Source organism: Candidatus Microbacterium colombiense (genome assembly GCA_029203165.1).
Lineage (GTDB): Bacteria > Actinomycetota > Actinomycetes > Actinomycetales > Microbacteriaceae > Microbacterium > Microbacterium colombiense.
In genome coordinates this window covers 2,341,701-2,803,073 of sequence record CP119308.1, presented here as the reverse complement: position 1 = coordinate 2,803,073, position 461,373 = coordinate 2,341,701, and the positions used below count along the sequence as shown (strand labels likewise).

The following is a 461,373-nucleotide window of genomic DNA, read 5'->3' as shown; positions in this document are numbered from 1 at the left end:
TTCACGGGCGGCTTCGAGGCAAACCAGGACGCCAAGACGGTCGCGAAGAACATCATCGACCAGGGTGTCGACGTGCTCTTCCCGGTCGGCGGTCCGATCTACCAGTCCGGCCTCCAGGCCATCAAGGACTCCGGTAAGGACATCGCGCTCATCGGTGCAGACGCCGACCTGTTCAACACCGACCCGACGACGGCCGACTTCGTGCTGACCTCGGTGCTCAAGGCGATGGACCTCTCCACCTACGAGGCCGTCATGGCCAGCGCTGACGGCACCTTCAGCGGAGACGCCTACATCGGAACGCTCGAGAACGAGGGCGTCGGCATCGCGCCGCTGCACAACTTCGAGAGCAAGGTCGACGCCGACCTCGTGACCAAGCTCGACGGGATCAAGAAGGACATCATCGACGGCAAGATCACCGTCACGTCCTACCTCAGCGAGTAACACGGAAGAGCAGTGGGGAGGCCGGCCCAGGTCGGCCTCCCCACTGTCGTCTGCCCAGGCGATCCTGGGCAGCGGAGAACGTCATGAATAGGATCGACACATGAAGCTTGAGCTGCGCGGAATAACGAAGAGGTTTGGCGCGCTGACGGCCAACGACCACATCGATCTCATCGTCCAACCCGGTGAGATCCACTGCCTCCTGGGCGAGAACGGCGCCGGCAAGTCGACGCTGATGAACGTCCTCTACGGGCTCTACCAGGCCGACGAGGGAGAGATCCTCATCGATGACGTCGTCCAGGACTTCGACGGTCCGGGTGACGCGATGACCGCCGGCATCGGCATGGTCCACCAGCACTTCATGCTCGTCCCCGTCTTCACCGTCGCCGAGAACGTGATGCTGGGCCACGAGAAGACGACTTTCGGAGGACGCCTCGACCTCGCAGCCGCGCGGCGACAGGTCAAGGAGATCTCCGACCGCTTCGGGTTCGACGTCGATCCCGATGCCGTCATCGAAGACCTCCCCGTCGGCGTGCAGCAGCGGGTCGAGATCATCAAGGCGCTGTCGCGCGACGCGAGCATCCTCGTCTTCGACGAGCCGACCGCCGTGCTCACCCCGCAGGAGACCGACGAGCTGATGGCGACGATGCGTCAGTTGAAGGAGCAGGGGACGGCGATCGTCTTCATCACCCACAAACTCCGCGAGGTGCGCGAGGTCGCCGACCGCATCACCGTCATCCGCCTGGGCAAGGTCGTCGGCGAAGCATCGCCCACGGCCTCGAACGCCGAACTCGCCTCGCTCATGGTGGGTCGCGCCGTCGAGCTGACGGTGCACAAGGACGCCCCGGTGCTCCACGACAACGCGCTCGTCGTCGAGAACCTCACGGTCACGGATGCCGTCGGCACCGTGCTCGTCGATGAGGCGACCTTCGAGGTGCGCGGTGGCGAGGTGCTCGCGATCGCGGGCGTGCAGGGCAACGGGCAGACCGAGCTCACCGAGGCGCTCATCGGCCTCCAGGACAGGGTCCGAGGCAGCATCCGCCTGAACGGTCAGGAGATCGTCGGTCGCAGCGTGCGCCAGATCCTCGACGCGGGGGTCGGCTTCGTCCCCGAGGACCGCGGGGTCGACGGCCTCGTGAAGGAGTTCTCGATCGCGGAGAACCTCATGCTCGACCGCTCGAACGGTGAGCCCTTCGCCAAGGCGGGCGCGCTGCAGTTGCGCGTGCGCGATGCTTTCGCCCGCGAGAAGATCACCGAGTTCGACATCCGCACCCAGGGCCCCGCGCAGGCAGCCGGCCGGCTCTCCGGTGGTAATCAGCAGAAGGTCGTGCTCGCCCGCGAGCTGAGTCGTGACCTCTCGCTCTTCGTGGCCGCGCAGCCGACGCGTGGCGTCGACGTGGGCTCGATCGAGTTCATCCACAAGCGGATCATCGAGACCAGGGACTCCGGCGTGCCGGTGATCCTCATCTCCACCGAGCTCGACGAGGTGACGGCATTGGCCGATCGAATCCTCGTGATGTATCGCGGCAGGATCGTCGGCATCGTGCCCGGGAACACGTCTCGTGACACCCTCGGCCTGATGATGGCCGGCGTCGTGAATGAAGGAGTCCAGGCATGACCGCCGCCCCGACGCAGGACACTGCGCAGACGACCACCCCGGAGGCGCCGCGTCCTGGCCGCTGGCGTGAGGCCATCCGGCACATCGTGGCTGGAAACGCGATCGTCTCGGTCCTCGCCGTGATCGCCGCGATCGTCGTCGGCTCGCTGATGATCGCCGTGACGGATCCCGCCGTGCAGGCCGCCTCGTCGTACTTCTTCGCGAAGCCGGGCGACATGCTCGCCGCGATCGGCCAAGCCGTGGGCGGCGCGTACGCCGCGCTGTTCCGCGGCTCGATCTACAACTTCAACGCCGACTCGTTCGCGGTCGGGATCCGTCCGCTGACCGAGACGCTCAAGTTCGCGACGCCGCTCATCGCCGCCGGCCTGGGTGTCGGACTCGCGTTCCGTGCCGGGCTGTTCAACATCGGCGGTCAGGGACAGATGCTCATGGCCGCTGCGGCGGCCGGCTATGTGGCCACCGCGTGGGACATGCCGTTCCCCCTGCACATGATCGCCGCGCTCGTCGCCGGTGTGATCGCCGGAGCCGCCTGGGCGGGTATCGCCGGCCTGCTCAAGGCCCGCACCGGCGCGCATGAGGTGATCGTGACGATCATGCTCAACCACATCGCCGTCTATCTGCTCGCGTGGATGCTGGCGACGCAGGGCATCCTCCAGGCGCCGGGATCGAGCAACCCGAAGACGGCGCCGATGGCCGATTCGGCCGTCCTCCCGCTCATTCTCGGACCGTCGTACAAGCTGCACCTCGGGTTCCTGCTCGCGCTCGTCGCGGTCGCGATCACGTGGTGGATCCTCGAGCGCTCGAGCCTCGGCTTCCGCTTCCGTGCTGTGGGGGAGAACCCTGCGGCTGCGAAGACCGCCGGTATCTCCGTCGGGCGGATGTACTTCACCGTCATGGTCATCGCCGGAGCGCTCGTCGGACTCGCCGGCGTCAGCCAGGTGCTCGGCACCGAGCCCAAGGGCTTCAGCGGCGGCATCGATGCCGGTATCGGTTTCGACGCGATCACCGTCGCGCTCCTCGGACGCTCGCGGCCCCTCGGCATCCTGGGAGCAGGCCTCCTGTTCGGTGCCTTCAAGACCGGTGGCTTCACGATGCAGGCCTCGCAGGGCGTGCCGATCGAGATCGTCCTTGTCGTGCAGTCCCTCATCGTGCTGTTCATCGCCGCGCCGCCGTTGGTGCGGGCGATGTTCGGTCTTCCGCAGCCCGGCCGTGCGACACGTCGACAGCGTCGCGCCGCGAAGAAGGAGGTGGCGGCATGAGCGTCCAGACCCTCGATGACCAGCCCCGTACCCTGAGCGTCGTCTCCTGGAAGACGCCCATCATCTTCAGCGTCGCCACCGTGCTCGTCGGACTGCTGCCGCTGCTCGTGCCCCGCGCAGGTGACGCGACGTTCCGGCTCACCGCCGGAAGCGAGATCCTGGCGCTGCCCGACGTGGTGGTGCCCGGCACCCCCGCCGCCTGGGTGGCTGTCGTCATCGGCGCGGCGATCACGGTCGCCGCGTACATGCTCGCCGCGAGGCGGCGCCCCGTTCCACTCTGGCTGACAGCGGTCTTCGTGATCGCCCTCATCTTCGGATTCCTCGCCTGGGCGGCCGCCGGCAGCTCCGGAACGCTCCCGATGATCGGTCTGCTCAGCGGAGCGCTCGCGTTGGCGACGCCGCTCATCTTCGGTGCGCTGGGTGGCGTGATCGGTGAGCGCGCGGGTGTGGTGAACATCGCGATCGAGGCGCAGCTGCTCGCCGGTGCGTTCACGGCCGCGATCGTCGCCTCCAGCGTCGGAACCCCCTGGGCCGGTCTGATCGCGGCGATGGTCGCCGGCGTGCTCGTCGCGCTCGTGCTGGGCGTGTTCGCGATCACGTACCACGTGGATCAGGTCATCGTCGGTGTCGTGTTGAACGTGCTCGTCATCGGTGTGACGACCTTCCTCTTCCGTCAGGTGCTCGCTCCCAACCAGGAGACGCTCAACACCGTCACTCCGTTCGAGGTCATCCCGATCCCGCTGCTCAGCGAGATCCCGATCCTCGGACCGATCCTCTTCCAGCAGACGATCGTCGTCTACCTGATGTACGCCGTCGTGTTCATCGTCTGGTTCGGGATGTACCGCACCCGGTGGGGGCTGCGCATGCGCGCGGTCGGCGAGCACCCGCAGGCGGCCGACACCGTGGGCATCAACGTGGCGCGCACGCGCTACATGAACGTGCTGATCGCCGGTGCGATCGCCGGTATGGGCGGGGCGTTCTACACGCTCGTCTCGGTGCCGCGATTCAACCCCGAGATGACGGCCGGCGCCGGATTCATCGCCCTCGCCGCGGTGATCTTCGGCAAGTGGGACCCGATCAAGGCGACGCTCGCGGCGCTGCTGTTCGGGTTCGCAACCAACCTGCAGGGTGTCCTGAGCGTCATCGGCTCCCCGGTGCCGAGCCAGTTCATGCTGATGCTGCCGTACATCGTGACGATCTTCGCGGTGGCAGGGCTCGTGGGCAAGTCGCGGGCTCCCGCGGCCGACGGCCAGCCGTACATCAAGTCCTAGTCACCAGAAGCGAGGAACGACATGACCGATATCGACTGGGACGAGCTCCGTCAGGTCGCGACCGATGCGATGACCAAGGCGTACGCTCCGTACTCCCGGTATCGCGTCGGCGCTGCGGCGCTGGTCGGAGACGGACGCATCGTGGCGGGCTGCAACGTCGAGAACGCCTCGTACGGGGTGACCCTGTGCGCGGAGTGCGCGCTGGTCGGCGATCTGCACATGTCCGGCGGTGGCCAGCTGGTGGCGTTCGTCTGCGTCAACAACGACGGACAGACGATCATGCCCTGTGGGCGGTGCCGTCAGCTGCTGTACGAACACGCGATGCCCGGGATGCTGCTGGAGACCGTCTCCGGCATCCGCACGATCGATGAGGTGCTGCCCGACGCGTTCGGGCCGCGCGACCTGGAGGACGCACGATGACCGTTGAGCCCTATGACGCGGTGGATGTCATCCGCTCCAAGCGTGATGGCGGTGTCGTGGCAGAGCCCGCGCTGCGGTGGATGATCGACGCGTACACCCGCGGCTACGTCTCGGACGCGCAGATGGCCTCGTTCGCGATGGCGATCTTCCAGCGCGGCATGGAGCGCGATGAGATCCGCGTGCTCACCGACGCGATGATCGCGTCGGGGGAGCGGATGAGCTTCGCCTCCCTCGGCAAGAAGACGGTCGACAAGCACTCCACGGGTGGTGTCGGTGACAAGATCACCCTGCCGCTCGCCCCGCTGGTCGCGGTGTTCGGCGTGGCGGTGCCGCAGCTGAGCGGCCGCGGTCTCGGGCACACCGGCGGCACGCTCGACAAGCTCGAGTCGATCCCCGGCTGGCGTGCAGCGCTGAGCAACGAGGAGATGTTCGCGCAGATGCAGGGCGAGGTGGGCGCAGTCATCTGCGCCGCGGGCTCCGGGCTCGCCCCCGCCGACAAGAAGCTGTACGCCCTGCGCGACGTCACCGGAACCGTCGAGGCCATCCCGCTGATCGCGTCGAGCATCATGTCGAAGAAGATCGCCGAAGGCACGGATGCTCTGGTGCTCGACGTCAAGTTCGGCTCCGGCGCGTTCATGCAGGACATCGATCGTGCGCGCGAGCTCGCCCGCACGATGGTGGCCCTCGGCACGGACTCCGGCGTGGCGACGACCGCGCTCCTCACCGACATGAACGTGCCGCTCGGGCGCGCGATCGGCAACGCCAACGAAGTGCGCGAGTCGGTCGAGGTGCTCGCCGGCGGCGGCCCCTCCGATGTGCGTGAGCTCACGATCGCGCTCGCCCGCGAGATGCTCGCCCTCGCAGGACAGCCGGACGCCGACGTGGAGGCCGCGCTCGACGACGGTCGCGCCATGGACGGGTGGAAGGCCATGATCCGTGCGCAGGACGGCGATCCGGACGCGCCCCTGCCGACGGCGCGCGAGTCGCATGTGGTCACCGCACCGAAGGACGGCGTGCTCGCCCGCCTGGACGCTCTCCCGTTCGGCGTCTCCGCCTGGCGTCTCGGGGCCGGTCGTGCCCGTGCCGAGGATCCCGTGATCTTCGAGGCCGGCATCGATCTGCACGCGAAGCCGGGTGATCGAGTGATCGCGGGGCAGCCGCTGTTCACGCTGTCCGCGGCCGACGAGGCGCGCTTCCCGCGTGCGCTCGAGGCTCTCGAGGGCGCGTGGGAGATCGGCTCCGAGGCTCCCGCCGCCGGTCCGATCGTGCGCGAGCGCATCACGGCCTAGGCTGGGCCTGGCCCACCTGCACGACTTCTGAGAGGACCCCCATGTCGATCGACGCGAACGGCGATGTCACGATCCAGGGCGCATCCCTGCGGAGCCTGCCGAAGGTGTCGCTTCACGACCATCTCGACGGAGCGGTGCGTCCGGCGACCATCGTCGAGCTCGCGGATGCCGTGGGGCTGGAACTGCCCGAGACCGATGCCGCGCGCCTGGCGCGCTGGGTCGCCAAGAAGAGCGATTCCGGCTCGCTGGTCGAGTATCTGAAGACGTTCGACGTCACGATCGGCGTCATGCAGACCGCCGAGGGGCTCACCCGGGTCGCGCGCGAGTTCGTGCAGGATCTCGCCGCCGACGGCGTGATCTACGGTGAGATGCGCTGGGCTCCTGAGCAGCACCTGACGCGCGGGCTCACCCTGGAGCAGACGGTCGAAGCCGTGCAGCAGGGCATCGAGGAGGGCGAGGACGCCGCCGACCGCGCCGGCCACAGCATCCGCGTCGGACAGCTCATCACGGCGATGCGGCACACCGCCCGCTCTCGCGAGATCGCGGAGCTCGCGGTCGCCTTCCGCGGGCGCGGCGCCGTCGGGTTCGACATCGCGGGTCCGGAGGACGGCTTCCCGGCATCCGGCCACCGCGCCGCCTTCGACTACCTGGCCGAGAACTTCTTCCCCGTCACCGTGCACGCGGGCGAGGCTGCCGGACTCGCGTCGATCCGCTCGGCTCTCGTCGACGGACGTGCGTTGCGCCTCGGGCACGGCGTCCGCATCGCCGAGGACCTGCAGGTCATCACCGAGGAGGGTGACGAGGTGCAGGTGCAGTTCGGCGACCTTGCCCGGTGGGTGCGCGATCGGGAGATCCCGCTCGAGCTCTCGCCGTCATCGAACCTGCAGACCGGTGCGATCACCGCGTGGGGCAAGACACTCGCGGACCACCCCTTCGATCTGCTCTATCAGCTCGGGTTCTCCGTGACCGTGAACGTCGACAACCGCACGATGAGCGGCACGTCGCTGACCCGTGAGCTCGCTCTTCTCGTCGAGGCTTTCGAGTACGACCTCGACGATCTCGAGGCGTTCCAGTTCAACGCGGCGTCTGCGGCCTTCCTGCCTGTCGAGGAGCGGGAAGAGCTCGTGGAGATGATCGCCGAGGGCTTCGCCGGCTGAACGACGGTGACTCGGGGGAGGCGGCGTCGCGGGGGCGGCGCCACGGTCGTCGGCGCACTCATCGGCGTCGGAGTGCTCGTGGTGGGTGGACTCGCCGCGGCAGCGGCCGTGTGGATGAACCGGACGCCCGAAGAGCCGACCCCGAGGGCCGCGGGGCCGATGGTGGAGCGTCCGTTGACCCCGGCGCAACAGCTCGTGGCCGACGCCGATGATCCACTCGCGTGCGCGGTGACGTTTCTCGGCGACGGGGTCGTCGAAGACCCGATGCTGCAGTGGCAGAACGACCTGTACCGGGGGCTTCCCATCCCGGCGCAGGAGGGACGCGTGTTCGCGGGCTGGTATTCCTCGGCGGATGCCGGTGCCCACCTCGACGCCGCGTCGAGGGTCAACGGCGCCGATCCGGTGATCTGCGAAGATCAGGAGGTCGAGCTCTTCGGCGCGTGGACCACCCCCGAGGCGAACGCGGCGCAGGGCACCGAGGTGCCGATCCTGATGTACCACCAGTTCACCTCCGACCCCGAGGGCGAACACGGGTGGCTGCGGGGCAACTATGCGTACGTCGGAGACTTCGATGCCCACATGCAGCACATCTCATCGACCGGCTTCTACCTGCCGACGTGGGATGAGCTGAGCGCGTTCATCGACGGAAGGCTCTTCCTCCCCGCGCGTTCGGTGATCGTCACCGACGACGATGCCGATCAGACGTGGTTCGATCTGGCGGCTCCCGTGGTGGAGAAGTACCACGTGTTGTCGACGTCGTTCATGATCACGGCCTATCGCCAGGATCCGCCCCCGTCGATCTATGTGCTGCGCCGCTCGCACACGCACGACATGCACCAGGCCGGCGACAACGGCAAGGGTCGCATGGTCAACTGGACGGCCGAACAGATCGCGGCCGATCTGAACGCCTCGGCAGACGTGCTCGGGGTGCGAGAGGTGATCGCGTACCCTTTCGGGCATTACGACGACACAGCCAAGCAGGGCGTCGCGATGGCCGGATTCGAGATGGCACGCACGATCGAGCCCGGGTACGTGCGGATCGGTACCGACAAGCTCGCCCTCCCCGTCGTGCGCATCGATTACGGGATGGGACTCGACGCGCTGATCTCGCGCATCGGCTGAGCGCCACGAGCGGCCAGGATGGTGTCATGACCGCCGCCTCCGTGTTCATCGCCGGCCCCGCCTCCTGGAACGACATCATCGTCGTCGATCGCCTCCCCGAGGCAGTACCGCACATGCAGTTCGCCCAGACCTCGTGGAGCACGGTGGGAGGGACGAGCGCGGGCAAAGCGCTGAGTCTCGCTGCACTCGGGCGTCCGGCGCTGCTCGCCGCCGCGACGGGCGATGACGACCCCGGTCGGCGGATCCGCGACGCTCTCGCCGCCGCCGGCGTCGACGTCCGCTGGTCGACCGGCGATGTGACCGAGCGCCACGTCAATCTGATGACCACCCGCGGAGAGCGCGTGTCGATCTACCTCTCCGCGCCGGTCGCGCAGGGAGCATCGGATGATTCCGCGCTGACGGCAGCCATGAGCGCGGCGGAGGTGATCGTGCTCGACCTGGCGGCTGAGCCTCTGCGTCTGCTGCCGCTCGCCCGACGGACCGGTCGCCCGATCTGGGTCGACGTGCATGACTACGACGGGGTCGCGGCGTTCCATCGTCCTTTCCTCGAGGCGGCCGATGCGGTGTTCTGCAATGCGGACCGGCTCGACGATCCGCTCGGCTTCCTGCACGAGCGCGTCGACGCGGGTGCGTCGTTGGCGGTGTGCACGCTCGGCGCTGACGGCGCCGTCGCCGTGGACTCGCGCGGTGTCGAGCATCGAGTCTCGGCGATCCCCGTCGAGCTCATCGACACGAACGGTGCCGGTGACGCCTTCTTCGCCGGCGTGCTCGATGCGCACCTTGCGGGGGAGCCGGTATCCGAGGCGCTCGCCGCCGGAGCGCGCGCGGCCGCGGTGGTGCTTCGCAGTAGGCATCTGCATCCGCTGCTGGATCCGATCCTCGGCTAGCCCGCCGGTTCAGCCCCTCAGCGGCTCGGCAGGGACTCACTCACGAAGGCATCCACGAGGTCGGTGACCGTCCGGTGCATCTCGTCCTCGGAGATCGTGGGGGTGCCGTCGCCCGCCTGCGGGCCGTAGTCGCCGAACGACGCGTGGGATGCGCCGGGAATCTCGACCAGCTCGGCGTCTGCGGGCAGCAGGTGCCGCGCATCGGCGATCTTCTCCGGAGTGGACAGGCCGTCCTCCGATCCGGCGAGACTCAGTACCGCGAGGTCGGTCTCGGAGATGTCGGTCGCGCAGTACGAGCCGAACAGGAGGAGCGCGTCGGCATCGGCCGCGAGCTGACATGCCCGGACTCCGCCCAGAGAGTGCCCACCGACGGCCCAGGTGTCGATGTCGGGGGCTGCGGAGGTGAACGAATCGAGCCCCCGGAGGTCGAAGAACGCCAGATTCAGCCAGGGGCGCGTGATCACGACGGTCATCCCGTCTTCGGCGAGTCCCTGCAGGATCGCCGCATAGCCCCACGGATCGACCTTGGCGCCCGGGATGAACACCACACCGATCTCGGATCCGCCCTCCGCCGGGGCGAGGACGATTCCTTGCGGGGAGTCTTCCACGGTGATGGCGGGGTTGTCGCGCACGTCCGCGAGAGGACCGGGCTCGGCGGGCATCACACCCACCTGGCTCCAGATCAGGATGCCGCCGATCGCGAGCACGAGCACGGCGCCGACACTTCCGAGAATCCAGCGGAGCGCCCGCCGGCCACGCTTCTTCTGCATGCCTCCAGGCTACGTGGTCGGGCGCGACGCGACCGCCGGATGTGTGTCCAGATACGCCTCGAAGGCTTCGCGGCTGGTGCGCGCAGGGACGAACCCGAACTGCTCCTTGAGGCGGGTGTTCGCGAGCACCGGGCGGTAGCGCAGGAAAGGGACCTTTTCCGGCCCGTGCACCGTGAGGTGCAGCCACTGTCCGATCCGCAGCACGACCGCGAGCACGCCGGCGGGGAGGGTGAGAGTGCTCTTGCCCAGGCGGTCGGCGATCTCGGTGACCGTCAGGCGTCCGTCTCCGGCGACGTTGAACGCCCCGGTGGGGCCGTCCGTCGCCGCACGCGCCATCGCACCGGCCACGTCGTCGACCCAGATGAACACGAAGGGGGAGTCGGAGCCGGCGATCCGCAGGATGCGACGGCCATCCCACAGTGCGGTGATCTGGTTCTGCACGGTCGGGCCCAGGATCGTCCCGATCCGGAACACCACCTGTTCCAGCGCCGGATGCGATGTGCGGTACTCGGCGAGCATCTCCTCGACCAGCCGTTTGTGGCGCGAGTAGGGGAAGGCGTCGTTGCCGCGCAGCGGCTGGTCCTCATCGATCCACTCGGGGCTGTCCGCGTGGTAGCCATACGCGGCACCGGAGCTCGAGACCACGATCCGGCGCACGCCGGTCTCGACGCAGGCCGCGAGCACGTGCGCGGTTCCCGTCACATCGACGAGGTACTCGAGCTCGACGTCGCGCCCGGGAGCGACGATCGCGGCGAGGTGGACGACCGAGTCGATCCGGTGCTCGCGCAGCAGCGGGGCGAGTGCGGCGGCGTCGGTGACATCGAGGAGCACATCGTGCACCCCGTCCCGCGGGGCGCCGGTTCGCACATCGGCGGAGACGATGTGCTCGACATCGTCGCGCGCGAGCAGTGCCGAGGCCACGTGCCGGCCCAGGAATCCGCCGCCACCGGTGATCAGGACGCGTGTCACGTCGTGGCCTCCACGCTCGTGCGGCCGGTGGCGTCACCCGACGCCGATCCCCTGCGCCTCCGGGTGTGGCGTGCCCAGAGTCCGGCGAGCACGAGTCCGGCGATGATGTCCCAGATCCCCCACCAGCCTGCGACGATCGCCATGCCGCCGAGCCCGTCGAAGAACAGGAAGACCAGGCCGAGCCCGAGGCCGGCGTTTCGGATGCCGACCTCGAAGGTCATGGCCTTGCGTTCCCTGGTGCCGAGTCCGCCGACCACGGCGGTGCCGTATCCGAGGGCGAGCGCCACGGCATCGTGCACCGCGACGACGACGATGATCACGCCCAGCACCTGGACGAACACGGCCCAGTTGCCCACGAGCGCCGCGACGATGAACCCGAGCAGGGCGATCAGGCTGAACCATTTCACGAACGGCTGGAGGCGTCGCGTCAGCGCGGGCAGCCGGGCGCGCAGCAGCAGGCCGAGCGCGAAGGGGAGGCCGACGATCAGGAGGATCTCGAGCAGCATCCTCCACGGGTCGAGTGCGACTTCGCGCAGCAGCTCGCGCGCGGTCGGGTGCAGCGAGCCCCAGAACGTGATGCTGAGCGGCATCGCCACGATGTAGAGGAGGTTTCCGACGGCGGTGAGCGAGACCGAGAGCGCCACGTTGCCGCCCGAGCGGTGGGTGAGGACCTGGGAGATGTTGCCGGGGGGACAGCAGGCCACGAGGATCATCCCGAGCGCCATCGATGCGGTGACCGGAAGCATCAGGGTGAGCAGGAAGGTGACGGCGGGCAGGAGCAGCAGCTGCGCGAGCAGCGCGATCACGAAGGGCTTCGGATGCCGCGCCACGACCTTGAAGTCCGACGGCGAGGTGTCCAGCGCGATGCCGAACATGATGAGTCCGAGCACCACGTTCAGGATCGTGAGCGTGCCCGGAGTGAAGCTCAGCACGACGTCATCGACGTTCATGCGCGCGCCTCCAGATCCTGCTTCTCGCGTCTCACCGCGCCGCGGTAGGCGTCCTTGTTCACGTAGTACGCCATGCGGTCCAGACCCAGGTAGCGATATCCGCCGGTGAGGTCCGGCCAGGGGGAATCCGTCACCCTGCTCCGGAAGCGGGAGGCGGCGGCCGGTTCCCGCTCGACCGCGTGCAGGTAGGCGGCGAGGAGGTCGGCCTGCTCGAATCGGCCCTGCCACCCGATGCCCGATGCCTCGATCATGCCCATCACGAACAGCCCGTTGAAGGAGGCCGGGAACATGTTGAGGAACAGGCGAGGGGATGCTCCCCGCCACTGCAGGTGCGCGCGATCCACGAAGGGGTAGTCGAGCCGGTATCCGGTGGCGAGCAGCACCAGGTCGTAGTCGTCGGAGCTGCCGTCGCGGAAATGCACCGTCGAGCCGTCGAAACGCTCGACGTCGGCGCGGATCTGCAGATCCCCCTGGCCGAGATGGTTCAGGATCAGGGTGTTCACGATCGGATGGGATTCGTAGATCCGATAGTCGGGCTTCGGGAATCCGAATCGCACAGGATCGCCGGTGAAGGCGCGCAGGACGCGACTGTCCAGCGCCTGCTTGAGACGAGCGGGCAACGGCTTGCCCTGGTTGAGAGTGTCACTGGGCTTGCCGAAGAGGTAGCGGGGCACGAAGTAGTAGCCCCGGCGCACGCTCATGTCGACGGATACGGCATGGTGCACGGCATCCACCGCGATGTCGCAGCCGGAGTTGCCCGCGCCGATGAGGAGCACGCGCTTGCCCGCCAGCTGCGACGGCGAGGTGTAGGCGCTGGTGTGCAGGAGCTCGCCGGTGAACGTGCCCGGGAACGAGGGGACGTTCGGCTCCGCGAGGGTGCCGTTGGCCAGCACGACCCCCGCGTACCAGCGGCTGTGCTCGCCGTCCGGTCCGACCGACGTGAGCTCCCAGCCGCCGTCCTGCGGCTCGAGGCGGATGACGCGGGTGTCGAAGCGGAAGAGTGCTCGCAGCCCGAAGTGCTCGGCATAGTCGCGGAAGTACGTGTGCAGCACGCGGTGCCCGGGATAGTCCACCGTGGACCGCATCGGGAACTCGGCGAACTCGGTGGTCGTGCGCGACGAGATCAGGTGGGCCGACTCGTACATGGTGCTGCGCGGATTCGAGATGTCCCAGAGGCCGCCGACGTCGTGTGAGGCCTCGTAGCCGTCGATCGTGATCCCGCGCTTCTGCAGGGCTCTGGCCGCAGCGAGGCCCGATGGGCCGGCGCCGATGACGGCGTATGTGTTCATGGTGCTCCCGCACGTCACTGTGCTCGAATGTCCGGCGCTCGAAGACTGCGTGCTCGATTGCCCTGCGCTCGACGACCGAGCGCCCCCGTCCACCGATGGTATCGGGTGTACGAGGGCGCTCCGAGGGTCACTGCGGGTCAACCGACGCCGATGGACTCCTGACGGCGGTGCACGGCGTCGAGGATCGCCGGGAACAGCGGATGCTCGGGGTCCAGGCCCGTCGCCCCGGTCGTGAGCGAGACCGCATCCTCGGTGCGCAGCCGGTGCTGGAGCTCGACCGACTGCTCGTCGGCTGCGTCGTCGAACTCGAGCGCGGCGGAGATCGCTGCCACCAGCGCCGCGGATGCCAGCCCCTGTTCGGCGGCCATCGCCGCAGGACCGACGAAGCGCTCGTGTCGCGAGATCTTGCGCAGCGGTTGCCGCCCGACCCGCTGCACCGTGTCGACCAACGCGGGGTTGCGGAAGCGTTCGAGGATCGTGGCGCGGTACTCGGCGAGCTCGACGGCATCCAGGCCGTGCGTGGCGACGAGCACGGCCGAGGTCTCCTCGAGCGCGGCGGTGACGTTGCGGGCGACGGACTCGTCGGCGAGCGCATCCGAGATCCGCTCGATCCCGAGCTGCGCGCCGAAGTAGGCCGCCGCGGCATGGCCGGTGTTCACGGTGAACAGCTTGCGCTCGATGTACGGGGCGAGGTCGTCGACGAAGTGGGCTCCCGGGATGTTCGGCAGGGTGTCGCCGAACGGACCCGATTCGATCGCCCACTCGAAGTACGGCTCGACGGTCACATCGACACCGGCGCCCGGCGCCTGGGCGGGCACGATGCGGTCGACCGCGGTGTTGGCGAAGACGGCCCGGCTCAGAAGAGCGGTAGACGCGTCGCCGGCGGCCGTCTCGACCTCCGTGCGCAGCAGATCCGTCGCGCCGATCGCGTTCTCGCAGGCCATCACCTGCAGCGGGACGGCGTCGGGGGAGCGCTGCGCGAGTCCCGCCACGATGGCCGGAGCGACGAACTTCAGCACCGTCGGCCCCACGGCGGTGGTGACGATGTCGGCGGTCGCGATCTCGCGGGTGAGAGCGTCGGGGTCGGTGCGCGAGTTGACGGCGCGGAACCCCGTCACGACGTGGTCCACTCCTCCGGGGCCCGCCTCGTGCACGGTGTAGGCGTCGACGTCGTTGATGGCGTCCACGAGGGCATCCGCGACGTCGGAGAAGACGACCTCGTATCCGCCCTCGTGCAGCAGCAGGCCGACGAAACCGCGTCCGATGTTCCCGGCGCCGAAGTGGACGGCCTTCATCAGTCGTTCACCGCCGAGAGCAGCGCGAACAGCTCATCCGGCGTCTGCGCGGCGTTGAGCGCGGCGACGTCGTCATCGTCGGAGAAGAGGATCGCGATCTGCGAGAGGATCTCGAGGTGCTCGTCGCCGCGGCCGGCGATTCCGATCACGAACGTCGCGGGCTCGCCCGCCCAGTCGACGCCGCCGTCATAGCGCACGACGGACAGCGCGGAGGCGAGGATCGCGTCCTTCGTGTCGTTCGTTCCGTGCGGGATGGCGAGGCCGTTGCCCATGTAGGTCGAGACAGTCGCCTCACGCTGACGCATCGCGTCGACGTAGGCCGGGGTGACGGCCCCGGCGGAGATGAGGATGTCGGTGGCTTCCTGCAGGGCCTGATCCTGGGTGGCGCTGCCGGAGTGGATGCGCACCTGACCGAGGGTGAGAACGCTCATGATGTTTCCTTTCTGGGGATGTGGAGGCGGGGCGGATGCCGTGGCACCCGCCCCGCCTGGTCGGTCACGCGTCGGAGTCGCGCTGCTCGCGCACCATCTCGACGACCTCTTCGTACTGAGGCGCGTTCATGAAGTTGTCGACGGACACGTGGATCGAGTTCGGCGACTTCGACCGGGCGCGATCCGTCAGCTGCTGCTGTGTGATCACGAGGTCGGCGGTGCCGTCGAGGTTGGCGATCGCCTGGTTGGTGACCGTGACCCCCTCGACGCCCGCCTTCTTGAACTTGTTGCGGAGCACGCTCGCGCCCATCGCGGACGATCCCATTCCGGCATCGCAGGCGAACACGACGTTCGAGATGGTGCGGTCGGCGACGACCGTGCCCGCCGCTTCTGCGGCCGCGGCTGTTCCCGAGGAGGCGCGCAGGGCGTCCATCGCCGCGGAGGACTTGCCCTTGTTGGCCTCGGTCTGAGCGATCGCCGCTCCGAAGGTGTCGCTCTGCGCCTCGAGGTCGCGCTTGCGGGAGGCCCGCAGGATCACGGCCGTGATGAGGAACGTCACTGCAGCGGCGAGCACCACCGAGAGGTACACGACCAGCAGGTTGCCGATTCCTCCTGCTGCCGGGGTGACCGCCGCCGCCGTGACGGCGATGATGCTTCCCGGTGCGGCCGGGAACGACAGTCCGCCGCCCAGCAGCATGTTCGTCGTGACACCGGTCGCGCCACCGGCGATCAGCGCCAGGATGGTGGCCGGCTTGCTCAGCGCGTACGGGAAGTAGATCTCGTGGATACCACCGAAGAACTGGATGATCGCCGCGCCGGGGGCCGAGGCCCGAGCCTCGCCGACACCGAAGAAGGTGAAGGCCAGGAGCAATCCGATACCGGGGCCGGGGTTGGCCTCGATGAGGAACAGGATCGACTTGCCCGTCTCCTCGACCTGCTGCAGCGCGAGCGGGGTGAAGACACCGTGGTTGATCGCGTTGTTGAGGAACAGCACCTTCGCGGGCTCGACGATGATCGACAGCAGCGGCAGGAGGCTGTAGCTGACCAGCCAGTCGACGATCGCTCCGAGGAACGCGCTGATCGCGAGCATGACGGGACCGAAGGCGAAGAATCCGGCGATGGCGAGCAGCATGCCCAGGATTCCGGCGGAGAAGTTGTTGACCAGCATCTCGAAGCCGGCCTTGATCTTGCCCTCCCAGATCTTGTCCATCTGCTTCGTGATCCACGCGGCCAGCGGGCCCATGATCATCGCGCCGAGGAACATCGGGATGTTCGTGCCCACGATGACACCCATCGTGGCGATCGTCGCGACGACCCCGCCGCGCTCGCCGTAGACCATGCGGCCGGCGGTGTTCGCGATCAGGAGCGGAAGCAGGTAGGTGACCATCGGGCCGACCAGTCCCACGTACTGCGGGAAGGTCGTGCCGTCCTCAGCCGTGGCCAGGGCCGTCATGGCGCCCTGCCAGCCGACGAGGTCGGCATTGCCGAATCCGCCGAGCAGGTCGGCGACCGGATGCCAGTTGCCCAGCCATCCGACCGAGATGAACAGCATGGTGATGAAGCCCCACGCGATGAACGCCGCGATGTTGGGCATGATCATGCCGGAGAGGAACGTGCCGAACCGCTGCACGCCTGTTCGGAGGCCGCCCGCTTTCTGGGCGGCTGGTGACGTCGTCGTCATGATGTCGTCTCTTTCTGATGGGAGGGGAGGGCCGTGGCGGCTTCGACCACGGCATTGCGTGCGCCGGCGGCGTCGTCCGCCGCCAGCGCGATCTCGGCGAGACGGCGTGCCTCGTCGAGGGTGCGCTCGGAGAGCGCGTGTCGGACATCGGCCAGGGCGGCCGGTGCCATGGAGAGACTCGTGGCACCGAGGCCGACCAGGACGACCGCGAGCATCGGGTCGGCCGCAGCCTCGCCGCAGATCCCGATCGGCTTGCCGAGCCGGGCGCCGGCGTCGCCGACCTCGCGCACCAGGCGCAGGACAGCGGGATGCCACGGATCCTGGAAGCTCGCGACCGAGCCGAGCAGGCGGTCGGCGGCCATCGTGTACTGGGTGAGATCGTTCGTACCGATCGAGGCGAAGTCCGCGTGGGCGAGTACGCGATCCGCGAGCAGTGCGCTCGCCGGAACCTCGACCATGACTCCCGCGGTCTTCAGGTCGTACTCGCGTGCCAGGGCCGTGAAGTACGCGGTCTCCTCGACCGTCGTCACCATCGGCGCCATGACCCACAGGTCGGCCTCGGTCTCGGCATCCGCCTCGGCGAGCGCCGTGAGCTGTTCGCGCAGGATGTCTTCGCTGGCACGCAGCGCCCGCAGACCGCGCAGGCCCAGTGCGGGGTTCTCCTCGTGCGCATCGTTGAGGAAGGCGAGGGGCTTGTCGGCGCCGGCGTCGAGCATGCGAACGACGACCTTCTTGCCCGGGAACGCGGCCAGGAGCGCCCGATACGACTCGCGCTGCTGCGCGATGGTCGGTGCCTGGGTGGCGGAGAGGAACAGGAACTCCGTACGGAAGAGCCCGACGCCCTCGGCCCCACGCTCGACGGCATCGGATGCGTCTGCGGGCTTCCCCAGATTCGCCAGCAGCGCGATCGGCGTGCCGTCGGCGAGGGCGCCGGGGGTCAGTGGAGCGGCATCTGCGGAACGCCGCTCGGCGGCCCGCTCAGATGCGCGGTGCTTCTCGTCGTCGGTCGGATCCGACGTCACGAGTCCGGCGGCGGCATCGACGATCACCGTCTGGCCGGTGGTGAGAGCGGCGGCGTCCACCGCGCCGACGATCGCGACGATGCCCTTCTCGCGGGCGAGGATCGCCGTGTGTGAGGTGGGGCCGCCGTCGGAGGTGATCAGCGCGAGCACCTGGTCGAGATCGAGGAGTGCCGTGTCGGCCGGTGCGAGGTCGCGAGCGACGAGGACGAACGGGTGACCCGGGTTCGGGATGCCGGGGGCGTCGACGCCGCGCAACCGCGCCAGCACCCGCTGCGCGATGTCGTCGAGGTCGGCGGCGCGCTCGCCCAGGTAGCCGCCGACCGCCTCGAGCGTGGCCCGGAAGCCGGCGAAGGCGTCGTGCACGGCCCACTCGGCCGTCGAACCGGTGTCGAGTCGTCCGTCGACCTCGTCCTGCAGCGTCGGGTCCTCGGCGATCATCGCCTGCGCTTCGAGCACGTCCTGCGCCGACCCGCCCGCTGCCGCGCCGCGGTCGTTGAGCTCCTGCGCGACGACGGCGACCGCCTCGCGCACCCGGGCGCGTTCTTCGGTGACGCTCAGCGCACTCGGCGTCTGGTCGGGCGCCGGCATCGCCTCGGTCATGCGGACGACGGTGCCCTGTGCCACGCCCAGACCGATGCCGACTCCGCGGAGAGTGCTCATCCGGCGGAATCCTGATCGTGATCGGTCGTGAGGAGTTCGGTGAGCGTGTCCAGCACGGTCTCGGCCTCTGCGCCGTCGCCGTCGGCGGTGAGGGTGACGTAGTCGCCGTGCTCGATCGCGAGGGCGATGACGCCCAGGATGCTCGCGGCGTTGACGGGCTTGCCCGAATCCTTGGCGATCGTGACCGGGATCCCGGACTCCTTGGCCGCCTGCGCGAACAGTTTCGCAGGGCGCGCGTGCAATCCGTGTGAGGAGCCGATCCGGACGGTGCGGGAGGCGGTCATGATGTTCCTTTCGAGGTGGTGCTGTCGTCGGCGAGAAGTGCGCGGGCGAGAGCGAGCGTCCGCTCTCCGTCGCGATCGGCGAACACATCGTCCGGCAGCACGGCGACGGGGCCGTCGACGCTGCTGCGGATCACTGCGAGGCGATCGGCGAGGTGTGGGCCGATGAGGATCAGATCGTGCGCGCCGCCCGTCACGGAACTCTCCATGCCGGCGGCGGTGTCCCAGTCGAGCCCGGCGAGCGCCGCGGCCCGACGAAGCCGCTGAGCGACGAACGTACTGGACGCGCCAGCACCGCACACCACGAGGATCTTCATCGATTCCACCTTCCTGAGAACAGTCTGTGAAAGCGTGAGCGGCGACACCAACACGTTCCTTTCCTCCCCCGCGGAACGTCGGTTTCCGCGCGCCCCCCGCATGCACCTGACATCATGGAGAGACGTCACGACAGTGCAGTCACACGGGAAGAGTGGGAGGGATCATGTCGCGCCAGCGCCAGGACCTGCTGCTCGCCACCCTCCTGCGGCAGGAGGCCTGGGCCACGGCCGGCAGCCTCGCCGATGTACTCGGTGTCACACCCCGCAGCGTGCGCTCGTACGTGGCGGCGCTCAACGCCCGGACCCCCGGCGCCGATGCGGTCGAATCCGGATCAGCCGGCTATCGGGCGGGCCCCGGTGCCCGCGACGCGCTGCGCACGCGGCAGAGCGGAGAGTCCGCGCCGCGCGATCGATTGCACACCCTCGTGCGCGCGCTGCTGGACACACCCACCGGGCTGGACGTCTTCGAGACCGCCGACCGACTGCACGTCAGCGAGGCGACGCTGGAGGCAGATCTGGCCCGAGTGCGTGCTCTGATCGACGGCACCGACCTGGTGGTCGAGCGAGACCGTGAGATGGTGCGACTGCGGGGGAACGAGACCGCCCAGCGGCGCCTGTTGAGCAGGCTCGCGCACGATGAGATGGATGCGGCCTCCTTCCATCCCGAGACCTTCCGCCGTGCCCTTGCCGGCAACGCCGTCGCCGCTGACGGGGTCGCCCCCTTCAAGTCAGCGCTGGTGCGCGAGCTCGGCGAACTCGGCTACTACGTGAACGAGCTCGCGATCTCGGATGTGCTCCTGCACATCGCGATCGCGGCCGAGCGTGTCGCCGCCGGCCACGCGCTCGAGTCGGGACCCGCAGGTGCGCGCGCCGAGATCCCCCGGGTCGGCTCCGTGATCGCGCGCCTGGCCGGCGAGCATTTCTCCGTCGCGCTCGGAGAGGGAGACAGCGACCATCTGGCTTCCCTGGTGCTGACACGCATCGTCGCGCCGGGAGAGGATGCCGCGGGCGACGTCGCGCGCAGCGGTGTGGATCCCGCCGTCCAGGCCGCCGTGCGCGCCGAGGTGCAGCGAGCGGCCGACGACTACCAGGTCGACCTGGTCGATGAGACCTTCCTGCTGCGGCTGGCGCTGCACGTGCAGAACCTGTTGCGCCGTGCGGAGGAGAGCGCGCTGACCCGCAATCCGCTCACGCGGTCGCTCAAGACCTCGTATCCGATGATCTTCGAGGTGGCCGTCTCCATCGCCAGCGGTCTGCATGACCGCCTGGGCGCGCCGATCCACGACGACGAGATCGCCTACATCGCGATGCACGTCGGAGGGCGCCTGGAACGCAGCCGCAAGGCGGAGTCGATCCTCACGGCGACGATCGTGTGCCCCGGCTACTACGAACTGCACGAGCTGCTCCGATCGAGCGTCGATCGCTCACTCGGCTCCGCGATCGAGGTGACCAGTGTGGTCACCAACGTCGATCCCGACTGGTCGGCGTTCGACACCGACCTGGTGCTCAGCACGATCGAGCCCGCTGTCTCGGGTGACCGCTTCGTGCGCATCCAGCCGTTCCTGACCGACTCCGATGTCGACCGCATCCAACTCGCCGCCGGTCGTGTGCGCCGCGCGCGCCGGCTCACACGCCTGCGCGGCGAGCTCGCCCGGTACTTCCACGCGGATGCCTTCGTCTCCCCGCTTCCGGACGAGGGGGAGGAGGCGATCATCCGTCGTCTGGGCGGTCTGCTCGTCGACGCCGGACTGATCGGGCAGGACTACGTCGAGAACACGATCGTCCGGGAGCAGATGTCATCGACCGCCTTCACCGACGCCCTCGCCGTCCCTCATGCGCTCCAGATGACGGCCACACGGACCGCGATCGCCATCGGTGTGGCCGATGGATCGGCGGCCTGGGGCGACGGGCGCGTGCAGGTGGTCGCGCTCGCCGCGTTCAGCGAGAGCGACCGAGCGGCGTTCCAGACCGTGTTCGAGCAACTGGTCGAGGTGTTCAGCGAGCGGGACAGCGTGCAACGCATCGTTCGTCGCGCGTCGAGCTTCGAGGCGTTCCTCGATGAGCTCGTCGCCGTCATCGACGGGTGACGTGCGGGCGTCCCGTCAGTGGCGGGGGTCCAGGACCTCGCTGAGGGTGTCGAGCACGGCCGCTCCGCCGGCAGAGTCCCTGGTCTCGAGCACGACGGCATCACCGGGGGCCAACGCCAGGTCCATCACGGCGAGCACACTGCTCAGATCGACCACCGCGCCGTCCGCCGTACGCAGGGTGACCGCGTCGGGGTGCGCCTGCACGACCCGCACGAGTTCTGCGACGGGCCGCGCGTGCACACCGTTGTGCGCGCTGATGATCACATGTCGGCGAAGCATGTTCCGATGCTATCTGCCGCCCGGCGGCCACGACCAGCCGCCGGGACGGGCAGGCTAGGAGCGCTCGTCCAGCAGAGCACGCACTCCCGTGTCGAGCGCATCGACGGCCCGGCGCGCATCCTCGGCCGATTCGCCCTTCGCGTCGATGTACACCTTGAGCTTCGGTTCCGTCCCGCTCGGCCGCACGATCACCCGTGACCCGTCGGCGAGTCGGTAGCGGAGCACGTCTCCGGACGGCTGTCCCGGCTCCGCGCGCAGCAGGTCCTCGACCGCGCTGATCGTCGTCCCGCCGATGTGCGTCGGAGGAAGCGACCGCAGTGCCAGCATCACGGAGCCGATGATCGAGAGGTCGTCGACGCGCACCGACACCTGGCTGCTCGCGAAGTGGCCGTAGGTGTCTCCCAGTTCGGTGAGCAGCGTCGACAGTGTCGCGCCGCGCTCCTGCGCCTCCGCGGCGAGCCCGAGGATCGCGACGGCGGCCGAGATGCCGTCCTTGTCACGCACCGTCTCCGGGTTCACCAGGTACCCGAGCGCCTCTTCGAAGCCGAACACGATGCCGGGGGCACGCGAGATCCACTTGAATCCGGTGAGGGTCTCGTGGAAGTCGATGCCGTGATGCGCGGCGACGGCGGCGAGCCCGGGCGAGGAGACGAGCGAGCAGGCGAGCGATGCGCCCGGTGTCCCCGCGGCGGCGCGCGCCGCGCGTGCACCCAGGAGCAGGCCCACCTCGTTGCCCGTCAGCCGACGCCAGCCGCCTGCGGCATCCGCATCGGGGATCGCGACCGCGAGACGGTCGGCGTCCGGGTCGTTCGCCAGGATGAAGTCCGCTTTCGCGCGGCGGGCTCTCGCGAAGGCGAGATCCATCGCTCCGGGCTCCTCCGGGTTGGGGAACGACACCGTGCGGAACGTGGCATCGGGCTTCAACTGCTGATCCACGACCGCGGGTTGCGGGTAGCCGGCAGAGGTCAGGATGCGCGAGAGCGTCTCCCATCCGACACCGTGCATCGCCGTGTAGACCCAGCGCAGGGTGTGGGTGCCCTGGGGGGCCGGAGCGACGGCGGCCGTCGCCGACACGTATGCGTCGACGACCTCGTCATCCGCGACCTCGTAGTCGGTCGAGCGGGGGAGCGTCGAGACCGGCGCGTGGTCGGCGACGTTCTGGATGTGTGCGGCGATCGCCGCATCCGCGGGCGCGACGATCTGCGAACCCTGGTCCGCGCCGCCCAGATACACCTTGTAGCCGTTGTCGTTCGGCGGGTTGTGGCTCGCGGTCACCATCACACCGGCGTCCGCACCGAGATGGCGCACGGCGAAGGCGAGCACCGGAGTCGGCAGTAGACGAGGGAGCAGGATCGCCCGGAGCCCTGCCCCGGCGAAGATCTCGGCCGAGTCGGTGGCGAACACGCGCGAGTTCCGGCGGCCGTCGTAGCCGATCACGACGGTCGGTGTCGTGCCGTGCGCGCGCTCGCGCAGGTAGGCGGCGAAGCCGGCGGCCGCCTGAGCGACCAGCACCCGGTTCATGCGGTTGCTGCCTGCGCCCAGCTCTCCGCGCAGACCCGCTGTCCCGAAGGCGAGACGTGCACCGAAACGGTCGTCGAGCTCGGCGACCGCCGCCTCATCGCCGCCCGAGGCGCGCGTGATGAGCCCTGCGAGCTCGTCTCTGGTCTCGTGGTCGGGGTCCTGCCGCAGCCACGCTCGCGCCTGCGCGAGCCGCTCCTCGCTCACAGCGCCTCGACCACGCGGGCCAGCAGCGCCGAGATCACCGGTTCGGCTTCGCGCCCGGCCTCGATCACCTCCGCATGGCTGAGCGGGGTCTTCTGGATGCCGGCGGCGAGGTTCGTGATGAGTGAGAACCCGAGGATCTCCATCCCGGCCTCGCGCGCGGCGATCGCCTCGAGTGCGGTCGACATGCCGACGATGTCACCACCGATGATCTTCGCCATCTGCACCTCGGCGGGAGTCTCGTAATGCGGGCCGCGGAACTGCGTGTAGACGCCCTCGTCGAGCGAGGGATCGACACCGCGTGCCACGTCGCGCAGACGCGAGGAGTACAGGTCGGTCAGGTCGATGAACGTCGCGCCCTCGAGCGGGGAGTCGGCGGTGAGGTTGATGTGGTCGCTGATCAGCACCGGCTGACCGGGCGTCCAGGTCTCGCGTACGCCTCCGGCGCCGTTGGTGAGCACCATGACCTTCGCCCCGGTGGCGGCGGCGGTGCGCACGCTGTGCACCACGCGGCGCACGCCGTGATCCTCGTAGTAGTGGGTGCGGGCGCCGATCACCAGGACGTTCTTGCCCCCGGGCGTGCGGATGCTGCGCAGAGTGCCGACGTGGCCCTCCAGCGCCGGCTTCGAGAATCCGGTGACCTCGGTCGCGGGGATCGTCGCGACGGTCTCTCCGATGATGTCGGCGGCCTTGCCCCATCCGCTTCCGAGGGTGAGGGCGATGTCGTGCTTCTCGACGCCGGACAGGCGCGCGATGTCGGCTGCGGCAGCGGCTGCGACCTCGAACGGGTTCGCTGCGGGGTCGTCGAGGGGGTGGCTGTAAGTCTCGGGCATGGATCCACTCTAGGAAGGTGCAGGCTCCGGTGCCAGGATTGCGCGAGAATGGTGATCATGTCTTCCACCACTTTCGAGCGCACTCAGCGCGTCGCCGTCCTCGGCGGCGGACCCGGCGGTTACGAGGCGGCCCTGGCTGCCGCTCAGCTCGGAGCCGAGGTGACCCTGGTCGAGCGCGTCGGGGTCGGCGGTTCCGCCGTGCTCACCGATGTGGTGCCGTCGAAGAGTCTGATCGCCACCGCGGATGCGGCCGTCGCCATCTCCGAGGCGAGCGACCTCGGTGTCAACTTCTACGCCAAGGGGGAGAACGGCAAGCCGCTCAAGCCCGAGATCGCGATCAACCTGGCCGCGGTGAACAAGCGCCTGGTCGCTCTCGCCGGTCAGCAGTCCGAAGACATGCGTGCGACGCTCCTCGAAGCCGGTGTGCGGATCCTCTCCGGACACGGCCGGCTGGAGGGGCCGACGGCGATCGTGGTGTCCACCGGCCAGGGAGGCACCGACTTCGACCGCATCGAGGCCGACACCATCATCGTGGCCGTCGGTGCCTCTCCGCGTGAGCTCGATTCGGCGAAGCCCGACGGCAAGCGCATCCTCACCTGGACGCAGCTGTACGACATGAAGGCGCTGCCCGAGCACCTCATCGTCGTCGGCTCCGGTGTCACGGGTGCCGAGTTCGCTTCGGCCTACATGAACCTCGGCGCGAAGGTGACGCTGATCTCCAGCCGCGAGCAGGTGCTCCCCGGCGAGGACAAGGACGCGGCGAGCGTCCTGGAGAAGGTCTTCAAGCGCGGCGGGATGCAGGTGCTCTCGAAGTCGCGCGCCGACAAGGTCGAGGCCGGCAAGGACGGCGTGGTCGTGACGCTCTCGGACGGCCGGACGGTCGAGGGGAGCCACTGCCTCATGGCGGTCGGCTCGATCCCCAACACGGCGGGAATCGGTCTCGAGGAGGCCGGCGTCGAGCTCGACGAGTCGGGACACGTCCGCGTGAACAAGGTGGCGCGCACCTCCGTCCCCAACGATCTACGCGGTCGGCGACTGCACGAACTTCTTCCCGCTGGCATCCGTCGCCTCCATGCAGGGGCGCACAGCGGTGTTCCACGCGCTGGGTGACATCGTGATCCCGCTCGAGCTGCGCAAGATCACCTCGAACATCTTCACCGCGCCCGAGATCGCGACCGTCGGATACTCCGAGAAGGACGTGGAGGACGGCATCGCGGACGGGCTCGTCTACAAGCTTCCGCTCGCGGCCAACCCCCGCGCGAAGATGATGGGCATCAAGGACGGCTTCGTCAAGATCATCGCGCGCAAGGGTTCCGGCACCGTCATCGGCGGCGTGATCGTCGCGCCCAAGGCATCCGAGCTCATCTACCCGATCGCCGTCGCGGTCGAGCGCCGGCTCACCGTCGACCAGGTGTCGCGCGTGTTCGCGGCGTACCCGTCGCTGTCGAGCAGCATCACCGACGCCAGCCGGGCGATGCACCTCGGCTACATCTCCTGACGCGCTCAGAGCAACACGAAAGGCGCCCCACCTCGGTGGGGCGCCTTTCGTCGTGGAGGGAGCGGATCAGCTGATCGTGAGCAGCTGATGGCCGGCCGAGACCGTGGTGCCCGCCGCCGCGTTGATGTTCCCGACGACGCCGTCCTTGTGCGCCTGCAACGGCTGCTCCATCTTCATGGCTTCGAGCACGACGACGAGGTCGCCCTTGACGACCTGCTGCCCGTCTTCCACGGCGATCTTGACGACCGTGGCCTGCATGGGCGACTTGACGGCGTCTCCCGATGCGCCGGCGTTCGCCGTGGTCGTGTGGCTGCGTCGCGACGGGGGAACCACAGCCGGTCGACCTGCCGTGCCTGCCGCGACGGCGACGCGATCCGGGAGATTGACCTCGAGGCGCTTGCCCGCGACCTCGACGACGACCGTGTGGCGTCCTCCCGCAGCGGCGGGCGACTCCAGCTCGCCGTCCCACGCGGGGATGTCATTGTCGAACTCGGTCTCGATCCAGCGGGTGAAGATGCCGAACCGGCCGTCTTCCGCCGTGAAGGCGGGGTCGCGCACGACCTTGCGGTGGAAGGGGAGCACGGTGGGCAGCCCGGCGACCTCGAACTCGTCGAGGGCGCGGCGCGACCGTTCCAGGGCCTCTTCGCGGCTCTTGCCGGTCACGATGATCTTGGCCAGCAACGAGTCGAACGCGCCCGACACGGCATCGCCGGCGGTGACGCCCGAGTCGAGGCGGATGCCGGGCCCGCCGAAGGTCTTGAAGACGTTCACCGGTCCGGGCTGGGGGAGGAATCCGCGACCGGGGTCCTCGCCGTTGATGCGGAACTCGATGGAATGCCCCTGGGGCTCCGGGTCGGTGTAGTCGATCGTGCCGCCGGCGGCGATGCGGAACTGCTCGCGCACGAGGTCGATGCCGGTGACCTCTTCGGAGACCGGGTGCTCGACCTGGAGGCGCGTGTTCACCTCGAGGAACGACACGGTGCCGTCGGCGCCGATCAGGAACTCGCAGGTGCCGGCACCGACGTAGCCGACCTCCTTCAGGATGGCCTTGGACGCGCTGTAGAGGAGCTCGTTCTGCTCCGAGGTGAGGAACGGGGCCGGGGCCTCTTCCACCAGCTTCTGGTGGCGGCGCTGCAGCGAGCAGTCGCGCGTCGAGATCACGACGACGTTGCCCTCGGCATCCGCCAGGCACTGGGTCTCGACGTGGCGCGGCTTGTCGAGGTACTTCTCGACGAAGCACTCGCCGCGGCCGAAGGCGGTGACGGCCTCGCGCGTGGCGGATTCGAAGAGCTCGGCGACCTCATCCAACTCACGGGCCACCTTGAGTCCGCGACCGCCGCCGCCGTAGGCGGCCTTGATGGCGATCGGCAGTCCGAACTCCTTGGCGAAAGCGATGACCTCGTCGGCGGTCTCGACCGGACCGGGGGTCCCCGGGGCAAGGGGCGCCCCCACCTTCTCGGCGACGTGACGGGCGGTCACCTTGTCGCCCAGCGCTTCGATGGCATCCGGCGACGGGCCGATCCAGATCATTCCTGCACCGATGACGGCACGGGCGAACTCGGCGTTCTCGGCGAGGAAGCCGTATCCCGGGTGAACGGCGTCGGCTCCGGCGCGACGGGCGACGGAGAGGATCTTCTCGATCTGGAGGTAGGTCTCGGCGCTGGTGGCTCCGCTGAGGGCGTAGGCCTCGTCGGCGAGGCGCGTGTGCAGTGCATCACGGTCCTGGTCGGCGTAGACGGCGACCGAGGCGATCCCGGAGTCACGAGCGGCACGGATGATGCGTACGGCGATCTCGCCGCGGTTGGCGATGAGCACCTTGGCGATAGCAGGCATGGTTGCCAGCCTAGCGAGAAGGCAAGGGATCGCCTTGACGACTCTCCACAAGAAAGACGTCGAAACGTCGCGCAGAGTCTACGACTTCACGCCTCGTGCGTCGTGGTCCACAGATCGGTCCACGTGACGCCCAGTTCGGCGGCGAGGCGGCGGATCGTCGAGAGCGACATCCCCACGACGGTGGAGGGATCGCCCTCCACCCGCGTGATGAACGCGCCGCCCAGGCTGTCGACCGTGAAGGCACCCGCGACGTGCAACGGCTCGCCGGATGCGACGTAGGCCGCGACCTCCGCATCACTGATGTCGTCGGCGAAGGTCACCGACGCCTGCGCGGTCGCGGTCGCCTCTCGGGGTGCGAGACCGGGCGCGAGACGGAAGACCGAGTGCCCCGAGTGCAGCACGCCGGTCGCGCCGCGCATCTCTTTCCATCGCCTGGTCGCCTCGTCGGGGGTGTGCGGCTTCCCGTAGACCCGGCCGCCCAGGGCGAACATCGAGTCGCCGCCGATCACGATCCCGTCGAACGTGGGGTCCTCCGCGACGAGACGGCGTGCGACGTCCGCGGCCTTCGCGCGGGCGAGCAGCAGCACGACCTCGGCGGGCGGCAGGGCTGCACCCTGATCCGCCTCGGCGGCAGCGGCGACGGCGTCCTCGTCGACGTCCGGCGACAGCGTGAGCGGTTCGATCCCCGCCTGACGCAGCAGCATCAAGCGGGCAGGAGAGGTCGAGGCGAGGCAGACGCGCATGTGCACCACCGTATCCTCGAAGGATGACTTCTTCCCCCGCCGACGTCCTCGACCTCGACATCACCGGCATCGCTCACGGCGGCACCTTCGTCGCCCGCCACGAGGGGCGCGTCGTGTTCGTGTCCGACGCCATCCCCGGAGAGCGGGTGCGTGCCCGTCTGATCGACCCGCAGAACGACGCCGCGGACTCCCGGAGCTTCTGGCGTGCGGAGGCGATCGAGGTGCTCGACGCCTCACCGCACCGACGAGCGCACATCTGGTCGGAGGCCGACATCACGCGCGACCCGGCGGAGCGGCCGGGCGGGGCCGACCTCGGACACATCGACCTCACCCACCAGCGCGCGTTGAAGCGTCAGGTGCTCGCCGAAGCCTTCGACCGATTCGCGGGCGAGGGTCTGGAGGCCCCGGAGATCGAGGCGGTCGAATCCGGCGATGGGCTGGGGTGGCGCACCCGGGTCACGCTGCACGTCGACGATGCGGGCAACGCGGGTCCCTACGCGGCACGCAGTCACCACGTCGTCCCCGTGACGTCGTATCCGATCGCCCGTCCTGCCATCGCCGAAGCCGCACGGACCCTGCGAGGTGGGGCGCCCGGCCGTATCGATCTCGTGGAGCCCTCCGACGGGGAGGTGCGCATCATCCGGCATGAGGACGGCGCCCGTCCGGTGCAGCGCGGTGGTCGGCGGCCCGAGCCCGAGGTCGTCTTCGAGCAGGTGGGGGACCGCCGGTTCCAGGTCGACGTCGGCGGCTTCTGGCAGGTCCACCCGCGTGCCGCCTCGGTGCTGGACGGAGCCGTCTACGGACTGCTCGACGGCCACGTCGCGCCCGAGTCCACCCACTACGACCTGTACGGCGGTGTCGGACTCTTCGCCGCGACGCTCGCCGATCTCGGCGGCACCGACATCGTGACGGTCGAGTCGAGCAAACGCGCCACCCAGCACGCACTCGCGAACCTGGCGCCGCTGAATGCGACCGCCGTGACGGCGAGGGTCGACCGCTTCCTCCAGGGCGCGTCCGGTCGCACCGGAGCCGGGGCGGTCGTGCTCGATCCGCCACGCGCGGGTGCAGGGCGAGCGGTCGTCGAAGGAGTGCACGCGCTCTCGCCGGAGGCCATCGCCTACGTCGCGTGCGATCCCGTCGCACTCGCCCGCGACCTCGGTACGTTCCGGGGCCTGGGATGGAACGTCTCGACGCTGCGCGCGTTCGACCTGTTCCCGCACTCGCACCACTTCGAGGTCGTCGCTCTGCTCACCCGGTGACGCCGCTCGACGGGCTCCTCCGCGTGACGCCGTCGACTCACTAGGCTGGGTGGATGAGCACGGTCGCCCTCATCGATGATCACGAGTCCGTTCGCCTCGGCCTGGAGGCCGCGTGCGCGCGGGACTCGCAGACCGTCGTCTTCTCCGGTAGCACGGTTGTCTCGTATCTCGAGTGGCGCGCCGCATCCGGTGGGGCGCCGGCAGACGTCGTGGTCCTCGACATCACGCTGGGCGACGGCACCACCGTCACCGAGAACGTCACCTCGCTCCTGGCCGACGGAGCGAGCGTGGTCATCCACAGCGTCGCCGACCGCCCGGCCGCGGTGCGAGAGGCGCTGTCCGCGGGCGCCGCCGGTGTCGTGAGCAAGTCGTCAGCACTCGACGACGTGCTCGATGCCATCCGCACGGTTGCCCACGGTGAGGCCCTGAACAACGTCGAGTGGGCGAGCGCCGTCGACGGAGACCGCGACTTCAGCGACGCCCAACTGTCGACACGGGAGCGAGAGGTGCTGCGTCTGTATGCGACGGGCCTCCCGCTCAAGGCTGTGGCCGAACGACTCGGAGTCGCCTACTCCACGGCGAAGGAGAACATCACGCGCATCCGCGTGAAGTACGTCGAGGTCGGGCGTCCCGCGCCCACCAAGGTGGATCTGCTCCGCCGCGCGATGGAAGACGGGATCGTCGAGTCGGACGGGGAGCCGAGTGGCCACTGACGCTCTCGACATCCGCGAAGCCTGGAGCAAGATCCCCTCTCCCGGCACCGCGGAGACCGAATTCGAGCGCTTCACCGGCAAACGCATGGAGCGCATCCTCGCGACAGTGGTCGCGATCGGGTCGGCGACTCTGGGGGCGCAGGCCTTCCTCTCCGCGCTCGGGTCGTTCTCGCGGGGAGACGTCCCGCATCTGATCGTCGTGATCGTCGTCTTCCTCCCGCTCGCCGGCATGCTGGTGGCGTGTGTGCTGGGGCGCGGAGTGCGCATCGCCGCCGGGGTGTTCGCCGTGTCGTACGTGCTCGCGCTCGCCGCGTGGCCGATCGTCGTCGCGCCGGGCGTCGCCGGCGATCAACCGTGGATCTTCTTCCTCGTGAACGTCTGCGTCGTCGCCGCGATGCTCGCGTTCCCCATCCGTCTGCAGATCACCTGGGCCGCCGGACTCCCGTTCATCTACGGCTACGTGCGCCTGGTGCAGGGCAGCTTCTCGCGGGACTTCTGGATCACGACCGCTTTCGACGTCTCGTTCACGCTGATCCTCGGCGTCGTCATCGTCGCGCTCGGGTGGATGTTCCGTTCGGTCGCCGCCGGGGTCGACGATGCGCGTGGGCGCGCCGTCGCCTCCTACGCCTCCGCCGCAGCCGCGGCCGCCGCGGAGGAGGAGCGGATCGCCATGTCGGCGCTCATGCATGACAGCGTCCTGGCCGCTCTGATCGCGGCGGAGCGTGCCGAGAGCGAGCGCGCACGCGAGCTCGCTGTCGCGATGGGACGCGAGGCCCTCACCCGTCTCGCCAACACCGAGGCCGCGGTCGCGCAGGAGGGCAGCGACGAACCGGTCGGGATCTCGCAGATCGTGATCGAGCTGCGCCGGGCGCTCTCCGAGTTCGGAGCCGACGCCATCGTCGAGGAGCGCGGGGGAGTCGGGCTGATCCCCGGTCGTGTCGCCCGGGCTCTGGTGCTCGCGGCGCGGCAGGCGATCCGCAACTCGGTCGGACACGCGCAGGGCCGAGGCATGCACATCGTCGCGGTCGGGAGCGGCGATGAGGGAATCTCGGTGACGATCTCCGACACCGGGAGCGGCTTCGACATCGATGCGATCGGTGAGGACCGCCTCGGCATCCGCGCATCGATCTTCGCGCGCATGGCAGGCGTCGCCGGTACGGCCGACATCGTCTCCGGTGCACAGGGAACAACCGTCACACTCGGATGGGAGCGTTCATGAACCGGACCGTCCGCAGCGTCGCCACGTCGCTCGCCGTCGGCTTCGCGCTCTATTTCGTGGCGCGTTCCATCTGGTGGACCGTGCAACCGACGGCGCCTGTGCTGATGATCCTGGCGATCGCGATCTACCTGGTCGTGGTCAACGTCGCGATCCTCTGGGACTCCGCGACGTCGGTGCGGATGCCGTTGTGGACGGCGGTGCTGTCGCTCGTCGCCTGCCTCGTCATCCCGCCGCTGGTGACGATCTCACTGGACGAGTCGGCGCGCACGGCGCCGTTCGCCACCTGGTACATCGGTGCGCTCGGGCTGTTCGGCATCGTCTGCGTGGTCCGTCGCCGTTTCCTCATCGGGTGGTTGACGGTGCTGGTGCTCGTGGCGACCTCGGCCGGCTACCTCGGGTTCGGTGTGGCCCTGAGCCTCGGGCTCGTGGGATCGATCATGTGGGTCGTCGTGGCGCAACTGCTCGTCCTCTTCTGGGACAAGGCGATCCGCGACACTGCGCGCTTGGCCGAGATCCAGCAGGCGGTCTCCGCCTGGCACGCCACCCAGCTCGTGCGGCAGCGCGAACGCCGTGTGCGCACGCAGTTCGCGCTCGCCGTGGCCGGCCCGGTGCTCAGCCGGGTCGTCGCCTCGCGCGGCGACCTGACCACCGAGGAGCGGTTGGCGGCGAGGCTCGCCGAAGGGCGGCTGCGTGATGAGCTGCGCGGCGCGGATCTGCTCAACGACGCGGTACGCGACGCGATCGAGGATGCCCGTCGTCGAGGTGTGATCGTGACGGTGTTCGACGAGGGCGGTCTCGACGGTATCGATGAGGAGCGCCGCGCGATGATCAGGGATGAGCTCGCCGTCGTGCTGACGGAGGCACAGGCGGGGCGACTGATCATCCGGTCGTCGAACGACCCGCGCGTCGCCGTCACGGTCGTCGGACGCGCCAGTTCCGGATCATCGCGTGACGATGACGCCGTCGACCTGTGGCATGAGATCCCGCGCGACGCGGCTGTGAGCTGACACCGGAACCGCGCTCTCCTCCTCGGCTCCGGCCGGGGGAGGAGGTCGGAGTCGAGGATGCAGAGTGGGCGAGGGGCGGCGAAGCCGCCCACCCCTCGCCATTGCGGTGCAGTTACCCGAAAACTGACCGCTGGTGGCCGTTCTCCGTCTATCTACCCTGGGATAGAGAGAACAGCCGAACGCGAAGCGTCTCCATTAGTCTGCTCGGTCGAACAAAGGTTGTCTGTAGGTATTTTGGGGGACACGTTTCGGGCCGGATGAGGGATTATAGGACGATGGGAATGCGCCGCGGGACCAACCTGCCTCGGATGGGTGATTTCAATCAATCCGTGATCCTCGAAGCCATCCGCCAGTCCGGAACGGGGCTGAGCCGGACCGAGCTCGTCGAGGCCACCGGGCTGTCAGCCCAGACCGTCACGAACATCACCCGGCGGCTCCTCGGAGACGGTCTCATCGCCGAGGCCGGACGCACCATCAACGGCCCGGGCAAGCCGCGCGTCACCCTGCGGTTGATCGCCGAGAGTCGCTACTCGGTGGGCGTGCACCTCGACCCGGCCGTGATGACCTTCGTCCTGCTCGATCTCACGGGCGCGATCGTCCGACGCATCACCGTACGGACGCCGGCGAAGGATCCCCGCCACATCGTCGACGCGATGGGGACCACCGTCGGTGCGCTCATCGACGCCGCGGGTGTGGACCGCGCGCTGATCGCCGGTGTGGGCGTGGCGGCTCCCGGTCCTCTGGACGCGGAGAAGGGCACGGTGATCGACCCGCCGAAACTGCTCGGCTGGCACCGTGTGCCGCTCCGTGATGTGCTGGCCGAGGCGACCGGTCTTCCCGTGACGCTCGAGAAGGACACCACGGCCGCCGCTGTCGGGGAGCTCTGGACGCGGCACGGCCCGCCCGACGATTCGTTCGTGCTGATCTATCTGGGAACGGGGATCGGAGCTGCGGTCGCCCGTGACGGAGACGTCATCCGCGGCAGCACGCGCAACCTCGGAGAAGTCGGGCACATCATCGTCGACCCTGACGGCCCCGCGTGCCTGTGTGGTCTCCGCGGTTGCGTCGAGGTCGTCTGCACGCCGCAGGCCATCGTGGAGCAGGCGGAGCGGGCCGGGGTCTTCGCCGATGACCGCGAGGCGACGGATGCCGAGGCGGTGGATGCGCGGTTCTCAGAGCTGTGCACGCGCGCCGCGGCCGGGGAACCGGCTGCCGAGCGTGTGCTGCGGCAGGCGGCTGCGAACATGTCGGTGCTCGTCGCGGTGCTCACGAACATGCTCGATGTCGACCGGGTGGTACTGGGCGGGCCCTTCTGGTCGCGGGTCGCGCCCGTGTACCTGCAGGAGATCCCGCTGCGGCTCGAGCGACTCAGTGCCACGCGCGCGGTACGCACGCTTCCCGTCGACGGCACGGTCGTGGGTGACGATGTCGGCGCCGTGGGTGCCGCGTGCGTGGTCCTGGACTCGGTGCTCACGCCCCGCACGGCGGACCTGCTGCTCGAGCACTGAGGTCGACTGCCGCGGGAGCGCGGAGTGCCCTGGCCGGCGAATCCGGGTCAGGGCCTTGACACCGATAACTCCAATCGATGTATTATTTCCCGACCCCCTTCGTCGACCGGAAGCGTGTGATGCACGACAACTCCGAACTCGTCCACGCGCGCATCCGCCGCTTCGCGCAGGAGCGTCTGCATCCTGCGCTTCACGTGCAGGTGGTCGGGCTGGACCTCGCCGCGTGGCGGGTGGAGGGCGAGCCCGTCCCGTTCGATCAGGCCGTGCGGCAGTCGTTCGCGCCGTTCGCCACCGGAACCTCGTGGGGCCGCGCCTGGAGCACGATGTGGCTGCGCGTGTCGGGCGTCGTGCCCACCGTCGCCCCCGGGCAGCAGGCGGAGCTGCTCTTCGACCTCGGCTTCAGCGACGCGGAACCGGGCTTCCAGGCGGAGGGGACGGTCTATCGGTCCGACGGCACGATCGTGAAGGCCGTCGAGCCCCGCAACGCGCATGTGCCCCTCGAGGGCGCCGCGGGCGAGTCGTTCGTGCTCTACCTGGAGGCCGCCGCGAACCCCGACGTCGCCGAAGGGTTCCGGGACTTCCACCCCACGCCTCTCGGCGAATGGGAATCGGCGGGTGATGACCCGCTGTATGTCTTCCGCCGGGCCGACATCGTGGTCCGCGACCTCGTGGTGTGGGAGCTGACACAGGACGTGGCGGTGCTGCTCGGACTGGTGACCGAGCTCCCCGTGAACAGTCCCCGCCGAGCCGAGATCCTGCGCGCGCTCGAGCGCATGGTCGACACGGCCGACCCGGACGACATCGCGGGAACGGCGACCGATGCCCGCTCGGAACTCGCGGCTGTGCTCGCGCGCCCCGCGACCGGTTCCGCGCACGCCGTGCACGCCGTCGGACACGCGCACATCGACTCGGCGTGGTTGTGGCCCGTGCGTGAGACGCAGCGCAAGGTGGCACGGACGTTCTCGAACGTGCTCTCGCTCCAGCAGGAAGACCCCGACTTCGCGTTCGCCGCGTCTTCGGCGCAGCAGTACGCCTGGATGAAGAAGTACCAGCCGGAGCTCTTCGAACGGATACGCGCTGCCGTGGCGGCCGGGCGCTTCCACCCCGCGGGTGGCATGTGGGTGGAATCCGACACAAACATGCCGGGGGGAGAGGCGCTCGCGCGCCAGTTCGTCCTCGGCAAGCGCTTCTTCCTCGAGGAGTTCGGCGTCGAACCCCTTGATGTCTGGCTGCCAGACTCCTTCGGCTATTCCGCCGCACTCCCGCAGATCGCCCGGGCGGCCGGGTCGCGCTGGATGCTCACGCAGAAGATGTCATGGAACGAGACCAACGTCATGCCGCACCACACCTTCCAGTGGGAGGGGATCGACGGCACCCGCATCTTCACGCACTTCCCGCCGGTGGACACGTACAACGCGCAGTTGACCTCCGAGGAGCTCGCGCGGGCCGAGCGACAGTACGCCGAGAAGGGCGCTGCGAACACCTCGCTCGTGCCGTTCGGCTACGGCGACGGCGGCGGCGGCCCCAATCGCGAGATGCTGGCGGCAGCCGCCCGGCTGCGATCGCTGGAGGGGTCGCCGACCGTGACCCTGTCGACTCCGCGTCGGTTCTTCGAGGCCGCAGAGGAGGAGTACGCGACTCCGCCGGTGTGGACGGGGGAGATGTACCTCGAATTCCATCGGGGAACGTATACGTCGCAGGCGCGCACGAAGCGAGGCAACCGTCGCAGCGAGCACGCGCTTCGGGAGGCGGAGCTGTGGGCGACCGCCTCAGCGCTGCGTGGCGCGAGCTATCCGTACGACGAGCTGCAGGCGGCATGGGAGACCGTGCTGCTGCAGCAGTTCCACGACATCCTCCCCGGCAGCTCCATCGGCTGGGTGCATCGCGAGGCGGAGCGTCGCTACGACGAGGTCCTCGCCTCGGCGGAGCGCATCATCGCGAGGTCGCTGGCGTTCGTGGCCGGTTCGGGGGAATCCGAACTGGTCGTCAACTCCGGGCCATACGCACGGGAGGGAACGGCGGCGATGGGGATCGCCGCCGCGCGGAGGACTGGGGTCTCTGCGACGGTCACGCGGACGACGGACGGCTTCGTGCTGGAGAACGAGCACCTCACGGTCTCGATCGACGGCGCGGGTCTGGTGACGTCACTCGTCGTCCGCGCGACCGGGAGGCAGGCGATCGCAGCAGGGGAGAGGGGGAACCTCCTCCAGCTGCATCGCGATACGCCGACGCGCTGGGATGCCTGGGACATCGACGAGCACTACCGGCGTCACGTCATCGACGTGACCGATGTGGTGTCGATCGACGTCGTCCCGCACGCGTCGGCGGCGATCGTCTGCGTGGTCCGCGAGCTGGGGGGTTCGCGGATCACGCAGGCTCTGACGCTGGCGCCCGGCGCGCACGCGCTCGATATCGAGACCACGGTCGACTGGCATGAACGCCAGAAGCTGCTGAAGCTCGCCTTCCCGGTGGATGTCCATGCGGATCGGGCGACCTCGGAGATCCAGTTCGGACACGTGCACCGACCGACCCATGCCAACACGTCGTGGGACATGGCGCGGTTCGAGACGGTCGCGCACCGATGGGTGCACGTCGGCGAGCCGGGGTTCGGGGTCGCCATCGCGAACGACTCGACCTACGGGCACGACATCACGCGCACGACGCGCGCGGGAGGCGGCACGGCGACGAGCATCCGGCTGTCTCTGCTGCGCGCGCCGCTGTTCCCGGATCCGGAGGCGGACCAGGGAACGCACACCTTCCGCGTGAGCGTTCGTCCGGGAGCCTCCATCGCCGACGCCGTGCAGGAGGGCTATCGCCTGAATCTGCCCCTGCGCCGGATCACGGGTGCCGGTGCGATCGAGCCTGTGATCGCCTCATCGTCCGACGCCGTCGTGGTGGAGGCCGTGAAGCTCGCGGAGGATCGCAGCGGGGATGTCGTCGTGCGTCTGTACGAGGCGCACGGTGGACGGGCGACGGCCACTCTCTCGACCGCTTTCGAGTACGCCGCCGTGGTCGAGACCGATCTGCTCGAACGGGAGATCGAGGCGACGGCCCTGGATGCGGCGGGCTCGGACGAGGCGCACCTCGTGCTTCGCCCGTTCCAACTCGTGACTCTTCGATTCCGCGCCCCGCGTCTCTGAGCGGTCGATACCGGGGCCCGGTCGGGAACGAGTGTGGCGTGGGCTCAGCCGGAGAACCGCCCCCAGGGGATGTCCCGGCGCAGTGGTTGCCGCAGTGAGCGCTGCGTGCGGGTCCAGGCGGACACGCGGACAGGCTCTGCGACGGCGTCTTCGGCCTCGTGCGCGTACGCGTCGGTGATGACCGCGATGAGCGCCGCGACCTCCTCCTCGGAGGCCGTGCCGCGCGTGATCTCGAGCGCCGGACGACGCCCGTCGGAGCTCTCGTCCACAGAGTCGTCACTCACAGCGGGATGTTCCCGTGCTTCTTCGGGGGCAGCGATGCGCGCTTTCCCCGCAGCGCCCGCAGCGACTTCGCGATCGAGACACGCGTGTTGGCGGGCTCGATGATCCCGTCGAGCTCACCGCGCTCGGCGGCGAGGAACGGCGACGCGACGTCGTAGGTGTACTCGTTGGCGAGACGTGTGCGGACGGCGGCCACATCTTCTCCGGCCTCCTCCGCCCGCTTGATCTCGCCCCGGTAGAGGATGTTGACCGCGCCCTGACCGCCCATGACCGCGATCTCCGCCGTCGGCCACGCCAGGTTGACGTCGGCGCCGAGCTGCTTCGAGCCCATGACGATGTACGCGCCGCCGTAGGCCTTGCGCAGGATGACGGTGACCAGCGGCACGGTGGCCTCGGCGTAGGCGTAGAGGAGCTTCGCTCCGCGCCGGATGACGCCTTCCCACTCCTGATCGGTGCCCGGCAGATACCCGGGCACATCGACGAGCGTGACGATCGGGATCGAGAACGCATCGCAGAAGCGCACGAATCGGCTGGCCTTCTCGCCCGCCTCGATGTTCAGCGTGCCCGCCATCTGAGAGGGCTGGTTCGCGATGATGCCGACCGAGCGGCCCTCGACACGGCCGAAGCCGATGACGATGTTGGGGGCGAACAGCGGCTGGACCTCGAGGAAGTCGCCGTCGTCGACGACGTGCTCGATCACCGTGTGGATGTCGTACGGCTGGTTCGCCGAGTCGGGGATGATCGTGTTCAGCGCGCGATCGGCATCCGTCGTCTCGAACTCGAAGGCGCTCTCGTACGACGGGAGCTCGGCCATGTTGTTGTCCGGAAGGAACCCGAGGAGGGTGCGGGCGTAGTCGATCGCGTCGTCCTCGTCCTCGGCGAGGTAGTGGGACACACCGGACCGGGTGTTGTGGGTGTAGGCGCCACCCAGCTCCTCCATGCCGACGTCCTCGCCGGTGACCGTCTTGATGACGTCGGGGCCCGTGACGAACATCTGGCTGGTCTTGTCGACCATGATGACGAAGTCGGTGAGCGCGGGGGAGTACACCGCGCCACCCGCCGCCGGCCCCATGATGATGGAGATCTGCGGGATCACGCCGGAGGCGCGGGTGTTCAGGCGGAAGATCTCGCCGTACTTGCCGAGGGCGACCACGCCTTCCTGGATGCGGGCTCCGCCGGAGTCGAGGATGCCGATGCACGGCATCCCGCCCGCGAGGGCGAACTCCATGATCTTGATGATCTTCTCGCCGGCGACCTCGCCGAGCGATCCGCCGAACGTCGAGAAGTCCTGCGAGTAGACCGCGACCGTGCGTCCGTGGATCGTGCCCACACCCGTCACGACGGAGTCGCCGTAGGGGCGCGAACGGTCCATGCCGAACGCGGTGGTGCGATGGCGCACGTACTCGTCGAACTCGACGAAGCTGCCGGGGTCGACGAGCAACTCGATGCGCTCCCGGGCGGTCATCTTGCCCTTGGCGTGCTGCTTGTCCTTCGCCTTCGCCTCGGCGTCGACGACGGCCTCGGTGTAGCGAGCGCGCAGGTCCGCGATCTTGCCGGCAGTGGTAAAAAGGTCGGGCTTGTCCGTCACGGATTCCACCCTAGCGCCGCTACGGCGCCGTCTGTTGGATGCTCGGCACAACGGCCCGGTCGATCCTTTGGCGACGTGCACGGGTCGGGGGCGGAGTGCGCGGCCTACGTCCGTCGGCCTCTGCCCGGGTGGTGTCAGCGAGCGGTCGGATCCGAACCGGCGTCCTGGCCCAACCCCGGCCGGAGTTCGTGGTCTCCATCGTGACCCGTGTCGTCGGCTGCGAGCTCGGCGCGCCCGCGGCGCGTCGTGAGTTCTCCGACCTTGTGCCCGGCCCAGCCGATGCCGCGCGCCGCGGTACCGGCGGCTCCGGCGACCGCGTTCCCGGCGAAGCGCGCACCGCGCAGCATCCGCAGTTCGACCTTCTCCGCACCGGGGATCGGTTCGAGCTCGAGCGGGAGGTCGATGGGGGCCGACCCGAACGCGCGATGGGATGTCGTGAGCACCCGCCGCCCGAGAATGTGGTTGCCCGCTCCGCCGATCGCTGCGCCGACGCCGAAGGGCAGGGCCTTGCCGAGGAAGGACGCGCCCCCTCGGGCGGCGAACTGCTTGACGAACATGCTCTTGAGCTGGTCGACGAGGGGACCGACCGCCGCGCGCGGAAGCGACTTCGTGACGAGCTCCCCCCAGTAGTTCGAGCGCGTTCCGCCGCGCCCCGCGACCTGACCCGCCAACTGGCCGACCAGGTCGACGCCCTCCTTGCCGAGCATCAGGGTCATCACCAGCGCGCGCGCACGCTCCGGGTTCCCGATCGCGATGCCGTGGACCTCGGCCACGGACTGTGCGAAGAGTGCGGTCGACTCCACGAACCCCAGCGTCTCGACGCCCGAGAGCGCAAGGGTCACGCCGGTCCCGATGCCGGGAACGACGGCGGTCGCGCCGACGGCCGCGCCACCCGTGGTCACGGCGGCGAGGTAGCGGCGTTCGAGGATGCGCACGATCTCGGCGGGCGACGCCTGCGGGTTGCGGAGGCGGATGCTGCGGATGTGCGCGAGCACCAGCGGGCGCTGGATCGACAGCACCCGATCGAGTCCGCGGACCATCGCCGGGTGTTCAGGGGAACCTGTGGGCGGAACGCCCTTGTCCCACGGAGAGTCGTCCGGGAGGGAATGGATCTTGTGCACCTTGGGCCCCATGTCTCGATCCTAGGAACAGATGCCGCGAAAACGCCGGGAGCCGCACCCTCGAAAGGGTGCGGCTCCCGGAGAAGACTCGATCAGACGAAGAGGTTCGCGCGCTCCAGGTCTTCGGCGAAGTCGACCTCGACGGCGTACAGGTCGGAGACGTCCATCGGCTCGAGGAGCAGGCCGTCCTCGGCGATCGCGAGTTCGAGGCCGCGCTCGAAGTAGTCCTGATCCTCGACACGCTGCAACTGACGCATGAACGCCTTCTTGTGCGAGGAAGAGATGTAGTTGATGCCCACGGCCTCGCCGAGGCCGCCCTTGACCGTCTTGGAGAGCTCGTTGATGAAGCCCTCGGCGGTGACCGTGTACTTCACCTCTTCATCGCTCACCTTGGACGTGTTGACCGTCACGAACGACTGGTCACGCTCGATGAACGCGGCGGCGCGGCCGAGGATCATCGGGTCGAACACCACGTCGCCGTTCATCCACAGCACGCCGCCTCGGCCCGTTGCAGCGAGGGCACGGAGGAGGCTCTTCGAGGTGTTGGTCTCGTCGTAGCGCTCGTTGTGGACGTAGTTCACTGTGGGGAACGCGTCGATGATCGTCTCGGCGCGGTAGCCGACGACGGTGGTGATACGCGCGTCGGAACCGAAGGCCACGCGGATGTTGTCGTGCTGCTGGCGCATGATCGATCGCCCGTCGCTCAGCTCGGTGAGCGGCTTCGGCAGGGCGCGGCCGAGGCGCGAGCCCATGCCGGCGGCGAGAATGACGGTCTGAAGAGTCACAAGTGCTCCTAAAAGAAAGTGTGTTAAGGGCTGGTTCACCAGCCGGACACTTCTTCGTGCCGGTTTCATGCTAGCGATTCAGGCTGGGAAGCCCTGGGGTGGATGGCCCCTGTTGCCGTTTCGTGACCGAGTACACACCGAACACACAGACTCGACAGCCGGCGGGAATCCCCGCGCCGTCGGGCCCTGCGCTCTCACTTTATTGCGCGGAACCACAGGCTCGCCACAGCTCATTGATACCGTATAAGAGTGACTTCTTCCCCTGACGACCGCACCGAACAGGTGGACGACCCCCAGAACCCGCCGTCGAAGGCGACAGGAGCCCGCTCTTCCTCGTCTGCCGCGGGCTCCCCTGCGAAGAAGACGCCGGCGAAGAGACCCACCACGGCGAGGGCGGCGGCAGGCAATACGGCCGCCGCGAGGAAGCCCGTGGCGAAGAAGCCCGCCGCGCGACCCGCCGCGAAGAAGCCCGCCGCGCGACCGGCTGCGAAGAAGCCGGCTGCCCCACGCGCGAGCGCTCAGGCGGCGGCCGAGAAGGCCGCTCCCCGCGCGGATGTCGTGATCGAGCCACTGAAGACGGACGCCGCGGCGCCTGCCGCATCGACGGAGAACCCGCCCGTAGCGCGGACGACAGCATCCAGGACGACCGCGGCGAAGACGACCGCGGCGAAGACTGCTGCGGCGAGGACGACTGCGGCGAAGACGACTGCGGCGAGGACGACTGCGGCGAGGGCTGCTGCGGCGAAGACGACCGCGTCCAAGACGGCGGCAGCGAAGACGGCTGCGGCGAAGGCCGCGACCACCAAGTCGAACGCGCGCACCGCTGCCGCGCGAACCGCATCAGCCAAGACGGCCGCCGCGAAGACCGCCGCGGCGAAGACGGCCGCGGCGAAGACAGCTGCCGCGAAGGCCGCGACACCGTCGGGTGACGAGGTTGCGGAGCCCGTCGCGACGCTCACCGATCCGCTCGTTCCCACGACGGACGTTCCCACGACGGACGTTCCCACGACGAACGTTCCCGCGACGGACGCTCCCGCGACGGACGCTCCCGCGACGGACGCACCCGCAACGGACGCACCCGCAAACGAGGCGCCCGAGGAGCCGGTGCTCGAGGAGCCGTCGGTGCCGGTGGCTGCCACGGTGTCCGAAGAGGCTCCCGCCGCCGAGCGCGTCGTCGCTGAGGTCGGCCGCACCGACGGAACAGATGCGATCACGATTCGCGGACTCGTCAAGCACTTCGGTGACAACCGTGCCGTCGACGGCATCGACCTCACGGTGCCGGCCGGATCGTTCTACGGCATCGTCGGTCCCAACGGCGCGGGAAAGACGACGACCCTGTCGATCGTCGCCGGCCTGCTGCGTGCCGACGAGGGCAGCGTGGCGATCTGCGGGATCGACCAGGCGACGCAGCCGCTCGCCGCGAAGCGCGTCATGGGTGTGCTCCCTGATCGACTGCGCACCTTCGACCGGCTCACCGGGCGGCAATTGCTGTACTACTACGGTCTTCTGCGCGGACTTGCGTCCAGCGTCATCGAGAAGCGCACCGCCGACCTGGCTCGGGCCTTCGACCTCGGCGATGCGCTCAGTCGTGTCGTGTCCGACTACTCGGCCGGCATGACGAAGAAGCTCATGCTGGCGGGGGCGATGATCCACTCACCGCGTGTCCTCGTGCTCGATGAGCCGTTCGAATCCGTCGACCCGGTGTCGTCGGCCGTCATCCTCGACATCCTCCGGGCCTATGTCGCACATGGGGGAACCGTCATCCTCTCCAGCCACGGCATGGACCTCGTCGAGCGCGTGTGCTCGCGTGTCGCCATCATCGTCGGTGGTGAGGTGCTCGCTGAGGGCACGATCGACGAGGTGCGGGCCGGTCAGACGCTCGAGGCTCGCTTCGTCGAGCTCTCCGGCGGTATCGGAGAAGTGGAGGGGCTCGAATGGTTGCACATGTTCTCCGACTGAGATTCGCCCTTCTGATCGGTTCGCTACGCGGCGAACGCCGCGGGCGCACCCTGCTCAAGCTCGTCGTCGTGATCGCCATGACGATCGCCGTCTGCATCGCCGTGAACAGCCTCGCCGGGGCGCCCGTCGGAGTCGCCCGCACCGTCACGGTGCTGGGAGGCGTCGCGATCATGCTCGGCTTCCTCGTCGGTCCGATCCTCGTCGGTGCTGTCGATCAGCTCGACCCGCGACGATTCGCCGTCTTCGGTGTCGATGAGCGTCGGATGCCCTGGGTGCTCACCGTCGCCTCACTCGTGAGCGTGCCGAGCCTGGCGTTGCTCGCCGTGTACACCAGCGTGTGCATCGTGGCGATCTCGCTCGGTGCGCCGTGGCCGCTCGCGGTGCTGATGACACTCATCGGCGTGATCAGCACGGCTCTCACCGCGCGCATCGGCCTGGCGATCAACGCTCTGTTCCTGCCGGAGCGACGATCACGCGAACTCACCGCGCTGTTCGCCCTCGCCCTGATCATCATCGCCTTCCCCGTCGCGGTCTACGTCGCTTCCCTGCGCTGGGACGGCCACGTGCCGGCGTCGCTCGAATCACTCACCTCGGTGTTCGGCGTGACCCCGCTCGCGGCAGCGCCCGCCTTCCTCTTCGCCACGGCAGCAGACGATGTCGCTCTGTCGTGGATCACCGGTCTCGTGGCGCTGGCCACGGGGGCGGCGCTCTGGGCGCTCTGGGCATGGCTGGTGCGACGGCTGCTCACGACCACGGAGCGGCCGACGGCCGCGCGAGAGCGCTCCGGCCTCGGATGGTTCGGCCTGCTGCCGTCCAACGCATTCGGGGCGATCGCTTCCCGGAGCCTCGTCTACTGGCTTCGCGACCGCCGCTACATCATGAACATCATCGTCGTCCCGGTCGCGGGAGTGTTGACGGTGTTCCCGTTGCTCGTGGCGGGAGTTCCCCTCGAGATCGCCGCCCTCGTGCCGGTCCCGGTCATGGCGCTGTTCTTCGGCTGGCTGCCGCACAACGACGTGGCGTACGACTCCACGGCGCTGTGGACGCACGTCGCCAGCGGCGTGCGCGGCATCCCGGATCGACTCGGTCGACTCGTGCCGGTCATGCTCGTCGCGCTCCCGGTGCTCGCGATCGCGATCCCGCTCTCCCTGGTCTTCATCGGAGGGCCGCATCTGCTGCTGCCGATGATCGGGCTCGGCGCGAGTCTGCTCTTCTCCGCGCTCGGAATCTCGAGCGTCGTGTCGGTCGTGGCCCCCTATGCGGTGTCGCGGCCGGGGGACAGCCCGTTCCAGCAGCCCCAGCGTCCGACCTCGCGGGGTGCCTACGGACCCGCGGCGGCGTTCCTCGGGGCGATCATGTTCAGCGCACCCACGATCTGGCTGTTCGCCTCGACGATCGTCGAGGACCGCGGGCTCGCCCCGGAGACGTTCTGGGTCGGCATCGCGAGCGGGATCGTCGTGCTCGTGGCCGGGGTCGCCATCGGCGGGCGGATCTTCGAGCGCAGCGGTGAACGTCTGATGGAGTTCGTCGAGACCGCGTGATCGGCCGCCCATGGCCGTCTCGACGCGGCTAGACTCTCGGGATGAGTACTCCGCTGGACAGCCCCGATCAGGGCGGCGTGGCAACGCTTGATCGCGAACTGGAAGAGCTTCTCCGTGAGGAGAATCTCGAGCCGGGCGACCATGAGCGATTCTCGCACTACGTGAAGAAGGACAAGATCCTCGAGTCCGCGATCACCGGCAAGCCGGTGCGCGCACTGTGTGGCAAGAAGTGGACTCCGGGGCGCGACCCCGAGAAGTTCCCGATCTGCCCCACGTGCAAGGAGATCTACGAGTCGATGGTGCGCTGAGGGCTCACCCTCATCGCACCATCCTGATGCGTGGGGCGGCGAGGTCGCCTCGTGCGGCGTCAGGCCACGTCGACGAACACGGTCGGGATGGCCGGATCGGACTTGCTCAGGGCGAGCGCCCGCACGGGAAGCTCCTCCCGGACGCGCAGATGATGCGCGCGCGCCGCGGAAGTTCCCTCCGGCCCCTCGTGAGCGGCGTCGATCTGCCCGGCCTCGGCGAACGTGACCTGGAGAGGCCGACCGTGCTCGGACTCAGACGTGGGGTCGAGCTGCTCGAAACCGTCGGCCACCATGACCGTCTCCGCCGTGGCCACGCCGTCCACCAGGGTGCGGAAGGCGGCTTTGCGTCCGCCATGGGATGCCTTGTCGGCTGACGCCTTGGCGACTCCGACCCAGGAGCCGTCGGCGTCCTGGCGGGCGACGAGCTTGTAGACCATGCTCGCGGTCGGGTATCCGGAACCGGTGACGACCGAGGTGCCGACGCCGTAGGAGTCGACGGGCGATGCCGCGAGGGCGGCGATCGCATACTCGTCGAGATCGCTGGTCACGGTGATGCGGGTATCGACGGCGCCGAGTTCGTCGAGCTGTGCGCGGACTTCGGCGGCCATGATCGGCAGGTCGCCGGAATCGATGCGCACGCCGCCCAGTGCGGTCCCGGCGACGCGGATCGCCGTCTCGACCCCGGTGCGGACGTCGTACGTGTCGACGAGGAGGGTCGTGTCGGTGCCGAGGCTGTCGATCTGTGACCGGAAGGCCGACTCCTCGGAGTCGTGCAGCAGCGTCCAGGAATGCGCGGCCGTGCCCATCGTCGGGATGCCCCAGCGTCGGCCGGCCTCGAGGTTGCTGGTCGCGCCGAAACCGGCGATGTATGCCGCACGCGCAGCCGCGACCGCCGATTGCTCGGCCGCCCGGCGTGAGCCCATCTCGGCGAGGGGTCGCTCTCCGGCAGCGATGCTCATGCGGGACGCGGCGGTGGCGACCGCGGAGTCGTGGTTCAGCACGCTCAGCGCCAGCGTCTCCAGCACGACCGCGTCGGCGAACGACCCTTCGACGGTGAGGATGGGAGAGCCGGGGAAGTACAGCTCGCCCTCGCGATATCCACGGATGGAGCCGGTGAATCGGTAGTCCTCCAGGTACTTCGCCGCCGGAGCATCCACGATCCGGTTGTCGCGCAGGAATCGCAACTCATCATCACCGAAGCGGAAATCGCGGACGAGGCTCAGCAGACGACCTGTGCCGGCGACGACACCGAAGCGCCGTCCACCGGAGAGTCGTCTCGAGAACAGCTCGAAGACGCTCGGGCGCGCAGCCGTACCGTCTCGGAGCGAAGCGGCGAGCATCGTCAGCTCGTAACGGTCGGTGAGCAGCGCCGTCGACGTGGTCATGCGCTCAGCTTAGTGAGCGCGGTGATGCACGCGGCGGGTCCCGCGCAGGTAGGCTGGGGAGTCATGAACGACGCGCCGATCGGGATCTTCGACTCCGGTGTCGGTGGGCTCACGGTGGCTCGGGCCATCCGCGCCCAGCTGCCACGAGAATCGTTCGTCTACATCGGCGACACCGCACACTCGCCGTATGGGCCCAAGCCCATCGCCGACGTGCGTCGGTACTCGCTCGAGGTTCTCGACACGCTCGTCGATCAGGGCGTCAAGATGCTCGTCATCGCCTGCAACACGGCATCCGCGGCCATGTTGCGCGACGCCAGGGAGCGCTACGACATCCCGGTCGTCGAGGTGATCGGTCCGGCCGTCCGCCGTGCCGTCTCCACCACGCGCAACGGCCGTGTCGGCGTCATCGGCACCGTCGGCACGATCGGTTCGCGCGCCTACCAGGACATGCTCGAGGTGAACGAGCGACTGCAGGTGTTCACGGCGGCGTGCCCTCGCTTCGTCGAATTCGTGGAGGCCGGGATCACCGGCACGCCCGAGGTGCTCGCCGTGGCGGAGGAGTACCTCGCCCCGTTGCGCGAGGCCGGAGTGGACACCCTCGTTCTGGGGTGCACGCACTATCCGTTCCTGCGCGGCGCGATCAGCTATGTCATGGGAGAGGGCGTCACGCTCGTCTCCAGTGACGACGAGACCGCGGGCGACGTGTACCGGCAGCTCGTCCGCGGCGATCTCCTCGCTCCGGCCGATGCCGCCGCGAGCTACGTGTACGAGGCGACGGGCGCGTCGGCCGACGACTTCACCGCCCTCGCCAACCGTCTGATGGGCCGCGAGGTCCGTGACGTCCAGCTGGTGCAGACCGGCGTCATCACTCTTCCCGATTCCCTCTCCGAGTCGCACTGACGCGGCTCACCCCCTCACCCGAAGGAAGTCCATGTCTGAAATCGTCCGTGCCGACGGCCGCTCCACCGACCAGCTCCGCGAGATCACCATCGAACGCGGCTGGAGCGCACACGCCGAGGGATCGGCGCTGATCAGCTTCGGCGGCACGAAGGTGCTCTGCACGGCGTCGTTCACGAACGGCGTGCCGCGCTGGTTGACGGGCAAGGGCAAGGGGTGGGTGACGGCCGAGTACTCGATGCTGCCGCGCGCCACGAACAGCCGCAACGATCGTGAGAGCGTCAAGGGACGCATCGGCGGACGTACGCACGAGATCTCCCGCCTGATCGGCCGCGCGCTGCGTGCCGTCGTCGACACCAAGGCGCTCGGCGAGAACACGATCGTGATCGACTGCGACGTGCTGCAAGCCGACGGAGGCACCCGCACGGCGGCGATCACCGGCGCGTACGTCGCCCTGGCCGATGCCATCGAGTGGGGCCGCACGAAGAAGTTCATCGGGAAGAACGCCACTCCGCTCCTCGACTCGGTCGCGGCCGTGTCGGTCGGCATCATCGACGGCGAGCCCATGCTCGACCTGGCATATGTCGAAGACGTGCGCGCGGAGACCGACATGAACATCGTCGTCACCGGACGCGGCCTCTTCGTCGAGGTGCAGGGCACGGCCGAGGGCGCGCCGTTCGACAAGCGCGAACTGGACGCCTTGCTCGAGCTGGGCGTCGCGGGTTGCGCGACCCTGAAGGACACCCAGACGGCGGCGCTGGCGGGCGCGTGATGAAGGTCGTCCTCGCCACGCACAACGCGCACAAGGTCGCCGAGTTCCAGCAGATCGTCGCGAAGACCCGACCGGATCTGGAGATCGTCGCCTACGACGGTCCCGAACCGGTCGAAGACGGCGTGACGTTCACCGACAACGCGCTGCTCAAGGCGAGGGCGGCGGCGGCACACACCGGGCTGACGGCGCTCGCCGACGACTCCGGCATCTGCGTCGATGTGCTCGGTGGTTCGCCCGGGGTGTTCTCGGCATACTGGGCCGGGCAGCGCAAGGACGCGGTGGCGAACCTCGAGCTCCTCCTGGATCAGCTGCACGACATCGCCGATCCCCACCGTGCCGCGCACTTCAACTCCACGATCGCGCTGGTCACGGCGGACGGCGACGAGCACGTGGTGGTCGGCAGATGGCCGGGCAGGCTCGCCCGTGCGGCATCCGGTGGTGGGGGATTCGGGTACGACCCGATCTTCATCCCCGACGGCCAGCCCGCAGGCGCCGAGCGCACCGTCGGTGACTTCCGTGCGGATGAGAAGCAGGAGCAGTCGCATCGCGCTCGGGCGTTCGCGGAACTCGTGCCTCTGCTCGCGAACCTCTGAGCGCATGATGAGACTGGTTCTCGTTACCCTTCCCGACTAGGCGAAACGGCTCCTGTACTGGGATAACCCGGTCTAGCCTGGGGGCATGCACGATCACGCACCTTCTGTCGGCGGCATCCGTTCGGCAGGCCATCGACGCCTGCTGACGATCTCGCTGTGCCTGACCGCCACCATCATGGTCGTGCAGGTCGTGGGGGCCCTTCTCACCGGGTCGCTCGCGCTCCTGGCCGACGCCGCCCACATGTTCACCGATGCCTCCGCGCTCGTGATCGCGCTGATCGCCGCAGCGGTCGCCGCCCGGCCCGCCGATGACCGACGCACGTTCGGGTACCAGCGGGCCGAGGTGTTCGGCGCGCTGATCAATGCCGTCATCCTGATCCTGCTCGCGAGCTGGGTCGGGTTCGAGGCCGTCGGCCGGCTGGTGAACCCGAGCGAGGTCGAGGTGGCCGGGCCGCTCATGCTCGCGGTCGCGGTGGTGGGGCTCCTCGCCAACGCCGTCTCCATGTGGCTGCTCAGCCGTGCGCAGCGCACCAGCATCAACGTGCGTGGCGCGTACCTGGAGGTCATGGGTGACCTCATCGGTTCGGCGGCCGTGATCGTCGCGGCGATCGTGATCGTGGCGACGGGATGGATGCCTGCCGATGCGATCGCGTCGCTCTTCATCGCGGTGATGATCATCCCGCGTGCGATCTCGCTTCTGCGTGAGGTGTTCTCCGTGCTGTCCGAGTCTGCGCCGAAGGGCACCGCGGTCAGCGATATCCGTCAGCACCTGCTCGACTACGACGGTGTCACGGGTGTGCACGACGTGCATGTGTGGCAGCTGACACGCGGGGCCCCGGTGTTCACCGCTCATGTGAGCGTGGATCCCGCGCTGATCGAAGACGGACGCTCCACCCAGCTGCTCTCGGACATGCAATCCTGCCTGGCGGAGCACTTCGACGTGGAGCACTCCACCTTCCAGATCGAGCCCTCTGAGCAGTCCGACTGCGAGCCGCACCACGCCTGAGCACGGTCAGTTCTCGCGCACGACCTCACTCGGCGACTTGTCGGGGCGGAGTCCCCTCCACCGAGCATGGCGGAGCACTCCGTCCGGGGTCCAGTTGGCGAACTGGACTTCGCCGACGAGCTCGGGCCGCACCCAGAGCGCGTCGGAGGAATCGGCGGCGGGCACGCCGTCGAGCGGGGGAGTCGCGATGCGCAGCGGTTCGAGGTGCGAGAGCAGGTCGCGCAGCGTCCGCTCCGTGAATCCCGTCCCCACGCGCCCGACGTAACGCAGCGGCCCGCCGGCGTTGTCCGGCACCGCCAGCAGCAGGGAACCGAGCGTGCTCTCACGGTCTCCCTTGCCCGGGCGGATGCCGACGATCACCGCCTCCTGCATCAGGGTGTGCTTGAGCTTCAGCCAGGCGGGGGAGCGCAGGCCAGGGCGATAGCGCGAGTCCGGGTCTTTGACGACGACGCCCTCCAGGCCGAACTCGCGGCTGCTGGTCAGTGCGGCTTCGACGTCGCCGAACACGGGAGGGATGCGGATCGGCGCGTCGAGTCCCTCGGCCAGCTCGGTGAGGAGCGTGCGGCGCTGGTGCAGCGGCATGTCGGTGAGGTCGTGTCCGTCGAGTCGCAGCAGGTCGAACAGCAGGTACAAGATCGGTGTGCGCACCACCTCCCTCTCGATCTCCCTCGGCCGGGTCAGGTGCATCCGGTTCTGGAGGAGCGAGAAGCTCGGCCGCCCGTGGGTGTCGAACGCCACGATCTCCCCGTCGACGACGGCGTCGCTCGCAGGCAGGAAGGGAGCGCCGTCGGCGGTGAGCTCGGGATAGCGGGCGGTGATGTCTATGCCACTGCGGGCATGGAGTGACATGCGGCCATCCGACCACGTGCCGACCGCGCGGATGCCGTCCCACTTGACCTCGACCCACGACGGCCTGCTGAGACTGCGGGCGCGGGCAGGGGTACCGTGCTCGGCGAGCATGGGCGCAACCGTCGCCGTGCGTGCGTCGGATGCCGGCGTCGACGAGGCGCGTGGGTACCGATGAGGATGGCGGGGCTCGGGTGCCGGCGCTGCCGCGGCGGATGCCGACACGGGTGTCTTCGACGCGGATCCGAGCTCCGAGAGGGGCGCGGTCCCTGCCGTGGCGCGCGCGAGCACGGCATCCATGTCGAGCTGCGCGAGGTGAGGGTCGTCGAGCTCTTCCCACGTGCGGGGCGCAGCGACCCAGGGGTGAGCTCGGCCGCGCAACGAATAGGGCGAGATGGTGGTCTTCTTGCCGTTGTTCTGACTCCAGTCGAGGAACACCCGTCCGCCGCGCACGGCCTTCGACATGGTCGCGGTGGCGAGGTCGGGATGCTCGTTCTCGATCATGCGCGCGAGTTCCTTCACGACCGCGGATATCTCGTCACTGGTCTGCTCACCGGGCAGAGCAGCGTAGAGGTGGATGCCCTTCGACCCGCTGGTCACCGGAAGGGGATCGAGGCCCATACTCTCGAGGATGCCGCGCGCGATGCGTGCCACTGCCGCACACTGGGCGAGGTCGACGCCAGGGCCGGGGTCGAGGTCGAGCACGAGCCGGTCGGGCCGGCCGGGCAGTCCGTCGGCTGTGAAACGCCACTGCGGCACGTGCAACTCGATCGCGGCCACCTGGGCGAGCCACACCAGCGTCGGCACGTCCTGCACCAGCGGATACTCCTTGGGCCCGTCGGAGTGCTGGATCGCCTGGCGGGGAATCCACTCGGGAGCTCCGCGTTCGAGTTGCTTGGTGAAGAACGCGTCGGCGGGGGCATCGGTCGTCCCGACCCCCTCCACCCAGCGTTTGCGGGTGACGGGACGGCCGGCGAGCAGCGGAAGCAGGAACGGCGCGATCGAGGAGTAGTAGGCGATGATCTCGCCCTTGGTCGTCCCGGTCTCGGGATAGACCACCTTGTCGAGATTCGTGACCCGCAGTCGACGGCCGTCGACCTGCACGATCTGCCCGTCTGTGACCATGACGCCAGGGTACTGGGGAGGTGCGCCCTCCGGGCTAGCCGTCGCGGGTGCCGCTGGTGTCTACTGGTGTGATGAGGACGATCTGGAAGGGCGCGTTGACGTTCGGGCTCGTGAATGTGCCGGTGAAGGTGTACTCCGCCACCGAGGACCATGATGTGGCGTTGCACCAGGTGCACGAGAAGGACGGCGGACGCATCCGCTACCAGCGCACGTGCGAGGTGTGCGGGGAGACCGTCGCCTTCGCCGACATCGACCGCGCGTACGTCGACGAGGGACAGACCGTCGTGCTCACCAAAGACGACCTCGCGGCGTTGCCTGCGGAGAAGAGCCGCGAGATCGACGTCGTCGAGTTCGTACCGTCGGACCAGGTGGATCTGCTCACGCTCGACAAGCCGTACTACCTCGAGCCCGATTCGAAGTCACCCAAGGCGTACGTGCTGCTCCGCAAGACCCTCGAGCAGACCGACCGCACGGCGATCGTGCGCTTCACGCTGCGTCAGAAGACGCGTCTGGCCGCTCTCCGCGTGCGCGGCAAGGTGCTCGTGCTGCAGACGCTCCTGTGGGCGGACGAGGTGCGCGAGGCCGACTTCCCGGTGCTGGATGAAGACGTGCGGATCTCGAAGAAGGAACTCGAGTTGTCGGCATCCCTGGTCGAGAGCTACTCCGCTGACTTCGATCCCGAGGAGTTCGTCGACGAATATCAGAAGGAACTGCGTACGCTGATCGACGCGAAGATCGACGCGGGCGAGACGTTCGACGTCGCCGAGACCTTCGGCGAGACCGAGGCCGCAGCCCAGGGTGGCGAGGTCATCGACCTGATGGAGGCGCTGCGCGCCAGCGTGGCGAAATCGAAGGAGCAGCGGGCCAAGAACGCCGGCTGACCGCGGCCCCGACGGATCAGGGCCGGCCGGCTCAGTGCTTGCCGTCTCCGTCGAGGTCGGGGGCGCGGTCGAACACCTCGGCGTCGAGCACGAGGTGCTCGGCCTCGGCGGGGTCGGTCACGACGTCTTCGCCGGCCGCGGCGGCCTTCTTCGCCTTGTGGCGCTCCGAGAGATAGTGCCACAGGGTGACCAGCGCGGTGCCGCCGACGGCGGCGAGCAGGATCAGATCGATGTAGCTCTCGACGAACTTGGCGATCGGGGGGATGAATCCGATCGCATAACCGAACATCGTCAGGCCGAAGCCCCAGAGGATGGCGCCGATGAGGTTGTAGAGCGTGTACTTGCGCCACGGCATGTGTCCGACTCCGGCGGCCACGGGGGCGAAGGTGCGGACGATCGGTACGAACCGCGCGAGGATCACGGTGATACCGCCGAAGCGCTCGAAGAAAGCGTTCGTGCGCTCGACGTTCTTCTTGCTGAAGAGTCCCGATTCCTTGCGCTCGAACACTGCCGGCCCGCCCTTGTGGCCGATCACGTATCCGACCTCGCCGCCGATGAACGCCGACAGCCCGATCAGCAGGGCGACGATCCAGACGTTGATGCCGAAGACGCCATGCTCGGAACCGGCGATCGGGTGCGACAGCAGACCCGAGATCACCAGGAGCGTGTCGCCCGGCAGGAGGAACCCGACGAGAAGCCCGGTCTCGGCGAAGACGATGAAGCACACCACGAGCAGAGCCCAGGGACCGGCGCCGCCGATGATCGTGGCGGGGTCGAGCCAGGGGATGAGAGCGGCGTGATGCATGGGTTTCCCGTCGTAGAGATGTGTGCGGCGGTCAAACGAACGATCGCGAACGGTGCGACCGATCAGTGCGGAAGGTGGGACTTGAACCCACACGCCCTAGGGCACAGGAACCTAAATCCTGCGTGTCTGCCAATTTCACCACTCCCGCGCGGTGAAATCAGTCTACTGACCACGCGAAAGCACATTCTGGGGATCAGCCCGCAGTCGCGGACGGCGTCTGCTCGCCGGGAGATTCTCGACGCCGGAGCGCCGTCGGGCTCGGCGGCGCGAACAGCCACGCCGCTCGTGTGTTCCGGATCCGGTCGTAGACGATGACGGAGACCGCGATGCAGGCCGCGGAGATCAGGGGGACGACGAGCGGTGCGAACGGATCGGCCGGGCTCGGCGGCGGGCCCAGGCGCTGCACCACGAGCACGAGGATCACGATCAGCATCGGGTGGATCAGGTAGATCGGCAGCGTCCGCGCCGAGAGATATCTCGACGCCCGTCGAATGGCGTCGAAGCGGGCCGCCCAGATCGAGAGGCCGATCAGCGCCGTCACGCCTGCCACCGAGAGCACGAAGCTCAGCGGGGCGCCGAGATCCAGGCTCTCAGCGACCAGGGTGAGACCGGCGAATGCTGCACCACCCCCGCCGAGAAGCAGCAGGGGGTTGACTCGTGAGGTGCGTGAGAGGAGACGGAAGCCGTAGCAGCCGAGCAGATACCAGAACGAGTAGCGCGCGATGCGGGTCGTGCCGTAGACGAGTGCCCAGTGCATCTGGTTGAACACGTGCGCTTCGAGCCAGGGCGCGGCGACAGCCAAGACGAGCGCCACGGCGAGTGCCGCCGCAGCCCACCTCTGCAGCAGCTTCGCCAGGATGAAGAACAACGGCAGCATGAGCAGGAACCAGTACGCGGAATTCGCGAACGGCAAGCTCACGAGCCGGGTCAACGTGTATCCGAAAGGCTTCTCCGGGCGATAGGCGAACCCGGCGACTGCGGCGAACGCCAGCGACCACAGGACGTACGGCCAGAGCAGGGCGACGATGCGCGGCTTCACGACGACTCGCCACGGACGCGCGATGGCGGTGTGGGCGAGGAAGCCGGCCGCGAGGAAGAACAGCGGCATGCGAACCGGAAGGGCAGTCTCGTTGAACTCGGCCCAGAAAGCCGACGACGTTGCCGAGGGGGCTGCGAACACATAGCCCATGCTCGCTCGCACGTGGTAGACGACGACGAGGATGACGGCCAACGCCTTCGCGACGTCGATCCAGTGCACGCGGGAGAGATCCACCGTGTCAGCCGCGCGCGTTCGCCCGCCCATCGTGTTCAGAGCATCCCCTATCGGCGTCGGTGCCCATGAAGGCCGTTCTCATCGTAGAACCTGGTGACAGCTCGAGTGATGATCTCGAGGCCATATTTCCTTCACGGCGGCTCCGGCGCCATGTTCGCGTTCGGACCTCCTGTCCGGCTGCTGGAAAAGACCAGGGAGGCAGCCGTGGATCGCACACGTCTGCTGAACACCAAGGCATCTTTCGTCGTGGTCGCCGCGGGCGTCATCGGAAGCGCGAGTTCGGTTGGAGTGCATGGCGCCGATTCAGGTTTGATCTCGCTCTTTCCCGTCGCCCTCGCGTTCTAGACCGTGCTCGCGGCGACGATCACCCTCTGGCCGCGCCGCTTGCAGGTTGGCGGTGGCCGCGAGATGGTCTCCGAGTGGCGTGTCAGCGAACTCACGGACGAGAGCCTCGAAGACCACATCCTCGAAGTCAAAGCCTCGGAGATCGAGAGCAGGGGCGCACAGTACATGACGGGCGCTAGATGGACGCGGGCCGCATTCGTAATGTTGTTGCTGAGCCTTATCTCCGTCGTCGCAGTTGCGACCCTGGACGCGCCTCCCGGCGCGAGCCCTGCTCCTGCCGTCAGCCCAAGCCCAACCCCCTAGTGCGGACCCAATGGCATCTAAGCCTTCATCAAAGCCGAAGCCCCAGGACCCCAAGCCCGGATCTTCGCGCCCGAATGTCAACAACGTGATGTTGCATCTGTCGCATTCCGACGAAGCCGAAAAGAAGAGCAAGAGACGCCTCCCGTCGAAATGGGCAAGCAAAAGCCGACGCCACCGCGAAACTCAACGTGGAGAAGGTGCTCAACCGGATCGATGAGGAGAAGCACGCGAAGCCGGGGGATCCACCGCCGCTTCATGGCGGACGCGATCGATTCGGCTACCTAGACTCAGCGCCGAGTTCACTGCGCGGGGACTTGCAGAACCCGACGCAGCTGAGGTCCACCGGGCTCAAGGCGATACGAGATGACCACGTTGGCAGGTCCCGAGAGGGTGTAACGCGACACGAGTGCGAACTCCTTCGCCTGGCCGGGCGACAGCGACGCCGGGTCTAGCACGACCACCTGAAGCCGCCGCTTATCGAGATCGGTCAAGCCCTCGATGTCGACCATGTAGGCGATGTCTGGTCCCTGGTTGATTAGAAGCCAGGTCTCACCACCCTTGTGATTTATCTGAAAGTCAACTCTTCCACTTTCGCGGTCGGCGAGGATGCTTTGAGGACGGTTGGGATCGTCGAGTGCCGCGACCATGGTGGCGCGCTGCTGCGCGTCCGTGGACCGCCTATTCGAGGCGAGAGTGAGGTACCCGAAGAGTGCGGCAACCACGACTGCCGCGACAGCCGAGCCCGAGCCGACCCACTGCGCCCAAAGGGAAGCTGCCTCGTACTCAGTCATGCGCTTACGCTAGCGGTTCTGCCACACTCAAGAGCGTGGACGACCTGGAGCGGCAGCGAAACCTGAGAGTGGAGCGAGACGCGCTCGCTTTCGACACCCCGAACTGTCCGGCCTGCCTGCTCAGTTTGCAACCCGCGCAGGACGGCGACGCGGTTGTTTGGCAATGCACGGAATGCGGAGAGTCGAAGCAATGACCGAAGAGAACGCCATCGACCCCTCAGTCGAAGATGATGAGAGCGACGAGTTTCAGGAAGTTCCGGTTGCCGCGCTGGCCGCATACTTGGATGAGCGCGGCATCGCAAACCGAGTTGAGAAACCGAATGGAGAGACGGGAGGCTCGGTCTCCTTCTCACTCCCCGCAGGCCGAGAAGTGCGTGAAGTTACTGTGCTCTACTTCGTCGCCAAGGCGGTGCGAGAAGCGGACGTGGCGAAGTGGCGTTTCTCGGATAAGTACAATGCGATCTTCAATACGGAGACCGGTGAGACAGAGGTGTTGGTGACCGCGCCCCGCGTCCAGGGGAAGGTGGTACCGATTTGGGACTTGCCGGGTGCCGTGAAAGGCCCGGAGTTCAGCACGCATAAAGACGAACCCATCGACTCTCGGCGGTACTCGAAGGTCGTGAGTTCTTGGTTGCGGATTTTCGACATCGAGGTCGACTGGTCTTTGAGCGTTGAGAACCAAGATTGCAGCCTAGAGCTAGCCCCAGAGTCGGATCTTCTGTTCGGGCTCGGACACTTCCTGCAAGACTCGCCACTGTCTATTAGAGTCCGGCATCGCGAGGGGGCGACTGGCCCCTCTGCGGACGCGCTGATCGACGGACCGGTCCGCGACTTCCTAACAGAGCTCGACTTCACACACGGCGTGAGTATTGAAGTCGTCGAACTCGGGGGACGGATTGCATCGGTCCCGGTTGATCTCGAAGGCCCTCCAGTGGCATTCCCGCGTAACCGCTACGACGACGAGCCGAAGACGCTCTACTGGTACGGGAACGGTGCGAACGAGTTGCCCCTCGTGCAGTTCCTGGCGTACTACCAGGTGCTTGAGTTCTACTTCCCGCAATTCAACCGCGAAGCAGTCATCCATCGACTTCGGACGAAGCTCAAAGATCCGAGCTTTGACATCAGTGACAGCGCACACCTAGACCGCCTAATCAGTGCCACCGCGGAGGCTCACTACGGCATCCGGAACGAATTGGATCAGCTGCGGGCGACTCTAAGGACATGCGTCGATGATGACGATCTGCGGGCCTACATCGAAGCGGAAGATCAAAAGGACCACTTCACTCGCAGTAAGCAGTCGATGAAGGGCGTTCAGCGGGTGAATCTAAAGCAAGACCTTCATGAGCAGCTCGCGACCCGTATCTACCAGATCCGAAATCGCATCGTGCATACGAAAGATCTCGACGAAGGATCCGGACTTGAGCTACTTCTCCCGACTAGCGATGAGACTCGGACGATGGGGCCCGAGATCATGCTGGTTAGGTGGCTAGCGCAGCGCGCGATGATCCACGGGTCGAAGCCATACGCCACTTAGAATTCTTTCTCACCTGGTAAAACAGCCACGAGGCACGTTCCTAGGGTGGTGTAGGCGCCCCCAAGGGCTAGAGCATCTGGGCGTCGTCATGTCTGACTCGATCACGACTCTTCGTCCTTCTCCACAGATTGTGTGGTCCCCCTTGCTGGTAAAAAATGGCCCCGCCGGGCAGCCGGTACAGCCCAGGGGCGACTCACCGGTCGCTGGCTTGGTCTGGGCGGTGAGCACTCCCGCCTAGCGCACGCCTTATCCCATGAAGGAGGAAGATCCGACTTACCTCGGATCGATGCAATGCGTCCCTTCCCAGCGGTTGCGGGTTCGGGTATGGGGTGCGTTTTGTCGTTTCTACCCCTTTCGAGGGAGTGCACGGCGCAACTTCACCGACCACATATAAGGAAGCGCAACCGCTTCCCTCCGAAGAGTTGGCGCGCCTGCTGTCCCGGATGTCCGCACCGCTTGCTGACGTACCCGAGGAGGTGAGGTCGGCATGGGCGCTATCCATCCTCCACACCGCCTGCGTCGTTGCCTACCGGGCAAGCCTGACGCTGCGACGGGATTCCGGCTTACCGTGTGCGGGGCGGCGGGCCTGTCCGGACTCATCCTCGCGGTGGCCCTCGTCCAGGCGGTGATCCGCTGATGGTTCGCCTCCCACCTGAGATAGCACGGTTTGTCGGTGACGACTCGGCCCCGGATGTTCTCGCTTCCGCAGCCCGATCGGCAAGGAGGGGTGACCTATTTCCGCTTCGGGCCAGTAACAAGACGCCCACAATCGCAAACCCTCACCCAAAAACTTCGAAGGAGCGCGGCGAGTGCACCGGCCAGCTCGGTCACGGAGTGCACGACGCCAGCCGGAACCCCGACAAGGTCCGGCGGATTTTTGGCGGACGCCCAGACGCGAACATAGGCGGTACGACGACTGACTGCCTCGTGGTCGATCTCGACCTGAACCACCGGGGCGCTGTGGTTGACGAGCTTCCGCCCACCAGTGTTCACAAGATTGGACGTGGCAACCGCTCTCCTCGGAGCGGGCGGCGCCCTACGCCAGCGCATCCGCTATGCATAGACTTTGCAGTGTCGCTGGGGCAGGTGGTCCTGTCGAGTACGAGAGCGGGCTCCTGTGGCTGTACGAAGATCATCGCGCCGCGATCGACAAGTGGGTTCGGGAGGATGCATTCCGGCACTTCTTGATCGCTCCGGATGACGTAGACGAAGCGCCGTGAGCGTCGATCCGGCCTGACAGACTTTCGCGTGCGCTAGGCCGTACCGCGCTTCTCGACCCTAGGAATGAGATGACTAGATAGTCTCATCTCATGCCTGGGGATCGTCGAGAGCAAGTGTTCGTCAGTTCTACATACCTTGACCTCCGAGACGAACGTCAGTCTGTGATTCAGGCGCTCCTCATAGCAGGTTGCATTCCGGCTGGGATGGAGCTATTCCCGGCGGGCAACGACGAGAAGTGGCGACTGATCCAGCGGGTGATCAACGAATGCGACTACTACGTCCTCGTGATCGGCGGCAAGTACGGTTCGCTCGACCCCACGACGGAACTCAGTTACACCGAGATGGAGTTCGACTACGCGGAATCGATTGGCAAGCCGATCATGGCCTTCCTTCATGGCGAGCCGGGGAAGCTCACGGGCGATCAGATCGAGCTTGACAAGGAACGTCGCGAGAAGCTCGACGCGTTCCGTGAGAAGGTCGAGGCCGCTCGGGTGGTGAAGTACTGGAACACTCCCGCCGAGCTTCCCGGGCACGTTGCGCTGGCTTTGATGGAAACGCGGGAACACTATCCTGCAGAGGGATGGGTGAGAGCCAGCCAGGCGATGACACCAGAGCAGAAGACGGAGATTGCCGAGCTTCGCGCTCGCGTGGCGGAACTCACACAAGAATCGCAGACCTCGACCTCTGCACGTCTGGAGGGCAGTCAGGACCTTGCCCAGGGCGAGGACATTTATAGGGTGGCCACGCTGTTCACTGGCTACCGCAAGAATCAGGTGGATGAGGATGGCGATCCCGACTGGCGCGAGAGCCCGATTCGCTGGGCACCCAAGCTATCCGCAACCTGGAACCACCTGCTGCAGGTGGTAGGCCCGGCGCTCCTGCACGAAGCAAGCGAACCTGAACTAGTCAAGGTTCTCAATGCCTGGGTAAATACGCGGGCGAAGGAAGCCGAGGAGGCCTTCGCAGGTCGACTGGGGAAACGCGTCTCGCTCCTTGAAGTGCAGAAGGAGGTCGTAGAAGACTTGCTTGTGCAGTTTTTTGCCGTCGGCGTCATAACTCGTGGAACGAAGCGCCGCCCGATCAGCGATCACGGAAAGTACTGGGTTCTGACAAGCCATGGCGAAGACCAGATGATGAAACTCCGTGCGATCCGCAGGACGCCTCCGAAGACCTGAACAATACAGCGATCTAGCAGCCCGACGTCTTGTTGGTGCTGCTGTGCGCCTGCGCCGCAACGCATTGACTCTCGTCGATGCAATCTGGTCGTGCGCAAAGCGCATTGTCGCTCGCGCGCCTCGCGGAGGCGTCTGTCATTCTCCGGCCAGCACTCGGAACTCAATCTCAGCTCCCAGCGAGGAGAACTCGCTGGACTGTTCGACATGCTGGCGTAAAGCGGCGCCAATCCAGAGTGTCTGGCAGTCGAAAGTCGCCTAGTGGAGCTTGCCTGAAGCTGATTGGGTCACCGTGGCACCCGCGGCTGACTGCCGCTTCGGGCTGTTGCTTTGCAGTCAGATACACGGTTCGCACTGAACTGACGATTCAGAAAGCGATCGGGATGGACGACCGGTCGATGGAAACGTTGGTGTAGCCGCGACGAGCGAGCAAAGACGCAGCCACGCGTAAGCCACGCTCGTCACTTGCCGGGCCGTAGCGAACCGCGACAATCGGGAGAGGAGCGGAGTTGCTTGCGAACCAGCGGTGCGAATCGCTCGCCTTAGCAATGGGAACGTACGGGATCAACCGCCCTTCGCGGACTCGATACTCTTCGATGTCTCCGACGTACGCCTTGCTGCACAGCAGTCGGACTTCTCGCTCATCAACGAATGCAGGGTGCTTCATCAGCGCGGCAGCGTGTAACAGATAGCTTCGTGTGGACACAACGTGAGATGGCCACTCCTCCGTTCGCTTCTCCCAGCCCTCCGGTCCGGGCGTGCTTTGGACTGTGTCTTGTAGCACAGCTGTTGCGAGCGCGTACTGAGAAGCTAGGTCGTATCTCACGGCATTCCACTCGGGCATCACGAAGAGCTGTGAGGGTGGTCGGCTCGGATCAAACACCAGTTGGAAACCCGCCTCGTTCGGCGCAGTCTCAGGCGGCGCTTCGAGTGGGTTTAGGGAACCAGGGAGGCGAGGCGCGAGGGAGGATTCAGCGTCGACGCCGATTGCGAAGCCGTCAGCGCCCCCATAACTTCGCCATTGGCTTAGAAGGTCGCCGTCGAGGCTTGCTGAGACCGAAAAGAGACCTTCCGCCGCGAAGTCATCGAAAGCAAACGCAAGCGCGTATTCGACGTAGAGCCTGCAAGCTTCGGGAAGGCCTTCTGTGTTCGCTGCAGCCCACACCTCCTTGATCAGACGTTCCCCGTAACTGACTTCGGAAGCATCGTTCAGTGCGAGAGAAGCTGTTGCCCACAACTGGCCCGAGTTGAGAATTCCGAGCAACCCAGCTGCGTCGGTGTAATGCCACACGGTGCCCTTCGCCCTGTCGGGATCGAAGTGCATTTGCAGGAACTCATGATGCTTGGGATGAGCCTTGCCTGGGCGAAGGAGGACTTCGGCGTCGAGAACTGGGAGGTCCATTTGTCGATGCTATCGACTCCTGACCAATCCGCACGAAGAGACTCCCAGTGGGAGCCAGGGGGCCTCTAGAGGCGTGCGGATCAGTCGGTGATGGGTGCGGAGTACGTGCTCTGGTTCGACAGCTCGTACGCAGAGCCGCTGGCGTTCACGTCGACGTATGCGAGCGTCGCTGCCGAGTCCGCCGTGATGGGGTGCGCAGCCTGGTACGCCTCGGCCACGTCGAACCGCGCTGATTTGCGAGCACGGGTGCCGATTACGGGGGCCATCGACTCGTCTCCGGTGACGTCGTGCTCCACATCGAGGAGCTTGGTGCCCTTAGTCATGTATGCCTACTAGATGTAGGGGATTAGTACTCAAAACATAACAAAATGTCGTCATATGAGTATCTTCCTAATCAAGACGTGATTGCTTGCTTGAAGCGATTAGACGATAGGAGATACGCAATGCTGATTCGATACCGACGTGGACTCGCCCCGCTCATGCTTTTCATCGCTCTGCCTCTTGTCCTTGCGCCGGTCTGTGCTGCTGCCGGAGCCGAGCTCCCTGGCGATGCGCGTCGCGGGTCGCTGCAGACCGCGTCGAGCGGGCCGACCATCACCTCCAACGGGGTAATGCTGACCGGTTGCGAGGGCATCGTTGACGATGCGATGAGGACGGCATCGGCGGAACAGATCTCAGCTGGCAAGCGGCAGCTGTGCACCGGCACCGAGACGATCTCCGAACGGCGGTTCACCCTGGGCGAGGGAGAAGCGACCGCGGTGGCCAGAGAGCTCGGAATGAGTTCGACGGAGGCCGAGTCTTTCGTGTCGAAGGCTGCCGCCGGATCAGTCCATGGCGCGACGTGGAAGCACTCCTACTCCGCTCTACTCGTCGTCGAGATTCATACAGGAACGACCTATTGGGACGGGACCAAAGCCTGGGTCAGCACGTACAGGGGTCTCACTGGAAAGCACTCCTGTCACGTGCCGGGAGGATGGCAGTACGGTGGCACCGTTTCGGGCGTCAAATGCAATCGCCCCGGACCATCGACGAAGGCTGACGCAGTCGAGCGCTTCGATCTGAACGCCCTCATCAAGGGATTCCCCGTGACGCTGAACATCGGTCTTCACTATGCGATCACGAACAAAGGTGTGACTTCGTCGTGGCAGGTGGGCGGGTAGGCGTCAGCGATGAACACGAACCGAGCGAGCGGGAGAGCCGCTCGACGCAATGCCGCTACAACAACGAATTCTGACATTCGGACGTCGTTCGACTGGTTGTATGCGCTCTGGGTCGTGCTCGAGGTTGCGGCGGGATGGCTCTTCTTCGGTGCTCCACTCCTGGTGGCGTTGGCCTCTCGTGGCACCAGGCTGCGTCACTCGCGAAGCAAGCAGATCTCGCTCTGGGTGATCGCCGCGATCGTGTCGCTCTTCGCGCTCGCCCCGTTCCTGGTGATCTGGTTCGGTCTGTCGACCACCCACATCGAGGAGCACCGATTTATCGTGGGCTAGTTCCCGCCGCCCTCGGGCTTCGGTCGCGGCACGAAGCGGGGGATCCATCGCAGGAACCCGAGGGCGCCGACGAGGCCGACCACGCCCATGGCGGCAGCGGCGATGGGCAGCGATGACACGGCGATGATCCCCGAGACGAGAAGAGGCGCCGCGGCGCCACCGGCATCCGTCAGCGTGCGCCACGACCCCAGGAAGGCGGCGGGCTCACGCTTCGGCGCAACGTCCGCACCGAGGGTGAGCAGGATGCCGCTGGAGAGACCGTTGCCCACGCCGAGCATCGCCGCGAACATCCCATACCAGAGCACCGCCGCATCACCATCGTGGGTCACCGACAGGGCGAGGAATCCGACACCCATCAGGACCATGGCCGGCATCGCCGCCCAGAGCCTTCCGAAGCGGTCCATCACCTGCCCGCTGGCGTAGAACAGGGCGAAATCGATCGCACCCGAGACGCCCACCACGAGGGCGATCGTCGATGCGTCGAGCCCGAGCGACAGACCCCACAGCGGCAGCACGACCTGGCGAGCCGAGCGCACGGCCGACAACGACGCCGCCGCCAGCCCGAGTCTGCCAAGTACGGAGCGCTGGCGCCACATCGTGCGGAAGATGCCGGCACGCTCGATGGTCGGGATCGCCCCGCTCACCGCCTCGCCCGAGTCCTCGGCATAGTGCGCGGACGAGGCGCGCGTGATGGCCGGGATCGTCTTCTCCGGGTCGGGGCCGAACAACACCAACAGCACCATGAACACCAGGCACCCGAGGAAGAACCAGATCGCGGCCTCTTCGGTGCCGAAGAGCTGCAGGAGACCTGCGGCGACGAACGGTCCGATGAAGATGCCGAGACGGAAGCTGCCGCCCAGCAACGAGAGCGCGCGGGCACGGAACGCCGGGGGCACGCGAGTGGTCATGAACGCGTGACGGGCCAGGCCGAAGGCCGCGGCGCAGAAGCCCAGCAGGAAGACGGATGCCGTGAGCACCCCGATCGACGGCGCGAAGATCATGCCGGCACCGGCGACCATGGAGATCACGCCCGCGATCACCATCGTGAAGCGCTCGCCGATGCGGGCCACGGCCCACCCCGCCGGCAGATTGCCGCACAGCTGACCCACCACGAGAGCGGAGGCGACCAGCGCGGCGAACGCCACATCGGCACCCATGCGTGCCGCGATCACCGGGATCAGCGGGATCACCGCCCCTTCGCCGAGCGAGAAGAGCACGGTGGGGAGGTACACCATCGGCCCGAACTGTCTCAGGATCGTCGATGCACCGCTCACAGTCCGAGGCTACCCCCGCAACCCACTCGCGCCCGTGACCACAAGGGAAGCGTGCGCTCGGAGCGACGACGCACGCGCGGATTGCATATTGGTTGCGCGGCCCGGATGCAGGATGATGAGCGCGGGGAGCGTGACAGGAGGTAGCTGATGCCGAATCGGCCTTCGCGCCAGCGCGTGTCCGACCCCCGCACCGACCGTCAGGTCGGATGGTTGATCTCGTTGGGGTCGATCCTCGGCGCGATCGGCCAGGCGGCTCCGCTCTTCTTCGCGCAGCAGAACGTCTTCGCGACATGGTGGCAGGCCGCATCGTGGGTGTGTATCGCACTGTTCGTGTCTCTCGCGATCATGGGACGCGTACTGCCGATGCATGCGCTGCGCGTCTTGTGGGCCGCGATCCCGGCAGCCGTGATCACGCTGCAGCTGACGTCTTTCCTCGCGTATTCAGGCCCGCCGGAAGGCGTGGTTCCCTGGGTGTGGATGATCGAGCCGGGATCGGTGACGCTGCTCGTCCTCGTCGTCCGTCCCGTCGCCGCGATCGCTCTCGCGGTCTTCTCCGGACTGTCGGTCGCAATCTCGGCGTGGCTGTTCACCGGCGCAGTCCCCGAGGTGGTCGCCGTGGCTACACCCATTCACATCAGCAACATCGGGTTCGTGGTGCTCTTCATCGGTATCCGCGGACGCGTGGCTCAACTGCGACGGCTGGAGGAGGAGTCCCGTCTCGCGGCAGAACGACAGGCGCTCGAAGAGGCCGAGGCCGAGCGCAACGCAGAACTCCAACGACTCGTGCACGACGAAGTGCTCTCGGTGCTCGCCGCCGCTGCCCTGTTCCGTGGGGAGGCGCCGCGAGAGCTGCAGGACGAGGCGGCTCACGCTCTGCTGGTGCTCCGAGACTCCGTCGACCCTGACGAGTCGGCGACGGAGATGAGCAGCGCGGAGGCCGCCGAGGAGATCCGACTGCGCGCCGCGCGTTTCTCCGCGGTCGAGCTCCTCATCGACGATCGAGGGGGAGTGCTTCCCGCGTGGGTGGTGCGGGCGTTCTCGGCCGCCTCCGCCGAAGCACTGCGAAACGCGCGGCGCCACGCCGAGGCAGAACGGATCATGCTCGACGCCGTGGTCGGGCGGGGACGGATCCGCGTCAGCATCCGAGACGATGGCATCGGCTTCCTGACGGCTGAGGTGCCGTCGGAGCGGCTCGGCGTGCGGGACAGCATCCTCCAGCGCGTCGAGGAGGTCGGAGGGCTCGCCCTCATCGACTCCGCGCCGAGCGCGGGGACGGAGGTGATGCTGTCATGGCCACGGTGATCCCGAGCGGCACCGGTGCGGCAGGTCTCGCGACTCGCGGCGCCCGCTGGGTGATGATCGCGGTGTGGTGCTGTGGAATCGCGCAGGGGGTCGTCCAGGGGCTCTTCTCTCCGCCGGCTCCGGCCTATCTCGCCGCGCTCGCCGTGCTCCTCGTGGGATCGATCATCATCACGCATCGCAGCGACGCACCACTGCAGGGATGGCGGGCGTGGGCAGTTCCGGCGGCGACCCTGGTGGCCACCGCCCTGATGCTGTCGGTCATCGACCACGCCGGTGAGATCTGGGTGGTCTTCTTCGCTTCCTACCTCGTCGCGTTGGAGATCGGACGGGGCAACCCCGCGATCGGCGGAGCAGGACTCGGTGCGCAGATCGCGCTCGTCGTCGGCTGGGGTGTCGCGACGGACCAGCCGAGTGATGGCATCGGCGCGATGATAAGCATCCCGGTCATGGTCGGTATCCTCGGGGTGATCTGGCGACTGACGCTGCGTGCCATGGTCGCGCGTGAACGCGCGCACCGCTCCAAGGCGGCAGAGAGCGTGCGGAGAGGGGCTGCGGCCCGAGCGGCCGCGGAGCAGTACCGCCAGGAGCTCGCGGAGATCACGCGAGAGGTGGAGGGACTGCTGGAGCGGGTGCGCGACGAGAGCCGAATCGACGATGACCTGATCACCGAGCTGACGGCCCGAGAGGGCGTGATCAGGGATCGAATCCGCTCGCCGCGGCTTCATCATCCCGACGTCGCCGATGCGGCGGCGGTGGCGCGGATGCGGGGAGTCCGTGTCGCGATCCTGGCGAGCCAGGCTCCGGGGGCTCCGCAGATCAGCGATCGCAGCGCACGAGAGGTGGCGACGATCCTCGGCGGTGTCGCGGCGGGATCCGTGGTGATCTCGTCGGGCGCGCGCGCCGTGGGCAGGCTCAGCGTCGTCGTAGACACGGGGGAGGACCACCACCGCATCGAGCTCGAGATGCAGTGAGGGCGTCACGAGTACCGGCGGCGCGACGTCCCTCGGCAGGATAGGCTCGGATATCATGCTCGAACTCGATCTCTCCGCCGACATCCAGGCGCTCAGGCACACCTTCGGCGACATCAGTGAGGTCGTCGACGTCTCCCGGCTCCGCGACGAGATCGCGCGCCTCAGCGAAGAGGCGGGCGCCCCCGATCTGTGGGACGACACCGAGAACGCTCAGAAGGTGACCAGCGCGCTGAGCCACCGCCAGTCGGAGCTCGCCCGCATCACCGGCATCGCCCAGCGCCTCGACGACCTCGAAGTGCTGGTCGATCTCGCGAACGAGATGGGCGATGAGGACTCCGCGCAGGAGGCCCGTGCCGAACTCGCGGCGCTCACCGACCTGATCAACCAGCTCGAGGTGCAGACCCTTCTCGACGGCGAGTACGACGAGCGCTCCGCGATCATCACGATCCGCTCCGGTGCGGGCGGCGACGACGCGACCGACTTCGCCGAGATGCTCATGCGCATGTATCTGCGTTGGGCCGAGCGGCACAAGTACCCCGTCAAGGTGATGGACACCTCCTACGCCGAGGGCGCCGGTATCAAGTCGGCCACCTTCGAGATCGACGCCCCGTACGCGTTCGGCACCATCTCGGTCGAGGCCGGCACACACCGCCTCGCACGCATCAGCCCGTTCGGCTCGGCCGACAAGCGTCAGACGTCGTTCGCCGCGGTCGAGGTGATCCCGCTCATGGAGGAGGCCACCGAGGTCGACATCCCCGAGGGTGACATCCGCGTCGACGTGTTCCGCTCGTCCGGCCCCGGTGGACAGTCGGTCAACACCACCGACTCCGCTGTGCGCCTCACGCACCTTCCCACCGGCATCGTCGTGTCGATGCAGAACGAGAAGTCGCAGATCCAGAACCGTGCGGCCGCGATGCGCGTGCTCCAGACGCGCCTCCTCCTGCTTCAGAAGGAGCAGGAAGCAGCCAAGAAGAAGGAGCTCGCGGGCAACATCACCGCGAGCTGGGGCGACCAGATGCGCTCGTACTTCCTCTACGGTCAGCAGCTCGTGAAGGATCTCCGCACCGGACAGGAGTCCGGCAACCCGGCCGCGGTGTTCGACGGCGACCTCGACGACTTCATCTCGGCGGGCATCCGCTGGCGCAAGCGTCCCACCGACGACTGATTCTCGGATCATGACGAAGGCCCCGGAAGCGAGATGCTTCCGGGGCCTTCGTCATGAGGCCGCTGTCACTGCATGAAGCAGGCCGACACCGTCTCAGTGTCGGAGAGGACCTCGGCGAAGCCGTAGGCCGCGTCGACATCGGTGAGGGTGCCGTCGCTCTCCGCGATCGTTCGCAGCGTGTCGTCGTCGAGATCCGACGTCACGAGGAGGTCGGAGAGGCAGCTGATCTGCGCTTCGGTGTAGCCGTCTGCGCCGGTCGCCCCGAAGATCGCGGTGACGCCCTCGGCCACCTCTGCCGTCGTGGGGCGAGGCCCGCCGGCCGCACCATCGTCGGGTGCGTCGGACTCCTCGGTGCCGGTCGACGGTGAGGCGGAGCTGGAGGGACGGTCGATCTCGGTGCTGACGCCCTGGACGGCCGCGAAGAAGTAGAAGACAGAGATCACGATGCCGATGATCGTTCCGACCACCGCCAGCACGAGACCGGTGATGCCCGGCCACTTCTTGCCTTTGAGGAAGAGCGAGATCAGGGAGACCACGAACCCGGCGGCGAGCAGCACGAAGCCGAAGACGCCGACCAGCGGGATGAAGACCAGGATGGTTCCGAGCGCCGACAGGCCGAGTCCGACGATCCCGAGGATGGAGAGCTTCTTCGGCGCCTCAGGTGCCACGGCTGCATACGGTGCGGCTGCCGGGAACCCGGACGGGCTCTGGGCATATGCGCCGGGAGCGGCGGGCGCCGCGCCGGGGTAGCCACCGTACGGCTGCTCCGGAGCTGCAGCCGGGTACGCGGGCGCGGGGTAGCCGTCGCCGAGGGGAGTGGTCGGGGCGGAGGCGCCGGGCGTCGACCAGTCCTGAACCGGAGACTCGACGGGAGCGTCAACCGGAGTCTCGGTGGCCGACGGTTCCTCCGGGATGCGGATCACGGTGTCGTCGAGCGAAGGCTCCTCTGCCACGGCGGGAGCCGTGGTCTCGGGAGCGGTCGTCTCGGGAGCAGAGGTCTCAGGCGCAGCGGTCTCAGGCGCGGTGGTCTCGGGAGCGAAGTGCTCGGTCCACTGCTGGCCGTCCCACCAGCGCTGACGCCCTGATCCGTCGTCGTACCAACCAGCAGGTGTCGTCATGGTGTCCCCCATAGAAGTTCGCGGCCGACGAGGATGGCGCCGGACCTCTTCATGTATAGCAGGGGGGAGTGACGCGCACGGGGCTGTCGGATGGGGAGAGGTACCCATCGTGCGCAGACCGCCTCTGCTTCGCGGGGTGTCGCTCGCGGCCACCCGAGAGCGCGCGCTTAGGCTCGTAGCGCCATGATTCGGTTCGAGAACGTCACGAAACGCTACCGCGGGACGTCGAAGCCCGCCCTGTCCGCCGTCGACTTCGAGGTGCAGCGCGGGGAATTCGTCTTCCTCGTCGGGGCTTCGGGCTCCGGCAAGTCGTCCTGCCTGAGGCTCATCCTGCGAGAGGACGTGCCCACGTCCGGGCGCGTGGCGGTGCTCGGACGCGACCTGCGCTCTCTCGCCAACCGCAAGGTGCCCTACTTCCGGCGGCACATCGGCTCGGTGTTCCAGGACTTCCGTCTGCTCCCGTCCAAGACGGTCTATCAGAACGTCGCCTTCACGCTGCAGGTCACGGGCTCGTCCCGCGGGTTCATCCAGCAGGCCGTTCCGGAGGCGCTCGCACTGGTGGGCCTCGACGGCAAGCAGAAGCGGATGCCGCACGAGCTCTCCGGTGGAGAGCAGCAGCGTGTGGCGATCGCCCGCGCCCTCGTGAACCGTCCGCAGGTGCTGCTCGCCGACGAGCCGACCGGAAATCTCGACCCCGCCACTTCGGTGGACATCATGCAGCTGCTGGCGCGGATCAACGCCGGTGGCACCACTGTGCTGATGGCCACGCACGAGGCGGCGTTCGTCGATCAGATGCAGCGACGTGTGATCGAGCTCCGCGATGGGGAGATGGTGCGAGATGAGGTGCACGGCGGATACGGTGACACCTCGAACATCCCGCGCCTGGTGCCCGAGGAGATCCGCGGTGCCGCTGCGGTGGCCGCGCTCACCGCCGTGCAGGAGGTGCAGCGTCAGACCGCCGACCTCTCGGTGGTCCGTGCTGCCCTGGCAGAGGAGTTGGGTGCGCAGCGTAAGGCCGCGGCGTCCACCCCCTCCGTGACGCAGCCGCCGGTCGCGACGACGACAGCATCCGTTCCGACAGCATCTGTCCCGACAGCTCCCGTTCCGACCGAGACCGCGCCGGACGATATTCTGCCGGCGGTACCGGCGACCGTCGGCCCGCGCACGCATCCGATCGTGCTTCCTCAGGTCGATGTCGCCGAGCTCGGAGTGGCCGACCGTCTGGGGCTCTCCAGCGAAGATGACGAGGAAGTGGGACCGACCTCATGAGAATCGGTCTGATCCTCGGCGAGGCCCTCGGCGGCCTGCGTCGCAACATCTCCATGGTGATCTCCGTCGTGCTCGTCACGTTCGTCTCGCTCACCTTCGTCGGCGCTGCGATCCTGATGCAGGGGCAGATCGGTGTGATGCGCGGGTATTGGGCTGAACGCGCCCAGGTGGCCGTGTACATGTGCTCCGACGTCTCGGAGTCGGACACCTGCGTCGACGGCGCCGCGAGCGAGGAGCAGGTCGACGCGGTGCGCGCGCAGCTCGAGGGCGATGCCCTGGCGCCGCTCATCAGCTCGATGACCTTCGACTCGAAGGAAGACACCTACGCGAAGCTCGTCGAGCAGTTGGGCGCCGATCAGGCCAGTGTGCTGACGCCGGATCAGGCGTTCGAGGTGTTCTTCGTCACGATGAAGGATCCCGGTCAATCCCAGGTGCTCGCCGAGGCGTTCAGCGGTCAGGCCGGCGTGGAGCAGGTCAAGGATCAGCTTCAGTACCTCGAACCGTTGTTCTCGGCGCTCACCGTCGCGACCTACATCGCCGTCGGCATCGCGGTGCTCATGCTGATCGCGGCCACCCTCCTGATCGCGACCACGATCCGATTGTCGGCCTATGCGCGGCGCAAGGAGATCGGCATCATGCGGCTGGTCGGAGCGTCGAACAGGTTCATCCAGACCCCGTTCGTGCTGGAGGGCGTCTTCGCGGCGTTCCTGGGGTCTGCCCTCGCGAGCGCCGCTGTGGTCGCCGGGGTGCACTTCGGCGTCAACGGCTATCTGCGTGGACGCGTGCCGTTCATCACCACGTGGGTGACGATGCAGGATGCGACGCTGGTGGTTCCGGTGCTCATCGGCATCGGCGTGCTGCTCGCCGCGCTCTCTGCCGGCTTCGCGATCCGTCGCTGGCTTCGCACCTGATCTCCGTCGGTATAGACTGAAAGGCTGCTCGGCCGGGTCTGGTCGAGCTCATCGACACACAGGAGAGCATCATGCCCAGGGAACGCGGGGAGAAGGTCATCGCGACCAATCGTCGCGCACGTCACGACTACAACATCGAGAAGTCGTACGAGGCGGGGATGGTGCTCACCGGCACTGAGGTCAAGTCGCTGCGTCAGGGGCGTGCCAACCTCAGTGACGGGTACGCGTTCGTCAAGGGCAATGAGGTATTCCTCGACTCGGTGCACATCCCGGAGTATTCGCAGGGGCACTGGACGAACCACTCGGCCAAGCGCATCCGCAAGCTGCTGCTGCACCGGGAAGAGATCGCGAAGATCGCCCATGCGGTGTCGGCGGGCGGGTACACGCTCATCCCGCTGAAGCTGTACTTCTCCGACGGTCGTGCCAAGGTCGAGATCGCTCTGGCGAAGGGCAAGCGCGAGTACGACAAGCGTCAGACTCTGCGCGAGCGCCAGGACACCCGCGAGGCCGATCGGGCCATGCGACTGCGCAATCGCGTGGGCGAATAGTCCCGATCGTCAGAGCTGCGGGTCGAAGCCGAACACGCGTCCGAGGAAGCGGAGTTCTCGTTCGAGCGCATCGGTGATCGTCTCCGCACGACGGAACCCGTGCCCCTCGCCCGGATACAGGACGTACTCATGATCGATGCCGCGCGCGGCCAGCGCATCGCGGATGGCCTCGGACTGCGAGGGTGGCACGACTCTGTCGTCTTCGCCCTGGAGCAGCAGCACGGGCACATCGATGCGGTCGACCGCTGACAGGGGTGAACGCGCGATGTACAGCGCCTCCGCAGCAGGAAGCGGCCCGACCAGACTCTCGACGTAGTGCGCCTCGAAGTCGTGCGTGTCTTCGACCAGCATCCGCAGGTCGGCGACACCGTAGCGGCTGATGCCCGCTGCGAACGTGTCGCCGTGCACCAGCGCGGACAGCACGGTCCACCCACCGGCTGATCCGCCGCGGATGGCGATCCGCGCGGGGTCGGCCAGACCGACACGGGCCAGGCCGCGGGCTGCGGCGATCACGTCGTCGACATCGACCACGCCCCACTGGCCGTGGAGCCGCTCGCGGTACGCGCGTCCGTAGCCCGTGGAGCCGCCGTAGTTCACATCGAGCACGCCGATGCCGCGGCTCGTGTAGAACGCGATCGCAGCCGATGCCGCTCCCGTCACGTGCGCGGTGGGGCCTCCGTGCACGAGCACGATGTACGGAGGGCGCTCATCGACGGCCGCAGTGACGGTCGGGTTCGCGGGCGGGTACACGAAGGCATGCACGGGGCCGTGTTCGCCGTCGACCTGGATCTGTCGCGCGGGCGGCATCCACTGGGCATCCACGGCCTCGCCGCCCCGGAGCGCCGTGACCTCACCGGAATCGACATCCACGCACCACAGGCCCGCGCTGACGGTCGCGCCGTTTCCCGAGAGGAGAACCCGGCTGCCGTGGCTGTCGTCCACGCTCACGTGTCCGTCGCAGGGCACGTCGAGTCGCCGTACGCCGGCGACGGGATCGATCAGAACGATCTCGTCGCGCCCGTTGGTCCGGGCGGCCACGATTCGGCCGTCATCGAGCGGCTGGAACCAGCGATTGCCGAGTACCCAGAGCCCGTAGCCGATGTCGGCGTCGTCCGGCCCGATCGTCTCGGCGTCGGCCGACGGTGTCACGCCGTGCAGCCGGAGGCGATGCAGTGTCCAGCGCCCGGAGGGATCGTCGGAGAACAGGATCTCGTCGTCGCCGATCCACTCGGGTTGCAGCGCCGCGCGGGTGCGAACCGTCGTGGACGCTCCGCTCTGCACGTCCATGATGCGCAGCACCGCACGATCCCACGGCATGTCGGTGTCGCTCCACTCGACCCACGCGATCCTCGTACCGTCGGGGGAGAGGGTGGGGTGGGCGAAGAACGCGGAGCTTTCCGCGAAGACCTGGATGGCCCCCGGATCGTCAGCGGCCGAGCCGTCGGTGGGGATGCCGATGACCGCTCGCCGGTGCGGCGCCGGGGTGAGATCCTCCCGCACCGCGAGCAGCCTGCCGTTCTGCCAGCGAAGCCCCCCGTGCGCGGCACCGGCCGGCGTCAGCGGCGACGGCGTGCCGTGAGGCTCGAGCCGCTGCACGCGTTGGTCCGTGGCGTCGACGAAGTACAGCACGCCGCCGGCGTCGACGGTCCACGCGCCGCCACCGTATTCGTGCACCCTCGAGCGCGCACTCCAGGGCGCCGGAAGGATCTCGGCGCCCGTCGACGAGCGGACCGTGACACGCCCCGCTTCGGCCGGCACCGATTCGCCCCACCAGATCTCGTCGCCGACGAACCGTGCGCCGTCGATCCGCGGAGAGGCGGCGGCGACTCCGGCAGTCGAGAAGGGAGAGGGCCAGGAGCCGTGGCGCGACGTCATACCTCGAGCCTATGCGCGCTCCGGCGCGCGGTGTCACACGGGGACGGTGATGTCAGCGCACGGGGATGAGGCGGGGGAGCACCCGCACGAGGGCGACCATCACGAACAGCTCGACGAGCGTCTGGGTGACGACGACCAGGGGTGCCAGCTCCAGCGGGGCGGGAAGAGCGAGCGCGAGAGGGAGCACGACCAGCGAGTTCCTGGTGACCCCGCTGAAGGTGAGGGCGCGGGCCTCCGCTGCAGCGAGACCGGCGAACCGCCCTGCAAGAAGACCGAGGACGACCAGGATCACGGCAAAGGCCAGATAGATCGGCACGAGCACGATCAGCGTTCCCAGTCGTTCGGCGACGCCGCGCATCTGAGAGGCGACGACGATCGCCAGCGTCGCCATCATCAGCGGGACCATGGTCGCGCCCATCCCACGCTGCACCACTGCGGCAGAGGGGGCCACTCGCACGAGCAGCTGCACGAGCACCGCCGCGGCCAGCGGCAGCACGATCAGCACGAGGAACGCCCGCACGAACGGCAGCGGATCGATCAGGGACAACGTGCCACCGTCGACGAAGAGGGCGAGATACACGGGCAGGAGCACGATCTGCGCGAGCATGAGCAGCGGGGCCGCGGCGAGAAGCTTGGCCGACGCGCCCCCGGCCAGCCCGGCGAACACGATGACGTAGTCGATGCAGGGGGTGAGCAGCACCAGCAGCACGCCGATCAGCAGGGCGTCATCGGCGGCGATGAAACGGGTCAGTCCGAAGACCACGGCGGGGACGACGAGGAAGTTGAGGATGCCGACCGCGATCAGGAAGCGGACGTCGCGAAATGCGTCGCCGAGGGCGTGGAACGGTACCCCCAGGAAGGTCACGAACAGCAGCAGGCCCAGCACCGGCTCGATCGCCGGCTCCAGGTGCGAGCTGCCGGGAAGGGCCCATCCGACGACGGCGGCGACCCCGAGCGCTCCCAGATACAGCGCGATCTGGTGTCGTTCGAGCCAGGGGGCGGGAGTGGTCTCAGCCATCACCCTCACTGTACGAGGGTGGTCGGTCGATGCGGCGCGCGGTTACGCGCTCAGACGGCGCGGAGCACCGCGACCACCTTGCCCAGCACGGTCGCCTCATCACCGAGGATCGGCTCGAACGCGGAATTACGGGGAAGTAGCCACGTGTGGCCGTCGCGACGCCGGAAGGTCTTGACGGTCGCCTCGTCATCGAGCATCGCCGCGACGATCTCGCCGTTCTCCGCACTGTTCTGGGAGCGGATGACGACCCAGTCGCCGTCGCAGATGGCCGCATCGATCATCGACTCGCCGGACACCTTGAGCATGAACAGATCGCCCTTGCCCACCAGCTGACGCGGGAGCGGGAAGATCTCCTCGACCTGCTGCTCGGCCGTGATCGGAACGCCGGCGGCGATACGGCCGACGAGCGGAACGAGCGCCGCGTCGCCCACGGGCGTCACGACATCGGCGGGGTTCTCGGTGCTCGTGCCCGGGAGGTCGATCAGCACCTCCATCGCGCGGGTCTTGCCGGGATCGCGGCGGAGGTAGCCGCTCAGCTCCAGCTGGCCGAGCTGATGAGTGACGCTCGAGAGGGATTTGAGACCGACGGCGTCGCCGATCTCGCGCATGCTCGGCGGATAGCCCTGCTGGGCGATCGACGCCTGGATGACCTCGAGGATCGCCATCTGCTTCGGGCTGAGGCTCTTCCTGCGGCGGGTACGCGGTGCCTCGGACTCGGGGGCTGAGTTCTCGCTCATGATGCTCCTTCAGTACGCGTGTCCGACGCCGCTCATCGAATGTCGGAGGCCCGTGGTGGGGTGTGGTTATCGAAACCGTATCCGAGAATCATGCGGATCTGGAAGATCTGTTCGAGCGTGTCGGTAGATTCGTGGACGTGGTTTCGAAGAAAGCTTGACAGATGTTCGAAATCGAAGATATCTTCGGAACGTAGCTTCGTATTCTTCTCTCCCGGCCGAGAGGTGAATGCGAACGCTACGCCAACTTCCACAGGGCCTCACGGTCCGTGGCTGATCCCCGAGAGATCGGGGCGACGCAGAGGAGCACCACATGAGCACCATCGCCTTCAGCAGCACAGCAGTCATCCCGGCGCGTCCGGCGACGCGGCTCAAGCTGACCGCACGTGGTCGCCGAGTCCTGCTCGCACTCGCCGCACTCCCTCTCGCGGGAGGGATCGCGTTCGCGGCTCTCAGCGGCGGGAGCGCCCTCGCCTCGGGCGAAGACGCCGCACCGGTGAGCTTCGCGACGGTCACCGTGCTGCCGGGCGACACGCTGTGGTCCATCGCGACCGAGCTCGCTCCGACGGCCGACCCTCGCGAGGTCATCGGCGAGATCAGCCGATTGAACCTGCTGCAGACCGGCGAGCTGCAGGTCGGTCAGGAGCTGTCGCTCCCCACGCAGTACACGAACTGACCGGCAATCCGGCGTCACTGAACTGCGAAGCGCCTCAGGGCGTTCTAGCATGGGAAGGGTGACCGCTTCACTCGATGACCTGCCGCTTCGTGACGATCTCCGGGGGCTGAAGCCGTACGGCGCCCCGCAGGCGCCGCTGCCCATCGCTCTCAATGTCAACGAGAACACGCATCCGATTCCGGATGAGGTGGCGAGCGACATCCTCGACGAGATCGCGGTCGCGATCCGCGACGTCAATCGCTATCCGGATCGTGAGTTCACCGCATTGCGGGAGGGGTTCGCCGACTACCTCGGTCATGGGCTCGTCGCCGAGCAGATCTGGGCGGGCAACGGATCGAACGAGGTTCTCCAGCACATCCTTCAGGCGTTCGGCGGCCCCGGCCGCACGGCCGTCGGCTTCGCGCCGACCTACTCGATGTACCCGCTCATCGCGCAGGGGACCGGCGCGCGGTGGGTGGCAGGTGCCCGTCAGCCTGACTACAGCATCACCCCCGATGAGGCGGTGGCGCAGGTGCGTGCGGCCGATCCGGACGTCGTGCTCCTGTGCTCGCCGAACAATCCGACGGGAACCCCGCTCGGAATCGATGTGATCGAGGCCGTGTACGACGCCGCGCGCGGCATCGTGGTCGTCGACGAGGCCTACCAGGAGTTCGCCCCGCGGGACGCCCCGTCGGCACTGTCGCTGTTGGAGGGGCGCCCTCGACTCGCCGTATCGCGCACGATGAGCAAGGCGTTCGCCTTCGCCGGGGCGCGAGTGGGGTACTTGGCCGCGGACCCCGGATTCATCGACGCCCTGCGGCTCGTGCGCCTCCCGTACCACCTGAGTGCGCTCACCCAGGCTGCTGCTGTCGCCGCTCTGCGCAACGCCGATGTGATGTTGGGTATGGTCGACGACATCGTCGAGCAACGCGATCGCATCACCGCGACCCTCGAGGCGCTCGGCTACACGCCCCACGATTCCTGGTCGAACTTCGTGCTCTTCGGCGGGGTGGCGGATCCGAAGGCGACGTGGCAGAAGCTCTACGACCGTGGCGTTCTGATCCGCGACGTCGGTATCCCCGGCCACCTGCGCGTGACGGCCGGCACCGAGGCGGAGACCACGGCGTTCCTCGATGCGCTCGCCTCGATAGAATCGGCATCATGAGCAGCCCCGTCCTGACCCCGCGTACCGCGAGCCGCGTGCGCAGCACGTCGGAGTCCACCGTCGAACTCGAGCTGAACCTCGACGGCACCGGTGCGAGCCGCATCGACACGTCGGTGCCGTTCTTCGACCACATGCTCACCGCATTCGCCAAGCACTCGCTGACCGATCTCACCGTGCGCGCCTCGGGCGACACCCACATCGACGCGCATCACACCGTGGAAGACGTCTCGATCGTGCTCGGCCAGGCGATCCTCGAGGCCCTCGGCGACAAGTCCGGCATCTCGCGCTACGGCGACGCCCTCGTTCCCCTGGACGAAGCGCTCGCTCAGGCCGTCGTCGACATCTCCGGTCGTCCGTACCTCGTGCACGAGGGCGAGCCGGCCGGGTTCGAACACCACCTGATCGGCGGGCACTTCACGGGTTCGCTCGTGCGCCACTCGTTCGAGGCGATCACCTTCAACGCCGCTCTCACCGTGCACGTGCGCGTGCTGGGCGGACGCGATCCTCACCACATCGCCGAGGCGGAGTACAAGGCCTTCGCCCGCGCGTTCCGCCAGGCCAAGTCACTCGACCCGCTGGTCGACGGCATCCCGTCCACCAAGGGCGCGCTGTGACCCGCACCCCGAAGGTGGCGGTGTTCGACTACGAGTCGGGCAACGTGCACTCCGCGGTCAAGGCGCTCGCGGCAGCCGGAGCGGATGCCGTTCTGACCCGCGATCGCACCGAGGCTCTCGAGGCCGACGGGCTCGTGGTGCCCGGAGTGGGTGCGTTCGCTGCCGTGCGTGAGGCACTGCACGCGCACCGTGGCGACGAGATCATCGATCGTCGTCTCGCCGGTGGGCGGCCGGTGCTGGGCATCTGCGTGGGCATGCAGGTGCTGTTCGCACATGGTGTCGAGCGCGGGGTCGACTCCGAAGGGCTGGGGGAATGGCCCGGAGCCGTGACCGAACTCAACGCTCCGGTGCTCCCGCACATGGGATGGAACACGGTTTCCCCAGGCGATGACAGCGTGCTGTTCCGGGGTATCGAGCAGGAGCGCTTCTACTTCGTGCACTCCTACGCCGCGCAGTCGTGGGAATTGGACGTGATCCCTCCGTTCCCGCAGCCGGTGCTGACGTGGACGACGTACGGCGAGCCGTTCCTCGCCGCGGTCGAGAACGGCCCTCTGTCGGCGACGCAGTTCCACCCGGAGAAGTCGGGAGAGGCGGGGATCCAGCTGCTGCGCAACTGGATCGGCAGTCTCTGACCCGCTGATGCGGCGCCGTGGCGCTCAGAAACCGCGTGCGACGGCGGCTGCCGCAGACAGCCACGCGCGTTGCGTGCGCTTGCCGAGCGAGCCGTAGCGGAGCGGGCCATCGACCATCTCATGGTCGAACGGGATGCTGACGACCTCGCGGGAGAGGGCGCGGTAGCCGCTGGTGACGTGCTCCACGTCGGCGGGCGTCGCCCGCGGATCGGCCTGGGAGACCACGGCGACGGATGTGCGTGCGAGTCGTGCGGAGCGTTCGTCGCGCTCTTCGAGTGCCTCGATGAGCAGCGCGCCCGCCTCTGCGTGATCTGCGCGGGTGGTCGTCGCGATCACGAGCTGGTCGGCGTGGTCGATCATCCGCAGCCACATCGGGTCGGACTCGTCGTTTCCGGAATCGATGATGATCAGTCGGTAGAACTTCGCCGCGACCGAATGGATCGCATCGACGTCGGTCGGTCGAAGTCGGTTCTCGTGAGCGAGCCGGATCGGCTTCGAGCGCAACACGTCGTACTTCTCTCGCGGCTGATGGTGCATGAAGTGAGCGAGATCGGCCGATTGCGCGCCGGTCCCGAGCAGCCTTCCGGTCTCCGGCAGGAGCTCGAGCAGGGTGCGATCGTGTGCGCCCGTGTCGGTGCGCCAGCCGAGCGTGCCGCGGGTCTGGTTGTTGTCCCATGCGAGCACCCCGGCCCCGCCGTACCGTGCGAACACCGCGGAGAGCAGCGCTGTCGTCGGAGTCTTCCCCGCACCGCCCTTGCCGTTCACGACCGCGACCGTGCGGGGACCGGGCCAGTGCTGGCTCACCGCGAGTTCGTCATCGCGCGACGATTGCTCCTCCAGCGACGGAGGGATGCGCATACCGAGGCGGTTCAGCGCGCCGCGGGCACCCTCGCGTGCCGGCTCTTCGGGGCGCTCGGTCTGCAGGAAGGAATCCCGCTCGCGAACGCGCCGCGCCGGACGCGAGACTGTTTCAGCGGGTGCGGGTGCGGGTGCGGGTGCGGGTGCGGGCGGGCGCGCCTCGGGCCGAGCAGGAGCGAGCCGAGCGTTGGTCGGCTGAGCGGGAATGGACGGCAGCGGTGCTGTCGGGGCCGGCTGCACAGGCAACGCCACGCTCGGAGCCGGCGATGCGGGGACGGACGCTCTCGGAGCCGACGATGACGGTGCAGGCGATGACGGTGCAGGCGATGACGGGGCCGGCGGTACGGGGGACGAGACCTCGGGCGCCGGTGGTGTCGGACGCGGGGGAGCGGCGACGACCTGCGCGCGCTCTTCGCGAGCCTCGGCCCGGGTGCGGCGGTACGGCGCAACGTCAGACGCAGCGGGGAGCGCGGCGGGCCGTGGAGGCACCGTGGGCGTGCGGGGCGGGAGGAGTGGGACCGAGTCGACGATCGGAAGCTCTTCGCCGCTTCGGCGCGCGTCGGCACCGGGCGTTGCGTCATCGTGCGGTCCGGACATCATGCCTCAGCCTATCCCGTGCGTTTCGCCTGCGTTTCTCGCGCATTTGGAAGGGCGCCGGGGTCGCGATACCCTCGGTTCTCGTGCGTCCGTGACGGGTGTGCTCGGACCTCTGATCTGAATCCTCACCTTAGGAACCCATGAACGACTTCGCGCAGTCTCCTTCTCTCACGCTCCTTCCCGCTGTCGACGTCGCCGGCGGCAAGGCGGTGCGACTCACCCAGGGTGAGGCCGGCACCGAGACCAACTACGGCGACCCGATCGACGCGGCGGGCGAGTGGGTGTCGCAGGGCGCGCAGTGGATCCACCTCGTCGACCTCGACGCCGCATTCGGTCGCGGGAGCAACGCGCCCATCCTGCGCAAGGTCATCAAGCAGTTCCGTGGGGTCAACATCGAGCTCTCGGGCGGCATCCGCGATGACGCGACGCTCGAGGCGGCGCTCGAGAGCGGTGCGACCCGCATCAACCTCGGAACCGCCGCCCTCGAGAACCCCGAGTGGGCCGCCGACGTGATCGGACGCTACGGCGAGGCGATCGCGGTCGGACTGGACGTGCGCGGCACGACCTTGGCGGCGCGCGGCTGGACCAAGGAGGGTGGAGACCTCTGGGAGGTGCTCGACCGCCTCGAGGACGCCGGATGCAGCCGCTACGTGGTGACCGATGTCACCAAGGACGGCACGCTGCGCGGACCGAACATCGAACTCCTGCGCGAGGTCGCCTCGCGCACCCCCAAGCCGGTCGTCGCCTCGGGCGGCATCTCGAGCCTCGACGACATCGCGGCGCTGCGCGAGCTGGTGCCACTGGGCGTCGAGGGCGCCATCGTCGGCAAGGCTCTGTACGCCGGAGCGTTCACGCTGGCTGAGGCGCTGGATGTCGCAGGGGACTGACGACGCCTGCGGTCACGGTGATCACGGTCACGGTGCCGTGAACCACGGCGACTCCGCAGGGGTGCCCTGGGAGGGGCGCAGCTTCGAGTCGAACCCTCACGCGGCTGATGACGGCTCCGCAGACCCCGCCCTGCTTGGTGCGCTGCTGCGCTTCCGCGCGGGCGAGGGCAGTCAGGTCGAGGTCGTCGATGCCTTCCGCTCCGCCCGCGTTCTGATCCCTCTGATCGCGGAGAAGGGCGAGGAGGGTGTCGCGCCCAGCGGTCTCGCGGTCGACAAGACGCAGGAACTGTCGATCGTGACGGTCGCGGCCCCGGACGGTCGCCGGGTGCAACCGGTCTTCTCCTCGGTCGAGGCGATGCAGAAGTGGGACCCCACGGCGCGACCGATCCCGGTCGAGGCGTTGCGCGCTGCCTTGGCGGCATCCGCGGAGGACACCGATCTCATCGTGCTCGATCCGACGTCCGACACCGAGTTCGTGTTCCGGCGTCCGGCCGTCTGGGCGGTGGCGCAGGGGCATGCCTGGGAGCCGAGTTTCCTGTCGCCGGAGGTGTTCAGCGCGCTCCAGGAGAGCGTCGCGCATGAGCTCGCCGTCATCGACGTGGCTGTCGCCGCCGGAGATCCGGATGCTCGGCTCCGGGGTCCGGAGCTCATCGTGGTCCTGGAGCTCGTCGACGGGCTGGAGCGCGAGGTGCTGGATGCCGTGTTGTCCCGCCTGGCTCAGCGCTGGGCATCCGACGACCGCATCGCCGTCCTGGCGGACTCCCTGACCGTCAAGCTCCGCCGCAGCGTCTGATTTCCCCTCCATCGCTCTCACCGCTGTCAACCGGCGCGACCGCGAAGCGACGTCCCGGCCTGCGGAGCCCCCGAGAGCTAGTTGACCGGACCCGTCCACTTCTCGCCCGGGCCCTTGCCGATCGGGTCGGGGATCACGGAGGCTTCACGGAAGGCGAGCTGGAGCGACCGGAGTCCGTCGCGCAACGACCGGGCGTGCATGTCGCTGATCTCGGGGGCGCCTGCGGTGATGAGCCCCGCGAGAGCGTTGATCAGCTTGCGGGCCTCGTCGAGGTCGAGCTGCGCTGCGGCGTCGGGATCATCGGCGAGACCGAGCTTCACCGCACCGGCGCTCATCAGGTGGACGGCGGCCGTGGTGATCACCTCGACGGCGGGCACATCGGCGATGTCGCGGGTGGCTGATGCCGCCGCTTCCTCCTGCCGTGCCCAGCGCTCTTCCCGCTCGTGGTCTGCCTCGTGGCCCTGAGTCGTCACTTCGCCTTGCTTTCTGTTAGACTTTGGCGGGCTTCGGGGCGTCATGCTCCGGAACGAAAGAGGATTCACTTCCCACCCGCGCTTGCCGTTCAAGGCTACCGGGTCTTGCACTCCGCCGGCTTCGCTCGAAAGACGTCGCCGGTAGCCTGGGTGCTGAGCCGGCGTCTGAATGCCGGCGGGTGGGGGGCGATTCCGATTTCGCCCGTGATGCAGAGAGCATCGCGGTGGCCGAAACACATCGTCTAAGGAGTTCCGCATCAGCGATCCCCGCACCAATGAGCGCATCCGCGTCCCCGAGGTCCGCCTCGTGGGCCCTGCGGGTGAGCAGATCGGCGTCGTCCGCATCGAGGCGGCGCTGCGCCTTGCGCAGGAAGCCGACCTCGACCTCGTCGAGGTTGCCCCCAACTCGAAGCCGCCCGTGGTCAAGATCATGGACTACGGCAAGTTCAAGTACGAGGCCGCCCAGAAGGAGAAGGAAGCGCGTCGCAACCAGGCGAACACCATCCTCAAAGAGGTGCGGTTCCGTCTGAAGATCGAGGCGCACGACTACACGACGAAGCTCAAGCGCGCCGAGGGCTTCCTCAAGGCCGGCGACAAGGTCAAGGCGATGATCCTGTTCCGCGGTCGCGAGCAGTCGCGTCCCGAGCAGGGCGTGCGTCTGCTCCGCAAGTTCGCGGAGGACGTCGCAGAGCTCGGCACCGTCGAGTCGAACCCGACCATCGACGGTCGCAACATGGTCATGGTCGTCGCACCGCTGAAGAGCAAGTCCGAGGCGAAGCAGGAGCAGAACGCCGTGCGCGATGCCCAGCGCGCTGACAAGAAGCAGGCTGCTCGCGACGCCAAGTCGGATGCTCCGGCTGAGGCTCCCGCGGAGTAACACCCGCCCACATACTCCCGCACCGCGGGTTGACAACGTCGCCTGAGAAGGCGCATGACGAAGGAAGAGAAGATGCCGAAGCAGAAGACCCACTCGGGTGCTAAGAAGCGCTTCAAGATCACCGGCAGCGGAAAGCTGAAGAAGCAGCAGGCCGGGATGCGCCACAACCTCGAGCACAAGTCGAGCCGTCGCACCCGTCGTCTGAACCAGGACCAGGTGCTGTCGAAGGCTGACACCAAGGTCGCCAAGAAGCTTCTCGGCCGCTGACGCGCCCGACGCACGAATAGGAACACAGGAAAATGGCAAGAGTCAAGCGGGCAGTAAACGCCCACAAGAAGCGTCGGGTCATCCTCGAGCGCGCAAAGGGTTACCGCGGTCAGCGTTCGCGCCTGTACCGTAAGGCCAAAGAGCAGGTCATCCACTCCCTGGTCTACTCGTACCGGGACCGTCGCAAGCGCAAGGGTGACTTCCGTCGCCTCTGGATCCAGCGCATCAACGCCGCTGCACGCCAGAACGGCATGACGTACAACCGCCTCATCCAGGGCCTCGGCCTCGCGGGTGTCACGGTAGACCGTCGCATGCTCGCCGACCTCGCGGTCAACGACGCTGCCACGTTCACGACGCTGGTCGAGACGGCGAAGAAGGCTCTGCCCTCCGACGTCAACGCACCGAAGTCGGCTGCGTAAGCATCTCTTCTCCACAGGGCGCTCTCCTTCGGGAGGGCGCCCTGTGTCGTTTCCGGGACGTGACGCCTTCTAGACTGTCAACGTGCTGGAGAACCCCCGGTCCCCCCGAGTCCGTGCTGTCGCGAAGCTGACCAAGCGCAGCGCGCGAACCGAGACCGGCCTGTTCCTTCTCGAAGGACCGCAGGCCGTGCGCGAGGCGCTGATGTACCGCCCCGAGGCGATCGTCGAGTTGTTCGCGACCCCGGCCGGTTGGGACCGGCATCCCGATATCCGTGCGAATGCCGCCACGGCCGATGTGCACGTCGAGTTCGTGACCGAGTACGTGCTCAACGCGATGGCCGACACCGTCACCCCGCAGGGTCTCGTGGCGGTCGTGCGGCAGACGCCGACATCCGTTCGCGACATCTTCGCGGCCGGTCCTCGTCTGGTCGCGATCTGCGAGGAGATCCGCGACCCGGGAAACCTCGGCACCATCATCCGCGCGGCGGATGCCGCCGGTGCGGACGCGGTGGTGCTGACCGGTCGTACCGTCGATCCGTACAACCCCAAGGTCGTGCGGGCCACGACAGGGTCGATGTTCCATCTGCCCGTCTCCGTGGCAGGAGATCTCTCCGATGTCATCGACCGTGCGCATGAGGCCGGGCTCCGCATCCTCGCCGCCGATGTGAAGGGTGACGACCTGCTCGCGGCCCGCGCCGAGGGAGTGCTCGCGGAACCCACAGCGTGGCTCTTCGGCAACGAGGCGCGCGGGCTCGAGGATGAGGCTCTCGACCTGGCGGATCGGGTGCTCAAGCTCCCCATCTTCGGGCGCGCGGAGTCGTTGAACCTGGCGACCGCCGCCAGCGTCTGCCTGTACGAGAGCGCCTTCGCGCAGCGCGCTGCCGCGGGCTGATCCGCGGACGGGGGACAGGGTCGATGAGGATTCTGATCGTGGAGGACGACGAACGCGTCGCCGCGGCTCTCGACGCGTTCCTGGCGCGTTCCGGATACGCGACCGTGCGTGCCGCCGACGGCGCCTCCGCGCTCGATCTCATCGACGCGGACACCGAGGTCGTGCTGCTCGATCTGGGCCTCCCCGACGTCGACGGAATCGATCTGTGCCGCCGCATCCGGGCACGCTCCGACGTGCCGATCGTGGTCGTCACGGCGCGCAGCCAGGTCACGGAGCGCATCAAGGGCCTGCGCGCCGGGGCGGATGACTTCGTCGTGAAGCCCTACGACGTGCACGAGCTGCTCGCCCGGATCGAGGCGGTCACGCGGCGATCGCGAGCCGTGCGACCCGACTCCGATGCCAGGGTCAGCGTGCTGGGAGGGGCGGTTCAGGTCGATCTGGTCGGGCGCCAGCTGCTCGTCGACGATGTGCCGGTGGAGCTCACACGCAAGGAGTTCGACATCGTGGCGGTGCTCGCGCGCTATCCCGGCGTCGCGGTGCCGAAGGAGCGTCTCATCCGTGAGGTCTGGAACACCGACTGGAGGGGCTTCGGCCACTCGCTCGAGGTGCACATCGGTGCGATTCGACGCAAGACCGGTGAGCGGGCGCTCGTCGAGACGGTCCGCGGAGTCGGATACCGGTTGGCGGGCGCCTGAGCGATGCGCAACCGACTGGTCATCGTCTTCCTCGTGCCCCTGATCGCGATCCTGCTCTCCCTGGGCGGCGCGACGGGGCTGAGCGCGGCGCGCAGCATCCAGCAGGAGCTGTACACCGAGCAGTTCGCCGACCTCGGGTATTTCGTGACCAGCGCCCGGCAGGCTCTGCGTTCGGGAAGCGAGACGGTCGTGGAGGGGGAGGCGCGGCGGTTCCAGGCGGTCTACGGGATCGAGGTGGTGGTCTTCGACCTGTCCGGTGCGATCTGGGCGACGAGCGACCCGGCGGTCGAGGTGCTCGACGAAGACCAGTCCGAGCGGGTACGACTCGCCCTGTCTGGGCGCCGTGCCGAGGCACCGGAACCCGCCCTGCCGTGGATCATCCCGGATGCCGCGGTCGTGGAGCCGGTGCTCGACGACGGTGACGTGATCGGCGCCGTGATGATCACCGCCGATGTGGAGGCGCCGCGCGCCGCGATCCTTCAGCAGGCACTGGTGCTGACGGCGATCGCGGTCGTGTCGATCGCGCTCGGAGTGCTCCTGGTGTTCCAGCTCGCACGCTGGGTGCTCTCGCCGGTGCGGCGCCTCGACGAGGCGATGATCGCGATCGAGCGCGGTGAGATGGATGCGCGTGTGTCGGAGGACACCGGCCCGCCGGAGCTCCGACGCATGACCCGCGTGTTCAACGACATGGCGGAGGAGATCGAGCGCGTCCTCACCCGGCAGCAGGAGTTCGCGATGAACGCGTCGCACGAGCTGCGCAATCCCCTCAATGCCCTCCTCCTGCGCGTGGAACATCTCTCCACAGGGCTCGGCCCCGAATGGGAGGACGACGTGGAGGAGACGAGGGAAGAGGGACGACGCATGGCGCGCATCCTCGAGACGCTGCTCGGCCTCGCGCGCCGGGGGCAGGCCGATTCGATGTTCTCCGCCGTCGATCTGGCGCTCATGGTCTCCCACCGCGCAGACGCCTGGCGCGACGTGGCGGGGCAGCGGGGAATCGTGTTCCGGGTCGCTGCGGACGGTGCGGTCATGAGCGTCACCGATCGCACGATCGTCGAGAGCGCCCTGGATGCGGTGATCGACAACGCGGTGAAGTTCTCTCCCGACGGGGCGGTGGTCGACATCGGAGCCCGCCGCGCGGGCGGCGCCGGTGAGATCACGGTGCGCGATCACGGTCCCGGGCTGCCTGCCGACGAGGTCGACTCCGCGACGGATCGCTTCTGGCGCAGCGCCGACAGCGGTGACACCCCCGGATCGGGGCTCGGACTCGCCATCGCGACCGACCTGCTCGCCTCCATCGGGGGCGAGCTGACGGTGTCGTCCCCGGAAGGCGGCGGTCTGATGATCTCTCTCCGCGTCGCGGACGGGGCAGCAGGATGAGGCGCGCTGTGCGGATCCTCGCCGCGACCGTGTGCGTCGCCGTGATCGCGATGCTGGGCGCGTGCTCGCAACGCGCGAGCGAATGGAGCGGCCAGACCTACGAGATCGCCAGCGGTGGCACGACGGGGGTCTACTTCGACTACGGCACGCACCTCGCCGATGAGCTGTCACAGAACCTGGGGATCGATGCGGTCTCCGAGGAGACGAACGGTTCCGTCGAGAATCTGCTGCGCATCGGCTCTGGCGATGCCGTTCTCGGATTCGCGCAGGGGGATGCCGCGGCGGATGCCGTCGCCGGCGCCGGGGCATTCGACGAGCCCATCGCCGTGCGCGCGCTCGCGCGGCTGTACGACGAGTATCTGCACGTCGTCGTGCGGGCGGACTCGGATGTGGAGGGGATCACAGACCTCGCCGGCAAACGCGTCTCGCTCGGGGCGGAGAACTCCGGGGTGAACGTCATCGCGAGCCGTGTGCTGGATGCCGCCGGTGTCGACTCCTCCACGGTGCAGAATCCTCAATTGGATCTGCAGGAGTCCATCAGCGCGATGGAGCGCGCCGAGATCGACGGCTTCTTCTGGGTCGGTGGTCTGCCCACCCCCGGCATCCAGGAGCTCGCGACCGATCTTCCCGTGCGGCTTCTGCCCGTCGAGCAGGAGTGGGTGAACGCGGTCAACAGCCGGTACTCCGACGCCTATCGTCCGGCGGATTTCCCCGCGGGCACCTACGGGCTCACCGAGTCATCGCCGACGATGGCGGTGCCGAACTATCTGATCACGGCGGCGTCCACCCCCGATGACGTGGTGCGCGACATCCTGGTGGTGCTGTTCGACTCCCGATCCCGGATGGCGGCCGAGGTGCCGGCTGCGGCGCTGTTGAACCGGCGCCAGGCGATCTTCACCGCGCCGGTCGAGCTGCACCCCGGTGCGGTCGCGTTCTACCGCGACACCCGACGATGACGTACGGGTGCTGAGGCGCTGAGTCGCTGCACACCCGCTCCGCGACCGCTCCTCAAGAAACCCTCAAGAAGTCTCAACGCGACGCCGGGCTCTGCCAGTGTGAGGTCGATCACGCTCGATTCGACGGAGAATCCCGATGCCCATGAGTTCGTGCCGCACATCACGGCGACGGTGTTCTCCCTCCCTCGAAACCCTCGTGATCAGGCCCGGTCGGGCGCTCGCTGATCTGCGCCATTCGGGGGAACGGCGCAGCAGCCGTGGGGGTTCCGCGGCCCGTGAGGGACGGGTCGCGGAACGCCTGTGCAGCCGCGAAGACTCACTTCGCCATCGGCATTACGAACGTGTAAATCTCGGCTCGATTGTCTGGAACGATCAAGACCACGTGGCTAGTTTGGAGAAATGATGACCTCAGGTACAGCCCTCGTCGTGGTAAAGAACGTGCAGAAGCACTACGGCGACTTCCAGGCACTGACCGACATCGATCTGACGGTGAACTCCGGCGAGGTCGTCGTCGTGATCGGCCCGTCCGGGTCGGGCAAGTCGACCCTGTGCCGCACGATCAACCGTCTCGAGACGATCACGAGCGGGTCGATCCGCATCGACGGCAAGGAACTCCCCGCCGAAGGCAAGGGGCTCGCGAACCTGCGCGCCGATGTCGGCATGGTGTTCCAGTCGTTCAACCTGTTCGCGCACCTCACGATCCTCGAGAACGTGACGCTCGGTCCGATCAAGGTCCGCGGCCTCAAGAAGGCGGATGCCGAGAAGGAGGCGATGGCCCTCCTCGAACGCGTCGGCATCGCCAAGCAGGCGTCCAAGCTCCCGGCCCAGCTGTCGGGCGGCCAGCAGCAGCGTGTGGCGATCGCCCGCGCGCTCGCCATGCATCCCAAGGTCATGCTCTTCGACGAGCCCACCAGCGCGCTGGACCCCGAGATGATCAACGAGGTCCTCGACGTCATGGTCGACCTCGCGCACGAGGGCATGACGATGATCGTCGTCACCCACGAGATGGGATTCGCCCGCAAGGCCGCCGACCGCGTCGTCTTCATGGCGGACGGGCGGATCGTGGAGGAGGCGACTCCCGAGGAGTTCTTCACGAATCCGTCGAGCGACCGCGCCAAGGACTTCCTCTCGAAGCTCCTCACGCACTGATCCCCACCACAGACCCTGCACACACAGCACACGAAGGAGACGCACATGCGACGCACACGGACACTGGCAGGCATCGGAATCGCGGCGGCAGCACTGCTGGCGCTGACGGCCTGCAACAGCGGCAGCCCGTCCGACCCCGGAGCGGGTACCGGGGGTGACGAAGGCGGCGGAGACAGCACCTGGTTCGAGGTGGCCTCGGACGTCCAGCTCGAGGGCAGCCCGACATTCGACGCCATCCAGAAGCGCGACAAGGTCGTCATCGGTGTCAAGGAGGACCAGCCCGGTCTCGGATTCCTCGACGTGACGACGGGGGAGCGCACCGGCTTCGACGTCGACATCGCCCGCTGGATCGCCGCCTCGCTCGGCTACGACGAAGACAAGATCGAGTTCAAGGCGATCGCCTCCGCGAACCGCGAGCAGGCCATCGTCAACGGCGACATCGACTACTACGTCGGCACGTACTCGATCACCGACAAGCGCAAGGAGCAGATCGCCTTCGCGGGTCCGTACTTCATCACGGGCCAGGGCCTGCTGGTGGCGGCGGACAACGAGGACATCAAGAGCGAAGCCGATCTGACGGCAGACACGACCGTCTGTTCGGCGACCGGCTCCACGCCGATCCAGAACATCCGCGACAACTACCCCGACGTCCCGACCAAGGAGTTCGACCTGTACTCCGCCTGTGTCGAGGCTCTGCTCTCGGGTGAGGTCCAGGCGGTCACCACCGACCAGGCGATCCTGATCGGCTACGCGGCCCAGGATCCCGACAACCTGAAGGTCGTCGGCGAGCCGTTCACCGAGGAGCGCTACGGCGTGGGTCTCGCAAAGGATGACGCGGCGCTGCAGGAGTTCATCAACACGATGTTCACCGACGGCGGCGACATCTGGCAGGCGATCTTCGACAAGAACCTCGGTACATCCGGCATCGAAGTCAGCCAGCCGACCGTCGACTGACCGTTCGAGGGGGTGGCCGTCCGCGGTCACCCCCTCCTCAAACAGACCTGAAGGGGAGGACGGCGTGGACGTCATCTTCGGAAACCTCGATCTGTGGGGTGAGGCGCTTCGCAACACCCTGCTGATCTTCTTCGGCGGCGCGGTGCTGGCGCTCATCCTCGGATTCGTCGTCGGCGCGATGCGCGTCGCGCCCGTGCCGATCGCACGGGTCGTCGGAACCCTCTATGTGAACCTCATCCGGAACACTCCGCTGACGCTCGTCTTCTTCTTCTTCATCTTCGGCTACCCGCAGCTCGGGCTGCCGAAGCTGAGCACCACGGTGCTCGGCATCCTCGCCATCGGCATCTACACCGCCACGTACGTCGCGGAAGTGATCCGGGCCGGGATCAACACGGTCCCGGTCGGTCAGGCAGAAGCCGCCCGGGCGATCGGTCTCCCATTCGGCCAGGTGATGACGCTGGTCATCCTGCCGCAGGCGTTCCGTTCGGTCGTGCCGCCCATGATGAGCGTCTTCATCGCGCTCCTCAAGAACACCACGGTCGCTGCCGGCTTCTCGGTGCTCGAGCTCGGAGCGATCCGCTCCTTCCTCAGCGAGCGCGGCGAGAACGCTCTCGTCGTCCTGCTCTGGGTCGCCGTCATCTTCGTCGTCCTGGTGCTGCTGCTCAGCTGGCTGCAGCGCTATCTCGAGAACAAGTGGAGGATCGCGCGATGACTTCCGTCCTGTACGACGTCCCCGGTCCCAAGGCGATCCTGCGCAACCGACTGCTCGGTGTCGTCACCGTGCTCGTCGTTCTCGCCCTGCTGGGCTTCATCGGCTACCGCTTCTACGAGAGCGGCCAGTTCGACGCATCCCGCTGGTACGTCTTCACGTTCAGCGCGGTGTGGACGCAGATCTTCGGAGCACTCGGTCGCACCTTGGCCGCCTTCGCCCTGGCGGGCCTTCTGAGCCTCATGCTCGGGTTCGTGCTCGCCATCGGACGTCTCTCGGATCACGCCTGGGTGCGTGTGCCCGTGACGGTCATCACCGAGTTCTTCCGGGCGGTGCCCGTGCTCGTGCTCATGATGCTGCTCTACTACGGCCTCCCGGTCCTCGGGGTGAAGATGGAGCCCTACTGGGCCGTCGTCCTCGCCCTCATGGTCTACAACGGCTCCGTCCTCGCCGAGGTGCTCCGCGCGGGCATCGAGTCGCTGCCGCGTGGGCAGAAGGAGGCCGGCTTCGCGATCGGTCTGCGAAAGAGCGGCGTGATGCGGCTGATCCTGCTCCCGCAGGCCATCCGCGCGATGCTCCCCGTGATCGTTGCCCAGCTGGTGGTGACGCTGAAGGACACCGCGCTCGGGTTCATCATCACCTACCCCGAACTGCTGTACTTCGCCAAGCAGCTCACGTCGCAGCAGGGTCGTCCGGTGCTGCAGTCGGCATTCGTGATCGGCGGCATCTACATCGTGATGTGCCTGATCCTCTCGGGGGTCGCACGCTGGCTGGAGATCCGCACACGACGCTCGCCCAAGCTCAAGGGGTACACCCCGGATGCCGGTGATCGGGACCCGCGCCTGCACGGCGACGGCACCGTGACCGAGGTGATCGCGATGCAGCGCGGATCGGGCAAGTTCGACATGGGGAACGGGCCCGGCGGAGTCTGACCGCTCACCGCGCGCCGGTAGACTCCTATCTCGTGTCTGAGTCTCCCGAGATCACCCCAGAAGCCGTCGAAGCGGCCGTCGCCGCAGCGCTCGCTGCGATCGGCGCCGCAGCCGATACGTCCGAGCTGAAAGCCGCCCGCGCGGCGCACGTCGCAGAGGGATCACCGCTCGCGGTGCTCAATGCGTCGATGCGTCGGGTCGCACCCGAGAACAAGGCGGCGTTCGGCAAGATCGTCGGTCAGGGCCGCGGTCAGGTCACCCAGGCGCTGGCGGCGAAGGAGGCCGAGCTCGCCGAGGCCGAGGTCGCCGCGAGGCTCGAGGCCGAGCGCATCGACATCACGGCCGTGCCCTCGCGCACCCGCGTCGGCGCGCGGCATCCGCTCACGCTCCTGCAGGATCAGGTCTGCGACATCTTCGTGGGCATGGGCTGGGAGATCGCGGAAGGTCCCGAGCTCGAGCACGAGTGGTTCAACTTCGACGCGCTCAACTTCGATGTCGACCACCCCGCCCGCCAGGAGCAGGACACCTTCTACGTCGACCCGACCTCGCGCCACCTGGTGATGCGCACGCACACGAGCCCGGTGCAGGTGCGCTCGATGCTCGATCGCGAGGTGCCGATCTACGTGCTGTGCCCCGGCCGCGTGTACCGCACCGACGAGTTCGACGCGACACACCTTCCGGTCTTCACCCAGTTCGAGGGACTCGTCATCGACAAGGGCATCACGATGGCGCACCTCAAGGGCACGCTCGATCATTTCGCGAAGCTGCTCTTCGGTGCCGAGGCGAAGACGCGCTTCCGCACCAACTACTTCCCGTTCACCGAGCCCTCCGCCGAGCTCGACCTGTGGCACCCGACCTTCAAGGGTGGGGCGCGCTGGATCGAGTGGGGCGGATGCGGCATGGTCAACCCGAACGTGCTGCGTGCGGCCGGGATCGACCCCGAGGAGTACAGCGGCTTCGCGTTCGGCATGGGCATCGAGCGGGGACTCATGTTCCGCAGCGATGTGCAGGACATGCGCGACATGGCCGAGGGCGATGTCCGATTCAGCGAGCAGTACGGGATGGTGGTGTGATGCGCGTCCCGCTTTCGTGGTTGCGTGAGTACGTCGATCTGGCAGCGGATGCCACGCCGGAGGACGTCCTCGAGGCGCTGGTGACGGTCGGCTTCGAAGAGGAGGACGTGCACCGCTTCGAGATCACCGGTCCCGTCGTCATCGGACAGGTCGTGTCTCTCGAGCCGGAACCGCAGTCCAACGGCAAGACCATCAACTGGTGCCAGGTCGACGTGGGTGAGGAGAACGGCGGTGTCCGCGGGATCGTCTGCGGCGCGCACAACTTCGCCGTCGGTGACAAGGTCGTCGTCACGTTGCCGGGCGCGGTGCTTCCGGGGCCATTCCCGATCGCGGCGCGCAAGACCTACGGGCACGTGTCCGACGGCATGATCGCCTCGGCGCGCGAACTCGGTCTGGGTGACGAGCACAACGGCATCGTGGTGCTGTCCGATCTCGGCATCGACGCCCCGGTCGGTACCGATGCGATCGCGCTGCTCGGTCTCGACGACGTCGCCGTCGAGATCAACGTCACGCCCGACCGCGGCTACGCCTTCTCCCTCCGCGGCGTGGCTCGCGAGTACTCGCACGCGACGGGTGCGGTCTTCCGTGACCCGGCCGAACGCGACTTCGCCGAACTGCACCCCGGCAGCGGACACACGACCGTGGTCGACGACGTCGCGCCGGTGCGCGGCCGCGTCGGCGCGAGCGAGTTCGTCACCCGCGTCGTGCGTGGTGTCGACCCCTCCCGCCCGACCCCGCCGTGGATGATCGCCCGGCTGTCGCTCGCCGGTATGCGGTCGCTCGGCGTGCTGATCGACATCACGAACTACGTCATGCTCGAGCTCGGTCAGCCCCTGCACGGCTACGACCTCGACAAGCTGGACGGGGGGATCACGGTGCGCCGTGCGACTCCCGGAGAGAAGATGACGACGCTCGACGGCCAGGAGCGTGCGCTCCATGTCGAGGATCTCCTCATCACGGACGGCTCCGGCCCGATCGGTCTCGCCGGCGTCATGGGCGGCGGCACGACCGAGATGAGCGACACCACCCGCAACGTGCTCATCGAGGCGGCCACCTTCGACCCGACGACCATCGCCCGCTCGGCCCGTCGGCACAAGCTGCCCAGCGAGGCGTCCAAGCGCTTCGAGCGCGGTGTCGACCCGCTCATCCCGTTCGTCGCGGCCCGCCGCGTCGCCGACCTGATGGTCGAACTCGCCGGCGGCACGCTGACCGACGAGGGCGGGGCGCTGTTCGCCGAGGTGTTCGTCGCCGAGATCGAGCTGCCGGCCGGCTTCGTCCCTGGGCTCATCGGAGTGGACTACACCGACGACGAGATCACCGGCGCGCTGACGACGATCGGCGCCGAGGTGACCGCGGCCGAGAGCGGCTGGGCGGTCATCCCGCCCACCTGGCGCCCCGACCTCACGGACAAATGGACGCTCGCCGAGGAGGTCGCGCGCATCCACGGGCTCGACCGCATCCCGTCCGTGCTGCCCACCCCGCCGTCCGGTCGCGGACTCACCGCGCTCCAGCAGGGCCGTCGCCGGGTCGCCGACGCACTCGCCGCCGCCGGATTCGTGGAGACCCCCGCGTTCCCGTTCACGACCGAGGCGCAGAACGACCTGCACGGCTCCGCCTCGGGTGAGCACCTGCCGAGCATCCGCCTGGCGAACCCGCTCGACGGCCAGGCGCCGTTCCTGCGCCGCTCGCTCCTGCCCGGCCTGCTGCAGACCGCGCACCGCAACATCGCGCGCGGCCTCACCGACCTCGCCATCTTCGAGACCGGCGTGGTGTTCCTGCCCGAAGCCGGTGTGACGTACGGCACGGACGAGGTTCCGCCACTCGGGGTACGCCCGTCGGACGAGACACTCGAGGCGCTCGACGCGTCGATCCCGCCGCAGCATCGTCACGTGGCGCTGCTGCTCACCGGCAATATCGTGGCGCGCCAGCCCGGTCGCCCGGCGGAGGCCGCAGGGTTGTCGGAGGCGCTCGACGCCGCACGGGTCATCGCGGCCGCGGCGGGCGTCGAGATCGATGTCGTCCAGACCCAGCGGGCGGCGCTGCACCCCGGTCGCACCGGGTCGCTGCTGGTCGACGCCACCGAGGTCGGCTACGTGGGCGAACTGCATCCCGTCGTCGCCGAGGACGCTGATCTGCCGGGTCGGGCGACCGTGCTCGAACTCGACCTCGATCTGATCCTGTCGCTGGCGGGGCGGCGTATCGTCGCCGAGTCGCTGTCGACGTTCACCGCCGCCACGCAGGACGTGTCACTCACGCTTCCCGCGGACGTGCCTGCCGGCGACGTGCGCGCCGCGCTGGCCGAGGGCGCCGGCGCGCTGCTCGAATCGGTGCGTCTGGTCGACGACTACCGTGGCGAGGGCGTTCCCGAGGGAGCGAAGAGCCTCACCTTCGCACTGCGGTTCCGCGCCGATGATCGCACCCTCACCGCGGCGGAGGCCACCGAGGCCAAGCTCGCCGGCGTCGCCGTCGCCGCGGAGCGTTTCGGCGCCGCGCTGCGCGACTGACCTCGGACCCACTCGATCGGCACGGTTCTGCCGGGGTAGCGTGACGGAATGAGCATCCTTCCACACAGCACCCCGGCAGCCGTGCCGGACGGTGTGCGCCCTCTGGGTGACGCGCCGTTCCTCGCGCCGGGCGCGCAGATCGACTGGCACTACCGCAAGCCGGGGTGGCAGCCGGGGGAGGCATCGACCATCACCCCGATGCGCGTCGTGCGCGACGACGAGCGCGGACTGGTGGCGTGGCTCGCCCCGGGAACGCTCCAGGAGGGACAGGGCACCCCGCACGGAGAACGCGTGCGCACGGTTCCGCTCGACCGCCGTTGGCTCGAACCGCGCACACGCGTCGTCGAGGAGTGGTGGGGCAACGGCATCCTGCGCATCGCCCCCGCCGGATCCGCGTGGTCGGTCTGGCTGTTCTGGAGCGAGATCACGGGCAGCGACTGGACCTTCGCCGGGTGGTACGTGAATCTCGAGAACTCGCACCTGCGCACCGATGTCGACACCTACACCTCGGATCACATCCTCGACGTGGAGATCGATGCGGCCGGCGGCATCCACTTGAAGGACGAGGACGAGGTGATCGCCGCGATCGCCCAGGGGCGTCTCAGTGCTGAGCAGGCCGCGCAGATCGAACGGCACGCGGACGCCGCGATCGCGTCGTTCCATGCGGGTGAGTGGCCTTTCGATCCGGAGTGGGTCGACTGGCGGCCGGATCCGTCCTGGACGACGCCGCTCCTCGCAGGGCTCGGGGAACTCTCCGATCGGTGATCCGAGGCCGCGTCGTCTGCTCAGAGCGGAAGCGCTTCCGTCGCTCGTTGAACCCTGATGACATGGATGCATGACAGACGTTCTGATCCTCGGCGGTACCGGCTGGCTCTCGGGGCGCATCGCCCGACGGTGGGTCGACGAGGGCGCGTCGGTGACCTGTCTCGCCCGCGGTCTGCGCGACGTTCCCGCCGGAGCGTCTCTGATCGAAGGCGACCGGGATCGCCCCGGTGCCTATGACGCGGTCGCACGCGAGTGGGATCACGTGATCGACATCTCGTCCCGGGCGGATCACGTCGCTCAGGCCATCACTGCGATCGGCGCGCGAACACAGCGGTGGACGTACATCTCGTCGATGTCGGTCTACGCGGATGACACGACCGCAGGTGCTGACGAGTCGGCTGCCCTGCACGCCCCCGCGGTGCCGGGCGACGCGTACGACTATGCGGCCGAGAAGGTCGCCGCCGAGCAGTCGGTCGCCACCCTCGGGGCGCGAGCGCGGATCGTGCGCCCCGGGCTGATCGTCGGAGAGGGCGACCCCAGCGATCGCTTCGGCTACTGGGCGGCGGCCTTCGCGCGAGCGGGATCGGACGCCGTGCTGCTCCCTCCGTTGGAAGACCGCTGGGTGCAGGTGATCGATGTCGACGACCTCGCCGACTTCGTCGTGACGACCCGGTGCGACAGCACCCCTGTGAACGCCATCGGCGATCAGCATCCCCTCGCCGACGTCCTCGCGCGTGTGCGTGCAGCGGCCGGACACACCGGCGCCACCGTCGAGGGTGCCGAGGACTGGCTCGTCGGGCAGGGCGTGGGGTACTGGGCAGGGGAGCGTTCCCTGCCCCTGTGGCTGCCTGCAGAGATGACCGGATTCATGACGCGGTCGAACGCGGCGTTCCACCGGGCGGGCGGCAGGCTGCGGTCGATCGACGACACCATCGCCGCCGTGGTGGCCGATGAAGTCGCACGCGGAACGGGCCGGACGCGCAGCGCGGGGCTGACCCGCCCCCAGGAGCAGACCCTCCTCGACACCCTCGCCTGAGCGCCGCCGACGCTTCGCTAGACTGCGAGCAGTGACACGGGGTGCCGCGACCGCGGCTGAGAACAGACCCGTCGAACCTGATCTAGTTCGTACTAGCGAAGGGATGTCGCGATGAGCGATCGTCTGCGTCCACCGTCCGATTCCACCGTCGTGGCCGAGGCGGTGACACTGCTGGAGAGCCTGCGCGACGCTCCACCGCTGACGCACTGCATCACGAACGCCGTCGTCACCGGATTCACCGCGAACGTGCTCCTCGCCCTGGGTGCTGCTCCCGCGATGGTCGACATCGTGGGGGAGAGCGGCCTGTTCGCGGGCGTCGCCTCCGGCGTGCTGATCAACCTCGGCACACCGACTCCCGAGCAACGGGACGCGAGCCTGGAGGCCGTCGCGGGTGCCACGGTGGCCGGAACGCCGTGGGTGCTCGACCCGGTCGCGATCGGAGCGCTCCCCGTGCGCACGGCGCTCGCACATGAGCTCGCGGCGCGTCGTCCGACGGCGATCCGTGGCAACGCGTCGGAGATCCTCGCACTCGCCGGGCTGAGCGGCGGCGGTCGCGGCGTCGACGCGACAGACTCCACGGACGCGGCGGCGGATGCGGCGGTCGCGCTGGCCCATCGATACGGCAGCGTCGTCGCGGTGTCCGGCCCGGTCGATCTCCTCACCGACGGAGAGCGCGTGGTGCGCATCGCCAACGGCGATCCGCTTCTCACGCTCGTGACCGGCGGGGGATGCGCGTTGGGGGCCGTCATGGCCGCGTTCCTCGGGGCGGCCCGAGCCAGTGGTGCTTCGGCGCTGGATGCCGTCTCCGCCGCCACGCTCGTGTACACGATCGCCGCCGAACGGGCTGCGGCTCTGTCCTCCGGACCGGGAAGTTTCGCCGTCGCCCTGCTGGACGCTCTCGCAGCTCTCGGGCCGAATGACCTGGCCGCCGCGGCTCGTGTCCAGGAGAGCACACGATGACTCCCCACCTCTCGCTCTACCTCGTGACCGATGCGGCGCTGTGCGGCGACCGTGGCGTGGTCGAGACCGTGCGTCAGGCGGTCGACGGGGGCGTGCGCATCGTGCAGTTGCGCGACAAGTCCGCGACCGATGAGCAGACCGTCGAGCAGCTGCTCGCGCTGTCCACCGTGATCGCAGGCCGCGCGCTCCTCGTCGTCAACGATCGTCTGGATGCCGCGCTGGAGGCGCGGTTGCGCGGGGCCCGCGTCGATGGGGTGCACCTCGGTCAGGGCGATGCCTCGGTGCTGCGTGCGCGGCGTGAGCTGGGTCCCGACGCGCTGATCGGGCTCACGGCGAACAGTCCTTCGCACCTCGATGCGGTGCTGGCACTGCCGACCGGTACCGTCGACTATCTCGGAGTCGGGGTGATCCGTCCCACGCTCACGAAGCCCGACCACCCGCCGGCACTCGGCGTCGAGGGCTTCCGCGCCTTCGCGCAGGCGAGCCCGTTGCCCTGCGTGGCGATCGGCGGGGTGGGGATCGACGACACCGAGCAGCTTTTCGCCGCCGGTGCTGCCGGGATCGCGGTCGTGTCGGCACTGTGCGCCGCCGACGACCCGCGCGCGGCGGCAGAGGCGTTCCGCCGTCGCCGGCAGGCGACCTCCGTCCCGCGGGTGCTGACCATCGCAGGGAGCGACCCCTCTGGCGGGGCGGGAATCCAGGCCGACCTCAAGTCGATCTCCGCGAACGGCGGGTACGGCATGGCCGCCATCACCGCGCTCACGGTGCAGAACACGCGTGGGGTCCGTGCCGTGCACGTGCCCCCGGCGGACTTCCTGCGCTCTCAACTCGACGCCCTGTCGGATGACATCGTGATCGACGCGGTCAAGATCGGGATGCTCGCCGATGTCGCGGTCGTCGACACCGTGACCGCCTGGCTCGACGCCGTCCGCCCACCGGTCGTGGTGGTCGATCCGGTGATGGTCGCCACCAGTGGCGACAGGTTGCTGGACCCTGCCGCGGAGTCCGCTCTGCGCGCGCTGCTGACCCGCGCCGACCTGGTGACGCCGAACCTCGCCGAGCTCGCCGTGCTGACCGGGCGGGAGCCGGCGGACTGGGAGAGTGCGCTCGCCGCGGCCGACGAGCTGTCGGCGCAGATCGGGGCGGCGGTGCTGGTGAAGGGCGGCCATCTCACGGGCGATGCGGCACCAGACGCCCTCATCGATGTCGCTGCCGGCATCCGCCAGGAGTTCCCGGGCGCCCGGATCGACACCGAGAACACTCACGGCACGGGATGCTCGCTCTCGTCCGCGATCGCCACGCTGAGGGGGCGAGGCGACGATCCCATCGCCGCGGTGGCCGGCGCACGCGCCTGGTTGCGGGAGTCGATCGGTGCGGGTGATGTGCTGCGCGTCGGGAACGGACACGGACCGATCCATCACTTCGCAGGGCTCTGGAGCCGCGGCGGACTGTCCACCAGGCCGTCGGCGGTGAGCATCGCCGACGAGTGGTGGGCGGCGATCGCGGGGGTGCGCGCCGAGATCGATGAGCTGCCGTTCATCCGCGGGCTGGCGGATGGCACGCTGCCGCGAGAGCCGTTCGTCTCCTACCTCGCCCAGGACGCCCTCTACCTCCGCGAGTACGCCCGCGTACTGGCCGATGCCGCCCGCCTCGCGCCGACCTCGGCCGAACAGGCGTTCTGGGCGCACTCGGCCCACGGCTCGATCGTCGGCGAGCTGGAGCTGCACGCATCCTGGCTCACCCCGGTGCAGGGCGTCTCGGCCGCCACATTCGCGGCCGACGCCACGCCCGCGACGGTCGCGTACCTCGATCATCTGCGGGGGACCGCGTTCGACGGTCGGTACCCCGAGCTCATCGCGGCGCTCCTGCCGTGCTTCTGGCTCTACACCGATCTGGGGGAACGCCTGCACGCCGGGGAGCTCGGTGCCTCCGCGCAGGACCCGGACCATCCCTACGCCTCGTGGCTCGCGACCTACGCCGATCCGGCGTTCGCGGAGGCGACCGCACAGGCGGTGGCGTTCGTGACCCGCGCGGCTGCCTCGGCGGATGATGACACTCGGGCGAGGATGCGCCGCGCTTTCGAGCTCTCGAGCGCCCGCGAGCGCGACTTCTTCGCCGAGCCGTGGAGCGTCGTCGTCGCCACATGACGCCGGTGATTTGCGGATGCCGTCGAAGGCGCGCTATCGTCGCCGCATGCCTTCGGCCGCATCCGCTTCTCTGACGCTCGTTCCGAGCGTCGTTTCGGTGCGCCGACGCCGGGGCGACCGCCGACTCTAGGCGACCCCGCGCTCCTGCCTGCCGGCGGTCGAGTGCCGGTGTCGCCGCCTCGGCCATCCGACCCCGACCGTTAAGGTAGAAGCATGACGTATTCCGTCGCCGTCTCCGGCGCATCCGGCTACGCAGGCGGCGAGATTCTGCGCCTCCTCGCCAGTCATCCCGACATCGAGATCCGCACCGTCACGGCGCATTCGAACGCTGGACAACCGCTGATCCAGCACCAGCCCCACCTGCGCTCTCTGGCAGGGCTCACCCTCCAGGACACGACGCCCGAGATCCTCGCCGGGCACGACATCGTGTTCCTCGCGTTGCCGCACGGGCAGTCGGGTCAATACACCGACGCGCTGGGCGACACCCCCCTCGTGATCGATGCCGGAGCGGATCACCGCCTCACGTCGCAGGAGTCGTGGGATGCGTTCTACGGCGGTGCCTTCCATGCACCCTGGACCTACGGTGTGCCCGAGCTGCCCGTCGCGGGAACGAAGCAGCGCGATGCGCTCCGCGGCGCGACGAGGATCGCCGCACCCGGATGCAACGCCTCCACGGTGAGCCTCAGCCTCGCCCCGGGCGTCGCCGCCGGTGTGATCGATGCCGACGACATCGTCACCGTTCTCGCCGTCGGTCCCTCGGGTGCAGGCAAGAGCCTCAAATCGAATCTGCTCGCGAGTGAGATCCTCGGCACGGCCAACCCCTACGCGGTCGGCGGCACGCACCGGCACATCCCGGAGATCCGGCAGGCGCTCGCCGCCGCCGGTGGGGTCGATTCCGACAGCATCCGCATCTCCTTCACCCCGGTGCTCGTGCCGATGTCGCGGGGCATCCTGGCCACCTCGACGGCCCGCATCGCCGACGGGGTCAGCGACGCCGAGATCCGTGCCGCCTGGGAGAGCGCCTACGAGGGTGAGACCTTCGTGCACGTGCTTCCGGAGGGCAGCTTCCCGCGCACGGCCGACGTGCTCGGCGCCAACACCGCACTGATCGGGCTCGCCATCGATCGGTCCGCGGGTCGTGTCACGGTCGTCACCGCCGTCGACAACCTCGTCAAGGGAACGGCCGGCGCCGCAATCCAATCCATGAACATCGCGCTCGGGCTCCCCGAAGACCGGGCCCTCTCAATCAACGGAGTCGCACCATGATCACCGAGACAGCACTCATCGTCGCCGTGGTGCGCGATGCGGAGTCGGCACTGTGAGCGTCACCGCCGCCGCAGGGTTCGAGGCGGCCGGCGTCGCCGTCGGCCTGAAGTCCACGGGCAAGCCCGATGTGGCCGTGGTCGTCAACCGCGGGCCGCGTAAGATCGGAGCCGCCGTCTTCACCAGCAACCGCGCGAAGGCGAACCCGATCATCTGGTCGCAGCAGGTCATCGCCGACCGCGTCGTCGAGGCGGTCGTGCTCAACTCCGGAGGGGCGAACTGCTTCACCGGGAGCTTCGGCTTCCAGACCACGCATCAGACCGCCGAGAAGGCTGCCGAGCTGCTGGGCATCGGCGCCGGCGACGTGTTGGTGTGCTCGACCGGACTCATCGGTACCGGTGATGAGATCTTCCGCTCCAAGGTACTCGCGGGCACGGAGCAGGCGATCACCCAGCTCTCGGCCGACGGGGGAGAGCCCGCGGCCCAGGCCATCATGACGACCGACACCGTATCGAAGACCGCGGTGATCAGCCGCGACGGCTGGACGATCGGCGGGATGGCGAAAGGGGCGGGGATGCTCGCTCCCGGGCTCGCGACCATGCTGGTCGTGATCACGACCGATGCCGACCTCGACGCCCTCGACGCCGATACCGCCCTGCGGGCCGCGACCGGACGCACGTTCGATCGGCTCGACTCCGACGGGTGCATGTCGACGAACGACCAGGTGACGCTACTCGCCAACGGTGCGAGTGGCGTGAAGCCCGACCTCGCCGACTTCACCGCGGCGCTCGTCGAGCTCTCGCAGCAGCTCGCCGTGCAGCTGCAGGGCGATGCGGAGGGCGCGAGCCACGACATCACGATCGAGGTGCGCGGCGCCGCCTCCGAGCAGGATGCGGTCGAGGTCGGTCGCTCGGTCGCCCGCAACAACCTGTTCAAGGCCGCCATCTTCGGCAACGACCCGAACTGGGGTCGCGTCCTCGCGGCGATCGGCACGACAGGGGCACGCTTCGACCCGTACGACGTCGACGTGTGGATGAACGGCGTGCGCGTCTGTACGGCCGGCGGCCCCGACCGCCCTCGCGAGGAGGTCGACCTGACCCCTCGCGCCACCCACCTCGTGATCGACCTGCGTGTCGGCGATGAGACCGCGACGATCCTCACCAACGACCTCACCCACGACTATGTGCACGAGAACAGCGCCTACGCCTCATGACCGACCTCCAGGACACCCCCGCCGAGGTCGCCGCGCAGAAGGCCACCACGCTGATCGAGTCGCTGCCGTGGCTGAAGAAGTTCCGCGACCAGATCGTCGTCGTCAAGTACGGCGGAAACGCCATGGTCTCAGAGGAGTTGCAGGAAGCCTTCGCCCAGGACATCGCCTACCTCCGATACGTCGGCGTGCAGCCGGTCGTGGTGCACGGCGGCGGACCGCAGATCTCCGACATGCTGCAGCGCCTCGACATCCCGAGCGAGTTCAAGGGCGGCTACCGCGTCACCAACACCGAGGCGATCAGCGTCGTGCGCATGGTGCTCACCGGCCAGGTGAACCCGCAGCTGGTGACCAAGATCAACTCGCACGGCCCGATCGCGACCGGACTCAGCGGTGAGGATGCCGGCCTGTTCGGCGGGCGCCGGCGCGGCGTGATCATCGACGGGGAGGAAGTCGACCTCGGACGAGTGGGCGATGTCGTCGAGGTCGACCCGACCCCGGTGCTCGACCACCTGGCCGCTGGCCGCATCCCGGTCGTCTCGAGCATCGCTCCCGACCTCGACCACCCGGGGCACTCTCTCAACGTGAATGCGGATGCTGCCGCATCCGCCCTCGCCGTGGCGCTGAACGCCCGCAAGCTCGTGATCCTCACGGACGTCGCCGGGCTCTACGCCGACTGGCCGAACCGCGACTCGCTCGTGTCGCACCTCACCTCCACGGCGCTCGTCGAGATGCTGCCGACGCTCGAGTCGGGCATGATCCCGAAGATGCGCGCGTGCCTCGAGGCTGTCGAGGGCGGCGTCGACGCCGCGGCGATCATCGACGGACGGGTGCCGCACTCGGTGCTCGTGGAACTCTTCACCAACAAAGGAATCGGAACGGAAGTGGTGGCAGGATGACCATCTGGCAGGACGACGCAGACCGCGATCTGGTGCTCAACGCGGGGCCCCGCCTCGCCATGCTCACCCGCGGTGAGGGCTCCTACCTCTGGGATTCGGACGGACGACGCCACCTCGACTTCCTCGCCGGCATCGCGGTGACCTCCCTCGGCCATGCGCACCCCGTGTTCGTCGAGGCCGTGTCACGCCAGGCCGCCACGCTCGCACACGTCTCGAACTACTTCGCGACGCCGTCGCAGCTGGCGCTCGCCGCGCGGCTCAAGCGCCTCGCGGGCGCCGGGATCGACGGACGCGTGTTCTTCTCGAACTCCGGCGCCGAGGCGAACGAGGCGGCCTTCAAGCTGGCTCGTCTGCACGGCGGCACCGAGCGCCCGCGCATCATCGCGCTCGAGAACGGCTTCCACGGACGCACGATGGGATCCCTCGCCCTCACGGCGAAGGAGGCCATGCGCGCCCCGTTCGAGCCGATGCCCGGCGGGGTCGAGCACATCCCGGCGACCATCGACGCGCTCGAGGCCGCGATGGACGACCGTGTCGCCGCCGTGATCGTCGAACCCATCCAGGGCGAGGCCGGCGTCGTCGAGCTTCCCGAGGGCTACCTCGCCGCTGCGCGCTCGCTCACCCTGAAGCACGGCGCTCTGCTGATCGTCGACGAGATCCAGACGGGCGCCGGACGCACCGGCGCCTGGTTCGGGTTCAGTCACGAGGGCATCACGCCGGACGCGATCACCCTCGCGAAGGGCATCGGTGGTGGCTTCCCGATCGGCGCGCTGGTCACCTACGGCTCCGCGAGTGCGCTCTTCACGCCCGGCTCGCACGGCTCGACGTTCGGCGGGAATCCCCTCGCGACGGCTGTCGCCGATGCGGTGCTCGGCGAGATCGAGAGCGCCGGACTGGTCGAGAACGCCGCGAACAGAGGCGCCGAGCTGCGCGACCTCATCCTCGACATCGGCTCGCCGCTCATCACCGCGGTCCGCGGGCGCGGTCTGCTGATCGGCGTCGCCCTGTCGGAGCCGGTCGCCGGCGCCGTGGTCGCCGCCGCCCAGGAACGGGGCCTCATCATCAACGCCGCGAACCCCGACACCGTCCGCATCGCTCCGGCTCTGACGATCGGCGACGCCGAACTCGTCGAGTTCCGTGAGCTCTTCACCGCGTCGCTCGCCGACGTGCAGGCATCCCTCCCCGGAAAGGTTTCCGCATGACCCGCCACCTGTTGCGTGACGACGACCTCAGCCCCGCCGAGCAGGCGGAGATCCTCGACCTCGCTCTCGAGCTCAAGAAGGACCGGTGGGCGGACAAGAGCCTCGCGGGTCCGCAGACCGTCGCGGTGATCTTCGACAAGTCCTCGACCCGCACCCGCGTCTCGTTCGCGGTCGGGATCGCCGACCTGGGCGGATCGCCGCTGATCATCTCGACGGCGAGCAGTCAGCTCGGAGGCAAGGAGACGCCGTCCGACACCGCGCGCGTGCTCGAGCGCCAGGTCGCGGCGATCGTCTGGCGCACCTACGCGCAGTCCGGACTCGAGGAGATGGCAGCCGGCACCCGCGTCCCGGTCATCAACGCCCTTTCGGATGACTTCCACCCCTGCCAGCTTCTGGCCGACCTGCTCACGATCCGTGAGCACAAGGGCGAGCTGAAGGGTCTCACTCTCACCTTCTTCGGCGACGGGCAGAGCAACATGGCCCACTCCTACGCGCTCGCCTGCGTGACCGCGGGGATGCACGTGCGGATCGTCTCGCCCGAGGACTACGCGCCGCGCGCCGACGTCATCGAGGCGGCCGATCGTCGCGCCGCGGAGACCGGCGGATCGATCACCCTGTACACCGACCCGGTCGAGGGGGCGGCCGGTGCCGATGTCGTCGTCACCGACACCTGGGTGTCGATGGGCAAGGAGGAGGAGAAGATCGCACGGATCCGCGATCTGGGCTCCTACAAGGTGACCCCCGAGACGATGGAGCTGGCCGATTCCGAGGCGATCTTCATCCACTGTCTGCCCGCCGACCGCGGATACGAGGTCGACTCCTCGGTCATCGACGGGCCGCAGAGCGTGGTCTGGGACGAGGCGGAGAACCGTCTGCACGCGCAGAAGGCCCTGCTGGTCTGGCTCCTCGGAAAGCAGGATGCCCGATGAGCGGCGACGCGCACGAGGGGACCAACGAGGGAGCGCTCTGGGGCGCCCGTTTCGCGACAGGACCCTCTCCGGAGCTCGTCGAGCTGAGCAGATCCACGCACTTCGATTGGATCCTCGCCCCCTACGACATCGCCGGATCCCACGCCCATGCCACCGCGCTGGCCGCCGCCGGGTATCTGGAGCCGGACGAGGCCGCGAAGATGCACGAGGGGCTGGATGCCGTGGCGCGCAAGGTCGCCGACGGTACTCTGCTGCCCCAGCCGACGGATGAAGACGTGCACGGGGCGCTCGAACAGGCACTGATCGTCGAGCTCGGACCGGAGCTGGGCGGACGTCTGCGCGCCGGCCGCAGCCGCAACGACCAGATCGCCACGCTCGTGCGGATGTATCTCATCGACCACGCGCGCGTGATCGCCCGCGACATCCTCCGCGTGATCGACGCCCTCGTCGCGCAGGCGGAGGCACACCCCGACGCGATCCTCCCCGGTCGCACCCATCTTCAGCACGCGCAGCCGGTGCTGCTTGCGCATCACCTGCAGGCCCACGGCTGGCCGCTGGTGCGGGAGCTGGAGAGGCTCGTGGACTGGCGGCGCCGTGCAGGCGTCTCGCCCTACGGCGGCGGAGCGCTCGCGGGCTCGACGCTGGGGCTCGACCCGGCACTCGTCGCCGCAGAGCTCGGCCTCGACCGGCCGGCCGAGAACTCACTCGACGGAACCGCCGCCCGCGACGTCGTGGCGGAGTTCGCGTTCATCACCGCCATGACCGGCATCGATCTGTCGCGTCTGTCGGAGGAGATCATCCTCTGGAACACGCGTGAGTTCGGATTCGTCACGCTCGACGACGGCTACTCGACCGGTTCGAGCATCATGCCCCAGAAGAAGAACCCCGACATCGCGGAGTTGGCGCGCGGCAAGTCGGGCCGTCTGATCGGCAACCTGTCGGGTCTGCTCGCGACGCTCAAGGGCCTCCCGCTCGCGTACAACCGCGATCTGCAGGAGGACAAAGAGCCGGTCTTCGACTCGGTGCAGACGCTCGAGGTCGTGCTTCCCGCGTTCGCCGGGATGATCGCCACGCTGCGCTTCGACACCGCACGCATGGCGGAGCTGGCGCCGCAGGGCTTCTCCCTCGCGACGGATGTGGCCGAGTGGCTCGTGAAGCGCCGCGTGCCGTTCCGTGATGCGCATGAGATCTCCGGTGCACTCGTGCGCGCGTGCGAGGAGCAGGGGATCGGGCTGGAAGACGCCTCCGACGAGCTGCTGCTGTCGGTGTCCGACCACCTGGTGCCCGAGGTCCGCGAGGTGCTGACGATCGAAGGATCCGTCGCATCGCGCACCGGGGCCGGCGGGACGGCACCTGTGCGCGTCGCGGAGCAGCGTGCCGAGCTGGTGGCGCGGGCTCAGGCCGCCGCGCACGCCCTCGGTCTGTAGATCACCCCGTCGGCGGTACCACGCCGGACGATTCGCGGAGCGGATGACGTTTCGACGAGGAATCTCGACAGTCCCTCGGCGAATCGTCATCCCTTCGGCGAATCGTCGGGGAGGCGGCGGAGTGCTCCGAGAATGGCGGCCTGGACGGTCGGCCAGTCATGCACGACCTGGGCGTAGTCGAACCGCAACGTCTCGTAGCCGAGGTGCGAGGCTGCGGCATCCCGCAGGAGATCGCGGTGGCGTCGCGACGGCGAGCCGTGGTTCTCCTCCCCGTCGGCCTCGAGGATGATCCACTGGTCGATCACGAAATCCACCCGACCGACTCCGCTGATGCGCACCTGGCATTCGAGTTCGAGCCCCAGAAGATGCAGCCGCAGTCGCAGGAGTGATTCGAGGCCGCTGTCCGCATCCGGTCGGGCGATGTCGACCAGCCATCGTGCCGTCCGCGGCAGCGCAGAGCGGATACGCGATCGCATCCGTCGATCGGTCCGTCCCGTGCGCCATGCCGACTCGTATGCCGCGAAGAAGGCTTCGTCCCCCGCGCATCGGCGCAGGTGGAGCAGCGCGGTCTCTACACTCGCCGATCCGAGCGGCGGGTTCCCGTCGTAGTAGTGCGAGATGCAGGTGCATCGCGCGTGGCCGAGAGCGTGCTGCATGGGCCCGAGCCAGACGTGCGGAGCGGTCACCTGAGGGAGCACCCAGATCCCGCTGGCGCGCAACACACTCGCGCAGGACAGCGCCCCGCCATGGGCTGTGGCGGTGCGCACGTCGGGGGTGAGCGGCGCGGCGGCGAACACACCGTCGCGAATCCTCTCGATGTTCCCGAGGCGCACCTGCCCGGCGAGGTGTTGGCGAGTGAACCCGAGCCTCTGCAGGTCACGTCCTCGAGCGATCCCGCCGAGCGTTCGGATGGTGTCTTGTGCGGAGAGCATGTTCCACCATGCCCTGCGTCGTCCGCCGCACCAGGGGCGAATCCCGGGAGGTGGGGATGACTCCCACGATCCTGCATCTGTGCAGCGCGAGTATCCGAATCCTCCCGACGGACGATGTGAGGAGGGATGACGTTTCGAGGAGGGGATGACGTTTCGCCGAGGAATCTCGACAATTCCTCGGCGATCCGTCATCCCTTCGGCGAATCGTCCGGGGAGAGAGGGGAGAGGGAGGCGTCTCAGTGCAGGTCGGTGTCGGCGGCGGAACGCTCCCAGCGGGTGAAGCGCACCGTGAGTCCGGCTCTCGTGGGTGCGGCGAGGAGTGGGCCTGCGGCGGCTTCGGCGCTTCCGTCGAAGGGGGCGACGCGCACCAGGCGCCAGGGTCCGTCGTCGGCCTTCGCCCGGATGATCAGCGCATCCTTCCAGCGACTGACGCGTACGGTGATCTCACTCTCGAGCCAGTCGTCGACGTATCCGACGGACCAGTCCGAGCGGATGTCGGTGACGACGGCTCCGAGCCCGAGATGACCGTCTGCGAACTCGACGCCCGTCTTGACCCAGTGCTCGTCATCGGAGCGGACGAAGACGCCGGCCTGGTCGAACTGTCCGTCCCATGGTGCGCGGAATGAGACCTCGATCGCCTCGCCGACCGCCAGCGGAGCCAGCAGCGCATGCTCGGTGTCGTGCACGAATCCATAGGCGGTGTGCCGCCAGGCGTCGCTTCCCTCCACGGCGGTGACGTCGAGTGCATCGTCGATCTCGGTGGACTGCAGCGGCGGGTGGGTCCAAGTCCCCTGGGACCAGGCAATGATGTGCGATTCAGGCATGATCCGAGCTTATAGCCAGATAAGGCATTAATCCAGAACTATTCGTGTTATGGTTATGTCATGGCCATCGCCGTGATCGCGGACATCGTCGGTTCTCGCAAGCTCGACGACCGCACAGCCGCACAGCGCGTGCTCGATGAGACCATCGCCCGCGTGGAGTCCGACATGCCGCTGGCCGTGCAGCAGCTGACACCCACAGTGGGGGATGAGCAGCAGGGGGTCTATCGCGACCTCGGTGACGCGATGACGGGATTGCTCATGATCCAGCTGGCGCTTCCGGACGGCATCGCGTTCCGGTTCGGCATCGGCATCGGCGAGATCAGAGCGGTCGACTCGACGCACGGCGCTCTGACGGACGGACCCGGATGGTGGGCCGCGAGAGCGGCGATCGACACCGTGCACGCCCGAGAAGGACGCGCCGTGCCCCGCACCCGTACCTGGATTGTCGGAGCCCCGGGGCAGGATGAGGTCATGAGCAGTGCGATCGGGGCATCCAACGCCTACCTCCTCGTGCGCGACGAACTCGTCGGCGCGATGAGCGAGCGTGAGCGGCGGCTCACCTACGGGCGCCTGATCGGCACGTCGCAGCAGGAGCTCGCCGAACGGGAGGGAATCACCCAGCCGAGCGTGTCGAAGTCGTTACGCAGTGCCGGTGCAGCGGCTCTCATCGAGGGGCTGGCCGCTCTTCGGGGAGAGGCCGCATGATCGTCGCCGGGTTCATCCTGCTCGCCGTGGGCGCCGCCGATCTGGTGCGCCAGTTCGCCCCGCGCCGATGGATCGGCTATCTCGCCGCGGCAATCCTCCTTCTCCTGCTCGGCAGCGTCAGCGATGCCCTGCTGCCGATGCTGGCGGCGCTGATCACCGGGGCGATCTGGATTTGGTGCATGCCCGACGACCGTCCGTCACCGGCGGGCTTCTGGCCGGCGGTGCTCCTGGCTCTGATCGTCGTCGGAGCCGTGATCTGGGTGGGCGACCGCAGTGACGCCGGTCTGATCGGACAGGTCTGGCATCTGCGGTCACCGGCGGGCGAGGTGTCGTTCGATCTCGCGATGCTCGTGCTCGGGCTCTCGGCGTTCCTGCTCGAGTCGGCCAATCTCGTCGTGCGCGCGGCGCTGGACGGCGAGCACACCTGGCGACCTGCTGATCCCGGCACCGAAACCTCAGAGGCCCTTGACACCACCGGAACCCCAGAGACCGACGACGACGACGACCAGGTCGCCCCGACACCGGTCGATGCGACACCTGTCGACGCGCCCCCGGTCCCGGTCGACGCGACCCCGGCGCCGGCATCGCGCGCCGGTTTCAAGGGCGGCCGTCTGATCGGCCCACTCGAGCGCATGCTGGTGCTCATCCTCACCCTCGCGGCGGCGTACCCGATCCTGGCGGCGATGCTGGCCGCGAAGGGTATCGTCCGCTTCCCGGAGATCTCCCGCGACGGCGAGACCGGCGCGCGTGCGGAGTACTTCCTCGTCGGCAGCCTCGTCAGCTGGGTGATCGCGCTCGGCGCTGCCTTCCTCGTGTGGTGGTCGGCGAACAGCTGAGCCGCCGCGCGCTGATAGCCTGGAGAGCGTGTCTGAAACCGCTCTGACGACCGCTGCACCGGCGATCGATCCCACGTTCGAGAACGTGTGGGACGAACTGCTGTGGCGCGGGCTCGTCCACGTGTCCACCGACCAGGAGGCGCTGCGCGCCCTGCTCGCGGGAGACCCCATCACGTATTACTGCGGGTTCGATCCGACAGCCCCGAGCCTGCACCTGGGCAACCTCGTGCAGTTGCTGACGCTGCGCCGCATCCAACTTGCCGGGCACAAACCGCTCGGACTCGTCGGCGGCTCGACCGGGTTGATCGGCGACCCGCGTCCCACTGCGGAGCGCACCCTGAACACGCGCGAGACGGTCGCCGAGTGGGTCGACCGGCTGCGTGCCCAGGTCGAGCGCTACCTGAGCTTCGAGGGCGACAACGCCGCGCGCATCGTGAACAACCTCGACTGGACGGCGCCGATGTCGGCGATCGACTTCCTGCGCGAGGTCGGCAAGTACTTCCGCGTCGGCACCATGCTCAAGAAGGATGCCGTTGCTGCGCGCCTGAACTCCGACGAGGGCATCAGCTACACCGAGTTCAGCTACCAGATCCTGCAGGGCATGGACTTCCTCGAGCTGTACCGCCAGTACGACTGCGTGCTCCAGACCGGTGGCTCCGACCAGTGGGGCAACCTGACCAGCGGCACCGATCTGATCCGTCGCGCTGACGGCGGCTCGGCGCATGCGATCGGCACACCCCTGATCACGAACAGCGACGGCACCAAGTTCGGCAAGAGCGAGGGCAACGCGATCTGGCTCGACGCCGAGATGTGCAGCCCGTACCGGATGTACCAGTTCTGGCTCAGCACGACCGACGCCGACGTGATCGATCGCCTCAAGGTGTTCACCTTCCTCGGCCGGGCCGAGATCGAGGAGTACGCCGCGCTGGTCGAGACGGAACCGTTCCGGCGCGCAGCTCAGAAGCGACTCGCTCTCGAGGTCTGCGCCACGGTGCACGGCATCGAGGCCACGGCCGCCGTGATCGCGGCATCCGATGCTCTGTTCGGGCAGGGCGACCTGACCGCGCTGGATGCGGCGACGCTGCGCACTGCGCTGGAGGAGCTGCCCAACACCACCGTCGCCGCGGGCGCTCCCGTGCTCGACGCGCTGGTGGCGACCGGGCTCGTGTCGAGTCAGTCGGAGGCGCGGCGAGCGATCGCCCAGGGCGGCGTCACGCTCGATGGCGTCCGCGTCGAAGACGATGCCGCCACCGTGCAGGGGACTCTCCCCGGCGGTGTCTCGGTGTTGCGTCGCGGCAAGAAGACCCTCGCCGGCGTCTTCATCGACTGATCGTTCGAGCGGCGTTCTCGTGCCGAGATCCTGAGGAGGGCGGATGCCGTTCACCCCGAGTCACGCGATCGTCGCGTTGCCCTTCATCCGCACCCCACTCGTGCCGGCGGCGATCGCCATCGGCGCGATGACACCGGATCTTCCGTTGTTCCTGCGCGGCGTCGGACTCAACTACACGTTCACCCATACTCCGGGCAACGTCCTGTGGACCGCGCTGCTCGCTTTCGTGTTGTTCCTGCTGTGGCGCGTCGTGCTCCGGCCCGCTGTCATCGAACTCGCACCGCTCGGGTTGGCGCGGCGTCTGCCCACCGACTGGAGCGACGGCGGAATCACGGCGGCGGGCCGTGCGGTCGGTGTCGGGCGCTCGCGCGGCTACCCGATCCTGCTCGCCGTCTCGCTGATCCTCGGCGTGCTGTCGCACATCGCGTGGGACCTCTTCACGCATGAGGGCCGCGGAGGAGTCGACCTGTTCCCCGTGCTGAACGAGACGTGGGGTCCGTTCGCCGGCTACAAGTGGCTGCAGTACGGATCCAGCGTGCTCGGTCTGATCGGCATCGGGATCTGGGCGCTGCTCCGGGTGCGCCGCAGTACGCCGCGCGCAGATGTCGAGCAGACCGTGCCCCTGTTGGTGCGCGTCGCCTGGTGGGTGTCGCTGCCGCTGATCCTGATCGCGGCGTGGATCTTCGGACTGCTCGTGTACGGCCCGCTCAGCGCGGAGTTCACCGTGCAGCGTCTCGCCTATCGGGTGCTTCCGCCGGCGTGCGCGCTCTGGGGCGCGGTCACGCTCGTGCTGTGCGTGATCGTCTCGGTGTCACGCCGACCTCACCAGCGCGCCTGAGCCTGCCCCCAGGGTCGAGGCGTCGCGAACTCGATCCCCGGAACGACGGGGGCCGCGGTGACGAGCTCGTGCCCGTTCACCTCGAAGCGCTGGGTGTGCAGTGCCGCGTCGATCGCTCGTTCGTCGGCGGGGGACGTGGTCCGGGGCATGCCGAGCAACTCCGCCGCCACGCGCCGCAGCGAGATCTGCGCCTGCCAGCTCCCGCCGTCCGTGGCGCGCCGGCGGATCAGGGCGGTGACCGCGGCGGCGAGCAGATAGCCGGCGCTGTGGTCCAATGCCTGAGCGGGAAGGGCGCCGGGTCGATCTGCGTCGGGTGACTCGATCAGAGCGATCCCCGACTCGGCCTGCACGAGACTGTCGAATCCCGCTCGCTCCGGGGCATCTGCGCCCCACGCGCTCAGGCGCGCGACGATGAGTCCGGGATATCGGTCGCTCAGCTGGTCAGGGTCGATCCCGAGACGCGTGAGCGCGGCCGGTCGGTAACCGAGAACGACCACGTCGGCTGAAGCCAGCAGCTCGTGAAGGCGAGGTGAACGCGCATCGAGAAGTGCTGAGCGCTTGCCATGACCGGTGTCGAGATGCTGCCATTCGGGTTCGGGAAGATCCGGCGGATCGATCCGTAGAACGTCGGCGCCGAGCAGGGCCAGAGTCCGGGCGCAGACGGGACCGGCGATCACACGCGTGAGATCGAGGACGCGGATGCCGTCCAGCGGACGGCCGTGGTTCGTGGTGTGCGCGATCGATGGGGGAGCAGCGTCCTCGTGTCGGCGGATGTCGAGCAGGGGGTGCGCACGAAGCGCGGCATCCCTGGTGGGGTCTTCGGGCCGTACCTCCACAGCCAGACCACCGGCCGCGACGATCGACGCGACGGCCTCCTGTGAAGTGCGCTCGGCCAGCACCGCACGGACGTGATCCGCGTCGACTGCGTCGTGCAACCCAAGCGCACGCCGCAGCCCTGCGGCATGGTGCGGGTAATTGCCATGAGTGCGGACCCACCCGTCAGTGGTCCGCCAGAATCCGGAGAAGGGAGACCACACCGGGGGAGCGACGCCATCGATCGTGAGTACCCGATCACTCCGATAGGCGACGGCGATGCGATCGGGCGAGAGCGACGACGCATCTCCCCGCGCAGCGAGGGTGACAGCCGCCACGCTCGCCCAGGCGAGATCTCCCGCCGCGAGGCGTGAGGGGAGGGCGACGGGGAGCGCCGGCTCAGAGAAGGTGAGGGTCGCGTGTTGGGGTTCCCCGAGTTCGGACCATACTCGCGCCAGAACCTCGGACGACACCGTCATCGGACGCACGACAGTCGATGCGATGCCCCCACGCGACAGGGGGCGGGAGACGAGGAATCCCGGAGGTGACAAGGGTGATGGGTAGCGGCGAACACCATGGCGCGATCGTACTCCTGGCGGCGAAGTCAGCGAGAAACAGCGGCTGACCCGGTCGAAACCCGTGAGGCAAGGCGAACGACACGCCCGGGATGGGTGGCCCGATTTGCCAGAACACCGAGAGCCGCGTAACTTATTACTTGTTCGCCCCACAGGGAAGCGGAGAGGCCGAGAGCTTCACCCCCCTCAAGCGGAGAACCACCTCCTGATCCGCTCTCATTGAGAGTTCAGACGCTTGCGTCTAGGATGGGAGTTCTTCCCTCTTCTGCGGTTGATCAACCGCTGGCGGATCTCTGATCCGTTCGGCGCGTCGATTTGACAAGCGGATCGGGGAAGGTAAGATAGAGAAGTTGCCCTGCGGGCCTGGTTGTGATGACTGGGTCGTGGGAGCATCCGATCCTTGAGAACTCAACAGCGTGCACTTGTCAAATGCCAAATTATCCTCGTCTAGCTTCGGCTGGGTGAGAATTCCTTTGGATCAAAGACCAGCTCCTTTCGGGGGGTTGGCAATGGATGAAGTCAGCAATGAATTTGTCTCTTTGGTCAGCATCAAACTCGCTGCGTCACCGTTTTCCCGGTGGGGTATGCATTTCTTTTTTACGGAGAGTTTGATCCTGGCTCAGGATGAACGCTGGCGGCGTGCTTAACACATGCAAGTCGAACGGTGAAGCCCAGCTTGCTGGGTGGATCAGTGGCGAACGGGTGAGTAACACGTGAGCAACCTGCCCCTGACTCTGGGATAAGCGCTGGAAACGGCGTCTAATACTGGATATGTGATGTGACCGCATGGTCTGCATCTGGAAAGAATTTCGGTTGGGGATGGGCTCGCGGCCTATCAGCTTGTTGGTGAGGTAATGGCTCACCAAGGCGTCGACGGGTAGCCGGCCTGAGAGGGTGACCGGCCACACTGGGACTGAGACACGGCCCAGACTCCTACGGGAGGCAGCAGTGGGGAATATTGCACAATGGGCGCAAGCCTGATGCAGCAACGCCGCGTGAGGGATGACGGCCTTCGGGTTGTAAACCTCTTTTAGCAGGGAAGAAGCGAAAGTGACGGTACCTGCAGAAAAAGCACCGGCTAACTACGTGCCAGCAGCCGCGGTAATACGTAGGGTGCAAGCGTTATCCGGAATTATTGGGCGTAAAGAGCTCGTAGGCGGTTTGTCGCGTCTGCTGTGAAATCCGGAGGCTCAACCTCCGGCCTGCAGTGGGTACGGGCAGACTAGAGTGCGGTAGGGGAGATTGGAATTCCTGGTGTAGCGGTGGAATGCGCAGATATCAGGAGGAACACCGATGGCGAAGGCAGATCTCTGGGCCGTTACTGACGCTGAGGAGCGAAAGGGTGGGGAGCAAACAGGCTTAGATACCCTGGTAGTCCACCCCGTAAACGTTGGGAACTAGTTGTGGGGTCCATTCCACGGATTCCGTGACGCAGCTAACGCATTAAGTTCCCCGCCTGGGGAGTACGGCCGCAAGGCTAAAACTCAAAGGAATTGACGGGGACCCGCACAAGCGGCGGAGCATGCGGATTAATTCGATGCAACGCGAAGAACCTTACCAAGGCTTGACATATACGAGAACGGGCCAGAAATGGTCAACTCTTTGGACACTCGTAAACAGGTGGTGCATGGTTGTCGTCAGCTCGTGTCGTGAGATGTTGGGTTAAGTCCCGCAACGAGCGCAACCCTCGTTCTATGTTGCCAGCACGTAATGGTGGGAACTCATGGGATACTGCCGGGGTCAACTCGGAGGAAGGTGGGGATGACGTCAAATCATCATGCCCCTTATGTCTTGGGCTTCACGCATGCTACAATGGCCGGTACAAAGGGCTGCAATACCGCGAGGTGGAGCGAATCCCAAAAAGCCGGTCCCAGTTCGGATTGAGGTCTGCAACTCGACCTCATGAAGTCGGAGTCGCTAGTAATCGCAGATCAGCAACGCTGCGGTGAATACGTTCCCGGGTCTTGTACACACCGCCCGTCAAGTCATGAAAGTCGGTAACACCTGAAGCCGGTGGCCTAACCCTTGTGGAGGGAGCCGTCGAAGGTGGGATTGGTAATTAGGACTAAGTCGTAACAAGGTAGCCGTACCGGAAGGTGCGGCTGGATCACCTCCTTTCTAAGGAGCATCTGACTCTTCGGAGTCCAGAACCCAGTTCGGGAACGTTCGTTTCTCGCTGGGAGCTCATGGGTGGAACATTTGACATGGCATCGAGATCTGATCTCGGAACTAGTACGCCGCTTGCGGTTGGAAGGTTCTGGGTGAGGGGACCGGTGTCTGCACGCTGTTGGGTCCTGAGGGACCGGATGCGCTTTGACCTTCGGGTTGGAAGCATTTGGTTACTCTGGGCCTCTTTCTGTTTCCCTTTGGGGTTGTGGATGGGGGTACCGCCCGTACTTTGAGAACTACACAGTGGACGCGAGCATCTTGCAACAGCCTTCGGGTTGTTGCACAAGATGATCTTAAAGATCATTAGTCAATTTCAGCCGGACCTTTCGGGGTCTGGTTCGATTCTGATTCAAACTCATGTGATTTCAAGTCTTTAAGAGCAAACGGTGGATGCCTTGGCATCTGGAGCCGAAGAAGGACGTAGCAATCTGCGATAAGCCTCGGGGAACTGATAAGCAAGTTTTGATCCGAGGGTGTCCGAATGGGGAAACCCCGCTGGGCGGCGTGCCGACCTAGTGACTCCCGCCTGAATATATAGGGCGGGTAGAGGGAACGTGGGGAAGTGAAACATCTCAGTACCCACAGGAAGAGAAAGCAACCGCGATTCCGTTAGTAGTGGCGAGCGAAACCGGAACAGGCTAAACCTAGCGTGTGTGATAGCCGGCAGGCGTTGCACGTTGGGGGTTGTGGGACTTTTCAGTCATCTCTGCCGAGGTGGCGGCGTTACAAGAAGGTATAGACGAACGGTCTTGAAAGGCCGGTCATAGAGGGTGCCAACCCCGTAGTCGAAATGCCTCTCTTGGCGCGAAGAGTATCCCAAGTAGCACGGGGCCCGTGAAATCCCGTGTGAATCTGTCAGGACCACCTGATAAGCCTAAATACTCCCAGATGACCGATAGCGGACAAGTACCGTGAGGGAAAGGTGAAAAGTACCCCGGGAGGGGAGTGAAATAGTACCTGAAACCGTTTGCTTACAAACCGTTGGAGCCTCCTTAGTAGGGGTGACAGCGTGCCTTTTGAAGAATGAGCCTGCGAGTTAGCGATATGTGGCGAGGTTAACCCGTGTGGGGTAGCCGTAGCGAAAGCGAGTCTGAATAGGGCGATTCAGTCGCATGTCCTAGACCCGAAGCGAAGTGATCTATCCATGGCCAGGTTGAAGCGACGGTAAGACGTCGTGGAGGACCGAACCCACTTAGGTTGAAAACTGAGGGGATGAGCTGTGGATAGGGGTGAAAGGCCAATCAAACTTCGTGATAGCTGGTTCTCTCCGAAATGCATTTAGGTGCAGCGTTGCGTGTTTCTTGCCGGAGGTAGAGCTACTGGATGGCCGATGGGCCCTACAAGGTTACTGACGTCAGCCAAACTCCGAATGCCGGTAAGTGAGAGCGCAGCAGTGAGACTGTGGGGGATAAGCTTCATAGTCGAGAGGGAAACAACCCAGACCACCAACTAAGGTCCCAAAGCGCGTGCTAAGTGGGAAAGGATGTGGAGTTGCTGTGACAACCAGGAGGTTGGCTTAGAAGCAGCCACCCTTGAAAGAGTGCGTAATAGCTCACTGGTCAAGTGATTCCGCGCCGACAATGTAACGGGGCTCAAGCACGCCACCGAAGTTGTGGCATTGATATTTTTGGTAGGCCTTCGTGGTCCAGCCGTATTGATGGGTAGGAGAGCGTCGTGTGGCCAGCGAAGCGGCGGTGTAAACCAGCCGTGGAGGCTACACGAGTGAGAATGCAGGCATGAGTAGCGAATGACGTGTGAGAAACACGTCCTCCGAAAGACCAAGGGTTCCAGGGTCAAGCTAATCTTCCCTGGGTAAGTCGGGACCTAAGGCGAGGCCGACAGGCGTAGTCGATGGACAACGGGTTGATATTCCCGTACCGGCGAAGAACCGCCCAAGCTAATCCAGTAGTGCTAAGTGTCTGAATCCCAGTGACTGATCCCTTCGGGGTGACGCTCTGGGCCTAGCGCACGACCCCATTCTGGTGCGGTTAGCGTATTAACAGGTGTGACGCAGGAAGGTAGCCCAGCCCGGCGATGGTTGTCCGGGTGCAAGTGCGTAGGCCGAGTCGTAGGCAAATCCGCGACTCATACAGGCTGAGACACGATGCGGATAATAAGTGGGTGATCCTATGCTGCCAAGAAAAGCATCGACGCGAGGTTCAAGCCGCCCGTACCCCAAACCGACTCAGGTGGTCAGGTAGAGAATACCAAGGAGATCGAGAGAATCGTGGTTAAGGAACTCGGCAAAATGCCCCCGTAACTTCGGGAGAAGGGGGGCCTTCGGCGTATAGGGACTTGCTCCCAAAAGCGTTTGGAGGCCGCAGAGACTAGTGGGTAGCGACTGTTTACTAAAAACACAGGTCCGTGCCAAGTCGCAAGACGATGTATACGGACTGACGCCTGCCCGGTGCTGGAAGGTTAAGAGGACCGGTTAGCCGCAAGGCGAAGCTGAGAATTTAAGCCCCAGTAAACGGCGGTGGTAACTATAACCATCCTAAGGTAGCGAAATTCCTTGTCGGGTAAGTTCCGACCTGCACGAATGGCGTAACGACTTCCCAACTGTCTCAACCGCGAACTCGGCGAAATTGCATTACGAGTAAAGATGCTCGTTACGCGCAGCAGGACGGAAAGACCCCGTGACCTTTACTATAGCTTTGTATTGGTGTTCGGTGTGGCTTGTGTAGGATAGGTGGGAGACTTTGAAGCAGGGACGCCAGTTCTTGTGGAGTCATTGTTGAAATACCACTCTGGTCACTCTGGATATCTAACTTCGAACCGTAATCCGGTTCAGGGACAGTGCATGGTGGGTAGTTTAACTGGGGCGGTTGCCTCCCAAAAAGTAACGGAGGCGCCCAAAGGTTCCCTCAACCTGGTTGGTAATCAGGTGTCGAGTGTAAGTGCACAAGGGAGCTTGACTGTGAGACTGACAGGTCGAGCAGGGACGAAAGTCGGGACTAGTGATCCGGCAGTGGCTTGTGGAAGCGCTGTCGCTCAACGGATAAAAGGTACCTCGGGGATAACAGGCTGATCTTGCCCAAGAGTCCATATCGACGGCATGGTTTGGCACCTCGATGTCGGCTCGTCGCATCCTGGGGCTGGAGTAGGTCCCAAGGGTTGGGCTGTTCGCCCATTAAAGCGGTACGCGAGCTGGGTTTAGAACGTCGTGAGACAGTTCGGTCCCTATCCGCTGCGCGCGTAGGAAGTTTGAGAGGATCTGACCCTAGTACGAGAGGACCGGGTTGGACGAACCTCTGGTGTGTCAGTTGTTCCGCCAGGAGCACCGCTGATTAGCTACGTTCGGGATGGATAACCGCTGAAAGCATCTAAGCGGGAAGCCGGCCTCAAGATGAGACTTCCATACCTTCGGGTGAGAGGCTCCCAGCCAGACTACTGGGTTGATAGGCCAGATGTGGAAGTGCAGTAATGCATGCAGCTGACTGGTACTAATAAGCCGATGACTTGATAACACACCGTTTGTTGGTGCTACGCGTCCACTGAGTGGTTCTCGATGTACGGTCGAGAACCGCATAACAACAATGACTTTGTTATGTGTTTGATTGAAACATCAATAGTGTTTCGGCGGCCATAGCGTGAGGGAAACGCCCGGTTACATTCCGAACCCGGAAGCTAAGCCTCACAGCGCCGATGGTACTGCAGGGGGGACCCTGTGGGAGAGTAGGACACCGCCGGACTCCTTTTAGCAAATGGCCACCCATCGTTGGGTGGCCATTTTGCGTTTACACGAAAAGAACAGGGAGCATCATGCCAGAAGAGGAAGAGCGCCGTCCGCGTCGCAACGACGATAGCGGATCGCGCGGAAACCGTGCTTCTGGCGGACGCCCCGCTTCGAGCCGCGACGGCGGGAATCGGTCTAACGATCGCGCACCGCGTCGTGACGGCAACGGTGGCGGTTACAACCGTGACTCCGCGCCGCGTCGTGACAACAACGGTGGCGGCTACAACCGTGATTCCGCGCCTCGTCGTGAGGGTGGCGGCTACAACCGTGATTCCGCACCGCGTCGTGAGGGTGGCGGCTACAACCGTGATTCCGCACCGCGTCGTGAGGGTGGCGGGTACAACCGTGACTCCGCACCGCGTCGTGAGGGTGGCGGCTACAACCGTGACTCCGCACCGCGTCGTGACAACAACGGTGGCGGGTACAACCGTGACTCCGCACCGCGCCGTGACAACAAGGTGGCGGGTACAACCGTGACTCCGCACCGCGCCGTGACAACGACGGTGGCGGGTACAACCGTGACTCCGCACCGCGTCGTGACGGCAACGGTGGCGGTACAACCGTGACTCCGCTCCCCGTCGTGAGGGTGGCGGGTACAACCGTGATTCCGCACCTCGTCGTGAGGGTGGCGGGTACAACCGTGATTCCGCGCCTCGTCGTGAGGGTGGCGGCTACAACCGTGATTCCGCACCGCGTCGTGAGGGTGGCGGGTACAACCGTGATTCCGCACCTCGTCGTGAGGGTGGCGGGTACAACCGTGACTCCGCACCGCGTCGTGAGGGTGGCGGCTACAACCGTGACTCCGCACCGCGTCGTGACAACAATGGTGGCGGGTACAACCGTGACTCCGCACCGCGTCGCGAAGGTGGCGGGTACAACCGTGACTCCGCGCCCCGTCGCGAAGGTGGCGGGTACAACCGTGACTCCGCGCCCGCGTCGTGAGGGTGGCGGCTACAACCGTGACTCCGCACCGCGTCGCGAAGGTGGCGGGTACAACCGCGACTCCGCACCGCGTCGTGACAACAACGGTGGCGGGTACAACCGCGACTCCGCGCCGCGTCGTGACAACAACGGTGGCGGGTACAACCGCGACTCGTCTGGTGGCGCCGAGCGCGCGCGTTCCTACCCGCAGCGCGGGGGAGCGGGCCGTGAGCGTCCCGTGCAGGCGACGGACGAGCGACCCCGCTACAACGATCCGCACATCCCTGATGAGGTCACCCCGCAGGACCTGCACTCGTCCGCTCGCAATGAGCTGAAGACGCTGAGCAAGGAGAACGCCGAGCTGGTCGCCCGTCACCTCGCGATGGCGTCTCGCTGATCGACGAGGATCCCGCGCGGGCGCACGAGCACGCGCTGGCGGCATCGCGTCGTGCAGGTCGGATCGCCATCGTCCGCGAGACGCTGGGCATCACCGCCTACGCGACGGAGGACTTCGCCCTCGCGCTGCGCGAGCTGCGCACCTACCGCCGGATCTCCGGCAAGGACGACCAGATCGCCCTCATGGTCGACAGCGAGCGGGGCATCGGTCGTCCCGACCGTGCGCTCGAGACCGGCCGGGCCGATCGATCGTTCCGCGTTGGCGACACCGGTGCGCGTCGCGCTCGCGATCGCGATGTCCGGTGCCCGTCTCGACCAGGGAGACCTCGAGCTCGCACTGGGCGAGCTCGAGATTCCCGAGCTCGATCCCGATCGCGCATTCGAGTGGAGCCCCGCGCTGTTCGCCGCGCGAGCCGCCGTGCTCGAGGATCTCGGCCGCGAAGACGAGGCCGCGTTCTGGGCGCATCGCGCCGAGGTCGCTGCCCAGGCTCTTGGCGTCGACGAAGCGGGCGACGAGGAGCTCATCGTCGAAGACGGTCTCATCGAAGGCGAGTTCGATGACGACGCAGACGACGATGCTGCTGTCGATGAGTCCGCTGTCGAAGCGACAGAAGAGGAGTCGGACTCAGACACAGGCTCAGAGGATGACATCGCAGACGCAGACGCAGACGCAGACGCCGACGCTGAAACCGATGACTCGGTGCTGAGCGTCGAGCCCACGGTGGAAGACGAGGTGCGAGAGCTTCTCGGCGAGACCGAGGAGACCGATGGGTCAGGCGACTCCGACGTCGCTCCCGATTCTGCCGGGACCGAGCGGGACGCGTAGTGGCGCTGTTCTCCCGGAAGCGCGCCACGCCGTCCACACCGCTGGACGGCGTGGACACCGTGCTGGCAGACCTCGACGGCGTCGTGTATGCCGGCCCGGGTGCGCTGCCGTTCGCGGTCGAGAGCCTGAACGCGCGGGTGCGTCCGCACGCCTCGGGTACATCACGAACAACGCGGCGCGCACGGATGCGTCCGTCGCCGAGCACTGAGCGAGCCTCGGACTCGGACGTCACGGCATCCGATGTCGTCACCAGTCCTCAGGCAGCGATGCGACTGCTGTCCGGCATCCTTCCCGCGCCCGCGACGATCCTGGTCGTCGGGGGCGAGGGGCTCGTCGATCGAGGTCGAGAAGGCGGGCTACACGGTCACGCGCAGCGCAGAGGATTCTCCGAGCGCCGTCGTGCAGGGTTTCGCCCCCGAAGTCGCCTGGACCGACCTCGCCGAGGCGGCGTTCGCGCTCAAGGTTCCGGAAGATGAGGGCGGCATCCCCTGGATCGCCACCAACACCGACTGGACCATCCCGCGTGAGCGGGGTGTGGCTCCGGGCAACGGCACCCTCGTCTCTGCGGTGCACACCGCGATCGGGCGTCTCGCGACGGTGGCGGGCAAGCCCGAGATGCCGATCTTCGAGGAGGCGCTCGCGCGCTTCGGCGCGAAGAAGGCGCTGTTCATCGGTGACCGCCTCGACACCGACATCATGGGCGCGAGCCGGGTGGGCATCGATTCCGCGCTCGTCCTGACCGGCATCGATCGCCCCAAGCACGTGTTGGCGGCCCCCGAGGGATCCCGCCCCACGTACATCCTCGCCGACCTGCGCGACCTGCATCAGCCCTACCCCGAAGCAACGGAGAAGGACGGCGCGTACTACGTGAATGGCGCCGCCGTGCGCGTTTCGGGCGCCGATGTCGAGATCGTGGCGGAGTCCGGAGAGCAGATCGATCTGCTACGTGCGGGAGCGGCGGCGATCTGGGCATCGGGTACGCCGGTGTTCGTGCTGCGTGTACCGGAGCGCCTGTACGACGATCCGTTCCACCGTCCCTGAGCAGCCGGCGCCGTCGTGGCTCCGTCTCCTGTCGCAGGCGCCGCGTACAGTAGAGGAGTGAGCGAAGAGACGAGTGCGCCGACCGACGGCCTGTGGAGTCGTCTGCGTCTGATCGAGGGCCAGGCGCTCCCTGATCGGGCGAATGCGTACTCCGCGTTGCACGACGAGCTGTCCCGCCGGCTCGACAGCGGCGCGAAGCTCGACCAGCGGGAGACTCCGGCCACGCGATGACGCGACTCGACGCCGCCCTCGCCGCCCGAGGACTCGCCCGCTCTCGCACCCACGCCGCCACCCTCATCTCCGAGGGACTCGTGAGCGTGAACGGTCGTCAGATCATCAAGTCATCCGCGGCGGTGTCGGATGACGCATCGATCACCGTAGCGACTGCTGACCACTACGTCGGCCGCGCCGCGCACAAGCTGATCGCCGCTCTCGACGGTTTCGCGCTGCCGGTCGAGGGGCGGCTCGCGCTCGACATGGGAGCGTCGACCGGCGGATTCACGCAGGTGCTGCGCGAACGCGGTGCGCGCCGCGTGCTCGGCGGTCGATGTCGGCCACGGACAGCTGGCGCCCTCGATCGCCGCTGACGCCGGTGTCGTCGCCGTCGAGGGCTACAACGTGCGTTACATGACGCCGGCCAATCTGGCGGAGGCGACCGGGGAGCCTCTCGCTCCGGATCTCATCGTCGGAGATCTGGCGTTCATCTCGCTCGAACTCGTGCTTCCCGCGGTAGCCGGAGTGGCGGCCGCAGACTCCGACGTCGTGCTGCTGGTGAAGCCGCAGTTCGAAGTGGGAAGGACGGCCGTGCGCGGCGGCCTGGTCACCGACCCCGCCACGCGGGCCGATGCGGTCGCGCGCTCGGTGTGGAGCGCCTGGGATGCAGGGCTGGGGATGCTCGGCATCCTTCCCTCCCCGATTCTCGGTACGCATGGAAATGCGGAGTACCTGGTGCATCTCGCGCCGGGCCGCGGCAGCAATCCGACAGAATGGTTGGATCGCATCAACGCGCTGGCAGGAGGACGATGAACGAGCGGAACATCCTGGTCGTGGCTCACGCCGGCCGTGCCGAGACCGTCGAGGCGGCCCGGCGCGTCGTCGAGGCCCTGCGCGGCGCCGGTGCTCGGCCGGTGCTCGCCGCCGACGACCGCGATGACCTCGCGGCGGTCGACAGTGCGTTCGCCGATGTCGATGTGCTCGGCGCCACGATCGATCCGCGGGACCTGGAGCTCGCGATCGTGCTGGGCGGTGACGGCACGATCCTGCGCGCCGCCGAGCTCGTGCGCGACACCGGCGCCCCCGTGCTGGGCATCAACATGGGTCACGTCGGATTCCTGGCGGAGACCGAGCGCGATGACATGGACGACGCGGTGCGTCGCGTCATCGCCCGCGACTACGAGGTCGAAGAGCGGTTGGCGCTGTCGGTGCGGGTCAAAGACGCCGACAGTGCGGTCGTGTACGAGACCTGGGCACTGAACGAGGCGACGGTCGAGAAGGCCAGTCGCGAGCGGATGATCGAGGTCGTGCTCGAGATCGACGGGCGCCCGCTGTCGAGTTTCGGCTGCGACGGGATGGTCGTGTCCACCCCGACCGGATCGACCGCCTACAACTTCTCTGCCGGTGGCCCTGTCATCTGGCCGAGTGTCGAGGCGATCGCCGTCGTGCCGCTGTCAGCCCACGCGCTGTTCGCCAAGCCGCTCGTCGTGAGCCCTGACGCGTCGGTCGCGATCGAGATGCTCGAGCGCACGAGCGGATCGGGCATCCTCTGGTGCGACGGTCGACGTTCCCATGAGCTGCCTCCGGGGGCACGAGTGGTCGTGCGTCGCTCCTCCCGGCCGGTGCGGCTCGCGCGCCTGCATCCCACGGCATTCACGAACCGTCTCGTGCGCAAATTCCAGCTTCCCGTCGAAGGCTGGCGGGGCCAGGAACCGGGGCAGCAGCAATGATCGAGGAGATGCGGATGCAGGGCCTCGGCGTGATCGCCGACGCCGTCCTCCCGCTCGGCCCCGGTTTCACCGCGATCACCGGCGAGACCGGTGCGGGAAAGACCATGGTCGTCACGGGCCTCGGCCTGCTGCTCGGGCAGCGCGCCGATTCGGGCGCCGTGCGAGCCGGTGCGTCGCAGGCCTCGGTCGCCGGTGTGTGGATCGTTCCGCAGGCGGGCGATGTGGCGGACATCGTCGCGGATGCCGGCGGTGAGCTGGAGCCTGCGGGCGCGGGCAACGCCGAACTCTACGTCTCTCGCACGCTGAGCGCGGAAGGGCGAAGCCGCGCGAGTGTCGGCGGGCGTGCGGCGCCGGCGGGCGTGCTCTCGGCCCTCGCCGAAGAGCTGGTGGTCGTGCACGGCCAGTCCGAGCAGTTGCGACTTCGATCGGCCGTCGCGCAGCGCGATGCGCTCGATCGCTTCGGCGGCGCCCCGATCGCGGATGCGCTCTCGCGCTACACCGACGCGTTCAGCCGGTGGCGCGCGCTCGATGTCGAGATCACCGAGATCACCGAGAACCGCGATCGCCGAGCCGAGGAGGCTGCGCGACTCCGCGAGGCCCTCGCGCTCATCGAGGCGACGGCTCCGGAGGCCGGGGAAGACGAAGAACTGACGATCCGAGCAGAACGCCTCGCCAACGCGGAAGAGTTGCGGCTCTCGGCCTCGCAAGCGCACGGCGCGCTGTCCAGTGAGGATGGCGAGCCGGATGCGACGGTCGCCGTCGCCGAGGCGCGCCGTGTCTTGGAGCGAGCCTCCGACGCGGCGCTCACCGAGATCTCGGCCGTACTGGCCGACATCGGCTATCGCATTGCGGATGCCGCGGCCCAGCTCTCTGCTTACCTGGCGGATCTCGATGAGAGCGGACCGCATGAGCTCGCGAGCGTGGAGGAGCGCCGTGCGGCGCTGAGCGTGTTGATCCGCACCCACGGCTCGCTGGATGACGCGATCGAGCTCTGGCAGACCGGGTCGATCCGTCTCGCTGAACTCGACGACGACGGAGAGCGCGTCGATCGACTGATCGCCCAACGCGACGCGGTGCGTGCCGAGCTCGACGCACACGCCGCCGCGCTGACCGCAGCGCGCACTGCCGCCGCCGAGAAGCTGGGGACAGCCGTGAGTGAGGAGCTTCATGCTCTCGCCATGCCTGACGCCCGACTCGAGGTGGCGGTCGGTGAGGGGCCGGAGAGCGCCCACGGGCGCGATGACGTCTCGATCCTGCTCGCCCCGCACCCGGGTGCCGAGCCGCGCGCCGTCGGCAAGGGCGCGTCCGGCGGAGAGCTCTCGCGCGTGATGCTCGCGATCGAGGTCGTCATCGCCGGCACGGACCCGGTGCCGACCTTCGTGTTCGACGAGGTGGATGCCGGCATCGGCGGTGCCGCGGCGATCGAGGTGGGCAGGCGACTCGCCCGACTCGCCGAGAAGTCTCAAGTCATCGCCGTCACCCATCTCGCTCAGGTGGCGGCGTTCGCCACCAACCATCTGTCGGTGGTCAAATCCAATGATGGAGCGGTCACGGCGTCGAGTGTGCGGCGTCTGGACGGCTCCGAGCGCGAGGCCGAGATGGCTCGCCTGCTGTCCGGTCTGACCGATTCCGACGCCGCACTCACCCATGCCCGCGAACTTCTCAGCCTCGGTGGCTGAGCGAACTGTTAGGATTGAAGCCCGTGATGAACTCTTCTGTAGCGGGACCCAGCAACGACACCACCCAGCGTGAATTCACGACGAAGCACATCTTCGTCACCGGTGGTGTCGTTTCGTCTTTGGGTAAGGGGCTCACTGCAGCCAGCTTGGGAAATCTTCTGACCGCACGCGGTCTGCGCGTCGTGATGCAGAAGCTGGATCCGTACCTGAACGTCGATCCCGGAACCATGAACCCGTTCCAGCACGGTGAGGTCTTCGTGACCGACGACGGGGCCGAGACCGACCTCGACATCGGGCACTACGAGCGATTCCTCGACATCAACCTGTCGGAGGCCGCCAACGTCACGACCGGTCAGATCTACTCGCAGGTCATCGCGCGGGAGCGCCGGGGTGAGTATCTCGGCGACACGGTGCAGGTGATCCCGCACATCACCGATGAGATCAAGCGGCGCATGCGCCTGCAGGCCTCCGAGGAACCCCGCCCCGACGTGATCATCACCGAGGTCGGCGGCACGGTCGGCGACATCGAGTCGCAGCCGTTCCTCGAGGCCGCGCGTCAGCTTCGCCACGAGCTCGGCCGCGACAGCGTGTTCTTCGTGCACGTCTCCCTCGTGCCGTTCATGGGCGCGTCTGGCGAGCAGAAGACCAAGCCCACCCAGCACTCGGTCGCCGCTCTCCGCCAGGTCGGCATCCAGCCGGACGCGCTGGTGCTGCGCAGCGACCGCCCCGTGAGCGAGAGCAACCGCAACAAGATCGCCCTGATGTGCGATGTCGACGTGGAAGGCGTGATCAACACCGTCGACCTGCCGAGCATCTACGACATCCCCTCGACGTTGAACGACCAGGGACTCGACTCCTACATCGTGCGCCGCCTCGGTCTCGACCAGAAGGCCGCCGCCGACGTCGACTGGACGCGCTGGAGCAAGGTGCTGCACGCGGTGCACAACCCCAAGCACGAGGTCACGATCGGCCTCGTCGGCAAGTACATCGACCTGCCTGACGCCTACCTCTCCGTGACCGAGGCGCTCAAGGCCGGCGGGTTCGCGCAGGAGACCAAGGTCAACATCCGCTGGATCCCGTCCGACCTGTGCGAGACGCCGGAGGGCGCTCAGGAGCAGCTGTCCGAGATCGACGGCATCTGCGTGCCCGGTGGCTTCGGCATCCGCGGCATCGAGGGCAAGCTCGGAGCGCTGAAGTTCGCGCGCGAGCAGGGCATCCCGACTCTCGGGCTGTGCCTGGGGCTGCAGTGCATGGTGATCGAGTACGCCCGGGACGTGGCCGGCATCGACGGAGCGTCGTCGACCGAGTTCGACCCGGAGACCGCGGAGCCCGTGATCGCCACGATGGCCGAGCAGATCGAGATCCTCGACGGCGGCGATCTCGGTGGCACCATGCGCCTCGGCCTCTACCAGGCGGCACTCGCCGAAGGGTCGCTTGCCCGCGAGCTCTACGGTGCCGCCGAGGCGTCCGAGCGTCACCGTCACCGCTACGAGGTCAACAACACCTATCGCGGGCGTCTGGCCGAGGCCGGACTGGTGTTCTCGGGTCTGAACCCCGAACTCGACCTCGTCGAGTACGTGGAGCTGCCGCGTGACGTGCACCCGTACTACATCGCGACGCAGGCCCACCCCGAGTTGCGTTCGCGTCCGACCGACCCGCACCCGCTGTTCCGCGGACTGGTCGGTGCGGCGATCGAACGACACCGCGCCAGCGAGCTGTTCGACGTCAGCGCCGATGCCTGAGACCATCCGCAGCAGCGACCTGCGCGATGAACCGTCGACGCCGGACGTTCTGACCTCGGATCTGGTGTTCGAGGGAGCGGTCTGGAACGTTCGTGACGACCGCGTGCGCTACGGCGACGGAGAGATCCGCCGCCAGTACGTCGCGCACACCGGCGCGGTCGCGATCGTCGCCCTCGACGAGCAGGAGCGTGTGCTGCTCATCCAGCAGTACCGGCATCCGATCCGCCACCGCGACTGGGAGCTGCCCGCCGGCCTGCTCGACATCGCGGGGGAGGAGCCGCTCGAGGCCGCACGCCGCGAGCTGGCGGAGGAGGCCGATCTCGTCGCCGACCACTGGGAACCCCTGGTGTCGTCGTGGACGACGCCAGGCGGCAACGACGAGCTGATCCACCTGTTCCTCGCCACCGGTGTGCGCACGGCTCCGGGCGTGCATGCGCGGGAAGACGAGGAAGCCGACATCCGCGTCGAGTGGATTCCGCTCGCCGACGCGGTGGATGCGGTCCTGGAGGGGCGCATGCGCAACGGCATCCTCACCATCGGTGTGCTGGCGACGGCGCAGGTGCGGGCGACGGCGCAGAGGCTGCGCGACCGGGCCTGAGCATGCAGCTCGACCGCGCCCTCGACGCCTACCTGCGACACGTCACGATCGAGCGCGGACTGAGCGTGCACACGGTCTCGGCCTATCGACGCGACCTCGGCGGGTACCTGCAGTGGCTGCAGAGCGAGGGCATCGTGGAGACGGCGGAGGTGACGCCGGCCGTCGTCGGACGGTTCATCGCCGAGCGTGCGGGAGCGATCCCCGCCCCCGCGGCCACGAGCCTCGCGCGGCTGCAGTCCTCCGTGCGCGGGTGGCACCGGTTCCTCGCCCGCGAGGGGATCGAGGCGGATGACCCGAGCGGTCGCCTGCGCCCGCCGAAGGCGCCGCGGAGACTGCCGAAGGCATTGACGATCGATCAGGTCGAGCGCCTGCTCGCCGCGCCGTCCGCCGATGAACCGATCGGCATCCGCGACCGCGCGCTGCTCGAGCTGCTGTATGCGACGGGGGCCCGCGTGTCCGAGGCCGTGGGGCTCGATGTCGACGACCTCGCGCACGGCGACGTGCTGCGGCTCCGTGGCAAGGGATCGAAGGAGCGCATCGTGCCGATCGGCTCGTTCGCGCGCGTCGCGGTCGACGCCTATCTCACGCGGGTGCGACCCCAGCTCGCCGCGTCGGGACGCGCGTCCGCCCGCCTCTTCCTCGGCGCCCGGGGCGCGCCCCTCTCACGGCAGAGCGCGTGGCTCGTGATCCGCTCTGCGGCGGAGAAGGCGCAGATCACCGCAGAGGTCTCGCCGCACACCCTCCGCCACTCCTTCGCCACCCACCTGCTGCAGGGCGGAGCCGACGTGCGCGTGGTGCAGGAACTGTTGGGGCATGCCTCCGTCGCCACCACGCAGATCTACACCCACGTCTCCGTGGACACGCTGCGGGACATCTACGCGACGTCCCACCCCCGCGCACGCTGACGCTCCCGCATCCTCGCTGCCATCAGAGGGAACGTTGCGGTTGAAGGTATGAAGTCAGACCATTGACAGCACTGGATCGGACAGGCCAGAATCGCTCCAACTGCTCCCTCCGATCGAAAGCCAGGTAGCACCCCTATGAGTGACACGACAAAGGCGCCGGACTCACAACCTCTCGATGCAGACGCGGCCGCACTGGCCGAGCTCGGCTACAAGCAGGAGCTGCATCGCGGCATGTCCGGCTTCTCCAATTTCGCAGTCTCGTTCTCCATCATCTCGATCCTCGCCGGCTGCATCACCTCCTTCAACATCGCCCTCAAGTCGGGCGGCCCCATGGCCATCAACATCGGGTGGCCGCTCGTCGGCGTCTTCGTCCTCTGCGTCGCGCTCGCGATGGCCGAGGTCTGCTCCCGGTATCCCACCGCCGGCGGACTGTACTTCTGGGCCGGGCGTCTGGCGAAGAAGAACAAGCGCCAGTGGGCGTGGTTCGTCGGCTGGTTCAACTTCCTCGGCGAGGTCGCCGTGACCGCCGCGATCGACTACGGCGCGGCGGCCACCATGATGGCATTCGCCAATCTGATGTGGGGCGTCGAGGTCAACGCCTACAACACCTTCGGCCTCTTCATCGCCCTCATCGTGGTGCACGGCCTGCTCAACACCTTCGGCGTGAACCTCGTGAGCCTGCTCTCGAACGTCTCGGCATGGTGGCACATCGTCGGCGTCGTGATCATCGTCGCCGTGCTGTGGATCATGCCCGCGCAACACCAGGACGTCGCGTGGTCGTTCACGACCTTCCACAACGAGACCGGCTGGTCGTTCGGACCGTACGTGTTCCTCATGGGTCTGTTGATGGCCCAGTACACCTACACCGGTTACGACGCGTCGGCGCACGTCGCGGAGGAGACGAAGAACGCCGCGGTCGCCGCGCCCAAGGGCATCGTGATGAGCGTCCTCATCTCCATCATCGGCGGCTGGATCCTGCTCTTCACGATCGTCTCGGCGATCCAGGACGGCAGCGAGGAGGGGCTCTCCGCGATCGTGGGGACCTCGCTCGGCTCGGGACCCGCTCAGATCTTCGTCGATGCGTTGAACAACCCCGATGTGGCGAAGTTCCTCCTGTTCATCGTGTGCGGTGCCCAGTTCTTCTGCGGCATGGCATCGGTGACGGCCAACTCGCGCATGAGCTACGCGTTCTCGCGCGACAACGCGATCCCCGGTTCGCGGCTCTGGGCGCGTGTGAACCGGCGCACCGGCACCCCGACGAACTCCATCTGGCTGTGCGTCGTGCTGTCGATCCTCGTGACGGTGCCCGCGCTGTTCAACATCACCGCGTACCTGGCGGTGACGTCGATCGCGGTGATCGGTCTCTACATCGCCTACGTCACACCGGTCCTGCTGCGACGACTGAGCTCCGACTTCACGCCGGGGCCGTGGAACCTCGGACGCTGGAGCGCACTGGTCGGATGGATCGCCGTCGGCTGGGTCGTGGTCATCGTGATCCTGTTCGTGCTGCCGCCGGTGACCCCCATCACGGTCGACACCTTCAACTACGCGCCGGTCGCGGTGGTCGTCGTCGGCATCCTGGCCGTCGTGCTGTGGTTCGCGTACGGAAAGCGCGACTTCATGAAGCACGACGAGGCGGAGCACCTCACCAAGTCGGCCGACTCATTGCTGAAGGAGTGAGAATCGGCAGATGAGCGACACGATGGATTCCCCTCTGGTGGATGCCGCACTCCACCCGGTCCGAGGACACATGGCGTTCGAGTCCTGCATCGAGCAGCTCGGTTCCGCCATCCAGCTCGGGATCTTCCGGGTCGGGTCGAAACTGCCGGGGGAGCGGGAACTGGCCGAGAGACTGAACGTCTCGCGGGCCACACTCCGGGAAGCCATCAGCGCCCTCCGCGCCGCCGGGTTCGTGTCAACGACCCGGGGGCGCGGAGGGGGCACCGTCGTCGAACCGCTCACCGACGTGTGGCCGGCCGGCCAGTCGACACCGCGGCGCGCCGAGATCGACGACGTCATCGTGTTCCGTTCGGTGATCGAGCCCGGCGCGGCCTACCGTGCGGCGCAGACCACCCTCACCGACGAGCACAGGGCGATGCTCGAGACGAGCCTGACCGACCTCGCCGCCTCCGAGACGCCGGCGGACTACCGTCAGGCCGACGCCCGGTTCCACCTCACCATCAGCACGATCTGCGGCTCCGACGAACTCGCCCGGGCCTGCAGCAGCGTGCAGGTGAAGATCCATCAACTCCTCGCGGAGATCCCTTTCCTGAAGAAGAACATCGATCATGCGGAGGATGAGCATCGCGCCATCGTCACTGCGATCCTGGCCGGCGACGCCGACCAGGCTCGTGACGTGATGGCAGCGCATTGCGAAGCCACCGCCGCCCTGTTGAACGGGCTACTGAAATGAGTGCTCACCGATGAACATCCCCACAGGCCCCGCCCGAAACGACCGCATGCTGAGCGTCGAACAGCTGCGAGCCGCGATCCTCAGCGATGAGATCGACACCGTCGTGCTCGCCTTCACCGACATGCAGGGCCGTCTGCAGGGCAAGCTCCTGCACGGTCGGTTCTTCCTCGACAGCGTCTTGGAGCACGGGACGGAGGGATGCAACTATCTGCTCGCGGTCGATGTCGACATGAACACGGTCGACGGCTACGAGATCACCTCCTGGGAGACCGGATACGGCGACATGGAGTTCGTGCCCGACTACGGCACGATCCGGCGCATGCCGCACCGCCCGGGCACCGTGATGATCCAGTGCGACCTGACCACCACCGACGGCGAGGCCGTCCGCGTATCGCCGCGCGCGATGCTGAGCGCGCAGGCGGAGCGTGCCGCCTCGCACGGATGGAAGGCCCTGGCGGGCACGGAGCTCGAGTTCGTGATCTTCAACACGTCGTACGACCAGGCGTGGGATGACGGCTACCGGGGCCTCATCCCGGCGAACCGCTACAACGTCGACTACTCGATCACGGGGTCGAGCGTCGTGGAACCACTGCTGCGCGAGATCCGCAACACGATGTACGCCTCGGGCCTCAACGTCGAATCCGCGAAGGGTGAGTGCAACTTCGGCCAGCACGAGATCGCGTTCAAGTACGACGACGTGATCACGACCGCCGACAACCACTCCGTCTACAAGACGGCGGCGAAGGACATCGCACGCCAGCACGGCCAGTCGATCACCTTCATGGCGAAGCCCAATCAGCGCGAGGGCAACTCCTGCCACGTGCACATGTCGCTGCGTGGGACGGACGATGAGCTGGTGTTCTGGGACGCGGCGAAGAAGGAGCGCACGCCGCTCTACGATCACTTCATCGCCGGAGTGCTGGCAACCATGCGCGAGTTCACCCTCTTCTACGCGCCGAACATCAACTCCTACAAGCGCTTCGTGAAGGGCTCGTTCGCGCCGACCTCGGTGGCCTGGGGGCTCGACAACCGCACGACCTCCGTCCGGCTCGTCGGACGCGGCGCCGGGGCACGCATGGAGAACCGCCTCCCCGGGGGAGACATGAACCCCTACCTGGGGCTCGCGGCCATGCTCGCGGGTGGCCTGTACGGCATCGAGCACGAACTCGCGCTCGAGCCGGAGACGAAGGGCAACGCGTACGAGTCGGGCGCTCCCGTGGTGCCGACCACGATGCGCGATGCGCGCGACGCCCTGCTGCGCTCCGAGATCGCGGCATCCGTCTTCGGTGAAGACGTGGTGAAGCACTACGTGCACTATGCCGACATCGAGATCGAGGCGTTCGACGCTGCGGTCACCGATTGGGAGCTGACCCGAGGATTCGAGAGGCTGTGAGCATGAGGATCCCGAACTCCGAATTCGACGGCGGCGGAACGTTCACGGTGCTGAACCCGGCGACCGGCGACCCTGTGGGCGACGTCGCTCTGGCCGATCTCGCGGCGACCGACGCGGCGATCGAACGCGCGCATCGCGCGTTCCCGGCGTGGCGCGCGATCGCGCCGGGGGAGCGGGCCCGGCTGCTGCGCTCGTTCGCCTCCGCTGTCGAGGCGCACATCGACGAGCTCGCGGAGCTGGAGGTCACCGGCTCCGGTCACACGATCGGCAACGCCCGCTGGGAGGCGGGCAACGTCCGCGACGTGCTGAACTACTACAGCGCCGCACCCGAACGGCATTTCGGTCGTCAGATTCCGGTCGCCGGCGGTGTCGACATCACCTTCCACGAACCGTTGGGCGTCGTCGGCATCATCGTGCCGTGGAACTTCCCCATGCCGATCGCGGGATGGGGCTTCGGGCCCGCTCTCGCTGCCGGGAACACGGTGGTGCTGAAGCCGGCCGAGCTCACGCCTCTGACAGCGCTCCGCCTCGGCGAACTCGCGCGGGAGGCGGGTCTGCCCGAGGGCGTGTTCACGGTCATCCCTGGCAAGGGGCGCGTCGTCGGCGAGCGTTTCGTGACGCATCCGCTGGTCCGCAAGGTGTGCTTCACCGGTTCGACGGACGTCGGCAAGGGGATCATGCGCGGGTGCGCCGATCAGGTCAAGCGACTCACGCTGGAGTTGGGCGGCAAGAACGCGAACATCATCTTCGACGACGCCGACCTCGAGATGGCGGCGGCCTCCGCGCCGGGCGCCGGACTCGACAACGCCGGGCAGGACTGCTGCGCCCGTTCGAGGATCCTCGTGCAGGCGAGCGTGTACGACCGGTTCCTCGAACTGCTGCAGCCCGCGGTGCAGTCGTTCCGCGTCACCGATCCCGCGAGTGCGGATGCCGACATGGGGCCGCTCATCTCGGCGAAGCAGCGTGACTCGGTGCTGGCCGGTCTCGCCGGTGCGGATGTCGCCTACCGTGGTCAGAGCGTCGAGGGGAGCAACGGTTTCTGGATGCCGCCGACCGTGGTGCTGCCGCGCAGTGCAACGGATCCGGTATGGACGCAGGAGCTGTTCGGCCCTGTTCTCGCCGTGATGCCGTTCACGGACGAGGCCGACGCGATCGCCAAGGCGAACGACACCGAGTACGGCCTGTCGGGCTCGATCTTCACTCGGGACATCGGCCGCGCACTCCGCGTCGCCCAGAACGTCGACAGCGGCAACCTCTCGATCAACTCGCACTCCTCGGTGCGGTACTGGACGCCGTTCGGCGGCTTCAAGCAATCCGGACTGGGGCGTGAACTCGGCCCCGACGCACCGGACTCCTTCTCCGAGGTGAAGAACGTGTTCATCTCGACCGACAACTGACCCCCCCCGCACGAAAGACATGAAGGAACACACGATGGGCAAGCTCGAAGGAAAAGTGGGCGTCATCACCGGCGGATGCAGCGGCATCGGTCTGGCGACGGCGCGGAAGTTCGTCGCGGAAGGAGCCAAGGTCGTCATCGGTGACCTCGACGAGGTGAACGGCCCGCGGATCGCGGAGGAGCTCGGCGGCTCGTTCATCAAGGTGAACGTCACCGACGCGGATGAGGTCGAGGCGCTGTTCGCCCACGCGAAGGCGACGTACGGCCGCATCGACATCGCATTCAACAACGCGGGCATCTCGCCGGCATCCGACGACTCGATCCTGAAGACCGGCATCGACGCCTGGAACCTGGTGCAGGATGTGAACCTCACGAGCGTCTACCTGTGCTGCAAGGCAGTGCTGCCGTACATGCTCGAGCAGGGCAGCGGATCGATCATCAACACCGCGTCGTTCGTCGCCATCATGGGCGCTGCGACGTCGCAGATCTCCTACACGGCGTCGAAGGGCGGCGTGCTGGCGATGACCCGTGAACTCGGCGTGCAGTTCGCCCGCAAGGGGATCCGCGTCAACGCGCTCTGCCCCGGGCCGGTGAACACGCCGCTGCTGCAGGAGCTCTTCGCGAAGGATCCGGAGCGCGCGGCCCGACGTCTCGTGCACGTGCCGATGGGGCGCTTCGCCGAGCCGGAGGAGATCGCCAACGCGGTGTCGTTCCTCGGCAGCGACGAGTCGAGCTTCATCACGGCGATGGACTTCCTCGTCGACGGCGGTCTCTCGAACGCCTACGTGACCCCGCTCGAGGCCGACTTTGAGTGATGCCTCCGTTGCCTCCCCCGGGGAGCCGCGCCCCATCATCGGCGTCACGACGTATCGCCAGGCAGCCGATTGGGGTGCGTGGAAGCAGATCGATGCCGACCTCCTGCCCAGCGACTACGCCCGATCGGTCGAGCGCGCGGGCGGCATCCCGATCCTGGTGCCGCCGCTGGCCGATCGTGCGGCGGCACGGGCGGTGCTCGGTCGGCTGGACGGGCTGCTGATCGCCGGAGGTGCGGATGTGAATCCGGCCCGATACGGTCAGGATCCCGATCCTCACGTCACGCGGTGGGACGACGACCGTGACGCCTCTGAGCTCTGGCTGCTGGCGGAGGCCGATGCGGTGCGTCTGCCCGTGCTCGGGATCTGCCGGGGGATGCAGATCATGGCGGTCGCATCAGGCGGCTCGCTGATCCAGCATCTGCCCGATGTCGTCGGCCACGAGCGCCATGGCGGTGGCGAGAGCTCCTACGAGGCGCTCCCGGTGGGGATCGCGCCGGGCAACAGGCTCGCGGAGGCACTGGGCGCGCAGATCACGAGTTCGAGCCACCACCATCAGGCGGTCGCGGATCACCCCGGGTTCGTCGCCACCGCCCACGACGACGACGGTGTGCTCCAGGCGATGGAGAGCGAGGGGGAGCGCTTCGCCGTGGGCGTGCAGTGGCATCCTGAGACCACGGATGACGTCCGCGTGATAGCGGCGCTCGTCAAGGCGGCAGGCGACCGCGCCGCGCGCCGGGACGACGAGGAAGAGGTCGGCCGCTAGAATCGACCAAGCACGAAGGAGCAGGAGAACCGGTGGCTGAGAAAGCGGCAAAGTCCAGGGTGAAGGCACAGAAGGCCGACGAGACACCCCTCGGACCGACCGGCCGTCCCTATCACGGGTTCGCGACGCCCCCGCCGCTGAAGTCCCACGGCCCGGCGCGCATCATCGCCCTGTGCAATCAGAAGGGCGGCGTCGGCAAGACGACGACCTCCATCAACCTCGCCGCGGCTCTCGCCGAGTACGGGCGAAAGGTGCTCGCGGTCGACTTCGACCCGCAGGGAGCGCTGTCGGCCGGGCTCGGCATTCCGACCCACGACGTGCCGACGATCTACGACCTCCTGCTCGACACCAAGCGCGATGCGCATGACGCGATCGTGCACTCGAGTGTCGAGGGACTCGACGTCATGCCCGCGAACATCGACCTCTCCGCGGCCGAGGTGCACCTGGTCAACGAGGTCGCCCGTGAGACGATCCTCGCGCGGGTCCTTCGCCAGGTCGCGGGCGAGTACGACGTCATCCTGATCGACTGCCAGCCGTCGCTCGGCATCCTCACCGTGAACGCGCTCACTGCGGCGCACGGTGTGATCATCCCGCTCGAGTGCGAGTTCTTCGCGCTGCGCGGTGTCGCACTTCTGATCGAGACGATCGACAAGGTGCGCGACCGCCTCAACCCGTCGATCACGATGGACGGACTGCTGGCGACCATGTACGACCCGCGCACGCTGCACTCGCGCGAGGTGCTCGAGCGTGTGGTCGAAGCCTTCGGCGACGACGTGCTCGAGACCGTGATCGGCCGCACGGTGAAGTTCCCCGATGCCTCGGTGTCGGGTGTTCCCATCACCGAGTTCGCGCCGGAGCACGCCGCCGCCCAGGCGTACCTGCGGCTGGCGCGGGAGCTGGTCGCCCGTGGCGCCGTCGCCTGACGAGAACGTTCCGCTGGTCGACCCGGTCTCCGGGACCGACGTCGAGGCTGCCGAATCGTCCGCTGCCGTGAGCGATGTCGTGAGCTCTGCCGCGATCGACGCCGCGGAGGGATTCCGTGTCTCTCTGTCGAACTTCGACGGGCCGTTCGATCTGCTGCTCAACCTCATCTCCAAGCACGAGATGGACATCACCGAGGTGTCTCTCAGTGCGGTGACGAACGAGTTCATCACGTACCTGAAGGAACTCGACGACGACGAGGAACTCGATCAGGCGTCGGAGTTCCTGGTGGTCGCCGCGACCCTCCTCGACATGAAGGTCGCCGGACTCCTGCCGCAGGGCGAGCTGGTGGATGCCGAGGCCGTCGCGCTGCTCGAGGCGCGGGATCTGCTGTTCGCCCGGCTGCTGCAGTACCGGGCCTTCAAGGAGGTCTCGGCGTGGTTCTCCCGATGCCTGCAGCGCGAGGATCGGCGGCATGTGCGGGCGGTCCGGCTCGACGAGAAGCATCGTCGCAAGACACCCGAACTCGTCTGGTCGCTCAGTGTCGACGACTTCGCCGCACTCGCGCTTCTCGCCTTCGCGCCGAAGGAACTGCCGCACGTCGGTCTCGACCATCTGCACGCGCCTCTGGTGAGCATCCGGGAGCAGGCGGCGATCGTCGTCACGCTCCTGCGGGGAACCGAGTCGCTCAGCTTCCGGGAGCTGGTCGCCGGGGTGCGAGAGCCGGGGATCGTGGTGGCGCGGTTCATCTCCGTGCTCGAGTTGTACCGCCACGCGGCGCTGTCGTTCGAGCAACTGGAACCGCTCGGCGAGCTCACGCTGCGCTGGGCAGCCGACTCCTGGTCGGACGAGACACTGGCGAGCCTGGGAGCAGACTATGACCGATGACCTTTCGACCGGCACCGCGGAGACGACGGGTGTCGACACCGCGACCGTGCCTGAGACCCCGCTGGCCGAGCGGATCGAGGCGATCCTGCTGATCATCGACGAGCCGATCGGACTCGTCGCACTCGCTGCGGCCGTCGGCTCTCCCGTTCCCGCGGTGCGACAGACGATCGAGACGCTCGTCGACGACTACGACGGCAACGGATCCGGCCCGCGGCGTGGCTTCGAGCTGCGCGAGGTGGGCGGCGGCTGGCGGCTCTACGTGCGTGATGATCACGACGACCTCGTCGCCGAGTTCGTGGGTGGACAGGCGCCGGCACGGTTGTCGCAGGCGGCGCTCGAAACCCTCGCCGTGATCGCGTACAAGCAGCCGGTCACTCGCAGCCAGGTCGCGTCGATCCGCGCCGTCAACGTCGATTCGGTCGTGCGCACGCTGCTCGCGCGAGGACTCATCACCGAGCTCTTCGCCGACTCCGAGACGGGCGCGATCAACTACGGCACGACCGAGGCACTGCTCCAGCATCTCGGCATCAACTCTCTCGACGAACTCCCCCCGATCTCTCCGCTGCTCGACGATGGTGCCGACGGTTTCGACGAGGGCACGATCCGATGACCGGCTTCCACGAAGGGACCATCCGATGAACGACTCCGAGGCTCCCGAGGGCGTCCGTCTGCAGAAGGTGCTGGCCGCGGCCGGCGTCGCGTCCCGCCGTGTCGTCGAGCAGTACATCGTCGAGGGACGTATCCGCGTCAACGGCGTGACGGTCACCGAACTCGGCCGCCGTATCGATCCCGACACCGACCTGGTCGATGTCGACGGCACCGCCGTGCAGCTCGACGTGTCGAAGCGCTACGTGATGCTCAACAAGCCGACCGGGGTCGTCAGCAGCATGCGCGACGAGAACGGGCGACCGGACCTGCGCCGATTCACCGACAAGTTCGAGGAGCGCCTCTACAACGTGGGTCGCCTCGACGCCGAGACCAGCGGACTGCTCCTCCTGACGAACGACGGCGAGCTCGCTCATGTGCTGGCGCACCCGTCGTTCGGCGTGACGAAGGTCTACATCGCCAAGGTCGAGGGCACCGTGCTGCCGCAGACGATCGCCAAGCTGACGAAGGGCGTGGAGCTCGAAGACGGCGAGATCGCCGCCGACAAAGCGCGACTGCTCGACACGTCGCAGGGATCGAGCCTGGTGGAGCTCACACTGCACTCGGGACGCAACCGCATCGTGCGCCGGATGCTCGCCGCCGTGGGTCACCCGGTCACCGAGCTGGTGCGCCGACAGTTCGGTCCGCTGCACCTGGGAACGCTCCCGGCGGGAAAGACCCGGGAACTGGGTAAAATCGAACTCGGTGCGCTGTTGACTCTCGCGCGCCGTGATTCCGGTGTCGCCTCGGCGCCAGGCGAGCAGGAGGACGAGTGACCGATACGAGCGTGCCCTCCGGGCGGCAGGGGGTGTCTGTCGCGCCGCGACTCTCCGGCACCGTCCGCGTCGTCGGCGCGGGCCTGCTCGGTGCGAGCGTGGGTCACGCGCTGCGTGCCAAGGGCGTGGATGTCGTGCTGACCGACGCGTCGCCCGCGCAGCTGCGCCTCGCGATCGACTATGGCGCAGGTCGCGCGGCGAGCGATGACGACGTCCCCGCGCTGATCGTCGTCGCCGTACCTCCCGACGTGACCGCCGATGTCATCCAGGCCGAGCTCGCCCGCTATCCCGACGCCGTCGTCACCGATGTCGCGAGCGTCAAGCTCGAGCCATTCCGCACGTTGCAGGCTCGCGGTGTCGACCTCGCCCGCTACATCGGCTCGCATCCGTTGGCCGGCCGGGAGCGCGGGGGAGCGATCTCCGCGCGCGCCGACCTCTTCATCGGACGCCCGTGGGTCGTCTGCCGTGACGGAGACACCACAGCAGCCGACCTCGCCCTCGTCGAAGCCCTCGCGCTCGATGTCGGAGCGATGCCGCTCGAGATGACGCCGGAGGAGCATGATCGCTCCGTCGCTCTCACCTCACACGTGCCGCAGGTCGTCGCGAGTCTCCTCGCCGGTCGTCTCGCCGAAGCCGACGAAGGGGCGCTGCGTCTCTCGGGCCAGGGCGTTCGCGACACGACGCGCATCGCAGCATCCGCACCCGAACTGTGGGTGCAGATCCTCGGAGCCAACGCCGGACCCGTCGTCGAGATCCTCGATTCCCTCGCAGCCGACCTCCGTGAGGTCTCGAATGCTCTTCGTGAGCCGGCGGCGCCGGGTGCGCGTCGCGTGGTCGCGGAGACGATCCGGCACGGCAACGACGGCGTCGAGCGTCTCCCCGGCAAGCACGGGCAGAACCAGCGTTTCGAGTCGCTGATCGTGATGATCGACGACACTGCGGGACAGCTCGGGCGACTCTTCGGGGAACTCGGCGAGCTCGGCGTCAACGTCGAGGACCTCCGTCTCGAGCACTCACCGGGCGCGCAGTTCGGACTCGCCGAGATCAGCGTCGAGCCCGCCGCGCTGCACGGCGCCATCACGGGACTGCAGGAGCGCGGATGGCGGATCGCAGGGAGCACCAATGACTGACTTCATCGCCATCGACGGTCCGGCCGGCTCCGGGAAGTCGAGTGTCTCCAAGGCGGTCGCCCGCGCCCTGGGGTTCGGTTACCTCGACACCGGGTCTGCGTATCGCGCTCTGGCGTGGCACGTGCTCGATCGGGGTGCTGACACCTCAGACGCGGATGCCGTGCTGGCCGCCGCATCAGACTTCCCGGTCGTGCTCGGTCTCGACCCGGACGACCGCACGGTTCGCGTCGGAGACGTCGACGTGACCGAGGCGATCCGCGATCCGCGCGTCTCGGGCGCGGTCAGCGGCGTCGCCCGCGTGCCCGAGGTCCGTGCCCAGGTGAACGAGCTGTTCCGCACGCTCGTCTCCGAGGCTCCGTACCCCGCCGTCGTCGTCGAGGGCCGTGACATCACGACCGTCGTCGCCCCGGATGCGCCCGTGCGCATCCTGCTCACCGCGGCGCCCGAGGTGCGCGCCGCACGACGCGCCGGCGAGCTCGCCGGCGAGAACGCGGATGCCGTCGCGGCTGCCCTGCACGAACGCGATGCCTCCGACAGCGCCGTCGTCGACTTCCTGAACGCCGCCGAGGGCGTCGAGGTCGTCGATTCGACGGAGCTCGATTTCCCACAGACCATCGACGCCGTTCTCACGGTGATCGAACGACTCCGAGGAGCACACCATGGCTGAAGAAGAATACGAGGGCGGTCCCGACCACCTCGCCGAGAAGATGGAACTGCTCGATGAGCAGCTCGCCGAGCAGCGCGCGGAGACACTCCGCGCCGGACTCGCCGACTACGACCTCGATGACGAAGATGCCGCGCTCCTCGCCGGCATCACGATGGGCGTGGACGGCATCCAGTTCTTCCCCGCGCTGCCCGTCGTCGCGATCGTCGGGCGCCCGAACGTCGGCAAGTCGGCACTGGTGAACCGCATCCTGGGACGCCGTGAGGCCGTGGTCGAGGACACCCCTGGTGTCACCCGCGACCGCGTGACGTACAAGGCCGAGTGGGGCGACCGTCGATTCTCGCTCGTCGACACCGGCGGCTGGGAGCCGGACGCGCGGGGCATCGACCGCTCGGTCGCCATGCAGGCCGAGGTCGCGATCGACCTGGCCGACATCGTGCTGTTCGTCGTCGACGCGATGGTCGGTGCGACATCGACCGACGAGCACGTCGTGAAGCTGCTGCGCAAGAGCGGCAAGCCCGTCTTCCTCGTCGCCAACAAGATCGACGATGCACGTCAGGAGCCCGAGGCGGCAGCGCTGTGGAACCTCGGTCTCGGCGAGCCGCACCCGGTGTCCGCCATCCACGGACGCGGCGTCGCCGACCTGCTGGACGAGGTGCTGAAGGCGCTTCCCGCCGTGTCGGCTGTCGCGAAGGCCGAGATCGGTGGACCGCGTCGCGTCGCGATCCTCGGCCGACCGAACGTCGGCAAGTCCTCCCTGCTCAACAAGGCCGCGGGCGAGGAGCGCGTGGTCGTGAACGACCTCGCCGGCACCACCCGTGACCCGGTGGACGAGGTCGTCGAGCTCGGCGGAAAGCTGTGGCGCCTGGTCGACACCGCCGGAATCCGTCGTCGCGTGCACATGGCGCAGGGAGCCGACTTCTACGCATCGCTGCGCACCTCTGCCGCGTTGGAGAAGGCGGAGGTCGCCGTCGTCGTGCTCGACGTCTCGGAGTCGATCAGCGAGCAGGACGTTCGCATAATCGACCTCGTGCTCGAGTCGGGACGCTCGCTCGTGCTCGCCTTCAACAAGTGGGACCGTCTGAACGACGAGGACCTCGAGAACGCGGAACGTCGTCGCTACCTCGAGCGCGAGATCGAGCAGGACCTGGCGCACGTCGCCTGGGCGCCGCGCGTGAACATCTCGGCGAAGACCGGCCGTCACCTCGACAAGCTGGTTCCTGCGCTCGAGACCGCACTCGAGAACTGGGACCGCCGCATCCCGACCGGCAAGTTCAACGCGTTCCTCGCGGAACTCGTCGCCGAGCACCCGCACCCGCTGCGTGGTGGCAAGCAGCCGCGCATCCTGTTCGGCACGCAGGCGTCGACACGCCCGCCGACGTTCGTGCTGTTCACGACCGGTTTCCTCGACCCCGGATACCGCCGATTCATCCAGCGCCGCCTTCGCGAGTTGTACGAGTTCGAGGGCACGCCGATCGTGGTCAACATGCGTGTGCGGGAGAAGCGCCAGCGCTGACCTGTTCCGGTCTATGACCGCACAGATGCCGTCACGGCGATGCTGTGAAAGGCTGGAGGGGTGACGATCGTTCCTCCAGCCCCCGGCGAACCGCGACGGCCCGAGGGTCCGCGTGACCCGGGCGATGCCTGGGTGATCGCCGATTCCGGTGAGCGGTACTGGGGACGCTTCGGCGCCGCCGGTCTGCTGGTCGTCGACGCCCAGCGGGGAGTGCTGCTGCAGCACCGTGTGGCCTGGAGTCATTTCGGCGGCACGTGGGGACTGCCCGGGGGAGCGCTGCATGAGGGTGAGAGCGCCATCGTGGGTGCGCTCCGCGAGGCGCAGGAAGAAGCGGGCGTGCCCGACGGTTCGGTGCGTGCACGCTTCACGAGCGTGTTGGATCTGGATGTCTGGTCGTACACGACCGTGATCGCCGATGTCGTCGCGCCGTTCGACCCGGTGATCAGCGACCCCGAGAGTGTCGCACTCGAATGGGTGCCTGTCGACGAGATCGATGAGCGCCCGTTGCATCCCGGCTTCGCCGCGGCATGGCCGACGCTGCGGGAGCTGCTGCAGGCACGGCCGGCGCTGGTGGTCGATGCCGCGAACGTCGTCGGCTCCGTGCCGGACGGCTGGTGGAAGGACCGCGCCGGAGCGGCGGGGCGCCTGAGCGAACGACTTTCCGGTGTCGCGGTTCCTGCCGATGCGTTCGGCCTCGGGGGGACGGAGTGGTTCCCGCCGGTGGCACTGGTGATCGAAGGCCAGGCTCGTGATCTCGATGCAGTGGATGACGGCGTCGAGATCGTCCGCGCCCCCGCCGAAGGGGATGACGCGATCGTCGACGAGGCGGCGCGCCGAGTCGACGGAGGAGCGCACGTGCTCGTCGTGACGAGCGACCGAGGTCTGCGCTCCCGTGTGGAGCAGCTCGGGGCTCGTGTCGAGTCCTCGGGCTGGTTGCGCAGACTCCTGGGTGACTGACCTGGGCGACTGACCTGGGCGACTGACCTGGGTGACTGAAGTACACGTCTGAGCCTGGCGTGCATCACTGGACGTCACGCGGCACTCGACGTCACGCGGCGTTCGACGTCACGCGGCACCGGTCAGACGAACATCACTCGTCTCGGAGCATGGTCGCGATACTCGTTGCCGAGCGGGCTCGTCCACGCGATACTTCCATCCGGACGCGCGCGGGCGGTCCAACGATGGAGGTCCGACACATCGGGATGCTTCAGTGCGTGGTGTCCGGTGCAGAAATGACTGAGGTTGTCGAGGCGCGTCCGTCCGCCCTTGGCATGGTCATGATTGTGATCGACTTCGCAGCGGTGCACCGGCATCCGACATCCGGGGAATCGACAATGCTGATCTCGCGCGCGCAGGAATCGCCGCATTCCCTCTGTCGGTGTGTAGGTGTCGGTCTCGGTGATCATGCCGGTGGCATCGAGGAAGAGTCTGCTCCAGCCGGTGTTGTGTCCGGCGATCTCCCGCGCGATCTCGGAATCGAGGGCACCGTGCCCGTCGAGTTCGGCCAGGCGATCGTCGGCTCCGGCGAGAGTCGATGCCGCGACCGTGACCTGAATGCGAGCCTGGATCGACTCGAGGCCCGTTCCCTGGGCTGCGGATGGTTCGGAAGCGAGCAGCAGATCGGTGAACAAATCGGCGCGGATCTGGTCGGTCGTTCGCGCATCGGCGGGGATGTGCTCGACGTCACCGCTGTGCACCGGATCGATGAGCGGATCGACGAGCGAGGCCAGCGGGTCGACGAGGCCGGCCAGCGGGTCGGTGGTGAACGTGTCGTCCTCCCCGAAGATCGCGTAGAACGGGTCATCGAGGTCGATGTCTTCCGGTCGGACGTCATCGAGACCGTCGGGTTCCGATGGGTCGAGCACCGGCTCCCGCTCGTCGCGCGAGCGGATGATGTGTCGTGCCATCCGTGTGAGCCGATCCTGAATCGCCACGGCAAGCGCTTCCGGCAGAACCGCCGTCAAGAGTGCGAGCCCATCGTCGAGGGAGCGCACCTGCACGCACCGCTCATCGGCGGCGCGTGCATGGCGGTCGCGGAGCGACTCTCCGACGAGCGCAGACGCCACCTGGCGTGCGTGCGCGCGCGTGCGCGAGGGGGTGTCGACTTCGGCGACCACGAGAACAGCCGACTCGTAGAGCTCGAGGGTCACAGGTGCCACCCGGTTGTTGCGCACCGCTTCACTCACGATCGCGCCCGCCCGGGCGATCTCGCGCACATGCGCGGCCGTGATCGCGCCTCGCTCGAAGGCTTCCTGCACTCCGGGGAAACTGTCGGCGAGAGCAACGGCGTCGGCGAAGGCGAAGTCCATCGAGCCCGTGGAGACGTGACCCGCAGCCGCGTACTCCGCCACCATCGAGCGGTGGATCGCATCGCGATGGAAGGGGCTGGAGGCCACGTCGGCGTCGTGCAGGACTACACGCTTCTGGAGCAGGCCCGCCGACTTCGCTTCGAGCGCGGCGATCTGTCGTCGAGTCTCGATCCACTCATCCAGCAGGCGGCGACGTTCCTCGATGTCGAGGTCAGAATCGCCGGGAGTGAACATGTCTCCAGTATAGAACATATGTTCTAATATCGGTAGATCAATCTGCGAAGAAATCGTCCTCGGACTCGCCACGACCGCGGAGCCTGTCGATGTCGCGACGCTCACGCTTCGTCGGTCGACCGGCGCCACGATCACGCAGTCCGAGCGCGGCCTGGGGCTCGCGTTCCGGTGTGCGATCCTCATATGCCGCAGCTGCTATCGGTGCACCGACACGCTTGACCAGCAGCTGGCGCACGGTGAGGATCCGGTCGAAGCCGGAGATACGTATCCGTACCTCGTCGCCGACGCGCACCGGCTGTGCCGCCTTCACCTTGTCGCCGTTGAGGCGGATATGCCCCGCACGGCATGCCGTGGTCGCCGCTGACCGCGTCTTGTACGCGCGAATGGCCCAGAGCCAACTGTCGATGCGCACTGATGTCGGGCTCATGAGGCTCGCCGCCTGTCCAGAGCGATCAGAATCCCCGCGACGATCAGGCCTTGCCCGAGCGTGTAGGTCAGCATGATCACGGGACTGCTCCACGCCGGCAGCGACCCTGGCAGGAACAGACGCAGGGCGAGGATCGTGTCGCTGGCCAGGAAGAACGCTCCACCGGCCGCGACGACCGGGTCGCAGCGGGTGGCGAATGCCGCAGTGCCGGCGAGGACCACCCCGTAGATCGCGACTGCCACGAGTAGTCCGCCCGCGTGGGGACCGAGCACGGTGATCATCGCAATCCACCAGGCCACGTAGATGAGTGCCCACCACGGCATCCGCTGTCGAGTGGAATGGCGGAGGAAGAGCGCGATGTATGTCAGGTGCGCGATGCCGAAGAATCCCAGCATGAGTGGGATCTCGGGGGCATTCGGGAAGAGGGCACCCGCGCTGTCGCCGAGCCAGGAGAACAGAAGCGCTCCGAACACCAAGATGGCGGCCAGCCGCGGGGTGATTCGCCGCACCGCGACCACGACGGGCAGTGCCAACAGCGGCATCAGAAGCAGCTTGGTCGGGGTAGCGAGAGGACTGTCGAGAGCGAGCAAGACGACGTGCGCGATGGAGACGGCGATGTACGGGAGGAACGACCACACGAGCGGCATGCTCGGGGCGCGAGCGATCCAGGCACGCCGAGACGCCCCTTCGTCGAAGAGCGGGGCTTCGTCGCGGGATGACGCGCTCAGGACTCGACCGTGACGTCTGCGACGGTGTCGTCGGGAGCGAGGTGGACGGCAGGCCAGTATCCATCGGGAAAGTGCGAGCCGCACGTATCCGTGAGGTGCAGGACGACCGTGCCATCGGTTGAGACCTCGATGGTCTCCAGCACGAGGTCTGCTGCAGCCTCTTCGAGATCGCCGGGTTCGGGGTCGCCCTGGCTGAAGTTCGTGACGACGGCATCCGATGCGGCGCGTCGCAACGTCGCCAGATCGGCCACCGTCGACCTGAGCCGGGGGAGAAGTGCGTCGGCGTCGGCGGCAGAGGTCGCCTCGATCATCAGCTCGAGGTCCGCGCCGTCGGCAGACAGCGTGCCGACGTACCAGTCGTGCGTGAGGACGGTGCCATCGGTCATTTCGGTGGTCGCGCGCGTGAACGTGCCGAGTTCGGGGTCTTCGATGATCGGATGCTCGTCGCTCATGCGTCCACGCTAGCGGTCGGCGTCATGCGGAGAGGTCCATCGTGACGAGCGTGCGCCCGGGCTTCATCTCTGTCGTCGCGGTGAAGCCGGCGGCGCGGAACGTGCCGAGGGTGCCGTGGAACAGGTCGTTCGTTCGCTTCTTCTCGCCGGCGGTGTCGACCGGATACGCCTCGATCAGCCGTGCGCCGGCGTCGCGGGCGAATTCGACGGCGGCTCGGACCAGCTCGTGGTTGAGGCCCTTCCCTCGATGCTCGCGGCGCACGACGAAGCACGTGACCGCCCACACCGCAGCATCATCGAAGGGCTCCTCGCTCGCTGCCGCGATCATTCGGGTGCGAGCGATGCGTTCCTGACGGATGCGCGGGCCTATGCGGATCCACCCGGCAGCCTCTCCATCGACGTAGACGACGATGCCCGGTGGCGGACCATCTCGTATCTCGTCGCGCAACATCTCGGTGCGCTGCGGGGTCGTGGTCTCGTTCCACTCCTTGTTGCTCAGCATCGGCCAGATGCATTGGCAGCTCGCGCCGTCACCGCCGCCGGTGAGCGCATGCTGCACGTCATCCCAGCGCGCCGACGTCGCCACCTCGGTCGTGATCGTCACCATGCACGCACGCTACGCCGGGCCTCCGACACCTGCAACGCCTCGGTTCGCGGAGGGCCGCCGGGTCAGGCTAAGATAGGGGAGTTGCCTGCGCGAGAGTGCAGAACAACGGGCTGTGGCGCAGCTTGGTAGCGCACTTGGCTGGGGGTCAAGGGGTTCACCCCTCCCAGACGGCCCGACATAACTGAAAATTGAATGCCACGGGCTGTGGCGCAGCTTGGTAGCGCACCTGACTGGGGGTCAGGGGGTCGCAGGTTCAAATCCTGTCAGCCCGACAGAAAAACCCTGATGAGAAGCAATTTTCATCAGGGTTTTGTTGTTTCCGAGGGTCGTATTTTTTGGTCCCCTTCTGGTCCCCTCGACTTCCAGGTGACGTGGGCCTGTGGACAACGGAACCCGTCGCGAGGCCCTTCCTGTGGAGGGCTGAGGAATGCGTTGGCTTGCACCGCTGCCGAGGCAAGGTGCCGGTCGTCAGGGTGCACGTAGCCGCGGGTGGTCTCCATCGATGCGTGCCCGAGAATCTCCTGGAGGACGTGCAGTGGAAGACCCGCAACAAATGAACTTGCTCGACAGTTCGTATCTCCGCCACTCAGGATGAGGAGAAGCTTTCCACACTGGAGATGCGATCCGCTGTGCCGCGCACAGCCCACGTGAAAGGCACATCACCCATGAGCAGCAATACTCGTCGCCCTGGCGCTACCGCCGTCGCGCGCATCCTCAGCGCGTTCCTACTGGCAGGGTGTTCCTCCGCAACTCCGGAGGAGAACACGTCCGCAGCATGTACCACTCGTCGGTCCGGGACACGAGTTGATAGGGTCCGGGAATGATCGACACACCGCGTCCGGCCGCGTCCAGAAGATCGGTCGGGGCAAAGGCGGGGATCGATCGAGGCCAGATCGTCGCGGCAGCCCTCACCATCGTCGACCGGCCTATCACCATGCAGGCTGTCGCGCGCATCCTCGGCGTCGACCGCTCCGCGGTCAATCACCACGTCGCGAGTCGGGAGCAGCTCCTTCAGCTGGTGGCTGACACCACCTTCGCGCGGGAGATCGGCGACATCGACATCCGGGCCGGACTCGGGTGGCAGGAGGCCGCGCGTGAGTACGTGCGGGGTTACGCCGAAGCCCTGATCTCCACGGGAGCGTTGGCCGAGCATCTCTCGGCCGCGCTGCAGGAGGATCGCTTCCTGCGCTCCACCGAGGCGTTGTTGGATGAGTTGCTCAGTGCGGACTTCTCGGACGAGCACGCGACCCGGTTCGTGGTGACACTCGGGTATATTGCGCAGGGCTGGGCGCGAGACCGCATTGCCATCGACGCTGGTGCCGCGACCCGCAGGGCGGATCACACCCGTGCTGCCCTCGCGGAACGCGATCCCGCCGAGTTCCCGCATCTGGATCGCGTCAGCGCGGCGCGGGTGGACACGTACGGATCGCAGCAGCTCACGTACGCTCTCGACGCGGCGATCGAGGGTGCGCAGGCCCGCATCGCCGGTGACGGATTCCGCTGAACGCTGCGCATCGCGCGAACGACGAAGTTGAGCGTCATCTCGCCGCCGTGTTCGCTCTCGCTTGACGACTCATCGCGTGTCGCGTAGCGTCTCCTTAACAGTTCACGCGCGTGAACTGCTGACGAGGAGGTCAACATGGCGACGGCGAAGCCGACGAAGACGCGCGTCGCGCCCGGCGACAAGGTCACGGGCGCGGACCTGAGGGGCACCGAACGCCGCTGGCGGCGTTTCGGAGAGCCGAAGCCGGCGGGGAGTGCGGTCCGCGAAGACGGTTCCCTCGACTACGGGCTCTTCGGGCCGGGAAGCGTCGTCTGGGAACTGGTGCTGCACCCGTCGACAATCTTCTTCCACCACGCCGCCCAGCAGCTCTCGCAGGACGTCTACAAGCCGATCAAGGCGGGCATCCGCGATGGAGAGCCGATCGTGCGCAAAGCCGTCAAAGGCGAGTTCACCATCTTCGATGCTTTCGAACGGCTCCAGCGCGGCGCCGCGATGCACCTGCCGATGTGGCTCGGCGATACCGAGACCGCGGAGCGCATGGCGGCGCACCTGCACAAGATCCACTCGCATGTCGCCGGCGATGTGATCGACAGCGCCGCGCCCGAGCTGGGCGGCTACCTCGCCAGCTCGCCGCGTGAATCCCTCTGGGCAGGCATCACGGAGCTGCACCCCATGCTGCGCGCCTACGAGTCGTTCGCCTTCCAAGGCCTCTTCGGGGCGCCACGTCGCCTTCCTGACGACGTACGCGATCAGTTCGCTCGCGAGATGGGGGCGTACCTGCGGCTGCACGGAGCCCCGGAAGACGAGATCCCCTCGACGATGCAGGAGCTGTCGGCGCTCTACGCGAAGTACGATGACCTGTTCGGTCACACGTCGACGCTCTCGATCCGGCCGGAGGACGGGCAGGACTACGAGGTACTCCTGCGCGAATCGTCGAAGAAGAACATCAACGGCTCGCACGTTAAGGTCCTCCTCATCTTCGGGCTCACTACGGGGTTGCTGGGCAAGCCGGTGCTGGGTGCGCTTCCGAGCAAGACGCGCCAGGGTCATGGCCTCGACGAAAAGGCGTCGCGTCGGGCGCTCCGTGCCCGGGTGACCATTCGTCCACTCGCGTGGTTGCTCCAGCGCGGTCCCATCGAGCGGTACTTCATGCGACTGCTGTGGGGCGAGGACGGCGTGATGTTGATCACCTCGGCGCGCGAACTCCACAAGAAGGTGCTCGACGAGCGCCGCCGCCGCGGGGAACCCCGGTTCGGGTGATCGGCGCACTGTCACACGCCGCCTCACTCATCTTCAGGAAGAGAAGGATTCCATGAGCTCGAACGAACTCGAAGGGCGCGTCGCCGTCGTCACAGGTGCCGGGCAGGGGGTGGGGCAGGGCATCGCCCTCGCCCTGGCCGGAAGCGGGGCGAGTGTCGTCGTCGCCGAGCTTGATGCCAGCTCGGGCGAGCGGAGCGCTCAGCTCATCCGGGAACGCGGCGGCGAAGCGATCGCCGTACAGACCGATGTGCAGGACGCCGCGTCGATCGAGGCGTGTGTCGCCCGGACGCTCGAGGTCTTCGGTGGCCTGAACATCCTCGTGAACAACGCTATGGCGGCTTCGGTTGACACTCCCGTGCAGGAGACGACGGATGAGCAGCTGCAGCGAGCGCTCACGGTCGGCGTCATAGCCACCCATCGGTTCATGCGTGCGGCGTACCCGAGCCTGCGCGGAGACGGTCGGGTCATCAACGTCCGCAGCGGCGCCGAGATCTCTGGTCAACGCGGCATGGCCGCGTATGTCGCGTCCAAGGGCGCCATCGCCGGACTGACGCGTGTCGCGGCGAAGGAGTGGGGTGCGGACGGCATCACCGTGAACGCGATCATGCCTCTGTCATTCGGGCCGTCGGCGCTGCAGTGGTTCGACGAGAATCCCGAGGTAGCACAGTCGGTGATGGCGGGGCAGGCTATCAAGCGCGGCGGCGACGCGGAGACGGACATCGGCAGTGCCGTCGCCTTCCTGGCCGGCCCAGGGGCATCGTTCATCACGGGCGTCACCATCAACATCGACGGCGGCGGAGCTACGCTCTCATGAACGACGCGATCACGACGGATCCCTCGATCGAAGACGCCGTCGCAGCGACCCGAGCCTCATTCGCCACTCGCCGGACTCGTCCGCTCGCCTGGCGAGTCCATCAACTGGATCGCCTTGCTGATCTTCTCAGGGAGAACGGCGAGCGGATCGAGCATGCGCTGTGGACCGATCTGCATAAGTCGCCCACGCAGACGCAGATCAACGAGACCGGCGCGGTCATCGCCGACATCGCTCACCTGAAGAAGAACCTCCGTCGATGGGTGAAGGATGCTCGACTGCCCGTGCCTCTGGGGCTGCGTCCCGCCCGGGCGCGGCTGGTCACCGAGCCCCTGGGCGTGGTGCTCATCGTCGCGCCATGGAACTACCCCGTGCAGCTGCTGATGGCGCCGCTGGCAGGAGCATTGGCTGCCGGCAACGCCGTCGTCCTCAAGCCCAGTGAACTCACACCGACCGTGTCCGCGCTCTGGGCTGAACTCGTGCCCCGCTACCTCGACCCAGACGCGGTGAGGGTCGTAGAAGGGGGTGTAGAGGAGACGACGACGCTGCTCACACACTCGTTCGACTACATCTTCTACACCGGCAATGGCACGGTCGGGCGCATTGTGGCCCACGCCGCGGCGGACCACCTGACACCGGTCACGTTGGAACTGGGTGGGAAGTCTCCCGTCTGGTTCGACGATGACGAGAACATCGCACAGGTTGCTCGACGGTTGGCCTGGGCCAAATACACAAATGCGGGTCAGACGTGTGTCGCTCCTGACTATGTCCTCACCACCCCCGACCGAGTCGAGGCGCTCACAGCGGCGCTGGGCTCCGCTATCCGCGCCATGTGGTCTGACGACCCTGCCGCCGTCGAGGACTATGGGCGGATCGTCAACGACCGTCACTTCGCCCGACTCGCCGGCTACCTCAAGGACGGCGACATCATCCACGGTGGCGTGACCGACGCCTCCCGACGCTACATCTCCCCGACCGTCCTGCAGCTTCAGGAGCCGTTAGACGTGCGCGACCTTGCCGGGCGACCACCGATCATGCGGGAAGAGATTTTCGGCCCGATCCTCCCGGTCGTTCCCGTCGCCGATCCGGCAGACGCTGTCCGCTACATCAATGCCGGCGATAAACCACTGGCACTGTACGTCTTCTCCGGCGACGCGGCGACGCGCGAACTGTTCGTGCGCGAGACATCATCGGGAGGCATCGGTCTTGACGTCCCGATGCTCCAGGCCGGCCTTCCCGATGTCCCTTTCGGGGGAGTAGGGCCAAGCGGGATGGGCTCATACCACGGCGCCGCGTCGGTCTATACTTTCAGCCACCGTAAGCCCGTCGTGCGGAAGAGATTCGTCCTTGATGCTCTCCGTTTCATCGAGCCGCCGTTCACCGAGCAGAAGCGACAGATCGCCCGTCGCACTGCCACAGCAGGTTCGCGGCGCGAACGTTCTTCACGGTACTAATCTCTCTTCTGGGACGAGAAAGCTGACGTGTACCCGCTAGTAGGAGATGATCGGCCGTGGCGAGCGAACGCCCCCGAGGGGGCACGCCTGTGGGATCTCCTCGGTGCCCACCCTCGCTCATCCGCTCAAGGTGGAGGTGTCGACTTCGGGGTCTGGGCACCGCATGCGCAGGCGGTGCGCGTGATCGGGCCGTTCAACGACTGGACAGGCCGGGATGGTGAACTTCATCGATCGGGTCAGGGTGGGCTCTGGCGTGGAACAGTTCGCGAGGCGAGCGTCGGCGATCTGTACCGACTGGATATCTTGACCGCCGCGGGGAGGTGGGTGCAAAAGGCCGATCCCTTCGCGCGCGAGTCCGAGCTTCCCCCCTCGACGTCGTCAGTGGTCGCAGACGACGTCGCGTTTGCGTGGACGGACGAAGAGTGGCGTTCGGCGCAGTCGGCCCGTCGAGGACTGGATCTCCCGGTGAGCATCTACAAGATGCATCTGGGATCGTGGCGGCCGGGACTCGGATACCGGGAACTCGCCGATGAGCAAATCCCTTAGCGCAAGTCGATGTACTCCTGCCAGGGACAACGATGCTGGTTCCTCCGCGCACGACGATCTGGCTCGCCGCCACAGCCGATCGCTGAACTGTGCCATCGCATCCTGCGACCACAAGCAGCCTGAACACTAGCCGACAAGAGCGTCAACAGCATTGACTGTGCAGCATTGCCTCCCGACGGGCTCATCGCATGCTAGGGGCGATTCCTGTAGGGCGCCCCGATGGACCGCCGCGCTTGAGAAGCGGAGCTTCAGGGCAACGTTCGACTCGCCGTCGTATCGCACCCATAGGGTTGTGGTTACGCAGCCGCTTCTTCACCGAGGGTCTGGTCGACGACCTCGGCTGCGCGTTCAGCGCTGCAACCGAGTGTCAGCGCGAGCTCCGACTCGAGGATGATCCTGGCCTTCTGCAGCATTCGTTTCTCGCCGGCAGAGACCCCGTTTGTCATGTCTCTGCGCCAGAGATCGCGGACAACTTCGGAGATCCGATAGATGTCGCCGCCGGCCATCTTCTCCTGATTTGCTTTGAACCGGCGAGACCAGTTGCTGAACTCTTCCACCATCGGCTCTCGCAGCACCGAGAACACCCGATCGAGTTCATCACCACTGACGACGCTTCGCACCCCGACGTACTCGAACTTCGACACCGGCAGCTGGATCGTTAGGTCGGTGGTGTGGACGCGCATCGTCGCGTACAGGTCGTCGGTGCCGCGGACCGTGCGTTCGCGCACGTCGGTGACAGTTACTGCGCCGTGGTGCGGGTAGACGAGGGTGTCGCCGATGTTGACATTCATGAGGAATGTTCTTTCTGTGAGTTTTCCAGAGCAGTCGGGGGAGATTGCAGCCAGCTGGGGGTGAGCGTGACAAGCTGATCCACGATCTCGTCGTCGCTGAGGTCGAGCGCGCCCAGCAGCCAGGCGATCAGCACCGACGCGACGCCCCCGGCCGTGTGAACCGCCGCAACACGGGCGTTGACGCGCGCGTCTTGCTGAGCTCCCGCCACAGCGCTCTCGAACACTTCGATCGCGTACGACGCGACAAACCGCTCGTACGCTGCCCGCATCGCGTCGATCGCCAACGCCGCCCGATACATCTCGAAATGCGCCACCAGGTGGGCGACCAGGCGCGCGTAACCGTCGCGCGCGATGGTCTCTCGGGGCTGCCGGCTTGAGGTTGTCGAGACCTGCAGCCGAATGTCGGCGAGGCTGTGTGCGAGGAACGCCGACGCGAAGTCGTTGAGGTCAGTGAAATGCGCGTAGAACGCGCTCCGACTGACCCCGGCGGCATCGACCAGAGTCCGCACAGAAAATCCTGTCGGATCCGCCGACAGATCAGCCGCCGCGTCGAACAGTCGCGACATCATGCGCCTCGTCCGAGGATCCATCTGCTTGTCGACCCGTCCCAAACGGGACTCAAACACCACGGTGGAGGGAATCATCACCATGAGAATAGCAGAACTCGCGGACATGTGTCCGGGAGCGCGGGTGGTGGCCCGCCGGCTCGGCGGCCGACGAGCTTTGCTGGCAACTTTTCAGTCCAAGAAGACTCCGCGAGACTCTCCACTGCTTTGCGCGATCCTCTGCCCGACGGGCACGCGCGTCTGAGACCGCGCCGGTATCCCGAACTTCGCAGGCAGAACACGGCTACTGTGGCGAATGATGGTGGGGCCATGCTGTACTCCCTCCGGGATCGACAGTCGAAAACTCCGGACGCGTCGACAAGCGGTTGTGTCGACGATGAAGTGTCCACATCGAGGTTAGGGCGCAGGATGGGCAGTGACCCGAGGCCTAAGTTCTTGATTCGCGCTCGCCGCTGAGGCGAGGGTCAATTTCCCTGTCGGGTCAACTTGCTTTAGCTGCGCGAAATGGACTCGCCGACCATCGGCGCGTTGGGGCACCGTTTGACCTCGTTCATGGCTCCCCCGCGCAGGGACCAAAAGGGGACCAGAATCATGCAAACCCTGCATTGCGTGACGTGTCCCGCATGGTCTGATCTGCGGAACTACGCGGTTTCTGGCCCGATTCGGGCTGTTCGGACGCCTGGGGGTCAAGGGGTCGCAGGTTCAAATCCTGTCAGCCCGACGACATGAGGCCCGGAAACTCGCAAGAGTCTCCGGGCCTTCGTCATGTCCGCCTGCGCTCGCTGATGCACGATCAGAACGCACCGATCGACGGGGCCGGGGACTCTCCCCGCCCTCATCAGCGACGGGTCCGGTGCCTCGCGCCGCCGGTGCGGCAACCAATATGCTGTGCACGTGAAATCGGACGTCACCGACCTGATTCGAACCGTGCGCGAGCGATCTGTGGCTCCTGAGTGGGGCGGTCCAGCGCCCATCCGGGCGATCGTCGAACAGCTCTACGCTCGTGACGACATTCGGTATCTCGCTCCGGAGTCGGACACCGATCACGTCCTCGCCGCGTTGTTGGTCGCATCCTCGGTCATGCGCCTGAGCGGAATCGACGAACTGAACGCATCGTCTCTTCCCGGATATCAACTGACCGTGCGCGAGGACACGGTCACGTGGAGGGGGACGAAAGCGCCCATCGCGCTCCTCAACGCCATCGCAGACGAGGCGATACGAGGGGATGTGTCTCCCACATTCAGAATGTTCGCGACCTACGCGCTTCTCGGGGGTGGTGCCGACTTCGCCGCATCCAGGGAGTCGTTCCGTCTCGTTCAAGAGGTGCGTCGTTCAGAAGTGCAGCCGCCCGCGCCCCCGCTGCCGCGCGTGCTCGCTGACTCTCCCTCTGACGCGCAGATCGCCGATTGGGTTCGCGCGACCTCTGTGGATGGCGCTTATCCGCAGGAGCGAGTGAGCTACGCGGCGTCCGCCGCGCTCTGGGAGTTCGGCGGCAGCGGTGTGTGGACCGATCCGGCAGCCTCCGCGCTCCAAGACATCGTGGTCGATTCCGTCGGCTGGGCCCGGTCGTATCAGAGCGGGTCGACGCTCGCGCCTCGCCTCAACAAACGCGCAACGTTCAGCGCGGGTGAACAGGCGATGGTCGACCGCATCATTCAGGGGCGGATCGCCAAGATCCTGTATGGCGGAGGCAGCGGCCCGCGGGGGCTCAATCGTTACCACGGCGAGCTGTTGACGCCCTTCGCGATTCAGGCCGCACAGCGGGCTGCGACGAAACGTTCAAGAATCCAGGCGGAAGTCCTGGCGGTTCTGGGGTTCGCTGAGATCGAGCCGAGGCTCGAACGAACCTCAAGCCCCGTGCTGCGTTCCTCGCGATGGCCCCGGATCTGGTTCACCTTGTCTCTGATCCTTCTCGCGGTTCCCATCTTCTTCGGCGCCGGGTGGCTGATCGGTCCGCTTGCGAGCACGTATCCCTGGCTTGCCGGACTGCTGTCATTCGTGGCAGCGGCGGCTGGGGCGTTCGGGCTTCGTCTCTGCCGCCGACTGGCCCGGTACGAGGGCTGGCTCTACCCCAAGGTCGGATCGGTGCTCCTGGCGGCGGTGCTCGCCGCTTGCCTCCTCGCGATCTCCTTCGTGGAGGTCGCGAACTGGTGGTTCCTCTTGATCCTGGTGCCCGCCATCGTCGTCAACACCGCGGTCCTGTATCCCTTCGTGCGTTTCGGTGTCATCCCGCGGCTCAAGCTCGAAGAAGTCCTCAAGGCTACGATTCGCGACGCGGACTATCGCACCATCTTCGGTCAGCCGACGGAGTTCACCACTTTGAACAACTTTCCCGGTGATGTCAGCCATCCGACACTGATGAGGTACAAGACCGTCCGATGGTTCGGTTAGACGGGAGTGCCGGGACCGCCCACGAACGGCCCCGGCATCCACCTCAGCCCATCGAGTACACGTTCTCCGGAGTGAGCAACTCGGTGATCGGCGTCAGCAGATCACCGGCGAGATCGGACTCGCCCTGCACGTCGGAGTTGGTGAAGACGACGATCGTCACTTCTTCTCGGGAAAGTAGACCGTGACGGTCTTGTACCCCGGCAGGCTACCGTTGTGGCCGATCCAGCCGTTGATGGTGAAGAGCCCGAGCCCGTAGCCCGACGTCGGATCCTCCGGCGAGAACGGCACCACGTCGAGCCGCTCCTTCTGCAGCTCCGGCGACAGCAGCTCGCCCGTCGCGAGGGCCGGCACCCAGATCTTCAGATCGTCCAGATCGGAGACGATCGCGCCGGATGCCCACGCCCAGGAGGGATTCCAGTCCGTCGCAGCGACCTGCGAGCCGTCCGTCGTCTGACGGGTGTAGCCCTCGGCGTGCGGTGCGGGGAACTCGTTCGCCTCAGGGAGGAAAGTGTGCGTCATCCCGAGCGGATCGGTGACTTCGGTCTTGATGACCTCGGCCAAGGGCTTGCCGGTGATCTTCTCGATCGCGAGACCGATGAGCACCGTGTTCGTGTTGGAGTATGCGAACTCCGAGCCGGGCTCGAAGGCCAGAGGAGCGTCGGCCACCACGTCGACCAGGCTCCGCGGCGTGAGCGCGACCTGCGGATCCTGCAGGAAGTTCGCCACGAACTCCGGATCCTCTGTGTACTCGGGAACGCCGGCCGTCATGTTCGCGAGCTGGCGCAGCGTGATGCGGTCGCCTTCCGGGAGGCCGTCGACATAGTCCGAGATCGGATCGTCGAGGGAGGCTTTACCTGCGTCCACCAACCGCAGCAGCGCGGTGACGGTGAAGGTCTTCGTGACGCTGCCGATGCGATGGTTCAGATCGCTCGTCATCTCGGTCTTCTTCTCGATGTCCGCGTAGCCCGCAGAGGAGACGTAGTCGCCGTCCGCGCTCCAGATGGCGACGGTCGCTCCGGGCATGCCGCCCTTCGAGACGGCGGAGTCGAGGAGGGCATCGAGCTTCTTCACGGTCCCGGCGTCGAAGGATGCCGCGGCGGGGGCCTCTGTGCCTGATGAGGGGGTGGGAGATGATGCCGGCGCCGAGCACCCGGCGAGGATCGCGGTGGCGATCGCCGCACCGGCGAGGAGGGCGAGCGGGGAACGAGGAGAGAATGCGGGCGACACGATCTGCTTTCTGCGACAGGGGAATCGGTGACTCCCATCGTCTGTCCGGCCCCGTGGTAGCACATCGTGCGGCGGTGCCGATCGCGGTGGTACCGCAGGACGTCGATCGTCGACCGTCTCAGCACCAGGGAATGGAATGTCATCCGCATCTGTTCCGGCTCGCCGATGCCCATCGTCGAGCGGCGTACCCGCGTGAGGGCACGGGGTTTGCCCTCTCGAGTGACCGCCCCAGACGGAGTCTCGAGAGGGCGCACCGCCCAACCCGGACGGCAGGGGAGGCGGCGAAGAATCGCTGCTCTCATCGGCTGAATCCCCAGTCATCAGCCTGGTAGCCCCCGCTACGTTTAGCAGAATAACCCTATTTCGCCTTGTCCGCCATTTGGGGGACAAACATTCTGTAAGAAAGTATCTCGGACGACGAGACACTTGCCTCGGAGACGCGTTTTCATAAGGTGGAGACATGGACAGAACGCTCGTGCTGACCGCGCAGGTCGCTATCGCCCCCGGCCATCGAGTCGAGGTGTCCGAGCGCGTGGATCCGTTCTCGGACGAGCCTGTGCTGATCGAGATCGTCGATCTGGACACCGGCATCCGGTACCGGCGGGAAGAGGCTCGGGGCGAATCCTCCCGATGGCTCGGCAGGATTCTCGAGTGCACGGTGAGCATCGGCGAACGCGGGGTGAGGACGACACTGACGATCGATCCCATCGGACCCGGTGCGGTGGGAGCCAAGGTCGCTCTGCGTGATGCGGATGCGGCGGCGGAAGCGGCGAAGGCGGAGGCCGACCGCTGGGGCGGCAGCGATCGTCCTCCCGCGGAGGAACCCGAACGCTTCTGGTGACCGGTCGCTTCTGGTGATCGAGGGCATCTGGGGACCGGTCGCTTTCGGTGACCCGGCGCTCACCGGAAGTCCCGTGAGCGGTGGGAGAGCCCCGTGCGCAGATCCTCGAAGGCATCGGCCAGTACGTTGATCACGCCCTCAGGGGAACGCTCCAGGATGCCGCGGATGATGAGCGCCGGCGAATCGCGAGCCACCCGACGGTAGCGGTTCCACACGCCCATCGAACAGACGACGTTGACCAGCCCGCTCTCGTCCTCGAGGTTCACGAAGGTGACGCCCGCTGCCGTCGCCGGGCGTTGGCGATGGGTCACGAGACCGGCGACCTCGATCCGCCGACCCACCTCGTGCGACTGGAGGTCTGTGGCGGTGAGAACACCGCGTTCCCGCAGCGCGTCGCGGAAGTGGGTCATCGGATGGTCGTCGGTCGAGACTCCGGTGGCCCAGAGATCGGCGGAGAGCTTCTCGTAGCTGGTCTGGTCGGCGAACAAGGGGGGCTGCACGGCCACCGTCGTTCCGGGAAGGAATCGTGCTCGGTCCTCGGCCGCGGCGCCGGCGAGCCACATCGCCTCTCGGCGTTCCAAGCCCAAGCACGCGAACGCCCCTGCCGTGGCCAGCGCTTCCAGCTGCGCCGCCGAGGCATCCGTCCGTCTGACCAGGTCGTTCAGATCGAGGTAGACGCCGTTCTTCTCCCGCTCGGCGACGATCCGCTCCGCGAGGGGCGCTCCGATCCCGCGCACTCCGCCGAGCCCCAACCGCACCGCGTATCCGCCGTCCCTGCGGTGGGCGGCGGAGTCGTCCACCGCGCTCCTGTCGAAGCGGAGCGTCGGTGGTTGCGGATCGGCGAGGCAGGAGTCCTGCCCCGTCGGCTTTCCGGTCGTCGTGGAGGAGAGGGGCTCCATCATCTCGGTCGCGCCGGAGGCGTGCAGATCGGGGCGATGCACCTCCACGCCATGACGGCGGGCATCGGCGGTGAGAGTCGCCGCGGAGTAGAAGCCCATCGGCTGAGAACGCAGGAGACCCGCGAGGAAGGCCGCGGGATAGTGCAACTTCACCCAGGAACTGGCGTAGACGAGCAGTGCGAACGACAACGAGTGCGACTCGGCGAAACCGAAGTTCGAGAAGGCCTGGATCTGCGCGTAGATGCGATCCGAGGTCTCCGCATCCAGCCCGCGCCGGGTCATCCCCGCATAGAGCTTCTTACGGATCTTCTCGATCTTCTCGAGTCCGCGCTTGGAACCCATGGCTCGGCGCAGCAGGTCGGCTTCGTCGGCCGTGCAGTCGCCGATGGCCGTGGCCATCTGGATGAGCTGCTCCTGGAAGATCGGCACGCCCAGTGTGCGTCGGAGGATGTCCTCCAGGTCGGGGTGGGCGTAGGGGATCGTGAACGGCAACGGATCCTCGCCGCGCGTCGCCCGCTCCCGATTCTCCTCGTCGATCCGGTCCTTCGCGATCTTGCGCCGCACGAAGGGATGCACGGCGCCACCTTGGATGGGTCCGGGGCGGATGAGCGCGATCTGGATCGTCAGGTCGTAGAAGCTCCGCGGCTGCAGTCGGGGGAGCAGACCGATCTGCGCGCGGGACTCCACCTGGAACACCCCGATCGAGTCCGCACGGCACAGCATGTCGTAGACGGCCGGCTCCTCTTTGGGGATGGTCTCCAGGGTCCACTTCTCACCGGTGGCGTCGTGGATGAGATCGAAGCTGTGTTGAAGGGCGGCGAGCATCCCGAGCCCCAGCAGATCGAACTTCACCAGTCCCATCCACGCCGCATCGTCCTTATCCCACTGGATGACCGTGCGATCCTCCATGCGGGCATGCTCCACCGGCACGACCTCACCGACCGGTCGAGCGGTCAGGACCATGCCCCCGGAGTGGATGCCGAGATGGCGAGGTGCCTTCAGCAGCTCGCCCGCGTACTCGAGCACATTCTCCGGGATGTCATGCTCATCGGCGACCTCCAACCCCGCGCTCCAGCCGTCGACCTGCCGAGACCAGGCATCCTGCTGACCCGGGGAATAGCCGAGCGCTCGCGCCATGTCGCGTATCGCGTTCTTGGGGCGGTACTGGATGACGTTCGCCACCTGTGCGGCCCGCTGGCGTCCGTACCGGCCGTACACCCACTGGATGATCTCCTCCCGTCGCCGTGAGTCGAAGTCCACGTCGATGTCGGGCTCCTCCTGCCGGGTGGTCGCGAGGAAGCGCTCGAAGGGCAGGCGGTACAGGATCGGATCGACGGCGGTGATGCTCAGCAGATAGCAGACCGCGCTCGCCGCGGCAGACCCCCGCCCCTGGCAGAGGATGCCGCGACGTCGGGCCTCTGCGACGATGTCGTGCACGATGAGGAAGTACCCGGGGAAGTCCTTCTCCTCGATCACGTCCAGCTCGCGTTCGATCCGTCTGCGCCCCTCATCGTCCAGTCGCGGATACTTCGTGGGAACCGCCTGCCAGACGAGTGCCCGCAGCCAGCTCATCGGCGTGTGCCCCTCCGGAACCTCCTGCTGGGGGAGATCCGGGCGTGCGCGCCGTAACGGGAAGGCGGAGGCGGCGGCCAGTTCGAGCCCGTAGGAGAGGGCGCCGGGATACCGCCGGAAACGCGCCGCCATCTCCGCCCCGCTGCGCAGATGTGCTCCGCCGTGCGCCGGCAGCCACCCGTCGAGATCGTCCATGCTGCGCACCGCACGCACGGCGGCGACGGCTTCGGCGAGCTGTGCCCGTTCCGGGGTCGCATAGTGCACGTTGTTCGTCGCCACCACCGGCAGGCGCATCCGTGTCGCGAGTTCCGTGAGGGCGTCGTTGCGCCCCGTGTCCTGCGGATCGCCGTGGTCGAAGAGCTCCACTGCCACGTGATCCGCGCCGAACAGATCGACCAGGTGGCGCAGAGGCGTCGCCGCATCCCCGTTCTCCAGACCGAGGCGGACGCTGCCCTTGCGGCATCCCGTGAGGATCGTCCACTGTCCGTCCGCGCTCGCCGCGAGCTCGTCGAGATCGTAGACGGGGCGCCCCTTCTCGCCCCCGCGCAGCTGCGCCGCGGTGATGGCCCCTGACAGGCGGTGATAGCCCTCCATGCCCCGGGCGAGCACCAGCAGATGCGAGCCCTGAGGATCCGGGGTGCCGCGCTGTGGAGCCGTCAGATCCAACGACAGCTCGGCACCGAACACGGTCTGCAGATGCACGTCCATCAGCTCGGCGACCTCGGCGAAGCGGGCGGCGCCATAGAAGCCGTCGTGATCCGTGAGGGCCAATGCCGTCAGCCCCAGGCGCTCCGCCTCCGACAGAAGATCTTCGGGCGATGAGGCGCCGTCGAGGAAGGAGTAGGAGGAGTGCGCGTGCAACTCGGCATAGGGGACAGCGTCTGTGGGGCGCAGGAGTTCCGTCGGAGGAGTCCGTTGCCGCCGACGACTCACCGGGCCGGGGTCGACCCGGTGACCGCGGGGCTCGGAGCCGGTCGGATGCGGGGACGACTCCTCCGCACTGAGAGTGCGCTCCAGCTCGTTCCAGGTCAGCGGAGGATTGTGCCAGCCCATCAGCGGTATCTCCCCTCGGCCCACCAGCGCTCGCCGGTGCAGAAGACCAGCCATGCCCGGTCACGATCGTCGACGATCTGCAGCCGGTGCCCTCTCTTGCCTCCACCGGAGACCCAACGCCGTTCGTGGATCGGCCAGGGGCCCGCCCAGCCCTGCACGGTGCTCCCGTCGATCTGGGCGGGAACCGCGGTGAGCGCTCCTCGGTCGTCGATGCTGATCGCGCCGCCATCCGCCGCGTTCACCCCGATGGGCCGCGGAGGACGGAACACCTCTGCGGGAAGGGGGTCGGGCAGGCTGCCAGGCCAGGGCAGTGCGGGATCGCGTGGAGCGACGGTGCGCTCTCCCCAGGGCGTGAGTACCTGCCGATCGGCAAGCCATCGGCCACCCGAGACCGCAGCGGTGACCACCCCCTCGTGACCCACCATCGTCTGCACACGCGACACCGCATGATGGAGCCGCTCATCGGTGCCGGAACCGAACAGCCCGGGCTGATGATGGGCGGCGTCATCCACCGCGACCGGGACGATGCGCACGACGGAGATGCCTCCGAATGCCCGGGCCTCGTCGACCGGTTCCTTCGCGCTCTGAGCGGCCAGGGCCTCGAGCTGCCACCGCACCCGGTCGACGAGATCGGAGGCATCGAAGCAGGTCGGGTGCAGCCAGGTTCGGGAGAACACCTGACCGTTGTCGTCGGTCAGATCGATCCTGACCTCCGTGCAGACGGCCGAGGCGTCGCCCAGGGCGACCAGCACCCCGTCTGCCGTCTGCCGAACGGCGAAAGCCACCTGGTCCGCGCCGGCCAGAGGAGTCTCGAACTCCACGCTCCTCACCAGCTCGGGGTCGGGAGGGCGCGGAGCGAGCGCCCGCGAATCCGCCCCGGCGGCGAGGGAATGCAGGCGTGCTCCGCGCTCGCCGAATCGATCGCGGACCTCGATCGCGGGCAGCGCGGTGAACTGCCCGAGCGTGCGTACGCCCAACCGGATCAGGAGCTCGGGGATCTGCTCGTCGCGCAGCACCTGCACGGGGTAGGGGGCCAGGAACTCCTGGGAGCGGCCGGCCGGCACCACGGTGCGGGGATGCGGGCCGCGGGCGGCGATCTCCGCCGTGAACGGGCCGTCAGCCACGCCGATGCGCACTTCAGGGAAGCCGGCCTCGGTCAGGACATCGATCAGGGCACTCGCCGCCTCGGCCTCCCCGCCGTGATAGCGGGAGATTCCTCGGGCGCGCAGGACGGCCAGCCCCGGACGGAGCTGAGCGACTCCCGGGGCATGCTTCTCGATGATCTGCAGGACGGGCAGGAAGGCGCGCTCATCCCGCGCGGGATCGTGGGCGAGTACCTGCAGCGACGAGAGGTGTCCCTGTGCGACCCGTCGGCGCTGCCCGGAGCGCACGCCATGCTCGCGTGCCGAGGCGGTGCAGGCGACGACGGTGTTGGCATGCACCAGCGCCGCGGGCGGGTGCGGGGGAGGTGCGCCGAGGAGCGCCCGAAGCGGCCAGTCGGGAAACCAGAGCACGAGAACGCGGAGCGGGGCATTCATCCTGCCTCCGCCCAGAAGGAGAGCTCGCCGGAGTCGGATGACGGCAGGGCGATCTCAACGGGGAGCGCAGGCAGGGCGGTGAGTTCGCCGCCGGTGATCCGGGTGCGCTCCTTCGGGGAGTCGAGCACCTCGACGAGACCCTGGCTGCTCGGAAGGCGCACCCGGACGCTCGAGGGATGGGGGCTGCGCCTGGTCAGCGCCGTCACGGTGACCGTGCAGTCGGAGAGCAGTCCCCATCCGGCTCCGAGGCCATGCCACTGCGGATCGTCGAGGCGTATCGTGCCCTCGTTCTGCGGCCAGTCCCCGGCGGGTGAATCGGTGACGAGCAGCGTGCATCCCCGGTCGCGCAGGCGCGCACTGAGGCGGGAGGCATCGGCATCGCGTGCTCGGCCGCCCGGACGCATGACGATCAGGGGAACGACCTCGGCGAGCGCGGAGGTCACCGCGAGCCACCGCTCGGCGGGATCGGGAACGAGGATCAGTCGGGAGAGATCGATGCCGAAGGCCGCCGCCGCCTCCACCCCGAGAGTGGGCATGCCCACCACGGCGCACCAGTGCCCTTTCCGGGAGGCGGCGCTGAGCAGAGCGAGCACGAGACTCGGAGACGGGGAGACGGTGTACGAGCTGCCGGTCTGCAGCCCTCCTTCCGGGAGGAGGGTGGCGAAGGCGGGGTCGAGCGGGAGCAGCGCGTCGTCGCTGCGGCGGCGCTGCATCCTGCTGATCTCGCGGCGCAGTCGCAGCACCTCTCCGGCGCGGGAGTCGCCCGTCGGAGAGAGCGCGGTCACCGCATCGAGCCCGATCCCCATGATTCCATCCTCGAAGATATGTTCTAATAAATCAAGTCGTACCGATCACGCTAATTCGTACATCGGACATCGCGATCGGTACTCTCGCGATCGGTCGTCCCGGCCGTCGTCCGATGCCTGACGGGGGTTATCCACAGCCGGTTCCGGCCTCCTTCGAGAAGCCCCTAGCCTGCCGACATGGATCTCCGCGCCGTGCTCATCGTCCTCACTCATCTGGCGCTGGCCGGCGTCGGATCCTGGCTGATGGTCATCGACGCCCGCACGCATCGTCTGCCGAACCGAATCGTGCTGCCCACACTCGTCGTGTCGCTCGCGCTCGCGTCTCTCGACGCGTTCGCGACGGGGGAGTCGGCGGCGCTGATCCGCGGCGGGCTGGGTCTGCTGATCCTCGGCGGCTTCTACGCGGTGCTGCGGATGCTCAGCCCCGCGGGCATGGGCGGGGGCGACGTGAAGCTCGCCGCCGTGATCGGACTGGTCCTGGGCTGGCACGGGTGGCAGGCGCTCGCCGTGGGGGCGGCATCCGCCTTCGTGCTCGGCGCCCTCTACGCGGTGGGCCTGATCGCCCTGAAACGGGCGGACGGTTCCACGCGGATCGCCTTCGGCCCCTGGATGATCATCGGCGCCGCGATCGGGGCGATCTTCCCCGGAGGCCCGTGAGTCCCGCGCGGTGTCGGAGGGGCGGGGCTAGGGTGAGCACATGGCACTCGCGCGACTTCACGGCGGCCCGCTGGACGGGCAGATCATTCCTCTGGGCGATGCGGACGACAAGCTGATCGTCCCGTACAGCGAGACGCAGGTGGTCTACCACCGTCGCGGCGAGCCCCAGAACACCGGCTCCTCCGACGGCCCCACCGAGGTCGACTACTGGTTCGACGAGTCCCTCGAGGACATCAGCCCCTCGGATGACTGAGCCCTCACGTACCGTCGAGATCGAGCGCAAGTACGACGTCGATGTCGTGACGTCGTTGCCGGACTGGAGCGGTGTCCCCGGGGTGGAAGCCGTCTCCGACGGGGAGGCGCGTGCTCTCGACGCCCGGTACCTCGACACGGCGGATGGCGCGCTCGCCCGTTCCGGCGTCGCGCTGCGCCGTCGCACCGGCGGTCCCGATGAGGGATGGCATGTGAAGGGTCCGCGAGAGGGCGATGGGCGCGTCGAACTGGGCTGGCCGCTCGGCGACGGCGAGAGCATCCCCGATGCCGTCGCGACCACCATCGCCCGCTGGACGACCGACGCTCTGACCCCACTGGCGCGCATCGAGAACGATCGCACCGCCTATCTGCTCACCGGCCCCGGAGGCGTGGTCGCCGAGTTCGTCGACGACCACGTGCGGGCGACCGATCTGCGCAGCGGAATCCAACGGGAATGGCGTGAGTGGGAGATGGAGCTCGGCCCCGCCGCTCCCGCCGACCCTGCCGGCCGGCTCGCCTTCTTCCTCGCCGTGGACCAGGCCGTGCAGGCCGCGGGCGGGCGGCACTCCGCGTCCGGATCCAAGCTCGCGAGAGCCCTGGGGTTCTGATCGGCTTCACAGACACCGGGCATCCGCACAACCCCCTTCCCCTCCCGGGGCGCGGAGTGCTTGAGTGACACCATGAGCCGACCTGCCGTGCTGAGATCGATCCGGACGGTCGTCCCCGACACCGTCCTCGTGCAGGAGCAGGTGCGCGACGTGTTCGCCGCGCAACCCGACCTGGGTCGCCTGGCGCAGCGGATCGTCGCGACCTCCTTCAACGTCTCGGGAATCGATCAGCGGCACACCGTGATCGAGGAGCTCTCGCTGGAGACCGAGACCGAGGACCCGGTGTTCTTCGATCGCGCCACCGGTGCCCTGTTGGCGCCCAGCACCAAGGAGCGCAACGAGGTCTATGTCCGGGAGGCCACCACGCTCTACGTGGAGGCAGCGCGCCGTGTGATCGAGGCCGATCCGGAGCTGGGTCCCGCCGACATCACGCACGTCATCACGGTCTCGTGCACGGGCTTCCACGCGCCGGGCCCGGACTATGCGATCGTGCGGGCACTGGGCCTGAGCGACGCCGTGCAGCGCTATCACTTCGGGTTCATGGGGTGCTATGCCTCGATGCCCGCACTTCGCGCCGCGAGTCAGTTCTGCGCCGCCGATCAGAACGCCGTCGTGCTGATCGTCAGCGTCGAGCTGTGCACGCTGCACCTGCGCTCCTCCGAGGATCCCGACACGATCGTGGCATCGTCTCTCTTCGCCGACGGCGCGGCCGCGGGCATCGTCACCGCCCGCCCGCTCCGCTCCGCCGGTCCGGCACTGCGGCTGGACGGCTTCCACACCGCGATCGCGCCGGAGGGGGAGAAGGACATGGCCTGGACCATCGGTGACCTCGGCTTCGAGATGATCCTGTCCACCGCGGTCCCGCACATCATCGGAGAGACCATCGTCGACGCTCTCCGCCCGCTCTACGCCCCGGACGACGCTCTCGCCGCGGCCTTCGCGCGAGGGACCATCGGCGAGAACGTGCGGCACTGGGCGATCCATCCCGGTGGGCGCAGCATCCTGGACAGGGTGCAGGATCGACTGCATCTGAGCGACGTGCAGTTGCACCCTGCGCGCGAGGTCCTGCGGGAGAACGGCAACATGTCCAGCGCCACCGTGTTCTTCGTGCTCCAGCGCATCCTCGACCACGCCGATGCCGCAGTGGGCGACCGGGTGGTCGCCATGGCGTTCGGCCCCGGGCTCACCGCCGAGAGCGCCCTCCTCACGGTCGAGGCGTAGGGAGCCATGCCCCTGAATCTCTCTGCCCGAGCGGCCGACGCCCGGGAACTGATGGATGAGGCGGATGCCGATCCGCGGATGCTGGAGCAGACGTATCGGCGGTTCGCCCTGGTGAATGCGATCGTCTCCCGTCCCGGCGCGCTGTACCGGCGTGACGTGCGCCCCCTGGCGCGGCGCGGGCGGGTGCGCATCCTCGATGTCGGGGCGGGCGGTGGAGACCTGTGCCGGGTGCTGGCCGCTCGTCTTCGTCGCGATGGACTCGATGCCGAGATCACCGCGCTGGACCCGGACGAGCGCGCGATGCGCTGGGCGCAGTCCCACGACGCCGGTGCCGGGGCCAGGTATCGGTGTGCGGCGACGGCGGATCTGGTGGCGGCCGGGGAGACCTTCGACATCGTGCTGTCCAACCATCTGCTCCATCACCTCACGACGGACGAACTGTCGGATCTGCTCGACGAGACCCGGACGCTCGCCGGCGCGTCGGGTCTGGTCGTTCACCATGACATCGCCCGCAGCCCCATCGCCTACGGACTGTTCGCCGCAGCGACGTTCCCGTTCGCCCGCTCCCTCTTCGCGGGCACCTTCATTCGCACCGATGGGCTCATCAGCATCCGTCGCTCCTACACCGCTCCCGAGCTCGCGGCGCTCGCGCCGAGCGGCTGGACGGTGCGGCGCGGGATGCCGTGGCGTCTGGAGATGCGGTGGGAGCCCGGCGATGCCCGATCATGAGGTTCTGATCGTCGGAGCGGGCCCCGTCGGTCTGCTCCTGGCCTGCCTGCTTGCACAGGACGGCGTCGACGTGGCCGTGCTGGAGCGCACGGACGGTGCGGACGATCGAGCACGAGCGATCGGTATCCACCAACCCGGTCTCGCTGCTCTCGACGCTGTCGGCGTCGGAGCCGATGTCAGGGCGGCTGCACGCGAGCTCGAGGGTGGTGACGTCTTCAGCCGCGGCCGGCTCCTGGCCTCGCTCGACTTCCGGTCCGATCGCGGGGTGCGCGTGCTCCCGCAACCGGTCACCGGAGCGTTGCTCAGGGCGAGGTTCGACGATCTGACCCGTCACGTCCCGACCGGTAGCGGGCTGCGTCTCGGGGCATCGGTGCATGCGGTGCGGGATGAGGGATCGTTCGTCCGCGTCACGGTCGATCGTGCCGGTGATCAGCAGGAGCTGACGGCAGCCCTCGTGGTCGGCGCCGACGGGGTGCGCAGCATGGTGCGCGCCACGATGGGGGCGCATTGGCGCCGATCTCCCGGCCGCGCGGCATACGTGATGGTCGATGTCGTCGATCCGTCGAGTGGCGCACGTGCCGCGTTGTACTGCGAGCCCGACGGACTCGTGGAGTCGTTCCCGTTGCCCGGTGGTGGGCGTCGGTGGGTGGCGCGGCAGTCATCCCCGGCGGATGCCGCCGCGTCGACCGCGGCGACCCTGCGTGCGCAGATCCACGCTCGGACGGGGCTCCGCGCCGAGATCGACGATGATGCCGTGGTGTCGCCGTTCGTCGCCGCGCAGCACGGCTCGTCCCCGGTCGTCCGCGGCCGGCTGGCTCTTCTGGGTGACGCCGCTCACGAGATCAGTCCGATCGGCGGGCAGGGCATGAATCTGGGCTGGGTCGATGCCCGGCACCTCGCGGCGGCGATCATACGCGCACGCGGGGGGACCTGTGCCGATTTCGGTGATTACGAGCGCCACGTACGGCGGTCCACGCGCGCAGCGCAGCAGCGCAGTGCGTTCTACATGGCGATGGGGAGCCCCGCGAGGGGGATGGGTGGGCGCGCACGAGACGCGGTGGTCCGCGCCCTCGGCAGTCCTCCGCTGCGACCCTGGGCCTCCGGACTCATCACCATGCGCGGGCTGTGACGCACGAAGGCCCGGTCCGCGATGTGCGGAACCGGGCCTTCGGTGATCGTGGGTGATCAGAAGTTGATCATGTGTCCCGCGAGTCCGTGGAAGCCCTCCTGGAGAGCCTCCGACAGCGTCGGGTGCGTGTGCACGTTGCGAGCCAGCTCGAGTGCCGTGAGATCCCACTTCTGGGCCAGCGTCAGCTCGGGCAGGAGCTCCGAGACATCCGGGCCGATCATGTGGGCGCCGATGAGCTCGAGGTGCTCGGCGTCGGCGATCAGCTTGACGAAGCCGACGGGCTCGCCGAGCCCGTGCGCCTTGCCGTTGGCCATGAACGGGAAGCTGACGACCTTGATGTCGCGCCCCTCGTCCTTCGCCTGCTGCTCGGTGAGACCGAACGAGGCGACCTGCGGCGAGCAGAATGTCGCCCGCGGCATCATGCGGTAGTCGCCCAGCGTCTGCGTCTCCGCGCCGCCGATGGTCTCGGCGGCGACGACGCCCTGGGCCTCGGCGACGTGGGCGAGCTGCAGCTTGGCGGTCACGTCGCCGATGGCGTAGATGCCCTCGACGTTGGTGCGCATGTGGTCGTCGATGTCGATCGCGCCGCGCTCGGTCAGCTTCACGCCGGTCTTGTCGAGACCGAAGCCCTCGATGTTCGGGGCGAATCCGACCGACATGAGAACCTTGCCGGTCTCGATCGACGACTGCTGCCCGTCCTTGCCGGTGTAGGTGACGGTGACGGACGAGCCGTTGTCGACGATCGTCTCGACCTTGGTGGAGGTGAGGATGTCGACGCCGTAGTTCTTGTACTGCTTCGTGATCTCCTTCGACACGTCGGCATCCTCGTTGGGGAGTGCGCGGTCGAGGAACTCGATGATGGTGACCTTGACGCCGTAGTTCGTCAGAACGTAGGCGAACTCCATGCCGATCGCTCCGGCGCCGACGATGACGATCGACTCGGGCAGTTCACGCGTCATGATCTGCTCTTCGTAGGTCACGACGTTGTCGCTCAGGGTGACACCCGGCAGCAGACGCACCTTGGAGCCCGTGGCGATGATCACGTTGTCGAACGTGACCTCCTCCGTCGAACCGTCCGCCTTGGCGACCGAGATCGCCTTCGGGCCGGTGAACGTACCGCGACCGTTGTACTCGGTCACCTTGTTCTTCTTCATCAGGAAGTGGATGCCCTTGACGCGGCCTTCCGCGACCTCGCGGCTGCGGTCGAACGCCTTGCCGAAGTCGATCGTGAACTCACCCGAGATGCCGAAGAAGTCGGCCTTGTGGTTGAGCGTGTGCGCGAGCTCCGCGTTCTTCAGGAGAGCCTTGGAGGGGATGCAGCCCACGTTGAGGCAGACACCACCCCAGTACTTCTCCTCGATGATGGCGGTGGACAGGCCGAGCTGCGCGCTGCGAACCGCAGCGACGTATCCACCAGGACCTGCACCGAGGATGACGACGTCGTAATGAGGCATGCGTTAAGCCTATCGCTCCGAGGAGGGGTCGGAATCGGTCGTGGTGCCGTTCTTCCGAGCGCGAACGGAGTACCAGACCATCAGCGCCGCGATGACCGCGATCCCGCCGATCGACAACGCCCAGAGCCACGCGGATGCACTCGAGGTCGCGGTGGGAGCGGGAGTGGATGTCGCTTCCGGCGTCGCCGTCTCGTTCTGCGAGGGAGCGGCGGTCGACGGGGCGGATGCCGTCGGCGTCGGCGTCGCCTCGGTGCCGGTGGCGACCGTGAAGAAGTACTCGTCGGACGTCGGGTGACCGTCGCTCGACACGACCTTCCAGATCACGTGGTATTCGCCGGCGCCGCCACCGCTGGTGAGCGGTTGCGTGACGATCGCTCCGTCTACGACGGCGGGTCCGTCGATGACCGAGTTGCCGTCGGGGTCCGTGACGACGACTTCGGTGGCACCCTCCCCGCTGATCAGCTTGGCGCTGAACGTCAGCGTCAGCTCGGCCGGGAGCGTGTCGACGGTGCCGCCGGACTCGGGCGAAGACGACACGAGAGCATCGTGCGCCGACGCGGAGAGCGGCGCGAACAGCACGAGGAACGCGGTCAGCAGCGTCACGGCGAGCGCGAAGGGGACGGCGGGGGAACGAAGGGCGGAGGTCTGCACACCCTCAGCCTATGAATCTCCGGTATGCGATGGCTGAGTATGAAGCGGCCTCCCGTGAGGGCCTCGGCATCAGTTAGTCTGGAGAACGAGGAGGGCACAGTGACAGACAGCGACAGCCGACCGGCCGGGGATTCGGCGATTCACCGTTCCGGTGAGCAGAAACATGATGTGACGCAGACGTTCGGACACGATTCGGACCTGTCGTTCGTGCCGTTCGGCGTGGAACTCACCGACGTGGAGCAGTCCGCGATCGCGGCTCTGCCTTCGGGCTCCGCGTTGCTGCTGGTGCGCTCCGGCGCACTCGCCGGGGCCAGGTATCTCCTGGACACAGACGTGACGACGGTGGGACGACACCCCGAGGCGGACATCTTCTTCGACGACGTGACCGTGTCGCGCCGTCACGCCGAGGTCACTCGGAGCGGATCGAGCTTCGAGATCATCGATCAGCGCTCGCTCAACGGCACCTACGTGAACGGCGAGCGCGTCGATCGCAGCCCTCTGGTGGATGGATCCGAGGTGCGCGTCGGCAAGTTCCGACTCAACTTCTTCGCGGCCCCTGTCGATCGCCCCACGGCGAACATCTGATGGCGGCTTCTCCCGCCCGCGAACGCTCAGCGTCCGCGGGCCTGTTGAGTATCGGCCAGGTCCTGGCCAGGCTCACGCCGGAGTTCCCCGACCTGACATCCAGCAAGCTCCGTTTCCTCGAGGTGCAGGGCATCGTGACCCCATCTCGAACGGAGTCGGGGTATCGCAAGTTCTCCTCCACCGACATCGAGCGCCTTCGGCTCGGACTCACACTGCAGCGTGACCACTACCTCCCGCTCAGCGTGATCCGGGAGCAGCTCGATGAGGTCGATGCGCGGGGCGAGGGTGCATCCCTCACACCGCCGCCCTCGATTGCACCCGCGCCGCGCCGGTATCGCCGCGACGAACTCCTCGCCGCGGCCGGGGCGGGTCCGCAGCTGCTCAACGACGCGATCAGCACCGGTGTGATCACGGCGCAGGAGAACTACGCCGAATCGGTGGTGTCCCTGCTCCGCGGCCTCGTGGCATTGGATCGCCACGGCATCGAACCCCGCCACCTGCGTTCACTGCGCCAGGGCGCCGAGCGCGAGGTCGCGCTGATCGAGTCGGCGATGTCGGCGCTGCTCCGTCGCACCGACGCCACTTCGCGCGCCAAGGCGAGCGAGCTGGCTCCGGAACTGGCATCGAAGATCGACGAAGTGCGCTCGCTCTTCGTCAAGGATGCGCTGTCCCGCATCCTTTCGTAACGAACTGGTTGCGACACACCTTCGTCGTCGCACGGATGTCATTGCCGCTGCCCGGGCACTGCTCTAGCGTGGAGATAACCGTTCCAGGGAGGAATTCAGATGAATGCGGATGAGCTCGCAGGAGACTCGCGCTTCGTGCCCGAACTCCTCTTCACCGACGGTCTTCCGGCCATGGACGACGAGGTCGGCTACCGCGGTGCGGTCGCCGCTCGCGCGGCCGGCATCACCTACCGCCAGCTCGACTACTGGGCGCGTACCGAGCTCGTCGAGCCCACGGTGCGCGGCGCCAGCGGCTCCGGTTCGCAGCGACTCTACGGATTCCGCGACATCCTGGTGCTGAAGCTCGTCAAGAGCCTGCTCGACACCGGAATCTCGCTGCAGCAGATCCGCACCGCCGTCGAGGAGCTGCGCCGCGCCGGCATCAGCGATCTCGCGGGCACGACGCTCATGAGCGATGGTGCCTCGGTCTACCTCTGCACGTCGAACGACGAGGTCATCGACCTGGTCAGCCGCGGACAGGGCGTCTTCGGCATCGCCGTGGGCAAGGTGTTGCGCGAAGTCGAATCCACGCTCGTGCAGTTCGACGCGACCGCACCCGACCCCGTCGACGAGCTCAGTGCCCGTCGCTCCCAGCGCTCCGCCTGAGAGTGCCCGTCGCTCCCAGCGCTCCGCCTGACCACGGCGTCTAGAGACGAAGAAGCGGCCGTCCTCATCGAGGACGGCCGCTTCATCGTGTGCGTGTGACGGTCAGCTCTGGGCGCCGTTGTCTGCGACGGCGATGCGTCCGGTGCGGATGATCCGGTCCAGAAGCTGGTCGAAGTCGGCCGCGAGTTCCTGCGCGGAGTCGCCGGGCCAGATGTGCAGCGGCTTGGCCGCGCCCTGGGCCTGCTGCAACGAGGTGCGCTCGGGAAGTTGAGGCGACAGCACGAGTGGGCCGAACATGTCGCGGAGTTCCTTGATGCGGAACTGGTGCTCGATCGACTGGGGGCGCACGCGATTGACCACGATGCCGAGCGGCTGGAGGCGGGGGGAGAGGCCTCGGCGGATCTCCTCGATCGCGCGCAGCGCGCGGTCGGCTGCCGCGACGGAGAAGAGGCCGGGCTCGGTGACGACCATCACGCGGTCGCTCGCTGCCCAGGCTGTGCGGGTGAGCGCGTTCAACGACGGTGCGCAGTCGATCAGCACCAGGTCGTAGTCCGCCTCGACGGCTGCGAGTGCCTCTTCGAGCTTCCAGACGTCACGCACGCTCGGGTGCGGGCCGTCGAAGTTGATCGCCGACGGGCTGCCGATGAGCACATCGATCGTGCCCGGGTGGACCTTGGCCCATCCGCTGGAGGTGATCGCCTGACGGACGACCTTCTCCTTCGGGTTCGCCAGGACATCGGCGATGTTGAGTCGACCGGCCACCTGGATATCCATCCCGGTGGAGACGTCGGACTGCGGGTCGAGGTCGACGACGAGAGTCCGCACACCCCGGGCGAAGGCCGCTGAGGCCAAGCCGAGAGTCACGGTCGTCTTGCCGACGCCCCCCTTGAGAGAGCTGACGCTGAGTACGTGCACGGACTCCACGTTACCTTCCCCTAGGCTGGGGGAACACTCAGCCCCGCCCCATGTGCGTCGAAAACGCCGCACATCGAGCTCCCAGAGGTGTGCATGTTCCAAAAGATCCTTGTGGCCAACCGCGGCGAGATCGCGATCCGTGCCTTCCGTGCGGCTTACGAAGTCGGGGCCAGGACAGTCGCCGTCTTCCCTCATGAAGACCGCGGTTCCGTGCATCGTCTGAAAGCGGATGAGGCGTACGAGATCGGTGAGCGAGGCCATCCGGTCCGCGCTTACCTGAGTGTCGACGAGATCATCCGCGTCGCCATCGAGTCCGGTGCGGACGCGATCTACCCCGGCTACGGATTCCTCTCCGAGAATCCCGAACTCGCGGCCCAGGCGGCCGCGAACGGCATCGTCTTCATCGGACCGCCCTCCGCGGTGCTGGAGATGGCGGGCAACAAGGTCGAGGCGAAGCGCCACGCGATCGAGGCCGGGGTTCCCGTGCTGCGGTCCACGGAAGCCTCCGATGACGTCGAGCACCTCCTCGCGCAGGCAGCGGACATCGGGTTCCCCCTCTTCGCGAAGGCCGTCGCCGGTGGTGGTGGCCGAGGGATGCGTCGTGTGGCCACGGCGGACGAGCTCGCTCCCGCCCTCGCCGAGGCGATGCGTGAGGCCTCCAGCGCGTTCGGTGATGCGCGGATGTTCCTCGAGCAGGCCGTCGTGCGCCCTCGGCACATCGAGGTCCAGATCCTCGCCGACAAGACCGGAGAGACGGTCCACCTGTTCGAACGCGACTGCTCGGTACAGCGCCGGCATCAGAAGGTCGTCGAGATCGCTCCGGCGCCGAACCTGGACGACAGCATCCGCACCGCGCTGCACGGTTATGCGGTGGCCTTCGCCCGATCGATCGGCTACGAGAACGCCGGCACCGTCGAGTTCCTGCTGGAGACCGCGGGGGAGCGGGCGGGCGAGGTGGTGTTCATCGAGATGAACCCTCGCATCCAGGTGGAGCACACCGTCACCGAAGAGGTGACCGACGTCGATCTGGTGCAGAGCCAGATGCGGATCGCCGCAGGGGAGTCTCTCGCCGAACTCGGGTTGCAGCAGGAGAACCTGCACGTCAGGGGCGCGGCGCTCCAGTGCCGCATCACCACGGAGGACCCCACGCAGGGGTTCCGCCCCGACACAGGCAAGATCACGACCTACCGCTCCCCGGGTGGGGCGGGCATCCGTCTCGACGGCGGCACCGTGCACCAGGGCGCCCAGATCAGCCCGCACTTCGACTCGATGCTCGCCAAGCTGACCTGTCGTGGGCGCGACTTCCCCGCCGCGGTGGCCCGCGCACGTCGTGCTCTCGCTGAGTTCCGCATTCGAGGCGTCTCCACCAACATCCCGTTCCTGCAGGCATTGCTCGACGACGACGCGTTCATCGCCGGTGATGTCAGCACATCGTTCATCGACGAGCGTCCCGAGCTCCTCCGGGGGCGCGTGTCGAAGGACCGCGGAACGAAGATCCTCAACTGGCTCGTCGACGTCACCGTCAACAAGCCGCACGGCGCGCATCCCGGCGTCGTCGACCCGCGCACGAAGCTTCCTGCCACCGACCTCACGGCTCCGACCGTTCCCGGGTCGCGTCAGCGGCTGCAGGAGCTCGGACCGGAAGGGTTCGCGCGGAGCCTGCGCGAGCAGACGGCCCTGGCGATCACCGACACCACGTTCCGCGATGCCCATCAGTCGCTCCTGGCGACGCGCGTGCGCACCAAGGACCTGGCGGCGGCCGCGCCTCATATCGCCCAGCTCACACCGGGCCTGCTCTCGGTCGAGGCCTGGGGCGGTGCCACATACGACGTCGCGCTGCGGTTCCTCGGGGAGGATCCATGGGAGCGGCTCGACAAGCTGCGTGCCGCGCTGCCGAACATCGCCATCCAGATGCTTCTGCGTGGGCGCAACACGGTCGGCTACACGCCGTACCCGACCGAGGTGACCGAGGCGTTCGTGGCGGAGGCCGCAGCGAGCGGTGTCGACATCTTCCGCATCTTCGACGCGCTGAACGACGTCGAGCAGATGCGCCCCGCGATCGAGGCGGTGCGCCGGACCGGCACCGCTGTCGCCGAGGTGGCGTTGTGCTACACCGGTGATCTGCTCAACCCCGCGGAAGACCTCTACACGCTCGACTACTACCTGGGTCTCGCCGATCAGATCGTCGAGGCGGGCGCGCACATCATCGCGATCAAGGACATGGCGGGACTGCTGCGTCCCGCCGCGGCCGCGAAGCTCGTCGCCGCCCTGCGCGAGCGGTTCGACCTGCCGGTGCACCTCCACACCCACGACACGCCGGGTGGACAGCTGGCCACGCTGCTCGCCGCCAGTGCCGTCGGCGTCGATGCGGTGGATGCGGCATCCGCACCGCTGTCCGGTACTACCAGCCAACCGTCGCTGTCTGCTCTCGTGGCCGCGCTGGCGCACACGGACCGCGACAGCGGGATCGATCTGGCTGCCGTCTCCGACCTCGAGCCCTACTGGGAGGCGGTGCGGCACCAGTACGCGCCGTTCGAATCCGGGCTTCCGGGACCCACAGGGCGCGTGTACCACCACGAGATCCCGGGCGGTCAGCTCTCGAACCTCCGGCAGCAGGCCAAGGCGCTCGGGCTCGCCGATGACTTCGAGCTGATCGAGGACATGTACGCCGCTGCCGACCGCATCCTCGGTCGCGTGCCGAAGGTGACCCCGTCGTCGAAGGTGGTCGGCGATCTCGCACTGCACCTGGCGGCGGTGAAGGCAGACCCGGCGGACTTCGAAGCGCATCCGGAGAAGTACGACGTGCCCGACTCGGTGGTCGGGTTCATGGCCGGAGAGCTCGGCGATCTGCCGGGCGGCTGGCCTGAGCCCTTCCGTACGAAGGTCCTCGCCGGACGATCGGTGCGTCACAGCATCACCGCGCTCACCACCGACGACGAGGCAGCGCTCGCGGGCGACAGCGCGCAACGACGGGCGCGCCTGAACACCCTGCTGTTCCCGGCGCCGATGCAGGAGTTCTCGCAGATGCGCGAGCTGTTCGGCGACCTCTCGGTGCTCGATACCAGCGACTACCTCTACGGGCTCGTGCAGGGGCAGGAACATCTGATCGAGATCGACCGGGGCGTGCAGCTCTACGTCGGTCTCGAGGCCATCGGCGATGCGGACGACCGCGGCATGCGCACGGTCATGACGACGCTGAACGGTCAGCTCCGGCCGGTCTTCGTGCGCGACCACTCGGTCTCGGTCGACGCGCACGACGTCGAGAAGGCGGACACCTCGGTTCCCGGTCAGGTGGCGGCCCCGTTCTCGGGCGTCGTCACGCTCAAGGCCGAGGTCGGCAGCGCGATCAGGGCCGGTGAGCCCGTCGCCTCCATCGAGGCGATGAAGATGGAAGCGGCCATCACGGCGCCCATCGACGGGGTCATCGAGCGGCATGCGATCGGCGGCACACAACAGGTGGATGCCGGAGATCTTTTGGTCGTGATCCGCCCGGCGCACTAATCTTGTGCGGGCGAGGGCGGCGCACGTGGTGCGCACCCGAGTCCCGCACAGGCTTGGAGCAACACCGTGACCCCGAAGAACACCGCAGAGCCCTTCGATGAGAATCCGTTGGGGATGCTCGACGACGCCGCGTCACTCGACACAGCGGGAATCGGCATCCTGTCGACGACCGCTCAGGTGAGTGTCGTTCTTCCCCAGGACGAGGACGACGATCTCGCCGACGATGGAGTCGTCGACGGTGAGATCGTCGCCGATCTGATCCTCGACGACGTGACGATCGAGGGGGTGCGGGCACGGGACATCGTCGCTCCCGTCAGTGCGTCTCTCCCGATCGCCGGGGAGATCATCATCGTGGAGCCGGAGCCGGAGCCGGAGCCGGAGCCGGAGCCGGAGCCGGAGCCGGAGCCGGAGGTACCCTCTGAGCCGGTTGAGGCGCCGTCGCCGATCACGGTGAGCAAGGCTCCGCCGGCGAAGAAGACGAAGAAGGCCACGCCCAGGCTTGTCGAGGACGTGGTCCCTGACGCGCCGTCCCCTGAAACGCCGACCCCCGAAGCGCCTGTCGTCGAAGCACCTGTCGTCGAAGCGCCGGTGGCTCTCTCCGCTGCGGAAGAGGAGGCGATCGTGGCGACGTTCCTGGCCAAGGCCGACGCCGACGCGGCGCCCGCGATCATCGCCCCAGAGCCCACCGCGAGGCCGGTCACCGAGAAGGAGATCACCGAAGTGCACACCTCCGACGACAAGGCCGTCGTGTCGCAGACCCGTCGGTCGGCCGCGCGGGCCGACGTCGCCCTGACCTCGAAGCGTCTGGACGACTTGGGTGACACGGCTCGCGAATCGGCCGATCTGCTCACCGCCGATCGTCTGCTCGACCCGCACCGACTCGCCAAGCCCGAGCCCGAGGGCGCCTGGAGCCACTTCCTCTATACCGTGTCCGGACGGCGCATCAACATCGGAGACGGACGGCGCGCGAAGGAGCGCAAGGCGCTCACAGCCCGGATCGCCGCCCCGCTCGTGGGAGGGGCACGGTTCGTCCCGGTGCTGTCCCGCAAGGGGGGCGTCGGAAAGACCACCATCACGGCGCTCCTCGGTATGGCGCTCGCGGATGCACGCGAGGACCGCGTCATCGCGGTCGACGCGAATCCCGACCGGGGCACGCTGGCGGACCGGGTCGTGCGCCCGCATCACTCCAAATCCGTGCGCGATCTGGTGCGCATCCACGACGAGGTGAAGGGTTACCACGACATCTCGGCGATCGTCGCGCGCGATGCGACCCGCCTCGATGTCCTCGCCTCCGACGCCGACCCGCGCATCGCCGAAGCATTCAGCGACGAGGACTACCGCGACGTCGCGGGTGTGGCCGCGCACTACTACTCGCTGGTGCTGACCGACACCGGGACGGGCATCGTGCATTCCGTGATGTCGGCGACGCTCGACCTGGCCGATCAGATCGTCATCGTCTCGGGGCTCAGCGTCGATGAGGCCCGCCTGGCATCGGAGACGCTCACCTGGCTCGAGACGAACGGGTACTCCGAGCAGGCACGGGACGCCATCGTGGTGCTGAATCAGTCGACGCCCGGCGCGCCGCTGGTGCGGCTCAACGAGCTCGAATCGCACTTCGCCACGCGCGCGAAGAAGGTCGTGCGCATGCCGTACGACGTGCAGATCGCCGGTGGCGGGACCATCGTGTTCGCGAATCTCCAGCCCGAGACGAGAGCGGCGGCACGCGAACTCGCGGCCTCGCTGGTCGAGGGTCTCCGGAGCAAGGCCGCCTGATGACGGTGCGTGAGATCCGTATCTTCGGCGACCCCGTGCTGCGCACCGTGTGCGCACCCATCGACGTGATCGACGACGGTGTGCGTGCGCTCGTGTCCGACCTCGTCGAGACCGTCGAGCTGCCCGGCCGCGCGGGGGTGGCCGCGCCGCAGATCGGCGTGGCGCTGCGCGCCTTCAGCTACAACATCGACGGCGACATCGGGTACGTGCTCAATCCTGTCCTCACCGAGGTCAGAGGCGAAGCGGTGCCGACAGGCGAAGGCTGCCTGTCCGTACCGGGACTCTGGCACGAGGCTCTGCGACACCCGTGGGCGCGCGTCGAGGGGATCGATCTCGATGGCCGGCCGGTGGTGATCGAAGGGGAGGGGCTGATGGCTCAGGCCCTCCAGCACGAGACGGATCACCTCGATGGCAAGCTCTACCTCTCACGTCTCGATGCCGACACGCGCCGCACGGCGATGCGCGAGGTCAGGGAGAGCGCCTGGTTCTGACCCGCGCGTCCCACTGACACGGAACGGCCCCCTGCACGCGTGTGCAGGGGGCCGTTCCGTGTTCCTCTGCGGATCAGCCGCCGATGGCCACGTTCGTCGTGGCGACCGGCTCGTCGTACAGGGCCGAGATCTCATCGGCGAAGTCGCTCATGATCACGTTGCGCTTGATCGAGAGCTTCGGGGTCAGATGACCCGACGCCTCGGTCCACTCCGAGTCGAGGATCGTGAACTTGCGGATCGATTCGGCGCGGGAGACGCGCGTGTTGGCCGTGTCCACCGCTCGCTGGACCTCGGCGCGGACGGCATCGTTGCGCGCGGCATCCACGAGTGACATCTCGGCGGACAGCCCGTTGTTCGCGAGCCACGTGGGCAGCATCTCGGGGTCGAGCGTGATCAATGCCGAGATGAAGGGCTTCTGGTCTCCGACGACGACGACCTGACCGATGATCGGGTTCGCCCGGATGGGATCCTCGAGCGCGGCCGGGGCGACGTTCTTGCCGCCGGCGGTGACGATGATCTCCTTCTTGCGGCCGGTGATGGTGAGGAAGCCCTCGGTGTCGAAGCTGCCGATGTCGCCGGTGCGGAACCAGCCGCCGTCGCTGAAGGCCTCCTTCGTCGCCGCGTCGTTGTTCCAGTACTCCTTGAACACATTGATGCCGCGGACCTCGATCTCGCCGTCCTCGGCGAGCCGGACGCCGACACCGGGCAGCGCCGGGCCGACCGTGCCGATCTTCGACTTGTCCGCGAGGTTCACCGTGGCCGGTGCCGTGGTCTCGGTCAGACCGTAGCCCTCGAGGATCACGACACCCAGGCTGTGGAAGAAGTGCCCGAGGCGCGAGCCGAGGGGCGCGGAACCGGAGACGGCGTAGACGACGTTGCCGCCCATCGCCTCGCGGAGCTTGCTGTAGACGAGCTTGTTGAACAGCGCGAACTTCAGCTTCATGCCGAAGGGGATCGTGGTCCCTTCCTCCACGAGCTTGGAGTGCGCGATCGCGACGTCGGCTGCCGCGCGGAAGATCTTGCCCTTGCCTCCAGCCTCGGCCTTCTGCTCGGCCGAGTTGTAGACCTTCTCGAAGACGCGGGGGACCGCGAGCAGGAAGGTGGGCTTGAAAGACCCGAGCGCCGGCAGGAGCTGTCGCGTGTCGGGCTGGTGGCCCGTGCGGACTCCGGCGTGGATGTCGAGGATCGAGATGAATCGTGCGAACACATGAGCCGTGGTGATGAACAGCAGTGTGGATGCTCCGGGCGTCTGCACGACGGCATCGAGCGCCTTCGCGGAGTTGCGGGACAGCTCGACGAAGTTGCTGTGCGTCAGCACGCAGCCCTTGGGGCGACCGGTGGAGCCCGAGGTGTAGATCAGTGTGGCGATGTCGGAGCCGACGGCCAGCTGGCGACGCCGTTCGATCTCGGCATCCTCGATCGAGGTTCCCTGGGCGGTGAACGTGTCGATCGCACCGAGGTGCAGTTGCCACACATCGCGGATCAGCGGAAGGTCACCGCGCACCTCGTCGACACGCGAGAAGTGCTCCGGCGATTCGACGATCAGGGCGATGGCGCCGGAATCCTCCATGATCCATTGGATCTGCGACGGAGAGCTCGTCTCGTAGATCGGCACCATCACGGCGCCGGCGTAGAAGAGCGCGAAGTCGATGAGCGTCCACTCATAGGTCGTGCGGGCCAGGAAGCCCACCTTCTCGCCCGGTTGGATGCCGGCGGCGACGATACCCTTCGCGACCGCGATCACCGCGGTCTGGAAATCGGCGGCGGAGATGTCGCGCCATCCGTCACCCTCGGGGACGGAGAACAATGCGCGATCGGGGGTGGCCTTCACGCGCTCGACCAGGAGGTCGGCGACGTTCGCTTCGGGGTCGGCGGGGACGATCGCGGGGACTTCGAACTGAACCACGGCAGCTCCTTCGGTACCGGTCGGGACGGGTTTCCTTCGAGTCTAGGGTATGGCACCGCGTCGCATTCAGGTTGAAACCCAGTCTCCGCATGTGCACTATGCGCTGGCGCGCGCGGAGCACGGCGCTAGACTTCACCTCGATGTTCTACTGGCTGATGAAGTACGTCGTGATCGGCCCCATCGTCAAGGGGATCTTCCGCCCCTGGATCGTGGGGCGGAACAACGTGCCCGCCAACGGCGCGGCGATCCTCGCGAGCAATCACCTCTCGTTCGCCGACTCGATCTTCCTTCCGCTCGTGATCGACCGACGGATGTCGTTCCTTGCGAAGAGCGATTACTTCACCGGGCGTGGCCCCAAGGGGTGGGCGACGAAGTTCTTCATGAAGGCGACGGGCCAGTTGCCGATCGACCGCTCCGGAGGAAAGGCGTCGGAGGCCTCGTTGAACACCGGCCTCCAGGTGCTGGGCGGGGGAGACCTCCTCGGCATCTACCCCGAGGGCACGCGCAGCCCCGACGGAAAGCTCTACCGCGGCCGCACAGGTATCGCGCGGATGGCGCTGGAGGCGAAGGTCCCCGTCATCCCGGTCGTCATGGTCGACACCGATACGGCCATGCCCATCGGCCGGCGGTTGCCGCGCGTCGTGCGCGTGGGGATCGTGATCGGTGAACCTCTCGATTTCTCGCGATACGCGGGCATGGAGAACGACCGCTACATCCTGCGATCCGTCACGGACGAGATCATGGTCGCCCTGCAGAGACTCGGTGAGCAGCACTACGAAGACGTGTACGCATCGACCGTGAAGGACCGGCTCCCCTCGCGTGTCACACAGCGGTCCTGAGGCGTCCCGCGCCTCCCGCTCCCACTAGGCTGGAGGGCATGCTTCCGTCCGAAATCGACGCCCTCGACGCATGGCGTTCACTCCCCATCAAGCAGCAGCCGCCGTGGCAGGACACCGCGCGTGTCGCTGAGGTCTCGCGGCAGATCGCCGGGCTTCCTCCTCTGGTCTTCGCGGGTGAGGTCGACAACCTCCGCGATCGCCTCGCACGTGCCGCATCGGGGCAGGCCTTCCTCCTCCAGGGAGGCGATTGCGCCGAGACGTTCGCGGGTGCGACGGCGGAGCAGATCCGCAACCGCATCAAGACGGTTCTGCAGATGGCGGTCGTGCTGACGTATGGCGCCTCGATGCCGATCGTCAAGATGGGGCGCATGGCGGGGCAGTTCGCCAAGCCGCGCTCGAGCGATAACGAGACCCGCGGCGATGTGACGCTTCCCGCCTACCGCGGCGACATCGTCAACGGATACGACTTCACCGAGGGATCCCGGCAGCCCGACCCCAACCGTCTGCTCCAGGGGTACCACACGGCAGCGTCGACGCTGAACCTCATCCGGGCGTTCACGCAGGGTGGCTTCGCGGATCTCCGTGAGGTGCACTCGTGGAACAAGGGATTCGCGCAGAACCCGGCCAACCAGCGCTACGAGCGCATGGCGGCCGAGATCGATCGCGCCATCAAGTTCATGGAGGCCGCGGGCGCGGACTTCGACGAGCTGAAGCGCGTGGAGTTCTTCACCGGTCACGAAGGCCTCCTGATGGACTACGAGCGGCCGATGACCCGCATCGACTCCCGCACGGACACGCCGTACAACACGTCGGCGCACTTCCTGTGGATCGGTGAGCGCACGCGCGAACTCGATGGCGCGCACGTCGACTACTTCTCGAAGATCCGCAACCCCATCGGCGTCAAGCTCGGACCCACCACGTCGCCTGACACCGCTCTCGCGCTGATCGACAAGCTCGACCCGAACCGTGAACCCGGACGCCTGACGTTCATCACGCGCATGGGGGCGGGCAAGATCCGCGATGCACTGCCGCCGCTGCTCGAGGCCGTGCGCGACTCGGGTGCGCAGCCGCTGTGGGTCACCGACCCCATGCACGGCAACGGCATCACCACGCCGACCGGATACAAGACGCGTCGTTTCGATGACGTCGTCGACGAGGTACGGGGCTTCTTCGAGGCGCACCGCGCCGTCGGCACGTTCCCCGGCGGAATCCACGTGGAGCTGACCGGCGACGATGTCACGGAGTGCCTCGGAGGCTCCGAGCAGATCGACGAGGCAGCCCTCGGCACGCGCTACGAGAGCCTGTGCGACCCGCGCCTGAACCACATGCAGTCCCTCGAGCTCGCCTTCCTCGTCGCCGAGGAGCTCGAGAAGCGCTGAGGCACGACGGTACCGCATGACGAAGCGCCCTCCCCGATCGGGGAGGGCGCTTCGTCATATGGTGAGCAGTTTTTGTCGGAGGTTTCTCAGCCGGCGAACGTCATCTTCAGGGTGATCGTCGCACCCTTGCGCTGCGCATCCGACGGGCTGTACGAGTCGACGCGGGTGTTCTCGTTCGCCAGGAGATCCCACACCGAGTCGGGGAGACCGGTGTCGCTCGTGAAGGCGTAGGCGAAGCCCCCGTCCGCCGAGCCCAGAGCCTCCTTCGCCTCGTCCCGGGTCATCCCACTGACGTCCGGTACCTCGAAGAGCGGAGGTCCGGTCGAGACGATCAACGTCACCCGGTCGCCGGGTCGCCAGTTGCCCTTCTCGGAGCGGTCGGCCACGCCGATGACGCGGTCCTTCTCGATGCTGTCGCTCGCGACGTACTGAGGCTCGTCGGTGACCTCGAGCTTCTTGTCGGTGAGCTTCTCGGTCGCCTGTCCCACGCTCATGCCCACGACGTCGGGGAAGGCGCCTGCCGACACGTAGAGGCGGACGGTGTCGTCTTCGAACAGATCGCAGCCGTCACCGCAGGTGTAGGGCTCGCGACCGTCGCGGGGAGTGACCAGCGCGTTGATGACCACACCCTCCGCGGCGTCGGAGAACAGGATGAGTGAGTCGTCCACGGTGTTCACGCTGATGCCGTCGAGATAGCTCCGGGCGTCGGCCTCCGTCTTGCCGTTCAACGTCTCGGCGCGGTGTGATGCCGGTCCGCTCGAGATGTAGACCGTGACCTCCGCGCCCTTGTCCAGGCGCTGTCCGGCATCGGGATCGCTGCGGATCGCAATGCCGCTCTCGACCTCGATCGAGCTCTCCTCGTCCCTGATAGGCACGAAGCCGTCGGCGATCAGCGCGGCCGAGGCATCTTCGTAGGTGTCTCCGGCCACGCTCGGTACGGCGACGAGAGACCCTGGGCCTGACCCGAACCACCAACCGACGCCGCCCGCGAGCACGGCGAGAAGCAGGACGAGGGTGAGCAGGAACGCTCCTCGGGCACGCCGCTTGGACGCACGCCGGCGCAATACCGTTGCATTGTCGATCGTCTGCGGGGCGGGTGCCGTCGGGTCGGGGATGACCATGGTGCCCGGCATGACCTTCGTGAGATCGCCGGAGTCCGACTGCGACCGCAGCGGTTGTGTGGGCGCCGCGGCGGCCGCCGGCGCCACGCCCAGGTCGCGCTCGATCTCGCGGAGCCGCGCAAGCATCTGTCCGGCATCGTCGGGTCGCTCGTCCGGCGATTTCTCGGTCGCCCACAGCACGAGCTCGTCGAGTGGTTCCGGCACAGCCGGGTTGCGCACGCTCGGGCGCGGTACCGATTCGGTCGCGTGCTGGAAGGCGATCTGCATCGGCTGCTCGCCCTTGTAGGGCTGCTCGCCGACGAGCATCTCGTAGAGCATGATGCCGAGGGCGTAGATGTCGCTGCGGGCATCCGCCGTTCCGCGGGTGACGAGCTCGGGCGCGAGATAGGCGATCGTTCCGAGGAGCTGCTGTCCCGTGGCTGTGTTGGCTGTCGTGGCGCGTGCGAGTCCGAAGTCGCCGATCTTGATGCGACCGTCCTCGGCCAACAGCACGTTCTCGGGCTTCACGTCGCGATGCACGATCCCTGCGCGATGGGCCGCCGAGAGACCGGAGAGCACCGCGTCCATGATCGTGATGGTCTGCGGGATCGTGAGGCGCTTCTGCTCGCGGAGGAGCTCGCGCAACGTGATTCCCGGCAGGTACTCCATGACGAGGTAGGCGAGCTCGCCGTCCTGTCCCTGGTCGAAGACGTTGACGACGTGCGGGTCCGCCAGACGTGCAGCGGAGCGCGCTTCCTGGATGAAACGGCTCTGGAAGGCCGAGTCATCACTCAGGTGCGCATGCATGACCTTCAGGGCGATGCGTCGCTCGAGTCGGAGGTCGGTCGCGACATAGACCGTGGCCATCCCGCCGCGGGCGATGCGGGCGCGTACCCGATATCGTCCGTCGACAAGTCGCCCGATGAGGGGGTCGGCTTGCTGATTGGACGTCACGTCAGAATTCTATGGAGAACTGGCTGAAAGCTTGGGGAGCGCCTCACCCCTGCGGCCGTCCGGTTTCGGGTTCGGAGCTCAGCCATGTGTGGCGAGCCACTGGAACGCCTGCGTCTCCCACCGGCCGTACTTGGTCGGATACGCCGAGATCTGCACGGCCTGGGCGGCGTCCGTGAACGCCATGCTCTCCCAGCCGGGGATGTCGAGGAGCCCTCGCGTCGCGGAGCCGTTGGGGTCGTTGCGCCCGCCGTAGAACACGCGGGTGCTGCGCTCCGCATCCCTCACCTGCGCGGCGCTGCCCCATCCTGTGCTGGGGCGCTGCTGGAAGATACCGAGCGAGTCGCGATCGCCGTGGTCGAGGTTTCGCAGTCCCGACTCGACCATGCCCGTGGCGAGTCCGATCGCGATGCCGCGGTCGGACACTCCGAGCTCGCGTCCGATGCGGATGATGAGCGACGCGTTGGCCGCCTGCTCCGCATCGAGCGTGGCGCTCAGCGCGCCACCGGTTGCGGCGACGGCGGCGGCCTGGGCGACGATGAGCTTCTGCCCCGGGTAGATGATGGACGAGGGGCCGAGTCCGTTCCACGCGAAGATCGACTGCGTCGTGGCGCCGTACTTTCGGGCGATCGCGAAGACCGTTTCGCCTGCTGAGACCGTGTGGGTCTTTCCCGCGGCGGCGGAGGCGGGGGGAGCGGGGGTCGTTGCGGCTGCAGGCTTCGGCGCCGGCGTGACGGTGCCGGAGACGGCGAGCTTCTGTCCCGGATAGATGACGGATGACCGGCTCAGTCCGTTTGCTGCGAGGACCGCGTCGACCGAGGTGCCGTACTTCCGCGCGATCGCGAAGACGGTGTCGCCTGCGACGACGGTGTGCGCCGTGCTCGTGGAGGCATGAGGAGCAACGGGCGCGGCAGGGGCGGAGGCCGAGGCGGAGAGCGTGACGGTCTGCCCGGGATAGATGACGGAGCGCCAGGTCAGTCCGTTCCACGACAGCACGTCCACCGTGCGGAGGCCGAATCGGCCGGCGATCGTGGAGATCGTGTCTCCGGCGCGGACCACGTAGGTCGCGGGCGTCGCCTTCTGAGGGATCGCGCGCAACGGCGACGCGTGCTCACGCTCGACCGGAACGACATCGGCGGTGGCGACGGGGGCGGCCGCGAAGCTTCCGGCGAGGGCTCCCAGGACGGCGGCGGGCACTCCCAGCCGGACATGACGCGCATGGCGCTTGACGGTGTTCCTTCGCATGGAGGCCCCCTTTTCGAGCATCTGACACGGTGGCACGGAAGTAAACGGAAGTCAACAGGAGTGAAAGAAGTGAAGATTGTGAAAGAAGTGATGAAGAGCGCCGAAATGCGTTGCCTGCCTCGAAGTGAGATAGTGGGCAACGTGTCTGAGAACGTTGCTGCGCCCCTTGCCACCCCGTGGCTGACGATGCCCGACCTCGTGGAGGCGCTGGATGTGCCATTGGGGCGGGTTCGCCGCCTCATCGACGAGCACTACCTGATCGGCTCCCGTCGAAACGGTGCCTTCGCTGTCCCCGCGGCGTTCATCGTGGACGGCCAACCGCTCAGCTCCCTGCGGGGTACGGTCATCGTGCTGAAGGATGCCGGCTTCGGCGATGACGAGCTCATCGATTGGCTCTTCGAGGAGGAGGAGTCGCTCGGTCGTTCACCGATCGCGGCTCTCCTCGACGGTCACAAGAGCGCGGTCCGTCGTCTCGCCCGCACTCTCGCCTGACGTCGGAGGACGGTGCGCGACGCTCAGGACGAGCGCACGGTCGCGGCCCTGGCGAGGTCGCGCAGTTCGCCCACCGCGGCATTGTCGAGCCGGGCGCCGATGAGGGCCTGGTCGGCTTCACGTGCGTAGTCGCCGATCATGGTCTCGATGCGTTCCAGCGCTCCGGACGCGGAGATCGTCGTCTGCAGGAACGAGACCTGATCGGCCGTGAGTTCGGTGTCGCCGAGAAGCTCGTCGAACACGCGGCGCGCAGAAGGGTCGAGGACTTCTCTCGTGAGCGCGACGAGGACCGTTCTCTTGCCCTCGCGCAGATCGTCTCCCGCGGGCTTCCCGGTGACCGATGAGTCGCCGAACACTCCGAGCACGTCATCGCGGAGCTGGAAGGCCATCCCGACAGGGCGACCGAAGTGGCGCAGCGCATCCACCTGACCGGCATCCGCGCCGGCGAGCGAGGCGCCGAGCACGAGCGGCTGTTCGATGCTGTACCGAGCCGACTTGAGAGACACGACACGCAGGGCGCGTTCGGCGTGACTGCTGTCGTCGTTCACGCTCCACGCCGACTCCTCGGCGATGTCCAGGAACTGGCCGGTGGTGACGTCCCGTCGCATGCGTGCGTATTCGCGTCGCACCGCGCGCGCGGAGGGGTGGCCGTCGAGGGCGGTCTCGAGCAGGTCGTCGCTCCACGCGACGAGCAGGTCCCCGAGCAGGATCGCCGAGGCGCGCCCGAACGATGCTCCGTCGCCGGTCCAGCGCGCCTCTCGGTGGGCGCTCTCCAACGCCCGGTGCGCTGCGGGGCGACCGCGCCGGGTATCGGAGTTGTCGATGAGGTCATCGTGCACGAGGGCGGCGGACTGGAAGATCTCCAGCGCCGCGCAGATGTCCCAGAGGGCGTCGGTCTCGGAAGCGTTCCGATCGGCGAAGCGGGCGGATGCGCGCCATCCTGCATGGCAGAACCTCGCGCGGAGGCGCTTGCCGCCGGTCAGCGTCTCGGCTGCGGCGTCGAGGAACGCGGCGGCGTCGATGCCGTACTCCTCGGACTCTGACCGCATGAGGGCGACGAACCGATCCAGGCGGGCGGCGACGGCGTCGATGATCGGTGTGGGGGAGGGCACGACTCCCAGCATACGTAAAGCAAGCAAGGGCCGAACGGCTAGCCTCCGGTGCCTGGGCGCGCGTAGAATGGAAGGCACGATACCCGAGGGGGACGAAATGCCACTCTCCGAACAGGAGCAGCGTCTGCTCGACGAGATGGAACGCCATCTCCTCCACAATGACGCCGACGTTGTGAGCGCGCCCTCGGGCGATCGCACACTGAGCTATCGCAACCTCGTCTACGGCGCACTGCTGCTGCTCGTCGGCGTCGGTGGCCTCGTCGTCGGTGTCGTGCTCGGTGACGTATGGGGGATCGTCGTCGGAGTCATCGGCTTCGCTGCGATGCTCGCCGGCGTCATGTTCGCGGTGACACCTGTCCGGCGCACCACGCCGGTGGCGCCGCGTGCCGCAGCCGGCGCGAAGCGGGCGGACTCCGCGTCCTTCATGGATCGGATGAACGACCGCTGGGATCGCCGCCAAGACGGTCGCTGACCTCTCCACCTCCTTCTTCACGAAGGCCCGGATGCTCTGAGCATCCGGGCCTTCGTGCGTTCGCGACAGTGCTCCTGAGGAATGGACGCGCCGCGGGCTGACGTCGCGGCGCCCTTTTCCTCCACTGGCCCTCCACCTTCCTCCACCCCGTCGTTCCGCTGAATCACAAGGCATCTTCGGGGTTACGATCCCCTTTTTGCGCTTCTGCCCGTAGGAATGTGGAGCAAAGTGGAGTAAAGTGGGGCGCACCTCGAGTTGGCCGGACGCAGAGGGGGTGATGGCTGATGTTGTTGGGAACGCATTCTCCGAAGTTGGACGACAAAGGACGGGTCATCCTTCCTGCGAAGTTCCGCGAAGACCTCGGTGGCGGCATCGTCGTCACACGAGGCCAGGAACGCTGCCTCTACGTCTTCAGCACGGCCGAGTTCGAGGCGATGCACGAGCGGATCCGTCAGGCGCCGCTCGCGAACAAGCAGGCGCGTGACTTCATGCGCCTGTTCCTCTCCGGTGCCAGCGCGGAGATGCCTGACAGTCAGAACCGCATCACCATCCCGGCCCACCTGCGTCAGTACGCGGGCCTCCAGAAGGAACTCATCGTCACCGGTGTCGGCGCCCACGCCGAGATCTGGGACGCCGAGAGCTGGAACACCTACCTCGCCGCCGGCGAGGAGTCCTACTCAGACCTGGAGCAGGAGGTGATTCCGGGACTCTTCTGACCACGGCTGTGATGCCCCGCCGCTCCCGCCCCGACACACTTCCCCGGTGCCGGGTCGCGAAGCGGAGGGGGATCAGAGCCGAAGGTCACCCGAGAAAGATCATGAACCTCCGAGACATTCACACCCCCGTTCTGCTCGACCGTTGCGTCGAGCTGCTCGCCCCTGCCCTGCAGGCGGATGGAGCCGTGCTCGTCGACGCGACGCTCGGCATGGGCGGTCACTCCGAAGCCCTGCTCGAGCGCTTCCCGCATATCCGTCTCATCGGTCTCGACCGCGACACCGATGCGCTGCGCATCGCCGGCGAGCGTCTCGCTCCGTTCGGAGACCGGGTCACCCTCGTGCACACCGTGTACGACGAGATCGGACTGCACGCCCAGGGCGCATCGGCGATCCTCTTCGACCTCGGCGTCTCCTCCCTCCAACTCGACGAGGCCGAGCGCGGTTTCGCGTACTCGAAGGATGCTCCGCTGGACATGCGGATGGACCAGACGAAGGGCACGACGGCCGCCGAGGTCATCGCCACCTACAACGAGGGCAACCTCCGCCGCATCTTCGAGCGCTACGGCGAGGAGAAGCTGGCCGGTCGATACGCCCGGTTCATCATCGACGCCCGTCAGAAGAAGCCGATCCTGCGCTCCGGCGAACTGGTCGACATCCTGATCGCCGCGACGCCGGCGGCCGCGCAGCGTGCCGGACACCCGGCCAAGCGCGTGTTCCAGGCCCTGCGCATCGAGGTCAACGCCGAGCTCAACGTGCTCGCCGATGCCATCCCTGCCGCCATGGAAGCCCTGCACGTCGGCGGACGGATCGTGGTGATGTCGTACCAGTCCTTGGAAGACCGCCTCGTCAAGCAGGCGTTCGCCGCCGCATCGGCATCGACGGCTCCGGCCGGACTCCCGGTCGAGCTCCCCGAGCATGCCCCGCGATTCCGCATCCTCACCAAGGGCGCTGAACTCGCCGATGAGGCGGAACGTGCACGCAATCCACGAGCGATCCCTGTGCGCCTGCGCGCAGCCGAGAGGGTGAGGGAGAGCGCATGAGCCTCAACGCGACGGTCCGCAAGCCGGTACAGCCGCTCGTCCCGGAGCGTCGGCCGGAACGGCGACTGCGCCCGGTCGCTCAGCCAGCGCCCCGCCGTCGACCCAAACTCGCCTACGCGCTGGCGGCTCTCGGCGGTGCACTCGCCATCGGCGCTGCGCAGGTCGTGCTGTCGCTGGCGATCACGCAGGACTCGTTCACGCTGGCCGATCTGTCGTCGCAGCAGCGCGAGCTGACCCTGCACACCCACGCGCTGCAGGAGGAGCTGACAGGACTCGGTTCCCCCCAGGTGCTCGCGAGCGAAGCCGCCGACCTCGGCATGGTCGTCGCCGGTTCTCCGTCGTACCTCCGACTCAGTGACGGCAAGGTGTTCGGCGTCGGCGCGGGCGCCGATTGGAACTCGACCGTCGATCCGAACGGGGCAGGTGCCGTCGGCAACGCCTTGGTCGTGGCTCCGCCTGCGGAGACCCCGGACACGAACGACGGCGCGGTGAACTCGAACACGCAGGAACTGCCGCCCGCCATCACCGACGGCCTCCCCAGCCCCACGACGCACTAGCCGATCCGCGCACCGACCACCCCCGATCCGACGGAGAGATCCCATGACGACACGAGCAACCCGCGGACCACGCAGGCGCACGGTCGTCGCGCTCGCCGTCATCCTCTCGGTGCTCGCCGTGTTCGTCGTGCGCCTGGTCGACATCCAGGTGGTGAGCGCGGACGAACACGTCAACGATTCCCTCAAGCACATCGGCAAGGGCGATGACATCCTCGGTCAACGAGGCTCGATCGTCGACTCGGGGGGCACCGTGCTCGCATCGAGCGTGATGGTGTACGACGCCGAGCTCAGCCCGCTCGTGATCACCGAGCTCGAGGACAAGGGCCCGAAGGTTCCCTGGGCGGAAGCCTCGGAGAACATCGCTGCCATCACCGGGCAGACCGGCGACGAGGTGCGCGCTCTCGTGTCGGATGCACTCGCGCAGAACGCCAAGAGTCAGTTCGTGCAGCTCAAGAAGTCGCTCACGACCGATCAGTACATCGCGCTCCGCGATCTGAAGCTCGCCTATCTGCATCAGGAGGCGCGCGAGACGCGCGTCTACCCGAACGGCGCCGTCGCGGGCAACATCGTCGGCTTCCTTGACGGGAGCGGGACCGCACAGGCGGGTATCGAGCAGATGGAGCAGTCGTGTCTCGCGCCCGTCAACGGCGAGGAGAGCTACCGCATCGGCAAGGACGGCGTCGTCATCCCCGGCAGCGAGAGCACCGTGAACGCCGTCGACGGCGGCACCGTGCAGCTGACGATCAACAGTGACCTGAACTGGTACCTCCAGCAGATGATCACCGAAGAGGCGAAGAAGCAGGGGGCCAAGGGCGGCACGGCGACGGTCGTCGAGGTGAAGACCGGGAAGATCCGCGCAGCCGCTGAATGGCCCGCGCTCGACCCCAATGACCTGAGCACCATCACGGAAGACGGGTGGGGGAGCGAGATCTTCCACCACGACTTCGAGCCCGGCTCGACGTTCAAGGCCATCACTGCCGCGGCCGTGATGGAGAAGGCCGGCCTCACGCCGCTCAGCACCGTCAGCGCCTCGTCGCGCGAGACGTTCCCGAACGGTGCCGTGATCAACGACGCCTTCTCGCACCCCGCATACAACTACACGCTCGCGGGCGGTCTGATCGACTCGTCGAACGTCGCCCTGTCGAAGTTCGGCACGATGGTGAGCCCCGAGATCCGCTACGACTACCTGCAGCGCTTCGGCGTCGGCAAGGACACGATCGGCTTCCCCACGGAGGTCGCCGGTACTCTGCACCCGGTCAGCGAGTGGGACAACCAGTCGCTGTACACGACCACCTTCGGCCAGTACTTCACCGTGACCGCGGCTCAGGTGGCGGGTGCCTACCAGGCGATCGCGAACGGCGGAGAGAAGATCGATCTCTCGCTCGTCGAGTCGTGCACGAAGGCGGACGGCACGGTCGTCGCGGCGGAGAAGCCGAAGCACGAGCAGATCATCGCCGAGAAGACCGCGGCCAACCTCACCCGCATGCTGGAGAACGTCGCCGTGCAGGGTGGCAACGCCGAGCGCATCCAGGTTCCGGGATACCGGGTCACCAGCAAGACCGGAACTGCGCAGGTTCCGGACGGCAAGGGCGGATACAAGGCCGGCGTGTACTACACGAGCATGGTGGGCTTCGCGCCCGTCGACGATCCGCAGTACGTCGTCGTGGTCACTCTGGACGAGCCGACTAAGGTTGTATCGTCCGCGGCCACCGCATCCGCCTTCCAGAAAGCGATGACGCAGGTGATGAAGACCTACCGCGTGATGCCGTCTTCCGTGCCGATGGATGAGTTGCTGCCCAAGTTCGAATAGCCGGCGAAAGCCGCGCCTGGAGATGTCATGATCGCCCTGTCGCTTGCTGAGATCGCCGCAACTGTCGGCGGTGAACTGCGCCTCGCCGGAACCGACTCCGCCGAGACCGTGGTCGACGGCGTCGTCGACACCGATTCCCGGGTGATGGGACCCGGGTCGATCTTCGTCGCCAAGCCCGGAGCGGAGACCGACGGGCACCGATTCGTGGGAGCGGCAGTGGCGGCCGGTGCCGTGCTCGCGATCGTCGAACGTCCGGTTGACGACGAGGTGTCGCAGATCGTCGTGCCCGATGTCATCGCCGCTCTCGCGGACCTCGCCCGCGAGGTCGTCGCGCGCGTCCGCGCAGCGGGCGACCTGCGGATCGTCGGGATCACCGGTTCGAACGGCAAGACGACCACCAAGAACTTCCTCGCCCGCATCCTGGCCGATGAGGGCGAGACGATCGCGCCGATCAACTCGTACAACAACGAGGTCGGCGCTCCCGTCACGATGTTGCGCGTCACCGAGCGCACACGTTTCCTCGTCAGCGAGTTCGGCGCGGCTGCGCCCGGCAGTATCGCGCGACTGGCCGGACTGGTCGAGCCCGATGTGGCCGTCGTCCTCATGGTCGGCATGGCGCACGCCGGCGGCTTCGGAGGCATCGAGGAGACCGCGAAGGCCAAGTCGGAGCTCGTCGCGACTGCAACCGCATCCGGCACGGCCGTGCTCGGCGTCGACGACGCGCGGGTCGCGGCGATGCGCGCTCTCGCCGAATCCCGGGGCATGTCGGTCGTCGGTTTCGGGCTGAGTCCTGCCGCCGACGTGCGCGCCCACGACGTCGTCGTGACCGCGTCGGGCACCGCATGCACGATCGAGGTCGACGGCGCACGTGCCCCGCTACGACTCCGCGTGCTCGGCGCCCACCACGTCACCAACGCGCTCGCGGCGATCGCAGCTGCCGGCGTGCTCGGAGTGTCGGTCGCCGACTCGATCGCTCGTCTGGAGACCGTCGAGATCGCGGAGCGCTGGCGCATGCAGCCGATGGGCAACGACCGCGTGCGGATCATCAACGACGCCTACAACGCGAGCCCGGACTCGATGGCGGCCGCGCTGCGGACGCTCGCGCAGATCACCGCGCCCGGTGAGCGTACGGTCGCCGTGCTGGGTGCCATGAGCGAGCTGGGCGAGAGCGCCGGTGAGGAGCACGACCGCATCGGTCTGCTGGCCGTGCGCCTCAACATCCAGCGCATCGTCGTGGTGGGTCCGGAGGCGCGCCGCCTCTATCTGTCGGCTGTCGGCGAAGGGTCGTGGGACAGCGAAGCCGTTCACCTCCCCGATCAGGACGCCGCATTCGAGTATCTGCGCACCGAGCTCCGCGACGGAGACCGTGTGCTCGTCAAGTCATCTAATTCCGTGGGCCTTCGGCATCTCGGCGATCGTCTGGGAGAATTGTTCTCGTGAGGTCACTCATCATGGCGGCGGCGATCTCGCTCGCCTTCACTCTGTTCCTTACCCCGGTCTTCCTCCGGCTCTTCCGGAAGTGGGGATGGGGGCAGGTCATCCGTACCCCGGAAGCGGTCGAGAACCCGAGCCACGAAGCCAAACGCGGCACGCCGACGATGGGTGGCGTGATCTTCATCGCCGGCTCGATCGTCGGGTACTTCACCGGGGTCTACGTGAGCGGAGAGCAGCCTGCGCTGTCGGCGCTCCTGGTGATCTGGCTCATGGTCGGCTTCGGAGCCGTGGGATTCATCGACGACTACATGAAGGTGCGCAGCCAGCGCAGCCTCGGACTCTCCGGGTGGCGCAAGGTGATCGGGCAGTTGCTCGTGATCGTCCCCTTCGGCATCGTCGCCCTCAACTTCCCCAACAAGTTCGGGCAGACGCCGGCCAGCGAATCGATCTCGCTCTTCCGCGACATCACCTGGCTCAACCTGTTCGCGTTCGGCATCGTCCTCGGATGGGCGCTGTACCTCGCGTGGATCGCGATCATCGGTGTGGCCACCTCGAACAGCGTGAACCTCACGGACGGACTCGACGGCCTCGCCGCGGGCGCCGGAGTGATCGTTGTCGGCGCCTACAGCCTGATCGCCTTCTGGCAGTTCAAGCAGCCGTGCGCCGGGGGCGACCCCGGCACGATCGGCGGCTGCTACGAGGTCCGTGATCCGTTCAACCTCGCCATCATCGCGGCATCGTTCGCCGCCGGCCTGATCGGCTTCCTCTGGTGGAACGCTCCCAAGGCCAAGGTCTTCATGGGTGACGTCGGCTCGATGGCGATCGGCGGCGTGATCACCGCCATGGCGATCCTGACCCGCACCGAGCTGTTGCTCCTGGTCATCGCCGGCGTCTTCGTGCTGTCCTCGGGGTCGGTGATCCTGCAGCGGGCCTACTTCAAGCTCACGCGAGGCAAGCGTCTGTTCCTGATGAGCCCCTTCCACCACCACCTGGAGATGCGTGGATGGGCCGAGGTGACGATCGTCGTGCGCCTGTGGATCATCGCCGGTCTCCTCGCGGTCTCGGCCGTCGGGTTGTTCTACGTCGAATGGCTGACACGTGTCGGCTGAGCGTCTGCGCACACTCACCAGTTGGCATTCCGACTGGAAGGGCCTTCGCGTCGCCGTGCTCGGACTCTCGATGACCGGGTTCTCGGTCGCCGACACCCTGACCGAGCTCGGCGCAGAGGTGCTCGTGCTCAGCGAGTCCGCCGACGAGGAGTACGAGCGCCTGTTGCCGGTCATCGGTGCGCGCCTCGAACTCGGCTCGCTCGCCGTCGTTCCCGACGCTCTCACCGCGTTCGCACCGGATCTCCTGATCTTCTCGCCCGGCTTCCCCCCGTCGCATCCCGTGGTCATCTGGGCGCAGACGAGCGGCATCGCGATCTGGGGCGATGTCGAGCTCGCCTGGCGTCTGCGCGACAAGGTCACCCGCGCCGATGGCACGCCTGCGGACTGGGTGCTGATCACCGGGACGAACGGCAAGACCACCACGACGCAGCTCACCGCGACGCTGCTCTCGGAGGGCGGACTGCGGGCGGCTCCCTGCGGGAACATCGGCGTGCCCGTCCTCGACGCGGTGCGCGACCCCGCCGGTTTCGACGTTCTCGTGGTCGAGCTCTCGAGTCACCAGCTCTGGTATCTCGGACAGTCGGACATCGAGGGGGAGCTGTTCCCGCACGCGGCCGTGTGCCTGAACCTGGCCGACGACCATCTCGTCTGGCACGGGAGTGCGCAGGCCTACCGCGATGCGAAGGCCCTCGTGTACCGGAACACGCGCGTGGCCTGCGTCTACAACAAGGCCGACGATGCCACCCGGCGCATGGTCGAGGAGGCCGAGGTCGTGGACGGCGCGCGCGCGATCGGCTTCGATCTCGGCATCCCCGGGCCGAGCGACCTCGGTGTCGTGGAGGGACTGCTCGTGGATCGTGCGTTCCTCGATGACCGCTCGCGCTCTGCGCTCGAGCTCACGACGCTCGCCGACCTGGACCGTGTGGGGCTCTCCGCCCCGCACATCGTGCAGAACATCCTCGCCGCGAGCGCCCTCGCGCGATCGCTCGGTGTCGCTCCCGAGGCGATCCACACCGCCCTCGAGGGCTTCCGTCTCGATGCTCATCGCATCCAGGTCATCGCACGTCACGCGGGCATCACCTGGGTCGACGACTCTAAGGCGACCAATCCGCACGCCGCGGCGTCGTCATTGCGTGCCTACCCCGGGGCCGTCTGGATCGTGGGAGGCGACCTCAAGGGGGTCGATCTCGCCGAGCTGGTCGCGGACGCCGGCAGGACGGCACGTGCTGCCGTGGTGATCGGCATCGAGCGCGCCGAGGTCGTGACGGCGTTCCGACGACACGCGCCGCAGGTGCCGCTCTTCGAGGTGGATGCCGGTGACACTGGACAGGTCATGAACCGTGTCGTGGAGATCGCGGCGGGGGTCGTCGACGGCGAGGGGACGGTCCTGCTGGCTCCCGCGGCGGCGTCCTTCGACCAGTTCTCCAGCTACGCGGATCGCGGCCACCGCTTCGCCGAAGCAGTGCGAGAGTGGATCGACCGGGGGAGCGACGATGACGCAGGTCGGTCGGCAGCCACGGACTGAGTCGCGCGGCCTCGCTGCTCGGGTATCGCTCGGACGCCGGTTCACGCCCGTATCGGGCGAGTTCCTGATGATCACCTCGACCGCGCTTCTGCTCACGCTGTTCGGCCTCGTCATGGTGCTGTCGGCGACCAGCGCCGTCGCGATCGGCAACGGGGAGAGCCCCTGGACGGCCGCGTTGCGACAGGGGATCTTCGCGCTCCTCGGTGTGCCGATCATGTTCCTCGTGAGCCGGCTGCCCATCGCCTTCTTCAAGAAGATGGCCTGGCCCGCGCTGTTCGGTGCCGTCGCGCTCCAACTGCTCGTCTTCACCCCGCTGGGCATCGCGGATGGAGGAAACCGGAACTGGATCCAGATCGCCGGGTTCCAGCTGCAGCCGTCGGAGTTCCTGAAGCTCGCGCTGGCTCTCTGGGTCGCCTACGTCCTGCTGCGCAAGCACGCGATGCTCGGCACCTGGCACCACGTCTTCATCCCGGTGGTGCCGGTCGGCGCCCTCGCGATCGGCACGGTGCTCGCGGGCAAGGACCTCGGCACGGCGATGGTGCTGGTGCTGATCCTGCTCGGATGCCTCTTCTTCTCGGGAGTGAAGCTGAGGCTCTTCATCATCCCGGTGATCCTCGGAGTGGCGGCCGTTCTCGCGTATGCCCTTTCCAGTGGGGACCGGATGCGCCGCATCACGGCGTCATGCGACAACCTCGACCTGTACTACACGGACTGCTATCAATCCATCCACGGGATCTGGGGCATGGCCTCCGGCGGCATCTTCGGCCTCGGCCTGGGCAACTCGCAGGAGAAGTACGGCTGGCTGCCGGCGGCGGGAAACGACTTCATCTTCGCGATCGTGGGGGAGGAGCTCGGCCTGATCGGGTGCATCGTCGTGCTCGCCCTGTTCACCTTCTTCACCATCGGCGCCTTCCATGTCATCCGCAAGACCGACGACCCCTTCATCCGCGTCGCGGCCGGGGGCATCACCGTCTGGATCGTCGGACAGGCCGTGCTCAACATCGGCGTCGTGATCGGCATCTTCCCCGTCATGGGCGTGCCGCTGCCGTTCATGTCGCAGGGAGGCACGGCGCTGCTGGCCGTGCTGATGGCCTGCGGGGTGCTGCTGGCCTTCGCGCGGACGATCCCTGCCGCGGAATCGGACGCAGCGGTGCCGCGCTCAGCGACCCGCCAGGGTCGGTCGACAGGGCGGGGTAGGGTCACCAAGTGACCTCGTACCTCCTTGCCGGCGGCGGAACCGCCGGCCATGTCAATCCCCTGCTCGCCGTCGCTGACGGGCTGCGAACCCGCGACCCTCACGCCCACGTCCTCGTGCTGGGGACGGCAGAGGGACTCGAGTCCCGCCTCGTGCCCGCACGCGGCTATGAGCTGCTCGTCGTCGACAAGGTGCCCTTCCCGCGCCGACCGAATGCTCAGGCGGTCGCCTTCGCCGGACGCTTCCGTCGGGCGATCGCGCAGGTGCGGGCACACATCCGCGCGCACGGCATCGACGTGGTGGTCGGGTTCGGTGGGTACGCCTCGGCGCCCGCTTATGTCGCTGCGCGCCGAGAGCGCATCCCCTTCGTGGTCCACGAGGCCAACGCCAAGCCGGGGCTTGCCAACGTGCTCGGCGCTCGCGGGGCGGCGGCGATCGGCGTCGCCTTCGCCGGAACGCCTCTGCGCGGCGGCGAGGTGGTCGGGATGCCCCTGCGCCGCGAGGTCATCGAGCTCGATCGTTCCGCGACGCGGGGGGAGGCGGCAGGCGCGTTCGGTCTGGATGCCGAGCGGCCGGTGCTCCTGGTGTTCGGCGGGTCGCTCGGTGCTCAGCGGCTGAACGAGGCGCTGCAGGATTCGTGGCGTGACGTGCTCGATGCGGGATGGCAACTGCTGCATGTCACCGGAGAGCGCAGCGACATGGTGGATCCCGAAGCGCCGGGGTACACGATGCGCCGTTACGTGGATCGCATGGATCTGGCCTTCGCGCTGGCCGACCTGATCGTGTCGCGCTCAGGATCGGCGACGGTGTCCGAGGTCAGTGCCCTCGGCATTCCCGCTCTCTACGTGCCCTACTCGGTGGGCAACGGCGAGCAGCGGCTGAACGCCGCCTCCGCGGTGGCAGCCGCTGCGGCGGAACTGCTGGACGATGCCACGTTCGACGGCGATGCCGTGCGCCGGCTGGTCGTTCCGCTGCTCCACGACCGCGCGAGGATCGACGCCATGGCAGTTGCTGCCGAGAAGGTGGGTACCCGCACGGGCACGGAGAACGTCATCGCGCTCATCGATCGTGCCGTCGGCACCCCGAACTAGACTGGGCACGACATGATCAGACCTGACCTCTCCCTCCCGATTCCCGAGACGATCACCTCTGCGCACTTCATCGGCATCGGTGGATCCGGCATGAGCGGACTCGCCAAGATGTTCCTCGACGCCGGCATCCGCGTGTCCGGCTCCGACCGTGCCGACAGCGACAACCTGCGTGCGCTGGCCGCCGCAGGCGCGACCGTTCACGTCGGACACGACGCCGCGCATCTCGGCGATGCCGACACGGTCGTGCACACGGGCGCCATCTGGCCGGAGAACCCGGAGTTCCTTCTCGCGAAGGAACGGGGGCTCCACGTCATCCACCGTTCGCAGGCGCTGCACTGGCTGATCGGCTCCCGCCGTCTGGTGTCCGTCGCGGGGGCGCATGGAAAGACCACCTCGACCGGGATGATCGTCACAGCGCTCCGCGAGCTCGGTGCCGACCCGCACTTCGTCAACGGCGGCGTGATCGAGCAGCTCGGCACTTCGAGCGCGACCGGCTCCGGCGACCTCTTCGTGGTCGAGGCCGACGAATCCGACGGCACGTTCCTGCTCTACGACACCGCCGTGGCGCTGATCACGAACGTCGACCCCGATCATCTCGACCACTTCGGCTCGGACGAGGCGTTCCACGATGCGTTCGTGCAGTTCGCCGACGCGGCCCGCGAGGCCGTGGTGATCTCCAGCGATGATGCCGGAGCGCTCCGCGTCGGTGCGAAGCTCTCGCATCCGAACGTCCTCACCTTCGGCCAGGCCGACGACGCGGACGTGCGTGTCTCGGACGTCGTCGCCGATGGGCCCGTCGCCGCGACGATCACGCGCGGCGTGGAGAGCGTGCGCATGCAGCTGGGCGTGCCCGGCGTGCACAACGCGATCAATGCCGCAGGATCGGTCGCGGTACTGCTGGCTCTGGGCTTCGAGCTGGGTGCCGCCGTGCGCGCGGTCGAGGGGTTCGCCGGCACGGTGCGACGCCTCGAGCAGCACGGTGTCGCGCGCGGTGTCACGGTCTACGACGACTACTCCCACCACCCGACCGAGGTGCGCGCGGCCCTGGAGGCCATGCGCAGCATCTCCGGAACGGGACGCATCATCGCGATCCAGCAGCCGCACACCTACTCGCGCACGCAGCACATGTATCAGGAGTTCGCCGACGTGCTCGAGGGATTCGCCGATCACACGGTGATGCTCGACGTGTACGGTGCGCGTGAGGATCCGGTCGAGGGCGTCACCGGCGAACTGGTCAGCGGCGCCTTCCGGGATCCCTCGCACGTGCACTTCGTCGCGGACTGGCAGGATGCGGCGGACTACACCGCATCCGTCGCCCGTGACGGCGACTTCGTGATCACCTTGGGCTGCGGCAACGTCTACCAGATCATCCCTCAGGTGCTGGAGTCGCTGCGCCGCACCGACGAGGCGTAATCATGCGTCGGCCCCCACCGCTGCCGACCACGCCGGAGAGCCCGGCCGAGAAGGAGAGCGCGACGAGGTCCGCGGTGCGTCCGACGCGGAAGTCGCAGGACGCCGATCTCGCTGACCGGCCGTCGGCGATCGATGACCGATCGACCGAGGGCGCAGCCGACGATGTCGCTCCGCCCACCTCCACGAGAGACGTGTGGCGCGCCTCCCGCGCACGCCGCAAGGCCCTGCGTGCGGAGATCCGTCGGTTCACGCAACGTTCCCGGCGACGCCGGATCGTCTGGCTCAGCGTCGTGGGTGCGATCGTCGTCCTCATCGGGGGCAGCCTGGCTGCAGCGTACAGTCCGCTGTTCGCGGTGGAGAGGATCACCGTGGCCGGCGCGTCCACCCTCGATCCGACCGCGATCGAGGCCGCGCTGAGCGGACAGCTCGGCACGCCTCTGGCACTGGTGGATTCCAGCGAGGTCAAGGCGGCGCTCCTGGCCTTTCCGCTGATCGAGACGTACGCGCTCGAGGCGCGACCGCCCCATGACCTCACGGTGCGCATCGTGGAGCGCACCCCGGTGGGAGTGCTCCGCTCCGATGCCGGATACACGTTGGTCGACGCCGCGGGCGTCGCTCTGTCGACCACCTCGGACCAACCGGCTGGGCAACCTCTGATCGAGGTCGAGGGTGGAACCGACACTGCCGCGTTCGAGAGCGCGGGGCTGGTCGTGCGTACGCTTCCCGCTGACCTGCGCACGCAGCTGACGGGGGTTCGTGCCAGCACGGCCGACGATGTGACGCTCGTGCTGAGCAGCGGATTGACGGTGGTGTGGGGGAGCGCTGACGAATCCGCACTCAAGGCTCTGGTACTCGAGCAGACCCTCAAGGCGAAGCCGGATGCCTCCACCATCGACGTCTCGTCGCCCAAGACGGCGGTCGTCGGCTGAGCAGAAGCTCGATGTCCTTCGGGTTTCGTCGGCGAATGAGCGACACGCCCGTGTCTTCGCGGGAACACGCCCGCACGGCGCTTACCTTCATTCAAGAGAACGCAATACCGGGAAATACTTTACACCTCTAGTTGAGGTTTAAGGTTCAACCCCACCGGTTCTCGACACAGAACGCACAGGCTCGACTAATCGGAGGCCGGCCATGAGCCAGAACCAGAACTACCTCGCCGTGATCAAGGTCGTCGGCGTCGGCGGTGGCGGCGTCAACGCCGTGAACCGCATGATCGACCTCGGTCTCCGCGGAGTCGAGTTCATCGCCGTCAACACCGACGCGCAGGCGCTGCTCATGAGTGACGCCGACGTCAAGCTCGACGTCGGACGGGAGCTCACGCGCGGCCTCGGTGCCGGTGCCGACCCCGAGGTCGGTCGTCGTGCCGCCGAAGACCACGCGGAGGAGATCGAGCAGGCGCTCACGGGCGCTGACATGGTCTTCGTGACCGCCGGTGAGGGCGGTGGCACCGGAACCGGTGGCGCACCGGTCGTCGCACGCATCGCGAAGTCCATCGGCGCGCTCACCATCGGTGTCGTGACGAAGCCGTTCTCGTTCGAGGGTCGTCGCCGTCAGAGTCAGGCCGAGGCCGGAGTCGCGAAGCTCAAGGAAGAGGTCGACACCCTCATCGTGGTGCCGAACGACCGCCTCCTCGAGATCAGCGACCGCGGCATCTCGATGATCGAGGCCTTCGCCACGGCGGATCAGGTGCTTCTCGCCGGTGTGCAGGGCATCACGGACCTCATCACCACCCCGGGTCTCATCAACCTCGACTTCGCCGATGTGAAGTCGGTCATGCAGGGCGCGGGCTCCGCGCTCATGGGCATCGGTTCCGCACGCGGAGCGGATCGTGCGATCAAGGCCGCCGAACTCGCGGTCGAGTCGCCGCTGCTCGAAGCCAGCATCGAGGGCGCACACGGTGTGCTGCTGTCGATCCAGGGTGGGTCCAACCTCGGCATCTTCGAGATCCACGACGCCGCGGACCTCGTCAAGGAGGCCGCCCACCCCGAGGCCAACATCATCTTCGGTACCGTCATCGACGACAGCCTCGGCGACGAGGTGCGCGTGACGGTGATCGCAGCCGGCTTCGACGGTGGCGAGCCGTCGTTGCGTCTCGACCCGATGGTCGTGAGTCGCCCCGCCGCGACGACGCTCCCCGAGGTCGCGCTCTCCGACGACGCCGCCACGGCATCGACGACCGCGTCCGAGACCGAGTCGACTCCGCAGCGAGTGCCGGCGACGAGCATCGAGCCGGCGTTCGCCGACGATGACATCGACATCCCCGAATTCCTGAAGTGAGCGAGCTGGCAGCGCGGCTGTCGGCGATCGATGAGAAGATCGCCGACGCCGCGCGCCGCGTCGGACGTGACCCGGCGGAGATCACCCGCATCGTCGTGACGAAGTTCCACCCGGCGTCGCTCGTGAGCGAGCTGCAGACGCTGGGCGTGCGCGAGGTCGGCGAGAACCGCCAGCAGGAGCTGAGTGCCAAGCAGGCCGAGCTCCAGGACCTCGACCTGCGTTGGCACTTCATCGGACAGGCGCAAACGAACAAGGCGTCGGCGATCCGTCGGAGCGCCGACGTCGTGCACTCGCTCGACCGCGATCGATTGGCGGATGCTCTGCACCGGGCGGCGGAAGACGACGATCCGCTCGACGTCCTGCTGCAGGTCAATCTCACCGCCGATCACGGCCGAGGGGGTGTCGCCCCCGCGGCGGCGTCCGCACTCGCGGAGCATGTGCTCTCGCTCCCGTCGCTGCGGCTGCGCGGCGTCATGGCCGTGGCTCCTCTCGATGAGGAACCGGCATCCGCGTTCGCGCGCCTGCGCGGCGTCGCCGACGAGGTGCGCATGCTCGCCTCCGACGCCACATGGATCTCCGCCGGCATGACGGGTGACTTCGTCGAAGCCATCTCGGCGGGTGCGACACACCTGCGGATCGGCTCCGCAATCACGGGACCCCGGCCCGACCGGGGTTAACCTCTAACCAGACCAGCCCGAAACGTTCGAACCGGAGGACACGATGGGTAACCCGCTGAAGAAGACCATGGTGTATCTCGGCCTCGCCGATGAGGAAGAAGCCTATGAAGAAGAGCAGCAGGCTCCAGCCCGCGCTCACCGCGACCGTGACCGCGACCGCGAGGAGCCCACGCCAGCTCCCGTCACGCCTCTGCGTCGCCCCGTCGCCGTGCGACAGCCTGCGGCAGGCGCTGTGAACGAGATCCTCACCGTCCACCCCAAGCAGTACCGCGATGCTCAGCTCATCGCGGAGAGCTTCCGCGAGGGCGTTCCGGTGATCATCAACCTGTCGCAGATGAGCGATGCCGACGCGCGACGTCTGATCGACTTCGCCAGTGGTCTCTCGCTCGGGCTTTACGGCCGCATCGAACGAGTGACGTCCAAGGTCTTCCTCCTGTCGCCGGAGAACATCGCCGTGTCCGGACACGGCGGCATCGCGCACGCAGACGCCGAGTCCGCGGGCTTCGATCAGTCGTAGCCCGTGCAGCTGGTCTCCGTCCTCGCGAGCATCGTCCATCTGGTACTGCTGCTCTACATCGTCGTGCTCTTTGCGCGTCTGATCCTCGACTACATCCCGATGTTCAACCGGGAGTGGCGTCCGAAGGGCTTCGGCCTGGTCGCAGCTGAGGCGGCGTATTCGCTGACCGATCCGCCCATCCGGTTCTTCCGGCGGATCATCCCGCCTTTGCGCATCGGTTCGCTCTCGCTCGATTTCGGCTTCGCGCTCACGATGCTGATCGTGCTCATCCTCATGAACATCGTCCGCGTCTTCATCTGACCGGCGAGTTCGCCGTCCCCGGGTGTCGCGTCATCGCGCCTCGGAGGTGCGGGGACTATGCTGGCACCCAGGTGCGCGCCCCGGGTTCGCGCCACATCACGACCGCGCCATACAAAACTGGCAACCGAACTCATCGAAAGAGGAGCCACTCATGGCACTTACCCCGGATGACGTCGTCACCAAGCAGTTCCAGCACGTCCGCTTCAAGGACGGCTTCGACCCCGATGAGGTTGACGACTTCCTCGACGAGATCGTCATCGAGTGGCGCAAGGCCCTCGAGGAGAACGTCGAGTTGAAGGCCAAGCTCGCCGCATACGAGTCGGGCGAGACCCCCGCCGCAGCACCGGCCGCGGAAGCACCCGTCGCAGAGGTCCCCGCACCGGCCCCGGCCGCCGTGGTCGAGACCCCGGCCGAGCCGGCACCCACGGTGTCTGCCACCGCCACCGCCGGAATCATCGAACTCGCTCAGCGCCTGCACGACGAGCACGTCGCGGAGGGCGAGGCGAAGCGCAACCAGCTCATCGCCGACGCCGAGAACGAGGTCAACCGCATCCGCTCCGAGGCAGAGGCCAAGCAGCGCGAAGAGGCAGCCCGTCTCGAGCGCGAGCGCAACACGCTCGAGGCTCGCATCACGGAGCTCCGCAACTTCGAGCGTGACTACCGTTCGCAGCTGCGCGGCTACATCGAGGGCCAGCTCCGCGAGCTCGACGAGAAGTCCGCATCCACGGATTCGACGCCCGTCTCCGCGATCGGACTGTAGGTCGTAGGTCTTGTCACGACGTCGTCCTCTTCGTCGGTCGGCGGCCGGTGCGATCGTTGCGATTCTCGCAGCGATCGTCCTGGCCGCCGATCAGTTTGTGAAGTACCTCACCATCACGAACCTTCCGCTTCAGGAGCCCGTTCCCGTGCTCGGGGAGTTCCTGCAGCTGTACTACGTGCGCAATCCCGGAGCAGCGTTCTCGCTCGGTTCTGAGGTCACGTGGATCTTCACGATCGCCCTGACGGTCGTCGCCGGCGTCATCGTCTGGAAGGCATTCGGACTCCGGTCGCGCCTGTGGGCTGTCGTCCTGGGCGTTCTCCTGGGCGGTGTGCTGGGTAATCTCGGCGACCGCCTCTTCCGTGATCCCGGATTTCCCGTGGGCCACGTCGTCGACATGATCTCGATGCCGTGGATGATGCCGGCGATCTTCAACGTGGCTGATGTGTTCATCGTCACCGGCATGATCTCCGTCGCACTCCTGGTCGTCTTCGGTCTGCGTTTCGACGGAAGCCGCGAGAGCGATCATGTCGCCGTCGAGACCGACGATGAGGCGGAGGCCGCCGCGATCGCGGAAGATGAGCAACATCGACTCGATTCCGTTGACGGCGACGCGACGACGGCGGAGGGTCGCTGACGTGCAGTCGCGCTCTCTGCCCGTGCCTGACGGTCTGGAAGGCACACGGGTCGATGCGGCTTTGGCCAAGCTGCTGGGCTTCTCGCGCACTTTCGCCGCCGAGGTCGCCTCCTCTGGCGGCGTCCGGCTCGACGGCGTGACTCTCGACAAATCCGATCGCCTGCGCGGTGGTGCCTGGCTCGACGTCGAATGGACGCCGAAGGAAGAGCCGCGCATCATCCCCATCGCGGTCCCGGAGCTCGGAATCGTGTACGACGACGATGACATCGTGGTCGTGGACAAGCCGACCGGCGTCGCCGCCCACCCCTCTGTCGGCTGGGAAGGCCCGACGGTCGTCGGCGCCCTCGCGGCAGCCGGATTCCGCGTCGCGACCAGTGGTGCCCCCGAGCGCCAGGGGGTCGTGCACCGGCTGGACGTCGGCACCAGCGGTCTGATGGTCGTCGCCAAGACGGAACAGGCCTATACGTCGCTCAAGCGCGCCTTCAAGGAGCGCACGGTCGAGAAGATCTACCACGCGGTGGTGCAGGGGCATCCGGATCCACTCGTCGGCACGATCGACGCGCCGATCGGACGGCACCCCAACCATTCTTGGAAGTTCGCCGTGATCCCCGACGGCAAGCCCTCCGTCACCCACTACGAGACGCTCGAGGCGTTCCCCGGTGCGTCCCTCCTCGAGATCCACCTCGAGACCGGTCGCACCCACCAGATCCGCGTGCACATGGCGGCGCACAGGCACCCCTGCGTCGGGGATCCGCTCTACGGCGCCGATCCCACCCTGTCTGCCAGGCTCGGACTCTCCCGCCAGTGGTTGCATGCACATCAGCTGGGATTCGCTCATCCGGCGACCGGCGATTGGGTGACGTTCGAGTCGGCGTACCCCGCCGACTTCGAGCACGCGCTCGCGATCCTCCGCGGCGAGTGACGCCTCGCTCCGACCGATGTCGGAGACGTGCGCGACACTGGGCGCGAGGGAATCGATGAGATCATCGAAGAAATCGTGAACCGTATTCGTCTTCCCGCCCAATACTCAATGTGAGCACCGACAGCGAGATCATCCAACGGTCGCTCGACGAACCCGGACTGTTCTCCGAGATCTTCGAGCGGCATGTCCGACCCGTCGGCGGGTACATCCGACGGCGAATCGGCACCGATGCCGTCGACGACGTCATCAGTGAGACGTTCCTCGTGGCGTTCCGGCGCCGCGCAGCGTTCGATACGGCCTGGGACAGCGCGCGGCCATGGTTGCTCGGTATCGCGACGCGCGTGATCAAGAGTCATCGCGCGGCCGAGGCGCGCCAGTGGCGAGCTTTCGAGGCGGCGTCGATGGCGGATGCGGCGGGGGAGGAATCCCCGCACGTCGCATCGGACGCCCGTCTCGACGCCGGCGCCGCCCTGCGCGCGTTGGCTCCGCGCATCGCCGCGTTGAACGCTCGAGATCGGGACGCTCTGCTGCTGCATGCCTGGGGTGATCTGACGTATGAGCAGATCGCCGACGCGCTCGGAGTGCCTGTGGGCACGGTCAGATCGCGTCTCAACCGTGTCCGGCGCAAGCTCGCACCTCCGGGATCGCATTCCGCGGCCCGGCTGACCTGGATGGTGAAGGAGGAGAACGATGCTGCTTACGGAACGAGTTCGTGAATTCGGGGTCGATCAGGCCCAGGTCGGCGACGATTCGATACACACCGCCCGGCGGGTGTTGGCCGCTGAGATCGCTCGTGCGTCCTCGCGGATGCCGGATCGTCGGCGTCGGAGAAGGTGGACAGGGATCGGGATCGGCGGTCTCGTCGCGGGAGTTGCGGTGACGGCGATCGTCGTGGGATCGGTGCTGCTGCCACCGACGGCATCCGCCGCCGACATGCTCAACCAGGCGGCGCGGGCGACGTTGACCACCGAGGCGCTGACCCCGGCGCCCGGCCAGTACATCCGGATCGCGGAGACCTGGTCTCAGCCGATGCGGGGATTCGTGCCGCAGGAGGGTACCGAGATCGACGTCAGCTATACGCTGGCCCGCACCAGGACCCTCTACGTGCCCGCTGACAGGAGCATGGACTGGATCGAGGACAGCACGGACGCCGAGAAGATCCTCGATGTCTCGATGCCCGAGTGGACGAGTCGGATCGAGGAGGAGGCGCTCTCCGGCGGAGAACTGCTGCCGGACATCGTGGCCCATCCCGGCGGGCGAGTCATGGGTGGGGACGGGTGGGAGACGCACTACTACCACCTGAGTCCGCTGTCGCGTCTCTACGACGAGATGCCTCGTGATCCGGAGGCGCTGCGGGACTGGCTCCTGGCCTATGAGCCCGACGCCGGTTACCCTCCGCCACGGCTGACGGAACCCGTCGACTTCAATCTCGCTCCGGCAGACCTGCGGGCGGCCATGTTCCAGACCATGGCACTGCTTCCCGGAGCTCGCGTCGTGTCGCAGGACGGCGATCTCACGACCATCGCCGTCCCCGATGGAGGCGAGAGCAACTGGATGGAGACCGTGACGATCGACATGAAACGCGGACTGATGGTGGGCCGCGGAACTCTGGACACGCCCGAGTCGCACGGTTCCCTCGACATCTCGATCGTGGATTCGGCGCCGACGGGTGTGCATCTCCAGCCGGAGGGGTGACAGAAGCGGCCGGGGAGCCGCTTCGAGCTCTCGGCATCGGGCATCATCGGTGACCGATGTCCGATGCCGAAAGTAGAATCGAACCCATGGCATCCGACTCCTTCGTCCACCTGCACGTGCACAGCGAGTACTCGATGCTGGACGGTGCGGCGAAGATCGCGTCGATGACGCAGGCGGCCGCCGACTACAACATGCCGGCCATCGCCGTCACCGACCACGGCAACACCTTCGCGGCGTTCGAGTTCTACAAGGCGGCGAACGCGGCGGGCATCAAACCCATCATCGGGCTCGAGGCCTACATGACGCCCGGCACGCACCGCAGCGACAAGACGCGCGTGCAATGGGGCTCGCCCGACCAGAAGAGCGACGATGTCTCGGGTGCCGGCGCGTACACCCACATGACAATGTGGAGCGAGACCACGGAGGGTATGCACAACCTCTTCCGGATCAGCTCCCGGTCGAGCATGGAGGGGTACTACTTCAAGCCGCGCATGGATCGCGAGCTGCTCCAGACGTACGGCAAGGGTCTGATCGCGACCACGGGGTGCCCGTCCGGTGAGGTCCAGACTCGTCTGCGACTCGGGCAGTATGACGCAGCGCGTGCTGCGGCGGCAGAGTTCCAGGACATCTTCGGCAAGGAGAACTACTTCGCCGAGATCATGGATCACGGCCTGTCTATCGAGCGTCGGGTGATGACCGATCTCCTCCGCCTCGCGAAAGACCTCAACATCCCTCTCGTCGGCACGAACGATTCGCACTACACGCATCAACACGAGGCCGACGCCCACGAAGCACTTCTCTGCGTGCAGTCCGGTTCCACGCTCGACGATCCGAATCGTTTCAAGTTCGACGGCGACGGCTATTACATCAAGACCGCCGCCGAGATGCGTCAGCTCTTCCGCGACCACCCCGAGGCCTGCGACAACACTCTGTTGATCGCGGAGCGCTGCGAGGTGGAGTTCAACACTGCGGCGAACTACATGCCCCGGTTCCCGGTGCCCGACGGTGAGACCGAGGACAGCTGGCTCATCAAAGAGGTGGAGGAAGGCCTCCACTACCGCTACCCAGGCGGCATCCCTGACAAGGTGCGCAAGCAGGCCGAGTACGAGACCGGCATCATCCTGCAGATGGGCTTCCCCGGGTACTTCCTCGTCGTCGCCGACTTCATCAACTGGGCGAAGGACAACGGCATCAGGGTGGGGCCGGGTCGTGGATCCGGTGCCGGATCCATGGTCGCCTACGCCATGAAGATCACCGACCTCGACCCGCTCGAGCACGGTCTCATCTTCGAGCGCTTCCTGAACCCGGATCGTGTCTCGATGCCCGACTTCGACGTCGACTTCGATGACCGGCGTCGCGGCGAGGTCATCGACTACGTCACGGCGAAGTACGGTTCCGAGCGCGTCGCGCAGATCGTCACCTACGGCACCATCAAGTCCAAGCAGGCGCTGAAGGACGCAGGGCGTGTGCTCGGGTTCCCGTTCAGCATGGGGGAGCGGCTCACCAAGGCCATGCCGCCGCCCGTGATGGGCAAGGACATGGAGCTCGGCGGCATGTTCGACACGGCTCACAAGCGGTACAAGGAGGCCAGCGAGTTCCGGGCGCTGATCGAGACCGATCCTGAGGCGAAGACGGTGTTCGACCGCGCGCTCGGACTCGAGGGGCTCAAGCGCCAGTGGGGCGTGCACGCCGCCGGCGTCATCATGTCCTCCGAGCCGCTCCTCGACATCATCCCCATCATGCGCCGCGAGCAGGACGGCCAGATCGTCACGCAGTTCGACTACCCGTCGTGCGAGTCCCTCGGCCTGATCAAGATGGACTTCCTCGGGCTACGCAACCTGACGATCATCTCCGACGCGCTCGACAACATCCGCACGAACCGGGGCGAGGAACTCGACCTCGAGCACCTCGCGCTGGACGACCAGGGAGCGTACGACCTGCTCGGGCGCGGAGAGTCGCTCGGTGTGTTCCAGCTCGACGGTGGGCCGATGCGTTCGCTCATGCGTCTGATGCGTCCTGACAACTTCGGTGACATCTCGGCGCTCATCGCCCTCTACCGCCCCGGCCCCATGGGGGCGAACTCGCACACGAACTATGCGCTCCGCAAGAACGGTGCGCAGCCGATCACGCCCATCCATCCCGAGTTCGAGGAGTCTCTCGCAGACATCCTCGACGAGTCCTACGGTCTGATCATCTACCAGGAGCAGGTCATGGCGATCGCACAGCGCGTCGCCGGCTTCTCGCTCGGTCAAGCAGACATCCTCCGTCGTGCGATGGGCAAGAAGAAGAAGTCCGAGCTCGACAAGCAGTTCGAGGGCTTCCAAGCCGGAATGCACGCGAACGGATACTCCGATGGTGCGGTGAACGCGATCTGGGAGATCCTGCTCCCGTTCTCCGACTACGCCTTCAACAAGGCGCACTCCGCCGCCTACGGCGTCGTCTCCTACTGGACCGCGTACCTGAAGGCGCACTATCCCGCCGAGTACATGGCCGCTCTGCTCACGAGCGTCGGCGACTCGAAGGACAAGATGGCGCTGTACCTGAACGAGTGCCGTCGCATGGGCATCAAGGTGCTCCCGCCCGATGTCTCCGAATCGATCAACTACTTCGCCGCCGTCGGCGACGACATCCGCTTCGGTCTCGGCGCCGTGCGCAACGTCGGCAGCAACGTCGTCGAGGGCATCGTGCAGTCGCGCAAGGAGGAGAGGTTCTCCTCCTTCCACCACTTCCTCGACAAGGTGCCGCTGCACGTCGCCAACAAGCGCACCGTGGAGTCGCTCATCAAGGCCGGGGCGTTCGACACCATGGGCGATTCGCGACGTGCTCTCATGGAGGTGCATGAGGACGCCGTCGAAGCCGCAGTCGATCGCAAGCGCAACGAGGCGCAGGGAGCGATCGGGTTCGACTTCGACAGCCTGTACGACGGCACCGAAGAGGTCGCACCGGCCAAGGTGCCGGCCCGTCCCGAGTGGATCAAGAAGGACAAGCTGGCGTTCGAGCGCGAGATGCTCGGTCTGTACGTCTCGGACCACCCGCTGGCGGGACTCGAGGTGCCGCTCGCGAAGCACGCGTCGATCTCGATCCACGATCTGAACAACTCGGAATCGCTGCAGGACGGCGATCAGGTCACCGTCGCGGGATTGGTCACCAGCGTGCAGCATCGCGTCGCCAAAGCCAGCGGAAATCCGTACGGCATGATCACCGTCGAGGATTTCAACGGCGAGGTCACCGTGATGTTCATGGGCAAGACATACACGGAGTTCCAGCACACGCTGCAGCAGGACGCGATCCTCGCCGTCCGTGGACGCGTCTCGCGACGAGACGACGGGCTGAACCTGCATGCACAGTCGGCCTTCGCACCCGACGTCGGGTCATTCGATGCGGCCGGTCCGTTGTCGCTCGTACTGGCCGAACAACGAGCGACCGAGCGGGTGATGATGGAACTCGCAGAGGTGCTGCGCCGGCACAACGGCGACACGGAGGTTCTGCTGCGTGTGCATCGCGGCGGCACGGCCAAGGTGTTCGAGGTGCCCATGCCGGTCAAGGTGACGGCCGACCTCTTCGGTGACCTCAAGTCGCTCCTCGGACCGACCTGTCTGGGGTGAGCGGGTAGGATCGTGAGCCGTCGGGAGCATGACGCACCCTCCCCGTCTGCACCGTGACGAAAGGATGACTGATGAGCACGGACCTTCCTGAACTGCCCGAGATCGACGGCGATACGTTCATCGACGACGATGGCGTGCTCTACGACGACGACGTAACACCGGAGTACGGCATCCTCGGTTTCACCCTTCGTGAGCTGATCATCGTCGGCACCTGGTTGGTCGCCTTCGTCGTCTCCTTCTTCCCGTTCGCGGGAGGCGCCTCGATCTGGGGAACCGGCATCCAGTGGATCCTCCCGATCGGCGTGCCGACCGTCGCCGTGTTCCTGCTCATCCTGCGCCGCTTCTCGCCCGATGGCATCCGACGGGTGGGATCGCTCGGCATCGATCAGTTCGCCTCGGTCGCCTTCTCCGTGTCGGCGGTGTTCTGGGTGAGCATGCTCTGGAGCGCGCTCAGCGCTGTCTTCGAGATCGGCGTCTTCGGTCTTTTGTGGGCCGGAGTCGTGCAGCTCCTGACATCTCTGGCACTGGTGGTCCTCACCGTGTTCGCCCCGATCATCCCGGGCCTCAAGGAAGACTTCCACGGCCGACTGGTGACGCTGGCCCACCGCAACGCGAACCCGGTCCGCCCGGTCATCGCTCGTCCGCGCCCCGAGACGGCCCCGGTCATCGCCGACGACGATTCCGAGAACCCCGGGATCGACGCTGCCGCCGTCAACGAGTCCGCCGTCGATGAGCCGGACGTCGATGACCTGCGCGGTGGCGTGCGGGCCGACGATCGCGACGACGCCGAACCCATGACGCATGCCGTCGATGTGGTCGAGCTCGATCAGGAGCTCTCCGGAGTGCAGGCCACGGACGAGGTGGCACGGATCGATCTGGCGGCTCAGGTTCCGATCACGGCCCATGCGTCGGGTGGAGGAACCGGCACCGAGGACTCGACGTCTGACGACGACTACGTTCCGACATACTCCCGTCGGTCGCGCACTCAGGAGATCGTCTCCGACACCGGCAGCTTCGAGACGCTCCTGGAGACCGCTCAGACGGTCGAGACCCCGGGTTCTGCTGACACCGACGTGATCGATGACGAGCCGTTCCTCGACGACGACCTCGATGTCACCAACCCGCGCGAGTCCGCGACCGACGTGCAGCCGTTCTGGATCCTCGCACCGACCGAGCGCGACGTTCATGACGAGCGCGGAGAGCCGCTGTTCCGCATCGGCCCGAGCGCCTGGGCGCTGGTCATCGAAGACCGCGGCGGCGCATTCGTCGTGCGTCACGACGACGGTCGGATCGGCTACCTCCACGACATCTCCGGCATCACGAAGGGTTGATCTTGCGCATCATCGATCTGCGGGGGCGCAAGCTCTCGCCGGCAGACATGCTGGCCGCGGTTCCGCGGGCCGCCCAGGCACGCGCCGAGGCGCTCGACACGGCGGCGCGCATCGTCGACGACGTCCGTGAGCGCGGCGAGGCCGCGCTGCGCGAGCAGGCTGAGCGGTTCGACCGTGTCATGGGCCACGCCGTTCGTGTGCCCTCGTCCCACATCGACGAGGCTCTGGCGGCGCTCGCACCCGAGGTGAGGGACGCGCTCCAGGAGGCGATCCGGCGCGTGCGCATCGCCTCGGCGGCTCAGGTGCCGGCGACGCAGATCACCGAGATCGGCGAGGGCGCTCGCATCACTCAGCGCTGGCAGCCCGTGCACCGCGTCGGTGTCTACATCCCCGGCGGGAAGGCCGTGTATCCGTCGAGCGTCGTGATGAACGTCGTTCCGGCGCAGGTCGCCGGTGTCACGCAGATCGCGCTCGCTTCGCCCCCTCAGTCAGATCAGGATGGCCGGATCCACCCGACGATCCTGGCCGCAGCCGGTCTGTTGGGCGTGACCGAGGTCTACGCCATGGGCGGTGCCGGTGCCATCGGGGCGTTCGCCTGGGGAGTCCCCTCCGTCGATCTCGATCCGGTCGATGTGGTCTCCGGGCCGGGGAACAACTATGTGGCCTCGGCCAAGCGCGCAGTGGCGGGCGTCGTCGGCACAGACTCGGAAGCGGGCGCGACGGAGATCCTCGTGGTCGCGGATGCGGCGGCCGATGCGCGCCTGATCGCGGCGGATCTCGTCAGCCAGGCGGAACACGATGAGCAGGCGTCCGCGGTCCTCGTCACGGATTCCGATGCGCTCGCGTCGCGTGTTGCTGAAGAGATCGACCGACAGGCCGCTGCGACGCGGCACAGTGAGCGTGTGGCGACGGCTCTCGCCGGCCCGCAGTCCGCGATCGTGCTGGTCGACGACCGTGAGATGGCGACGGCGTTCAGCAATGCCTACGCGCCGGAGCACCTCGAGCTCCACCTCGAAGACGCCGAGGATGCGGCGTCCTCCTTCACGAGTGCGGGGGCGGTGTTCGTCGGCGATCAGACACCGGTCAGCCTGGGCGACTACATGGCGGGCAGCAATCATGTGCTGCCGACCGGCGGCCAGGCCCGCTATGCCCCGGGGCTGGGCGCTTACACGTTCCTGCGACCGCAGCAGGTGATCTCCTACGATCGTGCCGCCCTCGCCGCCGTCCGCGAGGGCGTGGTCGCGCTGGCCAACACCGAGGTGCTGCCCGCCCACGGTGAGGCGATCGAGGCGCGCTTCACGGCGTAGGTTAGACAGATGCATTGCCCCTTCTGCCGTCATTCCGATTCGCGCGTGATCGATTCCCGGACCAGCGACGACGGACTCTCGATCCGCCGACGGAGGCAGTGCCCGGAGTGCGGCGGCCGCTTCACCACGACCGAGACGGCCAGCCTCAACGTGATCAAGCGCTCGGGCGTGATGGAGCCGTTCAGTCGGGAGAAGGTCATCTCGGGTGTGCGAAAGGCATGCCAGGGGCGACCCGTCACCGAGGCCGACCTCGCGGTTCTCGCCCAGCGGGTCGAAGAGGCCGTGCGTCAGACCGGTGTCTCCCAGCTCGACACGAATGAGATCGGACTCGCGATCCTCGGACCGCTGCGCGAGCTCGACGAGGTCGCGTTCCTGCGGTTCGCCAGCGTCTACCAGGCATTCGACTCGCTGGAGGACTTCGAAGCCGCGATCACCGATCTGCGCGCTGACCACACCGAGCAGGAGTCCTCGGCCGGGTAATCTGAGCAGTGATGTATCCGCTGCTCTTCCGCGCTGTCCTGTCGCGCTTCGATCCCGAGTTCGCCCATCACGCCGGCATGGCGGTGATCCGTGTGCTCGGCGCACCGCCGTTCGCCTGGGCGACGCGTGCGCTGGCCAAGCCGGATCCGTCATTGCAGGTCTCCGCGCTGGGCCTCACCTTCCCTTCGCCCTTCGGCGTCGCGGCGGGGTTCGACAAGAACGCGGTCGGGGTGCGCGGACTCGCCGCACTCGGCTTCGGGCACGTGGAGGTCGGCACCGTCACCGCGATCCCGCAGGATGGGAACCCCAAGCCGCGGCTGTTCCGCCTCATCGCCGACCGCGCGGTGATCAACCGCATGGGCTTCAACAACGCGGGAGCGGATGCCGCAGCGCGCCGGTTGGCACGACTTCGCCGAGGTGCGCCTGACACCGTGATCGGCGTCAACATCGGCAAGAGCCGCGTCGTCGACGTCGAGAACGCCACGGCGGACTATGTCGCCTCTGCGACGCGGCTCGCGCCATTGGCTGACTACCTGGCCGTGAACGTCTCGTCCCCGAACACCCCGGGTCTACGAGGCCTTCAGGCGGTGGAGACGCTCGCTCCACTTCTGCGAGCCGTGCGCACCGCGGCCGGGACGACTCCGCTGCTGGTCAAGATCGCCCCCGACCTCTCCGACGACGAGATCGCAGCGATCGCCGAGCTCGCTGTCGCAGAAGGCCTCGACGGGATCATCGCGCACAACACCACGATCAGCCGCGAAGGTCTGTTGACGGATGCGGCGACGGTGGAAGCCGCGGGTGCGGGCGGTCTGTCCGGGGCGCCGCTCAAGGAGCGGTCGCTCCAGGTGCTGCGTGTGGTCCGCGCTGCCGTTCCCGAGAATTTCTGCGTGATCGCCGTCGGGGGAGTGGAGACGCCCGCCGACGTGCAGGAACGGCTGGATGCGGGCGCGACCCTCGTGCAGGGGTACACCGCCTTCCTCTATCGAGGTCCGTTCTGGGGGCGCGAGATCAACCGCGGCCTCATCGCACGCTGAGCGGCACGCCGATGACGAAGGCCTCCGCACTCGATCGAGTGCGGAGGCCTTCGTGGTGGCTGTGGGGTCAGGCGGGGAACTGCCCGCGCTTGACCTGAGGCTTGGGAAGGCGCATGAAGCGCATCTGAAGCGCGCGCATCGCCGCGTACCAGCCGAGACCGCGCTCCATCCGCTCCTTGCCGAACTTCTCGGCAACCTTGCGCTTCACCCGCATGCTGAGGATGATCATGCCGCCGACGGCGATGACGAGGTACGCCATCATCACGAGGTAGGCGTAGTACGCGATCGCGAGACTCGATGGAAGAAGCGATGCGAGGATCACGAGAACCATGACGGCCATCACGAACTCGGCGGGATGCCAGCCGGCATCGACGTAGTCACGAACCCAGCGGCGCTGCGGGCCCTTGTCCCGGGCGGGCAGGTACTTCTCCTCGCCGGCGGCCATGCCTGCCTGCGCGCGGTTACGACGCTCGTTGAGGTCGGCACGGGCCGCCGCCTTGGCCTCCTTGGTGTTGGCGACGAGGGGGCGGCGGCGTGCTGCCTCCTGCTCGGCGCGGGTCGGCGTCGCACGCCCCTTTCCGACGCCGGGCGTCTCGGGGGCGTCGTCGTTCGTCGGAGGGGAGACAGGGGAAGTGGCCACGAGAATCCTCGGTTCGCTGAAGGTGGATCACCTTAAGATTACTCGCATGACCTCTCCTGCTCTCCCCAATGCCTCCGACGCCGCTCTGCTCGAGTCCGTCGCGACCGGAATCCCCGCTGCGCTGTCCGATCTCGGCCACCTGGTCCGCATCCCCGGCATGGCCTGGCCCGCGTTCGATCAGACGCAGCTGGAGCGCAGCGCCGCCGCGGTCGCGACGCTCGCCGAGGGCACCGGGGTCTTCGACGAGGTGCGGGTGCTGCGCGCAGAGATCCCCGGCACCGGCGAGCTGGGTCAGCCGGCCGTGCTGGCGACTCGTGCGGCACGGAACGGTCGACCGACCATCCTCCTGTACGCGCACCACGATGTGCAGCCCCCGGGAGACGACGCGCTGTGGGAGACCCCGCCGTTCGAACCGACCGTCCGCGACGGCCGGATGTACGGACGTGGGGCGGCGGATGACAAGGCCGGGGTCATGGCCCACATCGCAGCCATCCGTGCTGTCACCGAGACGCTGGGCGACGACCTCGATCTCGGTATCGCCCTGTTCATCGAAGGCGAGGAGGAGTACGGCTCGGCCTCTTTCGGGCAGTTCCTCGCGGACAACAAGGAGGCTCTTCGCGCCGATGCGATCGTCGTGGCGGATTCGGGCAACTGGGACTCGGTCACACCGGGACTCACCGTCTCGCTCCGCGGCAACGCCCGCTTCAGCCTCCGCGTGCGGACGCTCGAGCATGCGTCGCACTCGGGGATGTTCGGGGGAGCGGTTCCCGATGCGATGATGACGACCGTCAAGCTTCTCTCGACGCTCTGGAACGACGACGGCTCCGTGGCGGTCGAGGGGCTGACCCAGCGGGATACGCCGACGCCGGAGTACTCCGAAGCCACCTTGCGCGACGAGGCCGGATTGCTGGCAGGCACGACGCCGATCGGAACCGGCAGCATCCTCAGCCGCATCTGGAACAAGCCGTCCGTCAGCATCATCGGCATCGACACGACGAGCGTCGCCTCGGCCTCGAACACCCTGCTTCCCGAGACCACGGTGGTGCTCAGTGCGCGCGTGGCTCCCGGGCAGTCGGCGGCGGATGCCTACGCTGCGCTCGAGCGACACCTCCGCGCCCATGCGCCGTACGGCGCTGAGCTCACCTTCTCGGATGCCGACTTCGGTGACGGCTTCCTCGTGGACACCAGCGGCTGGGCCGTCGGCCTGACCCGCGAGGCGATGCGCGACGGCTACGGTGTGGCTCCGGTCGATCTGGGCGTCGGCGGGTCGATTCCGTTCATCGCCGATCTCGTGCGTGAGTTCCCGCAGGCGCAGATCCTGGTCACCGGTGTGGAGGACCCGCACTCCCGCGCGCACAGCCCGAACGAGTCGCTGCACCTCGACACGTTCCGCCGCGCCGTGGCGACGGAGGCGCTGTTGCTCGCCCGCATGAACGCCCTGACGCTCCCGCTCTGACGCCCCTCTCGCACGGCTCTCCCGTCAACTCGCCGGCTTCGCCTGACGCGGCGGTAGAATTGAGGGAAAGCCGTGCGACCGCGGCCCGTCACGAGGAGCGACATGAGCGACATCACACTGACCCCTGAGACCACCAAGAACCACGGAATCAGCCTGACCGACGCTGCCGCCGTCAAGGTCAAGAACCTGCTCGAGCAGGAGGGACGCGACGATCTGCGCCTGCGCGTCGCCGTGCAGCCCGGCGGATGCTCCGGCCTGATCTACCAGCTCTACTTCGACGAGCGTTACCTCGAGGGTGACGAGACGGTCGATTTCGACGGCGTCGAGGTCATCGTCGACAACATGAGCGTGCCGTACCTCGACGGTGCCTCGATCGACTTCAAGGACACGATCTCGGAGCAGGGCTTCACGATCGACAACCCGAATGCCGCGGGCAGCTGCGCCTGCGGAGACAGCTTCCACTGACCTGAGTCGGTCTGCCAACCTGCGTGGTTGGCATGAATCAGGTGTGAGGTTGCCCTAGACTTGGGTGTGCCCTGTCCGCAATCTGAAAGGTGCATCGTGCCCTCGAAACGCCGCCTTCGTTGGGCCGCACTCCCCGTGGGAGTTGTGGCAGCCGTGGTACTGGCGGGATGTACCACCACCGAGCTGAACGGCTACCTCCCGGGCTTCGTGGATGCGGAGCCCGCGGCCACCAACCAGACCGAGCGTGTGTCGTCTCTCTGGGTCAACTCCTGGATCGTCCTGCTCGCCGTCGGCGTCATCACCTGGGGCCTGATGGCCTGGGCTGCGATCGCGTACCGGCGCCGCAAGGGCCAGACCGGTCTGCCCGTGCAGCTGCGCTACAACATGCCGATCGAGATCTTCTACACGATCGTGCCGCTGATCCTCGTGCTCGGCTGTTCTTCGCCTTCACGGCGCGCGACCAGGCCGAGCATCGAGAGCGAAGTGCGACGACCCCGACGTCGAGATCACCGCGATCGGCAAGCAGTGGGCGTGGGACTTCCAGTACGACGCCGAGTCCGACGACGACACCGTGTGGACGATGGGCATCCAGGCCCAGCCCGACAAGCGACGGCAACGTCGACCAGGCGCAGCTGCCGACGCTGGTACCTGCCGGTCAACGAGACGGTCACGATCAACCTCGAGTCGCGCGACGTCATCCACTCCTTCTGGATCATCGACTTCCTCTACAAGAAGGACATGTACATCGGCAAGGACAACTACTGGTCGTTCACCCGACCCGTGAGGGCACGTACGCCGGCAAGTGCGCCGAGCTCTGCGGCGAGTACCACTCGATGATGCTCTTCAACGTGAAGGTCGTCGAGCGAGGACGAGTACGACGCCTACCTCCAGACGCTGCGCGAGAAGGGCAACACGGGAGACATCACGGACGAGTACGACCGTCTCCGCAACCTCCCGGGCACCACGGCCGACACCGACCCGAAGAGGAGAGGAGTGAGCCATGTCGACCACGACGCACCCCGTACCGACGAGGCCCTCGCTCCCGCCCACGACGTGCCGCCCGCCAGGCCGCTCTGATGAGCTCCTCGCGCGTCGAGCAGAAGGGCAACATCGTCGTCAAGTGGATCACGTCCACTGACCACAAGACCATCGGGTACATGTACCTGATCGCCTCCGTGCTCTTCTTCCTGCTCGGCGGCGTGATGGCGCTCGTCATCCGCGCCGAGCTGTTCGAGCCGGGAATGCAGATCATCCCGACGAAGGAGCAGTACAACCAGCTGTTCACGATGCACGGCACGATCATGCTGCTGATGTTCGCGACGCCGCTGTTCGCCGGCTTCGCCAACGCGATCCTGCCGCTGCAGATCGGTGCTCCCGACGTGGCGTTCCCGCGTCTGAACGCGTTCGCGTTCTGGCTCTTCCTCTTCGGCTCGACGATCGCGGTGGCCGGCTTCCTCACCCCGCAGGGTGCCGCGTCCTTCGGCTGGTTCGCCTATCAGCCGCTCGCCAGCGCGTCGTTCTCGCCCGGCGTCGGCGGAAACCTCTGGATGGTCGGTCTCGGCATCTCGGGCTTCGGAACGATCCTCGGAGCCGTCAACTTCATCACGACGATCGATCACGATGCGCGCCCCGGGTATGACGATGTGGCGCATGCCGATCTTCTCCTGGAACACGCTCATCACGAGCATCCTGATCCTGATGGCGTTCCCGGTGCTCGCCGCCGCGATCTTCGCCGCTGCCGCGGACCGCATCCTCGGCGCGCACATCTACGACCCGGCCAACGGCGGCGTGCTCCTCTGGCAGCACCTGTTCTGGTTCTTCGGACACCCTGAGGTGTACATCATCGCGCTGCCGTTCTTCGGCATCGTCTCCGAGATCTTCCCGGTGTTCAGCCGGAAGCCGATCTTCGGGTACAAGACGCTCGTCTACGCGACGATCGCGATCGCGGCGCTGTCCGTGGCCGTGTGGGCTCACCACATGTACGTCACGGGTCCGTCCTGCTGCCGTTCTTCGCCCTCATGACGATGCTCATCGCCGTGCCGACGGGTGTGAAGATCTTCAACTGGATCGGCACGCTCTGGCGAGGCTCCGTCACCTTCGAGACGCCGATGGTCTTCGCCCTCGGCTTCCTGGTCTCCTTCGTCTTCGGTGGTCTGACCGGTGTGATCCTCGCGGCCCCGCCGCTGGACTTCGCCCTGTCCGACTCGTACTTCGTCGTCGCCCACTTCCACTACGTCGTCTTCGGCACGGTCGTGTTCGCGATGTTCGCCGGCTTCTACTTCTGGTGGCCGAAGTGGACGGGGCGCATGCTCAACGAGCGTCTCGGCATACGTGCACTTCTGGATGCTGTTCATCGGCTTCCACATGACGTTCCTCATCCAGCACTGGCTGGGCGTCGACGGCATGGTGCGTCGTTACGCCGACTACTCGGCGGCCGACGGATGGACCTGGCAGAACCAGGTGTCGACCATCGGTGCGATGATCCTCGGCGCGTCGATGCTGCCGTTCTTCCTGAACGTGTGGATCACGGCCCGCAAGGCACCCAAGGTCACCGTCAACGACCCGTGGGGCTACGGCGGCATCGCTCGAGTGGGCGACGTCCTGCCCGCCGCCGCGTCACAACTTCACGTCGATCCCGCGCATCCGCAGCGAGCGGCCCGCCTTCGACCTGAACCACCCCGAGGCGGTGCCGGGAGTGTCCGCCAAGGACGCGCCCTGCGCCCGTAGTCGAGAGGTCCACTGGGAGGTCAAGTAGCGCGATCAACGTCATCCTTTGGTGGGTGCTGACGGCTTCTTCGCCCTCATCGGCGTCGTCTACACCGGCTGGCACATCCTGGCGACACCGTCCGAGAACTTCGTGGAGCGGATCGAGTGGGTCGGCACGGTCGCCCTGTTCTTCGCGGCCTTCATGGGCGCGATGATCGCCTTCTACCTCGACCGCGACGCACGGCGCCAGAGCGGCGAGCTGCCGGAGGACATCCTGACGCTCGGACATCGACGACGGCGATCCCGAGCTCGGAGAGTTCAGCCCGTGGTCCTGGTGGCCGATCGTCCTCGCCGGATCCGCCGCGGTCTTCGTCGTCGGTCTCGCTGTCGGACACGTTCCTGCTCCCGATCGGGCTCGGCGATCTTCGTCGTCGCGATCGTCGGCTGGGTCTACGAGTACTACCGCGGCAACTTCGCCCGCTGAGCAGCATCACATCAAGAAGGCCCCCGGAGAATTCCGGGGGCCTTCCTGATTGTGCATATGCGCTCAGGCGCGAGTGCGCACGCGTGCGATGCCGGTCAACGCATCCACGGGGCGGTGGTGCACGCCGTCTGCGTCTTCGATCGGATAGCCCTCACGCACCCAATACTCGAACCCGCCGATCATCTCGCGCACGCGATATCCGAGCCGGGCGAACTCCAGCGCCCCCTTCGCGCCGGCATTGCAGCCGGGGCTCCAGCAGTACACGACGACGTCGGCGTCGGCATCGATCTCCCGCGGCGCGCGGGTGGCGATCTCGCTGTAATGCATGTGGGTGGCGCCGGAGACCCGCCTTTGGGCCCACGCCTCTTCGGAGCGCACATCGATCACGACGATGTTCTCCCCGGCCTTCAACGCGGCGTGGACGTCGCTGGCATCCGTCTCGTAGGCGAGCTTGGCGGCGTAGTAGTCGGCGCGATCGATCATGACATCAGCCTAGAACGGCGCGCGTTCGCGTCGCCGCCTTCATTCGGACGCCGATGGCCGCATTTCGGTCAGAGTCGGTGCTCCGTCAGAGCTCGCGCGTCATCTGCACTCGGCGCCCATAGCGGGTGAGACCGAGGGATGCCTCGGTCTCGACGAGCTCCCGGAGGAACGGGGTCTCCGGGATGCTCTCGAGAAAGCCGCACGAGGCGTAGAAGGGGGCGTTCCAGGGAACCTCGGCATACGTGCGCAACGTCATGCGCGTGTACCCTCGGTTACGCGCCTCGTCGACGGCGGCGGCGACGAGGGCTCGCCCATGGCCCTGGCGGCCTGCAGAGGGCAGCACAGATACCTGTTCGAGGTGCGCATTACCGTCGACGTCGAGGACGTGCACGAAACCCACGGGGGAGCGGGAGAGCGCATCTTCCCGGACGAGGACGAATCCCGGCGCAGAGAGACGCGCTGCTCCGTCACTGGACGGAGGCCACTGCCAGGCGCCCAGTACATCGATCAGCAGGGCGTCGGCTGCCGTCTCGATCACCTGGATCATCTCGGCATCGGCGGCGTATGCCGCGCGGATGGAGCTGCTCACGACGCGTCGCCTGCCACTGATGATATCCCAGGCGGTCACGACGTCCTGCTGTCGCGCGGAGCCGTCGCGGCGTGCGCGTAGGGAGCACCGGCGAGGTTCTCGGAGCGGATGAGTCTGACGGCGGATGTCATACCCTCGATCCTCCCATGAGCACGCGAAAGGGCCCTGTCCGGATGGACAGGGCCCTTTCGCGTGGGGGAGAGGACGAGGTTACTCGCCATCCTCCGACTTCGTCTTGCGAGGCTTCTTCACCGGCTCGGTCGCGATGACCGTGCTCGGCGTGTTCGGCGTCTCGTCGACGTGCGTCTCATCGACGGTGAGCGGAGCGTCCGGGAATCCGGCGCGCTCATGAGCGCCCTGGATCTCGGCAGCCTCGGTCTCATCGTTGTGGGCCGTGACGTGGTGCTGGTGCGCGTCGGCTTCCTCGACCTGAGCCTGGGTGAGCGGAGCCAGGCGGTCCTCGAAGAACCAGCGCGAGATGGAGGAACGGAGGTTCTCCGTCCACGGGATGCGGCCCTTGGCGTTCGGCCGCACGACGAGCGGCTCGTAGCCGTCGACATCGATGAGCTTCCAACGGTCGTACTGGTCGACGGGCTGGTGTACCTCGATGAACTCGCCACCGGGGAGGCGGACGATGCGGCCGGACTCGAAACCGTGCAGGACGATCTCGCGGTCCTTCTTCTGCAGGGCGATGCAGATGCGCTTGGTGACGAAGTACCCGAGCACCGGTCCGATGAAGAGCAGCGCCTGGAGTGTGTGGATGACACCCTCCATCGTGAGCATGAAGTGCGTCGCGATGAGGTCGGACGATGCTGCAGCCCACAGGACCGCGTAGAACACGACGCCGGCGACGCCGATGGCGGTGCGGGTGGCGGCGTTACGCGGACGCTGAGCGATGTGGTGCTCACGCTTGTCGCCGGTGACCCACGCCTCGATGAAGGGGTAGATCGCGACGAGCGACGATGAACAGGCCCAGCACGGCGACCGGGACGAGGATGCCGAACGACCACGTGTGGTTGAGGAAGACGATGTCCCAGTTCGACGGAGCGAGACGCAGGGCGCCGTCCGCGAAGCCGATGTACCAGTCGGGCTGGGTACCGGCGGAGACCGGGGACGGGTCGTACGGTCCGTAGTTCCAGATCGGGTTGATCGTGGAAGAACGTCGCGATCAGCACGATCGTGCCGAAGACGATGAACAGGTAGCCGCCCATCTTCGACATGTACACCGGCATCATCGGGTAGCCCACGACGTTGTCGTTCGTGCGGCCGGGGCCGGCGAACTGCGTGTGCTTGTTGATGATCATCAGCATCAGGTGCACGACGATCAGGGCGATCACGAGCATCGGGCAGCAGCAGGATGTGCAGCGTGTACAGACGCCCGACGATCGCGGTGCCCGGGAACTCGCCGCCGAAGAGCAGGAACGAGGTCCAGGTGCCGATCAGGGGGAGGCCCTTGACCATGCCGTCGATGATGCGGAGACCGTTACCCGAGAGCAGGTCGTCGGGGAGCGAGTAGCCGGTGAAGCCCTCGGCCAGCGCGAGGATGAAGAGCACGAAGCCGATCACCCAGTTCAGCTCGCGCGGCTTGCGGAACGCGCCGGTGAAGAACACGCGGAGCATGTGCACGCCGATGCCGGCGATGAACACCAGGGCCGCCCAGTGGTGGATCTGGCGCACCAGGAGACCACCGCGCAGGTCGAAGGAGATGTTCAGTGACGACTCGAGTGCCGCAGACATCTCGATTCCACGCATGGGCGCGTAGGCGCCGGTGTAGTGGGTCTCGACCATGGAGGCCTCGAAGAAGAACGTCAGGAAGGTTCCGGAGAGGAACACGACCACGAAGCTCCACAGCGCGATCTCGCCGAGCATGAAGGACCAGTGGTCGGGGAAGATCTTGCGACCGAGCTCCTTGACGAAGCCCGAGAGGCTGGTGCGCTCATCGATGTAGTTCGACGCGGCACCGACGAAGCGACCGCCGAGCGGTGCCTTGGTGTCCTTGTCCTCGTTGGACAGCGTTGCGGTGCTCAATGGCGCTCCCAGAAGCTCGGGCCGACGGGTTCCTTGAAGTCGCTGCGTGCGACGAGGTAGCCCTCGTCGTCGACCGTGATGGGCAGCTGCGGCAGCGGGCGAGCCGCCGGTCCGAAGATGACCTTCGCGTGGTCGGTCACGTCGAACTGCGACTGGTGGCACGGGCACAGCAGGTGATGTGTCTGCTGCTCGTACAGGGCGACAGGGCAGCCGACGTGCGTGCAGACCTTGGAGTAGGCGACGATCCCGTCGTACGACCAGTCCTTGCGGTCTTCCGCCTCGGTCAGCTGTTCCGGGCGCAGGCGCATCATCAGAACGATGGCCTTGGCCTTCTCCTCGAGGTAGCCGTCATGGTGGCTGAGGGTGGCGAGCTCTTCGGGGATCACATGGAAGGCAGAGCCGATGGTCACATCGGCAGCGCGGATCGGAGTGCCATCGGGGTCGCGGACGAGACGAGCCCCTTCTGCCCACATGGTGTGCTTCAGCAGCACCACCGGATCGCCGGCCGTGGGGTCCTCCGGAGTGGAGTGCGGAGCGAGGCCGCGGAACAACGTGACGCCGGGGATGATCGACGCGACGACGGCTGCGAACAGCGAGTTGCGGATCATCGTGCGGCGTCCGAAGCCGGACTCCTCGTTCGCGGTGGCGAACGCGTTGATGGCGGCCTCACGCGTCGAGTCCTTGCCCCGCGTGGGGTGGCGGTACTCGATGTGCTCCTTGTCGGACATCAGAGCCTTCGACCAGTGGATCGCGCCGATTCCGATGCACAGGAGTGCGAGGGCGATGCCGAGGCCGATGAAGAGGTTGTTCTGACGGATGTCGATGAGCGCGCCGCTCTCGATCGGGAACAGCATGTAGGCGGCGACCGCCCAGATGCTCCCGGCGAGGGACAGGTAGAACAGGGTGTAGACAGTGCGATCCGCTGCCTTCTCAGCGCGCGGATCCTTGTCGGTCATCCGCTCGCGGTGCGGCGGAAGCCCCGGGTTCTGCACGGGATCGCTGACTGCGACACCCAGCCCTGAAGAGGGCTGGTAGGCCCTGTCAAGAGCCTGCGAGTCGTCGTCGTGTGCCATGGTGCTCCTCGTACGTTCCTCTTCGATGAATAAGCGTCAGTTGGACTTCGCCGTGATCCACACGGTGATGGCGACGAGCGCGCCGATGCCGAAGATCCACACGAACAGTCCTTCGGAGACCGGACCGAGCGAACCGAGCGAGAAACCGCCGATCTGCACGGACTGCTGCTGGAAGAGGAGCGCGGAGATGATGTCGCGCTTGTCCTCGTCCGACAGGTTCATGTCGCCGAAGACCGGCATGTTCTGCGGGCCGGTGACCATCGCGGCATACATGTGCAGCGCGCTGGTCTCGGTGAGTGCGGGGGCGTACTTGCCCTCGGTGAGTGCGCCACCCGCGGCGGCCACATTGTGGCACATCGCGCAGTTGACGCGGAACAGCTCGGCGCCGTGCGCCACATCGCCCTCGCCGTCGAGGAGACGCTCCTCGGGGAAGGTGGGGCCGGGAGCCGTCTCCTGCACGAAGGCCGAGATCGCGAGGATCTGGTCCTCGGTGAACTGCGGTGCCTTCTGAGGCGCCTGCGGTCCCTGCATCTGCAGCGGCATACGTCCGGTCGACAGCTGGAACTCGGTCGCGAGCTCGCCGACGCCGTAGAGGCTCGGGCCGTTCGCGGTTCCCTGCAGATCGAGACCGTGACAGGTCGCGCAGTTGGCGGTGAACAGCTTCTCGCCGTCTTCGACGGTCAGCTGCGAGGTCGCGGCGGACTGCGTGTCGGTCGCGGCGAATGCCGCGGTCGTACCGGCGTACACGGCGCCGGTGATCATGAGGCCAGCTCCGATGAGCGCTACCGCAGCCAGGGGGCTGCGACGGCCATTAGAACGGCGCTTCTTCTCTCGTGCCATCTCGGGGATCAGCTCCGCTCTTATTTCAGGAAGTAGATAACGAAGAACAGCACGATCCAGACGACGTCGACGAAGTGCCAGTAGTAGGACACCACGATCGAGGACGTCGCCTCTTTGTGCCGGAAGTTCTTGACTGCATAGGCGCGTCCGATGACGAGCAGGAACGCGATGAGGCCACCGGTGACGTGGAGGGCGTGGAAGCCGGTCGTCAGGTAGAAGGCCGAAGCGTAGGAGTCGGCGCTGATCGGCATACCCTCCGCGACGAGGGTGGCGTACTCCCACACCTGGCCGGAGACGAAGATCGCACCGAGGGCGAAGGTGAGGAAGAACCACTCGACCATGCCCCAGCCGAACAGGCGGCGACGGCCTGCGCCGTTCTTCGCGCCCTTGCCGATGCGGTACGGCTGGAGGTCTTCGGCGGCGAACACGCCCATCTGGCACGTGAACGACGAGAGCACGAGGATCGCCGTGTTGACCGCGGCGAACGGCACGTTGAGCAGTTCGGTGCGGGCCTCCCACAGTTCGGGGGAGGTGCTTCGGAGAGTGAAGTAGATCGCGAAGAGTCCCGCGAAGAACATCACCTCACTGCCGAGCCACACAATGGTGCCGACAGCTACCGGGTTGGGCCGCTTGATGGTTCTCGCCGCCGGGGCATACGTCGCTGAGGTCGTCACCCTTCCATTATGGCCGATCCGCGGGCGTGATTCTTGCACTGGAGGCCCTTGTTCGACCGGCGTTTGACTTAGGTAACCCTAAGAAAACACTGCGAATCCTCGGTGAATACGCGGGAAACGGGCGATGCCATCGTGGCGGTAGGACGTTCGGAACGATTTGCACGTTTTCCCGCGCCGATAGGATCGCACACATGGCTGATTCGCTGACCTGGTCCGACGTGCTCACCTCTCTCTTGGAGCGACGTGACCTCAGCGTCTGGGAGTCGACCTGGGCGATGCGGCAGATCATGCGCGGCGACGTCACCGAAGCGCAGCTCGGTGGGTTCCTGATCGCCCTGCGCGCGAAGGGCGAGACGATCGATGAGATCGTCGGCTTCCGCGACGCGATCCTCGAGGCTGCGGTTCCCCTTCCCGTCTCACCTGACGTGCTCGACATCGTCGGCACAGGCGGCGATCGGGTCGGCACCGTCAACGTGTCGACCACCGCCGCGATCATCATCGGCTCCACCGGCATCCCCGTCGTGAAGCACGGAAACCGGGCTGCCAGTTCGGCCTCGGGCTCGTCGGACGTACTCGGCGCTCTCGGCCTCGAGCTCTCGCTCAATCCTGAAGCGGTGGCATCGATCCTGGATCGGACGGGGATCACCTTCGCCTGGGCGGGAGCCTTCCACCCCGGTTTCAAGCACGCCGGTCCCGTTCGCGCCGAGCTCGGGGTGCCCACGGTTTTCAACATGCTCGGGCCGCTCTGCAACCCCGCACGCGCTGAAGCGAACGCCGTCGGCGTCGCTCAGATCGAGCGCGTTCCGCTCATCACGGGAGTGTTCCGCACGCGCGGAGCCACCGCGCTCGTGTTCCGCGGCGACGACGGGCTCGATGAGCTGACGACCACCGGCCACAGTCGGATCTGGGAAGTCACCCGTGGCGACATCCACGAGCACGATCTCGATCCGCGTGATCTCGGCATCCCCATCGCCGAGCTCTCCGCCCTCTTGGGGGGATCCCCCGAACACAACGCGCAGGTGCTGCGACGCACGCTGCAGGGCGAGCAGGGCGCCGTGCGCGACATCGTGCTGTTGAATGCCGCGGCAGGAATCGTCGCGTTCGAGCTCTCGCAGGATGCCACGCAGGTGCAGAGGCCGATCCTGGAGCGTCTGCGCGAGGGCTACGAGCGCGCCTCGGCCGCCGTCGACGACGGGCGGGCTGCCGCCAAGCTCGACCAGTGGATCAGCGTGAGCCGAGAGCTCGCCTCCGCCTAGGACCGACCATGGACCCTGTCGACGCCCTGTTGGAGATCGCCTCGCTGCTCGAACGCGAGCGTGCGTCGCGATACCGCGCGAAGGCGTTCCGACAGGCAGCGGCGACACTGCAGGACCTGCCGGATGATGTTCGTGCCGATCCCACCCGCCTGCGGGCGAGCCGTGGCATCGGAGAATCGACCTTCGCCGTGATCCGTCAGGCGCAGGAGGGACGCGTGCCGGAGTACCTCGTCGAGCTGCGCGGAGACGTCGAACCCGAGCGGGTCTCAGAGCTTCGCGCCAGACTGCGGGGAGACCTTCACGCGCACACCGAGTGGTCGGACGGCACGACTCCGATCAGCGTGATGGCCGCGGCGGCTCGTGCGCTGGGCCACGAATACCAGGCGATCACGGATCATTCGCCTCGGCTTCGGGTCGCGCGCGGCCTCTCGGCCGAGCGCCTGCGCGAGCAGATCCCGCTCGTCCGCGCCGAGTCCGGCGGAGGCTTCACGCTCCTCGCAGGGATCGAGGTCGACATCCTCGAGGACGGGATGCTCGATCAGGATCCGGATCTGCTTGCCGAACTCGACGTGGTCGTCGTCTCCGTGCACTCGAAGCTGCGGATGGACTCCCGGCAGATGACGGCACGGATGATCGCCGCGGTGTCCCACCCGCGTGTGAACGTGCTCGGTCACTGCACGGGTCGACTGGTGCAGGGGGAGCGGGGGGCGAGGCCGCCGTCGGAATTCGATGCAGGCGCCGTGTTCGCGGCCTGCGCGGAGAACGGCGTGGCCGTCGAGATCAACTCACGGCCTGAGCGGCAGGACCCTCCGGACGAGCTCATCGCGATCGCGCTGGCGGCGGGCTGCCTGTTCTCGATCGACTCCGACGCGCATGCTCCCGGCCAGCTGTCGCTGCTCGATCATGGAGCGGAACGCGCAGAGCGGGCCGGTATCCCCGCTTCGCGTATCGTCACGACCTGGGGGCTGGAGCGACTGCTCGCCTGGGCGGAGTGATCGCTCAGAGAGCCACCGTCGACACGGCGGCGATGGCGCGGTCCATGGATCCGCCGAGGTTCCACTTCTCAGCGAGGGATCGTGCGGCGTCGGACTCGACAGGATCGAGAACATGCAGGGGTGTTCCCGGCGCGGTGATCGGCAGAGACGTCGCCACGGCGACGACGGTCGGCGCGACATCGAGGTAGGGCGCGGCGGCGAGAACCTTCGCCCTGACGCCGGCACTCATGCCCTCGCCGGCTTCAGCCGCTGCGCGGATGCCGGTGAGATCCGCGTGGGCCTGCAGCAGGGTCGCTGCCGTCTTCTCTCCCACACCGGCGACGCCCGGAAGACCGTCGGACGCGTCGCCGCGCATCGTGGCGAAGTCGGCGTACTGAGAGGGGAGCACCCCGTACTTCGCGACGACTGTCGCATCGGTGACGATCTCGAGATTGCTCATGCCGCGAGCGGTGTAGATCACGCGCACGTCGCGGGAGTCATCGATCAGCTGGAACAGGTCGCGGTCTCCCGTGACGATGTCGACGGGCATGGTCGCATCCGTCGCCAGCGTGCCGATCACGTCATCGGCCTCATGCTCTGCGATGCCGATGATCGGGATGCCGATCGCTGCGAGCGTCTGCCGGATGAGTGGGATCTGCGCCTCGAGGGGATCCGGCACCTCTTCGACGTCGGGACCGGCCGCGACGACCTCGACGACGCGGTGCGCCTTGTAGCTCGGGATCAGGTCCACACGCCACTGCGGACGCCAGTCATCGTCCCAACAGGCGATCACATGGGTCGGTTCGTAGAGGGTGACGAGCTTGGCGATGATGTCGAGCAGACCGCGCGCCGCGTTGATCGGTGACCCGTCCGGCGCGGTCACCTTGTCGGGCACCCCGTAGAAGGCGCGGAAGTAGAGGCTGGCAGTGTCGAGCAGCATGAGACGGTCGGTCACGAACGACAGTCTGGCACGGGCAGAGGACACGCGCCGGGGTCTGAGACGGTTCGCCCCGCCTCGACACCCAGAGGTATGACTACTTCTCTTCGCTCGTTCGCTTCTCTCGCCTTGGGCGGCGTGCTGCTCGCCTCCGCTCTGGCGGGATGCGCGACGACTGCCGGGAGCTCGCCGGCGCCCGAGTCGACGGCTGAGCCGACCTCTTCGGACCTGTCCTACGCACCGCAGGCCGCATGGCTGGACGCGACGGCGTTCGTGCTGAAGACCTGGAGCGACGCGTGCATGCCCGCGGTCGGGGACTTCGTCGCCGGCGATCAGTCGATCGAGCTCGAGTTGGTGAAGAACGCGGACGAGATGTGTGCAACCGTGCAGACCGCTCACGGTATCTACGTCGGTCTGCCCGCCGGGTTCGATTCATCGCGTCCGGTGGAGGTGATCATCACCGACGCAGGAGGGGTGGAGACGCAGCTCACACTGCCTGCCTTGGGCGATGGCGAGATCATCGCGGCGGACAAGCCAAGTGACCAGGCTCCCGCCGCCGCATGGCTCGGAGATGAGGAGCTCGCCGTGCTGACCTGGGGCTCGTCGACGTGCTTGCCGGGGGCTGGTGAGGTGGACGTCGTGAGTGAGGCCGAGGCCGTCGTCCGACTGCAGGAAGACACCGATGCGATCTGCACGATGGACCTCGTGCCGCAGATCACCTTCGTGTCGGCGAACGGCGCCACGGCGGGCGTTGCCCTGACTCTCGCTGACCATGTGGATGCCGACGGCGCGCCGGTGGTATTGCGCGTCGTGAGTTAGTCGGTCGTCGGCTGGTCGATCATCGGGTCTGAGTGGGCGGGTTCGCCGGTACGGGGATGCTTCAACACCCCGGGCCGGTGGGCCTCTGGGCACACGAATGGGCGACGAGTGCCGTGTGTGCCTCGAAGATGCGGATCTCCTGCGTCGGCCCGTCGGCCGTGAGCTCGCCCGCGACCGGGAACCAGCCGCCACCGAAGTTCACGGTGGCGGTGTATCTCACGTCGACCTCGGCGAGATAGGTGCCGCGCTCCTCGTAGACATGGCTCGTTCCCGTCGCCGTGAACTGTGCCTGCCCGAGATCCGACCACGGGCGCCCGCCGGTCGCGGTGGTCGCACGTTCACCGTCGCCGTACGTGAAGTCGTAGCCGGACGGCGTGAACCGCAGGGTGAGGGGGAATCCGAAGAGCGTCCCGGTGCGCGTGTGGGCGGATGCCGCCGCGACGAAGTTCGTCGGCATGCCCGCGATGCCCACGTTGCCGGGTTCTCCGACCGCGGTTGCCGACGCGGGGGAGAAAGAGGCGAGATCGCTCATCGTGACCGTCGGGAGTGCGGGGGCAGGGGCCGCGGGATCGTCGGGGTCTTCATCGGCCGGGCGACGGAAGCAGCTGAGGGAGTTGTCCGCGTCGTCCAGGCAGTCCTCGAAGACGAACTTCGTCGGTGGTGCGGGTGTTCCGGGGCCAGCATTTGTCTGGTGCGGCCGGTTGGATGGGGTCCGAGCGCCGGGCTGCGCACGCTCGGCCCTGATCGTCAACGAGGTGCCGCTGTTCGAAGAACACAGGCCCGCCGCGGCGAGGTTTGCATCACAGCTCGATCCGTTGCCAGGCGATCCAGCAGACAACAAGATGGCAGCCGCGGTCATGAATGTGCTTAGCACGCCGACGTCTCGCTCGCAGTCGATTCCGCGATCAGGAACGTGCCTCCCGCAGCGACGAACGCCACATCCAGATTGATGCGATCTCGGCGAGAAGCTGGCGTCACGTCGTCACCGCTTGCGTCAAGCAACTGGGTCCGGCTGACATCCATGCAGACAGACGCTGTGGCGATATTGGGTGTGGCATCCTCATCAAATTCTTGGCCGACAAAAGAAGAAACGACTCCGTCCCCGTGGATTGACAATTGATCTTCATCGAGGAGGCGAGAGGTTTCGTAATCACTTTCGAGGGCGAGGCCCGTGAGATAGGTCCGGGGCGACGACGGCTGGAGCCCAGCTCGGTCTGCATTCACGGCATCGTTGTACGCGCGGTAGGTCTCTTCGGCCGCGGCGAACGCCTCGGCTTCCGAGGCGAAGGCTGGTGTCGGACTCGGCTGGGGTGCCGGCGCAGGCGAGCATCCGGCGATCGCGATGGCTGTCAAGGCGAGGCTTCCGAGGGCGAGGAATCGGCGAGGCTGGAGGCGAGGCATCCGGAAAATGTAGTCGAACGTCGGCGAGTCGCGGGGGAGTTATCCACAGACATCGCGCGGCACAACACCGATCCCATCGGCATCCGAACTTCTGATAGCCTGAAGTGTCACTCGTGGCGTGCACTTGCATGCGCTGGTGACGAGCAATCCAATCCATCCGCTGTGACGCATGATGTCGGCCGTGCGCGGCCGTTGATTCGCAGCCTGAGTTCCATTCAACAAGGACAACCCACTACATGACTACCGCAACGACCGCCCCGGCCACCAAGCAGGTCGCCATCAACGACATCGGATCTGCTGAGGACTTCCTGGCCGCGGTCGAGAAGACCCTGAAGTTCTTCAACGACGGCGACATCATCGAAGGCACGATCGTCAAGATCGACCGCGATGAGGTCCTCCTCGATGTCGGATACAAGACCGAGGGTGTCATCCCCTCGCGCGAGCTTTCGATCAAGCACGACGTCGACCCCAACGAGGTCGTCGCAGTCGGCGATCTGGTCGAGGCCCTCGTTCTCCAGAAGGAGGACAAGGAAGGCCGTCTGATCCTGTCCAAGAAGCGTGCGCAGTACGAGCGTGCGTGGGGCGACGTCGAGAAGATCAAGGAGAACGACGGAGTCGTCACCGGAACGGTCATCGAGGTCGTCAAGGGTGGACTCATCGTCGACATCGGCCTGCGTGGCTTCCTCCCGGCGTCGCTCATCGAGCTGCGTCGCGTCCGCGACCTCACGCCGTACCTCGGCCAGGAGATCGAGGCCAAGATCCTCGAGCTCGACAAGAACCGCAACAACGTCGTGCTCAGCCGCCGCGCGCTGCTCGAGCAGACGCAGTCGGAGTCGCGCACCACGTTCCTGAACAACCTGCACAAGGGTCAGGTCCGCAAGGGTGTCGTCTCGTCGATCGTCAACTTCGGTGCGTTCGTCGACCTGGGCGGCGTGGACGGCCTCGTGCACGTCTCCGAGCTGTCCTGGAAGCACATCGAGCACGCCTCCGAGGTCGTCGAGGTCGGCCAGGAGGTCACCGTCGAGATCCTCGAGGTCGACCTGGACCGCGAGCGCGTCTCCCTGTCGCTGAAGGCGACGCAGGAAGACCCGTGGCAGGTCTTCGCCCGTACCCACGCGATCGGTCAGGTCACGCCGGGTAAGGTCACCAAGCTCGTTCCGTTCGGTGCGTTCGTTCGCGTCGCAGACGGCATCGAGGGCCTCGTCCACATCTCCGAGCTCTCCAGCAAGCACGTCGAGCTGGCCGAGCAGGTCGTCTCCGTCGGCGAAGAGGTCTTCGTCAAGGTCATCGACATCGACCTGGAGCGTCGCCGCATCTCGCTGTCGCTCAAGCAGGCCAACGAGTCGGTCGACCCCAACGGCACCGAGTTCGACCCGGCCCTCTACGGCATGGTCGCGGAGTACGACGACAACGGCGAGTACAAGTACCCGGAGGGCTTCGACGCCGAGACCGGTGCGTGGAAGGAAGGCTTCGACGCCCAGCGCGAGGCATGGGAGCAGGAGTACGCTGCAGCCCAGGCTCGCTGGGAGGCGCACAAGGCTCAGGTCACCAAGGCGGCCGAGGCAGAAGCTGCAGCCGGCGAAGACTTCGGCGGCCAGTCCTTCTCCAGCGAGGCCGCAGGCGCGGGCACGCTGGCGGACGATGAAGCTCTCGCGGCGCTCCGCGAGAAGCTCTCGGGCGGCAACGCTTAAGCATCACGCTCTGGAACGGGCCGTCACCTTCGGGTGGCGGCCCGTTTCGCGTCTTCGGCCGGCGTTCGACGCGAAACCATCTGCTCGAGCGTGCCAGGATGGAAGCCATGCCCCTCATCGCACTCACCGGCGGGATCGCGTCCGGGAAGTCGACCATCGCGCGGCGACTCGCGGAACACGGAGCCGTGATCGTCGACGCCGACCAGATCGTGCGCGACGTGCAGGCGCCCGGCACTCCGGTCCTCCAGCAGATCGCCGACGAGTTCGGCTCGGAACTCGTCACGGACGACGGCGCATTGAACCGTGCGGCTCTCGGCGCCCTGGTGTTCGGGCATCCGGAGCGGCTGGCGCGGCTGAACGGGATCGTCCACCCGGCGGTGCGCGCGGAATCGCAACGACGGTTCGATGCGGCGTTCGCGTCTGATTCGGACGCCGTGGTCGTCTACGACGTGCCGTTGCTGGTGGAAGCCCGCGTGGATGATCCCTGGGACCTCATCGTCGTCGCTCACGCGCCCGCGGCGGTCCGACTGCGTCGCTTGGTGGATATCCGCGGCATGGACACCGACGCTGCCCGCGCGCGCATCGATGCGCAGGTCTCCGACGAGCGGCGGCTGGCGATCGCCGACGTGGTGATCGACACCGCGGACACTCTCGACAGCACCCATGCGCAGACGGACGCGCTGTGGGAGCGGATCCGTCCGCGGTGACGCGAGAACCGTTCACCGGACACGCTCCCGGCTCGCCCACATACCGACGCCTGATCGCCGGCCTCTTCTTCGCCGGCATCGCGACGTTCGCGCAGCTCTACTCGACTCAGGCGGTGCTGCCTCGCATCGCCGATGACCTCGCGGTCTCGCCCGCCACCGCCGCGCTCAGCGTCTCGGCGGCGACTCTCGGCCTGGCGGCGGCCGTGATCCCGTGGTCCATCGTCGCCGATCGGATCGGCCGCGTGCCCGCGATGGCGGTCGGCGTGATCGCGGCGACCCTGTTGGGACTGTGCGCACCGTTGAGCGCAGACATGGGGTTGCTGCTCGTGCTCCGCACGGCCGAGGGCGTCGCTCTGGGGGCGATCCCGGCTGTCGCGCTCGCGTACCTGAGTGAAGAGGTGCGACCTCGCCATGCCGCGGCCGCCGCCGGCAGCTACATCGCCGGAACGACCGTGGGTGGACTGCTGGGTCGCATCGTCGCGGGTGTGGTGGGCGATGTCGCCGGGTGGCGGAACGGCATCCTGACCGTCGCGATCGTCTGCGCCTTCGCCGCGGTACTGTTCCTGTGGTTGACTCCGAAAGCCCAGGGATTCGTGCCTCGCCGGTTCGACGCCCCCGACGGCCACAGCATCCTGACGCGCCTGCTCATACCGTTGCGATCGTCGCAGTTGCTCGCGCTGTATGCCCAGGGCTTCCTGCTCATGGGGTCGTTCGTCGCCGTGTTCAACTATCTGGGCTTCCACCTCACCGATCCGCCGTTCGACTTGCCGGCGTGGGTTGTCACCCTGCTCTTCGTCGCCTACCTTGCAGGAACGCTCTCGTCGCCGTGGGCCGGTTCCCTCGCATCGCGCTTCGGACGCTATCCCGTGCTGCTGGTCTCGATCCTCGTGACCGCGCTCGGCGCCGCGATCATGATGATCCCGAGCGTTCCCGTCGTGCTGGCAGGACTCCTGCTGTTCACGGCCGGGTTCTTCGCTGCGCACGCGGTGGCGTCGGGGTGGGCTCCGGTCGCCGCGCCCGAAGGGACACGCGCACAGGCGTCCTCCCTCTACTACTTCGGCTACTACGCCGGGTCCAGCCTGTTCGGCTGGGCGCTCGGACTCGTGTTCGGAGGATCGAGCTGGACGTGGTTCGTGCTCCTCATCGTCGCGATGTGCGGGGCAGCAGCGGCGATCGCCGTCGGCGGTCTCCGCTCGGCGTCATCCGGCCGGCCCTGACCGGGTCTCGGGGCGACGCCCTATGTCTGGACACCATCGGTCGGCTGATTCGAGGTACGCCGCCGCTGTCGCCACCGGACCGCAGCGATCACCACGATGACGAGACCGATCAACAGGATGCCCGCGACCAGCGGCACCAGGATCGCTGCCGACGCGAGAAGGAACGACGCCCCGTCCTCGACAGTGCTCAGCACCGGGGCGGCGAGACCGGCCGTCGTGGCGTTGGCCGCCACGCGGGCGGTGGCCTTCACGACGTGCACGACCAGGGCGATGACGATTCCCGTCACGATCGGGATCCAGGAGCCGTTGGCGAAGAACGACTCGGCATCGTCGAGAGCCAGCGTCTGCGCGCTCGCTCCGGCGCCGAAGGCGATGCCCCCGGCCGCGGGTCGGAGGATGCTCTGGATGACATCGTTCACCGAATCCAGGGCGGGGATCTTGTCGGCGATGATCTCGAGGACGAGCAGTGCTCCGAGGACCCACAGGGCGAGGTCGCTCGAGAGCCAGGACCAACCGTTCGGCAGCTCGATCGCAGGGAGCAGCCGATCGGCGATGCCGAGCAGGAACAGCGGCATCCATGCGTTGAGACCAGCAGCGGCAGCGAGGCTGGAGCCGATGACGAACTCGATCACACCATCACTCTATGCTCAGGTCGCCCGCCGGCCGCCCGGATGTCCGAGGGGCGGCATACGCTGGAAGCATGCAACCCACGCGCAGTGTCCGTCCCTTCGAGGTCATCAGCGAGTACGCGCCGGCCGGAGACCAGCCGGCCGCGATCGCGGACCTGGCGTCGCGCATCAACGCGGGCGAGACCGACGTCGTGCTGCTCGGCGCCACCGGTACCGGCAAGTCGGCGACGACGGCCTGGCTGATCGAGCAGGTGCAACGGCCGACTCTCGTTCTCGCGCACAACAAGACCCTCGCCGCTCAGCTGGCGAACGAGTTCCGCGAACTCATGCCGAACAACGCGGTGGAGTACTTCGTCTCGTACTACGACTACTACCAGCCCGAGGCGTATGTGCCCCAGACCGATACCTTCATCGAGAAGGACTCCTCGATCAACGCGGAAGTGGAGCGTCTGCGCCACTCGACGACGAATTCCCTACTCAGTCGGCGCGACGTCGTCGTGGTCTCCACCGTCTCCTGCATCTACGGCCTCGGCGCGCCGGAGGAATACCTGCGCGCGATGGTCGCCCTGCAGGTGGGGGAGCGGTACGACAGGGATGCTCTCATCCGCCAGTTCATCGCGATGCAGTACAACCGGAACGACGTCGACTTCTCGCGCGGCAACTTCCGCGTGCGGGGCGACACCATCGAGATCATCCCGGTGTATGAAGAGCGTGCGATCCGGATCGAACTCTTCGGTGACGAGATCGAGGCGCTCTACTCGCTGCATCCGCTCACCGGTGAGGTCCTCGAGAAGCTCGACTCGGTGCCGATCTTCCCCGCATCGCACTATGTCGCGGGCACTGATGTGATCCAGCGGTCGATCGGAACCATCGAGACCGAGCTCGAGGAGCGCCTCGCCGAGTTCGAACGCCAGGGCAAGCTGCTGGAGGCTCAGCGACTCCGCATGCGCACGACCTTCGATCTGGAGATGCTCCAGCAGCTCGGCTTCTGCTCGGGCATCGAGAACTACTCCCGCCACATGGACGGACGCTTGCCGGGCGAGCCGCCCCACACGTTGTTGGACTTCTTCCCTGACGACTTCCTGCTCGTGATCGATGAGTCGCACGTCGCGGTGCCCCAGATCGGCGCCATGTACGAGGGCGACGCCTCCCGAAAGCGCACGCTCGTCGATCACGGGTTCCGTCTTCCCAGTGCGATGGACAACCGCCCGCTGCGTTGGGACGAGTTCAAGAATCGGATCGGTCAGACCGTCTATCTCTCCGCGACGCCCGGGAAGTACGAGATGGGCATCGCCGACGGCGTGGTGGAGCAGATCATCCGCCCGACAGGCCTCGTGGACCCGCACATCATCGTCAAGCCGTCCAAAGGTCAGATCGACGATCTGCTCGAGGAGATCCGCCTGCGCGTCGAGCGCAACGAGCGTGTGCTCGTGACGACACTCACGAAGAAGATGTCGGAAGAGCTCACCGACTTCCTCGGCGAGCACGGAGTCCGCGTGCGGTACCTGCACTCTGACGTCGACACCTTGCGACGCGTCGAGCTGCTCAGTGAGCTGCGCGCGGGCGTGTACGACGTGCTGGTCGGCATCAACCTCCTGCGAGAGGGTCTTGATCTGCCGGAGGTCTCGCTGGTGGCGATCCTCGATGCCGACAAGGAGGGGTTCCTGCGCTCGGGTACCTCGCTCATCCAGACGATCGGTCGTGCGGCGCGAAACGTGTCGGGCGAGGTCCACATGTACGCCGACAACATGACCGACTCGATGACGAAGGCCATCGATGAGACGGATCGTCGTCGAGACAAGCAGATCGCCTACAACAAGGAGCACGGCATCGATCCGCAGCCGCTGCGCAAGCGGATCGCCGATATCACGGAGGTGCTGGCACGAGAGGGCGCAGACACCGCCGACATGATGTCGGGGCGCGGCCGCGCCACAGGCAAGGGCAAGTCGCCGACGCCGAATCTGCGTCGCACCGGGATCGCCGCCGAAGGGGCGCAGCAGCTCGAGGCGACGATCCAGGATCTCTCCAATCAGATGCTCGCCGCGGCGGGAGAACTCAAGTTCGAGCTCGCCGGACGTCTCCGTGACGAGGTGCAGGATCTGAAGAAGGAACTGCGCGCGATGGAGCGCGCCGGTCACGCCTGAGCGCGTGATGGAGACGGCTGATGAATGCCGCAGGGGAAGAGCTGGCCGATCGGATCAGGGCGCTTCTGAGTGACGGCGTCGGTATCGAGGAACGGCGCATGTTCGGGACCAGGGCGTTCCTGGCTGACGGTCGGATTCTCGTCGGCGCGCGTGCCGGCGGGGTGTTGTTGGTACGTGTCGACGACGAGGCCGGTGCGGCATTGTCGACACGCCGAGGAGTCGCACGTGCCGTGATGGGCAGCAGGACGATGGGTTCCGGCTGGCTCGACGTCTCGGCGAGCGCGCTCGCGGGCGACGATGAGCTGATGTTCTGGCTCGACGTCGCGCGAGAGCGGAGGGACACCTAGGAGGAGCCGCGGCGAGAGCGGATAGGGGAGAGAGTGCCGCCGCGGAAGGTTTCGCCGGGTCGAGCAGCTCTCAGGGGCAGTGCACGAGCGTCCTCGGCCCTGACCTGTCGATCTCGTGCGCGGTCATCGGCGCACCGCAGAGAGGGCAAGCACGCTCTGCCCGCTCCGCCGGGCTGGGCGGTGGCGTCTTCTCGTAGGGGCCGACGGATGCGGGGCCTGCGAAGCGGATGAGATTCGTGTTCACCCAGGCGTAGAGACCACCTGCGTCGCGGATACGCGTGCGGAGCGGAGGACGGTCGGATTCCTGTGCCATGTTTCTTAGTGTACTAATGATTAGTGCGGATGTATAGTTGCGGTGTGACGGCACCCGACGACCTGCTCCGCCTCGAGAATCAACTCTGTTTCGCGCTCGTGACCGCGGCGCGCAACGTCGTCGCGATCTACCGGCCGATCCTCGAGCCGCTCGGGCTCACGCATCCCCAGTACCTCGTCATGCTCGCCCTCTGGGAGAGCGCACCGCGTTCGCTGAACGATCTCGCGGCCGAACTCGCCGTCGAACCCGCGACAGCTTCTCCGCTGGTGAAGCGGCTCGAAGCTGAAGGGCTCATCGTGCGTCAGCGCAGCACCGAGGACGAACGCCGTCTCGATATCACGTTGACGGATGCAGGGCGGGCGCTGCGCGAGCGTGCTCTCGACGTGCCAGGACAGGTGATGTCGGCCGTGGGGATGGACGTGGGGGAGATCTCCGCACTCCGCGACGGTTTGGGTCCGTTCGTCGGGCGCCGCATCGACGCCGGATGAGCACTCTGTGAGTGGGGCGGAGCCGATGTCCGTGGCCCCTCGTAGACTTGTCCGGTGTCCATTGTCCCCGTAGTCACCCCAGGCAAACTCAGTGTTCGCGGCGCCCGCGTGCACAACCTCAAGAACGTCGACATCGACATTCCCCGCGACTCGTTGGTCGTCTTCACCGGCTTGTCCGGATCAGGAAAGTCCAGTCTCGCGTTCGACACGATCTTCGCGGAAGGGCAGCGTCGCTACGTCGAATCGCTGAGCGCGTATGCGCGTCAGTTCCTCGGTCAGGTCGATCGTCCTGATGTCGACTTCATCGAGGGTCTGAGCCCGGCCGTGTCCATCGATCAGAAGTCGACGAACCGCAACCCGCGGTCGACGGTCGGCACGATCACCGAGATCTACGACTACATGCGACTGCTCTGGGCACGCATCGGCATTCCGCACTGCCCCGAGTGCGGCGAACGGATCCAGCGCCAGACCGTGCAGCAGATCGCCGATCAGCTGATGACGCTGCCCGAGCGCACCAGGTACCAGATCGTCGCTCCGATCGTGTCGCAGAAGAAGGGCGAATTCGTCGACCTCTTCCGTGAACTCGGCGCGAAGGGCTACTCGCGAGCCATCGTCGACGGCGACCTCGTACAGCTGGCCGAACCGCCGACGCTGAAGAAGAGCTACAAGCACGACATCGCCGTGGTCGTCGATCGTCTCGTCGCCGCAGACGACATCCTCGGTCGCGTCACCGACTCCGTCGAGACCGCCCTCGGGCTGGCGGGGGGCGTCATGCAGGTGAACTTCGTCGAGGAGGAGGGCGATGCCGCCTGGCAGTCTTTCTCCGAGAAGCTCTCCTGCCCGAACGGCCACGCGCTCACCCTGACCGAGATCGAGCCCCGCACGTTCTCGTTCAACGCGCCGTTCGGTGCCTGCCCGGCCTGCTCCGGCCTGGGCACGCGCATGTCCGTCGACGTCGACCTGATGCTCGCCGATGAGGACCTCTCGATCCGGGATGGCGTCATCATCCCCTGGACGACCCAGGGCAAGGGGCTCTTCCAGTACTACGAGCGACTGCTCGAGGGGCTTTCGCGCGACCTGGACTTCTCGCTCGACACCCCGTGGCGGGAGTTGCACTCCGATGTTCAGGACGCGATCCTGCGCGGAGAGAACTACAAGGTCACCGTCAAGTGGAAGAACCGCTACGGCCGAGAGATGCGCTACGCCTCGGGATTCGAGGGAGTGGTTCCCTACATCGAACGGCAGTATCTGCAGGCCGAGTCCGACAACCAGCGCAACCGCTGGGGCGAGTACCTGCGTGAGGTGCCGTGTCCGGTGTGCGACGGGAACAGGCTCAAGCCCGAGGTACTGGCCGTGCAGGTGCACGGGCACTCGATCGCCGAGGTGTCGCACCTCAGCCTCGCCGACGCGCGTGCCTTCATGGAGACGCTGACGCTCAGCGACCGTGAGGCCAAGATCGCCGCGCAGGTGCTGCGGGAGATCCGTCTGCGCCTCGACTTCCTCCTCCAGGTCGGTCTCTCCTACCTGAACCTCAGCCGCTCGGCAGGATCGCTCTCGGGAGGTGAGGCGCAGCGGATCAGACTGGCGACGCAGATCGGCTCCGGGCTCACCGGCGTGCTCTACGTGCTCGACGAACCGTCGATCGGCCTGCACCAGCGCGACAATCGCCGACTGATCGACACGCTCCTGAAGCTCCGTGACCTCGGCAACACGCTCATCGTCGTCGAGCACGACGAAGAGACGATCGAGGCAGCTGACTGGGTGGTCGACATCGGACCGGGCGCAGGTGTGAACGGCGGCACGGTCGTGCACTCGGGCCCCTACTCCGCACTACTGGACAACAACGACTCGATGACGGGGGAGTACCTCTCCGGCCGCCGCGAGATCCCGATGCCGGCGAAGCGACGCAAGATCGACAAGAAACGTCTGCTGAGCGTGGTCGGGGCGCGAGCCAACAACCTGCAGAACGTGACGGCCGACTTCCCCCTCGGTGTGCTCACCGCGGTCACCGGAGTGAGCGGTTCGGGCAAGTCGTCCCTCGTGAACGACATCCTGTACCAGGTGCTGGCATCCCGACTGAACGGTGCGCGCACCGTTCCGGGCAAGCACACCCGGGTGACCGGACTCGACAACCTCGACAAGGTCGTGCACGTCGACCAGGCCCCGATCGGTCGCACCCCGCGATCGAACCCGGCCACCTACACCGGCGTGTTCGATCGAATCCGCACGCTCTTCAGCGAGACGCCCGAGGCCAAGGTGCGCGGGTACCAGCCCGGTCGATTCAGCTTCAACGTCAAGGGTGGCCGCTGCGAGGCGTGTTCGGGCGATGGCACGATCAAGATCGAGATGAACTTCCTGCCCGACGTCTACGTCGACTGCGAGGTCTGCCACGGCAAGAGGTACAACCGCGACACGCTGGCCGTGCACTACAAGGGCAAGAACATCGCCGAGGTGCTCGAGATGCCGATCGAGGAAGCAGAGTCGTTCTTCGAGCCGATTCAGGCCATCCACCGATACATGAAGACGCTCGTCGACGTGGGGCTCGGTTATGTGCGCCTCGGTCAGTCGGCCACCACGCTCTCCGGCGGCGAGGCGCAGCGCGTCAAGCTCGCGACAGAGCTCCAGCGCCGTAGCAACGGTCGCAGCGTCTACGTGCTCGACGAGCCGACCACCGGTCTGCACTTCGAAGACGTGCGCAAGCTGCTGGAGGTGCTCAACGGCCTCGTCGACAAGGGCAACACCGTGATCGTGATCGAGCACAACCTCGACGTGATCAAGTCGGCCGACTGGGTCATCGACCTGGGGCCCGAGGGTGGATCCGGCGGCGGTCAGATCCTCGCCACCGGCACACCGGAGCACATCGCTCGCGTCGAAGAGAGCCACACCGGACAGTTCCTCGCCGAGATCCTCGGGGAAGGGCGCGCAGCGCGGAAGGCCAGCTGATGGCCGACGTGCTCCCGTACAAGCCCAGAACCGGAGAGATCCCGACGGATCCGGGCGTGTACCGTTTCCGAGACGCCGACGGGCGCGTGCTCTATGTGGGCAAGGCCAAGAACCTTCGTCAGCGTCTGTCGAACTACTTCGCTCCTCTGCGTACCCTGCACGAGCGGACGCGCCGCATGGTCACCACGGCCTCCTCTGTCGAGTGGACGGTCGTTCCCACAGACGTCGACTCTCTCCAGCTGGAGTACATGTGGATCAAGGAGTTCGATCCGCCGTTCAATGTGCGGTACAAGGACGACAAGTCCTATCCGTTCATGGCCGTGACGCTCGGTGACGAAGCTCCTCGCGTGATCGTGACCCGAAATCACAGGATCCCCGGCGCGCGCTACTTCGGTCCGTACCCCAAGGTGTGGGCTGTGCACGAGACGATCGATCTGATGGTCAAGGCGTTTCCGATCCGTACCTGCAGTGACGCCAGCTACAAGCGCGCGATGCAGACGGGGCGGCCATGCTTCCCCGGGCAGATCGGCAAATGCGGCGGACCGTGCTCGATGACCGTGACGATCGAAGAGCACCGTGCCATGGTCGACGACTTCGTCGCGTTCATGGCCGGTAGCGACGAGCGATTCACCCGTGAGCTGACCACGCGCATGCTCGCGGCGTCGGCGGCGATGGATTACGAGGCCGCAGCGAAGTACCGCGACAAGCTCACCGCGATCGAGGCCGTGCTCGGCAAGAGTGCTCTCGTGCTCCCGTCCGACGAGGATGCCGACCTCTTCGGCATCGCGGAGGACGAACTCGCGGCGGCCGTGCAGCACTTCGTGATCCGCGGCGGGCGCGTGCGGGGTGTGCGGGCGATGACGATCGAGAAGGAGATCGACATCTCGAGCGGGGAGCTCGTCGACCAGGTGCTCCAACGCGCCTACGGCGAAGCGCAGGACGTTCCGAGGCGCATCCTCGTGCCGACACTGCCGGAAGATGCCGTTGAGCTGGAGGAGTGGCTTCGTACGCGCCGCGGTCGCAAGGTCGAGCTCGCGGTGGCCCAGCGCGGCCAGCGTGCCGACCTCATGCGCACGGCAACGCTGAATGCGCAGCAGGCCCTGATCAGACACAAGACCCGCCGAACGAGCGACTACGTCGCACGAACCCAGGCATTGACGGATCTCCAGGATGCCCTGGGCATGACCGAGGCACCGTTGCGCATCGAGTGCTTCGACATCTCCCACCTCAGTGGGACGAACGTGGTCGCCTCGATGGTGGTGTTCGAGGACGGACTGCCGCGCAAGGATCAGTACCGCTCATTCGGCATCGCTGAGACGACCGACGACACCGACTCGATGTATCAGGTGTTGCGCCGTCGCCTCGCTTACCTCGACCGTCCCGACCCCGTCGTCGTGTCCGACCCGATCGCCCTTTCCGGCGTGGCCATCGATGATCCCCTCGCAGAGGAACTCGTCGAGACGCCGGAGCGTCGCAAGCCGCGGTTCGCCTATCCGCCTCAGCTACTCCTCGTCGACGGTGGCAAGCCGCAGGTGGAAGCGGCCGCCCGCGCCCTCAGAGACGCGAATCACACCGAGATCGCCATCTGCGGTATCGCCAAGCGGCTCGAGGAGGTGTGGCTCCCCGGCGAGGACTTCCCCGTCATCCTCCCGCGCACCAGCGAAGCCCTGTATCTCCTGCAGCGTCTGCGCGATGAGGCGCACCGGTTCGCCATCACCCATCAACGACGAAAGCGGAAGAACGACATCACGTCGGTGCTCGCCGAGGTCCCCGGGCTCGGCGCCGCGCGGATCAAGATTCTGCTCAAGCATTTCGGCTCCGTCACGGCTCTTCGCGCTGCTGAACCCGGGGCGATCGAAGAAGTGCAGGGGATCGGGCCGGTGCTCGCGCAGAATATCCACACCCATCTCTCCACTCGCTAGTCTGGACTGCGAGGGGGAGAAGGAGTAGTGAGAGATGTCTGACGGGGAAAAGGGCGAATTCCTCATTGTCACGGGCATGTCCGGCGCGGGCCGGACGACTGTGGCGAACGCGTTGGAGGATCTGGGGTGGTACGTCGTGGACAACCTCCCCCCGCAGATCCTCCGTCCGTTGCTCGACCTCACCGACATGGGCGGCAACGCGCTTCCGAGAGTCGCTGCGGTGGTGGACGTCCGCGGCCGCAACCTCTTCGATGACTTCCCCGGAGTCGCTCGGGCGCTGCGCTCCCGAGGTTCCGTGCGGGTGCTCTTCCTCGATGCCGCCGACGACGTACTCGTGCGCCGGTTCGAAGCCGTGCGGCGTCCGCAGCCGCTGCAGGGCGATGGCACGCTGCTCGATGGCATCCGAATCGAACGGAATCGACTCGCCCCCATCCGCGAGGCCGCGGATCTGGTCATCGACACGTCGTCGCTCAACATCCATCAGCTCGCCACACAGGTCTCCGAACTCTTCTCCGAGGAGGGGGCGGCACGTCACCGTGTGACGCTGCTGAGCTTCGGCTTCAAGTACGGCCTCCCCACCGATGTCGACCTCGTCGCAGACATGCGCTTCCTCCCGAACCCGTTCTGGAACGAGGAGTTGCGCGGTCTCACCGGGCAGGATGAGTCGGTCCGTGACTACGTGCTGTCCCGCGAGGGTGCGAAGGAGTTCCTCGACGCATACTCCGCGGCACTGGTGCCCGTGCTGGAGGGATATCAGCGCGAGAACAAGAGCCACTCCACGGTCGCGATCGGCTGTACGGGGGGGAAACATCGCTCCGTGGCCATGTCGGAAGAACTCGCACGCAGGCTGGCCGCGATCCCCGGAGTCGCCGTGAACGTGCGCCACCGGGACCTCGGGCGGGAGTGAGAAGGGCGCCCGGCCGAGTAGGCTGGACGTTTGCGTCGCGATCCGGCGCGTGAACGTAGAGGAGTGTCGTGGCACTAACCACCGACGTCAAGGCTGAGCTGGTCAGCATCCGCAACGCACCCCCCACGGTGCGCGTCGCCGAGGTGACCGCGATCCTCCGGTTCGCCGGCGGTCTGCATTCCATCGCAGGTCGTGTGGCCGTGGAGGCGGAGGTGGATGCCGAGACGCTGGCCCGCCGTGTCGCTCGCGATCTCGCAGAGATCTACGGTGTGCGACCGGAGATCGCACAGGTGCAGTCGAGCACCGCGAACGAAGGTGCGCGCTGGGCGGTCCGTGTGATCGGCGCGGGGGAGACCCTCGCCCGCCAGACCGGTCTGCTCGATCAGCGTCGTCGCCCTGTGCGGGGTCTTCCGAACCGTCTCACCACGGGGTCTCGTGCGGAGATCGCCGGGCTGTGGCGCGGGGCTTTCCTCGCTGCGGGCACGCTCAGTGAGCCCGGCCGCTCCGCGATGCTCGAGGTCGTGTGCCCGACATCCGAGGCCGCGATGGCATTGGTCGGAGCAGCGCACCGACTCGGCGTCGCGGCCAAGGCCCGTGAAGTGCGGGGCATGCCGCGCGTCGTGGTGCGCGAGGGCGAGGCCATCCGTACCGTCCTGAGCGAGATGGGTGCCCAGAAGACGGCCCTCGCCTGGGAGGAGCTGCGGCAGCGCCGCGAGGTTCGTGCCGGCGTGAACCGCCTGGTCAACTTCGACGACGCGAACCTGCGCCGTTCCGCGCAGGCTGCGGTCGCCGCCTGCGCACGGGTCGAGCGCGCGCTCGAGATCCTTGCCGACGAGGTTCCCGACCATCTCAAGGTGGCAGGGGAACTGCGCCTGGCGCACCGCGATGCCAGCCTCGACGAACTCGGCCACCACGCCGACCCGCCCCTGACGAAGGACGCCGTGGCCGGTCGCATCCGTCGCCTGCTCGCCATGGCGGACAAGCGCGCCCAGCAGGAGGGCATCCCCGGAACCGAAGCCGCGGTGCCCGCCGGACTCGACGTCTGAGCGCTTCCTCATGACAGAGCCGGTCCCTCAGGGGGCCGGCTCTTTTCGCGTCATATGGGGGAAGTATCAGGTACCGCTCCGCGTTGACGTCACTAGGATGAGTAACGTCCGCTCGGCGCCGCACATCGGTGGCGCGGAGGATCGGCAAGCGCCGCGGCGCGGCGCGGATTGGATGAAAGCGACATGGCGACCTACACGCTCCCTGACCTTCCCTACGACTTCGCAGCTCTCGAGCCGCACATCAGCGGCAAGATCATGGAACTCCACCATGACAAGCACCACGCGACCTACGTCGCCGGGGCGAACACCGCACTCGACCAGCTCGCCGAGGCTCGCGACAGCGGCAACCTGGCGAACGTGAACAAGCTCGAGAAGGACCTCGCGTTCAACCTCGGCGGACACGTCAACCACTCGATCTTCTGGACCAACCTCTCCCCGAACGGCGGCGGCCAGCCCGAGGGCGAGCTCAAGTCGGCGATCGACGAGTACTTCGGCTCGTTCGAGAAGTTCCAGGCCCACTTCACGGCGGCAGCGACCGGGATCCAGGGCTCCGGCTGGGCCGTCCTCAGCTGGGACTCGATCGGCTCGCGACTGATCATCCAGCAGCTGTTCGACCAGCAGTCGAACACCGCACAGGGCACGATCCCCCTGTTCCAGCTCGACATGTGGGAGCACGCCTTCTACCTCGACTACCTGAACGTCAAGGCCGACTACGTCAAGGCCGCCTGGAACATCGCCAACTGGGAGAACGTCGCCCAGCGCCTCGAGGTTGCCCGCAAGCAGACGAACGGCCTGCTGGTACTGTCGTAATCGGGTCGCGTCCCGGCGAGTCTGGCTCGTCGGGACGCCATCTCAGCCAAAAACCCCCCGCGCTTCGTGTACGCAGGAATGCTGCGCGCGGCGCACGAGAAACAGGGAGACCTGAGTGTCTGTCAAGATCGGTATCAATGGCTTCGGCCGTATCGGACGCAACTACTTCCGCGCGGCTCTCGCGCAGGGAGCGGACATCGAGATCGTCGCGGTCAACGACCTCACCGACAACAAGACCCTTGCCCACCTTCTGAAGTACGACTCCGTCAGCGGTCGTCCTCGATGCTGACATCAGCTTCGACGACGACAGCATCACGGTGAACGGCAAGGAGATCAAGGCGTTCGCAGAGCGCGACCCCGCCAACCTCCCGTGGGGCGAGCTGGGTGTCGACATCGTCATCGAGTCGACCGGATTCTTCACCAAGGCCGAGGCCGCCAAGAAGCACATCGATGCGGGCGCCAAGAAGGTCCTCATCTCGGCTCCGGGCACCGGCGTCGACGGCACGTTCGTCATGGGCGTGAACGAGGACAAGTACGACCCCGCCGCGCACCACATCATCTCCAACGCATCCTGCACGACGAACTGCCTCGCGCCGCTCGCCCAGGTCTTCAACGACGCGTTCGGCATCGACCGCGGCTTCATGATGACCGCCCACGCGTACACGGCCGACCAGAACCTGCAGGACGGCCCGCACAGCGACCTCCGCCGTGCTCGTGGTGCCGCGATCAACATCACGCCGGCATCGACCGGTGCCGCCAAGGCGATCGGCGAGGTTCTGCCCGAGCTCCAGGGCAAGCTGAGCGGCTCGTCATACCGCGTGCCGGTTCCCACCGGCTCGATCGTCGACCTGACGCTCATCACCGACCGTGAGAACCTGACGGTCGAAGAGGTCAACGAGGCGTACAAGAAGGCTGCTGCCGAGGGTCGCCTGGCCGGCTTCCTGCAGTACAACGAGGACCAGATCGTCTCGAGCGACATCGTGCACAACCCGCACTCGTCGATCTTCGACGCGACGCTGACCAACGTCAGCGGCAACCTCGTCAAGGTCTCCAGCTGGTACGACAACGAGTGGGGCTACTCCAACCGTCTCGTCGACCTGACCGAGTACGTGGCCGAGCGCCTCTAAGCTCAGACACATGACTCTGCGCACCCTGGACACGCTGGGGTCGCTCGAAGGCAAGCGCGTCATCGTCCGTTGTGATCTCAACGTCCCCCTGCGGGACGGGATCATCACGGACGATGGCCGCGTTCGGGCCTCCTTGCCGACCCTCAATGCACTCATCAACGCGGGTGCCCGCGTCGTCGTGTGCTCCCACCTCGGACGCCCGGACGGCGCGCCCGATCCTCAGTACAGCCTCGAGCCGGTCGCTCAGCGACTGTCGGAGCTGCTCGGCAAGCCCGTCGCGTTCGCGCGCGACACGGTCGGCGAGTCGGCACAGGAAGCGGTTGCGTCGCTCGAAGACGGTGGAGTCGTCGTGATCGAGAACCTCCGCTTCAACGCCGGTGAGACCGCGAAGGACGACGCCACTCGCGCGTCATTCGCCGCAGAGCTGGCCGAACTCGGTGACGTGCTCGTGTCGGACGGCTTCGGTGTCGTGCACCGCAAGCAGGCGAGCGTCTACGAGCTCGCCGAACTGCTGCCGTCGGCCGCCGGTCTGCTGATCGCCGCCGAGCTCGACGTGCTCGACCGTCTCACCGAGAACCCGGAGCGGCCGTACGCGGTCGTGCTCGGCGGGTCGAAGGTCAGCGACAAGCTCGGAGTCATCTCGCACCTGCTGCCCGCGAGTCGACACGATCCTCGTCGGCGGCGGCATGCTGTTCACCTTCCTCAAGGCTCAGGGGCACCCGTGGCGTCGAGCCTCCTGGAAGAGGACCAGCTCGACACGGTCCGCGGGTACCTCGCGGAAGCGGCCGAGCGCGGCGTGGAGATCGTGCTTCCCGCGGACGTCGTCGTCGCGGCATCGTTCGGTGCCGATGCGGCCCATGAGGTCGCCGCGGCCGACGCCATCGAGTCGACGCCGTTCGGCGCCTCGGGCATCGGCCTCGACATCGGCCCGGAGACCGCGGCGCGATTCGCCGAGGTCATCCGCGGATCCAAGACGGTGTTCTGGAACGGCCCGATGGGCGTGTTCGAGTTCCCGGCGTTCGCGGCCGGCACCAAGACGGTCGCGCAGGCGCTCACCGAGGTCGACGGCCTCAGCGTGGTCGGCGGTGGCGATTCCGCCGCTGCCGTGCGTCAGCTCGGCTTCACCGACGACCAGTTCGGTCATATCTCGACCGGCGGCGGCGCAAGCCTCGAGTTCCTCGAGGGCAAGAAACTACCCGGCCTGGAGGTGCTCGGATGGGCATAGCAACCCGTACCCCGCTGATCGCGGGCAACTGGAAGATGAACCTGGACCACCTGCAGGCGGTCGCGTTCGTGCAGAAGCTGCACTGGACGCTCAAGGACGCGAAGCACGAGGACGGCTCTGTCGAGGTGGCGGTCTTCCCGCCGTTCACCGACATCCGCAGCGTGCAGACCCTGATCGACGCGGACAAGATCCCGTTCTCGCTCGGTGCGCAGGACGTCTCGGCACACGACTCCGGTGCGTACACCGGTGAGGTGTCCGGCGCGTTCCTGGCGAAGCTCGACGCGAAGTACGTCATCATCGGTCACTCGGAGCGTCGTGAGTACCACGCCGAGGGCGATGACGTGGTGGCCGCCAAGGTGCAGGCGTCGCTGAAGCACGGACTCGTGCCGGTGATCTGCGTGGGCGAGACGGCGGAGGACCTCGAGAAGTTCGGCGCCAGCGCGGTTCCGGTCGGACAGCTGGAGGCCGCCCTGCAGGGTGTGTCGCCGACCGCCGACATCGTCGTGGCCTACGAGCCCGTGTGGGCGATCGGCTCCGGCCAGGCCGCGACGCCGCAGCAGGCGCAGGACGTCTGCGCCACGCTGCGCGGCGTGATCGCCAAGGTCCTCGGTGAGGATGCTGCGGCGCAGCACCCGCGTCCTCTACGGCGGATCGGTGAAGTCGGCGAACATCGCGAGCTTCATGCGCGAGCCCGATGTCGACGGTGCGCTGGTCGGCGGCGCGAGCCTCGTCGTCGACGAGTTCGCCGCGATCATCCGCTTCGAGAAGCACGTCGGCGTGTGAGTGCGGCGGGGCTTCGGCCCCGCTGCACCGTATACTTGACCGTTACGGGGGCGCTCCTGCCCCAGCGAAAGGCTCTTTCTCGTGGCAATTCTCGAGTTCGTCCTGCAGGTGGTGCTGGGTATCACCAGCGTCCTGCTGACCCTCCTCATCCTCCTGCACAAGGGTCGCGGTGGCGGCCTGTCCGACATGTTCGGCGGAGGCATGACTTCGGCGGTGGGTTCCTCCGGCCTCGCGGAGCGGAACCTCAACCGCTTCACCGTCGTCCTGGCACTGGCCTGGTTCGTGGCGATCGTCGCGCTCGGCCTCATCACGAAGTTCGAGGTGATCTGATGGCTACCGGTGGTAACGCTATTCGCGGAACCCGTGTCGGTTCCGGCCCCATGGGGGAGCAGGACCACGGCTACCACGCCGACCGCATCGCGGTGTCGTACTGGGACGGACTCGGCAACGAGACGGTTCGCTACTTCGCCGCCGGTCTCCCCGAGGAGGAGATCCCCGAGACGATCGATCACCCGCAGTCGGGTCTCCCCGCCGGGCGCGACAAGGCGAACCCGCCGGCACTGGCGAAGCCGGAGCCGTACAAGACGCACCTCGCCTACGTGAAGGAGCGTCGTACCGACGAAGAGGCCGTACAGCTGCTCGACGACGCGCTGACGCAGCTGCGTGAGCGTCGGGGGCAGTGACCTCCGTCTGACAGACATCGAAGCCGTCGCGAGCGATCGCGGCGGCTTCGTCGTTTCCGCCGGATGCGCGAGGTCAGCGGCAGCCTGCGGCGGCGTCGATGTAGTTCTGCGGCGGGTAGCCGTACGCCCACACGCCGTTCGCGTCGTCCGTGTAGCCCATGCTGATGGCCCAGGCCGTCGCCCACTTCTCGATGCTGTCCTGCGTGGACGAGTCGTACATGTCGGCGCATTTGACGCTGATCGCATGACCGACCTCGTGCGCGACGAGCGCTTTGCTGCGATCCGCCGGCCACTGCTCCGCCACGGAGTTCGACAGCTCGATCGTGGCCCGGCCCGGGTCGTCCCACCACCACGTCGTGTACCCGCCCATGCTGCCGTCGTACCCGACGCCGTTCACGATCGGAGCCCAATCGAAGTCCAGGAGCACGCCGGGTGCGAGCTTTCGAGCGAATGCCTCGATCTCGAGCCGAGCGTTCAGCAGCGGGCCCGACTTCTCGGCCAACTCCGACTTCTCGGAAGCCACGAGCTGGGCCGCCGCCGTCTGGAGAGCGGTGAAGGCCGTGACGGCGTCTTCGTCGATCGCCGTCGTCCCGGCCGCTGCGACCGCAGAGTCGCGTAGCGCTATCACGGCATCGTTCTTCGCCGAGAGGTGGGCTGCCTCGAAGGCGGTGGCCGAGTCGGCCGTGGTCGTGAGCAGTGTGATCCCCGCATCGGTGAGGGAGTCCGTGGCGACGGAGATCTCGCCCGTCGCCTCGCCCAGACGTTCCTCGAGCGCATCGACGTCGCGGCGGTCCTGCTCCAGCGATCCGGTCGCCCCGAGGAGTTCCCAGAACCAGATCGGCTTCTCGCCGACGGCGGGCACGCGCTCGGCGAGCAGCGAATCGGCTGAGGCCAGAGCCTCCGTGGCGGTGGATGCCGCCTCGGCCACGGCCTCCTTGGCCGCGGGGTCGACCAGGGCTCCGGTGTCGCCGTCGAGGATCAGCGCCGCCGAATCGGTGGTGCCTTCGAGCAGGTTGCGGGCATCATCGACCTCGGTCCTCGTCTCGGCGGTCGACCGTGCTGCAGCGCGGAAGTCCTGCTCGGCGGTGTCGTAGCCGGCGTTGGCGGTCACCTGGACGGTGCCGGCGGCCGCGATCAGCAGGACGGCGCCGGTGATGCCGAGAAGCAGTCCGGTCCGCCTGCGGCGCGGAGGAGTGGGGAGAGGCGGGTTCTCGGAGAACCGGAGCGGGACGGTGTGTCCGCCCTCGGAGGGCGCGCCAGCGCCGTGGATCGGACTCTCTTCGATCACGGCATCCCCCCTCGATCGGCGACGGGCGCCGGCGTTCCGACGAGTTTAGCCAGGAAAGACAGAACCCCCCGCCGGTGGGCGGGGGGTTCTGTGAACGGAGGGGCTGACGGGAATCGAACCCGCATCATTAGTTTGGAAGACTAAGGCTTTACCACTAAGCTACAGCCCCGTTGTCAGGCGTTCGAGAATCGCACGACCCGACTCATCGAGCATAGCGGACTGTCGGGGGTGCTCCCGTCCGTTAGACTCGATTGGGCTGAATCTGCGTGCGGATTCCCCGGGGCGTAGCTCAGCTTGGTAGAGCGCCCGCTTTGGGAGCGGGAGGTCGCAGGTTCAACTCCTGTCGCCCCGACACGGCTCGACAAGCCTTCAAGCCGCGTGTCAGCGCGGAAACCACAAGGAGACACACCAGCATGGCGAACAGCACCGTCGAGAAGCTGACCCCCACCCGGGTCAAGCTCAGCATCACGGTCACCCCGGACGACCTCAAGCCGAGCATCGCTCACGCATACGAGCACATCGCTCAGGACGTCCAGATCCCCGGATTCCGCAAGGGCAAGGTCCCTGCACCGATCATCGACCAGCGCATCGGTCGCGGCGCGGTCATCGAGCACGCGGTCAATGAAGGCCTCGACAAGTTCTTCCGTGAGGCCACGGTCGAGCACAAGCTCCGTGTCGTCGGCCGCCCGGCAGCCGACATCACGCAGTGGCCCAACGAGAAGGACTTCTCCGGCGACCTGCTCGTCGACGTCGAGGTCGACGTCCGTCCCGAGATCGATCTCCCCTCGTACGACGGCATCACGGTGACCGTCGACGCCGTCGAGGCGGATGCCGCCGCTCTCGACGCCGAGCTCGACAACATGCGCGCGCGCTTCGGCACGCTCGTGACCGTCGACCGTCCGGCCGCCAAGGGAGACTTCGTCGAGCTCGACCTGGTCGCCACGATCGATGGCGCCGAGATCGACCGCGCCGAGGGCGTCTCCTACGAGATCGGCTCCGGCGAGCTGCTCGAGGGCATCGACGACGCGATCGAGTCGCTGACCGCCGGTGAGGACACCACGTTCCGCTCCTCGCTCGTCGGTGGCGACCACGCCGGTTCCGAGGCCGAGGTCTCGGTGTCGGTCAAGGCCGTCAAGGAGCGCGAGCTTCCCGAGGCTGATGACGACTTCGCGCAGATCGCGAGCGAGTTCGACACGATCGCCGAGCTCCGCGAGAGCCTCGCCGAGCGCGTCGCGCAGCAGGGCGTGTTCACCCAGGGCTCCGCCGCTCGCGACAAGCTCGTCGAGACGCTGCTCGAGCAGATCGAGATCCCCGTGCCGCCGCAGCTCATCGAGGACGAGGTGCACAGCCACCTCGAGGGCGAAGGCCGCCTCGAGGACGACGTGCACCGTGCCGAGGTCACCGAGGCGAGCGAGAAGCAGTTCCGCACGCAGGTGCTGCTCGACACGATCGCCGAGCAGGCCGATGTGCAGGTCTCACAGGAGGAGCTCAGCCAGTACCTCGTGCAGTCCGCCGCGCAGTACGGCATGGCGCCCCAGGAGTTCGTCGAGGCACTGCAGTCGTCGAACCAGCTCCCTGCCCTCGTCGGCGAGGTCGCGCGCAACAAGGCACTCGCGATCACGCTCGGCAAGGTGAAGGTCGTCGACACCAACGGCAAGACCGTCGACCTCTCCGACTTCATCGTCGTCGACGACGAGTCGGTCGTGGCTGAGGCAGAAGCTGACGAGAAGCCGGCCAAGAAGGCTCCCGCGAAGAAGCCTGCCGCTAAGAAGGCTCCGGCCAAGAAGGCGGATGCGGCCGAGGCCGAAGAGCCCGCAGCCGAGAAGGCGCCGGCCAAGAAGCCTGCTGCCAAGAAGGCACCCGCGAAGAAGGCCGCCGACAAGGCGGAGTGATCGCGAAGCGATTCTGAGAGGGGCGGATGCTGCGGCATCCGCCCCTCTGTCGTCACCGAAGGGAGACAGCATGCAGGACTGGGATGACCGGATTGCCGCGATCTGGGCCGATGAGAACCTGAGTGACCGCGAACGGATCGAGCGGATCGATGCCGAGGCGAGCGAACGGCCAGAGGGCGATGCACGTGCATTGTTCGAGCGCGCGGGTGCTCGTGATTCCGCAGGGATCGAGTCGGAGGCCGAGCCGCTCTATCGCGCCGCGTTGGCTGCAGGGCTCGATGAGGAGCATCGTCCCCAGGCGGTGATCCAGCTCGCCAGCACGGTGCGCAACCTCGGTCGGATCGACGAGTCGATCGAGATGCTGCGGGCTGAGTACGAGCGAGGTGGGCCGTTCGTCGATGCCGCCGCCGCGTTCTATGCGCTGGCGCTGGTGTCGCGAGGGGACGCGGTGCTCGGGGCCTCGATCGCTCTCACCGCGCTCGCGCCGCACCTGCCGAGGTACACGCGATCGGTCACCGGATACGCGAGCGAGCTCACTGCTCCGCCACGCTGATATGCCGACGGCGAACACGGCCTGAGCCCTGCGTCGTCGCCGGTAGATTCGAATCACTGAAACACGGAATCAGGAGCTGACATGGCTGCAGAACCCCTCGTCGCAACGAGCGTCTTCGACCGACTGTTGAAGGACCGCATCATCTGGCTTGGCTCGGAGGTGCGCGACCAGAATGCCAACGAGATCTGCGCGAAGATCCTTCTTCTCGCCGCAGAGGACTCTGAGAAGGACATCTACCTCTACATCAACTCGCCCGGTGGATCGATCACCGCGGGAATGGCGATCTACGACACGATGCAGTTCGTGCCGAACGACATCGTCACCGTCGGCATCGGCATGGCCGCGTCGATGGGCCAGCTGCTGTTGACCAGTGGCACCAAGGGCAAGCGCTACATCACGCCGAACGCACGCGTTCTGCTGCACCAGCCGCACGGTGGCTTCGGCGGTACCTCGAGCGACATCCAGACCCAGGCGCAGCTCATCCTGTCGATGAAGAAGCGTCTGGCCGAGATCACGGCGGGACAGACCGGAAAGTCCGTCGAGCAGATCAACGAGGACGGCGACCGCGACCGGTGGTTCACGGCCGACGAGGCGCTCGAGTACGGTTTCGTGGACCACATCCGCGAACACGCCAGCGACGTCACCGGCGGCGGCGGCACTGCGGACACCGCAGAGTAATCCGGATTCGAAAGGACACCATGTACACCCCCACTTTCCAATCCGCGGGAAACCTTCCTTCCAGCCGCTACGTGCTCCCGCAGTTCGAGGAGCGCACGGCTTACGGCTTCAAGCGCCAGGACCCGTACAACAAGCTCTTCGAGGATCGCGTGATCTTCCTGGGCGTGCAGGTCGACGACGCTTCGGCCGATGACGTGATGGCGCAGCTCCTGGTTCTCGAGAGCCAGGATGCCGAGCGTGACATCACGATGTACATCAACTCCCCGGGCGGCTCCTTCACCGCGATGACCGCGATCTACGACACGATGCAGTACGTCGCGCCGCAGATCCAGACCGTCGTGCTCGGCCAGGCGGCGTCCGCGGCGTCCGTGTTGCTCGCGGCCGGTGCTCCCGGCAAGCGCCTCGCACTGCCGAACGCCCGCGTTCTGATCCACCAGCCCGCCATGGGCGAGGCCGGTCAGGGGCAGGCGTCCGATATCGAGATCCAGGCGGCGGAGATCCTCCGTATGCGCACCTGGCTCGAGGAGACGATGGCTGCGCACACGGGAAAGCCCGTCGAGCAGATCAACCGCGACATCGACCGCGACAACATCCTCTCCGCGGCACAGGCTCTGGAGTACGGCATCGTCGACCAGGTGCTCACCTCGCGAAAGCGCGCGTAGTTCCCCTCAGAAAGGGCGGCAGTCATCGAGACTGCCGCCCTTTCTGCGTGTCCGGGCGGCAGATGCGCAGCGCACCGAAGAGCGTGTGCTCATATGAGCAAAGACATGCGCGTACGCGGTTTCGGTCGTAGGCTGTACGCGGAAGGAGGTTGCCGTGGAAGACGAACTGCTCATGGTCCGTATCGCCGAGTTGTACTACGACGAGGACAAGACCCAGGACGAGATCGGCGCCCTTCTCAAGGTGTCGCGCTGGAAGGTGGGTCGTCTGCTCACCCAGGCACGCGAACGCGGGATCGTGCGGATCGAGATCGTGCATCCGCGCGCTCGACGCCTCGCCCTCGAGCGGCTCCTCGTCGAACGCTACGGCCTCGTCGAAGCCGTCGTGGTGCCCGCTCCGGACGGTGACGAGGGTACTCTCGAACGTGTGGCCCAGGCGGCCGCCGACTACCTCACGGCGTTGCGTCCCGTGCCGCGCACTCTCGGCGTGAGCTGGGGACGAACACTCCGCGCTGTCGCGGAGGCTCTGCCGGACGGCTGGGCGAGCGGGGTCACCGTCGTACAGCTCAACGGCGGTGTGAGCCTCAACCGTCGGTCGGGCGGAGCAGCCGGTCTTGCCGTCACGATCGCCCAACGGGCGTCGGGGCATGTCTCCCTGCTCCCGAGCCCGGCGATCCTCGAACGCGTCGAGACGAAGCAGGCGATCGAGTCGGACCGCACCGTCGCGGCGATCCTCGAAGAAGCCGCCGAAGCGCAGGCGTTCCTCTTCACCGCCGGCCCGTGCGATGCGAGCTCCGCCCACGTGGAGAACGGCTACCTCAGCGTCGAAGACGTGGAGGAACTCGCGCGGCGCGGTGCGGTCGGCGACGTCCTCGGACGCTACGTCGACGCCGAGGGGAACGTCGTCGACGCGCAACTCGACGCCCGCACGGTCGGGGTCGCCCTCGACCGGCTCCGAAGCGCGGAGCGGGCGATCTTCGTGACCGCCGGTCGCGCCAAGCACGACATCGCGCGCACAGTCGTCACCAGTGGCCTGTGCAGCGTCCTGGTGACAGATGAGACCACAGCACGAGCATTGTTGGAGGAACAATGACGACCACAGAACTCAGCCGCAGAGCGGCGGTGGATGTCCTCGGCGGTGAGCCGGACGATGCCACCCTGCGACGATTCCTGCACGGGCTCCCCGGGGTCGACGCCGTCGGACTCGAGCAGCGCGCGGCCGGACTCGGCACCCGCTCGATCAAGACGACGTCGAAGGCCTGGGCGCTCGACACGATCATCCGCCTCATCGACCTCACGACGCTCGAGGGCGCCGACACACCAGGCAAGGTGCGCTCGCTCGTCGCGAAGGCGAAGAACCCGGATGCCGCGGACCCGTCGACGCCGAAGGTCGCCGCCGTGTGTGTGTACGGCGACATGGTGCCGGACGCCGTCGGAGCTCTCGGCGCGCTGCACGGCGACCCGGACGACGGTCTGATCTCGGTCGCCGCGGTGGCCACCGCGTTCCCGAGCGGACGGTCTTCCTTGGCCATCAAGCTCGCCGACACCGCGGAGGCGGTCGCGGCGGGAGCCGACGAGATCGACATGGTGATCGATCGCGGGGCATTCCTGTCCGGCCGATATGGACTCGTGTTCGACCAGATCGCTCAGGTGAAGGAAGCCTGCCGCCGGGCCGATGGCTCCTCCGCATCGCTCAAGGTCATCCTCGAGACCGGCGAGTTGAACACCTACGACAACATCAAGCGAGCATCCTGGCTCGGTATCCTCGCGGGCGGTGACTTCATCAAGACGTCCACCGGCAAGGTGCAGCCCGCCGCCACCCTGCCGACGACGCTGCTGATGCTCGAGACGGTGCGCGACTGGCACCGGGGCACCGGAGAGAAGATCGGCGTGAAGCCGGCCGGCGGCATCCGCACCTCGAAGGATGCCGTGAAGTACCTCGTGACCGTCGCTGAGACGGTCGGCGAGGAATGGCTCCAGCCGCACCTCTTCCGCTTCGGCGCATCGAGCCTTCTGAACGACGTGCTGCTGCAGCGCCAGAAGCTCACCACCGGCCACTACTCCGGCCCCGACTACGTCACGATCGACTAGGAACCCGCATATGTCTTTCCTGGAATACGCTCCGGCCCCCGAGTCCACCGCGGTGCTGAACCTCAAGGACAGCTACGGCCTGTTCATCGACGGCGAGTTCGTCGATGGCTCCGGCTCCAGCTTCACCACGATCTCGCCATCCAGCGAGAAGCGCATCGCCGAGATCGCGTCGGCGAACGATGACGACGTCGACCGTGCTGTCGCCGCCGCCCGTCGCGCCTATGAGAAGACGTGGTCGAAGATGAGCGGCCGCGACCGCGGCAAGTACCTCTTCCGTATCGCCCGTCTGGTGCAGGAGCGCGCTCGTGAGCTCGCCGTCGCCGAGAGCCTCGACAACGGCAAGCCGATCAAGGAGAGCCGTGATGTCGACGTGCCTCTCGTCGCCTCCTGGTTCTTCTACTACGCCGGCTGGGCCGACAAGCTCGATCACGCCGGGCTCGGCGCGAACCCGCGCGCGCTCGGCGTCGCCGGGCAGATCATCCCGTGGAACTTCCCGTTGCTGATGCTCGCGTGGAAGGTCGCGCCCGCGCTGGCCGCCGGCAACACGGTCGTGCTCAAGCCCGCCGAGACCACGCCGCTCACGGCACTGATCTTCGCCGAGATCCTGCAGCAGGCCGATCTGCCCGCCGGTGTCGTGAACATCGTGACCGGTGCCGGTGCAACGGGGGCGTCGCTCGTGCGTCACCCGGACGTCGACAAGGTGGCCTTCACCGGTTCCACCGGCGTCGGTCGGGACATCGCGCGTGCCGTCGCCGGTACGCCGAAGAAGCTGACCCTCGAGCTCGGCGGGAAGGCCGCCAACATCGTCTTCGATGACGCGCCGATCGACCAGGCCGTCGAGGGCATCGTCAACGGCATCTTCTTCAACCAGGGGCATGTGTGCTGCGCCGGCAGCCGTCTGCTCGTGCAGGAGTCCATCCACGACGAGGTCATCGATCGTCTGAAGAACCGTCTGTCGACCCTGCGTCTGGGGGACCCGCTCGACAAGAACACCGACATCGGTGCCATCAACTCGGCGGCGCAGTTGGCCCGCATCCGTGAACTGAGCGACATCGGCGAGGCCGAAGGCGCCGAGCGCTGGACCGCGGACTGCGTGATCCCCGACAAGGGCTACTGGTTCGCCCCGACGATCTTCACCGGCGTCGAGGCCTCGCACCGCATCGCGCGCGACGAGGTGTTCGGTCCCGTGCTGTCGGTTCTCACCTTCCGCACGCCCGCCGAGGCGATCGCCAAGGCGAACAACACCCCCTACGGCCTCTCGGCCGGGATCTGGTCGGACAAGGGATCGCGCATCCTCGCCGTCGCCGATCGTCTGCGCGCCGGTGTGGTGTGGGCGAACACGTTCAACCGTTTCGACCCGTCGAGCCCCTTCGGCGGATACAAGGAGTCCGGATACGGCCGCGAGGGCGGACGACAGGGCCTCATGGCATACCTGAAGGGAGCCGCAGCATGAGCAAGCGACTGACCGTTCCGAAGACGTACAAGCTCGCGATCGGCGGGGCCTTCCCGCGCAGCGAGTCCGGCCGCACCTACGAGGTTCTGTCGAAGAAGGGGGCGTTCCTCGCGAACGCGGCCCAGGGCTCGCGCAAGGACGCCCGCGACGCCGTCGTGGCAGCCCGCTCGGCGGTCAAGGGCTGGTCCGGCGCCACCGCGTACAACCGCGGACAGGTGCTCTACCGCGTGGCCGAGGTGCTGGAGGGCCGCCGTGCCCAGTTCATCGACGAGGTCGTGGCGCAGGAGGGCCTGTCGGTCTCGGCGGCGACGACACAGGTCGACGATGCCATCGATCTCTGGGTCTGGTACGCCGGATGGTGCGACAAGTACGCGCAGGTCGCGGGCAACGCCAACCCGGTGTCCGGTCCGTACTTCAACATCTCGGTGCCCGAACCGACCGGTGTCGTCGCGATCATCGCACCGCAGGACTCCTCGCTGCTGGGCTTCGTCTCCGTCGTCGCTCCTGCACTCGTCGCGGGCAACACCGTGGTCGTGATCGCCAGCGAGAAGCACCCGCTGTCGGCGATCAGCCTCGCCGAGGTGCTCGCGACCAGCGACGTGCCCGGGGGAGTCGTCAATGTGATCACCGGGTCGCCCGCCGAGATCGCGCCGTGGCTCGCCTCGCATCAGGACGTGAACGCGCTCGACCTCGCCGGTGCCGGCGCGCTCGACTGGGTCGATCTGCAGATCGCCGCGGCCGATACGCTCAAGCGCGTGCTGACCCCGGGCGACGTCGTCGCATCACCCGAACGCATCGGGGCCTTCACAGAGGTCAAGACCGTCTGGCACACGAAGAGCATGGTCTGACGACCCCTCATCCACGAGAGGCCCGGATCGCGCACGGCGTGATCCGGGCCTCTTCTGTATCGTCTCGGACTCGGTTGCGCGTAGTCCGCGCCAATGCGTCCCGGTGTCGTATGCAGAGGTTAGGCTCGGAGGACGATCTCAGGATCCCCCTAGGAGGACGCGCATGGCCCGTATCGGTGAAAGCGCTGACCTGTTCAAGTGCTCGTTCTGCGGAAAGAGCCAGAAGCAGGTGCAGCAGCTGATCGCTGGCCCCGGTGTGTACATCTGTGACGAATGCGTCGAGCTGTGCAACGAGATCATCGAGGAGCGCATGGCGGAATCCTCGGCCGAGGGTGTCGCCGACTTCGAGCTTCCGAAGCCGCGCGAGATCTTCTCGTTCCTCGAGGAGTACGTGGTCGGGCAGGAGCCGGCGAAGAAGGCCCTCGCCGTCGCCGTCTACAACCACTACAAGCGCATCCGTGCGCGTGGCACCCTCAAGACGGCCGAGCAGAAGGCCGACGAGATCGAGATCGCGAAGAGCAACATCCTGCTCATCGGTCCGACCGGTTGCGGCAAGACCTACCTGGCACAGACTCTCGCGAAGCAGCTCAACGTGCCGTTCGCCGTGGCGGATGCGACGGCGCTGACCGAAGCAGGCTACGTCGGGGAAGACGTCGAGAACATCCTGCTCAAGCTCATCCAGGCAGCCGACTATGACGTGAAGCGTGCCGAGCAGGGCATCATCTACATCGACGAGGTCGACAAGATCGCTCGCAAGGCGGAGAACCCGTCGATCACCCGCGATGTGTCGGGTGAGGGCGTGCAGCAGGCTCTCCTGAAGATCATCGAGGGCACTGTGGCATCCGTGCCGCCGCAGGGCGGACGCAAGCACCCCCACCAGGAATTCCTGCAGATCGACACGTCGAACGTGCTCTTCATCGTCGCCGGAGCGTTCGCGGGACTCGAGGACATCGTGTCGGCGCGTGTCGGCAAGCACGGCATCGGCTTCGGTGCTCCACTGCACGACAAGGGCAAGGACCTCGACCTGTTCGGCGAAGTGCTGCCGGAAGATCTGCACAAGTTCGGCCTGATCCCGGAGTTCATCGGGCGTCTGCCCGTCGTGACTTCGGTGTCGCCGCTCGACCAGGCAGCTCTCATCGACATCCTCACAGGTCCGCGCAACGCACTGGTGAAGCAGTACCAGCGCATGTTCGAGATCGACGGCGTGCAGCTCGAGTTCGATGATGACGCCCTGCGATCGATCGCCGACCTCGCCGTCGAGCGCAAGACGGGTGCTCGCGGCCTGCGGGCGATCCTCGAAGACGTGCTCGGCCCGATCATGTTCGAGATCCCCTCGGCCGACGATGTGGCCAAGGTCATCATCACCCGCGCCGCCGTGGATGAGGGCGCGCCTCCGACCATCGTCCTGGAGCGCAAGCGCAAGAGCGCCTGAGCGCAGGTAGCTCATCGTGCGGCGCGCGGTCTCGGTGACGGGAGTCATCGCGGCGTGCATTGTGGTGCTCATCGTCATCGCCGCACCGTTCGTGTTCTTTGCTCTGTTCGGGACTCAGGACGGCGATCGGATCGCCGAGGATCGGGTCGCGGCGACGGCGGATGCACTCCGCGACGATCTGGGCTACGAACAGCACAAGCTCGATGCGCCGACGCTCGCGGCCCAACACTTCGAGAGCACCAGCACCGAGGTGATCCCGGTCGCATGGTCGGGCTCGACGAACGACGGCGACCGGGCCATCATCGATGTCCGCATCCGCGCGCACGTCGAGGCGCACTCACCCAGCTTCGGAAACGGGCCGGCCAACACCGAGGGATCGGCCGAGCGTTGCTACCGGTTCACCCTGGCGATCGCCACGTACGCGCAACGTCAGGACCTCGACTGTCGCGACCTCCCGACCGAGGTCACCCCGCCACGCGCCACCCCGCTCCCGGAGTTGCCGGCCGATGCGGAAGACCGTCTCGCTCGTGTGATGCAGCAACCTCCGACGGACGACATCGCCGCACGTGGGCGGACGGAGTTCGCAGATGCCGCGATCTCGATCGACGCGACCGTCACCGCTGCGGGAGTGACCGTCGTCGCCGTCGGTGTAGCGGTCTCCAAGGACTGCATCGTGATGGTGCGTCATCCCGACGGCTCAGTTCGACGGGAGTCGTTCGATCGCATCTCCCTCGAGCCCGGCGAGGGCGGATGCACGGTCGCGCTCTACACTGCGCCGGCGCTCTGACGAGGCCGGTGCGCAGGGCACGGCGCCCTGGCGAGCTCTCTCAGGCCTCCAGGCCGCGACGCTTGAGCAGCGGACCGATGTCGGCGACCCTGCCGCGGAACTCGTGGTAGGCCTGAAGCGGATCCTTCGAGCCGCCGACGCCGAGCAGGAGATCGCGGAAGCGATCGCCGTTCGCCCTGGTCAGCCCGCCGTTGTCCCGGAACCACTCGACCGTATCGGCGTCGAGCACCTCGCTCCAGATGTACGAGTAGTAGCCCGCGCTGTAGCCGCCGGAGAACACGTGGGCGAAGTACGTCGATGAATACCGGGTCGGCACGACCGGATCGTTCAGTCCGATGTCCGCGAGCGCCGCCGCCTCGAATGCGGCGACATCATCGATGTCGGCATCCGTCCCGATCCTGTGCCATGCCTGATCGAGCCACGCCGCGGCCAGATACTCGCTGGTCGCATGCCCCTGATCGAAAGTCTCCGTCGACCGGAGCCGATCGAGGATCGCGGGATCGAGCGGTTCGCCGGTCTCGTGGTGGCGAGCATAGTTGTCGAGCACCTCGGGCCAGAGGATCCACATCTCGTTGACCTGGCTCGGGAATTCGACGAAGTCGCGGAAGACGTTCGTGCCGGAGAAGTGCGGGTAGGTGACGGTGGCGAACAGCCCATGCAGCGCGTGCCCGAACTCGTGGAAGAGCGTGGTGACCTCGTCGAGGGTGAGGAGGGTCGGTTCGCCATCGCCGGGCAGGGGCACGTTGAGGTTGTTCACGACGACCGCCGAGGTGCCGCGCAGCCGCGACTGGCTCACGATCGGGTTCATCCACGCGCCTCCCCGCTTCGAGTCGCGGGTGTACAGGTCGAGCACGTAGAGGCCGAGGGCGGATCCGTCGGCGTTGCTCACCTCGAACACCCGTGCGCCGGGGTGGTAGCTGGGAAGGTCGGGCCGCTCGGCGAACGTCACGCCGTACAGGCGGGTGGCGGCGAAGAACACGCCGTCCTGCAACACGCGTTCGGCCTCGAACCAGGGGCGCAGAGCGCTCGTGTCGATGTCGTACAACGCCTCGCGGACCTTCTCGGTGTAGAACGCCCAGTCGTGAGCCTCGACGGGGAACGGCTCCGGCTCGGTGCGGTCGACGAGCAACTGCAGTGACTCGCGTTCTGCGAGCGCATTCCGCGCGGAGGGAGCAGCGAGCGCGCGCAACATGTCTTCCACGGCCTGCGGGGTTCCGGCGGTCTCATCGGCGGTGACGTACGCCGCGTGCGAGGCGTATCCGAGAAGAGCGGCACGCTCGGCACGGAGGCGCGCGATCTCGCGCAGCACGGGGCGGTTGTCGTTCGCGTTATCGCGAGATCCACGCGCTTGAGACGCCGCCATGATGTCGCGACGCGAGTTGCGATTGCGCAGCTGTGCAAGATACGGGTGACCGGTGAAGAGCGTGAGAGAGACGAGGTAGTGACCGTCGAGCCCGCGCTCTTGGGCGGACCGCGCTGCGGCGGACAGCTCGCCGGCGCTCAACCCATCGAGCTGCTCTGCGGCGTCGAACACGACCGCGAGGTCGTTCGTGTCATTCAGCAGGTTGCGTTCGAACGTGTTGTTCAAGGTCGACAGCTGCTGGTTGAGCAGTGTGAGGTGTGCCTTCGCCTCGTCGTCGAGTGCGGCGCCGGCGTGCGTCATCTCTCGATGATGACGTTCGACCAGGTACCGCTGCTCCGGTTCGAGATCGAGGGAATCGAGCTGGTCGAACACCTGCTGCACCCGCCAGTAGAGCGGACCGTTCAGCGACACCGCATCCTGGTGCGCAGCCATCAACGGCGCGAGCTGCTCGTCCACGGCCTGGATCTCGGCAGTCGCGTCGGCGGAGCTGACGGTGTAGAACGCGTGCGCCACTCGATCGAGAGTCGCGCCGGCCCGCTCCACGGCCTCGATCGTGTTCTCGAACGTCGGCATCGAGCGCACCATCGTGATTCGCGAGATCTCGTGGAGGTGCTCGTCGAAGGCCGCGCGGAATGCGGGGATGTAGTGCTCGGGACGGATCGCACGATAGTCGGGGATGCCGTAGGGCAGAGTCGACGGCTGGAGCAGCGGGTTCGTGGCATCGGTCATCCTTCGAGCCTATCCACCGACGGGCGCTGAGGCGCGGGGCCTCGCCCGCATCCCCGGCGTCGAGACCCCCGTCTCACGTCGAGACCCCCTCCTGCCGACGTCTGCAGGAGGGGGCCTCGGCGAGGCGAGGGGGTCTCGGCTCAGTCCTCGAACGGGCGCGCGATGACCTCACCGGACGCGGACTGCACGACCTCCCAGCCGGCGTCGAGCTCGGCGATGGCGCGGCCCTCGAGCCACGTCAGCGTCCAGTGGCCGGTGAGTCCGCGCGACTCGACCTCGGCGATGGCGGGCCGCAAGGCGGCGGGAACGGATGCCGGGGCCGCGGATCCCGTCGCCCAGCGTGTGCCGAGCTGCATCAGGATGCCTCGACCGGAGCGAGCTCGATCGCGGTGACCGCGAATGCCTCCGCCTCGGTGAACTCGAGTTCGGCGATGCGTCCGACCGCGCGCAGGTCGTCGGCTGCGGCGCGCAGCGCGTCGAGCTTGGTCGCGGGAGCGGCGATGGCGGCGCGTGCGACCGGAGTCTTCTGCGATGCCTTCGCCTCGGTCTTCGCGCGGCGGATGCCGATCAGCGCCTCGCTCGCGGCGGAGAGCACGGACGGGGTCGCCGTCCGCACGCCAGCGCCTCCGGCCACGCGGCGGTGTGGATCGAACCCGTTTCGAACCACGACCAGGCCTCCTCGGTCGCGAACGAGAGCACCGGGGCGAGCAGGCGCAGCAGCGACGAGAGCGCCAGACGCAGGGCGAGCGCGGCGGACGCCTGGCCCACGTCGTTCTGGTTGTAGGCGCGCTCCTTCACGAGCTCGAGGTAGTCGTCGCAGAACGTCCAGAAGAACGCCTCGGTGATCTCCAGCGCGCGCGCCTGGTCGTACGCTCGAAGGCGGCCGTGGCGTCCGCGATCACGCGTCGAGCGCGGCGAGCATCGATGCGTCGAGGGCATGCGTCACCTGGGCGCCCTCGGGCACGGGGAACGACAGCACGAACTTCGCCGCGTTCAGCACCTTGATCGCCAGACGGCGGCCGATCTTCACCTGGGTCGGGTTCTGCGGATCGAAGGCGGCATCCGTGCCGAGGCGGCTGGATGCCGACCAGTAGCGAACGGCATCCGACCCGTGCGCGTCGAGGATGTCCGCCGGCGTGACGACGTTGCCCTTCGACTTCGACATCTTCTTGCGGTCGGGGTCGACGATGAAGCCGGAGATCGCGGCGTTGCGCCAGGGCGAACGGGCGTCTTCGAGCGTCGAGCGCAGCATGGTCGAGAACAGCCAGGTGCGGATGATGTCCTGTCCCTGCGGACGCAGGTCGAACGGTGCCGTGAGCTGCCACAGCTCCTCGTCGCGCTGCCAGCCGCCCGCGAGCTGCGGGCGTGAGGGACGACGTCGCCCAGGTGTCGAGGATGTCGGCCTCGGCGTCGAATCCGCCGGCCACTCCGCGCTGATCGGCCGTGTAGCCCGCAGGCACGTCGATCGTGGGGTCGATCGGGAGGGCTGGCGAGATCGGGCGTGAGCACACGGTCATAGTCGCGCTCGCCGTTCTCGTCGAGGCCGTACCAGAGCGGGATCGGCACGCCGAAGAAGCGCTGGCGCGACACGAGCCAGTCCCCGGTGAGGCCGCCGACCCAGTTCTCGTAGCGAACCCGCATGAAGTCGGGGTGCCAGGCGAGCTCCGTGCCGCGTGCGACGAGCTCTCGCGCAGCTCGGCGTCGCGCGCGCCGTTGCGGATGTACCACTGGCGGGTCGAGACGATCTCGAGCGGGCGGTCGCCCTTCTCGAAGAACTTCACGGCGTGGGTGAACTGCTTTCCGCACGGCGGTCATCTCGCCGGTCTCCTGCAGCTTCTCGACGATGGCCTTGCGCGCGCTGAACACGGTCTTGCCGCGCGAGTCTCGGCGTACCAGTCGACGGCCTCGGCACTCGCCACGGATCGCCGGGGCCGTCGGGAGGAAGCGTCCGTCGAGACCGATCGTCGTCATGTTCGGCAGGTGGTCGCCGCGACGGTTCGCAGCTCGCGCCACCAGACGATGTCGGTCACATCGCCGAAGGTGCAGACCATCGCCGCGCCCGGTGCCCTTGTCGGGCTGTGCGAGGTGGTGGCCGTGGATCTCGATCTCCGCGTCGAAGTAGGGCGTGCGCACCTTCGTGCCGATCAGGTGCTTGTGCGGGCCCTCGCGGGTGCGTCACGATCGCGATGCACGCGGGGAGCAGCTCGGGGCGCGTCGTGTCGATCGTGATCGAGCCCGATCCGTCCGCGAAGGGGAACTCGATGGTGTGGTACGCGGCCTGCTGGTCGCGGTCCTCGAGCTCGGCCTGGGCGATGGCGGAGCGGAAGTCGACGTCCCACAGGGTCGGGGCGAGGTCCTGGTACGCCTCGCCGCGCTCGATGTTGCGCAGGAATGCGAGCTGGCTCTGACGGATGGTCTCGTCGGAGATCGTGCGGTAGGTCTGGCGTCCAGTCGACGCTCAAGCCCGAGCTGGCGGAACAGACGCCTCGAACTGCTTCTCGTCCTCGATCGTGAGGCGCTCGCACAGCTCGATGAAGTTGCGACGGCTGATCGGCAGCTGGTCGGCAGCGCGGCTGGACTTGTTGTCGCCACCCTCGAACGGCGGGAGTGAAGCCTTCCGTAGTAGGGGAGCGTCGGGTCGCAGCGCACGCCGTAGTAGTTCTGCACGCGGCGCTCGGTGGGGAGCCCGTTGTCGTCCCAGCCCATGGGGTAGAACACGGTCTTGCCGCGCATGCGCTCGAAGCGTGCCTTGACGTCGGTGTGCGTGTAGGAGAACACGTGACCGATGTGCAGACTGCCGGATGCCGTGGGCGGCGGGGTGTCGATCGAGTACACACCCTCACGACCGGACTGCGCTGCGCGCACGCGGTCGAACAGGTACGTGCCCTGTTCAGCCCAGGTGCTGTCCCACTTCGCTTCGAGGCCTTCGAGTGCGGGCTTGTCGGGAATCCGGTTCTGCGACGAGTCGGAATCAGGCATGAAGGTCTCCTCGAACGATGTATGCGGCACTGTGTGAGCGTGCCTGAGTGTGGGTTGTGGGATCAGTCTACCGAGCGGGCGCAGCGCGGGGATGACGTCACTCTTCGACCCAGTCCAAGAATCAGCCCTAGACTGGAGAGCACCCCGACCGTTCTTCCTGAGGAATCGCCATGCCCGTAAGTCCTGTGCGTCGTCTCCTGCCCTTCGCCGCGATCGCGGCGGCCACCGCGCTCGTGCTCAGTGCCTGCGCCACTCCGGCAGGGCAGAGCGATGGCGACGGCGAAGTCGTCTGGTCGATCGAGGGGGCCAACCTGTCGGCCGGTCACATGGATCCGCAGGTCAGCCAACTCGACGTCTCGGGCATGGTGCAGCGCGCCGTGCTCGATTCCCTGGTGTTCCAGGAGGATGACGGATCGTTCTCACCGTGGCTCGCCACGAAGTGGGACCTGTCGGACGACGGCAAGGCGTACACGTTCACACTGCGAGACGACGTGACCTTCCACGACGGAGAGCCGTTCAACGCGGAGGCCGTCAAGGCGAACTTCGACCGCATCGTCGACCCGGACACCGTGTCCGCCCAGGCGGCCAGCATGCTCGGAGCGGCTTTCTACGACGGCACCGAGGTCATCGACGACTACACGGTGAAGGTCAGCTTCACCCAGCCGTACGCGCCGTTCCTGCAGGCCGCGAGCACGCCGCAGCTCGGCTTCTACTCGCCGGCGGTGCTGGCGGAGTCGGCCGATCAGCTGAAGGCCGGAGGCCCCGGGATCACCGTCGGGACCGGCCCGTTCGAGTTGACCGAGTACACGCCCGATCAGGAGATCGTCTACACGCGCAACGACGACTACGCCTGGGGTCCGCATGGCGAGAAGGCTCCGGCGTTCGAGACTCTCCGTGTGGAGATCCAGCCCGAGGCATCCGTCCGGGCGGGCGTGGTCGAGAGCGGCGAGTCCGATCTCGCCAGCAACATCCCGCCGAACCTCGCCAAGGACCTCGGCGACGGCGTCACGGTGGACTCGATCGAGTATCCCGGTCTGCCGTACTCGCTGTACCTGAATGAGAAATACGGGGTGTTCGCCGACGAGAAGGTACGTCAGGCGTTCGCCCGGGGCATCGACATCGACGCCGCGGTGGAGGAGATCTTCTTCGGACAGTTCCCTCGCGCCTGGAGCATCCTCGGATCGACCACCCCGGGATACGACGCCGCGATCGAGGGAACATGGGCGTTCGACCCTGACGAGGCCAACAGCCTGCTCGACGCCGCCGGATGGACCGAGCGGGACGACGAGGGGTACCGCACCAAGGACGGCAAGCGTCTCTCGGTGCGCTGGATCGCATGGACCCCTGTGCCCGATGACCGTGCGGCGCTCGCCAACGCGGTCCAGTCCGACCTCAAGGACATCGGATTCGAGGTCGTACGCGAGGTGCTGGAGCCCGGCGCCTACAACGAGCAGTACGGCCCGAAGACCTTCGACCTGACCGACTGGGGATTCTCGGGCGCCGACCCCGATCTGCTGCGCAGTCACCTGCACACGGGTGGGATCCAGAACGCCTCTCAGGTCGCAGACCCCGAGATCGACACGCTCCTCGACACCGCCGTCGCCAGCCGCGAGCAGAGCGAACGTGACGCGCTCTACACGCAGCTGCAGCAGTGGAACGCCGAGTCCACGGCGATCGTCCCGCTCTACAGCCCCTCTGCGATCACCGCGGTGGGGGAGCGCATCGACGGCCTCCAGTACGACCTGTACGGTCGACCGCTGTTCTACGATGTGACGGTCGGCTGAACGCCGCTCGAACCCGCGTCACGGGGTCGCGACACGGAGGGGGAGCGGTGAGGGCAGTGCTCCTTCGGATCGCCGGCCTACTGGCATCCGTCCTGCTCGTGCTGTGGGGCGCCGCCACCGTCGCGTTCCTGGCGTTCCGGGTGATCCCCGGCGATCCCGTGTCGGTCATGCTCGGACCTCAGGCGCAGGTCAGTGACGCGGTGAAAGACGGCATCCGATCCGAGCTCGGTCTTGATCGACCACCGCTGGAGCAGTATCTGACGTACCTCGGGCAGCTCGCCCGGGGAGACCTGGGGGAGTCGTACCAGTTGCGGCTGCCGGTGTCGGAGGTGATCGGTCGGCAGCTCGGCGCCACCGTGCAACTGTCGGCGCTCGCCCTGATCATCGCGGTCGTCGTGGCGCTCGCGGTGGCGCTGCTGGCGCGACGTCCGCTCGCGCGAGCGGTCGTCACCGGCGTGGAATTGGTCGTGCTGTCCTCACCCGTCTTCTGGATCGGTCTCGTGCTGCTGAGCGTCTTCGCCTTCGGTCTCGGGTGGTTCCCGGTGTCGGGGGCCCGGAATCCTGCGACCATCGTGCTGCCTGCCGTGACCCTGGCGCTCCCCGTCGCGGCGTTGCTGGGACAGGTGCTCCGCGACGGGCTCGTCCAGGCCGAACGGATGCCGTTCGCCGAGACGGTGCGCGCACGGGGTGCCGGGAGTGGATGGTTCACGATGCGGCACGGGCTCCGGCACGGTGCATCGGGTGCGATCACCCTCACGGCGTACCTGACCGGTTCCGTGCTCGGGGGAGCGGTACTGGTCGAGACCGTGTTCGCCCGACCGGGTCTCGGCCGCGTCACGCTCGCGGCGATCAGCGACCGCGACCTCCCGGTGATCTCCGGCATCATCCTGCTCAGCGCGCTCGTGTTCGTCATCGTGAACGCGATCGTGGAGCTCGTGCATCCGCTCATCGATCCTCGGCTGCGACGCGCAGACGCGGTGCGGGGAGGGCGACGGTGAGGCGCGCGCAGGTGGTGCTCCTCTGGTGCGCGGTGGCGGCGTTGCTGCTCATCGCGTTCGCCGCGGCCTTCCCAGGGCTGCTCGCGACGCATGACCCGGTGCAGACGGATGTGCGCGGAGCACTGCTGCCTCCGGGCGCGGACCACCTCTTCGGCACGGATCAGAGCGGACGTGACGTGTACTCGCGGGTCGTCTACGGGGCCGGGCGTTCCGTCGGCGTGGGCCTGCTCGCCACCGCGATCGCCGTAGTGGTCGGACTCACAGTGGGCGCGCTCGCGGGTACGGCCCCACGGCCCGTCGACACGACACTGATGCGGGTGAACGACGTGCTGATGGCGTTCCCTGAATTCCTCGTGGCGCTGGTCGTGATCGCGATCCTCGGACCCGGTCCGGTGAACGTGGCTCTCGCCGTCACGCTCGCCGCGGTTCCGGTGTACATCCGGCTCGCGCGCGTGCAGACGCGCACGCTCGGTGTGGCAGAGCACGTCGAAGCCGCGCGCATCCTCGGAGTTCCGGCGGTGCCGGCGTTTCTGCGGCATGTGCTCCCCGGGGTGCTCGGCTCGCTCAGCGTGCTGGCCACGATCGGCATCGGGTCCGCGATACTCGCGGCGTCCGGTCTCAGCTTCCTGGGCCTCGGGCCCGCAGAGCCGACCCCGGAGTGGGGTCTGATGCTCGCGGGCGGACGGAACGTGCTCGGCCAGGCCTGGTGGATCTCGGTCTTCCCCGGGATCGCGATCACCCTGACCGTCGTCGCGGCGACCGTCGTCGGGCGGATGCTGCGCGCGCGTGCGGAAGGCCGGACACGATGAGCGCTGGCGACACCCCCGTCATCGACGTCCGCGGCCTGCGGGTGAGCTTCGACGACCGGGCGGTCGTTGCGGGGCTGTCGTTCACCGTGTCGCCGGGGGAATGCGTCGCGATCGTCGGCGAATCGGGGGCGGGCAAGTCGCTGACGGCGCGCGCTCTGCTCGGACTCACACCGACGGCCGCCACGGTGCGGGCGGAACGACTCCTGGTGGCCGGCGTCGATGTGCGCACGGCGAGCGAATCCGAGTGGCGCCACCTCCGAGGGGCACACATCGCCCTGGTCTCGCAGGACGCACTCGTGGCGCTCGATCCGTTGCAGCGCGTCGAATCCGAGGTCGCCGAACCACTCCGACTGCACCCGGCGTCTCACCGCGGACCCGAATCGATCGGCGACCGCGTACAAGGGCTGCTCCGTCGCGTATGGATGCCGGATCCCGAACGCAGAGCGCGCCAGTATCCTCACGAGTTGTCGGGTGGCCTGCGCCAGCGCGCGCTCATCGCCTCGGCGCTCGCCGCAGGTCCCGCGGCGCTCATCGCCGACGAGCCGACGACGGCACTCGACGCGACCGTGCAGGCCCGCATCCTCGATCTGCTGCGCGAGATCGCTGACGCCGGAACCGCTGTGGTGTTCGTCAGTCATGACTTCGCCGCCGTCCGACGGCTCGCTGATCGCGTGCTCGTGATGCGCGGAGGGGAAGTGGTCGAAGAGGGAACGGTCGAACAGGTTCTGCAGACGCCTCAGCATCCGTACACGCGGCAGCTGATCGCAGCCACGGTCCATGCGCCGCGGGTCGTGGAGGACGAGGAATTCGACCCGATCGTCACCGTCGAGTCGGCGTCGCGGTCGTTCTCCGGAGTGCCCGCGGTGGTCGATGCGTCATTCTCCGTGCCGCGCGGACGCACGCTCGGCATCGTGGGCGAGTCGGGTTCGGGGAAGACCACGCTCGCGCGGATCCTCCTGGGCATCGAGCGCCCGGACGCCGGGGTCGTGCGATGGGAGCCCGGGCATCGCGTGCAGTTCGTGCATCAGAACCCGTTGGGAGCCTTCGATCCGCGGTGGACGATCGGGAGGTCGCTGCGCGAGGCGCTCGCCGCCGGGGGAGTGCCGCGCGCCGAACGGCGTCGCCGCGTCGACGAACTGCTCGTCGAGGTCGATCTCGATCCAGGGCTCGCCGCTCGCCGCCCGGCGGAGCTCTCCGGTGGCCAGCGACAACGCGCGGCCACAGCCAGAGCGCTCGCCGCAGACCCGGATGTGCTGGTGCTCGACGAGCCCGTGTCCGCCCTCGACCCCTCGGTGCGCGAGCGGGTGCTGCAGCTGCTGCTCCGCCTGCAGCGCGAACGCCGGTTGACCATGATCTTCGTCTCGCACGACCTCGACGTGGTGCGGGCGATGGCCCACACCGTTCTGGTGATGCAGGACGGGCGAATCGTGGAGCAGGGGCTCATGGGCGCGGTGTTCGACGATCCACAGCATCCGTTCACGCGGGAACTCCTCGCGGCGAGCGGCTTCGGCGGATAGAGCCGCCAGCGATCTCGATCACCCCTTGATCTGGATGCCGATTCCGGCGGCGATCACCGGCGCCAACTGCTGCACCTGGAATTCGGTGAGAGTGGTGCCGCGCAGGCTGTTGGCGTCGAGGAATGCGAGGGCGTCGAGCCCGCGAAGGTCGACATCGGTGGCACTCATGCCGCGCGGATCGACCTCGTCGACGGTCGTGCGGGTGAAGCGCACGCGGGTGAGCTCAGCCTGCGGCATGTCGAGCGTGCGGAGGTGACAGTCCGAGATCTCGACGTCGGTCGCGCGAGCGGCTCCGAGGTTGAGGTAGTCGATGCGGACACCGGTCAATTCGAGCTCGGCGATGCGCGCCGTGCTGAGGTCGAGGGTTCCGATGCGTCCGCCGAGGATGCGGAGTCGACGCGTACTGGCGCCGCGCAGGCGGAGCGAGGCGATACGTGCATCGGCGAGGTCGACATCGAGGAGTGTGCCGCCGGTCAGGTCGACGGCATCGGCATCCGCCGTCACCCGGCACTGTTCGAGCGAACCGTAGGCGAGGTCGACGGTGCCGCTGAGCGCGAGGCTGGCCGCGATCAGATCGACGTTGCGCGCCGGCGCGGCCGGGGTGAACTCGTCGGGGAGATCTGGAGGTGATACGCGCGGGGCAGCCGGGGAATCGGTGGAGCGGGCCATGTCTCGAGGGTAGGGGGTGGGGCCGACACTCGACGCGGTGCGGCGGGGTTCTGCACCACTTCGGCCCCGATGGTGCAGCGCGATCCGATCGAAGGCAGATTTCCGCGGCAGCGCTTCTCCTGCACAGCGCTTGGCGAGAGTCTGTCATCCCCAATCGCCGCGTGCGATCGTCGTCCACGGGCATCCTCGGAGAATGCGGACGCGAACGAGACGACTGGTTCAGGAAGTGATGAAGGTTGACGGTGTGGCACGGACTGCCGGGCTCCGCGAACGGGGGATCAGCAGGTACGACATCGCGCAGGGTGTGACAGAGAAGGCGGTGCTGCCCATTCGCCGAGGATGGATCGCGCTGCCGCAGGCGGATCCGATGCTGGTGGATGCCGCCCGGCGCGGCGTCGTTCTCACGTGCGTGACGCAGGCGCGTCGACTCGGCCTCTGGGTGCATGCGGACGACGGGCACCATCACGTGGGTTCGGCACCACGCGGCCCTGCCCGCGCAGAAGCAGGTGTCCTCATCCACTGGGCGATGCCGTTGATCGCGCGGCATCCGGACTCACTCGTCGACCCGATCGAGAACGTGCTCGCCCTCGTGGCGGACTGCGAGCCGCATGAGCGTGCTCTCGCCACCTGGGACTCTGCGCTCAACAAGGGCCTGGTCCACCGCGCGGCGCTCGAGCGGTTTCCGTGGAAGACCGCCGCGCGTCGCGTTCTGGCGGAGGCGTGGCCGTTCGCTGATGCGGGGCTCGAGACCTATCTGCGCCCACGGTTGCGATGGATGCGGATTCCGCTGTACTTCCAGATCTGGATCGCAGGTCATCGCGTGGATGCACTGATCGGAGACCGACTCGTGGTGCAGATCGACGGCTCCACGCACGTCGGGCCGCAGCGAGCGGAGGACATCCGCCACGATGCGGAACTCACGCTCCTCGGCTACCACGTGATCCGCGTGGGGTATCGACAGATCATCGACCAGTGGAATGCCGTGCAGGACCGGATCATGCGGGCCGTGGCTCAGGGACTCCACCTCACGGGGCCTGCGTAACCTCGGAGTTCTGCGCTGCCTCGGAGCGAAATGGACTGCGTGCTCCGTCGCACCGCAGAACTCCGAATCGCGGCAGTCCGCGGGGCGCCGGCACACGCGTACACTGGGAGGACGAGCATCGATCCGTCATCAGCGGGGAGCTCTCGGAAGAACAGTCCGCCGTTCGACAGAGCGACGGACCCACTAGAACCGAGCGGGGCAGGCCCGTCACAGCCGCAGTGAGAGTGGCTCCGTCGCGAGACGCAGCACGCGAGGTGGTACCGCGGTCCGTGAGGATCGTCCTCGCAGGAGCATCCGCCACGACGATCACTGCGAGACACGATGACATACCCCCGTTCCTCCTTCGGCCCCGCCGCCGACTCCGTCGCGCCCAGCCCTCGCTTCCCGCAGATCGAGGAGGAGGTGCTCGCCTTCTGGGAGAAGGACGACACCTTCCGTGCCTCGATCGCCCAGCGCGAGGGCTCACCCGAGTGGGTGTTCTACGACGGCCCGCCGTTCGCCAACGGACTTCCGCACTACGGCCACCTGCTCACGGGCTACGCGAAGGACGTGTTCCCGCGCTTCCAGACGATGACCGGCCACAAGGTGGACCGCGTCTTCGGATGGGACACGCACGGACTCCCCGCTGAACTCGAGGCCATGAAGCAGCTCGGCATCACCGAGAAGGCCCAGATCGAAGACATGGGGATCGACGTCTTCAACGACAAGGCGAAGAGCTCGGTGCTGGCCTACACGCACGAGTGGCAGGACTACGTCACCCGTCAGGCCCGGTGGGTCGACTTCGACCGTGGATACAAGACGCTCGACCTGGGGTACATGGAGAGTGTGCTCTGGGCGTTCAAGACCCTCTACGACAAGGGCCTCGCCTACGAGGGCTACCGCGTACTGCCGTATTGCTGGCGCGACGAGACACCGCTGTCCGCACACGAGCTGCGCATGGACGACGACGTGTACCAGATGCGTCAGGACCCCTCGGTCACCGTCACCTTCCCGCTCACCGGCGCGAAGGCCGAGGCGCTCGGTCTCACCGGTGTGCGGGCCCTCGCCTGGACGACCACGCCCTGGACCCTTCCCACCAACCTCGCGCTCGCCGTGGGCCCGGCGATCGAGTACGTCGTGCTCCCTGCTGGTCCGAACGGCGCGGCAGATGTGCACCAGGCGGCAGGAACCACGGACGCCGCGGTCGAAGCCTCCGCGCATCGCTACCTCCTCGCCCGTGAACTCCTCGGCGGGTACGCCAAGGACCTCGGCTACGAGAGCGTCGATGACGCGCTCGCCGCAGCGGATGCCACGGTCCGCGGCTCCGAGCTGCAGGACGTGACCTACGACCGCATGTTCGACTACTACGCCGACGAAGAGACCTACGGCACCGAGAACGCCTGGCGCATCCTGGTCGACGACTACGTCACGGTCAGCGACGGCACGGGCATCGTGCACCAGGCGCCGGCCTACGGTGAGGACGACCAGCGTGTCGCCGGTGCCGCCGGCATCCCCACCATCCTTTCGCTCGACGACGGCGGACGATTCCTCCCGAACGTCACCGATGTCGCCGGCGAACTGTGGATGGATGCGAACACCCCGCTCGTGCGCCTGATCCGCGAGGACGGTCGCCTCATCCGTCTGCAGAGCTACGAGCACTCGTACCCGCACTGCTGGCGCTGCCGGAATCCCCTGATCTACAAGGCCGTGTCGAGCTGGTTCATCCGCGTCACCGACATCAAGGACGATCTGCTCGCGAACAACGAGCAGATCACCTGGGTGCCGGAGAACGTGAAGCACGGACAGTTCGGCAAGTGGCTCGAGGGCGCGCGAGACTGGTCGATCAGCCGCAACCGCTACTGGGGCTCGCCGATCCCGATCTGGAAGAGCGACGACCCGGAGTACCCGCGCGTCGACGCCTACGGCTCGCTGGAGGACATGGAGCGCGATTTCGGCACGCTGCCGCGCAATCCCGAGGGTGAGATCGACCTGCATCGGCCGTACATCGACGACCTCACCCGTCCGAACCCAGACGACCCGACCGGCAAGAGCACGATGCGCCGCATCGAAGACGTCTTCGACGTGTGGTTCGACTCCGGGTCGATGCCCTACGCCCAGGTGCACTACCCGTTCGAGAACCAGGAGTGGTTCGACTCGCACGCCCCGGCCGACTTCATCGTCGAGTACATCGGGCAGACGCGTGGCTGGTTCTACGTGATGCACGTGCTGTCGACCGCGCTGTTCGATCGTCCCGCCTTCACGGGTGTGAGCTGCCACGGCATCGTGCTGGGCAGCGACGGCTACAAGATGTCGAAGTCGCTGCGCAATTACCCGGATGTCTCCGAGGTGCTCGATCGCGACGGCTCCGACGCGATGCGCTGGTTCCTGATGTCGAGCTCGGTGCTGCGAGGTGGCAACCTCGCGGTGACGGAGGAGGGCATCCGCTCGGGTGTGCGGGAGTTCCTGCTGCCGCTGTGGAACTCGTGGTACTTCTTCTCGACCTACGCGAACGCGTCCGGTGACCAGGGGTACGAGGCCCGCTGGCGGACCGACTCCACTGATGTGCTCGACCGCTACATCCTGGCCCGGTTGGGAGACCTCGTGCGCGAGGTGCGCGTCGATCTGGAAGGGCTCGACTCCACGACGGCCTCCGGACGTCTGCGCGACTTCGCCGAGACGCTGACGAACTGGTACATCCGTCGTTCGCGCGATCGGTTCTGGGTCGGAGTGACCGACGATCCTAAGAGCAGCGAGGCGTTCGACACGCTGTACACGGTGCTCGAGACGCTGACCCGGGTGGCGGCACCACTCGTGCCGCTGGTCAGCGAGCGCATCTGGCAGGGGCTCACGGGCGGTCGCAGCGTTCATCTGACGGACTGGCCAGACGACACGCAGTTCCCCGCCGCGGACGAGATCCGCGACGCGATGGATGCCGTGCGCGAGCTCTCCAGCGTCGGCAACGCCTTGCGCAAGAAGCAGAAGCTGCGCGTACGGTTGCCGCTCGCACGCCTCACGGTGGTCTCGCCCCTCGCCGCGACACTCGGCCAGTTCGAGGACATCCTCCGCGAGGAACTCAACGTGAAGTCGGTCGAACTCGTGCCACTCGCCGATGACACCGCGGTGTCGTACGGCATCGACCACCGACTGAGCGTCAACGCCCGCGCGGCGGGCCCGCGTCTGGGCAAGAACGTGCAGACCGTGATCAAGGCGGCCAAGGCGGGCGACTGGTCGGAGACCGCCGGCGTCGTCACCGCGGGAGGTATCGCGCTGGAGCCCTCGGAGTACGAGCTCGTGCTCGAGACGACCGGACGGCCCGAGGGCGAGGCGCTCGCGATCGTTCCGACCGGCGGCTTCGTGCTGCTCGACACCCAGACCACCCCGGAGCTGGAAGCGGAGGGCCTCGCACGCGATGTGATCCGTGCGGTGCAGGAGACGCGCAAGAACGCCGACTTCGACGTGAGCGACCGCATCCGCCTGGTGCTGCGTTTCGCCAGCGACGAGGATGCGGATGCCGTCTCGGCGGCGTTCGAGGTCGCCGAGGTCGCGGGGGAGACGCTCGCTCTCGAGCACTCGCTGCTCCGTGGCGACGCGCAGGTGCCCGACGCCGAGTTCACCGCGGTGATCTCGAAGGGCACGTACGCCAACCGCGATGACTTCACCATCGCCGTCACCCGGATGGGAGCAGGAGCATGAGTGCCAGGGATCGGGCGGATGCCGTCTACGAGACCCTGCTGAACCGAGCGGGGGAGCGCTGGGTACAGCCGCGCAAGGAGCGCACCGCGCGCATCCTGGCCTTCCTCGACGACCCTCAGCGCACGTACCGCGTCGTGCACATCACCGGAACGAACGGTAAGACCTCGACGGCTCGGATGATCGAGAGCCTGCTGCGGGCGCACGACCTGCGCACCGGTCTGTTCACGAGCCCGCATCTGGAGCGCTTCACGGAGCGCATCATGATCGACGGCGAGCCGATCGCCGATGCGGCCTTCGCGGATGCGTGGGACGAGATCGAGCCGTTCGTCGAGATCGTCGACGCCGAGCTCGAGGCTGCCGGTGAGGAGCCGTTGACGTTCTTCGAGCTGCTCACGGTGCTGGCGTTCGTGGCCGTCGCGGATGCACCCGTCGATGTGCTCGTGCTCGAGGTCGGCATGGGCGGCGAGTGGGATTCCACGAACACGGCCGACGGTGACGTGGCCGTGTTCGCGCCGATCGACATCGATCACGCGGATCGGCTCGGCGGCACGATCGCCGAGATCGCGCAGGTCAAAGCCGGCATCATCAAGGAGGGCGCGGCCGTCGTCTCCGCGCAGCAGCCGCCGGAGGCCGCCGAGGTGCTGCGTCGTGTCGCCGCCGAGCGCAACGCCACGATCGCGTTCGAGGGTGACGAGTTCGGACTCACCGAGCAGAAGCTCGCCGTCGGTGGACAGCTGATCTCGATCCGCGGACTCGCCGGGCAGTACGTCGAGGAATACCTGCCGCTGTACGGTGCGCATCAGGGCCACAATGCGGCCCTCGCCGTCGCTGCCGTCGAATCGCTGATCGGCGGCGCCACGCGGCCGATCGCGGGTGACATCGTCACCGACGGTCTTCAGGGCGCCACGTCGCCGGGGCGTCTGCAGTTGCTGGGCATCGCTCCGACGGTCGTGGTGGACGCGGCACACAACCCGCACGGCGCGATCGCGCTCGCGCAGGCACTTGACGACAGCTTCGATTTCGATGAGTGGGGCCTGGTGCTGGGCGTCCTGGCCGACAAGGATGCCGCGGGCATCGTGGCACAGCTCGCTCCCGCGGCCGCGCACGTGTTCGTGACCGCTCCGGACTCGGACCGCGCGAACGATGCCGATGCGATCGCCGATCTGGTGGAGCAGACCGGTCAGCGCGCCACGGTGCACTCCTCGCTGGCCGAGGCAGCGGATGCCGCACGCGAGTGGGCGGCCTCCTCTGACCGTCGCGCCGTCGTGATCGCCGGCTCCGTGGTGCTCGCCGGCGAGGCGATCGCCCTCTCGGAGGAAGAGGACTGGAAGTCCGGGTGGCGCGCATGAGTGCGGATGCCGCGCGGGCTCGCCCGCCCCGGCCGCCGCGCACGCTCGTGCAGAAGCTGGCTCCGATCGTTCTCGGGTTCGAGGCGATCGTGGTTTTCCTCGCCGGGCTCACGATCTTCGGGCTGAAAGCGCTCCCGTTCGGGATCGAGCAGTGGTGGGGCATCGTCGGTGGCGGCGTCCTGGCGCTCGCCTGCATCGTCATCGCGGGCATGGCGGCGAAGCCCTGGGCCATCACCGCAGGCTGGGTGATCCAGGTGATCCTCGCCCTGTCGGCGTTCCTCGTTCCCGCCATCCTGCTGGTCGTGCTGATTTTCGGCGGCATGTGGGCGTATGCGACCATCGGAGGGGCTCGATTGGACGCACGACGTCCCGCCGACCCCTCGACCGAGACTCAGACAGAGAGTGAATGACATGGCCACCGAAGAAACCCTCGTCCTCGTCAAGCCCGACGGCGTCGCGCGCGGCCTCACCGGCGCGATCCTCGCCCGCATCGAAGCGAAGGGCTACGCCCTCGTCGACATCCGCCTCGTGGAGCCCGACCGCGACGTGCTCGCGGAGCACTATGCGGAGCACGAGGGCAAGCCGTTCTACGAGCCGCTGCTCGAGTTCATGCTCTCGGGCCCGTCGGTCGCCATCCGTCTCGCGGGCAACCGCGTGATCGAGGGCTTCCGCTCACTGGCCGGCACGACCGACCCGACGACCGCCGCACCCGGCACGATCCGCGGCGACTTCGGTCGTGACTGGGGCCTCAAGGTGCAGCAGAACCTCGTGCACGGCTCGGACAGCCCCGAGTCCGCAGCCCGCGAGCTCGGCATCTGGTTCGACTGACCTCGAACAGACGACAGGGCCCGTCCACCGATCGGTGGACGGGCCCTGTCGTCGTTGGCGCTCCGGCTCAGAAGAGGATCTTCGCCATCTCGCCGAGGAAGTCGAGGCCGCGGAGCTGGGCCATGAGGATGACGATCGCGTAGGCGACGATCGTCGCGAGGGGCACCCACGCCATGAGCGCGTTCGCACGTGCCCGGGTCTTCTCGGACCCCCCGAATGTGCCGTTGCGCGTGAGATGGAGCATCGTCGCGAAGAACGTCGGGATCGTCACCGACCACGTCACCATGCACCAGGGGCACAGGACACCGAGGTTCGGCGCGTAGAGGCTCTGCCAGATCAGCCAGCACACGAGTCCGAAGGCGAACGTGATGCCCGCGCCGAATGCGGCCCAGAACCACCGCGGGAAGCGTGCGCCGGCGAGGATCGCGACACCCAGCACGAGTGGGGCCATCCATCCGGTCAGTCCGAGGATCGGATTGGGGAAGCCGAAGAGTGAGCCCTGCCAGGAGTCGAGGTTCTTACTGCACTGGATGAAGGGGCTGATGTCGCAGGCGAGCGGGTCTGTCGGGTTCTCCAACAGGAAGAACTTCTCGACCGTCAGCTGGAAGGCGGCGAACCAGCCGACGACGCTCGCGATGATCAGCCAGACGGCAAAGATGACGGGGCGGGTGCGCTGCTCGCTCATATGTGAAGTATCCCAGCGAGTGCTATGGATGCGGCGAGAACGCACCGGGGAAAACGACGCGATCGACGCCAGATGCCGTGATCCGGCGTTCGAGGTGCGATAATGGCCTGTGATGCGATGAACGGCCTGGCCGCGACACGCATGTGACGCAGACTTCGGGGCCCCATGCCCCACGCGATCAGAGCCATGAGCCGGTCGCACAACGAATGAGTTCGCGACACCCACGGGTGTCGCATGAGATTTCGCGGAGCACCCACTGTCCGCGCGAGGAGCAAGCCAGAGATGGCCGACGAGAACAATGACACCAACATTCCCACCCTCGACACCGCGGCTGACGCAGCGGAGCAACTGACGGAGAGCACCGCTCCCGCTCAGGAGCTGAGCGAGTCCGACGGCGTCGACGCTGCGGTCTCCGAGAACGAGGCGCCAGCGGAGGATGCTCCCGCTTCGGAGGAGGCGCCCGCTTCGGAGGATGCTCCCGCTTCGGAGGATGCTCCCGTCGCTGAGGACGCTCCCGCAGCGGAAGACGCACCCGCAGCGGTCGAGGTCGCGCCGGCTCCCGAGCCGTCGGCTCCCACTCCGGTGACCGCCGTGTCGCTGGGCCTGCTGCCCGAGGTCTTCGTCTCGCAGGTCTCCACACAGCTGCACTTCTACGCACCCGAGTTCATTCCGCTGCCTGCGCGCCCCGAGCGCGAGCGCATCTTCGACCGCATCGCCGAGCGCGAGCAGCAGCAGGAGGAGTCGACCTCGGCTCGCCGCGGCCGCCGTCGCCGCGGAGGGTCCGACGCAGATGAGCCCCGCGAGGAGCCGCGTCAGCGCCAGCGCGTCGTCGAATACATCACCGAGCCCAAGGCGATCAAGGGTTCCACGCGCCTCGAGGCGAAGAAGCAGCGTCGCCGCGACGGACGCGATGCCGGTCGTCGTCGCCCGGTCGTGACCGAGGCGGAGTTCCTCGCCCGCCGCGAGTCGGTCGACCGCATGATGGTCGTCCGCTCCAAGAACGGTCGCACGCAGATCGGCGTTCTGGAGGACGGCGTCCTCGTCGAGCACTACGTCGCACGCAACCAGGACGCATCGCTCATCGGCAACGTCTACCTCGGCCGGGTGCAGAACGTGCTCCCCAGCATGGAAGCGGCGTTCGTCGACATCGGGCGCGGCCGCAACGCCGTGCTCTACTCCGGAGAGGTCGACTGGGACGGCGTCGAGACCGGCAACCAGCCGCGGCGCATCGAGCTCGCCCTCAAGCCGGGCGATCGTGTGCTCGTGCAGGTCACCAAAGACCCGGTCGGTCACAAGGGTGCTCGTCTGACGAGCCAGATCTCGCTGCCCGGCCGTTACCTCGTGTACGTGCCCGGTGGGTCGATGAACGGCATCAGCCGCAAACTCCCCGACAACGAGCGTGCCCGCCTGAAGCGCATCCTCAAGGAGGTGCTGCCGGAGTCGTCCGGCGTGATCGTCCGCACCGCCGCCGAGGGCGCGACGGAAGACCAGCTCACCCGCGACGTGCAGCGCCTCACGACGCAGTGGGAGCACATCCAGAAGCAGGTCGAGAACCAGCAGGCGCCCGCGCTGCTCCACGCCGAACCCGACCTCCTGGTCAAGATCGTCCGCGACGTCTTCAACGAGGACTTCACGAAGATGCTCATCCAGGGCGAGGAGGCGCAGGGCACGATCCGTGCGTACCTCGAGAGCGTCGCCCCCGATCTGCTGGAGCGGGTCGAGGCCTACGAAGACGAGATCGACCCGTTCGACGCCTTCCGCATCACGGAGCAGATCGAGAAGGCGCTGGATCGCAAGGTCTGGCTGCCCTCGGGTGGATCACTCGTGATCGACCGCACCGAGGCCATGACGGTCGTCGACGTCAACACCGGGAAGTTCGTCGGTTCCGGCGGAAACCTCGAGGAGACCGTCACCAAGAACAACCTGGAGGCGGCCGAGGAGATCGTCCGTCAGCTGCGTCTGCGCGACATCGGCGGCATCATCGTCGTCGACTTCATCGACATGGTGCTCGAGTCCAACCGTGACCTCGTGCTCCGCCGTCTCATCGAATGCCTGAGTCGCGACCGCACGAAGCACCAGGTCGCCGAGGTCACCTCGCTCGGTCTCGTGCAGATGACCCGCAAGAAGCTCGGACTCGGCCTGCTCGAGACGTTCAGCGAGAACTGCGAGGTCTGCGCAGGTCGCGGCGTGATCGTGCACCACGACCCCGTAGTCAAGCACCGCTCGAACGGGAACGGCAACGGCAACAGCGGCGGTAACAGCAACGGCAACGGGAACAACCAGGGCGGACGTCGCCAGCGCGGCGGTAACGGCGGCAATCAGAACCAGAACACCACGCCTCCCGCCAACGTCACCCACAGCATCCCGGAGGGCGCGAAGTCGGCGCTCGCGCAGATCGCGGCATCCACCAAGACTCCCGCCACGGAGGTCGCCGAGCCGGTGAGCGAAGTGGTGGAGGCGCCGGCGGCGACGGAGCGTCCGAAGAAGGCGCGCAAGAAGCGCGGGTCGGACCGCAATGCGCCCAAGTCCCCTGCCGAGCAGCTGCTCGATTCCGTGCTCGACGCGCTGCCGGAGCCCAAGGCCCCGGGTCAGGGGCGCGGCCGTCGTCGTGTCAGCACGGCCGCTCTCACCGGCACTCCGGTGTCGGTGAACCCGGAGAGCTCAGCGCCGGTCTCGGGCGGGGATCCTCAGTCCTGACGCGATGAGTCGGCGGACCAGCTCCTTGCCGCCGACATGCTCGGCACCGCCCGCGACGAGCCGGGGGATGATCTCCTCCGGCACGTCGTAGTGGTCGAGGTCGAACGCCCGCGCCGGCACATCATGTGCCAGCGCGAAGGAGTGCAGCTCCTCGAGGTCCTGGTCGCTCACCAGGTGCGCCCAGAGTCGGCCATGAGCCGGCCACTGCGGCTCGTCGACGAGTACGGTCATCCGTTCAGCCTATGGGTGGACACACCGCGTGGCTCACTTTGCGAGTGGCTCGCTCATCCGGTAAAGTAGTCCCTTGGTGCGTATGCCGCCTCGACCTCGTCGGTCGGAGCGGAGAGTCTTGCGTTCGCACCCGCCGCCCGCGGTGCATGCAAGCAACAGTCTTCCCGTGAGATTCTCGGAGCTCTTCGCTCCCCAACGAAACAGGTATGAAGTGGTTTACGCAGTAGTGCGCGCCGGTGGGCGGCAGGAGAAGGTCGAGGTCGGCACGATCGTTCAGCTCGATCGTGTGAAGGCTGCCCAGGGCGAGAACATCGAGCTCGCGGCCGTGCTGCTCGTCGATGGCGCCTCTGTGACCACCGACGCTGACAAGCTCGCGAAGGTCAAGGTCACGGCTGAGGTCATCGGCAACCTCCGTGGACCGAAGATCATCATCCAGAAGTACAAGAACAAGACCGGCTACAAGAAGCGTCAGGGCCACCGCCAGGAGCTCACGCGCGTCAAGATCACCGGCATCAAGTAAGACCGAGGAGACCAGGACATGGCACATAAAAAGGGCGCGAGCTCAACCCGTAACGGTCGTGACTCCAACGCACAGCGACTTGGTGTGAAGCGCTTCGGCGGCCAGCAGGTCCTCGCCGGCGAGATCATCGTCCGCCAGCGCGGCACGCACTTCCACCCCGGCGTCAACGTCGGTCGTGGCGGAGACGACACGCTGTTCGCTCTGGCCGCCGGTGCGGTCCAGTTCGGCGCGAAGGGCGGCCGCAAGGTCGTCAACATCGTCGCAGCCGGCGAGTAATCACCGCGCGACGCACAATCATCCGGTTCGGGGCGGGCTTCGGCTCGCCCCGTCCGTGTATCTGCCCCCGGGCGGATCCGAACATCTGAGGAGATCGACACATGGTCAGCTTCGTCGACACCGTGACGCTGCATCTGCGCGCCGGCAAGGGCGGGAACGGCTGTGTCTCGGTCCACCGCGAGAAGTTCAAGCCGCTCGGCGGCCCCGACGGCGGTAACGGCGGTGACGGCGGCGACGTCGTCCTCGTCGCCGACACGCAGACCGGCACGCTGCTCTCGTACCACCACTCGCCGCACCGCTCCGCGGGCAACGGCGGGCCCGGCATGGGTGACCACCGAGCGGGATTCATGGGCGAGACCCGGGAGCTCCCGGTGCCGGTCGGCACGGTCGTGAAGACTCCCGATGGGCAGGTACTGATCGACATGATCGTGCCCGGTGAGCGCTTCGTCGTCGCCGGTGGCGGTCAGGGAGGTCTCGGAAATGCGGCGCTCTCATCTCCGAAGCGCAAGGCACCCGGCTTCGCGCTCCTGGGTACTCCCGGGCACGAGGGTGATGTCGTCCTCGAACTCAAGACCGTCGCTGATGTCGCGCTGGTCGGTTACCCTTCCGCCGGAAAGTCGAGCCTGATCGGCGCCATCTCGGCCGCCCGTCCGAAGATCGCCGACTACCCGTTCACCACGTTGCACCCGAACCTCGGCGTCGTACAGGCCGGCGAGTCCCGTTACACGGTCGCCGACGTACCAGGACTCGTCGAGGGCGCCAGTGAGGGTCGCGGTCTCGGGCTCGAGTTCCTGCGCCACGTCGAGCGCTGCTCGGCACTGCTGCACGTGCTGGACTGCGCGACGCTCGATCCCGGTCGCGACCCGATCTCCGATCTCGACGTGATCCTCGCCGAGCTCGCCGCCTATGACGTGCCGGAGGGGCAGACGCCGCTCCTGGAGCGCCCGCAGCTCGTCGCCCTGAACAAGGTCGACGTGCCCGAGGCGCGCGATCTCGCCGAACTCGTGCGTCCCGAGCTCGAGGCGCGCGGATACCGTGTCTTCGAGATCTCCACCGTCTCGCACGAGGGTCTGCGTCCGCTGACGTTCGCTCTCGGTGAGATCGTCGAGAAGCACCGTGCAGAGACGGTCGTCGAGGTGCCGGAGCGCGTCGTCATCCGCCCCCGCGGCTCCAAGAAGGAATTCACGATCCGCGTCGAAGGCGGCACCTACGGCAACCTGTATCGCATCATCGGAGAGAAGCCGGTGCGCTGGGTGCAGCAGACCGACTTCCAGAACGAAGAGGCCGTCGGGTATCTCGCCGATCGTCTGGAGCGCCTCGGCGTCGAAGACGAGCTGTTCCGCGTCGGCGCCGTGCAGGGCTCGACCGTCGTGATCGGCGAGGGCGACAGCATCGTCTTCGACTGGGAACCGACGATGACCTCGGCCGCCGAGCTCATGACCGCGCCTCGAGGCACGGATCCGCGTCTCGCCCCGAACGCGCGACGCACGACGAGCGAGCGCCGCGAGCAGTACTACGAGCGCATGGATGCCAAGGCCGAGGCGCGTGCGGAGGTCGAGACCCAGCGTCTCGCCGCCTATCGCGAAGAAGGCGAGTGACGGCGCGATCGCGCGCTGACCTCGCCACGGCCGCGCGCATCGTCGTCAAGGTCGGCTCGTCGTCGATCAGCGGTGAGTCGTCGTGGCGCATCCCGGTGATCGTCGAAGCTCTGGCAGCCGCGCACGGCCGCGGTACCGAGGTGGTGCTCGTCTCATCGGGAGCGATCGCCTCCGGCATCCCGTTCCTCCGTCTGGATGCCCGGCCCACCGACCTCGCCACGCAGCAGGCGGCGGCGGCGGTCGGGCAGAACATCCTGGTGTACCGCTACCAGGAGGCGCTGCGCCCCTTCGACATCGTCGCCGGGCAGGTGCTGCTGACGACGGGCGACCTGGAGAACCCCACCTCGCGCAGCAACGCCCGCCGTGCGATGGAGACGACTCCTGGGACTGCGCATCCTCCCGATCGTGAACGAGAACGACACGGTCGCCACGCAGGAGATCCGCTTCGGTGACAACGACCGCCTCGGCGCACTCGTCGCCCAGCTCGTCGAAGCCGACGCCCTCGTCCTCCTCAGCGACATCGAATCGCTGTACACGAAGCCGCCGACCGACCCCGGTGCGCGAGCCGATCGACATCGTCGAGGCCGACGCCGATCTCAGCGGGCTGGAGTTCGGGGCGACCGTGGTGAACAGCGTCGGCACCGGGGGAGCGGCGACCAAGGTCTCGGCCGCCGCCTCGCGCGGCCTCCGGCATCGGAGTGCTCGTCACGAGCGCCGATCTGGTGATCAGGCGCTCTCCGGCGCGGAGATCGGCACCTGGTTCGCGCCGCGCCTGAGCCTCCTCAGGGCACCGCCGGCGTCACACCCGGGATCACCCTGTGGCCACGCCCTAGACTGGGCCGATGACCGACCAGACCCCTCAGGTGCGCTGGAGCGCGCGAAGGAAGCCTCTCGCGCGACGGCGCGCTCACGAGCGACGACAAGGTGCGCGTGCTCGAGCGATCGCCGCGGCCCTGGATCGACGGCGCCGCGAGATCATCGAGGCCAACGGGCGCGATGTCGCGCGCGGCCGGGCGGACGGGCATCGGGGACTCGCTGATCGATCGACTCCGTCTCGATGAGAAGCGCGTGGCGCGCCCTCGCCGCGGCCGTGCGCGCGTCGCCGCGCTCCCGGACCCCGTCGGACGCGTGGTCGGCGGCACCGCATGCCGAACGGTGTCGCCTCGAGCAGGTCCGCGTGCCCTTCGGTGTCGTGGGAGCGATCTACGAGGCGCGCCCGAACGTGACAGTCGACATCGCCGCCCTCGCGCTGCGTTCGGGCAACGCCGTGGTCCTGCGCGGCGGGAGCGCTGCCCGCGACTCGAACACGGTGCTCGTCGCAGTCATGCGGGAGCGCTGCAGTCGGCGGGGCTCGACGCCGGAGGCGATCCAGACGGTCGACGACTTCGGTCGCGAGGGCGCGAAGGCGCTCATGCACGGTCGTGGCTTCATCGACGTGCTCGTTCCACGCGGCAGTGCGGGACTGATCGAGACGGTCGTGACCGAGTCGACGGTGCCCGTGATCGAGACCGGCGCCGGGTAACGTGCACATCCTGCTCGACGAGACCGCTCCGCGACGACTGGGCTCGCGACATCGTCGTCAACGCCAAGGTGCAGCGCCCGAGCGTGTGCAACGCCGTCGAGACCGTCCTGGTGCACCGGCAGGCGGCGCCCGACTGATCCCGCTCGTCGCCAGCGCACTGCAGAGCGAGGGCGTGGCCATCCACGGTGACGACATGGTCGCCGGCCTCGTCTCCAACGTCATCCCCGCCACGGACGAGGACTGGGCCACCGAGTACCTGAGCCTCGACATCGCGATCAAGGTCGTCGACTCGCTCGACGAGGCGCTCGATCACATCCGGCAGTACAGCACGGGGCACACCGAGTCGATCATCACGACCGACTCCCGCAACATCGAGCGCTTCCTCGCGGAGGTCGATTCCGCCGTGGTGATGGCGAACGCTTCCACGCGGTTCACCGACGGCGCGGAGTTCGGCTTCGGCGCCGAGGTCGGGATCTCGACGCAGAAGCTCCACGCACGCGGCCCGATGGGCCTGGCAGAGCTCACGAGCACCAAGTGGCTGGCGCGTGGATCAGGGCAGACGCGCGGCTGAGGACTAGACTAGGGGGCGCTGTACCGCACCCGGTCACGAAACGGAGTCAGGATGAACCTCGTCGCACAGATCGCGATGGCCGCCGCAGAAACCGAGCACCACGGAAACGTGCAGCTCGAGACGCTCATCTTCGGTGCCATCGCCGCGATCGTGTTCACCTTCCTCGCGCTGGTGACGTTGTCGTACAAGAACGTCGCCAACCGTCACTCCGCCAAGGCAGACGCCTGGGCGGCGAGGCACGGCAAGGACGGCCACGAGGCAGGACACGGGCACTAGGCCCCCATGGAGACAGCGACCTCGCGCGCCCCGCGCATCGGTGTGATGGGCGGTACGTTCGACCCCATCCACCACGGGCACCTGGTCGCTGCCAGCGAGGTCGCGCATTCCTTCGATCTCGACGAGGTGGTGTTCGTCCCCACCGGTCACCCGTGGCAGAAGAGCGACGTCACCCCCAGCGAGCACCGGTATCTGATGACGGTGATCGCCACGGCATCCAATCCGCAGTTCACGGTGAGTCGTGTCGACATCAACCGTGAAGGCCCGACGTACACGATCGACACGCTGCGCGACTGAAGCGCGACCGCGCCGACGCCGAGCTCTTCTTCATCACGGGCGCCGACGCCGTAGCGCAAATTCTCAGTTGGAGGGACCATGATGAGTTGTGGGAGCTGGCCCATTTCGTCGCGGTCTCCCGCCCAGGTCATGTCCTGAGCACAGACGGCCTCCCGAGCGACAACGTCAGCCAGTTGGAAGTGCCGGCGCTGTCGATCTCGTCGACGGCATGCCGTGAACGCGTTCGCGACGATCAACCGGTCTGGTACCTCGTTCCCGACGGGGTCGTTCAGTACATCGCGAAGCATCATCTGTATCGGAGCAAGGCATGAGTACATCGGATCAGCAGGAGCAGGGTCCGCTGACGCGCAAGCAGCTGCGGGAGATCCGGCTGACCGGCTCGACGCCGGTCATCACCCCCGAAGAAGCAGCAGCGGCCGCGGCTGACGTCGTCGTTCCCCCCGTGCCACCGCTGCCCAGCCCCGCTCCGGCGGAGGTCGTCGAGGAGCCGGGTGCCGACGCGCCCGCTTCTGACGAACCCGCGTCGTCCAGCCCCTCGGTCGAGTCCTCGCCCGATTCGGAGTCGGCGCCGCTGACCCGCCGGCAGGCGCGTGCGCAGGAGCGCGTGCGCACCGATTCCGTGTCGGTGGTCGCCGAGACCGGTGAACAGCCTGCAGCGGAAGAACCCGCCGTCGAAGCGCCCGCCGCGGAGGAAAGCGTCGCCCCCGAGCCGATCGAGGCGCCGGTCGAGCCGCAGAGCCCCGCGATCGTCTCCGCCGTTCCTGATTTCGCCCGCCCGGTCGCCGTCGACGTGGATGACGATGATGAAGGCGTCGATGATGTCGTGTCGGCATCGCCCGTGAGTGCCTCAGCCGCGGTCGATTCCGCCGGCGAGGTGCCCCTCGAGGTCCTCGACGACAGCGAACAGGATGCGCAGGACGACGTCGCCGCCCTCGGGCTGGATGACGAGGTCGATCCTGACGACGTCGATGACGCCGACGCGCTGGTGCACGACGAGCGCCCGACCGTCAGCTCCGCTTTCGGGGAAGGGCTGCTGGCAGACACGTCGGAGGCTTCGAAGCCCTTCACCCCGTCGTTCGACGAATTGCTCTCCGTCGGTGATTCCACCGGCTCGCAGCACATCGCCCCGAGCGCTCTCATCTTCACCCCGTCGCCGGGCGAGGGTTCCCTCTCGGGGCCCGTCGCATCGACCGGTGAGATCCTGGTGACCGGTTCCTACGAGCTGCCTCAGGGCATCGGCTCGCAGGGACACGCTCACGGGCTGGCGGACGGCAAGGAGGTGGACGCGGTTCTGATCGACGGCGAGCTGCCTCCCGCCTCGTCGCCCACACCCATCGCCGCGAGTTCCGCGGTGAGCACCATCAAGCCCGCGGGCGAGGTCATCCGCCCTCCGGCGCCCGACAAGGGCAACAAGCTCATGCTCACCCTGGCGATCACGGCAGGCGGTCTGGCCTTGGCGCTGGGCGTCGTGCTGATCTTCGCCTTCACCACGAAACTGATCTGATGCAATCACCTGAAACTGCCGAAGAAATGCTGCGGCTCGCCGCGGAAGCCGCCATCTCGAAGGGCGGTGAGGACCTCGTCGCACTGAACGTCTCCGAGCCGCTTCCGCTCGTCGACATCTTCCTCCTCGTCACCGGTAACAGCGAGCGCAACGTCGCCGCGATCGCCGACGAGATCGAAGACCGCCTCATCGAGTCCGGCCACAAGCGCGTGCGCCGCGAGGGTCGTGCCGAGGCGCGCTGGGTGCTGCTCGACTTCGGCGACCTCATCGTTCACGTCTTCCACCAGGAGGAGCGCGTCTACTACGGTCTCGAGCGCCTGTGGAAGGACTGCCCCGTCGTTCCGATCGAGGTCGCGGAGTCCGCCCCCGCGGGGGAGTGACACCCGCTCGATCTGCGAACAGCCCCACCGGTCTTCCGGTGGGGCTGTTCTGTCCCGGGAGGCGTGTGCCGATCCGAGGTCAGGCGCTGAGGGCCGTTCGTCGCTGGAGCATGCCGCGATCGGCGCGGGTCTGCGGGGGGATGGCCGACAGCAGCGAGCGCGTGTAGGGATGCGTCGGACGCAGGTAGACGTCTTCCGTGTCGCCGATCTCGACCATGTCGCCGAGGTACATCACGGCGACGCGATCGGCGATGTGGCGCACCAAGGACAGGTCGTGCGCGATGAACACGATCGACATGCCGAGACGCTCGCGCAGATCGCACAGCAGGTCGATGATCTGCGCGCGGATCGAGACGTCCAGCGCCGAGACCGGCTCGTCGCACACCAGCACGTCGGGATGCAGCGCGAGCGCGCGAGCGATCCCGATGCGCTGACGCTGTCCGCCCGAGAACTGATGGGGGAACCGGGATCCCATCTCCGGTGTCAGCCCGACGAGTTCCAGAAGCTCGGAGACGCGTTCGCGACGGCTTGCGGGCGTTCCTGAGCGGTTGGCTGCGAGCGGCTCCGCGATGATCTGCTGCACCGTCATCCGAGGGTTCAGAGACATGTACGGGTCCTGGAACACCATCTGCACGCCGCGGCGAAGTATCTTGCGATCGCGGAGCCGACCCTTCGTCACGTCCTGATCGCGGTAACTCAGCGCGCCGGCGTCGGGCGAATCGAGGCCGACCAGCATGCGGGCGAGCGTGGACTTCCCGCTCCCGGACTCACCGACGATGGCGAGGATCTCTCCGCTGCGAAGCTGGACGTCCACTCCGGCGACCGCGGTCACGCGATGCGCGCGCCTCCCGCTGCCCGAGCGGAACGTGCGCTGCAGCCCTCGCGCCTCCAGGATCGGAGGGGAGCCGTCGGCCTCGGCTGCGGCGCTCACATCACGCGGCAGGGAGTGCAGCAGCTGCCGCGTGTAGGGGTGCTGGGGAGACGTGAGCACGGTGTCGGCGCTTCCCGCCTCGACGATCCGCCCCGATCGCATCACCGCCACCTGATCGGCGACCTCCATCACGACGCCGAGGTCGTGAGTGATGAGCAGGATGCCCATGCCCAGTCGGTCTCGGAGCGAGAGCAGCAGGTCGAGGATCTGCGCCTGCACAGTGACGTCGAGAGCGGTGGTGGGCTCGTCGGCGATGATGAGGTCGGGCTCCAGTGCGATCGCCATGGCGATGAGGATGCGCTGCCGTTGCCCGCCCGAGAACTGGTGAGCGTAGTCGTGCACGCGCTGCGGGGGATTCGGGATGCCCACAAGGGCGAGCAGCTCGACAGCGCGCTTCTCCGCATCCCTCTTGGTCGTTGGGCGATGCGCTCGGATGAGATCGATGATCTGATCCCCGATGCTGAGAACCGGGTTCAACGCCGACAGTGCGTCCTGCATCACGAGGCTCACCTGCACACCGCGCAGGCGGCGATGCTCCTCGGGATTGAGGGTGAGCAGGTCCGTTCCGTTGAGCGTCATGGTCGATGCTTCGACGTCGCCCGAGTCGATCAGCCCCATGATCGCTCGCGCGGTCATCGACTTTCCCGAGCCGGACTCTCCCAGCAACGCGAAGACTTCGCCGCGGTGCACGGTCAGGTCGATCCCGTCGACGACGCGGTTGCGGCGGCCGTCACCGGACAGTGTCACGGTGAGCCCGTGGACGTCGAGGACGATCTCATGCTCCGGTGCGGACGTGTTCTCCATGGATGCCATCATGCCAGTATCTTGCCTCTGAATTGTTTCGAACAGGAAACATCTCAGCCGAATTTCTTCAACAAGGTTGACATTTGCGCCGAAATCATCGAGATTCGAGGAAATCTCCCGTCGATCTCGGGAGTCGCACCCGCATCATCGAACCGAAGGAGCGCATCCGTGCTCGAAAAAGCTGACCGCTACACCGGCTACACCGCATACGACTACCTCGAGGCAGGCAAGGACTACCGCGAGTTCCGATACGCCAAGCAGATCGGCCGCGTGCCCGCCTACGAGGGACTCGACCTCAGCGACACGCAGAAGGAGCGCACCGAGCGCCTGCTGCGTGAGGAGACCGTGATCTCTCTGCACGAGCACGTACAGGTGTTCCCCGAGGACATGGGAGAGCTGCGCGACCACATCCGTCAGGGCCGCGAACCCACCGGCTACCAGGGTCTCGCCCGTTCGGGTCTGACCGCCGTCTTCGACAACGGCATGGACGGCACCTGCTGCATCTCGAGCGATGCCGGGTGGAAGTACCAGGACGTGCTGTTCGACCTCGGAGTGAGGATGGCAGACCTCGCGCACCAGGACTTCGTGATCAAGGCCGAGTCGATCAAGGACATCCGCCACGCGGCCGAGACCGGTCGAGTCGCGCACATCTTCGCGCTCGAGGCGTCGACGATGATCGAGAACGAGGTCGACCGTCTCGACGTGCTCTACGGCTTCGGCGTGCGTCAGATGGGCATCGCCTACTCGGAGGCGAACATGCTCGGCGGCGGCCTCAAGGAGCGCGGAGACGGTGGTCTGACGTACTTCGGCGAGCGCGCGGTCGAGCGTATGAACAAGCTCGGCATCGCGATCGATATCTCGCATTCCGGTGACCAGACGTGTCTCGACGTGATCGCCCATTCGAAGGTGCCGGTGTTCATCACGCACGCCGGTGCGCGGGGCCTGTGGCCGACCAATCGGATGAAGACGGACGAGACGATCATCCAGTGCGCGAAGCGCGGCGGTGTGATCGGCATCGAGGCCGCCCCGCACACGACGATCTCGCCGCAGCATCCGAAGCACTCGCTGGAATCCGTGATGGATCACTTCCAGTACTGTGTCGACTTGGTGGGTCTCGAGCACGTGAGCTTCGGCCCCGACACCCTGTTCGGCGATCACGTCGGCCTTCACGATGCGTTCTCATCGAACCTGTCGCTCGGTCAGGCGCATGCCAATGTCGAATACGAGAAGCAGCCGTATGTCGACGGCATCGAGAACCCGGCCGAGGCCTTCTACAACATCATCGGTTGGCTTGTGAAGCACGACTACTCCGACGACGAGATTCGCGCCGTCGTCGGTGGCAACACCATGCGCGTACTCGAGGAGGTTTGGGTCTGATGAAGCACAGCAAGTACCTCGCGCTCGGCGCGGCCGCGGCTCTCGCCGTCGGTCTCGCCGCCTGCGCGCCGACCGCGCCGGAGCAGGGGGAGTCCTCCGGCGGTACCGGGCCGAGCGATGAGACGCTCAGCATCGGCACGACGACCGACGTGGTCAACTTCAACCCGGTGCTCGGCAACAGTCGCACCGACTCGTGGATCACCAACCTGATGTATCCGCATCTGCTGAGCATCAGCGAGGACGGCACCAAGGAGGCCCACGTGGCCACCGACTGGGGCTACGTGGACGACACCACGGGGTTCTACGAGATCCGCGACGACCTGACCTGGAGCGACGGGGAGCCGTTGACCGCCGAGGATGTCGCCTGGACCCTGAACGCGGTCAAGCGCGATCAGGCACCCGGCACGTTCTACGGCCAGCTGGGCAACCTCGACACGGCCACCGCCGTGTCGGACACCCGTGTGGAGCTCACGCTCACGCAGCCGGACTCGTCGATCATCGAGGAGATCGGGTTCTGGGGCGTCGTGGTGCCGAAGCACGTGTTCGACCCGCAGGGATCGATCGCGGAGTTCGCGAACGACGGCAGCGACGGCGGCTGGGTGGGCATGGGGCCGTTCATCATGAGCGACTTCCAGGTCGGTCAGCACTACACGCTCGAGCGCGTCGAGGACTACCCGCTGGTCGACGGCGGAGTGCCCGGCCCCGCCGAGGTCGTCTACCGTGTGTATCCCGACGTCAACACCGAGATCCTCGCGCTGCAGAGCGGCGAGATCGACGTGATCGCGAACGCGCTGCCGCCGGCACAGGTCGAGCAGCTCAGCAGCACCGACGGCCTGCAGGTGATCGAGGCTCCGGGGCTGGGATACGCGCATCTCGTCTACAACATGGACAAGCCGGACCTCGCGAAGACCGAGGTGCGTCAGGCTCTCGCCCACGCGGTGGACTACGACGCGATCCGCACGGTCGTGCTGCAGGGGCAGGCGGTGTCGACGGGGTCGAGCGCACTCATGCCGGTACTCGCGAAGTACTACGACGACTCCGTCTCCGAGTACGACTTCGATCCCGAGAAGTCGCGCTCGCTCCTGGAGGATGCCGGGTACACCGCAGACGGCGACGGCAAGTTCCCCTTGTCGTTCCGACTGATCTACTCGCTGCAGGACAGCGTGACGAGTCAGTGGGCGCAGATGGTCAAGGACAGTGCGGCCGAAGCGGGCATCACGGTCGAGCTGCAGGGCACGGAACGCAACACGTATCTGTCGATGACCAGCGAGGGCGATTACGACATCTATGCGGGCAACTTCGCCATCATGGACGATCCGGTGACGAACTTCGCCCTGTCGTACCTGCCGGGCGGTGCGATCAACTACACGCACGTGGATGACGCGGATCTGAACGCTCTGATCGAAGAGGGCATGGTCACCTTCGATGAGGACGAGAAGGTCTCGATCATGCGCGAGGCGAACAAGATCGTGCACGAGCAGGTCTACGACAACATCATGTACACGCAGAATCTGTTCTTCGCCGCCAGCGACGAATGGGCCGGCTTCATCTCCAAGCCGAGCGAGCTGCTCTCGATCGTGAACCCGCTCTCGCTCGCGAGCGCGCACCCGGTCGAGTAACAACCACCCCCATTTCGAGGAAGGTCGCCCGGGTGTCCCGAGCATCGTTCATTCTCCGTCGCGCAGGTAGAGGGCTGCTCACGATCTGGTTCGCCGTGACCGTGACGTTCCTGCTCCTGCGGCTGCTTCCCGGTGACCCGGCCCTGGCGCTGGCTAGCCCGAACATGACGGAGGACATCCGGGCGACCATCCTCGTGCAGTACGGGCTGGACCAACCCCTGGTGGTCCAATACGGCCTGTACATGTGGCAGCTGCTGCAGGGGAACCTGGGGATCTCGTTCACCCAGTCGATACCCGTTCTCGATGTCCTCCTGCAGCGGCTGCCCTGGACACTCCTGCTCACGATGACCGCACTGGTGCTGACGATCGCGATCGGCATCCCGCTCGGCGTCGCCGCGGCCTCCCACAAGGGGCGCTTCGTCGACCGGGCCGTGCAGATCGTCGGGGTGACGGGACAGTCGCTGTTCGTGCCGAGCGTGGCGATCCTGCTGCTCTTCGTCTTCGGCCTGAACCTGGGATGGTTCCCGATCGGCGGTGCGTACACGAACAACACCTACGGGATCGAGTGGTATCTGAGCGTGGCGCAGCATCTCGTGCTGCCGGCGGTGTCGCTCATGCTCATCCAGGTCGGCTCCTACGTGCTCACGATGCGATCGACTCTCATCGAGACCCTGGGCGAGGACTACATCCTGCTCGCCAAGGCGAACGGCCTGCGCGGTCGCCGGATCCTCTGGAAGCACGCCCTGCGCAATGCGCTGCTGCCGACGACGACCCTGATCGGTCTGCAGTTGGGCTTCCTCGTCGGGGGAGCGGTGCTCACCGAGACCGTATTCGCCTATCCCGGGATCGGACGCGGCATCTATGAAGCGGTCACCCAACTCGACTTCCCCGTACTGCAAGGGGCCTTCCTGATGCTCGCCACCACCGTGGTCGTGGCCAACACGATCACCGACATCATCTACGGCTACCTGGACCCGAGAGTGAAGACATCATGACCGCTCCGCTGCCCTCCTCCGTGCCTCTGGTGCCGAGCGAACCCACCGCGTCAGGAAGTGAACGTGCCAGCGCGCACACGTGGCGTGCGTTCCGCCGTGACCCGCTGGGCATGATCTCCCTCGGGCTTCTGATCCTCCTGGTCATCATCGCGCTCGCCGCGCCGCTGATCGCGCCGTACCCGGCGAGCTACGGGCCCGACGTGCTGCGACCGCCGAGCGGGGACCACTGGTTCGGCACCGACGCGCTCGGTCGTGACGTGTTCGCCGAGGTCATCTGGGGCACCCAGCAGAGCGTGCTCGTGGCCGTGGCCGCCTCGGTGATCGCGATCATCTTCGGCACGTTCATCGCGGTGGTCGGCGCCTACTTCCGCCGACTCGACAGCGTCATCAGCGTGATCGTCGACATGACGTTGTCGCTGCCGGTGCTGCCGCTGATGATCCTGATCGCGGCTCTCGTCGGTCCGAGCACATCGACGATCATCTTCGTGGTCGCGGCGTTCTCCTGGCCCGAGGTGACCAGGCTCGTGCGTTCGCAGGCTCTCACGGTCGTCGGTCTGCCCTATGTCGACGCGTCACGGCTCATGACGACCTCCCCGGTGTGGATCATCACGCGGCACGTGCTTCCCGCGGTCACCCCGGTGGTCGTGGTCTCGGTGGTGGTGACGGCGTCGAGGGCTGTGCTGTCGGCCGCCGGGCTTGCGTTCCTGGGGCTCGGCGATCCGACGACCTGGTCGTGGGGACGCATCCTCTACGAGGCGCAGCAGGCCGGTGCGATGGTGAGCGCCTGGTGGCTGACCCTGTTCCCGTCGATCGCGATCCTGATCCTCGTGCTGTCCGCGACCCTCCTGTCGATCGCCTACAACGACGCGCGCAATCCGCGCCATCTCGCCCGATAGGAGCAGCGATGACCGAGTTCGATCAGAGGCTGGCGCCCGAGTTCTTCGACCGCGTGCAGGCGCGGGTGCGCGAGCTGATGGCGCGGGAGGGCTTCGACGCCTTCCTGACCGATCACCCCGAGGACATCGCCTACCTCACCGGGTTCTTCCACCATCCCTCCGAACGCCCGGTCGCGGTCTGGCTGGAGGCCGGCGGCAGGGTGGTGATGCTGCTTCCCGAGCTCGAGCGCGAGTACGCCGAGTCGCAGTCCGCGCGGGCGGAGATCGTCGCGTTCTTCGAGTATCCGGGCGTCGTGGAGCCCTTCGCGGTACTGGCCGGCGCGGTCAGCGGAGGCCGTCGCGTCGGATTCGCGTCGACGATGTCGTATCGGCGTACAGGTCTCGTGAGGTCAGCCTTCGAGGCGACCGAGTTCGTCGGCTCCGACCTCCTGACCCGCGCGCGATACGTGAAGTTCGCCGAGGAGATCGTGCTGCACCGCGAAGCGGCGCGAGTGACCGACCGGATGCTCGACGCCGGCGTGCAGCTCGTGACCGAGGCGGTGGCCGCCGGGGGAGAACTTCCCACGGAGACCGAGCTGGAGCGTCATGTGACCTCAGCCGGAACGACCCTGATGTACGCCGAGCATCGCAACGTCGTCGTCGCCTCTCTTCTCGCCGGCGGTCTCGTCTACTCCGGCGCCAACTCGGCCTTCCCGCACGGTCTGCCGTCGGTGAACCGCCTGAAGGCCGGCGACACCTTCATGCTCTCGCTGGGCTGCGCCGTGGGCGGGCGCTTCATCGAAGGTGAGCGCACGTTCGTGCTCGGCGAGCCCACGGCGGATCAACGTCGCTACCATGACACGATCCACGCCGCGCAGCAGGTCGGTCGCGAGACGATCCGGGCGGGCATCGAGGGCCGCGAGGCGAATCGACTCTGCCTCGACGTGATCCGTGGGGCAGGGCTCGGCGCGTTCATCCGTCATCGCCAGGGGCATGGCATCGGGCTCGGGATGCACGAGGCCCCGTGGCTCGAAGACGGCGACGCCACGCAACTCGAGGCGGGCATGGTGGTCTCCAATGAGCCGGGCATCTATGTGCCCGGCCATGCGGGATATCGGATCAGTGACAGCATGCTCGTCACGGAGCAGGGCGCCGAGCCGCTGACGACCTTCCCGCGCGGTCTCGACGACTGCACCATCGCGCTGTGAGCGCCCCGACTTTCGAGAAAGAGGACGACATGTCATCCACATCCCCGGTGTCACCGGAGTTCGCCGCCGCCACGACCGAGCACCAGTGGGTCGAGATCAACGGCAACCACCTGGCGGTCGAGGTGCTCGGTCCCGAAGGGGCGCCGGTCATCATCACCCACCACGGCGCGCCCGGTCTGGGTTCACGAGCCGAACCCCGGGCGAGCTTCGGACGCCTGGCCGATGAGTACCGCGTTGTCGTGTTCGACGCACGCGGGAGCGGACAGAGCGAGGGGGAAGGCGTCTACAGCCACGAGCAGTGGGCCGCCGACATCGACGGGCTGCGCGAGTGGATCGGCGCCGAGAAGATCATCATGGCCGGCGGCTCGTACGGCGGGTTCATGTCGATGGAGTACGCACTGCGCTACCCCGATCGCGTCTCGGCGATCGTGCTGCGCGATACCTCGGCCGACAACTCCAACGCCCATCTCGCACGGGAGAACGCCCTCGCCTCCGATCGAGTGACGATCGACATGGAGAAGTTCGACCGCATCGACGTGGGCCAGGTGCGTGACGATGAAGACCTCAAGGACTGCTGGCGTGAGATCCTCCCGCTGTACGACTTCACCTACGATCCGGATGCCGTGGAGCGCAAGGTGGCGGCGACCCCGTACCGCTACCGCGCGCACAACTACGCCTTCTCGGTGAACCTTCCGAACTACGACCTCACGCCCCGCCTGCACGAGATCGGAGTGCCGACACTCATCACGGTGGGACGGACGGACTGGATCACGCCAGTATCGTGTAGCCAGGTGATCGCCGATCTCATTCCGGACTCCGAGATGGTGGTGTTCGAGAAGTCGGGACATTCACCGCAGATCGAGGAGGCAGAGGCGTGGACAAAGACAGTGCGGGCGTTCCTGCATCGGGTGAGCCCGCCGGCACCGTGAGTGCCGTGCACATCTCCCGTGACGTCACCGACCTCGACCGTCGTATCGTCGTCGCGCTGCAGCAGGACGGCCGTGCGAGCTGGACGTCGATCGCCGAGTTCGCCGGAGCATCCGTCTCGACCGTCACCCGACGTGGACAGCAGCTGCTCGCCGAGGGTGTCGTCCGGGTCGGTATCGTCCCCACGCTCGGCAGCGAAGGCCACGTCGAGACGTTCTTCGTGCGCATCAACTGCACCCCCGGCGCGCAGCTCGATGTCGCCCAGGCGCTGATCGGATCGCCCTTCGTACGATTCGTGACTCTCGTCACCGGGAAGTTCGACGTGTTCGCCGAGGTCGTGATCCCGGGCGACTCCGCCAACTACGCGCACGTGCTCACCGATCTGCAGAGCATCCCCGGGGTGGAGCGCTGGCGCAGCGATCTCGTCGTGCACACCTACAAGGTGAGTTTCGACTGGGGGCGCCAACTGTACGACTCCCATGCCGAGGCGACGACCGATCCCCAGTCGTACATGCCGGCGCCCAACACATGCGACCCCACGCACTTCGATGACGCCGACCACGCGATCGTCGAGGAGCTGAGCATCAACGGACGGGCGTCGTTCCTCTCGATCGCCGCAAAGCTCGACATGAACGAGAGCAGCGTCCGCCGTCGATACGAACGCATGCGCAGTGCGGGCTGTCTGACGACCGTGACGATGGTGCCGGCATCGGCGTTGGGCATGAGCGCCGAGACGCTGCTGATGCTGCGGGTGGAGCCCTCGCACCTCTCGTCGGTCGCACAGACACTCGCGCAGCACGTGTCCGTGCGGTTCCTTGCCACCGTGCTGGAGGAGAACTCGCTCTACTGCGAGATCATCCTGCCGTCGACCGAGACGTTGCACGACTTCCTCACCGGCACGATCGCCCACCTCAAGGGAGTGCGCGGGTGGAACGCGGCGATGGAACTCGTGTTCATGAAGCGAGGCTTCATCGAGACCCCGTGGTGGCGCGCCCAGGTGGCGTCCGCTGAGGCCGCCGTCAGCTGACTGCGCGTTCTGAAAGCCCTGTCACGGGGCTTCCTCGGGTGACACCCCCCGCGTCGGCACCGGGGTCGACGCTCAGGAGTCAGTCGTCGTCATCGTCGGCATAGGGGTCTTCCTCTGTGCTCGCGATGCGATCGGCCTCGACACTCGATACCTGGGACTCGTCGGCATCCGGATCGATCACCGTGTCGCCGTCGACCTCTCGCGTGGGGACGCCGTCGGTGTCGCCGTCGCCCTCGTCCGGGAACGGGATGATCGGAGGAATGGGGTTGGACATGATCGGATCCTTTCGTCGGATGCCGGTCACGCTACGACCCCGGTTGCGGGGCGACGAGGTGGTTGACGGTGCCGTCGGATCGCGCTAGCGGCGGTCAGACGGTCTCCGGACGCTTCTTCCGGAATGCGCGCGCAGGGGTGTCGGGACCGTCCCACACCGTGATGATGCCCCAGGCCACGGCGGCGAGCGGCACGGAGAGCACCGCGCCGACGATGCCACCGAGGATCGTGCCGGCGGTCAGAGCGAGCAGGATGACGAGTGCATGCAGCTTGAGCGATCGTGCCATCACCACGGGCTGCAGGAAGTTGCCCTCGAGCTGGTTGACGAGCACCACGATGCCGACGACGATGAGGGCGGCGACCGGACCGTGGGTCACGAGCGCCACCAGCGCGGCGAGGATGCCGGCCGCGGTCGCTCCGACCAGCGGGATGAACGCGGTGAGGAAGACGATGACGGCGAGAGGGATCGCCAGGGGGATCTGCAGGATCGCCAGGCCGATCCCGATCCCCAGAGCATCGGCAGCAGCGACGATCGACGTGCCGCGGATGTAGCCGCCGAACACATCGACGGTCTTGTCGCCGACGCGACGCGCGCGCGCGTAGCTCTCGCCGGTGAAGGGACGCAGCAGGAACTCCCAGATGCGTGGCCCGTCCTTGAGGAAGAAGAACAGCACGACGATCATCAGCGCGAGGCCGGTGAAGAAGCTCGCCGTCGCCGAGACTCCGGCGAGCGCGCCCTGTCCGAAGGAGGCGCTGGTGAGGAAGTCGCCGGCACTCGCCCACACATCGTCGAGGTCGATCGCGCCGAAGTCGAACGGCAACGTGTCGAGCCACGCGGTCACCTGCGTGATGCCGTCGGTGGCGGAGTCGACCAGATCGTCCCACTGTGAGCGGACCGTGAGCACGATGATCCACACGACACCGCCGAGGATCGCGAGGATGCCGATCAGCGCGATCCAGGTGGCGAGGATCGACGGCATGCCGCGTCGGCGCATCAAGGCGACGAGCGGATGGATGGCGCTCGCGAGGATCAACGCGATGGTCACCGGGATGAACACCAGCGACAACTGCGTGATGACGAACACCGCGACGGCGACGAGCGCGAGCACGATGAGGGTCTGAAGGCTGCGCGTCGCGACGAAACCGAACCCGCGAGACCACAACCCGCGGCTGGTTGGCGCCTCGGTTCCGGCGGCGATCGTCTCCGGGCGTCGGAAGAGTCCCATGGCGTGTTTTCCCCCATCATCGGCACGTTCGGGCCGTGACGTCCAACCTAGCAACCGCGCATCGACGAGCACCGAGGCCCACCGTCCGGTGCGAATCCCGTCGCAGGAAGGCGGCCGCCCCGATCATCATCAGGGCGACCGCCTTCGCGGCGAGCGGTGTCTGCTATCGCTGACGGAGGCGGCGGCGCACGACCAGGAGCCCGCCCAGGGCCATCAGCGCGAGCGCGATCCACACCACCGGCAGGAGGAGTTCGCCACCCGTCTGCGCGAGCGCATCGTCACCGGCGCCCTGAGCCGCGGTCACGGTGACGGCAACGCGCAGCTGCGTTCCGTCCGGGAGGATCACGACGAGCGAGTGCGCACCTGCCGACGTGGACGTCGGGATGCTGACGACGGTGGAGAACTCGCCCTCAGCCGACGCGGTGACGGTGCCCAGCGACACCGGGGCGGAGTGCAGCTCCAGACGCAGCTCGGAGCCGGAGACGAATCCCTTGCCGCTGACCTTGAGGTCGCCGCCTGCGACGACCGACTGCGCGCCGAGCATCACCGTCGGGTCATCGGCGATCGGCTCTGTATCCGAGACCGTGACCTCGGCGCTGGTCGCCTCGCCGGGCGCATATCCATCGAGTGAGCCGCTGACTCGCACGGCCAGGCGGCTTCCGGCAAGATCAGCCGGAATCGTGAAGGTCGCAGACGTCGCGCCCTCGATCGGCTGACCGTCGGCGAGCCACTGGAAGGAGAACGTGGTGCCCGCGGTCCATCCGCCGGCCACCGCGGTGACCGTCGCGCCGACCTCTGCCTCACCGGTGATCGACGGAGTGCCGACCACGAGCTCGCCCGGCTCCGCCGACGCCTGGCAGGCTTCGCCGCACACGACGAACTCGGCCTGCAGGCCCTTGTGATCGCTCGTCCACAGGGTCTGCGGGGTGAAGATCTCCTCGTCGGAAACGGGGAGTGCACGGGCACCGCGCACGATGTCGCCCACCGGGCCCACGATGCGTGTGCTCGTGAGGCTCAGGCGCTCGTCGGGTGTGAAGAAGATGTAGTCGATGCGGTCCCGCTCGTCGGCATCCGGTGCCCAGGCGAGCTGCGAGGGACTCACGTTCGGGGTGTCGGCCGGCCAGGTGAATCCGGGGTGGGTCACCGGGTCGGGGTAGGACGCGCGATAGGCATCGACCAGTCCGCCGTCGCGGAGGATGCTGGTGGTCTGCCACGCAGCCACGACGCCGTTGTGGTCATAGAGGTTCGCGGTGCTGTCGGTCCAGTCCAGCACGGACGGCTCGTTCATGTCGGCGCCCATCATCGTGAGGCGTCCCGCTGCGCGTTCCGTCGCCATGTCGGCGGTGAGGGCCGTCGCGGAGGCGGGCCGCCCCGAAGCCTGGTTGGCCGCGAGGATCTGCGCGGTGTCGGTCACCGGAGCGTTCAACTTGTTCCATCCCCGCCATTCGGCCGGGAACCCGGGGGCCAGCACGTCGCCCGCGTAGCCGCGCGGCAGGTAGGTGGCGTAGTAGCGGTACTCCAGGTGGCCGCCGTATGCGGCGATCTGGGTGTCTCCCACCTGCACGATGGCCTTCATCCAGCCGCCCTGCGTGCCGGCCACCGTGACGACTCCGGCATCGACGATGGGGTAGCGCGAGATGACCCCGGCGCTGCTGCCGGTGGAGTGATAGTCGAAGCCGAGGTCGCGGGCGATGGCTGCCGCCCCGCTCTGCGCCTCTTCGACGAAGATCAGATCGGCCCCGATCTCATCGAGCATCCGCGCATCCGTCGTCTTGCCCCAGAGGTTGAGCTGCACGACGGAGAGGTCGATCGGCTTCGTCGGGTCGACATCCGGTCCTTCATACGGATCGTCGATCACGGGGCCTCCCGCGATCGTGAACGCCGCCGGCTCGCTGACGCGCGTGTAGCCGTCGTTGTACAGGTACTCGACGCGGTAGTTCCCGGCCGGAAGCGGGTTGCCCGCCCGGTCATTGGTCGGCAACTGCACCGAGCCGCTCGCACCCGGGGCGTATGCCCAGGCCATGCCGCAGGCGTCGCAGGGCTCGGGCTTGGACTCCGGGTAGATCGCGACCCAGTTCTTGGTGCTCGGACGATCCGTGGCGAAGTCGACCGCAACGGTACCGCCGAGAGGAACATCGGCGTCGATGAGAGTGACCTGGGATGCCGCGGCTGCTGCCGCGGGGGCGGCGGGCATCAGCGGAGCGGCGAGCAGCGTTCCCGCGGCGGCGAGCGCCGCGATGAGCGGTGCTCGCCGACGCCGGCGCGACCCGAAGGTGGGGGACGAAGACATGTCTGCGATGTTCCTTCCAGCGAGGCGATCGGCACCCCTCTGGGGAGCCGGATGAGGGAGTGGATGTCCTCCCTCGACGCGACAGAATCGCGCGAATGTGACATGCCGGTGAACGCGATCCGTCCGGATGGGGGCTACGAGCCGAATCGGGGCGATAATCAGCGCCCACGACGCACAGTTGTTCAGTACGCCTCGAGATCAGCTCGTCTGCCGCGTCAGCGACATCCCGTCGAGCGATGCCTGTACCTGGAACGACATGACGTCGGGCAGGTAGCGGTCGTCGCCCGTCTCGATCGCCCGGCCGTCCGCGGCATAGCTGACACGGTTCACGCGCAGCAGCGGGCTCGATCGCCGGACGTCGAGCAGACGGGCATCTTCGCTCGGGGCGGCGATCGCGTCGATCGAGTGCTCGCCGTGCACCATGCGCGCGCCGCGTGCCTCGAGTGCTCCCACGACCGACGGCTCCTCGGGCGAGAGGCCTTCGACGAGCGGCGCGATCCACGACGGATAGGCGGTGCGTTCGAGCATCACGACGCGCCCGTTCAGCATCCGCAGCCGGACGACTTCGAGCACCTCACCGATGCCCTGACCGCCCCGGAACAGGCGCACCTCGGTCGCGCTCGCCGCGCGCCGCTGCTGCGAGATGACGCGTCCTCCCGGTTCCAGGCCGCGGCTCCATGCCCACTGCGCGAACGAGCGCATCTCCGAGAAGCGCTGGCTCTGCACGGTCGTGCGCACCAGCCAGCCGGATCCGCGTCGAGGGGCGATCGCTCCCTGCCGCGCCATGAGCAGAAGGGCGTTGCGGACGGTCCCACGAGACACCGCGTAGGTCACGGCGAGCTGCGCCTCGGCGGGGAGCATGCCGGTGGCGTCGAAGGCGCCGTCGGCGATCTGGATCGTGAGGTCGCGGGCGATCTCCCGGTATCGGTGCATGGCGGCTTTCTCTTCTCCACGGCTCCCAGGCGGGTGATGCCGCGATCGGTCCGCCGTCAGCGTATCCGCGACTCCGGGCGCGAACGCGCGGGATCTGCGGCATCCTGCACATCTGCACGCACCTGTCCGCGGGGTTTCCCCATCCGTCCCTCTCCTGTTCACGCGGCGGTCACCGGCGGTCCGTGCGCCGTCCTCCTCGTCCCGCGGTCATTGTGGGGTGGTCCCCTCGGATCGCCGCGACTGGAGGACGACCATGACTCACGACGCCATGCGCACCTGGGGCGTCCTCAGCGATATGGACGGGACTCTCCTCGATACCGAGAGCACCTGGCTGCAGGTTGTGGAGCGCTTCGTCCTGGATCACGGCGGTGCCGACGCGTCTGGCATCGCCGCGGCCTGCGAAGGGCTCGACCTCGACCGCGCGGCCGCCCGTCTGCTCGAACGGCTCGATCTCGCCGCGGCAGCGTCTGCTGTGGCGCAGGAGCTCGACCGTCGCGCCCTCGCCGCATATTCGGATGCCGTGACGTGGAGACCGGGCGCACCCGACCTGCTGCGCGCGCTGGGGGAGGCGAGGGTGCCGCTCGCACTCGTCACGTCGTCGCCGCGACACTGGGTCGACACGTTCGCGCGGAGTGTGGACCTGTCGGCATTCCGCGTCAGAGTGACGGCAGACGATACGGTGCGCACGAAACCGGCACCGGATCCGTACCTCGACGCGGCGGCGGCCCTTGGTCTCCCCACCGCTCGGTGCGTCGCGCTGGAGGACTCCCTGGTCGGCGCATGGTCCGCCGTATCGGCGGGATGTGTCACCGTCGTCGTGGGTAGGCTCGGTCCGGGCCTACCGCCCGGTGTTCATCAGGTCGGATCTCTCAGCGAGCTCGACGTTCCGGCATTGCGACACCTTGCCGGCGCTGCCGTCTGAAAAACAAGAAAACCCGCGATCTCTCGCGGGTTTCGTTGTGGACCTGAGGGGATTCGAACCCCTGACCCCCTGCATGCGTTGCGTGCAGTCTGGTTCTTTCTCCTCATTGTTGAATCTCACCGGACTCTAGCGGAATTCCTGGGGCGGCGACGAAGGCCGTTTCCAGTTTCTATGGTTGTTTCGCGTCGTAACTTGTGAGTAAATCGTGAGCGCTCGGCTGATCGCCAGGCTGCTGCGCGATTTCGTTAGGCGATCGCTGTTCGCCTCATCTGCGTAGTGGCATCGTCGCGTTCCACTAAGACAGGATCCAGGGTGCAATCGAATTGTCGGATCCGCGAGTGGACATCGACTTCCTGTCTGACGCGATGCGACGGAGCGGCCAATCCTGTCCACAACGCCAGCTACTTTTCGCACTCGGACAACGTCGAACGTCGTCCGAGTTCGATGTCTACGATGTTTGCCACCTAGTATCGCGCAGACTCACGGGACCTGGGGTCGATTCTCGGCGTGAGTGGTATCGATAGTGTCTGAACCTCGTCGCGTGGCCGCCATGGGTCAGCAGCACCAATCCCCATAGGTCGAGAGGCCGACCTCCCCTGACAGCTCAGATACTCAATCCCCACTGCCCACCAGCAGGAACACGATCGCGTGAGCAGCAAGCCGTTCGAAGCCGTTGGTGACCGGAGGCCCGCCGGTTGGCGTGCTTGCAGCGCGAGCGTCCGCGCAACGGATATCGGAATACTGGAATGCGGTCCGGGCCGGTTTGTGACGATATCGAGGGCGACCGACGGTTGTCCTCCATATGGCCTACAGACGACTGGGTAGCTGCATGCCAATCTCATCGGGCTGGGGCCGAGTTGAGTGCCCAGCTGATTGAGATGAGAGTGCGTTATGAAACCGAACCCCCTTGCACGGATTACCGTCACCTCAAGCGTCATTATGGCCTTATGTGTGGGCGCCGCGTCTCCTGCCGTGGCAGCTGACGCCTTCGACGATCCCAGTACCCTCGAGATGATTGAGTCGGCTACCCCGGGCGCCGGGAACGCGAAGGTTTTCGCATTGGAAGAGAGTGCAGGAGCCGAGGAGTATGTCGCCGTTATTCCGGAGCGGGCGACCGTTATTACGATCCCGGTGGACGCATCCTCCGGAATAGCCCTGGATCAAGGCGGCGAGGTCGTGACGATCGGCCTACCTAACCCATCAGATACAGAACCGGGGGTCGCTGACGAAGACGGACTCGTGCACTTCGACAACACGGACGGATCTGCCACGGTCCCCCTGGTTCGAGAAGACGGAGTCGTCCAGATCAACATCGTGATTGAAGGTTCATCCGCGCCGACGCGCTTCGAGTTTCCGATCACAGCCTCCGACGGCGGACAGCTATTCGACGCAGGCGACGGATTCTTCGCCGTCCTTGACACCGATGGTCAGCCGACAGCCATGGTCGACCCGGCCTGGGCGAAGGACGCAACCGGCCGCGACGTGCCCACACGGTACGAGCAGCAGGGAGAGACCCTAGTTCAGGTCGTGGAGCACGATCCCGGCTACACCTACCCGATCGTTGCCGATCCCGCTGTCCGAGGAAACCTCATCACGGGCGTGCGAACCATCTTTAGCAGCTCCGGCACAACGGTCGCCGTCACGCCACGCTCTGGCTGGGCTATCACGCCGTTCTCCAACTGGTGGGCTGAGTATAAGCTCTGGGTGGCTGCGGGGTACGAAGGCAATAAGTTCTACAACCAGCTGCGGTGCCACGTCGATCTTGCCCCATTTAAGTCGCCGTGGAATCTTGATTCCTGGCGTCCTGACGTAAGCTACAGCAACGTCTTGGCGGCTGGATGCAACCCTTAGGAGCGATCGTGAAACAGCGTACTCGAAGGGTGATGGTGGGTATCGGCTTCGTCGGTGGCATCGTGGTTGTCCTTGCCATCGTCATGGCAATCGCTGAGGGGTACATCTCCGATGCGACGCACTCCACCGGGAACCTGGCCCCCGCTGCTCTCACAGGCCTTCTCGGCGCATGCCTCATGCTCCTCGGATTCGGCAGCACTCTCTTCCGTAGAGAGTGATCCGAACCCAAGTTCAGCAGCTAGCGGCATGACCGAGGTCATCTTCATCCGTCGGGCATCCCTTTGTCAGGTTGTTCGAGCGGTGGGTGACTGGCTGCTGTCCAAGTCTTGTGCTCGCAAGAGGGAGTTGGGGGGCGGGTGTCGTTGACAGCAAGCCGTGGCCCGTCGAGCTGTCCTCGCGGGGGCGCTGTGTCTGCGGCGGCGAGCGTTTGCAGATGTCGCACGAATCCGAGCGCTGCACCTGGTTGCGCGCTACGACTCGCAAGCGCGCCTGAGCAGTGGACTCGAGGTCAGCGGGGTGCGTGCAGCCACAGCTCGACGGCGGCATGGTCGGGCTAGCCTGGCGGGCAACCTCGTCGCGCATTCGCGAGGGTCGCAGCGTGGGTGTGGAACTCGCTGACCGCAATACGCCCTCCGCGGATGGCAAGATGCCTATGGCAGTGCGCTTCGAGCGTCAGCGGGGATGGCGGCTGCGATCGCCGCGCACTTGAAAGGGGGCGGTGCTCCCAACACGCACAGCATCGCCCTCGATCCCACGGGTGCGATCATCTAGCAGGGGAGCGTGCGTCGTTCTTATGTCGACGGCTGGTGCAACCCGAGCCTGCAGTGCCAGCAAAAGTTGGTGGCAGTGGATCGAGAGGACCCTGAGGCGTCCAGTCGACCTCGGCTCGTTGTACCGTTGGGGCGCGATCGGGACGCGGACCTGTCGCGAGGAGAGTATCCTCGCGTTTGATTCACTTTCTGCCCGTTAAGTTGAATGGCCTGTGTCGTCATTGAAGTGAAAGCCCTGTAGTGTTTAAACATGGATGTCAATGTGTTCGTCAACAGGGAGATGGGTTCACTCGTCACGATCAACGGTGCTGACGCGTTCTTGGGGCCGTGGGAGCATCGTGCGTTCGTACCGGCACCGTTGCCTGCCGCAGCACCTGTTCTCACCGGACGGGCGTACCTTGCGGTGGCGGATGCGCGTGCTTCTCTGGCTGCGCTGGACAGTACCGCAAGACAGTTGCCAAACCCTCAGTTGCTCCGGTATCCCACGCTTCAGCGCGAAGCGCAGAGCACCTCGGCGCTTGAGGGTACGTATGCGCCTCTCGAGGCGGTGCTGACCGCAGATGAAGATAGCCCGCGCACTCCAGAGCTCGTAGAGGTTCTGAACTACGTCCAGATGGCCAACCTCGGCTTCAGGGAGGTGCTCGAGGGGCGTCCGATATCACTGTCGTTTTTGAGCTCGTTGCAGGGAATCTTGATGAGGAAGACTGACCTTGAAGCCGAGTCGGGGTGCATACGCGACACGCAGGTTGTCATCGGACGGCGCGAGAATGCCGAAATCGGTGGTTTCCCCGTGCATGCCGCGCGGTTTATTCCGTCGCCTCCGGGAATGGCTCTCGAAGCGAATCTTCGGGACTTGGCCGATTGGATGCGGGCGGATCATCGTGGCGTAATCGATCCCGTCGTGGTCGCAGCCATGGCTCACTATCAGTTCGAGACCTTGCACCCTTTCCGTGACGGCAATGGGCGTCTCGGCAGGTTCCTGATCGTGCTTCAGCTGCTTCATGACGGCGTACTCTCCGAACCGACCCTTACCGTTTCGCCATGGTTCGAGGCGCGCCGCTCGGAGTATTATGACCGGCTACTGGCCGTGAGCACTGATGGTGACTGGGACAGTTTTGTGACGTTCTTCGCGCGAGGTCTCCAGGCGGCCGCTGACCAGACGCACCGTCAGATGAAGGCGCTCGTCGAGGTTCAAGCCGAACTGAAAGATCAGATTCGAGCATCCAACCTGCGCGCTGATTCCGCTCATGCTCTGGTTGATCTCGCCGTTGCGAATCCGACGTTCACTGTCAGTCGCGCCGCTTCGATCTTGGATCTGTCATATCAGCGTGTGAATCGGTTGGTCGCGCAGCTTGTTGATCTGGGAGTCCTACGACAGTTGCCGGACAATGGCCGCGGCCGTCGGTTCTTCTCGGGGCGGGTGCTGCAGGCACTCACTGCTGATGATTCTCATTGAATCGGACTAACCGGACGCAGGCAGCGGCATCGGTGAAGGCGAAAGGATCTGCTTCAGTAGCCCCTTCACGTTTCGGGCGAGCGGAGCGTGCGTTGCCGCGAGGCGCGTGTAGAAGGCGAAGATCATCGCGGGCGTTATGTCCGAAACGAGCGCCTCGCCGAACGCGGGGAGGAGGTGCCGGCGGAGCATACGTAGGTGCTCTGCGTGGGTTCCGCGGGCCTTCAGGTGGTCAGGAAGCTTCAGTTCTTCGAAGATCAGCCATTCGGTGACGACCATCTCAAACGAGACCGGGCAAGGCGCTGCGGGAGGAGTCGCTACGACAGCGATGAGGTCGGGGAGCCTGAGCTTGAGCTTGCGGTCCACGCCAATCTTCGTGCTGGCGCGGGCCGTTGCTTCACGCCGCGTGCCGTCGATCGTTCGATAGCTCACGCGACCGACGTAGGAACCCTTGTCGGCTTTGATTGCGATCTCGCCCCAGGACCCTGGAGCCATCTTTGGTCTTCCCATGGTGATACCTGCGACTTCTACGCAACGGATGACCAGTCGTGCCTGTCAAGGCTTTCCATCCAGAGCCGGAGCACCTCGCGCGAGTACCGCAGGTGCTTCCCGAACTTCATCGGCCTTGGACCGATCTCTTTCAAGTTCCACTGGTACAGGGTGCTCACCGGAATCTGCGCCCACTCGGACAGCTCCTTGATGGTGAGGAGGTCCGGGAGATCATCGAGATTCCTGCCTGCGATGCGGCCGGCAGGGGTGTCATTGTGTGCGCTCATGGTCTCCACATGCGCGGCGGGACACCGGACTGCGGATCACAATCACTCTGGATACTCCTCGTTGCTTGCCGCTGGGCGTGGTCGCAACGTGTCGTAAGTCGTGAGTAAGTTGTGAGTCGCTAAAATCGAAGCCTCTGAAATCACAAAAACCCCTGGTTGACCAGGGGTTTTCGTGGACCTGAGGGGATTCGAACCCCTGACCCCCTGCATGCCATGCAGGTGCGCTACCAACTGCGCCACAGGCCCTTACACTGCCTCGAGTACCTCGTGGCAACTTGAAAAGAGTACTACACGAGTCCGGGCGAGCACCAATCGGCAGGTGTCGCCCGGGCGTGCCGCCCCTAGGCTGGGCGCATGACGAGCATCAGCGCCATCCGCCCCGAGGATCACAGCGAATGGGCGGACCTCTGGGACGCCTATCTGCGCTTCTACGAGTCGGAGCTCGCACCCGAGGTGACGGATGAGACGTTCCGCCGCATCACGGTCGGTGACGGCATCCACGGCGCCATCGCCCGCGACGCCGACGGTCGCGCGATCGGATTCGTGCACTGGCTGACGCATGCCTCCACGTGGAGTGCGACCGCGTACTGCTATCTCGAAGACCTCTTCGTCGACCCGGAGAGCCGCGGAGGCGGCACGGGAAGCGCGCTGATCGCCCACGTGCGCCAGTGGGCCGAAGGTGCCGGATGCGACAAGGTGTACTGGCTCACGCAGGAGACGAACACGACTGCTCGGCACCTCTACGACCAGGTGGCGTCGCACACCGGGTTCACGCACTACGAGATCGAACTCTGAACACATCGCCGGTGAGGGTCCGCGGAACAACGGTCGCGCCGCAGGTGTTGACCCCTAGGTGAGCAGCATCCTCGACAGCGTCGTGATCGGCGCAGGGCAAGCCGGCCTCTCCTCGTCGTTCCATCTGCAACGGCTCGGCATCTCGCATGTCGTCCTCGACGCCGACAGCCGGCCCGGGGGCGCCTGGCAGCACCGGTGGGACGCCCTCACCATGCGAGACGTCCACGGCGTCGCCGAACTGCCGGGAGACACGCCGCCGCCGCGCGACGGTGAGCGGGCGAATCGCGCCGTGCCGGCGTACTTCGCCGCGTACGAGAACGCGAACCGACTGCCTGTGGTGCGCCCGGTGGCGGTCGAGCGCGTCGACGATGAGGAGGGCGTTCTCGTCGTTCGCTCGTCAGAGGGGGAGTGGCGCACCCGCACCCTCGTCAACGCGACCGGCACCTGGACCCACCCGTTCCTCCCGCACTATCCGGGCATGGAGACCTTCATCGGCGAGCAGATGCACACCGTCGACTACCCCGGCCCGGAGCACTTCATCGGCAAGCGCGTGCTGGTCGTGGGCGGCGGAGCGTCGGCCGTGCAATTCCTGGGCGCACTGGCACCGGTCACCGACGTCGTCTGGGCCACACGGCGCGAGCCCGTCTGGCGCCACGACGACTTCAGCCCGGAGGCGGGCGCTGCTGCCGTCGCCTTGGTCGAACAGCGCGTCGCCCAGGGGCTCCCGCCACAGAGCGTCGTGAGCGTGACGGGCCTGATGCTGCGCCCGCAGGAGCGTGAGGCGGAGCGGCTCGGCGTCTACGAAGCCCGTCGCCCGATGTTCGCACGCATCGAGCCGGATGGTGTGCGCTGGGCGGACGGCACCTTCGAGCACGTCGATGCGATCCTGTGGGCCACCGGATTCCGCCCGGCCATCGGTCACCTCGCTCCTCTGCATCTGCGCAGCGCCGCAGGAGGCATCCAGCTCGACAGGAACGGGCGGGGGACGACAGCGGTCGCGGACCCGCGGATCCAGCTCGTCGGATACGGCCCGTCCGCGAGCACGATCGGCGCCAACCGCGCCGGACGATCGGCAGCCAAGGGCGTGCACCGTGCGCTCGCGACATCGACGATCGCCGCAGCTGCCGTCGTGACGGATCGCGTCTGATCCGACCCGCCGGGACGCGTTCGTCGGTGCGCCTCGCTACGCTGAGTGGATGCTCCGCATCGTGTTCACGATCATCTGGCTGGCGCTCTCGGCCTGGCTCGTCATCTGGGTCGGCGAGGGGCTTTTCGGGGTCGACCAGCGGCAGTCCATCCTCCCGTTCTCCGGCGAGGACACACTGGGCGGTCCCATCCTGATCGGCGTCGCCTGGGGCCTCCTCCTGACCTTCGGCGGCCTGCTGTCGGGCCTCGGGCGGCACAAGACGGTGCGCGGGGAATCGCACATCGGCGTCGGGCGCATCGTCGAGGTGTCCCGCACAGGGCTCACGGTCAACGACGTTCCTCAGTACGACCTGTTCATCCGCGTGACGCCGCGTACCGAGCAGGACTTCATCGCGCAGCTGCGCATGCTCGTCGAACCGACCGACCTCAGCGCTCTCCAGGTCGGGTTGCCGCTGCCCGTCCGCTACAGCCTCACGGATCAGGACACGGTGGAGGTGGCCGACCTGAACGATCCCGTCGTCGCCGAGGCGCTCATGGCCTGGCGCATCGAGCGCGGCCTCATCGACCCGCGGCTGGTCAAGGCCCGGACCACGGGCATCCAAGTGCCGGCGTCCGTGCTCGAGGTGCGGCCGACAGGCCAGCGTCGCGAAGGGCAGAGCGAACTCGCGCTGCGTGTGCTGATGGCTCCGGAGGGAGCAGCGACCTGGGAGGCCGACACGACGGTGTTCGTGTACCCGCAGGCCATCTCCCGTCTCCAGGTGGGGTCGCCCATCTACGCGTTCTACCGACGCGAGGACCCTCAGACCGTGGCGATCACGATCGAGAAGGAGGCGGCGCGATGAATCCTCTCGACACGTTCTTCTGGTTGCTCAACTTCCCCGCGTCGCACGGGTACGCGATGGTGTTCATCGCCGGGTTCTCGATCCTCGGACTGTTCGCCATGTCGGTCCGCGGTGCGGCGGCCGGCGGAGAGCTGCGGCAGATCCGTGACCGTGAGGGACTCCTGCGCCCCGATCAGCGTGCACGTGGTGATCTGGGCGGTCGCATCCTGCGCATCGTTTTCCGCGTGCTGGGGTTCGTGATGCTCGGCTCGCTGGTGATCGGGATCCTGAGCCTGACGGGCGTTCCGGTGACGCGCGCGTACATCCACGACAACGGACGCCCGACCACCGCAACGTTGGACGGCGACTGGGTGACTTTCACGACGGCCGACGGCGTGGAGTACACGCTCGAGAGCAATTTCTTCACGCCGGCGGTGTACCCCGACCGCGACACGTACTTCCCCTCGGGGGAGCCGGTCGTCGTACGCTACCTTCCTGCGCATCCGCAGGCCTTCGTGATCGACAGCTCGCAGACGCCCCGCTGAGATCCAGCCGGGCAGACAGAGGAGGAAACATGTCCCGCATCATCGTCTTCGGCGGCCACGGCCGCATCGCCCTGCTGCTCGCGCCGCTTCTCGTCGCGCGCGGCGACGAGGTGACGGCTGTCATCCGGAACCCCGCGCATATCGACGACGTCGAAGCGGGCGGTGCGCACGCGCTCGTCGCCGACGTCGAGCAGATGGATGTCGACGCGATCGCCGACGCGATCCGCGGGCACGATGCGGTCGTCTGGTCGGCAGGCGCGGGCGGCGGAGCGCCCGAACGAACCTACGCGGTCGACCGCGACGCCGCCATCCGGTCGATGGACGCGACCGACCGGGCCGGTGTGCGGCGCTACGTGATGGTGTCGTGGCTCGGTTCGACCGCCGACCACGGCGTGCCTCCCGAGGACTCGTTCTTCGCGTATGCCGATGCCAAGTGGGCCGCGGACGAGCACCTCAGGGGCACGGACCTCGAGGGAACGATCCTCGCCCCGGGCACGCTGACGTTCGATGACGCGAGCGGACGCATCCAGATCGATCCGGACGGTCGTGGGGCCGTCGCTCGCGCCGACGTCGCCGCCGTGGTCGCCGCGGCATTGCAGGAGCCGTGCACGATCGGGCGCACCCTGCGCTTCGGCAACGGCAACGGCACCGCGGAGTCGGCGGTTCCCATCGCGGACGCACTCGCTTGCTGACGGCTCGCTGAGGACGACAGCGCATGCGCGGAAGACGATGGGGATGGGTGGGAGCGCTGGTCATCGGCGCCCTCGCCGCCGGTCTGCTTCCGACGAGCGCCGGAGGAACGACCGAGGTGCCTGCGGCTGCGGCGCCCGCCGGGTCGGATGCCGTCAGTGGACCCGCTGCGCGCGCCGCCACGCTGGTGTCTGAGATGAGCACCGCCGAGCAGGCGGCGAGCATCGTGATGGGGCATATCGGCGGAACGAATGCCGCGGCATTGCGTGACTACATGACAGGCGGACTCGGCGGGTTCATCCTCATGGGGGCGAACATCCCGCCATCCGAGGGCGAGCTGCGGAAATTGACGGCGGCTCTGACGGTGGATCCACTGCGTCCGCCGTTGATCGCGGTCGATCAGGAGGGCGGGATCGTGTCGCGGCTGAATGCTGACGGGTATGCGGCATCGACGGCGCTGAAGTCGGAGCCTGCGTCGAAGACGGCGGATGCCTTCGCCGCCCGCGGATCGTTGGTCGCCCGCGCGGGGATCACGGTGAACTTCGGCACGGTCGCCGACGTCACCTCCGACACGCGCTCCTTCATCTACGGCCGTGCGCTCGGTACGGAGCCGGCGAGCGCGGGGGAGCGCGTGGCGGCGGCGACCACCGCGCAGGAGCAGTTCGTGGCCTCGACACTCAAGCACTTCCCCGGTCACGGAGCCGCTCCGGGGGACTCCCACCATGCGATCCCGTCCACCGGGACGAGCCTCGCTGAGTGGCGGTCCTCCGACGCGGTGCCCTTCATCGACGGCATCGACGCGGGCGCATCGGTACTGATGTTCGGACACCTCGCCTACACCGCGGTCGACTCGGCGCCCGCCTCGCTGTCGGCGACGTGGCATCGGATCGCGCGCGAAGACCTGGGGTTCGAGGGGGTCATGGTGACCGATGACCTCGGGATGCTCGTCGCCTCCGGCATCCCGACCTACGCAGATCCGATCGCCAATGCGGTGACGGCGGTGGCCGCGGGCAACGACCTCGTGTTGATGATCGCGGGCTCCACCCGGGAGACGGCCGGGCAGATGGCGGCGGCGATCGCCGCAGCCGTCGATGCGGGCACGCTTCCGGCAGATCGACTCGCCGATGCGGCGACACGCGTCATGACGCTGCGACTGGAGCAGTCCGCCTCGACCTCGGCGTGGACGGTGTGCGACGACTGCACTCCGGCGGGCTGACGTCGGGATCCGCTCGGATCGTCAGGCGGCGACAGGGGTCATCGTCCCGAGCCATGCGTCGAGCAGCGCGACGCGCAGAGCCGTGCCGCGTTCGGCGAAGACCCGTTGCCGGCGCACGTACTCTGCCTTGCCCTCGGCCGTCTCGATCGCGACGGGACGCACACCCCACGCTGCGAGGTCGTAGGGGGCCGCCTCCATGTCGAGCAGGCGGATGTCCCGTGCGAGCTCGAACGCATCGAGCAGCAGGTCGCCGGGAATCAGGGGGCCGAGCTTGGTCGCCCACTTGTACAGATCCATCCCCGCATGCAGGCAGCCCGGCTGCTCGAACAGCGGCTGGTCCTCGCGCGAGAGGGGCGTGCGGTTGAGGGGCACGGCCTCCGGGGTGAAGAAGCGGAAGGCGTCGAAATGGGTGCACCGCAGGTCGTGGTTCTCGACCACCGCATCCGTCCCCGCCTTGCCCAGGCGCAGCGGCACCGCATGACGGTGCTCATCGGCGCGGTACACCATCGCCCACTCGTGCAGGCCGAAGCAACCGAACTGTCCCGGGCGCGAGGCAGGACGCCGCAGCATCCGCTCCACGAGCGCTGCGAGGTCGGCTTTCTCGGTCGCGAAGGCCGAGGGATCGGGCGCGACGCCATCGTCGGTCGTGGGGGCATACCAGCGCCAGCCCGCACGCTCGGGTGCGCGCTGCAGTTCGATACCGGCGCCGGGGTGCCAACGTCGCAGCTGTGCCGGCTTGTAGCTGTAGTACGAGAAGAGGAAATCCCAGACCGGATGCTTCTCGCCGCGCTGTGCCCGCTCACGGTGGTCGGCGGTGAGCGCGTCGGCTCGTTCCTGATGCGCGCGCTCGCGCGCCAGCCACTCGACACGGGTCAGAGACATGTCAGTGCAGGATGCCGACATCGCCGAGTCGATCGCGCAGCCCCGCACCGTCTTCTGCGCTCACCCAGGGCACGGTGTCCTCCGCGTGGTCCTCGCGTTCGGTGCGACCACCCGCGAGCACCGCCTCGGCGGGCAGTAGACGTCGGATGGCGACGCCTGCGACCGATTCGGGATGCTCCTCCATGAACTGCGTATAGATCGACTCGTCGTGCTGTCCGTCGTCGCCGATCAGCAGCCACTTCACGTCGGGGAACTCTGCGGCCAGGCGGCGCAGGTTCGTGAGCTTGTGCTCGCGGCCGCTGCGGAACCACCGATCGTGCGTGGGGCCCCAGTCGGTGAGCAGCATGGAGCCCGCGGGGAAGAGGTGCCGGCCGAGGAAACGCCAGAGCGTGGGCGCGACGTTCCACGCCCCGGTGGAGAGGTAGACCATCGGGGCACCGGGGTGCTGGCGCAACAGCTGATCGAGCAGCACGGCCATGCCCGGTACCGGGATGCGGGCATGCTCGTCCAGTACGAAGGAGTTCCAGAAGGCGATGAAAGGTCGGGGGAGCGCTGTCACCATGACCGTGTCGTCGACGTCGGAGACCACACCGAAGTCGATCGTGTCGGCGACGATGAACGCGCGCGCCTCGACGGGATCCTGGCCCTCGACCGAGATCGTGAAGGTCTGCCATCCGGGCTCGAGGTCGGCCTCGATGCGGGTGTCGACCACGCCGCCGCGGTCAGCCACGACGTGATGCGTCGTCTCACCGATGTGCACGTCGACGGCGGCGAAACTCACGGGGATTCCGACGAAGCTCCGCCAACCGCGCACGCTCGCCAGTTCGCCGTCCTTCGTGCGCCGCTGCGGCGGGACGATCAGGACGCGCCCGACGACACGCACCCAGCCGGGACCGCCATAACCGGGGAAGGGGACGATGGTCGCGGTGCGGCCTCGACGGCGCGCTCGACCCTCACGCCACACATGGAGGCGGTGTTCGAGACGGGCGAACCAGTGGATTCGGGGCGCCGAGGGTGCGGAAGCCATTGCTTCAGTCTTTCACGTCACTCTCGGGTTGCGCGTCCGGTGCGTCGAGATGTCTCGACTCGAGCCGCGTCAGAAGCTTCTTGCCCAGGAAGACGAGCACCAGGAACAGCGCGATCACGCCGACGAAGATGTACCCCGCGAAGTGCACGCGATCCACCAGTTCGCGGAATCCTCCGGCGGCGAGCGACGTCACCGAGACGTAGGCCGTCGCCCAGAGCAGGCAGGCGGGAGCGGTCCAGGCGAGGAAGCGCCGGTAGGAGTAGCCGCTCATCCCGACGGTGAGGGGGACGAGCGAGTGCAGCACCGGGAGGAAGCGGGAGAGGAAGATCGCGACGCCGCCGCGTCGTTCGAGATAGCGTTCCGCGCGGATCCAGTTGTGTTCGCCGATGCGGCGACCGAGCCACGAATGACGGATCCGGGGTCCCAGCCAGCGCCCGAGCACGAAGCCGATGCTCTCGCCGATGAGCGCGCCGATGACGACGGCGATCACCATCGCCACGCCTTCGAGCGGGCTGGCGACTCCCATGGACGCGATGATCACGATCGTGTCGCCCGGGACGATGAGTCCGATCAGCACGCTCGTCTCGAGCAGCACGGCGATACCGGCGATGACGGTGCGGGTGACCGGGTCGATGGACTGCACGAAGTCGAACATCCAGAGCAGAAGGTCATCCACCCCATGAGGATACGGGAGGCGGACAGTCCTAGTCTGTAAACGTGCCTGTCCGTCTGAGCGCCCGCCTGCTCCCCGCTTGGGTCGATCCCGTCGAAGTGTTCCGGTGGCTCGAAGGCCGTGAGCCCGACGTGTTCTGGTTGGATGCCGGCACCGATCCGCGGTCCGGCTGGAGTTTCGTGGGGCGAGGGGACGTCGCATCACAACCTGTCGATGTACGGATCGACGCACCGATGCCGAATCCCTCGCTCCCGCCCTTCGGCGGCGGATGGGTCGGGTGGTGCGACTACGAGACCGGTGCTCGCGCGGCCGGTGCTCCGGTCGCGGGACCGGGCGATGCGGGGAAGTCCTGGCTCCGGGCGGATCGCGTCGTCGCGTTCGATCATTCCTCCGGCCGGGCGTGGGCGCTCGCAGACGACGACGGAGTGGACGCCTGGGCATCGGCGATCGCACGGATCGGCACCACTGCGACGAGCCCCGTCGAGGTGCCGGCCGTTCGCCCCGCGGCGCCCGCGGTCGCCCGGCATGAACCCGACGAGTACGCCGGACTCATCGCGCAGTGCCGCGAACTCATCCGAGCGGGAACGGCCTACCAGCTGTGCCTCACCACCCGGTTCACCGTCCCCGGCGTCCACGACCCTGTCTCGGTGTACCTGCGCCTGCGCACGGCGACTCCGGCACACCACGGCGGGTTCATCCGCATCGGTGCGAGAGCGCTGCTGAGCGCGAGCCCGGAGCAGTTCCTCCACGCCGAGTCCGGGACCATCCGTACCCGTCCCATCAAGGGCACGCGTCCGCGCAGCGCGGATCCGCAGCGCGATGTCGAGCTCGCCGCCGAGCTCGCCGCGAACACCAAGGAACGCGCCGAGAACGTGATGATCGTCGATCTCATGCGCAACGATCTTTCACGAGTGTGCGTGCCAGGGTCGATCCGGGTGGAGGGTCTCTGGACGGTCGAGAGCTATCCCGCCGTGCACCAGCTGGTCAGTACGGTGAGCGGCACGGCGGCGTCGGGAACGACCCTCGGAGATCTCCTCGCGGCGACGTTCCCCGCGGGAAGTATGACCGGAGCCCCGAAGCTCTCGGCGATGACGCGCCTGCACGCCCTGGAGGGCGGCCCTCGTGGTGTGTACGCCGGATGTTTCGGCTACGTCGGCGTCGACGGCACAGTCGATCTGGCGATGGTGATCCGCAGCATCGTGATCGAGCCGGGCGAGGCGTTCGTCGGAGCCGGGGGCGGGATCACCTGGGGTTCGGAGCCCGCCGCGGAGGTCGCCGAGGTCGCGACCAAGGCGCGCGCGCCGCTCGCAGCGCTCGGCGCCGTCCTGCCGGTGCACTGGGCTTCCGATATCCTGAACTGATCCCGTTTTTCTTCCAGATTGGTCGTGTGTTCGTTGTCTGAGAACCTGTCCACCGCTCCCGCCGAGGACGAGTCTCCGTCGGCGCACGCCATCCAGGCCAAATGGCAGAAGTACTGGGCAGAGAACGAGACCTTCGTCACGGGTGGCGACGACGACACGCGCCCGCGGCGCTACGTGCTCGCGATGTTCCCCTACCCGTCCGGTGACCTGCACATGGGGCACGCGGAGAACTACCTCTACTCCGACATCGTCGCGCGCTTCTGGCGTCACCGCGGTCACAACGTCCTGAACCCGATCGGCTGGGACTCGTTCGGTCTGCCGGCGGAGAACGCCGCTATCCGCCGCGGCGCCGACCCGCGGGAGTGGACCTACTCCAACATCGCGCAGCAGAAGGAGGGCTTCCAGGCCTACGGTGTGTCCTTCGACTGGACTCGTGTGCTGCACACGTCCGACCCCGAGTACTACCGCTGGAACCAGTGGCTGTTCCTGAAGCTGCACGAGCGCGGCCTGGCCTATCGCAAGAAGAGCCCGGTCAACTGGTGCCCGAACGACCAGACGGTGCTCGCGAACGAGCAGGTCGTCGACGGCCGGTGCGAGCGCTGCGGCGCCGAGGTCATCAAGAAGAAGCTCACGCAGTGGTACTTCCGCATCACGGATTACGCCGACCGTCTGCTCGACGACCTGAACCAGCTGGAAGGCTTCTGGCCGCACAAGGTGCTGCAGATGCAGCGCAACTGGATCGGTCGCTCGATCGGCGCCGACGTCGACTTCCGCATCGAGGGCCGCGATGAGCCCGTCACGGTGTTCTCGACGCGCCCCGACACGCTGCACGGCGCGACCTTCTTCGTCGTCGCTCCCGACTCCGATCTGGCATCCGAGCTGGCCGCGGATGCTCCCGCCGAAGTCCGGCAGCGATTCCAGGACTATCTGGCGCAGGTGCAGAAGGAGACCGACATCGATCGGCAGTCCACGGACCGTCCGAAGACCGGAATCTTCCTGGAGCGCTACGCGATCAACCCCGTCAACGGCGAGAAGCTGCCCGTCTGGGCGGCCGACTACGTGCTGGCCGACTACGGTCATGGCGCGGTCATGGCCGTGCCCGCGCACGATCAGCGCGACCTCGACTTCGCCCGTGCGTTCGACCTGCCGGTCAAGGTCGTCGTGGACACGACGGCGCCGATCACCGGCGCGATGCCCGTCATCGAGGTCGATGACGACGGCGTGCCGATCGACACCGGCGCGGCGCTCGAGGAGCAGAGCCCGGCATCCACCGGTATCGCTCTGACCGGTGAGGGCCGGATGATCAACTCCGGCGCCCTCAACGGGCTCTCCAAGCGCAATGCGATCGCCCGCGCGATCGAGCAGTTGGAGGCTCTGGGCACCGGTCGTGCCGCGAAGAACTACCGTCTGCGCGACTGGCTGATCTCGCGGCAGCGATTCTGGGGCACACCCATCCCGATGCTGCACACCGAAGACGGGGAGATCATCCCCGTGCCCGAGGACCAGCTTCCGGTCGCGCTGCCGAGCATCGACGGCCTGGATCTGTCGCCGAAGGGCACGTCGCCCTTGGGCGGGGCGGAGAGCTGGGTGCGCACGGTCGACCCGGCGACCGGCGATCCGGTGCTGCGCGACCCCGACACCATGGACACCTTCGTGGACAGCTCGTGGTACTTCCTGCGTTTCCTCTCCCCGAACAGCGACACCGTCGCCTTCGACCCGGCCCAGGCCGATCGGTGGGCTCCGGTGGATTCGTACATCGGCGGCGTCGAGCACGCCATCCTGCACCTGCTGTACGCGCGCTTCATCACCAAGGTGCTGTTCGACATGGGGTTGATCGACTTCACCGAGCCGTTCTCCAACCTCATCAACCAGGGCATGGTCATCCTCAACGGCACCAAGATGTCGAAGAGCAAGGGCAACCTGGTGCTGTTCCAGGACGAGCTCGATGCGCACGGCGCCGACGCGCTGCGCGTGGGGCTGGCGTTCGCCGGTCCCGTGGAAGACGATAAAGACTGGGCCGACGTCTCCACGACCGGCGCCCAGAAGTTCCTGGCGCGCGCGATGCGCGTGGCGAGCGAGGTCAGCAGCCCGGTCGACGTGGTCTTCGACGGCGGAGACGCGGCACTGCGTCGCGCGACGCACAAGTTGCTGTCAGAAGCGCCCGCGCTGGTGGAGCAGACCAAGTTCAACGTGCTAGTCGCGCGTCTGATGGAACTCGTCAACATCACGCGCAAGACGATCGACGGTGCTGCCGGCGCCGCTGATCCCGCGGTGCGCGAGGCTGCAGAGACCATCGCCGTGATGCTCGACCTGGTCGCTCCGCACACCGCGGAGGAGATGTGGGAGATCCTCGGGCATGAGCCGTCGGTCGGACTCGTCACCTGGCGTTCCGCGAATCCTGCGCTGCTCGTCGAAGACACCATCACCGCCGTCGTCCAGGTCGGAGGCAAGGTGCGCGCACAGCTGGAGGTGTCCGCCCGCATCGGCGAGGCGGAGCTCGAAGCTCTCGCGATGGCTGATGAGCGTGTGATCCGGTCGATAGGCGACCGCGAGATCGTCAAGGTCATCGTCCGCGCGCCGAAGATCGTCAGCATCGCCGTCAAGGGCTGATCCGGCTGATCGCCTTCCTCCGTGCAGAGGAGGGCGATCAGGCAGGCGTCAACGCTGCCAGCAGGGCAGGTGGCGCAGCGAGCCCGCGAAGGTCTGGGGCGACGACTCGACGGCATCCGTCCAACTCCACGGTGAACGCGCGAGCTGATTCACCGCTCGTGAGCTGCAGATGCACCGTCACCAGCCGGGTGGCGGTCTCGCCGCAGGATGCTGCGGCTGTCGCGGTGCGCGCTGCGGCGACCAACGCTCGCGCGTCGTCGATCCCGAGCTCGCGCACGCCGACGAACGCGGCTGCGTCGTCGGGGAACATCACTGATGACGACGTGTCGGCGGTCGAGCGGTAGTCGCAGATTCGTGCTCCCGAGACGGCCGACGTCTCCGGCCAACCCGGCATTTCGAACGGGATGAGCATATCGTCGCCGAGAGTCTGCTGCTCCGAGTCGGGGCGTGCGGGGATGCCCGCGTCGATGTCATCAGCGCCCGCGAGCACGAGGAACGTGGCGAGCGTGTCGCAGCCCGCGTTCCGCGCCGCCGTCGATTCGATGAGGCCACCGCCCTGGAAGGTCTCCTCGACCGTGGTCAATGCATCGAGGGCGGCATCCAGGCCGACAGACTTGGGGGCAGCGCACCCGTCTGTCGGAATGTCGACGCGCACGACGGTTCCGTCCGTGCCTTCGATCCACAGCTCGGGAATCAGATAGCCGATCGCCGGACACGGGCCAGGCGACAGCGGGTCGCTCGGCACGGCAAGGGCGCTGAGCACCGGTTCCAGGTCTCCCTCCAGTCGTTCGAGGGTGACTCCTGACCAGGTGCCGTCCTCATCGTCCCGAGACGCATACGGATCGCATCGCAGGACCGCGACCGCCTCGAATCCGTCGGGAACCAGTCCGCTGACGATGTCGTCGTCGTAGACCGCCGGGCAGCTCACGGCGGCAATGGGTTCTGCAGGCACACGAGGGTCGGGGCCGATTCCCGGCAGAGCCCCGCACCCGGTGAGAGCCAGAGCGGTGACCAGCATCGCGATCGCCGTCGTCTTGCGCATCGGTGGGCACCTCCTGATTCGACGCTAGCCGCGCGAGAGTGAGGGCGGGCAACGGGCGGATAACGATCAGAAGGCGGAGGGAGTGACTCCCTCTGCACACTCCGAGCTTTCGCGGACGTATCCACCGGCGTCGGCCGAGGGCGGCCTGAACCTCTCTCCGGGCGCCTAGCGTGGCGGGATGCCCACCTCCCACGAGCCACCCGAGCCCGGGCTGAGCGGACGACCGCGACGGCTGCGCCTGAGCGTGGGGGCGGCGGTGGTGCTGGGCCTCGTGGTGCTTTCTGCTGCGGTGGGGATGGGCATCCTTCGCGGTCAGGCGGCGCCGCAGGAGACAGTGGCTCTGCCCGACGCATCGGCGTCGTCGGCCCCGTCCGGGGAGCTCTTCGTCCACGTTCTCGGCGCGGTCGAGCGCCCCGGCCTCTATGTGCTCGACCTCGACGCCCGACTCGTCGATGCCGTGGCGGCTGCGGGTGGCACGACGGACGACGCGGACCTCGCCGCCGTGAACCTCGCGCGTGTGCTCGCGGACGGCGAGCAGGTGGTCGTGCCGGTGGTGGGGGCGAGTGCGGATCCGGCGAATCCACAGTCCGGCACGGGCGATGGCCGCATCGATCTGAACACGGCGGACCAGGCGGCGCTGGAGACGCTGCCGCGCATCGGCCCGGCGCTCGCGGAACGCATCATCGCCTGGCGGGAGGACAACGGTCGTTTCCAGTCCGTCGACGATCTGCTGGCCGTGCCGGGCATCGGCGAGAAGCTGCTCGAGGCGATCCGGGAGGGGGCGCGGGTGTGACCTGCTGTTGCTCGCCGGGCCGTGGGTGCACGATCGCCGCGTAGCCTGGGGCCATGACGCTCACGAAAGCCCGCACCGCAGTCGAGGTCGTCGATTGGCGACGTCGCGTGTTCGCCCTCTACGACGCTGTGCGCCGGGAGGAGTCTCCTGAGGACGCGCATGAACTGTGGCGGATCGAACGAGACGACCTGATGCTCCATCACCCCGCCACGGCACTGTCCGCCGAGGATCGCGCCTCCTTCTCGGGGTTGCCGATCGCCCCCTACGACGCGAGCTGGCGCTTCGAGCTGCCGATCCTCGCTGCGGAGGCCGCCTCGTTCGATTTCGCCACCGGCACCGATGGCGTCGTGCCCTTCGAGCGGATCGGACGGGTCGAGGTCCCCGACGTCGGATCGCTCGACGTGTGGCGCCTCGCCTCGTACGGCGGCGGGCTCTTCATCCCGCTGCGCGACGCTCTCGCGGGGGCTCCCGGCGGCACCTACGGCGGTGGTCGCTATCTGATCGACACCGTCAAGGGGGCTGATCTCGGCTCCGATGCCGAAGCGGGCACCATCGTGCTCGACTTCAACTTCGCGTACAACCCCTCGTGCGCCTACGACCCCGCTTGGGCCTGCCCGCTTGCGCCTCCCGGCAATGTGCTCGCGGTTCCCGTCCCCGTCGGGGAGCTGTACGACGGCACGCACGACTGAGACGCGCTTCCGGCGATCGCCCCCTGCTCCCAGGGGATCGTTGATCGAGCACGACACGTGACGACTATCCTCTGAGCCATGCGCGAAGCTCTCGTTCAGGCCGTTGCTGCCGTCATGTTCATCGTGGTGGGAGTGAACATGCTGTTCTCGATGCAGCCGGTGTGGTGGTCGATTGCAAGTCTCGTCCTCGTTTTCGCCGGAGCCGGCACTTTCGTCATCCGGGCGATCGCGGAATTCCGGAAGGCGCGAGCGACGCAGAGTGTCGCACGGCCTCTCGACGGGCCGGTGGGCTGACCACCTTTGTGGGATTCTTGGAGCCGTGACATCAATGATTGCCGGGTACCATCTGATTCTCGCGAGTTCCGTAGGCAACCGGGACGGCATGGGTCTAGAACTTCACCGAGATACTGGGGAGTGTATTGCGGAAGTTTTTGAGGATGATGCCACAGGAACGCGCACTGTGACGTTATTCGAGAGCGATGTCCCCCTCGATGCGCTCGAATGGTTGTTGGAGCGCGCTCGAACGCGTTTGTAGAGAAAGGGAGTCTCCCTTGATCGCATGGTCTTCAATCAGACATCCCAAATGACGAAGGCATCCGATACTTTGGTCGGCGTTCCGTCCCGTTCGAGCGACGCAGAATGTCGCACGGCCTCTCGACGGGCCGGTGGACTGACCACCTGACGGCCTGCACAAGAGGTGGTTGTGCGAGGTTATCCACCGGCGCTGTGATCTTCGGACGGTGACGTGGTGGGACACGCTTAGCGTCGCGGGATGGATGCGATGCAGGCGGGTGCGGCGGGGTGAGCGGGCAGGATCTGCGGCTTCTGCCGGTGGCGCTCGGCGCGTGGGCGGCGGCGCTGCTGTGCGTGTTTCTTCCATCGGCGGTCGGGGTTGTGGTGTCGGTGGCTGTCGCTGCGATCGGGGCGGCGCTCGTGCTGGCGCTGTGGCGGTGGCGGCGCGGGGTCGCCGCAGGGCATGGCGGCGGGCTCGTTCTCGTGGTGTTGACGGTGGTGATCGCCGTCGCGTTCTCGGTCGGGTCGGCGATGACCTCGCGGGAGCGGGCGGGGGAGTCGGGTGGCCGGGTCGTCGAGGTGGTCGGGGGCGTGACGTCGTCGGCGTCGATGGGGCAGGACGGGAGGTTGTGGGTCGAGGTTCAGACGGTGAGCGTCGGGGTTCGGGGTGAGCCGGTACGCGTGGTCGCGCCGGTGCGGGTCGGCGTGGAGCCGGCTGAGGGGGTCGACCTCGGCGCCGTGATCCGTGTGGTCGGCGAGACGAAGAAGACGGATGCCGGCGAGCGGGCCGTGCTCGTCGTGTTCGCGAGTGAGGCCGAGGTGGTTCGGCCGGCCGAGGGGGTGTTCGGTGTGGCGGCCGCGGCCCGAGGAGCGTTCATCGATCGCGCGACGACGCTTCCCGAACCCGGAGCCGGCCTGCTGCCGGGCCTCGCGGTCGGTGATACTCGGGCGGTGTCGACCGAGCTGAACGACGACATGCGCACCACGGCCCTCAGCCACCTGACCGCCGTGTCCGGTGCGAACTGTGCGATCGTGGTCGGTGCGGTGTTCTGGCTCGCGGCTCTCTGCGGGTGCGGACGAGGAGCGCGCGTCATTCTCGCCGCCCTCGCGCTGGCCGGGTTCGTGATCCTCGTCACCCCGGAGTCCAGCGTCATCCGGGCCGCGGTGATGTCGGGCATCGCGATGCTGACGGTGCTGATCGGCCGACCGCGTGCGGGTGCCGGGATGCTCTCACTCGGCGTCACCGGCATCCTGCTGGTCGATCCCTGGTTGGCGGCGACTCCGGGCTTCGCGCTGTCGGTCGCAGCATCGGCAGCGCTCATCCTGTTGGCGCCTCCACTGGCACGAGGCCTGTCGCGGATCCTGCCTGCCCCGCTCGCCCTGGCCATCGCCGTGCCCGTGTCGTCGCAGCTCGCGTGCGGGCCGATCATCGCCCTGTTCGCCGAGCAGCAGTCGCTGATCGGCGTCGTCGCGAATCTGCTCGCCGCACCTGCCGCCCCGATCGCGACCGTGATCGGAATGCTCGCCTGTCTGGCGGCACCGTTCCCCGGGCTCGCCGACGTGCTCGCGGCGTCGGCCTGGCTGCCCGCGGCCTGGATCGCGACCACGGCGACGACCGCGGCCCAGCTGCCGCTCGCGCAGATACTCGTGCCGCCTGGCATCACGAGCGCACTGCTGGTGGCGGGGATCAGCGCGGCACTGGGCGTGGTAATCGTGAGAGCGCCCCTCCGCCCGGACTCCTCGCGACGCTGGACGACCCGGTGGAAGACCCTGCTGCGCGGGGCGTCTGCTGCGGTTCTGATCGTCACCATCGCGGTCGGCGCGGCGCAGATACTGTTGGACGGCCCTCTGGCGACGGCGCGCACGCCCGACGGCTGGGCGATCGCCGCCTGCGACGTCGGGCAGGGCGATGCGCTGGTCGTGCGTTCCGAGGAGGCGACGGCTCTGATCGACACGGGCCCGGAACCGGAAGCGCTCCGCGACTGTCTCCGCTCTCTCGGGATCGATCGGATCGATCTCCTCGTGCTCACCCACTTCGACCTCGACCACGTCGGCGGGGTCGACGCCGTACAGGGACGAGTGGATGCGGTGCTGCATGGCCCGTCGAGTGCTCCCGCAGATCAGCGAATGCTCGACCGCCTCGGTGCCGGGGGTGCAGAGCTCCGTGCTGCGACGGCGGGACTCCACGGCGTGCTCGGTTCCGCGCCGTGGCGGGTGCTCTGGCCCCTGCGAAACTCCGTCGCCTTCCCTGAGGGTAACGACGCGAGCGTGGTCATGGAGTTCGACGGAGGCGAGGTTCCGCGCTCACTCTTCCTCGGCGATCTGTCTGCCGCATCTCAGCGGATGCTGCAGCGCACCGCACGGATCGCCGGTCCCTATGCGGTGGTGAAGGTCGCGCACCACGGCAGCGCCGACCAGGATCCGGTTCTCTACGAATCGCTGCACGCGACGGTCGCGATCTTCAGCGCGGGTGTCGACAACGACTACGGGCACCCGCGGGAGGAGACCCTCGATCTGCTGTCATCGACGGGCGCGTACCTGCTGCGCACCGATCGGCAGGGACGCGTGCTGATCGGCTCGGCGAACGACGAACTGCAGGTGTGGACAGAGTCGGGCGTCGGTACCCCCGGGTAGTTCGGGAGCATGGCAGCTCCGCGTACCTCATCCCGTGGCGGGGCGAAGGCGACCAAGGTTCCGCAGGTCTCGTGGCGAGAGCCGCGCCTTCTCGGACTCATAGACGGCTAAGGAACGCGTGAGGTCCGCGCGGAAGGACGAAGGCAGCGTTGTCGCAGAAGTTATTGCCGAAGGCGCTGGTGAGTACACAGGGGTATCCAGCCGCACTCTTGGAACTCTGGTAGTCAAGTAGCGTGACTAGTCCGATTCAGCCGATCATGGCTGCCGTAACGACCGTCGCGGTAGCCATGATCGTTCTCACCTCCTGCACACCTTCCCACTCTTCGTACCTCGCGATGGGGGGGGCGACGAGGGAACGCTCTGCGTACCCGCGAGCAGCAACGAGAGCATGGTGGTCGGTGAGACGGTGCAAGCAGAGGCCGACATCTCGATCGAGTCGATCGAGCTCGTTGGACTCGAGGGACTCAAGGCTCTCGACGAAGCATCCGTCATCTCGTTGGACGACGGTGTCACAGCGATCGGAGCGCAACCTCTCAGGGATCTTGAGGCTGATGCCGGCGGGCCGTGGAGTGCAAGAATCCCGGCGGACTCGGCGCAACTCAAGTCAGGGACGCATTACTCGGTGACTGTGGTGGTGGAGCTTGAGGGAACCGTCGGTCAGGCAGACGGGATGAATGTTACCTACCGAACAGAGAACGGCGAAGTTCACAGCGCTGAGGGAACGACAAGCTATCGGCTCGCCCCAAGCTGCTGACAGCAGCGGGGCGTCGTGCTCGATGGTCAGTCGAAGCTCTACGCCCAGGCGTCGTGCCGCGCCGCAGGTGTGGACAGAGTCGGGCGTCGGTGCCCCCGGGTAGTCTGGGAGCATGGCAGCTCCGCGTACCTCATCCCGTGGCGGGGCGAAGGCGACCAAGGTTCCGCAGGTCTCGTGGCGGGAGCCACGCCCTGCTCCGATCGTGCTCGTCTCCGGACCTGAGGAGGTCTGCGCCGAGCGCGCGATCGCCGGCGTACGCGATTACCTGCGCGCCGAAGACCCGGCACTCGAGGTCACCGATGTGCGTGCCGACGACTACGCCCCCGGCACACTGCTGGCGCTGACATCGCCCTCGCTCTTCGGCGAACCCCGGCTGGTGCGCGTCTCCGGCGTCGAGAAGTGTTCGGACGCCTTCATCCAAGAGGCCGTGTCCTACCTCGACCACCCGCAGGAGGGCGCCACGGTGGTACTGCGCCACACGGGCGCGAGTGTTCGCGGCAAGAAGCTGCTCGACGCCCTGCGCTCGGGAACCGGTGGTGGCATCGAGATCGCCTGTCCGGCGATCAAGCGCGACGGTGATCGGGTCGACTTCGCCGCGGGGGAGTTCCGCGCGGCCAAGAAGCGCATCGCGCCCCCTGCGCTCCGTGCGCTCGTCTCCGCGTTCGCCGACGATCTCACCGAGCTCGCCGCCGCGTGCCAGCAGTTGATCGGTGATGTCGAGGGCGATATCGGTGAAGACGTCGTCACGAAGTACTACGGCGGGCGGGTGGAGGTGTCTGCCTTCGTCGTCGCCGACACCGCGATCGCCGGTCGCTACGGCGAGGCGTTGATCGCGCTGAGGCACGCGCTGGCATCGGGCGCCGATCCGGTGCCGATGGTCGCCGCGTTCGCCATGAAGCTGCGCACGATGGCGCGCGTCGCCGGTAACCGCGAACCGAGCAGGCAGCTCGCACAGCGACTGGGTATGAAGGATTGGCAGGTCGATCGTGCGCGACGCGATCTCGCCGGGTGGAACGAGCGCTCACTGGGAATGGCGATCCAGGCGACGGCCCGGGCAGACGGCGAGGTGAAGGGCGCAGCGCGTGACCCGATCTTCGCGCTCGAGCGTATGGTCACCGTCATCGCGACGCGTCAGCCGTTCGGAGAGTAGGACCTCACAGCATACGAAGAAGGCCCGCCCCGATATCGGGACGGGCCTTTCTCAGAGGTGCCACTCAGAGAGAAGCGACCTGCTTGGCGAGAGCCGACTTGCGGTTCGACGCCTGGTTCTTGTGCAGGACACCCTTGCTGACGGCCTTGTCGAGCTTGACGGACGCCTTCTTGAAGGACTTCTCGGCAGCGGCCTTGTCGCCGGTGGTGACGGCGGTGCGGGTCGTGCGGATGAGCGTCTTGAGTTCGCTCTTCACGGCCTTGTTGCGCTCGTTCGCCTTGATGTTGGTCTTGTTGCGCTTGATCTGCGACTTGATGTTTGCCACGTGTGGACACTTTCTGTACAGGAGTGATTCGGAGTGTCGGCACCAGAAGAGGGCTGTTGCACGACGGTCGTGAGGGAAGAACCCACACGCAAGCCAAGAACCAACTCTACCAGCTGTGTACCGGATCACGCGAAACGGCCACGCTCGGAGCGTCCGCTGCAGGCGACACGGCGCCCACATGACGACACTGCGTCGCGCGATCAGTGGCACGGGGTGCAGAATCATGACTGTTCCGACATCGACGTCAAGGAGTCTCATGAGCCCTGCGCCCTCGCACATCGCGGCGACCAAGGTCGGCGCCCGCTGGATGTCGATCTTCACGCTCGCGTGGCTGGCGATCTGGACGGTGCAACTCACGCCTGTCCAGCTGCTGCTTCCCCTACAGCTCGACACTCCCGAGGACGACTGGATCCGCGGGGTGGTGTCGTCAGGACTGGTGCTGGGCATCGGTGGGCTGGCGGGCGTGCTCGCCGGCCCCGTCGCCGGAGCACTGTCCGACCGTATGGGAACGGGGCGTTCGCGTCGGCGACCCTGGGCGCTCGGAGGGGTGTTGCTCACCGCGCTCTGCCTGGTGCTCACCGGCTTCGCGGAGGGCCCATGGGGTGTCGGGGCAGCATGGATCGGGGTCTCGGTCGGCGTCGCGGTGTCATCGGCCGCCTTCACCGCTCTCATCGCCGATCAGCTCCCCACGACGCAGCGGGGGGCCGCCTCCGCCGCTGTCGGGTCCAGCCAGGCCGTGGGCATCGTGCTCGGAGTCGGACTCGTCGTGCTGCTCGGCCTCGGCATCGTCGCGGGCTACCTCCTGTTGGCGGCGATCATCGCGGTGGTGGGCACGGCCGCAGCGCTCCTGCTTCCGGACCCGCCGGCGACGGCCGCACTGCGACCGGACCGGGTGCGAGGGAGGATCCTTGCCTCGCTGCGTGATCGGGACTTCGCATGGATGCTGTCGGGTCGACTCGTGACGAACATCGGCAATGCGCTCGGGACCGCCCTTTTCCTGTTCTTCCTGCTCCACGGACTCGGGCAACCGACCGCGACCGCGCAGGACAACCTCCTGCTCCTCATCGTCGTCTACACCGTGTTCGTCGTCATCGCGTCGGTGCTCACCGGCATCATCTCCGATCGCACCGGCAACCGGAGGGGGCTCACCATCGCGGCCACCGTCGTGCAGGCGGCATCCGGCGTCGCGATCGCTCTCGTGCCGACGTTCGAGATGACGATGATCGCGGCAGCGCTGATGGGCCTCGGCTACGGGGCGTTCTCCACCGTGGGGCTCGCCTTCGCCGCCGACCTGTTGCCCCACGCTGAGGACCACGCACGCGACCTCGGCATCGTGAACGTCACGGCGGCGCTCGGGCAACTCATCGGCCCGGTGCTGGGCGCGGCACTCGTGGCTCTGGTGGGCGGATTCTGGCTGGTGTTCGTGGCAGCCGCCGTGCTGTCGATCGTCGGAGGAGTGCTCACCGCGTTCGCGCGGCAGCCCGCCCGCTCATGATGCGAGGGTCTCATCCAGTGTCGCGATTGCGAGCTGGATGACCGCGTTGAAGACGCGGGGGCGCATGGCGGTCACCAGGTGCGTCGTGCGCGGAACGATGATCAGTTCGGCATGCGGGGCGAGCCGGTGGAACAGACCCTCGTTGACACGCAGCTGATCGAACTGCCCGTTGACGAACCAGAGGGGGATGTCGATGCGCTCGACGGCTGCGGCGATGTCGAGTGCCGCGAGGCTGTGCAACGCGACGTCCTGCGTGTCCAGGGCGTAGCCCCCGGCGGCGAAATCCGCGCGGGTCTCGAGCGGGATCGTCGCGTCGAGGATCCGTTCGGTGATCCAGAGTCCGCGGTCAGGGAGGGAATCCACCGCCCGCGCGACCCACCGGTAGGCGGTGAGGTTCCTCCCATGGGGGAGGGCCGTGCACGACGCCGCGATCAGGCCGGCCACCGGGGGCCGCGCACCTCCTCCGACATACGCGAGGCACAGCAGGCCACCCATCGAGTGTCCGACGAGCAGCACCGGCCCGAGGTCCGCGGCGGCCCGCACCGCCGCATCGATCGTGTGCAGGGCCTCGTGCAGGGTGAAGTCCTCGTCCATGCGAGTGCCGTGTCCGGGGAGGTCGACGACGGTGCAGGCGTAGCCGTTCTGTTCCAGGTACTCCTGCTGCGCCCGCCACATGGTGGCCGACGTACGGATGCCGTGCACGAGGACGACCTGAACGCTCACGCGTCCAGCCTAAGTCGTGCGCTCAGGAACAGAGTCGTGCGCTCAGGAACAGAGTCGTGCGTTCAGGAGAAGAGACGTGCGGTGATCAGCCCGACCACGGCCGCGGCGCCCAGCGCCGCCAGCGGCTCCCAATCGAATCTCCGTGACGCACGCACCAGAGAGGAGCCGGGCCTGCCCAGCACGTCGCGGGTACGTTCTATCGCCTCGACGACACCGACGAATCGCCGTGCACGGGCTTCTTTCTCGTCGGTCTGACCGCGCGGTCCCTGCGGGTGTGTGGTGGGCGAGCCCCAGGCGCGGATCAGGTTCCCGTCGATCAGGGTGACGATCAACTGGTATCGCACGGCGAGGCCATCGATGTCGTGCCACGGGACGGTGTGTGTGCGGAAGACGTTCACCACGGTCAGCGCGTCGCGCGAGACGACGAGTCGGGGCCGGATCAGCAGCGCCCAGCAGATGATGAGCGCAACGCACATCCAGGGCGCGGTGAGCAGGATCACCGTCCATTCACCGCGCACCGCCGCATCGACCAGCATGAAGAGGAACAGCGATGCGAGGACTCCGGAGATCCACCAGCCGGAGTTGCCTCGGATCACGACCCGCTCTTCGCCGCGCTCCCGAGCGTGAGACCGCGAACTCACGCGGGCTGAAGGATTTCCTGCTCCGCCCAGTGGCAGGAGACATCGCGCCCGTCCACCGTTCGCAGCTCAGGAGCATCCGTCTCGCAGAGGCTCTTCTGCTCCTCCGGGAGGATCGCGTACAACGGGCATCGGGTGCGGAACGAGCATCCGTCGATCGTCTCCGTGGGCGACGGGAGATCGCCCTTGAGGAGAATCCGCTCCCTCGTCCGTTCGAACTCGGGATCCGGCACCGGCACGGCTGAGAGAAGTGCCCGTGTATAGGGATGGCGCGGGTTGTCGAAGATCGCGTCGCCCGCACCGTACTCGATGATCTTCCCGAGATACATCACCGCGACGTCGTCGGCGATGTGGCGCACGACGGCGAGGTCGTGCGCCACGAACAGATACGACAGTCCGAGCTGCTCCTTGAGGTCCTCGAGGAGGTTGATGACGCCGGCCTGCACCGAGACATCGAGCGCGGAGACGGGTTCGTCCAGGACGAGGATCCGAGGTTCCACGACGAGGGCGCGCGCGATGCCGATGCGCTGCCGCTGACCTCCGGAGAACTCGTGCGGATACCGTTGCGCATAGCTGGGCTCGAGGCCGACGAGTTCGAGCATGCGCCGCACGCGACGCGTGATCTCCTTCGCCGGAATGCCGTGGACCGTGAGCGGCTCTCCGATGAGCTCTTCCACCGTCATACGGGGGTCAAGCGAGGCCGCCGGGTCCTGGAACACGATCTGGATGTCCGTGCGCATCGCACGGCGATCGGACGCCGAGAGCGCCGCCGTGTCGAGGCCGTTGACCGTGATGCGCCCGGACTGGGGCTTGGCGAGTTCCATCACTTCCATCACCGTGGTGGATTTGCCGCATCCGGATTCACCCACGAGGCCGAGGGTCTTGCCGCCGACCAGTTCGAAGCTCACGCCATCCACGGCACGGACGGTGCCGACGCGGCGACGGAAGACGGTTCCCTTGGTGAGCGGGAAGTGCCGCTTCACGTTCTCGACGGTGAGCACCGTCTCGCCCGCTGCCTCCGCACGCACGACGACTGCGGTCGGGGCCGGGGGAGCGAAGACCTCGTCGCGCGGGATCCTTCCGTCGACGATCTCCACCGAACGGATGCAGGCCGCGGCCTGGGTGGGGGCCACGGGCAGGAGCTCGGGTTCGATGTCGTGACAGGAGGAGATGACCACGGGGCACCGATCGGCGAACGGGCATCCGGTCGGTATCTCGGTCAGCAGCGGAGGGCGACCTTCGAGTGGCACGAGTCGGGTCGCGCTCGTATCGACCATGTTCGGCATCGAACGGAGCAGGCCGATCGTGTAGGGCATCGTCGGTCGGGCGAACAGGAGGTCGACGGGGGCCGTCTCGACGATGCGACCCGCGTACATGACGGCGACCCGGTCGGCATTGCCGGCGACGACTCCGAGATCATGGGTGATGAGCACCACCGCGGCGCCGGTGATCTCCTTCGCCGTCTGGAGCACATCGAGGATCTGAGCCTGGATGGTGACGTCGAGCGCCGTCGTCGGCTCGTCGGCGATGATCAGCTTCGGATCGTTCGCGATCGCGATCGCGATCATCGCGCGCTGACGCATGCCGCCGGAGAACTCATGCGGGAAGGCCTTCACCCGTCGACGGGGCTCGGGGATCCCGACGATGTCGAGCAGTTCGACTGCCCGTGCCTCCATGGCCCGCGCGCTGAGCGTGGGCTGATGGATCTTGAGTCCCTCGATGATCTGCTGCCCGATCGTGTAGACCGGCGTGAGCGCGGACAGCGGGTCCTGGAAGACCATGGCGATGTCGGATCCGCGCATCTTCGACAGCTGCTTGTCGGTGGACCCGAGCAGTTCCTTGCCGTCATACGTGATCGATCCGGACACGCGAGCCGTGCTCGGGAGCAGACCCATGACCGCCATCGACGACACGGACTTGCCCGAGCCGGATTCGCCGACGATCGCGAGGAATTCGCCGCGGTTGACCTCGTAGTCGACCCCGCGGACCGCGTGCACGGTGCGTGCTTTGGTCTCGAAGGTGACGTTGAGGTCGCGGACGCGAAGCAGAGGTTCAGGCACGATTGTTCTCCGAGGTCGGGTCGACGGCGTCACGCAGTGCATCTCCGAGGAGGCTCGATGCGAGGACGGTGGCGACGAGGAGGATCGCCGGTGGGACGAAGAGCCAGGGGCGAGTCGTGGCGGCAGCGCTGCCGGCAGCCAGGAGAGTGCCCAAGGACACGTCCGGGGGTTGGATGCCGAAGCCGAAGTAGCTCAGAGTCGTCTCGGCGAGGATCGCGGCGCCGACGCCCAGAGTCGCGTCGATGATCAGCAGCGATGCGACGTTGGGGAGGATGTGGCGGCGGATGATCGTGAAGCCGCCGACGCCCATGAAGCGTGCGGCCTTGACGTAGTCGCGTTCACGCAACGACATGGTCTGGCCCCGGATGACCCTGGCGAGAACCATCCACCCGAAGAGAGGGAGGAAGACCACGAGTGCCACCCACGCCAGGCCCTTGAAGAGCGGGCTGAGCAGAACCAGGATGTAGAAGCTCGGCAGCACCAGCAGAAGGTCGATGATCCAGACGATCACCCGGTCCCAGACGCCGCCCACGTAGCCGGCGATCGCTCCGACCAGTCCCGCGATGATCGCGGTGACGGGCCCGACGATCAGACCGATCAGCAGGGACTTCTGCAGTCCGGCGATCGACTGCGCGAAGATGTCCTGCCCGATCGTGTCGGTGCCGAACCAGTGATCGAGGCTGGGGGGCTTGTTGAAGGACAGGTAGTCCTGGTCGGTTGCGGACCACGGGTACAGAAGCGGTCCGACGTAGGCGAGGAGGAAGATCAACACCAGCGCGATGGCGCCGATCCATGCGCGCTTGGTGGAGAAGGTGCGCTTGAGGATCAGTCGCCACCGGGGGATGGACTCGGAATCTTCGGTCTCGGGCTCCAGCACAGGGGCGTCGAGTTGGGTGGGATCGAGAGTCATGTCACATCCTCACTCGAGGGTCGAGGGCCGCATAGAGGACATCGGCCAATGTGCCGGCGATGAGTACGAGGATCGCCGCGAACAGGATGGACCCGGTTGCCGCGTTGATGTCGTTGTTCGAGACGGAGTCGATGAGGTACTCACCCATTCCGTGCCAGCTGAAGATCTTCTCGGTGACCGATGCGCCGGTGAGGATCGTGCCGAAGGAGTAGGCGAAGAACGTCGACATCGGGATCAGAGCCACCCGCACGCCGTGACGGAAGATCGCGGAACCGCGCGTGCGTCCCTTCGAGCGAGCAGTGCGGATGAAGTCCGAGGAGAGCACGTCGAGCATGGCGCTGCGCTGATAGCGAGAGTAGGACGCGGCTGCCGTGACCGTCAGAGCGATCGTCGGCAGCAGCAGATGGGCTATTCGATCGCCTATGACCGGCCAGAATCCGGTGACGCCCACGCTGTACTCACCGGTGAAGTTGATGAGCTGCTGGCCCGCGGCGTTGTTGAGCCAGGTGGCGCCGATCATGAGCAGCACGGCGATCACGAAGATCGGAGTGGCCAGCACGGTGAACGAGGCGTAGGTGATGATCTGATCGCTCGCCCGGTACTGGCGGATGGCGCCCCAGACTCCGAGCAGGATGCCGAAGACCGCTCCGAGGATCGACCCGATGATGAGGAGCCGAAGGCTGGTGCCGGCACGCTCGAAGATGTCGGACGTGACTTGGGTTCCCCGCGTGGAGATGCCGAGCGAACCGGTCGTGACCAGCTGCACCAGCCAGTCCATCATGCGCTGGAGAAGCGAGACATCGGGGTTCGCCCCGAGCTTGTCGAGCGCGGCATCGATCGTGGTCTGCGGGATGGGCGGATTCTTGCCCAGGAATCGTGCCGCCGGCTGGAGCGTCGTGGATACGAGCGCATACCCGGCCAGCGTGGCGATGACGGTGAGGATGAGATAGTTCACCAATCGCTTGGCGATGAATCCGATCATGGAGCTCCTTCGGCGCGGGATCGCCGCGCGCCCGTCGAGTGTTGCGGCCTGGTTACCTTAGTCACGAGTCGGCCATCTGTCCAAAACACCAGTGGATCCTCTTCGATCCATCGGTGCGCCGCCTCCCGGCGATCTCATGCTCGCACGTCAGGAGCACTTCGACGGGAAGCGCGGCGTTTCTGCGACAAGAAGGTAACGATCCGGACAACACGCAGTGGGCCTGATCGCTTCCGGGGTGATCATCGATGGTATTGCTCCATCGCCGCCGATCGTTCTCGGTCGCCGGTGTGGATTGGTCCCGTGCACTCTGCACGAAATGACAGAAGGGGGAGATCGATGAAGTCGAGCTCCAAGAAGTGGGCGGCTCTCGCCGGAATCGCCAGCATCGCGCTGGTGATGACGGCATGTGCGCCCGGCGCAACGGGTGGGGATGACGGCGACGGAGCGTCGCCGGATGCTCTTCCCGCAACCGGCTGGGTCGCTGCCGACCGCGATGCCATCACGGATGGCGGCACGTTGACGCTGCCCCTCGACAACACGCCGGCCAACTGGAACCTGTACAACCTGGATTCCGGCACGGTCGACGACAACACGATCTCGAGCCTCTTCCTTCCCGGCTTCGTCGTCGTGACCGAAGACGGCGGCTGGGAAGCCGACCCGAACTTCGCCACCTCGGTCGAGCTGAAGAGCGAAGACCCGCAGGTCGTCGAAGTCAAGGTCAACCCCGACGCCGTGTGGTCCGATGGCACCGCGATCGGCGTGCAGGACTTCCAGGGCATGTTCAACGCCCTCAACGGCAAGACCGAGGCCTACGCTCCGACGTCGACCAACGTCTGGTCCGACATCGAGTCGGTCGAGGCCGGCGAGAACGACCAGGACGTGCTGATCACGTTCGCGAACAAGAACGCCGACTGGCCGTCCATCCTGAGCGGAATCTACCCGCGCTGGCTGACGGCGACGCCGGAGAGCTTCAACACGGCGTGGGCGACCGGCCCGTTCGCCCCTGACGGCTCCACGTTCGTCTCGGGCAGCGCCTTCGTGGTCAGCAAGTTCGACGCGACGGGTCAGACCATCACGTTCGAGCCGAACCCGAAGTGGTGGGGCGACGCCCCGAAGCTCGAGACCATCAACTTCAAGGCGACCGACCGCTCCACCGTGGGTCAGGCGTTCGCCAACAAGGAGTTCGACGCCGTTCCGATCAACTCCAGCGTCGACACGCTCGAGTCGGCGAAGGCACGCAAGGACTCGGCGATCCTCAGCTCGAAGGGTGTGACTTACAGCCACATCACGCTGAACGGAACGTCCGGCGTGTTCGAAGATGTCGAGGTCCGCCAGGCGTTCGCGAAGTCGCTCGACCGCCAGATCATGGCACAGGCCGTCATCGAGCCGTTGGGCGTCGATCCCGAGGTGCTCAACAACCTGATCTTCCTCAACGGGCAGAACGGGTATGAGGACGACAGTGCAGACATCGCCTTCGACGTCGAAGCGGCCAAGAAGCAGCTCGAGGACGCCGGCTGGGTCGCAGGCGACGACGGTATCCGGGAGAAGGACGGCGTCACGCTGAGCGTTCGACTGGTCATCCCGTCCGAGACGCCCAACTCCGCGATCCTGTCGAAGCAGATCCAGCCGATGGCGGCGAAGGCCGGCTTCGACGTGAAGATCGACACGGTTCCTTCTGCGGACTTCTTCACGAAGTACATCACCACGCAGACGCGTGACTTCGAAGCGACGATCTTCGCCTGGCAGGGCACGCCCTACCCGATCTCCTCGACGGAGTCGATCTTCAACCCCGCTGACTCCGGACAGAACTTCCCCGGTGTAGCGGACGAGCGGCTCGACGACCTGTGGTCCAAGGCGAACGCCGAACTCGATCCTGAGGCTCGCCTCGTGATCGCGAAGGACATCGACAAGATCATCATGAGCGAAGCGGTCACGATTCCGCTGGCGGCGCGTCCGAACCAGTACGCGATCTCCGACGGCCTCGTGAACTACGGTCCGTCGCAGTTCGAGTCGACGACCGGAACGGCACACTGGGAGAACGTGGGCTGGGCCAAGTAGGCTCCGCGTTCTCCACGCTTCACAGTCCGGGCGGTCCCACTGGGGCCGCCCGGACTGCGTGTTCGCGCCGTAGTGGAATCTTCAATCCTCGCCCCTCACCGTAGAATCGTCAGGACATGTCACCACGCGCTCTCTCTCCTCTTCAGCCTGCCGCGACGCCTGCGACGCAGATCCGCAATTTCTGCATCATCGCCCACATCGATCACGGCAAGTCGACGCTCGCCGACCGCATGCTCCAGATCACCGGCGTGGTCTCGGATCGCGACATGCGCGCCCAGTACCTGGACCGCATGGACATCGAGCGCGAGCGCGGTATCACGATCAAGAGCCAGGCGGTGCGGATGCCGTGGGCGCGTTCTCAGTCGGAGGGCGCCGCGGACGAGGTCTTCGCGCTGAACATGATCGACACGCCGGGCCACGTGGACTTCACGTACGAGGTCTCGCGATCCCTCGCCGCCTGTGAGGGGGCGATCCTCCTCGTCGATGCGGCCCAGGGAATCGAAGCGCAGACGCTGGCGAACCTGTACCTCGCACTGGAGAACGATCTCCACATCATCCCGGTTCTCAACAAGATCGACCTTCCTGCGGCCGACCCGGAGAAATACGCCAAGGAACTCGCGTCTCTCATCGGCGGCAAGCCCGAAGACGTGCTGCGCGTCTCGGGCAAGACCGGCGTCGGTGTCGAGGAACTGCTGGATCGGATCGTGCAGGAGATCCCCGCTCCGAGCGGTGATGCGAACGCCCCGGCGCGCGCCATGATCTTCGACTCCGTCTACGACTCCTACCGTGGCGTGGTCACCTACGTGCGAATGGTCGACGGCGGACTCTCGCCGCGCGAGCGCATCCAGATGATGTCGACCGGCGCGAATCACGAACTCCTCGAGATCGGCGTCTCGAGCCCGGAGCCGATCCCGTCGAAGGGACTGGGCGTCGGCGAGGTGGGCTATCTCATCACGGGTGTGAAGGATGTGCGTCTGTCGAAGGTCGGCGACACCGTCACGACCGCGCGCAAGCCGGCGACGGACGCCCTCGCGGGTTACACCGACCCGAAGCCGATGGTGTTCTCGGGGCTGTACCCGATCGACGGCAGTGACTACGCCGAGCTGCGCGAGGCGCTCGACAAGCTCAAGCTCTCCGACGCCTCGTTGGTCTACGAACCCGAGACCTCGGTCGCTCTCGGCTTCGGGTTCCGCTGTGGCTTCCTCGGCCTGCTTCATCTCGAGATCATCACCGAGCGACTCGCCCGTGAATTCGGTCTCGACCTCATCACCACCGCCCCCAGCGTCATCTACGAGGTGCTCACCTCCGACACCGGCGAGACCGTGACGGTCACGAACCCCAGCGAGTACCCCGACGGGCGCATCGGGTCGGTGTCCGAGCCGATGGTCAAGGCCGCGATCCTGCTGCCGAAGGACTACGTCGGAACGGTGATGGAGCTGTGCCAGACCCGGCGCGGAACGCTGCTGGGCATGGAGTACTTCTCGGAGGAGCGCGTCGAGCTGCGCTACAACATCCCGCTCGGCGAGATCGTCTTCGACTTCTTCGATCAGTTGAAGTCGAAGACGCAGGGATACGCCTCGCTCGACTACGAGCCGTCCGGCCAGCAGGAGGCCGACCTCGTGAAGGTCGACATCCTTCTGCAGGGCGAGAAGGTCGACGCGTTCAGCTCGATCGTGCATCGCGACAAGGCGTACAGCTACGGGACGATGATGGCTGAGCGTCTGCGCAAGCTGATCCCGCGCCAGCAGTTCGAGGTTCCCATCCAGGCGGCGATCGGTGCCCGCATCATCGCACGTGAGACGATCCGCGCGATCCGCAAGGACGTCCTCGCCAAGTGCTACGGCGGTGACATCACCCGCAAGCGCAAGCTCCTCGAGAAGCAGAAGGAGGGCAAGAAGCGCATGAAGATGGTCGGACGCGTCGAAGTCCCCCAGGAGGCGTTCATCGCCGCACTCTCGGGTGACGTCGACAGCAAGGACAAGAAGTAGCGATCCGCCACTGCGCACACCGCGCGGTGTGACACGCCGTGATGTGGCGCCCGGCGGCGCGTGGGGGTGTTCGCTCAGGTAACCCTAGGTAGGCTGGAACTCATGCGGCGCGGGACTTTCCGAGACGGCACGGTTGACTATGCGGCCGTGGGTGCGACCCACGCGCCCGATCTGATGCAGTACCCCCCGGAGCGCAGCATCCCGGCGGAGGATTCCTGGCGGATCGGCAGCGGACTCGAGCGCTTCCAGACCGCCGGCGAGTCGCTGCTCTCCTGGACGGCCCAGCGCGCGGCCGGGCTGTCGGTCGAGGACGTACGTCCCGCACCGGGCCCCGCGTACGCCGGCGTGAGCTTCGACGCAGAGGGCAACCCGATCGCTCCCAGCAAGAACGACGTCGAACCCCGGTACGACGCCGAAGGGACGCCGTTCGTCGGACCCGGCATGACGCTGCACCTGCACGGGCGGGTGGCCGGGATGCGCGCCGACGCCGAACTCCGGGTGATCTCGGTGACTGAGGAGACCCGACGGATCGGCTTCGTGCTGGGAACCGTCGGAGGCTCGGTCGTCAGCGGCGAGGAGTCCTTCGATCTCGACTGGCGCGAGGACAACGACGAGGTCTGGTTCACAGTGCGGGCCTTCGACGCGCCCAACGCCCTGATCTATCGCACGGCGCCCGCCCTCGTGAAGCGGCGCCGACGGGAACTCTTCGCGCGCTACCTGCGGGCCATCTCGCCGTTGTACGCGACACCGCTCTGATGGCGGGGCCTCTTCCCCTGGGAGATCCGGCACCGATCGACGGTCGTCTGCCCGCTGACCTGCCGATCGATCCGAGCATTCCGTTCTCGGCATATCTGCACATCCCGTTCTGCCGTGTGCGCTGCGGATACTGCGACTTCAACACGTACACCTCCAGCGAACTGCGCGGTGCGAAGCAGGAGGACTACGCGACGACGTTGACCACCGAGATCGCGATGGCGCAGCGGGTGCTGAGTGACGCCGGCGCTCTGCGCCCCATGGACACCGTCTTCTTCGGCGGCGGCACGCCCACTCTCCTTCCCGCGGGAGACCTCGCGCGGATGCTGGATTCCGCGGTCTCCGCCTTCGGACTCGCCGAGGGGGCCGAGGTCACCGTGGAGGCCAACCCGGACACGGTCACTCCCCAGGTCGCGCGCACGCTCGCCGACGCCGGCGTCACGCGTCTGTCGATCGGCATGCAGTCAGCGGTGCCGCATGTGCTGGCGGCGCTCGACCGGACGCATCAGCCGGAGAACGTGCGCACCGCGGTGGCTGCAGCCAAGGACGCAGGTCTCGCCGTGAGCGTCGACCTGATCTACGGAGCGCCGGGGGAGTCGCTCGCGGACTGGGAGGCGTCGCTCGACGCCGCACTCGCCCTCGACTCCGATCACATCTCCGCGTATGCGCTGATCATCGAGGACGGCACCAAGCTCGCGCGTCAGATCAGGCGTGGAGAAGTGCCGACTCCCGATGACGACGTGCAGGCCGATATGTACGAGCTCGCCGACGCGCGTCTGCGCGACGCCGGCTTCGAGTGGTACGAGGTCAGCAACTGGGCGCGCACACCCGAGCAGCGTTCGCGTCACAACCTCGCGTACTGGCGCGGCAGCGACTGGTGGGGGTTCGGCCCGGGCGCGCACAGTCACGTCGCAGGCCTGCGCTGGTGGAACGTGAAGCACCCCGCCGCCTACGCGCAGCGACTCTCGGCATCCGAATCTCCCGCGGCCGGCACGGAGCGCCCCGATCCCGAGGCTCAGATGCTCGAGCGCGTGCTGCTGCTCAGCCGTCTCGCCGAGGGCATAGCGATCGCCGAACTCCCCGCAGGTAACCGCACGCGGGTCGCCGGGCTCATCGCTGGCGGGATGGTCGATCCTGCCGCCGCGCTGCGGGGACGCATCACGCTCACGCTGCGCGGACGGCTGCTCGCCGACGCTGTCGTGCGTGAACTGACCGACTGACGCTCAGTTCGGCAGCAGGTCGAGTCCTGGGGTGCGCCGCTGCGCGACCGTCGTGGTCTCGGTGTCGAACAGGCGCGTCGACCGCCCCTCCCCGTAGGCGGGCCAACCGGGGTCGCCGGTCGTGATGAATGACACCCATGACGCGTTCATCTCCGTTGCCAGGGCGCGCGGCGCGTCGCGCCCTGCCAGGCGGATCGCCTCCGGGTCGTCGAGCCGGTCGAACACGAAGCCCAATTCCAAGGCATGCGCCGCGCGGAGGTCGCGCACCGGGCTCGCCCAGGCGAACTCGTACACGTGGGTGGAGGCCGGCCGCGCACGCGCGACCCGTGTGAGTCCGCGGCGCAGGATCATGTCGGTGGCCAGCTGTCCGAACACCTCGCCGGTCGAGGCGCCGGACCAGGCCGCGCGATAGGCCGAGACCGCGCGGCGGGGGATGCGCAGGGCGAGCGCGGCGACGAACAGCTTGAGCTCGCTGATCCCGTCCAGGGCCTCGGGAGTGAACCACAGGCGGTACTCGTCGGTGTTGGTGCCGATCAGCAGCGGTGTGTCGATGGTGCCGAGAATCTCGTGCGGCGAACGAGGCATGCTCTCCGGGTCGATCGCGATCTGGAAACCGGGAGCACCGCCCAGCGGCGATGAACCGGCGGACTGGAGCCGGCGCGCCTCGAGCAGTCGTTCGGGCGGAAGCTCGGCGAACGAGGCGCGGTCTGGCTTCACGCCCAGTCGCTTCGCCATCTGCGCGGTCACCCGTGCTGCCTTCGCGGCGGTCTGCGCCTCCATCGGACCGGACTCGATGATGGCCCGCGAGATCAGTGCCCGAGAATCGTCTCGTGCGAGCAGCGCGGACACGAGTGCGCCGCCGGCCGACTCTCCCATCGCGGTGATCCGAGTGGGATCACCCCCGAACGCGGCGATCTCGCGATGCACCCAGGCCAGAGCGGCCGCCGCGTCGAGCAACCCGAGGTTGCGCGGGGCGCCATCCAGCACCGAGAATCCCTCGGCGCCGAGCCGGTAGTTGATCGAGACGAAGACGATGCCCGAGCGTGCGAACACCGATCCGTCGTACAGCGACAGTGCCGCCGTGCCGCGCTCGAGCGCGCCGCCGTGGATCCACAGCAGCACCGGCGCGCCCTGCGCATCCACCGGTGCCCACACGTTCGCGGTGAGGATGTCGTCTCCCTCGATCCGCACGGAGCCCAACAGTTCCCCGATCGCACCGGGGTAGGGGAGCTGCGGAGCCGTCGGACCGAACGAGGTTCCCTCGCGCACGCCCTCCCACGGTGTCGGCGGCTGCGGAATGCGGAAGCGGTTCTCACCGAACGGCGGCGCCGCATAGGGGATGCCGAGGAAGCGATGGGTGGCGTCCTCAGCGACTCCTCGGACGATGCCGGTGCTGAGCGTGATCTGGGGATAGGAGGTCATGGTCGTCATCGTAGGTCCCTGACGGTAGAATTGGCACTCCGAGTATCCGAGTGCCAGCGGAAGGGAAGGCGATGGTCACCGAGCGAGGACTCCAGGTTCTCCGAGCGATCGTGCAGGACTACGTCGAAACCCACGAGCCCGTCGGCAGCCGTTCGATCGTCGACCGGCATTCCTTCGGCGTCTCCGCCGCCACGATCCGCAACGACATGGCGCTGCTCGAAGACGAGGAGCTCATCGCAGCCCCGCACACGTCGTCCGGGCGGGTTCCGACGGACAAGGGCTACCGCGTCTTCGTCAACCATCTCGCGCAGTTGCGGCCGCTCTCGGGTGCCCAGCGCTCCGCGATCGAATCGTTCCTCGCCGACCCCGCCGACCTCGATGATCTGATGGTGCGGACGGTACGGGTGCTCACCCAGCTCACCGGGCAGGTCGCGCTCGCGCAGTACCCGTCGTTCGCCCGCGCGCACGTGACGCATCTCGAACTGGTCGCGCTCGCCCCGAACCGCCTTCTGATCGTGCTGGTCACCGATGCCGGCGGCGTGTCTCAGCGCATGGCGCCGCTTCCCGTCGATGTCGACGAGGCCGACATGGCCGTGCTGCGCGCGCGGTTGTCGTCCTTGATCACCGGTCAGGCGATCAGTGAGGCGTCTGACCGCCTCCAGGGCCTCATCGCGCAGGACGAGAAGCCGGGCGATGCGGCCCTACGCACTCTGGCCGGCATCGTCATCGACGAGCTGGGAGAGTTCAGACAGGAGCGTCTGGTGATGGCGGGGGCGGCGACCCTCGCGCGTCGCGGACAGGACTTCCGGGGGAGCATCCATCCTCTCCTGGAGGCGATCGAGGAGCAGGTGACCCTGTTGCGCCTCATGAGTGAGATGGTGACGGACGAGCACGGGCTCGCCGCCAGCATCGGCACCGAGAACGCCCCGTTCGGGCTCGGTGAGGCATCGATCGTCGCCAGCAACTACGCCGCGCCCAGCGGCACTGCTCGCGTCGGCGTGATGGGGCCGACCCGCATGGACTACCCGAGCAATCTCGCGGCGGCACGGGCGGTCGCCCGTTACCTCACGCGGATGCTCGACGACGACGAGGCGAGCCGCTGACGCGGCTCCCGACAGAACACACGCAGAAAGGCGATTGTGGCGGACCACTATGAAGTTCTCGGGGTTTCCCGGGACGCGTCCATCGACGAGATCAAGAAGGCGTATCGACGCCTGGCACGACAGCTGCACCCGGACGTGAACCCGGGGGAGGACGCCGCGGAGAAGTTCAAGCTCGTCACCCACGCATACGACGTGCTGAGCGACGACGAATCGCGTCGACGGTACGACATGGGCGGCGGTGACGGCGCTGCGGGCAACTTCGGCGGCTTCGGCGGTTTCGGCGACATCTTCGAGACGTTCTTCGGCGCGGCGCAGGGCGGAGGGCGAGGCGGACGCCCGCGCTCCCGACGCGAACGCGGACAGGACTGCGCTCGTGCGCGTCACCCTCGACCTCGGCGACGTCGTCTTCGGTGCCCACCGTGACATCGAGGTCGACACGGCGGTGCTCTGCGAGACGTGTCAGGGCTCGTGCTGCCAGGAGGGCACCTCGCCCGTCACCTGCGACATCTGCGGTGGGTCCGGCCACGTGCAGCGCCAGGTGCGCAGCCTGCTCGGCAACGTCGTCACGTCCCAGCCGTGCGGCACCTGCGAGGGCTACGGCACCACGATCCCCTACCCGTGCGGCACATGCGGTGGTCAGGGGCGCGTGCGTTCGCGCCGCACGGTCTCCCTCGACATTCCCGCCGGCGTCGAGACGGGGCTGCGTCTGCAGCTGCCCGGATCCGGCGAGGTCGGCAAGGCGGGTGGCCCGAACGGCGACCTGTACGTCGAGGTCACCGTCAACCCGCACGCCGCGTTCAGCCGGGAGGGGGACGACCTCCTCGCGACCCTCGAGGTCTCGATGACCGATGCGATCCTCGGCACGGAGACCGAGATCCAGGGGCTCGACGGTTCGGTCGACCTGGAGATCCGCGCGGGCGTGCAGTCCGGCGACGTGCTGACCATCAAAGGGCGCGGCATCACGCCGCTCCGGGGCACGCAGCGCGGCGACCTCCGCGTGGGCGTGCAGGTCGTGACGCCGACGAAGCTCGATTCCGCACAGCGGGCGCTGATCGAGGACTTCGCGAAGAAGGCCAAGGCGCCGGGACCGCAGTTGGCGCAGTTCCAGCAGGGGCTCTTCTCGAAGCTCCGCGACCGTTTCCGCGCGCACTGAGTCCATGGCGCTGCACTTTCTTCTCGAGACGGCCACCGGGGCCGCGGCCGGCGATGTCGTCACGCTCACCGGTGCCGAGGCCAAGCACGCCGCGGTCGTGCGCCGGCTGCGCGTGGGCGAGGCGATCACGATCGGAGACGGCGCCGGCGTGTGGCTGACCGGAGTGGCTGAGTCGGTCGCACCGGCGCAGGTCGATGTGCGTATCGCCGAGCGCCTTGAGAGCCCGTCGCCCAGCCCGCGGATCGTGCTCGTGCAGGCCCTTGCGAAGGGTGATCGCGACGAGCTCGCCGTGCAGGCGGCATGCGAGCTCGGGGTCGACGAGATCGTGCCGTGGCAGGCGAGCAGGAGCGTCTCCCGGTGGGAGGGTGCGAAGGCGGTCAAAGGACGGGAACGGTGGGCATCGATCGTCCGCGAGGCGGCGAAGCAGGCTCATCGTGCGTGGGTTCCCGAGGTGAGTGAGCCGGTGAGCACCGCTCAGCTCGCCGTGCGGGCGACATCGCAGCGGATGCTGCTGCTCGACCCCACGGCCACCGCGCGGCTGTCGGAGATCGAGTCCGACGGACGCGATCTCGTGCTGGTCGTCGGTCCGGAAGGCGGGATCTCCGCCGAAGAGCTCTCCCGGCTCACCGAGGCGGGAGCGGAACGTGTGCTGCTCGGCGACACCGTGCTGCGCACATCGACCGCGGGGCCGGCGGCGATCGCCGTGCTCTCGGTGGCCCTCGCCCGTTGGTGATCCCGGCGCGTCCCGCACAGCGGTCAGTAGACTTGACCCCATGACGGAACCCTCGATCTTCACGCGCATCCTGACCGGGGAGATCCCTGCGGAGATCCTCGCTGAGACCGACCGGCTGTTCGCGCTGCGCGACATCGCGCCGCAGGCGCCGGTGCATCTGCTGGTCATCCCGAAGACCTCGGAGTACCGCGACGTCACCGAACTCGCGGCAGCGGATCCGGGTCTGCTGGCCGAGCTCATCGCCTTCGCGAACGAGCTCGCGGCCCAGCATACCGACGACGGCGGCTTCCGCCTCGTCTTCAACACGGGCCCCGGGGCGGGGCAGACCGTGTTCCACGTGCACGCCCACATCCTGGGTGGCGGACTGAATGAGAAGAGCGTCGGTGCCTGACGAACACATTCCCGAGGAGCGCAGCCTCGAGGGCCGCACTCCCGAGTCGGTCGAGAAGATCTACGTCGACGGCATCGCGATGGTGCAGCTGCTCGGCCCGCAGGACCGCCTCCTCCGCATGCTCGAGAAGGAGCACCGTGCTGTGCAGGTGCTGGTGCGCGGCAATGAGATCACGCTCAGCGGTGACGCCGACGACGTGGCGAAGGCCAAGGAACTCGTCGACGAACTGCTCGAGATGACCAGGGCGGGGCACGACCTCGCACCGAGCGACGTCGAGAGCTCTGCCCGGATGCTGCGCCAGGACGGTGGGCCCCGCCCGAGCGAAGTGCTCGGCGAGGCCATCCTCTCGACGCGGGGCAAGGTCATCCGCCCGAAGACGCAGGGGCAGAAGGACTACGTCGACGCCATCGAGGAGAACACGATCGTGTTCGGAATCGGCCCCGCTGGGACCGGCAAGACATATCTGGCCATGGCGAAGGCCGTGCAGGCGCTGCAACGCAAGGAGGTCGTGCGCATCATCCTGACGCGTCCGGCCGTCGAGGCCGGCGAACGCCTGGGCTTCCTCCCGGGCACCCTGACCGACAAGATCGACCCCTATCTCCGACCGCTCTACGACGCGCTCAACGAGATGATGGACCCCGAGATCGTGCCCCGTCTCATGGCGTCGGGGACCATCGAGGTCGCGCCACTCGCCTACATGAGAGGGCGCACGCTGAACGACTCGTTCGTCGTGCTCGACGAGGCGCAGAACACCACCCCTGAGCAGATGAAGATGTTCCTCACGCGTCTCGGGTTCGGCACCAAGATGGTCGTCACCGGAGACATCACCCAGGTGGATCTTCCGCAGGGCTCCTCGGGGCTGCGCATGGTGACGCGGGTGCTCGACGACATCGACGACATCCATTTCTCCCGACTCACCAGCGACGACGTCGTGCGTCACTCGCTCGTGGGGCGCATCGTCGATGCGTACAGCGAGTTCGACGAACGTCGCACCGCCCAGCGATTCGAGCGCGAGCAGGCGGCGGAGTTCGCCAACCGCGCGGAACGTCGCGGGGGACAGAGACCAGGACCGCGCGATCGCGCCCCGAAGCGAGGAATCTCATGATCGAGATCAACAATGAGTCGGCCATCGCGGTCGACGAGACCGTGCTGCAGCGACTCACCGACTTCAACCTCGCGCAGCTGCATGTCAGCCCCGACGCCGAGGTGGCCATCGTGCTGGTCGACGAAGGAGCGATGGAAGCGCTGCACGTCCAGTGGATGGATGAGCCGGGTCCCACCGATGTGCTCAGCTTCCCGATGGACGAGCTGCGCCCGGGCACGGAGGATCGCCCCACCGCCCCCGGCCTGCTCGGAGACATCGTGCTCTGCCCGCAGGTCGCCGAGACGCAGGCGCAGGCGGCCGGCCACACGGTCATGGACGAGCTGATCCTGCTCACCACGCACGGACTGCTGCATCTTCTCGGATTCGATCACGCCGAACCGGATGAGGAGCGTGAGATGTTCGGATTGCAGAAGGAGCTCATCCAGGGCTTCGCCGCATCCGAACGCCGCCGATGACAGCCGCCTTCCTGCTTGCCGGCGCCGTTCTGCTGGTCGCCTTCGGCGGTCTGATGGCCGCGATCGACGCCGCGTTCGGTGTGACGTCGCGGTCCGATCTGGAGGAGATGGGAACGGAAGGCCGCAACTCCCGCCATCTGGCCCGTATCGCCGCCGATCCTGACGCGCACGTCAACGCCGTCGCGTTCATCCGCGTGCTCGCCGAGACCGCGGCCGCGGTGTTCGTCACGGTGGCGTTCATGTTCCTCTTCGACAACATCTGGTGGGCCATGCTTGCCGCGGCCGTGTTGATGACCGGCATCAGTTTCGTCGCGGTCGGCGCGAGCCCTCGCACGTTCGGACGCGATCATGCGGACGGCATGCTGCGCGCCAACGCGGCGATCGTGCGCGGACTGCGGATCTTCCTCGGCCCGATCGCGCAGGCACTGGTCGCCTTCGGCAACCGGGTGACCCCCGGCGCGGGTCGCAGCTCGTTCAGCTCCGAGGAGCAGCTGCTCAGCATGGTCGATGAGGCGGCGTCGAACGACCTCATCGAAGCGGACGATCGTGATCTCATCCACTCGGTGTTCGACTTCACCGACCAGTTCGTCCGGGCCGTGATGGTGCCGCGCACGGAGATGGTGACCGTGGATGCGACGGCCACGACGAGTGAGGCGATGGCGCTCTTCCTCAACCGTGGTGTCTCGCGGATGCCGGTGGTCGATGACGAGGCGGACGACGTCGTGGGCGTCCTCTACCTCAAGGACCTCGTGCAGTTCGCGTTCCGCGATGAGACCGCATGGCGCACCGCCTCCATCCGGCCCATCTCCCGCCCGGCCACCTTCGTGCCCGAGTCGATGCGTGCCGAGACGCTGCTACAGCAGATGAAGCGCGACGCCGTGCACGTCTGTCTGGTGATCGATGAGCACGGAGGGATCTCCGGTCTCGTGACCCTGGAGGATCTGATCGAAGAGCTCGTCGGCGAGATCTCCGACGAGTACGATCAGGTGTCCGCCGAGTTCTTCGACCTCGGCGATGGTCGCTATCGCGTGAGCGCCCGGCTCTCGCTGGAAGATGTCGGCGATCTCTTCGGACTCGAACTCGATGATGAAGACGTCGACTCGATCGGGGGACTGCTCGGCAAAGCGCTCGGGCAGGTGCCGCAGCCCGGCGCGACCGCGACGGTCGACGGGCTCGTGCTGACCGGTGGAGCGTCACGGGGCCGAGGACGAGGAATTGCGACGGTATTCGTCGAACGAGCAACCGTCGACCCGGATGCGGCGGACAGAGAAGGAGAGCGACGCGATGACTGAGCAGACGCGAAGCGGATTCGTGACCTTCGTCGGGCGACCGAACGTGGGCAAGTCGACACTGACGAACGCGCTGGTGGGGGAGAAGATCGCGATCACGAGTGAGAAGCCGCAGACCACGCGGCGGGCCATCCGTGGCATCGTTAACCGCCCGGACGGCCAGTTGGTGATCGTCGACACCCCCGGTATCCACAAGCCCCGCACGCTCCTCGGCGAGCGTTTGAACGACCTCGTGGACCAGGTGCTCGGAGATGTCGACGTGATCGGTTTCTGCGTGCCGGCCACCGAGAAGGTCGGTCCCGGTGATCGTCGCATCGCGGCGTCGCTCGACGGCTACCCGCGCGCGAAGAAGATCGCGATCGTCACCAAGACGGATGCCGCCGGCCGGGACGACATCACGGAGCGTCTGCTGGAGGTGGATGCGCTGCGCGAGGACTGGGCGGCAGTCGTCCCGCTCTCCGCACTCACCCATGACCAGCTCGAGGTGCTGTCCGACGAGATCCTGACGCTGTTGCCGAAGGGCCCTGCACTGTATCCCGAGGGCATCACGACGGATGAGTCCGAGGAGGACCGGATCGCGGAGATCATCCGTGAGGCGGCGCTGGAGGGCGTCCGCGACGAGCTTCCGCACTCGATCGCGGTCGTGATCGACGAGATCGCTCCGCGCAAGGACAGCGACCTCACCGACGTGCACGCATCGCTCGTGGTGGAGCGCGACAGTCAGAAGGCCATCATCATCGGTCACAAGGGCAAGCGCCTCCGTGATGTGGGCGCGCGGGCGCGTACCGGTATCGAAGGGCTCCTCGGTACGCGGGTGTTCCTGGGCCTGCATGTGAAGGTCGCCAAGGAGTGGCAGCGCGACCCCAAGCAGCTGGGCAGACTCGGGTTCTGACATGAGACCCCGGGGCGGATCGACGGCGGCGGGAAGGCCGCCCACGGCACTGAGATGACCGGTCGCAGCGAAGACCCGAACTCGCTGCGGGATGCGGTCTTCACGAAGTTCTTCGACGACAATTGGGCGGCTCTGCGCCATCACATCGAAGGTGTCGTCGAGGACGACGATGAGGTCACCGAGATCGTCTCGGCGGTGTTCCTCGACGCGTGGACGCGAATGGATGCCGCACGACCCATGGGGCGTGTGTGGCTGCTTCGCGCCGCCGACCGTGAACTCCGCGTGCGCGCCGGGCGGTCATCCAGCCGGGCATCGGTGCTCGATGCGGTTCATCACGGCATGTCGGGCGCCGCCGATGCGCAGCATGACGGCGATGCCGAACGGGAAGTGTTGCCTGATCGTGACGCCGTGATGCGCGCTTTGGCTGTCCTCACCGCCCGGCAGCGGCGTATCATCATGCTGGCATACTGGGACGGGCTCACCGAGGGGGAGATCTCGGAACTGATTCGGTACCCACGTCGAGGCGTGCGAGCGATGCTGAGACGCGCGCGAGCGCGGATGGGCGAAGTGCTGGGCCTGGAGGGGGCGGGGGACCATGAGGGGTGACGAAGTCGTGCTCGAACGAGCCCTCGTGGAGGCGGATCCAGCGCGCACGCCCCGTGATGCCGCGCCTGATGCGCGGGCACTCGCGATCCGCGATCGCATCCTGCTCCGCCACCGCCACCGCAATCCGGTCCGCGGCCATTCGCGGGCGGTGAGCTGGACATCAGGCCTCGTCGTTGCCACTGCCGCCGTCGTCTTCGCCGTCGCGATGGTGCTTCCGCAGGGGGCTGCGGTGGCCAGCACGCCGACACCATTGGCGTTCCACGGTACGGGCACGGTCTCCGAGATCGTGCAGGATGCGGACACCGCCCTGGCCGCCGCAGCAGGCCCTTCGGTGCCCGAGCGGAGTGTCGTCACCGCGACCTGGTCGTACTCAGCGGACGACGACGGGGCGCACGCGCTGATCGTGCCACAGCTGAGCACGACGACGTGGAACGAAGACCTCTCCGGGCATGTGCGGATCGTGAACGGGGTCCCGTACGACCCCGCCGACGCGGTCGCGAACAATCGCGGCGAGATCGTGAGCAGCGGCGATGTCGTCGACGAGTTCGACATGGAACCGGGGGAGTTCAACACCCCCGTTCCGCTGGTGCCCGGCGAATCCGCGACGGACGTCCGCGCGATGCTCCAGGCATTCGGGATGCCCGACGAGCCGACGGCGTTCGACGTCGTCAAGGCGATCACGTTCGTGTTCGGGCACTGGACGCTGACGAATGCTCAGCACGCGGAGCTTCTCGCGCTCATCGAGACGGCCGGCGGCGCGGACGCCCTCGGCGAGACGCGCGACCGACTCGGTCGTCCGGTCGCTGGGCTGCGCGTGCTGTCGGCGGACGGATATGTGAGCGATGTCGTGCTCATCTCGATGGAGACCGGGCGCATCGTCGGCGTGGAACGCACGGCGCTGAAGGACGACGGGATCTCTCCGGTCGGCGCGATCACCGGCTACCGGGTCTGGGACATCGACGAGGAGCAGACGCGATGAGACGACCGCGCATTCTCGCGTCCGCCGTGATCGGTGCAGTCCTGCTGCTGAGCTCGGTGCCGACCGCGGCGTCGGCGACGCAGTTCGCAGACGACGTCGACCCGGTGATCGCCGACATGCTGGAGGATTTCCCCGGAGGACTGCTTCTGAGTCCGAATCATGCGGTGTGGCCGGCATCGGGCATGGAGATGACGGCTCCAGGCGAGACGGCATCGCGATCCGTCGGTACGTGCGCGACCGGGCGGATCTGCGCCTACGACGGCGCCAATCGCAACGGTCGGATGCTCAGCTGGCCCACGTGCGGCACCATCACGCCCACATCCACCTTCACCATCGCGTCAGCGGCGAACGCACGTGCCTCCGGCTATGCGCAGGTGCGCAACGGCTCGACAGTCGTCACGACGGTCTTCGCCGGCAACTGGGCGAACGTCAACGCCTCCTCCACGAACATCCGGTGCTTCCTCTGATCCCAGGGGTGGAGCGCGTCGCGCCCCGGTGAAGTTCGCTTATGTCTGAAGATCTGTCTCCCCTCGATCAACTGTTGCGCCAAGCGAGCCCCGTGAGGACGCTGCGCGACGCGGCGCCGACCCCCGAGGCGCTCCGTGCCCGCGACCGGATCGTGCGGACGAGTGCCCGCCGACATCGGCGTGCGCTCGCCCTGGGATGGGCCTCCGGTCTGGCGGTCGCCACGGCGGGAGTCGTCATCGCCGCGTTCGTCGTGATCGTCCCTCCGACGACGGCGCGAGCAGGAGCGCCCGCCGCGCTCCTGGCGGACATCACGAGTCCCGCGTGGATCGTGAATCAGGCCGCGAAGAACCTCGCTGTCGCACCGGGACCCGTCGAGCCGCGACGTGATGTCCAGACGGCATCCTGGAACTTCTCCATCAACGGTGGCACCGGCGAGCTCAAGGTCTTCACGCAGTTGTCGACGTTGTCGTGGGAGGCGGACGGATCCGGGCACGCGACCAACATCAACAGTCCGGAAGGCGATCCCGACGACGCCGCGTGGTACTCCCACCTGGAGATACCGGACGAACACACCGACGGCGTGCTCGTCGACGACCTTCCGTTGGCGCCCGGCGACTTCCTCACGCCTGTCACCGATCCTCCGGCCGGTTCGCGTGCGGCGATACAGGGGGCGCTCGAGTCGCTCGGGATGCCGAGCACGCCGTCGGCGTTCGAGGTGGTGACCGCTGTCACGACGCTCTTCGGGCAGTGGACGCTGACGAACGAGCAGCACGCGCGTGTGCTGGAGATCATCCGCGACGCCGGCGACGCGACAGCCGTACCGCGCACTCTGGATCGTCTCGGGCGTCCCATCGACGGCCTCCGTGTGGTCTCGTCGGACGGTGCCGTGAGTGATGTCGTGTTCGTCTCGGCCGACACCGGACGCATCATCGGGATGGAGCGCACCGTCGTCAAGGCCGATCCATTGCTGCCCACCGGGACGATCCTGGGGTACCAGCTGTGGGACGTGGAAGGGCTCGTCGGATGAGCGCGCGGTCCGAGGCTCGCGATGCCGACCGCGAAGCAGCCTTCAAGAAGATCTACGACACGTTCTGGGCACCGATCCGCCGCCATGTGGAGTGCGTGGTCGACGATGAGCACGAGGTCTCGGAGATCGTCTCAGATGTCTTCCTGCTGGCGTGGAAGAAGCTCGACCCATCCCGGCCTCTCGGCTTGATCTGGCTGCTGCGCGCCGCCGACAACAAGCTCAAGGATCGTGAACGCAGTCGTCGTGCCCGCGAACGGGCGTGGGAAGCCGTGCACACCGTGTACGCGGCGCCGAGCGAGGAGAGTTTGCTGGACAGCCTCGCGGTTCGTCACGCGATCGATACGGTCCTCACCCCGAGGGAGCGCCAGATCGTGATGCTCTCCTACTGGGATCAGCTCGCAGCGGGCGAGGTCGCGCAGGTGCTCCGGTGTTCGCAGGCCAGCGTCTGGACGACCTTGAGTCGTGCGCGCAAGAAGCTGGAGACCGAGCTGGGCCTCGACCAGGTCGATGATGAACCCGACGCACTCGGCACGACATCCGCGGCCGAGAGCGACCCCCGATCGGCGGGATGACCGCCGCTCGACGCCCGTGGAAGCGGTGCATTGCGCGAGACGCGATTTCCTGACAATCGAATTAATCCATGCGGTGGACTTTGCGTTCCGAGGGGGCAGCGGCTTACGGTTTCAGTAACCACTCGGTCGTGGAGGGAAACGATTGCCCTCGTCCTCGACGATCGGGTGGGCCGCAGCACGAGGCCTCGTCACCCTACCGGGGGGTAAGGCACAGGGGTCTCGTCTGCACCGGCTTCGTCCTCGAATCCGGGGGGTAGTGAGGGGAAGTCCACGACGGTGGCGTTCGGTTGACGACGGAGCGCCACCGTCGCTCCGTCCGGAGCGCATCGGCGCCCGCGGGGAGATGATGGAGTCGACGACACATCATCTGCGAGAGGACCGATCATGGCGAAGCATTGGGTGGCCGACGCCGCCGGTACCCCGGAATCGTGGCGATACGTCGATCACGACCTCGCCCTGCCGGGACCGGGCGAGGTCACGATCCGGGTGCATGCGTGTGGTGTGAATCCCGCGGATGCGAAGCACGTCGCCTCACCACGGGCCGGGGTGGAGTTCCCGGTACCGATCGGATACGAGGTGTCGGGCGAGCTCGTCGCACTCGGTGCGGACACGGCCATCGGGTCCGGCCCCGCCGACGTCGGCGACGAGGTCATCGCCTTCCGCGTGCGCGGCGGGTACGCCACCGAACTCACGGTGCCGGCCGAGAAGGTGTTCGCCAAACCGAGCACGCTCACCCATCCGGAGGCCGCGAACCTGCTTCTGGTGGGAACGACAGCCGCCGAGATGCTCGCGGTGACCGGCTCGTCCCCGGGGGAGACGATTCTGCTGCACGGCGCCTCGGGTGCGGTCGGGGTCAGCGTGCTCCAACAGGCTCGGCTCCGGGGCATCCGCGTGATCGGTACTGCGAGCGAAGGGCGTCTCGACGAGGTCCGCCGGTTCGGCGGTGTCCCCGTCACGTACGGCGCCGGGCTCGCGGATCATGTACGGGCGGTGGCTGCCGGACCGATCGCCGCGGCACTCGACGCCGTCGGCACGGACGAGGCGATCGACGTGTCGCTCGCGCTCGTCGCGGACCGTGCACGGATCGTCACGATCGCGGCGTTCGGTCGCGCTACAGCCGACGGCATCCTCGCGATCGCCGGCTCGATGCCCGCCAGCGCCCGTTTCCGTGATGACGTGCGCGGAGAGCTCACCGCCCTCGCTGAGAGCGGCGATCTCCTCGTACCAGTCGTCCGCACCTATCCACTCGCGGAGGCGGTGGAGGCGCATCGTTTCCTGGCGACCGGTCATCCCGGCGGCAAGCTCGCGCTGGTTCCCGCCGGGTGACCGATCGGCTCAGTCGATCTCGCGCATCGCAGAGGTGACGACGACCACATCGTCGCCGAACTCGGCATTCGCGGCATCCTGGATCGTGCCGTCATCCCAGGCGACCTGGAGCCAGACGTAGCCGCGTTCCGTCCACACCGTGAGCGCATCGGCGCCGAGACGGCTCGCGATGTCGTCCTGGATCTTCGTGAGCTCGGCCTCGTCGGTCTTGCCGTCGACACCACCGACCGGATCGTCCAGTCGGATGGGGTCGTACAACGCGAGCATGATGGGCGGATCGGTGTTGGTGTACCGGTCTCCGTCGAAGGTGCCGTAGACGGCGTACGTTCCCCAGGTCACATCACCGCTGGTCTCGCTGCCGTCGACGCCGTCCCACGTCCAGTCATCCAGTGGGATGCCGCTGCACTGCGGCGGATACGACTCCGCGACGGCGCCGAGGCAGAGCTGCACATCGCCCCCGACATCCAGCACCGTTCCGGTCGCGATCACGCGCCCGCTCGGGAGTCCGGGCTGTGCCGTCTCCAGGAGCTGATCCGACGAGACCGTCGTGCTGGTCGGCGCAGGGGAGCCCCCCGGCCCCGTCGCGCACGCGCTCAGCGCGAGAAGGCCGGCGATGGATGCCGAGGCGAGGACCAGGCGTCGCTGCGATGTACTCATGACTGAGAGTGTCACTCGCGAGCGGATCGTCTCACCGTCGTCGAATCGGTTCCGGCTTCCCTGCTACCATGACCACATGCCTTTCGGCGGACTGCTTCTTCTTAGCTGCCGCGACGAGTCCTAAAAGCTAGGGCCTTCCTCGTCGCGGCGCTTGTGTTGGCCCGTTTACCCTGACGAAGAGAAGAAGCCCCATCATGCAGAACACTCAACGCCCGTCGACGATGCCGATCCACAAGTACCGGCCGTTCCACGAGCAGATCGCCGTCCACCTGCCGGACCGCACATGGCCGGACGCCAGGATCACCGAGGCGCCGCGCTGGTGTGCCGTCGATCTCCGCGACGGCAACCAGGCCCTGATCGATCCGATGTCGCCCGAGCGCAAGCGCGTCATGTTCGAGCTGCTCGTGAGCATGGGCTACAAGGAGATCGAGGTCGGCTTCCCCTCGGCGAGCCAGACCGACTTCGACTTCGTCCGTCAGCTCATCGAAGAGAACCTGATCCCGGACGACGTGACGATCCAGGTGCTGACCCAGGCGCGCGAGCACCTCATCGAGCGCACCTACGAGTCGATCGCCGGAGCCAAGCAGGCGATCGTGCACCTCTACAACTCCACGAGCGTGCTGCAGCGCGAGGTCGTGTTCCGCACCGGCAAGCAGGGCATCATCGACATCGCGCTCGAAGGTGCGCGCCTGTGCCGGAAGTTCGAGAAGACGATTCCCGACACGGACGTCTACTACGAGTACTCGCCCGAGAGCTACACCGGCACGGAGCTGGAGTTCGCGGTCGACATCTGCAACCAGGTGATCGAGGTCTTCGAGCCCACGCCCGATCGCAAGGTGATCATCAACCTGCCCGCGACCGTCGAGATGGCGTCGCCGAACGTCTACGCCGATTCGATCGAGTGGATGAGCCGTCACCTCGCCCACCGCGAGAACGTGATCCTGTCGCTGCATCCGCACAACGACCGCGGCACCGCGATCGCCGCGGCCGAGCTCGGCTACATGGCCGGCGCGGATCGCATCGAGGGCTGCCTGTTCGGCAACGGTGAGCGCACCGGCAACGTCGACATCGTCGCGCTGGGCATCAACCTGTTCACGCAGGGGATCGACCCGCAGATCGACTTCAGCGACATCGACCAGGTCAAGCGCACGGTCGAGTACTGCAACCAGCTGCCGGTGCCAGAGCGCAGCCCCTGGGCGGGGGACCTGGTCTTCACCGCGTTCAGCGGATCGCACCAGGACGCGATCAAGAAGGGCTTCGAGGCCATGGCCGTCAAAGCCGAGGCGCAGGGCGTGACGGTCGACGACATCGAGTGGGCGGTGCCCTACCTGCCCGTGGACCCGAAGGATCTCGGCCGCTCGTACGAGGCCGTCATCCGCGTCAACTCGCAGTCCGGCAAGGGCGGCGTCGCCTATCTGCTGAAGGCCGACCACGCGATCGACCTGCCGCGCAAACTGCAGATCGAGTTCTCCGGAGTCGTTCAGGGCAAGACCGACGCCGAGGGCGGCGAGGTGACGAGTGAGCAGATCTGGTCGACGTTCAACGACGAGTACCTGCCGGCGACGGATGCCGCTGCCAAGTGGGGCCGCTTCGAGCTGCTCGCCACGCAGACGCGCAGTGACATGTCCGGCGACGTCGTGCTCGACGTGGTGCTGCGCGATGACGATCAGCAGGTCTCGGTCTCCGGCAACGGCAACGGCCCGGTCGCGGCGTTCGTCGAGGTGCTGCGCGGTCAGGGCTTCGACATCACCGTGTACGACTACGTGGAGCACGCTCTCAGCGCCGGTGGCGATGCGCAGGCTGCGGCCTACGTCGAGCTGCAGGTCGGGGACCAGCGTCTCTGGGGTGTCGGTATCGACGGCGACATCTCGACGGCATCGCTCAAGGCGATCGTGTCGGGCGTGAACCGCTCGATCCGCACGCGTCAGCAGGAGCTCGCAGCCGTCTGAGCGCAGCCGATTCGGCACCTGTCGTCGCTTCCCGGTCTCGGTGGCGACGACAGGTGCCGACTCGGCACGGCGTGCGGACGGCTAGAGGTCGGCGCTGGGCTTCACGATCGCGATGGCGCCTGTCTCGGCTGCGACCTTTCGCCGATAGAGGCGACGCTGCTCCGGCAGGGACACGTCGAAGCTGACGGCGAGCACGCGGATCACCGCGGTCACCACGATGCCGATCACCGCCGCGAGGGGGATGGGCATGCCGAGCACGTTCGCCGTCGAGATGAAGACGCAACCCGCGCCCGCCGCGACCGCGTAGAGCGAACCGACATGCATGATCGATGTCGGCAGCCCCATCAGCATGTCTCTCAGCACGCCACCGCCGACGGCCGCGCACACCCCGATGAAGACGGCGGGCACCGGAGGGATGCCGAACGCGATCGCCTTGCTCGTGCCGAAGGCGCCGAACATGCCGATGACCACGGCATCCAGCACCACGATCACGGTGTTGAGCCGGTTGAAGATTCCGGCCAGCAACATTCCGAGAAGAGCCGCCCCTGTCGCAGTGAGCAGATACCAGTTGCTCTGCAGTGTGGCGGGCGTCTGGCCGAGCAGGATGTCGCGGATCAGACCGCCGCCCATGCCGATCATGATGCCGATGATCGCGACGCCCAGCCAATCCAGGCGGCGTTGGCCCTGGAATCCGGAGGCGAACATCGCGCCCTGCACTCCGCCGAGGCCGACGCCGAGCAGGTCCGCCCAGAGCGGAATGGTGAAGAGCGGTTCGGTCACGCCTCTATTGTCGCGCACGGAGGATAATCGAACAGTGCCCACGTACCGAGATGAAGCGGTGATCCTGCGCACTCACAAACTCGGTGAGGCGGATCGCATCGTCATCATGCTCTCGCGGCGGCACGGCAAGCTGCGGGCGGTGGCCAAGGGTGTGCGGCGCACCTCGTCGAAGTTCGGTTCGCGGCTCGAGCCCTTCATGGTCGCCGACGTGCAGCTGTATCAGGGGCGAACACTCGACATCGTGCAGCAGGCCGAGTCGCTCGGGTCGTACGGATCCGAGATCGCCGCCCACTACGACCGCTACACCGCGGCGAACGCGATGGTCGAGACCGCCGATCGGCTGAGCGACTCCGAAGCCACGCCGGAACAGTACCTGCTGCTCGTCGGCGGGTTGCGTGCGTTGTCGCGCGGCGAACACGTGCCGCGCAGCATCCTCGACTCGTACCTCCTCCGTGTCATGGCGCTGTCGGGATGGGCGCCGTCTCTCGACGACTGTGCACGGTGTGGCACTCCGGGGCCGCACACACGGTTCGTCGCACAACTGGGCGGGGTGATCTGCAGCGCGTGCGCGCCGGCAGGAAGCCCGCGCGTCGCCGAGAAGACCTTGGCTCTGCTGCGCTCGCTGATCGCGGGGGAGTGGGATGCCGTCGACGCCGCACTGCACGCCGATACCGCGGCGGCATCCGGGCTCGTCTCCGCCTACGCTCAGTGGCACCTGGAGCGCGGCATCCGTTCGCTCGCCCATGTGTCAGACATCCCTTCCGAAGGAGCACGGTGAGTCCGAAGCCGTACACGCACAAAGACGCCGTCGCGTACCGCCCGCTGGACTGGACCGGGGTGTATCCGCCGAGCTTTCCCGCGGTGCCGGAGCACGTCGCGGTCGTCATGGACGGCAACGGGCGCTGGGCCAACCGGCGGGGCCTCAACCGCATCGAAGGGCACAAGGCCGGTGAGGAGGTGCTGCTCGACGTCGTCGCCGGCGCGATCCAGGCCGGAGTCAAGCACCTGTCGGTGTACGCGTTCTCGACCGAGAACTGGGCGCGCTCTCCCGAGGAGGTCCGCTTCCTCATGGGGTACAACCGCGACGTGCTGCACAGGCGCCGCGATCAGCTCAACGAGTGGGGCGTGCGCGTGCGGTGGGCGGGGCGTAAGCCGCGGCTGTGGGGCAGTGTCATCAAGGAGCTCCAGCACGCCGAGCAGCTGACGCGCGGCAATGACGTGCTGACCCTCACGATGTGCGTGAACTACGGCGGCCGTGTCGAGCTCGTCGATGCGATGCGTGCGATCGCGGCCGATGTCGCCGCCGGACGCGTGAAGCCGAATGCGATCACCGAGAAGATGATCCGCCGCAACCTCTACGTACCCGACATGCCCGATGTGGACCTGTTCCTGCGCAGCTCGGGGGAGCAGCGCACCTCCAACTTCCTGCTCTGGGAATCCGCGTACGCCGAGATGGTGTTCCTCGACACGCTCTGGCCGGACTTCTCGCGGGAGGAGCTCTGGCGTGCGATCAGCGTCTATCTGTCCCGAGACCGGCGCTTCGGCGGCGCGATCGACGTGCCGGACGCCCCGGCCTGAGCGCGCAGCCAGCGCTCCGTCTGGCGCGGATGACGCAGCCGCACGATCGTGAGGTGGGGGAAGCGTTCGGTGTACTCCGGCATCCGCTCCTCCCAGTTGTGCAGTGTCTTGGTCTGCCACGCCAGGATGTTCTCGTCGGGGTCGCCTGACCACATCTGCCAGATCGGCCTCTCGACATTGTCGTTCCACAGGCGCGTGCGCAGGATGCTTCGTCTCAGCGTGCGGCGCAGGAGCCGTGTACGGACCACGCGGTAGGGGTAGTCGAGCCAGATGACGACCTGTGCGCGCGGAGTCAGGATCTCGTCCGTGCCCTTGCTGGTGTACTGCCACTCCGTGACCCAGCGGTCCTCGGCGGCGAACGCGCGTACGTCGTCGAGGAAGTCGGGGCGTGGCGTCCAGTTCGGTCCGTGGAACAGGCCGTCGATCTCGACGTGACGCAGCTCCCACATCTCACCGATACGGCCCGCGAGTGTGGTCTTGCCCGAGCCGGTGACCCCGGCCACCAACACCCGCACCTGCTGCCGGGGCAGGGGATCGTCCGCGCTGAGCATCCGACGAGCCTAGCCGCCAAGCCGCCTGCGCACGGCGACTCGTTCATAACTCCTCAAAACCTTCGTCACATCAGGCCGGAAAGCGCTTTCGACCCGTTCCGGCCCCCGTTTCTCCGGAGTTATGGACAGGCGCGGATGCCGCAGGGCTGAGCCGAGGGCGGAATAGCTCATAGGTGCGTGCGGTTGGATCATGGTGTGAGCCAACCCATCTCGATTGACATCTGGTCCGACATCGCCTGCCCCTGGTGCTACATCGGCAAGCGCAACCTGGAGAAGGGTCTCGAAGCCGTCGCCGGCGATGACGACGCCCCGGAGGTCACGGTCACCTTCCACTCGTTCGAGCTCTCGCCCGACACTCCCGTCGACTTCGACGGTGACGAGATCGACTTCCTCGCCGGACACAAGGGCATGCCCCGCGATCAGGTGGAGCAGATGCTGTCCAACGTCACCGGTGTCGCGCAGAACGCGGGTCTCGAGTACCGCTTCGACCTGCTGCAGCACACCAACACGGTGAAGGCGCACGAGCTTCTCCACTTCGCGAAGGCGGAAGGCGTGCAGCACGCGATGGAGGAGCGTCTGATGTCGGCGTACTTCACGGAGGGCAAGCACGTCGGTCGCATCGATGACCTGGTCGAGCTGGCGGCGGAGGTCGGGCTCGATGCCGACCGTGCCCGCGAGGCGCTCGAGTCGTCGCGCCACCTCCCCGATGTCCGCCAGGACCAGGACCAGGCCCGCGCCTACGGGATCCAGGGCGTGCCGTTCTTCGTGATCGACGGTCAGTACGGCATCAGTGGCGCGCAGCCGCCCGCCGCGTTCGAGAACGTGCTCCGCGACCTCTGGGCCAAGCGTGACGAAGCCGCTGAGGAGTCCGCCGCCGTCTGAGCGCGACCTGACGCACGAAGCCCCTCCGGACAGTCGACAGTCGGGAGGGGCTTTCGTTTCGTTCAGGACGTTCAGCGGGTCAGTGCGCTTTCGATCGCGTCGACGATCTCGGGGGCGTCCGGCTTCTGCTTCGGGCGGAAACGTCGCACCTCGCCATCAGGCAGCACCAGGAACTTCTCGAAGTTCCACTCCACGCGACCTGCCTTGCCTCCGGCATCGGGCGTCTGCTTGAGCGCCTTGTAGAGGTCGGTGGCGTTCTTGCCGTTGACCTTCACCTTGTCGTTGATCGGGAAGCTCACGCCGTAGGTCGTCGAGCAGAACTCGAGGATCTCGTCCATCGACCCCGGCTCCTGACCGAAGAACTGATTGCACGGGAATCCGACGACGGTGAAGCCCCGGTCGCCGTAAAGGCGCTGGAGTCCTTCGAGCTGCTCGTACTGAGGGGTGAGCCCGCACTTCGACGCCACATTGACCACGAGCACGACGTCGGCGCCCAGATCGTCCAACGTCTTCGTCTCTCCCTGCGCATCGGTGAACGGGATGGAACGGAGCGCGGAATCGGTCATAGCTCACAGCTTAGGTCGATGCGGCACCCGAGGCTCTGCGTCTGGGAGAATGGAAGCGACATGACTCTCGCCACCTCTTCCGCACGCACGCTTCGCATCGGTCCGATCGACCTAGACGTGCCGGTCGTCCTCGCGCCCATGGCGGGGATCACGAACACCGCCTTCCGTCGACTCTGCCGTGAGTACGGTGCAGGGCTCTACGTCAGCGAGATGATCACCTCGCGCGCGCTCGTCGAACGCAATGAGACCACGATGCGTCTGATCCGGCATCACGAGTCGGAGACGCCGCGCTCGATCCAGCTCTACGGCGTCGACCCGAAGACGATCGCCGACGCGGTGCGCATCATCGTCGCCGAGGATCACGCCGACCACATCGACCTCAACTTCGGATGCCCGGTGCCCAAGGTCACCCGCAAGGGCGGGGGAGCGGCCCTCCCGTGGAAGAGTTCGCTGTTCGCCGACATCGTCACGCAGGCCGTGAAGGCCGCCGGCGACATCCCTCTCACGGTCAAGATGCGCAAGGGCATCGATCGTGACCACCTCACCTTCCTCGACGCAGGGCGCGCTGCCGAGGACGCCGGAGTGGCCGCCATCGCGCTGCATGCGCGCACGGCAGGTGAGTACTACTCCGGGCACGCCGACTGGAACGCGATCGGTGAGCTCAAGCAGGCTGTCACGAGCATCCCGGTGCTCGGCAACGGAGACATCTGGTCGGCGGGCGACGCCGTGCGCATGATGGCGCAGACCGACTGCGACGGCGTCGTCGTCGGCCGTGGATGCCTCGGTCGCCCCTGGCTCTTCGGCGAGCTGGCCACGGCGTTCGGCGGCGAGGGCAAGACCGTCGATGCGACACTCGGCTTCGTCGCAGACGCCTTCAAGCGGCACGCAGAACTGCTCGTCGAATTCTTCGAGGACGAGGATCGCGGGTGCCGCGACATCCGCAAGCACGTGTCCTGGTACTTCAAGGGCTATCCGGTCGGTGGCGACATCCGCACCGGCCTCGCCACGTCATCGAGCCTCGCCGAGATCGATGAGCTGCTCAGCCAGCTCGACCACTCCGCTCCCTACCCCGGCGCTGATGCCGAGGGACAGCGCGGCCGCGCGGGGCATGCCAAGCGCACGGCACTGCCGGACAAGTGGTTGGAGTCGCGTGAGATCGCGGCGTCGGCATCCGAGATGATGCGAGGGGCGGAGATCGAGAACAGTGGTGGTTGAGTCCTCTTCCGGCCCGAGGGCCGCGCGCACCGACGGCTACGATCCGCGTGACGCCGAGCGCTTCATCACCGAGACCCATCGTTCGGAGCGGAACGACTTCGCCCGCGATCGCGCGCGTGTGCTGCACTCGGCGGCACTGCGTCGTCTCGCGGCCAAGACGCAGGTGCTCAGCCCGGCGAGCACCGCGGACTTCGCCCGCAACCGTCTGACGCACTCGCTCGAGGTCGCTCAGGTCGGTCGTGAACTCGCGACGGCTCTCGGCGTGTCCGCCGACGTGGTCGACACGGCATGCCTCAGCCATGATCTGGGGCACCCGCCGTTCGGGCACAACGGCGAACGCGCACTCAACGAATGGGCCGAGAACATCGGCGGCTTCGAGGGGAACGCCCAATCTCTCCGCATCCTCACCCGGCTCGAGGCGAAGGTGCTCGACGGGGATGATCACTCGGTCGGTCTGAACCTCACCCGGGCCAGCCTCGACGCGACCTGCAAGTACCCCTGGACCGTCGACAGCCCGGTGCCCGATCCGGGAGGACGCTTGAAGTTCGGTGTCTATCCCGAGGACGAGGCCGTGTTCCGGTGGATGCGCGAAGGCGCGCCCGGCCGTCGACGCTGCATCGAGGCCGAGATCATGGATCTCTCCGACGACATCGCTTACTCCGTGCACGACTTCGAGGATGCGATCGTCAACGGTTACGTCGACGTGGCCCAGCTCGCCGATCCGCGCGAGCACGACGCGCTCGTCAGCCGGATCCAGCAGTGGGTCGGCTACGACTTCACGCGGGATGAACTCGCCGATGCGCTCTACCGCCTGGCCACGCAGTCGATGTGGCTGGAGTCGTTCGACCGCTCGCGCCGCGATCTCGCGCGTCTGAAGAACCTGACCAGCGACCTGATCGGGCGATTCGCCCGCGCAGCGGTGTCGGCGACGCGTGAGGCCTACGCCGGCCCCGCCCTCGTGCGGTATAACGCGCACGTGGTGGTGCCGCGCGTGATCGAGGTCGAGATCGCCGTGCTCAAGGGCATCATGGGGCAGGCCATCGTCACGATCGACGCGCGCAAGGGCGTGTACAAGGAACAGCGTCGGGTGCTCAAGCGCCTGGCCGACGTGCTGTGGTCGACCGACGGACTGTGGTCGGCGGGGGCCGACGTGCTCGAACCGGCGTTCGCCGCCGATTTCATCGATGCGACGACCGACGCCGAGCGCGCGCGGGTGATCGTCGACCAGATCGCGAGCCTGACCGACCAGAGCGCGGTCGACTGGCACAACCGCCTCGTGGGTGAGATCGATCCGGCCGAGGTCGGGATCTGGACCCCGCGCAACGCGCGGCACGCCCGCCCGGGCGCGCGGGGGAATGCCGAGAGGCAGGCTGTGGTCGAAGGGGTGAGCTGATGCCGCGGATCCGCCAGGCCGACGTCGACGAGGTCAAAGCACGAACGAACATCGCCGATATCGTGGGCGAGCGGGTGGCCCTGAAATCCGCCGGTGTCGGCTCGCTCAAGGGGCTGTGCCCCTTCCACGACGAGAAGAGCCCGAGCTTCCACGTTCGACAGCAGGTGGGTTATTACCACTGCTTCGGCTGCGGTGAGTCGGGCGATGTGTACTCCTTCCTGCGGGAGATGGATCACGTCAGCTTCACGGAGGCCGTCGAGCGTCTCGCCGGTCGTATCGGTTACACGCTGCACTATGAGGACGGTGGGGCAGCACCCGAGACCAGCGGACGCAGCCGGTTGTATGCCGCGAACACGGCGGCGGCGGAGTTCTTCCGCGCGCAGTTGCTCTCGCCCGATGCGGAAGCAGGGCGACGTTTCCTGGGCGAGCGCGGATTCGACGCTGGGGCAGCCGCGCACTTCGGTGTCGGGTTCGCGCCGCGGGGCTGGGACGGCATGCTCAAGGCGCTCACGGCGCAGGGGTTCACGCGAGATGAACTCAGCGGTGCCGGTCTCGTCTCCACCGGTCAGCGCGGGGTGTACGACCGTTTCCGCGGGCGTCTCGTGTGGCCGATCCGCGACGTGTCCGGCCAGACGATCGGCTTCGGCGCTCGCAAGCTCTTCGATGACGATCAGGGACCCAAGTACCTGAACACCCCCGAGACATTGATCTACAAGAAGGCCCAGGTGCTCTACGGGCTCGATCTCGCCAAGCGCGACATCGCCCGGGGGGACCCCCGTCGTGTGGTGGTCGTCGAGGGGTACACCGATGTGATGGCCTGTCATCTGGCCGGCCTCACGACGGCGATCGCGACCTGTGGCACGGCGTTCGGAACCGACCACATCAAGGTGCTGCGGCGGGTCATGGGCGACGACAACGCCTCGGGCGAGGTCGTGTTCACGTTCGACGGCGATGAGGCCGGGCAGAAGGCGGCGTTGCGCGCATTCACGGAGGACGACCGATTCAACGCCCAGACCTTCGTCGCTGTGGCGCCTGACAACATGGACCCCTGCGATCTACGGCTGCGGCGCGGAGACGCCGCTGTTCGTGCGCTGATGGACTCCAAGGTGCCGATGTTCGAGTTCGCGATCGATCGCAAGCTCGCGGGCTTCGATCTCTCCACCGTCGAGGGGCGGGTGGGGTCGCTGCGTGCTGCGGCTCCGATCGTGGCTGAGATCAGGGACCGTCTGCTGCGTCCGGGCTATGAGCGCGTACTGGCGCGACGTCTCGGCATGGATCCGACCGAGGTCCACACCGAGGTGGAGCGATCTGCGCGCGGTGAGGCGGCTCCCGCGCCGGTGCGCCGCATGCCCGAATCCGGGGACGGGGCCAACGGGGCTCCTGGCGTGGCCCCCGTGACGTTGGCCGGACTGCCGCGTACGCCGGACATGGCGGTGGAGCGGGACGCCCTCATGGGGGCGCTCCAGTACGGTCACCAGGTGGATCAGGAGCTGTTGAACCGTGCACTGTCCAGCCCGTTCCGTACGCCCGGCCTGGACGCCGTGCGAGAAGCCGTGGCCGCGGCTCCCGATCGCACCAGGGCGGGCTGGGTGACCGATGCGGTGAACGCCGTGCGCGAGCCGTATCGCTCGCTCGGGGGAGAGCTCCTCATGACGCCGTTCCCGGCGCGCGATGAGGAGGGCGCGGTGGCATCGGCGACGGATCTCGCGAGAAGGCTTATCCTCCGCCAGCTCGAGCGGGAGAAGCAGGAGCTGCTCGGCGCATTGCAGCGGGTGCCCGCGGATTCCGACGGCGGACGTGCGTTGGGTCTTCGGCTGCGCGACATCAGCATCGAGCGTCAGCGCTTCACCGAGTCGTAACCCGATAGGCGGTGGCCTGCACGGCAGGATGGGAACATGTCACGCCGGCCGGAATCCTCTCTCGCGATCGAGTGCTCCGATCTGGTCATCGACCGCATCGGGCACGGACTTCCGACGCGCGCCGTCGACGGTGTGACGTTCTCGCTCGCTCCGGGCGGGCTGATCTGCGTCGCCGGGCCCACAGGATCAGGCAAGTCGACCCTGGTGGCCGCGCTTGCAGGGTCGACGGACCCGTCGGTGCGAGTCGTCGGCGGGCGGGCGCACGTGTGTGGCGTCGATGTGCGCCGCCCCGGGCGTAAGCACCGCATCCTGACCTACCGCACCGGATTCGTGCCACAGGGCGCGGGTGGAGATCTCCCTCCGCGCCTCACAGTGAACGAGGTCATCGCGGAGCCCATCCTCATCCGCGAGAAGCGAGTGAACTCCAAGGCACTGTCGATCCGTGTCGCGACCCTTCTCGACGAGCTGCATCTTCCGCTGGGCACCGCGGCGAAGTTCCCGTATGAGCTCAGCGCCGGCATGCGGCAGCGTGTCGCGATCGCCCGCTCGTTCATCCTCGAGCCGCAGGTGCTGATCGCCGACGAGCCACTGGCCAACCTCGATCTCGAGGTGCGCCCGGTCGTGTTCGACGCCATCACGCGCCGCCGCAAGGAACAGGGCATGGCGGCGTTGCTCGTCACGAACGACGCCGATTTCATCCGCGAGCTGAACGCCGAGACACTCATGCTGCGTGCGGGGCACGTGGTGGCCCGCGGTGTCGGCAAGGACCTGCTCTGGGTGCCCAACGCGGAAGCCGATTCGCAGCGCTGACGGCGACACGCCCGACGAGCACGGAAGCGTGCCCCGTGTCACGGAGACGGTGCGGAGTTTGCTAAGCTTGTCGAGTTGCCCGCGCAGCGGTGCACATTCCTCGGTAGCTCAATTGGCAGAGCAGCCGGCTGTTAACCGGCAGGTTCTTGGTTCGAGTCCAAGCCGGGGAGCCAATACCCCTGGAGCTTCACGAAGCTCCAGGGGTTTCCTTTTTCTCCCTATGCATCGCGCGTTGTGGTCGCGTCAGAAGAGAACACAGAAGGCCCCGTCGCAGTGACGGGGCCTTCTGCGTTCGATCGTCTCAGATCAGCGTGCGGAGTCCTTGAGCGATCCGGTGACGGGACCGGCCGGGTCGAGGATCACACACTGGATGATGCGGTCGTTGAGCTGCTCCCACGTGTCCTTGGTCGGCGTGATGGGGTAGACCTGCAGAGCGGACTCCTCATTGGCGATGCCGACGAACTCGGTGAACGGGTCGCCGATGCACTCGTAGCTCGCGGCGTCGATGTCCTCTTCCGAGAAGTCGCCGTCGGGCATCGTGATCTCGTAGTAGACCTCTTCGTCGTGCTCCTTGTCGCAGGGCACGACGTCGGCGTTCTCGAGCAGACCGTCCGGGCTCTCGAGCTTGCAGTCGCCGACCTTCAGCGCGAAGATGCCGATGTTCGCATCGTCGGTCACCTGACCGGTCTCCTCGTCACGGTCGGCATCAGCCGTTCCGCCGCCGAGGATGCTGCTGATCGCGCTGCATCCGCTGAGCGCGACGGTGAGTGCGAGAGCCGATCCGGCCAGCACCAGCGCGCGACGCTTACGCATCTTCATCATGGTTGTTCCCCTCCAGAGCCTTGGTGTGCGGGTATTCCAGAATCCCGCCTCGAAAACGCTAGTCCTCGGAGAGTCTGTGATGCAACTCGACAACTGCTATGCATCCGCTGACAGAGGCGGATGGGTGGGGATGCGGCGCGTCAGCCTTCGAGGTCGTCGACTCCGGGCATCCAACTCGCACCGGGGCGGCCCCAACCGCGCTTGCGGGAGATCTTCTGAACGGTCTTCCAATCACCGTCCGACAGCCGGTCGACATAGAGGATGCCGTCGAGGTGATCGAACTCGTGCTGCATGATGCGCGCACGCCAGCCCTCGACATCGATCACCACGGGCGCTCCGTCGAGATCCGTCGCGGTGACGTGCACGCGCTCGGAGCGACGGAGAGGGAACCGCTCGCCGGGGAAGGACAGACATCCTTCAGACTCCAGGTCGGGGTCGGGCTCGCCGGGCTCGAGCGGTGTGATCCACAGCTCCGGATTGATGAGGACCCCGCGCCACGGCTGGTCGTCATCGTCGACGTAGGAATAGGTGTAGATGCGCAGGGGCACACCCACCTGGGGTGCGGCGAGACCGACTCCGGGGGCTGCATCCATGGTCTCGAACATGTCGGCGACGAGGGTGCGGATCTCGTCGGTGATCTCGTCGACAGGGGAAGCGGGGGAGTGCAGGACGGTGTCGCCCATGATGCGAATCGGAAGTACAGCCACGTCACAACCCTACTGTGCGGGATGTGCCGGGTAGGGTCTTAGTGTGAGCGCAGGGGTGTGGATGAACGCGGCAGAAGACGTCGGGGATCAGCTCGTCGGCGCATTCCAGAATCCTGGTCTGCTGCTCGGCATCCCACTCGCACTGGCCGGCGCCGTGTTCATGTCTCTCGGGGCGCAGTATCAGCACCGCGGCGTGGAGAAGGTCGAGCGCCTCAGCGGCGCTGCAGGAACGGCCGGGCTCAGCCTCACGCAGATCAAGGGCCTGCTGACGCGCCCGTCCTGGCTGCTCGGCACGCTCATGCTCGGACTCGCGATCGTCTGTCAGCTCGCCGCCCTGGTGAAGGCCCCGCTGATCGTCGTACAGCCGCTCGGCGCGATCGCGCTCGTGATCACGACCCTGCTCAACGCGCGCATCTCCGGTCATTCGCCTACGAAGCAGTCCATCACCGCGATCGTCTGCTGTGTGGGCGGCATCTTCCTGTTCGTCTTCTTCGCGGCGATCTTCGCGACCGAGCAGGACATCACCGACCGCGAGCTCTTCGTCATCCTCGCGATCCTGCTGGTCGTGATCATCATCCTGGGCGCATGCTGGCTCATCCTCCGGCATCGCATGCGTGCGCTGTTCTACGTGATCGGCGCCGGCATCCTCTACGGCTTCGTCGCCACGCTCGCGAAGGTCGTCATCAAGCGCATCGAGGCCGGACACTTCGAGTGGATCACCGCGGTCTGCGTGCTGGCGCTCGTGGCCGCGTCCGCGGTCGGCGCCTACTTCGTGCAGACCGCCTACAGCTCGGGCCCGCCCGACCTCGTGATCGCCGGTCTGACGGTCGTCGACCCGCTCATCGCGGTGCTCATCGGAATGGTGATCCTCGGGGAGGCCTCTGCCGCGCCGCCGTGGGTGCTGGTGATCTTCGGAGTCGCCGGTGCGATCGCCGTGTGGGGTGTGGTGGGCCTCGCGCGCTATCACCCGCAGGTGCTCAGCGACAGCCAGGATCTCGGCATCACCCGGGGCAGCGACGGCTCGACGCCATCGAACGCCCCGGGCGAACCGACTCAGTAGGCCGGATCGATCAGATCGGGCGAGACCTCGGATGCGGCGGCTTCATCGACGAAGAAGACCGTTCGCTTCCGGCCCTTCGCGCCCGCCGCCGGAACGCTCGTGTAGCTGGCGCCTGCGAGTGCCAGGCCGAGTGCTGACGCCTTATCCGCTCCCGTCACGACCAACCACACCCGCTTGGATGAGTTGAGCACGGGACGGGTGAGCGTGACACGCTCGGGCGGAGGCTTCGGCGAGTCCCGCACGGCGAGGGCCGCCACGTCGGTGACGGTGACCTCCTCGCGGTCGGGGAACAGCGAGGCGATGTGCCCGTCCGGCCCGACGCCGAGGAAGCAGACGGCGAACGACGGCCACGCATGCTCCGAGGTGGCGAAGCGCGCGAGCTCCGCGGCGTAGGCGGCTGCGGACTCATCGAGAGTGAGGCCCGTGTCCGGCCCCGCGACCTCGTGCACGTTCTCCGCGGGAACCGCGATGTGATCCAGGAGGGCCTGCCGGGACTGCAGCGAGTTGCGGTCGGCATCGTCTCGCGGAACGAAACGCTCATCGCCCCACCAGAAATGCACGAGGGACCAATCGATCGCCGAGGACCTCGGGTTCTCGGCGACGGCCCCGAGCACTGCTCCGCCCATGGAACCGCCCGTGAGGGCGATATGCGCGATGCGGCCGTTGCGTGTGCGCGCACGGACACGAGTGAGGAATCGCTCGGCCACGCTGGCGGCGAGGGCTGCCGGGGTGGCCTCGACCACGACCCGCTTCTCTGCGGATGGTGCCTGCATCTGACTCACGCTCCTGTCTCGGGCGGACCCAGTTTCTCCCAGCCCTCGGTGATGACTCGACCGTACAGGACATCGGGGTCGAGTCTGCGCAGCTCCTCCGCGAGGCACTCGCGCAGCGTGCGCCGCGGCAGGTGCAGATCGTGGTCGGGCTGACCGGGTTGCGTGAGCACCGCGACGCCCGGCGTCGGACGCTCGAGCAGGATGTCACCGGACTGGCGGGTGAGGCGTACCGACTTGATGCCCTCCTGCCAGTGCTCCGGATCCTCGTAGGACCAGCTCACGGGCACGTCGAGCGCCATCTGCAGCCACGCGGCGAGCAGCGCGGTCGACGGTGATGCGGCGGCTCCGCGCACCTCGACGGCAGTGATCGTCTCGAACGGCGGCTGGTCCAGCACGGCGGCCAACTGTTCGCGCCAGTGGGTCAGCCGCGTCCACGACAGATCGGTGTCTCCCGGCGCGTGCGTCTCACCGAGGAGTGCCAGGCGGTCACGCACATCGCTGGCGGTGGCGGCGTCGGTGATGCGGCGCTGCGCGATCTTGCCGAGCGGGGACTGCGCGGGCGAGACGGGAGCGTCCTCGGGCCACCAGGCCACCACAGGAGCGTCGGGGAGGAGCAGACCCGTGATCAGGCTCTCCTCATTGCTGGCGGCATCGCCGAAGGCGCGCAGCACCACGACCTCGCTGGCGCCGGCGTCGCCGCCGACGCGGATCTGCGCGTCGAGACGCGAGTCGCCATCGCCGGTCGTGAGCACGATGACCCGCATCGGGTGCTCGCGGGAAGCGTCGTTGGCCGCGTCGATGGCGGCCTCAGCGACTCCGTTGCGCGCCGAGATGACGAGCGTGAGCACGCGTCCGAGGGCGACGGCGCCGCCCTCTTCGCGCACCTTCACGAGCTGCTTGGCGACCTGGCTGACGGTCGTGTCGGGAAGTTCGATGATCACGGTCGTCTCCAGACTCGTCCGTCGCGGGCCAACAGGTCGTCGGCGGATGCCGGCCCCCATGAGCCGGGCGCATACTGCTCCACAGGGCCACCTTCGGCTGCCCAGTACTCCTCCACGGGGTCGAGGATCTTCCACGAGAGCTCGACCTCTTCATGCCGCGGGAACAGCGGCGGGTCACCGAGGAGCACATCGAGGATCAGTCGCTCGTAGGCCTCGGGGCTCGCCTCGGTGAACGCATGGCCGTAGCCGAAGTCCATCGTCACGTCGCGCACGTTCGTGCCGTTCCCCGGCACCTTGGAGCCGAACCGGATCGTGACGCCCTCATCGGGCTGCACGCGGATGACCAGGGCGTTCTGCCCGAGCTCCGACGTGTTGCTGCGACCGAACAGGTGCTCCGGGGCGCGCTTGAACACGACGGCGACCTCGGTCACACGACGGCCGAGGCGCTTGCCCGTACGCAGGTAGAACGGCACGCCCGACCAGCGGCGCGTGTCGATCTCGAGCTTGATGGCCGCATATGTCTCGGTCGCCGACTTGGGGTTCATCCCCTCCTCGTCGAGGAAGCCGGTGACCTTCTCGCCGCCCTGCCATCCACCGGCGTACTGTCCGCGGGCCGTGGCGAGGGAGAGGTCGTCCGGCACGTGCACGGCCGCCAGGACCTTCTCCTTCTCGGCGCGGAGGTGCTCGGCGGAGAGGCTGATGGGCTCCTCCATCGCGGTGAGCGCCAGCAGCTGCAGCAGGTGGTTCTGGATGACGTCGCGCGCCGCGCCGACACCGTCGTAGTAGCCCGCGCGTCCACCGACGCCGATGTCCTCGGCCATGGTGATCTGCACGTGGTCGACGTAGTTGCGGTTCCAGATGCGGCTCGTACAGCTCGTTCGCGAAGCGCAGCGCCAGGATGTTCTGGACCGTCTCCTTGCCGAGGTAGTGGTCGATGCGGAAGATCGAGTCGGCGGAGAATGCCACCTCGAGAGCCTTGTTCAGCTCTCGCGCGGACTCGAGGTCGTGCCCGAAGGGCTTCTCGATCACGACGCGGCGCCAGCGGTCCTCGCCCTCGTCGTCTCCGACGAGACCGGAGTCCTTGAGCTGCTGCGCGACGACCGCGAACGACTTCGGCGGGATCGAGAGGTAGAAGGCGTGGTTGCCCATCGTTCCCCGCTCGACGTCGAGCTGGTCGACCGTCTCACGGAGCTTGCGGAACGAATCCGGGTTGTCGAACTCGCCCGACACGAAGCGGATGCCCTGCAGCAGCTGGTCCCAGGTCTCCTCGCGGAACGGAGTGCGGGCGTGCTGCTTCACGGCGTCGTACACGACCTTCTGCGAAGTCCTGGTCCTCCCAGTCGCGCCGGGCGAACCCGACCAGCGCGAAGCCGGGGGGAGCAGGCCGCGGTTGGCGAGGTCGTAGACCGCGGGCATGAGCTTCTTGCGCGACAGGTCACCGGTCACGCCGAAGATCACGAGGGCGCTGGGCCCTGCGATCCGGTTGAGACGGCGATCGTCGGGGTCGCGCAGCGGGTTCTGCCCGCGCGAGATGGGAACAGACATCGGTCGGGGGATCTCCTGCTGTCTACTTCTGGGCGGCTTCGAAGAGTGTGAGCACGTCGGCGGACGAATCGTGATCGTCAGGGAGACGACCGGACGGCCGTGCTCGGCGAGGACGCGCGGCGTCGCCGGCGGCCTGGGCCTGGATGAGCTGCCCGAACGTGAACGGGCGCTCCGGGATCTCGAGATCCACATCGGTGCGTTCCAGGATCTGCAGGAACACGCCGCTGCGCGGGCCCGCCCTTGTGGTACTGGCCGGTGGAGTGCAGGAACCGCGGTCCCCAGCCGAACGTGGTCGGACGACCCGATCGGCGGCGACGAGCTCGCGCAGTCCCTGCGAGCTGCGGGATGTCGAGACGGTTCGACGTACGCCTGGATCGACACGTAGCCGTCGGCGGCGAGCTGTGCCCAGAGGGCGTCGAGCGCACCTCGACGGTTCCGGACGCCGCGAGCGCCGCGTCGGACACGCGCACCTCGACGCCGTTCTCCGCGAACGCCGGGGCGGTCGGCTCGGGGCGGGCGTCGAGCAGGCCGCGTGCGGCGACCTTCGCCGACTCGACGTCGGGCTGGTCGAACGGGTTGATGCCGAGCAGGTGCCCGGCGATCGCCGTCGCGTACTCCCAGACGATGAGCTGGCGCCCAGCGATCCGCTCGACCAGCACCTCGCCCTGGTGGCGCTCGTGCAGGTGGAACTCGTTCGCGTCATCGACGAGTCGCACGATCTGCAGGTCGCCGGCGAGCGTCCGAGCTCGGGGGAGACGGGGAGAGGACGACGGGCAGGATGCCGGTTCCGTCCTTGCCGGTCGACTCCGCGATCAGCTGCTCGATCCAGTCCGGCAGCCCCTGATGTGCGTGCCGTCGCGTGATGAGTCCGAGCTTGTCGCGGCGAGGGCTGGTCGCGGCGATCGCGGCGGCGAGGACGAGCGCGGGGTTCTCGGCGAGTCGACCGCGACCTCGAGCAGCGAGGCCTCCGCCTCGTCGAGGAGCTCGTCGATGTCGACGCCGGCGAGGCCCGACGGCACGAGCCCGAACGCCGTGAGCGCGGAGTAGCGTCCGCCCACGTTGGGTCGGCGTTGAAGACGCGGTAGCCCGCTTCGCGGGCCGAGGCGTCGAGCGGCGAGCCCGGGTCGGTGACGACGACGATGCGCTCGGTCGGGTCGATGCCGAGGTCGCGGAACGCCGCCTCGAAGGCGCGCGCTGGCGAGTCGGTCTCGACGGTCGACCCGGACTTCGACGAGACGACGAGCGCGGTGTCGGCGAGGCCCTCGTCGAGAGCGGCGAGCACCTGCCCGGGGCGGTCGAGTCGAGGATCGTCAGCGGAACGCCGGCGGTCTGGCGATGACCTCCGGCGCGAGCGAGGAGCCGCCCATGCCGGCGAGGACGACGCGCGTCGACGCCCTTGGCGTGCGAGCTCGTCGCGCAGCGCGGTGATCTCGGCGACCAGCGGGCGCGAGATCGAGACGGCCTCGATCCAGCCGAGGCGGACGGCGGCTCCGCCTCGGCGGCCGGGCCCCAGAGGGTGGTGTCGCCGGCGGTGATGCCGGAGGCGACGAGGTCGACGACGAGACGGGGGACCGGTCGTCGATCGCGCCCGTGCGGCGCCCGAGGCGTGGATCGAGAACGTCATCGCTGGGCCTCCAGCGCCTCGGAGACGGCTGCGCGAGCAGTCGTGCCAGGAGTCGATGAACTTCGCGACGCCCTCGTCCTCGAGCACCTGGGTGACGTCGGCGAAGTCGACGCCGACGGCCGCGAGGCTGTCGAAGACCTGGTGCGCGTCGGCGTAGCGCCGGTGATCGGTGTCGCCCGTGACGACGCCGTGGTCGAAGGTGGCCTCGAGCGTCTTCTCGGGCATCGTGTTCACGTGCCGGCAGCGACGAGCTCGGTCACGTACAGCGTGTCGGGGAGTGCCGGGTCCTTGACGCCGGTCGAGGCCCACAGCGGACGCTGCGCGTTCGCGCCCGCGGCGACGAGGTCCTGCGCGCGCTCGCTCGGCGAACTCCTGCTCGAACAGCTCGTAGGCGAGCGCGCGTTGGCGAGCCCGGCCTTGCTCTTGAGCGCAGCCGCCTCGTCGGTGCCGATCGCCGTCGAGGCGCTTGTCGATCTCGGTGTCGACGCGCGACACGAAGAACGAGGCGACGGAGTGGATCGTCGACAGGTCGATGCCGGCGGCCTTCGCCGTCTCGAGACCGGTCGAGGTAGGCGTCGATGACCTCGGCGTAGCGCTCGAGGCTGAAGATCAGCGTCACGTTGACGCTGATGCCCGGCGCCGATGGCCTCGGTGATCGCCGGAAGCCCGGCCTTGGTCGCGGGGATCTTGATCGAGCAGGTTGGGGCGGTCGACCTTGGCCCACAGCTCCTTGGCCTGCGCGACGGTGCCGGCGGTGTCGTGGGCGAGGTCGGGGGAGACCTCGATCGACACGCGGCCGTCGACGCTGGTTCGCGCTCGAAGACCGGGCGGAAGATGTCGAGCGCTGCGGCGACGTCGTGCGTGGTGATCTCGAAGACCGCCTCGTCGACGTCGGCGCCGGCCGCGGCGAGCTCGGTGACCTGCGCGTCGTACGAGTCGTCCTTCGGTGATGCGCGTTCGCGAAGATCGTCGGGTTCGTGGTGACGCCCACGACGTTGTGCGTCGCGATCAGCCGGCGAGGTTGCCCGACGAGATGCGCGTGCGGGAGAGGTCGTCGAGCCAGATGCTGACGCCGGCGGCGGCGAGCTGTGCGGTGGGGGTGCTCATGCGTTCTCCTTGGTGCTGTCTGGCGGCGATGGTCTCGCGGCGGCCGTGACGACGGCCTCGGTGGTGATGCCGAACTTCTCGAACAGGGTCTTGTAGTCGGCGGAAGCGCCGAAGTGGTCGATCCGACCGACGTCGGCCGGGTCGCCGACGATGCCGCGCCACTGACAGCGACGGACCGGCCTCGACCGAGACGCGGGCCGTGACGGCGGCGGGGAGCACGCGACTCGCGGTACGCCTCATCCTGCTCGTCGAACCACTCCAGCGACGGAGCGGAGACGACGCGGACGCCGACGCCCTCGGCGGCGAGAGCGTCGCGAGCCTCGACGGCCAGCTGCACCTCGGAGCCCGTGGCGATCGAGGATCACGTCGGGCGTGCCGTTCGGCGCCTCGGCGAGCACGTAGGCGCCCTTGGCGACGTGGGCTGCCGCCGCGAAGGTCGCACCCTCGGCCGCATCCTCACCGCGCTCGAACACCGGGATGTTCTGACGCGTGAGCGCGATGCCGGCGGGCCCCGCCTGGCGACGCAGGATCTCGAGCCACGCGTCAGCGGTCTCGTTGGCATCCGCGGGGCGGACGACGGCGAGGTTCGGGATGGCGCGCAGCGTGGCGAGCTGCTCGATCGGCTGGTGCGTCGGGCCGTCCTCGCCGAGGGCGACGGAGTCGTGGGTCCAGACGAAGACGCGGGCACGTTCATGAGGGCGGCGAGACGGACGGCGGGACGCATGTAGTCGCTGAAGATGAGGAAGGTGCCGCCGAACGGCGCGTCGTTGCCGTGCAGCACGATGCCGTTGAGGATCGCGCCCATGGCGTGCTCGCGGATGCCGAAGTGCAGCACGCGGCCGTACGGGGTGCCCGACCACTCGTGCGTCGACCACTCCGAGGGGATGAACGACGGCGCGCCCTTGATCGTGGTGAGGTTCGACTCGGCGAGGTCGGCCGAGCCGCCCCACAGCTCGGGGAGCTCGGCGGCGAGTGCGTTGATGACCTGGCCGGATGCGGCGCGGGTGGAGACGTCCTTGCCGGCCTCGAACACCGGGAGTGCCGTCGACGATGTCGGTGGGCAGTTCGCCGGACTCGAGGCGGTCGAGCAGCTGCTTGCGCTCGGGGTTCGCTGCCGCCCACGCGTCGAAGCGACGTCTGCCACTCGGCGCGAGCCTCGGCGGCACGTACGGCGAGGCCGCGCGTGTGTGCGATCACGTCGTCGGCGACGGCGAAGTGCTGCTCGGGGTCGAAGCCGAGGACCTTCTTCGTCGCGGCGAGCTCGTCGGCGCCGAGCGCCGAGCCGTGGATCTTGCCCGAGTTCTGCTTGCCGGGCGAGGGCCAGCCGATGATCGTCTTGAGGATGATGAGCGACGGCTTCGAGGTCTCGCCCTTGGCTGCCTCGATCGCGGCGTAGAGCTCAGCGACGTCTTCGACGTACTCGCCGGTCTTCTTCCAGTCGACGGTCTGGACGTGCCAGCCGTAGGCCTCGTAGCGGGCCGCGACGTCCTCGGTGAAGGCGACGTTGGTGTCGTCCTCGATCGAGATCTGGTTGGAGTCGTAGATCGCGATCAGGTTGCCGAGCTGCTGGTGGCCGGCGAGCGAGGATGCCTCGACTGGTCACGCCCTCCTGCAGGTCGCCGTCGCCGGCGATCGACGTAGATGAAGTGGTCGAAGGGGCTGGTGCCGGCCGCGGCCTCGGGGTCGAACAGACCGCGCTCGTAGCGTGCCGCGTAGGCGAAGCCGACGGCGGAGGCGAGACCCTGGCCGAGCGGGCCGGTCGTGATCTCGACGCCCTTGGTGTGGCCGTACTCCGGGTGGCCCGGCGTGAGCGAGCCCCACGTGCGCAGCGCCTTCAGGTCGTCGAGCTCGAGACCGAAGCCGCCGAGGTAGAGCTCGACGTACTGGGTGAGGGAGGAGTGTCCCGCCGACAGGATGAAGCGGTCGCGGCCGAGCCAGTCGACGTCGGTCGGGTCGTGGCGCAGCACGCGCTGGTACAGCAGGTAAGCCGCCGGAGCGAGGCTCATCGCGGTGCCGGGGTGGCCGTTACCGACCTTCTCCACAGCATCCGCCGCCAAGATCCGCGCGGTGTCCACTGCTCGTCGATCGATTTCTTCCCACTGCAATTCCGACACGTCCATGCCCTTTCCGACAGTTTCAAGGGCGCCGTTATTCCCTGGCGCATCCGCATCTGCTCAGGCGCAACCGCCTCATGGAAAAGGGGGATCACAGCGCCAGGCGCGAGTGTTTTCAGCATAGCGGTGCGCTCATTCCGTCTGACGCTGTCTTACGTCGCGCGGCGGGCCCGGGCGGGGATCGGGCCGCGCGCCGGGGTGCCCTAGACTGGAAGAGCTGTCATGACGCGTGTGGAGGAGGCGATCGAGATCTCGACGATGTCTGATCAGACCGTGGGGACGCAGTCCTTCGGTCGTACGGTGAAGGCCTATATCGCCCTCACCAAGCCCCGCGTCCTGGAACTCCTGCTGGTCTCGACCGTGCCGGTGATGTTCCTCGCCCACGGTGGTCTGCCCGACCTGTGGCTGGTCCTCGCCACGGTGATCGGCGGCTCGCTGAGCGCGGGATCCGCTGCCGCGTTCAACATGTACCTCGATCGTGACATCGACGCGCATATGCACCGCACCGAGAACCGTCCGCTCGTGACAGGCGAGATCACCCCACGTGGCGCACTGATCTTCTCCTGGACCCTTGCCGTCGTGTCGACGGTGTGGCTGTTGGTCACCACCAACTGGCTGGCGGCGACGCTCTCGGCCGTCGCGATCTTCTTCTACGTCGTGATCTACACGATGATCCTCAAGCGCCGCACCGAGCAGAACATCGTGTGGGGCGGCATCGCGGGATGCTTCCCGGTGCTGATCGGCTGGGCGGCGGTGACCGAGTCCCTGGACTGGCCCGCATTCATCCTGTTCCTGCTGATCTTCCTGTGGACGCCGCCGCACTACTGGCCGCTCTCCATGAAGTACCGCGACGACTACGAAGACGTCGATGTGCCCATGCTCGGTGTCACGCGCAACGCCTCTCAGGTCGGGTTGCAGGTCATCCTCTACGCGTGGGCGACCGTGGCCTGTTCGCTGCTGCTCGTTCCGATCGCCGGCATGGGTCTCGTCTACACGGTCTCGGCGCTGGTGTTCGGCGGCTGGTTCATCTACGAGTCGCACCGCCTCTACAACCGGGCCGTGCACGGAACCGAGGCTCGCCCGATGCGCGTCTTCCACGCATCGATCACCTACCTCACGCTGATCTTCGTGGCAGTCGCCGTCGATCCGCTCCTGCCGTTCTGAGCCGAGGACTGACACAGACTCCGTAACGTAGAAGAGGGGGCGCCGTGAGACGGCGCCCCCTCTTCTGTCGGATCTCAGCGTGTGATCGACGGCTCCGTCTCGGTGACGGGCGTCGTGTCGGCGTCCTTCGTGTCGGAGTCCTTCGTGTCGGCGTCCGACACCTCCGAGGCGGTCGGGGCATCGATCGTGGCGGCGGGGGCCTCGTCGACGGTCGCATCGTTCTCCGCGGTCCAGTCGATCGGCTCCACGACGACGGGCGTCGCTGCGGGGATGAGCGCCTGAACGGCGGTCAGCGCCACCGCGAGCAGGATTCCGAGGACACCGGCGGCGAGCAGCGCGGCGCCGACGACCACCAGTGACTGGCCGACATAGACCTCGACACCGGTCGCGGTGCCATCGGTCAGCGTGCTCGTCATCGTCCCCAGCTGTCCGGCGACGATCCAGCCGCCCACCGCGGTCGTCGCAAGCGAGAGGACGAGGAGGAGCCAGAAGCCGATGCTGCGTGTCAGTGACTTGTTCATGTCGACCACCCTCGCCGATGCGCTGATGAGTCGCCGATGTGCCGCCTATGCATCGCCTGTGCGCGAGAGGATCCCGCGTCAGTCAGAGGTTCCGGCGGGGCGCTTCAGGCGAAGCACGACGACCGTGTAGGTGGCCGCGGACAACGAGGCGAGCACCATGTGAATTCCGACCAGCAGCGGAGGGAGGCCCTCCCGGGCCTGCCAGACACCGACGCCGACCTGCACCACGATCGCGAACACGAGCACGAGCAGCCAGCGACGCGGACGCAGGCGCAGTACCCAGGCGGAGATCGTGAGAGCCAGGACGAGCCCGGCCAGGATGTACCCGGGCCAGGAGTGCACGTGGGCGAGCACGGTGGCGTCGAAGCCGTGACGCTCCACATCGGCGTCGCCCGAGTGCGGGCCCGAACCCGTGGTGAGCACGCCGAAGAGGATCGTCACGGCCAGAGCCAGGCCGGTGACGTGGGAGAGGATGACGAACCAGAGCGGCACCGCCCGTTCGCGCGCGCCGGCTGGTTCGTACATCCGAACCAGGAACGCGGCCGTGACGCACACCAGCAGCAGCGAAGACGTGTAGTGGAAGCCGACGATCAGCGGGTTGAGGCCGGTCAGCACGGTGATGCCGCCGACCAGGGCCTGTGCCACCACGCCGATCAGGGTGATCCAGGCGAGGAGCACCAGGTCGCGGCGTGCAGGCGTCGTGCGGACGGATCTGACGGCAGCGGCGATGACGGCGATCAGCAGCACACCCAGCGCGATCGGCGAGGCCGGCACGTGCAGAGGAGTGGCGATCGCGAAGGCCACTCCGGCGGCGACGATGCCGCCGGCGGCGAACCAGAGCGATGTCACGAGCCCGCGCTTGCCGCTGATGGTGTGCAGCACGAGGAGCACGACGGCGAGCGCGATGATGCCGACCACGCCCGTCATCAGACGGTTGCCGAACTCGATGAGGCCGTGGATTCCCTGCACCTCGAGGATCGGCACCAACGACTCAGGGGTGCAGAGCGGCCAGTCCGAGCATCCGAGCCCGGAGCCGGTGAGGCGCACAGCCCCTCCGGTGCCGATGATGATCGTCTCGCTGATGAACGACAGCCATGCGAGGATGCGCAGCGCGCGTCCCCACAGGGGAGGACGCGACGCCGTCGCGTCGAGGCCCCTGGCGTTCGGGGAAGCGGAGATCGTCGTCTCGGGCATTAGTCCTCCGGACCGCGGGGTGACATGCCGAGCACGGCCCGGTCACCAGGCAGAACCTGTAGAATCGGATTGTTGTGATGAGCGCTGACCGCGCTGAAGCATCGTCAACAGTTTAGGCGCGATGGATGCGCCGGTGATGAGGGCCCCACCAGCGGCACCCGCTCCCCGCAGACTCGACGGGGGATCAGGTGTGTCGGGGCGGATGACACCGTTGAGGCCCAATAAGGAGAGTGTGATGTCGGATGTGCTGATCGACCGCCCAGAGCTTGACGGCCTGGGGGTGTACGAGTTCGGGTGGCATGATGCCGATGCTGCGGGCGCCATCGCGAAACGCGGGATCTCCGAAGAGGTGGTCCGCGGGATCTCTGCGCTCAAGAACGAACCCGAATGGATGCTGAAGACCCGCCTCAAGGGCTACCAGCTCTTCGGCCGCAAACCGATGCCCACGTGGGGTGCCGATCTCAGCGAGATCGACTTCGACAACATCAAGTACTTCGTGCGCTCCACCGAGAAGCAGGCGCAGTCGTGGGAAGACCTTCCCGCCGAGATCCGCGAGACCTACGAGCGTCTCGGCATCCCCGAGGCGGAGCGTCAGCGCCTCGTGGCCGGTGTCGCGGCTCAGTACGAGTCCGAGGTCGTCTACCACCAGATCCGTGAGGATCTGGAGGAGCAGGGTGTCATCTTCATGGACACCGACACGGCTCTCCGCGAGCACCCCGAGATCTTCCAGGAGTACTTCGGCACCGTGATCCCCGCGGGCGACAACAAGTTCGCCGCGCTGAACACGGCCGTCTGGTCGGGTGGATCGTTCGTCTACGTCCCCAAGGGCGTGCACGTCGAGATCCCCCTGCAGGCGTACTTCCGCATCAACACCGAGAACATGGGCCAGTTCGAGCGGACCCTGATCATCGCCGATGAGGACAGCTACGTCCACTACATCGAGGGCTGCACGGCCCCGATCTACAAGTCGGACTCCCTGCACTCCGCCGTGGTCGAGATCATCGTGAAGAAGAACGCCCGCGTGCGCTACACGACGATCCAGAACTGGTCGAACAACGTCTACAACCTCGTCACCAAGCGCGCCGTCGCCCACGAGGGCGCGACCATGGAATGGGTCGACGGCAACATCGGCTCCAAGGTGACGATGAAGTACCCGTCGATCTACCTGATGGGTGAGCACGCCAAGGGCGAGACGCTCTCCGTCGCATTCGCCGGTCCCGGTCAGCATCAGGATGCCGGCGCGAAGATGATCCACATGGCGCCGTACACGCAGTCGTCGATCGTCTCGAAGTCGATCGCCCGCGGCGGCGGACGCGCGGGTTACCGCGGCGAGGTCCGTGTCGACGCCGGTGCACATCACTCGGCCAACACGGTGCGCTGCGACGCGCTCCTGGTCGACACCAAGTCGCGCTCCGACACGTATCCGGCGATCGACATCCGCGTCGACGACGTGCAGCTGGGCCACGAGGCCACGGTCTCGAAGGTCAGCGAGGAGCAGCTCTTCTACCTGCAGTCGCGCGGTATGCCCGAGGACGAGGCGATGGCGATGATCGTGCGCGGCTTCATCGAGCCGATCGCACGCGAGCTGCCGATGGAGTACGCCATGGAGTTGAACAAGCTCATCGAAATGGGCATGGAAGGATCGGTCGGCTGAGATGACGTCCCAGACGACGGCGCCGACGGCGTCGCACTACACGAGCGCGCATGTGGACCCGGCGGCCCAGGTGGCAGACGCCGGCTTCGTGCCCGTGCAGACCCGGTCCGAGCGCCCGCACTCCTTCGAGCCCGCCGACTTCGGTGCTCCCACCGGCCGTGAGGTCAACTGGAAGCACACGCCCGTGGCCCAGCTGGGCGCGCTGTTCGAGGTCGCCGAGCCGAACGACGGTGTCACCTACGAGTTCCGCTCGGGTGAGCAGTACCGGCAGGCTCCGCTCGCGCCGGGCACCGCTCCCCGTGGCGAGGTCTTCCTCGGCGAGGACATCACGGCCGCCGTCGCATGGCAGGGCGCTCGTGAGGGCCTGCACATCCGCATCCCGCGCGAGGAAGAGGTGGCCGAGCCGGTCTTCCTCTCGATCGAAGGGCAGGGCGCCGGGCGCCGGGCCGATGCGCACATCGTGATCGAGGCGCTCGAGCACAGCGTCGCGACGGTCGTGCTGCAGCACACGGGCGTCGCCCACTACGCGCAGAACGTCGAGATCATCGCTCGCGCCGGGTCGAAGCTCACCGTCATCAGCCTGCAGCAGTGGGACGACGCGGCCGTGCACGCCTCGGCGCACCAGGCCCGTGTCGATGCCGACGCCGTGCTCAAGCACTTCGTCGTCAGCTTCGGCGGCGGCGTCGTGCGTGTGAACCCGAACGTCGAGCTCGCAGGCGCGGCATCCGAGGGCTACCTCTACGGTCTGTCCTACGCGGATGCCGGCCAGCACCTCGAGAGCCAGGTCTACCTGCACCACAAAGGGCCGCACACCACGGGCGACGTGCTCTACAAGGGTGCGCTCCAGGGCGAAGGCGCGCACAGCGTGTGGATCGGCGACGTGCTCATCGGGCCGAACGCCACCGGCACGAACTCCTACGAGGCGAACCGCAACCTGGTTCTCACGGAGGGCGCTCGCGCCGACTCCATCCCGAACCTCGAGATCGAGACCGGCGACATCCAGGGAGCCGGCCACGCGAGTGCGACCGGACGCTTCGACGACGAGCAGCTGTTCTACCTGCAGGCCCGTGGGATCAGCGAAGAGGAAGCACGCCGCCTGGTCGTGCTCGGCTTCCTGACCGACATCGTCCAGCGCCTCGGCATCCCCACGCTGGAGTCCGAGCTGCTCTCCGCGATCGAGACCGAGCTCGCGGCGGTGAGTGCGTGAGCGCCGAACGCGTCTGCGGCGTCGACGAGCTCGAACAGGACACACCTCTGCGCGTCGACCCGGGTGGTGTTCCGATCACCGTCATCAAAGACGGCGACGGCGTCATCCACGCGATCGGCGACACCTGCACCCATGGCGACATCTCGTTGTCCGAGGGCTTCGTGGAAGGCGACACGGTCGAGTGCTGGGCGCATGGCTCCGCATTCTCCCTGCTCACCGGCAAGCCCCAGAATCTCCCCGCTTATGAGCCCGTTCCGGTCTACGTCGTCGAAATCGACGGTGACGACGTGCTCATCGATCCGACTGTGATTAAGGAAGTCTGAATGTCTGTTCTCGAGATCCGCGACCTGTTTGTGACGGTCGAGACCGAGGCGGGGACCACCCCGATCCTCAACGGAATCACCCTCACCATGAACACCGGTGAGACGCACGCCATCATGGGCCCCAACGGCTCGGGCAAGTCGACCCTGGCGTACACCATCGCCGGTCACCCCAAGTACACCGTCACGAGTGGTTCGATCACCTTCGACGGTGCGGACGTGCTGGAGATGACCGTGGACGAGCGTGCTCGCGCCGGTCTGTTCCTGGCGATGCAGTACCCGGTGGAGATCCCCGGTGTCACGGTGACGAACTTCCTCCGCACGGCCAAGACGGCCCTCGACGGGGAAGCGCCGGCGATCCGCGGCTGGACCAAGGACGTCAAGGCGGCCATGGCGAACCTGCGCATGGACCCGAAGTTCGCTCAGCGCAACGTCAACGAGGGCTTCTCGGGTGGCGAGAAGAAGCGCCACGAGATCCTGCAGCTCGAGGTGCTCCAGCCGAAGTTCGCGATCCTCGACGAGACCGACTCCGGCCTCGACGTCGATGCGCTCAAGATCGTCTCCGAGGGCGTGAACCGCGCGAAGGAATCCACCGGACTCGGCGTGCTTCTCATCACGCACTACACCCGCATCCTCCGCTACATCCGCCCCGACTTCGTGCACGTGGTCGTCGCCGGCAAGATCGTGGAAGAGGGCGGACCGGAGCTCGCCGATCGGCTCGAGGACGAGGGTTACGACCGTTTCCTCGACCCCGCCGCCCCCATCGAGGCGTAGGCTGACCGCATGACAGCGACGCTCACAGACCAGAAGTATGACGAGGTCACCGAGGCTCTGAAGGACGTGATGGATCCCGAGCTCGGGATCAACGTCGTCGACCTCGGCCTCATCTACGATCTCGCCTGGGATGACGAGAACGACGCTCTCGTCATCCACATGACGCTGACCAGCGCGGGATGCCCGTTGACCGACGTGCTCGAGGACCAGACCGCGCAGGCGCTGGACAACGTCGTCGACCAGTTCCGCATCAACTGGGTGTGGATGCCGCCGTGGGGTCCTGAGCGGATCACGGACGACGGGCGCGACATGATGCGCGCGCTCGGCTTCGCGATCTGAGGATGCTGCGGGTCACAGCTCTGCCGCTCGACGAGTTGCGCGAGCGAACCAGCGAGAAGTGGCGGGAGTACCCTGCGGACGTTCTCCCACTCTTCGTGGCGGAGACCGATTTCCCGTTGGCTCCGGCGATCACGGATGCGCTTCGGCGCGCCGTGGAATCGGGCGATACGGGGTACATCGCCTCGCGCACGCCGCTGGCCGAGACGTATGCACGCTTCGCGCTGCGCCGATTCGGATGGCAGGTCGACCCGGCGCGCACGCGCACGACGGCCGACGTCAGCATGGGGATCGTCGAGATCCTTCGCCGCGTCGTGAAGCCGGGTGAGCGCGTCGTGGTGACGCCGCCGGTGTATCCGCCGTTCTACGATCTGGTCACAGAGGCCGGCGGCGAGATCGAGCGCGTCCCTCTGACCGACACCGGCACCGGATGGGAACTCGACCTCGACGGCATCCGTGCCGCATTCGCCGCGGGGGCAACGGCCATCCTGCTGTGCAACCCGCACAATCCGACGGGCACCGTTCACTCCCGTGAATCGCTGGCCGCTCTCGCGACGATCGCGGCGGAGTTCGGCGCGAGCGTGGTCTCGGACGAGATCCACGCCCCGCTTGCCCAGCCGAACGCCGGGTTCGTGCCGTTCCTCTCCGTGGGAGAGGCAGCCGAACGGGTCGGATACGCGGTCGTCAGCGCCAGCAAGGCGTTCAACCTGGCTGGACTCAAGTGCGCGCTCATGGTGACGGCGCACGAGACGACGTCAGCCGTGGTGCGAGGCCTTCCCGTCGAAGTGGAATGGCGCACAGGGCAGTTCGGTCTGCTCGCGTCGATCGCCGCTCTCTCGGAGCAGAGTGATGCCTGGCTGGACGGCCTGCTGCACACCCTGGATGAGAACCGACGACTGCTGGAGCGCCTGCTGGCCGAGCACGTGCCGGGCGCCCGGTATCGGATGCCGGATGCCGGCTATCTCGCCTGGATCGACCTCCGTGCGCTCGGGTGGGGTGACAACCCGGCTCGACGCATCCTGCGCGAAGCGAAGGTGGCGCTGCACTACGGCCCGGCCTTCGGCGACGAGGGGAGAGGATACGTCCGGCTCAACTTCGGAACCAGTCCCGCGATCATCACCGAGGCCGTGGAGCGCATCGCGGCGCTCGTGGATCAGTGAGCGGGGTCGGTACCGAGGCGTCCATCTGGGATCGTGAACGTCTCTGGGTCACCGTCGGTGCGATCGCGCTGATCTTCCTCGCGGCGATCGAGTCGCTGGCTGTGACCACCGTGATGCCGATCGTGAGCGCTGCGCTCGACGGGCAGTCGCTGTACGCCGTCGCGTTCGCCGGAACACTCGCCACCAGTGTGATCGGAATGGTCGCGGCGGGCGCCTGGTCCGACTCACGCGGGCCACGCACGGCGCTCTACGTCGCCGTCTCCCTGTTCCTCATCGGCCTGGTGATCTCGGGCTTCGCGATCACGATGCACCAGTTCCTGATCGGGCGGCTCGTGCAGGGCCTCGGTGCCGGCGGTCAGACCGTCGCCCTCTACGTCGTGGTGGCCCGGTTGTATCCGCCACACCTGCACGGGCGGGTGTTCGCTGCGTTCGCGGCCGCCTGGGTCGTGCCCTCGATGGTCGGGCCGTTCCTCGCGGGTGCCGTCGCCGAGTTCCTCGACTGGCGGTGGGCGTTCCTGGGAGTGGCTGTCCTCACCGCGATCGCCTTCGTCGTCATCGCCTCGCGTCTGCGCGGCGTCGACCTCGGGCACGGCGTGCCGGCCGACACGCGCGCCGTGACCCTGCGGCTCGCGCTGGCGGTCGTCGTCGCGGTGTTCGCCGTCGTGATCGGCTTCACGGCAGACATGGAGCCGGTGGTGGGCTGGCCGGTCGCCCTCGGCGCCGTCGTGGTGATCGGCGTCGCCCTCCTGCCGCTCGTACCCAAAGCCACGCTGCGCGCCGGTCGGGGACTGCCCAGCGTCGTGCTCATGCGCGGTCTGGTCGCCGGTGCATTCTTCGCCGCCGAGGCGTACATCCCGTATCTGTTGATGCGGCGATTCGACTTCACCGCAACCTGGGCCGGGATCGCCCTGATGCTCGCCGCCTTCGCCTGGGCCGGGGCCTCCGCGGTGCAGGGCCGTTACGGCGAGCGGCTGGGCAACCGCCGCATCACGGCGATCAGCCTCAGCCTCGTCCTCGCGGCGATCGCCTGCGTGCTTCTCGCGGCCGTCTGGGGGATCTCACCGGTGTTCGTCGTGCTCGGCTGGGCTCTCGGCGGCGGCGGGATGGGCCTGCTCTATCCGCGCCTGACCGTGCTCACGCTGGCCTACTCCGGGACGGACGATCAGGGCTTCAACTCGTCGGCCCTGTCGATCTCGGATGCGACCGGATCCGCGGTGGCGATCGCCCTCGCGGGACTGGGGGTCGCGACGCTCGGCGGGGCGGGAGCGGACGGGATGGCCTTCGGTGCCGTGTTCGTGTTCTGCATCGTGCTCGTCTTCGTCGCGGCGATACCGGGGTTCAGGCTCGGCCATGCGGCGGAGCAGAAGAACTCCTGACGTCGCCGGCGAGTGCCGTGATGCCGAGATCGAAGATACGATCCAGGCCTGCGGTGACATCGTCGGACTCTTCCGGTGACGCGATGGTGTCGGCGCCCGCCCACACCGCCCCGTAGCTGTCGGCGTGCATGCGCTGTTGCACCAGAGTGGCGTGGCCGAGCACGAAGTGCAGGATCGCCGTCGCGCGATCGGCGGCCCCATCGACTCCCTGCGCGCGGAGCGCCTCGGCGAGCGCGTCCTCGGCGTGCGAGGAGCCGAGCCGCAGCGCCGAGGTGCTGAGCACGAGTTCTGCGCCGTCGCGATACGCGAAGAGGGCATCGCGGATGCCGCGGGAGATGTCGAGCACAGAGGCGCCCGGTCGGGGAATGCCCGCGGTGATGCGGTCGGCGAGGTCCGCCAGCAACTCCTGCTTGCTCGAGAAGTGCCAGTAGAGGGCGCTCGGCTGCACGTCGAGCCGGGCGGCGATGCGTCGCATCGAGAGATCGGCCAGACCCACTTCGTCGAGGAGCGCCAGTGTGGCACGGGCGACGGCATCGCGATCGTGGCGGGTCGAGTTGTGCGACGGGGTCATGCTCTCACTATACTGAACGCCGTTCACGTGAACACTGTTCAGGAAGCGTAAATGGAGGACCACATGACAGAGAAGCGCACCGACATCGGTCGTGACCTGGGCCGCATCGCGATCTTCGCCGCGCTCATCATCGTGTTCGGGATGATCACGATCCCCCTGCCGACCGGCGTGCCGATCACGGCGCAGACGCTCGGCGTCATGCTGGCGGGAGCGGTGCTGGGGCCGCGGCGCGGTCCGCTCGCCGTGTTGATCGTGCTGGTGCTCGCCGCCGTGGGCCTTCCGGTGCTGGCCGGCGGACGCGGGGGAATCGGGGTCTTCGTCGGGCCGACCGCCGGATACCTGCTGGGCTGGGTCGTCGGAGCGGTGGTGATCGGACTGATCGTGCACGGCGGACGGATCACCTGGTGGCGCACGGCACTGGGCGCCGTCGTCGGCGGCATCCTGGTCGTGTACCTCTTCGGCATCCCCGTGCAGGCCCTCGTCCTCGGAGTGGATCTCGTGCCGACCGCGGTCTCGAGCCTCGCCTTCCTTCCCGGCGATCTGCTCAAGGCCGCCGCAGCGACGGCACTCGTGCTCGCCCTGCGACGCGCGTACCCGCCGGCGTTCGGCCGGGCAGTGGGCGCGGCGCGGCCGGCCACGCATGTCGCCTGACACCACCGTCGCATCGATCGATCTCGACGGAGTCTGCGTCGAGTTCGACGGTCGCGCGATACTGACCGACGTGTCGGTCGACCTCACTGCCCGTCGCATCGCGGTGATCGGGGCGAACGGGTCGGGAAAGTCGACGTTCGCGCGTCTGCTGAACGGCCTGACCGCTCCGACGTCCGGCAGCGTGCGGGTTCTCGGGCTCGACAGCACGCGTGATCGGGCGGCGTTGCGGCGACGGGTGGGGTTCGTGTTCACGAATCCGGACGCGCAGATCCTCATGCCGACCCCGGCCGAGGACCTGGCGCTGTCCCTGCGAGGACGCCCGACTGCGGAGGTCGCCGCGCGCGTGGAGACCGCTCTCCTGGCGCACGGACTGGGCGACCATGCCGATGCGCCGGCGTCAGGACTCTCGGGCGGACAGAAGCAGATGCTCGCGCTGGCGTCGGTGCTCATCACCGAGCCGGATCTCGTCGTCGCCGATGAGCCGACGACGCTGCTCGACCTGCGCAACGCGCGACGTGTGGGCCGGCTCCTGCTCGAGCAGCCCGCACAGGTCGTCCTCGTGACGCACGATCTCGAACTCGCCGCGCAGTGCGACACGGCGCTCCTGTTCGAGGGGGGCCGACTGCTGGCGGTGGGGGAGCCTGCGCACCTCGTGGCGCGGTATCGCCGGAGCTGCGGATGATCCACCTGTACCGCCCGGGATCGAGCCTGGTGCATCGGGCGCCGGCCGGGCTGAAGCTGTGCGTGCTGATGGTGATGGCGCTCCTGCTGTCGCTGATCCCCTGGGACGCCTGGGGGATCGGCGCGGCATTGCTGCTCGTCGGAGCACTGTACGGTGTCGCCGGCTTCGGAGTACGGGCGCTGGGCGCCGAGCTCTGGCGCATCCGATGGCTGGTGCTCGTTCTCGGTGCGGCGCTGGCGATCTTCCTCTCGCCGGTCACCGCGTGGATCAGCACCGGTCGAGTGGTGGCTCTGCTGCTGCTCGCGAGTCTGCTCACGCTCACGACCCCGATGTCCGCCCTGCTCGAGACCCTGTACCGCGTGCTGCAGCCGCTGCGGCGGGTCGGGGTCGATGCCGACGCGGTGGCGATGACGCTCTCGCTCACGCTCACGATGATCCCGGTCGTCGCGGGGTTCGCGCAGCGCGTGCGTGACGCGCAGGACGCCCGCGGGGTCAGACTCGGCGTGCGGGCGTCCGTGCCCTTGCTCGTGCTCGCGCTGCGGCATGCCGACGACGTGGGGGATGCGCTGGCGGCGCGGGGTCTCGTCTGACGGCATCCGCGAGACCCCTCCTTACGCGCGAGAAACCACGTCGCGCACGAGAAACCGCCGCGTGCGTGGATTCTCACGCCGTGGCTGGTGTCTCGGCGGGGTGACCGGAGGTGGCGAGGCGACGGGAGGCGGCGAGGCGCAGCGCTCCGGTGATCAGGGCGAGAGCGATGAGTGCGGTGGCGGGCGATGTGCCGAGCACCAGCAACAGCAGGACCCCCACGAGAGCGGCGAGCACCCCTCCCGCCACGCGACCGGACGACTCTGCGCTGGTGGGTGAGGGGCGCCTCTCGAACCGGGTCGTGACCACCGCGATGAGGGCCGTCGCCGCGAGTGCGACGGCGAGCCACAGTGGGCGTGCTGACCACCAGCCGACGCTGTCGAGCGACGGCAGATCGACGCCCGTCAGCAGGGCGAACACGGCGGATGCTCCCGCCATCACGAGCAGCACCGGCATGTGCCAGAGGTAGATGCTCATGGTCCGCGGCGTGACGAAAGCGGTGAATGCGGCGGCTGCCGGTGTGCGGCTGATCTGCTCGATCCGCTCACGCCCCAGGGAGAGGGCGGCGGTGTGCACGATGCCGACGAGCAGGAGAGCCGTGGTCGGCGGATTGATGTTGGCGATCAGGTCGGGCGAATGGATGCCGCACACGAACGAGAGGATGAGCAGGAGCAGTGCACCGACGCCGATGCAGAGGCGTGTGCGCCGGGCGAGGGCATCGATCCGTCCATCCGCGAGGAAGAACCCGAGCTGCTGGAGGGTCATCCAGACGAACGCGAGGTTCAGGAAGCCGAGGAGATCGATGCCGGTGAGAGCGCGCGCGGCATCCACGCCGATGGAGGCCGCGGTCAAAGCGGCGATGGTGAGAAGAGGGGAGCGCTCGTGCGCCGCGGCCAGCGCGGGAAGCAGGGACTGGCACATCAGGAACACGGCCAGGAACCACAGCGGCTGTCCGTACCGGAATCCCGCGATCGCGACGAGGTCGGCGGGAGCACCTGCCACCGTGAGCAGCGCGAGGGCGAGGCCCACCACACCGATCGTCACCACAGCAGGTCTCATCAGCCGGTGCAGACGCGCCGCGACGAAGGCCCGTGCCGATCCGCCGCGCGAGCGTGCCCGGCGGTACGCGATCAGTCCGGAGAACCCGCCGATGACGAAGAACAGGGGCATCACCTGGAGCCCCCAACTCAGCGGTGCGATCCACGCCGTCCCGTCGCTGGCGTTCGCGAAGACCGGAGCGCCCTCCTCGATGGTCACCCCGACCATGATCGCGTGCAGGAGCACCACTCCGACAACGCAGAGGGCGCGGACGAAGTCGATTCCGGTGTCGCGGAGCGAGGTGACTGATGCGCTCGGTGCGGTGGTGACGGGCGCCTGGACGATGGCCATGAGTCCTCCTGGGGAACGGTGTTCCCGGAGACTATGGACGCGGTGCGCGGGGACGCATCACCCTCGAGTGCCGTCTCGACCCCCTACCGCGGGGGGAGTCAGGCGGAGGGCTCGACGAGACCGGTGTCGTAGGCGAGGATCACCGCGTGCACGCGATCTCGCAGCTGGAGCTTCGCGAGTACCTTGCCGACGTGAGTCTTCACGGTCTGCTCCGCGATGAACAGATCGGCTGCGATCTCGGTGTTGGACCGCCCTCGCCCGATCAGCACCAGGACTTCGCGCTCCCGTTCGGTGAGGTCTGCGAGAATCGTCGTCGAGCGAGGACCCGACGGGCGGCGCCCGGCGAACTGCTCGATCATCCGTCGCGTGACACTGGGCGCGAGGAGCGCATCCCCGGCGGCCACGACGCGCACGGCGTGCACGAGTTCCTCGGGCAACGCGTCTTTCAGCAGGAAGCCACTCGCTCCGGCCGCGAGAGCGTCGTACACGTAGTCGTCGATGTCGAAGGTGGTCAGCATGACGATGCGTGGCACGTGCGCGGCGGGGTAGGACGGACCGAGGATCCGCCTGGTCGCCTCGATGCCGTCGAGCTCGGGCATCCGCACGTCCATCAGGATCACATCCGGATCGAGACGTGCAGCGAGCGCCACCGCCTCCTGCCCGTTCGCCGCCTGCCCGGCGACGCGGATGCCGTCATGCGCGTCCAGAAGCGCGGCGAATCCGGCGCGCACCATGGCCTGGTCGTCAGCGATGAGCACGTCGATCGTCACGGGGTCTCCTTGTCGGCGAGGTCTTCGCGGGCGGTGCCGGGTGCCGGCTCGGAGGGCGAGGAGAGGGGGAGCGTGGCGTCGACGATCCACGCTCCGTCCGTATCCGGTCCGGCGAGGAGGCTTCCGCCGAGCAACTCGGCGCGTTCGCGCATGCCGCGCAGGCCGTACCCGCCGGTGGGTTCGGCGGGCCGCGACGGGGGTTCGGCGTTTCGCACATGGATGCGGATCGACGTCGGATCAGCATGGACGCGCACGCTCACCCCGGCGCCGGGAGCGTGTCGCACGGCGTTGCTCAGCGCTTCCTGCACGATCCGGAATGCGGCGATCTGCACGGCTGCGGGTGCGGATGAGGCGGCCTTGCCCCCCTCGATCACCAGGCCGACGTCGACGCCGGCGCGTCGGATGCTCTCGACCAACCCGGGGATGTCGTCGATGCCGTGCTGCGGCGCCAGTTCCGCCGCCTGATCCTCGGTGCGCAGCACGCCGAGCATGCGGCGCATCTCCGTGAGGGAACCCCGCGCGGTGGCGGCGATGTCCTCGAACTCCGCCACTGCGACGTCGTCGAGTTCGGGGAGGCGATAGCGGGCGGTCGATGCCTGCACCTGGATGACGGACATGCTGTGGGCCACGACGTCATGGAGCTCACGAGCGATGCGCGTGCGCTCCTCCACGAGTGCGCGACGGGACTCCTCCAGGGCGCTGTGCGCGCGTTCGCGGGTCAACTCCGCACCGAGCCGGAGCCGCCCGGCCGCGAGGACCGCGATCAGGTACATGACGACGGCGAGCGAGGAGGTCACGATCAGATTCGCGGTGGCGCTGGCGGACGAGGCCGGAGTGGCGACGAGGTCGGGGCGCAGCAGGGGAGCGGTGAGCGAGACGATCACGCCGATGATCAGGACGAAGGCGCCGAGCCGGGCGCCGTGGAGGAACGTCATCACGCCGATGAACAGGACGAACGTGAGCAGCGCAGGGACCGACCACGGCCAGGGAGAGGAGATGGCGACGGTGGCATCGACGATCAAGGGCAAGGCGAACGACGCCGCAGAGAACAGGACGATCGCCGTGCGCGGCCTCGTCAGCGAGAGCAGGGGCGTGCCGCAGACGGCGGCGGCGAGGATGAACGAGAGGGGCAACGGGGTGCCCGACAGAGTCGTCTGGAGCGGGACGAGGGTCGCGAACAGCGCGATCGACGCCGCGCACAGAGCGAGGAGCGCGCCGGTGCGACGGCTCATCACGGGGGTGCGCTCCACGCGCGGTCGGCGAGCTGCCATGTCTGTCATCCTGCCAGCTGGGCGACGGCGGTGCGGCGACGACGCAGGGCGGCCACACGGTCGATCACGACTCCGACGAGCAGCGCGATGAGGATGCCGAGGCCGGCGCTGAAAAGGGGATTCCCCGTGAGCCACGAGCCGGCGAGTAGGCCGATCGCGAGACTGAAAGCGCTCCAGCTCACACCGCCGATGATGCTGAGCGGTGCGAAACGACGCCAGGGGAACCCGAGCGCACCGGCGGACATGTTCACGGCGACACGACCGACCGGAATGTATCTCGCGCCCAGGATCAGCGTCGCGCTGCGGCGTTCCAGCGCCTGCGCTGCCGCGGCGAAGGTCGCCACGACGCGGGGCCTGCGCATCCAGGCGAACCGCGTGGTGCCGACGGTGCGACCGAGCGCGTACGCGATGTTGTCGCCGATGGCGGCTCCGGCTGCGGCGACCGCCCCGAGCAGGATCAGATCCGCCGTGCCCGTCGACGCCGCGACCGCTGCGGCGGCGACGAGCACGGTCTCGCTCGGAACGGGTGGGAAGAAGCCGTCGACGACGGTCGCCGCGAAGAGGATCAGATACAGCCAGGGCGAGGCGACGGCCTGCATGATGAGCTCGTTGATGACATCCACCTCAGCAGGTTAGGAAGCAGGCATCACGCGGAGCATCCCTCTGCAGTATCGACCGCCTCACTCCACGGGTTGATCTTCCTCGCCGACGGTCGGTCAGCGCTCAGCCGGAGCCGCTTATACTGGGAGGCTGGCCCCTCGGCCGACTTTCCACTCTGACGAACGGACATCCGCTGTGCTCGCCGTGCACGACCTCGAGATCCGCGTAGGCGCTCGCCTGCTCATGGAGAACGTCTCGTTCCGCGTCTCCGATGGTGACAAGATCGGTCTCGTCGGACGCAACGGGGCCGGCAAGACCACGCTCACCAAGAGTGCTGGCGGAGACGTGCTGCCGTCCGGCGGCAAGGTCGACCCGCTCCGGGGAGACTCGGCTACCTGCCGCAGGACCCGCGTTCGGGCAACCCGGAGGACTCGCGCGCACCCGCATCCTCGACGCCCGCGGCCTCGGCCAGCTGAACTCGGAATGACCGAGGCGTCGATGGAGATGGGCTCGGACGATCCGGCCGTCGCCGCCAAGGCGATGAAGCGATACGCGCGCTCACGGAGCAGTTCGAGGCGCAGGGCGGCTACGCGGCCGAGGCGAGGCGGCGTCGATCGCGCACAACCTGTCGCTGCCCGACCGCATCCTCGACCAGCCGCTCAAGACGCTCTCCGGCGGTCAGCGACGCCGCATCGAGCTCGCCCGCATCCTGTTCTCGGACGCCGAGACGATGATCCTCGACGAGCCGACGAACCACCTCGACGCCGACAGCGTCGTGTGGCTGCGCGAGTTCCTCAAGAACTACAAGGGCGGGCTGATCGTGATCAGCCACGACGTCGAGCTCGTCGGCGAGACGGTCAACCGCGTGTTCTACCTCGACGCGAACCGGCAGGTCATCGACATCTACAACATGAACTGGAAGAACTACCTGCGTCAGCGGGCGGCCGACGAGGAGCGCCGCAAGAAGGAGCGCGCGAACGCCGAGAAGAAGGCGCACGACCCTGCAGCTGCAGGCGGCGCGATTCGGGGCGAAGGCGTCGAAGGCCGCGGCCGCGCACCAGATGGTCGCACGCGCCGAGAAGCTGCTCGCCGGCCTCGACGACGTGCGCCAGGAAGACCGCGTCGCGAAGCTCCGCTTCCCGAAGCCCGCGCCGTGCGGCAAGACGCCGCTCATGGCGCAGGGGCTGTCGAAGTCGTACGGCTCGCTGGAGATCTTCACCGATGTCGACCTCGCGATCGACCGCGGCTCCAAGGTCGTCGTGCTCGGGCTCAACGGTGCGGGCAAGACCACGCTGCTGCGCATGCTCGCCGGCGTCGACAAGCCCGACACCGGCAGCTCGAACCGGGCACGGCCTGAAGGTCGGCTACTACGCGCAGGAGCACGAGAACCTCGACGTCGACCGCTCCGTGCTCGCAGAACATGGTCTCCGCGGCGCCGCACATCACCGAGACCGAGGCGCGCCGGGTGCTCGGCTCGTTCCTGTTCACCGGCGACGACGTGCTCAAGCCCGCAGGCGTGCTCTCCGGTGGCGAGAAGACCCGTCTCTCCCTCGCGACACTCGTCGTCTCTCGGCGAACCTCCTGCTGCTCGACGAGCCGACGAACAACCTCGACCCGGCGATCGCGCGAGGAGATCCTCGACGCGCTCGCCGCACTACGAGGGCGCCGTCGTGCTCGTCTCGCACGACCCGGGCGCCGTGCGAGTCGCTGAACCCCGAGCGCGTGCTGATCCTGCCCGATGGTGTCGAGGACATCTGGAATCAGGAGTACCAGGACCTCATCGAGCTCGCCTGACGACTCGTGCCGACATGGCATAGTCGAGAGGGTGACGCCTGACGACTCCTCGCTCGACCCTGTACCCGTGAACGATTGGCTCCGGGGGAGGCATGCACTCACCGGTACCGCGCCCGCATGGGATCTCGAGGCTCTGCCCGCCGACCCGACCGAGCTGTTCGGCGAGTGGATGAGAGCTGCGGCATCCGGCGGCGTCCCCGAACCTCACACGGTGACGCTCGCGACGGTCGATGCCGATGGCGTCCCCGACGCCCGCACCCTCATCCTCAAACGCGTCGATGCCGCGGGATGGGCCTTCGCCAGCACGCGCTCCTCGAAGAAGGGGGAACAGCTCGCTGACGTGCCCGCTGCGGCGTTGAACTTCTGGTGGCAGCCGCAGGTGCGTGCCGTGCGCGTGAGAGGCCGCGTGGAGGAAGCGTCGGCAGAGGAGAGCGCGGCCGATCTCGCGGCACGCTCCGCCGACGCTCGCGCCGGTGTGCGCGACGGCGACTGGGTGCTCTGGCGCCTGGTGCCGTCCCGGATCGAGTTCTGGCAGGGCTCGCGCGACCGCCGGCACACCCGCGTGGTGTACGAACCGACCGCCGACGGCTGGACGCACACGCTCATCCGCGACTGATCCGGCGTCGTCACGCAGACATCGCCGCGCAGGTGGGCTCAGACGGTCGCGTCGAGGAGCTCATCCTCGACGTCGGCATCTTTGTCGCGTCGGCGTGACCGCTTCACCGGCGTCACGATTCCCTCGACGTCTTCGCGGTGCTTCACGATCTCGGTGCGGATGATGTAGCCGATGAACACGAAGCCCATCAGGGCGAAGAGGATCCACTGGATCGCATACGACAGATGCGGACCGGGGTCGTCGGTGGGCGAGGCGAATCCGCCCAGCGCGTTCGCACCGGCCGGATCCTCGCTGATCAACTGCCCGTACGCGCCGGTGATCACATCGCCGTCGACCAGCTGTGCGATCGAGGGCAGATTGATGGTCGGCACCTGACCCTCGGGTGCACCACGACCGGACGCCGGCAACTGCTCACCGGGCCGGAGGCGGACGATCACCTCGACCTCACCGGACGGGGGGCTCGCCACGGAGTCGGGCGAGTCGCCGTCGCCCGGCGGCACCCAGCCGCGGTCGACGATGAACACCCGACCGTCTGCGTCCCGGAACGGGACGAGCACCTCGAAGGCACTCGTTCCGCCATGCGGCCGGTTACGCACGAGCAGCTGCTGATCGGCCAGGTACTCGCCGCGCAGGATCACCGGATGCCATTCGTCACCGGGCGACAACACGCCGTCCGTGCCGATGAGGTCGGACAGGGGCACCGGCTTCGCGTCGTAGTTCTGCTCGACGAGGGCGATCTGTTCCGTCCGGGTCTCGTTCCGATCGAACTGCCAGTTGGAGAGGAAGACGCAGGCGATGGCGAAGCCGATCGCGATGAGCACGTAGACGCACCAGCGGAGCATGCGACGGCTCATGCGGGGACTCCTGTTCGGACGGTGACCGGAAAGTCGCGGGCGGCGAGGTAGTCGCGGAGGAAGTCGACGTGCTCGTCGCAGGCGAGCCAGATCTTCTCGCGGTCCGGCGCGTGAATGCGCGGATTCCTCCACACCACATGATGCGTCGCCGCGTTCCGGCAGCCGGCACGCGAGCATTCGATCTCCGTCACGACCCGTCCCGCCGGCTCTCATCGATGCGGAACACCGTGGGGTCGGCCTCTTCGAGCGGAGTGACGAACGGTCGAGACGACTCGACCTGGAGAGTGGGAGACTCGGCCGCGGTCTCGGTGCTGTCACTCCCCGCGTTCGCGAACACGACGGCGATATAGGGGAGCACGGCGGCCGCGATCGCGAAGATCCAGGTGTACCAGCCGTAGGGCTGCACGATGAACATCAGCGCGAAACACACGATGCGGATCGTCATCGTGACCGCGTACCGGCGCACACGGTGGTCACTCTCGGCCTGCGGCGATTGCGGCAAGGAGGTGACAGCGGGAACGGTGCGCTTGCTCTTCACGATGCCTCCAGCCTACGCCGGTGAAGGCCCGCCGGCGTTCCGGTGCGCGGCGATCAGCTCGTGAACAGGAAGGGGAGGGTGAACGCGCCGAGAGCGAGGAAACTGAAGATCGTCACGACGATCGTGAGCAGCAGGACCCCGAGCATTACGTAGCCGATGATGAGTCCGGCGAACGCCATGCCCCGGCCGGCGATTGCCGGGTTGTTCCGTGTCTGCTTGAGGGCCATGTGCCCGGTGATCACCGCGACGATCGCGGCGAGCACGGGAAAGGCGAGCCAGCTGAACAGCACGCTGACGATCGCGCAGATGAGTGAGGTGATCGCGAGGCCGCTCGTCGGTCGTGCCGGCGCGACCGGATAGTTCGGCGTGCCGTATGCCGGGTAACCCTGCTGCTGGGGATAGCCCTGCTGTTGCGGGTAGCCCTGTTGCGGGTAGCCCTGCTGTTGCGGGTAGCCCTGAGGCGGCGCATAGCCCGGCTGCGGCGGGGGCAGGTAGGCGGGAGCAGCGCCGGGGTACGCCTGGATGGGCGGTGCGGGGATCGGTGGGACCTGCGGATCCGCGGGATACCCACTCCCAGGCGCCGTCGGCGGTGCCGGGGGAGCAGGAGGCACCGGGGTGAGCGGCGGCTCGCCTGCGGAGAAGGGAGTGCTGTTGTCGCTCATGGTGGTGCCCTTTCGTCTCGTTCAGCGTTCCAGCCGCGAGAGGTGTCTGTCAAACGTCCGCCAGACGAACGCCGACGGGCATCATCGGTAGGATCGTTGTCGGCTCGTCAGCCGGAACCAGCTCAGATCAGGAGTGATACCCATGAGTGCTCAGCGCGTCGTCCTCGTCACCGGAGGCAACCGTGGCATCGGCCGAGCGATCGCCGAGCGTTTCGTCCGCGACGGCTACCGCGTCGCGGTCACCGCGCGCAGCGGCGAAGGTCCGGAGGGCACCCTTACTGTGCGCGCCGACGTCACCGACGCCGCGGCGCTCGATGCCGCCTTCACCGAGGTGGAGCAGCAGCTCGGCCCGGTGGAGATCGTGGTGGCCAACGCCGGCATCACCAAGGACACACTGCTTCTTCGCATGAGCGAGGACGACTTCGACAGTGTCGTCGCCACGAACCTCGGCGGTACCTTCCGTGTGGTCAAGCGGGCGTCGAAGGGCATGCTGCGCGCGCGCTTCGGTCGCGTGATCCTGATCTCCAGCGTCGTCGGCCTCTACGGTTCGGCGGGCCAGGTGAACTATTCCGCATCGAAGAGCGCCCTGGTGGGCTTCGCCCGCTCACTCACGCGTGAACTCGGCAGCCGTGGGATCACCGCGAACGTCGTCGCGCCCGGTTTCATCGAGACCGACATGACCGCCGAGCTTCCCGAAGAGACGCAGAAGCAGTACAAGGCCAACATCCCGGCCGGACGCTTCGCCACTCCCGACGAGGTCGCGGGCGTCGTGACCTGGCTCGCCGGCGATGACGCCGGGTACATCTCTGGCGCGGTGATCCCGGTCGACGGCGGCCTCGGGATGGGTCACTGACCGCCCGAGCGAGTCATCGATCGATCGCCGCGACGATCAACGAGGTCAATCGCTCCGGCACGGAGAACTGCGGCCAGTGGGCGGAGCCGATGCGCACGATCTCCGAGTCGGAGATCGCGCGGAACTCGTCTGCGAACGGCCCCCACTGATCGATCTCCACCTCGAAGGCTGCCTGGTCGAGTGCGCCCATGAGCAGGGTCACAGGCACCGTGTGTCGGGCGGGATTCTCGAGCGCGATGGGATCGGTCGGCACCGTGGCGGGCACGCTGCGCGTCTGCGGCGCGGTGCGCTCTCGTGTCGGCGCATCGAGATCGTGCACGTCTTCGTCGGGGAAGTGATCCCATCCGGGGAAGGGCACCACGCCATCGCGAACCTCGAACTCGCTGATGCCGAAACCCGATGCGGGAGGGGCCGTGTCGACGAAGATCACCCGGGCCACGCGATCGGGCCGCGCATCGGCGACGCCCCACGCGACGTTGCCGCCGCCGCTGTGGCCCACGACGACGACCGGTGCGGAGATGTCGTCGACCACGCCGACGACCGCGTCGATCCAGTCGGAGAGGCCGATGTCCGCCGACACGGATGAAGGCTCACCGACACCGGGCATCGTCAACGGATGCACGCGATGCCCCGCGGCTTCGAGGCCGGGGACCACATCGTTCCAACTGGAGGCGTCGAGCCAGAGACCGGGGATCAGGATGATGTCCATGTGCAGACGCTACCTCCGACCGCCGACATTCGCGACCGTCCGGAACGGGGAACCTCAGGGGAGCAGCGGGATGACCTGAGACAGGTCCTGCGTGCCGATCACCAGGCTGGCCGCCGCACGCACGGCGGGCTTCGCGTTGAACGCCAGACCGAGCCCGGCGACGCCCATCATGGCGAGGTCGTTCGCCCCGTCTCCGATCGCGATCGTGGCGTGCGGTGCGATACCGAGCTCGGCCGCCCATTCCTGCAGCGACGCCGCCTTGGCCGCACCGTCGACGATCGGTCCATCGACCTCACCGGTGAGCACACCGTCAGCCACCTGGAGACGGTTCGCCCGCCACCGGTCGACCCCGAGATCCGGGGCCACTGAATCGAGGATCTCGTGGAAGCCTCCGGAGACGACGCCCACGACTCCACCGCGCTCATGCACGGCGGCAGTCAGCTCCTGCACGCCGGGGGTGGGCTCGATCCGGGCGAGCACCCGAGCGAACGACTCGACCGGAACACCTCGCAGCGCGGCGACGCGAGAGCGCAGACTCGTGGCGAAGTCGATCTCACCCCGCATCGCAGCCTCGGTGGCGGCCTGCACCTCGTCTCGCCGTCCCGCCTCGTCGGCGAGCAGCTCGATCACCTCATTGCGGATGAGGGTGGAGTCGGCATCGAGGACGACGAGGAAGCGCGCAACAGTCACGCGAACGAGCCTAGCGACCGCACAGAACCCTGATGAACCGTGAGACGCGTCAGCGCTCGATGAACAGGCCCTTGCCGACCACGGTGATCCCGGACTCCGTGACGGTGAAGCCGCGAGCGAGATCTCGTTCACGATCGACGCCGACGGTGGCGCCGTCGGCCAGCACCACGTTCTTGTCGAGGATCGCGCGGTGCACCCGCGAACCGGCGCCGACCTGCACGTGATCGAACACCACGGAGTCCGTGATCGTCGAGCCGCCGCCCGCGAGGGTCCATGGCCCGACGACGCTGCGCTCCAGATGCGTACCGGAGAGCACCGAGCCCAGCGACACGATCGAGTCGATCGCGTTTCCGATCCGGCCGACCGAGTCGCGCACGAACTTCGCGGGCGGCGAATTGACCGCCTGCGAGTGGATGGGCCACTCCATGTTGTAGAGGTTGAAGATCGGCAGGGTCGAGATCAGATCGCGGTGGGCGTCGTAGAAGGAGTCGATGGTACCCACGTCGCGCCAGTAGGAACGGTCGCGCGGCGACGACCCGGGCACCTCGTTCTGCTTCATGTCGTAGTAGCCGGCCTCACCACGGTCGACGAAGTAGGGGACGATGTCGCCACCCATGTCGTGGCCGGACGTGGGGGATTCCCCGTCGGCCTCGACTGCGGCGATGAGGGCGTCCGCGTCGAAGATGTAGTTGCCCATGGAGGCGAGCACCTCGTGCGGGGAATCCTCGAGCCCGGCGGCATCCGTCGGCTTCTCCAGGAACTGCTTGATGCGACCTGTGCTCGCGTCCGCATCGATCACGCCGAACTGCGAGGCGAGCGCGAGTGGTTGGCGGATGCCGGCGACCGTCGCCTTCGCGCCGGATTCGATGTGCGCCTCCAGCATCTGCCGGAAGTCCATGCGGTAGACGTGATCGGCGCCGATCACCACGACGATGTCGGGCTTCTCGTCGTTGATCAGGTTCATGCTCTGCAGGATCGCGTCGGCCGACCCCGAGAACCAGCGCTTTCCGAGTCGCTGTTGAGCCGGCACCGACGTCACATAGGAGTCGAGCAGCGCCGACATGCGCCATGTCTGCGAGATGTGACGGTCGAGGCTGTGCGACTTGTACTGCGTCAGCACGACGACCTGGCGGAGGCCGGAGTTGATGAGGTTCGAGATGGCGAAATCGATCAAACGGTACTGTCCGCCGAACGGCACTGCCGGTTTGGCGCGATCGGCCGTGAGAGGCATGAGGCGCTTGCCCTCGCCACCGGCGAGGATGATCCCGAAGACCTTCTTTGGAGCGGACATGGCTCCACCATAGATGCGATCCGGCTCGCTGTACTAGCGTTCAGACATGCGAGTTGAAATGATCACGAAGGAGTATCCGCCGGAGATCTACGGCGGTGCCGGAGTGCACGTCGCGGAGCTCGTCGCGGCCCTGCGCGAGAGCATCGAGGTGCGTGTCCGCGCCTTCGGTGCGCCGCGCGACGAGGCGGGCACCTTCGCGTATCGCGCGCCCGCGGAACTCGCCTCGGCGAACGCGGCGTTGCAGACGCTCGGCACCGATCTCGAGATCGTCTCGGCGATCGCGGACGCCGACATCGTGCACAGCCACACCTGGTACGCGAACTTCGCCGGGCACCTGGCCTCGCAGCTGCACGGCATCCCGCATGTCCTCACGGCGCACAGCCTGGAACCGCTGCGTCCGTGGAAGGCCGAACAGCTCGGCGGAGGGTACGCGGTGTCCAGCGGCATCGAGAAGGTCGCCTACGAGAACGCCGCCGCCGTGATCGCGGTGAGTGCGGGCATGCGCGCCGACATCCTGCGCAGCTACCCCCAGGTCGACCCCGCCAAGGTCCGGGTCATCCACAACGGCATCGACGTCGAGCGATGGCGTCCGGTGCAGGATCCCGCATTCCTCGAATCGGTCGGGATGGATCCCGACCGACCCTCGGTCGTCTTCGTGGGGCGTATCACGCGTCAGAAGGGACTGCCGTACCTGCTCCAGGCAGCCAGGCTTCTTCCGCCGGAGGTGCAGCTCGTGCTCTGCGCGGGTGCACCGGACACCCCCGAGATCATGGCCGAGGTGCAGGAGGGCGTGCGACTCCTGCAGCAGACCCGCGAGGGCGTGATCTGGATCGAGAAGATGCTGCCGCGTGATCAGCTCTCCGCGATCCTCACCGCCGCGACGACATTCGTCTGCCCGTCCGTGTACGAGCCGTTGGGCATCGTCAACCTCGAGGCCATGGCCTGCGGCGCGGCGGTCGTCGGCACCGCGACCGGCGGGATCCCCGAGGTCGTCGCCGACGGCGTCACGGGGCGCCTGGTTCCGATCGAGCAGGTGCAGGACGGTACGGGTACGCCCGTCGACCCCGATCGCTACATCGCGGATCTCGCCGCCGTGCTCACCGAGGTGGCGACGGATCCGGCACGGGCGCGCGAGTACGGTGCGGCCGGTCGCGAGCGGGCCCGCGACGACTTCAGCTGGGGTGCGATCGCCGACACGACGCGCGCGCTGTACGCGGAGCTGTCCGCCTGAGCCGATAGGCTGGAGACATGTCGAGCGCCCTGGAATTCACCGACGTCGTCGTGCGCCGAGAGGGCCGCAACATCATCGATCACGTGACCTGGGAGGTCTCGGACGATCAGCGATGGGTCGTGCTCGGTCCGAACGGCGCAGGCAAGACGACCCTGCTGCAGTTGGCCGACACGCTGCTGCACCCGACGTCCGGCACCGTCACCGTGCTGGGGGAGACCCTCGGCCGTACGGACGTCTTCGAGGTGCGCCCACGCATCGGCTTCGCCTCGTCGGCCATGGCCAAGCGGGTCCCGCGCGACGAGACGGTGCTCAACACCGTGCTCACCGCGGCGTACTCCGTGCTCGGCAGATGGAACGAGGCCTACGAGGAGATCGACGAACGTCGGGCACTGCGGGTGCTCGCCGACTGGCGATTGGATCACCTCGCGGATCGCACGTTCGGCACCCTCAGTGACGGTGAGCAGAAGCGCGTCCAGATCGCACGCGCGGTGATGACCGACCCCGAGCTGCTGCTCCTCGATGAGCCCACGGCATCTCTCGACCTCGGATCGCGCGAAGAGCTGCTCGCTCTGCTCAGCGGTTACGCCTCGTCGCCGAGCACCCCGGCGATGCTCATGGTCACCCACCATGTGGAGGAGATCCCGGTCGGGTTCACCCACGTGATGCTCCTCCGGGAAGGCCGCGTGGTCGCTGCGGGCCCGATCGAGGAGACCTTGACGTCCGAGGCGCTCACCGACGCCTTCGGCATGCCGATCGTCCTCAGCAGCGAGAACGGCCGATACGCCGCCCGCGCGGCATCCTGACGGGTATCTGTTAGAATCGATCCTCGGTGCTCTCTGCACCACAGACTTCCCTCGTCCCTGGCACAATCCAGGGCAGCAACTAAGGAATCCCATGAAGACTGACATTCACCCCGAGTACCGGGCCATCGTTTTCCGTGACCTCGGTTCGGGCGAGACCTTCCTCACCCGCTCCACCGTCACGAGCGACAAGACCATCGAGCTGGACGGCGTGGAGTACCCCGTCATCGATGTCGAGATCTCCTCCGCCTCGCACCCGTTCTACACGGGTAAGCAGCGCATCATGGACTCGGCCGGTCGCGTCGAGAAGTTCAACCAGCGCTTCAAGGGCTTCGGCGGCTCCTCCAAGTAAGGACCGTCACGACGAAGGCCCCGCACTCCTCGGAGAGCGGGGCCTTCTTCATGTCTTCGTATCGAGCGGCGGCTCACAGATCGAGCGTGATCCGGCCGTCGCCGATCGCGTCGGGCGGGTCACCCGGGGCGGGCGCGGGCGCCGTGCGCTGCGTCTGACGGTCGCGTTCGATCCCGGCTTCGTGTGCCGAGGGGGACCAGACCGCGTCGAAGGCACCGCCGAGCCCGCCCGAGCTGAGCCCCTCGTACTTCTCCTCGACGGGCTTGCGCGAGAAGGTCTGCCGCATCCCGAACACCAGCAGGCCGGGGCCGGCGATCAGCACGCCCACCATGGTCGCCCAGCCCAGGACATCGTTCATGCCGTCAGCCTAGGTCGCTGTCCTCTGTGCGGCATCCCCCGTACGGAGGATCGTGCTCAGCGGATACGTCGGTCGTGCGCCAGGTCGATGAGCCTGCTCAGCACAGGGCCGGATCGCAGACCGTTGTGCTCGTGCTCGCTGGTGACCCACAGCTTCACCCCGGGGATCAGCGCCGCGGTCTCCAGGGAGAACTCGAGCGGGACGTACGCGTCGTTCACATACGCGGCGGCTGCGCCCGTGGCACCGGATGCCGCGATCGCCGCAGCGTCGTACACCGAGGGCCATTCGAACTCGGCGAGTTCGAGGGCGACGTCGCGCCAGGGCTGGAATGCCGGCACGGTCTCGGTCCATTCGCGACGGATGTGCTCTCCGGTGAACAGGGTGACGTCGTCGCGGAAGTCGGTCGGTTCGGTGCGCTCCGCCGACCAGCGGGTCGCGTGCCCATCGGCGTAGCTCGACTCGTGGAAGGCGAAGTAGAGAGGATTCCGGCCGTCGTAGGGCATTGCGTGCATCAGGTCGTACCGGAAGGCGTTCGACCGGGGATCACGCTCGAGCAGTGACCACACGGTCTGCCAGCCGTCGTCCGTGCCGAGCGCCGAGCCGAAGGAGCGCAGTCGCGAGGGTGAGACGACCTCGCCGTCCGGCAGGACGATGTCGCCCGCGGCGGCCAGGTCGACGAGGCCACGCATGACGTCACGGTGCTCGGGGAATCGCCGATAGTACTGCTCGGAAGCCGTGCGCATCTTGTCATAGCAGAGCGCGTACACGTCGTCGGGATGCCGCCCGATGGCGCTGAGGCCTCCGGTGATGAACACGTCGTCGAGCGAGGCGCTGTCAGTCGACAGGTACGCGAGGGTGGTGAACCCGCCGAACGACTGGCCCAGGACGCTCCACGTCTCGGCCCCCAGGTGCGCGCGCAGGGCTTCGCAGTCGCGCACGATCGCATCCGCACGCAGATGCGTGAGGTGCTCGGCGACCGCCGAGGAGCCGCGCTCGAGATCCGTGTCGCCGACGGGGGTGGAATGGCCGGTGCCGCGCTGATCGAGCAGGACGAGCCGGTAGTGTGCCAGCGCCTCGTCGAGCCACGCCGGCGCGGTCGACCGGTGGAAGGGGCGCGGAGCCTCGTGCCCGGGCCCGCCCTGCAGGAACACCAGGTAGGGGAGTGCTTCGCCTCCCTCACGCGCGACGACCGAGGCGAAGACATCGATCGTTCGTTGGTCGGAGGGATCACCCCAGACCAGAGGGACGGTGAGCGTGTGCTCTTCGACGGTCAGGTCCAACAGGCGACGAACTCGTGTGCTCACACACCGAGCCTATCGCTCGGGAGCAGCGGTCCGAGGGTGGCGTCGATCACATCACGTTGCCGATGTAGGAGTACTTCACGAACACCTCTGCGGCGATACCGGATTCATCCAGCACGCCTTGCACGGCGTTCATCATGTAGTTCGAATCCCAGCCCATGTAGAGGAAGTGGGTGTCGTCCAGAGCATCCCAGTGCCCCTTCCACGCCATCTCGTCGTAGATCGGGCCGCCGTGCGTCTCGCAGTAGTCGACCGCCGCATCGCGGGTGTCGGTCCACGCGCGACGGAAGACGCGGTTGAACAGGTGCTTGACGTCGTACACCTCCCACCGTTCGCCGCGGTATTCCACGTAGTCGAACTCGCGCTCCCACCCGGCCGGCCATCCCCGCCGGCGCACGGCATCGAGGATCGGGGTGAGTCCGTCGTCATCGATCTCGGGCAGGGCGGGCCGCGCCCACAACCGCAGCAGCTCGGTGCTCAGCGCGACCGTGCGGCGCGTGATGGCGGCGGTGTCCCAGCTCGTCACCGACTCGAGTGCACGCGTGGCCGGCACTGTGCTGCGGCTGTAGGCCTCTGCACGTTTGACGGGGTAGGACTCTCCGAACACGCGCTCGGTGAGCGGTTGTTCGAGAAGGGTCAGGTTGCCGAGTGTCGGAGCGAGTGCGCGGTGGCTGTTCTGCTCGTCGTCGCTGTACTCGCTCCACGGACGTGTGCCGTCGCCCGTCCAGGCATCACCGGGGACGACCGGCACGATGTGCTCGATGTCGAAGCCGTCGAGGTCGTCCACGCCCTGCATCCTCCCCAGCACGTAGGCGGCGTAGGGCAGCTCGCTGTACTTCAGCACGGCGCTGACCCTCTCATCGGAGGGGGTGATGCGCGCGAACGCGCGGGCCAGCGCGTCGCGTCCCTGGGCGCGCGCACGGCAGAGGCGGGCGATCAGTCGCTCGTTCGGAAGGTTGACGAGCGTGCGGCGGAGGTACAGGGCCTGGATCCAGTCGAGCGTCTCGAGGAGCTCCTCGCGGGGGATCACGCCGCGCACGTAGTCGCTGTACGCGCTCAGCGCCAGCGGATAGCCGGCTCGGCCGAACGTGTTGATGTGGCGGAGCTCGCGTGAGATCTCGGCATCCTGCTCTCGTGACGGGTCGAGCAGGAGGGCGTAGATCTCGGCGTGGTGCCGCCAGACCTCGGCGTGGGCCTGCAGATGGGCGACATCGACATGGGGGAACGACTGACGGAAGGCGCTGTACACGCCGTGCTCGCCGTTCGCCGCGACCTCGCGTCCGGTGGTCATCACGAGGAAATGGCGCCAGAACGCTCCGATCGCCTCGCCCGTGTGCTGCTCGATCGGGAGCCAGAAGCGCCGCTCGACATCGAGCTGCTCCCCGTGTGTGAGACCCATCAGGATGTAGTTGTGGATGAGCTCGTGATCGCGCAGTGGCTCGCCCGTGGAGTTGAGGCTCTCGAAGATCTGCTGCGCGTTCGCCTGGGCGCCGAGGGTGATCGAGACGTGCTCGAGCCTCTGCAGTCCCCGCCAGACCGACCGCGCCTCATCGGCGTGGATCTGGCTGCGGAAGAAGGCGTAGTTGTCGTCGAAGCGGGATTCGCGGTCGGCGTCGCCGCGCCGGTCGAGGACGACCGACTCGTAGAGGTCCGCCCACGCGTCGTGCGGTCGGAGCGCGGTGCGCACCGGATCGCCCGGGCGAACCAGCACGCGCTCGAGCTCTGCGGCCAGGTCGGGTTCCGTGTCCCGCACCGCATGGTGGAGCGCGGCGACCAGGAGCATGAGAGTGGTGATGCGCTGTTGACCGTCGATCAGGATCAGGTCCCCGGAGCCGGAATCGTGGGCGGACAGGATCGAACCGATGAAGTGCCGGTGCGCATCGCCCTCCGCAGCGACGGCGCGCACGTCGGAGAGCAACCGTTCGCATCCGCCGATGTCCCAGCGGTATTGGCGCTGATAGACGGGGACGACGATGGTGGACGAACCTGTTGCGAGCCACTCGATCGTGTTGACTGCTGTCGCCTCGACGTTGGTGGCAGTGCTCATGCTGGTGTCTCGTCCTCCCGTAGCGCGGGGCTCCGCGGACTCGCCGGGCGCCCGATTCAGTCTATTCGCTTATTCACGGCGGCCCTCGGGGGACGCGGTCGAGGTCGCTGTTAGGCTTGCCTTATCAGGGCCTGTTAAAACGTGCTGGCCCCCGATGAAAGGACATGACCTACATCATGGGATACATCAAATCCGCCGCGCTCGAGGAAAAGGGCTTCGTCGTCCTCGACAGCTACAACCAGGAACTCGACCCCAAAGAGTGGCTGGACATCGAGTACAACGACTGGAAGTCGTCGGGTGACACCCGATTCGCTCCGCTCGCGAGTGCCTTCGGTGACATCGAGTGCAACGGCTTCTGGAACCACAAGCCCCCGCGCACCGACAAGGACGGCGTGTGGATCGACGCGCAGACCGAGAAGGCCCCGAACCTGACGCGTCGCGCGCAGGAGCCGGGCGCGAACGTCGGCCGGTGCCGTGTGATCGAGCTGCAGCCCACGCCGTACGGTGACTGCCTCTACAACCTGCACCAGGACGACAACAACCGTCTGAACCCCGACGGCACAGGCTGGGTCGTGCGTGGCTTCTTCAACCTGACCGACGACAAGGACAGCTACTTCGTCCTGCGTGAGAACCGCACCGACCCCAGCATCGAGTACCGCATCGCTCTTCCGGCCGGCGCTCAGCTGATCGTCGACACGCAGCGCCTCTGGCACGCGGCGACGCACAACGGTGACGAGCCGCGTTACTGCCTCATCACGTCGTGGACGTCGGGCCCCGAGCTGGACGCCTACATCGCCAAGTACAACGGCACCGACGATGTGCCCAACTACGAGGTCGCCCAGGATGTGCTTGAGAACGGCTACGCCGAGCAGGCCCGTAAGGATGCTGCGCGCGCCGCCTACTACGCGGCCAAGGGACAGCAGGTCAAGCAGGCGATGAGCGAGGCCTGAGCCTCGTTCTCGACGACGAAGGCCCCGGTCGGATGACCGGGGCCTTCGTCGTCGGAACTACATGCTTGTGATTTCTTCCAGAGTGGGCGAGAATGGCCCCATAACCGCATATTCTCGCCACTTCGTGGTTCAGGTCGTTGGGGAAGACGCACCTGATGAACGGAGAAATCATGGCGACGGCTTACGCACGCGGAGTGGTCTACGTCCACTCGGCGCCTCGCGCGCTCTGCCCGCACCTCGAATGGGCGGTCGGTCGCGCTATCGGGCGTGCGGTGAATTTCGACTGGATCGACCAGCCGGTGCTCGACGGTGCCCGTCGCGCCGAGTTCTACTGGGACGGTCCGGTGGGCACGGGAGCAGCTCTGGCGACGGCGATTCGCGGCTGGGAGCACCTCCGCTTCGAGGTCACCGAAGATCCCACGCCTCGCAGTGACGGTGGACGGTGGCTGCACACTCCCGACCTCGGCATCCACTACGCGCAGACCGATGCCGCCGGCAACATCGTGATCGGCGAGGATCGCATCCGCTACGCGATGGAGATCGCGGCAGGGAGTGCCGCCGAGCTGCAGCGCGAGCTCGACATCGCGCTCGGGGCCGCCTGGGACGAGGAGCTGGAGCCGTTCCGCCACGCGAGCGACGACGCGCGCGTCGTCTGGTTGCACAAGGTCGGATAGGTTCCGGCCAACATGAGCCTGGAACGGGCGAGGCGTGAGTATCGGATGCCGGTGAGTCATCCCGGACGCTGAGAAGACGTTTCCCCGTTCCCTATGACGAGAACCCCGCCCCTGGTGACAGCGGCGGGGTTCTCGTCGTCCGGAATCAGATGACCGCTGCGTGGCGGACTTCGGCCGGTTCCGTGACGACACCGCGGCGGAGATCGTCCCACGCCAGACGCAGTCGAGCCATCGCATCGGCCGTGCGCTCCGGCGGAAGCGTGATCGGGATGCGCAGACGGCGCTCGAGCACACCGCCGGTCGAGAACCGCGGGCCGGGCGGCAGCAGGAGTCGATGCTCACGCGCGGACAGGGAGAGCGTCGTCGACAGCGGAGCGCCGAGGTCGAGCCAGGTCGACAATCCGCCGGGTGTCGGGGGCATGTCGACGCCGTCGATGCCGGCCAGCCCGGCGCTGACGGCCGCGCGTCCGGCGCGGAGTCGCTCACGGACATGCGAGGTGAGGGCGGTCATGTCATCGAGCAGCTCCACGGCGATGCACTGTTCGAGCAGCGCCGTGCCCAGCTCGAACGACGGCCGGACGGCGAGCAACCGGTCGATGAGCGACCGATCCGCACGGATCCACCCGAGGCGGAGCCCACCCCACGCGATCTTCGACATCGACCCGACAGTGATGACCTCGGGGCTGAACGAGCTCATCGGCAGGGGAGTCCACCCGCGATCGATGTCGAGCTCTGCGGTCGTCTCGTCGATGATCAGGTGCGTTCCCGCACTGCGCGCCGTCGTGGCGATCCGACCCCGTTCTTCGTCGGGCAGTGTCGCGCCCGTCGGGTTGTGGAAGTCGGGGATCAGATAGGCGACGTGGGGATGGCTGCTGAGCAGAGTCTCGGTGAGGTGGCGCGGGTCCCAGCCGTCGGCATCGACGGGCGTCGGGAGCAGACGATAGTCGTGCCGGCGCAACGCCTCGAGCGCGTGAGGGAACGTCGGCTGCTCGACGAGCGCGCGTTCTCCACGCCGGCCGATCGTGGCGAGGATGAGGTTCAGGGCGTTGAGCGCGCCGGAGGTGATGATGATCTGGTCGGCTGTGGTCGCGGCGCCGCGCTCGGTGTAACGGCGGGCGACGGCGTCGCGCAGCTCGGGCAGGCCTCGAAGCGAGTATCCGCTGGTTCCCCGAAGCGCCGCGAGCCGGGGCAGTGAGCGCACCGTCGCGTCGTACAGGCCCGGCGTGGAGTCCATCGAGGCGATCGAGAGGTCGATGGCGCTCTCGTCGTCGGGCCCGGACGTCAGAAGGGTGGAGTGCGGCAGATCGACCCGCGTGCTCCCGCCATGCAGACGGGACACGTAGCCGTCGGCATCGAGCAGGCCGTACACCCGCGTCATCGTCGAGCGCGATCTGCGCAATTCGAGGGCGAGCGCTCGCTCGCTGGGCAGGCGTTCGCCCACCGTCAGTCGTCCATCGAGGATCAGCGCACGGATCTGTGCGGCGAGCTCGGCAGCCGTGGAGCCTGCCGCGTTCTGGGCGCCGAGCTGCTCCACCAGGCGTGATGTCATCTGCCCAGCATGCCCTAAAGTGGCTTCACATTCGCAGGCCACTTGTCGTCGAGTGGTCTCGCGATCCGAGGGGCTGCGGCATCCACCATAGAGGGATGCACCTCCGTTCCATCCTCCTTCCCCTCGCCGCCACGAGTCGTCGCGACCTCGTCGAGCGCATCGTGCAGCTGCTCGTCGGGCTGTTCCTCTACGGCGTCGCGCTGGGCCTGATGGTGCGCGGCGGCATCGGCGTCGCCCCGTGGGACGTACTGGCGTTGGGTGTGGTTGCCCAGAGCGGGCTCGGCTATGGCACCGTGACGGTGCTCGTCTCGATCGTCGTGCTGCTGCTGTGGATCCCCCTCCGTCAACGTGTGGGGCTGGGCACCCTGCTCAATGCGCTCCTGATCGGTCCCAGTGCCGACCTCACGCTTGCCGTGATCCCCGCACCGCCGTCCATCTGGGTGGGAGCGCCGATGTTCGTCGCCGGACTCGTGCTTCTCGCCTTCGCGACAGGCCTCTACATCGCCGCGAACTTCGGTCCTGGTCCGCGGGACGGGCTCATGACGGGACTCGTGCGCATCACCGGGTGGCGGGTGTGGATCGTGCGCACGCTCATCGAGGGAAGTGTGCTGCTCGTCGGTTTCCTGCTCGGCGGCCCCGTCGGGGTCGGTACCGTGCTGTTCGCCTTCGGTGTCGGTCCGTTGATCGGGTGGTTCCTTCCGCTGCTCACGAGATCCCGCGAGCAACGATCGCGTCGCCTGGCCGCCGTGGCCGCTTCCTGATCGGTGCCCGCGCAGACGAACGGCGCAGACGAACGGCGCAGACGAACGGCCCCGGGGCCGTTCGTCTGCGCACGTGCGTGTCAGTCGGCGCTCGCGACGGCGAGGACGGCATTGTGGCCGCCGAAGCCGAACGAGTTGCTGATGGCGATCTGCGGACCGTCGCCGAGCGGTGTCGGCTCGCCCGAGAGGCGGAACGGCACGGCCGGGTCCGGCTCGGTCATGTTGATCGTGGGAGGCGCGACGCGGTCACGCAGCGCGAGCAGCGAGAAGATCGCCTCGAGTGCGCCTGTGCCACCGAGCAGGTGACCGGTCGACGCCTTCGTGGCGGAGACCGGGATCTCGTCGAGACGCTCGCCGAAGACACGCTTCAGAGCCACGTACTCGTTCGGGTCACCGACCGGGGTCGACGTCGCGTGGGCGTTGATGTGCGTGACCTGATCCGCGGTGATGCCGGCCTCTTCGAGGGCCTGGATGACCGCGCGCGCAGCCCCTGCGCCCTCGGGGTCGTTGCCGGTGATGTGGTAAGCGTCGGCCGTCACGCCGCCGCCGAGCACGTAGCCGTAGATCTTGGCGCCACGGGCCTTGGCGTGCTCCTCGGTCTCGAGGATGAGAACGGCCGCACCCTCGCCCATGACGAAACCGTCACGGTCGATCGCGCCCGGACGGGAGGCATGCTCCGGGTCGTCATTGCGTCGGGAGAGCGCCTGCGCCGATGCGAAGGACGCCATGGTGATCGGGTGGATCGCCGACTCGGCGCCACCGGCGATCACGACGTCGGCAAGGCCCTCCTGCAGGTGGTGGAAGGCGTGGATGATGGACTCCGTGCTGGATGCGCACGCGCTCACCACGGTCTGCGCGTAGGCGCGGGCTTCGAACTGCAGCGACAGGTTTCCCGCAGCGGCGTTCGGCATGAGCATCGGGACCGTGAGCGGCATGACGCGGCGCGGGCCCTTCTCGCGCAGGGTGTCCCACGCGTCGAGCAGCGTCCACAGCCCGCCGATGCCGGTGGCGAAGTCGACGCCGAGGCGCTCGGGGGCGACGTCGGGAGATCCCGCGTCCGCCCACGCCTCGCGGGCGGCGATCAGCGCGAACTGCGCGGAAGGATCGAGGCGCTTCGCCTCGTGCCGGGGGAGGACTTCCTCCGGCCGCACGATCGCCTCAGCGGCGAAGGTGACGGGAAGTTCGTACTGCTTCACCCAGTCGTGCTCGAGGGTGCGCGTACCGGATTTGCCAGCCAGGAGATTGGCCCAGTTGTCCGGCGCAGTCCCGCCGATGGCGGAAGTGGCGCCGATGCCGGTGACGACGATGCGCTTGGTCATGGTGTGGTTCCTTGTCGGGCGGGGTGGAGCGGATGTGCGGGCAAGCCGGAGGATGCCACGCCCCGCGACGGCGGGGGTGGCATCCTGCGTGGATTACTCCTGGCCTGCGACGATGAAGCTGACGGCGTCGCCGACGGTCTTCAGGTTCTTGACCTCGTCGTCGGGGATGGTGACGCCGAACTTCTCCTCGGCGTTGACGACGATCGTCATCATGGAGATCGAGTCGATGTCGAGGTCATCCGTGAACGACTTCTCGAGGGCGACCTCGGAAGCGTTGATGCCGGTCTCGTCGGTGATGAGTTCTGCGAGACCTGCGAGGACCTCGTCGTTGGTGAAAGCCATGTGGTCTTCCTCTTTCTTGCGGGTTGTATTCGGAACCGTGGAACAGTCTAGGGAAGGTCGGGTCGTTCTCAGGGGAGGACGACGACCTGGGCGGCGAAGACGAGGCCCGCGCCGAAGCCGATCTGCAGAGCCAGACCGCCGGAGAGTTCGGGGTGCTCAGTCATGAGTCGGTGGCTCGCGAGCGGGATCGACGCCGCAGAGGTGTTGCCCGTCGTCTCGATGTCGCGCGCGATCACGGTCGTCTCGGGGAGCTTCAGCTGCTTGGCGAACTCGTCGATGATGCGCATGTTGGCCTGGTGCGGGATGAAGGCGGCGATGTCCTTCGCCTCGACGCCCGCCTTGTCGAGCGCTTCGCGGGCGACCTTCGCCATCTCCCACACCGCCCAACGGAACACCGTCTGGCCTTCTTGGCGCAGGGTGGGCCACGGCACTTCGCCGTCGCGGAACTCGGTGAGGGTGCCGTTCATGCCGACGGCGTCGGCCTTCGAACCGTCCGAGCCCCACACGGCAGGGGCGATGCCGGGCGTGTCGCTCGGGCCGATCAGCGCGGCGCCGGCGCCATCGCCCAGGAGGAACGAGATGCTGCGGTCTGCAGGGTCGACGATGTCGGACAGCTTCTCGGTGCCGATCACCAGGGCGTAGCGCGCGGCTCCCGCACGGATCAGTGCGTCGGCCTGAGCCACGGCGTAGGAGTATCCGGCGCAGGCGGCGTTGATGTCGTATGCGGCGGCGGGGTTCGCGCCGACACGGTCGGCCACGATCGCCGAGACTGACGGAGACTGCTTGGGGTTGCTGATCGTGGCGACGATGACGAGATCGACCTGATCGGCGCTGATGCCGGACTTCTCGATCGCCTCGGCGGCCGCGGTCGTCGCGAGATCGATCGCATCGGTCGTCTTGTCGGCGCGGGCGCGCGTGATGATGCCCGTGCGCTGACGGATCCATTCGTCGCTCGAGTCGATCGGACCGATGAGGTCTTCGTTCGGCACGGCGTTCTCGCCACGGGCGGCGCCGTAGGAGTAGATGCGCGTGTAGGCGGGACCCGTGATCTGGGCCAGGGTGACGCTCATGCGGCTTCTCCGTTCAGCAGCGCGACGGCCGCATCGAGATCTTCAGGGGTCTTCACGGCGACCGTCGGCACGCCGCGCAGCCCGCGCTTCGCGAGTCCGGTGAGAGCACCGGCCGGAGCGAGTTCGATGAGTCCGGTGATGCCGCGATCGGCGAACGAGGCCATGCACTTGTCCCATCGCACCGGCGAGGAAACCTGATCGACCAGATACGACAGGGCCTGAGCACCGTCGGTCACCTCGGAGCCGTCGCGGTTGGTCCACAGCGGGAGCGTCGGGTCGGCAGGTTCGATGTCGGCGACGGCATCGCGCAGTGCGGCGACCGCGGCAGCCATGTAGGTCGTGTGGAAGGCGCCGGCGACCTGGAGCGGAATCACGCGCGTGCCTCTGACAGGCTCCTCGGCGAGAGCCGCGAGCGCCGGGAGTGCGCCGGCGACGACGAGCTGACCGCCGCCGTTGTAGTTGGCGGGGGAAAGGTCGAGTTCGGCGAGGCGGGCGAGGATCGCCTCCTCGTCGCCGCCCAGAACCGCACTCATCCCCGTAGGGGTCTCTGCCGCGGCATCGGCCATCGCGCGACCGCGGATGCCGACCAGGCGCATGCCCGTCGCCGCATCGATGACTCCGCTCGAGACGAGCGCGGCGATCTCGCCGACCGAGTGTCCGGCGACGCCGTCGGCCTGTCGCGCACCGCGGGCCGCGAGGGCGTCGGCGGTGATCAGCGAGGCCGCGACGATGAGGGGCTGGGCGATGCGCGTATCGCGGATCGTGTCGGCATCCGACACCGTTCCGTGCTGGTGCAGATCGACCTGCGCGGCCTCGGAGTACGCCGCGAGGCGTTCAGCCACGCCGTCGAGCTCCAGCCAAGGGGAGAGGAAACCGGGGGTCTGCGAGCCCTGACCAGGGCAGACGACGACAATCACCTGTACAGTCTGCCAACGATTGCGCGTGAGCGGTGGATGATCCATCACAAGATTCGAAGAAACCCTTGTGTGTGGCGCACAGCGCCATCGCGCGAAGTCAGCGGGGTGGCCGTCGGAGGGCCGGCCGGCGTCGACTCTGCTCGGCAGCACCGATCGAGCCGAGGATCAGCGCGGTCTGCAGGATGAGAGCCTCGCGCGGGCCGGTGGCATCCCAGCCGATGACCTCGCTGACGCGCTTGAGCCGGTAGCGCACGGTGTTGGGGTGCACGAAGAGTTCGCGCGCCGTCGCCTCGAGCGAGCGTCCGTTGTCGAGATAGCTCCACAGGGTCGTCACGAGGTCGGTGGAGTGCGCCTGGAGCGGGCGGAAGATGCGTTCGATCAGCGTCTGCTTGGCGAGCGGATCGCCGGCGAGGGCGCGCTCCGGGAGCAGGTCGTCGGCATCGACGGGCCGTGGGGCGCTGCGCCACGCTCGTGCCACGGCGAATCCCGCGAGGGCGGCTCTGGCGCTCTGGCTCGCATCGACCAGGGCCGCGACCGCCGGTCCCAGGACGACATAGCCGGGACCGAAAGACGGCTCCAGACGCGAGGCGATCTCCTGGAAGCCGAGTTCGTCCTCGTCCTCCTCGTCTTCCTGTCCGGCCACGCGGGCGCGACCGAGCACGAGCACGAGTCGGGAGCCCTGCACGCCGATGAGCACGTCGACGGCGAGCTTGCGGGCGGTGCGGCGCACCTGATCGACGTCGAACTGCGGGGGAGTCGTGCCGACCAGCACGGCGACCTCGCCGTGTCCGTGCCAGCCGAGAGCGGCGATGCGGCTGGGCAGCTCCTCATCGGCCTCGCCCGTGAGGATCGAGTCGACGACGAGCGCTTCCAGACGGGCGTCCCAGAGCCCGCGGGCTTCGGCGGCGCGGGCATAGACGTCGGCGGCGGCGAAGGCCACGTCGCGCGAGTAGAGCAGGATCGCCTCACGGAGGTCGTCGCCGCGGCCGGCCACGCGCTCCTCGGTCACCTCGACCGTCACGCGGATCAGCTGCAGCGTCTGCTGCAGACTGACGCTGCGCAACAGCTCGCGGGGCGCGGCGGCGAAGATGTCGGCCGCGATCCACGGTGTCGAGGTGGGGTCCTCGTACCACTGGATGAACGAGGTGATGCCGGCCTGAGCCACCAGCCCGACGGCAGAGCGTCGGGCCGGTGGCATGTCGGCGTACCAGGGGAGGGTGTCCTCCAACCGCTTGATCGTCACCGAGGCGATGTCACCGGAGATCCGGCGCAGCCAGGTGAGAGTGGCGGTCTTGTCCATTCCGCGTGGAGACGAACCTGTCACCGACGGATCAGCTCTCGCCACCTGCGTTGCCGCTGGTGCCGGCGTTCACATCGTGCAGGCGGTACTTCTCGATCGCCTGTGCCGCGAGCGAGCGATCGACGACGCCGTCCTCGGCGAGCGACTGCAGCGTGCGGACCACGATCGACGGGCCGTCGATCTTGAAGAACCGGCGGGCGGCGGCGCGGGTGTCGGAGAAGCCGAAGCCGTCCGCACCGAGCGTCGCGAAACGCTGTGGAACCCACGGGCGGATCTGGTCCTGCACCGCGTGCATGTAGTCGCTGACGGCGACGACCGGGCCCTGAGCGCCCTGCAGCTTCTGCGTGAGGTAGGCCGTGCGGGGCTCCTCCTCGGGGTGCAGGAAGTTGTGCTCGTCGGCGGCGAGACCGTCACGACGCAGCTCGGTCCAGGAGGTGACCGACCAGACATCGGCGATCACACCCCAGTCCTGCTTCAGCAGCTGCTGCGCCTCGATGGCCCAGGGGAGTCCGACGCCCGATGCGAACAGCTGCGCACGGGGACCGTCGCCCTCGCCGACCGAGATGCGGTGGATGCCGCGCACGATGCCGTCGACGTCCACGTTCTCCGGCTCAGCGGGCATCACGAGAGGTTCGTTGTAGAGCGTGATGTAGTACATCACGTTCGGGTCCTCGTGCTGTCCGCCGTACATGCGCTCGAGACCCGAACGCACGATGTGCGCGATCTCGTAGCCGTAGGCCGGGTCGTACGAGACCGTCGCCGGGTTGGTGGCGGCGAGCAGGTGCGAGTGGCCGTCGGCGTGCTGCAGGCCCTCACCGGTGAGCGTCGTGCGACCGGCCGTCGCACCCATGATGAACCCGCGGGCCATCTGGTCGCCGGCCGCCCACTGGGCGTCGCCGGTGCGCTGGAAGCCGAACATCGAGTAGAAGATGTAGATCGGGATCAGCGGTTCGCCGTGGGTGGCGTATGACGTGCCGGCGGCCGTGAAGGCTGCGAGAGCGCCGGCCTCGTTGATGCCGACGTGCACGATCTGGCCCTGCGGGCTCTCCTTGTAGGCGAGGAGCAGCTCACGGTCGACCGACGTGTAGTGCTGGCCGTTCGGGTTGTAGATCTTCGCCGTCGGGAAGTACGCGTCCAGACCGAACGTGCGCGCTTCGTCCGGGATGATCGGCACGATGCGGTGGCCGAAGTCCTTCGAGCGGAGCAGATCCTTCAGCAGTCGGACGAACGCCATGGTGGTGGCGATCTCCTGCGTGCCGGAACCCTTCTTGGGAAGGGCGTACGCGGCGTCATCCGGCAGCGACAGGCCGACGTGCGTCGAACGGCGCTCGGGGAGGAAGCCTCCCAGCGCCCGGCGGCGCTCGAGCATGTACTGGATCGTCTCGTCCTGCGCGCCCGGGTTGTAGTACGGGGGCAGGTACGGGTTCTCCTCGAGCTGCGCGTCCGTGATCGGGATGTGCATCGCGTCGCGGAACGTCTTGAGGTTGTCCAGCGTCATCTTCTTCATCTGGTGCGTCGCGTTGCGCCCCTCGAACTGCGGACCGAGGCCATAGCCCTTGACGGTCTTCGCGAGGATGACGGTGGGCTTGCCCTTGTGCTCGGTCGCTGCCTTGAAGGCGGCGTAGACCTTGCGGTAGTCGTGCCCACCACGCTTGAGGTTCCAGATGTCGTCGTCGGAGTAGTCCTTGACGAGCGCGGCAGCCCGCTCATCGCGGCCGAAGAAGTGCTCACGGATGTACGCGCCGGACTCGGCCTTGAACGTCTGGTAGTCACCGTCGGGGGTGACGTTCATGATGTTGAGCAGAGCGCCCTCGGTGTCACGGGCGAGCAGGTCGTCCCATTCGCGACCCCAGACGACCTTGATGACGTTCCAGCCGGCACCGCGGAAGAACGACTCCAGCTCCTGGACGATCTTGCCGTTGCCGCGCACCGGGCCGTCGAGACGCTGCAGGTTGCAGTTCACGATGAAGGTGAGGTTGTCGAGACCCTCGTTGGCTGCGACCTGGAGCTGTCCGCGGCTCTCGACCTCGTCCATCTCGCCGTCGCCGAGGAATGCCCAGACGTGCGAGGCGGAGGTGTCCTTGATGCCGCGGTTCTCGACGTACTTGTTCGACATCGCCTGGTAGATCGCGTTGATCGGACCGAGGCCCATCGACACGGTCGGGAACTGCCAGTAATCCGGCATCAGTCGCGGGTGCGGGTACGACGGGATGCCGTCGGGGCCGTGCGACTTCTCCTGGCGGAAACCGTCGAGCTGGTTCTCGGTCAGGCGGCCTTCGAGGAAGGAACGCGCGTACGTACCGGGGGAGGCGTGGCCCTGGATGAAGATCTGGTCTCCACCCCCGGGGTTGTCGGCACCCTTGAAAAAGTGGTTGAAGCCGACTTCGTACAGCGCGGCAGACGACGCGTAGGTCGAGATGTGTCCGCCGACACCGATGCCGGGGCGCTGGGCGCGGTGCACCGTGATCGCGGCGTTCCACCGGATCCAGGCGCGGTAGCGGCGCTCGATCTCTTCGTCGCCGGGGAACTCCGGCTCGTTCTCGCTCGCGATGGTGTTGATGTAGTCGGTGGTCGGGACCATCGGCACGCCCAGGTGCAGCTCCTTGGAGCGCTTGAGCAGGCTGAGCATGATCTCGCGGCCGCGGCCGTGGCCCTTGGCATCCACCAGCTCATCGAGCGACTGCTGCCACTCGCCGGTCTCATCCGGATCGCTGTCTTGGGGGCCCTGGGAATACGGATCCTGGTCGTGCACAGTCACGGGGGAGCCTTTCGTCAAGCTGGCAGGTCATGCCAATGAAACGGGAAGCGACGCGGGCAGCCTTGTCGGCTGTACACAACGCGCGCCTGAATCACCTTATCCCTGTTCGACGACACAGTCGCGCACCGGCATCCGGATAGACTTGTCATCACCAGGGCCTTTAGCTCAGCTGGTAGAGCGCCACGTTTACACCGTGGATGTCGTCGGTTCGATCCCGGCAGGGCCCACCCCATCAAGCGGGTAGAACGACCGGATGCCGGCTCCGCCCCGGTCGCGGCGCGACCTCTGCCGTCGTCGGCATCTGGATCAGCGCCACGATCGAGATCTCGAGGAAGCGCGCGATGCGTCGGAGGTGCGCTGAGCGCCGTTCCCAACGGCCGAAGCAGGTACTCGCGGCTTTGAGGGCCGCTGCTAGAGTCACAGGACGCACAATCCTGGAGGAGCATGAAGGATATCTCGCGACGTACTGTGCTGACGTACGGAGCCTGGTCGGCTCCCGTCATCGCACTTGCAGTCTCTGCGCCTCTTGCTGCTGCCAGCGTTGCGGCAGCCACTGTGACGATAACAGGCATCGCAGCCGTCGGCTTCTCCGACTGGCATGACCTGTACATCAACGTCGCCAATCCCCCAGCAGGTGCGCAGAACGTCACCGGTCGGGTTACCTGGACCCCATCGGGCGGCAGCACCATTGGGTCCTCCGGCTTTTCCGTCGACTCGAACGGCAACGCCTCGATCACCCTCGCTGGATTCCCGACGGGCGTCTCCTATACGTTCACCGCGACCGTCACGATCGCGGGCTCACCTGTCTCCGGGTCCTTCGTCCACACGTTCTGACCCCAGCGTTCGGTGGTCTGTTCCTCTTCGCGATGTCAGTCCTCAGCCGCCTTTCGAGTGGAAGACACTCCTTTCTAACCCTTCCGAGTTCCGTTTAGGCTGTGCCTGAACAGGAACTATGGCCGATGCCTCGTCGTCATCGACGGGGCTCCTGTCGTATCCGGGTGCAGTCCCACCGCCACACGCTCGCAACCCTCTGCAAACGGCCTGCTGCCATGACCTCGAGCCCGTGAGTCCGAGCCCTCATGGTGTGTCGAGGGGGTCTGGTAGCGCGCCGCGGCAGGAGCGGCACGCGGCGCTCGTCATACGTGGGCTGCTGTGACCAGTAAGAGCGTCCGCAACGGGGAGGGCCATCGCGCCTACCGGCGCCAGCAGGGAGCTCTCAAGCGTCGCACTCGCGCGCAGAACCTCCCCTGCGCCCACGTTCCCCTTCGGGGTGGGCTAAGGGGAGAGCATCGATACGGCGCCACCGTGGATGTCGTCGGTTCGATCCCGGCCGGGCCCTCACTCCGGACCTCCACAGTGCGATAGAGGGGTCTCACGCCACCGATGCGACGGTCAGTTCTCGGGTTCCCGAACGATCGTGAGAGTCCCGATCTCACCCACGACGGTGCCTACGCTGATCGAGATGCTCGTGGTGTAAGTGCCGGGCAGCCATGTGAGGATCTCATCTTCCATCGACGAGGTGGTGGCACCGTCAAGGGGAATCCAGCTGATCGTCTTGCTGTACATACCCTCGGCGAGGTCGCGGTTCACTGTCAGCACGGTCGTCTGCGAGCCGTCCGGATTGGAGAAGGTGCTCGCCTGGGAGAAGTTCGGGCCAGCGACAGAGAATATCCGGACAGGTGTCGCGCGCGTCGCTCCCGCTCCTCCTCCCTGGAGCGCCATCGAGCCACCCACGGTGAGGGTCACGAGATCCCCTGCGCGCATGGTGCCGGTGATCCTGATGGAGAGCGGACGGGTGAACGTGATCTGCCCGCCCTGGGCCGTCTCAGATGTCACGTTCGCGTACGATGCCGACTGCACGCCACTGCCGGAGGCTGCAGCCAGCGGCGTTCCTACCGTCGCAACAATGACCGGCATGGCCCAGGCTGCTGCCGAGAGCACTGCTCGTCGATTCGGCCCCGGTCGGGTTGCGGGCAGTTCGAGTTCGTCGGTCATCGTGTCCTTCAGCGTGTGCGGCCCTGAGCGGTCGTGCATCGGTATCCACCATAGGGGGGCGCCCCAGGGGGCTGACGCTCGATCGCCTGCGGGCGTGCGATCAGCCGGTATCGACGGTTCCGCGCGACGAGCACAGCGGAGGCCAGGAGAGAGGCGAGAAGGGAGGCGACCATGATGGCGACCTTCGCGTCGTCGCCGTGCGGGCTTCCCGCCCCGAAGCTGAGTTCCGCGATGAGCAGTGAGACGGTGAACCCGATGCCGGCCAGCATCCCGACGCCGATCAGGTCGATCCATCGCAGGGAGGGATCGAGACGGACCCGTGTCGCCCAGGTGAGAAGGCGAACGGACAGGACGATGCCGAGGGGCTTGCCGAGGACCAGACCGGTGACGATGCCGATCGTGACCGGATCGGTGGCTGCGCGCGTGATGCCCTCGATCCCGCCCACCGCCACTCCGGCGGCGAAGAACGCGAAGATCGGAACGGCGATGCCGGCAGAGAGCGGGCGGAACCGGTGCTCGAACTCTTCAGCGAGTCCGCCCCCCTGCGCATCCGGGCCGTTTCGCTTCGCGTGCACAGGAATGGTGAACGCGAGGGCGACGCCGGCGATCGTCGCATGTATGCCTGAGGCGTGCAGGAACGCCCACGCGACGAATCCGAGCGGCAGCAGGATCAGCCATGCGGCGTAGGCCTTGGTTCCGAACAGGGTCCGGTACCGCTGGGCCAGGAAGCCGTAGATGGCGATGACCCCTGCGGAGATGACCAGAGGCAGGATCTCGATGTCGGCGGTGTAGAAGACGGCGATGATGACGATCGCGATGAGGTCGTCTACGACGGCGAGGGTCAGAAGGAAGATACGGAGCGGGCTCGGGAGATGGGAGCCGACCAGAGCGAGGACGGCGACGGCGAAGGCGATGTCGGTGGCGGTGGGGATCGCCCACCCTTCGCGGAGCGAGGGCTGGTTCCACACGATGGCCACGTAGATCATCGCTGGGACGGCGACACCGCCCACGGCCGCGGTGATCGGCACGACCGCGGTGTTGAAGCTGCGAAGGTCACCGGCCACGACCTCGCGTTTCAGTTCCAACCCGACGAGGAAGAAGAACACCGCGAGCAGTCCATCGGCGGCCCATGCGCCGAGAGAGAGCTCCAGATGCCACGGTTCGTAGCCGATCCGGAAGTCGCGGAGAGCGAAATAGCTGTCGGCGGCGGGCGAGTTCGCCCAGATGATGGCGATGACCGCGGCCGCTACGAGCAGGATGCCGCCGACGGCTTCCTTTCGCAGAAGAGCGGAGATCCGTGTTGCTTCTGAGGCTCCGGGCCAGCGAGGGAAACGCGCTGCGGAGGACGGTGTGGGAGGCGCGTTGTGCACGGGTGGCTCCTGGGAATGGTCGACAGAGTGAGTGTCGACCAGACTTCCCGACGCGCCGGAACCATTCTAACCGTCCGCGCCACTCGGACTCCGACCGAGGGATCGCCTCAGGACCTGCGGCGCTTGGCGCGGATGGTCAGCCACTGCGAGACGACCAACAATGCCATCGCGATGACGGTGAACCACAGAGTGGGGCTCAAGACCCCGGTGAGGATCAGTACCGCACAGACGAGCCCGAAGGCGCCGCCGAAGATGAGGAGGCCCAGGTTGACGTCGGTGTTGGTTCCGTTGTTGCGCATCTCCTCAGCCTGTCAGCCATGCTCATCGATGTCGACCGGCAGGGCACGCGTAACGACACGATCACTTCAGCATCCATTTTTGCTTGTAAACGTGTGAAACCTGCTACTTTCCTCATAAATGAGTTGAGCTAGCCACGGAGTCACATTGCTGCGTCATTCTGACCTTTCTGCTGGTTCCGGCGCACCCTCTTCGGTGCCTCCGGCGGCTGACCGCTTGGCGAGAGAGAACATGGCGTTGGCCACCTTCCTCGCGCTGGAGAAGGCACGCACGGCGGAGCATGTCGATCTCGACGATCTGATGTCGGCCGCCCGCTGGGGCCTCGCCCGCGCCGCTCTCACGTACGAGCCGGAACGGGGGATCCCCTTCGGAGCGTTCGCGCGCACACAGATCAACTGGGCCATGCTGTCGGAGATGCGCCGCGCAGACCCCGCGGGCGAGCGCGCACGCGACAAGATCCAACTCATCCGGGCGGCAGGCGACGCCGTACTCGCCCGAACAGGTCGACCGGGCACGATCGCCGAGTTGGCCAAAGAGTCCGGGATCGACGCCGGCTCGGTCGCCGAGATGCTCCAGCTCGACACGATGGTGCGCACCGCGACGAGCTTCGAGGAGCACTTCGATCTCGAGACCGGCCGACAGGCCGCCGACCTCACCGACAGTGTGATCCTGCCGGAGCACGCCGCCGAGCAGAACGAGAACCGGGCGATGCTCGTGCGGGTGCTCGATGCGCTGCCGGCCGCGATGCGCCGGGTGATCCGGGGCATCTACATCGACGACCGGATGGTAAAAGACCTCGCCGACGAGATGGAGGTCAGCCACGCCTACGTGTCGAAACTGCGCACTCGCGGTCTCGGCATGATGCGCGAGGCGATGCAGGCGTGGGAGGACGGCACCACGGGCGATCGCTCCACCGCCGCGAAGAGCGAGTTCTTCGGTGCACTGTTCGGTCCCGTGCCCGCATCGTCGCCGTCGCCCGCGAGCCCCGCGATCCCACGCCGGGCCGACGATCTCCTTCCCGCCCTCTGACATTCCTCCGCAGCGCGGGTTACGCGCCGGGCGACTGTCGCGAATGTGGATTGTGCAGGCCCACGGATGGGCCCGCATTCAGTCCCATAACCACGGAGGATATTCATGGGTCTTCAGATCGCAACCAACGTCAGTGCGCTCAACTCGTACCGCAACCTGTCCGCCAACCAGAACGACGTCTCGAAGTCGCTCGAGAAGCTCTCGAGCGGTCTGCGCATCAACCGCGCAGCCGACGACGCCGCCGGTCTGGCCATCTCCGAGGGTCTGCGCTCGCAGGTCAACGGCCTGAACGTCGCAGCCCGCAACGCCCAGGACGGCATCTCGGTGATCCAGACCGCTGAAGGCGCGCTGACCGAGGTCCACTCCATCCTGCAGCGTGTCCGCGACCTCGCGGTCCAGGCAGGATCCGACTCCAACAACGTCGACTCCCGCAAGGCCATCACCACCGAGGTGACCCAGCTGGTCGACGAGCTCACGCGCATCTCCGACACCACGAACTTCAACGGCATCAAGCTGCTGGATGCTTCGGCCGGTGCGGCAGGCGACGGCGTGCTGAGCTTCCAGGTCGGTGCCGACGGCGCCGCCTCGAGCCAGATCACGGTGAACCTCGGTTCCGCCGACATCAAGACGCTCGCGGCGGACCTCAAGACCGCCATCGTCACCACCGACGGATTCGCGACGCCCACGCTGGCAGCGGCGACCATCACCACGGTCGACACGGCCATCAAGAGCGTCTCCTCGGCTCGTGCCGACCTCGGTGCGGTGCAGAACCGCTTCGAGTCGACCATCAACTCGCTGCAGGTCTCGGCCGAGAACCTGTCGGCGGCCAAGAGCCGTATCGCCGACACCGACATGGCAGCCGAGATGGTCAAGTACACCGCTGCGAACATCCTGCAGCAGGCCGGCACCGCCATGCTCGCGCAGGCGAACCAGTCGGGCCAGGGCGTCCTGCAGCTGCTCCGTTGAGCCGCTGCGCCTGAGGCGCATGAGGCGCTCGGGCGGAGAGGTCTCCGCCCGAGCGCCTTCCTGTAGGACCATCGACTCCGCACGCACAGAAGGCATCGAAGATGAAACTCGACGGACTGGTATCCGGGCTCAAGACCGACGAGCTCATCACCGCCCTCATGGACGTGGCGGCGATCCCGAAGAAGCTGATCGCGAACAAGATCACCGACCGTGGCACCATCATCACCAACCTGCAGTCGCTGAACAAGTCGCTGCAGGACCTGATGGCCAAGGCGAAGACCGCGGCAGGAGCGACGTCGCTCGCCGCGTTCACCGCATCCTCCTCCGCCGAGAGCGTCACGGTCACCGCCGGCGCGAAGGCCAGCGCGTTCTCGACGAGCATCGTGGTCGACGCGGTCGCTGCGGCGCACTCCGTGATCACGGCCGCCGGCGGCGCGGAGGCCTGGGGCGGGGAGTTCACGCTCGTCGCGTCAGACGGCACCCAGACCGCGATCACCCCGGCGGGCTCCAGCCCGCAGGAGCTGGCGAAGGCGATCAATGCCGCGAAGGCCGGCGTGACGGCGACGGTCGTGCCGGCGGGCACCGATGCCGACGGCAAGGCCCTCTCGCGCATCCAACTGACCGCGACCGACACGGGAGCCGCGAGCTCGTTCGCTCTGCACCGAGGCACGGCTGCCGAGGTCGCCTCCGGAACCGCTGCGGATATGGCGGCTGAGACCGGCGCTGCCGTCCTCGCGCAGGGTGCCGATGCCAGGGTGCGCATGTTCGCCGGCACCGCGGCCGAGCAGACGCTGATCAGCGCGAGCAACACCATCAGCATCGGCGAGGACATCGACGTCACCGTCTCGAAGGCGGGCGCGGACTCGATCGTGGTCTCGGTCGCGTTGGACGCGAAGGCGCAGACGACCAAGGCGGAAGCGTTCATCAAGGAGATCGCCTCCCTGCTCACCCGCATCGACAACGGGTCGAAGTCGACGGTCGGTGCGGTGGGGGAGAAGACCACGCTCGGCGTGTTCACGGGGGACAGCACCGTCCGCAATCTGCGCACAGCGTTGGCGGATGCCGTGCAGTATCCGGTCGACGGGGTCTCGCCCTCGACGATCGGCATCTCGATCAGCGACAAGGGCGTTCTCTCCTTCGACGCGGAGAAGTTCACCCGGGCGCTCGCGGAGGACCCCGAGAAGGCGCAGGCCGTGTTCTCCGGACTGTCGGGCCGGTTGCAGGAGGTCACGACCAAGTACTCCGACAAGTACGACGGTCTGCTGACGCAGCGCATCACCGGACAGGAGTCCGAGGTCAAGACGCTCAAGTCCCAGGTCGAGCGCTGGGACATCCGCCTCGAGCAGCGCAGGGCGACGCTCGAGCGCACGTACTCGCAGCTCGAGGTGCAGCTCTCGAAGCTGCAATCACAGTCGTCCTGGCTCTCGTCGCAGCTCGCGGGCCTGTCCACCTCGTCGTCCTCGTCGTGACGTCGCCCGCACCTCTCACCCCTCGCACCCGCTAGGAGATCAGAACGATGTCCCTCACCTCCCTCGCACGCGCCAAGCAGCAGTATCTCGAGCAGCAGGTCGCCTCGGCATCTCCGGAGCGGCTCCTGACGATGCTCTACGACCGTCTGCTCGTCGACATCGATCGGGCAGCCGCGGCTCAGGATTCGTCGGACTGGACGGCCGCGGGAGCCCACCTGACGCACGCGCAGCAGATCGTCGCGGAACTCCACGGCTCGCTCACCGATGTCTGGGACGGTGCAGGGGACCTGCGTGCGCTCTACACCTACCTCACCGGACGTCTGATCGACGCGAACATCGCACGTGATCGGGCCGCAACCGGCGAGTGCCGCGAGCTCGTCGTGCCGCTGCGCGAGGCCTGGCATCAGGCTGCGGCCACGACCGCGGCCGCCGCACCCACGGCGACCTCTGCGCTGGCCTGATCGATCGTGTCGGACAACCTCGCCGAATGGCTGACCGTACTCGATCAGTTCGAGCGTGCACTCGACGCCGCTGATTCGCAGCGCGACGCACAGCCGTTCGATGCCCCCGCGGGTCCCGTCCCCGATGAACTTCGGGAAAGGGCCGAGGCGGTGCTGATCCGTCAGCAGACGATGATCAGTGGCCTCATGACGTCTCGGGCGAACGTCGCGCGCGAGCTCGCCGCCCTCCGACGAGTGCCGACGACTCCGCAGGACACGCCGGCCTACCTCGACGTGGAAGGCTGACCCGGCAGGTTACGCATCCGGGGGTGCGTCGCGATAGTCGACGCTGAGCAGGGATCGCTCGACGATTGGCCACGGATCGGCTTCTCCATCAACGTCCGGGGTGCCGCCGTGCTCGAATCCGTAACCTCCTCCGCGCTGATCAGCGCGCTCGATGGCCTGGCTCTGCGTCAGCGGTCGATCGCCGAGAACATCGCCAACATCAACACCCCCGACTATCACGCCAAGAGGGTGCAGTTCGAAGACGAGCTCCGACGGGCCGTCGACGGAGGTTCGGGGTCGGTCGCACCCACCATCGAGCGCTCCCTGGAGCCGACCCGGTTGAACGGCAACAACGTCAACCTCGACACCGAGACGCTGTCGAACATCGACACCGTGCTCCGGTTCCAGTTCGCCAGTCAGGCGATCGCAGGTCAGGCGACCTCGATCACCAAGGCGATCGGGCAGGCATCCGCATGACCTTCGATGCGATCGGCATCGCCGGCACGGGCTTGAACGTGCACCGCAAGTGGCTCGATGCCCTCAGCGACAACATCGCCAACATCAACACGGCGACGCCGGTGGGCGAAGAGGCGTTCCGCGAGAAGCTCGTCACCGTCAGCGCGGGAACGGACGGCCCCGGGGTCTACGTGTCCGGCGTCGTCGAATCCGAGGCGGAGGCGAAGCGCGTGTACGACCCGGAGCATCCCTACGCCGATGAAGACGGCTACGTGCAGTACCCGAACATCGAGCTCGGCGATCAGATGAGCATGCTGATCCTCGCCCAGCGGGGCTACGAGGCGAATGCGGCGGTCGTCGACCGTGCGAAGACCACGTACGAGGCGGCACTCCAGATCGGACGCAACTGATGACCTCTCCCATCGACGCGGTCTCCGCCGCCGGGGTCGCTCCGCTGTCGTCGCTCAGCTTCGAGACCGGCGCGGACGCCGCCGGGGCCACCGGATCCGCCGGGGCCTTCGCGACGTCGCTCACCGGCGCCGTCGAAGGTCTGCAGCAGCTGCAGTCGACGTCGAACGAACTCGCGGTGAAGGCGGTCACCGGAGATCTGCAGGACATCCACCAGGCGATGATCGCCTCGACGCGCGCCGGAGTCACCCTCGACCTGGTGGTCGCCGTGCGTGATCGCAGCGTCTCCGCGTTCAACGAGATCATGCGGATGCAGGCCTGACCGTGCCGAAGATGCTCACCAGCTCCTACGAGCGGCTCAAGCTGATCGTCTCGGGATTCACTGTCGCCCAGCGCACGATCGCCATCATCGGGGTGGCTCTGCTCGTGATGGGAGCGATCGCGCTCGGAACGTGGCTCACCAAGCCTCAGATGAGCCCACTGTTCACGGGGCTCAGCGCCGGCGATGCCTCGGCCGTCGTCGAACAGCTGAAGTCAGCCGGAGTCGGATACGAACTCACCGAGGGCGGCGCGACCATCCTTGTTCCCGACGCGGAGGTCTACCCGCAACGTCTCGCCGCGGCGTCGGCGGGACTTCCGGGCGACTCCAGCGAGGGCTACACGCTGCTCGACAAGATGGGCGTCACCGCGAGCGAGTTCCAGCAGTCGGTCACCTACAAGCGGGCGATCGAGGGGGAGCTGGCGAGCACGATCAGCGCGATGGACGGCATCAGCACCGCATCCGTGCAGCTCGCGATCCCCGAGGAGAGCGTCTTCGTCTCCGAGCGTCAGAGCCCGACCGCGTCGGTGTTCGTGAAGACCCGCAACAGCTCCCGCCTCAGCGACGAGAAGATCGAGGCCATCATCCATCTGACAAGCGCCTCGGTGCCGGGGATGACCCCCGAGGACGTCGCGGTGACGGACCAGAACGGCACGGTGCTCTCAGCAGTCGGATCCGGAGTCGCGGGCAATTCCTCGAAGCAGGCCACCGAGCACGAGGCCAAAGTGGCGGCATCCGTCAGTCGGATGCTGGAGACCATCGTCGGACCGGGCAACGCCACGGTGACGGTCGCCGCCGACGTCGCCAACTCCACCTCCGAGCGGATGGACGAGACGTATTCGGCGCCCGACGGAGAGCTGAGCCCGTCCGAGCAGACGAAGACCGAGACCTACAACGGCGGTCAGGGCACCGGGACCGGCGTGCTGGGCCCGGACAACATCGCCGTTCCCGACAATGCGAACGGTGACGGTTCGTACGAGATCGAGGAGTCGTCCCGCAGCAACGCCGTGAACAAGTCGACGGAGAAGACCATCACGCCGGCGGGGGAAGTGACACGCCAGACGGTCAGCATCGCGCTGAACCGGGGCAACGTCACGGGGGTGACCGCCGCACAGGTCGAAGCTCTCGTGGCCTCGGCGGCAGGCATCGACGTCGATCGGGGCGACACGATCGCCGTGGAGTTCGTGGAGTTCGCGGCATCCGGCGCGACCGCTGCGCAGACGGCGTTGCAGGCGGCGGAAGCAGAGCGCGAGGCGCAGTTCCAGCAGGAGCTGCTGCGCGCGGTGATCATCGGCGGCTCGATCCTGCTCGCGGTGGTCATCCTCGTCGTGTTCTTCTCGCTGCGTCAGCGTATGAAGCGCCGGGTCGTCTACACGGACGAGGGGCCGATCGAGTACCTGTCCACGTTGAGTGAGAGCGAAGAGCAGAAGCTGAAGTCGCTCAAGGGGTTGCAGGATCGTGAGGCGATCACCGCTCCTCTGCTGCCACAGGTGTCGCCTACCGCGATCCTCGACATCGAGGAGGAGCCGGAGATGGATCAGGTACTGGTCGATCGTCGGCGTCGCGAGATCGATGACATCGCCAAGCGGGAACCCCGCGCCACCGCCACGGCCCTGGCCAGCCTGATGGATGAGTCCACCGTATGAGCGTGCAGATCGATCTCCCCACGACCGGCGCCGACGCGATCGATGCGAACGCGGCATCCGGCTCTGAGGTCGCCCTCGTCGCGATGACGGGGCTCCGCAAGGCCGCGATCGTGCTCCTGAACATGGACAGGGAAGCCAGCGCCGAGGTACTGCGTCACCTCGGCGAGGATCGCTCCGAACTGCTCGCCGCCGAACTGACACAGCTGGGTGGTGTCGATGTCGCCGCGACCGCTCAGGCGCTGGGCGCGTTCAAGCGCATCGCGACCGGAGGATCGGTGCCGTCGCGCGGCGGACAGGAACTCGCCACCGGTCTGCTGGAGACCGCGTTCGGCCGGGAGAAGGCGGTCGGGATGGTCGGCCGCGTGATGTCGCAGGGCGCCGTCTCGTTCGACTTCCTCAATGCCGCCGATCCCGCCCAACTCGCGACGATTCTGGAGGGGGAGCTGCCCACCACCGTCGCGGTCGTGCTCGCGAACCTCCGCGCCGATCGCGCCGCGGCCGTGCTCACCGCTCTGCAGGACCCGCTGCGCACCGACGTCGCCCAGGCGATCGCGACCATGGGCACGGCGACGCAGGAGGCCATCTCGATCGTGGCCGATTCGCTGCGATCGCGCACCGGTGTGTTCGCGATGCGTGACAACCATGAGTCGATCGGAGGCGTGCAGCCTCTCGTCGAGATCATCAGCCGTTCCGACACCGCTCTCGAGAAGGCGTTGCTCGCGAGCCTGGAGGGCCGCGACCTCGCCCTCGCGGAAGACATCCGCAGCCGCATGGTGACCTTCGCCGACATCACGCGTCTCGAGGACCGTGACGCGCAACGCGTTCTCCGCGGACTGGATCTGCGGGTGCTCGCACTGGCGCTGAAGGGTGCCGACGAGCAGATCGCCGCGAAGGTCACCGGCAACATGACCGAGCGCAACCAGGAGAATCTGGCCGAGGAGGCCCGCGTGCTCGGCTCTGTGCGCGTGCGCCAGGTCGACGAGGCTCGAGCCGAGGTCGTGCGCATCATCCGCGAGCTGGAGGCGGCGGAGGAGATCACCATCTCTCGCGAAGACGAGGACGAGCTCATCGAATGATGCGATCCGACAACGCCTTCACCCCTCTCGTCGTGCCGCGCGTGGGGGAGACGCCGACCGATCTTCGCGGCGAGGCCGAACGTGCACGCGTCCGCGGATACGCGGAAGGGTATGCCGAAGGTCGCCGGGCGGCATTCGAGGAGGGGCGTGCCGAGCAGGCCGCAGAGTCCGTCCGCAGGGAGCAGGAACACGCGTCGTTCGTCGTCGATCGAGGGATCGCGCTGGAGGCGCTGCACCACGCGTCAACAGGTGTCGAGCGACGCGTCCAATCGCTCAGTGCACTGTCCGCCCAGCGGATCGAGGAGCTCGCCGTCGAGCTCGCGTCGGTGATCCTGGGCGTCGAGCTGTCGGATCCGGCGCGTTCTGCATCGCACGCACTCCGGCGTGCGCTCGATGAGATGCCGATGGAGCGGTGGCATCGCGTCACGCTCGATCCGCAGGACCGGGCGATCATCGGCGACGACGCGGAGGCATCGAGACTGCTGCGCGACATCGACATCGTCGACTCACCATCGGTGGGCGCGGGCGGTGCGATCGTCGAGGTCGAGGACGGCGCCGTCGACACGCGAATCGGGCGGGCACTCCAGCGCGCTGCTGAGGCGCTGCAGGGTGCGGCCGATCACGACTCCGAGGTGCTCGGATGAGTGTCGCGACGGCGACGTGGCGGCAGGCGCTCGATGCCGCACGGCCTCAGCGGTCCGGCACGGTCACGTCAGTGCTGGGGCTGGGCGCCGAGGTCACGGGAATCGATGCCGCTGTCGGCGATCACGTACGCATCGAGGTGCCGCAGGGCCGTTCGATCGATGCGGAAGTGGTCGCGGTCGACGGTGGGTCGGCGCGCTGCATGCCGCTGGGTCCACTCGCCGGCATCACCGCGCGAGCGCGGGTGCTCCACACCGGCTCACGCCTGCAGGTGCCCACGGGGCGTGCCCTTCTCGGACGCGTTCTCGACGGGCTCGGCCGGCCGATCGACGGCAAGGGGCCGCTCGGCTCGACCGTGACGTTCTCGCCTCTCGATCACGAACCGCCGAGCATCCTGCAGCGGCAGCGGATCGACACCCAGCTCGGACTCGGCGTGCGTGTCCTCGACACGATGACCCCGGTGGGCACGGGGCAGCGCCTCGGGCTCTTCGCCGGATCAGGGGTCGGGAAGTCGTCACTCATGTCGATGATCGCTCGGGGATCCACTGCGGATGTGACCGTGATCGCCCTGGTGGGGGAGCGCGGCCGTGAGGTGCGTGAGTTCCTCGAAGACGACCTCGGCCCCGAAGGGCTGGCGCGTGCGGTCGTCGTCGTCGCCACCTCCGATCAGCCGGCGATGGTGCGCATGCGGTCGGCGTTCGTCGCGACGCGCATCGCCGAGGCGTTCCGTGACGACGGCGCGAACGTCATGTTGATGATGGACTCGCTGACGCGCGTGGCGATGGCGCAGCGTGAGATCGGTTTGAGCGCCGGCGAGCCGCCGGCCACCCGCGGGTATCCGCCCTCGACGTTCTCGGTGCTCGCCCGGCTGCTCGAGCGCGCGGGAACGGGCCCGGTCGGATCGGTCACCGGGCTGTACACGGTGCTCGTCGACGGCGACGACCACAACGAGCCGATCGCCGACGCCGCCCGCGGAATCCTCGACGGCCATGTGGTGCTCGACCGCGCGCTGGCGGTGCGCGGTCATTTCCCCGCCGTCGATGTGCTGGGCTCCATCTCGCGGGTCGTCTCGAAGATCACGACGGCGGAGCAACGGGCGCATGCCGTGCGGCTGCGCAGCGTGCTGGCCGCCCGGCGCAGCGCGAACGACCTGATCGACATCGGGGCCTACCGGCAGGGGGCGAATCCGCTGGTCGACGCGGCGCTCTCCCATGAGGAGTCGATCTCGGGGTTCCTCACACAGAGCATGGACGACCTCACCGGCGCCGAAGAATCCTGGCGACGCATCGCTGAACTCACGAACGACTTCGGAGGACTGATCCCATGACCTTTCCCCTCGCAGGTCTCCTGCGCGTCCGCGACGCCCAGGAGAAGATGGCCGCCGAGCAGCTCTCCCGCACGACGTCGGCGCGGCGACAGGCGGAGGTCGCCGAGCAGGGAGCCGTCGTGAGCCTGTCGGAGATCAGCGCCCAGGTCGGCGATGCCCACACGTTGCTCGCAATGGCGGCTGCCCGGGCGGCCGGACGCAGCGCGCTCAGCGACCTTCAGACTCTCACCGAGCTGCGGCGTTCCGAGGAGGAGACGGCGAAGGCATCGCATGTCGAAGCCCGACGCGAACTGCGAGGTCTCGAACGGCTGGAGGGTGCTCATCGTGCCGACACCGTGAAGGCGGAGCGTCACGCCGAGCAGACCGCGCTCGACGAGATCGCCGTGGTGCGCAGCCTCCGTGAGGAGAGGTCGGCATGAGCGGCGTCTCCCTGGCGAGCAGCGATCGGTCGCCTGCGGCGAGCGCTCTCGGTGCGCTGTTCGCCTCATCACCGGAGGGATCTGTCGGCGCCGAGGGTGCTGCGGCGACCACGTCGTTCGGCACCGCGCTGGCTCTGGCCGAGCGGATTCTCGCGGGCGCCGACGAGTCGACGCCGATGCCCGAACCCGGCGCATCGGTCGCCGATGACCTGCCCTCCGACATCGGAGACTCGCAGACCGGTGGGCACGGGGGCACCGGCGAGTCTGCGCTCGTCATGTCACCATCACCCCCTGTTCTCGACCTGCAGGCGGCCGCGCAGGCAGCGCTCCCGACACTGCCTGTGCCGGGGATCGAGTCGATGACGGATGCTTCGCCGACCGCTGGTGCGGAAGCGGCATCCGGCACGGCGTCCGCTGCATCCCCCTCTGCATCCGTCGAGGCAGTAGAGCTCGCTGGGCCTGCGAGCGCGACGATGCCTTCCGATCGCGCGCAGCCTCCGATGACTCTGCCTCCCATGACCCCGCCTCCCATGACGCCGCCGGCCACCACTCCGTCGGCCACCACTCCGCCGGACACGACGGCCGCCGGATCCGACGCGGTGGCCGTCGTGCACGCCGCGCCGACGTCTAGCGCATCCGCTTCAGCGGTCGGCGCCACGTCGATCGACGCCGAGCAGCCGGCGGGCTCCACCCCGCCGCAGGGGCAGATCGGTGACGCTGTCGCCAGGCCGGAGCACAGCACGGGGACGGGCACGGGCGTGGGGACGGCGCAGCAGACGCCGCAGGGCATCACCGCCTCCATCTCCACTCCGCCGATCGCGCCGATCCGTGCCGATGCGGCGCCGGAGGCCGCGACGGTGCCGACGAGGGGCGTGGCCGCGCAGGTGTCGCCGGCTGTGCTGAGCATCGTGCAACGCCCCGTGGGCAGTCACCAGCTCACGATGACGGTGAACCCCGACACCTTCGGGCCCGTCACCGTGCGCGCGCACATCAGTGCCGCAGGCGACGTGCGGGTCGAACTGCTCGGCGCGACCGATCTGGGCCGCGAGGCTCTGCGGTCGATCGTCACCGACCTCCGGCGTGATCTCACGGCCGTCATGCCGCACGCGAGCCTCTCACTCGGCTCCGGTACGTCGGCGGATGCGGGCGGTACGGATCGCGACACGCCGCAGGGGGCCGCGAACGCACCGGGCGGCCAGCCGTCGGGCGGCCGTGACTCCGGTGACGCGGCACCGGGCAGCCGACACCGCGCCGACGGTGCCTTCGAGACCTTCTCGACGACCACCACCACGACCACCACCCACGCCGTCTCCGGCGCGGGTCTCGACACCTTCGCCTGAGAGGACACGACAATGACCGTCGACGCCGTGAGCGCGCCGAGCTCGATCTACACGGGAGGAACGTCCGACCCCGCAGCGCGCAAGCAGGTGCTGGACGGCGAGGTCTTCCTCAAACTCCTGGTGACGCAGCTGACCCACCAGGATCCGTCGAGCCCGATGAACACCAACGAGATGATCTCGCAGACGACCCAGCTGGCGATGATGGAGCAGCTGACCACCCTCGCCGACAACGGGGTCGAGGCGTTCGCGCTGAACATGCGACAGGCAGCGACCGCACTGATCGGTCAAGAGGCCAGTTACAAGGATGCCGATGGAACCACAGCCTCGGGCATCGTCACCAAGGTGTCGTTCGACGGTCCCATCCCGCAGGTCACGATCGGCGGTAAGACCATCGCCCTCGATGCCATCACCGGCATCACCTCCACGTCCACCCCCGCGGCGAACGCCCCCGCCGCCTGATACCCCACTCATCCAGGAAGAGAGAACCCCATGCTCCGCTCGCTCTACTCCGGAATCTCCGGCCTCCGCTCGCACCAGACCATGCTCGACGTGACGGGCAACAACATCGCCAACGTCAACACCGCAGGGTTCAAGGGCTCGTCCGTCGTGTTCCAGGACTCCCTCTCGCAGCTCATCGGCAATGCCGGCATCCCTGACGACCAGGTCGGCGGACGCAACCCCGCCCAGGTGGGACTCGGCGTGCAGGTCGCCGGAGTCCGCACCAACTTCGCGCAGGGGTCGACCCAGGCCACCGGACGTGGGGGAGACCTCATGATCTCGGGCGACGGATTCTTCGCCGTGCGCGCGGGCGGAGAGACGCTGTACACCCGTGCCGGAGGATTCTCGTTCGACCCGACGGGCAAGATGGTCACCGCCGACGGCGCCGTCGTGCAGGGGTGGTCGGCGCAGAACGGCATCGTGAACACGGGGCAGGCGATCGGGAACATCGTGCTGCCGCTCGACGCCGTCTCTCCGGCTCGGGCGACGACCGGCGCGACCGTCACCGGCAACCTGCCGTCGACGGCAGCCGTCGGCGATGAGCTCGTGCGCGACGTGACGGTGTTCGACGCGCAGGGCACTCCGACGACGTTGAGTCTCACGTTCACGAAGTCGGCGACCGGGTGGGACGTCTCCGAGCCCGTCAGCGGGGCGACGGGATCGCTCACGTTCACCGATGGCAAGCAGGCGGGCGCCGGGCTCACCCTCGCCGCGGGCGATGTCAGCGTCGATCTCGGGGCCGTCACGGGCTATGCGAGCCTTTCGACGGTCGCGGTGTCGGGGCAGAACGGCGCTGCGGCGGGCACGCTCAAGTCCTACGCGATCACCGGCGACGGATCGATCGTCGGCACGTTCAGCAACGGAGCGACCCGCACTCTGGGCAAGATCGCGATGGCGACGTTCGCGAACCCCGAAGGGCTGGAGAAGGCCGGCGGCACGGCGTACCGGGTGTCGGTGAACTCCGGTGGTGCGCAGATCGGGGAAGCCGGGCAGGCCGGATTCGGCGGGCTCGTCTCGGGTGCGCTCGAGATGAGCAATGTCGACCTCTCCCAGGAGTTCACGAACCTGATCGTCGCCCAGCGTGGTTTCCAGGCGAACGCCCGCATCATCACCACGAGCGACGAGGTGCTGCAGGAACTGACCCAGCTCAAGCGCTGACGCGCGCTCCTGAGCGGATTCGTTCGCCGAACGCGGCCCGTCCCGGTTACCCGGGGCGGGCCGCGTCGCGATAGTCGGGGCTGTCCCGCTTCTCGCCCCACGCCCGGAGATCGTCCGATGATCATCGTCACCCGCCTCGACCGCACCCGGTTCGCGGTGAACCCTGACCTGATCGAACGTGTGCATGCATCGCCGGACACGACCCTGCACATGGTCGACGGTGGCGTCTACGTCGTGCAGGAGAGTGTCGACAGCATCGTCGAGCTCATCATCGCCTACCGCGCGAGAGTGCTCGATGCTGCCCAGGCGCTCGGTCGGACGACGGGGGACTGAACGTGGATCCCGCATTCCTGATCGGCGTCGTGCTGGCCTTCGGTGCGCTCGTCGCCATGATCACCATGGAGGGGGCAAGTTTCGAGGCGCTGCTCATCCCCGCCCCGATGATCCTGGTTCTCGGCTCCACGATCGGCGTCGGCATCGCGAGCCACACCCTGCGCGACACGCGGCTGGCGATCGGCAGCCTCGGTCGGATGGTGCGCGGCCCCCGGTCCACCCCTGAGGCCGTGATCCCGTTCCTCGTCGGGTATGCCGAGAAGGCACGCGGCGAGGGGCTCCTGGCTCTCGAGCAGGAGGTCGATGGAGCGCCCGACGCCTTCATCCGCCAGTCGCTGCAGGCGCTGGCCGACGGCACCGACGCCGACGACCTGCGCATGATGATGGATGACGAGATCACCGCGACGTCGTCGCGCAACCGTGTCGCTGCGAAGTTCTTCGCCTCGCTCGGCGGGTACGCCCCCACGATCGGCATCGTGGGAACGGTCGTCTCCCTGACGCACGTGCTCGAGAAGCTCGATGAGCCCGACCACCTCGGACCGATGATCGCGGCAGCATTCGTCGCCACCCTGTGGGGACTGCTCTCGGCCAACTTCATCTGGAATCCGATCGCCGGGCGGATGGGGCGGATCGGTGCCGTCGAGCTGGAGCGGATGATGCTCATCAGCGAGGGCATGCTCGCCATCCAGGCCGGCAGCGCGCCGCATCTGCTGCAGGAGCGCCTCGAGGCACTCTCGACGGTCAAGCCGAAGCGCCGTAAGAGCGAGAACCCCAAGCCCGCCGATGCGACCGGTCCGGAGGAGTCCCGGTGAGCACCGGCCGCCGCTCCGGTGGCGGACGCCGGCACGAGGACGACTCGCACGACGAGCCCGATGAGCGCTGGGCCGTGTCCTACGCCGACATGGTGACGGTCCTGATGTGCCTGTTCATCGTGCTCTTCGCGGTGTCGAACGTCGACAAGACGAAGTTCGAGCTCCTCGCCAACAGCCTGGCGACCGGTTTCGGGCAGGAAGAGACCACCACGGGCGGCGCCGACATCTCGGAAGGCCTTGTCATCCCTCCCGAGATCGCCGACGAGAACGGCGAGGCCGACCTCACCGCGCGTGCCGCCGCGGAGTACGAGTCGCTCGAAGAGCTGCGGGAGCAGATCCGGGCCGCACTCGCCGCGCAGGGACTCCAGAACGCCGTCGACTTCGTGATCGACGACCGGGGTCTCAAGGTGGGTCTCGTCGGCGCCGAGACATTCTTCGCCGACAACAGCACCGCCCTGTCCGCGAAGGCGGACGGCGTGCTCGACGCGATCGGCGACGTGCTGACCACCGTCGACAACCAGGTGAGCGTGGAAGGGCACGCGGATCGCCGGCACGCCGCCGAACCGTACCCCACCAACTGGGAGCTCTCGGGCGGTCGCGCCACGCAGGTCGCCCGCTTCCTCGTGGAGCACGAGCGCATCGCCGGCGCCAGGGTGAAGGCGATCGCCTTCTCCGATACGCGTCCCCTGCGTGACGGAGACAGCCCGGAGGCGCTCGCCAGCAACAGACGTGTCGACATCGTCGTCGAATCGAACGAGGAAGACCAGGTGCGAGCACTGCTCCCCGCCCTCGCCGAAGCAGCAGAGACGAGCTGAGGCACCGTGTCCACCATCTCCGAGGAGCCATCCATGACCACTGCGATCGCGCTGGACGAACCGGCCGGCCGGTATCCCGCCTACGACTTCAGCCGCCCCGCGCAGCTGGGTCGCGACAGCATCCGACGCCTGGAAGCCTCGTTCGAGTCGTTCGCGCGGCTGTGGTCGTCGCAGCTCACCGACAAGATCCGCGTACGCACACACCTCTCTCTCGACGCCGTCGAACTCATCTCCTACGAGGAGTACGCGCAGACGCTGCCGAGCACGACGGCGATGGTGGCCGGCTCCTTCGCCGATCGAGAAGAGCCCTGCGTCGTGCAGTTCGGCCTCGACAGTGCCCTGCTCTGGGTCGTGCAGATGATGGGCGGCCGAAGCTCGTCGCTCCCCGAGTCGCGCACGTTCACCCCCATCGAGCTCGCGCTGGTGCGCAACCTGATGGAGGGCACCTTCGAGCATCTCTCCGCGAGCATGGGCACCCTGCTCCCGGGCGATCCGCTGTTCGGTGGTGTGCACTACAACCCGCAGTATCTGCAGGTCATCGCGGGTTCGGCCGCCGTGATCGTCGCACGCTACACGATGCGTCTGGGTGACACGCAGACCGTCGCCTCCGTGATGCTCCCGGCCTCCGCGGTCGTCGATCGACTTGCCGCGTCCGGTGCTGACGCGGCAGCGGCGAAGGGCGCAGGACACACTCGCGATCAGGTGCACAGCACTCCGCTCGAGATCACACTGCGCCTGGCGCCGATCACGATCGCCGCCGGAGAAGTGCTGAGCCTCGCGCCGGGCGATCTCCTGCGCCTCCCGCACCCCGAGACCACCCCGTATGAACTGATGGCCGACCGGACTCCCATCGCCAGAGCAACGCCCGGCAGCCGGGGCTCACGCCTCGCCTGCACGATCACGACCACCCACGAGGAGACCCCCTGATGAGCACCTTCCACGAGACGGCGATCGCCGCTGCGATCGCCGGCAAGCTGCCGTTCGCGTACCCCGTGATCCCGACGCCGTCCACCGACCCCGGCGCCACGGGCGACGCCGTGGCGGTGACCTTCACCGGCACACCCGGGGTGCGCATCGCGATCCAGGTCGTCGACCCCGACCACCTCGAAGACGGCTCCGGCACGGCAGAGCTGGCCGACCGCCTGCACCCCGTGTTCGAGGCCGCCGCCGCCGTGCTGGGAACGGGCTCGCTCGGAGCAGGCGAGCAGGTCCGCGCCGCAGAGGTGTTCACCGCTCCCGGGACACAGGTGTTCGACCTGGTCGACGCCGGCGGCGTGATCACCGCACGGGCGTCGGTGCGCATCGACGGCGACCGCGCGGGCACGACGTCGGGCGGACCGCAGCGACTCAGCCGTATCGCCGGTGTCGAGATGGAACTCGTCGTCGAGATCGGTCGCACGCGCATGCCCGTGCGCGAGGTGCTCTCGCTCGAGCCCGGGCACGTCGTCGAGCTCGACCGTGCCGCGGGGTCTCCCGCCGACATCAAGCTGAACGGTCGACTGATCGGGCACGGCACGGTGGTCGTCGCCGACGGTGACTTCGCGATCCGCGTGGAGCGTATCCTCGACGGCGCAGAGAGCGTCTGAGGATGGACGACCTGCTCGTCGCGCTGCGCATGATCGTCGCGCTGGCCGCAGTGCTCGGCCTTCTGCTGTTCCTCAGCCGACGCCTGCAGAAGGCGAGCAGCAAGGGCGGCAACCCGCTCGCCGCTCTGCTTCCGAGCCCGATGGGTCGCAAGCAGGGCGCCGCGCGGCTGCCCGCGTCGGGCCGGGGCGCTCGGGCGCGGGCGGAGAAGATCGTCGTCGTGGCGCGCTCGGGGATCGGCGCGAAGGCACAGCTGGTCGTGGCGGAGTTCGGCGGCATCCGCTACGTGCTCGGGGTCACCGAGCACGGGATCAGTGTCGTCGACACGCAGGAGGCACCCGTGGCCCAGGAGGATTCCGAGTCAATGGAGACGACGGAGTCGGTCGAGGACCCCCTCGGGCTGTCGGATGAGGGGGAGCGGGCGCTGAAGTCGGTCGCCTGAGCGGATCACCGGCCGTCGTGCGGTTACGCGATGCGGCCGGCGTCGCGATAGTCGTCTCCGAGCACGGATCGCTCGACCCCCTGGCTACGGATCGGCCACGTCACCCATCTTCGGAGTGCCGCCGTGCCCGCAATCGCTCCCGCCTCCGCGCTGTCTGCGCGGGTGCGCCGGCGGCAGCGCCGTCTCTGGGGGCTCGCTGCCGCGGTGCTGGTGCTCGCGGCCGTCGTGGTGCTCTGGGACGCCAGCGGTGCGCACGCCGCGACACGACTCCTGCCGATCGAGAACACCGACGGCGAGGGTGTGACGATCAACGGCATCAACGGTTCGCCGTCCGACAGCATCATGACGCTGCTCGGCATCACGGTGCTGAGCGTCGCGCCGGCTCTGCTGTTGATGATGTCGAGCTTCACCAAGATCTTCGTGGTGCTCGCCCTCACCCGAAACGCGCTCTCGCTGCCGTCGATCCCGCCGAACCAGGTGCTCGCCGGGTTGAGCCTGTTCCTGACGCTGTTCATCATGTGGCCCGTGCTCACCGACGTCAACACGGTCGCCGTCGCCCCGTTCACCGACGGCCAGATCGACTTCGGGCGGGCGTTCGAACTCGCCCAGGAGCCGCTGCGGGAATGGATGCTCGCCTACACGCGCGAGGAGGACATCGCCCTGATGCACCGCGCCGCGCAGATGGAGAACCCGACTGACGCGTCGAGCATCCCGTTGCAGACGCTCGTGCCCGCGTTCATGCTGAGTGAGCTGCGCGCCGCGTTCCTCATCGGGTTCATCATCTTCGTCCCCTTCCTGGTGATCGACCTGGTGGTCGCGAGCGCGCTGATGTCGATGGGCATGATGATGCTGCCGCCGGTGATGATCTCGCTGCCGTTCAAGATCCTGCTCTTCCTGCTCATCGACGGGTGGGGAATGGTCATCACCGCCCTCGTGCAGTCGTACAGCGGAGGCGGCGGATGAATCCCGAGGCGGTCATCGACATCGGCCAGGCGGCGTTGATCCTCGCGGCCAAGCTCTGTGCGCCCCTGCTGATCACGGCTCTCGTGGTGGGCTTCGCGATCTCGCTGTTGCAGTCGATCACCCAGGTTCAGGAGATGACGATCTCCTTCGTGCCGAAGCTCGTCGCCGTCGGCATCGCCCTGCTCATCAGCGGGCACTGGATGATCGCCGAGCTCATCGCTTTCACGAACGAACTGTTCGCGCGCATCCCGTCACTCCTGGACGGCGGCTGATGCACATCCCGATCGACTTCACGTGGCTCGAGGCGACGGCGCTCGCCTGCGTGCGCATCACGGCGTTCCTCGTGATCGCGCCGCCGTTCAGCCACGCGACGGTGCCGATGCGCATCCGGGCGATGCTGGGCGTCGGTCTCGCTCTTGCGGTCTCCCCGGTCGTCACCGCCGGCTATGAGCGTCTCGACACCGGCGGCTTCATGCTCGCGCTGGTCGGGCAGGCTCTCACCGGCGCGCTGCTGGGTTTCCTCGTCATGGTGCTGTTCAGCGCGATCCAGGGGTCGGGCCACCTCGTCGACACGTTCGGCGGATTCCAGCTCGCGCAGGCGTTCGATCCGGGCATGGCCGTGAACGGCGCACAGTTCACGCGGCTGTTCCAGATGACCGCGATCGTGCTGCTCTTCGCCTCCGACGGCTATCAGCTGGTGCTGGGCGGCCTGTTCCGCTCGTTCGACGCCGTGCCGGTGACGGGGATGATCGATCTCGCCCGTCCTGCCGAAGCACTCATGGGCGCCGCGGGGCAGATGATGCTCAGTGCGGTGCAGATCGCGGGTCCGCTGCTCATCGTGCTGTTCCTCGCCGACGTCGGCCTGGGCCTTGTGACGCGCGTCGCCCCCGCGCTGAACGCCTTCGCGATGGGCTTCCCGATCAAGATCGGGCTCACACTCCTGCTCGTCGGCTTCGTGTACGCCGCTCTGCCCGGGGTCGTCGCGGCCATCGCCGATGAGGCCGCACGCCTGCTCGTGGTGGTGACGCGATGAGTGAGACCGACACGGGCGAACGTACCGAGAAGACGACCGACCAACGACTCAAGGAGGCGCGGCGCAAGGGCCAGATCGGGCGGAGCCAGGACTTCACGGCCTGGGTCTGCATCGCCGCTGCCGCGATCATGTCGCTGCCGGCGATCGCCTCGGCCACCCAGGTGCTCACCGAACTGTTCCTGCGTGTCACTCCGATCGCCGCGAACCCGACGCCGGGTGCGGCGATGCAGGTGCTGAGCGAGGCGATGGCCTCGATGGGCGGCATCCTGCTGCCGCTCCTGCTGGTCGTGCTCCTCGCCACCACCGCGACCGCCGTCGCTCAGGGTGGGATCCACCTCCGAGGCGTCACGATGCGTGCCGAGCAGTTCAACATCGTGGCCGGGCTGAAGCGGGTCGTCGGCCGCCAGGCCCTGTGGGAGGGCGCCAAGGCCCTGCTGAAGACGGTCGCCATCGGGCTCGCGCTGTGGATCGTCGTCTCCGGCCTGGTTCCGGTGCTGATGGCGAGCGGCAGCCACAACATCAGCTGGCTGCTCGAACAGGCCGCCGGGGGAGCGGTCGCACTGCTCCAGGTCGCGGTCGTCGTCGGCATCCTGCTCGCGGCGATCGACGTCGCAGTCGTGATGCGCCGCAACCGGAAGCACACGCACATGACGAAGAAGGAGGCGAAAGACGAGCACAAGAAGAGCGAAGGCGACCCTCTCGTGCGTTCGCAGCGACGTTCGCGGCAGATCGCGCTGAGTCGCAATCGTATGATCGCCGCGGTCGCCGACAGTGATGTCGTGCTCGTGAACCCCACCCACGTCGCTGTGGCGCTGCGGTACGAGCCGGGCAAGTCCGCCCCGCGCGTCGTGGCGAAGGGCGCCGGCGTGGTGGCCCTCAAGATCCGCGAGAAGGCCGAGTCCGCCGGCGTGCCGATGGTGCGCGACATCCCCCTCGCCCGTGCCCTGCACTCCGCCTGCGAGATCGGTCGGGAGATCCCGGAAGAGCTCTACACCGCGGTGGCCCAGGTGCTCGCCTTCATCGAGCATCTGAAACGCCGCGGCTCGGCGCGCGGCACGCACACGATGCCGTTCGCGAACACCCGCGAACGCGGACTCTGACCCGGCGCTGCTGCCGCACTGAAACGAGAAGGTGACACGCATGTTCGGTCAAATACTGTCCAAGGGAGCCGTCCCGGTCGGTGTCGTCGGCATCATCCTGTTGCTCATCGTGCCCATCCCCACTCCGCTGCTGGACGTGCTGATCGTGGTGAACATCTCGTTCGCGCTCCTCATCCTCCTCACGGCCATGTTCGTGAAGAAGCCACTCGACTTCTCGGTGTTCCCGAGCCTCCTGCTGGTCGCGACGCTGTTCCGCCTGGGCCTCAACGTCGCCTCGACGCGCCTGGTGCTGAGCGAGGCCCATGCGGGGCAGGTGATCCAGGCCTTCGGGCAGATCACGATCAGCGGGTCTCTGGTGATCGGAGCGGTCATCTTCCTGATCCTCACCGTGATCCAGTTCGTGGTGGTCACGAAGGGTGCGGAACGTGTGGCCGAGGTGGGTGCGCGCTTCACCCTCGATGCGATGCCCGGCAAGCAGATGGCGATCGATGCCGACCTGAACGCCGGACTGATCACCGATTCCGAGGCGCGCAGACGCCGCGCGGAGGTCGCCGCCGAGGCCGACTTCTACGGTGCGATGGACGGCGCATCGAAGTTCGTCAAGGGCGACGCCATCGCGGGCATCGTGATCGTGATCATCAACTTCGTCGGCGGCATCATCATCGGCATGGCCCAGCACGGCATGGAGATGACCGACGCGCTGGAGACCTACAGCATCCTGACGATCGGCGATGGTCTGGTCACTCAGATCCCCGCACTGCTCATGGCCGTCTCCACCGGCATGATCGTGACGCGCGAGAACGTCGAGGCCGAGATGGGCCAAGCTGCCGCGCGGCAGCTGCTCCAGTCGCGAAACGCCCTCGTGATCACGGGCCTCGCGGCGATCGCGATGGGGTTCATCCCCGGGATGCCGCTGCTGGTGTTCGCGGGGATCGGCGCCGTGTTGTTGTTCGCCGCCTCGCGTGTCAAAGCCAACGAGGATCGCGAAGCCGCGCTCGAAGCGGACACGAGGCAGCAGGAGGCGGTCGAGGCCGGCTCCGAGGGGCCGGAGGAGCTGATGGACCGCATGCGGGTGCATGCCCTGGAGATCTCCCTCTCGCCCGACATCGTCGATCTGGCGTCCGGGGGAGCGGGCGACCTGTTGACCCGGGTGAAATCCCTCCGGCGCAAGCTCGCACTCGACATCGGCATCCTCATGCCGCCGGTGCGCACGCGCGACAACATCGAGCTGCCTGCTCAGACGTATGCGATCCTCATCGCGGGCGTCGAGGTGGGTCGGGGGGCCGTGCCGCGGGAGCACGTGCTGGCGATCGGGACGGGACTCGAGCAGCTCCCGGGCGACGTCGTGGTCGACCCCGTGTTCGGCCTCGAGGGCAAGTGGGTTCCCGCGGAGATGTCGCACGCCGCTGACATGGCGGGAGCCACCGTCATCGACCGCGCGAGCGTCATCATCACGCACCTGTCGGACGTGGTGCAGAGTCAGGCACATCGCCTGCTGTCGCTCGAGGACGTGCGCCAGCTCACCGAGCACCTCAAGCAGTCCAGCCCGACGACGGTCGAGGAGCTGACGCCCGCGGTGCTGTCGTTGGCGGGGATCCAGCGCGTGCTCGCCGGACTTCTCGCGGAGCGGGTTCCGATCAACGACCTCGCCCGCATCTACGAGGCGCTGGCACTGCGTGGCAAGACGTCGACGGAGACTCCTGGTCTGATCGACGCCGCGCGTGCGGCTCTGGGGCCGGCGATCGCCGCGCGATTCGCCGAGGACGGGCGACTCCGTGTCGTCATGTTCGAGCCGATGCTGGAGCAGCAGATGCTCGAGAGCATGCGTGTCGTCGACGGGCAGCCGCAGATCGTGCTTGCGCCGGAGGCGACGCTGCAGGTGCTGGAAGGGGTTCGTCGGACGGTCGGAGAGCTCGCACAATCGGGACCGGAACCCGTTCTCGTCTGTGCGCCGTCGCTGCGTCAGGCGGTGCGCAGGATGATCGCATCGCAGGTGGATGGTCTCCCTGTGCTCTCGTACGACGAGGCCGGTTCCGGGGGGCTCGCGACCGACGTGGTCGGCGTCGTGAGAGCGACGCAGTCGGCGTTGCCGAGCAGCGCGGTATAGCGGGTCGGATCCTCTCGTTTACGAGCGTATGCATTAGCTTTGTGAGCGGGATGGCGTGAACGCGCCGAAGCCAGGGAAGGCGGATGGGCATGCTGGTGCTGACGAGGCGCGCGAACGAGAGCATCGTGATCGGCGACGACATCACGGTCACGATCCTGGCGGTGACACCCAGCGGTGTGCGCATCGGCATCGATGCCCCGCGGGACATGCGCATCAACCGCGCCGAGATCGTGGTGGCGGTGAGCGACGCCAATCAGGAGGCCGTGCAGGCGTCTGCCGACGAATCCGCAGAGAGTGCCCTGCTCGGTGCGCTGGGTCGCCTCACCTCTGCGCCCTGAGGTTTGTCAATGGGGAATTCTCCCCATCGGGGTCGAGTTACTCGCCTCGGCGTTGTCGCGATAGTCGTGGGTATGGCGGGCGAACCCGTCATGAAGACCCCGACCTGACGAGGTGACGTATTGTGGCCGCCCACGACCTGAGCATGCAACTGCTGCGGGAGCGCGAACTGCTCGAGATGCTGCTCTTCAAGCTCGACGAGCAGCAGATGCTCCTGGCGACCGGCCGAAACCGGTGGATCCGTCATGCCTCCACCGAGATCGAGCGCGTGCTCGCCGCGATGCCGACCGTCGCGCTCTCCCGTGATGCGCTGGTCGTCGCGACCGCGGACGAATGGGGTGCCCCGGAAGCCACGACGCTGCGCGAGCTGATCGACGCATCGCCGACGGAGGGATGGCGCGAGGTGCTCACCGGGCACCTGACCGTGATGACCGCGCTCGCGGACGAGATCGAGCAGATGAAGCAGATCAACGAGCAGCGGCTGCGCACGGCGATCCGCGTCACTCAGGAGACGATCGCCGGACTGGGCGTTCCCTCGGGCGAGTACACCCCAGCGGGCGATGTCGTGCGCGACGGCGACGCCCGACTTCTCGACACCCGGATGTGAGGAACCATGTCTTCGTTCGCAGGTCTTCGTATGGCGGAATCCGCTCTCTCCGCCGCTCGGGCGGGCATGACCGTCACCGGTCAGAACATCGCCAATGAACGGACGGCGGGCTACACCCGGCAGCGCGTCGACCAGACCTCCGTCACCGGCCCCGGCCAGACGGGCCTCTGGAAGAGCGGGTTGGGGATCGGCGGCGGCGTGAACGTCACCGGTATCGCCCGACTCGGTGACGCGGTGCTCGACGCCCGAGTGCGCGATGCGCTCTCGACATCGGGATTCTGGAGCGCGAGGGCGACCGTGGCCGCCCGCGCGGAGAGCATGCTGGCGGAGCCGACCGCTGATGGTCTCGCCGCGAACCTCAACCGTTTCTGGGCCGGATGGTCGGATCTCGCCAACACGCCGGAGCCGGCCGCCGCGCAGGTCGTGCTCACCAACGCACAGGTGCTCGTGGGCCAGATCGCCGCGGGCTACGAATCCGTCGCCGGGCAGTGGACCGACCTGCGCGGTCAGATCGACAGGGACATCGCCGATGTGAACGCCGTCGCGGGCCAGGTCGCGACGCTCAACGGGCAGATCCGCGACGCACTGCAGTCCGGTCGCAACGCGAACGAGCTCATCGATCAGCGGAACGTGCTCGCACAGCAGCTGTCGACGGCAGTCGGGGCCAAGGGAGTGGTCGAGAGTGACGGCACCCTCACGGTGCGCGTCGACGGCAACGCGCTCGTGTCGGGAGATGTCGGCCGTCCGCTCACGGTGAGCGGCCCCCGTGAGCTCTCCGACACCGGTCGCATCGTCGTCGCGTGGGCTGACAGGCCCGATCTCACCGTCGGTGTGAGCGGAGGAGTGATCGGGGGGACCATCAGCGCGCTCGCACCCGCGAGTGACGGCGGATCACTCGCGGCGGTCGCCACCGCCTACAACGAGACCGCGGCATCCCTGGCCGCCGCCGTGAACGACCTGCACCGGTCCGGCGTCACCAGCACCGGCGCGGCGGGTGGTGATTTCTTCACCATCGACGCCTCGGGACCGGCGGCACTGGGCCTGCGAGTCGTTCCCACCGGACTCGACCAGCTCGCCCTCGCTGCACCGGGCGGAGGCGCGAAGGACACCACGATCGCAGATCGCATCAGCACACTCGGGACCGCAGCGACGGGGCCGAGCAAGACGTGGTCGAGCTTCGTCACCGGATTCGCCGTCACCGTGGCCGGCGACCTGCAGCGCGCTGACATCGCCGACATGGGAGCGGTGGCTGCGGTGACGGCGCAGCAGTCCAATGCGTCGGTGGACGGCGACGAGGAGACCATCAACCTGCTGACCTATCAGACGGCCTATCAGGCGGCGGCCCGCGTGCTCACAGCCGTCGATGAGGCACTGGACCTGCTGATCAATCGCACCGGCCTCGTCGGCCGCTGACCTGGGGAATCGAAATGATCGGACGCATCACGAGCAGCACCATGACGCAGCAGTCGCTGCGCACCTTGCAGACGAACCTCGCCGATCGAGAGCGGCTGCAGAACCAGGCGGCCTCGCAGCGCGCGTTCCGGACTCCCAGCGAGGACCCGGCCGCGGCCGCCACGACGCTCGGCGTGCACGGCGAGCAGTCCAGGGTCGCGCAGTACGCGCGCAACCTCAGCGATGGAATGGCCTGGGTCACGACGGTCGACACCGCCCTGTCGGCGAGCACCGCGCTCCTCAACCGCGCGCGGGATCTGACGGCGCAGGGAGCGAACTCCGGGGCGCTCAGCCCCACCGCGCGCGAATCCATCGCTCAGGAGCTCGAGACCATCAGCGCCGAGCTGCTCGCACAGGCCAACACCACGGTGCTCGGACGGAACGTCTTCGCGGGCACGAGCGACGCCGGCGCAGCGTTCGATCCCGTCACCTTCGCCTTCGCCGGCAGTGCAGGAGACGGTGTGCAACGCCGCATCAGCGACAACGAGACCGTGCGCGTCGATTTCGACGGCTCTCAGGCATTCGGCGAAGGGGCAGGCAGTGCATTCGCGCTCTTGACCGACATCGCCGCCGACCTGCGCAGCGGGGCGAACGTCGGATCGCGACTCGACGACATCGACGCGAAGCTCAAGGATGTGGTGTCCGCACGCGGAATGACCGGAGCCCGCCAGGTGCAGATCGAGCGAGCGGCGTCACAGAACCTCTCGACCTCCACCGACCTCGAGGCGCGTCGCGTCCAGGTCGAGAACGTCGACAGCCTCGAAGTGCTCGTGCGTCTGAAATCCGCCGAGCTCGTCTTCCAATCCGCCCTGCAGGTCACGGCCACCTCCCTGCAGACGAACCTTCTGGAGTTCCTCCGATGATGTCCGTCCTTCCCGCTGCCGTCGCGGTGGAGTTCGCCTCGGCGTTGCCGGGCCTGAGTCCGTACACCGCCTTCGCACTCGAGCCGATCTCGGGAGCAGAGGGCCTGTTCGCCCTGCGCTCGGTCGATGCGGACGTGCGCCTGTTCCTGCTCGACACAGCGACGGTCGACCGCGGCTACGCCCCTCGGCTCCCTGCGGGGGTCCGCCTCGAGATCGGCGCGGCCGACGACGAGGCGCTCCTGCTCTTCGTGGTCGCGAATCCCTCGGACGACGGCGTCCACGTGAACCTCCGTGCCCCTATCGTCATCCGGCCGGAGACGGGCCGCGCGGTGCAGGTCATCCTCGAGGATCAGGACTATCCGATCCGCGCACTCCTCGGGCAGTGACGACGGTGACGCTCGCGAATCAAGATAATTCGAGATTCACCGCATATACCAAGGAAGAAGCACTATCCTCTGAGGGATAAGGGCTGGGGCCTCACAGATCCCGGTGTCGTACGAGGGGGGCCTCGACGACCCGAGGGTCTGGCTGTCGGGGACACAGCGAAAGCCGCTCGGTGACGGGCGAACACACAGGGGACGATGAAGATGAGCAGTGTCAAGACGTTCGACGCCAATCGGGTGAGCAAGCGGGAGTTCGTCCAGCGATTCGCCCGCCGCGGGGGGATCTCCGTCTTCGCCGCCCAGACCGCGTACAACGCGATGATCGACGAGCTGCTCGACCTGGTGGGTCAGGGGAACACCGTCACCCTCACCAACTTCGGGAAGTTCTACCCGCAGACCCACAAGGGTCACCGCGTCCAGTTCGGCAACGACGAGGGAACCGGAGAAGTGAACGACTACACGGTGCTGAAGTTCTCCGCGACGCGCGAGGTAAATCGCCGTGTCAAGGTGAACGACTGAGGATCGTGATCGGATCGTGAACAGGAATCCCCGGGGACTGCGGTCCTCGGGGATTCGTCGTCGTCGTGCGGCTCTAGTCTGTATTCCAGACAATCCCGACCACTGTGCAGTGGTCTCGCTGTGAGCCGCTGGGGAGGCTGACGCTGACAGTGAAAGTGACGATGCCGTATGCCCCTGCGCGCACGCAACAAACTCGTGGTCGAGCACCTGCACATCGTCGGCGCGGCAACCGCGCGCGTCGCTGCACGTCTGACCCACGTCTCGCGCGATGATCTGGCCGCCGCGGGCGCCGTGGCGCTCGTGCGGGCAGCCGACCGGTACGACGCCAGTCTCGGCGTTCCCTTCGGTGCGTTCGCGCGCAGTCGGATCAACTGGGCGCTCAAAGACGAACTGCGCGCGATGGACTGGGCGCCGCGCGACGTCCGCGCCGGCGTGCGAGAGGTCGCGAGGGCGCGAGAGCGACTTCTCGCCAGCCTCGGGCGCACGCCGACCGTGGAGGACATCGCCCGCATGCTCGACATCGCGCCGACGGTCGTGCGGGAACGTCTCGCGGACGCAGGACGCGTGCTGACGAACCTTGATGCGACCGAGGTCGAAGAGGTCGTCTGGAACGGCCATCTGCCCGACGAAGTGGTGATCGCCTCGGAACGCGACGACGTGCTCCGACGCGCCGTCGACGCGTTACCGGAGCGGAAGCGCGCCATCATACGAGCCGTCTATTTCGACGAGCGCACGGTCACCGACGTCGCCGCCGAGCTCGGTGTCTCGCACGCGGCCGTCTCGCAACAGCGTTCCGAGGCGGTGCGGATGCTGCGCGAGGCCTACCTCGAACGGATCTCCGCCGGCGGCCACAGTCCGAACCCGTAGTTCGTCTGGCCTACGAGGGCGAGGCTCACGAGGGTGGGATAGACCTCCGGCTCTTCGTCATCGTCGCCCAGCAGGTCGAGCCTGTCGATCGGCACGAAGATGCTGCCGTCCGGTTCGAAGATGAGATCGCGCGGCACGAACGAGGCGAACATCGAGCGCGTGGAATTGCGCAGCTCGAACGTGCGTCCGACATCGCCGCGCTCGAACAGATTCATCTCGACCTCGTCGGACCAGACCTTGCCGTCGGGGAAACGAGCTTCGATGCGGTAGGTGCCCGGTTCGACCGACTTGATGTTGAGGTCGTCGACGATCTCCGAGAACAGGGCGCCCGGCTGCTGGAGCTCAAAGGCGATGGCGCGCAGATGGTCGTAGTTCAATCGCGCGCGGCGCGAGAACAGGGCGACGTTCTCGATCTCGTCCGGATCGGCGCCCGGCGCCTGGTCGACCAGATACTGCCGCACCTCCTCCGGTCCCGGGTAGTCGAAACGCAGGTGGTAGTGGAAACGACCGGGGCGATTGACGAGGTAGGTGCTCACGTCGGAGATGTCGTTCACAGAGAGGCAGTAGATCCGCTTGACGGATGAGAGCCCATCGAACAGGGACAGGAACTGGTTCTGACGGTTCAGACCGTCCGTGAGACCGCGCCGGCCGGCGGGGAAGATCTTCTCGAACTCGTCGAAGAGGATCAGGCATTCGTCGAGGCCGTCGAGGAACTCGACGATCCCGTCGTTGTCCTCGGAGACGATGACGACCGGCAACCCCTGTTCTCTCGCCGCCTCGGCGACCATTCGCAGGAACAGCGACTTCCCGATGCCCTTGTCTCCGGAGAGCATCACTCCCAGACTCCGCTCTGACAGCGCGTACGAGCGGAAGATCTTCGCGATCTTCTTCTCTCGTCCGCCGTAGACACGTTCGGATCCGATGCTGAGGTCTTCGATCCTGATGAGGCTGAACCCCTCTTTGGAGGAGAAGCCCACACGATAGGTGCCCAACGGGAATGACGCGTGCGTGCGCACGGCGTCGTCATAGACGCGGACGTGTCCGCCGGTCTCGATATAGGTGCTTCCCAACGCCCTCTTCCTTCTTCGCTCCCCGGTATGTCTATCGGCAGGGCGGCGACAACCGTAAGTCATCGTCGGGGGATTTCTCCTGCCGGATGCGCCGGGATCCGCCGCCACCGGCGTTGCGCGCTGTGGGGGATCCGCCTGCACACTTTGTCATGTCGCCCGTGGCGCGACAAGGCGAGTGCGGCGTGTCGATTATTCGTTATCTCTTCGTTTACGTGCAGTCCGAAAGACGACTCACTCCTTCGGAGGGACCGGGGGCGACCCTGTGTGGTGTGCGGCGGTAGAGCTCTCCTTCTGACCGGAGTAGGGAACTTCGAGTTCAACTTCTGGCTGGTCTCCGACACTTTCTTGACGTAGGCTCAGTGCCACTGAGACTCTGCACAGAGGGTCGAAGTCATGTAGCTGCATGTCTGGGGAGCGTCGTCGAAGTGCGGAGCTCTGCGTCCTTCCGACGCGTTCGCGCGTTCGGAGATGCGGAATCCGTCGTCGCCTCGACTCCGAACAGTCCGGGATGCGCGCGGCGGAGGGGTCGCGTCCGTTCACGGAGCACTATTTGGTGCGCTGTCATGAGCTTTCGGCTCAGCAGCGGGCGACATAAGAGAAAAGCACGTGGCGTGAGGATCAGGGGCCGGATCCGAGTAGCGAGCAGCCCCTGAACACGAAGTTGGTAGTAGAAGTGCACGACGACGAAATCCGCGCCATCAAGGCGGGAGTCCTCCGGCAGACCGCCGAGGAGTTCCGCCGAGCGGCCGCATCCGGCGAAGATCCGCAGGCCAACCTCTTAGCGGCCGCCCTGCTCGAGCGACGCGCCGAGCGCATCGCAGCCGGAGAAGACGACCACTCGTCCATCCTGCTTCCGAACGACGCCCCGGCCGACGCTGAGGGCCCGCGCGGTGCGACGCCGGACGAGAGGTCCGAAGACACGGCCGACTGAACGCCGCTGCACCCTGGAATCGGGGCGTCCGCGCCTGCGAGACTGAGCGCATGGAGATCATCGAGAACTCGAAGCTCACGGTCGTCGGCGCGGGGAGCGTGGGCTCGAGCGTCGCCTACGCCGCCCTCATCCGCGGATCCGCCCGCCACGTCGCGCTCTACGACATCGCGACGGAGAAGGTCGAGGCCGAGGTCCTCGACCTCGCGCACGGCACGCAGTTCACCGGCTCCAGCGACATCATCGGGGGGAGTGACATCTCCGTGGTCGCCGGCTCCCACGTCGTCGTGATCACGGCGGGCGCGAAGCAGCGCCCCGGGCAGACGCGCATCGAACTCGCCGAGGTCAACGCCGGCATCATCCGCACCATGATGCCGCAGCTACTCGATGTCGCCCCGAATGCCGTCTACGTCATCGTGACGAACCCGTGCGACGTGCTCACCGTGTTGGCGCAGGAGGAGACAGGGTTGCCGGCGGAGCGGATCTTCGCCTCGGGTACGGTGCTCGACACGTCCCGACTCCGATGGAAGCTCGCTCAGCGCGCGGGGGTGTCGACCGCGAGCGTGCACGCCCACATCATCGGCGAGCACGGTGACACCGAGTTCCCGCTGTGGTCGCGGGCGACCATCGGTACGGTGCCGATCCTCGAGTGGGAGATGCCTGGCCATCCGCGGATCAGCAGGGTCGAGCTCGATGCGATCGCCGTCGACGTGCGCGATGCGGCCTACAAGGTGATCCAGGGCAAGGGTGCGACGAACTACGCGATCGGGTTGTCCAGCGCGCGCATCGTGGAGGCGATCCTGCGCGACGAGCACGCGGTCATGCCTGTCAGCACGGTCCTGAACGACTTCCATGGGCTCGGTGGGGTCGCCCTGTCCGTGCCGTCGATCGTGAGCGCGACCGGGGCGGTCCCGATTCGCAACACCACATTCTCCGACGAGGAGCTCGCGTTGCTGCACCGTTCGGCCGATGCCCTCGCCGGCGTCGCGGCATCGTTGAGAGGCTGACGCGGGCGAGGGCGTACGGATATCAGTGCGGGTCGAGGCCGTTCAACGTCGCCACGACCTGCGCGTAGTCGCCCCGTGCCTCGCCGTAGCGGAGGAACTTGACCGTCTCGACCTGGATCTCGGTGGCATCGGGCCTAGCATCGATCAGCTCGACGACCTCCGAGATGAAGTCGTCCAGCGGCATTGCGTGCGCGTTGTCTTCGTGACCGGGCATCAACGAGGTGCGCACCGCGGGCGGCTCCAGTTCCACGACCTTGACGCTGGTGCCCGCGAGCTGCAGCCGGATCGACTCGCTGAGCATGTGGATGGCGGCCTTGCTCGCGTTGTAGCTCGGCGTGGCACGCAACGGCGTGAACGCCAGTCCGGATGACACGGTCATGATTGTCGCGTCCGGGACGCTCTGCAGGTGCTCGATGAACGCACCGATCAACCTGATGGGTCCGAGCACGTTGGTGATGACGGTCTCCTCGGCGGTCGCCAGGAATCCTTCCGGAGTCGTCCAGTCCTCGACGCGCATGATCCCGGCCATGGCGATCACGATGTTCAGGTCCGGGTGGGCGGTGATGACCTCGCGTGCCGCGGAGGCGATGCTCGCCGGGTCGGTGGTGTCGATCTGCACGGTGCGGATGCCGGGATGCGCGGAGCCGATGGTGTGGAGCAGTTCGGTGCGGCGTCCGCCGACGATGACCGTGTTGCCCTTCTCGTGGAGGCGCACCGCCAGCGCGAGTCCGATTCCACTCGTCGCGCCGGGGATGAATATGGTGTTTCCGCTGATGTTCATGTCTCCACTGTCGGGCGCTCGTGCGACGTGTTCCAGAGAGCGCCTATCCAGGGAGCGGCGGTCCCTGGATGCGTCGACGATCCCGGGGGATACTTCACTGGTGGACAGAGAAGCACTGGCTGAGTTCCTCCGGAGGCGCCGCGAGTCGTTGAGCCCGGCAGACGTCGGACTGAGCGCGGGGGCACGACGGCGCACCACCGGCCTGCGTCGCGAGGAGGTCGCGCAGCTCGCGACCATGTCGACCGACTATTACACCCGACTGGAGCAGCGCCGAGGTCCGCAGCCGAGCATGCAGATCCTCGCCGCTCTCGCTCGAGCGCTGCGTCTGAGCTCGGATGAGCGCGACTACCTGTACCGCGTGTGCGGCTACAGCGCACCGGATCGCGCGGCCGCGTCGGACTACGTACGACCCGGCATCCTCCGCGTACTCGACCGGCTGCACGACACTCCGGCGTTCGTCGTGTCGGTTCTCGACGAGGTGCTCGTCCAGAACGACGCGGCACGGGCGATCCTCGGTGACGCGAGCGGGCTCACGGGCCTGGAGCGCAGCGGCATCTATCGCTGGTTCGCTCGACCCGCGCAGGAGCGCCTGCGGTACCGAGCGGAAGACCACGATCGCCAGAGCCGTGCGCTCGTCGCAGCGCTGCGTTCCGCCCAGGGTGTGCTCGGCGCTCGCTCACGCGCCGGGGAGATCGCACGAGCGCTCACGGAACTCAGCCCGGAGTTCGTGCGGATCTGGGAGACGCACGAGGTGGCTCGCCGGTTCGAGCAGCACAAGGTGATCGTGCATCCCGAACTCGGCGAGATCGAGGTCGACTGTCAAGCGCTCTTCACCGAGGACGAGACGCAGGCACTCATCGTGCTGACCGCCGCGCCGGGGAGCGATGCGGCGAGCAAGCTCGAACTGCTCCGGGTCATCGGCACGCAGGTCGTCTGACCTGCTCTGGGTCTCAGGACTCCTCGTGGGTCCGAGGGTCGGCGCCGAACAGGCGGCCATCGGCGCGTCCGAGCGCCGTGATCGCTTCGACCTCCGCCGGGTCGAGCACGATCTCCGCGGCGGCCAGGTTCGCGACCTGGTGCTCGAGCGACGACGCCTTGGGGATCGACACCGTACCCCGAGCGACGTGCCACGCCAGCACCGTCTGGGCCGGGGTGATGCCGTGCGCCGCGGCGACCTCGATGATCGACGTCTCCTCGAGCAGCGCCTTCGCGCGTCCCAACGGGCTCCAGGCCTCGATGAGGATGCCGCGATCGCGGTGGTAGGCGATCTGATCCTCCTGCGGGAAGTACGGGTGCACCTCGATCTGGTTGACGACCGGACGCACGCCGGTCTCCTTCTCGATGCGCTCCAGGTGCTCCGGCAGGAAGTTGGAGACGCCGATCTGCCGGACGGTGCCGCGCTGCTGTGCGTCGACCAGGGCCGCCCACGCCTGCACGTACTCGTCCTGGCTGGGGTTGGGCCAGTGGATCAGGTGCAGGTCGGTGACATCCAGTCCGAGCCGCGAGCGGCTCTCCTCGATGCTCGTCCGTGCCTTCTCCGCGGGGTGGTGGCGGCCGGGCAGCTTGGTCGTCACGATGACCTCGTCGCGGTCGACGGCCGCCGCAGCGACGCCGCGTCCGACCGACCCCTCGTTCTCGTAGTTGAAGGCCGTGTCGACCAGGCGGTAGCCCGCGCCCAGTGCGCCGGCCACTGCCGCCGCGCCCGCGTCGCCGTTGAGTGCGTACGTCCCCAGGCCGATCGCCGGAAGGGCGAAGCCGTTGTGGGCGGTGAACTGAGGGACGACGATCTGAGTGCTCACTTTGCTCCTTCGAGACGGATTCCCTCAGCGTACGCTGGGGCGGTGACCATGAAGGGCCGCGTTGCGGCGGATGACACGGCGGCGCATGATGACACCCCATGCCTCTGCGGCTCGGGTGATCGATGGGGCAGCTGTTGCGGACCGCTGCTCGGAGGAGCGCCCGCTCCGACCGCGGAGCGGCTGATGCGCTCGAGGTACACGGCGTTCGCTCTCGGTGACGTGCCCTATCTGCGAGAGACCTGGCATCCGTCGACCCGGCCGCAGGTCATCGAGATCGAGCCTGACTTGCGCTGGCGTCGCCTCGACGTGCTGGCACGAAACGGTGGCGGGCCTTTCGACCGTGACGGCGTGGTGGAGTTCGAGGCGCGCTGGAGGCAGGGCGACGACGCGGGGTCGTTGCATGAGCGCAGCCGTTTCGTGCGAGAAGACCGTCGGTGGTTCTACGTGGACGGGGAACTGCTGTGAGGGCGCCGCGGCATCCCAGACGATAGATTGGGGGAGTGAATTCCAGCCCCGAGAACCAGCGCATCCTGCTCGACATCGCCGACCTGGATCGGCGGGTCGCGCAGGCGGAACGTGCCCGCGCCAAACCGTCACAGGGTGCGCGGATCACCGAGCTGGTCGCCATCCGCCAGGAGCAGCTGCGCGAACTGACCGATCTGACCGGCACTCGTGACGACGCGCGCACCGAACTGCGGCGCCTCGAATCCGACGTCTCGCTCGTGGAACAGCGTCGAGCACGCGACGCCGACCGTCTCGCCACCGCGACCAACGCGAAGGAGGCGCAGGCTCTCGAGCATGAGCTGGCGAGCCTCGCGAAGCGTCAGAGCGATCTGGAGGACGCTGAGCTCGACATCATGGGTCGCGTCGAGGAGGCCGACGCCGCTGTGGCCGCCCAGCAGGCTCTGATCGACACCACGACCGCGGAAGGGTCCACCCTCACCGCGCAGGCCAAGGCGGACGTTGCCGCCGCCACCGACCTCATCGCGCAACTGGGTCGCGATCGCGAGGCCGTCGCAGCGGCGCTTCCCGCCGATCTCCTGGGCGAGTACACGCGCCGCGCAGCCAACTCCGCGGGCGCTGCACTACTCACCCGCGGAACCTGCGAAGGCTGCCGGATCCTGCTCCCCGGCACCGACCTGAATGAGATCCGCCGTGCACCCGCGGACGCCGTCCTCTCCTGCCCGGAGTGCGGATGCATCCTCGTGCGCACGGAG

420 protein-coding genes, 7 tRNA genes, 3 rRNA genes, 20 pseudogenes and 1 riboswitch (2 of these 451 running past the window's edge) are annotated in these 461,373 nt (G+C 67.4%); of the genes and pseudogenes, 313 read left to right on the top strand and 137 right to left on the bottom strand.

Going from position 1 to position 461,373, the window contains the following annotated elements; all coding sequences use genetic code 11:
- From P0Y60_13535 to P0Y60_13495, 9 genes are all read left to right on the top strand, one after another.
- On the top strand, positions 1–441 hold the 3' portion of the coding sequence (locus P0Y60_13535; GenBank protein WEK62926.1) for a BMP family ABC transporter substrate-binding protein. It extends 633 nt beyond the left edge of the window; 441 of the gene's 1,074 nt are visible here — the last part of the coding sequence; its start codon lies beyond the left edge, outside the window; it ends in the stop codon at positions 439–441.
- A gap of 100 nt (positions 442–541) precedes the next feature.
- Complete coding sequence (locus P0Y60_13530) at positions 542–2,056, top strand: ABC transporter ATP-binding protein (protein ID WEK60329.1); 1,515 nt, start codon at positions 542–544, stop codon at positions 2,054–2,056.
- Complete coding sequence (locus P0Y60_13525; GenBank protein ID WEK60328.1) at positions 2,053–3,315, top strand: ABC transporter permease; 1,263 nt, start codon at positions 2,053–2,055, stop codon at positions 3,313–3,315. Before P0Y60_13530 ends, P0Y60_13525 begins: the two co-directional genes overlap by 4 nt.
- A complete protein-coding gene (locus P0Y60_13520; protein ID WEK60327.1) occupies positions 3,312–4,586 on the top strand; it encodes an ABC transporter permease in 1,275 nt (424 codons plus the stop codon). The genes P0Y60_13525 and P0Y60_13520 overlap by 4 nt, the downstream gene beginning before the upstream one ends.
- Before the next feature lie 21 nt (positions 4,587–4,607).
- Positions 4,608–5,006, top strand: coding sequence for a cytidine deaminase (locus tag P0Y60_13515; protein WEK60326.1), 399 nt, complete (start codon positions 4,608–4,610; stop codon positions 5,004–5,006).
- The gene (locus tag P0Y60_13510; GenBank protein ID WEK60325.1) at positions 5,003–6,295 is read left to right on the top strand and encodes a thymidine phosphorylase; all 1,293 of its coding nucleotides are present in this window, start codon (positions 5,003–5,005) and stop codon (positions 6,293–6,295) included. Before P0Y60_13515 ends, P0Y60_13510 begins: the two co-directional genes overlap by 4 nt.
- 41 nt (positions 6,296–6,336) lie before the next feature.
- Entirely contained in the window at positions 6,337–7,452 is a 1,116-nt protein-coding gene (locus P0Y60_13505; protein ID WEK60324.1) for an adenosine deaminase, read from the top strand.
- A gap of 6 nt (positions 7,453–7,458) precedes the next feature.
- On the top strand, positions 7,459–8,574 hold the full coding sequence (locus tag P0Y60_13500; protein WEK60323.1) for a polysaccharide deacetylase family protein: 1,116 nt from the start codon (positions 7,459–7,461) through the stop codon (positions 8,572–8,574).
- 26 nt (positions 8,575–8,600) lie between these two features.
- The gene (locus P0Y60_13495; GenBank protein WEK60322.1) at positions 8,601–9,461 is read left to right on the top strand and encodes a PfkB family carbohydrate kinase; all 861 of its coding nucleotides are present in this window, start codon (positions 8,601–8,603) and stop codon (positions 9,459–9,461) included.
- A 17-nt stretch (positions 9,462–9,478) separates the two neighbouring features.
- Here the strand turns inward: P0Y60_13495 and P0Y60_13490 are convergent, their stop codons facing one another.
- The 10 genes from P0Y60_13490 to P0Y60_13445 form a co-directional block, all read right to left on the bottom strand.
- Positions 9,479–10,231, bottom strand: coding sequence for an alpha/beta hydrolase (locus tag P0Y60_13490; protein WEK60321.1), 753 nt, complete (start codon positions 10,229–10,231; stop codon positions 9,479–9,481).
- A gap of 9 nt (positions 10,232–10,240) precedes the next feature.
- Positions 10,241–11,200 carry an SDR family oxidoreductase gene (locus tag P0Y60_13485; protein WEK60320.1) on the bottom strand — a complete coding sequence of 320 codons (960 nt, stop codon included), beginning with the start codon at positions 11,198–11,200 and terminating at the stop codon, positions 10,241–10,243.
- Positions 11,197–12,150, bottom strand: coding sequence for a bile acid:sodium symporter family protein (locus tag P0Y60_13480; GenBank protein WEK60319.1), 954 nt, complete (start codon positions 12,148–12,150; stop codon positions 11,197–11,199). Before P0Y60_13480 ends, P0Y60_13485 begins: the two co-directional genes overlap by 4 nt.
- Positions 12,147–13,439, bottom strand: coding sequence for an NAD(P)/FAD-dependent oxidoreductase (locus P0Y60_13475; protein WEK60318.1), 1,293 nt, complete (start codon positions 13,437–13,439; stop codon positions 12,147–12,149). The genes P0Y60_13480 and P0Y60_13475 overlap by 4 nt, the downstream gene beginning before the upstream one ends.
- Before the next feature lie 137 nt (positions 13,440–13,576).
- Positions 13,577–14,734, bottom strand: coding sequence for a mannitol-1-phosphate 5-dehydrogenase (locus P0Y60_13470; GenBank protein WEK60317.1), 1,158 nt, complete (start codon positions 14,732–14,734; stop codon positions 13,577–13,579).
- Entirely contained in the window at positions 14,734–15,165 is a 432-nt protein-coding gene (locus P0Y60_13465; protein WEK60316.1) for a PTS sugar transporter subunit IIA, read from the bottom strand. The genes P0Y60_13470 and P0Y60_13465 overlap by 1 nt, the downstream gene beginning before the upstream one ends.
- A 64-nt stretch (positions 15,166–15,229) precedes the next feature.
- On the bottom strand, positions 15,230–16,846 hold the full coding sequence (locus P0Y60_13460; GenBank protein ID WEK60315.1) for a PTS mannitol transporter subunit IICB: 1,617 nt from the start codon (positions 16,844–16,846) through the stop codon (positions 15,230–15,232).
- Positions 16,843–18,528, bottom strand: a complete 1,686-nt coding sequence (gene ptsP / locus P0Y60_13455; protein ID WEK60314.1) for a phosphoenolpyruvate--protein phosphotransferase — start codon at positions 18,526–18,528, stop codon at positions 16,843–16,845. The genes P0Y60_13460 and ptsP overlap by 4 nt, the downstream gene beginning before the upstream one ends.
- Positions 18,525–18,812 (bottom strand): HPr family phosphocarrier protein, encoded by a 288-nt coding sequence (locus P0Y60_13450; GenBank protein ID WEK60313.1) that lies wholly within the window; start codon positions 18,810–18,812, stop codon positions 18,525–18,527. The genes ptsP and P0Y60_13450 overlap by 4 nt, the downstream gene beginning before the upstream one ends.
- Positions 18,809–19,126, bottom strand: a complete 318-nt coding sequence (locus P0Y60_13445) for a hypothetical protein (protein ID WEK60312.1) — start codon at positions 19,124–19,126, stop codon at positions 18,809–18,811. Before P0Y60_13445 ends, P0Y60_13450 begins: the two co-directional genes overlap by 4 nt.
- 164 nt (positions 19,127–19,290) lie before the next feature.
- Here P0Y60_13445 and P0Y60_13440 point away from each other — a divergent pair, with 164 nt between their 5' ends.
- Entirely contained in the window at positions 19,291–21,213 is a 1,923-nt protein-coding gene (locus tag P0Y60_13440) for a PRD domain-containing protein (GenBank protein ID WEK60311.1), read from the top strand.
- 15 nt (positions 21,214–21,228) lie between these two features.
- Here the strand turns inward: P0Y60_13440 and P0Y60_13435 are convergent, their stop codons facing one another.
- From P0Y60_13435 to P0Y60_13425, 3 genes are read right to left on the bottom strand one after another with little or no spacing between them, the layout of a single operon-like run.
- Entirely contained in the window at positions 21,229–21,492 is a 264-nt protein-coding gene (locus P0Y60_13435; GenBank protein WEK60310.1) for an HPr family phosphocarrier protein, read from the bottom strand.
- Positions 21,493–21,546: 54 nt separating this feature from the next.
- The gene (locus tag P0Y60_13430) at positions 21,547–23,217 is read right to left on the bottom strand and encodes a phospho-sugar mutase (GenBank protein WEK60309.1); all 1,671 of its coding nucleotides are present in this window, start codon (positions 23,215–23,217) and stop codon (positions 21,547–21,549) included.
- Entirely contained in the window at positions 23,214–24,047 is an 834-nt protein-coding gene (locus P0Y60_13425) for a purine-nucleoside phosphorylase (GenBank protein WEK60308.1), read from the bottom strand. The genes P0Y60_13430 and P0Y60_13425 overlap by 4 nt, the downstream gene beginning before the upstream one ends.
- A gap of 48 nt (positions 24,048–24,095) precedes the next feature.
- Between P0Y60_13425 and P0Y60_13420 the strand changes: the two are divergent.
- Positions 24,096–25,545, top strand: a pseudogene (locus P0Y60_13420) (NAD(P)H-quinone dehydrogenase).
- A 66-nt stretch (positions 25,546–25,611) separates the two neighbouring features.
- On the opposite strand, the gene P0Y60_13415 reads toward P0Y60_13420, so the two are convergent.
- Together P0Y60_13415 and P0Y60_13410 are read right to left on the bottom strand one after the other, a co-directional pair.
- The gene (locus tag P0Y60_13415; GenBank protein ID WEK60307.1) at positions 25,612–27,378 is read right to left on the bottom strand and encodes a biotin carboxylase N-terminal domain-containing protein; all 1,767 of its coding nucleotides are present in this window, start codon (positions 27,376–27,378) and stop codon (positions 25,612–25,614) included.
- Positions 27,379–27,464: 86 nt separating this feature from the next.
- Complete coding sequence (locus P0Y60_13410) at positions 27,465–28,121, bottom strand: Maf family protein (protein WEK62925.1); 657 nt, start codon at positions 28,119–28,121, stop codon at positions 27,465–27,467.
- A 23-nt stretch (positions 28,122–28,144) separates the two neighbouring features.
- Between P0Y60_13410 and P0Y60_13405 the strand changes: the two genes are divergently transcribed.
- From P0Y60_13405 to P0Y60_13380, 6 genes are all read left to right on the top strand, one after another.
- A complete protein-coding gene (locus P0Y60_13405; GenBank protein WEK60306.1) occupies positions 28,145–29,380 on the top strand; it encodes a class I SAM-dependent RNA methyltransferase in 1,236 nt (411 codons plus the stop codon).
- A 53-nt stretch (positions 29,381–29,433) separates the two neighbouring features.
- A complete protein-coding gene (locus tag P0Y60_13400; protein WEK60305.1) occupies positions 29,434–30,093 on the top strand; it encodes a response regulator transcription factor in 660 nt (219 codons plus the stop codon).
- Positions 30,083–31,312, top strand: a complete 1,230-nt coding sequence (locus P0Y60_13395) for an ATP-binding protein (GenBank protein ID WEK60304.1) — start codon at positions 30,083–30,085, stop codon at positions 31,310–31,312. Before P0Y60_13400 ends, P0Y60_13395 begins: the two co-directional genes overlap by 11 nt.
- Positions 31,309–32,319, top strand: coding sequence for a hypothetical protein (locus tag P0Y60_13390; protein WEK60303.1), 1,011 nt, complete (start codon positions 31,309–31,311; stop codon positions 32,317–32,319). The genes P0Y60_13395 and P0Y60_13390 overlap by 4 nt, the downstream gene beginning before the upstream one ends.
- Before the next feature lie 308 nt (positions 32,320–32,627).
- Positions 32,628–33,827, top strand: coding sequence for an ROK family transcriptional regulator (locus P0Y60_13385; GenBank protein ID WEK60302.1), 1,200 nt, complete (start codon positions 32,628–32,630; stop codon positions 33,825–33,827).
- Positions 33,828–33,946: 119 nt separating this feature from the next.
- Complete coding sequence (locus P0Y60_13380; GenBank protein WEK60301.1) at positions 33,947–36,967, top strand: glycoside hydrolase family 38 C-terminal domain-containing protein; 3,021 nt, start codon at positions 33,947–33,949, stop codon at positions 36,965–36,967.
- 44 nt (positions 36,968–37,011) lie between these two features.
- Here the strand turns inward: P0Y60_13380 and P0Y60_13375 are convergent, their stop codons facing one another.
- The 5 genes from P0Y60_13375 to P0Y60_13355 all read right to left on the bottom strand — a co-directional run bounded on the left by P0Y60_13375 (position 37,012) and on the right by P0Y60_13355 (position 41,882).
- A complete protein-coding gene (locus P0Y60_13375; protein ID WEK60300.1) occupies positions 37,012–37,251 on the bottom strand; it encodes an acyl-CoA carboxylase subunit epsilon in 240 nt (79 codons plus the stop codon).
- Complete coding sequence (locus P0Y60_13370; GenBank protein WEK60299.1) at positions 37,248–38,846, bottom strand: acyl-CoA carboxylase subunit beta; 1,599 nt, start codon at positions 38,844–38,846, stop codon at positions 37,248–37,250. Before P0Y60_13370 ends, P0Y60_13375 begins: the two co-directional genes overlap by 4 nt.
- A gap of 125 nt (positions 38,847–38,971) precedes the next feature.
- Positions 38,972–39,970: a hypothetical protein gene (locus P0Y60_13365; GenBank protein ID WEK60298.1), complete on the bottom strand. Its 999-nt coding sequence runs from the start codon at positions 39,968–39,970 to the stop codon at positions 38,972–38,974.
- 80 nt (positions 39,971–40,050) lie between these two features.
- On the bottom strand, positions 40,051–40,743 hold the full coding sequence (locus P0Y60_13360) for an NTP transferase domain-containing protein (GenBank protein WEK60297.1): 693 nt from the start codon (positions 40,741–40,743) through the stop codon (positions 40,051–40,053).
- Between the two features lie 518 nt (positions 40,744–41,261).
- Complete coding sequence (locus P0Y60_13355; protein ID WEK60296.1) at positions 41,262–41,882, bottom strand: hypothetical protein; 621 nt, start codon at positions 41,880–41,882, stop codon at positions 41,262–41,264.
- Here P0Y60_13355 and P0Y60_13350 point away from each other — a divergent pair.
- Genes P0Y60_13350 through P0Y60_13340 form a run of 3 tightly spaced genes read left to right on the top strand, consistent with a single transcriptional unit; the run spans position 41,866 to position 44,551 of the window.
- Positions 41,866–42,702, top strand: a complete 837-nt coding sequence (locus tag P0Y60_13350) for an ABC transporter ATP-binding protein (GenBank protein WEK60295.1) — start codon at positions 41,866–41,868, stop codon at positions 42,700–42,702. The two genes, P0Y60_13355 and P0Y60_13350, sit on opposite strands and share 17 nt — an antisense overlap.
- Positions 42,678–44,243 carry a hypothetical protein gene (locus tag P0Y60_13345; GenBank protein ID WEK60294.1) on the top strand — a complete coding sequence of 522 codons (1,566 nt, stop codon included), beginning with the start codon at positions 42,678–42,680 and terminating at the stop codon, positions 44,241–44,243. The genes P0Y60_13350 and P0Y60_13345 overlap by 25 nt, the downstream gene beginning before the upstream one ends.
- Positions 44,244–44,284: 41 nt before the next feature.
- Positions 44,285–44,551, top strand: coding sequence for a DUF3039 domain-containing protein (locus P0Y60_13340; GenBank protein ID WEK60293.1), 267 nt, complete (start codon positions 44,285–44,287; stop codon positions 44,549–44,551).
- Positions 44,552–44,610: 59 nt separating this feature from the next.
- Here the strand turns inward: P0Y60_13340 and P0Y60_13335 are convergent, their stop codons facing one another.
- A complete protein-coding gene (locus P0Y60_13335) occupies positions 44,611–45,936 on the bottom strand; it encodes a nicotinate phosphoribosyltransferase (GenBank protein WEK60292.1) in 1,326 nt (441 codons plus the stop codon).
- A 63-nt stretch (positions 45,937–45,999) separates the two neighbouring features.
- Between P0Y60_13335 and murI the strand changes: the two genes are divergently transcribed.
- The 4 genes from murI (at position 46,000) to P0Y60_13315 (ending at position 49,204) form a co-directional block, all read left to right on the top strand.
- On the top strand, positions 46,000–46,836 hold the full coding sequence (murI, locus tag P0Y60_13330) for a glutamate racemase (protein ID WEK60291.1): 837 nt from the start codon (positions 46,000–46,002) through the stop codon (positions 46,834–46,836).
- 31 nt (positions 46,837–46,867) lie between these two features.
- Positions 46,868–47,605, top strand: a complete 738-nt coding sequence (rph, locus tag P0Y60_13325) for a ribonuclease PH (GenBank protein WEK60290.1) — start codon at positions 46,868–46,870, stop codon at positions 47,603–47,605.
- Positions 47,605–48,198 (top strand): RdgB/HAM1 family non-canonical purine NTP pyrophosphatase, encoded by a 594-nt coding sequence (gene rdgB, locus P0Y60_13320; protein ID WEK62924.1) that lies wholly within the window; start codon positions 47,605–47,607, stop codon positions 48,196–48,198. The genes rph and rdgB overlap by 1 nt, the downstream gene beginning before the upstream one ends.
- 85 nt (positions 48,199–48,283) lie before the next feature.
- A complete protein-coding gene (locus P0Y60_13315) occupies positions 48,284–49,204 on the top strand; it encodes a cation diffusion facilitator family transporter (GenBank protein ID WEK60289.1) in 921 nt (306 codons plus the stop codon).
- Between the two features lie 6 nt (positions 49,205–49,210).
- On the opposite strand, the gene ligD is transcribed toward P0Y60_13315, so the two are convergent.
- Entirely contained in the window at positions 49,211–51,175 is a 1,965-nt protein-coding gene (ligD, locus tag P0Y60_13310; protein WEK60288.1) for a non-homologous end-joining DNA ligase, read from the bottom strand.
- A gap of 71 nt (positions 51,176–51,246) precedes the next feature.
- Between ligD and P0Y60_13305 the strand changes: the two genes are divergently transcribed.
- On the top strand, positions 51,247–52,056 hold the full coding sequence (locus tag P0Y60_13305) for a Ku protein (protein ID WEK60287.1): 810 nt from the start codon (positions 51,247–51,249) through the stop codon (positions 52,054–52,056).
- Between the two features lie 31 nt (positions 52,057–52,087).
- Here P0Y60_13305 and P0Y60_13300 read toward each other — a convergent pair whose 3' ends face one another.
- From P0Y60_13300 to P0Y60_13285, 4 genes are all read right to left on the bottom strand, one after another.
- Positions 52,088–52,861 carry a VTT domain-containing protein gene (locus P0Y60_13300; protein WEK60286.1) on the bottom strand — a complete coding sequence of 258 codons (774 nt, stop codon included), beginning with the start codon at positions 52,859–52,861 and terminating at the stop codon, positions 52,088–52,090.
- Positions 52,862–52,927: 66 nt separating this feature from the next.
- A tRNA-Leu gene (locus P0Y60_13295) sits at positions 52,928–53,009 on the bottom strand.
- A 45-nt stretch (positions 53,010–53,054) separates the two neighbouring features.
- Positions 53,055–54,134, bottom strand: a complete 1,080-nt coding sequence (locus P0Y60_13290) for an acyltransferase (protein ID WEK60285.1) — start codon at positions 54,132–54,134, stop codon at positions 53,055–53,057.
- Between the two features lie 947 nt (positions 54,135–55,081).
- Positions 55,082–55,573: a hypothetical protein gene (locus tag P0Y60_13285; protein WEK60284.1), complete on the bottom strand. Its 492-nt coding sequence runs from the start codon at positions 55,571–55,573 to the stop codon at positions 55,082–55,084.
- Positions 55,574–55,763: 190 nt separating this feature from the next.
- Here P0Y60_13285 and P0Y60_13280 point away from each other — a divergent pair, with 190 nt between their 5' ends.
- Positions 55,764–57,107 (top strand): hypothetical protein, encoded by a 1,344-nt coding sequence (locus P0Y60_13280; GenBank protein ID WEK60283.1) that lies wholly within the window; start codon positions 55,764–55,766, stop codon positions 57,105–57,107.
- A 1,310-nt stretch (positions 57,108–58,417) separates the two neighbouring features.
- Positions 58,418–59,503 carry a DUF4062 domain-containing protein gene (locus tag P0Y60_13275; protein ID WEK60282.1) on the top strand — a complete coding sequence of 362 codons (1,086 nt, stop codon included), beginning with the start codon at positions 58,418–58,420 and terminating at the stop codon, positions 59,501–59,503.
- Between the two features lie 364 nt (positions 59,504–59,867).
- Here P0Y60_13275 and P0Y60_13270 read toward each other — a convergent pair whose 3' ends face one another.
- Together P0Y60_13270 and P0Y60_13265 are read right to left on the bottom strand one after the other, a co-directional pair.
- A complete protein-coding gene (locus P0Y60_13270) occupies positions 59,868–60,902 on the bottom strand; it encodes a hypothetical protein (protein WEK60281.1) in 1,035 nt (344 codons plus the stop codon).
- A gap of 80 nt (positions 60,903–60,982) precedes the next feature.
- Positions 60,983–61,225 (bottom strand): hypothetical protein, encoded by a 243-nt coding sequence (locus P0Y60_13265; GenBank protein WEK60280.1) that lies wholly within the window; start codon positions 61,223–61,225, stop codon positions 60,983–60,985.
- 120 nt (positions 61,226–61,345) lie between these two features.
- Here P0Y60_13265 and P0Y60_13260 point away from each other — a divergent pair, with 120 nt between their 5' ends.
- Positions 61,346–62,062: a hypothetical protein gene (locus P0Y60_13260; GenBank protein WEK60279.1), complete on the top strand. Its 717-nt coding sequence runs from the start codon at positions 61,346–61,348 to the stop codon at positions 62,060–62,062.
- A gap of 9 nt (positions 62,063–62,071) precedes the next feature.
- Entirely contained in the window at positions 62,072–62,392 is a 321-nt protein-coding gene (locus P0Y60_13255; GenBank protein ID WEK60278.1) for a hypothetical protein, read from the top strand.
- On the opposite strand, the gene P0Y60_13250 is transcribed toward P0Y60_13255, so the two are convergent.
- Positions 62,389–63,627: an MFS transporter gene (locus P0Y60_13250; GenBank protein WEK62923.1), complete on the bottom strand. Its 1,239-nt coding sequence runs from the start codon at positions 63,625–63,627 to the stop codon at positions 62,389–62,391. The genes P0Y60_13255 and P0Y60_13250 overlap by 4 nt on opposite strands.
- Before the next feature lie 186 nt (positions 63,628–63,813).
- Here P0Y60_13250 and P0Y60_13245 point away from each other — a divergent pair, with 186 nt between their 5' ends.
- From P0Y60_13245 to prfB, 3 genes are read left to right on the top strand one after another with little or no spacing between them, the layout of a single operon-like run.
- On the top strand, positions 63,814–64,968 hold the full coding sequence (locus P0Y60_13245) for a hypothetical protein (protein ID WEK60277.1): 1,155 nt from the start codon (positions 63,814–63,816) through the stop codon (positions 64,966–64,968).
- On the top strand, positions 64,956–65,939 hold the full coding sequence (locus P0Y60_13240; protein ID WEK60276.1) for a hypothetical protein: 984 nt from the start codon (positions 64,956–64,958) through the stop codon (positions 65,937–65,939). Before P0Y60_13245 ends, P0Y60_13240 begins: the two co-directional genes overlap by 13 nt.
- A gap of 55 nt (positions 65,940–65,994) precedes the next feature.
- Positions 65,995–67,104, top strand: a complete 1,110-nt coding sequence (gene prfB / locus P0Y60_13235) for a peptide chain release factor 2 (protein ID WEK60275.1) — start codon at positions 65,995–65,997, stop codon at positions 67,102–67,104.
- A gap of 65 nt (positions 67,105–67,169) precedes the next feature.
- Here the strand turns inward: prfB and P0Y60_13230 are convergent, their stop codons facing one another.
- On the bottom strand, positions 67,170–68,222 hold the full coding sequence (locus tag P0Y60_13230) for a DUF2510 domain-containing protein (protein WEK60274.1): 1,053 nt from the start codon (positions 68,220–68,222) through the stop codon (positions 67,170–67,172).
- A gap of 183 nt (positions 68,223–68,405) precedes the next feature.
- Here P0Y60_13230 and ftsE point away from each other — a divergent pair, with 183 nt between their 5' ends.
- The 3 genes from ftsE to smpB all read left to right on the top strand — a co-directional run bounded on the left by ftsE (position 68,406) and on the right by smpB (position 70,950).
- Complete coding sequence (gene ftsE, locus P0Y60_13225; protein ID WEK60273.1) at positions 68,406–69,491, top strand: cell division ATP-binding protein FtsE; 1,086 nt, start codon at positions 68,406–68,408, stop codon at positions 69,489–69,491.
- Positions 69,488–70,402 carry a permease-like cell division protein FtsX gene (gene ftsX, locus P0Y60_13220; protein WEK60272.1) on the top strand — a complete coding sequence of 305 codons (915 nt, stop codon included), beginning with the start codon at positions 69,488–69,490 and terminating at the stop codon, positions 70,400–70,402. Before ftsE ends, ftsX begins: the two co-directional genes overlap by 4 nt.
- A gap of 71 nt (positions 70,403–70,473) precedes the next feature.
- A complete protein-coding gene (gene smpB / locus P0Y60_13215) occupies positions 70,474–70,950 on the top strand; it encodes an SsrA-binding protein SmpB (protein ID WEK60271.1) in 477 nt (158 codons plus the stop codon).
- A gap of 9 nt (positions 70,951–70,959) precedes the next feature.
- Here smpB and P0Y60_13210 read toward each other — a convergent pair whose 3' ends face one another.
- From P0Y60_13210 to lexA, 3 genes are read right to left on the bottom strand one after another with little or no spacing between them, the layout of a single operon-like run.
- Positions 70,960–72,825: a prolyl oligopeptidase family serine peptidase gene (locus P0Y60_13210; protein ID WEK60270.1), complete on the bottom strand. Its 1,866-nt coding sequence runs from the start codon at positions 72,823–72,825 to the stop codon at positions 70,960–70,962.
- 52 nt (positions 72,826–72,877) lie between these two features.
- Complete coding sequence (locus P0Y60_13205; protein ID WEK60269.1) at positions 72,878–73,843, bottom strand: bile acid:sodium symporter; 966 nt, start codon at positions 73,841–73,843, stop codon at positions 72,878–72,880.
- Positions 73,844–73,893: 50 nt separating this feature from the next.
- Positions 73,894–74,580: a transcriptional repressor LexA gene (gene lexA, locus P0Y60_13200; protein WEK60268.1), complete on the bottom strand. Its 687-nt coding sequence runs from the start codon at positions 74,578–74,580 to the stop codon at positions 73,894–73,896.
- A 310-nt stretch (positions 74,581–74,890) separates the two neighbouring features.
- Here lexA and P0Y60_13195 point away from each other — a divergent pair, with 310 nt between their 5' ends.
- Genes P0Y60_13195 through hisH form a run of 4 tightly spaced genes read left to right on the top strand, consistent with a single transcriptional unit; the run spans position 74,891 to position 77,643 of the window.
- On the top strand, positions 74,891–75,253 hold the full coding sequence (locus P0Y60_13195) for a LysM peptidoglycan-binding domain-containing protein (protein WEK60267.1): 363 nt from the start codon (positions 74,891–74,893) through the stop codon (positions 75,251–75,253).
- Positions 75,254–75,302: 49 nt separating this feature from the next.
- The gene (locus P0Y60_13190; protein ID WEK60266.1) at positions 75,303–76,397 is read left to right on the top strand and encodes a histidinol-phosphate transaminase; all 1,095 of its coding nucleotides are present in this window, start codon (positions 75,303–75,305) and stop codon (positions 76,395–76,397) included.
- The gene (gene hisB / locus P0Y60_13185; protein ID WEK60265.1) at positions 76,394–77,011 is read left to right on the top strand and encodes an imidazoleglycerol-phosphate dehydratase HisB; all 618 of its coding nucleotides are present in this window, start codon (positions 76,394–76,396) and stop codon (positions 77,009–77,011) included. The genes P0Y60_13190 and hisB overlap by 4 nt, the downstream gene beginning before the upstream one ends.
- Positions 77,008–77,643, top strand: a complete 636-nt coding sequence (hisH, locus tag P0Y60_13180; GenBank protein ID WEK60264.1) for an imidazole glycerol phosphate synthase subunit HisH — start codon at positions 77,008–77,010, stop codon at positions 77,641–77,643. Before hisB ends, hisH begins: the two co-directional genes overlap by 4 nt.
- Positions 77,644–77,667: 24 nt before the next feature.
- Here the strand turns inward: hisH and P0Y60_13175 are convergent, their stop codons facing one another.
- Positions 77,668–78,501: an AAA family ATPase gene (locus P0Y60_13175; GenBank protein WEK60263.1), complete on the bottom strand. Its 834-nt coding sequence runs from the start codon at positions 78,499–78,501 to the stop codon at positions 77,668–77,670.
- A gap of 737 nt (positions 78,502–79,238) precedes the next feature.
- Between P0Y60_13175 and priA the strand changes: the two genes are divergently transcribed.
- Together priA and P0Y60_13165 are read left to right on the top strand one after the other, a co-directional pair.
- On the top strand, positions 79,239–79,985 hold the full coding sequence (gene priA, locus P0Y60_13170) for a bifunctional 1-(5-phosphoribosyl)-5-((5-phosphoribosylamino)methylideneamino)imidazole-4-carboxamide isomerase/phosphoribosylanthranilate isomerase PriA (protein WEK60262.1): 747 nt from the start codon (positions 79,239–79,241) through the stop codon (positions 79,983–79,985).
- Complete coding sequence (locus tag P0Y60_13165) at positions 79,969–80,778, top strand: SseB family protein (GenBank protein WEK60261.1); 810 nt, start codon at positions 79,969–79,971, stop codon at positions 80,776–80,778. The genes priA and P0Y60_13165 overlap by 17 nt, the downstream gene beginning before the upstream one ends.
- Before the next feature lie 77 nt (positions 80,779–80,855).
- Here the strand turns inward: P0Y60_13165 and P0Y60_13160 are convergent, their stop codons facing one another.
- Positions 80,856–81,296, bottom strand: a complete 441-nt coding sequence (locus tag P0Y60_13160; GenBank protein WEK62922.1) for a DUF1844 domain-containing protein — start codon at positions 81,294–81,296, stop codon at positions 80,856–80,858.
- Between the two features lie 211 nt (positions 81,297–81,507).
- On the opposite strand from P0Y60_13160, the gene infC reads away from it, so the two are divergent.
- From infC to argH, 23 genes are all read left to right on the top strand, one after another.
- On the top strand, positions 81,508–82,128 hold the full coding sequence (gene infC, locus P0Y60_13155) for a translation initiation factor IF-3 (GenBank protein WEK62921.1): 621 nt from the start codon (positions 81,508–81,510) through the stop codon (positions 82,126–82,128).
- A 72-nt stretch (positions 82,129–82,200) separates the two neighbouring features.
- The gene (gene rpmI / locus P0Y60_13150) at positions 82,201–82,395 is read left to right on the top strand and encodes a 50S ribosomal protein L35 (GenBank protein WEK62920.1); all 195 of its coding nucleotides are present in this window, start codon (positions 82,201–82,203) and stop codon (positions 82,393–82,395) included.
- A gap of 32 nt (positions 82,396–82,427) precedes the next feature.
- On the top strand, positions 82,428–82,814 hold the full coding sequence (gene rplT, locus P0Y60_13145) for a 50S ribosomal protein L20 (protein WEK60260.1): 387 nt from the start codon (positions 82,428–82,430) through the stop codon (positions 82,812–82,814).
- 82 nt (positions 82,815–82,896) lie between these two features.
- Entirely contained in the window at positions 82,897–83,706 is an 810-nt protein-coding gene (locus tag P0Y60_13140) for an RNA methyltransferase (protein WEK60259.1), read from the top strand.
- A gap of 38 nt (positions 83,707–83,744) precedes the next feature.
- On the top strand, positions 83,745–84,401 hold the full coding sequence (locus P0Y60_13135; GenBank protein WEK60258.1) for a response regulator transcription factor: 657 nt from the start codon (positions 83,745–83,747) through the stop codon (positions 84,399–84,401).
- Positions 84,402–84,404: 3 nt separating this feature from the next.
- Positions 84,405–85,781 (top strand): HAMP domain-containing sensor histidine kinase, encoded by a 1,377-nt coding sequence (locus P0Y60_13130; protein ID WEK60257.1) that lies wholly within the window; start codon positions 84,405–84,407, stop codon positions 85,779–85,781.
- Positions 85,782–85,789: 8 nt separating this feature from the next.
- The gene (locus P0Y60_13125) at positions 85,790–86,737 is read left to right on the top strand and encodes a TAXI family TRAP transporter solute-binding subunit (GenBank protein ID WEK60256.1); all 948 of its coding nucleotides are present in this window, start codon (positions 85,790–85,792) and stop codon (positions 86,735–86,737) included.
- A gap of 402 nt (positions 86,738–87,139) precedes the next feature.
- Entirely contained in the window at positions 87,140–87,886 is a 747-nt protein-coding gene (locus tag P0Y60_13120) for an amino acid ABC transporter ATP-binding protein (protein WEK60255.1), read from the top strand.
- 45 nt (positions 87,887–87,931) lie between these two features.
- On the top strand, positions 87,932–88,840 hold the full coding sequence (locus tag P0Y60_13115; protein WEK60254.1) for a glutamate ABC transporter substrate-binding protein: 909 nt from the start codon (positions 87,932–87,934) through the stop codon (positions 88,838–88,840).
- A 64-nt stretch (positions 88,841–88,904) separates the two neighbouring features.
- Positions 88,905–89,552 carry an amino acid ABC transporter permease gene (locus P0Y60_13110; GenBank protein ID WEK60253.1) on the top strand — a complete coding sequence of 216 codons (648 nt, stop codon included), beginning with the start codon at positions 88,905–88,907 and terminating at the stop codon, positions 89,550–89,552.
- Positions 89,549–90,481, top strand: a complete 933-nt coding sequence (locus P0Y60_13105) for an amino acid ABC transporter permease (GenBank protein WEK60252.1) — start codon at positions 89,549–89,551, stop codon at positions 90,479–90,481. Before P0Y60_13110 ends, P0Y60_13105 begins: the two co-directional genes overlap by 4 nt.
- Positions 90,482–90,513: 32 nt before the next feature.
- Positions 90,514–91,554 (top strand): phenylalanine--tRNA ligase subunit alpha, encoded by a 1,041-nt coding sequence (gene pheS, locus P0Y60_13100; GenBank protein WEK60251.1) that lies wholly within the window; start codon positions 90,514–90,516, stop codon positions 91,552–91,554.
- Complete coding sequence (gene pheT, locus P0Y60_13095; GenBank protein WEK60250.1) at positions 91,554–94,058, top strand: phenylalanine--tRNA ligase subunit beta; 2,505 nt, start codon at positions 91,554–91,556, stop codon at positions 94,056–94,058. The genes pheS and pheT overlap by 1 nt, the downstream gene beginning before the upstream one ends.
- Positions 94,059–94,106: 48 nt before the next feature.
- On the top strand, positions 94,107–94,823 hold the full coding sequence (locus tag P0Y60_13090) for a DUF402 domain-containing protein (protein ID WEK60249.1): 717 nt from the start codon (positions 94,107–94,109) through the stop codon (positions 94,821–94,823).
- A gap of 70 nt (positions 94,824–94,893) precedes the next feature.
- Positions 94,894–95,859, top strand: coding sequence for an NAD-dependent epimerase/dehydratase family protein (locus tag P0Y60_13085; GenBank protein ID WEK60248.1), 966 nt, complete (start codon positions 94,894–94,896; stop codon positions 95,857–95,859).
- 27 nt (positions 95,860–95,886) lie between these two features.
- Positions 95,887–95,980: riboswitch (TPP riboswitch) on the top strand.
- Entirely contained in the window at positions 95,971–96,819 is an 849-nt protein-coding gene (gene thiM / locus P0Y60_13080) for a hydroxyethylthiazole kinase (GenBank protein WEK60247.1), read from the top strand. (Overlaps the previous riboswitch by 10 nt.)
- The gene (locus P0Y60_13075) at positions 96,816–98,966 is read left to right on the top strand and encodes a bifunctional hydroxymethylpyrimidine kinase/phosphomethylpyrimidine kinase (protein WEK60246.1); all 2,151 of its coding nucleotides are present in this window, start codon (positions 96,816–96,818) and stop codon (positions 98,964–98,966) included. Before thiM ends, P0Y60_13075 begins: the two co-directional genes overlap by 4 nt.
- A 213-nt stretch (positions 98,967–99,179) precedes the next feature.
- A complete protein-coding gene (argC, locus tag P0Y60_13070; protein ID WEK60245.1) occupies positions 99,180–100,232 on the top strand; it encodes an N-acetyl-gamma-glutamyl-phosphate reductase in 1,053 nt (350 codons plus the stop codon).
- 52 nt (positions 100,233–100,284) lie between these two features.
- Entirely contained in the window at positions 100,285–101,442 is a 1,158-nt protein-coding gene (gene argJ / locus P0Y60_13065) for a bifunctional glutamate N-acetyltransferase/amino-acid acetyltransferase ArgJ (protein ID WEK60244.1), read from the top strand.
- Entirely contained in the window at positions 101,439–102,338 is a 900-nt protein-coding gene (argB, locus tag P0Y60_13060) for an acetylglutamate kinase (GenBank protein WEK60243.1), read from the top strand. The genes argJ and argB overlap by 4 nt, the downstream gene beginning before the upstream one ends.
- Complete coding sequence (locus tag P0Y60_13055; protein WEK60242.1) at positions 102,335–103,540, top strand: acetylornithine transaminase; 1,206 nt, start codon at positions 102,335–102,337, stop codon at positions 103,538–103,540. The genes argB and P0Y60_13055 overlap by 4 nt, the downstream gene beginning before the upstream one ends.
- Positions 103,537–104,469, top strand: coding sequence for an ornithine carbamoyltransferase (gene argF, locus P0Y60_13050; protein ID WEK60241.1), 933 nt, complete (start codon positions 103,537–103,539; stop codon positions 104,467–104,469). Before P0Y60_13055 ends, argF begins: the two co-directional genes overlap by 4 nt.
- Positions 104,466–105,896, top strand: a complete 1,431-nt coding sequence (gene argH, locus P0Y60_13045) for an argininosuccinate lyase (protein ID WEK60240.1) — start codon at positions 104,466–104,468, stop codon at positions 105,894–105,896. Before argF ends, argH begins: the two co-directional genes overlap by 4 nt.
- An 86-nt stretch (positions 105,897–105,982) precedes the next feature.
- On the opposite strand, the gene P0Y60_13040 is transcribed toward argH, so the two are convergent.
- Positions 105,983–106,828 carry a DUF559 domain-containing protein gene (locus P0Y60_13040; protein WEK60239.1) on the bottom strand — a complete coding sequence of 282 codons (846 nt, stop codon included), beginning with the start codon at positions 106,826–106,828 and terminating at the stop codon, positions 105,983–105,985.
- Positions 106,829–107,064: 236 nt separating this feature from the next.
- A complete protein-coding gene (locus P0Y60_13035; protein ID WEK60238.1) occupies positions 107,065–107,652 on the bottom strand; it encodes a DUF1349 domain-containing protein in 588 nt (195 codons plus the stop codon).
- A gap of 60 nt (positions 107,653–107,712) precedes the next feature.
- Between P0Y60_13035 and P0Y60_13030 the strand changes: the two genes are divergently transcribed.
- Genes P0Y60_13030 through P0Y60_13015 form a run of 4 tightly spaced genes read left to right on the top strand, consistent with a single transcriptional unit; the run spans position 107,713 to position 111,361 of the window.
- Positions 107,713–108,357 (top strand): SatD family protein, encoded by a 645-nt coding sequence (locus P0Y60_13030; GenBank protein WEK60237.1) that lies wholly within the window; start codon positions 107,713–107,715, stop codon positions 108,355–108,357.
- Entirely contained in the window at positions 108,354–109,193 is an 840-nt protein-coding gene (locus P0Y60_13025) for a hypothetical protein (protein ID WEK60236.1), read from the top strand. Before P0Y60_13030 ends, P0Y60_13025 begins: the two co-directional genes overlap by 4 nt.
- Before the next feature lie 28 nt (positions 109,194–109,221).
- Positions 109,222–110,523 (top strand): tyrosine--tRNA ligase, encoded by a 1,302-nt coding sequence (gene tyrS / locus P0Y60_13020; protein ID WEK60235.1) that lies wholly within the window; start codon positions 109,222–109,224, stop codon positions 110,521–110,523.
- A gap of 43 nt (positions 110,524–110,566) precedes the next feature.
- The gene (locus tag P0Y60_13015) at positions 110,567–111,361 is read left to right on the top strand and encodes a DUF4184 family protein (GenBank protein WEK60234.1); all 795 of its coding nucleotides are present in this window, start codon (positions 110,567–110,569) and stop codon (positions 111,359–111,361) included.
- Here the strand turns inward: P0Y60_13015 and P0Y60_13010 are convergent.
- Positions 111,346–112,653 (bottom strand): CoA transferase, encoded by a 1,308-nt coding sequence (locus P0Y60_13010; GenBank protein WEK60233.1) that lies wholly within the window; start codon positions 112,651–112,653, stop codon positions 111,346–111,348. The genes P0Y60_13015 and P0Y60_13010 overlap by 16 nt on opposite strands.
- A 692-nt stretch (positions 112,654–113,345) precedes the next feature.
- Here P0Y60_13010 and P0Y60_13005 point away from each other — a divergent pair.
- The 27 genes and pseudogenes from P0Y60_13005 to P0Y60_12875 all read left to right on the top strand — a co-directional run bounded on the left by P0Y60_13005 (position 113,346) and on the right by P0Y60_12875 (position 142,982).
- Positions 113,346–114,867: ribosomal RNA gene (locus P0Y60_13005) — 16S ribosomal RNA — on the top strand.
- Between the two features lie 414 nt (positions 114,868–115,281).
- A 23S ribosomal RNA gene (locus P0Y60_13000) occupies positions 115,282–118,385 on the top strand.
- A 108-nt stretch (positions 118,386–118,493) separates the two neighbouring features.
- A 5S ribosomal RNA gene (rrf, locus tag P0Y60_12995) occupies positions 118,494–118,610 on the top strand.
- The 16S, 23S and 5S rRNA genes sit together here, the layout of an rRNA operon.
- A gap of 70 nt (positions 118,611–118,680) precedes the next feature.
- Entirely contained in the window at positions 118,681–119,220 is a 540-nt protein-coding gene (locus P0Y60_12990; protein WEK60232.1) for a hypothetical protein, read from the top strand.
- A 737-nt stretch (positions 119,221–119,957) separates the two neighbouring features.
- Positions 119,958–120,797, top strand: a pseudogene (locus tag P0Y60_12985) (hypothetical protein).
- Positions 120,797–121,838 (top strand): annotated as a pseudogene (locus P0Y60_12980) (HAD-IIA family hydrolase). Before P0Y60_12985 ends, P0Y60_12980 begins: the two co-directional pseudogenes overlap by 1 nt.
- A gap of 57 nt (positions 121,839–121,895) precedes the next feature.
- Positions 121,896–122,069, top strand: coding sequence for a hypothetical protein (locus P0Y60_12975; protein ID WEK60231.1), 174 nt, complete (start codon positions 121,896–121,898; stop codon positions 122,067–122,069).
- Positions 122,066–122,864, top strand: a pseudogene (locus P0Y60_12970) (TlyA family RNA methyltransferase). The gene P0Y60_12975 and the pseudogene P0Y60_12970 overlap by 4 nt, the downstream one beginning before the upstream one ends.
- Positions 122,861–123,781, top strand: a complete 921-nt coding sequence (locus tag P0Y60_12965; protein ID WEK60230.1) for an NAD kinase — start codon at positions 122,861–122,863, stop codon at positions 123,779–123,781. Before P0Y60_12970 ends, P0Y60_12965 begins: the two are co-directional and overlap by 4 nt.
- Positions 123,778–125,460 (top strand): DNA repair protein RecN, encoded by a 1,683-nt coding sequence (recN, locus tag P0Y60_12960; protein WEK60229.1) that lies wholly within the window; start codon positions 123,778–123,780, stop codon positions 125,458–125,460. The genes P0Y60_12965 and recN overlap by 4 nt, the downstream gene beginning before the upstream one ends.
- A gap of 26 nt (positions 125,461–125,486) precedes the next feature.
- The gene (locus tag P0Y60_12955; GenBank protein WEK60228.1) at positions 125,487–127,202 is read left to right on the top strand and encodes a CTP synthase; all 1,716 of its coding nucleotides are present in this window, start codon (positions 125,487–125,489) and stop codon (positions 127,200–127,202) included.
- The gene (locus P0Y60_12950; GenBank protein ID WEK60227.1) at positions 127,195–127,800 is read left to right on the top strand and encodes an NUDIX hydrolase; all 606 of its coding nucleotides are present in this window, start codon (positions 127,195–127,197) and stop codon (positions 127,798–127,800) included. The genes P0Y60_12955 and P0Y60_12950 overlap by 8 nt, the downstream gene beginning before the upstream one ends.
- A 2-nt stretch (positions 127,801–127,802) precedes the next feature.
- Positions 127,803–128,705, top strand: a complete 903-nt coding sequence (gene xerD / locus P0Y60_12945) for a site-specific tyrosine recombinase XerD (GenBank protein WEK60226.1) — start codon at positions 127,803–127,805, stop codon at positions 128,703–128,705.
- Positions 128,706–128,840: 135 nt separating this feature from the next.
- Positions 128,841–130,385, top strand: a complete 1,545-nt coding sequence (locus tag P0Y60_12940) for an amino acid permease (protein WEK60225.1) — start codon at positions 128,841–128,843, stop codon at positions 130,383–130,385.
- A gap of 10 nt (positions 130,386–130,395) precedes the next feature.
- On the top strand, positions 130,396–131,118 hold the full coding sequence (locus P0Y60_12935; GenBank protein ID WEK60224.1) for an FCD domain-containing protein: 723 nt from the start codon (positions 130,396–130,398) through the stop codon (positions 131,116–131,118).
- 10 nt (positions 131,119–131,128) lie between these two features.
- The gene (locus tag P0Y60_12930) at positions 131,129–132,511 is read left to right on the top strand and encodes a glutamine synthetase family protein (GenBank protein WEK60223.1); all 1,383 of its coding nucleotides are present in this window, start codon (positions 131,129–131,131) and stop codon (positions 132,509–132,511) included.
- 2 nt (positions 132,512–132,513) lie between these two features.
- A complete protein-coding gene (locus P0Y60_12925) occupies positions 132,514–133,908 on the top strand; it encodes an aldehyde dehydrogenase family protein (GenBank protein ID WEK60222.1) in 1,395 nt (464 codons plus the stop codon).
- Positions 133,909–133,942: 34 nt separating this feature from the next.
- Positions 133,943–134,722, top strand: coding sequence for a 3-oxoacyl-ACP reductase (locus P0Y60_12920; GenBank protein WEK60221.1), 780 nt, complete (start codon positions 133,943–133,945; stop codon positions 134,720–134,722).
- Positions 134,715–135,485 (top strand): gamma-glutamyl-gamma-aminobutyrate hydrolase family protein, encoded by a 771-nt coding sequence (locus P0Y60_12915; GenBank protein WEK60220.1) that lies wholly within the window; start codon positions 134,715–134,717, stop codon positions 135,483–135,485. The genes P0Y60_12920 and P0Y60_12915 overlap by 8 nt, the downstream gene beginning before the upstream one ends.
- Positions 135,486–135,517: 32 nt before the next feature.
- Positions 135,518–136,408, top strand: coding sequence for a ParA family protein (locus tag P0Y60_12910; protein ID WEK60219.1), 891 nt, complete (start codon positions 135,518–135,520; stop codon positions 136,406–136,408).
- Between the two features lie 67 nt (positions 136,409–136,475).
- Positions 136,476–137,294 carry a ScpA family protein gene (locus P0Y60_12905; GenBank protein WEK62919.1) on the top strand — a complete coding sequence of 273 codons (819 nt, stop codon included), beginning with the start codon at positions 136,476–136,478 and terminating at the stop codon, positions 137,292–137,294.
- On the top strand, positions 137,284–137,904 hold the full coding sequence (gene scpB / locus P0Y60_12900; protein WEK60218.1) for an SMC-Scp complex subunit ScpB: 621 nt from the start codon (positions 137,284–137,286) through the stop codon (positions 137,902–137,904). The genes P0Y60_12905 and scpB overlap by 11 nt, the downstream gene beginning before the upstream one ends.
- A 25-nt stretch (positions 137,905–137,929) precedes the next feature.
- A complete protein-coding gene (locus P0Y60_12895) occupies positions 137,930–138,715 on the top strand; it encodes a pseudouridine synthase (GenBank protein WEK60217.1) in 786 nt (261 codons plus the stop codon).
- A complete protein-coding gene (locus tag P0Y60_12890) occupies positions 138,712–139,845 on the top strand; it encodes a prephenate dehydrogenase (protein WEK60216.1) in 1,134 nt (377 codons plus the stop codon). The genes P0Y60_12895 and P0Y60_12890 overlap by 4 nt, the downstream gene beginning before the upstream one ends.
- The gene (gene cmk / locus P0Y60_12885) at positions 139,838–140,512 is read left to right on the top strand and encodes a (d)CMP kinase (GenBank protein WEK60215.1); all 675 of its coding nucleotides are present in this window, start codon (positions 139,838–139,840) and stop codon (positions 140,510–140,512) included. Before P0Y60_12890 ends, cmk begins: the two co-directional genes overlap by 8 nt.
- Positions 140,505–142,025 (top strand): ribosome biogenesis GTPase Der, encoded by a 1,521-nt coding sequence (der, locus tag P0Y60_12880; GenBank protein ID WEK60214.1) that lies wholly within the window; start codon positions 140,505–140,507, stop codon positions 142,023–142,025. The genes cmk and der overlap by 8 nt, the downstream gene beginning before the upstream one ends.
- A gap of 60 nt (positions 142,026–142,085) precedes the next feature.
- On the top strand, positions 142,086–142,982 hold the full coding sequence (locus P0Y60_12875; protein WEK60213.1) for an NUDIX hydrolase: 897 nt from the start codon (positions 142,086–142,088) through the stop codon (positions 142,980–142,982).
- Between the two features lie 122 nt (positions 142,983–143,104).
- Here the strand turns inward: P0Y60_12875 and P0Y60_12870 are convergent, their stop codons facing one another.
- The 5 genes from P0Y60_12870 to P0Y60_12850 form a co-directional block, all read right to left on the bottom strand.
- The gene (locus P0Y60_12870) at positions 143,105–144,673 is read right to left on the bottom strand and encodes a DUF222 domain-containing protein (protein WEK60212.1); all 1,569 of its coding nucleotides are present in this window, start codon (positions 144,671–144,673) and stop codon (positions 143,105–143,107) included.
- A complete protein-coding gene (locus P0Y60_12865; protein WEK60211.1) occupies positions 144,606–144,995 on the bottom strand; it encodes an RNA-binding S4 domain-containing protein in 390 nt (129 codons plus the stop codon). Before P0Y60_12865 ends, P0Y60_12870 begins: the two co-directional genes overlap by 68 nt.
- Positions 144,992–145,642 (bottom strand): lysoplasmalogenase, encoded by a 651-nt coding sequence (locus tag P0Y60_12860; protein ID WEK60210.1) that lies wholly within the window; start codon positions 145,640–145,642, stop codon positions 144,992–144,994. The genes P0Y60_12865 and P0Y60_12860 overlap by 4 nt, the downstream gene beginning before the upstream one ends.
- A 77-nt stretch (positions 145,643–145,719) precedes the next feature.
- On the bottom strand, positions 145,720–146,175 hold the full coding sequence (locus P0Y60_12855) for a hypothetical protein (GenBank protein ID WEK60209.1): 456 nt from the start codon (positions 146,173–146,175) through the stop codon (positions 145,720–145,722).
- A gap of 22 nt (positions 146,176–146,197) precedes the next feature.
- A complete protein-coding gene (locus P0Y60_12850) occupies positions 146,198–146,782 on the bottom strand; it encodes a GNAT family N-acetyltransferase (protein ID WEK60208.1) in 585 nt (194 codons plus the stop codon).
- Between the two features lie 198 nt (positions 146,783–146,980).
- Between P0Y60_12850 and P0Y60_12845 the strand changes: the two genes are divergently transcribed.
- From P0Y60_12845 to P0Y60_12825, 5 genes are all read left to right on the top strand, one after another.
- A tRNA-Pro gene (locus P0Y60_12845) sits at positions 146,981–147,054 on the top strand.
- 548 nt (positions 147,055–147,602) lie between these two features.
- Positions 147,603–148,286, top strand: a complete 684-nt coding sequence (locus P0Y60_12840) for a hypothetical protein (protein ID WEK60207.1) — start codon at positions 147,603–147,605, stop codon at positions 148,284–148,286.
- A 135-nt stretch (positions 148,287–148,421) separates the two neighbouring features.
- Entirely contained in the window at positions 148,422–149,546 is a 1,125-nt protein-coding gene (locus P0Y60_12835; protein ID WEK60206.1) for an oxygenase MpaB family protein, read from the top strand.
- Positions 149,547–149,598: 52 nt separating this feature from the next.
- Complete coding sequence (locus P0Y60_12830; GenBank protein WEK60205.1) at positions 149,599–150,360, top strand: SDR family oxidoreductase; 762 nt, start codon at positions 149,599–149,601, stop codon at positions 150,358–150,360.
- A complete protein-coding gene (locus P0Y60_12825; protein ID WEK60204.1) occupies positions 150,357–151,811 on the top strand; it encodes an aldehyde dehydrogenase family protein in 1,455 nt (484 codons plus the stop codon). The genes P0Y60_12830 and P0Y60_12825 overlap by 4 nt, the downstream gene beginning before the upstream one ends.
- 842 nt (positions 151,812–152,653) lie before the next feature.
- Here the strand turns inward: P0Y60_12825 and P0Y60_12820 are convergent.
- Complete coding sequence (locus P0Y60_12820) at positions 152,654–153,148, bottom strand: CarD family transcriptional regulator (protein ID WEK60203.1); 495 nt, start codon at positions 153,146–153,148, stop codon at positions 152,654–152,656.
- The gene (locus P0Y60_12815; GenBank protein ID WEK60202.1) at positions 153,145–153,798 is read right to left on the bottom strand and encodes a TetR/AcrR family transcriptional regulator; all 654 of its coding nucleotides are present in this window, start codon (positions 153,796–153,798) and stop codon (positions 153,145–153,147) included. The genes P0Y60_12820 and P0Y60_12815 overlap by 4 nt, the downstream gene beginning before the upstream one ends.
- 810 nt (positions 153,799–154,608) lie before the next feature.
- Here P0Y60_12815 and P0Y60_12810 point away from each other — a divergent pair.
- Complete coding sequence (locus P0Y60_12810) at positions 154,609–156,105, top strand: hypothetical protein (protein WEK60201.1); 1,497 nt, start codon at positions 154,609–154,611, stop codon at positions 156,103–156,105.
- Positions 156,106–156,261: 156 nt separating this feature from the next.
- Here the strand turns inward: P0Y60_12810 and P0Y60_12805 are convergent, their stop codons facing one another.
- Positions 156,262–157,332, bottom strand: coding sequence for a serine hydrolase (locus tag P0Y60_12805; GenBank protein ID WEK60200.1), 1,071 nt, complete (start codon positions 157,330–157,332; stop codon positions 156,262–156,264).
- A gap of 460 nt (positions 157,333–157,792) precedes the next feature.
- On the opposite strand from P0Y60_12805, the gene P0Y60_12800 reads away from it, so the two are divergent.
- On the top strand, positions 157,793–158,173 hold the full coding sequence (locus tag P0Y60_12800; protein ID WEK60199.1) for a hypothetical protein: 381 nt from the start codon (positions 157,793–157,795) through the stop codon (positions 158,171–158,173).
- Positions 158,174–158,232: 59 nt separating this feature from the next.
- Here P0Y60_12800 and P0Y60_12795 read toward each other — a convergent pair whose 3' ends face one another.
- From P0Y60_12795 to P0Y60_12785, 3 genes are read right to left on the bottom strand one after another with little or no spacing between them, the layout of a single operon-like run.
- Positions 158,233–161,697: an error-prone DNA polymerase gene (locus P0Y60_12795; protein WEK62918.1), complete on the bottom strand. Its 3,465-nt coding sequence runs from the start codon at positions 161,695–161,697 to the stop codon at positions 158,233–158,235.
- A complete protein-coding gene (locus P0Y60_12790; protein ID WEK60198.1) occupies positions 161,697–163,235 on the bottom strand; it encodes a DNA polymerase Y family protein in 1,539 nt (512 codons plus the stop codon). Before P0Y60_12790 ends, P0Y60_12795 begins: the two co-directional genes overlap by 1 nt.
- Positions 163,232–164,041, bottom strand: coding sequence for a hypothetical protein (locus tag P0Y60_12785; protein ID WEK60197.1), 810 nt, complete (start codon positions 164,039–164,041; stop codon positions 163,232–163,234). The genes P0Y60_12790 and P0Y60_12785 overlap by 4 nt, the downstream gene beginning before the upstream one ends.
- Positions 164,042–164,218: 177 nt before the next feature.
- Between P0Y60_12785 and P0Y60_12780 the strand changes: the two genes are divergently transcribed.
- The 6 genes from P0Y60_12780 to P0Y60_12755 all read left to right on the top strand — a co-directional run bounded on the left by P0Y60_12780 (position 164,219) and on the right by P0Y60_12755 (position 168,637).
- Complete coding sequence (locus tag P0Y60_12780; GenBank protein ID WEK60196.1) at positions 164,219–164,698, top strand: A24 family peptidase; 480 nt, start codon at positions 164,219–164,221, stop codon at positions 164,696–164,698.
- Positions 164,699–164,738: 40 nt separating this feature from the next.
- Positions 164,739–164,951, top strand: a complete 213-nt coding sequence (locus P0Y60_12775) for a response regulator (GenBank protein WEK60195.1) — start codon at positions 164,739–164,741, stop codon at positions 164,949–164,951.
- Positions 164,944–165,558 (top strand): CYTH domain-containing protein, encoded by a 615-nt coding sequence (locus P0Y60_12770; protein ID WEK60194.1) that lies wholly within the window; start codon positions 164,944–164,946, stop codon positions 165,556–165,558. The genes P0Y60_12775 and P0Y60_12770 overlap by 8 nt, the downstream gene beginning before the upstream one ends.
- Before the next feature lie 72 nt (positions 165,559–165,630).
- A complete protein-coding gene (locus P0Y60_12765) occupies positions 165,631–166,779 on the top strand; it encodes a type III polyketide synthase (protein WEK60193.1) in 1,149 nt (382 codons plus the stop codon).
- Positions 166,780–166,785: 6 nt separating this feature from the next.
- The gene (locus P0Y60_12760) at positions 166,786–167,508 is read left to right on the top strand and encodes a methyltransferase domain-containing protein (GenBank protein WEK60192.1); all 723 of its coding nucleotides are present in this window, start codon (positions 166,786–166,788) and stop codon (positions 167,506–167,508) included.
- Positions 167,495–168,637 (top strand): NAD(P)/FAD-dependent oxidoreductase, encoded by a 1,143-nt coding sequence (locus tag P0Y60_12755; GenBank protein WEK60191.1) that lies wholly within the window; start codon positions 167,495–167,497, stop codon positions 168,635–168,637. The genes P0Y60_12760 and P0Y60_12755 overlap by 14 nt, the downstream gene beginning before the upstream one ends.
- A gap of 56 nt (positions 168,638–168,693) precedes the next feature.
- Here P0Y60_12755 and lpdA read toward each other — a convergent pair whose 3' ends face one another.
- Together lpdA and P0Y60_12745 are read right to left on the bottom strand one after the other, a co-directional pair.
- A complete protein-coding gene (gene lpdA, locus P0Y60_12750; GenBank protein WEK60190.1) occupies positions 168,694–170,091 on the bottom strand; it encodes a dihydrolipoyl dehydrogenase in 1,398 nt (465 codons plus the stop codon).
- A gap of 9 nt (positions 170,092–170,100) precedes the next feature.
- Positions 170,101–170,742 (bottom strand): copper resistance protein CopC, encoded by a 642-nt coding sequence (locus P0Y60_12745; GenBank protein WEK60189.1) that lies wholly within the window; start codon positions 170,740–170,742, stop codon positions 170,101–170,103.
- A 99-nt stretch (positions 170,743–170,841) separates the two neighbouring features.
- Between P0Y60_12745 and P0Y60_12740 the strand changes: the two genes are divergently transcribed.
- The 3 genes from P0Y60_12740 (at position 170,842) to P0Y60_12730 (ending at position 172,658) form a co-directional block, all read left to right on the top strand.
- Positions 170,842–171,327: an FHA domain-containing protein gene (locus P0Y60_12740; protein ID WEK60188.1), complete on the top strand. Its 486-nt coding sequence runs from the start codon at positions 170,842–170,844 to the stop codon at positions 171,325–171,327.
- A complete protein-coding gene (locus tag P0Y60_12735; protein WEK60187.1) occupies positions 171,327–172,013 on the top strand; it encodes a MerR family transcriptional regulator in 687 nt (228 codons plus the stop codon). Before P0Y60_12740 ends, P0Y60_12735 begins: the two co-directional genes overlap by 1 nt.
- A gap of 99 nt (positions 172,014–172,112) precedes the next feature.
- Positions 172,113–172,658, top strand: a complete 546-nt coding sequence (locus P0Y60_12730) for a MerR family transcriptional regulator (protein WEK60186.1) — start codon at positions 172,113–172,115, stop codon at positions 172,656–172,658.
- 102 nt (positions 172,659–172,760) lie between these two features.
- Here the strand turns inward: P0Y60_12730 and P0Y60_12725 are convergent, their stop codons facing one another.
- A complete protein-coding gene (locus tag P0Y60_12725; GenBank protein ID WEK62917.1) occupies positions 172,761–173,573 on the bottom strand; it encodes a ParA family protein in 813 nt (270 codons plus the stop codon).
- A gap of 93 nt (positions 173,574–173,666) precedes the next feature.
- Here P0Y60_12725 and P0Y60_12720 point away from each other — a divergent pair, with 93 nt between their 5' ends.
- The 3 genes from P0Y60_12720 to P0Y60_12710 all read left to right on the top strand — a co-directional run bounded on the left by P0Y60_12720 (position 173,667) and on the right by P0Y60_12710 (position 179,338).
- Positions 173,667–177,074, top strand: a complete 3,408-nt coding sequence (locus P0Y60_12720) for a pyruvate carboxylase (protein WEK60185.1) — start codon at positions 173,667–173,669, stop codon at positions 177,072–177,074.
- 66 nt (positions 177,075–177,140) lie between these two features.
- Positions 177,141–178,847 carry a MinD/ParA family protein gene (locus tag P0Y60_12715; protein ID WEK60184.1) on the top strand — a complete coding sequence of 569 codons (1,707 nt, stop codon included), beginning with the start codon at positions 177,141–177,143 and terminating at the stop codon, positions 178,845–178,847.
- Positions 178,847–179,338 (top strand): peptide deformylase, encoded by a 492-nt coding sequence (locus P0Y60_12710; protein ID WEK60183.1) that lies wholly within the window; start codon positions 178,847–178,849, stop codon positions 179,336–179,338. The genes P0Y60_12715 and P0Y60_12710 overlap by 1 nt, the downstream gene beginning before the upstream one ends.
- 73 nt (positions 179,339–179,411) lie before the next feature.
- Here the strand turns inward: P0Y60_12710 and P0Y60_12705 are convergent, their stop codons facing one another.
- A complete protein-coding gene (locus P0Y60_12705; GenBank protein ID WEK60182.1) occupies positions 179,412–181,244 on the bottom strand; it encodes a long-chain fatty acid--CoA ligase in 1,833 nt (610 codons plus the stop codon).
- Positions 181,245–181,384: 140 nt separating this feature from the next.
- Here P0Y60_12705 and P0Y60_12700 point away from each other — a divergent pair, with 140 nt between their 5' ends.
- Positions 181,385–182,083: a lysophospholipid acyltransferase family protein gene (locus P0Y60_12700; protein WEK60181.1), complete on the top strand. Its 699-nt coding sequence runs from the start codon at positions 181,385–181,387 to the stop codon at positions 182,081–182,083.
- A 38-nt stretch (positions 182,084–182,121) separates the two neighbouring features.
- A complete protein-coding gene (locus P0Y60_12695; protein ID WEK60180.1) occupies positions 182,122–183,462 on the top strand; it encodes a 3-deoxy-7-phosphoheptulonate synthase class II in 1,341 nt (446 codons plus the stop codon).
- A gap of 86 nt (positions 183,463–183,548) precedes the next feature.
- On the opposite strand, the gene pknB is transcribed toward P0Y60_12695, so the two are convergent.
- A complete protein-coding gene (gene pknB / locus P0Y60_12690; GenBank protein ID WEK60179.1) occupies positions 183,549–185,516 on the bottom strand; it encodes a Stk1 family PASTA domain-containing Ser/Thr kinase in 1,968 nt (655 codons plus the stop codon).
- Between the two features lie 78 nt (positions 185,517–185,594).
- On the bottom strand, positions 185,595–186,758 hold the full coding sequence (locus P0Y60_12685; GenBank protein ID WEK60178.1) for a LysM peptidoglycan-binding domain-containing protein: 1,164 nt from the start codon (positions 186,756–186,758) through the stop codon (positions 185,595–185,597).
- Between the two features lie 141 nt (positions 186,759–186,899).
- On the opposite strand from P0Y60_12685, the gene P0Y60_12680 reads away from it, so the two are divergent.
- Positions 186,900–187,250: an Rv2175c family DNA-binding protein gene (locus tag P0Y60_12680; protein ID WEK60177.1), complete on the top strand. Its 351-nt coding sequence runs from the start codon at positions 186,900–186,902 to the stop codon at positions 187,248–187,250.
- A gap of 23 nt (positions 187,251–187,273) precedes the next feature.
- Here P0Y60_12680 and P0Y60_12675 read toward each other — a convergent pair whose 3' ends face one another.
- On the bottom strand, positions 187,274–188,362 hold the full coding sequence (locus P0Y60_12675; GenBank protein WEK60176.1) for a polyprenyl synthetase family protein: 1,089 nt from the start codon (positions 188,360–188,362) through the stop codon (positions 187,274–187,276).
- Positions 188,363–188,459: 97 nt separating this feature from the next.
- Between P0Y60_12675 and P0Y60_12670 the strand changes: the two genes are divergently transcribed.
- The 26 genes from P0Y60_12670 (at position 188,460) to P0Y60_12545 (ending at position 216,263) form a co-directional block, all read left to right on the top strand.
- Positions 188,460–188,834: a DUF3040 domain-containing protein gene (locus tag P0Y60_12670; protein ID WEK60175.1), complete on the top strand. Its 375-nt coding sequence runs from the start codon at positions 188,460–188,462 to the stop codon at positions 188,832–188,834.
- A 284-nt stretch (positions 188,835–189,118) separates the two neighbouring features.
- Positions 189,119–189,550: a division/cell wall cluster transcriptional repressor MraZ gene (mraZ, locus tag P0Y60_12665; GenBank protein WEK60174.1), complete on the top strand. Its 432-nt coding sequence runs from the start codon at positions 189,119–189,121 to the stop codon at positions 189,548–189,550.
- A 101-nt stretch (positions 189,551–189,651) separates the two neighbouring features.
- Positions 189,652–190,590, top strand: coding sequence for a 16S rRNA (cytosine(1402)-N(4))-methyltransferase RsmH (rsmH, locus tag P0Y60_12660; GenBank protein WEK60173.1), 939 nt, complete (start codon positions 189,652–189,654; stop codon positions 190,588–190,590).
- Complete coding sequence (locus P0Y60_12655; protein ID WEK60172.1) at positions 190,587–191,147, top strand: hypothetical protein; 561 nt, start codon at positions 190,587–190,589, stop codon at positions 191,145–191,147. The genes rsmH and P0Y60_12655 overlap by 4 nt, the downstream gene beginning before the upstream one ends.
- 43 nt (positions 191,148–191,190) lie before the next feature.
- Positions 191,191–192,957, top strand: coding sequence for a penicillin-binding protein 2 (locus P0Y60_12650; protein ID WEK60171.1), 1,767 nt, complete (start codon positions 191,191–191,193; stop codon positions 192,955–192,957).
- 27 nt (positions 192,958–192,984) lie between these two features.
- Complete coding sequence (locus P0Y60_12645; GenBank protein WEK60170.1) at positions 192,985–194,397, top strand: UDP-N-acetylmuramoyl-tripeptide--D-alanyl-D-alanine ligase; 1,413 nt, start codon at positions 192,985–192,987, stop codon at positions 194,395–194,397.
- Positions 194,394–195,500, top strand: coding sequence for a phospho-N-acetylmuramoyl-pentapeptide-transferase (gene mraY, locus P0Y60_12640; GenBank protein ID WEK60169.1), 1,107 nt, complete (start codon positions 194,394–194,396; stop codon positions 195,498–195,500). The genes P0Y60_12645 and mraY overlap by 4 nt, the downstream gene beginning before the upstream one ends.
- Positions 195,490–197,025 carry a UDP-N-acetylmuramoyl-L-alanine--D-glutamate ligase gene (gene murD, locus P0Y60_12635; protein WEK60168.1) on the top strand — a complete coding sequence of 512 codons (1,536 nt, stop codon included), beginning with the start codon at positions 195,490–195,492 and terminating at the stop codon, positions 197,023–197,025. The genes mraY and murD overlap by 11 nt, the downstream gene beginning before the upstream one ends.
- On the top strand, positions 196,994–198,235 hold the full coding sequence (ftsW, locus tag P0Y60_12630; GenBank protein ID WEK60167.1) for a putative lipid II flippase FtsW: 1,242 nt from the start codon (positions 196,994–196,996) through the stop codon (positions 198,233–198,235). The genes murD and ftsW overlap by 32 nt, the downstream gene beginning before the upstream one ends.
- Positions 198,232–199,311 (top strand): UDP-N-acetylglucosamine--N-acetylmuramyl-(pentapeptide) pyrophosphoryl-undecaprenol N-acetylglucosamine transferase, encoded by a 1,080-nt coding sequence (locus tag P0Y60_12625; protein ID WEK60166.1) that lies wholly within the window; start codon positions 198,232–198,234, stop codon positions 199,309–199,311. Before ftsW ends, P0Y60_12625 begins: the two co-directional genes overlap by 4 nt.
- 12 nt (positions 199,312–199,323) lie before the next feature.
- Complete coding sequence (gene murC / locus P0Y60_12620; protein WEK60165.1) at positions 199,324–200,724, top strand: UDP-N-acetylmuramate--L-alanine ligase; 1,401 nt, start codon at positions 199,324–199,326, stop codon at positions 200,722–200,724.
- A 2-nt stretch (positions 200,725–200,726) separates the two neighbouring features.
- The gene (locus P0Y60_12615; GenBank protein ID WEK60164.1) at positions 200,727–201,653 is read left to right on the top strand and encodes an FtsQ-type POTRA domain-containing protein; all 927 of its coding nucleotides are present in this window, start codon (positions 200,727–200,729) and stop codon (positions 201,651–201,653) included.
- A gap of 202 nt (positions 201,654–201,855) precedes the next feature.
- On the top strand, positions 201,856–203,001 hold the full coding sequence (ftsZ, locus tag P0Y60_12610) for a cell division protein FtsZ (GenBank protein WEK60163.1): 1,146 nt from the start codon (positions 201,856–201,858) through the stop codon (positions 202,999–203,001).
- Positions 202,998–203,678, top strand: a complete 681-nt coding sequence (locus P0Y60_12605) for a YggS family pyridoxal phosphate-dependent enzyme (protein WEK60162.1) — start codon at positions 202,998–203,000, stop codon at positions 203,676–203,678. Before ftsZ ends, P0Y60_12605 begins: the two co-directional genes overlap by 4 nt.
- Positions 203,679–203,721: 43 nt before the next feature.
- Positions 203,722–204,195, top strand: a complete 474-nt coding sequence (sepF, locus tag P0Y60_12600) for a cell division protein SepF (GenBank protein WEK60161.1) — start codon at positions 203,722–203,724, stop codon at positions 204,193–204,195.
- A gap of 3 nt (positions 204,196–204,198) precedes the next feature.
- Positions 204,199–204,495, top strand: coding sequence for a YggT family protein (locus P0Y60_12595; GenBank protein ID WEK60160.1), 297 nt, complete (start codon positions 204,199–204,201; stop codon positions 204,493–204,495).
- 151 nt (positions 204,496–204,646) lie between these two features.
- A complete protein-coding gene (locus P0Y60_12590; protein ID WEK60159.1) occupies positions 204,647–205,255 on the top strand; it encodes a DivIVA domain-containing protein in 609 nt (202 codons plus the stop codon).
- Between the two features lie 52 nt (positions 205,256–205,307).
- Positions 205,308–205,889 carry a signal peptidase II gene (gene lspA, locus P0Y60_12585; GenBank protein WEK62916.1) on the top strand — a complete coding sequence of 194 codons (582 nt, stop codon included), beginning with the start codon at positions 205,308–205,310 and terminating at the stop codon, positions 205,887–205,889.
- A 1-nt stretch (position 205,890) separates the two neighbouring features.
- Positions 205,891–206,811 carry an RluA family pseudouridine synthase gene (locus P0Y60_12580; GenBank protein WEK60158.1) on the top strand — a complete coding sequence of 307 codons (921 nt, stop codon included), beginning with the start codon at positions 205,891–205,893 and terminating at the stop codon, positions 206,809–206,811.
- 110 nt (positions 206,812–206,921) lie between these two features.
- Entirely contained in the window at positions 206,922–207,527 is a 606-nt protein-coding gene (locus P0Y60_12575) for an RNA polymerase sigma factor (GenBank protein WEK60157.1), read from the top strand.
- Between the two features lie 160 nt (positions 207,528–207,687).
- Positions 207,688–208,506 carry a hypothetical protein gene (locus tag P0Y60_12570; GenBank protein WEK60156.1) on the top strand — a complete coding sequence of 273 codons (819 nt, stop codon included), beginning with the start codon at positions 207,688–207,690 and terminating at the stop codon, positions 208,504–208,506.
- 86 nt (positions 208,507–208,592) lie between these two features.
- Positions 208,593–212,111 (top strand): DNA polymerase III subunit alpha, encoded by a 3,519-nt coding sequence (gene dnaE, locus P0Y60_12565; GenBank protein WEK60155.1) that lies wholly within the window; start codon positions 208,593–208,595, stop codon positions 212,109–212,111.
- Between the two features lie 71 nt (positions 212,112–212,182).
- Entirely contained in the window at positions 212,183–213,442 is a 1,260-nt protein-coding gene (locus P0Y60_12560; GenBank protein ID WEK60154.1) for a hypothetical protein, read from the top strand.
- Entirely contained in the window at positions 213,442–214,749 is a 1,308-nt protein-coding gene (gene hisD / locus P0Y60_12555) for a histidinol dehydrogenase (GenBank protein WEK62915.1), read from the top strand. The genes P0Y60_12560 and hisD overlap by 1 nt, the downstream gene beginning before the upstream one ends.
- A gap of 9 nt (positions 214,750–214,758) precedes the next feature.
- Complete coding sequence (nrdR, locus tag P0Y60_12550) at positions 214,759–215,229, top strand: transcriptional regulator NrdR (GenBank protein ID WEK60153.1); 471 nt, start codon at positions 214,759–214,761, stop codon at positions 215,227–215,229.
- Between the two features lie 11 nt (positions 215,230–215,240).
- A complete protein-coding gene (locus P0Y60_12545) occupies positions 215,241–216,263 on the top strand; it encodes a quinone-dependent dihydroorotate dehydrogenase (protein ID WEK60152.1) in 1,023 nt (340 codons plus the stop codon).
- 67 nt (positions 216,264–216,330) lie between these two features.
- Here the strand turns inward: P0Y60_12545 and P0Y60_12540 are convergent, their stop codons facing one another.
- Positions 216,331–216,903 (bottom strand): DUF3043 domain-containing protein, encoded by a 573-nt coding sequence (locus P0Y60_12540; GenBank protein ID WEK60151.1) that lies wholly within the window; start codon positions 216,901–216,903, stop codon positions 216,331–216,333.
- Positions 216,904–216,949: 46 nt separating this feature from the next.
- Here P0Y60_12540 and P0Y60_12535 point away from each other — a divergent pair, with 46 nt between their 5' ends.
- From P0Y60_12535 to P0Y60_12510, 6 genes and pseudogenes are all read left to right on the top strand, one after another.
- Positions 216,950–218,359 (top strand): dipeptidase, encoded by a 1,410-nt coding sequence (locus tag P0Y60_12535; protein WEK60150.1) that lies wholly within the window; start codon positions 216,950–216,952, stop codon positions 218,357–218,359.
- Between the two features lie 102 nt (positions 218,360–218,461).
- Positions 218,462–218,824, top strand: coding sequence for an iron-sulfur cluster insertion protein ErpA (gene erpA / locus P0Y60_12530; GenBank protein ID WEK60149.1), 363 nt, complete (start codon positions 218,462–218,464; stop codon positions 218,822–218,824).
- 96 nt (positions 218,825–218,920) lie between these two features.
- Positions 218,921–219,793 (top strand): annotated as a pseudogene (gene coxB, locus P0Y60_12525) (cytochrome c oxidase subunit II).
- Positions 219,794–219,900: 107 nt separating this feature from the next.
- Positions 219,901–221,579, top strand: a pseudogene (ctaD, locus tag P0Y60_12520) (cytochrome c oxidase subunit I).
- A gap of 21 nt (positions 221,580–221,600) precedes the next feature.
- A pseudogene (locus P0Y60_12515) lies at positions 221,601–221,741 on the top strand (cytochrome c oxidase subunit 4).
- 76 nt (positions 221,742–221,817) lie between these two features.
- Complete coding sequence (locus P0Y60_12510; GenBank protein WEK62914.1) at positions 221,818–222,063, top strand: cytochrome c oxidase subunit 4; 246 nt, start codon at positions 221,818–221,820, stop codon at positions 222,061–222,063.
- 14 nt (positions 222,064–222,077) lie between these two features.
- Here the strand turns inward: P0Y60_12510 and P0Y60_12505 are convergent, their stop codons facing one another.
- The 6 genes and pseudogenes from P0Y60_12505 to P0Y60_12480 all read right to left on the bottom strand — a co-directional run bounded on the left by P0Y60_12505 (position 222,078) and on the right by P0Y60_12480 (position 227,605).
- Complete coding sequence (locus P0Y60_12505) at positions 222,078–222,497, bottom strand: rhodanese-like domain-containing protein (GenBank protein ID WEK60148.1); 420 nt, start codon at positions 222,495–222,497, stop codon at positions 222,078–222,080.
- Positions 222,498–222,582: 85 nt separating this feature from the next.
- Positions 222,583–223,086 carry a GNAT family N-acetyltransferase gene (locus P0Y60_12500; GenBank protein ID WEK60147.1) on the bottom strand — a complete coding sequence of 168 codons (504 nt, stop codon included), beginning with the start codon at positions 223,084–223,086 and terminating at the stop codon, positions 222,583–222,585.
- 210 nt (positions 223,087–223,296) lie between these two features.
- A pseudogene (locus P0Y60_12495) lies at positions 223,297–225,099 on the bottom strand (cytochrome bc complex cytochrome b subunit).
- 11 nt (positions 225,100–225,110) lie between these two features.
- Positions 225,111–226,187 (bottom strand): Rieske 2Fe-2S domain-containing protein, encoded by a 1,077-nt coding sequence (locus P0Y60_12490; protein WEK60146.1) that lies wholly within the window; start codon positions 226,185–226,187, stop codon positions 225,111–225,113.
- Between the two features lie 36 nt (positions 226,188–226,223).
- Positions 226,224–227,027, bottom strand: a complete 804-nt coding sequence (locus tag P0Y60_12485; GenBank protein ID WEK60145.1) for a cytochrome c — start codon at positions 227,025–227,027, stop codon at positions 226,224–226,226.
- A 20-nt stretch (positions 227,028–227,047) separates the two neighbouring features.
- Entirely contained in the window at positions 227,048–227,605 is a 558-nt protein-coding gene (locus P0Y60_12480) for a heme-copper oxidase subunit III (protein ID WEK62913.1), read from the bottom strand.
- Positions 227,606–227,892: 287 nt separating this feature from the next.
- On the opposite strand from P0Y60_12480, the gene trpD reads away from it, so the two are divergent.
- A complete protein-coding gene (gene trpD, locus P0Y60_12475; GenBank protein ID WEK60144.1) occupies positions 227,893–228,957 on the top strand; it encodes an anthranilate phosphoribosyltransferase in 1,065 nt (354 codons plus the stop codon).
- 8 nt (positions 228,958–228,965) lie between these two features.
- Positions 228,966–229,952 (top strand): PHP domain-containing protein, encoded by a 987-nt coding sequence (locus tag P0Y60_12470; GenBank protein WEK60143.1) that lies wholly within the window; start codon positions 228,966–228,968, stop codon positions 229,950–229,952.
- 4 nt (positions 229,953–229,956) lie between these two features.
- Here P0Y60_12470 and P0Y60_12465 read toward each other — a convergent pair whose 3' ends face one another.
- Complete coding sequence (locus tag P0Y60_12465; GenBank protein ID WEK60142.1) at positions 229,957–230,886, bottom strand: 5'-3' exonuclease; 930 nt, start codon at positions 230,884–230,886, stop codon at positions 229,957–229,959.
- A gap of 75 nt (positions 230,887–230,961) precedes the next feature.
- On the opposite strand from P0Y60_12465, the gene P0Y60_12460 reads away from it, so the two are divergent.
- The gene (locus P0Y60_12460) at positions 230,962–231,687 is read left to right on the top strand and encodes a hypothetical protein (GenBank protein WEK60141.1); all 726 of its coding nucleotides are present in this window, start codon (positions 230,962–230,964) and stop codon (positions 231,685–231,687) included.
- A 61-nt stretch (positions 231,688–231,748) separates the two neighbouring features.
- On the opposite strand, the gene P0Y60_12455 is transcribed toward P0Y60_12460, so the two are convergent.
- Together P0Y60_12455 and P0Y60_12450 are read right to left on the bottom strand one after the other, a co-directional pair.
- On the bottom strand, positions 231,749–232,219 hold the full coding sequence (locus P0Y60_12455) for a hypothetical protein (GenBank protein ID WEK60140.1): 471 nt from the start codon (positions 232,217–232,219) through the stop codon (positions 231,749–231,751).
- 335 nt (positions 232,220–232,554) lie between these two features.
- On the bottom strand, positions 232,555–233,088 hold the full coding sequence (locus P0Y60_12450) for a hypothetical protein (GenBank protein WEK60139.1): 534 nt from the start codon (positions 233,086–233,088) through the stop codon (positions 232,555–232,557).
- A gap of 236 nt (positions 233,089–233,324) precedes the next feature.
- On the opposite strand from P0Y60_12450, the gene rpsA reads away from it, so the two are divergent.
- The 3 genes from rpsA to P0Y60_12435 all read left to right on the top strand — a co-directional run bounded on the left by rpsA (position 233,325) and on the right by P0Y60_12435 (position 236,703).
- Complete coding sequence (gene rpsA, locus P0Y60_12445) at positions 233,325–234,779, top strand: 30S ribosomal protein S1 (protein ID WEK60138.1); 1,455 nt, start codon at positions 233,325–233,327, stop codon at positions 234,777–234,779.
- A 107-nt stretch (positions 234,780–234,886) separates the two neighbouring features.
- Complete coding sequence (coaE, locus tag P0Y60_12440) at positions 234,887–235,486, top strand: dephospho-CoA kinase (protein WEK60137.1); 600 nt, start codon at positions 234,887–234,889, stop codon at positions 235,484–235,486.
- Positions 235,483–236,703, top strand: a complete 1,221-nt coding sequence (locus tag P0Y60_12435) for an MFS transporter (protein WEK60136.1) — start codon at positions 235,483–235,485, stop codon at positions 236,701–236,703. The genes coaE and P0Y60_12435 overlap by 4 nt, the downstream gene beginning before the upstream one ends.
- Positions 236,704–236,723: 20 nt before the next feature.
- Here P0Y60_12435 and P0Y60_12430 read toward each other — a convergent pair whose 3' ends face one another.
- On the bottom strand, positions 236,724–237,335 hold the full coding sequence (locus P0Y60_12430) for a DUF4126 domain-containing protein (GenBank protein ID WEK60135.1): 612 nt from the start codon (positions 237,333–237,335) through the stop codon (positions 236,724–236,726).
- Between the two features lie 68 nt (positions 237,336–237,403).
- Here P0Y60_12430 and uvrB point away from each other — a divergent pair, with 68 nt between their 5' ends.
- Positions 237,404–239,476, top strand: a complete 2,073-nt coding sequence (uvrB, locus tag P0Y60_12425; GenBank protein WEK60134.1) for an excinuclease ABC subunit UvrB — start codon at positions 237,404–237,406, stop codon at positions 239,474–239,476.
- Positions 239,477–239,496: 20 nt separating this feature from the next.
- Positions 239,497–239,823, top strand: a complete 327-nt coding sequence (locus tag P0Y60_12420) for a TfoX/Sxy family protein (protein WEK60133.1) — start codon at positions 239,497–239,499, stop codon at positions 239,821–239,823.
- Positions 239,824–239,893: 70 nt separating this feature from the next.
- On the opposite strand, the gene P0Y60_12415 is transcribed toward P0Y60_12420, so the two are convergent.
- On the bottom strand, positions 239,894–240,136 hold the full coding sequence (locus P0Y60_12415) for a hypothetical protein (protein WEK60132.1): 243 nt from the start codon (positions 240,134–240,136) through the stop codon (positions 239,894–239,896).
- 44 nt (positions 240,137–240,180) lie between these two features.
- Here P0Y60_12415 and P0Y60_12410 point away from each other — a divergent pair, with 44 nt between their 5' ends.
- The 11 genes and pseudogenes from P0Y60_12410 (at position 240,181) to P0Y60_12360 (ending at position 252,070) form a co-directional block, all read left to right on the top strand.
- Entirely contained in the window at positions 240,181–240,624 is a 444-nt protein-coding gene (locus P0Y60_12410; GenBank protein WEK60131.1) for a MarR family transcriptional regulator, read from the top strand.
- 54 nt (positions 240,625–240,678) lie between these two features.
- Positions 240,679–243,567 (top strand): excinuclease ABC subunit UvrA, encoded by a 2,889-nt coding sequence (gene uvrA / locus P0Y60_12405; protein WEK60130.1) that lies wholly within the window; start codon positions 240,679–240,681, stop codon positions 243,565–243,567.
- Complete coding sequence (gene uvrC, locus P0Y60_12400) at positions 243,567–245,489, top strand: excinuclease ABC subunit UvrC (GenBank protein WEK60129.1); 1,923 nt, start codon at positions 243,567–243,569, stop codon at positions 245,487–245,489. The genes uvrA and uvrC overlap by 1 nt, the downstream gene beginning before the upstream one ends.
- Before the next feature lie 34 nt (positions 245,490–245,523).
- Positions 245,524–246,396, top strand: coding sequence for an RNase adapter RapZ (rapZ, locus tag P0Y60_12395; GenBank protein ID WEK60128.1), 873 nt, complete (start codon positions 245,524–245,526; stop codon positions 246,394–246,396).
- Positions 246,397–246,464: 68 nt separating this feature from the next.
- Positions 246,465–247,442 carry a DNA-binding protein WhiA gene (gene whiA, locus P0Y60_12390; GenBank protein WEK60127.1) on the top strand — a complete coding sequence of 326 codons (978 nt, stop codon included), beginning with the start codon at positions 246,465–246,467 and terminating at the stop codon, positions 247,440–247,442.
- Positions 247,443–247,625: 183 nt separating this feature from the next.
- On the top strand, positions 247,626–248,252 hold the full coding sequence (locus P0Y60_12385) for a superoxide dismutase (GenBank protein WEK60126.1): 627 nt from the start codon (positions 247,626–247,628) through the stop codon (positions 248,250–248,252).
- Between the two features lie 115 nt (positions 248,253–248,367).
- Positions 248,368–249,379: pseudogene (gap, locus tag P0Y60_12380) on the top strand (type I glyceraldehyde-3-phosphate dehydrogenase).
- A gap of 10 nt (positions 249,380–249,389) precedes the next feature.
- Positions 249,390–250,604, top strand: coding sequence for a phosphoglycerate kinase (locus P0Y60_12375; protein WEK60125.1), 1,215 nt, complete (start codon positions 249,390–249,392; stop codon positions 250,602–250,604).
- A pseudogene (gene tpiA / locus P0Y60_12370) lies at positions 250,595–251,387 on the top strand (triose-phosphate isomerase). The gene P0Y60_12375 and the pseudogene tpiA overlap by 10 nt, the downstream one beginning before the upstream one ends.
- 81 nt (positions 251,388–251,468) lie before the next feature.
- Positions 251,469–251,717, top strand: a complete 249-nt coding sequence (secG, locus tag P0Y60_12365) for a preprotein translocase subunit SecG (GenBank protein WEK60124.1) — start codon at positions 251,469–251,471, stop codon at positions 251,715–251,717.
- On the top strand, positions 251,717–252,070 hold the full coding sequence (locus P0Y60_12360; GenBank protein WEK60123.1) for an RNA polymerase-binding protein RbpA: 354 nt from the start codon (positions 251,717–251,719) through the stop codon (positions 252,068–252,070). The genes secG and P0Y60_12360 overlap by 1 nt, the downstream gene beginning before the upstream one ends.
- Before the next feature lie 73 nt (positions 252,071–252,143).
- On the opposite strand, the gene P0Y60_12355 is transcribed toward P0Y60_12360, so the two are convergent.
- Positions 252,144–253,358 carry a hypothetical protein gene (locus tag P0Y60_12355; GenBank protein ID WEK60122.1) on the bottom strand — a complete coding sequence of 405 codons (1,215 nt, stop codon included), beginning with the start codon at positions 253,356–253,358 and terminating at the stop codon, positions 252,144–252,146.
- Positions 253,359–253,456: 98 nt separating this feature from the next.
- Positions 253,457–253,527: transfer RNA gene (locus P0Y60_12350), tRNA-Gly, on the bottom strand.
- Positions 253,528–253,636: 109 nt separating this feature from the next.
- On the opposite strand from P0Y60_12350, the gene P0Y60_12345 reads away from it, so the two are divergent.
- The 11 genes from P0Y60_12345 (at position 253,637) to P0Y60_12295 (ending at position 263,751) form a co-directional block, all read left to right on the top strand.
- Positions 253,637–253,710 (top strand) — tRNA-Pro (locus P0Y60_12345).
- A 61-nt stretch (positions 253,711–253,771) separates the two neighbouring features.
- Complete coding sequence (tig, locus tag P0Y60_12340; GenBank protein ID WEK60121.1) at positions 253,772–255,250, top strand: trigger factor; 1,479 nt, start codon at positions 253,772–253,774, stop codon at positions 255,248–255,250.
- Positions 255,251–255,320: 70 nt separating this feature from the next.
- Positions 255,321–255,803 carry a tetratricopeptide repeat protein gene (locus tag P0Y60_12335; protein WEK60120.1) on the top strand — a complete coding sequence of 161 codons (483 nt, stop codon included), beginning with the start codon at positions 255,321–255,323 and terminating at the stop codon, positions 255,801–255,803.
- An 81-nt stretch (positions 255,804–255,884) separates the two neighbouring features.
- Positions 255,885–256,481, top strand: coding sequence for an ATP-dependent Clp protease proteolytic subunit (locus P0Y60_12330; protein ID WEK60119.1), 597 nt, complete (start codon positions 255,885–255,887; stop codon positions 256,479–256,481).
- 20 nt (positions 256,482–256,501) lie between these two features.
- Positions 256,502–257,143 carry an ATP-dependent Clp protease proteolytic subunit gene (locus P0Y60_12325; protein WEK60118.1) on the top strand — a complete coding sequence of 214 codons (642 nt, stop codon included), beginning with the start codon at positions 256,502–256,504 and terminating at the stop codon, positions 257,141–257,143.
- A 154-nt stretch (positions 257,144–257,297) separates the two neighbouring features.
- Positions 257,298–258,233: a sugar-binding domain-containing protein gene (locus P0Y60_12320; protein ID WEK60117.1), complete on the top strand. Its 936-nt coding sequence runs from the start codon at positions 257,298–257,300 to the stop codon at positions 258,231–258,233.
- The gene (gene deoC, locus P0Y60_12315) at positions 258,230–259,231 is read left to right on the top strand and encodes a deoxyribose-phosphate aldolase (GenBank protein ID WEK60116.1); all 1,002 of its coding nucleotides are present in this window, start codon (positions 258,230–258,232) and stop codon (positions 259,229–259,231) included. The genes P0Y60_12320 and deoC overlap by 4 nt, the downstream gene beginning before the upstream one ends.
- Positions 259,232–259,241: 10 nt before the next feature.
- A complete protein-coding gene (locus P0Y60_12310) occupies positions 259,242–260,684 on the top strand; it encodes an aldehyde dehydrogenase family protein (GenBank protein ID WEK60115.1) in 1,443 nt (480 codons plus the stop codon).
- Positions 260,681–261,532 carry an aldehyde dehydrogenase family protein gene (locus P0Y60_12305; protein ID WEK60114.1) on the top strand — a complete coding sequence of 284 codons (852 nt, stop codon included), beginning with the start codon at positions 260,681–260,683 and terminating at the stop codon, positions 261,530–261,532. Before P0Y60_12310 ends, P0Y60_12305 begins: the two co-directional genes overlap by 4 nt.
- A gap of 163 nt (positions 261,533–261,695) precedes the next feature.
- Positions 261,696–262,964, top strand: coding sequence for an ATP-dependent Clp protease ATP-binding subunit ClpX (clpX, locus tag P0Y60_12300; GenBank protein ID WEK60113.1), 1,269 nt, complete (start codon positions 261,696–261,698; stop codon positions 262,962–262,964).
- A 16-nt stretch (positions 262,965–262,980) separates the two neighbouring features.
- Positions 262,981–263,751, top strand: a complete 771-nt coding sequence (locus P0Y60_12295) for a hypothetical protein (protein ID WEK60112.1) — start codon at positions 262,981–262,983, stop codon at positions 263,749–263,751.
- Positions 263,752–263,791: 40 nt separating this feature from the next.
- Here the strand turns inward: P0Y60_12295 and P0Y60_12290 are convergent, their stop codons facing one another.
- The 3 genes and pseudogenes from P0Y60_12290 to valS all read right to left on the bottom strand — a co-directional run bounded on the left by P0Y60_12290 (position 263,792) and on the right by valS (position 268,822).
- A complete protein-coding gene (locus P0Y60_12290; protein ID WEK60111.1) occupies positions 263,792–265,843 on the bottom strand; it encodes a M3 family metallopeptidase in 2,052 nt (683 codons plus the stop codon).
- A 140-nt stretch (positions 265,844–265,983) separates the two neighbouring features.
- Positions 265,984–266,199 carry a hypothetical protein gene (locus P0Y60_12285; protein ID WEK60110.1) on the bottom strand — a complete coding sequence of 72 codons (216 nt, stop codon included), beginning with the start codon at positions 266,197–266,199 and terminating at the stop codon, positions 265,984–265,986.
- Positions 266,199–268,822, bottom strand: a pseudogene (valS, locus tag P0Y60_12280) (valine--tRNA ligase). The gene P0Y60_12285 and the pseudogene valS overlap by 1 nt, the downstream one beginning before the upstream one ends.
- Positions 268,823–268,992: 170 nt before the next feature.
- Between valS and P0Y60_12275 the strand changes: the two are divergent.
- From P0Y60_12275 to P0Y60_12260, 4 genes are read left to right on the top strand one after another with little or no spacing between them, the layout of a single operon-like run.
- The gene (locus tag P0Y60_12275; GenBank protein ID WEK60109.1) at positions 268,993–270,606 is read left to right on the top strand and encodes an ABC transporter substrate-binding protein; all 1,614 of its coding nucleotides are present in this window, start codon (positions 268,993–268,995) and stop codon (positions 270,604–270,606) included.
- A gap of 47 nt (positions 270,607–270,653) precedes the next feature.
- Positions 270,654–271,604: an ABC transporter permease gene (locus P0Y60_12270; GenBank protein ID WEK60108.1), complete on the top strand. Its 951-nt coding sequence runs from the start codon at positions 270,654–270,656 to the stop codon at positions 271,602–271,604.
- On the top strand, positions 271,601–272,413 hold the full coding sequence (locus P0Y60_12265) for an ABC transporter permease (protein WEK60107.1): 813 nt from the start codon (positions 271,601–271,603) through the stop codon (positions 272,411–272,413). Before P0Y60_12270 ends, P0Y60_12265 begins: the two co-directional genes overlap by 4 nt.
- Complete coding sequence (locus P0Y60_12260; GenBank protein WEK60106.1) at positions 272,410–273,930, top strand: ABC transporter ATP-binding protein; 1,521 nt, start codon at positions 272,410–272,412, stop codon at positions 273,928–273,930. Before P0Y60_12265 ends, P0Y60_12260 begins: the two co-directional genes overlap by 4 nt.
- A gap of 18 nt (positions 273,931–273,948) precedes the next feature.
- Here P0Y60_12260 and P0Y60_12255 read toward each other — a convergent pair whose 3' ends face one another.
- Complete coding sequence (locus P0Y60_12255; GenBank protein ID WEK60105.1) at positions 273,949–274,599, bottom strand: pentapeptide repeat-containing protein; 651 nt, start codon at positions 274,597–274,599, stop codon at positions 273,949–273,951.
- Between the two features lie 244 nt (positions 274,600–274,843).
- On the opposite strand from P0Y60_12255, the gene P0Y60_12250 reads away from it, so the two are divergent.
- The 5 genes from P0Y60_12250 to ndk all read left to right on the top strand — a co-directional run bounded on the left by P0Y60_12250 (position 274,844) and on the right by ndk (position 281,490).
- On the top strand, positions 274,844–275,641 hold the full coding sequence (locus P0Y60_12250) for a DUF559 domain-containing protein (protein WEK60104.1): 798 nt from the start codon (positions 274,844–274,846) through the stop codon (positions 275,639–275,641).
- A gap of 321 nt (positions 275,642–275,962) precedes the next feature.
- Positions 275,963–279,313, top strand: coding sequence for an isoleucine--tRNA ligase (gene ileS / locus P0Y60_12245; GenBank protein WEK60103.1), 3,351 nt, complete (start codon positions 275,963–275,965; stop codon positions 279,311–279,313).
- Positions 279,310–280,662 (top strand): bifunctional folylpolyglutamate synthase/dihydrofolate synthase, encoded by a 1,353-nt coding sequence (locus P0Y60_12240; protein WEK60102.1) that lies wholly within the window; start codon positions 279,310–279,312, stop codon positions 280,660–280,662. Before ileS ends, P0Y60_12240 begins: the two co-directional genes overlap by 4 nt.
- Complete coding sequence (locus P0Y60_12235) at positions 280,659–281,072, top strand: DUF4233 domain-containing protein (protein WEK60101.1); 414 nt, start codon at positions 280,659–280,661, stop codon at positions 281,070–281,072. The genes P0Y60_12240 and P0Y60_12235 overlap by 4 nt, the downstream gene beginning before the upstream one ends.
- A 1-nt stretch (position 281,073) precedes the next feature.
- Positions 281,074–281,490, top strand: coding sequence for a nucleoside-diphosphate kinase (gene ndk, locus P0Y60_12230; GenBank protein ID WEK60100.1), 417 nt, complete (start codon positions 281,074–281,076; stop codon positions 281,488–281,490).
- Between the two features lie 67 nt (positions 281,491–281,557).
- On the opposite strand, the gene P0Y60_12225 is transcribed toward ndk, so the two are convergent.
- Positions 281,558–282,175, bottom strand: a complete 618-nt coding sequence (locus P0Y60_12225; GenBank protein ID WEK60099.1) for a vitamin K epoxide reductase family protein — start codon at positions 282,173–282,175, stop codon at positions 281,558–281,560.
- Positions 282,176–282,457: 282 nt separating this feature from the next.
- On the opposite strand from P0Y60_12225, the gene P0Y60_12220 reads away from it, so the two are divergent.
- Positions 282,458–284,872, top strand: coding sequence for an Rne/Rng family ribonuclease (locus P0Y60_12220; GenBank protein WEK60098.1), 2,415 nt, complete (start codon positions 282,458–282,460; stop codon positions 284,870–284,872).
- Here P0Y60_12220 and P0Y60_12215 read toward each other — a convergent pair.
- Positions 284,837–285,103, bottom strand: a complete 267-nt coding sequence (locus tag P0Y60_12215; protein WEK60097.1) for a DUF4031 domain-containing protein — start codon at positions 285,101–285,103, stop codon at positions 284,837–284,839. The two genes, P0Y60_12220 and P0Y60_12215, sit on opposite strands and share 36 nt — an antisense overlap.
- Positions 285,104–285,314: 211 nt before the next feature.
- On the opposite strand from P0Y60_12215, the gene rplU reads away from it, so the two are divergent.
- The 9 genes and pseudogenes from rplU to rsfS all read left to right on the top strand — a co-directional run bounded on the left by rplU (position 285,315) and on the right by rsfS (position 292,047).
- Entirely contained in the window at positions 285,315–285,623 is a 309-nt protein-coding gene (gene rplU, locus P0Y60_12210; GenBank protein ID WEK60096.1) for a 50S ribosomal protein L21, read from the top strand.
- A gap of 18 nt (positions 285,624–285,641) precedes the next feature.
- Positions 285,642–285,899: a 50S ribosomal protein L27 gene (rpmA, locus tag P0Y60_12205; GenBank protein ID WEK60095.1), complete on the top strand. Its 258-nt coding sequence runs from the start codon at positions 285,642–285,644 to the stop codon at positions 285,897–285,899.
- A 101-nt stretch (positions 285,900–286,000) separates the two neighbouring features.
- Entirely contained in the window at positions 286,001–287,497 is a 1,497-nt protein-coding gene (gene obgE, locus P0Y60_12200) for a GTPase ObgE (protein ID WEK60094.1), read from the top strand.
- A pseudogene (gene proB / locus P0Y60_12195) lies at positions 287,494–288,269 on the top strand (glutamate 5-kinase). The gene obgE and the pseudogene proB overlap by 4 nt, the downstream one beginning before the upstream one ends.
- A gap of 70 nt (positions 288,270–288,339) precedes the next feature.
- A pseudogene (locus P0Y60_12190) lies at positions 288,340–289,590 on the top strand (glutamate-5-semialdehyde dehydrogenase).
- A gap of 51 nt (positions 289,591–289,641) precedes the next feature.
- Complete coding sequence (locus tag P0Y60_12185) at positions 289,642–289,866, top strand: hypothetical protein (protein WEK60093.1); 225 nt, start codon at positions 289,642–289,644, stop codon at positions 289,864–289,866.
- 6 nt (positions 289,867–289,872) lie between these two features.
- Positions 289,873–290,474: pseudogene (nadD, locus tag P0Y60_12180) on the top strand (nicotinate-nucleotide adenylyltransferase).
- Positions 290,471–291,667, top strand: coding sequence for a hypothetical protein (locus P0Y60_12175; protein WEK60092.1), 1,197 nt, complete (start codon positions 290,471–290,473; stop codon positions 291,665–291,667). Before nadD ends, P0Y60_12175 begins: the two are co-directional and overlap by 4 nt.
- Positions 291,667–292,047, top strand: a complete 381-nt coding sequence (gene rsfS / locus P0Y60_12170) for a ribosome silencing factor (protein ID WEK60091.1) — start codon at positions 291,667–291,669, stop codon at positions 292,045–292,047. The genes P0Y60_12175 and rsfS overlap by 1 nt, the downstream gene beginning before the upstream one ends.
- 79 nt (positions 292,048–292,126) lie before the next feature.
- On the opposite strand, the gene P0Y60_12165 is transcribed toward rsfS, so the two are convergent.
- Entirely contained in the window at positions 292,127–293,782 is a 1,656-nt protein-coding gene (locus P0Y60_12165) for an ABC transporter ATP-binding protein (protein WEK60090.1), read from the bottom strand.
- A gap of 168 nt (positions 293,783–293,950) precedes the next feature.
- Between P0Y60_12165 and P0Y60_12160 the strand changes: the two genes are divergently transcribed.
- The 7 genes from P0Y60_12160 to P0Y60_12130 are packed head-to-tail and all read left to right on the top strand — an operon-like array spanning position 293,951 to position 301,810.
- A complete protein-coding gene (locus P0Y60_12160) occupies positions 293,951–295,159 on the top strand; it encodes a membrane dipeptidase (GenBank protein ID WEK60089.1) in 1,209 nt (402 codons plus the stop codon).
- Complete coding sequence (locus tag P0Y60_12155; protein ID WEK60088.1) at positions 295,159–296,778, top strand: ABC transporter substrate-binding protein; 1,620 nt, start codon at positions 295,159–295,161, stop codon at positions 296,776–296,778. The genes P0Y60_12160 and P0Y60_12155 overlap by 1 nt, the downstream gene beginning before the upstream one ends.
- A 32-nt stretch (positions 296,779–296,810) precedes the next feature.
- Positions 296,811–297,773: an ABC transporter permease gene (locus P0Y60_12150; protein ID WEK60087.1), complete on the top strand. Its 963-nt coding sequence runs from the start codon at positions 296,811–296,813 to the stop codon at positions 297,771–297,773.
- Positions 297,770–298,669 (top strand): ABC transporter permease, encoded by a 900-nt coding sequence (locus tag P0Y60_12145; GenBank protein ID WEK60086.1) that lies wholly within the window; start codon positions 297,770–297,772, stop codon positions 298,667–298,669. Before P0Y60_12150 ends, P0Y60_12145 begins: the two co-directional genes overlap by 4 nt.
- Before the next feature lie 8 nt (positions 298,670–298,677).
- A complete protein-coding gene (locus P0Y60_12140; GenBank protein ID WEK60085.1) occupies positions 298,678–299,856 on the top strand; it encodes a Xaa-Pro peptidase family protein in 1,179 nt (392 codons plus the stop codon).
- A gap of 29 nt (positions 299,857–299,885) precedes the next feature.
- The gene (locus P0Y60_12135) at positions 299,886–300,785 is read left to right on the top strand and encodes an alpha/beta hydrolase (GenBank protein ID WEK60084.1); all 900 of its coding nucleotides are present in this window, start codon (positions 299,886–299,888) and stop codon (positions 300,783–300,785) included.
- A complete protein-coding gene (locus tag P0Y60_12130; protein WEK60083.1) occupies positions 300,731–301,810 on the top strand; it encodes an Lrp/AsnC family transcriptional regulator in 1,080 nt (359 codons plus the stop codon). The genes P0Y60_12135 and P0Y60_12130 overlap by 55 nt, the downstream gene beginning before the upstream one ends.
- A 79-nt stretch (positions 301,811–301,889) precedes the next feature.
- Here P0Y60_12130 and P0Y60_12125 read toward each other — a convergent pair whose 3' ends face one another.
- From P0Y60_12125 to P0Y60_12110, 4 genes are all read right to left on the bottom strand, one after another.
- Positions 301,890–302,084, bottom strand: a complete 195-nt coding sequence (locus P0Y60_12125) for a hypothetical protein (GenBank protein ID WEK60082.1) — start codon at positions 302,082–302,084, stop codon at positions 301,890–301,892.
- A 94-nt stretch (positions 302,085–302,178) separates the two neighbouring features.
- A complete protein-coding gene (locus P0Y60_12120; protein ID WEK60081.1) occupies positions 302,179–303,309 on the bottom strand; it encodes an AI-2E family transporter in 1,131 nt (376 codons plus the stop codon).
- 163 nt (positions 303,310–303,472) lie between these two features.
- Positions 303,473–305,599 carry an endonuclease/exonuclease/phosphatase family protein gene (locus P0Y60_12115; protein ID WEK60080.1) on the bottom strand — a complete coding sequence of 709 codons (2,127 nt, stop codon included), beginning with the start codon at positions 305,597–305,599 and terminating at the stop codon, positions 303,473–303,475.
- Between the two features lie 198 nt (positions 305,600–305,797).
- Positions 305,798–306,532 (bottom strand): GntR family transcriptional regulator, encoded by a 735-nt coding sequence (locus tag P0Y60_12110; GenBank protein ID WEK60079.1) that lies wholly within the window; start codon positions 306,530–306,532, stop codon positions 305,798–305,800.
- Between the two features lie 253 nt (positions 306,533–306,785).
- On the opposite strand from P0Y60_12110, the gene P0Y60_12105 reads away from it, so the two are divergent.
- The 4 genes from P0Y60_12105 to P0Y60_12090 all read left to right on the top strand — a co-directional run bounded on the left by P0Y60_12105 (position 306,786) and on the right by P0Y60_12090 (position 311,531).
- Positions 306,786–307,454: an HAD family phosphatase gene (locus P0Y60_12105; GenBank protein ID WEK60078.1), complete on the top strand. Its 669-nt coding sequence runs from the start codon at positions 306,786–306,788 to the stop codon at positions 307,452–307,454.
- Between the two features lie 972 nt (positions 307,455–308,426).
- Positions 308,427–309,305, top strand: coding sequence for a DUF2599 domain-containing protein (locus P0Y60_12100; protein WEK60077.1), 879 nt, complete (start codon positions 308,427–308,429; stop codon positions 309,303–309,305).
- An 8-nt stretch (positions 309,306–309,313) separates the two neighbouring features.
- Complete coding sequence (locus P0Y60_12095) at positions 309,314–309,523, top strand: hypothetical protein (protein WEK60076.1); 210 nt, start codon at positions 309,314–309,316, stop codon at positions 309,521–309,523.
- A gap of 802 nt (positions 309,524–310,325) precedes the next feature.
- Positions 310,326–311,531 carry a Fic family protein gene (locus P0Y60_12090; GenBank protein ID WEK60075.1) on the top strand — a complete coding sequence of 402 codons (1,206 nt, stop codon included), beginning with the start codon at positions 310,326–310,328 and terminating at the stop codon, positions 311,529–311,531.
- 6 nt (positions 311,532–311,537) lie between these two features.
- Here P0Y60_12090 and P0Y60_12085 read toward each other — a convergent pair whose 3' ends face one another.
- From P0Y60_12085 to P0Y60_12075, 3 genes are all read right to left on the bottom strand, one after another.
- Positions 311,538–312,023, bottom strand: coding sequence for a hypothetical protein (locus P0Y60_12085; protein WEK60074.1), 486 nt, complete (start codon positions 312,021–312,023; stop codon positions 311,538–311,540).
- A gap of 32 nt (positions 312,024–312,055) precedes the next feature.
- A complete protein-coding gene (locus P0Y60_12080) occupies positions 312,056–312,304 on the bottom strand; it encodes a helix-turn-helix domain-containing protein (protein WEK60073.1) in 249 nt (82 codons plus the stop codon).
- 173 nt (positions 312,305–312,477) lie between these two features.
- Positions 312,478–312,550 (bottom strand) — tRNA-Ala (locus P0Y60_12075).
- A 108-nt stretch (positions 312,551–312,658) separates the two neighbouring features.
- Here P0Y60_12075 and P0Y60_12070 point away from each other — a divergent pair.
- Genes P0Y60_12070 through P0Y60_12045 form a run of 6 tightly spaced genes read left to right on the top strand, consistent with a single transcriptional unit; the run spans position 312,659 to position 317,517 of the window.
- Entirely contained in the window at positions 312,659–313,099 is a 441-nt protein-coding gene (locus P0Y60_12070) for a GNAT family N-acetyltransferase (protein ID WEK60072.1), read from the top strand.
- Positions 313,100–313,157: 58 nt separating this feature from the next.
- Complete coding sequence (locus P0Y60_12065; protein WEK60071.1) at positions 313,158–314,246, top strand: NAD(P)/FAD-dependent oxidoreductase; 1,089 nt, start codon at positions 313,158–313,160, stop codon at positions 314,244–314,246.
- A gap of 49 nt (positions 314,247–314,295) precedes the next feature.
- The gene (locus P0Y60_12060) at positions 314,296–315,087 is read left to right on the top strand and encodes a hypothetical protein (protein WEK60070.1); all 792 of its coding nucleotides are present in this window, start codon (positions 314,296–314,298) and stop codon (positions 315,085–315,087) included.
- The gene (locus P0Y60_12055) at positions 315,084–315,611 is read left to right on the top strand and encodes a hypothetical protein (GenBank protein WEK60069.1); all 528 of its coding nucleotides are present in this window, start codon (positions 315,084–315,086) and stop codon (positions 315,609–315,611) included. Before P0Y60_12060 ends, P0Y60_12055 begins: the two co-directional genes overlap by 4 nt.
- A gap of 29 nt (positions 315,612–315,640) precedes the next feature.
- Positions 315,641–316,303: an NAD(P)H-binding protein gene (locus tag P0Y60_12050; protein WEK60068.1), complete on the top strand. Its 663-nt coding sequence runs from the start codon at positions 315,641–315,643 to the stop codon at positions 316,301–316,303.
- Positions 316,304–316,326: 23 nt separating this feature from the next.
- Positions 316,327–317,517, top strand: coding sequence for a glycoside hydrolase family 3 N-terminal domain-containing protein (locus P0Y60_12045; protein ID WEK60067.1), 1,191 nt, complete (start codon positions 316,327–316,329; stop codon positions 317,515–317,517).
- 21 nt (positions 317,518–317,538) lie between these two features.
- Here the strand turns inward: P0Y60_12045 and P0Y60_12040 are convergent, their stop codons facing one another.
- The 3 genes from P0Y60_12040 to P0Y60_12030 are packed head-to-tail and all read right to left on the bottom strand — an operon-like array spanning position 317,539 to position 320,102.
- Entirely contained in the window at positions 317,539–318,399 is an 861-nt protein-coding gene (locus P0Y60_12040) for a 3-methyladenine DNA glycosylase (GenBank protein ID WEK60066.1), read from the bottom strand.
- Between the two features lies 1 nt (position 318,400).
- Positions 318,401–319,426: a DUF2183 domain-containing protein gene (locus P0Y60_12035; GenBank protein ID WEK60065.1), complete on the bottom strand. Its 1,026-nt coding sequence runs from the start codon at positions 319,424–319,426 to the stop codon at positions 318,401–318,403.
- Positions 319,427–319,430: 4 nt separating this feature from the next.
- Complete coding sequence (locus P0Y60_12030) at positions 319,431–320,102, bottom strand: DedA family protein (GenBank protein WEK60064.1); 672 nt, start codon at positions 320,100–320,102, stop codon at positions 319,431–319,433.
- A gap of 41 nt (positions 320,103–320,143) precedes the next feature.
- Between P0Y60_12030 and P0Y60_12025 the strand changes: the two genes are divergently transcribed.
- Together P0Y60_12025 and leuS are read left to right on the top strand one after the other, a co-directional pair.
- A complete protein-coding gene (locus tag P0Y60_12025) occupies positions 320,144–321,460 on the top strand; it encodes a chorismate-binding protein (GenBank protein WEK60063.1) in 1,317 nt (438 codons plus the stop codon).
- 33 nt (positions 321,461–321,493) lie between these two features.
- Entirely contained in the window at positions 321,494–324,070 is a 2,577-nt protein-coding gene (leuS, locus tag P0Y60_12020) for a leucine--tRNA ligase (GenBank protein WEK60062.1), read from the top strand.
- 37 nt (positions 324,071–324,107) lie between these two features.
- On the opposite strand, the gene P0Y60_12015 is transcribed toward leuS, so the two are convergent.
- Positions 324,108–325,112, bottom strand: a complete 1,005-nt coding sequence (locus P0Y60_12015) for a hypothetical protein (protein ID WEK60061.1) — start codon at positions 325,110–325,112, stop codon at positions 324,108–324,110.
- A 178-nt stretch (positions 325,113–325,290) separates the two neighbouring features.
- Between P0Y60_12015 and P0Y60_12010 the strand changes: the two genes are divergently transcribed.
- The 6 genes from P0Y60_12010 (at position 325,291) to P0Y60_11985 (ending at position 331,645) form a co-directional block, all read left to right on the top strand.
- Complete coding sequence (locus P0Y60_12010; GenBank protein WEK60060.1) at positions 325,291–325,905, top strand: ComEA family DNA-binding protein; 615 nt, start codon at positions 325,291–325,293, stop codon at positions 325,903–325,905.
- 53 nt (positions 325,906–325,958) lie between these two features.
- Positions 325,959–326,594: a DUF1684 domain-containing protein gene (locus tag P0Y60_12005; GenBank protein ID WEK60059.1), complete on the top strand. Its 636-nt coding sequence runs from the start codon at positions 325,959–325,961 to the stop codon at positions 326,592–326,594.
- A 78-nt stretch (positions 326,595–326,672) separates the two neighbouring features.
- Positions 326,673–326,888: a hypothetical protein gene (locus P0Y60_12000; protein WEK60058.1), complete on the top strand. Its 216-nt coding sequence runs from the start codon at positions 326,673–326,675 to the stop codon at positions 326,886–326,888.
- A 507-nt stretch (positions 326,889–327,395) separates the two neighbouring features.
- Complete coding sequence (locus P0Y60_11995; GenBank protein ID WEK60057.1) at positions 327,396–329,741, top strand: ComEC/Rec2 family competence protein; 2,346 nt, start codon at positions 327,396–327,398, stop codon at positions 329,739–329,741.
- A 388-nt stretch (positions 329,742–330,129) separates the two neighbouring features.
- The gene (locus P0Y60_11990) at positions 330,130–330,495 is read left to right on the top strand and encodes a hypothetical protein (GenBank protein WEK60056.1); all 366 of its coding nucleotides are present in this window, start codon (positions 330,130–330,132) and stop codon (positions 330,493–330,495) included.
- A gap of 112 nt (positions 330,496–330,607) precedes the next feature.
- The gene (locus P0Y60_11985) at positions 330,608–331,645 is read left to right on the top strand and encodes a DNA polymerase III subunit delta (GenBank protein WEK60055.1); all 1,038 of its coding nucleotides are present in this window, start codon (positions 330,608–330,610) and stop codon (positions 331,643–331,645) included.
- A gap of 64 nt (positions 331,646–331,709) precedes the next feature.
- Here P0Y60_11985 and rpsT read toward each other — a convergent pair whose 3' ends face one another.
- Positions 331,710–331,970 carry a 30S ribosomal protein S20 gene (gene rpsT / locus P0Y60_11980; protein WEK60054.1) on the bottom strand — a complete coding sequence of 87 codons (261 nt, stop codon included), beginning with the start codon at positions 331,968–331,970 and terminating at the stop codon, positions 331,710–331,712.
- 256 nt (positions 331,971–332,226) lie between these two features.
- On the opposite strand from rpsT, the gene P0Y60_11975 reads away from it, so the two are divergent.
- Complete coding sequence (locus tag P0Y60_11975) at positions 332,227–333,465, top strand: MFS transporter (GenBank protein ID WEK60053.1); 1,239 nt, start codon at positions 332,227–332,229, stop codon at positions 333,463–333,465.
- Here P0Y60_11975 and P0Y60_11970 read toward each other — a convergent pair.
- The 5 genes from P0Y60_11970 to P0Y60_11950 form a co-directional block, all read right to left on the bottom strand.
- Entirely contained in the window at positions 333,460–334,188 is a 729-nt protein-coding gene (locus tag P0Y60_11970) for an alpha/beta hydrolase (GenBank protein WEK60052.1), read from the bottom strand. The two genes, P0Y60_11975 and P0Y60_11970, sit on opposite strands and share 6 nt — an antisense overlap.
- 62 nt (positions 334,189–334,250) lie before the next feature.
- Positions 334,251–334,784, bottom strand: coding sequence for a PH domain-containing protein (locus P0Y60_11965; GenBank protein WEK60051.1), 534 nt, complete (start codon positions 334,782–334,784; stop codon positions 334,251–334,253).
- A gap of 41 nt (positions 334,785–334,825) precedes the next feature.
- Entirely contained in the window at positions 334,826–336,928 is a 2,103-nt protein-coding gene (locus tag P0Y60_11960; GenBank protein WEK60050.1) for an ABC transporter ATP-binding protein, read from the bottom strand.
- Complete coding sequence (locus P0Y60_11955) at positions 336,879–337,796, bottom strand: ABC transporter permease (protein ID WEK60049.1); 918 nt, start codon at positions 337,794–337,796, stop codon at positions 336,879–336,881. Before P0Y60_11955 ends, P0Y60_11960 begins: the two co-directional genes overlap by 50 nt.
- A gap of 1 nt (position 337,797) precedes the next feature.
- The gene (locus P0Y60_11950; GenBank protein ID WEK60048.1) at positions 337,798–338,778 is read right to left on the bottom strand and encodes an ABC transporter permease; all 981 of its coding nucleotides are present in this window, start codon (positions 338,776–338,778) and stop codon (positions 337,798–337,800) included.
- 336 nt (positions 338,779–339,114) lie between these two features.
- Between P0Y60_11950 and P0Y60_11945 the strand changes: the two genes are divergently transcribed.
- From P0Y60_11945 to hemW, 4 genes are all read left to right on the top strand, one after another.
- Positions 339,115–340,836, top strand: coding sequence for an ABC transporter family substrate-binding protein (locus P0Y60_11945; GenBank protein ID WEK60047.1), 1,722 nt, complete (start codon positions 339,115–339,117; stop codon positions 340,834–340,836).
- A 116-nt stretch (positions 340,837–340,952) separates the two neighbouring features.
- Positions 340,953–342,824 carry a translation elongation factor 4 gene (gene lepA, locus P0Y60_11940; protein WEK60046.1) on the top strand — a complete coding sequence of 624 codons (1,872 nt, stop codon included), beginning with the start codon at positions 340,953–340,955 and terminating at the stop codon, positions 342,822–342,824.
- Positions 342,825–342,926: 102 nt separating this feature from the next.
- Positions 342,927–343,580: a DUF1990 family protein gene (locus P0Y60_11935; protein WEK60045.1), complete on the top strand. Its 654-nt coding sequence runs from the start codon at positions 342,927–342,929 to the stop codon at positions 343,578–343,580.
- Complete coding sequence (hemW, locus tag P0Y60_11930) at positions 343,580–344,797, top strand: radical SAM family heme chaperone HemW (GenBank protein WEK60044.1); 1,218 nt, start codon at positions 343,580–343,582, stop codon at positions 344,795–344,797. Before P0Y60_11935 ends, hemW begins: the two co-directional genes overlap by 1 nt.
- A gap of 3 nt (positions 344,798–344,800) precedes the next feature.
- Here hemW and P0Y60_11925 read toward each other — a convergent pair whose 3' ends face one another.
- Complete coding sequence (locus tag P0Y60_11925) at positions 344,801–346,219, bottom strand: carboxylesterase family protein (protein WEK60043.1); 1,419 nt, start codon at positions 346,217–346,219, stop codon at positions 344,801–344,803.
- A gap of 71 nt (positions 346,220–346,290) precedes the next feature.
- Here P0Y60_11925 and hrcA point away from each other — a divergent pair, with 71 nt between their 5' ends.
- The 14 genes and pseudogenes from hrcA (at position 346,291) to P0Y60_11855 (ending at position 358,318) form a co-directional block, all read left to right on the top strand.
- A complete protein-coding gene (gene hrcA / locus P0Y60_11920) occupies positions 346,291–347,322 on the top strand; it encodes a heat-inducible transcriptional repressor HrcA (protein ID WEK60042.1) in 1,032 nt (343 codons plus the stop codon).
- Between the two features lie 36 nt (positions 347,323–347,358).
- Positions 347,359–348,475 (top strand): annotated as a pseudogene (dnaJ, locus tag P0Y60_11915) (molecular chaperone DnaJ).
- A 4-nt stretch (positions 348,476–348,479) separates the two neighbouring features.
- Positions 348,480–349,208 carry a 16S rRNA (uracil(1498)-N(3))-methyltransferase gene (locus P0Y60_11910; protein ID WEK60041.1) on the top strand — a complete coding sequence of 243 codons (729 nt, stop codon included), beginning with the start codon at positions 348,480–348,482 and terminating at the stop codon, positions 349,206–349,208.
- 40 nt (positions 349,209–349,248) lie between these two features.
- Positions 349,249–349,599 carry a histidine triad nucleotide-binding protein gene (locus P0Y60_11905; GenBank protein WEK60040.1) on the top strand — a complete coding sequence of 117 codons (351 nt, stop codon included), beginning with the start codon at positions 349,249–349,251 and terminating at the stop codon, positions 349,597–349,599.
- 79 nt (positions 349,600–349,678) lie between these two features.
- Complete coding sequence (locus P0Y60_11900) at positions 349,679–350,704, top strand: PhoH family protein (GenBank protein WEK62912.1); 1,026 nt, start codon at positions 349,679–349,681, stop codon at positions 350,702–350,704.
- Positions 350,701–351,159: an rRNA maturation RNase YbeY gene (gene ybeY, locus P0Y60_11895; GenBank protein WEK60039.1), complete on the top strand. Its 459-nt coding sequence runs from the start codon at positions 350,701–350,703 to the stop codon at positions 351,157–351,159. The genes P0Y60_11900 and ybeY overlap by 4 nt, the downstream gene beginning before the upstream one ends.
- Complete coding sequence (locus tag P0Y60_11890) at positions 351,156–352,451, top strand: hemolysin family protein (protein ID WEK60038.1); 1,296 nt, start codon at positions 351,156–351,158, stop codon at positions 352,449–352,451. Before ybeY ends, P0Y60_11890 begins: the two co-directional genes overlap by 4 nt.
- On the top strand, positions 352,444–353,340 hold the full coding sequence (gene era, locus P0Y60_11885) for a GTPase Era (protein WEK60037.1): 897 nt from the start codon (positions 352,444–352,446) through the stop codon (positions 353,338–353,340). Before P0Y60_11890 ends, era begins: the two co-directional genes overlap by 8 nt.
- Positions 353,341–353,394: 54 nt before the next feature.
- Positions 353,395–353,946 carry a sigma-70 family RNA polymerase sigma factor gene (locus P0Y60_11880; GenBank protein WEK60036.1) on the top strand — a complete coding sequence of 184 codons (552 nt, stop codon included), beginning with the start codon at positions 353,395–353,397 and terminating at the stop codon, positions 353,944–353,946.
- Positions 353,936–354,925, top strand: coding sequence for a hypothetical protein (locus P0Y60_11875; protein WEK60035.1), 990 nt, complete (start codon positions 353,936–353,938; stop codon positions 354,923–354,925). The genes P0Y60_11880 and P0Y60_11875 overlap by 11 nt, the downstream gene beginning before the upstream one ends.
- A complete protein-coding gene (locus P0Y60_11870; protein WEK60034.1) occupies positions 354,922–355,392 on the top strand; it encodes a hypothetical protein in 471 nt (156 codons plus the stop codon). The genes P0Y60_11875 and P0Y60_11870 overlap by 4 nt, the downstream gene beginning before the upstream one ends.
- Positions 355,393–355,484: 92 nt before the next feature.
- Complete coding sequence (locus tag P0Y60_11865) at positions 355,485–356,420, top strand: hypothetical protein (GenBank protein ID WEK60033.1); 936 nt, start codon at positions 355,485–355,487, stop codon at positions 356,418–356,420.
- Positions 356,417–356,992: a sigma-70 family RNA polymerase sigma factor gene (locus tag P0Y60_11860; protein ID WEK60032.1), complete on the top strand. Its 576-nt coding sequence runs from the start codon at positions 356,417–356,419 to the stop codon at positions 356,990–356,992. The genes P0Y60_11865 and P0Y60_11860 overlap by 4 nt, the downstream gene beginning before the upstream one ends.
- A 384-nt stretch (positions 356,993–357,376) precedes the next feature.
- The gene (locus tag P0Y60_11855; GenBank protein WEK60031.1) at positions 357,377–358,318 is read left to right on the top strand and encodes an NADP-dependent oxidoreductase; all 942 of its coding nucleotides are present in this window, start codon (positions 357,377–357,379) and stop codon (positions 358,316–358,318) included.
- Positions 358,319–358,327: 9 nt separating this feature from the next.
- On the opposite strand, the gene P0Y60_11850 is transcribed toward P0Y60_11855, so the two are convergent.
- Positions 358,328–358,975 (bottom strand): hypothetical protein, encoded by a 648-nt coding sequence (locus tag P0Y60_11850; protein WEK60030.1) that lies wholly within the window; start codon positions 358,973–358,975, stop codon positions 358,328–358,330.
- 194 nt (positions 358,976–359,169) lie between these two features.
- On the opposite strand from P0Y60_11850, the gene leuA reads away from it, so the two are divergent.
- The gene (leuA, locus tag P0Y60_11845; GenBank protein ID WEK60029.1) at positions 359,170–360,924 is read left to right on the top strand and encodes a 2-isopropylmalate synthase; all 1,755 of its coding nucleotides are present in this window, start codon (positions 359,170–359,172) and stop codon (positions 360,922–360,924) included.
- Positions 360,925–361,005: 81 nt separating this feature from the next.
- On the opposite strand, the gene P0Y60_11840 is transcribed toward leuA, so the two are convergent.
- Positions 361,006–361,704, bottom strand: a complete 699-nt coding sequence (locus tag P0Y60_11840) for a TRIC cation channel family protein (protein WEK60028.1) — start codon at positions 361,702–361,704, stop codon at positions 361,006–361,008.
- 34 nt (positions 361,705–361,738) lie between these two features.
- On the opposite strand from P0Y60_11840, the gene recO reads away from it, so the two are divergent.
- Positions 361,739–362,482, top strand: coding sequence for a DNA repair protein RecO (gene recO / locus P0Y60_11835; protein WEK60027.1), 744 nt, complete (start codon positions 361,739–361,741; stop codon positions 362,480–362,482).
- Positions 362,479–363,282 (top strand): isoprenyl transferase, encoded by an 804-nt coding sequence (locus P0Y60_11830; protein ID WEK60026.1) that lies wholly within the window; start codon positions 362,479–362,481, stop codon positions 363,280–363,282. The genes recO and P0Y60_11830 overlap by 4 nt, the downstream gene beginning before the upstream one ends.
- Here P0Y60_11830 and P0Y60_11825 read toward each other — a convergent pair.
- Entirely contained in the window at positions 363,222–363,833 is a 612-nt protein-coding gene (locus tag P0Y60_11825) for an AAA family ATPase (GenBank protein WEK60025.1), read from the bottom strand. The two genes, P0Y60_11830 and P0Y60_11825, sit on opposite strands and share 61 nt — an antisense overlap.
- 195 nt (positions 363,834–364,028) lie before the next feature.
- Here P0Y60_11825 and P0Y60_11820 point away from each other — a divergent pair, with 195 nt between their 5' ends.
- Positions 364,029–364,715 carry a DsbA family oxidoreductase gene (locus P0Y60_11820; protein WEK60024.1) on the top strand — a complete coding sequence of 229 codons (687 nt, stop codon included), beginning with the start codon at positions 364,029–364,031 and terminating at the stop codon, positions 364,713–364,715.
- Positions 364,716–364,786: 71 nt separating this feature from the next.
- Here P0Y60_11820 and P0Y60_11815 read toward each other — a convergent pair whose 3' ends face one another.
- Positions 364,787–365,281 carry a glutathione peroxidase gene (locus tag P0Y60_11815; protein ID WEK60023.1) on the bottom strand — a complete coding sequence of 165 codons (495 nt, stop codon included), beginning with the start codon at positions 365,279–365,281 and terminating at the stop codon, positions 364,787–364,789.
- Positions 365,282–365,341: 60 nt separating this feature from the next.
- Between P0Y60_11815 and dusB the strand changes: the two genes are divergently transcribed.
- From dusB to P0Y60_11790, 5 genes are all read left to right on the top strand, one after another.
- Positions 365,342–366,496, top strand: coding sequence for a tRNA dihydrouridine synthase DusB (gene dusB, locus P0Y60_11810; protein WEK60022.1), 1,155 nt, complete (start codon positions 365,342–365,344; stop codon positions 366,494–366,496).
- Positions 366,489–367,889: a deoxyguanosinetriphosphate triphosphohydrolase gene (locus P0Y60_11805; protein ID WEK60021.1), complete on the top strand. Its 1,401-nt coding sequence runs from the start codon at positions 366,489–366,491 to the stop codon at positions 367,887–367,889. Before dusB ends, P0Y60_11805 begins: the two co-directional genes overlap by 8 nt.
- Positions 367,889–369,748, top strand: coding sequence for a DNA primase (gene dnaG / locus P0Y60_11800; protein ID WEK60020.1), 1,860 nt, complete (start codon positions 367,889–367,891; stop codon positions 369,746–369,748). The genes P0Y60_11805 and dnaG overlap by 1 nt, the downstream gene beginning before the upstream one ends.
- A gap of 36 nt (positions 369,749–369,784) precedes the next feature.
- Positions 369,785–370,558 (top strand): ATP-binding cassette domain-containing protein, encoded by a 774-nt coding sequence (locus tag P0Y60_11795; GenBank protein ID WEK60019.1) that lies wholly within the window; start codon positions 369,785–369,787, stop codon positions 370,556–370,558.
- A gap of 97 nt (positions 370,559–370,655) precedes the next feature.
- Positions 370,656–370,731: transfer RNA gene (locus P0Y60_11790), tRNA-Asn, on the top strand.
- Positions 370,732–370,864: 133 nt separating this feature from the next.
- Here the strand turns inward: P0Y60_11790 and P0Y60_11785 are convergent.
- Both P0Y60_11785 and def read right to left on the bottom strand, forming a co-directional pair.
- Positions 370,865–371,380, bottom strand: coding sequence for a hypothetical protein (locus P0Y60_11785; protein WEK60018.1), 516 nt, complete (start codon positions 371,378–371,380; stop codon positions 370,865–370,867).
- A gap of 140 nt (positions 371,381–371,520) precedes the next feature.
- Positions 371,521–372,087: a peptide deformylase gene (gene def / locus P0Y60_11780; GenBank protein ID WEK60017.1), complete on the bottom strand. Its 567-nt coding sequence runs from the start codon at positions 372,085–372,087 to the stop codon at positions 371,521–371,523.
- Between the two features lie 61 nt (positions 372,088–372,148).
- Between def and P0Y60_11775 the strand changes: the two genes are divergently transcribed.
- On the top strand, positions 372,149–373,147 hold the full coding sequence (locus tag P0Y60_11775) for a DMT family transporter (GenBank protein ID WEK62911.1): 999 nt from the start codon (positions 372,149–372,151) through the stop codon (positions 373,145–373,147).
- Here the strand turns inward: P0Y60_11775 and pgl are convergent.
- From pgl to tkt, 6 genes and pseudogenes are all read right to left on the bottom strand, one after another.
- Entirely contained in the window at positions 373,141–373,920 is a 780-nt protein-coding gene (gene pgl, locus P0Y60_11770) for a 6-phosphogluconolactonase (GenBank protein ID WEK60016.1), read from the bottom strand. The genes P0Y60_11775 and pgl overlap by 7 nt on opposite strands.
- Positions 373,921–373,925: 5 nt before the next feature.
- Complete coding sequence (locus P0Y60_11765; protein ID WEK60015.1) at positions 373,926–374,861, bottom strand: glucose-6-phosphate dehydrogenase assembly protein OpcA; 936 nt, start codon at positions 374,859–374,861, stop codon at positions 373,926–373,928.
- Positions 374,858–376,406: pseudogene (gene zwf / locus P0Y60_11760) on the bottom strand (glucose-6-phosphate dehydrogenase). Before zwf ends, P0Y60_11765 begins: the two are co-directional and overlap by 4 nt.
- Before the next feature lie 22 nt (positions 376,407–376,428).
- Positions 376,429–378,030 (bottom strand): annotated as a pseudogene (locus tag P0Y60_11755) (glucose-6-phosphate isomerase).
- A gap of 39 nt (positions 378,031–378,069) precedes the next feature.
- Positions 378,070–379,137: pseudogene (tal, locus tag P0Y60_11750) on the bottom strand (transaldolase).
- Positions 379,134–381,257: pseudogene (tkt, locus tag P0Y60_11745) on the bottom strand (transketolase). The pseudogenes tal and tkt overlap by 4 nt, the downstream one beginning before the upstream one ends.
- Positions 381,258–381,509: 252 nt before the next feature.
- Between tkt and P0Y60_11740 the strand changes: the two are divergent.
- Entirely contained in the window at positions 381,510–382,415 is a 906-nt protein-coding gene (locus P0Y60_11740; GenBank protein ID WEK62910.1) for a heme o synthase, read from the top strand.
- 74 nt (positions 382,416–382,489) lie between these two features.
- Here P0Y60_11740 and P0Y60_11735 read toward each other — a convergent pair whose 3' ends face one another.
- Positions 382,490–382,936 carry a hypothetical protein gene (locus P0Y60_11735; GenBank protein WEK60014.1) on the bottom strand — a complete coding sequence of 149 codons (447 nt, stop codon included), beginning with the start codon at positions 382,934–382,936 and terminating at the stop codon, positions 382,490–382,492.
- Positions 382,937–383,014: 78 nt separating this feature from the next.
- Entirely contained in the window at positions 383,015–384,130 is a 1,116-nt protein-coding gene (locus P0Y60_11730) for a COX15/CtaA family protein (protein ID WEK60013.1), read from the bottom strand.
- Positions 384,131–384,365: 235 nt separating this feature from the next.
- On the opposite strand from P0Y60_11730, the gene sufB reads away from it, so the two are divergent.
- The 7 genes from sufB to P0Y60_11695 are packed head-to-tail and all read left to right on the top strand — an operon-like array spanning position 384,366 to position 390,957.
- Complete coding sequence (sufB, locus tag P0Y60_11725; protein ID WEK60012.1) at positions 384,366–385,784, top strand: Fe-S cluster assembly protein SufB; 1,419 nt, start codon at positions 384,366–384,368, stop codon at positions 385,782–385,784.
- A gap of 1 nt (position 385,785) precedes the next feature.
- Positions 385,786–386,991, top strand: coding sequence for a Fe-S cluster assembly protein SufD (sufD, locus tag P0Y60_11720; protein WEK60011.1), 1,206 nt, complete (start codon positions 385,786–385,788; stop codon positions 386,989–386,991).
- Positions 386,988–387,314 (top strand): non-heme iron oxygenase ferredoxin subunit, encoded by a 327-nt coding sequence (locus tag P0Y60_11715; protein WEK60010.1) that lies wholly within the window; start codon positions 386,988–386,990, stop codon positions 387,312–387,314. Before sufD ends, P0Y60_11715 begins: the two co-directional genes overlap by 4 nt.
- The gene (gene sufC / locus P0Y60_11710) at positions 387,315–388,085 is read left to right on the top strand and encodes a Fe-S cluster assembly ATPase SufC (GenBank protein ID WEK60009.1); all 771 of its coding nucleotides are present in this window, start codon (positions 387,315–387,317) and stop codon (positions 388,083–388,085) included.
- A gap of 9 nt (positions 388,086–388,094) precedes the next feature.
- Complete coding sequence (locus P0Y60_11705) at positions 388,095–388,424, top strand: metal-sulfur cluster assembly factor (GenBank protein ID WEK60008.1); 330 nt, start codon at positions 388,095–388,097, stop codon at positions 388,422–388,424.
- 2 nt (positions 388,425–388,426) lie between these two features.
- A complete protein-coding gene (locus P0Y60_11700; GenBank protein WEK60007.1) occupies positions 388,427–389,581 on the top strand; it encodes an aminotransferase class I/II-fold pyridoxal phosphate-dependent enzyme in 1,155 nt (384 codons plus the stop codon).
- A complete protein-coding gene (locus P0Y60_11695; GenBank protein ID WEK60006.1) occupies positions 389,578–390,957 on the top strand; it encodes an MFS transporter in 1,380 nt (459 codons plus the stop codon). The genes P0Y60_11700 and P0Y60_11695 overlap by 4 nt, the downstream gene beginning before the upstream one ends.
- On the opposite strand, the gene P0Y60_11690 is transcribed toward P0Y60_11695, so the two are convergent.
- Positions 390,920–391,528: a TetR family transcriptional regulator gene (locus P0Y60_11690; protein ID WEK60005.1), complete on the bottom strand. Its 609-nt coding sequence runs from the start codon at positions 391,526–391,528 to the stop codon at positions 390,920–390,922. The two genes, P0Y60_11695 and P0Y60_11690, sit on opposite strands and share 38 nt — an antisense overlap.
- Positions 391,529–391,591: 63 nt before the next feature.
- Here P0Y60_11690 and P0Y60_11685 point away from each other — a divergent pair, with 63 nt between their 5' ends.
- From P0Y60_11685 to P0Y60_11675, 3 genes are read left to right on the top strand one after another with little or no spacing between them, the layout of a single operon-like run.
- Complete coding sequence (locus P0Y60_11685; protein WEK60004.1) at positions 391,592–392,179, top strand: biotin transporter BioY; 588 nt, start codon at positions 391,592–391,594, stop codon at positions 392,177–392,179.
- Positions 392,169–392,861 carry an ABC transporter ATP-binding protein gene (locus P0Y60_11680; GenBank protein WEK60003.1) on the top strand — a complete coding sequence of 231 codons (693 nt, stop codon included), beginning with the start codon at positions 392,169–392,171 and terminating at the stop codon, positions 392,859–392,861. The genes P0Y60_11685 and P0Y60_11680 overlap by 11 nt, the downstream gene beginning before the upstream one ends.
- A complete protein-coding gene (locus P0Y60_11675; protein WEK60002.1) occupies positions 392,858–393,451 on the top strand; it encodes an energy-coupling factor transporter transmembrane protein EcfT in 594 nt (197 codons plus the stop codon). The genes P0Y60_11680 and P0Y60_11675 overlap by 4 nt, the downstream gene beginning before the upstream one ends.
- A gap of 73 nt (positions 393,452–393,524) precedes the next feature.
- Here the strand turns inward: P0Y60_11675 and P0Y60_11670 are convergent, their stop codons facing one another.
- From P0Y60_11670 to P0Y60_11655, 4 genes are all read right to left on the bottom strand, one after another.
- Positions 393,525–394,838, bottom strand: a complete 1,314-nt coding sequence (locus P0Y60_11670; GenBank protein WEK60001.1) for an acyltransferase — start codon at positions 394,836–394,838, stop codon at positions 393,525–393,527.
- A 98-nt stretch (positions 394,839–394,936) separates the two neighbouring features.
- Positions 394,937–395,608, bottom strand: a complete 672-nt coding sequence (locus tag P0Y60_11665) for a response regulator transcription factor (GenBank protein WEK60000.1) — start codon at positions 395,606–395,608, stop codon at positions 394,937–394,939.
- On the bottom strand, positions 395,605–396,879 hold the full coding sequence (locus P0Y60_11660; protein WEK59999.1) for a sensor histidine kinase: 1,275 nt from the start codon (positions 396,877–396,879) through the stop codon (positions 395,605–395,607). Before P0Y60_11660 ends, P0Y60_11665 begins: the two co-directional genes overlap by 4 nt.
- A gap of 5 nt (positions 396,880–396,884) precedes the next feature.
- On the bottom strand, positions 396,885–397,502 hold the full coding sequence (locus tag P0Y60_11655) for a VTT domain-containing protein (protein ID WEK59998.1): 618 nt from the start codon (positions 397,500–397,502) through the stop codon (positions 396,885–396,887).
- Between the two features lie 172 nt (positions 397,503–397,674).
- Here P0Y60_11655 and P0Y60_11650 point away from each other — a divergent pair.
- Positions 397,675–399,273 (top strand): annotated as a pseudogene (locus P0Y60_11650) (ABC-F family ATP-binding cassette domain-containing protein).
- A gap of 67 nt (positions 399,274–399,340) precedes the next feature.
- The gene (locus P0Y60_11645) at positions 399,341–399,889 is read left to right on the top strand and encodes a pyridoxamine 5'-phosphate oxidase family protein (protein WEK59997.1); all 549 of its coding nucleotides are present in this window, start codon (positions 399,341–399,343) and stop codon (positions 399,887–399,889) included.
- A gap of 38 nt (positions 399,890–399,927) precedes the next feature.
- Here the strand turns inward: P0Y60_11645 and P0Y60_11640 are convergent, their stop codons facing one another.
- From P0Y60_11640 to P0Y60_11625, 4 genes are read right to left on the bottom strand one after another with little or no spacing between them, the layout of a single operon-like run.
- Positions 399,928–400,743 carry an SURF1 family protein gene (locus P0Y60_11640; protein WEK59996.1) on the bottom strand — a complete coding sequence of 272 codons (816 nt, stop codon included), beginning with the start codon at positions 400,741–400,743 and terminating at the stop codon, positions 399,928–399,930.
- A complete protein-coding gene (locus P0Y60_11635; protein ID WEK59995.1) occupies positions 400,740–400,934 on the bottom strand; it encodes a hypothetical protein in 195 nt (64 codons plus the stop codon). The genes P0Y60_11640 and P0Y60_11635 overlap by 4 nt, the downstream gene beginning before the upstream one ends.
- A complete protein-coding gene (locus P0Y60_11630) occupies positions 400,931–401,281 on the bottom strand; it encodes a DUF3099 domain-containing protein (GenBank protein ID WEK59994.1) in 351 nt (116 codons plus the stop codon). Before P0Y60_11630 ends, P0Y60_11635 begins: the two co-directional genes overlap by 4 nt.
- Before the next feature lie 53 nt (positions 401,282–401,334).
- Positions 401,335–401,943, bottom strand: a complete 609-nt coding sequence (locus P0Y60_11625; GenBank protein WEK59993.1) for a DUF4190 domain-containing protein — start codon at positions 401,941–401,943, stop codon at positions 401,335–401,337.
- Positions 401,944–402,085: 142 nt separating this feature from the next.
- Here P0Y60_11625 and P0Y60_11620 point away from each other — a divergent pair, with 142 nt between their 5' ends.
- Positions 402,086–402,796, top strand: coding sequence for a beta-ketoacyl-ACP reductase (locus P0Y60_11620; GenBank protein WEK59992.1), 711 nt, complete (start codon positions 402,086–402,088; stop codon positions 402,794–402,796).
- 13 nt (positions 402,797–402,809) lie between these two features.
- Here P0Y60_11620 and P0Y60_11615 read toward each other — a convergent pair whose 3' ends face one another.
- From P0Y60_11615 to glgC, 3 genes are read right to left on the bottom strand one after another with little or no spacing between them, the layout of a single operon-like run.
- A complete protein-coding gene (locus P0Y60_11615; GenBank protein ID WEK59991.1) occupies positions 402,810–403,505 on the bottom strand; it encodes an alpha/beta hydrolase in 696 nt (231 codons plus the stop codon).
- Positions 403,506–403,559: 54 nt separating this feature from the next.
- Complete coding sequence (gene serB / locus P0Y60_11610) at positions 403,560–404,195, bottom strand: phosphoserine phosphatase SerB (GenBank protein WEK59990.1); 636 nt, start codon at positions 404,193–404,195, stop codon at positions 403,560–403,562.
- Between the two features lie 49 nt (positions 404,196–404,244).
- Entirely contained in the window at positions 404,245–405,486 is a 1,242-nt protein-coding gene (glgC, locus tag P0Y60_11605) for a glucose-1-phosphate adenylyltransferase (protein ID WEK59989.1), read from the bottom strand.
- Positions 405,487–405,532: 46 nt separating this feature from the next.
- On the opposite strand from glgC, the gene glgA reads away from it, so the two are divergent.
- The 3 genes from glgA to P0Y60_11590 all read left to right on the top strand — a co-directional run bounded on the left by glgA (position 405,533) and on the right by P0Y60_11590 (position 407,869).
- Complete coding sequence (gene glgA, locus P0Y60_11600) at positions 405,533–406,717, top strand: glycogen synthase (protein ID WEK59988.1); 1,185 nt, start codon at positions 405,533–405,535, stop codon at positions 406,715–406,717.
- Between the two features lie 17 nt (positions 406,718–406,734).
- On the top strand, positions 406,735–407,520 hold the full coding sequence (locus P0Y60_11595; protein ID WEK59987.1) for an ABC transporter ATP-binding protein: 786 nt from the start codon (positions 406,735–406,737) through the stop codon (positions 407,518–407,520).
- A 91-nt stretch (positions 407,521–407,611) separates the two neighbouring features.
- On the top strand, positions 407,612–407,869 hold the full coding sequence (locus P0Y60_11590; GenBank protein WEK59986.1) for a type B 50S ribosomal protein L31: 258 nt from the start codon (positions 407,612–407,614) through the stop codon (positions 407,867–407,869).
- 73 nt (positions 407,870–407,942) lie between these two features.
- On the opposite strand, the gene P0Y60_11585 is transcribed toward P0Y60_11590, so the two are convergent.
- From P0Y60_11585 to P0Y60_11575, 3 genes are read right to left on the bottom strand one after another with little or no spacing between them, the layout of a single operon-like run.
- A complete protein-coding gene (locus P0Y60_11585) occupies positions 407,943–408,227 on the bottom strand; it encodes a hypothetical protein (GenBank protein ID WEK59985.1) in 285 nt (94 codons plus the stop codon).
- 56 nt (positions 408,228–408,283) lie between these two features.
- Positions 408,284–409,531, bottom strand: coding sequence for an alpha/beta fold hydrolase (locus P0Y60_11580; protein WEK59984.1), 1,248 nt, complete (start codon positions 409,529–409,531; stop codon positions 408,284–408,286).
- 46 nt (positions 409,532–409,577) lie between these two features.
- Positions 409,578–411,575 (bottom strand): DUF262 domain-containing protein, encoded by a 1,998-nt coding sequence (locus tag P0Y60_11575; GenBank protein WEK59983.1) that lies wholly within the window; start codon positions 411,573–411,575, stop codon positions 409,578–409,580.
- Between the two features lie 164 nt (positions 411,576–411,739).
- On the opposite strand from P0Y60_11575, the gene P0Y60_11570 reads away from it, so the two are divergent.
- Together P0Y60_11570 and P0Y60_11565 are read left to right on the top strand one after the other, a co-directional pair.
- The gene (locus tag P0Y60_11570) at positions 411,740–412,525 is read left to right on the top strand and encodes a hypothetical protein (GenBank protein ID WEK59982.1); all 786 of its coding nucleotides are present in this window, start codon (positions 411,740–411,742) and stop codon (positions 412,523–412,525) included.
- Positions 412,526–412,695: 170 nt separating this feature from the next.
- The gene (locus P0Y60_11565; protein WEK62909.1) at positions 412,696–413,199 is read left to right on the top strand and encodes a DUF3145 domain-containing protein; all 504 of its coding nucleotides are present in this window, start codon (positions 412,696–412,698) and stop codon (positions 413,197–413,199) included.
- Between the two features lie 145 nt (positions 413,200–413,344).
- Here the strand turns inward: P0Y60_11565 and P0Y60_11560 are convergent, their stop codons facing one another.
- Positions 413,345–414,748: a PLP-dependent aminotransferase family protein gene (locus P0Y60_11560; GenBank protein ID WEK59981.1), complete on the bottom strand. Its 1,404-nt coding sequence runs from the start codon at positions 414,746–414,748 to the stop codon at positions 413,345–413,347.
- Positions 414,749–414,843: 95 nt separating this feature from the next.
- On the opposite strand from P0Y60_11560, the gene P0Y60_11555 reads away from it, so the two are divergent.
- Positions 414,844–415,509 (top strand): hypothetical protein, encoded by a 666-nt coding sequence (locus P0Y60_11555; protein ID WEK59980.1) that lies wholly within the window; start codon positions 414,844–414,846, stop codon positions 415,507–415,509.
- A gap of 80 nt (positions 415,510–415,589) precedes the next feature.
- Here the strand turns inward: P0Y60_11555 and P0Y60_11550 are convergent, their stop codons facing one another.
- From P0Y60_11550 to aceE, 6 genes are all read right to left on the bottom strand, one after another.
- Complete coding sequence (locus P0Y60_11550) at positions 415,590–416,828, bottom strand: beta-ketoacyl-[acyl-carrier-protein] synthase family protein (GenBank protein ID WEK59979.1); 1,239 nt, start codon at positions 416,826–416,828, stop codon at positions 415,590–415,592.
- Positions 416,829–416,921: 93 nt separating this feature from the next.
- Entirely contained in the window at positions 416,922–417,170 is a 249-nt protein-coding gene (locus tag P0Y60_11545; GenBank protein WEK59978.1) for an acyl carrier protein, read from the bottom strand.
- A gap of 68 nt (positions 417,171–417,238) precedes the next feature.
- A complete protein-coding gene (locus tag P0Y60_11540) occupies positions 417,239–418,240 on the bottom strand; it encodes a ketoacyl-ACP synthase III (GenBank protein ID WEK59977.1) in 1,002 nt (333 codons plus the stop codon).
- Positions 418,237–419,157 (bottom strand): ACP S-malonyltransferase, encoded by a 921-nt coding sequence (locus P0Y60_11535; GenBank protein ID WEK59976.1) that lies wholly within the window; start codon positions 419,155–419,157, stop codon positions 418,237–418,239. The genes P0Y60_11540 and P0Y60_11535 overlap by 4 nt, the downstream gene beginning before the upstream one ends.
- 97 nt (positions 419,158–419,254) lie before the next feature.
- On the bottom strand, positions 419,255–420,457 hold the full coding sequence (locus tag P0Y60_11530; protein ID WEK59975.1) for a helix-turn-helix domain-containing protein: 1,203 nt from the start codon (positions 420,455–420,457) through the stop codon (positions 419,255–419,257).
- 31 nt (positions 420,458–420,488) lie between these two features.
- A complete protein-coding gene (gene aceE, locus P0Y60_11525) occupies positions 420,489–423,215 on the bottom strand; it encodes a pyruvate dehydrogenase (acetyl-transferring), homodimeric type (GenBank protein ID WEK59974.1) in 2,727 nt (908 codons plus the stop codon).
- 154 nt (positions 423,216–423,369) lie between these two features.
- Here aceE and P0Y60_11520 point away from each other — a divergent pair.
- Together P0Y60_11520 and P0Y60_11515 are read left to right on the top strand one after the other, a co-directional pair.
- A tRNA-Val gene (locus P0Y60_11520) sits at positions 423,370–423,442 on the top strand.
- Between the two features lie 217 nt (positions 423,443–423,659).
- A complete protein-coding gene (locus P0Y60_11515) occupies positions 423,660–424,049 on the top strand; it encodes a hypothetical protein (protein WEK59973.1) in 390 nt (129 codons plus the stop codon).
- A gap of 558 nt (positions 424,050–424,607) precedes the next feature.
- Here the strand turns inward: P0Y60_11515 and P0Y60_11510 are convergent.
- From P0Y60_11510 to P0Y60_11500, 3 genes are all read right to left on the bottom strand, one after another.
- Positions 424,608–425,210, bottom strand: a complete 603-nt coding sequence (locus tag P0Y60_11510) for a hypothetical protein (protein WEK59972.1) — start codon at positions 425,208–425,210, stop codon at positions 424,608–424,610.
- Between the two features lie 8 nt (positions 425,211–425,218).
- The gene (gene nhaA, locus P0Y60_11505; protein WEK59971.1) at positions 425,219–426,580 is read right to left on the bottom strand and encodes a Na+/H+ antiporter NhaA; all 1,362 of its coding nucleotides are present in this window, start codon (positions 426,578–426,580) and stop codon (positions 425,219–425,221) included.
- Between the two features lie 107 nt (positions 426,581–426,687).
- On the bottom strand, positions 426,688–426,879 hold the full coding sequence (locus tag P0Y60_11500) for a hypothetical protein (GenBank protein ID WEK59970.1): 192 nt from the start codon (positions 426,877–426,879) through the stop codon (positions 426,688–426,690).
- A gap of 193 nt (positions 426,880–427,072) precedes the next feature.
- Here P0Y60_11500 and P0Y60_11495 point away from each other — a divergent pair, with 193 nt between their 5' ends.
- The 34 genes from P0Y60_11495 to P0Y60_11330 all read left to right on the top strand — a co-directional run bounded on the left by P0Y60_11495 (position 427,073) and on the right by P0Y60_11330 (position 454,571).
- Positions 427,073–427,906 (top strand): sigma-70 family RNA polymerase sigma factor, encoded by an 834-nt coding sequence (locus P0Y60_11495; GenBank protein WEK59969.1) that lies wholly within the window; start codon positions 427,073–427,075, stop codon positions 427,904–427,906.
- Positions 427,907–428,011: 105 nt separating this feature from the next.
- A complete protein-coding gene (locus P0Y60_11490; protein ID WEK59968.1) occupies positions 428,012–428,872 on the top strand; it encodes a flagellin in 861 nt (286 codons plus the stop codon).
- A gap of 101 nt (positions 428,873–428,973) precedes the next feature.
- Positions 428,974–430,341: a flagellar filament capping protein FliD gene (fliD, locus tag P0Y60_11485; protein ID WEK59967.1), complete on the top strand. Its 1,368-nt coding sequence runs from the start codon at positions 428,974–428,976 to the stop codon at positions 430,339–430,341.
- Between the two features lie 47 nt (positions 430,342–430,388).
- Complete coding sequence (gene fliS, locus P0Y60_11480) at positions 430,389–430,802, top strand: flagellar export chaperone FliS (GenBank protein ID WEK59966.1); 414 nt, start codon at positions 430,389–430,391, stop codon at positions 430,800–430,802.
- 6 nt (positions 430,803–430,808) lie between these two features.
- Positions 430,809–431,087, top strand: coding sequence for a hypothetical protein (locus P0Y60_11475; GenBank protein WEK59965.1), 279 nt, complete (start codon positions 430,809–430,811; stop codon positions 431,085–431,087).
- A gap of 108 nt (positions 431,088–431,195) precedes the next feature.
- Complete coding sequence (locus P0Y60_11470; protein ID WEK59964.1) at positions 431,196–431,543, top strand: flagellar biosynthesis protein FlgB; 348 nt, start codon at positions 431,196–431,198, stop codon at positions 431,541–431,543.
- The gene (locus P0Y60_11465; protein WEK59963.1) at positions 431,540–431,932 is read left to right on the top strand and encodes a flagellar basal body rod C-terminal domain-containing protein; all 393 of its coding nucleotides are present in this window, start codon (positions 431,540–431,542) and stop codon (positions 431,930–431,932) included. The genes P0Y60_11470 and P0Y60_11465 overlap by 4 nt, the downstream gene beginning before the upstream one ends.
- On the top strand, positions 431,932–432,252 hold the full coding sequence (gene fliE, locus P0Y60_11460) for a flagellar hook-basal body complex protein FliE (GenBank protein WEK59962.1): 321 nt from the start codon (positions 431,932–431,934) through the stop codon (positions 432,250–432,252). Before P0Y60_11465 ends, fliE begins: the two co-directional genes overlap by 1 nt.
- An 11-nt stretch (positions 432,253–432,263) precedes the next feature.
- On the top strand, positions 432,264–433,895 hold the full coding sequence (gene fliF / locus P0Y60_11455) for a flagellar basal-body MS-ring/collar protein FliF (protein ID WEK59961.1): 1,632 nt from the start codon (positions 432,264–432,266) through the stop codon (positions 433,893–433,895).
- 2 nt (positions 433,896–433,897) lie between these two features.
- On the top strand, positions 433,898–434,971 hold the full coding sequence (fliG, locus tag P0Y60_11450; GenBank protein ID WEK59960.1) for a flagellar motor switch protein FliG: 1,074 nt from the start codon (positions 433,898–433,900) through the stop codon (positions 434,969–434,971).
- Positions 434,968–435,615: a FliH/SctL family protein gene (locus P0Y60_11445; GenBank protein WEK59959.1), complete on the top strand. Its 648-nt coding sequence runs from the start codon at positions 434,968–434,970 to the stop codon at positions 435,613–435,615. Before fliG ends, P0Y60_11445 begins: the two co-directional genes overlap by 4 nt.
- The gene (locus tag P0Y60_11440) at positions 435,612–436,940 is read left to right on the top strand and encodes a FliI/YscN family ATPase (GenBank protein WEK59958.1); all 1,329 of its coding nucleotides are present in this window, start codon (positions 435,612–435,614) and stop codon (positions 436,938–436,940) included. The genes P0Y60_11445 and P0Y60_11440 overlap by 4 nt, the downstream gene beginning before the upstream one ends.
- Positions 436,937–437,359, top strand: coding sequence for a hypothetical protein (locus P0Y60_11435; GenBank protein ID WEK59957.1), 423 nt, complete (start codon positions 436,937–436,939; stop codon positions 437,357–437,359). Before P0Y60_11440 ends, P0Y60_11435 begins: the two co-directional genes overlap by 4 nt.
- Positions 437,356–438,699, top strand: coding sequence for a hypothetical protein (locus P0Y60_11430; protein WEK59956.1), 1,344 nt, complete (start codon positions 437,356–437,358; stop codon positions 438,697–438,699). The genes P0Y60_11435 and P0Y60_11430 overlap by 4 nt, the downstream gene beginning before the upstream one ends.
- Positions 438,700–438,711: 12 nt before the next feature.
- Positions 438,712–439,158 carry a flagellar hook capping FlgD N-terminal domain-containing protein gene (locus tag P0Y60_11425; GenBank protein ID WEK59955.1) on the top strand — a complete coding sequence of 149 codons (447 nt, stop codon included), beginning with the start codon at positions 438,712–438,714 and terminating at the stop codon, positions 439,156–439,158.
- Positions 439,159–439,188: 30 nt separating this feature from the next.
- Complete coding sequence (locus P0Y60_11420) at positions 439,189–440,355, top strand: flagellar hook protein FlgE (protein WEK59954.1); 1,167 nt, start codon at positions 439,189–439,191, stop codon at positions 440,353–440,355.
- Between the two features lie 117 nt (positions 440,356–440,472).
- Positions 440,473–440,688, top strand: a complete 216-nt coding sequence (locus P0Y60_11415; protein WEK59953.1) for a flagellar FlbD family protein — start codon at positions 440,473–440,475, stop codon at positions 440,686–440,688.
- A 2-nt stretch (positions 440,689–440,690) separates the two neighbouring features.
- On the top strand, positions 440,691–441,500 hold the full coding sequence (locus P0Y60_11410; protein WEK59952.1) for a MotA/TolQ/ExbB proton channel family protein: 810 nt from the start codon (positions 440,691–440,693) through the stop codon (positions 441,498–441,500).
- A complete protein-coding gene (locus P0Y60_11405; protein WEK59951.1) occupies positions 441,497–442,315 on the top strand; it encodes a flagellar motor protein MotB in 819 nt (272 codons plus the stop codon). Before P0Y60_11410 ends, P0Y60_11405 begins: the two co-directional genes overlap by 4 nt.
- A 33-nt stretch (positions 442,316–442,348) precedes the next feature.
- Positions 442,349–443,242, top strand: coding sequence for a flagellar motor switch protein FliM (locus P0Y60_11400; GenBank protein WEK59950.1), 894 nt, complete (start codon positions 442,349–442,351; stop codon positions 443,240–443,242).
- Entirely contained in the window at positions 443,242–443,901 is a 660-nt protein-coding gene (locus P0Y60_11395) for a FliM/FliN family flagellar motor switch protein (protein WEK59949.1), read from the top strand. Before P0Y60_11400 ends, P0Y60_11395 begins: the two co-directional genes overlap by 1 nt.
- A 2-nt stretch (positions 443,902–443,903) precedes the next feature.
- A complete protein-coding gene (locus P0Y60_11390) occupies positions 443,904–444,341 on the top strand; it encodes a flagellar biosynthetic protein FliO (protein WEK59948.1) in 438 nt (145 codons plus the stop codon).
- 150 nt (positions 444,342–444,491) lie between these two features.
- Entirely contained in the window at positions 444,492–445,304 is an 813-nt protein-coding gene (gene fliP, locus P0Y60_11385) for a flagellar type III secretion system pore protein FliP (GenBank protein WEK62908.1), read from the top strand.
- Positions 445,301–445,576 carry a flagellar biosynthesis protein FliQ gene (gene fliQ, locus P0Y60_11380; protein WEK59947.1) on the top strand — a complete coding sequence of 92 codons (276 nt, stop codon included), beginning with the start codon at positions 445,301–445,303 and terminating at the stop codon, positions 445,574–445,576. Before fliP ends, fliQ begins: the two co-directional genes overlap by 4 nt.
- On the top strand, positions 445,576–446,337 hold the full coding sequence (locus P0Y60_11375) for a flagellar biosynthetic protein FliR (protein ID WEK59946.1): 762 nt from the start codon (positions 445,576–445,578) through the stop codon (positions 446,335–446,337). Before fliQ ends, P0Y60_11375 begins: the two co-directional genes overlap by 1 nt.
- Positions 446,334–447,437 (top strand): EscU/YscU/HrcU family type III secretion system export apparatus switch protein, encoded by a 1,104-nt coding sequence (locus P0Y60_11370; protein WEK59945.1) that lies wholly within the window; start codon positions 446,334–446,336, stop codon positions 447,435–447,437. Before P0Y60_11375 ends, P0Y60_11370 begins: the two co-directional genes overlap by 4 nt.
- A gap of 40 nt (positions 447,438–447,477) precedes the next feature.
- Positions 447,478–449,544, top strand: coding sequence for a flagellar biosynthesis protein FlhA (locus P0Y60_11365; protein WEK59944.1), 2,067 nt, complete (start codon positions 447,478–447,480; stop codon positions 449,542–449,544).
- A gap of 89 nt (positions 449,545–449,633) precedes the next feature.
- The gene (gene csrA, locus P0Y60_11360; protein WEK59943.1) at positions 449,634–449,882 is read left to right on the top strand and encodes a carbon storage regulator CsrA; all 249 of its coding nucleotides are present in this window, start codon (positions 449,634–449,636) and stop codon (positions 449,880–449,882) included.
- 122 nt (positions 449,883–450,004) lie between these two features.
- Complete coding sequence (gene flgN / locus P0Y60_11355) at positions 450,005–450,487, top strand: flagellar export chaperone FlgN (protein ID WEK59942.1); 483 nt, start codon at positions 450,005–450,007, stop codon at positions 450,485–450,487.
- Positions 450,488–450,493: 6 nt separating this feature from the next.
- Positions 450,494–451,900 (top strand): flagellar hook-associated protein FlgK, encoded by a 1,407-nt coding sequence (gene flgK / locus P0Y60_11350; GenBank protein ID WEK59941.1) that lies wholly within the window; start codon positions 450,494–450,496, stop codon positions 451,898–451,900.
- A gap of 14 nt (positions 451,901–451,914) precedes the next feature.
- A complete protein-coding gene (gene flgL / locus P0Y60_11345; GenBank protein WEK59940.1) occupies positions 451,915–452,802 on the top strand; it encodes a flagellar hook-associated protein FlgL in 888 nt (295 codons plus the stop codon).
- Positions 452,799–453,188, top strand: coding sequence for a flagellar assembly protein FliW (locus tag P0Y60_11340; GenBank protein ID WEK59939.1), 390 nt, complete (start codon positions 452,799–452,801; stop codon positions 453,186–453,188). Before flgL ends, P0Y60_11340 begins: the two co-directional genes overlap by 4 nt.
- A 195-nt stretch (positions 453,189–453,383) precedes the next feature.
- Positions 453,384–453,704: an HU family DNA-binding protein gene (locus tag P0Y60_11335; GenBank protein ID WEK59938.1), complete on the top strand. Its 321-nt coding sequence runs from the start codon at positions 453,384–453,386 to the stop codon at positions 453,702–453,704.
- Positions 453,705–453,872: 168 nt separating this feature from the next.
- Positions 453,873–454,571 carry a sigma-70 family RNA polymerase sigma factor gene (locus P0Y60_11330; protein ID WEK59937.1) on the top strand — a complete coding sequence of 233 codons (699 nt, stop codon included), beginning with the start codon at positions 453,873–453,875 and terminating at the stop codon, positions 454,569–454,571.
- Here P0Y60_11330 and P0Y60_11325 read toward each other — a convergent pair.
- Positions 454,526–455,782, bottom strand: coding sequence for an ATP-binding protein (locus P0Y60_11325; GenBank protein ID WEK59936.1), 1,257 nt, complete (start codon positions 455,780–455,782; stop codon positions 454,526–454,528). The two genes, P0Y60_11330 and P0Y60_11325, sit on opposite strands and share 46 nt — an antisense overlap.
- Positions 455,783–456,314: 532 nt before the next feature.
- On the opposite strand from P0Y60_11325, the gene P0Y60_11320 reads away from it, so the two are divergent.
- Positions 456,315–456,572 carry a hypothetical protein gene (locus tag P0Y60_11320; GenBank protein WEK59935.1) on the top strand — a complete coding sequence of 86 codons (258 nt, stop codon included), beginning with the start codon at positions 456,315–456,317 and terminating at the stop codon, positions 456,570–456,572.
- 50 nt (positions 456,573–456,622) lie between these two features.
- Positions 456,623–457,576: an L-lactate dehydrogenase gene (locus P0Y60_11315; protein WEK59934.1), complete on the top strand. Its 954-nt coding sequence runs from the start codon at positions 456,623–456,625 to the stop codon at positions 457,574–457,576.
- 22 nt (positions 457,577–457,598) lie between these two features.
- On the opposite strand, the gene P0Y60_11310 is transcribed toward P0Y60_11315, so the two are convergent.
- On the bottom strand, positions 457,599–458,357 hold the full coding sequence (locus P0Y60_11310; protein WEK59933.1) for an SDR family NAD(P)-dependent oxidoreductase: 759 nt from the start codon (positions 458,355–458,357) through the stop codon (positions 457,599–457,601).
- A 100-nt stretch (positions 458,358–458,457) separates the two neighbouring features.
- Between P0Y60_11310 and P0Y60_11305 the strand changes: the two genes are divergently transcribed.
- On the top strand, positions 458,458–459,294 hold the full coding sequence (locus tag P0Y60_11305) for a helix-turn-helix domain-containing protein (protein ID WEK59932.1): 837 nt from the start codon (positions 458,458–458,460) through the stop codon (positions 459,292–459,294).
- Positions 459,295–459,307: 13 nt separating this feature from the next.
- Here P0Y60_11305 and P0Y60_11300 read toward each other — a convergent pair whose 3' ends face one another.
- Positions 459,308–460,156, bottom strand: coding sequence for an aldo/keto reductase (locus P0Y60_11300; protein WEK59931.1), 849 nt, complete (start codon positions 460,154–460,156; stop codon positions 459,308–459,310).
- A gap of 48 nt (positions 460,157–460,204) precedes the next feature.
- Between P0Y60_11300 and P0Y60_11295 the strand changes: the two genes are divergently transcribed.
- Both P0Y60_11295 and P0Y60_11290 read left to right on the top strand, forming a co-directional pair.
- Complete coding sequence (locus P0Y60_11295) at positions 460,205–460,621, top strand: YchJ family metal-binding protein (GenBank protein ID WEK62907.1); 417 nt, start codon at positions 460,205–460,207, stop codon at positions 460,619–460,621.
- A 35-nt stretch (positions 460,622–460,656) separates the two neighbouring features.
- A protein-coding gene (locus tag P0Y60_11290) for a C4-type zinc ribbon domain-containing protein (GenBank protein ID WEK59930.1) crosses the window boundary here: on the top strand, positions 460,657–461,373 show its 5' portion. The gene runs 18 nt beyond the window's last position; only the first 717 of its 735 coding nucleotides appear in the window; the start codon lies at positions 460,657–460,659; the stop codon falls past the right edge of the window.

Coding starts and splice junctions, on each gene's coding strand:
- P0Y60_12670 (WEK60175.1), top strand. CDS start 188,460: ATGCCACTCTCCGAACAGGAGCAGCGTCTGCTCGACGAGATGGAACGC.
- P0Y60_13275 (WEK60282.1), top strand. CDS start 58,418: ATGCCTGGGGATCGTCGAGAGCAAGTGTTCGTCAGTTCTACATACCTT.
- P0Y60_12175 (WEK60092.1), top strand. CDS start 290,471: ATGAGTACATCGGATCAGCAGGAGCAGGGTCCGCTGACGCGCAAGCAG.
- P0Y60_11590 (WEK59986.1), top strand. CDS start 407,612: ATGAAGACTGACATTCACCCCGAGTACCGGGCCATCGTTTTCCGTGAC.
- P0Y60_12330 (WEK60119.1), top strand. CDS start 255,885: ATGGCTGCAGAACCCCTCGTCGCAACGAGCGTCTTCGACCGACTGTTG.
- P0Y60_12735 (WEK60187.1), top strand. CDS start 171,327: ATGGCGGCTTCTCCCGCCCGCGAACGCTCAGCGTCCGCGGGCCTGTTG.
- P0Y60_13130 (WEK60257.1), top strand. CDS start 84,405: ATGCGCAACCGACTGGTCATCGTCTTCCTCGTGCCCCTGATCGCGATC.
- P0Y60_12070 (WEK60072.1), top strand. CDS start 312,659: ATGACGAGCATCAGCGCCATCCGCCCCGAGGATCACAGCGAATGGGCG.
- rpmA (WEK60095.1), top strand. CDS start 285,642: ATGGCACATAAAAAGGGCGCGAGCTCAACCCGTAACGGTCGTGACTCC.
- cmk (WEK60215.1), top strand. CDS start 139,838: ATGACTGACTTCATCGCCATCGACGGTCCGGCCGGCTCCGGGAAGTCG.
- P0Y60_12505 (WEK60148.1), bottom strand. CDS start 222,497: ATGATCGATCGCGCCGACTACTACGCCGCCAAGCTCGCCTACGAGACG.
- hrcA (WEK60042.1), top strand. CDS start 346,291: ATGGTCACCGAGCGAGGACTCCAGGTTCTCCGAGCGATCGTGCAGGAC.
- P0Y60_11575 (WEK59983.1), bottom strand. CDS start 411,575: ATGAGCACTGCCACCAACGTCGAGGCGACAGCAGTCAACACGATCGAG.
- P0Y60_12790 (WEK60198.1), bottom strand. CDS start 163,235: ATGAATGCCCCGCTCCGCGTTCTCGTGCTCTGGTTTCCCGACTGGCCG.
- P0Y60_13465 (WEK60316.1), bottom strand. CDS start 15,165: ATGAGCGTTCTCACCCTCGGTCAGGTGCGCATCCACTCCGGCAGCGCC.
- P0Y60_12055 (WEK60069.1), top strand. CDS start 315,084: ATGAATCCTCTCGACACGTTCTTCTGGTTGCTCAACTTCCCCGCGTCG.
- P0Y60_11445 (WEK59959.1), top strand. CDS start 434,968: ATGATGCGATCCGACAACGCCTTCACCCCTCTCGTCGTGCCGCGCGTG.
- P0Y60_11890 (WEK60038.1), top strand. CDS start 351,156: ATGACAGCCGCCTTCCTGCTTGCCGGCGCCGTTCTGCTGGTCGCCTTC.
- coaE (WEK60137.1), top strand. CDS start 234,887: ATGCCCCTCATCGCACTCACCGGCGGGATCGCGTCCGGGAAGTCGACC.
- P0Y60_11850 (WEK60030.1), bottom strand. CDS start 358,975: ATGAGTACATCGCAGCGACGCCTGGTCCTCGCCTCGGCATCCATCGCC.
- P0Y60_11490 (WEK59968.1), top strand. CDS start 428,012: ATGGGTCTTCAGATCGCAACCAACGTCAGTGCGCTCAACTCGTACCGC.
- lpdA (WEK60190.1), bottom strand. CDS start 170,091: ATGCCTCATTACGACGTCGTCATCCTCGGTGCAGGTCCTGGTGGATAC.
- P0Y60_11620 (WEK59992.1), top strand. CDS start 402,086: ATGAGTGCTCAGCGCGTCGTCCTCGTCACCGGAGGCAACCGTGGCATC.
- fliD (WEK59967.1), top strand. CDS start 428,974: ATGAAACTCGACGGACTGGTATCCGGGCTCAAGACCGACGAGCTCATC.
- P0Y60_11950 (WEK60048.1), bottom strand. CDS start 338,778: ATGATCGGATTCATCGCCAAGCGATTGGTGAACTATCTCATCCTCACC.
- P0Y60_12010 (WEK60060.1), top strand. CDS start 325,291: ATGCCCACCTCCCACGAGCCACCCGAGCCCGGGCTGAGCGGACGACCG.
- P0Y60_13490 (WEK60321.1), bottom strand. CDS start 10,231: ATGCAGAAGAAGCGTGGCCGGCGGGCGCTCCGCTGGATTCTCGGAAGT.
- rplT (WEK60260.1), top strand. CDS start 82,428: ATGGCAAGAGTCAAGCGGGCAGTAAACGCCCACAAGAAGCGTCGGGTC.
- P0Y60_12450 (WEK60139.1), bottom strand. CDS start 233,088: ATGCCTCGCCTCCAGCCTCGCCGATTCCTCGCCCTCGGAAGCCTCGCC.
- P0Y60_13090 (WEK60249.1), top strand. CDS start 94,107: ATGAGCATCCTTCCACACAGCACCCCGGCAGCCGTGCCGGACGGTGTG.
- rsfS (WEK60091.1), top strand. CDS start 291,667: ATGCAATCACCTGAAACTGCCGAAGAAATGCTGCGGCTCGCCGCGGAA.
- sufB (WEK60012.1), top strand. CDS start 384,366: ATGTCGGATGTGCTGATCGACCGCCCAGAGCTTGACGGCCTGGGGGTG.
- P0Y60_11855 (WEK60031.1), top strand. CDS start 357,377: ATGGCGAAGCATTGGGTGGCCGACGCCGCCGGTACCCCGGAATCGTGG.
- P0Y60_13030 (WEK60237.1), top strand. CDS start 107,713: ATGGCCATCGCCGTGATCGCGGACATCGTCGGTTCTCGCAAGCTCGAC.
- P0Y60_11690 (WEK60005.1), bottom strand. CDS start 391,528: ATGACCCCGTCGCACAACTCGACCCGCCACGATCGCGATGCCGTCGCC.
- P0Y60_11705 (WEK60008.1), top strand. CDS start 388,095: ATGACAGCGACGCTCACAGACCAGAAGTATGACGAGGTCACCGAGGCT.
- P0Y60_13280 (WEK60283.1), top strand. CDS start 55,764: ATGACCGAAGAGAACGCCATCGACCCCTCAGTCGAAGATGATGAGAGC.
- P0Y60_11795 (WEK60019.1), top strand. CDS start 369,785: ATGTCACGCCGGCCGGAATCCTCTCTCGCGATCGAGTGCTCCGATCTG.
- P0Y60_11900 (WEK62912.1), top strand. CDS start 349,679: ATGGTGCAGCTGCTCGGCCCGCAGGACCGCCTCCTCCGCATGCTCGAG.
- P0Y60_11540 (WEK59977.1), bottom strand. CDS start 418,240: ATGAGCGTCACCCTGGCCCAGATCACGGGTCCCGCCTACACGCGCATC.
- P0Y60_12085 (WEK60074.1), bottom strand. CDS start 312,023: ATGGCTCCAGGGTCCTGGGGCGAGATCGCAATCAAAGCCGACAAGGGT.
- P0Y60_11740 (WEK62910.1), top strand. CDS start 381,510: ATGTCTGATCAGACCGTGGGGACGCAGTCCTTCGGTCGTACGGTGAAG.
- P0Y60_12950 (WEK60227.1), top strand. CDS start 127,195: ATGCCTGAGACCATCCGCAGCAGCGACCTGCGCGATGAACCGTCGACG.
- ybeY (WEK60039.1), top strand. CDS start 350,701: ATGATCGAGATCAACAATGAGTCGGCCATCGCGGTCGACGAGACCGTG.
- P0Y60_13515 (WEK60326.1), top strand. CDS start 4,608: ATGACCGATATCGACTGGGACGAGCTCCGTCAGGTCGCGACCGATGCG.
- sufC (WEK60009.1), top strand. CDS start 387,315: ATGTCTGTTCTCGAGATCCGCGACCTGTTTGTGACGGTCGAGACCGAG.
- scpB (WEK60218.1), top strand. CDS start 137,284: ATGACCGATGACCTTTCGACCGGCACCGCGGAGACGACGGGTGTCGAC.
- P0Y60_12035 (WEK60065.1), bottom strand. CDS start 319,426: ATGGCTTCCGCACCCTCGGCGCCCCGAATCCACTGGTTCGCCCGTCTC.
- P0Y60_12040 (WEK60066.1), bottom strand. CDS start 318,399: ATGTCTCTGACCCGTGTCGAGTGGCTGGCGCGCGAGCGCGCGCATCAG.
- P0Y60_12485 (WEK60145.1), bottom strand. CDS start 227,027: ATGGCACGAGAGAAGAAGCGCCGTTCTAATGGCCGTCGCAGCCCCCTG.
- P0Y60_12720 (WEK60185.1), top strand. CDS start 173,667: ATGTTCCAAAAGATCCTTGTGGCCAACCGCGGCGAGATCGCGATCCGT.
- P0Y60_13015 (WEK60234.1), top strand. CDS start 110,567: ATGCCGTTCACCCCGAGTCACGCGATCGTCGCGTTGCCCTTCATCCGC.
- hemW (WEK60044.1), top strand. CDS start 343,580: ATGGCGGGGCCTCTTCCCCTGGGAGATCCGGCACCGATCGACGGTCGT.
- P0Y60_13245 (WEK60277.1), top strand. CDS start 63,814: ATGCCGAATCGGCCTTCGCGCCAGCGCGTGTCCGACCCCCGCACCGAC.
- P0Y60_12780 (WEK60196.1), top strand. CDS start 164,219: ATGGATCTCCGCGCCGTGCTCATCGTCCTCACTCATCTGGCGCTGGCC.
- P0Y60_11530 (WEK59975.1), bottom strand. CDS start 420,457: ATGGACAAGACCGCCACTCTCACCTGGCTGCGCCGGATCTCCGGTGAC.
- P0Y60_12050 (WEK60068.1), top strand. CDS start 315,641: ATGTCCCGCATCATCGTCTTCGGCGGCCACGGCCGCATCGCCCTGCTG.
- P0Y60_12415 (WEK60132.1), bottom strand. CDS start 240,136: ATGGCACAGGAATCCGACCGTCCTCCGCTCCGCACGCGTATCCGCGAC.
- P0Y60_13505 (WEK60324.1), top strand. CDS start 6,337: ATGTCGATCGACGCGAACGGCGATGTCACGATCCAGGGCGCATCCCTG.
- fliQ (WEK59947.1), top strand. CDS start 445,301: ATGAATCCCGAGGCGGTCATCGACATCGGCCAGGCGGCGTTGATCCTC.
- P0Y60_13165 (WEK60261.1), top strand. CDS start 79,969: ATGTCGCAGGGGACTGACGACGCCTGCGGTCACGGTGATCACGGTCAC.
- P0Y60_12375 (WEK60125.1), top strand. CDS start 249,390: ATGACTCTGCGCACCCTGGACACGCTGGGGTCGCTCGAAGGCAAGCGC.
- P0Y60_13415 (WEK60307.1), bottom strand. CDS start 27,378: ATGCCTGCTATCGCCAAGGTGCTCATCGCCAACCGCGGCGAGATCGCC.
- P0Y60_13010 (WEK60233.1), bottom strand. CDS start 112,653: ATGACGGTGTCGTCCGAGGTTCTGGCGCGAGTATGGTCCGAACTCGGG.
- P0Y60_11735 (WEK60014.1), bottom strand. CDS start 382,936: ATGAACAAGTCACTGACACGCAGCATCGGCTTCTGGCTCCTCCTCGTC.
- murC (WEK60165.1), top strand. CDS start 199,324: ATGATCAGACCTGACCTCTCCCTCCCGATTCCCGAGACGATCACCTCT.
- P0Y60_13510 (WEK60325.1), top strand. CDS start 5,003: ATGACCGTTGAGCCCTATGACGCGGTGGATGTCATCCGCTCCAAGCGT.
- P0Y60_11585 (WEK59985.1), bottom strand. CDS start 408,227: ATGAACGATGTCCTGGGCTGGGCGACCATGGTGGGCGTGCTGATCGCC.
- P0Y60_12120 (WEK60081.1), bottom strand. CDS start 303,309: ATGGGACTCTTCCGACGCCCGGAGACGATCGCCGCCGGAACCGAGGCG.
- argC (WEK60245.1), top strand. CDS start 99,180: ATGACGTATTCCGTCGCCGTCTCCGGCGCATCCGGCTACGCAGGCGGC.
- pheT (WEK60250.1), top strand. CDS start 91,554: ATGCGCGTCCCGCTTTCGTGGTTGCGTGAGTACGTCGATCTGGCAGCG.
- uvrB (WEK60134.1), top strand. CDS start 237,404: ATGCAACCCACGCGCAGTGTCCGTCCCTTCGAGGTCATCAGCGAGTAC.
- P0Y60_12385 (WEK60126.1), top strand. CDS start 247,626: ATGGCGACCTACACGCTCCCTGACCTTCCCTACGACTTCGCAGCTCTC.
- uvrC (WEK60129.1), top strand. CDS start 243,567: ATGGCCGACGTGCTCCCGTACAAGCCCAGAACCGGAGAGATCCCGACG.
- P0Y60_11295 (WEK62907.1), top strand. CDS start 460,205: ATGAAGGGCCGCGTTGCGGCGGATGACACGGCGGCGCATGATGACACC.
- P0Y60_12830 (WEK60205.1), top strand. CDS start 149,599: ATGAGCTCGAACGAACTCGAAGGGCGCGTCGCCGTCGTCACAGGTGCC.
- P0Y60_12145 (WEK60086.1), top strand. CDS start 297,770: ATGACCGCTCCGCTGCCCTCCTCCGTGCCTCTGGTGCCGAGCGAACCC.
- P0Y60_11880 (WEK60036.1), top strand. CDS start 353,395: ATGACCGGTCGCAGCGAAGACCCGAACTCGCTGCGGGATGCGGTCTTC.
- P0Y60_12105 (WEK60078.1), top strand. CDS start 306,786: ATGACTCACGACGCCATGCGCACCTGGGGCGTCCTCAGCGATATGGAC.
- P0Y60_11945 (WEK60047.1), top strand. CDS start 339,115: ATGAAGTCGAGCTCCAAGAAGTGGGCGGCTCTCGCCGGAATCGCCAGC.
- murI (WEK60291.1), top strand. CDS start 46,000: ATGAACGACGCGCCGATCGGGATCTTCGACTCCGGTGTCGGTGGGCTC.
- P0Y60_13315 (WEK60289.1), top strand. CDS start 48,284: ATGCACGATCACGCACCTTCTGTCGGCGGCATCCGTTCGGCAGGCCAT.
- P0Y60_11990 (WEK60056.1), top strand. CDS start 330,130: ATGGTGGTCGGTGAGACGGTGCAAGCAGAGGCCGACATCTCGATCGAG.
- P0Y60_12115 (WEK60080.1), bottom strand. CDS start 305,599: ATGTCTTCGTCCCCCACCTTCGGGTCGCGCCGGCGTCGGCGAGCACCG.
- P0Y60_13285 (WEK60284.1), bottom strand. CDS start 55,573: ATGACTGAGTACGAGGCAGCTTCCCTTTGGGCGCAGTGGGTCGGCTCG.
- P0Y60_13530 (WEK60329.1), top strand. CDS start 542: ATGAAGCTTGAGCTGCGCGGAATAACGAAGAGGTTTGGCGCGCTGACG.
- hisB (WEK60265.1), top strand. CDS start 76,394: ATGAGCAGCCCCGTCCTGACCCCGCGTACCGCGAGCCGCGTGCGCAGC.
- P0Y60_12700 (WEK60181.1), top strand. CDS start 181,385: ATGTTCTACTGGCTGATGAAGTACGTCGTGATCGGCCCCATCGTCAAG.
- P0Y60_11440 (WEK59958.1), top strand. CDS start 435,612: ATGAGTGTCGCGACGGCGACGTGGCGGCAGGCGCTCGATGCCGCACGG.
- P0Y60_12080 (WEK60073.1), bottom strand. CDS start 312,304: ATGAGCGCACACAATGACACCCCTGCCGGCCGCATCGCAGGCAGGAAT.
- clpX (WEK60113.1), top strand. CDS start 261,696: ATGGCCCGTATCGGTGAAAGCGCTGACCTGTTCAAGTGCTCGTTCTGC.
- argB (WEK60243.1), top strand. CDS start 101,439: ATGACCGACCTCCAGGACACCCCCGCCGAGGTCGCCGCGCAGAAGGCC.
- P0Y60_12225 (WEK60099.1), bottom strand. CDS start 282,175: ATGAGCGAGCAGCGCACCCGCCCCGTCATCTTTGCCGTCTGGCTGATC.
- P0Y60_12335 (WEK60120.1), top strand. CDS start 255,321: ATGCAGGACTGGGATGACCGGATTGCCGCGATCTGGGCCGATGAGAAC.
- P0Y60_12645 (WEK60170.1), top strand. CDS start 192,985: ATGATCGCCCTGTCGCTTGCTGAGATCGCCGCAACTGTCGGCGGTGAA.
- P0Y60_12785 (WEK60197.1), bottom strand. CDS start 164,041: ATGGGGATCGGGCTCGATGCGGTGACCGCGCTCTCTCCGACGGGCGAC.
- P0Y60_11815 (WEK60023.1), bottom strand. CDS start 365,281: ATGACCGATTCCGCGCTCCGTTCCATCCCGTTCACCGATGCGCAGGGA.
- P0Y60_11550 (WEK59979.1), bottom strand. CDS start 416,828: ATGACCAAGCGCATCGTCGTCACCGGCATCGGCGCCACTTCCGCCATC.
- P0Y60_11985 (WEK60055.1), top strand. CDS start 330,608: ATGGCAGCTCCGCGTACCTCATCCCGTGGCGGGGCGAAGGCGACCAAG.
- P0Y60_12710 (WEK60183.1), top strand. CDS start 178,847: ATGACGGTGCGTGAGATCCGTATCTTCGGCGACCCCGTGCTGCGCACC.
- dnaE (WEK60155.1), top strand. CDS start 208,593: ATGGCATCCGACTCCTTCGTCCACCTGCACGTGCACAGCGAGTACTCG.
- P0Y60_12470 (WEK60143.1), top strand. CDS start 228,966: ATGGACCCTGTCGACGCCCTGTTGGAGATCGCCTCGCTGCTCGAACGC.
- P0Y60_12255 (WEK60105.1), bottom strand. CDS start 274,599: ATGGCCCGCTCCACCGATTCCCCGGCTGCCCCGCGCGTATCACCTCCA.
- P0Y60_12215 (WEK60097.1), bottom strand. CDS start 285,103: ATGACCGTACTCGTCGACGAGCCGCAGTGGCCGGCTCATGGCCGACTC.
- P0Y60_11465 (WEK59963.1), top strand. CDS start 431,540: ATGACCTTCGATGCGATCGGCATCGCCGGCACGGGCTTGAACGTGCAC.
- mraZ (WEK60174.1), top strand. CDS start 189,119: ATGTTGTTGGGAACGCATTCTCCGAAGTTGGACGACAAAGGACGGGTC.
- glgA (WEK59988.1), top strand. CDS start 405,533: ATGCGAGTTGAAATGATCACGAAGGAGTATCCGCCGGAGATCTACGGC.
- P0Y60_12965 (WEK60230.1), top strand. CDS start 122,861: ATGAACGAGCGGAACATCCTGGTCGTGGCTCACGCCGGCCGTGCCGAG.
- P0Y60_13450 (WEK60313.1), bottom strand. CDS start 18,812: ATGACCGCCTCCCGCACCGTCCGGATCGGCTCCTCACACGGATTGCAC.
- P0Y60_12835 (WEK60206.1), top strand. CDS start 148,422: ATGGCGACGGCGAAGCCGACGAAGACGCGCGTCGCGCCCGGCGACAAG.
- P0Y60_13495 (WEK60322.1), top strand. CDS start 8,601: ATGACCGCCGCCTCCGTGTTCATCGCCGGCCCCGCCTCCTGGAACGAC.
- trpD (WEK60144.1), top strand. CDS start 227,893: ATGGCTGATTCGCTGACCTGGTCCGACGTGCTCACCTCTCTCTTGGAG.
- P0Y60_11925 (WEK60043.1), bottom strand. CDS start 346,219: ATGACCTCCTATCCCCAGATCACGCTCAGCACCGGCATCGTCCGAGGA.
- P0Y60_13410 (WEK62925.1), bottom strand. CDS start 28,121: ATGCGCGTCTGCCTCGCCTCGACCTCTCCTGCCCGCTTGATGCTGCTG.
- P0Y60_13210 (WEK60270.1), bottom strand. CDS start 72,825: ATGACGTCGCGCCACGGCTCCTGGCCCTCTCCCTTCTCGACTGCCGGA.
- P0Y60_11340 (WEK59939.1), top strand. CDS start 452,799: ATGATGTCCGTCCTTCCCGCTGCCGTCGCGGTGGAGTTCGCCTCGGCG.
- P0Y60_12920 (WEK60221.1), top strand. CDS start 133,943: ATGGGCAAGCTCGAAGGAAAAGTGGGCGTCATCACCGGCGGATGCAGC.
- P0Y60_12165 (WEK60090.1), bottom strand. CDS start 293,782: ATGGAGAACACGTCCGCACCGGAGCATGAGATCGTCCTCGACGTCCAC.
- P0Y60_11515 (WEK59973.1), top strand. CDS start 423,660: ATGAAGGATATCTCGCGACGTACTGTGCTGACGTACGGAGCCTGGTCG.
- tig (WEK60121.1), top strand. CDS start 253,772: ATGGCGAACAGCACCGTCGAGAAGCTGACCCCCACCCGGGTCAAGCTC.
- glgC (WEK59989.1), bottom strand. CDS start 405,486: ATGTCCGCTCCAAAGAAGGTCTTCGGGATCATCCTCGCCGGTGGCGAG.
- P0Y60_12305 (WEK60114.1), top strand. CDS start 260,681: ATGAGCAAGCGACTGACCGTTCCGAAGACGTACAAGCTCGCGATCGGC.
- P0Y60_11365 (WEK59944.1), top strand. CDS start 447,478: ATGTTCGGTCAAATACTGTCCAAGGGAGCCGTCCCGGTCGGTGTCGTC.
- P0Y60_12045 (WEK60067.1), top strand. CDS start 316,327: ATGCGCGGAAGACGATGGGGATGGGTGGGAGCGCTGGTCATCGGCGCC.
- P0Y60_12420 (WEK60133.1), top strand. CDS start 239,497: ATGAATGCCGCAGGGGAAGAGCTGGCCGATCGGATCAGGGCGCTTCTG.
- P0Y60_11595 (WEK59987.1), top strand. CDS start 406,735: ATGTCGAGCGCCCTGGAATTCACCGACGTCGTCGTGCGCCGAGAGGGC.
- P0Y60_11415 (WEK59953.1), top strand. CDS start 440,473: ATGATCATCGTCACCCGCCTCGACCGCACCCGGTTCGCGGTGAACCCT.
- leuA (WEK60029.1), top strand. CDS start 359,170: ATGCAGAACACTCAACGCCCGTCGACGATGCCGATCCACAAGTACCGG.
- P0Y60_11615 (WEK59991.1), bottom strand. CDS start 403,505: ATGGACATCATCCTGATCCCCGGTCTCTGGCTCGACGCCTCCAGTTGG.
- P0Y60_13260 (WEK60279.1), top strand. CDS start 61,346: ATGCTGATTCGATACCGACGTGGACTCGCCCCGCTCATGCTTTTCATC.
- dusB (WEK60022.1), top strand. CDS start 365,342: ATGACTCTCGCCACCTCTTCCGCACGCACGCTTCGCATCGGTCCGATC.
- P0Y60_11555 (WEK59980.1), top strand. CDS start 414,844: ATGCACCTCCGTTCCATCCTCCTTCCCCTCGCCGCCACGAGTCGTCGC.
- P0Y60_11730 (WEK60013.1), bottom strand. CDS start 384,130: ATGCCCGAGACGACGATCTCCGCTTCCCCGAACGCCAGGGGCCTCGAC.
- csrA (WEK59943.1), top strand. CDS start 449,634: ATGCTGGTGCTGACGAGGCGCGCGAACGAGAGCATCGTGATCGGCGAC.
- P0Y60_12800 (WEK60199.1), top strand. CDS start 157,793: ATGGACAGAACGCTCGTGCTGACCGCGCAGGTCGCTATCGCCCCCGGC.
- rdgB (WEK62924.1), top strand. CDS start 47,605: ATGAAGGTCGTCCTCGCCACGCACAACGCGCACAAGGTCGCCGAGTTC.
- P0Y60_11335 (WEK59938.1), top strand. CDS start 453,384: ATGAAGATGAGCAGTGTCAAGACGTTCGACGCCAATCGGGTGAGCAAG.
- nrdR (WEK60153.1), top strand. CDS start 214,759: ATGCATTGCCCCTTCTGCCGTCATTCCGATTCGCGCGTGATCGATTCC.
- P0Y60_12930 (WEK60223.1), top strand. CDS start 131,129: ATGAACATCCCCACAGGCCCCGCCCGAAACGACCGCATGCTGAGCGTC.
- P0Y60_13205 (WEK60269.1), bottom strand. CDS start 73,843: ATGGCTGAGACCACTCCCGCCCCCTGGCTCGAACGACACCAGATCGCG.
- P0Y60_12840 (WEK60207.1), top strand. CDS start 147,603: ATGATCGACACACCGCGTCCGGCCGCGTCCAGAAGATCGGTCGGGGCA.
- sepF (WEK60161.1), top strand. CDS start 203,722: ATGGGTAACCCGCTGAAGAAGACCATGGTGTATCTCGGCCTCGCCGAT.
- P0Y60_12855 (WEK60209.1), bottom strand. CDS start 146,175: ATGAGCGACGAGCATCCGATCATCGAAGACCCCGAACTCGGCACGTTC.
- P0Y60_11860 (WEK60032.1), top strand. CDS start 356,417: ATGAGCGCGCGGTCCGAGGCTCGCGATGCCGACCGCGAAGCAGCCTTC.
- P0Y60_11685 (WEK60004.1), top strand. CDS start 391,592: ATGACAGAGAAGCGCACCGACATCGGTCGTGACCTGGGCCGCATCGCG.
- P0Y60_13025 (WEK60236.1), top strand. CDS start 108,354: ATGATCGTCGCCGGGTTCATCCTGCTCGCCGTGGGCGCCGCCGATCTG.
- P0Y60_12155 (WEK60088.1), top strand. CDS start 295,159: ATGAAGCACAGCAAGTACCTCGCGCTCGGCGCGGCCGCGGCTCTCGCC.
- P0Y60_12455 (WEK60140.1), bottom strand. CDS start 232,219: ATGAGCGATCTCGCCTCTTTCTCCCCCGCGTCGGCAACCGCGGTCGGA.
- flgK (WEK59941.1), top strand. CDS start 450,494: ATGTCTTCGTTCGCAGGTCTTCGTATGGCGGAATCCGCTCTCTCCGCC.
- P0Y60_12685 (WEK60178.1), bottom strand. CDS start 186,758: ATGCGAAGGAACACCGTCAAGCGCCATGCGCGTCATGTCCGGCTGGGA.
- sufD (WEK60011.1), top strand. CDS start 385,786: ATGACGTCCCAGACGACGGCGCCGACGGCGTCGCACTACACGAGCGCG.
- rapZ (WEK60128.1), top strand. CDS start 245,524: ATGTCTGACGGGGAAAAGGGCGAATTCCTCATTGTCACGGGCATGTCC.
- P0Y60_12695 (WEK60180.1), top strand. CDS start 182,122: ATGCTTCCGTCCGAAATCGACGCCCTCGACGCATGGCGTTCACTCCCC.
- P0Y60_12090 (WEK60075.1), top strand. CDS start 310,326: ATGGATGTCAATGTGTTCGTCAACAGGGAGATGGGTTCACTCGTCACG.
- P0Y60_13085 (WEK60248.1), top strand. CDS start 94,894: ATGACAGACGTTCTGATCCTCGGCGGTACCGGCTGGCTCTCGGGGCGC.
- P0Y60_11825 (WEK60025.1), bottom strand. CDS start 363,833: ATGCTCAGCGCGGACGATCCCCTGCCCCGGCAGCAGGTGCGGGTGTTG.
- P0Y60_11935 (WEK60045.1), top strand. CDS start 342,927: ATGCGGCGCGGGACTTTCCGAGACGGCACGGTTGACTATGCGGCCGTG.
- P0Y60_12185 (WEK60093.1), top strand. CDS start 289,642: ATGAACCTCGTCGCACAGATCGCGATGGCCGCCGCAGAAACCGAGCAC.
- P0Y60_13385 (WEK60302.1), top strand. CDS start 32,628: ATGGGTGATTTCAATCAATCCGTGATCCTCGAAGCCATCCGCCAGTCC.
- P0Y60_13400 (WEK60305.1), top strand. CDS start 29,434: ATGAGCACGGTCGCCCTCATCGATGATCACGAGTCCGTTCGCCTCGGC.
- P0Y60_13390 (WEK60303.1), top strand. CDS start 31,309: ATGAACCGGACCGTCCGCAGCGTCGCCACGTCGCTCGCCGTCGGCTTC.
- ndk (WEK60100.1), top strand. CDS start 281,074: ATGGCCACCGAAGAAACCCTCGTCCTCGTCAAGCCCGACGGCGTCGCG.
- P0Y60_13345 (WEK60294.1), top strand. CDS start 42,678: ATGGTTGCACATGTTCTCCGACTGAGATTCGCCCTTCTGATCGGTTCG.
- P0Y60_12240 (WEK60102.1), top strand. CDS start 279,310: ATGAGTGCCAGGGATCGGGCGGATGCCGTCTACGAGACCCTGCTGAAC.
- P0Y60_11310 (WEK59933.1), bottom strand. CDS start 458,357: ATGAACATCAGCGGAAACACCATATTCATCCCCGGCGCGACGAGTGGA.
- priA (WEK60262.1), top strand. CDS start 79,239: ATGAACGACTTCGCGCAGTCTCCTTCTCTCACGCTCCTTCCCGCTGTC.
- P0Y60_13470 (WEK60317.1), bottom strand. CDS start 14,734: ATGAAGGCCGTCCACTTCGGCGCCGGGAACATCGGACGCGGTTTCGTC.
- P0Y60_12135 (WEK60084.1), top strand. CDS start 299,886: ATGTCATCCACATCCCCGGTGTCACCGGAGTTCGCCGCCGCCACGACC.
- P0Y60_11395 (WEK59949.1), top strand. CDS start 443,242: ATGAGCACCTTCCACGAGACGGCGATCGCCGCTGCGATCGCCGGCAAG.
- P0Y60_12015 (WEK60061.1), bottom strand. CDS start 325,112: ATGCGCAAGACGACGGCGATCGCGATGCTGGTCACCGCTCTGGCTCTC.
- P0Y60_12850 (WEK60208.1), bottom strand. CDS start 146,782: ATGGTGACGATCACGACCGAGGTGGCGACGTCGGCGCGCTGGGATGAC.
- pgl (WEK60016.1), bottom strand. CDS start 373,920: ATGCAGGCACCATCCGCAGAGAAGCGGGTCGTGGTCGAGGCCACCCCG.
- ftsZ (WEK60163.1), top strand. CDS start 201,856: ATGAGCCAGAACCAGAACTACCTCGCCGTGATCAAGGTCGTCGGCGTC.
- P0Y60_13340 (WEK60293.1), top strand. CDS start 44,285: ATGAGTACTCCGCTGGACAGCCCCGATCAGGGCGGCGTGGCAACGCTT.
- P0Y60_11660 (WEK59999.1), bottom strand. CDS start 396,879: ATGGCAGCTCGCCGACCGCGCGTGGAGCGCACCCCCGTGATGAGCCGT.
- P0Y60_13035 (WEK60238.1), bottom strand. CDS start 107,652: ATGCCTGAATCGCACATCATTGCCTGGTCCCAGGGGACTTGGACCCAC.
- P0Y60_12615 (WEK60164.1), top strand. CDS start 200,727: ATGCGTCGGCCCCCACCGCTGCCGACCACGCCGGAGAGCCCGGCCGAG.
- P0Y60_12460 (WEK60141.1), top strand. CDS start 230,962: ATGACTACTTCTCTTCGCTCGTTCGCTTCTCTCGCCTTGGGCGGCGTG.
- P0Y60_13195 (WEK60267.1), top strand. CDS start 74,891: ATGAGCACCATCGCCTTCAGCAGCACAGCAGTCATCCCGGCGCGTCCG.
- P0Y60_12140 (WEK60085.1), top strand. CDS start 298,678: ATGACCGAGTTCGATCAGAGGCTGGCGCCCGAGTTCTTCGACCGCGTG.
- P0Y60_13525 (WEK60328.1), top strand. CDS start 2,053: ATGACCGCCGCCCCGACGCAGGACACTGCGCAGACGACCACCCCGGAG.
- P0Y60_11670 (WEK60001.1), bottom strand. CDS start 394,838: ATGGCCATCGTCCAGGCGCCCGTCACCACCGCACCGAGCGCATCAGTC.
- P0Y60_13305 (WEK60287.1), top strand. CDS start 51,247: ATGAGGACGATCTGGAAGGGCGCGTTGACGTTCGGGCTCGTGAATGTG.
- P0Y60_13380 (WEK60301.1), top strand. CDS start 33,947: ATGCACGACAACTCCGAACTCGTCCACGCGCGCATCCGCCGCTTCGCG.
- P0Y60_11500 (WEK59970.1), bottom strand. CDS start 426,879: ATGCGCAACAACGGAACCAACACCGACGTCAACCTGGGCCTCCTCATC.
- P0Y60_11400 (WEK59950.1), top strand. CDS start 442,349: ATGACCACTGCGATCGCGCTGGACGAACCGGCCGGCCGGTATCCCGCC.
- smpB (WEK60271.1), top strand. CDS start 70,474: ATGCCCAGGGAACGCGGGGAGAAGGTCATCGCGACCAATCGTCGCGCA.
- P0Y60_11430 (WEK59956.1), top strand. CDS start 437,356: ATGAGCGGCGTCTCCCTGGCGAGCAGCGATCGGTCGCCTGCGGCGAGC.
- P0Y60_11420 (WEK59954.1), top strand. CDS start 439,189: ATGCTCCGCTCGCTCTACTCCGGAATCTCCGGCCTCCGCTCGCACCAG.
- P0Y60_11625 (WEK59993.1), bottom strand. CDS start 401,943: ATGAGCGACAACAGCACTCCCTTCTCCGCAGGCGAGCCGCCGCTCACC.
- lexA (WEK60268.1), bottom strand. CDS start 74,580: ATGAGCGAGAACTCAGCCCCCGAGTCCGAGGCACCGCGTACCCGCCGC.
- P0Y60_13265 (WEK60280.1), bottom strand. CDS start 61,225: ATGACTAAGGGCACCAAGCTCCTCGATGTGGAGCACGACGTCACCGGA.
- P0Y60_12765 (WEK60193.1), top strand. CDS start 165,631: ATGAGCCGACCTGCCGTGCTGAGATCGATCCGGACGGTCGTCCCCGAC.
- P0Y60_12260 (WEK60106.1), top strand. CDS start 272,410: ATGAGCGCTGGCGACACCCCCGTCATCGACGTCCGCGGCCTGCGGGTG.
- rph (WEK60290.1), top strand. CDS start 46,868: ATGTCTGAAATCGTCCGTGCCGACGGCCGCTCCACCGACCAGCTCCGC.
- P0Y60_12535 (WEK60150.1), top strand. CDS start 216,950: ATGACCTCTCCTGCTCTCCCCAATGCCTCCGACGCCGCTCTGCTCGAG.
- argF (WEK60241.1), top strand. CDS start 103,537: ATGACCCGCCACCTGTTGCGTGACGACGACCTCAGCCCCGCCGAGCAG.
- P0Y60_11435 (WEK59957.1), top strand. CDS start 436,937: ATGACCTTTCCCCTCGCAGGTCTCCTGCGCGTCCGCGACGCCCAGGAG.
- P0Y60_12730 (WEK60186.1), top strand. CDS start 172,113: ATGAATGCGGATGAGCTCGCAGGAGACTCGCGCTTCGTGCCCGAACTC.
- ftsW (WEK60167.1), top strand. CDS start 196,994: ATGACGCAGGTCGGTCGGCAGCCACGGACTGAGTCGCGCGGCCTCGCT.
- P0Y60_12125 (WEK60082.1), bottom strand. CDS start 302,084: ATGTCCAACCCCATTCCTCCGATCATCCCGTTCCCGGACGAGGGCGAC.
- xerD (WEK60226.1), top strand. CDS start 127,803: ATGCAGCTCGACCGCGCCCTCGACGCCTACCTGCGACACGTCACGATC.
- P0Y60_12480 (WEK62913.1), bottom strand. CDS start 227,605: ATGTTCTTCGCGGGACTCTTCGCGATCTACTTCACTCTCCGAAGCACC.
- P0Y60_11675 (WEK60002.1), top strand. CDS start 392,858: ATGATCCACCTGTACCGCCCGGGATCGAGCCTGGTGCATCGGGCGCCG.
- fliE (WEK59962.1), top strand. CDS start 431,932: ATGACCTCTCCCATCGACGCGGTCTCCGCCGCCGGGGTCGCTCCGCTG.
- P0Y60_13120 (WEK60255.1), top strand. CDS start 87,140: ATGACCTCAGGTACAGCCCTCGTCGTGGTAAAGAACGTGCAGAAGCAC.
- P0Y60_12290 (WEK60111.1), bottom strand. CDS start 265,843: ATGACCGATGCCACGAACCCGCTGCTCCAGCCGTCGACTCTGCCCTAC.
- P0Y60_12000 (WEK60058.1), top strand. CDS start 326,673: ATGCGCGAAGCTCTCGTTCAGGCCGTTGCTGCCGTCATGTTCATCGTG.
- P0Y60_13440 (WEK60311.1), top strand. CDS start 19,291: ATGTCGCGCCAGCGCCAGGACCTGCTGCTCGCCACCCTCCTGCGGCAG.
- P0Y60_13160 (WEK62922.1), bottom strand. CDS start 81,296: ATGACGCCCCGAAGCCCGCCAAAGTCTAACAGAAAGCAAGGCGAAGTG.
- P0Y60_11960 (WEK60050.1), bottom strand. CDS start 336,928: ATGCACTGCGTGACGCCGTCGACCCGACCTCGGAGAACAATCGTGCCT.
- ileS (WEK60103.1), top strand. CDS start 275,963: ATGACATACCCCCGTTCCTCCTTCGGCCCCGCCGCCGACTCCGTCGCG.
- P0Y60_12825 (WEK60204.1), top strand. CDS start 150,357: ATGAACGACGCGATCACGACGGATCCCTCGATCGAAGACGCCGTCGCA.
- rsmH (WEK60173.1), top strand. CDS start 189,652: ATGAACCTCCGAGACATTCACACCCCCGTTCTGCTCGACCGTTGCGTC.
- P0Y60_12545 (WEK60152.1), top strand. CDS start 215,241: ATGTATCCGCTGCTCTTCCGCGCTGTCCTGTCGCGCTTCGATCCCGAG.
- argH (WEK60240.1), top strand. CDS start 104,466: ATGAGCGGCGACGCGCACGAGGGGACCAACGAGGGAGCGCTCTGGGGC.
- P0Y60_12795 (WEK62918.1), bottom strand. CDS start 161,697: ATGGGCTGGCACAATCCTCCGCTGACCTGGAACGAGCTGGAGCGCACT.
- P0Y60_11545 (WEK59978.1), bottom strand. CDS start 417,170: ATGGCTTTCACCAACGACGAGGTCCTCGCAGGTCTCGCAGAACTCATC.
- P0Y60_11870 (WEK60034.1), top strand. CDS start 354,922: ATGAGACGACCGCGCATTCTCGCGTCCGCCGTGATCGGTGCAGTCCTG.
- rpmI (WEK62920.1), top strand. CDS start 82,201: ATGCCGAAGCAGAAGACCCACTCGGGTGCTAAGAAGCGCTTCAAGATC.
- thiM (WEK60247.1), top strand. CDS start 95,971: ATGAGCGATCGTCTGCGTCCACCGTCCGATTCCACCGTCGTGGCCGAG.
- P0Y60_13175 (WEK60263.1), bottom strand. CDS start 78,501: ATGCGCATCCCTCCGTCGCTGGAGGAGCAATCGTCGCGCGATGACGAA.
- P0Y60_12360 (WEK60123.1), top strand. CDS start 251,717: ATGGCTACCGGTGGTAACGCTATTCGCGGAACCCGTGTCGGTTCCGGC.
- P0Y60_11785 (WEK60018.1), bottom strand. CDS start 371,380: ATGATGAAGATGCGTAAGCGTCGCGCGCTGGTGCTGGCCGGATCGGCT.
- P0Y60_12820 (WEK60203.1), bottom strand. CDS start 153,148: ATGAATGTCAACATCGGCGACACCCTCGTCTACCCGCACCACGGCGCA.
- flgL (WEK59940.1), top strand. CDS start 451,915: ATGATCGGACGCATCACGAGCAGCACCATGACGCAGCAGTCGCTGCGC.
- P0Y60_13520 (WEK60327.1), top strand. CDS start 3,312: ATGAGCGTCCAGACCCTCGATGACCAGCCCCGTACCCTGAGCGTCGTC.
- rpsA (WEK60138.1), top strand. CDS start 233,325: ATGACTACCGCAACGACCGCCCCGGCCACCAAGCAGGTCGCCATCAAC.
- P0Y60_12770 (WEK60194.1), top strand. CDS start 164,944: ATGACTGAGCCCTCACGTACCGTCGAGATCGAGCGCAAGTACGACGTC.
- P0Y60_13435 (WEK60310.1), bottom strand. CDS start 21,492: ATGCTTCGCCGACATGTGATCATCAGCGCGCACAACGGTGTGCACGCG.
- P0Y60_12110 (WEK60079.1), bottom strand. CDS start 306,532: ATGCACCGATACCGGGAGATCGCCCGCGACCTCACGATCCAGATCGCC.
- P0Y60_12815 (WEK60202.1), bottom strand. CDS start 153,798: ATGGTGATGATTCCCTCCACCGTGGTGTTTGAGTCCCGTTTGGGACGG.
- P0Y60_12940 (WEK60225.1), top strand. CDS start 128,841: ATGAGTGACACGACAAAGGCGCCGGACTCACAACCTCTCGATGCAGAC.
- P0Y60_13365 (WEK60298.1), bottom strand. CDS start 39,970: ATGGGGCCCAAGGTGCACAAGATCCATTCCCTCCCGGACGACTCTCCG.
- P0Y60_13445 (WEK60312.1), bottom strand. CDS start 19,126: ATGAAGATCCTCGTGGTGTGCGGTGCTGGCGCGTCCAGTACGTTCGTC.
- P0Y60_12655 (WEK60172.1), top strand. CDS start 190,587: ATGAGCCTCAACGCGACGGTCCGCAAGCCGGTACAGCCGCTCGTCCCG.
- P0Y60_12590 (WEK60159.1), top strand. CDS start 204,647: ATGGCACTTACCCCGGATGACGTCGTCACCAAGCAGTTCCAGCACGTC.
- recN (WEK60229.1), top strand. CDS start 123,778: ATGATCGAGGAGATGCGGATGCAGGGCCTCGGCGTGATCGCCGACGCC.
- P0Y60_12860 (WEK60210.1), bottom strand. CDS start 145,642: ATGCCGCTCGTGTGGTCGTTCCTCCCGTACATCGCCGTCTCCATCGCG.
- P0Y60_11905 (WEK60040.1), top strand. CDS start 349,249: ATGACGGAACCCTCGATCTTCACGCGCATCCTGACCGGGGAGATCCCT.
- ptsP (WEK60314.1), bottom strand. CDS start 18,528: ATGAGCACTCTCCGCGGAGTCGGCATCGGTCTGGGCGTGGCACAGGGC.
- P0Y60_13105 (WEK60252.1), top strand. CDS start 89,549: ATGACTTCCGTCCTGTACGACGTCCCCGGTCCCAAGGCGATCCTGCGC.
- P0Y60_11975 (WEK60053.1), top strand. CDS start 332,227: ATGAGCCCTGCGCCCTCGCACATCGCGGCGACCAAGGTCGGCGCCCGC.
- P0Y60_11700 (WEK60007.1), top strand. CDS start 388,427: ATGCTGCGGGTCACAGCTCTGCCGCTCGACGAGTTGCGCGAGCGAACC.
- P0Y60_11425 (WEK59955.1), top strand. CDS start 438,712: ATGACCGTCGACGCCGTGAGCGCGCCGAGCTCGATCTACACGGGAGGA.
- P0Y60_11510 (WEK59972.1), bottom strand. CDS start 425,210: ATGACCGACGAACTCGAACTGCCCGCAACCCGACCGGGGCCGAATCGA.
- P0Y60_13230 (WEK60274.1), bottom strand. CDS start 68,222: ATGACGACACCTGCTGGTTGGTACGACGACGGATCAGGGCGTCAGCGC.
- prfB (WEK60275.1), top strand. CDS start 65,995: ATGCTCGAACTCGATCTCTCCGCCGACATCCAGGCGCTCAGGCACACC.
- P0Y60_12935 (WEK60224.1), top strand. CDS start 130,396: ATGAGCGACACGATGGATTCCCCTCTGGTGGATGCCGCACTCCACCCG.
- P0Y60_13425 (WEK60308.1), bottom strand. CDS start 24,047: ATGCCCGAGACTTACAGCCACCCCCTCGACGACCCCGCAGCGAACCCG.
- P0Y60_13480 (WEK60319.1), bottom strand. CDS start 12,150: ATGAACGTCGATGACGTCGTGCTGAGCTTCACTCCGGGCACGCTCACG.
- P0Y60_12285 (WEK60110.1), bottom strand. CDS start 266,199: ATGCAGCTCGGCACACGCTGGGCGACGGGATCCGCGGCCCCGGCATCC.
- P0Y60_12760 (WEK60192.1), top strand. CDS start 166,786: ATGCCCCTGAATCTCTCTGCCCGAGCGGCCGACGCCCGGGAACTGATG.
- P0Y60_11390 (WEK59948.1), top strand. CDS start 443,904: ATGGACGACCTGCTCGTCGCGCTGCGCATGATCGTCGCGCTGGCCGCA.
- P0Y60_12310 (WEK60115.1), top strand. CDS start 259,242: ATGTCTTTCCTGGAATACGCTCCGGCCCCCGAGTCCACCGCGGTGCTG.
- P0Y60_13475 (WEK60318.1), bottom strand. CDS start 13,439: ATGAACACATACGCCGTCATCGGCGCCGGCCCATCGGGCCTCGCTGCG.
- P0Y60_13460 (WEK60315.1), bottom strand. CDS start 16,846: ATGACGACGACGTCACCAGCCGCCCAGAAAGCGGGCGGCCTCCGAACA.
- era (WEK60037.1), top strand. CDS start 352,444: ATGACTGAGCAGACGCGAAGCGGATTCGTGACCTTCGTCGGGCGACCG.
- P0Y60_11370 (WEK59945.1), top strand. CDS start 446,334: ATGAGTGAGACCGACACGGGCGAACGTACCGAGAAGACGACCGACCAA.
- ftsE (WEK60273.1), top strand. CDS start 68,406: ATGATTCGGTTCGAGAACGTCACGAAACGCTACCGCGGGACGTCGAAG.
- P0Y60_13240 (WEK60276.1), top strand. CDS start 64,956: ATGGCCACGGTGATCCCGAGCGGCACCGGTGCGGCAGGTCTCGCGACT.
- P0Y60_12060 (WEK60070.1), top strand. CDS start 314,296: ATGCTCCGCATCGTGTTCACGATCATCTGGCTGGCGCTCTCGGCCTGG.
- P0Y60_13255 (WEK60278.1), top strand. CDS start 62,072: ATGAACACGAACCGAGCGAGCGGGAGAGCCGCTCGACGCAATGCCGCT.
- P0Y60_12990 (WEK60232.1), top strand. CDS start 118,681: ATGCCAGAAGAGGAAGAGCGCCGTCCGCGTCGCAACGACGATAGCGGA.
- P0Y60_11955 (WEK60049.1), bottom strand. CDS start 337,796: ATGACTCTCGATCCCACCCAACTCGACGCCCCTGTGCTGGAGCCCGAG.
- P0Y60_11640 (WEK59996.1), bottom strand. CDS start 400,743: ATGAGCCGTCGCATGCTCCGCTGGTGCGTCTACGTGCTCATCGCGATC.
- P0Y60_13055 (WEK60242.1), top strand. CDS start 102,335: ATGACCATCTGGCAGGACGACGCAGACCGCGATCTGGTGCTCAACGCG.
- obgE (WEK60094.1), top strand. CDS start 286,001: ATGGTCAGCTTCGTCGACACCGTGACGCTGCATCTGCGCGCCGGCAAG.
- P0Y60_12325 (WEK60118.1), top strand. CDS start 256,502: ATGTACACCCCCACTTTCCAATCCGCGGGAAACCTTCCTTCCAGCCGC.
- P0Y60_12865 (WEK60211.1), bottom strand. CDS start 144,995: ATGAGCCCGACATCAGTGCGCATCGACAGTTGGCTCTGGGCCATTCGC.
- P0Y60_13250 (WEK62923.1), bottom strand. CDS start 63,627: ATGGTGTACCTCCCCACCGTGCTCTTCTCGCTCGGCGAAGGGGCGGTG.
- P0Y60_11775 (WEK62911.1), top strand. CDS start 372,149: ATGAACGCGGCAGAAGACGTCGGGGATCAGCTCGTCGGCGCATTCCAG.
- P0Y60_12925 (WEK60222.1), top strand. CDS start 132,514: ATGAGGATCCCGAACTCCGAATTCGACGGCGGCGGAACGTTCACGGTG.
- P0Y60_11570 (WEK59982.1), top strand. CDS start 411,740: ATGACCTACATCATGGGATACATCAAATCCGCCGCGCTCGAGGAAAAG.
- P0Y60_13190 (WEK60266.1), top strand. CDS start 75,303: ATGGGAAGGGTGACCGCTTCACTCGATGACCTGCCGCTTCGTGACGAT.
- P0Y60_13300 (WEK60286.1), bottom strand. CDS start 52,861: ATGCATCACGCCGCTCTCATCCCCTGGCTCGACCCCGCCACGATCATC.
- P0Y60_12775 (WEK60195.1), top strand. CDS start 164,739: ATGGCACTCGCGCGACTTCACGGCGGCCCGCTGGACGGGCAGATCATT.
- P0Y60_11330 (WEK59937.1), top strand. CDS start 453,873: ATGCCCCTGCGCGCACGCAACAAACTCGTGGTCGAGCACCTGCACATC.
- lepA (WEK60046.1), top strand. CDS start 340,953: ATGTCACCACGCGCTCTCTCTCCTCTTCAGCCTGCCGCGACGCCTGCG.
- P0Y60_12275 (WEK60109.1), top strand. CDS start 268,993: ATGCCCGTAAGTCCTGTGCGTCGTCTCCTGCCCTTCGCCGCGATCGCG.
- deoC (WEK60116.1), top strand. CDS start 258,230: ATGACGACCACAGAACTCAGCCGCAGAGCGGCGGTGGATGTCCTCGGC.
- P0Y60_11560 (WEK59981.1), bottom strand. CDS start 414,748: ATGACATCACGCCTGGTGGAGCAGCTCGGCGCCCAGAACGCGGCAGGC.
- P0Y60_13075 (WEK60246.1), top strand. CDS start 96,816: ATGACTCCCCACCTCTCGCTCTACCTCGTGACCGATGCGGCGCTGTGC.
- der (WEK60214.1), top strand. CDS start 140,505: ATGGCTGAAGAAGAATACGAGGGCGGTCCCGACCACCTCGCCGAGAAG.
- P0Y60_12235 (WEK60101.1), top strand. CDS start 280,659: ATGAGTGCGGATGCCGCGCGGGCTCGCCCGCCCCGGCCGCCGCGCACG.
- dnaG (WEK60020.1), top strand. CDS start 367,889: ATGCCGCGGATCCGCCAGGCCGACGTCGACGAGGTCAAAGCACGAACG.
- P0Y60_12755 (WEK60191.1), top strand. CDS start 167,495: ATGCCCGATCATGAGGTTCTGATCGTCGGAGCGGGCCCCGTCGGTCTG.
- P0Y60_13270 (WEK60281.1), bottom strand. CDS start 60,902: ATGGACCTCCCAGTTCTCGACGCCGAAGTCCTCCTTCGCCCAGGCAAG.
- P0Y60_12005 (WEK60059.1), top strand. CDS start 325,959: ATGACGCTCACGAAAGCCCGCACCGCAGTCGAGGTCGTCGATTGGCGA.
- P0Y60_12490 (WEK60146.1), bottom strand. CDS start 226,187: ATGGCACACGACGACGACTCGCAGGCTCTTGACAGGGCCTACCAGCCC.
- P0Y60_12560 (WEK60154.1), top strand. CDS start 212,183: ATGAGCACGGACCTTCCTGAACTGCCCGAGATCGACGGCGATACGTTC.
- P0Y60_11910 (WEK60041.1), top strand. CDS start 348,480: ATGGCGCTGCACTTTCTTCTCGAGACGGCCACCGGGGCCGCGGCCGGC.
- P0Y60_13405 (WEK60306.1), top strand. CDS start 28,145: ATGACTTCTTCCCCCGCCGACGTCCTCGACCTCGACATCACCGGCATC.
- ligD (WEK60288.1), bottom strand. CDS start 51,175: ATGGTCACAGACGGGCAGATCGTGCAGGTCGACGGCCGTCGACTGCGG.
- P0Y60_11680 (WEK60003.1), top strand. CDS start 392,169: ATGTCGCCTGACACCACCGTCGCATCGATCGATCTCGACGGAGTCTGC.
- P0Y60_12895 (WEK60217.1), top strand. CDS start 137,930: ATGAACGACTCCGAGGCTCCCGAGGGCGTCCGTCTGCAGAAGGTGCTG.
- fliS (WEK59966.1), top strand. CDS start 430,389: ATGTCCCTCACCTCCCTCGCACGCGCCAAGCAGCAGTATCTCGAGCAG.
- fliF (WEK59961.1), top strand. CDS start 432,264: ATGCTCACCAGCTCCTACGAGCGGCTCAAGCTGATCGTCTCGGGATTC.
- P0Y60_12220 (WEK60098.1), top strand. CDS start 282,458: ATGGCCGACGAGAACAATGACACCAACATTCCCACCCTCGACACCGCG.
- P0Y60_12650 (WEK60171.1), top strand. CDS start 191,191: ATGACGACACGAGCAACCCGCGGACCACGCAGGCGCACGGTCGTCGCG.
- P0Y60_13040 (WEK60239.1), bottom strand. CDS start 106,828: ATGCTCTCCGCACAAGACACCATCCGAACGCTCGGCGGGATCGCTCGA.
- erpA (WEK60149.1), top strand. CDS start 218,462: ATGAGCGACATCACACTGACCCCTGAGACCACCAAGAACCACGGAATC.
- P0Y60_11375 (WEK59946.1), top strand. CDS start 445,576: ATGCACATCCCGATCGACTTCACGTGGCTCGAGGCGACGGCGCTCGCC.
- P0Y60_11315 (WEK59934.1), top strand. CDS start 456,623: ATGGAGATCATCGAGAACTCGAAGCTCACGGTCGTCGGCGCGGGGAGC.
- P0Y60_11875 (WEK60035.1), top strand. CDS start 353,936: ATGAGGGGTGACGAAGTCGTGCTCGAACGAGCCCTCGTGGAGGCGGAT.
- P0Y60_13335 (WEK60292.1), bottom strand. CDS start 45,936: ATGACCACGTCGACGGCGCTGCTCACCGACCGTTACGAGCTGACGATG.
- P0Y60_13115 (WEK60254.1), top strand. CDS start 87,932: ATGCGACGCACACGGACACTGGCAGGCATCGGAATCGCGGCGGCAGCA.
- ftsX (WEK60272.1), top strand. CDS start 69,488: ATGAGAATCGGTCTGATCCTCGGCGAGGCCCTCGGCGGCCTGCGTCGC.
- P0Y60_12955 (WEK60228.1), top strand. CDS start 125,487: ATGAACTCTTCTGTAGCGGGACCCAGCAACGACACCACCCAGCGTGAA.
- P0Y60_11565 (WEK62909.1), top strand. CDS start 412,696: ATGGCGACGGCTTACGCACGCGGAGTGGTCTACGTCCACTCGGCGCCT.